The 461,373-nt window shown below is 37.5% G+C and carries 383 protein-coding genes, 3 tRNA genes and 1 pseudogene (2 of these 387 running past the window's edge); 171 read left to right on the top strand and 216 right to left on the bottom strand.

The features are described from left to right. The 3 genes from J0M37_05280 to J0M37_05290 form a co-directional block, all read left to right on the top strand. Positions 1-2,178, top strand: the 3' portion of a protein-coding gene (locus J0M37_05280) for a UvrD-helicase domain-containing protein (protein ID MBN8584488.1). It extends 990 nt beyond the left edge of the window; 2,178 of the gene's 3,168 nt are visible here — the last part of the coding sequence; its start codon lies beyond the left edge, outside the window; its stop codon occupies positions 2,176-2,178. Between the two features lies 1 nt (position 2,179). Beyond that, the gene (locus J0M37_05285) at positions 2,180-5,044 is read left to right on the top strand and encodes a PD-(D/E)XK nuclease family protein (GenBank protein MBN8584489.1); all 2,865 of its coding nucleotides are present in this window, start codon (positions 2,180-2,182) and stop codon (positions 5,042-5,044) included. Positions 5,045-5,157: 113 nt separating this feature from the next. Next, complete coding sequence (locus tag J0M37_05290; protein ID MBN8584490.1) at positions 5,158-5,592, top strand: hypothetical protein; 435 nt, start codon at positions 5,158-5,160, stop codon at positions 5,590-5,592. A 65-nt stretch (positions 5,593-5,657) separates the two neighbouring features. Here the strand turns inward: J0M37_05290 and J0M37_05295 are convergent, their stop codons facing one another. The 7 genes from J0M37_05295 to J0M37_05325 form a co-directional block, all read right to left on the bottom strand. Next, positions 5,658-6,920 carry an asparagine synthetase B gene (locus tag J0M37_05295; protein ID MBN8584491.1) on the bottom strand — a complete coding sequence of 421 codons (1,263 nt, stop codon included), beginning with the start codon at positions 6,918-6,920 and terminating at the stop codon, positions 5,658-5,660. A 185-nt stretch (positions 6,921-7,105) separates the two neighbouring features. After that, the gene (locus J0M37_05300; GenBank protein ID MBN8584492.1) at positions 7,106-7,951 is read right to left on the bottom strand and encodes a DUF4097 family beta strand repeat protein; all 846 of its coding nucleotides are present in this window, start codon (positions 7,949-7,951) and stop codon (positions 7,106-7,108) included. Between the two features lie 217 nt (positions 7,952-8,168). Continuing rightward, a complete protein-coding gene (locus tag J0M37_05305; protein ID MBN8584493.1) occupies positions 8,169-8,642 on the bottom strand; it encodes a hypothetical protein in 474 nt (157 codons plus the stop codon). Positions 8,643-8,656: 14 nt separating this feature from the next. Next, positions 8,657-9,205, bottom strand: coding sequence for a DUF1877 family protein (locus J0M37_05310; protein MBN8584494.1), 549 nt, complete (start codon positions 9,203-9,205; stop codon positions 8,657-8,659). Between the two features lie 33 nt (positions 9,206-9,238). Then, the gene (locus J0M37_05315; GenBank protein ID MBN8584495.1) at positions 9,239-9,481 is read right to left on the bottom strand and encodes a hypothetical protein; all 243 of its coding nucleotides are present in this window, start codon (positions 9,479-9,481) and stop codon (positions 9,239-9,241) included. Between the two features lie 135 nt (positions 9,482-9,616). Next, positions 9,617-10,024, bottom strand: coding sequence for a hypothetical protein (locus J0M37_05320; protein MBN8584496.1), 408 nt, complete (start codon positions 10,022-10,024; stop codon positions 9,617-9,619). A 33-nt stretch (positions 10,025-10,057) separates the two neighbouring features. Then, the gene (locus J0M37_05325; GenBank protein MBN8584497.1) at positions 10,058-10,468 is read right to left on the bottom strand and encodes a hypothetical protein; all 411 of its coding nucleotides are present in this window, start codon (positions 10,466-10,468) and stop codon (positions 10,058-10,060) included. A gap of 811 nt (positions 10,469-11,279) precedes the next feature. Here J0M37_05325 and J0M37_05330 point away from each other — a divergent pair. Beyond that, on the top strand, positions 11,280-12,737 hold the full coding sequence (locus J0M37_05330; GenBank protein MBN8584498.1) for a hypothetical protein: 1,458 nt from the start codon (positions 11,280-11,282) through the stop codon (positions 12,735-12,737). Then, positions 12,734-14,170: a hypothetical protein gene (locus J0M37_05335; protein ID MBN8584499.1), complete on the top strand. Its 1,437-nt coding sequence runs from the start codon at positions 12,734-12,736 to the stop codon at positions 14,168-14,170. The genes J0M37_05330 and J0M37_05335 overlap by 4 nt, the downstream gene beginning before the upstream one ends. Positions 14,171-14,178: 8 nt before the next feature. Here J0M37_05335 and pdxH read toward each other — a convergent pair whose 3' ends face one another. The 4 genes from pdxH to J0M37_05355 form a co-directional block, all read right to left on the bottom strand. Continuing rightward, positions 14,179-14,820 (bottom strand): pyridoxamine 5'-phosphate oxidase, encoded by a 642-nt coding sequence (gene pdxH / locus J0M37_05340; GenBank protein MBN8584500.1) that lies wholly within the window; start codon positions 14,818-14,820, stop codon positions 14,179-14,181. Between the two features lie 50 nt (positions 14,821-14,870). Then, positions 14,871-15,269: a GNAT family N-acetyltransferase gene (locus J0M37_05345; GenBank protein MBN8584501.1), complete on the bottom strand. Its 399-nt coding sequence runs from the start codon at positions 15,267-15,269 to the stop codon at positions 14,871-14,873. Positions 15,270-15,282: 13 nt separating this feature from the next. Then, entirely contained in the window at positions 15,283-15,717 is a 435-nt protein-coding gene (locus tag J0M37_05350) for a hypothetical protein (protein MBN8584502.1), read from the bottom strand. 61 nt (positions 15,718-15,778) lie between these two features. After that, positions 15,779-17,233, bottom strand: a complete 1,455-nt coding sequence (locus J0M37_05355) for an NADP-dependent isocitrate dehydrogenase (GenBank protein MBN8584503.1) — start codon at positions 17,231-17,233, stop codon at positions 15,779-15,781. A gap of 170 nt (positions 17,234-17,403) precedes the next feature. Between J0M37_05355 and J0M37_05360 the strand changes: the two genes are divergently transcribed. The 3 genes from J0M37_05360 to J0M37_05370 all read left to right on the top strand — a co-directional run bounded on the left by J0M37_05360 (position 17,404) and on the right by J0M37_05370 (position 21,645). Next, complete coding sequence (locus J0M37_05360; protein ID MBN8584504.1) at positions 17,404-18,348, top strand: helix-turn-helix transcriptional regulator; 945 nt, start codon at positions 17,404-17,406, stop codon at positions 18,346-18,348. A 63-nt stretch (positions 18,349-18,411) separates the two neighbouring features. After that, the gene (locus J0M37_05365) at positions 18,412-19,626 is read left to right on the top strand and encodes a T9SS type A sorting domain-containing protein (GenBank protein MBN8584505.1); all 1,215 of its coding nucleotides are present in this window, start codon (positions 18,412-18,414) and stop codon (positions 19,624-19,626) included. 87 nt (positions 19,627-19,713) lie between these two features. Next, a complete protein-coding gene (locus J0M37_05370) occupies positions 19,714-21,645 on the top strand; it encodes a hypothetical protein (protein MBN8584506.1) in 1,932 nt (643 codons plus the stop codon). An 11-nt stretch (positions 21,646-21,656) separates the two neighbouring features. Here J0M37_05370 and J0M37_05375 read toward each other — a convergent pair whose 3' ends face one another. Further along, on the bottom strand, positions 21,657-22,814 hold the full coding sequence (locus J0M37_05375; protein MBN8584507.1) for a hypothetical protein: 1,158 nt from the start codon (positions 22,812-22,814) through the stop codon (positions 21,657-21,659). A 477-nt stretch (positions 22,815-23,291) separates the two neighbouring features. On the opposite strand from J0M37_05375, the gene J0M37_05380 reads away from it, so the two are divergent. Further along, positions 23,292-25,037, top strand: coding sequence for a T9SS type A sorting domain-containing protein (locus J0M37_05380; GenBank protein MBN8584508.1), 1,746 nt, complete (start codon positions 23,292-23,294; stop codon positions 25,035-25,037). Positions 25,038-25,209: 172 nt separating this feature from the next. Here J0M37_05380 and J0M37_05385 read toward each other — a convergent pair whose 3' ends face one another. The 8 genes from J0M37_05385 to J0M37_05420 all read right to left on the bottom strand — a co-directional run bounded on the left by J0M37_05385 (position 25,210) and on the right by J0M37_05420 (position 34,195). Beyond that, on the bottom strand, positions 25,210-25,830 hold the full coding sequence (locus J0M37_05385; GenBank protein MBN8584509.1) for a hypothetical protein: 621 nt from the start codon (positions 25,828-25,830) through the stop codon (positions 25,210-25,212). Between the two features lie 109 nt (positions 25,831-25,939). Beyond that, complete coding sequence (locus J0M37_05390; GenBank protein MBN8584510.1) at positions 25,940-26,890, bottom strand: TerC family protein; 951 nt, start codon at positions 26,888-26,890, stop codon at positions 25,940-25,942. A 135-nt stretch (positions 26,891-27,025) separates the two neighbouring features. Further along, positions 27,026-28,333 (bottom strand): deoxyribodipyrimidine photo-lyase, encoded by a 1,308-nt coding sequence (locus J0M37_05395; protein MBN8584511.1) that lies wholly within the window; start codon positions 28,331-28,333, stop codon positions 27,026-27,028. A 209-nt stretch (positions 28,334-28,542) separates the two neighbouring features. After that, positions 28,543-29,238, bottom strand: a complete 696-nt coding sequence (locus J0M37_05400) for a PorT family protein (GenBank protein ID MBN8584512.1) — start codon at positions 29,236-29,238, stop codon at positions 28,543-28,545. A 41-nt stretch (positions 29,239-29,279) separates the two neighbouring features. Continuing rightward, positions 29,280-29,939 carry a hypothetical protein gene (locus J0M37_05405; GenBank protein ID MBN8584513.1) on the bottom strand — a complete coding sequence of 220 codons (660 nt, stop codon included), beginning with the start codon at positions 29,937-29,939 and terminating at the stop codon, positions 29,280-29,282. A gap of 300 nt (positions 29,940-30,239) precedes the next feature. Then, the gene (locus J0M37_05410) at positions 30,240-31,895 is read right to left on the bottom strand and encodes a S8 family peptidase (protein MBN8584514.1); all 1,656 of its coding nucleotides are present in this window, start codon (positions 31,893-31,895) and stop codon (positions 30,240-30,242) included. Positions 31,896-32,176: 281 nt separating this feature from the next. Next, a complete protein-coding gene (locus tag J0M37_05415) occupies positions 32,177-32,653 on the bottom strand; it encodes a hypothetical protein (protein ID MBN8584515.1) in 477 nt (158 codons plus the stop codon). 420 nt (positions 32,654-33,073) lie between these two features. Continuing rightward, a complete protein-coding gene (locus J0M37_05420; protein MBN8584516.1) occupies positions 33,074-34,195 on the bottom strand; it encodes a glycosyltransferase in 1,122 nt (373 codons plus the stop codon). A gap of 175 nt (positions 34,196-34,370) precedes the next feature. On the opposite strand from J0M37_05420, the gene J0M37_05425 reads away from it, so the two are divergent. Genes J0M37_05425 through J0M37_05440 form a run of 4 tightly spaced genes read left to right on the top strand, consistent with a single transcriptional unit; the run spans position 34,371 to position 36,054 of the window. Then, positions 34,371-34,877, top strand: a complete 507-nt coding sequence (locus tag J0M37_05425) for a PH domain-containing protein (GenBank protein MBN8584517.1) — start codon at positions 34,371-34,373, stop codon at positions 34,875-34,877. A gap of 3 nt (positions 34,878-34,880) precedes the next feature. Continuing rightward, complete coding sequence (gene ccsA, locus J0M37_05430; protein ID MBN8584518.1) at positions 34,881-35,534, top strand: cytochrome c biogenesis protein CcsA; 654 nt, start codon at positions 34,881-34,883, stop codon at positions 35,532-35,534. Beyond that, entirely contained in the window at positions 35,534-35,656 is a 123-nt protein-coding gene (locus J0M37_05435) for a CcmD family protein (protein MBN8584519.1), read from the top strand. The genes ccsA and J0M37_05435 overlap by 1 nt, the downstream gene beginning before the upstream one ends. Before the next feature lie 5 nt (positions 35,657-35,661). Continuing rightward, positions 35,662-36,054, top strand: coding sequence for a cytochrome c maturation protein CcmE (locus J0M37_05440; protein MBN8584520.1), 393 nt, complete (start codon positions 35,662-35,664; stop codon positions 36,052-36,054). A 58-nt stretch (positions 36,055-36,112) separates the two neighbouring features. Here J0M37_05440 and J0M37_05445 read toward each other — a convergent pair whose 3' ends face one another. The 5 genes from J0M37_05445 to J0M37_05465 all read right to left on the bottom strand — a co-directional run bounded on the left by J0M37_05445 (position 36,113) and on the right by J0M37_05465 (position 40,134). Next, positions 36,113-37,729: a CTP synthase gene (locus J0M37_05445; GenBank protein ID MBN8584521.1), complete on the bottom strand. Its 1,617-nt coding sequence runs from the start codon at positions 37,727-37,729 to the stop codon at positions 36,113-36,115. A 47-nt stretch (positions 37,730-37,776) separates the two neighbouring features. Next, positions 37,777-38,205, bottom strand: a complete 429-nt coding sequence (locus tag J0M37_05450) for an HIT family protein (GenBank protein ID MBN8584522.1) — start codon at positions 38,203-38,205, stop codon at positions 37,777-37,779. After that, the gene (kdsB, locus tag J0M37_05455; GenBank protein MBN8584523.1) at positions 38,206-38,964 is read right to left on the bottom strand and encodes a 3-deoxy-manno-octulosonate cytidylyltransferase; all 759 of its coding nucleotides are present in this window, start codon (positions 38,962-38,964) and stop codon (positions 38,206-38,208) included. After that, positions 38,965-39,258 (bottom strand): Asp-tRNA(Asn)/Glu-tRNA(Gln) amidotransferase subunit GatC, encoded by a 294-nt coding sequence (gene gatC / locus J0M37_05460; GenBank protein ID MBN8584524.1) that lies wholly within the window; start codon positions 39,256-39,258, stop codon positions 38,965-38,967. Between the two features lie 189 nt (positions 39,259-39,447). Continuing rightward, positions 39,448-40,134 (bottom strand): 1-acyl-sn-glycerol-3-phosphate acyltransferase, encoded by a 687-nt coding sequence (locus J0M37_05465; protein MBN8584525.1) that lies wholly within the window; start codon positions 40,132-40,134, stop codon positions 39,448-39,450. A gap of 204 nt (positions 40,135-40,338) precedes the next feature. Between J0M37_05465 and carA the strand changes: the two genes are divergently transcribed. From carA to J0M37_05480, 3 genes are all read left to right on the top strand, one after another. Next, on the top strand, positions 40,339-41,433 hold the full coding sequence (carA, locus tag J0M37_05470) for a glutamine-hydrolyzing carbamoyl-phosphate synthase small subunit (protein MBN8584526.1): 1,095 nt from the start codon (positions 40,339-40,341) through the stop codon (positions 41,431-41,433). Positions 41,434-41,526: 93 nt separating this feature from the next. After that, positions 41,527-44,730 (top strand): carbamoyl-phosphate synthase (glutamine-hydrolyzing) large subunit, encoded by a 3,204-nt coding sequence (carB, locus tag J0M37_05475; protein MBN8584527.1) that lies wholly within the window; start codon positions 41,527-41,529, stop codon positions 44,728-44,730. Positions 44,731-44,844: 114 nt separating this feature from the next. Continuing rightward, positions 44,845-46,605: a VCBS repeat-containing protein gene (locus J0M37_05480; GenBank protein ID MBN8584528.1), complete on the top strand. Its 1,761-nt coding sequence runs from the start codon at positions 44,845-44,847 to the stop codon at positions 46,603-46,605. 84 nt (positions 46,606-46,689) lie between these two features. Here J0M37_05480 and J0M37_05485 read toward each other — a convergent pair whose 3' ends face one another. Next, on the bottom strand, positions 46,690-48,177 hold the full coding sequence (locus tag J0M37_05485; GenBank protein ID MBN8584529.1) for a hypothetical protein: 1,488 nt from the start codon (positions 48,175-48,177) through the stop codon (positions 46,690-46,692). A gap of 224 nt (positions 48,178-48,401) precedes the next feature. On the opposite strand from J0M37_05485, the gene J0M37_05490 reads away from it, so the two are divergent. The 3 genes from J0M37_05490 to J0M37_05500 all read left to right on the top strand — a co-directional run bounded on the left by J0M37_05490 (position 48,402) and on the right by J0M37_05500 (position 51,486). Beyond that, on the top strand, positions 48,402-50,033 hold the full coding sequence (locus J0M37_05490; protein MBN8584530.1) for an SBBP repeat-containing protein: 1,632 nt from the start codon (positions 48,402-48,404) through the stop codon (positions 50,031-50,033). A gap of 102 nt (positions 50,034-50,135) precedes the next feature. Further along, a complete protein-coding gene (locus J0M37_05495; GenBank protein MBN8584531.1) occupies positions 50,136-50,915 on the top strand; it encodes a TPM domain-containing protein in 780 nt (259 codons plus the stop codon). A 103-nt stretch (positions 50,916-51,018) separates the two neighbouring features. Further along, positions 51,019-51,486, top strand: coding sequence for a TPM domain-containing protein (locus J0M37_05500; GenBank protein ID MBN8584532.1), 468 nt, complete (start codon positions 51,019-51,021; stop codon positions 51,484-51,486). Positions 51,487-51,540: 54 nt separating this feature from the next. On the opposite strand, the gene der is transcribed toward J0M37_05500, so the two are convergent. From der to J0M37_05550, 10 genes are all read right to left on the bottom strand, one after another. Next, positions 51,541-52,941 (bottom strand): ribosome biogenesis GTPase Der, encoded by a 1,401-nt coding sequence (der, locus tag J0M37_05505; GenBank protein MBN8584533.1) that lies wholly within the window; start codon positions 52,939-52,941, stop codon positions 51,541-51,543. A gap of 18 nt (positions 52,942-52,959) precedes the next feature. Next, a complete protein-coding gene (locus tag J0M37_05510) occupies positions 52,960-53,937 on the bottom strand; it encodes a polyprenyl synthetase family protein (GenBank protein MBN8584534.1) in 978 nt (325 codons plus the stop codon). Between the two features lie 15 nt (positions 53,938-53,952). After that, positions 53,953-54,726: a twin-arginine translocase subunit TatC gene (gene tatC, locus J0M37_05515; GenBank protein ID MBN8584535.1), complete on the bottom strand. Its 774-nt coding sequence runs from the start codon at positions 54,724-54,726 to the stop codon at positions 53,953-53,955. Positions 54,727-54,730: 4 nt separating this feature from the next. Next, complete coding sequence (locus J0M37_05520) at positions 54,731-54,994, bottom strand: hypothetical protein (protein ID MBN8584536.1); 264 nt, start codon at positions 54,992-54,994, stop codon at positions 54,731-54,733. A 17-nt stretch (positions 54,995-55,011) separates the two neighbouring features. Then, positions 55,012-56,313, bottom strand: a complete 1,302-nt coding sequence (locus tag J0M37_05525) for a serine hydroxymethyltransferase (protein ID MBN8584537.1) — start codon at positions 56,311-56,313, stop codon at positions 55,012-55,014. Positions 56,314-56,371: 58 nt separating this feature from the next. After that, positions 56,372-57,667: a hypothetical protein gene (locus J0M37_05530; GenBank protein MBN8584538.1), complete on the bottom strand. Its 1,296-nt coding sequence runs from the start codon at positions 57,665-57,667 to the stop codon at positions 56,372-56,374. After that, positions 57,664-58,881, bottom strand: coding sequence for a DNRLRE domain-containing protein (locus J0M37_05535; protein MBN8584539.1), 1,218 nt, complete (start codon positions 58,879-58,881; stop codon positions 57,664-57,666). The genes J0M37_05530 and J0M37_05535 overlap by 4 nt, the downstream gene beginning before the upstream one ends. A 56-nt stretch (positions 58,882-58,937) precedes the next feature. After that, on the bottom strand, positions 58,938-59,546 hold the full coding sequence (locus J0M37_05540; GenBank protein MBN8584540.1) for an HAD family hydrolase: 609 nt from the start codon (positions 59,544-59,546) through the stop codon (positions 58,938-58,940). A 111-nt stretch (positions 59,547-59,657) separates the two neighbouring features. After that, on the bottom strand, positions 59,658-61,139 hold the full coding sequence (glgA, locus tag J0M37_05545; GenBank protein ID MBN8584541.1) for a glycogen synthase GlgA: 1,482 nt from the start codon (positions 61,137-61,139) through the stop codon (positions 59,658-59,660). Between the two features lie 95 nt (positions 61,140-61,234). Continuing rightward, positions 61,235-62,686 (bottom strand): hypothetical protein, encoded by a 1,452-nt coding sequence (locus J0M37_05550; GenBank protein ID MBN8584542.1) that lies wholly within the window; start codon positions 62,684-62,686, stop codon positions 61,235-61,237. 194 nt (positions 62,687-62,880) lie between these two features. Between J0M37_05550 and J0M37_05555 the strand changes: the two genes are divergently transcribed. The 3 genes from J0M37_05555 to J0M37_05565 all read left to right on the top strand — a co-directional run bounded on the left by J0M37_05555 (position 62,881) and on the right by J0M37_05565 (position 67,167). After that, complete coding sequence (locus J0M37_05555) at positions 62,881-63,039, top strand: hypothetical protein (protein MBN8584543.1); 159 nt, start codon at positions 62,881-62,883, stop codon at positions 63,037-63,039. Between the two features lie 53 nt (positions 63,040-63,092). Further along, positions 63,093-64,841 (top strand): carboxypeptidase regulatory-like domain-containing protein, encoded by a 1,749-nt coding sequence (locus J0M37_05560; GenBank protein MBN8584544.1) that lies wholly within the window; start codon positions 63,093-63,095, stop codon positions 64,839-64,841. A gap of 184 nt (positions 64,842-65,025) precedes the next feature. Further along, a complete protein-coding gene (locus tag J0M37_05565) occupies positions 65,026-67,167 on the top strand; it encodes a S8 family peptidase (protein MBN8584545.1) in 2,142 nt (713 codons plus the stop codon). Between the two features lie 280 nt (positions 67,168-67,447). On the opposite strand, the gene J0M37_05570 is transcribed toward J0M37_05565, so the two are convergent. Together J0M37_05570 and J0M37_05575 are read right to left on the bottom strand one after the other, a co-directional pair. Next, positions 67,448-69,937: a T9SS type A sorting domain-containing protein gene (locus J0M37_05570; GenBank protein ID MBN8584546.1), complete on the bottom strand. Its 2,490-nt coding sequence runs from the start codon at positions 69,935-69,937 to the stop codon at positions 67,448-67,450. Between the two features lie 190 nt (positions 69,938-70,127). After that, entirely contained in the window at positions 70,128-71,390 is a 1,263-nt protein-coding gene (locus tag J0M37_05575) for a T9SS type A sorting domain-containing protein (protein MBN8584547.1), read from the bottom strand. Positions 71,391-71,738: 348 nt separating this feature from the next. On the opposite strand from J0M37_05575, the gene J0M37_05580 reads away from it, so the two are divergent. From J0M37_05580 to J0M37_05600, 5 genes are all read left to right on the top strand, one after another. Then, the gene (locus J0M37_05580; protein ID MBN8584548.1) at positions 71,739-72,977 is read left to right on the top strand and encodes an imidazolonepropionase; all 1,239 of its coding nucleotides are present in this window, start codon (positions 71,739-71,741) and stop codon (positions 72,975-72,977) included. 214 nt (positions 72,978-73,191) lie between these two features. Beyond that, on the top strand, positions 73,192-74,928 hold the full coding sequence (locus tag J0M37_05585; protein MBN8584549.1) for a hypothetical protein: 1,737 nt from the start codon (positions 73,192-73,194) through the stop codon (positions 74,926-74,928). A 234-nt stretch (positions 74,929-75,162) separates the two neighbouring features. Next, positions 75,163-76,782 carry a glutamate formimidoyltransferase gene (gene ftcD, locus J0M37_05590; protein MBN8584550.1) on the top strand — a complete coding sequence of 540 codons (1,620 nt, stop codon included), beginning with the start codon at positions 75,163-75,165 and terminating at the stop codon, positions 76,780-76,782. Between the two features lie 6 nt (positions 76,783-76,788). Further along, the gene (locus tag J0M37_05595) at positions 76,789-77,463 is read left to right on the top strand and encodes a phosphoribosylanthranilate isomerase (protein MBN8584551.1); all 675 of its coding nucleotides are present in this window, start codon (positions 76,789-76,791) and stop codon (positions 77,461-77,463) included. Positions 77,464-77,513: 50 nt separating this feature from the next. Next, entirely contained in the window at positions 77,514-78,023 is a 510-nt protein-coding gene (locus J0M37_05600; GenBank protein ID MBN8584552.1) for a L,D-transpeptidase family protein, read from the top strand. A 4-nt stretch (positions 78,024-78,027) separates the two neighbouring features. Here J0M37_05600 and J0M37_05605 read toward each other — a convergent pair whose 3' ends face one another. The 15 genes from J0M37_05605 to J0M37_05675 all read right to left on the bottom strand — a co-directional run bounded on the left by J0M37_05605 (position 78,028) and on the right by J0M37_05675 (position 96,216). Next, positions 78,028-78,561, bottom strand: coding sequence for a DUF1579 family protein (locus tag J0M37_05605; protein ID MBN8584553.1), 534 nt, complete (start codon positions 78,559-78,561; stop codon positions 78,028-78,030). 94 nt (positions 78,562-78,655) lie between these two features. After that, positions 78,656-80,479, bottom strand: coding sequence for a VCBS repeat-containing protein (locus J0M37_05610; GenBank protein ID MBN8584554.1), 1,824 nt, complete (start codon positions 80,477-80,479; stop codon positions 78,656-78,658). A 52-nt stretch (positions 80,480-80,531) separates the two neighbouring features. Beyond that, a complete protein-coding gene (locus tag J0M37_05615; protein MBN8584555.1) occupies positions 80,532-81,467 on the bottom strand; it encodes a helix-turn-helix transcriptional regulator in 936 nt (311 codons plus the stop codon). A gap of 133 nt (positions 81,468-81,600) precedes the next feature. Beyond that, positions 81,601-82,635 carry a DUF5063 domain-containing protein gene (locus J0M37_05620; GenBank protein MBN8584556.1) on the bottom strand — a complete coding sequence of 345 codons (1,035 nt, stop codon included), beginning with the start codon at positions 82,633-82,635 and terminating at the stop codon, positions 81,601-81,603. A gap of 69 nt (positions 82,636-82,704) precedes the next feature. Next, entirely contained in the window at positions 82,705-84,819 is a 2,115-nt protein-coding gene (locus J0M37_05625; protein ID MBN8584557.1) for a prolyl oligopeptidase family serine peptidase, read from the bottom strand. A 94-nt stretch (positions 84,820-84,913) separates the two neighbouring features. Further along, on the bottom strand, positions 84,914-86,191 hold the full coding sequence (gene lysA, locus J0M37_05630; protein MBN8584558.1) for a diaminopimelate decarboxylase: 1,278 nt from the start codon (positions 86,189-86,191) through the stop codon (positions 84,914-84,916). A 144-nt stretch (positions 86,192-86,335) separates the two neighbouring features. Continuing rightward, positions 86,336-86,740 carry a hypothetical protein gene (locus J0M37_05635; protein MBN8584559.1) on the bottom strand — a complete coding sequence of 135 codons (405 nt, stop codon included), beginning with the start codon at positions 86,738-86,740 and terminating at the stop codon, positions 86,336-86,338. A 216-nt stretch (positions 86,741-86,956) separates the two neighbouring features. Further along, a complete protein-coding gene (locus J0M37_05640; GenBank protein ID MBN8584560.1) occupies positions 86,957-87,361 on the bottom strand; it encodes a hypothetical protein in 405 nt (134 codons plus the stop codon). A gap of 181 nt (positions 87,362-87,542) precedes the next feature. Then, complete coding sequence (locus tag J0M37_05645; GenBank protein ID MBN8584561.1) at positions 87,543-90,032, bottom strand: TonB-dependent receptor; 2,490 nt, start codon at positions 90,030-90,032, stop codon at positions 87,543-87,545. 111 nt (positions 90,033-90,143) lie between these two features. After that, positions 90,144-91,304, bottom strand: coding sequence for a YcaQ family DNA glycosylase (locus J0M37_05650; GenBank protein MBN8584562.1), 1,161 nt, complete (start codon positions 91,302-91,304; stop codon positions 90,144-90,146). Between the two features lie 98 nt (positions 91,305-91,402). Next, positions 91,403-93,847, bottom strand: coding sequence for a TonB-dependent receptor (locus J0M37_05655; protein ID MBN8584563.1), 2,445 nt, complete (start codon positions 93,845-93,847; stop codon positions 91,403-91,405). A 150-nt stretch (positions 93,848-93,997) separates the two neighbouring features. Further along, positions 93,998-94,303, bottom strand: a complete 306-nt coding sequence (locus tag J0M37_05660) for a phosphoribosylpyrophosphate synthetase (GenBank protein MBN8584564.1) — start codon at positions 94,301-94,303, stop codon at positions 93,998-94,000. A 4-nt stretch (positions 94,304-94,307) separates the two neighbouring features. Further along, on the bottom strand, positions 94,308-94,751 hold the full coding sequence (locus J0M37_05665) for a (4Fe-4S)-binding protein (GenBank protein MBN8584565.1): 444 nt from the start codon (positions 94,749-94,751) through the stop codon (positions 94,308-94,310). Positions 94,752-94,756: 5 nt separating this feature from the next. Next, on the bottom strand, positions 94,757-95,683 hold the full coding sequence (locus J0M37_05670) for a polysaccharide deacetylase family protein (protein MBN8584566.1): 927 nt from the start codon (positions 95,681-95,683) through the stop codon (positions 94,757-94,759). Between the two features lie 26 nt (positions 95,684-95,709). Then, positions 95,710-96,216: a hypothetical protein gene (locus tag J0M37_05675; GenBank protein ID MBN8584567.1), complete on the bottom strand. Its 507-nt coding sequence runs from the start codon at positions 96,214-96,216 to the stop codon at positions 95,710-95,712. Positions 96,217-96,407: 191 nt separating this feature from the next. On the opposite strand from J0M37_05675, the gene J0M37_05680 reads away from it, so the two are divergent. From J0M37_05680 to J0M37_05695, 4 genes are all read left to right on the top strand, one after another. Further along, positions 96,408-97,382: a hypothetical protein gene (locus J0M37_05680; protein ID MBN8584568.1), complete on the top strand. Its 975-nt coding sequence runs from the start codon at positions 96,408-96,410 to the stop codon at positions 97,380-97,382. A 47-nt stretch (positions 97,383-97,429) separates the two neighbouring features. Next, positions 97,430-98,686 carry a fumarylacetoacetase gene (fahA, locus tag J0M37_05685; GenBank protein MBN8584569.1) on the top strand — a complete coding sequence of 419 codons (1,257 nt, stop codon included), beginning with the start codon at positions 97,430-97,432 and terminating at the stop codon, positions 98,684-98,686. Between the two features lie 178 nt (positions 98,687-98,864). Further along, a complete protein-coding gene (locus tag J0M37_05690; protein MBN8584570.1) occupies positions 98,865-99,521 on the top strand; it encodes a hypothetical protein in 657 nt (218 codons plus the stop codon). Between the two features lie 255 nt (positions 99,522-99,776). Next, positions 99,777-101,153 carry a tryptophanase gene (locus tag J0M37_05695; protein ID MBN8584571.1) on the top strand — a complete coding sequence of 459 codons (1,377 nt, stop codon included), beginning with the start codon at positions 99,777-99,779 and terminating at the stop codon, positions 101,151-101,153. Positions 101,154-101,283: 130 nt separating this feature from the next. Here the strand turns inward: J0M37_05695 and J0M37_05700 are convergent, their stop codons facing one another. Both J0M37_05700 and J0M37_05705 read right to left on the bottom strand, forming a co-directional pair. Further along, on the bottom strand, positions 101,284-101,715 hold the full coding sequence (locus tag J0M37_05700) for a hypothetical protein (GenBank protein MBN8584572.1): 432 nt from the start codon (positions 101,713-101,715) through the stop codon (positions 101,284-101,286). Positions 101,716-101,812: 97 nt separating this feature from the next. Then, a complete protein-coding gene (locus J0M37_05705) occupies positions 101,813-105,556 on the bottom strand; it encodes an FAD-dependent oxidoreductase (GenBank protein MBN8584573.1) in 3,744 nt (1,247 codons plus the stop codon). Positions 105,557-105,855: 299 nt separating this feature from the next. Between J0M37_05705 and J0M37_05710 the strand changes: the two genes are divergently transcribed. The 6 genes from J0M37_05710 (at position 105,856) to J0M37_05735 (ending at position 111,195) form a co-directional block, all read left to right on the top strand. Then, on the top strand, positions 105,856-108,072 hold the full coding sequence (locus J0M37_05710; protein ID MBN8584574.1) for a UvrD-helicase domain-containing protein: 2,217 nt from the start codon (positions 105,856-105,858) through the stop codon (positions 108,070-108,072). A 101-nt stretch (positions 108,073-108,173) separates the two neighbouring features. Continuing rightward, positions 108,174-108,563, top strand: coding sequence for a four helix bundle protein (locus tag J0M37_05715; protein MBN8584575.1), 390 nt, complete (start codon positions 108,174-108,176; stop codon positions 108,561-108,563). Positions 108,564-108,600: 37 nt separating this feature from the next. Next, positions 108,601-109,041: an EVE domain-containing protein gene (locus tag J0M37_05720; protein ID MBN8584576.1), complete on the top strand. Its 441-nt coding sequence runs from the start codon at positions 108,601-108,603 to the stop codon at positions 109,039-109,041. Positions 109,042-109,079: 38 nt separating this feature from the next. After that, positions 109,080-109,577, top strand: a complete 498-nt coding sequence (locus tag J0M37_05725; GenBank protein ID MBN8584577.1) for a YajQ family cyclic di-GMP-binding protein — start codon at positions 109,080-109,082, stop codon at positions 109,575-109,577. Between the two features lie 7 nt (positions 109,578-109,584). Beyond that, positions 109,585-110,370 carry an N-acetylmuramoyl-L-alanine amidase gene (locus J0M37_05730; GenBank protein MBN8584578.1) on the top strand — a complete coding sequence of 262 codons (786 nt, stop codon included), beginning with the start codon at positions 109,585-109,587 and terminating at the stop codon, positions 110,368-110,370. A 114-nt stretch (positions 110,371-110,484) separates the two neighbouring features. After that, positions 110,485-111,195 carry a hypothetical protein gene (locus J0M37_05735; GenBank protein MBN8584579.1) on the top strand — a complete coding sequence of 237 codons (711 nt, stop codon included), beginning with the start codon at positions 110,485-110,487 and terminating at the stop codon, positions 111,193-111,195. Between the two features lie 55 nt (positions 111,196-111,250). On the opposite strand, the gene J0M37_05740 is transcribed toward J0M37_05735, so the two are convergent. Next, entirely contained in the window at positions 111,251-112,732 is a 1,482-nt protein-coding gene (locus J0M37_05740; GenBank protein ID MBN8584580.1) for a hypothetical protein, read from the bottom strand. A 303-nt stretch (positions 112,733-113,035) separates the two neighbouring features. On the opposite strand from J0M37_05740, the gene J0M37_05745 reads away from it, so the two are divergent. The 11 genes from J0M37_05745 (at position 113,036) to J0M37_05795 (ending at position 129,976) form a co-directional block, all read left to right on the top strand. After that, positions 113,036-115,285: a T9SS type A sorting domain-containing protein gene (locus J0M37_05745; GenBank protein ID MBN8584581.1), complete on the top strand. Its 2,250-nt coding sequence runs from the start codon at positions 113,036-113,038 to the stop codon at positions 115,283-115,285. A 781-nt stretch (positions 115,286-116,066) separates the two neighbouring features. Beyond that, complete coding sequence (sucD, locus tag J0M37_05750; protein MBN8584582.1) at positions 116,067-117,155, top strand: succinate--CoA ligase subunit alpha; 1,089 nt, start codon at positions 116,067-116,069, stop codon at positions 117,153-117,155. A 34-nt stretch (positions 117,156-117,189) separates the two neighbouring features. After that, a complete protein-coding gene (gene folB, locus J0M37_05755; GenBank protein ID MBN8584583.1) occupies positions 117,190-117,579 on the top strand; it encodes a dihydroneopterin aldolase in 390 nt (129 codons plus the stop codon). A 2-nt stretch (positions 117,580-117,581) separates the two neighbouring features. Next, positions 117,582-118,091 (top strand): 2-amino-4-hydroxy-6-hydroxymethyldihydropteridine diphosphokinase, encoded by a 510-nt coding sequence (gene folK, locus J0M37_05760; protein ID MBN8584584.1) that lies wholly within the window; start codon positions 117,582-117,584, stop codon positions 118,089-118,091. Further along, positions 118,072-118,743: a deoxynucleoside kinase gene (locus tag J0M37_05765; GenBank protein ID MBN8584585.1), complete on the top strand. Its 672-nt coding sequence runs from the start codon at positions 118,072-118,074 to the stop codon at positions 118,741-118,743. The genes folK and J0M37_05765 overlap by 20 nt, the downstream gene beginning before the upstream one ends. Continuing rightward, positions 118,744-118,926: a hypothetical protein gene (locus J0M37_05770; GenBank protein MBN8584586.1), complete on the top strand. Its 183-nt coding sequence runs from the start codon at positions 118,744-118,746 to the stop codon at positions 118,924-118,926. Between the two features lie 12 nt (positions 118,927-118,938). After that, the gene (locus tag J0M37_05775) at positions 118,939-120,045 is read left to right on the top strand and encodes a glycosyltransferase family 9 protein (protein ID MBN8584587.1); all 1,107 of its coding nucleotides are present in this window, start codon (positions 118,939-118,941) and stop codon (positions 120,043-120,045) included. Between the two features lie 244 nt (positions 120,046-120,289). Further along, positions 120,290-124,456 (top strand): type IX secretion system sortase PorU, encoded by a 4,167-nt coding sequence (porU, locus tag J0M37_05780; GenBank protein ID MBN8584588.1) that lies wholly within the window; start codon positions 120,290-120,292, stop codon positions 124,454-124,456. Positions 124,457-124,495: 39 nt separating this feature from the next. After that, the gene (gene porV, locus J0M37_05785; GenBank protein ID MBN8584589.1) at positions 124,496-125,638 is read left to right on the top strand and encodes a type IX secretion system outer membrane channel protein PorV; all 1,143 of its coding nucleotides are present in this window, start codon (positions 124,496-124,498) and stop codon (positions 125,636-125,638) included. 25 nt (positions 125,639-125,663) lie between these two features. Then, positions 125,664-128,807, top strand: a complete 3,144-nt coding sequence (locus tag J0M37_05790) for a hypothetical protein (protein ID MBN8584590.1) — start codon at positions 125,664-125,666, stop codon at positions 128,805-128,807. Between the two features lie 65 nt (positions 128,808-128,872). Continuing rightward, complete coding sequence (locus J0M37_05795; protein MBN8584591.1) at positions 128,873-129,976, top strand: glycosyltransferase; 1,104 nt, start codon at positions 128,873-128,875, stop codon at positions 129,974-129,976. A gap of 2 nt (positions 129,977-129,978) precedes the next feature. On the opposite strand, the gene J0M37_05800 is transcribed toward J0M37_05795, so the two are convergent. The 7 genes from J0M37_05800 to J0M37_05830 are packed head-to-tail and all read right to left on the bottom strand — an operon-like array spanning position 129,979 to position 135,643. Continuing rightward, positions 129,979-130,344 (bottom strand): DUF1232 domain-containing protein, encoded by a 366-nt coding sequence (locus tag J0M37_05800; GenBank protein ID MBN8584592.1) that lies wholly within the window; start codon positions 130,342-130,344, stop codon positions 129,979-129,981. Further along, a complete protein-coding gene (locus tag J0M37_05805) occupies positions 130,341-131,030 on the bottom strand; it encodes a site-2 protease family protein (GenBank protein MBN8584593.1) in 690 nt (229 codons plus the stop codon). Before J0M37_05805 ends, J0M37_05800 begins: the two co-directional genes overlap by 4 nt. 15 nt (positions 131,031-131,045) lie before the next feature. Next, positions 131,046-131,738, bottom strand: coding sequence for a hypothetical protein (locus J0M37_05810; GenBank protein MBN8584594.1), 693 nt, complete (start codon positions 131,736-131,738; stop codon positions 131,046-131,048). A gap of 6 nt (positions 131,739-131,744) precedes the next feature. Then, on the bottom strand, positions 131,745-132,626 hold the full coding sequence (locus tag J0M37_05815; protein ID MBN8584595.1) for a DUF2520 domain-containing protein: 882 nt from the start codon (positions 132,624-132,626) through the stop codon (positions 131,745-131,747). Next, positions 132,616-133,071, bottom strand: a complete 456-nt coding sequence (gene dtd, locus J0M37_05820; protein MBN8584596.1) for a D-tyrosyl-tRNA(Tyr) deacylase — start codon at positions 133,069-133,071, stop codon at positions 132,616-132,618. Before dtd ends, J0M37_05815 begins: the two co-directional genes overlap by 11 nt. Beyond that, a complete protein-coding gene (gene prmC / locus J0M37_05825) occupies positions 133,068-133,946 on the bottom strand; it encodes a peptide chain release factor N(5)-glutamine methyltransferase (GenBank protein ID MBN8584597.1) in 879 nt (292 codons plus the stop codon). Before prmC ends, dtd begins: the two co-directional genes overlap by 4 nt. Next, complete coding sequence (locus J0M37_05830; protein MBN8584598.1) at positions 133,943-135,643, bottom strand: amidohydrolase; 1,701 nt, start codon at positions 135,641-135,643, stop codon at positions 133,943-133,945. The genes prmC and J0M37_05830 overlap by 4 nt, the downstream gene beginning before the upstream one ends. A gap of 718 nt (positions 135,644-136,361) precedes the next feature. Between J0M37_05830 and J0M37_05835 the strand changes: the two genes are divergently transcribed. Both J0M37_05835 and J0M37_05840 read left to right on the top strand, forming a co-directional pair. Then, positions 136,362-137,813: a T9SS type A sorting domain-containing protein gene (locus tag J0M37_05835; GenBank protein MBN8584599.1), complete on the top strand. Its 1,452-nt coding sequence runs from the start codon at positions 136,362-136,364 to the stop codon at positions 137,811-137,813. 483 nt (positions 137,814-138,296) lie between these two features. Next, positions 138,297-139,421, top strand: a complete 1,125-nt coding sequence (locus J0M37_05840) for a M48 family metallopeptidase (GenBank protein ID MBN8584600.1) — start codon at positions 138,297-138,299, stop codon at positions 139,419-139,421. A gap of 18 nt (positions 139,422-139,439) precedes the next feature. On the opposite strand, the gene J0M37_05845 is transcribed toward J0M37_05840, so the two are convergent. Further along, on the bottom strand, positions 139,440-140,789 hold the full coding sequence (locus J0M37_05845; protein MBN8584601.1) for a hypothetical protein: 1,350 nt from the start codon (positions 140,787-140,789) through the stop codon (positions 139,440-139,442). Between the two features lie 104 nt (positions 140,790-140,893). On the opposite strand from J0M37_05845, the gene pdxA reads away from it, so the two are divergent. Then, a complete protein-coding gene (gene pdxA / locus J0M37_05850) occupies positions 140,894-141,862 on the top strand; it encodes a 4-hydroxythreonine-4-phosphate dehydrogenase PdxA (protein ID MBN8584602.1) in 969 nt (322 codons plus the stop codon). A gap of 24 nt (positions 141,863-141,886) precedes the next feature. Continuing rightward, positions 141,887-142,555 carry an ATP-binding cassette domain-containing protein gene (locus J0M37_05855; GenBank protein ID MBN8584603.1) on the top strand — a complete coding sequence of 223 codons (669 nt, stop codon included), beginning with the start codon at positions 141,887-141,889 and terminating at the stop codon, positions 142,553-142,555. A gap of 115 nt (positions 142,556-142,670) precedes the next feature. Here the strand turns inward: J0M37_05855 and J0M37_05860 are convergent, their stop codons facing one another. From J0M37_05860 to J0M37_05895, 8 genes are all read right to left on the bottom strand, one after another. Then, complete coding sequence (locus tag J0M37_05860) at positions 142,671-144,080, bottom strand: tetratricopeptide repeat protein (protein ID MBN8584604.1); 1,410 nt, start codon at positions 144,078-144,080, stop codon at positions 142,671-142,673. A gap of 217 nt (positions 144,081-144,297) precedes the next feature. Continuing rightward, the gene (locus tag J0M37_05865) at positions 144,298-144,960 is read right to left on the bottom strand and encodes a heme exporter protein CcmB (GenBank protein MBN8584605.1); all 663 of its coding nucleotides are present in this window, start codon (positions 144,958-144,960) and stop codon (positions 144,298-144,300) included. Positions 144,961-145,129: 169 nt separating this feature from the next. Beyond that, positions 145,130-145,540: a GxxExxY protein gene (locus J0M37_05870; protein MBN8584606.1), complete on the bottom strand. Its 411-nt coding sequence runs from the start codon at positions 145,538-145,540 to the stop codon at positions 145,130-145,132. Between the two features lie 183 nt (positions 145,541-145,723). Next, positions 145,724-146,371, bottom strand: coding sequence for an ABC transporter ATP-binding protein (locus tag J0M37_05875; protein MBN8584607.1), 648 nt, complete (start codon positions 146,369-146,371; stop codon positions 145,724-145,726). An 11-nt stretch (positions 146,372-146,382) separates the two neighbouring features. Then, the gene (locus J0M37_05880) at positions 146,383-146,874 is read right to left on the bottom strand and encodes an acyl-CoA thioesterase (GenBank protein ID MBN8584608.1); all 492 of its coding nucleotides are present in this window, start codon (positions 146,872-146,874) and stop codon (positions 146,383-146,385) included. A 10-nt stretch (positions 146,875-146,884) separates the two neighbouring features. Further along, on the bottom strand, positions 146,885-147,664 hold the full coding sequence (gene bamD / locus J0M37_05885; protein MBN8584609.1) for an outer membrane protein assembly factor BamD: 780 nt from the start codon (positions 147,662-147,664) through the stop codon (positions 146,885-146,887). A gap of 72 nt (positions 147,665-147,736) precedes the next feature. Next, on the bottom strand, positions 147,737-148,447 hold the full coding sequence (locus J0M37_05890) for a hypothetical protein (protein MBN8584610.1): 711 nt from the start codon (positions 148,445-148,447) through the stop codon (positions 147,737-147,739). 217 nt (positions 148,448-148,664) lie between these two features. After that, entirely contained in the window at positions 148,665-149,567 is a 903-nt protein-coding gene (locus tag J0M37_05895) for a hypothetical protein (GenBank protein MBN8584611.1), read from the bottom strand. A gap of 276 nt (positions 149,568-149,843) precedes the next feature. Here J0M37_05895 and J0M37_05900 point away from each other — a divergent pair, with 276 nt between their 5' ends. From J0M37_05900 to J0M37_05970, 15 genes are all read left to right on the top strand, one after another. Beyond that, positions 149,844-153,371: an AAA family ATPase gene (locus J0M37_05900; GenBank protein ID MBN8584612.1), complete on the top strand. Its 3,528-nt coding sequence runs from the start codon at positions 149,844-149,846 to the stop codon at positions 153,369-153,371. Between the two features lie 164 nt (positions 153,372-153,535). After that, positions 153,536-154,147, top strand: coding sequence for a hypothetical protein (locus tag J0M37_05905; GenBank protein MBN8584613.1), 612 nt, complete (start codon positions 153,536-153,538; stop codon positions 154,145-154,147). 552 nt (positions 154,148-154,699) lie between these two features. Then, positions 154,700-155,698, top strand: a complete 999-nt coding sequence (locus J0M37_05910) for a PD40 domain-containing protein (GenBank protein MBN8584614.1) — start codon at positions 154,700-154,702, stop codon at positions 155,696-155,698. A gap of 4 nt (positions 155,699-155,702) precedes the next feature. Continuing rightward, entirely contained in the window at positions 155,703-156,662 is a 960-nt protein-coding gene (locus J0M37_05915) for a methylenetetrahydrofolate reductase (GenBank protein ID MBN8584615.1), read from the top strand. Between the two features lie 78 nt (positions 156,663-156,740). After that, positions 156,741-157,376: a class II aldolase/adducin family protein gene (locus tag J0M37_05920; protein MBN8584616.1), complete on the top strand. Its 636-nt coding sequence runs from the start codon at positions 156,741-156,743 to the stop codon at positions 157,374-157,376. Positions 157,377-157,392: 16 nt separating this feature from the next. Next, entirely contained in the window at positions 157,393-158,424 is a 1,032-nt protein-coding gene (locus J0M37_05925; GenBank protein ID MBN8584617.1) for a D-alanine--D-alanine ligase, read from the top strand. 110 nt (positions 158,425-158,534) lie between these two features. Next, a complete protein-coding gene (locus tag J0M37_05930) occupies positions 158,535-158,861 on the top strand; it encodes a septum formation initiator family protein (protein ID MBN8584618.1) in 327 nt (108 codons plus the stop codon). Between the two features lie 12 nt (positions 158,862-158,873). Continuing rightward, positions 158,874-159,107 (top strand): type II toxin-antitoxin system HicB family antitoxin, encoded by a 234-nt coding sequence (locus J0M37_05935; protein ID MBN8584619.1) that lies wholly within the window; start codon positions 158,874-158,876, stop codon positions 159,105-159,107. Further along, positions 159,100-159,342 (top strand): type II toxin-antitoxin system HicA family toxin, encoded by a 243-nt coding sequence (locus J0M37_05940; GenBank protein ID MBN8584620.1) that lies wholly within the window; start codon positions 159,100-159,102, stop codon positions 159,340-159,342. Before J0M37_05935 ends, J0M37_05940 begins: the two co-directional genes overlap by 8 nt. Positions 159,343-159,345: 3 nt before the next feature. Then, on the top strand, positions 159,346-160,356 hold the full coding sequence (locus tag J0M37_05945; protein ID MBN8584621.1) for a M42 family metallopeptidase: 1,011 nt from the start codon (positions 159,346-159,348) through the stop codon (positions 160,354-160,356). Between the two features lie 18 nt (positions 160,357-160,374). Next, entirely contained in the window at positions 160,375-160,548 is a 174-nt protein-coding gene (locus J0M37_05950) for a hypothetical protein (GenBank protein MBN8584622.1), read from the top strand. A gap of 133 nt (positions 160,549-160,681) precedes the next feature. Beyond that, positions 160,682-161,938: a replication-associated recombination protein A gene (locus J0M37_05955; GenBank protein MBN8584623.1), complete on the top strand. Its 1,257-nt coding sequence runs from the start codon at positions 160,682-160,684 to the stop codon at positions 161,936-161,938. A 10-nt stretch (positions 161,939-161,948) separates the two neighbouring features. After that, positions 161,949-162,881 (top strand): ROK family protein, encoded by a 933-nt coding sequence (locus J0M37_05960; GenBank protein MBN8584624.1) that lies wholly within the window; start codon positions 161,949-161,951, stop codon positions 162,879-162,881. Positions 162,882-162,894: 13 nt separating this feature from the next. Next, entirely contained in the window at positions 162,895-163,665 is a 771-nt protein-coding gene (locus tag J0M37_05965) for an enoyl-CoA hydratase/isomerase family protein (protein ID MBN8584625.1), read from the top strand. Between the two features lie 122 nt (positions 163,666-163,787). Next, on the top strand, positions 163,788-164,453 hold the full coding sequence (locus J0M37_05970; protein ID MBN8584626.1) for a DUF2461 domain-containing protein: 666 nt from the start codon (positions 163,788-163,790) through the stop codon (positions 164,451-164,453). Between the two features lie 184 nt (positions 164,454-164,637). Here the strand turns inward: J0M37_05970 and J0M37_05975 are convergent, their stop codons facing one another. Beyond that, positions 164,638-165,138, bottom strand: coding sequence for a hypothetical protein (locus tag J0M37_05975; protein MBN8584627.1), 501 nt, complete (start codon positions 165,136-165,138; stop codon positions 164,638-164,640). 147 nt (positions 165,139-165,285) lie between these two features. Between J0M37_05975 and rocF the strand changes: the two genes are divergently transcribed. The 4 genes from rocF (at position 165,286) to J0M37_05995 (ending at position 170,857) form a co-directional block, all read left to right on the top strand. Next, the gene (rocF, locus tag J0M37_05980) at positions 165,286-166,239 is read left to right on the top strand and encodes an arginase (protein ID MBN8584628.1); all 954 of its coding nucleotides are present in this window, start codon (positions 165,286-165,288) and stop codon (positions 166,237-166,239) included. Positions 166,240-166,375: 136 nt separating this feature from the next. Then, positions 166,376-167,425, top strand: a complete 1,050-nt coding sequence (gene rlmN, locus J0M37_05985; GenBank protein ID MBN8584629.1) for a 23S rRNA (adenine(2503)-C(2))-methyltransferase RlmN — start codon at positions 166,376-166,378, stop codon at positions 167,423-167,425. 243 nt (positions 167,426-167,668) lie between these two features. Next, positions 167,669-169,336, top strand: coding sequence for an acyl-CoA carboxylase subunit beta (locus J0M37_05990; protein MBN8584630.1), 1,668 nt, complete (start codon positions 167,669-167,671; stop codon positions 169,334-169,336). Between the two features lie 225 nt (positions 169,337-169,561). Continuing rightward, positions 169,562-170,857, top strand: a complete 1,296-nt coding sequence (locus J0M37_05995) for a T9SS type A sorting domain-containing protein (GenBank protein ID MBN8584631.1) — start codon at positions 169,562-169,564, stop codon at positions 170,855-170,857. 111 nt (positions 170,858-170,968) lie between these two features. Here J0M37_05995 and J0M37_06000 read toward each other — a convergent pair whose 3' ends face one another. The 7 genes from J0M37_06000 to J0M37_06030 all read right to left on the bottom strand — a co-directional run bounded on the left by J0M37_06000 (position 170,969) and on the right by J0M37_06030 (position 177,513). Beyond that, a complete protein-coding gene (locus J0M37_06000) occupies positions 170,969-171,772 on the bottom strand; it encodes a TIGR00282 family metallophosphoesterase (protein MBN8584632.1) in 804 nt (267 codons plus the stop codon). A gap of 94 nt (positions 171,773-171,866) precedes the next feature. Further along, positions 171,867-172,700, bottom strand: a complete 834-nt coding sequence (gene panB / locus J0M37_06005; GenBank protein MBN8584633.1) for a 3-methyl-2-oxobutanoate hydroxymethyltransferase — start codon at positions 172,698-172,700, stop codon at positions 171,867-171,869. Positions 172,701-172,715: 15 nt separating this feature from the next. Further along, the gene (locus J0M37_06010; GenBank protein ID MBN8584634.1) at positions 172,716-173,588 is read right to left on the bottom strand and encodes a hypothetical protein; all 873 of its coding nucleotides are present in this window, start codon (positions 173,586-173,588) and stop codon (positions 172,716-172,718) included. Continuing rightward, the gene (lpxA, locus tag J0M37_06015; GenBank protein MBN8584635.1) at positions 173,554-174,330 is read right to left on the bottom strand and encodes an acyl-ACP--UDP-N-acetylglucosamine O-acyltransferase; all 777 of its coding nucleotides are present in this window, start codon (positions 174,328-174,330) and stop codon (positions 173,554-173,556) included. The genes J0M37_06010 and lpxA overlap by 35 nt, the downstream gene beginning before the upstream one ends. 124 nt (positions 174,331-174,454) lie before the next feature. Further along, the gene (locus tag J0M37_06020; GenBank protein MBN8584636.1) at positions 174,455-175,387 is read right to left on the bottom strand and encodes a glycosyltransferase family 2 protein; all 933 of its coding nucleotides are present in this window, start codon (positions 175,385-175,387) and stop codon (positions 174,455-174,457) included. Between the two features lie 786 nt (positions 175,388-176,173). Further along, positions 176,174-176,686 carry a hypothetical protein gene (locus J0M37_06025; GenBank protein MBN8584637.1) on the bottom strand — a complete coding sequence of 171 codons (513 nt, stop codon included), beginning with the start codon at positions 176,684-176,686 and terminating at the stop codon, positions 176,174-176,176. Positions 176,687-176,898: 212 nt separating this feature from the next. After that, on the bottom strand, positions 176,899-177,513 hold the full coding sequence (locus tag J0M37_06030) for a DedA family protein (protein MBN8584638.1): 615 nt from the start codon (positions 177,511-177,513) through the stop codon (positions 176,899-176,901). 199 nt (positions 177,514-177,712) lie between these two features. On the opposite strand from J0M37_06030, the gene J0M37_06035 reads away from it, so the two are divergent. From J0M37_06035 to J0M37_06050, 4 genes are all read left to right on the top strand, one after another. Next, positions 177,713-178,294, top strand: coding sequence for a VTT domain-containing protein (locus J0M37_06035; protein MBN8584639.1), 582 nt, complete (start codon positions 177,713-177,715; stop codon positions 178,292-178,294). A 121-nt stretch (positions 178,295-178,415) separates the two neighbouring features. Continuing rightward, positions 178,416-180,092: a (2Fe-2S)-binding protein gene (locus J0M37_06040; GenBank protein MBN8584640.1), complete on the top strand. Its 1,677-nt coding sequence runs from the start codon at positions 178,416-178,418 to the stop codon at positions 180,090-180,092. 265 nt (positions 180,093-180,357) lie between these two features. Further along, positions 180,358-182,010: an arginine--tRNA ligase gene (locus J0M37_06045; protein ID MBN8584641.1), complete on the top strand. Its 1,653-nt coding sequence runs from the start codon at positions 180,358-180,360 to the stop codon at positions 182,008-182,010. Between the two features lie 111 nt (positions 182,011-182,121). Further along, positions 182,122-182,958, top strand: a complete 837-nt coding sequence (locus J0M37_06050) for a hypothetical protein (protein MBN8584642.1) — start codon at positions 182,122-182,124, stop codon at positions 182,956-182,958. Positions 182,959-183,102: 144 nt separating this feature from the next. Here J0M37_06050 and J0M37_06055 read toward each other — a convergent pair whose 3' ends face one another. The 11 genes from J0M37_06055 to J0M37_06105 form a co-directional block, all read right to left on the bottom strand. Next, positions 183,103-183,531 (bottom strand): cupin domain-containing protein, encoded by a 429-nt coding sequence (locus J0M37_06055; protein MBN8584643.1) that lies wholly within the window; start codon positions 183,529-183,531, stop codon positions 183,103-183,105. Between the two features lie 76 nt (positions 183,532-183,607). Further along, positions 183,608-184,168, bottom strand: coding sequence for an outer membrane beta-barrel protein (locus tag J0M37_06060; protein ID MBN8584644.1), 561 nt, complete (start codon positions 184,166-184,168; stop codon positions 183,608-183,610). A 219-nt stretch (positions 184,169-184,387) separates the two neighbouring features. After that, a complete protein-coding gene (locus J0M37_06065) occupies positions 184,388-185,461 on the bottom strand; it encodes a T9SS type A sorting domain-containing protein (GenBank protein MBN8584645.1) in 1,074 nt (357 codons plus the stop codon). Positions 185,462-185,578: 117 nt separating this feature from the next. Continuing rightward, positions 185,579-187,804 (bottom strand): S8 family serine peptidase, encoded by a 2,226-nt coding sequence (locus J0M37_06070; GenBank protein ID MBN8584646.1) that lies wholly within the window; start codon positions 187,802-187,804, stop codon positions 185,579-185,581. A gap of 12 nt (positions 187,805-187,816) precedes the next feature. Beyond that, entirely contained in the window at positions 187,817-188,749 is a 933-nt protein-coding gene (locus J0M37_06075; protein MBN8584647.1) for a ParB/RepB/Spo0J family partition protein, read from the bottom strand. 16 nt (positions 188,750-188,765) lie between these two features. After that, positions 188,766-189,653, bottom strand: a complete 888-nt coding sequence (locus tag J0M37_06080; GenBank protein MBN8584648.1) for a ParA family protein — start codon at positions 189,651-189,653, stop codon at positions 188,766-188,768. A 9-nt stretch (positions 189,654-189,662) separates the two neighbouring features. After that, entirely contained in the window at positions 189,663-190,340 is a 678-nt protein-coding gene (locus tag J0M37_06085) for a metal-dependent hydrolase (protein ID MBN8584649.1), read from the bottom strand. A 114-nt stretch (positions 190,341-190,454) separates the two neighbouring features. Then, on the bottom strand, positions 190,455-190,877 hold the full coding sequence (locus J0M37_06090) for a hypothetical protein (GenBank protein ID MBN8584650.1): 423 nt from the start codon (positions 190,875-190,877) through the stop codon (positions 190,455-190,457). Positions 190,878-190,950: 73 nt separating this feature from the next. Next, positions 190,951-191,289: a hypothetical protein gene (locus tag J0M37_06095; protein MBN8584651.1), complete on the bottom strand. Its 339-nt coding sequence runs from the start codon at positions 191,287-191,289 to the stop codon at positions 190,951-190,953. Next, positions 191,286-192,065 (bottom strand): nitroreductase family protein, encoded by a 780-nt coding sequence (locus tag J0M37_06100; protein ID MBN8584652.1) that lies wholly within the window; start codon positions 192,063-192,065, stop codon positions 191,286-191,288. The genes J0M37_06095 and J0M37_06100 overlap by 4 nt, the downstream gene beginning before the upstream one ends. Before the next feature lie 207 nt (positions 192,066-192,272). After that, positions 192,273-192,608 (bottom strand): fibronectin type III domain-containing protein, encoded by a 336-nt coding sequence (locus tag J0M37_06105; GenBank protein MBN8584653.1) that lies wholly within the window; start codon positions 192,606-192,608, stop codon positions 192,273-192,275. Between the two features lie 294 nt (positions 192,609-192,902). Here J0M37_06105 and J0M37_06110 point away from each other — a divergent pair, with 294 nt between their 5' ends. Continuing rightward, positions 192,903-194,342, top strand: coding sequence for a hypothetical protein (locus tag J0M37_06110; GenBank protein MBN8584654.1), 1,440 nt, complete (start codon positions 192,903-192,905; stop codon positions 194,340-194,342). Between the two features lie 48 nt (positions 194,343-194,390). Here J0M37_06110 and J0M37_06115 read toward each other — a convergent pair whose 3' ends face one another. Further along, positions 194,391-196,031 carry an SBBP repeat-containing protein gene (locus tag J0M37_06115; GenBank protein MBN8584655.1) on the bottom strand — a complete coding sequence of 547 codons (1,641 nt, stop codon included), beginning with the start codon at positions 196,029-196,031 and terminating at the stop codon, positions 194,391-194,393. Positions 196,032-196,249: 218 nt separating this feature from the next. On the opposite strand from J0M37_06115, the gene J0M37_06120 reads away from it, so the two are divergent. Beyond that, positions 196,250-197,704 carry a hypothetical protein gene (locus J0M37_06120; protein ID MBN8584656.1) on the top strand — a complete coding sequence of 485 codons (1,455 nt, stop codon included), beginning with the start codon at positions 196,250-196,252 and terminating at the stop codon, positions 197,702-197,704. Between the two features lie 30 nt (positions 197,705-197,734). Here J0M37_06120 and J0M37_06125 read toward each other — a convergent pair whose 3' ends face one another. From J0M37_06125 to J0M37_06135, 3 genes are all read right to left on the bottom strand, one after another. After that, complete coding sequence (locus tag J0M37_06125) at positions 197,735-199,366, bottom strand: T9SS type A sorting domain-containing protein (protein MBN8584657.1); 1,632 nt, start codon at positions 199,364-199,366, stop codon at positions 197,735-197,737. A 284-nt stretch (positions 199,367-199,650) separates the two neighbouring features. Further along, positions 199,651-201,099: a T9SS type A sorting domain-containing protein gene (locus J0M37_06130; protein MBN8584658.1), complete on the bottom strand. Its 1,449-nt coding sequence runs from the start codon at positions 201,097-201,099 to the stop codon at positions 199,651-199,653. Between the two features lie 4 nt (positions 201,100-201,103). Then, complete coding sequence (locus J0M37_06135; protein ID MBN8584659.1) at positions 201,104-202,804, bottom strand: T9SS type A sorting domain-containing protein; 1,701 nt, start codon at positions 202,802-202,804, stop codon at positions 201,104-201,106. Between the two features lie 236 nt (positions 202,805-203,040). Here J0M37_06135 and J0M37_06140 point away from each other — a divergent pair, with 236 nt between their 5' ends. Beyond that, positions 203,041-204,522 (top strand): hypothetical protein, encoded by a 1,482-nt coding sequence (locus J0M37_06140; protein ID MBN8584660.1) that lies wholly within the window; start codon positions 203,041-203,043, stop codon positions 204,520-204,522. An 85-nt stretch (positions 204,523-204,607) separates the two neighbouring features. On the opposite strand, the gene J0M37_06145 is transcribed toward J0M37_06140, so the two are convergent. From J0M37_06145 to J0M37_06160, 4 genes are all read right to left on the bottom strand, one after another. Beyond that, a complete protein-coding gene (locus J0M37_06145) occupies positions 204,608-205,558 on the bottom strand; it encodes a T9SS type A sorting domain-containing protein (protein MBN8584661.1) in 951 nt (316 codons plus the stop codon). A gap of 13 nt (positions 205,559-205,571) precedes the next feature. Continuing rightward, on the bottom strand, positions 205,572-206,903 hold the full coding sequence (locus tag J0M37_06150) for a T9SS type A sorting domain-containing protein (protein MBN8584662.1): 1,332 nt from the start codon (positions 206,901-206,903) through the stop codon (positions 205,572-205,574). Positions 206,904-206,911: 8 nt separating this feature from the next. Next, complete coding sequence (locus J0M37_06155) at positions 206,912-208,150, bottom strand: T9SS type A sorting domain-containing protein (protein MBN8584663.1); 1,239 nt, start codon at positions 208,148-208,150, stop codon at positions 206,912-206,914. A gap of 199 nt (positions 208,151-208,349) precedes the next feature. Further along, entirely contained in the window at positions 208,350-212,027 is a 3,678-nt protein-coding gene (locus J0M37_06160) for a T9SS type A sorting domain-containing protein (GenBank protein ID MBN8584664.1), read from the bottom strand. 313 nt (positions 212,028-212,340) lie between these two features. Here J0M37_06160 and hrcA point away from each other — a divergent pair, with 313 nt between their 5' ends. The 7 genes from hrcA to coaD all read left to right on the top strand — a co-directional run bounded on the left by hrcA (position 212,341) and on the right by coaD (position 217,778). Then, on the top strand, positions 212,341-213,366 hold the full coding sequence (gene hrcA, locus J0M37_06165; GenBank protein MBN8584665.1) for a heat-inducible transcription repressor HrcA: 1,026 nt from the start codon (positions 212,341-212,343) through the stop codon (positions 213,364-213,366). 71 nt (positions 213,367-213,437) lie between these two features. Continuing rightward, complete coding sequence (grpE, locus tag J0M37_06170; protein MBN8584666.1) at positions 213,438-214,004, top strand: nucleotide exchange factor GrpE; 567 nt, start codon at positions 213,438-213,440, stop codon at positions 214,002-214,004. Between the two features lie 7 nt (positions 214,005-214,011). Beyond that, complete coding sequence (gene dnaJ, locus J0M37_06175; GenBank protein ID MBN8584667.1) at positions 214,012-215,181, top strand: molecular chaperone DnaJ; 1,170 nt, start codon at positions 214,012-214,014, stop codon at positions 215,179-215,181. Between the two features lie 15 nt (positions 215,182-215,196). Next, positions 215,197-215,703: a helix-hairpin-helix domain-containing protein gene (locus tag J0M37_06180; protein ID MBN8584668.1), complete on the top strand. Its 507-nt coding sequence runs from the start codon at positions 215,197-215,199 to the stop codon at positions 215,701-215,703. A 69-nt stretch (positions 215,704-215,772) separates the two neighbouring features. Then, on the top strand, positions 215,773-216,708 hold the full coding sequence (gene pilM, locus J0M37_06185; GenBank protein ID MBN8584669.1) for a pilus assembly protein PilM: 936 nt from the start codon (positions 215,773-215,775) through the stop codon (positions 216,706-216,708). Beyond that, positions 216,709-217,278, top strand: a complete 570-nt coding sequence (locus J0M37_06190) for an RsmD family RNA methyltransferase (GenBank protein MBN8584670.1) — start codon at positions 216,709-216,711, stop codon at positions 217,276-217,278. It begins immediately after the preceding gene. Next, entirely contained in the window at positions 217,275-217,778 is a 504-nt protein-coding gene (gene coaD / locus J0M37_06195; protein ID MBN8584671.1) for a pantetheine-phosphate adenylyltransferase, read from the top strand. Before J0M37_06190 ends, coaD begins: the two co-directional genes overlap by 4 nt. Positions 217,779-217,940: 162 nt before the next feature. On the opposite strand, the gene J0M37_06200 is transcribed toward coaD, so the two are convergent. Continuing rightward, entirely contained in the window at positions 217,941-218,801 is an 861-nt protein-coding gene (locus J0M37_06200) for an alpha/beta fold hydrolase (protein ID MBN8584672.1), read from the bottom strand. 179 nt (positions 218,802-218,980) lie between these two features. On the opposite strand from J0M37_06200, the gene J0M37_06205 reads away from it, so the two are divergent. The 7 genes from J0M37_06205 to J0M37_06235 all read left to right on the top strand — a co-directional run bounded on the left by J0M37_06205 (position 218,981) and on the right by J0M37_06235 (position 230,367). Next, the gene (locus J0M37_06205) at positions 218,981-220,411 is read left to right on the top strand and encodes a T9SS type A sorting domain-containing protein (GenBank protein ID MBN8584673.1); all 1,431 of its coding nucleotides are present in this window, start codon (positions 218,981-218,983) and stop codon (positions 220,409-220,411) included. 478 nt (positions 220,412-220,889) lie between these two features. After that, positions 220,890-222,683, top strand: a complete 1,794-nt coding sequence (locus J0M37_06210) for a T9SS type A sorting domain-containing protein (GenBank protein MBN8584674.1) — start codon at positions 220,890-220,892, stop codon at positions 222,681-222,683. A gap of 140 nt (positions 222,684-222,823) precedes the next feature. Beyond that, a complete protein-coding gene (locus J0M37_06215) occupies positions 222,824-224,221 on the top strand; it encodes a T9SS type A sorting domain-containing protein (protein MBN8584675.1) in 1,398 nt (465 codons plus the stop codon). Between the two features lie 101 nt (positions 224,222-224,322). Then, complete coding sequence (locus J0M37_06220; GenBank protein MBN8584676.1) at positions 224,323-225,615, top strand: T9SS type A sorting domain-containing protein; 1,293 nt, start codon at positions 224,323-224,325, stop codon at positions 225,613-225,615. Between the two features lie 124 nt (positions 225,616-225,739). Further along, a complete protein-coding gene (locus J0M37_06225) occupies positions 225,740-227,113 on the top strand; it encodes a T9SS type A sorting domain-containing protein (GenBank protein MBN8584677.1) in 1,374 nt (457 codons plus the stop codon). A 134-nt stretch (positions 227,114-227,247) separates the two neighbouring features. Next, positions 227,248-229,011: a VCBS repeat-containing protein gene (locus tag J0M37_06230; protein MBN8584678.1), complete on the top strand. Its 1,764-nt coding sequence runs from the start codon at positions 227,248-227,250 to the stop codon at positions 229,009-229,011. Between the two features lie 12 nt (positions 229,012-229,023). Beyond that, entirely contained in the window at positions 229,024-230,367 is a 1,344-nt protein-coding gene (locus tag J0M37_06235; GenBank protein MBN8584679.1) for a vanadium-dependent haloperoxidase, read from the top strand. Between the two features lie 88 nt (positions 230,368-230,455). On the opposite strand, the gene J0M37_06240 is transcribed toward J0M37_06235, so the two are convergent. The 12 genes from J0M37_06240 to J0M37_06295 all read right to left on the bottom strand — a co-directional run bounded on the left by J0M37_06240 (position 230,456) and on the right by J0M37_06295 (position 242,645). Continuing rightward, positions 230,456-231,220 (bottom strand): hypothetical protein, encoded by a 765-nt coding sequence (locus J0M37_06240; protein MBN8584680.1) that lies wholly within the window; start codon positions 231,218-231,220, stop codon positions 230,456-230,458. Positions 231,221-231,237: 17 nt separating this feature from the next. Next, on the bottom strand, positions 231,238-232,410 hold the full coding sequence (locus tag J0M37_06245; protein MBN8584681.1) for an amidohydrolase: 1,173 nt from the start codon (positions 232,408-232,410) through the stop codon (positions 231,238-231,240). Positions 232,411-232,421: 11 nt separating this feature from the next. Next, complete coding sequence (locus J0M37_06250; protein ID MBN8584682.1) at positions 232,422-234,116, bottom strand: hypothetical protein; 1,695 nt, start codon at positions 234,114-234,116, stop codon at positions 232,422-232,424. A gap of 27 nt (positions 234,117-234,143) precedes the next feature. Further along, positions 234,144-234,713, bottom strand: a complete 570-nt coding sequence (locus J0M37_06255) for an SIS domain-containing protein (protein MBN8584683.1) — start codon at positions 234,711-234,713, stop codon at positions 234,144-234,146. A 90-nt stretch (positions 234,714-234,803) separates the two neighbouring features. Next, positions 234,804-235,919, bottom strand: a complete 1,116-nt coding sequence (locus J0M37_06260) for an SDR family NAD(P)-dependent oxidoreductase (protein ID MBN8584684.1) — start codon at positions 235,917-235,919, stop codon at positions 234,804-234,806. Between the two features lie 19 nt (positions 235,920-235,938). Next, positions 235,939-236,928, bottom strand: coding sequence for a GHMP kinase (locus J0M37_06265; protein MBN8584685.1), 990 nt, complete (start codon positions 236,926-236,928; stop codon positions 235,939-235,941). Position 236,929: 1 nt separating this feature from the next. Beyond that, positions 236,930-237,508 carry an N-acetyltransferase gene (locus tag J0M37_06270; GenBank protein MBN8584686.1) on the bottom strand — a complete coding sequence of 193 codons (579 nt, stop codon included), beginning with the start codon at positions 237,506-237,508 and terminating at the stop codon, positions 236,930-236,932. Next, positions 237,508-238,554 (bottom strand): Gfo/Idh/MocA family oxidoreductase, encoded by a 1,047-nt coding sequence (locus J0M37_06275; GenBank protein ID MBN8584687.1) that lies wholly within the window; start codon positions 238,552-238,554, stop codon positions 237,508-237,510. Before J0M37_06275 ends, J0M37_06270 begins: the two co-directional genes overlap by 1 nt. Positions 238,555-238,556: 2 nt before the next feature. Next, entirely contained in the window at positions 238,557-240,017 is a 1,461-nt protein-coding gene (locus J0M37_06280) for a sugar transferase (GenBank protein MBN8584688.1), read from the bottom strand. 19 nt (positions 240,018-240,036) lie between these two features. Continuing rightward, positions 240,037-241,146, bottom strand: a complete 1,110-nt coding sequence (locus tag J0M37_06285) for a DegT/DnrJ/EryC1/StrS family aminotransferase (protein ID MBN8584689.1) — start codon at positions 241,144-241,146, stop codon at positions 240,037-240,039. A gap of 135 nt (positions 241,147-241,281) precedes the next feature. Beyond that, positions 241,282-242,115 carry a TerC family protein gene (locus J0M37_06290; GenBank protein ID MBN8584690.1) on the bottom strand — a complete coding sequence of 278 codons (834 nt, stop codon included), beginning with the start codon at positions 242,113-242,115 and terminating at the stop codon, positions 241,282-241,284. A gap of 14 nt (positions 242,116-242,129) precedes the next feature. Further along, positions 242,130-242,645, bottom strand: coding sequence for a hypothetical protein (locus J0M37_06295; protein MBN8584691.1), 516 nt, complete (start codon positions 242,643-242,645; stop codon positions 242,130-242,132). A 162-nt stretch (positions 242,646-242,807) separates the two neighbouring features. Here J0M37_06295 and ftsY point away from each other — a divergent pair, with 162 nt between their 5' ends. Then, complete coding sequence (gene ftsY, locus J0M37_06300; GenBank protein MBN8584692.1) at positions 242,808-243,731, top strand: signal recognition particle-docking protein FtsY; 924 nt, start codon at positions 242,808-242,810, stop codon at positions 243,729-243,731. 72 nt (positions 243,732-243,803) lie between these two features. Further along, positions 243,804-245,696, top strand: coding sequence for a DNA mismatch repair endonuclease MutL (gene mutL, locus J0M37_06305; GenBank protein ID MBN8584693.1), 1,893 nt, complete (start codon positions 243,804-243,806; stop codon positions 245,694-245,696). A gap of 4 nt (positions 245,697-245,700) precedes the next feature. On the opposite strand, the gene J0M37_06310 is transcribed toward mutL, so the two are convergent. Continuing rightward, positions 245,701-246,630, bottom strand: a complete 930-nt coding sequence (locus tag J0M37_06310) for a hypothetical protein (GenBank protein MBN8584694.1) — start codon at positions 246,628-246,630, stop codon at positions 245,701-245,703. Positions 246,631-246,710: 80 nt separating this feature from the next. Here J0M37_06310 and J0M37_06315 point away from each other — a divergent pair, with 80 nt between their 5' ends. The 7 genes from J0M37_06315 to J0M37_06345 all read left to right on the top strand — a co-directional run bounded on the left by J0M37_06315 (position 246,711) and on the right by J0M37_06345 (position 258,607). After that, complete coding sequence (locus J0M37_06315; GenBank protein MBN8584695.1) at positions 246,711-247,952, top strand: MFS transporter; 1,242 nt, start codon at positions 246,711-246,713, stop codon at positions 247,950-247,952. Between the two features lie 125 nt (positions 247,953-248,077). Then, positions 248,078-249,598: a T9SS type A sorting domain-containing protein gene (locus tag J0M37_06320; GenBank protein ID MBN8584696.1), complete on the top strand. Its 1,521-nt coding sequence runs from the start codon at positions 248,078-248,080 to the stop codon at positions 249,596-249,598. 170 nt (positions 249,599-249,768) lie between these two features. Then, positions 249,769-252,204, top strand: a complete 2,436-nt coding sequence (locus tag J0M37_06325; protein MBN8584697.1) for a T9SS type A sorting domain-containing protein — start codon at positions 249,769-249,771, stop codon at positions 252,202-252,204. 79 nt (positions 252,205-252,283) lie between these two features. After that, positions 252,284-254,251 carry a PKD domain-containing protein gene (locus J0M37_06330; GenBank protein MBN8584698.1) on the top strand — a complete coding sequence of 656 codons (1,968 nt, stop codon included), beginning with the start codon at positions 252,284-252,286 and terminating at the stop codon, positions 254,249-254,251. 25 nt (positions 254,252-254,276) lie between these two features. Then, entirely contained in the window at positions 254,277-256,817 is a 2,541-nt protein-coding gene (locus tag J0M37_06335) for a T9SS type A sorting domain-containing protein (protein ID MBN8584699.1), read from the top strand. Positions 256,818-256,875: 58 nt separating this feature from the next. Beyond that, complete coding sequence (locus J0M37_06340) at positions 256,876-258,051, top strand: PQQ-binding-like beta-propeller repeat protein (GenBank protein MBN8584700.1); 1,176 nt, start codon at positions 256,876-256,878, stop codon at positions 258,049-258,051. 13 nt (positions 258,052-258,064) lie between these two features. Further along, positions 258,065-258,607, top strand: coding sequence for a PEGA domain-containing protein (locus J0M37_06345; GenBank protein MBN8584701.1), 543 nt, complete (start codon positions 258,065-258,067; stop codon positions 258,605-258,607). A 3-nt stretch (positions 258,608-258,610) separates the two neighbouring features. On the opposite strand, the gene J0M37_06350 is transcribed toward J0M37_06345, so the two are convergent. The 12 genes from J0M37_06350 to J0M37_06405 all read right to left on the bottom strand — a co-directional run bounded on the left by J0M37_06350 (position 258,611) and on the right by J0M37_06405 (position 272,632). Beyond that, positions 258,611-259,627, bottom strand: a complete 1,017-nt coding sequence (locus tag J0M37_06350; GenBank protein ID MBN8584702.1) for an esterase — start codon at positions 259,625-259,627, stop codon at positions 258,611-258,613. A 2-nt stretch (positions 259,628-259,629) separates the two neighbouring features. Further along, positions 259,630-260,412: a 5'/3'-nucleotidase SurE gene (gene surE, locus J0M37_06355; GenBank protein ID MBN8584703.1), complete on the bottom strand. Its 783-nt coding sequence runs from the start codon at positions 260,410-260,412 to the stop codon at positions 259,630-259,632. A 15-nt stretch (positions 260,413-260,427) separates the two neighbouring features. Continuing rightward, entirely contained in the window at positions 260,428-261,438 is a 1,011-nt protein-coding gene (obgE, locus tag J0M37_06360; GenBank protein ID MBN8584704.1) for a GTPase ObgE, read from the bottom strand. Then, positions 261,439-262,689: a hypothetical protein gene (locus tag J0M37_06365; GenBank protein ID MBN8584705.1), complete on the bottom strand. Its 1,251-nt coding sequence runs from the start codon at positions 262,687-262,689 to the stop codon at positions 261,439-261,441. A gap of 52 nt (positions 262,690-262,741) precedes the next feature. After that, on the bottom strand, positions 262,742-263,449 hold the full coding sequence (locus tag J0M37_06370) for a succinate dehydrogenase iron-sulfur subunit (GenBank protein MBN8584706.1): 708 nt from the start codon (positions 263,447-263,449) through the stop codon (positions 262,742-262,744). Positions 263,450-263,512: 63 nt separating this feature from the next. Then, the gene (locus tag J0M37_06375; GenBank protein MBN8584707.1) at positions 263,513-265,270 is read right to left on the bottom strand and encodes a succinate dehydrogenase flavoprotein subunit; all 1,758 of its coding nucleotides are present in this window, start codon (positions 265,268-265,270) and stop codon (positions 263,513-263,515) included. 72 nt (positions 265,271-265,342) lie between these two features. After that, positions 265,343-266,959, bottom strand: a complete 1,617-nt coding sequence (locus J0M37_06380) for a trypsin-like peptidase domain-containing protein (GenBank protein ID MBN8584708.1) — start codon at positions 266,957-266,959, stop codon at positions 265,343-265,345. A 309-nt stretch (positions 266,960-267,268) separates the two neighbouring features. Beyond that, complete coding sequence (locus J0M37_06385; protein MBN8584709.1) at positions 267,269-268,057, bottom strand: enoyl-CoA hydratase/isomerase family protein; 789 nt, start codon at positions 268,055-268,057, stop codon at positions 267,269-267,271. 223 nt (positions 268,058-268,280) lie between these two features. Next, positions 268,281-269,312 carry a DNA cytosine methyltransferase gene (locus J0M37_06390; protein MBN8584710.1) on the bottom strand — a complete coding sequence of 344 codons (1,032 nt, stop codon included), beginning with the start codon at positions 269,310-269,312 and terminating at the stop codon, positions 268,281-268,283. Beyond that, the gene (locus J0M37_06395; GenBank protein ID MBN8584711.1) at positions 269,312-271,246 is read right to left on the bottom strand and encodes an ATP-binding protein; all 1,935 of its coding nucleotides are present in this window, start codon (positions 271,244-271,246) and stop codon (positions 269,312-269,314) included. The genes J0M37_06390 and J0M37_06395 overlap by 1 nt, the downstream gene beginning before the upstream one ends. Before the next feature lie 92 nt (positions 271,247-271,338). Then, complete coding sequence (locus tag J0M37_06400; GenBank protein MBN8584712.1) at positions 271,339-271,653, bottom strand: hypothetical protein; 315 nt, start codon at positions 271,651-271,653, stop codon at positions 271,339-271,341. 91 nt (positions 271,654-271,744) lie between these two features. After that, on the bottom strand, positions 271,745-272,632 hold the full coding sequence (locus J0M37_06405; protein ID MBN8584713.1) for an EamA family transporter: 888 nt from the start codon (positions 272,630-272,632) through the stop codon (positions 271,745-271,747). Between the two features lie 175 nt (positions 272,633-272,807). On the opposite strand from J0M37_06405, the gene J0M37_06410 reads away from it, so the two are divergent. After that, a complete protein-coding gene (locus J0M37_06410) occupies positions 272,808-273,569 on the top strand; it encodes a DUF3667 domain-containing protein (protein ID MBN8584714.1) in 762 nt (253 codons plus the stop codon). A gap of 66 nt (positions 273,570-273,635) precedes the next feature. Here J0M37_06410 and J0M37_06415 read toward each other — a convergent pair whose 3' ends face one another. The 9 genes from J0M37_06415 to J0M37_06455 all read right to left on the bottom strand — a co-directional run bounded on the left by J0M37_06415 (position 273,636) and on the right by J0M37_06455 (position 290,749). Further along, entirely contained in the window at positions 273,636-274,637 is a 1,002-nt protein-coding gene (locus J0M37_06415) for a YncE family protein (protein MBN8584715.1), read from the bottom strand. A 26-nt stretch (positions 274,638-274,663) separates the two neighbouring features. Further along, the gene (locus tag J0M37_06420) at positions 274,664-276,403 is read right to left on the bottom strand and encodes a T9SS type A sorting domain-containing protein (protein MBN8584716.1); all 1,740 of its coding nucleotides are present in this window, start codon (positions 276,401-276,403) and stop codon (positions 274,664-274,666) included. 223 nt (positions 276,404-276,626) lie between these two features. After that, positions 276,627-278,912, bottom strand: a complete 2,286-nt coding sequence (locus J0M37_06425; GenBank protein ID MBN8584717.1) for a TonB-dependent receptor — start codon at positions 278,910-278,912, stop codon at positions 276,627-276,629. Positions 278,913-279,137: 225 nt separating this feature from the next. After that, positions 279,138-280,367 (bottom strand): T9SS type A sorting domain-containing protein, encoded by a 1,230-nt coding sequence (locus tag J0M37_06430; GenBank protein ID MBN8584718.1) that lies wholly within the window; start codon positions 280,365-280,367, stop codon positions 279,138-279,140. Positions 280,368-280,373: 6 nt separating this feature from the next. Next, positions 280,374-281,999 carry an SBBP repeat-containing protein gene (locus J0M37_06435; GenBank protein ID MBN8584719.1) on the bottom strand — a complete coding sequence of 542 codons (1,626 nt, stop codon included), beginning with the start codon at positions 281,997-281,999 and terminating at the stop codon, positions 280,374-280,376. Positions 282,000-282,003: 4 nt separating this feature from the next. Next, positions 282,004-284,031, bottom strand: a complete 2,028-nt coding sequence (locus tag J0M37_06440) for a T9SS type A sorting domain-containing protein (GenBank protein ID MBN8584720.1) — start codon at positions 284,029-284,031, stop codon at positions 282,004-282,006. Between the two features lie 78 nt (positions 284,032-284,109). Continuing rightward, the gene (gene mfd, locus J0M37_06445) at positions 284,110-287,286 is read right to left on the bottom strand and encodes a transcription-repair coupling factor (protein MBN8584721.1); all 3,177 of its coding nucleotides are present in this window, start codon (positions 287,284-287,286) and stop codon (positions 284,110-284,112) included. 95 nt (positions 287,287-287,381) lie between these two features. Next, complete coding sequence (gene rsmA / locus J0M37_06450; GenBank protein ID MBN8584722.1) at positions 287,382-288,122, bottom strand: ribosomal RNA small subunit methyltransferase A; 741 nt, start codon at positions 288,120-288,122, stop codon at positions 287,382-287,384. Between the two features lie 62 nt (positions 288,123-288,184). Beyond that, on the bottom strand, positions 288,185-290,749 hold the full coding sequence (locus J0M37_06455; GenBank protein ID MBN8584723.1) for a penicillin acylase family protein: 2,565 nt from the start codon (positions 290,747-290,749) through the stop codon (positions 288,185-288,187). Positions 290,750-290,842: 93 nt separating this feature from the next. On the opposite strand from J0M37_06455, the gene J0M37_06460 reads away from it, so the two are divergent. Genes J0M37_06460 through gatA form a run of 6 tightly spaced genes read left to right on the top strand, consistent with a single transcriptional unit; the run spans position 290,843 to position 295,022 of the window. Further along, complete coding sequence (locus J0M37_06460; protein MBN8584724.1) at positions 290,843-291,913, top strand: thioredoxin fold domain-containing protein; 1,071 nt, start codon at positions 290,843-290,845, stop codon at positions 291,911-291,913. A gap of 1 nt (position 291,914) precedes the next feature. Then, complete coding sequence (locus tag J0M37_06465) at positions 291,915-292,334, top strand: hypothetical protein (protein MBN8584725.1); 420 nt, start codon at positions 291,915-291,917, stop codon at positions 292,332-292,334. Between the two features lie 12 nt (positions 292,335-292,346). Then, entirely contained in the window at positions 292,347-292,604 is a 258-nt protein-coding gene (purS, locus tag J0M37_06470; protein ID MBN8584726.1) for a phosphoribosylformylglycinamidine synthase subunit PurS, read from the top strand. 35 nt (positions 292,605-292,639) lie between these two features. After that, positions 292,640-293,326 carry a phosphoribosylformylglycinamidine synthase subunit PurQ gene (gene purQ / locus J0M37_06475; GenBank protein MBN8584727.1) on the top strand — a complete coding sequence of 229 codons (687 nt, stop codon included), beginning with the start codon at positions 292,640-292,642 and terminating at the stop codon, positions 293,324-293,326. 52 nt (positions 293,327-293,378) lie between these two features. Then, positions 293,379-293,564 carry a twin-arginine translocase TatA/TatE family subunit gene (locus J0M37_06480; protein ID MBN8584728.1) on the top strand — a complete coding sequence of 62 codons (186 nt, stop codon included), beginning with the start codon at positions 293,379-293,381 and terminating at the stop codon, positions 293,562-293,564. A gap of 39 nt (positions 293,565-293,603) precedes the next feature. Continuing rightward, on the top strand, positions 293,604-295,022 hold the full coding sequence (gene gatA / locus J0M37_06485) for an Asp-tRNA(Asn)/Glu-tRNA(Gln) amidotransferase subunit GatA (protein ID MBN8584729.1): 1,419 nt from the start codon (positions 293,604-293,606) through the stop codon (positions 295,020-295,022). Position 295,023: 1 nt separating this feature from the next. Here gatA and J0M37_06490 read toward each other — a convergent pair whose 3' ends face one another. Further along, positions 295,024-295,326, bottom strand: coding sequence for a hypothetical protein (locus J0M37_06490; GenBank protein MBN8584730.1), 303 nt, complete (start codon positions 295,324-295,326; stop codon positions 295,024-295,026). Positions 295,327-295,448: 122 nt separating this feature from the next. Here J0M37_06490 and J0M37_06495 point away from each other — a divergent pair, with 122 nt between their 5' ends. The 3 genes and pseudogenes from J0M37_06495 (at position 295,449) to J0M37_06505 (ending at position 298,479) form a co-directional block, all read left to right on the top strand. Next, entirely contained in the window at positions 295,449-296,018 is a 570-nt protein-coding gene (locus J0M37_06495) for an NAD(P)H-dependent oxidoreductase (GenBank protein ID MBN8584731.1), read from the top strand. Positions 296,019-296,032: 14 nt separating this feature from the next. Next, positions 296,033-297,103, top strand: a complete 1,071-nt coding sequence (locus J0M37_06500; GenBank protein MBN8584732.1) for a hypothetical protein — start codon at positions 296,033-296,035, stop codon at positions 297,101-297,103. Then, positions 297,103-298,479, top strand: a pseudogene (locus J0M37_06505) (FAD-dependent oxidoreductase). Before J0M37_06500 ends, J0M37_06505 begins: the two are co-directional and overlap by 1 nt. Before the next feature lie 2 nt (positions 298,480-298,481). Here the strand turns inward: J0M37_06505 and J0M37_06510 are convergent. Then, positions 298,482-299,414, bottom strand: a complete 933-nt coding sequence (locus J0M37_06510) for a hypothetical protein (protein ID MBN8584733.1) — start codon at positions 299,412-299,414, stop codon at positions 298,482-298,484. A 64-nt stretch (positions 299,415-299,478) separates the two neighbouring features. Between J0M37_06510 and J0M37_06515 the strand changes: the two genes are divergently transcribed. Then, on the top strand, positions 299,479-299,892 hold the full coding sequence (locus J0M37_06515) for an arsenate reductase ArsC (GenBank protein MBN8584734.1): 414 nt from the start codon (positions 299,479-299,481) through the stop codon (positions 299,890-299,892). Between the two features lie 16 nt (positions 299,893-299,908). Here the strand turns inward: J0M37_06515 and J0M37_06520 are convergent, their stop codons facing one another. Both J0M37_06520 and J0M37_06525 read right to left on the bottom strand, forming a co-directional pair. Next, positions 299,909-302,452 (bottom strand): PAS domain S-box protein, encoded by a 2,544-nt coding sequence (locus J0M37_06520; protein MBN8584735.1) that lies wholly within the window; start codon positions 302,450-302,452, stop codon positions 299,909-299,911. 141 nt (positions 302,453-302,593) lie between these two features. Further along, on the bottom strand, positions 302,594-303,382 hold the full coding sequence (locus tag J0M37_06525) for an energy transducer TonB (GenBank protein ID MBN8584736.1): 789 nt from the start codon (positions 303,380-303,382) through the stop codon (positions 302,594-302,596). Between the two features lie 148 nt (positions 303,383-303,530). Between J0M37_06525 and J0M37_06530 the strand changes: the two genes are divergently transcribed. Then, entirely contained in the window at positions 303,531-304,466 is a 936-nt protein-coding gene (locus tag J0M37_06530) for an SdiA-regulated domain-containing protein (protein ID MBN8584737.1), read from the top strand. 147 nt (positions 304,467-304,613) lie between these two features. Next, a complete protein-coding gene (locus tag J0M37_06535) occupies positions 304,614-307,235 on the top strand; it encodes a BamA/TamA family outer membrane protein (protein MBN8584738.1) in 2,622 nt (873 codons plus the stop codon). Position 307,236: 1 nt separating this feature from the next. Here the strand turns inward: J0M37_06535 and J0M37_06540 are convergent, their stop codons facing one another. Then, positions 307,237-308,100, bottom strand: coding sequence for a phosphatase PAP2 family protein (locus tag J0M37_06540; protein ID MBN8584739.1), 864 nt, complete (start codon positions 308,098-308,100; stop codon positions 307,237-307,239). An 80-nt stretch (positions 308,101-308,180) separates the two neighbouring features. Here J0M37_06540 and J0M37_06545 point away from each other — a divergent pair, with 80 nt between their 5' ends. Then, positions 308,181-309,227 carry an adenylate/guanylate cyclase domain-containing protein gene (locus tag J0M37_06545; protein MBN8584740.1) on the top strand — a complete coding sequence of 349 codons (1,047 nt, stop codon included), beginning with the start codon at positions 308,181-308,183 and terminating at the stop codon, positions 309,225-309,227. 2 nt (positions 309,228-309,229) lie between these two features. Here J0M37_06545 and ppk1 read toward each other — a convergent pair whose 3' ends face one another. Then, positions 309,230-311,296: a polyphosphate kinase 1 gene (ppk1, locus tag J0M37_06550; GenBank protein MBN8584741.1), complete on the bottom strand. Its 2,067-nt coding sequence runs from the start codon at positions 311,294-311,296 to the stop codon at positions 309,230-309,232. Continuing rightward, on the bottom strand, positions 311,286-311,789 hold the full coding sequence (locus J0M37_06555) for a histidine phosphatase family protein (GenBank protein ID MBN8584742.1): 504 nt from the start codon (positions 311,787-311,789) through the stop codon (positions 311,286-311,288). The genes ppk1 and J0M37_06555 overlap by 11 nt, the downstream gene beginning before the upstream one ends. A gap of 75 nt (positions 311,790-311,864) precedes the next feature. Between J0M37_06555 and J0M37_06560 the strand changes: the two genes are divergently transcribed. After that, positions 311,865-312,878 carry a potassium channel protein gene (locus tag J0M37_06560; protein ID MBN8584743.1) on the top strand — a complete coding sequence of 338 codons (1,014 nt, stop codon included), beginning with the start codon at positions 311,865-311,867 and terminating at the stop codon, positions 312,876-312,878. Position 312,879: 1 nt separating this feature from the next. Here J0M37_06560 and J0M37_06565 read toward each other — a convergent pair whose 3' ends face one another. Together J0M37_06565 and J0M37_06570 are read right to left on the bottom strand one after the other, a co-directional pair. Then, on the bottom strand, positions 312,880-314,184 hold the full coding sequence (locus J0M37_06565) for an HD domain-containing protein (GenBank protein ID MBN8584744.1): 1,305 nt from the start codon (positions 314,182-314,184) through the stop codon (positions 312,880-312,882). A gap of 78 nt (positions 314,185-314,262) precedes the next feature. Beyond that, positions 314,263-315,726, bottom strand: a complete 1,464-nt coding sequence (locus J0M37_06570) for a hypothetical protein (protein ID MBN8584745.1) — start codon at positions 315,724-315,726, stop codon at positions 314,263-314,265. Positions 315,727-315,851: 125 nt separating this feature from the next. On the opposite strand from J0M37_06570, the gene J0M37_06575 reads away from it, so the two are divergent. The 4 genes from J0M37_06575 to pdeM all read left to right on the top strand — a co-directional run bounded on the left by J0M37_06575 (position 315,852) and on the right by pdeM (position 321,669). After that, positions 315,852-316,835, top strand: coding sequence for a ligase-associated DNA damage response exonuclease (locus tag J0M37_06575; GenBank protein MBN8584746.1), 984 nt, complete (start codon positions 315,852-315,854; stop codon positions 316,833-316,835). 40 nt (positions 316,836-316,875) lie between these two features. After that, positions 316,876-318,447, top strand: coding sequence for a hypothetical protein (locus J0M37_06580; protein ID MBN8584747.1), 1,572 nt, complete (start codon positions 316,876-316,878; stop codon positions 318,445-318,447). Continuing rightward, positions 318,434-320,956, top strand: coding sequence for a ligase-associated DNA damage response DEXH box helicase (locus J0M37_06585; protein MBN8584748.1), 2,523 nt, complete (start codon positions 318,434-318,436; stop codon positions 320,954-320,956). The genes J0M37_06580 and J0M37_06585 overlap by 14 nt, the downstream gene beginning before the upstream one ends. Before the next feature lie 74 nt (positions 320,957-321,030). Beyond that, positions 321,031-321,669: a ligase-associated DNA damage response endonuclease PdeM gene (gene pdeM, locus J0M37_06590; protein MBN8584749.1), complete on the top strand. Its 639-nt coding sequence runs from the start codon at positions 321,031-321,033 to the stop codon at positions 321,667-321,669. Between the two features lie 59 nt (positions 321,670-321,728). On the opposite strand, the gene J0M37_06595 is transcribed toward pdeM, so the two are convergent. The 4 genes from J0M37_06595 to aspS all read right to left on the bottom strand — a co-directional run bounded on the left by J0M37_06595 (position 321,729) and on the right by aspS (position 325,564). Then, positions 321,729-321,801: transfer RNA gene (locus J0M37_06595), tRNA-Thr, on the bottom strand. A 48-nt stretch (positions 321,802-321,849) separates the two neighbouring features. Beyond that, a complete protein-coding gene (locus J0M37_06600) occupies positions 321,850-323,175 on the bottom strand; it encodes an adenosylhomocysteinase (GenBank protein MBN8584750.1) in 1,326 nt (441 codons plus the stop codon). A gap of 36 nt (positions 323,176-323,211) precedes the next feature. Further along, positions 323,212-323,769, bottom strand: coding sequence for a macro domain-containing protein (locus tag J0M37_06605; protein MBN8584751.1), 558 nt, complete (start codon positions 323,767-323,769; stop codon positions 323,212-323,214). 1 nt (position 323,770) lies between these two features. Further along, entirely contained in the window at positions 323,771-325,564 is a 1,794-nt protein-coding gene (aspS, locus tag J0M37_06610) for an aspartate--tRNA ligase (protein MBN8584752.1), read from the bottom strand. A 197-nt stretch (positions 325,565-325,761) separates the two neighbouring features. On the opposite strand from aspS, the gene J0M37_06615 reads away from it, so the two are divergent. The 5 genes from J0M37_06615 (at position 325,762) to rnr (ending at position 335,498) form a co-directional block, all read left to right on the top strand. Next, positions 325,762-327,102, top strand: a complete 1,341-nt coding sequence (locus tag J0M37_06615; GenBank protein ID MBN8584753.1) for a T9SS type A sorting domain-containing protein — start codon at positions 325,762-325,764, stop codon at positions 327,100-327,102. 234 nt (positions 327,103-327,336) lie between these two features. Then, positions 327,337-328,251, top strand: coding sequence for a D-glycero-beta-D-manno-heptose-7-phosphate kinase (rfaE1, locus tag J0M37_06620; GenBank protein MBN8584754.1), 915 nt, complete (start codon positions 327,337-327,339; stop codon positions 328,249-328,251). A gap of 30 nt (positions 328,252-328,281) precedes the next feature. Beyond that, complete coding sequence (rfaE2, locus tag J0M37_06625; GenBank protein MBN8584755.1) at positions 328,282-328,752, top strand: D-glycero-beta-D-manno-heptose 1-phosphate adenylyltransferase; 471 nt, start codon at positions 328,282-328,284, stop codon at positions 328,750-328,752. A 7-nt stretch (positions 328,753-328,759) separates the two neighbouring features. Continuing rightward, entirely contained in the window at positions 328,760-333,358 is a 4,599-nt protein-coding gene (locus J0M37_06630) for a translocation/assembly module TamB domain-containing protein (protein MBN8584756.1), read from the top strand. Positions 333,359-333,374: 16 nt separating this feature from the next. After that, entirely contained in the window at positions 333,375-335,498 is a 2,124-nt protein-coding gene (gene rnr / locus J0M37_06635) for a ribonuclease R (protein MBN8584757.1), read from the top strand. Between the two features lie 5 nt (positions 335,499-335,503). Here rnr and priA read toward each other — a convergent pair whose 3' ends face one another. From priA to J0M37_06650, 3 genes are read right to left on the bottom strand one after another with little or no spacing between them, the layout of a single operon-like run. Further along, positions 335,504-338,011, bottom strand: coding sequence for a primosomal protein N' (priA, locus tag J0M37_06640; protein MBN8584758.1), 2,508 nt, complete (start codon positions 338,009-338,011; stop codon positions 335,504-335,506). 55 nt (positions 338,012-338,066) lie between these two features. Next, the gene (gene trxB / locus J0M37_06645; protein MBN8584759.1) at positions 338,067-339,023 is read right to left on the bottom strand and encodes a thioredoxin-disulfide reductase; all 957 of its coding nucleotides are present in this window, start codon (positions 339,021-339,023) and stop codon (positions 338,067-338,069) included. 34 nt (positions 339,024-339,057) lie between these two features. Beyond that, a complete protein-coding gene (locus tag J0M37_06650; GenBank protein MBN8584760.1) occupies positions 339,058-340,716 on the bottom strand; it encodes a tetratricopeptide repeat protein in 1,659 nt (552 codons plus the stop codon). A 179-nt stretch (positions 340,717-340,895) separates the two neighbouring features. Between J0M37_06650 and J0M37_06655 the strand changes: the two genes are divergently transcribed. Next, positions 340,896-342,695 (top strand): T9SS type A sorting domain-containing protein, encoded by a 1,800-nt coding sequence (locus J0M37_06655; GenBank protein ID MBN8584761.1) that lies wholly within the window; start codon positions 340,896-340,898, stop codon positions 342,693-342,695. 68 nt (positions 342,696-342,763) lie between these two features. Here the strand turns inward: J0M37_06655 and J0M37_06660 are convergent, their stop codons facing one another. The 20 genes from J0M37_06660 to J0M37_06755 form a co-directional block, all read right to left on the bottom strand. Further along, entirely contained in the window at positions 342,764-345,136 is a 2,373-nt protein-coding gene (locus J0M37_06660; GenBank protein ID MBN8584762.1) for a TonB-dependent receptor, read from the bottom strand. Then, positions 345,136-345,636 carry a hypothetical protein gene (locus J0M37_06665; GenBank protein ID MBN8584763.1) on the bottom strand — a complete coding sequence of 167 codons (501 nt, stop codon included), beginning with the start codon at positions 345,634-345,636 and terminating at the stop codon, positions 345,136-345,138. The genes J0M37_06660 and J0M37_06665 overlap by 1 nt, the downstream gene beginning before the upstream one ends. Positions 345,637-345,900: 264 nt before the next feature. Then, complete coding sequence (locus tag J0M37_06670) at positions 345,901-346,230, bottom strand: antibiotic biosynthesis monooxygenase (protein MBN8584764.1); 330 nt, start codon at positions 346,228-346,230, stop codon at positions 345,901-345,903. 147 nt (positions 346,231-346,377) lie between these two features. Continuing rightward, complete coding sequence (locus J0M37_06675; GenBank protein ID MBN8584765.1) at positions 346,378-349,326, bottom strand: insulinase family protein; 2,949 nt, start codon at positions 349,324-349,326, stop codon at positions 346,378-346,380. A 104-nt stretch (positions 349,327-349,430) separates the two neighbouring features. After that, on the bottom strand, positions 349,431-350,546 hold the full coding sequence (locus J0M37_06680) for a hypothetical protein (GenBank protein MBN8584766.1): 1,116 nt from the start codon (positions 350,544-350,546) through the stop codon (positions 349,431-349,433). After that, the gene (locus J0M37_06685; GenBank protein ID MBN8584767.1) at positions 350,530-351,582 is read right to left on the bottom strand and encodes an MCE family protein; all 1,053 of its coding nucleotides are present in this window, start codon (positions 351,580-351,582) and stop codon (positions 350,530-350,532) included. The genes J0M37_06680 and J0M37_06685 overlap by 17 nt, the downstream gene beginning before the upstream one ends. A gap of 57 nt (positions 351,583-351,639) precedes the next feature. Continuing rightward, positions 351,640-352,437, bottom strand: coding sequence for an ABC transporter ATP-binding protein (locus J0M37_06690; protein ID MBN8584768.1), 798 nt, complete (start codon positions 352,435-352,437; stop codon positions 351,640-351,642). A 9-nt stretch (positions 352,438-352,446) separates the two neighbouring features. Further along, on the bottom strand, positions 352,447-353,148 hold the full coding sequence (locus tag J0M37_06695; protein MBN8584769.1) for an ABC transporter permease: 702 nt from the start codon (positions 353,146-353,148) through the stop codon (positions 352,447-352,449). 87 nt (positions 353,149-353,235) lie between these two features. Next, complete coding sequence (locus J0M37_06700; protein MBN8584770.1) at positions 353,236-353,898, bottom strand: hypothetical protein; 663 nt, start codon at positions 353,896-353,898, stop codon at positions 353,236-353,238. Between the two features lie 83 nt (positions 353,899-353,981). After that, positions 353,982-356,267, bottom strand: a complete 2,286-nt coding sequence (purL, locus tag J0M37_06705; protein ID MBN8584771.1) for a phosphoribosylformylglycinamidine synthase subunit PurL — start codon at positions 356,265-356,267, stop codon at positions 353,982-353,984. A 6-nt stretch (positions 356,268-356,273) separates the two neighbouring features. After that, positions 356,274-356,627, bottom strand: coding sequence for a hypothetical protein (locus J0M37_06710; protein ID MBN8584772.1), 354 nt, complete (start codon positions 356,625-356,627; stop codon positions 356,274-356,276). A 127-nt stretch (positions 356,628-356,754) separates the two neighbouring features. Further along, positions 356,755-356,922: a hypothetical protein gene (locus tag J0M37_06715; GenBank protein ID MBN8584773.1), complete on the bottom strand. Its 168-nt coding sequence runs from the start codon at positions 356,920-356,922 to the stop codon at positions 356,755-356,757. Between the two features lie 160 nt (positions 356,923-357,082). Beyond that, on the bottom strand, positions 357,083-357,844 hold the full coding sequence (locus tag J0M37_06720) for an EI24 domain-containing protein (protein MBN8584774.1): 762 nt from the start codon (positions 357,842-357,844) through the stop codon (positions 357,083-357,085). Continuing rightward, entirely contained in the window at positions 357,844-358,311 is a 468-nt protein-coding gene (locus J0M37_06725) for a nucleotidyltransferase (protein MBN8584775.1), read from the bottom strand. The genes J0M37_06720 and J0M37_06725 overlap by 1 nt, the downstream gene beginning before the upstream one ends. 148 nt (positions 358,312-358,459) lie before the next feature. After that, the gene (locus tag J0M37_06730; protein MBN8584776.1) at positions 358,460-359,602 is read right to left on the bottom strand and encodes a methionine adenosyltransferase; all 1,143 of its coding nucleotides are present in this window, start codon (positions 359,600-359,602) and stop codon (positions 358,460-358,462) included. A 20-nt stretch (positions 359,603-359,622) separates the two neighbouring features. Beyond that, on the bottom strand, positions 359,623-360,093 hold the full coding sequence (locus J0M37_06735; protein MBN8584777.1) for a hypothetical protein: 471 nt from the start codon (positions 360,091-360,093) through the stop codon (positions 359,623-359,625). Continuing rightward, positions 360,093-361,661: a DUF262 domain-containing protein gene (locus J0M37_06740; GenBank protein ID MBN8584778.1), complete on the bottom strand. Its 1,569-nt coding sequence runs from the start codon at positions 361,659-361,661 to the stop codon at positions 360,093-360,095. The genes J0M37_06735 and J0M37_06740 overlap by 1 nt, the downstream gene beginning before the upstream one ends. Next, complete coding sequence (locus tag J0M37_06745) at positions 361,630-362,583, bottom strand: site-specific DNA-methyltransferase (protein ID MBN8584779.1); 954 nt, start codon at positions 362,581-362,583, stop codon at positions 361,630-361,632. The genes J0M37_06740 and J0M37_06745 overlap by 32 nt, the downstream gene beginning before the upstream one ends. A gap of 9 nt (positions 362,584-362,592) precedes the next feature. Beyond that, complete coding sequence (locus J0M37_06750) at positions 362,593-362,886, bottom strand: nucleotidyltransferase family protein (GenBank protein ID MBN8584780.1); 294 nt, start codon at positions 362,884-362,886, stop codon at positions 362,593-362,595. Between the two features lie 15 nt (positions 362,887-362,901). Further along, on the bottom strand, positions 362,902-364,899 hold the full coding sequence (locus tag J0M37_06755; protein ID MBN8584781.1) for a 4Fe-4S dicluster domain-containing protein: 1,998 nt from the start codon (positions 364,897-364,899) through the stop codon (positions 362,902-362,904). Positions 364,900-365,042: 143 nt separating this feature from the next. Between J0M37_06755 and lon the strand changes: the two genes are divergently transcribed. Beyond that, a complete protein-coding gene (gene lon, locus J0M37_06760) occupies positions 365,043-367,568 on the top strand; it encodes an endopeptidase La (GenBank protein MBN8584782.1) in 2,526 nt (841 codons plus the stop codon). A gap of 96 nt (positions 367,569-367,664) precedes the next feature. On the opposite strand, the gene J0M37_06765 is transcribed toward lon, so the two are convergent. The 7 genes from J0M37_06765 to J0M37_06795 all read right to left on the bottom strand — a co-directional run bounded on the left by J0M37_06765 (position 367,665) and on the right by J0M37_06795 (position 374,648). Continuing rightward, on the bottom strand, positions 367,665-368,519 hold the full coding sequence (locus J0M37_06765; protein MBN8584783.1) for a hypothetical protein: 855 nt from the start codon (positions 368,517-368,519) through the stop codon (positions 367,665-367,667). Positions 368,520-368,545: 26 nt separating this feature from the next. Beyond that, positions 368,546-369,379 carry an outer membrane beta-barrel protein gene (locus tag J0M37_06770; protein MBN8584784.1) on the bottom strand — a complete coding sequence of 278 codons (834 nt, stop codon included), beginning with the start codon at positions 369,377-369,379 and terminating at the stop codon, positions 368,546-368,548. A gap of 11 nt (positions 369,380-369,390) precedes the next feature. Continuing rightward, complete coding sequence (locus J0M37_06775) at positions 369,391-369,837, bottom strand: SPOR domain-containing protein (GenBank protein MBN8584785.1); 447 nt, start codon at positions 369,835-369,837, stop codon at positions 369,391-369,393. Positions 369,838-370,032: 195 nt separating this feature from the next. Then, positions 370,033-370,848 carry a hypothetical protein gene (locus tag J0M37_06780; GenBank protein ID MBN8584786.1) on the bottom strand — a complete coding sequence of 272 codons (816 nt, stop codon included), beginning with the start codon at positions 370,846-370,848 and terminating at the stop codon, positions 370,033-370,035. Between the two features lie 9 nt (positions 370,849-370,857). Continuing rightward, positions 370,858-371,715 carry a hypothetical protein gene (locus tag J0M37_06785; GenBank protein MBN8584787.1) on the bottom strand — a complete coding sequence of 286 codons (858 nt, stop codon included), beginning with the start codon at positions 371,713-371,715 and terminating at the stop codon, positions 370,858-370,860. Positions 371,716-371,924: 209 nt separating this feature from the next. Then, positions 371,925-372,377: an SPOR domain-containing protein gene (locus J0M37_06790; protein MBN8584788.1), complete on the bottom strand. Its 453-nt coding sequence runs from the start codon at positions 372,375-372,377 to the stop codon at positions 371,925-371,927. Positions 372,378-372,485: 108 nt separating this feature from the next. After that, on the bottom strand, positions 372,486-374,648 hold the full coding sequence (locus tag J0M37_06795; protein ID MBN8584789.1) for a T9SS type A sorting domain-containing protein: 2,163 nt from the start codon (positions 374,646-374,648) through the stop codon (positions 372,486-372,488). A 169-nt stretch (positions 374,649-374,817) separates the two neighbouring features. Between J0M37_06795 and J0M37_06800 the strand changes: the two genes are divergently transcribed. From J0M37_06800 to rsgA, 15 genes are all read left to right on the top strand, one after another. Next, a complete protein-coding gene (locus J0M37_06800) occupies positions 374,818-375,738 on the top strand; it encodes a sugar kinase (GenBank protein ID MBN8584790.1) in 921 nt (306 codons plus the stop codon). A gap of 62 nt (positions 375,739-375,800) precedes the next feature. Beyond that, positions 375,801-376,877, top strand: coding sequence for an S-methyl-5-thioribose-1-phosphate isomerase (gene mtnA / locus J0M37_06805; protein ID MBN8584791.1), 1,077 nt, complete (start codon positions 375,801-375,803; stop codon positions 376,875-376,877). Next, positions 376,877-377,590 carry a DNA repair protein RecO gene (gene recO, locus J0M37_06810; protein ID MBN8584792.1) on the top strand — a complete coding sequence of 238 codons (714 nt, stop codon included), beginning with the start codon at positions 376,877-376,879 and terminating at the stop codon, positions 377,588-377,590. Before mtnA ends, recO begins: the two co-directional genes overlap by 1 nt. 92 nt (positions 377,591-377,682) lie before the next feature. Beyond that, the gene (locus tag J0M37_06815) at positions 377,683-379,203 is read left to right on the top strand and encodes a Do family serine endopeptidase (GenBank protein ID MBN8584793.1); all 1,521 of its coding nucleotides are present in this window, start codon (positions 377,683-377,685) and stop codon (positions 379,201-379,203) included. Between the two features lie 141 nt (positions 379,204-379,344). Continuing rightward, positions 379,345-379,713 carry a T9SS type A sorting domain-containing protein gene (locus J0M37_06820; GenBank protein MBN8584794.1) on the top strand — a complete coding sequence of 123 codons (369 nt, stop codon included), beginning with the start codon at positions 379,345-379,347 and terminating at the stop codon, positions 379,711-379,713. Positions 379,714-379,775: 62 nt separating this feature from the next. Beyond that, complete coding sequence (locus J0M37_06825) at positions 379,776-380,696, top strand: T9SS type A sorting domain-containing protein (protein ID MBN8584795.1); 921 nt, start codon at positions 379,776-379,778, stop codon at positions 380,694-380,696. A gap of 343 nt (positions 380,697-381,039) precedes the next feature. After that, positions 381,040-381,840 carry a PhzF family phenazine biosynthesis protein gene (locus J0M37_06830; protein MBN8584796.1) on the top strand — a complete coding sequence of 267 codons (801 nt, stop codon included), beginning with the start codon at positions 381,040-381,042 and terminating at the stop codon, positions 381,838-381,840. After that, on the top strand, positions 381,837-383,138 hold the full coding sequence (locus J0M37_06835; protein MBN8584797.1) for a hypothetical protein: 1,302 nt from the start codon (positions 381,837-381,839) through the stop codon (positions 383,136-383,138). Before J0M37_06830 ends, J0M37_06835 begins: the two co-directional genes overlap by 4 nt. Before the next feature lie 450 nt (positions 383,139-383,588). Then, on the top strand, positions 383,589-385,478 hold the full coding sequence (locus tag J0M37_06840; protein MBN8584798.1) for an ABC transporter ATP-binding protein: 1,890 nt from the start codon (positions 383,589-383,591) through the stop codon (positions 385,476-385,478). A gap of 123 nt (positions 385,479-385,601) precedes the next feature. Beyond that, positions 385,602-387,431: an ABC transporter ATP-binding protein gene (locus J0M37_06845; GenBank protein MBN8584799.1), complete on the top strand. Its 1,830-nt coding sequence runs from the start codon at positions 385,602-385,604 to the stop codon at positions 387,429-387,431. A 233-nt stretch (positions 387,432-387,664) separates the two neighbouring features. Then, positions 387,665-388,231, top strand: a complete 567-nt coding sequence (locus J0M37_06850; protein MBN8584800.1) for a hypothetical protein — start codon at positions 387,665-387,667, stop codon at positions 388,229-388,231. Further along, positions 388,221-388,982 carry a class I SAM-dependent methyltransferase gene (locus J0M37_06855; GenBank protein MBN8584801.1) on the top strand — a complete coding sequence of 254 codons (762 nt, stop codon included), beginning with the start codon at positions 388,221-388,223 and terminating at the stop codon, positions 388,980-388,982. The genes J0M37_06850 and J0M37_06855 overlap by 11 nt, the downstream gene beginning before the upstream one ends. A 122-nt stretch (positions 388,983-389,104) precedes the next feature. Then, positions 389,105-390,082, top strand: a complete 978-nt coding sequence (locus J0M37_06860; protein MBN8584802.1) for a hypothetical protein — start codon at positions 389,105-389,107, stop codon at positions 390,080-390,082. Positions 390,083-390,183: 101 nt separating this feature from the next. Then, complete coding sequence (locus tag J0M37_06865; GenBank protein ID MBN8584803.1) at positions 390,184-391,200, top strand: GNAT family N-acetyltransferase; 1,017 nt, start codon at positions 390,184-390,186, stop codon at positions 391,198-391,200. A gap of 77 nt (positions 391,201-391,277) precedes the next feature. Continuing rightward, positions 391,278-392,360, top strand: a complete 1,083-nt coding sequence (rsgA, locus tag J0M37_06870) for a ribosome small subunit-dependent GTPase A (protein ID MBN8584804.1) — start codon at positions 391,278-391,280, stop codon at positions 392,358-392,360. Between the two features lie 502 nt (positions 392,361-392,862). Here rsgA and J0M37_06875 read toward each other — a convergent pair. Together J0M37_06875 and J0M37_06880 are read right to left on the bottom strand one after the other, a co-directional pair. Then, the gene (locus J0M37_06875) at positions 392,863-394,203 is read right to left on the bottom strand and encodes a S41 family peptidase (protein MBN8584805.1); all 1,341 of its coding nucleotides are present in this window, start codon (positions 394,201-394,203) and stop codon (positions 392,863-392,865) included. A gap of 69 nt (positions 394,204-394,272) precedes the next feature. Further along, positions 394,273-395,220 (bottom strand): bifunctional helix-turn-helix transcriptional regulator/GNAT family N-acetyltransferase, encoded by a 948-nt coding sequence (locus J0M37_06880; GenBank protein MBN8584806.1) that lies wholly within the window; start codon positions 395,218-395,220, stop codon positions 394,273-394,275. 230 nt (positions 395,221-395,450) lie between these two features. Between J0M37_06880 and typA the strand changes: the two genes are divergently transcribed. The 10 genes from typA to J0M37_06930 all read left to right on the top strand — a co-directional run bounded on the left by typA (position 395,451) and on the right by J0M37_06930 (position 404,528). Beyond that, positions 395,451-397,274, top strand: coding sequence for a translational GTPase TypA (typA, locus tag J0M37_06885; GenBank protein ID MBN8584807.1), 1,824 nt, complete (start codon positions 395,451-395,453; stop codon positions 397,272-397,274). Between the two features lie 166 nt (positions 397,275-397,440). Next, positions 397,441-399,138 (top strand): M3 family oligoendopeptidase, encoded by a 1,698-nt coding sequence (locus J0M37_06890; GenBank protein MBN8584808.1) that lies wholly within the window; start codon positions 397,441-397,443, stop codon positions 399,136-399,138. Positions 399,139-399,168: 30 nt separating this feature from the next. Continuing rightward, positions 399,169-399,831, top strand: coding sequence for a hypothetical protein (locus tag J0M37_06895; GenBank protein MBN8584809.1), 663 nt, complete (start codon positions 399,169-399,171; stop codon positions 399,829-399,831). A 1-nt stretch (position 399,832) separates the two neighbouring features. Continuing rightward, entirely contained in the window at positions 399,833-400,165 is a 333-nt protein-coding gene (locus J0M37_06900) for a hypothetical protein (GenBank protein MBN8584810.1), read from the top strand. Next, the gene (locus tag J0M37_06905) at positions 400,162-401,202 is read left to right on the top strand and encodes an MFS transporter (protein MBN8584811.1); all 1,041 of its coding nucleotides are present in this window, start codon (positions 400,162-400,164) and stop codon (positions 401,200-401,202) included. The genes J0M37_06900 and J0M37_06905 overlap by 4 nt, the downstream gene beginning before the upstream one ends. Then, on the top strand, positions 401,195-401,659 hold the full coding sequence (locus J0M37_06910) for a hypothetical protein (GenBank protein ID MBN8584812.1): 465 nt from the start codon (positions 401,195-401,197) through the stop codon (positions 401,657-401,659). The genes J0M37_06905 and J0M37_06910 overlap by 8 nt, the downstream gene beginning before the upstream one ends. Before the next feature lie 14 nt (positions 401,660-401,673). Further along, entirely contained in the window at positions 401,674-401,850 is a 177-nt protein-coding gene (locus J0M37_06915) for a CPXCG motif-containing cysteine-rich protein (protein MBN8584813.1), read from the top strand. A 2-nt stretch (positions 401,851-401,852) separates the two neighbouring features. Next, positions 401,853-402,152, top strand: a complete 300-nt coding sequence (locus J0M37_06920) for a hypothetical protein (GenBank protein MBN8584814.1) — start codon at positions 401,853-401,855, stop codon at positions 402,150-402,152. Positions 402,153-402,231: 79 nt separating this feature from the next. Beyond that, positions 402,232-403,125 carry an RNA polymerase sigma factor gene (locus J0M37_06925; GenBank protein ID MBN8584815.1) on the top strand — a complete coding sequence of 298 codons (894 nt, stop codon included), beginning with the start codon at positions 402,232-402,234 and terminating at the stop codon, positions 403,123-403,125. Between the two features lie 8 nt (positions 403,126-403,133). Further along, positions 403,134-404,528 (top strand): T9SS type A sorting domain-containing protein, encoded by a 1,395-nt coding sequence (locus J0M37_06930; GenBank protein MBN8584816.1) that lies wholly within the window; start codon positions 403,134-403,136, stop codon positions 404,526-404,528. 68 nt (positions 404,529-404,596) lie between these two features. On the opposite strand, the gene J0M37_06935 is transcribed toward J0M37_06930, so the two are convergent. From J0M37_06935 to J0M37_07005, 15 genes are all read right to left on the bottom strand, one after another. After that, positions 404,597-405,403 carry a YIP1 family protein gene (locus J0M37_06935; GenBank protein ID MBN8584817.1) on the bottom strand — a complete coding sequence of 269 codons (807 nt, stop codon included), beginning with the start codon at positions 405,401-405,403 and terminating at the stop codon, positions 404,597-404,599. A gap of 20 nt (positions 405,404-405,423) precedes the next feature. After that, positions 405,424-406,152: a 4-hydroxy-tetrahydrodipicolinate reductase gene (dapB, locus tag J0M37_06940; protein MBN8584818.1), complete on the bottom strand. Its 729-nt coding sequence runs from the start codon at positions 406,150-406,152 to the stop codon at positions 405,424-405,426. Beyond that, a complete protein-coding gene (locus tag J0M37_06945; protein MBN8584819.1) occupies positions 406,149-407,585 on the bottom strand; it encodes an aspartate kinase in 1,437 nt (478 codons plus the stop codon). Before J0M37_06945 ends, dapB begins: the two co-directional genes overlap by 4 nt. 15 nt (positions 407,586-407,600) lie before the next feature. After that, a complete protein-coding gene (gene nadD, locus J0M37_06950) occupies positions 407,601-408,194 on the bottom strand; it encodes a nicotinate-nucleotide adenylyltransferase (GenBank protein MBN8584820.1) in 594 nt (197 codons plus the stop codon). Beyond that, positions 408,194-409,315 (bottom strand): glycosyltransferase family 4 protein, encoded by a 1,122-nt coding sequence (locus J0M37_06955; GenBank protein MBN8584821.1) that lies wholly within the window; start codon positions 409,313-409,315, stop codon positions 408,194-408,196. The genes nadD and J0M37_06955 overlap by 1 nt, the downstream gene beginning before the upstream one ends. 68 nt (positions 409,316-409,383) lie before the next feature. Next, positions 409,384-410,415, bottom strand: a complete 1,032-nt coding sequence (locus tag J0M37_06960) for a glycosyltransferase family 2 protein (protein ID MBN8584822.1) — start codon at positions 410,413-410,415, stop codon at positions 409,384-409,386. Then, positions 410,412-411,368: a glycosyltransferase family 2 protein gene (locus J0M37_06965; protein MBN8584823.1), complete on the bottom strand. Its 957-nt coding sequence runs from the start codon at positions 411,366-411,368 to the stop codon at positions 410,412-410,414. The genes J0M37_06960 and J0M37_06965 overlap by 4 nt, the downstream gene beginning before the upstream one ends. After that, on the bottom strand, positions 411,369-412,307 hold the full coding sequence (locus tag J0M37_06970) for a glycosyltransferase (GenBank protein ID MBN8584824.1): 939 nt from the start codon (positions 412,305-412,307) through the stop codon (positions 411,369-411,371). Position 412,308: 1 nt separating this feature from the next. Next, positions 412,309-413,373 carry a glycosyltransferase family 4 protein gene (locus tag J0M37_06975; protein ID MBN8584825.1) on the bottom strand — a complete coding sequence of 355 codons (1,065 nt, stop codon included), beginning with the start codon at positions 413,371-413,373 and terminating at the stop codon, positions 412,309-412,311. After that, on the bottom strand, positions 413,374-414,936 hold the full coding sequence (locus tag J0M37_06980; GenBank protein MBN8584826.1) for a flippase: 1,563 nt from the start codon (positions 414,934-414,936) through the stop codon (positions 413,374-413,376). 20 nt (positions 414,937-414,956) lie between these two features. Further along, positions 414,957-415,778, bottom strand: coding sequence for a glycosyltransferase family 2 protein (locus J0M37_06985; protein ID MBN8584827.1), 822 nt, complete (start codon positions 415,776-415,778; stop codon positions 414,957-414,959). A gap of 62 nt (positions 415,779-415,840) precedes the next feature. Continuing rightward, positions 415,841-416,842 (bottom strand): PrsW family intramembrane metalloprotease, encoded by a 1,002-nt coding sequence (locus J0M37_06990; GenBank protein MBN8584828.1) that lies wholly within the window; start codon positions 416,840-416,842, stop codon positions 415,841-415,843. 73 nt (positions 416,843-416,915) lie between these two features. Further along, positions 416,916-418,247, bottom strand: coding sequence for a T9SS type A sorting domain-containing protein (locus J0M37_06995; protein ID MBN8584829.1), 1,332 nt, complete (start codon positions 418,245-418,247; stop codon positions 416,916-416,918). A gap of 650 nt (positions 418,248-418,897) precedes the next feature. Continuing rightward, positions 418,898-420,226 (bottom strand): T9SS type A sorting domain-containing protein, encoded by a 1,329-nt coding sequence (locus J0M37_07000; GenBank protein ID MBN8584830.1) that lies wholly within the window; start codon positions 420,224-420,226, stop codon positions 418,898-418,900. A 114-nt stretch (positions 420,227-420,340) separates the two neighbouring features. Continuing rightward, entirely contained in the window at positions 420,341-421,774 is a 1,434-nt protein-coding gene (locus J0M37_07005) for a glutamate--tRNA ligase (protein ID MBN8584831.1), read from the bottom strand. 140 nt (positions 421,775-421,914) lie between these two features. On the opposite strand from J0M37_07005, the gene J0M37_07010 reads away from it, so the two are divergent. The 7 genes from J0M37_07010 to J0M37_07040 all read left to right on the top strand — a co-directional run bounded on the left by J0M37_07010 (position 421,915) and on the right by J0M37_07040 (position 427,800). Then, positions 421,915-422,370 carry a MerR family transcriptional regulator gene (locus J0M37_07010; protein MBN8584832.1) on the top strand — a complete coding sequence of 152 codons (456 nt, stop codon included), beginning with the start codon at positions 421,915-421,917 and terminating at the stop codon, positions 422,368-422,370. A 739-nt stretch (positions 422,371-423,109) separates the two neighbouring features. Beyond that, positions 423,110-423,183, top strand: a tRNA-Pro gene (locus J0M37_07015). Positions 423,184-423,392: 209 nt separating this feature from the next. After that, positions 423,393-423,474, top strand: a tRNA-Leu gene (locus tag J0M37_07020). A gap of 142 nt (positions 423,475-423,616) precedes the next feature. Further along, positions 423,617-424,900: an ATP-dependent Clp protease ATP-binding subunit ClpX gene (gene clpX / locus J0M37_07025; protein ID MBN8584833.1), complete on the top strand. Its 1,284-nt coding sequence runs from the start codon at positions 423,617-423,619 to the stop codon at positions 424,898-424,900. A gap of 179 nt (positions 424,901-425,079) precedes the next feature. Continuing rightward, positions 425,080-426,675 (top strand): acyl-CoA carboxylase subunit beta, encoded by a 1,596-nt coding sequence (locus J0M37_07030; GenBank protein ID MBN8584834.1) that lies wholly within the window; start codon positions 425,080-425,082, stop codon positions 426,673-426,675. A gap of 49 nt (positions 426,676-426,724) precedes the next feature. Next, positions 426,725-426,976 (top strand): hypothetical protein, encoded by a 252-nt coding sequence (locus J0M37_07035; protein MBN8584835.1) that lies wholly within the window; start codon positions 426,725-426,727, stop codon positions 426,974-426,976. After that, the gene (locus J0M37_07040) at positions 426,973-427,800 is read left to right on the top strand and encodes a trypsin-like peptidase domain-containing protein (protein MBN8584836.1); all 828 of its coding nucleotides are present in this window, start codon (positions 426,973-426,975) and stop codon (positions 427,798-427,800) included. The genes J0M37_07035 and J0M37_07040 overlap by 4 nt, the downstream gene beginning before the upstream one ends. A gap of 22 nt (positions 427,801-427,822) precedes the next feature. Here J0M37_07040 and J0M37_07045 read toward each other — a convergent pair whose 3' ends face one another. The 14 genes from J0M37_07045 to J0M37_07110 form a co-directional block, all read right to left on the bottom strand. Further along, on the bottom strand, positions 427,823-428,383 hold the full coding sequence (locus tag J0M37_07045) for an AAA family ATPase (GenBank protein ID MBN8584837.1): 561 nt from the start codon (positions 428,381-428,383) through the stop codon (positions 427,823-427,825). 94 nt (positions 428,384-428,477) lie between these two features. Continuing rightward, positions 428,478-429,524: a hypothetical protein gene (locus tag J0M37_07050; protein ID MBN8584838.1), complete on the bottom strand. Its 1,047-nt coding sequence runs from the start codon at positions 429,522-429,524 to the stop codon at positions 428,478-428,480. Positions 429,525-429,541: 17 nt separating this feature from the next. Continuing rightward, the gene (locus tag J0M37_07055) at positions 429,542-430,489 is read right to left on the bottom strand and encodes a GNAT family N-acetyltransferase (GenBank protein MBN8584839.1); all 948 of its coding nucleotides are present in this window, start codon (positions 430,487-430,489) and stop codon (positions 429,542-429,544) included. Continuing rightward, positions 430,489-430,839, bottom strand: a complete 351-nt coding sequence (locus J0M37_07060; GenBank protein MBN8584840.1) for a GrpB family protein — start codon at positions 430,837-430,839, stop codon at positions 430,489-430,491. The genes J0M37_07055 and J0M37_07060 overlap by 1 nt, the downstream gene beginning before the upstream one ends. Positions 430,840-430,913: 74 nt before the next feature. Next, positions 430,914-431,768 (bottom strand): VOC family protein, encoded by an 855-nt coding sequence (locus J0M37_07065; GenBank protein MBN8584841.1) that lies wholly within the window; start codon positions 431,766-431,768, stop codon positions 430,914-430,916. Between the two features lie 53 nt (positions 431,769-431,821). Then, the gene (locus J0M37_07070) at positions 431,822-432,127 is read right to left on the bottom strand and encodes a hypothetical protein (protein ID MBN8584842.1); all 306 of its coding nucleotides are present in this window, start codon (positions 432,125-432,127) and stop codon (positions 431,822-431,824) included. Beyond that, positions 432,128-432,835: a PIG-L family deacetylase gene (locus J0M37_07075; protein MBN8584843.1), complete on the bottom strand. Its 708-nt coding sequence runs from the start codon at positions 432,833-432,835 to the stop codon at positions 432,128-432,130. 11 nt (positions 432,836-432,846) lie between these two features. Next, positions 432,847-433,404 (bottom strand): NAD(P)H-dependent oxidoreductase, encoded by a 558-nt coding sequence (locus J0M37_07080; protein MBN8584844.1) that lies wholly within the window; start codon positions 433,402-433,404, stop codon positions 432,847-432,849. A 4-nt stretch (positions 433,405-433,408) separates the two neighbouring features. After that, entirely contained in the window at positions 433,409-433,996 is a 588-nt protein-coding gene (locus tag J0M37_07085; GenBank protein ID MBN8584845.1) for a nitroreductase, read from the bottom strand. A 116-nt stretch (positions 433,997-434,112) separates the two neighbouring features. Further along, a complete protein-coding gene (locus tag J0M37_07090; GenBank protein MBN8584846.1) occupies positions 434,113-434,826 on the bottom strand; it encodes a pirin family protein in 714 nt (237 codons plus the stop codon). A gap of 84 nt (positions 434,827-434,910) precedes the next feature. After that, a complete protein-coding gene (locus J0M37_07095; protein MBN8584847.1) occupies positions 434,911-435,438 on the bottom strand; it encodes a YceI family protein in 528 nt (175 codons plus the stop codon). Positions 435,439-435,527: 89 nt separating this feature from the next. Continuing rightward, positions 435,528-435,995, bottom strand: coding sequence for a MarR family transcriptional regulator (locus J0M37_07100; GenBank protein MBN8584848.1), 468 nt, complete (start codon positions 435,993-435,995; stop codon positions 435,528-435,530). 101 nt (positions 435,996-436,096) lie between these two features. Beyond that, positions 436,097-436,654: a GNAT family N-acetyltransferase gene (locus J0M37_07105; GenBank protein ID MBN8584849.1), complete on the bottom strand. Its 558-nt coding sequence runs from the start codon at positions 436,652-436,654 to the stop codon at positions 436,097-436,099. Positions 436,655-436,675: 21 nt separating this feature from the next. Further along, complete coding sequence (locus J0M37_07110) at positions 436,676-438,061, bottom strand: choice-of-anchor B family protein (protein MBN8584850.1); 1,386 nt, start codon at positions 438,059-438,061, stop codon at positions 436,676-436,678. Between the two features lie 86 nt (positions 438,062-438,147). Here J0M37_07110 and J0M37_07115 point away from each other — a divergent pair, with 86 nt between their 5' ends. From J0M37_07115 to J0M37_07130, 4 genes are all read left to right on the top strand, one after another. Then, the gene (locus tag J0M37_07115; protein MBN8584851.1) at positions 438,148-438,747 is read left to right on the top strand and encodes a hypothetical protein; all 600 of its coding nucleotides are present in this window, start codon (positions 438,148-438,150) and stop codon (positions 438,745-438,747) included. Positions 438,748-438,873: 126 nt separating this feature from the next. Further along, a complete protein-coding gene (locus J0M37_07120; protein MBN8584852.1) occupies positions 438,874-439,953 on the top strand; it encodes a PD40 domain-containing protein in 1,080 nt (359 codons plus the stop codon). A gap of 66 nt (positions 439,954-440,019) precedes the next feature. Further along, a complete protein-coding gene (locus J0M37_07125) occupies positions 440,020-440,757 on the top strand; it encodes an outer membrane beta-barrel protein (GenBank protein MBN8584853.1) in 738 nt (245 codons plus the stop codon). Positions 440,758-440,806: 49 nt separating this feature from the next. Further along, on the top strand, positions 440,807-441,433 hold the full coding sequence (locus tag J0M37_07130) for a hypothetical protein (GenBank protein MBN8584854.1): 627 nt from the start codon (positions 440,807-440,809) through the stop codon (positions 441,431-441,433). A 99-nt stretch (positions 441,434-441,532) separates the two neighbouring features. On the opposite strand, the gene J0M37_07135 is transcribed toward J0M37_07130, so the two are convergent. The 3 genes from J0M37_07135 to J0M37_07145 form a co-directional block, all read right to left on the bottom strand. Next, on the bottom strand, positions 441,533-442,900 hold the full coding sequence (locus tag J0M37_07135; protein ID MBN8584855.1) for an aspartyl protease family protein: 1,368 nt from the start codon (positions 442,898-442,900) through the stop codon (positions 441,533-441,535). Positions 442,901-442,962: 62 nt separating this feature from the next. Next, complete coding sequence (locus J0M37_07140) at positions 442,963-443,964, bottom strand: hypothetical protein (protein MBN8584856.1); 1,002 nt, start codon at positions 443,962-443,964, stop codon at positions 442,963-442,965. Next, a complete protein-coding gene (locus J0M37_07145) occupies positions 443,921-444,532 on the bottom strand; it encodes an RNA polymerase sigma factor (protein MBN8584857.1) in 612 nt (203 codons plus the stop codon). The genes J0M37_07140 and J0M37_07145 overlap by 44 nt, the downstream gene beginning before the upstream one ends. Before the next feature lie 209 nt (positions 444,533-444,741). Here J0M37_07145 and J0M37_07150 point away from each other — a divergent pair, with 209 nt between their 5' ends. From J0M37_07150 to J0M37_07165, 4 genes are read left to right on the top strand one after another with little or no spacing between them, the layout of a single operon-like run. Beyond that, entirely contained in the window at positions 444,742-445,812 is a 1,071-nt protein-coding gene (locus J0M37_07150; protein ID MBN8584858.1) for an adenylate/guanylate cyclase domain-containing protein, read from the top strand. Next, positions 445,812-446,258 carry a GNAT family N-acetyltransferase gene (locus tag J0M37_07155; protein MBN8584859.1) on the top strand — a complete coding sequence of 149 codons (447 nt, stop codon included), beginning with the start codon at positions 445,812-445,814 and terminating at the stop codon, positions 446,256-446,258. Before J0M37_07150 ends, J0M37_07155 begins: the two co-directional genes overlap by 1 nt. After that, a complete protein-coding gene (locus J0M37_07160) occupies positions 446,255-446,989 on the top strand; it encodes a DUF3667 domain-containing protein (protein ID MBN8584860.1) in 735 nt (244 codons plus the stop codon). The genes J0M37_07155 and J0M37_07160 overlap by 4 nt, the downstream gene beginning before the upstream one ends. A 40-nt stretch (positions 446,990-447,029) precedes the next feature. Further along, on the top strand, positions 447,030-447,428 hold the full coding sequence (locus J0M37_07165) for a hypothetical protein (protein ID MBN8584861.1): 399 nt from the start codon (positions 447,030-447,032) through the stop codon (positions 447,426-447,428). Here the strand turns inward: J0M37_07165 and J0M37_07170 are convergent, their stop codons facing one another. From J0M37_07170 to J0M37_07180, 3 genes are all read right to left on the bottom strand, one after another. Further along, positions 447,429-448,925 (bottom strand): dicarboxylate/amino acid:cation symporter, encoded by a 1,497-nt coding sequence (locus J0M37_07170; protein MBN8584862.1) that lies wholly within the window; start codon positions 448,923-448,925, stop codon positions 447,429-447,431. Further along, on the bottom strand, positions 448,922-451,387 hold the full coding sequence (locus J0M37_07175; GenBank protein MBN8584863.1) for an HAD-IC family P-type ATPase: 2,466 nt from the start codon (positions 451,385-451,387) through the stop codon (positions 448,922-448,924). Before J0M37_07175 ends, J0M37_07170 begins: the two co-directional genes overlap by 4 nt. A gap of 155 nt (positions 451,388-451,542) precedes the next feature. Further along, the gene (locus J0M37_07180) at positions 451,543-453,048 is read right to left on the bottom strand and encodes a dicarboxylate/amino acid:cation symporter (protein MBN8584864.1); all 1,506 of its coding nucleotides are present in this window, start codon (positions 453,046-453,048) and stop codon (positions 451,543-451,545) included. Between the two features lie 717 nt (positions 453,049-453,765). On the opposite strand from J0M37_07180, the gene J0M37_07185 reads away from it, so the two are divergent. Beyond that, positions 453,766-455,199, top strand: a complete 1,434-nt coding sequence (locus J0M37_07185; protein MBN8584865.1) for a T9SS type A sorting domain-containing protein — start codon at positions 453,766-453,768, stop codon at positions 455,197-455,199. Between the two features lie 260 nt (positions 455,200-455,459). Here the strand turns inward: J0M37_07185 and J0M37_07190 are convergent, their stop codons facing one another. Beyond that, positions 455,460-457,070: a hypothetical protein gene (locus tag J0M37_07190; GenBank protein MBN8584866.1), complete on the bottom strand. Its 1,611-nt coding sequence runs from the start codon at positions 457,068-457,070 to the stop codon at positions 455,460-455,462. Between the two features lie 480 nt (positions 457,071-457,550). On the opposite strand from J0M37_07190, the gene J0M37_07195 reads away from it, so the two are divergent. Genes J0M37_07195 through J0M37_07205 form a run of 3 tightly spaced genes read left to right on the top strand, consistent with a single transcriptional unit; the run spans position 457,551 to position 460,406 of the window. Beyond that, positions 457,551-458,714 (top strand): Re/Si-specific NAD(P)(+) transhydrogenase subunit alpha, encoded by a 1,164-nt coding sequence (locus J0M37_07195; protein ID MBN8584867.1) that lies wholly within the window; start codon positions 457,551-457,553, stop codon positions 458,712-458,714. Beyond that, positions 458,714-459,025: an NAD(P) transhydrogenase subunit alpha gene (locus J0M37_07200; protein ID MBN8584868.1), complete on the top strand. Its 312-nt coding sequence runs from the start codon at positions 458,714-458,716 to the stop codon at positions 459,023-459,025. Before J0M37_07195 ends, J0M37_07200 begins: the two co-directional genes overlap by 1 nt. A gap of 1 nt (position 459,026) precedes the next feature. Beyond that, complete coding sequence (locus J0M37_07205) at positions 459,027-460,406, top strand: NAD(P)(+) transhydrogenase (Re/Si-specific) subunit beta (GenBank protein MBN8584869.1); 1,380 nt, start codon at positions 459,027-459,029, stop codon at positions 460,404-460,406. 59 nt (positions 460,407-460,465) lie between these two features. Here the strand turns inward: J0M37_07205 and J0M37_07210 are convergent, their stop codons facing one another. Continuing rightward, positions 460,466-461,373, bottom strand: partial view of a hypothetical protein gene (locus tag J0M37_07210; GenBank protein MBN8584870.1) — the 3' portion only. It continues 610 nt past the right edge of the window; only the last 908 of its 1,518 coding nucleotides appear in the window; its start codon lies off the right edge, out of view; the stop codon is at positions 460,466-460,468.

The raw sequence follows: 461,373 nt of genomic DNA on the forward strand, positions 1-461,373 counted from the left end.
GGAATATTTAAAGACCTGCGCGACAGGCTTAAGAAATACCGTGATGAAAATAACGTGCTGCTTATTTCAGATATTAACAGCCTGCTGCTGAATGTTATTTCAGGAGAAGGGAGCCCCTTTGTTTATGAAAAGATCGGCACCTATTACAAGAATTTCCTTATCGATGAATTCCAGGATACTTCCACATTCCAGTGGCAGAATTTCTTTCCGCTGGTTGAAAATGCATTAAGCGAAGGCAACGGCTCTATGATAGTTGGCGATGTAAAGCAATCAATTTACCGCTGGCGCAACGGCAATATGAAGCTGCTGCTTGAAGATGTGAAAAATTCGCTTGGCGGCTTTGAAAGCCGCATCATGGAAAAAGACCTTGATGTAAATTATCGCAGCAAAAAGCTGATAGTTGAGTTCAATAACACCTTTTTTAAACAGGCTGCCGAAAACGTTTCACTAAATGCTGATGAGGCGTACCGGGGTATCTTTGCAAAAGCCTATATTGATTCAGCTCAGGTACCAAATGATAACTCTGATAACGGGTATATAAGCATCAGGCAGTTTGCCGGTGACCGGGAAAATGAAATTCCGGCAAATGAGTTTGCCATTGCCGATATGATAAATAATATCAAACAACAGCTTACACTTGGCTACAGGCAGCGCGATATACTGGTGCTGGTCAGGAAAAATCCTGAAGCGGTTGAAGCAGCCCATGCATTGATAGAAGCAAAGCTTAAAGTAATTTCAGGTGATTCATTGCTTTTAACAAACTCTCCCAAAGTAAGGCTGCTTGTGAATATTTTTAAGTTTATATCTGACCCGGCAAATGAAATTGCAAGGCCTGAAATCCTTTATAATTACCTGGTATATATCAAACAGTCGTTTAGTGAGCTTAACAGCCTTTTTTCAGATAAGCTCAACAGCAATAAGCTGTTTATAAGGCTGATGCCAAAAGGATTTCTTGCAGGTGAAGGCTTAAGCTTAAACAGTGAGCTTTCAGGCAAAGGAATATATGATCTGACGGAATCTCTGCTCAGAATATTCGGGCTGCTGGATTCAGCCGATGTTTATCTTTTGAGATTCCTTGATGTTATTAAAAAATACTCCGATGAAAACTCAGGTGATGTATACGGCTTTATTAACTGGTGGGAAGACCACAAGGAAGAAAATACGGTTATTGTTCCCGAAGAGGAAGATGCCATCAGAGTTATGACAATACATAAAGCCAAAGGGCTACAGGCGCCTGTTGTGTATATTCCTTTTGCCAACTGGGATTTTACCATCAACCAGCAGTCATCGCTTATGTGGGTTTCTTCCGGTAAAAAACCATTCAACAGCGCGCCGGCATATTTTGTAAAGGCAGCTTCTGCTTTAAAAGATACTTATTTTTCACACGATTACCTTGAAGAAGAAGCTTTGACAATTCTGGATAACCTTAATTTATTATATGTTGCCTTTACCCGTGCTGAAGAAAAGCTATTTGTTGGCATTCCCTTAAAAGAAAAAAAGTCATTCAATGCCGGAAGCGTTATTATTGATGCCGTTTCAGGTAACACAGAGCTGTTAAATAATTATGATGCTGAACACTCGTATTATGAAAAGGGAAATGAAAAATATTTCAGCGGCAGCTCTTCAAAATTACAAGAGAATCCTGTTTACAGGATGAAAAGGCTTATATCGGGTGATTTCACCCAAAAAATAAAAATTAAAACTGAGCTTGAAGGTTTTGAACCTGAAAAAATCAAAAGAACAAAGGAACATAAAAACCGGGGAATAGTTCTGCATAAGGCTCTTTCATATATTAAAGATTCATCTGAAGAAGAAATTTCCTCGGCTTTAAACAGGCTGCTTTTGCAGGGTTATATTACCTCAGAAAAGCTACCCGGTCTTAATAAAGAGCTTAGGGAGATAATTCTTACCGGAGAAGCTGCTGATTGGTTTAAACCCGGCAATAAAATAATGAATGAAAATGATATCATTATGCCCGGCGGCTTAATATACCGGCCGGATAAAGTTATTATAAAAAATGATACTGCATCGATCATCGATTTCAAGTCAGGCATCAGGCTTAAAGAGCATGAAAAACAATTAAAGCAGTATGGAAATGTACTGCTTGAAATGGGATATAAAAAAATAGAGATGTATCTATATTATTTAACTGAAAAGAAAATTATTACAATAGCATAAATTGAAACCGTTCCTCGAAAAATTAGCTGAAACATTATACAATAAATACGGAGATGATATATCTTCCGTTCAGCTTATATTTCCTTCACGCAGGGCGGGACTTTATTTTAAACATTACTTATCCGTTTTGATAAAAGCTCCCTTATGGTCGCCGGTTACCAGCAGTATCAGTGAGTTTATCAGAGAACATGCCCCGTGTACCGTTGCAGATGACCTTACGCTGATCTTTGAATTATACGAAATTTATAAAAAGTATAACCCTGATGTTTCCTTTGATAAGTTCTACCCCTGGGGTGAAATTATTCTCAGAGATTTTGATGAAACCGATAAAAATCTGGTTCAGGCAGGTTATTTATTCAGAATACTTAAAGAACATAAAAAAGTAGAAGAAGATTTTGATTTTAATGCGGCAGATATTGATGAATTCTACCGTTTTTGGCAAAGCTTTTCATTCAAAGAAATTAACAAGCTTGAAGATGATTTCATAAAAACGTGGGAAGTGCTGGGTAAGGTCTATACCGAATACCGAACAGCGCTTGAAAACAAAAATATATGCTATGAAGGTATGGCTTACCGGCTGCTTTATGAAAGCATTAAGAATGGCAGCTTTAAGCCTGAAAAGAAAAAATATATTTTTGCCGGCTTTAACCTGCTGAATAAATGCGAGGAAAATATTATAAGTGAGCTGCTAAAGCAGGGTATAGCAGAAACATTCTGGGATGCTGATAATTTTTATTTAAAAGATACATCCAGGGAAGCCGGAAAGTTTTTGAGGAGCAATTTTGCAAGGCTGAATATCGGTCAGCCGGATTGGAAAACCGATGACCTGACAAAATCTGCAAAAAATATCAAGATCATCGGTTCACCGCTTGAAGTATCTCAGGCTAAAATTCTTGGTAACGAGCTCTCGGCAATTCCCGCAGATAAGCTGATGAGAACAGCCGTAGTTCTGCCTGATGATACAATGCTTATCCCGGTTTTACACTCACTGCCTGAGAATGTTGAGAAAATAAATATAACAATGGGTTACTCTTTTAAAAACTCAATGTTATACAGCTTTATTGATGCTTTAAAGAATCTGCAGGCAGGCGCAAAAGGCAAAGGAAGCTCCGCAGTCTTTTACCACAGGGATGTACTTAATATCCTGCAGCATCCTTTTATCAGGAAGTTCAGCAATATTGCAGCAGGCAAAGCGGTTAATACAATAAATAAACGCAATATTGTTTACGTTTCGGGCAATATGCTGCTGAAATTATTTGATGATACCGTGGGTATAATTGCACAGATATTTAAAACTGCAGAAACATCAACAGAAGCACTGGATTATTTTAATGCAATACTTATCAGCCTGTTCAAAATTGTTACGGTTGAAAATATTAACGAAACAAATACATCAACAGGTAATAATATATATGAAGTTGAATTTTTAAATAAAGCGTATGCGGAGCTTAACCGAATAAATGACCTTCTTGCTGATTACAGCTCTGATGTAAGCCGGGATACGTTCTGGAATATTCTAATTGAATGTTTCCGAAGCATAAAGATTCCGTTTTCAGGTGAGCCGCTTGAAGGGCTTCAGGTAATGGGAATGCTGGAAACGAGGCTTCTTGATTTTGAAAATGTATTTATACTATCGGTTAATGAAGGCATCCTTCCGCCGGAGGCAGGCAGCAGCTCGTTTATACCCTATAGCCTTAAAAAAGCTTTCAGGCTGCCGGTTCCCGAAGATATAGAAGCTGACTATGCTTATTATTTTTACAGGCTGCTGCAGAAAGCTGAAAATGTTACTCTTATATATAACACCGAAACTGGCGTAATTAAAGCCGGCGAAAAAAGCCGATTTATAATGCAGGTTGTTAATGAGCTGACAGAAGAAAATAAGAATATCAAAGTTGAAGAGCTGCTGCTATCAGGTGATATTGAGCTTCCTGTAAGAAAGGAAATTTCGATCGAAAAGACAGATGAAGTAATCAAAATTTTAAAAGAACAAAAGCAGTATTCAGCTACTACAATACTTTCTTATATAAACTGCCCTTTGCAGTTCTATTTTAAAAAGGCTGCCGGACTTAAGGAAGAAGATGAGGTTGAGGAGTATTTTTCAGCTGCCGCATTCGGCAATATTTTTCACCAGGTAATGGAAGATCTTTATACCGGTGATACAGGTAAAGATGTTACTGCTGCAATGATAGATGAAAAGTTAAACCTTGCGAAAAATAATTTTGATGAACTATGGAAGGCAGCCTGCAGTAAGTATGAAGAGTATGCTGAGTTTTCTGATGTTAAGCTCGGTAAGAACCTGCTGTATAAAAGAGTGATTCAAAAGCTTGTACAAAAAGTACTGCAGGCTGATAAAGAGCAGGCACCTTTTAAAATACTGGCTTTGGAAACTGAAGCAGAAAGAGAGCTGAGCATTAAAGCAAATGGTGAAAGTTATAAGGTAAAGCTTTTTGGCAGGCTGGATAGAATTGAGCAAAAGGAAAGCATAACACGTATAGTTGACTATAAATCAGGGACTGTTGACCTTAAAAATAAACCCATAAAGATCTCTGATAATGAACATATTGATAATATGTTTGAGAACATTAAAAGAAAAGAAAATTTCCAACAGATGTTCTATGCCTCGCTTTATCTTAATACAAACAAAAACCAAAAGCTGATAATAGGGGTTTACCCGCTTAAAAAGCTTTCAGGCGGAATTTTCTGGTTTGAAGATGAGCCTATTACACCGGATAAAAAGGAGTATTTTGATTCAAAGCTCACTGCTTTATTCACAGAAATCTTCGATAAGAACACACCCTTCAGGCAGACCCGTAATGATGAACACTGCACATATTGCCCGTATAATTCACTTTGCTACCGCAATTGAGCTGTAATTGTAACAATATGTAAAGAATTAAATCAATATTAAACTTTTTCCTGTTAGATTTGTCTTATTTTCAGGAGGTAAATTTTATAAATTTATTCAAAAAAAGGACAAAAATGAACAAAAAAACCAAAATTTTAAATGTATTCTTAAGCTTAATGATCTTATTTATAGCCGGTCAAACAATAACAGCCCAGGATTTTAAAAAGGATAGAGTGAAAAAAACTCCGGAAGAAAGAGCAAGGCTTCATACAGATAAGATGACAAAAAAACTGGGACTCACCGACGACCAGGCAAAACAGGTTTATGATATTATTTATTCTCAGGCAACGCAAATGGAATCTTTAAGGAATAATTCTGAAATTACAAAAGAGGCCCGTAAAGAACAGAAGAAAGCAATATTCCAGGATACAGACAGCAAGCTTCAGGGAGTTTTTTCAAAAGACCAGACTGAAAAATGGAATAAATGGAAAGAGAAGAAAAAAGAAAAACATATGAATAAGAAAAAGGGTAAGAAACATAATAAACAGGGAAAGAAAAATAAGGAATAAAATAAATTTTATAAAAAAGCAGAGTACTACTCTGCTTTTTTATTTTCATCAATTATTTAAGCTTATCAGGTTTTCATTTTTTTCTTTTTAGCCGCGGGAAAAAGAACGTTGTTAAGTATCAACCGGTACCCGGGTGAATTTTTATGCAATGAAAGATCTGTTTTAGGGTCACCCACTGCATGCTGGTAATCTTCAGGGTCATGGCCTCCGTATAAAGTAAATGTTCCTCTTCCGTAATTTCCGTGTACATATCTCACCCAGTTTGTCCCGTCATTTTTGGCGAGTATGGTCATATTAGGCTTTATAAATTCTTCCCTGAAGCCGGATTCCTGACCAAGGTAACCTTTTATTGCAGCCGTATGGCATTGAATCAGCATTGTAGGGACGGGGTCTATTTTAGCTGAAAAATCAAATAGTGTGAAATAGTCATTATATTGCCCTGCCATAAGTTCAGCATCTGTTATATCTATATCAGAATATTCATATACATACGGATTCAGCTGTATCTGGAAATTCTGGAAGACCATACATTCGGAATAATCAAGCTTACTATTTGCATCAGGGTCAATTGGATCGCCGTCATACATAACGTCGCATATATCAGTATACTGCGAAGCAAGAGCGATATCCGGGGTAGTAGTACCTGAGCACATTGTGAACAAAAAGCCGCCGCCTGAAACATATTCCCTCAGTTTTTTTACAACAGCAAGCTTTAGCTGAGAAACTTTTGCAAATCCCAGCTTCTTTGCCATATCTTCATTTGTCTGTTTCTGTGTCATATACCATGCAGATGAACCGAATGCAGCAAAAAATTTTCCGTATTGTCCGGTAAAATCCTCGTGGTGAAGGTGTATCCAGTCATAATCCTTAAGCTTACCGTTCAAAACTTCTTCATCCCATACTTTATCATATGGAATTTCAACGTAATCTAAGGCAAGCTGAACAGCATCATCCCATGGTAACGCATTGGGTGGTACATATACCGCGATCTTAGCAACTTTTTCAAGCCTAACAAGATCCATATTATTGTTTTCATTCTGCACTTCGGCATATACCTGCGCTGCCTGTGTGCCTGAAAGAAGCTCATAGCTTACATTTTTGGCAACACATTCGCCTGCCAGCTCATTGGTGTAATCGAACATAAAAGAGCCGCCCCTGTAATTAAGAAGCCAGTCAAGCTCCTTATTTCCAAGCAAATGCCTGTAAGCAATACCGTATGCTTTTAAATGGTCAGTTTGGGAATTTACATCCATAGGTATCAGCAGCTTTTGCTGAGCAAAGCCTGTGGTTGATAGTAAAAGCAGTATTATGGTTAAAAATTTCTTCAATATAGGCAAATTATGGTAATTTATTTAAGTAATCAATGAAACAATGATTTAAAGATCAATTTAAGCGGTTTATATTAGATTAAAGGAAAAAATCCTCTAATTTGTTTCATTTTATATACAAAAAAACCGGGCAAAAATTCTGCCCGGTCAAATGAAAAGATTTCTGCTGTACTGCTTTTTTGAAGCTATTTTTTATTTACAGTTATATTTCCCGCTGATGTTGTACATTTGAATGTTTCTCCGCCGTTATTGAACTTTGCCCTGATATAAGAAGAAACATGATTTTCCTTCTGAACTTTTGCAAAATCACATGAAATTTTTCCTGCAAGTGTGCCAATATCGGCATCAGCATCAAAATCACCGGGCAGTGTTGCTGTGATATTACCGCCGAGTGTACTGATATCTATACCCAGGTTTTTACCTTCATAATCAAGCTTAATGCTTCCGCCGGCAGTAGAAGCATCTATCCGGCCGTTCTTACCGATAAGTACAATATCACCTCCGGCGGTTGAAACATCAACATTACCGTTAAATTCATCGACTGAAATTTTACCGCCTGATGTTGATACCTTTACGTCTCCGCTGGATACCGAAATTGTTACATTTCCGCCGGCTGTATAAGCTTCCAGGTTTCCGCTGGTATTATCGATCTTTATATTACCCCCTGAAGTATTCGTTTCAATTTTACCGGTTATATCTTTAACGGTAAGATTTCCGCCTGAACTGTATAGTTTCAGGTCATAGTTCTTTGGAACTGTTATTTCAACCCTGATGGTAAGATTCTTAAAATTATTTTTATCCTTTTGTTTTCCTTCAACCTTTACACCTGTTGATGTAGGTTCAGCAGAAAAAACGATCTTTTCTTCGGCTTCATCGTTGCCAAAAACCTTAACGTTTACTTCGTTTTTATCCCAGGTAGAAATTTCTATTCCGCCTGCAACTAAGCTTGTAATTAATTCCTTTCCGGATTCAGTGGGAATTGATTTTTCAAACAACAGTCTTGCATCGTCTGCAAATGTTAACTTTCCCATAAGCAATAATATTAGAAGACTTTTAAAAAATATTGAAATAATACGCATAATTTTATTATTAAAATTTATTATAACTATATATTAGATGTAGTACGATCAAAATAGGTTTAGTTCTTAAATTAAAAAAGCCGTAGTTTTAATTACGGCTTATTGGGGGGTGATTCTTATTGAAAATATAATCAAGCAGATTATATACTTTTTATGTTTACTGCTGTATTTACATATATTTAGCGGAAGCAATGTTCAATAGATCGAAGTATTTCTGTGAATATTCATCCCTGGCAGTTTTGGGAGCCCAGTAGCCTGAAAATTCTGTCCATTTAAGAGGTGCCAGGTTGTTTTGTTTTAATATTTCTGAATATTCCATAATTTCATTATTATTAGCAGGGTCTTTCCTGTAATAAAACTGGGCATTCAGATCTGCAAATTCTTCCAATGTGCAGGGCGGGTTGCCGTTGTTTTTTCTTTCAATTGCTGCTTCAAGAGCATTGTTATAATCCTGCTGCAGCGTTAGATAATTTTCCGGTTTGAATAATTCTGCGTTCCATCCGTCTTTAACCGGCTGCCATGCATCCTTTGAAATACCTTCCTTTTCCAGCGCCTGCCAGAATTCTTCTTCAGTAACTGTATCGGTAGTGGCACAGATAAGTTCTGCATATCTTTGTATTGTTATTCCGTTTATTTCCTGCATTAGTAATATTAATATTATTGATGGTATTTTATAATAATACCTGTTCTTAATCCTGCTGTTTTGCTTATAAACTCAGCTAGCCTTAAGTAATTACCTGTTAAAAATTCTTTTGCTGCCAGTTCTGAAGGTGAAAGACTGTTGACAAGCCTTTTTATTCCGCGGACTTGTTTCCATATGCCCGGGTAAATTTTATTTACTGCAAGCTTGCCTGAATTATAGTTTTTTCTGAAAATTTCTGCAGATATTTTACTCAGGCAATTGTTTATTTTATTAGTCTGTGCTGAATCAAACAGTCTCATATCAGTTACATTAACGCCGTAAATCTCGCTCCAGTTATATTTTCTCAGAACAGTACCTTGATTTAACAAAAATCCTGCTTCGTATTCTGCTGAAATGCTGCTTAAAATATAATTAATTCCGTGCCATGCTTTATCAAGTTCAAACCAGTTTTCCGGATCTGTATCCTGGATAAATCTGTAAAGCCCGTTTTGATCATCTGCAAGCTTTATACATTTATCAATCTTGTCATCCGGTATCCTGATTATATCACAGTATAAACCCATTAAAAAAAGTTTTAAGCCGGTAAATAATTCAGTTTATTTATTCCTGTTATTTTTTGCATCTTTCCAGTGAGCAACAAATACTGATGCAGTTCTTCCCATATCTGAAGGATCTGTTATCCTTTCCTGCCAACCGGAGTGTGCAGCTTCCCAGTCTGCTCTTTTGATCCCGTTTTCAGCGGCAATTTTAATGCATGCCTGCCTGTCGTTTAAAACATCATCCATATCCGCGCATAGTTCAGCATATTTTTTAATACTAATCCCTCTAATGTGTTCCATCAAATTATATATCCCGTTAATTGGTAGGGTAAATTAAATTTTTTTGTTTTTCCGTTTCTCAGCCGGCTGCCTCCGGCTGAGATTGGAAATTATTTAATGATTATAATTATTTTAATCTGCTTATTAATTTAATAATTATATTATCTCTACTTCACCGCTGCAGATAACGTCACCGTTCTTTTTAAGGCAGCTGACCTTATATTTTCCCTTATCTTTGAATTCAACATCATCAAAGTGGATATAATCCCAGCTTGGCTGCACAGTGAAAGGAAATGTATCAACAGCTTTGCCGGTTGCAGCATCAGTTACGTTGATATCTACTTCCTTTTCTCCTATCGGATTCTGGAGCTTAACCATAACTGTGATCTTTCCTGCTTTGAACTTGGTATCTTCGCCGATCTCTTTGGTAACATATCTTTCACAGAAATACAGCCTGTCTCCTGAAAATTTATCTGTGATCTGCTGGATCTGTTTTATCCTGCCGCAGCCTGAAAATACAACAAGTACTGCAAATAAAAGTAAAGCTAATTTTGTGAATCTCATTTTTTGAATTCCTCCTGTATTGTTTAAATATTTTTATACAACCAGTACCTGTGAAGTATTTGCCGGGTTGTATTTTATGTTAATTTTATCTCCTACTCTGGGGATGGCAATTTTTGATACTGCTGTTTCTGATGTTGTTTCAAAAGCAGGACCGAACTGCGGGGTTATCCTTAATTTCATTCTGACAACCGGATTGAAGTTTATTAAAGCGCCGGTATCTTCGATGCTTAATACTTCAGCGGTTCCGCCCATACCTGTCTGGTTCAGGTTGCTGGTATCTGTATAATTTTTTGCCATGTTTAAGGAAGCATTGGTCTGGTCAACAAAATCCTGACCCATGAATGTTTTTGTTAAAAAGCCTGTTACCCCTGAATTAATTGCTTTATCTGCGTTTTCAATAGCTTTTTTGGGGTCTTTTTCGATTTTTTTTCCGAATCCGAACATTTTGTAAATCCTTTCTGATTTTTGTTTGTAAATTTTACTTGTTACAAAAATACTTCTGAATAGTAAGCAATACAAAGAAATGATTTTATATTTGTTTATCTTTTGTTTCCTGCACTGTTTTGATCAGAATAATAACGCCACCCTAAACTATTGTATATTATAGATTAAAACTTGGAAATTTATACTTTATTGTTTTAGTACCCGATTTTTCGAAAGATTTTTACGATTGTTTTCAAAAATTGCAGTTAATAACTATCGTGGTAAAAAATCAGTAATTGAACGAAAATTTAACAAAATTGAAAGTTAGCATTATTTAAATAAAGCATTTTTTTTGATTCAGTGAACTTTGCTGTTTCAATCCTGTATTAATATACCTCTGAAGACAGGTATAACATTAAGTAGTTTATTAAAGTCTGCCCGGACATGATCAGCGATACCTTCAGGGCTTCCTATTACGGGCTAAGCAATATCATCATAGAAAAGTGATCATTTTATTTTACATACAAATATATTCTCAAATTTTACAGTGAACAAAGAAAGGATTTATTTATTGTTGTCAGGTTTTTATCTAAATTTTCTGTTTAAATTTTGCGGATAATCATTAAGACAATTATAAATAATGTATATAGCATAGGAATGAGAATTTATATTGTTCACAAATTCTTGTTTTAGAATAGTATTTTAAGATGTTTTTAAAAATGCGGGTTTTTTTAAGTTAAATATTTTTAAAAACGGTAATTATTGTCGTAAAAATGCGTTTTATATGGTTAAAAAGTATCATATATTGTTTTAATTTTCCGAATAAAAATATATGATTAGTTCTACGCTTCTGGGAATTCTCAGTAAATTTTCTGTAAAGGAATTCAAAGAATTCGGTGAATTCGTGAAGTCTCCGTTTTTCAATAAAAATATTCATGTAAAACATCTTTACGAATATCTGAAAAAGTTTTATCCGGAATTCAAAGATAAAAACCTTGATAAACAAATTGTATTTGAAAAACTTTTTGGGGATAAAGAATACAATGACGGTTTTTTAAGAACGGTTATTTATAATCTGGGAAAGCTGGCTGAAGATTACCTGGCATATATTAATTTCAGAAAGGATGATCTGAACAGGGGACTGAACCTTTTAAAAGAGCTGAATGAAAGAAAACTTGAAAAGGTTTTTCTAAAGTACTACAATGAAATTGAAGAGGATATAAATTCTATAACTTTTCATGACCCCGATTATTTCTTCAAAAAGTATGAGCTCCAGAACCAGAAAGAGATCTATATGGACTGGACAAAGTTCAAACAAAAAGATTTTAAGAATTATACGACTAATACCGTTACATATATTGATGATGAGTTAACCAGTTATTACCTTTCCAAAGCCCTTAATCATTACCGTTTTATGCTTGATAAGAACATGTATGAGCAAATTGAACACAATTTTGATTTTATTGAGCATATAATGGATTACCTTTTAACCAAAGATAATTATTTCAGGGAAAAGCTGAAGATAAAACTTCATCTTTATGAAGTTTTACTGATAAAAGAAAAGAAAGAAGAACATTTTGAGATCTTAAAAGATATCTTTTATACCAGCTTTAACAACCTTTCCAGAAGCGATCTTTACAGCCTGCATAATATACTGCAAAGCTACTGCGTGTATATGGGCTATAATAATAAGCCGGGGTATATTCAAACCCGTTTTGAGCTGTATAAAATTTGTATTGAACAAAAACTTTATGCGGCAGCCGAACATATTTATTTTGATGATCTTATGTTCGGGAATATAGTCAGTACTGCACTGGCAGTATCTGAATTTAAGTGGGCAGAAGATTTTATTGAGGAGTATAAATCAATGCTTTCACCCGAAAATACAGATGTAGTGATAAACTATTCCTATTCAAGGCTGCATTTCAGCAAAGGCGATTATGAAAAGGCTCTATTGTTTATTAACAGCATCCGCACCATAAAGCACATACAGTATAAGCTTCCCGTTAGGGATCTTACTCTGAAAATTTATTATGAGCTGGGCATGCTGGTGCAATCTGCTTACCAGATTGATTCTTACAGGCATTTTTTGAATAATAATAAAATGTCACTTTCCGATGAAAGGTTTGCCAGAATTCTGAACTTTCTGAAGTTTTACACGCGCCTGGTTAAGATAAAAGAAAAAAATTCATCAAAAGACCTTTTAAAATTACAGGAGGATATAGAAAGCACTCCAAATACCCTTGAAAGATCATGGCTGATAAATAAAACAGGAGAAATATTAAATTGAACCGAAGCAGTCTCATAGAAGCATTCAGAACATTTTCGCAAAAAGAAATGAAGGAGTTTTCGGAATTCGTATCTTCTCCATTTTTTAATAAAAACGTTAATGTTGTAAAGCTGTTCGAGTTGATCAAAAAAAATTACCCGGATTTTGAGCCGGTTAAAATAGAAAAAGAAAAAGTATTTTCAAAGCTTTTTCCGGGGAAGCCGTTTAAAGACAGTACTCTAAGGTTATTGATGTACTATTTATATGAGCTTGTTGAAAAATTCCTGGCTTATAACAGATTCTGTGAAGATAAGTTCAGGCAAAAAGATATTTTGCTTGAAGAATTGTTCTCAAGAAAGTTATTTAAAGATTACGAGAAGTTAATCGATGCAGCAAATGAGGACCTGGACGCATTTAATGTTCACGATAATAATTATTTCAGGAACCGGTACCTGTTCGCTGAGCATAAACTCAACTATCTTGCTGAAATTTACATGGGTAAATATGAAAAGTATCTTACTAAAGATAATATCCAGCTTTTCAGCGATAATATCACGAATTTTTACCTCGTAAGTGTATTGAAATATTATGCCATCACCCTGAACACGGTTTATTTATATAATGTAAAAGTTGATACATCGGTTCTTGAAAATATTCTTGTAAATTTTAATATTCATCAGTTTGAAAGTGTTCCCTTGATAATTATATACTACAGGGTAATAATGCTGTTCATTAAACCCGAAGATGAAGAGAACTATCATAAGCTGAAAGAGCTGGTTATAAAACATGAAAATGAGATAGGTGATTCCATTGGTGATCTTTATATCAATATGGAAAATTATTGTGTAAGGTGTTTAAGAATGGGTAAGCAGGAGTATCTTGACGAATCATTTACAATTTATGAGCTTGAACTAAAAAAGAATACATACAAAAATCACGGTTACATGCCGAATTCTTTTTTTTCAAGTATGGTGGTAACTGCTTCAAAACTAAAACGATTTGAATGGCTCAGAAATTTTATTAAGGATCATAAAGATGAGATTCATGAATCTTCGAGGGAAGCATATTATTACTACGGGATGGCTTATCTTGAAAATGAAGAAGGAAATTATGAAAAAGCGCTTGAATACCTGGCCAAAAGCAAGCCTGAAGAAGTATATCTTAAAATGGACCTTAGAATCCTGCAGTCAAGGATATATTACGGATTAAACTGGACACTGCCGCTTCAATCTTTGCTTGATACTTTTAAAAAGACTGTGCAGAATAATAAATTTATGACTGATATGAGAAAAACTCAATATCACAAATTTATTAAATATACCAATTACTTAAATAATATCAGGTATAAAGAAGATAAGCCGGCAGCTCTTGAGCTTTTATACGAACTTGAACGGGATGAATATTTTGCTTATAAACTATGGATAGTTGAAGAAGTGAAGAAATTAACTGAATAAAACAGATTTTATGGAGCAAGCCTTTCAATTTTCCAGCCGGATTTATTTTTGATATATCTCACTCTGTCGTGAAGCCTGTTTGGTCTTCCCTGCCAGAACTCGAATGAGTCCGGTATCAGCCGGTAACCGCCCCAAACATCAGGCAGGGGAACGTGGTTTTTGAATTTCATCATATACTTTAAAAATTCCTTTACAATTGCCGAACGGCTTTCGATCACACTGCTTTGTTTGGATGCCCATGCGCCGACCCTGCTTTTATAAGGGCGTGTATTGAAATATTCTTCACTTTCCTTTTGTGAAACTTTCTCTATTGTTCCTTCAATTCTTATCTGTCTCTCAAGCTTATCCCAGTAAAACAATAAACTTCCGAAAGGATTTTCTTCAATTTCTTTCCCTTTTTTACTTTTATAATTGGTATAAAAAACAAACCCGTTATCATGGATTCCTTTCAGCAATACAATCCTTGCGGAAGGTTTACCTGCTTTTGTAGCAGTCGCCAGGGTCATAGCATTAGGCTCTAAGAATCCTGATTTTAAAACATCCTGAAACCATTTTTCGAATTGTTTGAAAGGGTCTTTGCTTACGCTGCTTGCAGATAAGGTGCTTTTGGAATACTGTCTTCTTAGATTCTGAATTTCTTTATCATCCATAATACAAATTTACCAATAGAATGATAAATTTAACAACCTATAATATCACTCTATTTTTTTCTGTAAATAATATAGGCATTTCCTGCTTTTTCAAACCCGATCTTGGGGTAATACTCCATTGCTTCAGGTGCAGAAAGCAATACCAGGTTGGATTCATCGCCGATGAGCTTTTGAATTTCATTTACTAATTCATGACCAATTCCCTGGTTCTGGTAATCTTTGTTTACTGCCAGATCAGAAAGATAACAGCAATAGGCAAAATCACTTAATGCCCTGGCAATTCCAACAAGTTTTTCTCCATCCCAGGCAGTAACTATCAGATTGGAATTATCTATCATATTTTTGATCCTGTTAAGATCTTCCACCGGACGCTTGATCCCCGATGCCTTAAACAGCTCCGATAGCTCATGTGCTTCTAATTTTGCGTTGGTTTTATAACTTATTACCATAAACTCAAATTATTTATCTGAAATATGATCTGTAAACTGGTTTTCTATAATAAAATTGCATAAAAAATGCGGGAAACAGCAAAAAATCCATCAATTTATTTCCTGATTTATATGTAATATCATCAATAATTATACTACTATCAACAGAATTTTCTATTATGTGTTTATGTTTCCAGTACTTTAATGGCTTTGGCAGAACTTTTCCTTCATCAATAAAATATATTTCCTTTTCGTTTTGAACCTGTTCTGTTATCAATGATGTCCATTGCTGTTTGAAACCTAAAATATTAACTTCCACCTGCACAATATCACCTTCGCTGCATCCCTCAAACCTTTTTACTTTTAAACCAACCAAAGGGGGTTTAAGTTTCATAAATAGATTAATATCAAAGCCTTGGAAAACTTTTCTGTAATTTTGACCTACTTTTGTCTTTATTAATATGCGCATTTAAAATAAAAACGGCTCTGTTTTTAAAACAGAGCCGTAAGTAAAATATCTAAAGATAAATTTATTGACCCTGAGCCAGAGAAAATCCGGGCACGCCATCAAAAGTACAGAGATTTTCAATTTTGATAAAATCAAAACCTGCATTTTTAATAGCTTCAAGCTGTTTAATGATCTGCTCATGAGAAACTGCTTCCCCGTCATTTATGGACTGAAAACGGCATCTCCAGTGATCAACGCAGAATGTTTCTGAATGTCCGCCCGGATAAACTTTTACACCGCGGTTGGATATCATTACAAGCTTTAATCCTTCTATTGCAATCTTTTTCATTTGTTCACCGAGCTCATTTGCTGAACCTGAATTCCAGTGAATATATATATCAGAGCCTACGGTTTCTTTTTTTGCTTTTTTAATATTCCTGTAGTCATAATGATCGTAAACCTTTAAATTAAAATCATTGTATGCTACTTCTTTTAATTTAGATGGTTTTTGTCCCAGTCTTGCAATAACTGCTTCACCAAATTCTTTAGTGCCAACTTTTTCTTTACTGTTACCTTCTTTATATATATCATAAGTATGTACGCCGTCTTCAATAGTTTTTAGCCATGCGTTATGAACTTTTTGCGCAACTTCTGTCTGGTTAATATGTGCTAACATCATTACAGCGCCAAGTAACAGACCTGAAGGGTTTGCTGAATTCTGTCCGGCTCTCCTGGGAGCAGAACCGTGAATAGCTTCAAACATAGCGCATTTATCGCCTATATTGGCAGAACCTGCAAGACCTACTGAGCCGGTCATCTGCGCTGTAACATCTGAAAGTATATCACCGTAAAGATTTTCCATCACTATCACATCAAACTGTTCAGGTGTTGTAGCAAGCTTGGCAGCGCCTATATCAACAATCCAGGTTTCATTTTCAAGATCGGGATATTCCAGCGCAATTTTATCAAATATTTTATGAAATAACCCGTCAGTTATCTTCATAATATTATCTTTAACAAAACAGGTAACTTTTTTTCTGTTGTTTGCCCTGGCATATTCAAATGCATACCTGATAATTTTTTCTGATCCGGGTTCAGTAATAATTTTTAAACACTGGGTAACCTGGTCAGTATGTCTGTATTCAATTCCGGCATAAGTATCTTCTTCATTTTCTCTAACGATTACTACATCCATTACAGGATGTTTTGTTTCCACAAATGGAAAATAGGAATAACACGGTCTTACATTGGCATATAAACCGAGTGTTTTTCTTGTGGTAACATTCAGGCTTTTAAAGCCGCCGCCCTGCGGGGTAGTAATTGGAGCTTTTAAGAAAACTTTTGTTCTCATTAATGAATCCCATGCACTGGGTTCAATACCGGCAGAGTTTCCCCTGGCATATACTTTTTCGCCAATTTCAATAACTTCAATATCAATTTTTGCACCGGCTGCTTTAATTATATCTAATGTAGCCTGCATAATTTCAGGACCTATTCCATCGCCATAAGCCACTGTAATTGGAGTATTTTCAGACATTTAATATCCTTTCTTGAATATATTTTATATTTTTTATATAATTTCGGAGTGTATGTGCAAAATTACGAATTTAATGGGTAAAATTAAATGTAGTTTTTGGGTTTCAAAATGAAACTATAGGTCTCTAAATTGCATCTAATAATGAAAGAAAACCTCAAAAAAATCAAATTTTGAACATAGCCTTCTTTAAAAATTTTCCTGATTTCTCAAGCCCCGGATTTAACGAAAAAGATTATTACAATATTTACATGAATTCCAGTGTGCTGATTAACGCACGATCAAGAAATGTAAAATATCCTGAAAATCCGGGGGGACCTCTTACAATTAAATATGTTTTTAAAGGCGAAGAATTTTATTTTAGCAATAACAGATTTTACCGGGTGAATAAAAATAATTTTCTCTTATTTAACCAGTCGCAGAAATACAGCAGTTATATTAACAGTACAGAAGATACTCATTCTTTTTCCGTTTTTTTTGAAAGCTCGTTTGTTGAGCATGTTCTGGGATCTTTGCTTGATCCAGTTGATAAAATTCTTGAATCCCCCGATACTTTTAAAAATATACCTGGTCGTTTTAATTTTATCGAAACACTTTATCCGGCCGATAGTATCATAATACCTGCTCTTACTGAGATAAGGCAGAGCATGTATCTTAACAATTACCCTAAAGAATATTACACAGAGCGGTTGAGTATACTGCTTGAAGAGATTTTAAAACTTAACAGGCAGCTTTACAGCAGAATCGATAAAGTCCAGGCTGTAAAGCAATCTACTAAAATTGAAGTTTACAGGAGATTATGTATTGCCCGCGACTATATTGAGTCATCAATTGAAAAGAAAATTTCCCTTTCAGAAATTGCAAAAGCTTCATGTATGTGTGAGCATCACCTTCTTCGGGAATTCAGGAAATATTACAGTCTGACTCCCTATCAGTATTTGATCAGAGCCAGGCTAAATAATGCAAAAGAACTGCTTGCTGTTTCTGAAAAGCCAATTTCGGAAATTTCAATAGAATCAGGGTTTGAATATTTAAGCTCTTTCAGCGAATCGTTTATCCGCCATTTCAAAATCACTCCAACTGATTACCGCAAATCTCAAAAAGTCAATTCTAAGTAAATCTGTTTTTAAGGTAAGCATTATTTTTGTTCAGTTAAATTAATACAGCCAAATAAAGTAATTATGAAATATAAATTTTTAATTCTCCTTGTTTTTCTGATACAAAGTAATGTTTCGGCGCAAAATGGCTGGCAGCAGCAGGCCAGCGGCACTACATCAACCTTGCTGGGCGTAGTAACTGTAAATAATAATAATGCCTATGTTTGCGGTATTAACGGAGTAATCCTGAAAACAACCAACAGCGGATTAAACTGGTTTACATTAAATACAGGCACTAACAGGTTCCTGAGAAGCATTACATACGTTAATTCAGAAACAATCATTGCCGCCGGCGAGCTTGGAATAATAATCAAAACTACCAATAGCGGTGTAAACTGGCTTACACTTACCAGCGGAACTAACAGTACTTTAGTGAACATTCATTTCTCTGATGCACTGAACGGCACTGCAGTTGGCTTAAACGGCACAATTTCCAGAACGAACAACGGAGGCGATTCATGGCAGGTGCAGCAAAGCGGTGTGAATGCTGAATTGACCGGCGTCTTTTTTACAGACCCTTTAAATGGATATATTTCAGGATTCGGAGGACTGGTTTTAAGAACTACAAACAATGGAATGAACTGGTTTCAAACCCCCTCAAATTTAACTAATGATCTGAGGGCAATATATTTTACAGATAGTAATAACGGAATTGTATGCAGAATGGGCGGCAGCTTGATAAGAACAACTGATGCAGGGGCTACGTGGACAAACATTTCAAGCGGCACAACTAACGGATTATATTCAGTGAGTTTTACAGGCCCTGTAACCGGTTATATTTGCGGAACAGGCAGAATTCTGAAAACTTCTAACAGCGGTTTGAATTGGACCAATCAGCCTGTAAATATATCAGGCGATCTGTACAGCATTGATTTTTCAGATGAATTAAACGGACTAGCTGTTGGTCAAAACGGAACAATATTGAGAACAATTAGCGGCGGAATTGGTATCAAACAAATATCAAATGAAATACCTGTAAATTTTGCTCTGCATCAAAATTACCCGAACCCGTTTAATCCTTCAACTGATATTAACTTCGATCTTTCTGAATCAACTCAAGTCAAAATGACTGTATTTGATATCACCGGCAGGCTTATTGAAGTAATTGCTGATGAATTTCTGCATCCGGGAAAGTATAAAACAGTCTGGTACCCTGGTGAGCTGCCAAGCGGAATTTATCTCTGCCGAATAGAAACTGAAAAGTATACTTCTGCAGTAAAAATGATATTTTTGAAATAAATATCGCAATAATAAATTTTTGAAACCTTATAAGCCTTTAAACCATCTAAATAAAAAGCTCTCCTAATTTATTAATCTGCATACATTATGAACAGAATAACAGTCTTCCGTATCATTACGGCTTTAATGCTGTTTGTTGCCGTTTCTGAAGCCATCTCACAAAATATACCGGGCAGCAGATCATCTCAGAATAAATTATCAGCAGAAAAATGGGCTGAAGATATTGATTACTTTGTGAATGAAATGCCAAAAATTCACATTGCTCCGTACAAAAATACTTCAAAGGAAAATCTTGAGTTATATTCTGAAGTTTTGAAAAGCAGACTCAAAAATATGAACGATAACGAAGCATTATGCGAAATAGCGAAAATGACTGCCATGATAGGTGATGGACATACTGCATTAAACATTTTTAATTTTCATATTTCAGCTAATAAAGAAAGTTATAAACTGAATGTATTTCCGCTGAAGATGTACCAATTTTCTGATGGTATGTATGTAACTGCTTCTGCTCCGCAATACAACGAACTGATAGCCTGTAAAGTTATAAAAATAAACGGGAAGGCAATTGAGGATGTAATTGAGATTGTAAAACCAATTGTTCCGTGTGATAATGAATACTCACAGAAGTTCAACCTTCCTTATTATATGGTAATTGCTGAATTTATGAACGGACTTGGAATAACAACCAATCCTTATGAAATGGAATTAACAGTGATAGATAAGAACGGCTCTGAAAAATACATAAAACTCGATGCAATAGAAATCAGCCGCATGCAGCACAATTCGGTTGCTTCAGATAATAATGGGCTGCCTCTATATATGAAAAACGAAGAAAAGAATTACTGGTTCGAATACCTGAATGAAAATAAAACCCTGTACATTAATTACAAAAGAGTGCTTAACGATCCGGAAGACAGCCTGAAACATTTCTGTAAAAGGCTTGAAGAGTTTATTAATTCAAATGATATAGAAAAAACTGTAATTGATATAAGGAATAACAGCGGCGGAAACAATGCAACATGCCAGCCATTTGTGAATCTTATCAGTAACAATAAAAGAATTAACCGAAAGGGAAAGCTGTTTGTAATAATAGGAAAACAGACATTTTCTGCGGCATCATATTTAACAACAAAGCTTGAATTCAATACAAAGGCTATTTTTGCCGGTGAACCAACCGGAGCTTCACCAAATCATTATGGCGATAACAGACCGCTTATTCTTCCGAATTCTAAACTGGAAGTAAGACTCTCTTCAATTTTCTGGCAAAACAGTTTTCCCGTGGATAACAGAAAAGCCACCGAACCGCATATTAAAATTGAACTCAGCTCAGCTGATTATTTTTCGGGTAAAGATCCTGTGCTTGACGCGGTGTTAAATTACAGCTACGAAGGCCATACCAGCGGTGGTGTAAATAAAAATGTTAAGGGAATTTATTCTTACAGCCCGATACAAAGCCTTGAAATAACCGAAGAAGCCGGCGCTATGAAAATGAAGGTCATGCAAATGGATTTTGTCGGAAGAAATGTCAGCTTTATTTCAACCGGGTTGTATCCTGAAGCCGGCGGTTCGCTAAGCACTGATATTGCCGGCTTGAAAATAATTCCGGCAAATAAAGACCTGAAAATAAATTATATGGGTAATGAATGGGTTATAAAAAGATATGAAGGAGTTTTTAAAACTCCGCAGCACCTGCTTGATGAAGGTAAAAATGAAGAAGCTGCGGATCTGTTGAGAGCGGCTAAAATTAACAACCCTTCTTACCAGGGATTGAACGAAAATATTATAAACGGTATAGGATATTATGCACTGGGTAAAAAAAACTTTGATGGAGCTATAAAAATTTTCAGCCTTAACTGCGACCTGTATCCGCAATCATGGAATGTATATGACAGCCTTGGAGAAGCATATTTATTATCCGGAAATACTTTGGCTGCAATTGAAAATTATAAAAGGTCAGTTGAGCTTAATCCCGATAATAAAAATGGAAAAAAGATAATTGAGAATCTGACTAAATAATACTTAATCTATTATTTTTGGTGCCTGGAAGCTGTGTTTAATAATTCAGTGCCTTTTTCGTACAACCAGCTTCCCAGTCCCACATTTTTAATGGGTTCCATTTGTTTAATGTAATATTCTGTTTCGGTTTTATCAAAATTATGGCTTAATTTAAGCAGGTTTTCATAGATCTTTATAAACTTTTGATAACCTGATTTAAGATATGCCGGAATATCTTTATGTTTTCTTATATAATCTTTAAGCCTTGCAGTTTCAGCGTAAGAATTTTCGGGGTCATTTAATTCGTAAAAAATTATTAATTTATAAACGCTTGTATCAAGATACTGCAAATATCTTTTTCTTCTTACTTTTTTCAGGTAATTCAAAGCATTCACGAAATCTCTCTTATATACCTTTAAAATACCTGAGTTCAGGTTTACCTCATCTTCGCGTATATCCTCCGGGAGCTCCTTTGAATGCATGTTAATAAAGCTCTCTGCCCAGTCAAATTCATTTAGCCTAAGTGCGGCGAAAATAAAATTCCTGAAATTATTGGTTTTGGAATTCACAACATTCAGGTCTTTAAATAATCCTTCCTGTATTATACTGTTATTCAGTGTAAAGATCTCCTTGTAATACCCGGCTTCACCTTTGTTTGTTTTATCAATACAGTAATTCCTTAAATACTGATACACTTCATTTTTATATTCTGCGGAGAACATGTTTCTGTTCTTCAGGAACATATCCCTTGCCGAAAAATAAAATTCCGAACCATCAGGTTCTTTAAATGACCAATACAAGAGGTAATATATTTCCGCCGGAATAGATACCACGGGAAGATTCTTTTTGACAATTGAAAGAAGCTTTTCTTTATCGATGCAGTCCAGTAGTTTATTTGAAAGTTCTGAAGATATATCAATATTATTTTTCTTTTGCAGTTCAGTATCCAGAAGGTGCTTAAATAAAACTATCAGGAAATGAAGCATCCAGTATTCTGACTGCTGCTTATAATAAAATACTGATTCCGATCTATTGTTATGCTCGGTATAAAAAGTGCTGATCTTCTGATATAAAAGATGTACAGCAAAGTAAGTATCGAGTTCTATCTTTTCATTTAATGCTGATTTTTTAGCGGTAGTAAGCTGAAGCCTTAACAGATTATTAAGTTTACGGACAGAGTATTCTTCCAATAGCAGATTGTTCCTTTGAAGTTTTTTCCTGTTAATGTTTTGAAAGACAAGGTAACTTTCTGAAATTTTATTTAATTCCGAAAGCCTGTTCCACAATGCCCTTTTGCTTAATTTTAGTTCATTTTGCAATAATTCTTCAATAGATTGGTATTCTGAGGTATTATTCGAATTTTGAAGTTTTAATAATATGTTAAGTAAAGGTTTATGATTGCGTTTTCCGCTGAAATATGGATTTTGAGCAAACTTTATGAAGTTTTTCTTCTCTTTTATTTCAAAATTGAAGAATAATTCAATAAATTTAGAATATCTCTGTTTATGGGTAATTTTCATGGGTATATTGCTTTTTAATAGTACAATATAGCTAAATATTAAAAATTAAGGTGGGTAAATATGAATAATATTCTATTTGATTGTATATCATAGTAAAAGTATTTTTATAGAACATTCTTGCGGAAAACTATAATTTTTAAAATGAAATTGAGATACTTTAAATTTTTTACCCTGATTTTATTATTCACTCCGGTAATAAGTTCTTATGCGCAATGGAATCCGAATACTTCGGTAAATACTCTTGTTAGTGATGAAACAGGTGAGCAATCAGTGCAAAAGCTTGCATTATGCCCGGATGGCTCAACTTATTATTCATGGTTTGATAACAGGGGAGGAAGTTATGCTGTTTATTTACAGAAGCTGGATGTTAACGGTAATGCTCAGTTTACACCCGGCGGTATATTAATCAGCAGCAATCCGCAGAACTCATCACTGGTTGATTGGGATATGATAGCTGATAACAATAATAATTGTATATTAACCTTTACCGATATCAGAAGCGGAGGACAGATCAACCCGTTTGCTTATATGGTAAGCCCTTCAGGTACACAAATGTGGGGAGCTAACGGTATCACTCTTTCTGATTCAGTAAATTCATTTCAGCCAAATCCTAAAGTAGTTCAAACAAGTGACGGTAACTATGTTTTTTTCTGGAGAATCGGAACCGGACCTCAAAAGCTTGCATTGCAGAAAGTAAATGCTGCTGGAGTAAAACAATGGGGCACTTCTCCTGTAATATGGACAAGCGGAACCAATGAAAATTATGACTGGCCGGCAATTGTACCTTCTGATAACGGCAGTGTAATCGTTATGTTCTCTGGTTATACCGGCTCGTTTATCAGTCCCGCAAACTATAGGATATACAGCCAGAAAGTTTCTTCAACCGGCGCAAGGGTATGGAATGCAACACAGGATACAGTTTATTCATTAGGCAGGATTTCAGGATTTTATACACCTCGTTTATTTTCAGATGGAAACAACGGTGCAGTTTACTGCTGGCATGATGACAGAAATTCTGTAAATCTGACAACAGGCTATATTCAAAGAAAAAATTCTGCAGGAACGGTTCTATTTCCTGTAAACGGAACAGCGGTATCAGGCAACACAACCAATAATCATTTTTCACCGGTAGCTGCTTATATGCCGGCAACAGGAGAAACATATGTTGTCTGGCAGGAAGCAAACAGCGGACAGACACAGTGGGGTTTTTACGCTCAGAAAATAAATTCTTCAGGTGTAAGGCAATGGGGTGATGGAATTGCAATTCAATCACTTGGTACAGACCAGGTTGGTTTGTATACTGTGATGACAAGAGATACATCTGCAATAATATGTTTTAACCAGTCTGCGCCATCCAATACTAATCTGATCAAAGCTTCAAAACTTGGTCCTTCCGGGTCTTACCACTGGCCTGGAAATATTGTTACAGCAAGCAGTATTTCCAGTTCCAAGATAAGAATTAATTCTGTTATAAATCAAACTAACGGGAACAGTGTTTTATGCTGGCAGGATAAAAGGCTCGATGGCGGCGGAATATATGCTCAGAATATTAAATTTGACGGGACATTCGGACCTCTGACAGGGATTACAACCATAAACAGCAATATCCCTGCTAATTTCAGTTTAATGCAGAATTATCCAAACCCGTTCAACCCTGTCACTAAGATAAGATACAGCATTAAAGCAAGCGCTGATGTTAATATATCAGTGTATGATATATTAGGCAATAAAGTTGAACAAATTGTAAGCAATTTTCAAAATGCCGGAACTTATGAAACAGAATTTCATGCAGAACACATTGCTTCCGGAATATATATTTACAGGCTCAGGGTTGAAACTGCTGATGGCGGGAAAATATTTACTGAAACTAAAAAGATGATCTTGATCAAATAATCTATTAAAAAAGTGTGGTTAGTTAACGTTTTTGATACATATGGAATTATTGTAAATGTGGAATTAGAGGAGAAAAAGAAGGCAATTTAACGATTTAATGGCATCCTTTTATATATGTTTTACCCCAAATCAACTCCTTCGGTCTTTTGATTGAAGGAGTTTTTTTGTGAAGTTAATTATACTTCATTACCTCTGCAATATCGCAAAGTTCATGCATCACTAATTCAAGCCTCATTAAGGCATCATTGTTATTTATCAGTTCGGGTTCCATATACAGCAGCTTATTGCCTTCAAGCGCTATCAATCCGTTAAACCCTAAAGCATTTACCTGGTCAAGTTTGAATTTAGTATTAAAATCAAATATATTTTTTAATTTTTGCGGATTGTTGGTTATTAAAATAAATTTATCATCAAACTCATTATCTTCAATAAGAGTTGAACCTGCACTGTGGCTATTTGAATTACGTTTATTTCTTTTTATAACTTTAAAATGAAAATTATCACTGTTTGAACAATCAACGGATAAAACAGTATGCGGAACTACTTTTTTACCGTCTAATGAATCCCGAACAATACTTTCAATTTTTACCTGCCGGTTTCTGTAAATACCTTCTGCAGAAGGATGAGTTTTCATCCCAACTTTTTTAGTGAAATCAGAGATTAGCTGGTACTTTTCTGAAAGTTTTTTAAAATTGGATATTACTTTCTTATTTGAAGAAATAAAAACGAAATAAAATACGATCCATGGTACGATCAGAACGGGAATTAAAACCAGCAGGAATTTAGTTTCCATAAATAAGCTAAAATTATTTATTTAATTGCTGAAATATTGCTGCAATTAATCATTAATTTTATTAAAAATAAATACCTAATTCCTGCTAATCGTGTTATATCCTATTTTATCAGGCTTGTTTATCGCCTGGTTTTAAAAGTGATGCTATTACAGATCCTGCAAGTATTAATACAATAAGAATCAGTGAAAGTTCAGTGGAAATTATCTTTGCTGAATAATAATGGTTGAGGATCATCTTTGAACCAACCAATATAAGTATAGCTGCCAGACCATAATGCAGGTATTTAAACAGCTTAACAAGTCCGGCTAGAGCAAAATATAATGAACGCAAGCCAAGTATGGCAAATACATTTGAGCTGTAAACAATAAAAGGATCCTGTGTAACTGCTAATATTGCCGGTATAGAATCAACTGCAAATATCAAATCTGTGGTTTCGATCATGATCAAAACCACAAAAAGCGGAGTAGCAGCCTTGCGGTGATTATATATCGTGAAAAACTTTCCGCCTTCATAAGTATCAGTAACCCTGAAAAATCTTTTAAACAGCTTTAACAGCGGATTTTTTTCAGGGTGAATTTCCTTATCCTTTTGTGCTACAAGCTTTATTCCGGTAAAGATTAAAAACGCACCGAAAATATAAATGATCCAGGCAAACTTATTTATTAATGCAACTCCGGCAAAAATAAATATTACCCTCATAATGAGTGCACCTATAATTCCCCAAAATAATACCTTATGCTGGTAAATTGCGGGTACTTTGAAGTATGTGAAAATAAGTACAAATACAAAAATATTATCTACGCTTAAGGATTTTTCAATTACATATCCCGTTAAAAACTGAAGTGCAGAGTCAGCACGTGTATATCCTTCAGGAGGGGTGTAGAAATAATATAAACCTGCATTAAAGATCAAAGCCAGCGATATCCAAACTCCGCTCCAGATCAATGCTTCTTTCATTTTAACTTCATGAGCTTTCCTGTTGAATACCCCTAAGTCCAATGCAAGCATCAGAAGTACAAAAACATTGAATAAGATCCAGTATAGTGATTTATCTTCCAATATTACTCCGAATAATTGTGTTATGATACTGTAATTGCAGGGGTTATGGTAATAGTTTCTTAATTTTTGCTTGACTTTTAATTTAATCCATAAGTTTATGTAAAAACAATAGAATTATTTTTTAAAAACATATATTTAGGTTGTTGCTTTTAAGGCGGATTTATAAGCTGAAAGTGTTCTTTCTCTTGCAGCTTTGTGGTCTACTATAGGAGCCGGGTAGTTTAAGGAATTTAATTCCGGGATCCACTTATTAATATATTTTAGGTCAGGGTCAAATTTTTGCTGCTGGCTGAGCGGGTTGAATATCCTGAAATATGGAGCCGCATCACAGCCGGAACCGGCAGCCCATTGCCAGTTACCTACATTTGAAGACATTTCATAATCAAGCAGCTTTTCAGCAAAATATCTTTCACCCCATCTCCAGTCTATTAAAAGATCCTTACACAGGAAGCTGGCAGTTATCATTCTTACCCTGTTATGCATAAAACCTGTGGCATTCAGCTCCCGCATTCCAGCATCAACAATGGGAAATCCGGTTTGCCCAGAACACCAGGCATCGAACTCAGCTTCGTTATTTCTCCACTTGATCCTGTCATACTCCGGCTTAAATGATGATCCCGCTGAATGAGGATGGTGATAAAGTATCATCATAAAAAATTCACGCCAGATAAGCTCATTTAACCAGGTATCGTTGAGCTTCAAGGTCTTCTTTACAAGCTGCCTAATACTTACAGTCCCAAAACGTAAATGTACACTTAATCTCGAGGTACCATCAATGAACGGTAAATCGCGGGTCTTATCATAATTTTTTATTATATCCTGTCTGATATCATTAGAAGGAAATTTTAAACCCGCTGCTTTGAATCCTAATTCATTTAAACTAAGAACGTTTGCCGAGAATTTATAAAAATTATTTTCTTTACCCTTTATGTTTTTTTCTGTCAGGTCGTTTTCCTTTAGATTTGCCCGCCACGTTTTGCTGTATGGAGTGAATACAGAATATGGGCTGCCGTCCGGTTTAACAATTTCACTTTTTTCAAAAATTACCTGGTCTTTAAATGTACTGAATGCTGTATTGTTTTCATTAAGATATGTTTTGATCTCTGAATCTCTTTTTATTGCATAGGGTTCATAATCATGGTTCGTGAATACTTCAGAAACATCATAATCATTTAAAATTTTTTTCCAGATATCCTGCGTCCTGCCGGCAAGAGTCAATAAAGAGGTATTATACTGCTTAAGCTCTTTATCGATTTCCAACAGAGAGTTATGTATGAACTCAACTCTTGCATCAGACCTGTTTTCAAGCTTATCGAGAATTTCGCTGTCAAAAATAAACAGGGGCAATACCGGCAGTCCGGCCTGCAGCGCGTGATAAAGGCCTGTATTATCATTCAGCCTCAGATCACGTCTGAACCAGAATATGTTTATTTTATTTTTCAATCGTTCTCAAATATACAATAATTTCAGTCGAAGGCAGTTCAGTTTCTTCAAGCTCTCTTCGCATGATAACTAACTGCCGGAAAACTGTTTGTGAAATTGAACAGATGCTTTTTTGCTCTTTATAGAGTATATATTAAAGTTATGTTTTAGTTTAAATCAGACCATTTCATTTGATCGTAAGTTGTACGAATCATAATTTAGAAGCTTTATCATTTTTTCCCTGTAAACTTACGCTGTTTATTCTTTATGAAATTAATTCCTGCTTTAATATTGAAATAATGTTCTTTTACAATTAAACCCGGCCCGTTATATGAAGAATTTAAAGGAGGTGAATAGTTTAATTCTATGAATGTTTTAAAAGGAAACAACTGATTGAATTCAATTCCTCCGCCAAAGTTGAGAGAATAATTCTCTTTTTTGAATTGATCCAACGGGAAATCAAATCCATACAGGGTTGTTCTATCATCTTCAGGTTTTACAGAATAACTTAACAAAATGTCAAGTTTTGGTCCAATTAATAAATATGGAGTGATCTTATTTGCCGGAATTTTTATTTTAAATAATATACCTGTTGTATAGTAAAAGGTTCGTTCATATATATTCATATCCGGTAACGGGTTGCCGAATTCATCATATGGTTTGCTTACGTAAGTATAGCCTCTTTGTTCAATGCCGCTTTCCAGTACAAGGTTAAAATTCCTGCTATTGAGAAACTCAACAAACAGGCTGGAATTAAAGCCCAATAAATATTTTGTTTCCGGTTCAAAATCGAAATTCTTATATTCGTAATTCTGGTTAGAAAGCGTAGCCCCACCTTTTAAGCCAAATCCAGTAATGAACTGAGCATATGTATTAATTGCAAGTGTAAATATTAATATTGGTAGTACGAATTTTATGTTTTTCATAATTTGTTTGTATACATAATCGGTTTGTTAACATAATTAATTTACTTTTCAGGTAAATATTCCTTTACAGCTTTTAAAACTATTCTTCCCGGCAGCGGTTCATATATCTTTTCCGGGTCGGTTTTGATAAACTCAGAACGCGCTTCGATAATTTCAGCCTTATAAAGCTTTGAGTCTATCCACAGCAGGTCACCTTTAACAAGAGTAATGGTTTCAATGATACCGGTATTTTGTGTTACCGTCATATATGCAGTAACCACTCCGCCTTCATTACGGATTGAAGAGATATGCCAGCTGTGAACACCAAAGCTGTAAGAACCCTGGTCCTCCATGATTATTTCATCCTTCCTGATGCCTAAATGGCTCTCAGGCGGTGTTTTGGAAAGTATTACAGAGCCTTTGACGCCATTACTTCCGTTTTTCATTATTGAAAATACAAAATATGTACAGCCTGGTTCGCTTGAAATTGTAATTTCATCGCCGGTCCCGTATCCGCCGGTAACAGGTTTTGAGTTCATTTGTTCAAGTACAGAAATATCTGCCTTAACAGAGCCGTTATTCATCCATAAGGCATCAACAATAACAATTTTTCCGCAGAGATTCACTTCATTGCCTTCGGTAATGCTTACGGTATCTGATTGTGAAAGAATTCCGGAAGTAAAAAAAACAAGAAATGAAAAGAATAATATTAATTTCCTCATACTGATTTATATCGTATTAATTGCGGGATAATATTAAATATTGAATAAAAGATATATAAGTTACATCTTATATATTTACACTATAATATCTTTGATAAGTTCCGCAGGATGTTAAAAAAATACGGGCAAACATATAAGCTCTTTTAATAAAAGAGTAATACGTTAACCCGCAATTACCTCCGCTTGTGCTGCAAAAATTGTATAAAGCAAATTAATAAGAAAAAACAATAAAACAAATGGAATCTTTTATAAATAAAAAACCCGGAACATGGTTCCGGGTTAATAATACTTAAAGTTTTGTTATTTAATAAGCGACATTTTTCTCACATCACTGAAACCTTCAGTTACGAACTTATAAAAATAAATTCCGCTGGGAAGCGAAGACGCATTGAAGACTTTCTGGTAAGAACCGGCTTTAACTATTCCGTCTATTAATACAGCAACTTCCTGCCCGATGGAGTTATAAATTTTCAATGAAGCAAATCCTTCTTTTGGCATATCAAATGCAAGTACTGTCGAAGGATTGAACGGATTTGGATAGTTCTGGTAAAGCCTGAACAGTGCCGGAACCTGGTTATTCTGGTTGCCAACACTAACCAGATTCTGCATCAAAATAGCGCTGTTGTTCAGGTTTAGCCTGCCGCCTGATACTGTATTAACCATAGAAGGCTTAATATCTACACCCTGCATAATTTTTTGTTTAACCTGCAAAGCATATGGTCCGGGCGTTAGCTTATACTGCTGTATCCATGATAGCGGCGCAACCGCATACATAAATGCAATAGCTCCGGCTACATGCGGCGTAGCCATTGATGTGCCCGTTGATGTGCCGTAGTTGCTTGCAGTTGTAGTTGAAAGTATGCTTGTGCCGGGAGCACCGAGATCAATAGTTGTAAGCCCGTAAGCTGCGCCTGAGTTTTTTGCATCTGTGTTTGTGGTATTTGTAACTGCTACCATCCAGTCACTCGGGCAAGCTGTCGGGATATCACCCTGTACATCAACGTTGATATTCAGATTTGCTGTAGCGCAGGCACTTAAAATTCCGGCGCTGCCGAGTGAATCATAAAATGCGCACCATAACGGGAAATTTGCGGGCTGGCCATAGTCAACGCCAAAAGATGAGTTTGTTGAAACGATAAATGCCCCTTTTACTCCGTTTGTCTGGTTATACATCCTTCTTAATTTAAGCGCATAACCGTAAGCTCTCAATACAATTGATTCAGTTCCTGATGAACCCTGGATAGCTACTATTTTAATATTCCAGTTAACGCCTGTAACACCCAGATTATTATTCCCGCGTGCACCGATCGTACCTGATACATGAGTTCCGTGTGTTCCGCTGGCAGTTACATTACCGTTATTATTGTATGCATTCCAGCCATTCACATCATCAACGTAACCGTTTGTATCGTCATCAATTCCGTTGCCGGGAATTTCATACCAGTTCTTCCAGAAGTTCATATCAATGTGATTGAGGTAAAAACCTCCGTCAATTACCGCTGAAGCAATTGAATCACCTGTTGCTGTCAAGCCGCTGGTAGTTAAGCTCCATGCTTCAGGAGCGTCAATATCGGCATCAACTGTTCCTCCGGTTTGCCCGGTATTGTTAAGTCCCCACATTTCACCAAAACGGGTATCGTTCGGAGTTACAGATCTTTCTGTAACATAATGATTGAACTGTGCAACACTTACTGAAGGATGTTTTTTTACTTCATTCAGCATTGTTTCAGCATTAATCCTGCTGTTATCAAACTTGTAGAGCCAGATATTCATATATTCAACAACGGGCTCTTTAACTGTTAACCCTATAAAACCGAATGAGTTTGAAAGCTTGTTCACGCTTTCACCGGCTTTGAGCATTACTATTATTTCGCCGGGTACATAATTATTATCTTCAGAATGAACAGTAATTGTACCTAAGAAACAAAAAATAACTGCAATTAGTAAATATTTCATAAAATATTAGTTAAAATTTTTTGGATGATGCCAAATATAGCCAAGTGTAAAATGAATTACAATTGAATTTTAATAATTCAACAAGTAACTAAAAAACAATAAATTAAGTTACTTAATTAATATTTTTTTAGATTCTGTAAAATCTTTGGTAAGGATTTTGAAAAAGTATATCCCGCCCGGGCTTAAACCGGCATCCGGGATAAAAGCTGGATTAAAAGCAAAATAACATGAGGACAAATGTTAAAATTAAAAATAAGTGTTTTTAATTTTCTATTTTTTATTTAATACGATAAATAAAATGCAGGGCCAAACTTGAATTCAAAATTATTATAACTATTACTGTTTTCAGCGAAACCTATAAGCCTGTTGAAACATATATCAAAATTCACAGCAATTAATTTACTTATTTTCACTTCCAATCCAGTATTTATGCTAATACATAAATATTGTTTTTTATTTTTACTATTATATATTTCATAATTCCCAAAACCAAGTCCGATAAATGGATTAAACAACTCTTTTCTTAAAATAAATTTGTAATACCCAAAAAAGAGAACAGCCATTCCTTTAAGTTTTTTATTGTATGAAGTATCCGAGCCTTCCGGGCTGTAATTTTCAATACTTGTATTCCAATATCTTAAGCTTAAACCTGCGTGCCATGAATTATTAAAAACACCCCCTGCTGAAAAATCTATCAGCCAGCTTCCTGCGAAGTTCTTATCGTATTCAGTTGAGTATGTTTGATAGCCACCTTTCAAGCCCAGAAACAGAGCATCATCTTTAATCTTTTTTGTTTTAAATGAACCAATTGTTTTTTTAATTTCCCAACTATTGTTTAAAAGCGGTGTAATTTTATTATCTTGCGGTAAACTTTTAGTTGATATTAATAATACAGAGAAAAAAATTATGATAAAATATCTACACATAATACTATCAATAAAGTGTTTGAAAAAATATCCGGGGTTTAAAATTTATGAAGGAATTTAAACTCATTTGTTTAATTAGCTAACTCTGCAATAGAAATTTTTGTTCAGGTACAATATTCTAATAAATAATTATTTTTGTAGAGTCAGTTCTTGCGGTTTTTGGATGGAAGTAAATGAATTATTAAGGCGGATTGATCAAACAAATATACACATGAAATCTTGTTGATAAAATAACTAAATCTGGCGATATAGTTAACGACTATTGCACAACTCAATAATCTTTTCAGCAAGCTTTTTCCAGGAATGTTTTTGTTTATAGGCTTCAATGAATGGAATGAATTTGTTTTTCAGTCCGTCATTAAAGTATCGTTTTATTTCTTCTGATATTTTGGCTGTTTCAGGATTGGTGATAATTATTCCTGTTTTATTTTCTTCAACCATTTCTGCAAGACCGCCTGTATTTGTAACAATAACAGGAAGGTCAAAATGATATGATATTCCAACAATTCCGCTTTGAGTGGCAGAACGGTAAGGGAGTACGCAAACATCAGCCGCAGAAAAAAATACAGGTATCTCAGTTTCTGGTATATATCTTATCTGCAGATTTATTCTGCTGCGCAGACCAAGTTTATCTATCAGTTCATCATATTTTTTGAAGTTTCCGTAAACTTCACCTGCAATTAAAAGTAAGTGATCATCGGTCAGATCTTTCATTGATTCAATTAGTAAATCCAAGCCCTTATAATCCCTGATAAACCCGAAAAATAAAATTACTTTTTTATCCGGGGCGATATTCAGCTTGTTTCTTGCTGCAACAGTATCCAGTTTGCTTCCGTAATGGTCGTAAAGGGGGTGAGAGTGAATTATATATTTCGCTTCCGGTTTTAATTCCAGCAAATCCTTTTCAGAGGTTTTATTTAAAAGAATAAAACTATCACACCTCTTAAAAAAATATTTTGTCAGGGCTTCATCTCCAAACCGTTTTTCGTGGGCAATAACATTATGCATCAGCCCAAGTACCTTAATACCATTTTTCTTAAGCAGAGCCGCAATTTTTCCAAATGCCGGCGCAAAAAATGGCATCCAGTAACTGATAATTACAGATTCGGGTTTAAATTTTATTATTTCTTTAGCCGTTTTATACCATGTGAAAGGATTTACACTATCCAGCACCCTTGTAACCGGAATATTCCTGTTCAGGTCACTATTGGAAACAAACTGGGTTTTCCCCGGAAATAATATACCGGGGTATTGGCGGGTGAAGGTGAAGGCTTTTACATCATTATTTTCTGATAATGCGATGTAAAGAGAGTCGCCAAATTGCGCAATCCCCCCTCTGAAAGGATAAAATGGTGATAAAAATGCGATTTTCATTAATGTAAATTCTTAAATTATTAACACTTTTACAATTGAATTAAAAAAGTATGTTTAAATAACACCCGGGATGACATATGTCACAAAAAAGTATGACTTATATTATTTTTTATAATAGTATTAATCGCTATTTTTACCATGTAATATTAGAAAATTATAGACCAAACCGAAATTTATGAGTGAAACACAGGAACAAATAGTTTGGGAAGGCTCTCAATCTCAGGTACTTAACTTTGGAATTTTTATTTCCATGGGTATTGTTTCATTAATAATATTGGTGCTAAGCTTATTGTTTTTCCCTTTGGCTGCTGTTCTTGTTATCATTCCGCTTATATACATTTTTATAAAATGGTTGATCGTAAAAAATCACAGGTATAAAGTTACAACTGAACGGATCTTCTACACAACCGGAATATTTTCCAAAAAAACCGAAGCGCTTGAGCTATACAGGGTCAGGGATGTTGATATGTATGAACCGTTCTGGCAAAGGCTTTTTAAGCTTGGGAATATAGCTTTAACAACCTCTGATAAAACATCTATGAATTTCCTGCTGAAAGCGGTTCCAAACCCGGCAGAATTAATGAACAATATCAGGAAAAATGTTGAACAAAGACGTGATGTTAAACGCGTTAGGGGAGTTGAGTTCTTAGATGATGATGATACTGTTGAAAATTTAACATAACAAATGGATAAATTATTAAAATACGGTCTGTTTATCTGGCTAACGATAGTTATTTGCTTTGCAATTATTGCCCCCATTCCCGCAGTTGGCAATATGGGTGAGCGCGCCAGGATTTTATACTTTCACGTACCAACTGCCTGGGTAAGCACTGTTGCGTTTGTAATGGCCCTGGTTTACGGCGCGCAGTATATCCGCAAGCGCGATATATTATACGATTATAAAGCAGCTTCATCAGCAGCTCTTGGATTGATCTTCGCTGTGCTTGCTACAGTTACCGGCGCTATCTGGGCAAAATTCGAATGGGGCGCTTTCTGGAACTGGGACCCGCGGCAAACATCTATATTTGTATTGATACTGGTGTATGGCGCTTATTTCGCACTAAGAAGCGCAGTTGAATCTGAAGAACAAAGAGCCAAGCTCTCATCTGTTTATTCTATTTTAGCGGGTATTACAGTACCGTTCTTTATTTTTATATTCCCAAGAATTGTGGATTCACTGCATCCGGATCCGATTGTAAATTCAAGCGGGAAAGTTAAAATGAACACAAATATGCTTATTGTATTTATAAGCTCACTTGCAGGATTTACCGGACTGTATATATGGATGCTTAACCTTAGGGTAAGATTAGCTAAACTGAATTTAAAGGAGAACCGTTAATGGATTTTTTTGCACAAAACCAGAATTTTATAGTACTTGGTGTTACATTGATCCTGTGGCTGGGAATTTTCCTTTATATGCTTTCAATTGATAAGAAAATAAAAAATATCGAAAAGGAGTAATAATTATGAACAAACGCTATGTAATAGGCGCAATAATAATAGTGGTATTTCTGGTAGTTGGATTTTTTGCTTTTGTTGATACAAAAGTGGAATATGCTGATTTTAAACATGCCTCAGAAACCCACAAAAAAACACAGGTAAAAGGCACCTGGGTTAAAGATAAAGATGCAGGTTTTGATGCTGCCACCAACAAGTTTACTTTCTATATGAAAGATGAAAGTAATACAGAAATGAAAGTTGTGCTGGATGGTGCCGAGCCGAATAATTTTAAAATGGCAGAAAGTGTTGTTGCCAAAGGAAAGATAAAAGACGGCTATTTTCACGCTACAGAAGTGCTGACCAAATGCCCCTCAAAATATGAAGGTGACGGCCAGGATGTAAAGAAATCAAGTATGTAGTATTAAATAAGTGTAATAAAAAAGCCCGGCTTAACCGGGCTTTTTTTATAGGTATAATTTATTTCTTGCTGCGTTTTTTCTTCTTGCATGCGTTTACAAATTCCCTGAAAAGCGGATGCGCTTTTGTTGCCCTTGATTTCAGCTCAGGGTGGAACTGGCAGGCTATGAACCATGGATGGCCGGGTATTTCAATTATTTCTACAAGGTCTCTATCCGGGTTTATCCCTGAAAATATCATTCCTGCAGCTTCGAACTGGTCCCTGAAACGGTTATTGAATTCATACCTGTGACGGTGGCGTTCCTGTATATTTACCGCTTTGTACGTTTCGTAAGTCCTGGTTCCGCGTTTTACAGTGCAGGCATATGAGCCAAGCCTCATTGTTCCGCCTTTTTCTGTGATACCTTTTTGCTCTTCCATCAGGTCAATTACATTATTCTTCGTTTCCTTAATTTCTGCACTATTGGCGTCCTTAAGTTTAAGCACATTCCGTGCGAATTCCACAACAGCAAGCTGCATCCCGAAACATATTCCAAAGAACGGAATTTTATTTTCACGCACATATTTTATCGCGCGGATCTTGCCTTCGGTACCGCGCTCGCCGAATCCGTACGGTACAAGCAGCCCGTCAATTCCGGCCAAGTATTTTCCTGTATTTTTATCTTTTTCAAGGTCCTGCGCTGAGATCCATTTAATATTCACCTTTACATCATTTTCTGCGCCTGCATGCACAAATGATTCCAGTATACTCTTATATGCATCCGGAACCATATTGTATTTTCCGCAGATTCCGACCGTGACAGTATTTTTCGGATTATTAATACGGCTTACAAGCTTTTTCCATTTGGATATATTTGTTTTGCCGTTTTTTATATGAAGCTTTTCTACAACTATATTATCAAGCCCTTCGCGCAAAAGCTCCAGCGGCACCTGGTAAATTGTGGGAACATCTTTTGCTGATACAACACAATCAGGCTGAACGTTGCAAAAGAGCGCGATCTTATCCTTTATTTCCCTTGAAATGCTGTTATGGCTGCGAATTACAAGTATATCCGGCTGTATGCCAATTTCAAGCAGCGTTTTAACGCTGTGCTGTGTAGGCTTGGTTTTAATTTCACCGGCAGCTTCTATGAACGGTACATAAGTTAAATGTATTGAAAGCGAATTTTCACGGCCGACCTTAAGCATAAGCTGCCTCATTGCCTCAAGGAAGGGCAGCGATTCAATATCACCTACCGTGCCGCCAATTTCAGTGATAACTACATCATATTTTTTGGAATCACCAAGCTTCATCATACGGCGCTTGATCTCATCGGTTATATGCGGCACTACCTGTACTGTCGCCCCCAGGTAATCTCCGCGCCTTTCACGTGAGATAACCTCGTAATATACCTGCCCTGTTGTGGTATTGTTCGCCTTGGACATATCCATATCCATAAAGCGCTCATAGTGACCGAGATCAAGGTCAGATTCTGCTCCGTCTTCAGTCACAAATACTTCGCCGTGCTGGTACGGACTCATAGTGCCCGGATCAACATTAATATACGGGTCAAACTTCTGTATTGTGACCCTTAAACCACGTGATTTAAGCAGCAAGCCAAGCGATGAGGCTGCAATGCCCTTGCCCAAAGAAGAAACAACTCCGCCGGTTAAAAATATGTATTTTACGTTTTTCAAGTTATGTTAGTTTAAAAATTATTCAGAATTTATTTGTTATTATAGGCTTATACTAATATTGCTTTAATCTTTTCAGCAATCGTATTTAAATCATTTCTTTCCGGAAGCTTTACTCTGTATCCTTCAGGAAAAATGAAACCAAATCCATCATTGTTGAAGCGCGGTATGAGATGTATATGTGTATGAAATACTTCCTGACCTGCTGCTTCGCCGTCAGCTAAAAAATAATTTATACCTTCAAGTCTTATTCCGGATTTTCTTAAAGCTATATTTATTCGGTTTGCAAGCCTCATCATTTTTGATGATGTTTCATCATCAAGATCAGAAATAAGCTCAACGTGTTTTTTAGGTATTATGAGTAAATGACCTGTGTTCACAGGCTGAATATCCATGAATGCAAGTATCGTTTCATCTTCATAAATCTTGCTTGAAGTGTATTCACCCGAGACTATTTTGCAAAAAACACAATCTGCCATTTACATACCATTGAACATTTTTCTGATTTTCTTTAAGTCTGCTGCTGTATCAACTGAATGTGAATCTATCTTTGTTTTAATTACTTTAATCTTTTCACCTGATTCCAATATTCGGAGTTGTTCAAGCTTTTCAGTAAGTTCAAGATTAGATGGCTTCATCTTTATGAAATTCATCAGGTAATCTTTTCTGTAAACATAAAGGCCAATATGCTTGAAATATTCTGTTTTGGAGTTATCCCTGTTAAACGGAACTGCACTCCTTGAAAAGTATAATGCATTACTGTTTGAATCAAATACAACTTTTACAACATTAGGGTTATTGATAACTTTTATATCAGATATTTTTATGCATAAAGTTGAAACATTAACACTTTTTTCATTTAATAACGGCTCAATGGCCTTATCTATATTACCGGGTGATATCATAGGTTCATCGCCCTGTATATTTACAACGATATCACATTTAATATTCCTCACCGCTTCGCCAATTCTATCCGTGCCGCTTTTATGTGATCTGGAAGTCATTGTAACATTGCCGCCAAAATTAATAACGGCATCAAAAATTCGCTTATCATCGGTTGCTACCAGAACATCACTCAGAAGTTTAGTCTTAAGGCATCTTTCGTAAACATGCTGTATCATAGGCTTGCCGCTAATCATAGCAAGGGCTTTTGCATGCAAACGGGTTGAGCTGTATCGCGCAGGGATAACACCAATAACAACTAATCCCTTTTTGCCTTTTGCCTTCTGCCTTTTCATTTACTTATCCAGAACTTTTGGTACTTTAAAGAAATTCTCAGTCTTCTCAGGAGCATTCTTTAAAGCTTCTTCTTTGGTCAGGCAAACTTCCGAAACATCTTCCCTGAAAACATTTTCTGTATCGTTAATATTTTCAAGCGGTTTTACGTCATCAAGGCCGGGTATCTGGTTTATAGTATCAATATATCCCAATACCTCGTTCATTTCACCCTGAAGCTTTATTTTTTCCTCTTCGGTGAATTTCAGCTTCGCAAGCTTCGCGATCTTCTCTACATCTTTTATTGTTACTGACATATTTTTTGTTTTTTAGTAGTACAGACATTCCTGTCTGTATTTTAAATCATCAATATCAATTGGGGACTGAAGTCCCAATAAATGGGGTTACCTAACCCCCGCTCTAAAGAGCGGGGTTAATCAAAACTCATTTATGAGTTATAAATCGATAAAAAAAACTGTTTTGTAATTCTCTAATTCTTGTAACTATTATTGCGGTGGTTTCAAATTCTTAATTACTGTTTCACGTATCTCACCCAGCAGCTCTTTATCTTTCCTGTACTGGATTGGTTTACCAATTACCATATTCACGATCCCTGGCTTTACCTTAACTGAGCCTATCGGCATTATTTCAAATGTACCCTGAAGTGAAACGGGAATTATATCAGCTTTAGCCTTATCAGCCAGAAAGAACATTCCCCGCTTAAATTCTCCCACCTGCCCATTCTGAGTCCTTGTGCCTTCAGGGTATATCACAACAGATAAACCTTTTCTGACTCTTTCAGCGGCTTTATCAAGTGACTTCATCGCTTCGCGGACTTTATCGCGGTTCAGCGCTACAAATCCCGCGCAATACATTGCCCAGCCTAAAATTGGAACGCGGTTAATTTCCTTCTTATATATCATCCGCACATTATCAGGAAGCTTTGCAAGCTGTACAAAAATATCCATATAGCTTGCATGGTTTGATATATATATCTTGCCTTTTGCCGGGTCTATATTTTCAGCACCGGTAACATTTACTTTTATTCCGTAAATAAAAAGAACAACATTTGTCCACACCTTCATTAAGGGATTTGAAAGCTTGTTACGGTAATCAAAAGGATAGATTAAAATAGATAGTATGGCTACAATAAGAGAATAAAAGATCACAATTAAATTTTTGATCAGCCACATAAATGCTAAAATACAAAATTATTTCCTCTGAAAATATAACTGCCTATAAATATATAATTAAGACAGCAATTATATATTTTGCAATTATACCTATTAATAATTTAGGGATAAATTTATAAACTTTTTCATATACTTTTTTTTGGTATATTCGTATCTAACCTAATAGCCACTAATAGTAACTCGCGGCTAATAAATCAGCAAAAATTGAAACAAAAACAAAAAGTATATCTTCGTTTAGCTAACGGTAAAACCTTTACGGGATATAGTTTCGGAAAATACGGCAATTCCGATGGAGAAGTGGTATTTACCACGGGAATGACCGGTTACCCCGAATCGCTGACAGATCCTTCATATTCAGGGCAAATACTTGTTTTTACATATCCTTTAATAGGGAATTATGGAATACCCCGGTTTCAACGAGATGATACAGCAAAAACAGTTCAGGATGGTTTTGAATCGGGTAAGATACAGGTCAGGGGAATCGTAATTTCAAACTACAGCTTTGAATACAGCCATTTTGATGCTGCCGGCTCACTCCACACATGGCTCCAGGAAAATAATATTCCCGGCATTTATGGAGTGGATACACGCGAGCTTACAAAAACACTAAGAACGACCGGCGTAATGCTGGGAAAGATCACTACCGAACCCGGTGAAGTCACACTTGATATAATTGATCCGAATGATACTGACCTTGCCGGATTGGTAGGAGTAAAAGAACCTGTTGTATACACACCAAAGAAAAAGAATCCGAAGAAAATACTGCTTATTGATTGCGGAGTAAAAAATAACATTATACGCAATTTTGTGAACCGCGGAGCAGAAGTTATCCGCGTTCCGCTTGGTTACGACCCCATGACCTCAGAATATGAGTTTGACGGTATATTTGTTTCCAACGGTCCGGGTGACCCCAAAATGTGCACTGCAACCATAGATAATTTAAAAAGATCATTCAGCCTTAATAAGCCGATATTCGGAATTTGCCTAGGCAGCCAGATATTGGGACTCTCGGCAGGCGCGGATACATACAAGCTTAAGTTCGGCCACCGTTCACAAAACCAGCCATGTATTGAAGTTGGGGGACATTGTTACATCACATCCCAAAATCACGGTTATGCCGTTGATACAAAAACACTGCCGGGTGACTGGCAGGAGTGGTTCATAAATAACAACGACGGCACTAATGAAGGCGTTAAGCATAATTCAAAACCGTTCTTTGCCGTGCAGTTCCACCCTGAATCATCACCGGGTCCGAATGATACAGGCTGGCTGTTTGATAAATTTATAGATATGCTGTAGGACCCCACCTAAATCCTCCCCGAAGGGGAGGACTTTGAAGTGGAAGAAAATGAAATTTAATAGATCCCGCATCCGAGGGAATAAAAGCAGAATTTGACAGAGATAAATAAAATACTATTACTTGGTTCAGGCGCGCTTAAAATTGGCGAAGCAGGTGAATTTGATTATTCAGGTTCACAAGCTATCAAAGCCCTTAAAGAAGAAGGCAAAAAAGTTATTCTTGTAAATCCGAACATTGCTACTGTGCAGACTGATATTGATCTGGCGGATAAAGTTTACCTTCTTCCCGTAAATCCTTACTTTGTTGAACAGATTATCAAGAAGGAAAAACCCGAAGGCATTTTACTGGGCTTTGGCGGGCAAACAGCGCTGAATTGCGGACTTGAGCTTAACAGGCTTGGAATACTGAAAAAATATAATGTGCGCGTTCTTGGTACTCAGGTTGATTCAATTAACAAGACTGAAGACAGAGAGCTTTTTGTAAAAGAGCTTAATAAAATTAAAGTACGCACACCAATCAGCAAAGCTGTACGCAGTGTAAAAGAAGGTATTAAAGCAGCAAAAGAAGTTGGTTACCCTGTAATACTGAGAGCAGGATTCACATTAGGCGGCTTAGGTTCAGGCTTCGCAAACAACGAAAAGGAAATTACCAAAGCGCTGCAGGAAGCTTTTTCATACTCTCCGCAGGTATTGATAGAAGAAGACCTGCGCGGCTGGAAAGAAATTGAATATGAAGTAGTGCGTGATTCTTCCGATAACTGTATTACAGTTTGTAATATGGAAAACTTTGACCCACTTGGAGTACATACGGGGGAAAGTATTGTAATTGCGCCTTCACAGACCCTTTCAAACTCAGAGTATCACCAGCTTCGTGATATTTCTATCAAAACAATCAGGCATTTTAGAATAATGGGTGAGTGCAACATCCAGTTTGCGCTAAACCCAAAGTCAGTAAGTGAAACCGGAGAGTTTGATTACCGCGTAATAGAAGTTAACGCAAGGCTTTCGCGTTCATCTGCGCTTGCATCAAAGGTGACAGGCTACCCGCTGGCATATATTGCAGCCAAGCTATCGCTTGGGTATAAGCTTACAGAGCTGGAAAACTCCATCACCAAAAAAACATATTCCTGTTTCGAGCCGGCTCTTGATTACGTTGCGCTCAAGATACCAAGATGGGACCTTGCCAAATTCCCAAGAGTTGAAGAAGAGATAGGCAGCAAAATGAAATCCGTTGGCGAGGTAATGGCAATTGGCCGCAGCTTCCCCGAAGTACTGCAAAAGGCCATCAGGATGCTGCAGGTTGGTAAATTCGGGCTGGTACTGAATAAATCAAAAACCCAAACTATTAAAGAAGATATTATTACTCCCACACCACGAAGGCTGTTTGCAATTTCAAGGGCATTAAGGGATGGTTATTCAGTTGAAGAAGTTCACAATATGTCCAAGATAGATAAATGGTTCCTTTACCAGATCAGAAATATTGATAACTTCAGGAAGTTCGCAACTACCAAAGAAAACATTACCGCAGATTTTCTGCTTGAAGCTAAAAAGCTCGGCTATTCAGATAAACAAATTGGACTGCTTGTAGGCACTGATGAAGATGAAATAAGAAAGATCAGGAAATCTCTCGGTGTTTATCCTGTATTCAAGCAAATAGATACACTCGCTGCTGAATATCCTGCTGAAACAAATTACCTGTATTCAACTTATCACGGTGATACCAACGATATTGAAGAGACCAAAGAGACCGATAAGAAAAAGATAATGATACTCGGCTCGGGTCCGTATAAAATAGGCTCATCAGTTGAGTTTGACTGGTGCTGTGTTACCACAGCTAAGATCCTTCGTAAGCTTGGATACAAAGTAGTGATGGTAAATTATAACCCGGAAACCGTAAGCACAGATTATGATATCTGCGATAAGTTATATTTTGAAGAATTAAGCCTTGAACGTGTGCTTGATATATACGAGTTTGAAAAACCGCTTGGAATAATAATTTCAATGGGCGGCCAGATCCCGAATAATCTTGCGCTTAAGCTTCATGAAAATAATGCTTGGATCCTCGGCACTTCACCGCACTCAATTGATAAATGCGAGGACAGGAATAAATTCTCATCTATATTAGACAGGCTGGAAATTGACCAGCCGGTCTGGCAGGAGCTTACAGATCTTAAGCAGGCTAAGAAGTTCTCAAACCGGATAGGATACCCGGTTCTCATAAGGCCTTCTTATGTGCTCTCAGGCACAGCAATGAAGGTCTGCAACGATGACCGCTCACTTGAAGAGTACATCAAAGAACATGCGCAGATATCGAAAGATTTTCCAGTGGTTATATCAAAGTTTGAAGAAGGCGCCAAGGAAATTGAAATTGACGGAGTTTGTCAGAACGGCGAGCTGATTATTTACGCAATAAGTGAACATGTTGAAAATGCCGGAGTTCATTCCGGTGATGCAACACTTGCGATCCCGCCCCAGAAGCTATATTTCGAAACAGTGCACCAGGTCAAAAGGATCACCAAGGCAATTGTTAAGGAACTGAAGATCACCGGGCCATTTAACATTCAGTACCTTGCAAAAGAAAATAAGGTTAAGGTAATAGAATGTAATCTTAGAGCCAGCCGCTCATTCCCGTTTATTTCAAAGGCTACAAATTATAATTTCATCGATTTTGCGGTTAAATCAATCTTGGGGCATGATATCAAAGGCGACTATAAAACACTTGACCTTGACCACATTGTAGTAAAAGCACCGCAATTTTCCTTCAGCCGCTTAAGCGGCGCTGATCCGATCCTGGGGGTTGAAATGTCCTCTACCGGTGAAGTTGCCTGCTTTGGTGAATCAATGGAAGAAGCTTTCCTGAAATCACTGCTTTCAACAGGCTTCAGGCTGCCTAAGCAGAATATTTTATTAACGCTGGGTGATCTTGAAGATAAGATAGAGTTCCTGGACAGCGCAAGAAAACTCAATGAAATGGGATTTACTATTTATGCAACTACAAATACCCATAATCTGCTTAAAGAGCATAAGGTAAAATCAAAGCTTGTATACAAAATTAACGAGAAGAAGAATCCCAACATCCTTTCAATGCTCGAAAAAAAGAAATTTGACCTTGTGATAAACACCCAGTCAATGAAACATGAGCATAAATCAATGCGTGATGGCTATATAATGCGGCGCAAAGCGATTGATTATAATATTCCGCTCATAAATAATCTGAAAATTGCAGAATTATTTGTAAATTCCATTTACAAATATAAGCCGGAACAGCTTGAAATTAAGAGTATGGATGAGTATTAACCTTTAATTCTCTTTCCTTATTTATAGTATTTGTTTATATTTGAATGTATCATACATTTCGCCCTCTCCGCTATTACATCAACAATGTAAATTTTAAATTATTACCGTTTGAACATGAAAATTATTTTATTGCTTACCGCATTAATTTCTTTTATTTATGAATTAAATGCACAGGTTACATTCACAAAAATAACAACAGGCGCCATTGTTAACGACGCTTCTTACACCGAAGGTGTGTACTGGTTTGACTACAATAATGACGGCTTGCCTGATATGTTTGCTGCAAATATCACTAACCAGAACAATATCCTTTTCAGAAATGACGGCAGCGGTAATTTTACCAAAATTACAGCAGGTGCCCTGGTGAACGATGGCGGATTTTCATACGGCGCTTCAATAGGTGATTTCAATAATGACGGTTACCCGGATATTTTTGTTGTGAACGGCGGCTCATCAGCCAGCCAGAATAATTTCTTCTATACCAATAACGGAGACGGCACATTTACTAAGATCACAACCGGTATTTTTGTTAATGAAATCGGCAATTCATGGGGCAGCAGCTCTGTTGATTACGATAACGACGGCAAGCTTGATATTTATACCGCTAATTTCAACCGGAATAATTTCCTTTATAAAGGAAACGGTGATGGTACTTTTACAAAGATCACAGCCGGTGCAATTGTTAATGATGGCGGGGGCTCGGTAACATGCGCATGGGGAGATTATGATAATGACGGTTTCCAGGATGTTTTTGTTGCCAATTCGAATTTTTCTGCCGGTGAAAATAACTTCCTTTATAAAAATAACGGGGATGGAAGCTTTACTAAAATTACAGCAGGCAATATTGTTACTGATGGCGGAAATTCAACCGGTGCAAGCTGGGGTGATTACGATAATGACGGTGATATTGACCTTTTTGTAACAAATTATTTCAGCGAAAATAATTTTCTTTACAGAAACGATGGCTCCGGGACCTTCACAAAGATCACAACTGGAGATATAGTGAATGATGGCGGTGCATCAGTCGGCTCCGCCTGGGGTGACTATGATAATGACGGTGATCTTGATCTTTTTGTATCCAATGATAATAACCAGAATGAATTTTTGTATAACAATAACGGCAACGGAACGTTCACAAAAGTAATAACAGGTGATATTGTTAACAGCGCGGGCAGGTCAAACGGCTCTGCCTGGGGTGATTATGATCTTGACGGCGACCTTGATCTTTATGTAGCCAACGGAAACCAGCCTGTTCAGCAAAATAATTTTTTATTCAGAAATGACGGGACTGCGAATAACTGGATAAATATTTACTGTAAAGGAGTAATTTCCAACCGCTCCGCGATCGGTACAAAGGTTACAGCATCAGCGCTTATAAACGGTGTGCGTGTAAAACAGACCCGTGAAATATCCGGGCAAACAGGCTACAATGCCCAAAACAGCCTTAATGTTGAGCTGGGTCTGGGTAATGCTTCAGTAATTGATACTATCATAATAAAATGGCCTTCAGGCATTACAGATGTTTATATGAATGTTGCGGTAAATATGTTTATTACTGCCATCGAAAACCAGGGTATAATTGGTATAAATAATGAAAGCGGTACAATTCCGTCAACATTTTATCTACATCAGAATTATCCTAATCCTTTTAATCCTGAAACCAATATCAGGTTTGGTATTTCAAAAAATTCAAATGTAAAAATTATTTTATATGATATTCTTGGTAAATTTGCAGGTATTTTATTAAATGAATATAAAAATGCAGGAAATTACAGTTTAAATTTTAATGGTTCGAAGCTATCAACCGGAATATACTTTTATACTTTATATGCTGATGGTTTTAGTGAAACCAAAAAATTGGTTTTGCTTAAATAAGCAGAAGTGATTTAAGGATTTTATTTGAATTTATAAATGTGAAACAGGCTTAATCAGGCAGGAAATTTTAAAAATTATACACTATTATTTTTTAAGCTTCTCAATTACCCATTTTCTGAAATTAAAAGAGTTTAAAAATCTCTTTTCAGTTTCTTTATCTGCAAGTATTTCCAACTTTTCATTTAAATTTTTGAAGATCACATTAACATCCTCCTTAACGGCAGAATTTAACATTCTTAAATTAGATATCAATATTTTTCCGGATTCATTCTTAAAGCCCTTTTTTTTGTAATATCTACTTGTTTTCTTAATCAATGATTCTGCAAGTTCAAAGTTTTCAAGCTCGTAATGCAGAATTACCGAAACTATGAGCATAGTAAGAAATAATTCCTCAAATTGCTGAGCACTTTTATGATTAATGAATTTTTGCTGCCATACAAGTGCATTATTATATTCTTTGAACTCAAAAAATGAAATGATGCAGTAATAATATAAATTTAAAAGATACCTGGGACGAAGGTAATTTGTATGAAGCTCAATTTCTCTTTCGAAATTAAGGATGGCATTGTGAAATCCATCCCTGTTAAGAACAGTATATTGATATCCAATAAGCATTTGAAAATAATAATACCAATTTAATGCTTTTATAGCCGGGCTCATTCTGCTGTTTAAAACCATGTCGAGGGATTTTTTCATTTTAACAAGGTAACTTTCTATTTTAAAATTCTTAGAAATGCCGGTTTCTGTACCTAAGGCATAATTAATAAAATCATATAATCTGCTTATATATTTTTCCGGGTAGTTTTTTATTACTTCCGGGTATTGCTCCATTAGCTGTACTGCCTTTTCTCTGTAATAAAGACTTTTCTCATCATTCAGAAGAAACCTGTATGCTTTTATTTTTATCCTGAACAGTTCAAGCTTGCTTAAGTAATCAGCAGCTTTTGATTCATTCTCTACTTCCGGGATTTCCAGAATTTTAAGTATCTTTTCCTGAAAGTCCGGATCATTGCTGTATGACCATTTAGAAGTAATTATGTTAAGCTTATTGTTCAGTGTTTTATATAATGAAACATTTCTGAGATTTTCCAATGCTTCATGTTTCTCTTTATTTAATCTCTCAAGTAATTCCATTGAGTTTTTTGAATACTCATGTGCAGTAATATATTCTTCTGTTTCAAGTAACTTGTATAAAAGTTCATAATGAAAATTTACCTTTGAAGTTTCTTTGGTTTTGTTTAACAGTTTCCTTGCAGCGTTGTTTAGATTTTTTTCACTAAGTAAGCGGATCTTTGATAAATTTTGGTTAATAATTGTTTCACTATCTTTATCTGCATGATATTCATATAAAGCTTGCAGTATTAAATCGAACAAATAGTTTTTTCCTACATGAATCTGGTTTATAAATTTATCGTTTCCAAAGCATTTTTTTACATAATTCTCGTCATACCCGTTTTTGGATTTATTTATTATTTCAAAAAGTTTTACGTATTTATTTCCTGAACCAAGTACGTGACGTTTTGAAAACTTTTTAAAATATATTTTTTCCCCTTTTGTAAGAGATTTAATCAATTTATATAATGTATCCGCAGGTTTCATAATTTTAACTTCGAAACATAATTGTTGATATTTCTGTAACGAATATACTACTACAGAAAAAAATAATAAATGGTAAAATATTAAAATTATCTACAAATATTACAATAATTGTAATAATATATCTCTACATTTAATGATTTTTTAATTTTTTTTTACAGTACAGGTTTAATAATTTTGCTGTAAAAAAGGAGAGATTTATGAAAAAATTGATTATTCTTTTTTTAGTATTATTCTTATCAATTAACTTGAATTTATTTTCCCAGGTTTCTCAACAATGGGCAACAAGATACAATGGAAGTTCTAATGGCAGCGATTATGCCAATGATATTAAAATTGATCTTGCCGGGAACATTATAGTAACTGGTACAAGTCAAGGAAGTAATGATCTGAATTACATGACTATAAAATATAATTCCGCCGGTGTGCAGCAATGGATAAGGACTTACGATGGCTTACAGGGAGAAGATGTAGCCGAAGCAGTTGCAGTAGATTTTTCAGGGAATGTTTTCGTTACCGGAAGATCAAGTGTTTCCGGGTCCGGTTTCAATTTTTATACTCAAAAAATGAACTCATCAGGAACTGTGCTATGGGGGACTTATTATAACGGACCCGGAAACGGTGATGATAAAGCACATGCCATAGTTGTAGATGCACTTGGTAATGTGTATGTTGGCGGAGTAAGTACTGGCAGCGGAACAGGTCCGGATTTTTGCCTGGTTAAATATAATGCCGCCGGTGTTCAGCAATGGGCTTACAGGTATAACGCACCTGCAAACAGTTGGGATGAATTGGTAGATTTTAAAATTGATGCAGCCGGCAACAATCTGTATTTGACGGGTTTTGGAAACTATGGCGCGCCTGATTATTCTGATTATGTGACAATAAAAGTTAATTCTGCCGGTACTCAGCAGTGGATAAAAAGATATAATGGAGGCGGCTCAGACCAGGCAACTTCTATTACGGTTGATGCATCCGGTAATTCATACGTAACAGGTTGGTTTTCTGATGCCAATTCTTGGGAATCATATTCAACTGTAAAATATAATTCTGCAGGTACACAGATCTGGTTTGCTCATTACGATGGACCAGGTCAAAGAATAGATATTCCTGCTGATATTGAAACAGATGCTTCGGGGAATGTGTTCGTTACAGGAAGAAGCCAGGGCGCTAATTTGCTTTATGATTTTGCAACAGTAAAGTATAATTCATCAGGGGCTCAGCAGTGGGCAAACAGGTGGATAGGTATAGGTTCAAACCAGTATTCTTATGCATCTGCACTGGAGCTTGATGCCGCTGGTAATGTGTATGTTGGCGGTTACAGCGGCGCTTCTGCTATTCTGCTAGATTATGCCGTGGTTAGGTACAGCAATGCAGGCGCTCAGCAATGGTGGATAAAATATAACGGTCCCGCAGGAGGCAACGATATTATTTCATCTATTGTATTAGATGGCTCCGCTAATGTTTATGTTACGGGCAGCAGCGCCGGAAGCGGCACAGGAAATGACATGGCTACTATTAAATATTCTCAAACAGTAGGTATTCAGCCGGTTTCAAATGAATTACCGGAGAAATTTGAATTATCTCAAAATTATCCAAATCCGTTTAATCCTGCAACAACTATTAACTTTCAGTTACCTGAAAGCGGGTTTGTAAAATTAACTGTTTTTGATGCTTTGGGAAATTTAGTTGATATAATAGCAAATGAATATTTTAATGCTGGTTATTACACAGCTGAGTTTAAAGCAGAAAAACTTTCTTCTGGAGTATATTTTTATAAAATTGAAACAGAAAATTTTCAGAATGTTAAAAAGATGATGCTTATTAAATGATAATAATCTTTATTTAGGCATGTTCTCCAGCCCCGTATTTTACGGGGCTTTTTTATTATGTTTTTATATTTAGCTAATACTCATAAATTTGGAGCGATGAATATGTTCAAGGCTAAATATTTACTTGTTATTTTATTAGGAATGCTTTTTGTGCAGTACGCTAATGCACAGAGATCTAAATCTGTAGCATCTCAGGATAAGATAAAGACCTATGTAACGGATAAAACCGGTACCCTGACCTCTACTCAGCTAAAATCTCTTGAATCCAAGCTTGCAGCATTTGAGAAAGAAACATCCAACCAGCTTGTTGTTTGGATGGAACCCTCACTTGACGGTAATTCAGTGGAAGACCGTTCATATGATCTGGCTGAACAAAATGGTATAGGGCAAAAAGATAAAAATAACGGTGTACTGCTTTATATAGCCAAAAATGACAGGAAGTTAAGGATTGAAGTAGGGTATGGACTCGAAGGTGCCTTAACAGATGCCCTTTCAAGCCAGATAATTCGTAAGGAAATAACTCCGCAATTCAAAAAAGGTAACTTTTTTGAAGGCATAAATGCCGGTGTGGATGCGATAATACAGGCTACAAAAGGTGAATATACTGCTGAAGAAGAATCTTCTGATGAGCCTTTAGGCGGGATCTGCTGCATACCATTTCCGGTAATAGTTTTTTTAGTGATTTTTCTGTTTGTATTTATTATCCCAATATTCAACAGAATATTTCGCGGAAGCAAAGGTAAAAACAGATCAAGTAACTGGTGGTATACAGGCGGCAGCGGAAGCAGCTGGTCTTCAGGCAGTTCAAGCGGCTGGAGCGGCGGCGGATTTTCCGGCGGAGGCGGCTCATTCGGCGGCGGCGGTTCCAGCGGGTCATGGTAAATACAATTATCAATGAACAATTATCAATGAGCAATTGAAACTAGAACATTTGCGAGGAACGAAGTGACGAAGCAATCTCATAAAATTAATACTTTTCAAAAGCATGAGTAATAAGCAGTGGATAAATAACTATTTTTCTGAAGAAGAACTCAAGGATATCCAGTCAGCGGCTGATGCTGTTGAAAGGAATACCGTGGGCGAAATTGTACTGAGCTTCAGAAATAAAAAAACACTGATTGAAAAACTTTATTCAAACCATGAGCTTGCACTGAAGGATTTTGAAAGGCTGGAAGTTTACAAAACCCGGGAACGGACCGGTGTATTGATATTTTTGATATTTGAAGAACATTACTTTGATATTATTGCCGATGAAGGAATCTTTGCCAAGATACCTGATGATACATGGAATGAAATGGAAGAAAGGCTTAAAGAAGAGTTCCGGAACAAAAATTATTCAACCGGTGTACTGGCATTGATCAAAGAAATGGGAACAGTACTTTCCCGTGAATTCCCAACAAGAGCCGGAGCGGATAACGATGATGAGTTACATAATGAAATTGTAATAAATTGATCTAAGTATAAAGGAAAGCACATACAGGAATATCTGAGATGCAAAACAAAAATTTTATTCTTCGCGCTCCTTGTTCTTAGCCTTAAATACAAGTGTCAGCGGAACGCCTGTAAATCCAAACTCATCCCTTATTTTATGCTCCAAAAATCTTTTGTAATTCACTTCAATTTCACCCGGCAGATTGCAGAAAAATCCAATAATAGGGGGTGAGTGTTTTAGCTGGGTAATGTAGTTTATCTTCAGCTCTTTATGTGATTTTGAACGGGGAGGTGTTTGTTTAATATACGGCAGAAGCTTATCATTCAGCACGCTGGTTTTGATCTCGCGGGCTCTTTCATTATATACTTCAAGCGCTGATTCAATAATCTTAGATACCCTTTGTTTTGTTAATGCTGAAGTGAATATAAATGGCAGGTAGTCAAAAGTTGTAAGGTGTTCCTTTACTTTTTCTTCAAAGATCTTTGCTGTTTGCGTATCTTTTTCGATAAGGTCCCATTTATTGATGACTATTAATATGCCCTTTTTCAGCTCGCCTGCCTTTATGATTATTTCCACATCCTCTTTGCTGAGCTTAAAAATAGCCATTGAAGGATCTGCATACTTTGAAAGCTTGCTGATAATAGTTGTAGCGTCAATTACAATTATAGCAACATCACACCGTTCTATGCTTCTGTGTGTTCTTAATGCGGAAAAATACTCAAGGCTTTCAGCGCGTTTTATTCTCGATTTTTTTCTGAGACCAGCTGTATCAATAAGCGTGATATCCTGGCCGTGATACTTAATGATCGTATCAACGGAATCACGGGTAGTTCCCGGTATATCTGTAACAATATTGCGGTTTGATTGCGTCAATGCGTTTGAAAGTGAAGATTTTCCTACGTTAGGCCTTCCTATAATAGAAAATTTAATAGTATTGCTTTCATCTTCATTGCTATCAGCGGAAATATCTTCGGTTATCAGGTCAAGCAGGTCTCCGGTTCTGCGTCCTACAATTGCTGATACTTCCATGGGTTCACCCAAACCCAGTCTGTAAAAATCGGTTTTACTGCTTTCATCCTTTGCGCTATCAACCTTGTTGATAACCAGTATAACTTTTTTATGGCTGTTCTCTTCACTGTTAACTTCGCGCCTTAGCAGCTTTGCTATTTCAAGATCAAGCGGGGATATTCCTGATTTTGCATCAACAACAAATAAAATTATATCGGCTTCATCAATTGATATCTTTACCTGCTCTCTTATTGCTGCTTCAAACTTATCTTTGCTGCCCGGTACATAGCCTCCTGTATCTATCAGGAAGAATTTTTTACCGTTCCATTCAACCTCGCCGTAATTCCTGTCCCTTGTCACGCCGGGCATATCATGCACAATAGCATTTTTTTTGCCGGTAAGCCTGTTGAATAATGATGACTTGCCTACATTCGGTCTTCCGATAATAGCTGTTATCTTTTGTGCCATTTTATTTTTTTAATACCCCTAATTAACTCTTTCGCTGATAAAATCAACGAATTTTATCATGGTGTCTTTTGTTTCTGAAGGTTTAAATGACTGCAGGTTATTTTTAGCTGTTGCGCAGTATTCAGTGGTTTTTTCGATGGTATATTCAATTCCGTTGTGTTCTTTGATAAAATCCATAACAATACTTCTGCTTTTGCTGTAAGAACCGTTCTTTACCAGGCTTACAATTTCTTTAGCTTCTTTTTTGGTACTGTTATTAAGCGAGTGAATAAGCGGAAGCGTGAATTTCTTTTCTTTCAGGTCGCTGCCGGAAGATTTACCCATAATTTTTTTCTTACCTATATAATCAAGCAGGTCATCACGCAGCTGGAATGCTATACCCAGGTTTTCGCCGAATTCACTCATAAGGCTGATCTCATTTTTATCCTTTGAAGTGCTGGCTGCTCCAAGTTCGCAGCATGCATTTATTAAAGAAGCTGTCTTATCTGATATTATCCTGAAATAGGTTTCTTCGTTAACATCAAATTTCCGGTTCTTTTGTATCTGCAGAAGCTCGCCTTCGCTCATACGCTTAACTGCGCGTGAAGTAATTTTAAGGAAACCGCATTCATCATTTTCCAGCGCAAGCAGCAGGCCGCGTGAAAGCATGAAATCTCCCATTAATACGGCTATTTTGTTCTTCCAAACGGCATTAATGGAAGCTAAACCGCGCCTGGTTTTGGCATCATCAACTACATCATCATGTATCAATGTTGCTGTATGCAGCATCTCTACAAGCGTTGCCGCTGTGAAAGTCCTTGGCGAAACATCACCGCAAAGCTTTGCCGAAAGCATTACAAGTATTGGCCGGATCTTTTTCCCTTTTTGCCTGAGGATATATTTGCTGATAAGATCAACCAGCGCTACCTTCGAGCGGATTGCTTCCCTGAAGTGAACCCTGAATTCATCAAGCTCACTTTCTACAGGCTGTGATATTTTTTTAAGATCAAGATCCATTATAAATTTTTATCGTTATTCAGATTGTTTTGGCTGTGAAAGCTTCGAAATAATAATACTTATTTCATAAAGTATAACAAGCGGAATGCCCAGCAGCAGCTGGCTGGTAATATCCGGGCTTGGAGTTAAGATACCCGCTAAGATCAGTATTATTATAATTGCATGTTTCCTGTAACGCCTCATGAATTTAGGCGTTAAAATTCCTATCTTAGAAAGAAAGAATGATACCATCGGAAGCTCAAATACAATTCCCGCCGCGAGCATGACCGATATCACGAAGCTGAAATATTCATCAACCGCAATATTATTGGTAATTGCCTGCGTACCGAATTCAGCAAAGAATTTTAACGCTGTAGGCAGCATTACGAAGTATGCAAATGAAATACCGCCAAGGAAACAAATTGATGAAAATATTACTATCGAAGAAATATATCTTCTTTCACCCGGAAGCAGACCGGGTTCTATGAATTTCCATAGCTGGTAAAAAAGGTTCGGGATACTAAGTATCACTCCGCATACAAGTATCACCTCAAAATAAAGAACAAGCTGCCCGTATGGCTTTAAATTTATTAGTTCAAGCGGGGGAGTAGTTTTTTTTGCAGGGGCCAGCAGAAAATCATTCATTATATAATCTATAAATACTGCAGCAAGTATTCCGCCTATTGCTACTCCTATTACTGCTTTTATCAGTCTCCATCTGAGCTCTTCCAGATGTTCCCAAAATCCCATTTCACCCGGCTGGTTTTCACCCTTTTGGTTCTCATCCGGTAATACATCACTTTCTGCCATTGAGTTACCTGCTGCCTGCTATTAATTCCCTTTCAAATCTTTCTTTTTCTATCTGCATCAGTATCTGTTTATACTTTTCTTCATATGATGCATCCTGTTTTTCTGAAAATGAAACTTCCTCAAGCGGTCTTGTTGAAGTAACTTTTTGAGTAATAAATTCAGTGTTTGTAACTATCCTGTCAGAATTATTAACCAAAGCCTCCTGAACTGTGTTCACAGTCCCGGTTTTTGGTTCCTTAACAGGTATATCAATATAAGAAAGTATCATTTTTTACATTGTGAAGTTTACCAGGTGAAAAGTTCCGGGTACAGCGGGAACTCAGAAGTTATATCATCAATTTTTTTGGCAACGTTCTTTTTAATATCATCGCTCTCCGGATTGGTTATAACATCATTAATAATATCAGCAACTGTTTCCATTTCCTTTTCTTTCATTCCGCGTGTTGTTAATGCCGGTGTGCCTAGCCTTATACCGCTGGTGATCAAAGGACTCTTATCATCAAAAGGAACTGCATTTTTATTACAGGTGATGCCTACTGAATCCAGAAGCTCCTGTGCCTGCTTGCCTGTTATATTCTTGTTGCGCAGATCTATAAGCATTAAATGATTATCAGTTCCGCCGGATATTATTTTGAACCCGTAGGAAGTAAGCTTGTTTGCAAGAGCCTGCGCATTTATAATTACCTGCTCAGCGTATTTTTTGAAATCACCCTGAAGCGCTTCTTTGAATGCCACAGCTTTTGCGGCAATAACGTGCATTAACGGTCCGCCCTGTATGCCCGGAATTACCATTGAATCCAGAAGCTCGCTCATCATCTTGGTTCTGCCTGATTTTGGCGCGGTTAAGCCGAACGGATTTTCAAAATCAGTACCCATAAGTATCATACCGCCCCTGGGACCGCGAAGTGTTTTATGTGTTGTGGTTGTAACAACATGACAGTGCGGTACAGGGTCATTCAATAAACCTTTTGCGATCAATCCTGCCGGGTGCGCTATATCAGCCAGTAAAAATGCGTTTACTTTATCAGCAATTTCACGGAATTTTTTATAGTCGATATTTCTTGAATATGCGCTTGCGCCTACAGTTATCATTTTGGGTTTCTGCTCTAAAACCACTTTTTCTATCATGTCATAATCCAGCATTTCTGTATCGGGATTTATGCCGTACTGTGTGAAGTTGTAAAGCTTACCTGAAAAATTCACCGGTGAGCCGTGTGTTAAATGCCCGCCGTGAGAAAGATCCATACCCATTACCTTATCGCCGGGTTTAACAAGTACAAAGTAAACAGCCATATTTGCCTGTGAGCCAGAATGCGGCTGAACATTGGCATATTCTGCGCCAAATAGCTCTTTAGCGCGGTCTCTTGCAACGTTTTCTGCGATATCAACATATTCACATCCGCCGTAATATCTTTTACCCGGGTAGCCTTCGGCGTATTTGTTTGTCATAACAGATCCCATAGCCTGCATAACCGGGATACTGGTAAAATTTTCTGAAGCTATTAATTCAAGTTTGTTATTTTGTCTTTCAAGCTCATGCCTTATTGCACTGTAGATTTGCGGATCGAAATCCTGTAAGTGAGTCATAATAATTTATTTTATTAATGATGCTGAAATTTTTTAAATTAGTTTATATAAATATTCATTAAAAATCATCTGATGGCCTTAAGAACCAGAGCTCGCCGATCTTAACTGATGCGCCGAACCTGAAAACCTCATCCTTTATCAGTCCGTTGGTTTCTTTTCCTTTTATGTTATACTTTGCATAAAGATCGAGTGCATTGTAATTCCCTATCGGAAGCGATAACCCTGCGCTAATGCTTATGATATTAATATTTTCACCTTTAAGCTTCAGGTAATCGGCTGTATAGCTGCCGCCTATCCTGTAAGAAACACGGCTTAAGAATGGGTCTTCCTGTTTTCTTGAAGCGGTGTATTCCAGCCCCAAGCCTATTTTCATGCTGTTCTTTATTTCTGAAGGATGTGTGCCGTAAACAGTGTAATCATCCCATTTCTGGTAATACATATCAGCGGCAACCGTAAGCTTATTGTTGAATGTGTTTGCAAGCCCTACTCCGATAGCCAAAGGTATTTTTAATTTGCCTTCATTAATTGAAACGGAATCTGTTGTAGTTACCGAACGGTTATATTTACCTGTCTGGTTTGATTTAAATTCTGAAGGAGTGGAAACAAAAACACCCAATGTCATATTATCAAGTTTTTTGTTTTTGAATATTTTCCCGAATCCGTGAAATATAAGGCCGGTATTAAAATATATTCCCCTGATATTATCTGAAGTAACATTTTTGGTATCAAACAGCGCACCGTTAGAAAAATCGATATTCACACTTTTATTAATATTGCCGAAAGCATAATTAAACTGTGCGCCGAAGCTTAAATAACGGAAAATAACATAAGAAAAACCGATGTTGAATTTATTTAATCCGCCGTTACCGCTGTATGTTTGAGTAAAATCTTCACCATCAACAGTTCCTGTAAAATATGTATCATAATTAACATTGCTGTAATTATTTATACCAAGATTCAATATCCAGCCATTGCCTTTGTTTAAAGGTATGGAAAGATCAAACCCTTCAAAATTGCCGTATGTTCTTTTTGATGTGCTAACACCATCGGTCGATTTGATGTTTTCGAGGTTGAACTTGGATGTAAAAATTGTAGTCGGTATGCGTGTCCACGCTGCGGGATTGTTTGAATTTGTATAGTCACCATATAAAGCTATACCCATTATTCCCATACCGTCTGTGCGGTTGCTTGATGAATAGCTTAAGTCTCCCAAGCCGAAAAGTGAATAGATGGAACCGCCGTTTTTATCCACCTGCGAATAAACGCTGCCTGTGCTAATAAGCACTAAAGCCAGGATTATAGCTGCAAGCTTAGCTGCTGAAATATTTTTCATTGATGAGATTTTCATTTTCATTGTGTGACCCTCGGTGTATATTTAATAACTACCCTCGGTCTTTTTGAAGGGTCACTTGCCGATTCTTTATAAAACACATACCTGTCCAGGTTTACTGTCTGGTTGCCGGCAAATAACAACAGACCGTAGTTTGCTGTGCCTGAAAGCCACCGGGCAAATGGTGATGAAGCTCCCGCTGAAACCAGCCGCATCATATACATACCGTTGCCGGCAGGAGAGCCGTTGAAAGCGAAGAGGTCTGTTTTAAGCCCGGCTGAATCATTGATAAACTGCCCGAGTATTGTAAAGTTGCTTTGTGTTGAAAAATTAGAGCTGAGCGAATCCAGCGAGAGATAGAGCTGAACGTCATTTATAGTTGCTGTCTGCGGCAAGCGGCTGATATCAAAGCTCATCTGCTGAACAAAGCTTACACCTGCCTGAAGGCTGAATGTTTCTGTGGATGGAGCAAAGCTTGCATTTGTAAGTGTTATAGTTGCAGATGTTGTTGTTGTTAATGTATCGGTATCGTTGTTCTTTGTATAAATCACAACAAGCTTTGGCTCAACAGCGGCATCGTTGTTGGTTGAATAAAACCCTTTGATGCTGGAAGATGACCCGTTGGGCGAAAGCACTATCCCGTTATTTTTAACTGAATAGTTCGGGTCGGCAGCATACTCAAGCCAGTCTTTTACCATTGCGGGATTAAGTGTAATTTCAACTTCCTGGGTATCAGCAGTGGGTGTGCCGGTATATGACCCTTGCGAAACTGTACCGAAAGTATTTGTATTTACTGAATCGTAAGTTATGGTCTCAAAGTTCAGTGAGTCATTTATTTTGTAAACATCAAACCCTATCTGCCCAAGTGAATCAGATACAGTATTGGGGAAATAATAATTTTTATATTTTAAATACATCTTTGCTGAAACAACCGTCGCGCTGTCGCGGGTATCGCCAAAGTCACCGAACTTTACGAGCCCTTTTGATTCAAAATTTCCGCTTTTGCCTACCATCAGGTTTTTTGAAGCTGATGTATTTACATAAAACCTGTGATTAATTGAAGTGATAGGCATTGTATCAATATAAGAATCAAATATTCTTACCCCGGTTGTTTCTCCGGGAGGAATGAAGTTTAATCCTAAAGATGATGGGTCGTCTGCGCATCCAATAGTATATAAAGAAAGGGATACTATAGTTAAAAGGCTGTAGAGAGCTGCTGTTAGTTTTTTAATGGTCATCTAAATTCTGAATTTTCCTATAATTTCAGACAAAATTATCTTCATAAACAATCTTATTATTGTCTATTTTCGCCTGTTTTTGCAATATATTTTACTGCATCATATAAATTTGATGCAATAAAGTCAATTTTTACTTTTTCATCAAGACATTTCTTCTGTGCTGATTTTCCGTATCCGGTTTCAACTAAAATGTTGAATAAACCTGCGTTTACGCCTGTTTGCATATCTGAAAAAGAATCACCTATCATATATGATCCTTTAAGTGTGATATCATGTTCTAAAACAGCACGTTCTATCATGCCTGTTCCCGGTTTCCTTGAATTGTGTTCTTTGGTGTATTCTTCAATAACACCTTCTGTATGGTATGGGGAGTAATATAAGGCATCTATGCGGGCATCGGGGTTTTCTTCCAGAAGCATTGAATACATTTTTTCATTAATTTTATGAAGCACTTCTATAGTAAGCCAGCCTCTTGCCACTGCGGATTGATTTGTAATGACAATAATCTTAAATCCCATTTTCCCCGCCTCAGCAATTGCTTCGGCAGAGCCGGGGATAAGCTTTACATCCTCAACAGTAAGCAGGTAACCTAAAGTTTCAGGAGTTGTGCCTTCAACTTCCTGAACTATTGTGCCGTCCCTGTCTAAAAAAAGCGCTTTGTTCAAATGAAATGATCAGTTAAAATTTATTAAATGCTTCATTATAAAAAAAGCAGGACAGGCATTGCTGTCTGTCCCGGAAAAAATAAAAATCATTTTACATTGTAAGCTTTACACTCAGCCTTTTTTCATTATTGAGCGGTAAAGATCAACATACTTTTTAGCTGAAATTTCCCATGAATAATCACATGCCATAGCAAGCCTTATCAGCTTTATCCATTCTTCACGGTTTGTATAAAGCTTCAGCGCGCGTTTGATCGCTTTCATAAGCTCTGCCGCGTCATACTTTTCAAACACAAAGCCGTTGCCTTTGCCGTTCTTATATTCTGTGATAGTATCAGCCAGTCCGCCTGTTGCCCTTACAATGGGTATTGTGCCGTATTTAAGGCTGTACATCTGGTTCAGCCCGCATGGCTCATATTTAGAAGGCATCAAAAACATATCGCTGCCGGCTTCTATCAGGTGAGCAAGCTCCTCTGAAAATCCGAAATGAACGCCTACTTTTTTAGGGTATTTCTTCTTAACGCCTTCAAAGAATTTCTGGAATGTTTTATCACCGGAGCCGAGAAGAACAAAATAAACATCTTCCTTCATCAGCTCAGGAATCGCCTTTTGAATAATATCAAAACCTTTCTGGTCAGAAAGCCTTGAGATAATTCCTATCACCGGAGTCTCCGCGTTGTATTCAAGATCAAAGTGCTTGCAAAGCGCTTTTTTATCTTCGCGCTTAAGCGGAAGCTCTTTTGAGGTATAGCGGAAAGGTATAATACTGTCACGCTCGGGATTCCAAACGGTATAATCAACGCCGTTCAATATTCCGTATAGATCTTTTTTGCGCTTCTTAAGCAGGCCTTCAAAGCCCATTCCGTATTCATGGGTAGTGGCAATTTCCTTGGCGTAGTTTTCGCTTACCGTTGTGATAGCGTCACTGTAAACCAAACCGGTTTTAAGCATGCTGAACTTATCATAATACTCAACGCCTTCTTCAGTGTAGATATTTTCAGGCAGCCCGCTTTTTAAAAATGATGAATGCGGGAAGAGCCCCTGGAAAGCTATATTATGAATTGTGAAAATACTTTTTACATTCTGAAGGAGCGGGTCTTTTGCGTAAATTGTTTTGATGTAAGCGGGTATTAATCCTGTCTGCCAGTCATTGCAATGGATAACATCAGGCTGCCAGCCAAGAAGGCCAAGTACCTGTACAACGGCGCGGTTGAAGAATATAAAACGCTCGTCGTTATCGGGGTAATCCTTACCGGTCTTTTCATCAACATAAGGACTTGTTTTGCCGAAATACTCTTCATTTTCAATTAAAAAAACCTGTACCTTGCCCTTAGGCGATACTATGAATGAAGATTTGATATTACAAATGGCGATCTTATCACCAATTGGCACTTCTATGTTTGTAAGGCGCTTAATTTCATATATTCTCAGCCTTCTTTCATCAAGAGAGCCGTATTTCGGAGTAATTATCCTTACAGCATGTCCCGCTGCATTGAGCTCCTGCGGCAATGAATTTGATACATCTGCTAAGCCGCCGGTCTTGCTGTAGGGCATAACTTCACTGGTGCAATATAGAATGTTTAAGCCTTTAGCCATTCGGTTGGTTTTAATTTGTTGTAATTTACAAAATTACTTAAATTCCGTTTTTATTGCAATGAAATAAGGAGGGTATAGGAGGTAAATTTTGTAATTTATGGATTAATTTCACTGATTTTTAAAAACATCCATTCCTGCAATTGACCCCTTAGCATATTTTCTGTTTCGTTGCGTATAATTTGTATATTTTCAGCCGATTCACCCAGCTTTATCTTAAATAACCTGTGCAGCAGGTTAATGAATATTTCATCATTATCGCGCTCTCTCAGAGGCAGCTGCTTATCGGTTTTAAGTGAATGTTTTATGGCGTCATATAATGAAAAGAATGCCTCAATATGCCTGAGCTCATAATATATCCGCAGCTGCAGGATTTTTGAGCGTGAGCGTATCCAGTAATTATCATTTGTCACACGGCTCAGGTGCTCAAGGGATGTTTCAAACTTCCCTTCAGAAAAATAATATCTCGAAACCGAATAATTGTACATGGAATCCCTGAACTCCGGAAGCAGCTTATCCGCGTATTCATCTATGAATGATTTTGTCCATTCATTTTTCCCCAGCGAAAGCGCCGTGGTTACAACATTGTTGTAAATTGTAATATGCAGATGCTGTTCGTTCTCATTCATTAACAGGTTCTCTTCGAACATTTTTTTATACAGGTCAAATAAGGTTCTGTTATACTCCTTTTCTCCCTTCGAGATCTTCACAGCACAGTAGCCTGTGAAAGTTAAATAAAGGTTTGTAGTTTCAGTTCTGTCTATCCTTTTTTTATGCCTGTAAAACAGCTCCAGCGCCTTATTGAAGCTTGCGCTGTCGTTTAAATCACTCATAAATCTAGTGGTGTAATAGTATGTAAGTATCACGTCAGCTTCGAACCCGCCTTTTGCTTCAAGATACTCAAGCAATTTTGCCAGATCGACCCTGCTTTCGAATTCCGTTATGAATTCCGATAATCTCTCTGATTCATTTTTATGCCTGTAGTTCACAGCCTTCATTTTAAATGCCATATATTTCGCAAGGAATGCGAATACGAGGTATTCGCCTTCTTTCATATTCAGGCTGATAAGCCTGTTCCTGTATATCTGTATATAATCCTTTTCCATTTCTATCAGGTGATTAAAATAAAAAATATTCCCTCCGTCAAACAGCTCATTCTTAAGTATTTCCCCGGCTTCGGTAATATTGCTTTCTGCCTGCTTAAGCAGGGCTTTTTCTTCAAGCGCTGAAATCAGCAGGTATTTGCCCAGCAGCTTTCGCTTTTCAAGATTTTTTACAGTCAGATATTTTTCCAGCAGGCTGTTAAGATCGCTCAATAAATTGCGCATTGTTTTATCTGTAAATTCCTTTTGCTGAAAGATCTGTGCGTAGATAATTTCCTTTGTAAAATTCCTGCTTTCAAATGCCGGCCAGAATTTTTTTAATTCACCAAACAGCGCGGTTACATTTTTATTTTTATTGTAATACGGTGATAAAACAAACTCGCTGAATTCCTTAAGCTCAGCTTTGTTCAGTTTCTTCAGTGAATCGATTATTTTGCTTTTTATCATAGCCCAAAATTACCCGTAAAAATACAGGGACAAAGTAATTGTTATTTATTGCTAAAATAAGCAAAATATGCAACTAATCCTACATTTTGAGGTGTATAATTTTCTACAAAACGGTTTAATTTTCTTTGCTGCGGGGTGTTTGAAAAACTAACTTTGTATCGCTGTGCACATAAATGTGCACATAAAACAGAAAAATGAAAAATACTACAATTTCCCGCGGGTACAGGCTTAAGGCATCCACGCACAAGCTGATAAAAAAAGTTCAGGAAGAGCTGAAGCTTAACCAGGATAAGGTAATTTTAAGAGCCGTTAAAATGTATTATAAAAGCATCAGAGCATCTGCAAAACAATAAAAGTGTTATACGATTTTTATAAAGATCAAAATTATAAACCAAACTCAATTAAAATGAAACCAATAAAAAATTTTTTCATGAAAGCTTTAACCGGTATGATGCTGTGTGCCGTTTTGTTTGCGCTTTCGGCAAATATAAACGGCTGCGGTGATTCAGCAGTTGATCCTGTTGTGAACGGCAACGGAACAACTAACACAACCGTTGCCGGTTTTGTTGTAAATGAAAATAAAGAGCCGGTTGCAGGTGCAACCGTTACCGTTCACGGTAACACTGCAGTAACTGGAGTAGGCGGTGAGTTTATGTTTAACAATATTTCTGTTCCCGCAGGAAGGCTGTTTGTGAACGTTACAGCATCCGGATATTTTAACGCTACCAAAGCTGAGCAGCCAAAAAGCGGTGATGTGACCCAGCTTAAGATCACAATGATAACCAAAACTATAACTCATACGATCAGCTCTACAACAGGCGGCAGCGCAGATCTGCCTAACGGCTCAAAAGTTGAAATAGCGCCGAATTCAGTTGTAACATCAGGCGGTTCAGTTTACAACGGTACTATCAATATGTCTGTGGTTTATATGGACCCCACTTCAGTATCATTTTCTGAAACTGTGCAGGGCGGTGATATGGCTGCCCTAAGAAGCGATTCATCATCAGCAACGCTTTATTCATTCGGGATACTTAAAGTAATAATGGAAGGTACAGGCGGCGAAAGCCTTCAGCTTGCAGGTGGTTCAGCTTCAACCGTTACAACAAGCATTCCCCCAACTATGGTGGGCGATGCGCCTTCATCAATTCCGCTCTGGTTCTTTGATGAAGCAACAGGTCTGTGGCGCGAAGAAGGTACTGCCACTAAACAGGGTGATAAATATGTGGGCTCGGTTTCTCACTTTACTGACTGGAACTGTGACCTTCCCGGAGCAACTGCAACAATTACAGGGAAAGTGCTTGATTGCAATGGGCAGCCGCTGCCGGGTATTACATTAAAAGTGGGGCAGGGTACAACTGTGACCGATGGTGCGGGAAATTTCAGGCGTAACGTTCCGGCAGGTATAACCTTCCCCGTCAGCATCGAAGCTTCGCAGAATTTCGGGTTAAACGCGCCGCCGGTAAGTGTAGCGCCTATTTCAGCGGGTAATGTTTTCACCGTGCCTGATTTCGCTGTTGCATGTTTCCCGGTTATTACCGGCGCATTCCGTGATTGTGATAACAATCCTGTTTACGGTATAGTCAGCGCGAAGTGGGATAACCAGGTGCAGACATCAGTTCCAAATACAAGTAACGGTTTCAGTATGACAGTTGCGCCAAATAAAACAGCAGTGCTTCGGTTTGTATCATCAACGGGGATTGTAAAAGATACAACTATTCAAACTCCCTTAACTGCTGTTATACTCAACCTGGGTAATATAAGCCTTTGCGGTCAGGCTCCCACCGGCGAGAACAGCTTTACTATTAATGGCGCTGGATTCAACAACCAGTATGTAAATCTAAATGCCTCTGTTGCTATAGGCATTTATTACGTTGGCAAGAATGAAACAGCAATATCCGCAGTTAATGGAAACGGAGAGAACCTGGTTGTATTTTTCCCCGGCGGATCATCCGGGAATTTTACCGGCCAAAACAGTAACATTACTTACCAGGGGATAAACTTCTATTCATCCAAAGCAGCCAACGTTACGGTCACAACTTATGAAGGTGTTGGCGGCATCATTGAAGGTACATTCACCGGAACATATGAATCAACGCAGGGTACAGCCCAGATTAACGGAAGGTTCTTTGTGACGCGGCAGCCAAACCAGAATTAGTTCAAATTTATCGAATTCATTGTAAAAACCCCGTTTTTTACGGGGTTTTTTAATTATTGATCAATTTTCATAACGTATTTAACCTAACTATTACCATTAATTTTTGTAATAATTTACTCTTTTTTATTGTTGTATATTTATTATAACTTATTATGAATATTGAACTAAAACCTATAAAAATATCATGAAGAGGTACTTCCTGTTTTTACTGCTGGTTTCATTTTTATCCCTTTCATTTTTTTCATTCAGGTCAACCGAAAATAAAATAGGCAATATGCTTTCAAAGGCATTTGATGAGCCTTCAAACAATACATTTATTGTTTGGGTATACCTGAAAGATAAGGGTCCCAATGCAATGGCTAAGCTTAACGACCCGCTTTCAATTGTTTCGCAGCGTTCACTCGATAGAAGATCAAAAGTTAAGCCTCAGGGCAGCCTGCTTGATTACACTGACGTTCCGCTGTACGGAAATTATGTGAGCACAGTTGCATCTAATGTTGTAAAAGTGCGTCACCAGGTAAAATGGCTCAACTGCATTAGCGTTGAAGCTACAAAAGAGCAGATAAATGCCTTGGCAAATATGGATTTTGTAAAAGGTATCGAACTGGTTGAAAGATTTTCGGTAATCGGAAATAACCCGGAAATTGCTTCTGACCTTAGCCCGGTGTTCTTTAACACGACTGATGACCCGATGGCTGATACTTTAACTTACGGTACAGGCAACGCAGTTACACAGATAACACAGATAAAAGTAAACCTTGTTCATAACCAGGGTATCAGGGGACAGGGTATTTTGATAGCTAATTTTGACGCAGGGTATTCCAATCTTACCCACGAAGCGTTTACAACATACCCGATGAAGATCCAATCAACATATGATTTCCAGAACAATACGCCGACTCTGCCCGGGCATTCACACGGTACAGCAACACTCTGCCTTATTGGCGGATACAAGCCCGGCAAGATGGTTGGACCAGCATACGGCTCAACATTTATTTTAGGCAGAACGGAAGTTGACCCTACAGAGCGCCCGGTGGAAATGGATAACTGGGTAAGGGCAGCAGACTGGGCAGACAGCCTTGGCGCTGATATAATTTCAAGCTCACTTGGCTACCTTGAGTTTGATGCAGGCTACACAAGCTACACCTGGCAGGATATGAACGGCAATACATTGCCAATTACCATTGCCGCTGATCTTGCGGTAAATAAAGGAATTGTTGTAAGCAACTCTGCAGGTAACAACGGCTCCGGTGCAAATAATACGCTTGGCGGACCCGCAGACGGTGACAGCGTTTTAACTGTCGGCTCAGTTACATCAACCGGTGTAAGATCAAGCTTTAGCTCCGTGGGACCCACAACAAGCGTACCACCAAGGATAAAGCCCGATGTTATGGCAATGGGAAGCAGCAATTATTACGCATCAACTACGGGTAACAATTATACATCCGGCAGCGGAACTTCATTTTCATGCCCGCTTACATCAGGTGTTTGCGCGCTCATGCTTTCTGCTAATAAAGATCTGACCCCGCTGCAGGTAACCGGTATACTGAAAAAATTCGCAAGCAATACAAACTCACCCAATAACCAGATGGGCTGGGGAATTATTGACGCTTCGCTTTCAGTTGATTCTGCCCGTAAGCTTGATAACACGGCTCCTGTAATATTACATACACAGCCATTCACTTCAACAAACCTGAATTCAGCTTTTACTATGAAAGCAAAAATTACCGATAACGGTATTATACGTAACTGGACAAATGAAGCACCGCTGCTTTATTACAGGAAAAGCACAAATAACGGCGTTAACTGGACAGCGTATTCACCTGTAAATTATTCAGCTTCAAACCTGGATACATTTTCATTTGTAATTCCTGGCAGTGCAAACGGAACTATAGTGCAGTATTATTTTGCGGCTCAGGATATCGCGCTTCCGACCTCAAAAATTTCAACTCTGCCTTCAGGCGGCAGCGGAATAAATCCGCCGGGCACAACAGCTCCGCCGACTGCATTCCAGTACACTGTTGGTTTAGTTGGCATTGAGCCGGTATCTGCTGAAGTACCGAACGTATATAAATTATACTCAAACTATCCAAACCCGTTTAACCCGGTTACCAAAATTAAGTTCGATATTTCCAAAAACTCAAATACACAAATTGTTGTATATGATGTATTGGGAAGGATTGTTGAAACCCTGGTAAACGAAGAACTAAAAGCCGGCAGGTATGAAGTTGAGTTTGACGGATACTCGCTTTCATCAGGCGTGTATTTTTATAAAATAGTTACCAATGATTTTGTAGATACCAAAAGGATGTTGATGATAAAGTAACATTGTTACTTTATCAAAAATCCCGCACTGCGGGATAGATAAATCATAGCGGCAACAATTTGAACAGAAGTCCCTGTTTACCCCTTTGGGGCCTTGGCGGGATAGAAAAACACAAAGCAATAATAACAAGATGTCCGGCTTTGTCGGAGTTTCAAAAAGTACAAAATTCAAACCCCGCTTTTAGCGGGGTTTTTGCTTTACTATATTAATCCGATAACTTCAGGTCATCGGATCAATAAATTTGTTTTGCTTTATTGAAACTGATCTCTGATATTTGATCTTACTTTATCAGCACCATCTTCTTGACATCTTTGTAAACACCGGCTTCAATTGAATAAAAATAAATACCGCTGGCAAGGTTTGTTCCGTCAAAGCTTACAGAGTATCTGCCTGCGTTTTTGTATTCATTGTTTACAAGCTCAGCTACAACCTGACCAACTGCGTTATATACTTTTAGTGTAACAAAAGTATTCTGCGGCAGCTCGAATTTAATTTCTGTAGAAGGATTGAACGGATTTGGATAGTTTTGCAATAGAGCAAAACTCATTGGATTTTCGTTGGTAGTAAAGTTAGGACTATCTGGTATTATGGAGCTACCATATATAGAAACGAAATCAGACTTAACTGACTCGTCTTCATATTTATCTATTGCTGTAATTTTGTACCTAAAGTATGTATCGTTTACGTTTGCCCCACCAATTCCGCATGATACTTCTGTGCCGTTCAAAATACTATTATCTATGAAATTTGCCGTATCATTGGGCGTGTAATCATCATAAGTTGCATGGTAAGTATAAGTTAACGGAGCTACGCTAGGATTAGAAGATGCAGCCCTGTATATTTTATATCTTTTATAAGTATCCCTGGAAACAACCCTTTCCATATCAGGCTCTAAATTATTATCCCATATTATCCTTGGGTGACCCACAGTTCCGTTACAATTAGCAACTTCAACAGCCCTGTAAAGCATTGGCTTTGAAGGCGGTGTAGCTTCTAGGATTTCGTCTAAATCCCAGCCTCCTTCACCGACTTTATAAATTTCCAGATTAGCTGTGTTGCCTGACATTGAATTTAGGTAAATAAAAATTCCCGAATTTTCATTATCCCAGTTAACCGTTGAAGGACTTGAGTATGGCGAAAATACTTCATTGTAATCTACTCTCCATGCATCCCATCTATCACCCTTCCACTCTCTTGAAGTCCAGTCTTCTTCGGAATTTGTAAACAGTCTATCTGTTCCTGTCCCGTATTGCTGAGATTCTTTTTTACCTTTGCTGAACCATTTTACATGATTGAAGCCAGACATAGTTTTGCTTACATTTTTTCCGTCACGTGCTGTTAAACTGTATGTTAACGAACTTGGATCGTTAACATTAAACACCGGAGCTGACTTTTCAAATACAGGCAGCCAGTAATTGGTAGGATCCCAATCAGGGGCAGCATTGTAGGAGTGTGTCCAGTTCCATAAACCATCTGCGCATTCCTGATCAATATGAATTCCAAACGGGTATCCGCCACCAGGAATTTCACCGGGATATGCGTGATATATGTATATGCCTTTGCCGTAATGTTCCTGATCGCCTAAATTGAAATAAGGATTATCATGACAGGTATCTCCCCACATTATTTTATCGTAGTAAGATTCCTTTTGTCTGTTTGCAATAATAAAAAACTCATTTCTGGTTGAATTTCCAATTGGTACCTTCAGCATTTGTGAAGTACTTCCTCTTGAAGTCCAGTCACCGATACTGTGAGTAACATCATTAAAATCTGTAACCTGTGGCTGTTGGTAATCTAACAGCATTAGTTCATACGGGCTCAAGTATTCTTCCAAACCCCAGTAATTATTTACTTTTGAATACGGCTGATGAAATTCAAAAAAATTGCCGTAACCAAAAAAATAATGGCCGTGTTCGTGTCCTGAAAAGCTCACAAGTGCCCATTTATCCAAAGGATCGTACAAAACACCATTTTCACATCCGCCGGGCGATATCTGGAAACCGGAACCGGTTTCATTAAATGCTCCTCTTATTTTTATAGTATCTCCGCCGCTGTTATATACTGTGTGATCACTTCCATGTGTACAGTTATCCTTAACTCCATAAGGCCTGAAATACCCGTCTGTATAATGCGGACTGCACGGATTACTTTTAGCTACAATATAAATCATATCAACAAATCCATCACCATCGCCATAAACAAAATTACCACCTACCTTTGACCACTTATCATAAGTTGGCCAGTTAATATCGAGATTATTTTCCAATGCTCTAAAAAGGTGTTCCATTACGCTGTCTTTCCCATTAGAAAATTGATTATAATAGCTCACTTCGTGCGGGAGGACTACATGAACTTCCTTTCCTACCAAATGTAATTTTCCGCGGGATACCTCCATCCAGTAATCGCTTAATGTTGCTGTATTTCCATTGTACGCATCCCACCAGTTAGAACCAAAGTTTGAAGATTTAGCAGTAGCAATAACATTTCCCATATACGTTGGCGGCTGATCATGTGAGCTTGGCCACCATTCAACATCACCGCCTGGATCATTTGTAAATTGAACATAAACTATCAAAACCGGAAAATATGCGGATTGTTCAGAAGTGTAATCCGCAATACTTTCAGGTTTATACAATCCACCTTCCAGTGAAGGAGCAGATTCCGGTGGTGTACCGGGAACAATGCAATTGAACCTGAATGCGTTGTTATTTTGTGTATAAACTATAGATGAAAATAGAAATAATATTGAAAGAACCTTTATTGTCTTCATACTGTTTAATTGTTTAGTTTTTATTAAAAAGTTGAATTATTTTTGTTGACAAAAAATTATGGCAGGCAAAAGGGCGCAGTGCCGCTTTTTAGCGGTTCTGCTTTTATTCCAAAACTTGGCGGTCGCGGAATCCCTTAGCTTGCCTTTAATCTAAAACCATGGCGGCATATTATTAAAACCTCCTTTCTCTTTATTTCAATAAAACAATAGTTTTTGATAGTATATTGTTCTTTGACTCAAGCCTGCAAATATAAATACCACTGCTTAACGAAATACCGTTGAATTTTACCTCATATCTGCCTGCTTGCATTTTTTTATTTATTAATTCGAATATTTCTTTTCCCAGCATATCATATACTTTTATCTTAATGTCATCTTCAAACGCCAGTTCAAAATGAATATTTGTTTCAGGATTAAATGGGTTTGGATATATTTTGCCAATTGCATGCTTATTTGGCATTTGAGTTTGGTTACTTGATACATTCACATAGGTTCCGCCATTAGTAGTTTTAAGAATATAGCCACCTCCCCCAACTACCCAGCCGGTAGTGTCATTTGAAAACCAGAAGTCGTTTCTAAATCCATTTATCGGCACGTTTTGCTGATACCAGCTAATTCCACCGTTGGTTGATTTAAAAATATGTCCAAAAGTCCCGCCACAATAACCGGTATTGTTGTTAGCGAAAAAGACTGAATATATTAGCTCGTTATTCGGGTAAGGCACCCTTGCAATACTGTCCCAAGAGATTCCAAAATTTGTTGTTCTGAAAACCATTCTGCCTAACCCGGATTCACCGCCTTCACCGATTGTCCATCCTGTGTTACCCACAAAACTAATTCTGTACAAATTAGGAGCGCTTGTTAACAATGGCAGTGATATTTGCACCCAGCTTACACCGCCATCGGTTGATCGGATTATCCATGCACCGTCACCACAAATTACACCTGTGTTTGCGTCCTTAAAATAGATATCCCTGTTAAAACTATTATTTGTGAATACTGAATCAAAGGAAATCCCTCCGTTTGTTGTTTTTAAAACATATCCGCCTCCGCTTCTTAAAAGCCAACCAGTGTTAAGGTTTATGAAGAAGCATTTAAAAAATGTTGAGCCAACACCCGTTGGTCCATCCCTGATAATCTGCCAGTTGCTTCCCCCATTGGTTGATTTAATGATAGTCTGAAACCAGCCGACACTGTAAACTGTATTGGCGTCAACGGCATCAATGCCCTCAAGCCTTTTAAAAAGTCCGGTATTTAGTTGTACCCAGTTAACTCCGCCGTTTGTGGTCTTTACAACAACCCCGCCATCACCGCATGCCCAGCCCGTGTTTTCATTTATAAAATCAATATCAAGCAGGCTTGTTGTCACACCGCTGTTTTGCTGCACCCACTGTGCCCAAGCAACATTGTGCAACAAAGAAATGGCAAATACCATGTATAATAATTTTTTCATAAAACTTATTGTTAAATTAAAATTAAATAATCTATCAAACAAAAAAGGACTGCCCCCTGTATTCAGGAGAAATCCTTTAATATGCGCGGCATCAAAAACAAGAATACAGGTTGTCTCATCTTTTTTACTCCGTTAAATTATTAATAATCACCAATGCAAAGGTAATTATGGGTAGTCGTAACATTTTTCTATAAGATCGTTTCTAAAAAAAAAAAAAAAAAATGATTGCAATTGCAAGGGCAATTTGTGAGTATAACAGTAAAACGGTAAAAATTTTCCTTTTTATGAATTAATTTTAAATATTTTTACAATTCTGCTTATACTATATTTGTATAACTATACTTTAACATAATGAGCCTACTCATAGAAAACGCATCGCAGGTTGTAACCTGCCATACACAGGGCAGAAAATTCAAAGCAGGTAAATTCCAGTCTGAAATAGGTTTGCTGAAAAATACCAGCATCTACACCGATGGCGGCAGAATAAAATGGATAGGCAATAAATTGCCGGCACGCTTTAGATCAGCCAAAATGAAAAAAATTGACGCGCGCGGTAAATGCGTGCTGCCGGGGTTTATTGATTCACACACACACCTCGTTTTTGCCGGCAGCCGCGCTGATGAATTTTCTATGCGCATTAAAGGCAGCACCTATGAGCAAATTGCAAAAGCCGGCGGGGGAATCATAAGCACCGTTAAAGCTACGCGAAAAGCATCAAAAGCAGAGCTTATTGAGCTTGCCCTGAAAAGAATAATCTCATCTGTGAGCTTCGGTGTAACTACCATTGAAGCAAAATCAGGCTACGGACTCGATACGGCAAGCGAATTGAAAATGCTTGAGGTTATAAATGAGCTCAATAGTGAGCTGCCTGTTGATATCTATTCTACTTTTCTCGGCGCGCATGCTTACCCCAAAGATAAAACCAAAACAGAATATCTTGAAGAAATACTCTATGAAATGATACCGCAAATTGCAAAACGCGAACTTGCTACTTTTATTGATGCATTTTGCGAGAAAAATTATTTTTCTGTGGCTGATACAAAAAAAATATTTATGCAGGGTATCAAATTCGGTTTGGTACCCAAACTTCACACAAACCAGTTTTATTCCATCGGCGGCATCGAAGCCGCCATTGAGTGCGGCGCAATTTCAGTCGATCACCTCGAAGTCATGAAACCATCCGACATCAAAACGCTAATAAATTCCGGTACAATTGCTGTAGTGTTTCCTGCAGTATCATATTTTCTTGATATCCCCTATGCGCCTGCGCGCAAAATGATAGAAAGTAAAATTCCCGTTGCCATCGCAACTGATTTTAATCCCGGCAGCGCTATGAGCGAAAATATTCAGCTTTCAATGAGTATGGCGGTTCACATGCTCAAAATGAACGTGGAGGAAGTGATCAATGCTGTAACTATTAATGCCGCTGCTGCGCTTGGGATATCACATAACGTTGGCAGCATCGAAACAGGCAAGCAGGCAGATATGGTAATTTTTGATACTCCCAATTACAATGACCTCCTCTATCATTTTGGCATAAACCAGGCGGAAGCTGTTATAAAAAGAGGTGAAGTCATATACGGCTAAATGCCATACACATTAAATCTTAACACCTTATTCTATAAGTTAAATCCTTAAAATCTTCCAAAAAACTGCATTATTCTGCACTTTTCCTTCACAATTAATGTTTAATACAGCCTTCGGGTTTTAATTTATGGGCAAAATCGCTTTTGCCCTGTGGATATGTAATTATATCTTTGTTCATAAGTAATTAACTAACTAACTAACAACCACAAACAAAATGAACAAAGTATTAAAGATAGTTTTAATAGCAAATCTTCTTATTATTCTGATAGCAGCCATAGGCTGCAGTGAAGATGGCAGTATAACACCTAACAATCCCAACAACAATGGCGGCAATACAACTACCACAATTTCAGGGATTGTAGTAAATGAAAACAACGAGCCGATCTCAGGGGTAACAGTTACAGCTCACGGTCAGATAAAAACTTCCGGTGCAAACGGTGAGTTTATGTTCACAGATATCACTGTTCCCGCAAACAGGCTGTTTGTTAAAGCTGAAAAACACGGTTACTTTACGGCAACCCGCGGCGAACAGCCGAAACAGGGTGCAACTGTACTTAAGCTTACAATGATGCCTAAATCTGTAACACATACAATTAACTCAACTTCAGGGGGAACGGCAAATCTAAACAACGGCTCAATGGTTGAAATTCAGCCCGGTTCTGTAGTCAAGAATGACGGTTCAACTTATGACGGGCCGGTTAATATGTCTGTGGTATATATGGACCCAACCGATGTTAAATTCACAGAAACAGTTGCAGGCGGCGATATGATGGCGAGAAGAAGTGATTCAAGTGACGCGGTACTGTATTCATACGGAATAATGAAGGTTGAAATGGAATCACCTTCAGGCGAAAAATTAAACGTAACAGGCAGCAAGCCCTCAACTATTACAACAACTATCCCGGCATCACTGGTATCACAGGCGCCGGCAACAATTCCCCTCTGGTATTTTGATGAGAACACAGGTCTCTGGCGTGAAGAAGGCGTTGCCACAAAACAGGGTAATAAATATGTAGGCACCGTTAATCACTTTACTGACTGGAACAATGATTACCCGGGCTACTTAACAAGAGTAGAAGGAAAGGTTGTTGATTGCCAGGGTAATGCGATACCCGGTGTTGTTGTTAAAGTAGGACAGACAATTGCTGTAACTGATGAGTTCGGGAATTATGTCCGCACAGTTCCCACCGGCGTTGAATTCACAATATCAGTCGAAGCTTCACAGAATTTCGGCATGTCAAGCGCTCCTGTACAGATCCCTTCTTTAACTCAGAACCAGGTTTACCAGGTGCCGCTTTGCCAGCTTGCATGTTTCCCTGTAATTACCGGTACATTTAAAGATTGTAACAACAATAATATATTCGGTACACTTTCCGTTTTCTGGGATAACCGGAACCAGGGTATCATGCCTACACAGACTGGTGCATTCAGGATTTACGTTGCCCCGAATAAACAGGCGCGTTTGAAGTTCACTTCGTATAACGGGCAGGTGATAGATACAGTTGTTCAGACACCTTCCTCTGCAGTTACTTTGAATCTTGGCGATCTGCGTTCATGCAGCGGCAATCCGGGTGATTGCGAAAACAGCTTTGTTATCACAGGCGCCGGATATAATAATAAATATGTCAGGCTTCAGACTGCAGTTGCATTGGGTTACTACTCAGTTAAAGATAGCGTAACAGGATTATCTGCTGCGGGAATGGATACAGCTTCGTTTTCACTGGTATTTCCCGGCAAAACCACAGGTTCTTTTGCATGGCAGTCAGGCTCACTGGTTTATAAAAACCTTGTTTCAGCGGCAGCTAAAACATTGAACATCAATGTAACACATTACGGCGCTGTTGGAGAAGATATCAAAGGTACATTCGAAGGAACATTCCAGTCAGGACAGGGTGAGATCACTATTACCAACGGTAAATTCTGTGTTGTGCGCCACCCCGATGTTGATTGAGAGGAAATAGAAATTAATAGTTAACATAAAATAAATATCAATTGAATACCACAGATTCTCAACAGTATTCGCAATTATTCCCGCTGATCTTATTAGCGGGATTTTTGTTTTTTATGGTGTTTATATGCCTTAAATAAACCATTTTTAATGATTATTGTGAAAATCCCTTACATTTAAACATTCAATAATAAATGCTAACTTTGTAGTATATTTACAAAATTTATCGCAATTTATATGAGAAAAATAGTTGAATGTGTTCCCAATATTTCCGAAGGAAGAGATGAAAAAGTTATCAACGCTTGCGCAGATGCAGTTCGCGCAGTAGAAGGTGTTACACTGCTTGATGTAGATCCGGGCAGGTCGACAAACCGCACGGTATTTACATTTGTGGGCGACCCTGACTCCGTAGTTGAAGCGGCATTTCAATTCACAAAAACAGCTTATGAATTAATTGATATGACAAAGCACTCCGGTGCGCACCCAAGAATGGGTGCTGTTGATGTTTGCCCCTTTGTGCCTGTGGCTGGAGTCACCACCGAAGACTGCGTGGAGTGCTCCAAAAAATTCGGAAAACGCGTTGGCGAAGAACTTGGCTTGCCGGTATATTTGTATGAAGAAGCATCAACAAATCCAGCACGCAAAGCATTAAAGCAAATAAGGCAAGGCGAGTATGAAGGAATAAAAGACAGGATAATTAAACCTGAATGGAAACCCGATTTCGGTCCGCAGGAATTCAATCCGCGCTTCGGGGCTATGGTCACAGGTGCGAGATTTTTCCTGATAGCGTATAATGTGAATATACTCGGCACCAAAGAACAGGCTCACCGCATTGCGCTAAATATCCGCGAGCAGGGCAGGGGACCTAATGAACCGGGCAGACTAAAAGCTATCAAAGCCATTGGCTGGTATGTTGATGAATACAACATGGCACAGGTATCTATCAATCTGGATAACTATACCATTACGCCTCCTCATATTGTATTTGAAGAGTGCGTTAAGGACGCAAAAGAACTTAATCTCGCGGCAGCAGGCAGTGAGTTGGTTGGGTTGATACCGCTTGAAGCAATGCTAATGGCTGCTGAATATTATATACAGAAAGAAAAGCTGTTTATTGTTGATGAAAAACAGAAAATAAGGCTTGTTGTTGAAAGGCTTGGACTTAATTCTGTATCTCCGTTTATACCCGAAAAAAGAATAATTGAATACATGATAGCCGAAAGCGGGAATGAGCCGCTTGCATCTATGACAGTTCGCAGCTTTGTTGAGCTTGTTGGTGCCCGCACTTCAGCTCCCGGGGGCGGCAGTGTTTCAGCACTAATAGCTTCAATGGGCGCAGGACTTGGCGCAATGATGGGCTGGATGAGCTACGGCACAAAAAAATTCGAGCATCTTGATGCAGATATGAGAAGGCTGATAGCACCGCTGCATGAAAACATGAAAAAGCTTATTCCAATGATAGATGCCGATACTAATGCATTTAATGATTACATGACTGCAATGAAATTGCCCAAAGATACTGATGAGCAGAAAAAACACCGCTCACAGCTTATGCAGGAGGGTTTGAAAAAAGCTATTAATGTACCGCTTGGTGTAATGAGAACAGCTGATGAATGCTGGCCGTATATGGTTGAGCTTGCAAAGCTTGGCAACGCAAGCTCGGCAAGTGATCTTGCCGTTGGCGCAAAATCTCTTGAAACCGGTATTTGGGGCGCATTAAAGAATGTTGAAATAAACATGGGACAGGTAACCGATGAAAAGTATAAAAAAGATGTTATGAAGGAAGCCGGTGATATCATGAAACGCGCTGAGAAGAACCTGGCTGAAGTTGAGAAAATATTGAACAGCAGAAATTAAAAAGTATTGAGCCCCGCCAATTATCCTGTTGTAAAAATATGCTGCATAAGCAGTATAGAAGAAGCAGCTCTTGCCATTAAGTACGGAGCAAACGCATTGGGGCTTGTTGGAAATATGCCCAGCGGTCCCGGTGTTATTAGTGATGAACTGATCGCTGAAATTTCCGCTTACGCACCTGAGAACATAGAAACTTTTCTGCTGACTAGTGAAACAACAGCGGATCAAATTATCAGCCATCATAATAAAGTAAATACTTCAACTATACAGATAGTTGACAGAATCGAAACCATGGTTTACAGATCCCTTAGGAAAGAGCTTCCCGGTATTAAGCTTGTACAGGTTATTCATGTTATAGATGAAGATTCAGCGGCAGAAGCTGCGGAGTATGCACAATTTGCAGATGCACTGCTGCTTGATTCCGGGAACCCCTCGCTTGCGGTAAAGCAGCTTGGCGGAACCGGCAGAACTCATAACTGGGAGCTTAGCCTGAAAATTCGTGAGCTGGCTGAAATTCCGGTTTACCTGGCCGGTGGAATAAATCCGGCAAATGTAAATGATGCCTTTAATTTTGTAAAGCCATTCGGCATTGATCTTTGCAGCGGCGTTAGAACAGCAGGACGGCTGGATGAAGCAAAGCTTCGGGATTTTTTCAATGAAATTAGAAAATTTAAATCAGCTTAATATAATTTCTTATTAAAAAGATTTTATTAATATTCTTAACTTCAGTAATTGTGCTGCTACTTGCAGGGGCAGTGTCTTACTTTTTATTTCTTCCCGGTGATACGGGGATTGTCAAAACACCTCTGCCGCAGGGATCAGTATCGGATTCTATTGTTGTATTCAAAGCTGATAGAAAAATGCTGCTATATTTTAAGAGTAAAATCCTTAAAACTTACAGCATATCATTAGGTGATAACCCTGTGGGACATAAAGAAAAAGAGGGGGATGAAAAAACTCCGGAAGGCCTTTACAGCATAAGCGGAAGGAACCCAAACAGCAAGTATCATTTATCTCTCAGGATATCATATCCCAATGAACAGGATAAGCTTAATTCCCAAATGAACGGTTACTCTCCAGGCGGAGATATTATGATTCATGGTTTGCCTAACAATACAGGGTTTCTTGAGAATTATTATGTTAATAATGACTGGACTGATGGCTGCATTGCTGTAACAAATGAAGAAATCAGGGAGATTTGGAGCGCCGTTAGTGACGGCACTCCGATTTTTATAAATAAGTAAACATTCAATTCCTTGTATATTGAATCTTCCATATCTGCATCCATGTAGCCCCGTTATCAGCCGATGACTCCCACAGCCATGTAAATGAGCTTTCCTTAATATCGGTAAATGTCATTTTCTGGATTATTTCTTTTCCAGTTTTGTTCAAAACTTTTCTTTGCATGTACATGTTTTCACCGTCCTTACCGCCGGTAAAATCCATATAAGCCCCGTTATTATCTACCCAGGTCTGCTGCCAGATTTTTTTAGCCGGGTTATATACAGAAACACTCCTGCCCAGAAAAGTCCCGTCACCTGAGGTGAAATTCTCTTCAATTACGCAGCCTCCCAGTATTTTTGTAATTACATTTGTACCGGTTTTTACAGTGCCATCAGGGTCCTTCCAGTTAAGCTGCCAGTTACCGACCCAAAAATCAAACTGCGATGCTTCAGGAGCCATACATGGTTTATCCTCAGTCTGCGCATGGGTAACGGCTATTGAAAGTGTTACTGCTAAAATGAATATTACTGCTAATGCAGCTTTGTATGTTATTTCCATAATTTATTATTTTATAAGCGCCTGTTAATAAATCAAGCCTGGCTGTACAACAGCTTTGCTTGACCGCCCTCGTTGCTTAACAGGCGCTTGAAATTTATTTAATGATTACCAGTTTTTTCGTTTCCTTAAAATTGCCTGCCTGCATTGTATAAAAATATACACCGCTTGTAAATTCCTCAGCATTAAAATTTGTTTCATATTCACCCGCGTTTAGCTCACCATTAACCAATTCAGAAACCAGCCTGCCGGTAACATCATAAACAAAGAGTTTTACATTTGAAGATCCCGGAATTGCAAACCGTATTTTAGTAACAGGGTTAAATGGATTAGGATAGTTCTGCTCAAGTTTGTAGATGATAGGTATTACTGTTCCTGTTTGGCTAAGACCTATAATTACTTCGTTCAAACCCTGTCCTTCAACCAGCCGGTAGAACTTGTTTGGTGTAACATTGGTAAACACCTGCTGTAACCCGCCGCCCCATTTTACTATTATAGAATCAATAATCGTCGCATTGTGCAGCCCAAAATGAACATTCAGCATATTCATTGAATTGAAGCTGTTCTGAGCGTTAATTTCCCGTATCTGCCATTTTGGCACGCCGTTTATAACAGCTTTAATTTTTACAATTGTACCGAGTGCCGATTTATTTGTCATACCCGTGGTTGGACCCGAGCCTATACAATTAATGTTCACCCATTTATTGTTATTATTCGTTTCATTCCTGAAAAGTCCTTTGGTTGCATTTGTACCGGCAATGAACATATCCAGGTCTCCATCGCTGTCATAATCAGCTAATGTTGTTCCATAAGTCTGGCCGTTAATGTTAACTGCAAGTGTATCAATCCTTATAAAGAAACCGCTGCCGTTATTGGAATAATACCTGCTGAATCCGGCATCGTTTGTTATGAAACAATCAATATCTCCGTCATTATCAAAATCACCCCAGGTATTGCCAAGCCATGCACCTGCATCACTTACAATACTTCCCACTTCTGCTGCAGTCATTTTTACATAATACCGCGGTCCCTCGCACTTGTAAAGCCTGTTCCTGATATTTGTTGAATAATTTGTTAAGAATGCATCAAGATCACCGTCATTATCTATATCTATCCAGTTCCAGTTCTGACCGTCAACAATATCAGTTCCGATTATCCCTGTATCTATTCTGTTGAAATAATATGGAACATTCTGTTCCTTAAGATAATTTCTGTAAAGGTAATCCTTTCCGCCGATACTGTTTGCCGGACCCGTGCCTATGAACAGGTCAATATCACCATCCTGGTCATAATCACTGAACATTGGAACTGTAAATGCATCAATAGAATCTGTAATATCGGTGGTATCTACCCGCGTAAAAGTTCCGTTGCCGTTATTATAAAAGAAGCGGTTTTGATGAGAAACACCTCCGAAACCTGAAGCAACTGCAATAAACAGGTCAGGGTAGGTATCATTATTTACATCTCCCCACACACATCCCCAGCCAGTATTTGCGCTTGAATCTGCTATTGAACCGGTTAGTATTTTTGTAAATGTTCCGTTGCCGTTATTTTTATATAAGTGTGAGTATGGCGCGCCCTGATTTGTTGATACAGCAAAGAAATCTATAAACCCGTCGTTATCATAGTCAGCCCATGAATTACCAAGAACAGTTCCTATAAATGGGATCGAGTTTGTAAGCTTGATGAAATTTCCGTTTCCGAGATTTTTGAATATCTGGCTTCGTGAAATATACAGATCCAGCAGAGCGTCATTGTCAATATCAACCCAGCTCGTACCTATGTAATTACCCGAGAGCGGTTCATTGACAATTGGATTTGAAGCATCAGTTACCTTCACAAAAAACTGCGCTGAAGCTGAACCCGGAAAATAAAGTAAAAATAGAAGTGAAAGGCTGAAAGTTTTAATAAAATACCGCAAAAAGTACCTCCTTATAAGTTTTTACAAATATAGGAAGTGGGCTGTTACCGCATTATTTGAAAATTGACTTTTTTGAGAGCCTGTAATTTTCAGGCGATAGATTATATGTGTTTTTGAACAAAAAACTGAAGGAACTTAGAGATTCATACCCGCAATCCTGGCAAATTTCGGTAATTGATAAGCTTGTGTTTTCAAGCAGTGATCTGGCTTTTGCAAGCCTGGTTTGTTTCAAGAATTGATAAGGGGATAAACCTGTATATGATTTGAACTGCCTGAGGAAATGATGTGTGCAGAGTGAAGATACTTTCGAAAGAATATCAAGATCTATCGGTTCGTGGCAGTTTGATACGATATAATCCTTTGCTTTATTGAGCCTGTTAAAAAGCTCGATGCGTGTAGAGCGTTTTACTGATCTCAGCTCATCAGCCTTTTTTGATGCAGCAAGCTGAACCCGGAAAGTATGCTCAAGTATGCCGTGCATTAATTCATTCAGCATAACGGTATCATGATATCCGCTTTTTAAAGCAAATCTGATACTGTTTACATAATTGCCAAGAGTGATATCTGTATGATACAGCTTCTGAAAAAAGTTCACCGGATATTTATCCCTTACTTCGGGGAAATCCAGAAGGTATTCATCGTTATTGAACGTTGAGTAAAACACATCTTCAACAAATTTTGCCGTGAAGTTCAGTGTAAATGATTCAACAGGACTATCGGAATCTATAAGACTCTGATATATTGAATCCCTGTTAAGTATCAGATATGTATTATCCCGAACTCCATATTTCATGTTGCCCAATATGTACTGTTCGCTTCCGCCGAACGCGAATTTAAGAGAAAGAGTCGTCCAGTGTTCAGGATAATAAAGGTATGAAAACCTTCCGTTAAGTATAACGTTCTGCTCAACAAACTGCCTGTTCCACTGCCTGTTGTTGAACCTGAAATCTTCCAGATCCGGAAATTGTGTTATTACTTTAACACTCATTTTGTATGTGTAATACCTGTTTAATTAAGCTAAATTTAGAGAAAATTATGGATAAAAGAAACCACGAAAGGGGAAATTATTAATTTTGAATGTGAAGAATATTCACCACTAAGTCACTCAGGACACTTAGAGTTTAATCTTCATACCTTAATTCCTGCAGTTTCCAGTGTATAGCTCTTACGGCAAATGTCCAGTGGTTTCCCGTATGTCCATGCCAATCAAATTTAAGATGCCAAATTGCATCTTGTTGATCAGGTATCGAGTTTGTATTAAATACTAACAAATTTGATTTAATATCATGATAGATTTCTGACAGGTCATTTGCAAGACTTTGAGGGGTTACTTCTTTTTCTTCAATCTCATCTGAATCTGGGTACGGATCAAAGTTACTGAAGTATGGTTCTACATTTTTAAGAAATATACTCAACTTTTCTAAATAATACCTAAATTTTGAAAGATCTCTAAATTCATTACGATCAAATTTTACTATGTTGCCTCTACTGCAATTCGGTAAATCAAATCCCTTTGAATAATAATTCACTAAAGTTTTCTGAATATGATATAAAAAGTCTTTAACTGAATATTTATTGTAGTTTTCAAGAACTTTGCAGTAATCTTCGCACGCGCTAATAAAATCAGTAATTTCTTTGACTTTTAATTCTTCTTCATTTAAGCCAATTGGATTGTGGTAAATTTTGACTTTATGCTCATTATTTGAGACAAATTCTTTTGCTTCATACCAGCTTCCAGCATACAGAAATTCTAAAAATTCATTATTAATTGTTTTGTTAACGCTATCATCAATTATTGCAACATCGCAATAACCATCTGCTGATGAAATCCTTTTAAGTTCATTTCTTACAGATTGCCAATCAAGTTTTATTATGGCGGAATTGACAATAATAAAATCTATACTTTTCTCTTTTAGATTTGTATTAATTATGTCGCCTACAACTAAATTCAAACCTGAGTATTTTGATTTAAGATGTTCGTAAGGTTGAATATTTTCAGCGACAAAAGTAACATTATCTGAAAGAGTAGCAAATATTTCTTCAATATTAACTTTACCTGTTAAAATTACAGCGACTTTATTTTCCGGTTCTAAATCTAATCCTATTCCTATATCACTATCTTTGAAATAATGAACAATTTCTTTTAAGTATTCCATAATGCTCAAGATTTATGGTTTTAAATTAAAACTATTAGTGCCCTTTGTGCCTTAGTGGTGAGTGCTTTTCTACTTCAAATACTTCTCAAACCAGCCGGTTATACGTTTGTACTGATCCAGCCAGCTTGTTTGCCTGTAGAAACCGTGAGCTTCTTTGGGATAGATCATGACCTCAAAATCCTTTTTGTTATCAATAAGCTTTTGTGTAAGCTGCACCATATCCTGGAAAAACACATTATCATCCAGCATACCGTGTGTCATAAGTAAATGTCCCTGCAGGTTTTCTGCGAAAGTATATGGTGAAGATCGTTCATAATACTCCGCAACATCTTCTGTTTCAAGGTCACCAAACCTTGCAAGCGTGTACCAGTAATTGCTGTAGTAGTAATTTTTCCAGTTTGATACTGCGCGCAGTGATACACCCGCCTTAAAAAGCTCAGGGTGTTTGAACATCGCCATCAGTGTTGTAAAGCCGCCATAGCTGCCGCCGTATATCCCGACCTTATCTTTATTAATAAAACCTTTTGCATCCAGAAAGTTTATGCCGCTTATGTAATCTGATACTTCCCAATATCCAAGATTCCGGTAAGTTTTGTTGCGGAATTCCTTACCATAACCCATGCTGCCCCTGAAATCGATATCAAGCACAACAAAATCATTTTGGGTGATGAAAGTATTTACCATAAAGTTATCGCGGTAAGGTGAAAACCCGAATGTAACATTTTGAAGGTAGCCTGCACCATGGACAAAACATATCAGCGGGTATTTTTTCTTCGGATTAAAATTTCTCGGCTTGTATAACAATCCGTAAATCAGCTGCCCGTCTTCTTCATTATTGAATGTAATAAGCTCCGGCAGATTCCAGTCAATTGCTGTGAATTTAGGTGATATAGTATTGGTAAGCTGTTTTTCCTCACCTGTTTCCAGGCTGTATGAATAAAGCTCATTCGGTTTATTAATGTATGAATGTGAATAAAACAGGTATTTCCCGTCCCGTGATAATTTCAGGTCTTCAGCATCGCCTTCGGCTGTGGTTAATTTTGTAAAATTACCGCCTGTCAGATCCGCTGAATATATATTATAGATATAGGGGACTTCAGCGTTAGCAGTAAAATATACTTTACCGGCTGTCCGGTCAACTACAGAAGTAAGTACTGTAAAATTTCCCGGTGTTACCGGTGTAAAATTTGTGCCATCTATGTTAACCTTGTAAAGATTGTTGAAACCGGATACTTCAGACTCGAACAAAACTGTTTGGCTATCAATAAATAAAGTGCTGTTTGAGTGCCTTTCATACCATGCAGGGTCAGATTCAGTATAGATCTCTTGAACCTTCTTAGTAACAACATCGTAAATGAAAAGCTTTCTGTGATGGCGGTCCATTGTCTCGATATCCAGCAGCAGTTTGCTGCCGTCAGTGGAGTATTCCGCGAAAGTAGTTGAATACCTCTGGCTGTCAGGATACACAAATTCATTTATAACCTTATATAATGAATCTTTCCCGGCCCTTTTTATAGCAATATCAAACAGTTTAACTTTTGATATACCGCGTTTTTTTGTTTCGGCTTTAACGAACTTTTCATTGTAATCAGGAAATACAAGCGGGCGTTTGGTAGTGTTATCATAACGGGCAGCAAAAATTCTAAGCACACAATCATTATCAGCCCTAAAACTATCTGTCATATCTATTACCTGGTATGAAACAGAATCAGATTCATCGCCGGTTAATGCGAGCTCATTTGAGCTTGCCTTCGTACTGTCATACCTCACCAGGTAATAATTACCGCTGCGCCTGTAAACAACATAGCTTCCTATAACCTGCGGTGAATATTCATATTTATCTGTTTCTGTCAGCCTTATATCTTTGGTATAGCTGCGGGAATTGACAAAATCTTTGGTTAAGTAAAGGTCACCGCTTATTATTGTAACAGCATTGCCGTTTGGCATAACCACAAATTCTGAAGCAGTTTCACCAGTATCGGAATATTTATAATTCTCCCCGGTTTCATAATTCATATCAAACAGGCTCAGCATGCCGTCATAGTCATCATCGGCATAATAGTATATTTTTTTTGAATCAGTTTGAATGAATTTTAATGAGGGGCGCGGATTTACTATGCCTGTATCCTGGAAAATATATTCCAGGGTTACTTCCTGTGAGAAGGATATTACAGGTAGTGTCATGAGAAAAAATAGTAATAAAACTGCTTTCTCTGAAAATATTAGTAAAATCAGTCTATGAGAACCTTCACTTCGCTTCGCTTCGTTCAGGACTGGTTTAATAATGCAATTCTTCAACTTTTTCTCTTTCCCTTATCAGGTACTGCTTATCACCGTCAACCAGAACTTCTGCAGGGCGCAGCCTTGCGTTGTAGTTTGACGATAGCGAATAGCCGTAAGCGCCTGTTGTTAATACTGCAAAACGGTCGCCGCGCTCCATAACCTGTATGCTGCGTTTAGTTGCAAGGAAGTCTGATGTTTCGCATACCGGGCCTACTATATCAACAGTTTCAAAGCCGGTATCTTTTAAAGTTGTTGGTACAACCTGGTGATAAGCCTGGTACAGACAGGGACGCATGAGGTCATTCATTCCTGTATCGGTTATAATAAATTTCTTTAACTCACCCTGTTTGGTATATAATACCTTGCCAACAAGAATACCTGCATTTGCAACCAGTGACCTGCCCGGCTCGATGACTAATTTTTTATTGTAAGCAGAAAGCATTTTCAATACTGATTCAACATGCTCGCCAAGCGGTGAGTATCTTGCTGTATCATCATCTTCTGTGGGTATATACCTGTGTGTAAGTATATTTTTATACTGCACTCCGAATCCGCCCCCAAAATTGATATAGCGGATATTTATTCCCATCTTTTCAACTTTTTCTATCAGGTCTCCAAGGTATTTTACCGCTTCAATGTATGGATTAACTTCTGTTATCTGAGAACCGATATGTGAATGAATTCCAATAAGATCTATATTCGGAAGCTGGCTTGCAGTTTTAAAAACATCCATAATATCCTTGCTGTCAATTCCGAATTTATTTTCTTTCATTCCCGTAGTAATGTATGGGTGAGTTTTTGCATCAATATCCGGATTAACCCTTATCGAGATCCTTGCAATTACTCCAAGCTTATGGGCAATTCCTGATATCACTTTAATTTCCTGCAGTGATTCAACCGTAAAATTAAAAATATTTTCCCTGAGTGCGTATTCAATTTCCTCATCAGTTTTTCCAACGCCTGTGAAAGTGATTTTATTTCTAAGATAACCGAACTTCAGGGCTAGGTAAAGCTCACCGCCTGATGCTACTTCCGCTCCTGCGCCTTCTTCTGAGAGAAGCTTCAGGATTTCTGGGTTTGAATTTGCTTTAATTGCATAGCAATTAATGAAATCAAGCTTTGAATTTACCAATGGCTGGTTGATTTCCCTGTAATTTTTAAGTATCTGGTTCTTGCTGTAAATATACAAAGGTGTTCCGTATTCTTTTGCAAGATCTTCAACTAAAAAATTTTCTGCATATAAATTGTTATCTTTAAAATAAAAGTGGTTCATATATATTTATTAATTCATTTAATTGACAGCAAAAATAAACTTTTGTTATGACTTTTGAAATGGTATAATTGAAGTTCAATGAATTCAAAAAAAAAGCTGCATGAATTAACCGCAGCTTTTTTGCCGAACTGAATTTAATAAAAATTAACTTTTGCTCAATGTTACATATTCTTCCAGAAGTACTTCCTTGGCTTTATCAATTATGGTTGTAACCATTTTTTTGGATGCAAATTGATTTTTTGGATCAATATGCTTCTTGATATTTTTCCAAAGAGCTTCTTCGAATATATTTAAAGCTATTTGAATCTCTTCTTCTTCAAATCCTGCAGCAAACCTTTCATCTGAGATCAGATCCATGTAGCTTATCATATTATCACACTTTTGAGTCTCTACGCACTTTGTAAGTGCCAGCAGAAGGTTCGAATATTTTTTGTATATTTCTTCTCGGCGGAATTTACTGTAATGAGGAAGCTGTACCCTCATCAAGGCGGCAGTAGCTTCCTGAAGGATCAGTTCAGGCTTGTTGTAAATTAATTCCAGAAGTGTCATATTATAACCCCTCATTTTGAAATTTAGTGTATGATTCCTTAAGAAGATAATTACAATTATGAACTTGAGAAATACACTAAAAACTTCTCAAAATAACCCTGCGAGAAATATCATAGTATTGTATGATAACTATATACAAGTTAAAAAAATTAAAAGCCGCTTCTGTAAAAAAGCGGCTTGTTCGTAAATACCTGCAGCTAGATCAGCTTTTAATTATCAGCTGCGTTCCAGAATTGCATATTCGCCTATTAACTCCTGCTTAGCCCTGGCAATTATTTCTGTGATAAGCTTCATTGATGAATTTTGTTTATCACTATCTACCAGCTCATAAATATTTTTCCAGAGAGCTTCTTCGAAAATATTTATTGCGACCTGTACTTCTGCAGGCTCAAAACCCATTGCGAACCTTTCATCTGAAAGCCTGTTCATATATGATGAAAGCTCTTTGCATGAATTTTTTTCAGCGCAAACTGTAACAGAATCAAGAAGCTTTTTGTAACGTTCCTTCAGTTCTGTTTTGCTGAAATTGTTATAATGCGGAAGGTGAGCTCTTACAAGTGTGTTGGTTGCGTCTAGCAGGATCTTTTCAGGCTGGTTATACAGCAGCTCCAGAAGTGTCATATTTTATTTTCTCCTGTTAGTTGAAAAATAAAATCACAACAGAAAATAATAAATTATATCACTTGTTGAAATACAAATTTAACATTTTTATAAGAATCATATTTAATTATGAGAATTATCCATCACTCAACAAAAAAGCCGGGTGTAATTCCCGGCTTATATTCTTTAAATTTTGCTATTTTTAAAAATCCATTCCGTCATCACCGTTATTATTGTCATCATTGTTTCTCTTTTTACCTTTTTCAAATTTGTTTTTTTCCTGCTGGCCAAACCTGTAGCTTATGTTCAGGAAAAATGTTCTTGCATCTCTTTTTCTTTCGAAAGTTTCGTAATATCCGGTGCCGCTGATATTAGCTTTGAACTTAGCTTCATCAAGCAGGTCGCTTACGCGGAAGGTCAGGCTGAGCTTCTTATCGAAGAAATCTTTTTTTATGGCAGCATCAAGCATTGAAAACGGCTCAAAAGTACCCTGTGCATTGTAATTTTTGCCGGAGTAAAAATATGAAACCTGTAGACTCATATCCGCCGGAAGCATTAATGTTGACATTGCTCTTGCTGTCCATGAATAACCGCTGTTTGATAGACCGGAGCCAAGATTCGAAGCGTCAATTTCAGTTTTATAGTAGCTGAATGTACCGTTTAATGTCCAGATCTTTGCTGGTTGTGTGTTCAGTATCAGCTCACCCCCGTAAGACTTAGACTTATTGTAGTTTACAAATGTTGAAAGTGTGGTGATACTGTCAATTAAAGTTCTTGAGCGGGATATCTGGTCCTTTGTCTGCCTGTAAAATAATGTTGGTGTAATTGTGGCAAAAGGAAGGTATTGAATATAGCTTAGCTCCAAAGCGTCTGTAAATTCCGGATTCAAATTTGGATTACCCTGTGAAAGTGTGTTGGATCCGCCCATCATGCTTATTGTTACAAACGGATTTAACTGCCTCATTCTTGGCCTGTTAACCCTTCTTGCATAGCTTAGCTGAATTTCACTGGATTTGCTTATCTTTTGTGATATGCTGGCACTCGGGAAAAAATCAATATAGCTTTTGTCAAAGGTCTGGCCATTGTTCATCAGCTCTCCCTTAATTATAGTTTGTTCAACCCTAGCCCCCAGGGAAAATCCGAAATCACCGATCTTGTTTGTATAAATACCGTATGCAGCATGTATCTGCTCTTTATATATGAAGTTATTTGATGAATTCAGGTCAGTTATATACTCTCCGGTGTTATAATCAAATACATCAACCCGGTAATCATTATCTCTTTTTTTATAGCTGCCGCGGTAACCGGTTTCAAATTTTGCATCTTTGCTGAACGGGTGAACATAATTCAGGTCTGCAATATATGCGTCGTCTTTTTCAGATGTGTATTCATTCCTGTTTACAGGCTCAGGAACCACGGGTGTGATGTAAGTATCGTAGGTATTTGTAACTTCATCATCTTTATCCCTTGAAAATGAAAGGTCGGTGGTAAATACCTGCTGAGGGTTTTTGAATCTTAAAGTATAGTTCGCTGCAATATCATAGTTTAATCCGTCATCTTCATGTGTGGTAGTATTAAAATACTGCGAGGTCAATACATTAGAAGTATTATAAACGAAGTCATCAGTAACATCAAACCTCGAACGTTTTGAATCTCTTAAGTTAAAAGATAGACCTATTGTATTTTGTGGATTTAAATAAAGATCCACCCCAAACTTAGCATTATGTCCCTGCATATGTCCGCGGGCATTGCTTGATTCATCTGTAAAATATGAATCTGAATTAATATAATTAAAACGCTGGTTTAACCCGGTAAAAATCATCCTGTGAGAGTTATATCCATAATTCCCGTAAAAATGATACTTATTGTTCTTTAAGCTGAAGCTTAATTGCCCGCTGTATTTATCACGTGTTCCGATATTAAGTCCTAAAGTACCATTATAACCCATTCCACGGTTTTCATTTTTTTTAAGAACAATATTAATAATACCTGAAGAGCCTTCAGCTTCATATTTTGCAGAAGGATTAGTGATAAGCTCTATACTTTCTACCTGCGTGGCAGAAATCTGTGCAAGCATATCGCCGCGGTTTGTTCCTTCAAGTCCTGATGGCCTGCCGTCTATCATTATCTTTACGCCTTCACTGCCTCTTAAGCTGATATTATTATCCTGGTCAACTGTTACCGAAGGTATTTCCTTCAGCAGGTCTATAACTGTACTTCCCTGGTTGGTTATGTTCTTGCCTACATTAAATACTTTTTTATCCGGGCGGAACTCAATCTGGCTTTTTTCGCTTTCAACCACAATTTCATCGGTAGTGGTTGTACCTGTTGATAGCTTTACGGGTTCGAGTGTAAGTGAAAGGTTATTCGGATTGATGTTTATTCCGCTAACAACTGAAAAATTATAACCTACAAGGTTAACTTTAATATAATACCTGCCGAACGGGATATCAGATAAAATAAATTTCCCTGCTGCATCAGTCTGAATTCCTTTTACAATGCTGGAATCTCTAACTTTGTTAATTGTAACATCTGCTCCTTCTATCGGATTTCCGGTTGTTTTATCTATTACAGATCCTGTTACAGTTCCGCTTTCCTGAGCTTTAAGCTCAATGGAAATAAACCCTGCTGCGAAAAAAACTATAACTGTAAATACAATTTTTAATATTATGCTCTTAAATATATTATTCATAATTCCTCTATTTTTGTGCTTATTTTCTGTTACTATAATAACACAAATATAACTTTTAATGATTCGTTTTACTGTAAAATTATGTAAATGCTTTGTATAAAATGGTAATTATCATTTAAAGGAAGTTTTTCCTGTAATTTCTATACAGCCGGCAAAATTTGCCAGATTATTCAGCTTATTTATGTAGTTTTGTTTGAATATTTCATCCGGTTTGAAATTTTTTTCCCAAAATTCATTTATAATAATGAACTTACCTGAATTCCGATCGGCTTTTGCATCTATTCTGCCGGCAAATGTATTGCCATACAGCACAGGAAGGCAAAAATAACCGAATTTCCTTTTTGCAGCCGGCACATAACACTCTATTAAATAATCAAACCCGAAAATATCCTGCAGGCGTTTACGCTGTATCACTATATTATCAAAAGGAGAAAGGATATGAACATCATCCTTATGAAGCGGTTTGTTCAGTAAGCCAAGTATCTTTTTTGTGCTGTAATAAGTTTCTTTTTCATTTCCTGAAATATTCAGGCTAACGATCTTTTTTTCATCAAGCAGCCTCTTCAGTACTTTCTTTGTTGATGAACGGTCATGATGCCTCAAATATGTGAGCTCCTTTTCAGCTGAAATACCGTTTGCTGTAATGGATCTCATAATAAGGTGTTCTGAATGTTCCTCATCTGAAGGGAAGCTCAGGTCAAGATCTGCAGGAAGCACCCTTTCGGGAAGGTCATATACTTTCTGAAAGCTTTTTCTTGCCCTTGCCATAAGCCTGCCCGTATGGAAAAGAAATTCAAGCCCCTCCTTGGCTGGTTTCCAGTCCCACCATAAGCCGCGTTTTTTGCTTTCTTCAAAATCACGTGACTGCTGCGGACCTTCATTCGAGATCCGATCTAAAATGAACTTCAGCAATTTTTTATTTTTGCTTTCCCATCCCTTGTATTTTGCAGCATACATTTTTTTGCGTGGCAAAGAAAACCTGAAATGCTTCATCGGCATATATGCCGCAGCATGGTCCCAGAATTCAAATACCTTCCTGTCATTATCTATAAGCTCATCCAGCATTGTATTTTTATACTCTGGAAGTCTTGTCCATAAAACATGCTTATGAGCCCGCTCAACAATTGATATGGTATCGATTTGTACATAACCAAGTACATTGATAATATTGAGCAGTTTGTTCTTTGTATTACCTTTTAATTCGTAGCCGGTGTAAAGGTTATTTGCTGCAAGGAAACGCGCCTGTTCTTCGGAAATTTTTTCAATTTTCATATCGGCAAAAATAATAATTCGATCATTCAATTTAAGTAAATAAAAAATGCCGCTTTTTTAGCGGCATTTTTATCAGAACTTGTCATTCCAGGTACTGTTTAAAAGCCAAATCCGTCATTTCCCGGATTTTCGCGGTTGCTGTCTTTTCTTCTGCGCTGCTGGTTTTTATCTGCTTCGCCGAATTTATAACTTAACCCGAATGTTATAACGCGTGTATCCCTTTTTCTTTCAAACTCTTCACGGTAGGTCCTGTCGTTATTAATATTTACTTTGAACTTAAGTGTATTGAATATATCACTTACCCTTAAAGTTGTTGTAAGCCTTCCGTTAAACAATTCCTTCTTCAGCGAAGCATCAAAGGAGCTGAAGGGTTCAACAGTTGCCTGCGCGGCAAGTATATCACCTGAATAGAAATAATTCAGCTGCAGGCTGAACTGGTACGGTAAAAACAGTGAAGAAGAGATCCTGCCGCTCCACGTGCTGCCTTCATTTACATATGCAGAAGAAATATTTGAAGCATCTATTTCGGTTTTGTAATAGCTAATGCTTCCGTTAATATTCCAGAACTGAACCGGCTGTGAGTTGAAGATAAGCTCTGCACCGTATGATTTGGATGTATTATAATTTGCAAATGTTGTGAGCGTTGTGTTGCTGTCTATATATTCTCTTGTTCTTGAAATGAGATCTTTTGTATGCCTGTAAAAAACTGTTGGTGTTAAGCTTGTACCGGGCAAATACTGTACCATGCTCAGCTCGTATGAATCTGTATATTCCGGCTTTAGATCTGGGTTGCCTGAAAAATAATTATTTGGGTCTGTTGCGTTAACAAAAGGGTTAAGCTCCCACATACCAGGCCTTCTTATTCTCCTGCTGTAGCTTAGCTGCACTTCATTTGATTTCCCCAGCTTTGCGGTTATATTCGCACTCGGGAAAATATCAAAATAACTGTTCTTTACCTGGGTGTTATTTAATACCAGCAGGCTTTTTACATTTGTATGCTCTACCCTTGTGCCTGCTGTATAGCTGAATATTCCTTCAGTGCTTGAAAATTGTACGTAAGCTGCGCTTACTATATCCCTGTATTCAAAATTATTTGTCAAATTTGTATTAGTTACATACTGGTTCAAATTGTAGTCAAACTGGCTGTTGGAATAATCATTCTTTTTATCCCTCAGGCGGATTTTATAGCCGGTTTCTATTTTAGTATTTTCTGTGAACGGGTGAACGTAATCTGACTGTATAGAGAAATCTTTATCGTTAATTTTACTTGTTTCTTGTATCAATCCCGGGTTTTGATTTACAGGTAATATATAATTTTCCTGTGTAAAACCGCTTTCATCATTATTGTTCTGTGAATAGATCGCATCAGTTGTAAGTGTCTGCTTCGGGTTTTTGAATTTGAATATATGATTTAATGCAATATCAAGCGTATTATTTTTTGAACTGACATTATAGTCGTTCAATGAGCTTGATGTTATTATATCATTAATATCAAATGCTTTAGAGCTAATAAGCTCACCACGGTTGCGTGTTGAATTCTGATAAGTAACAGAAAAGCCTAATGTATTCTGCGGATTGATGAAATAATCCATTCCGCCTTTTACAAAATGAGATTTGATCCTTGATCTGCCGTCATAGCTTTGAGTAAAAATGTTTTCTGTTGTACTTAAGCTGTTTGTCCGATCTGTGCCTCCGGTAATAAAAAAGTTATTTATGTTGTAGCTGTAGTTCGCAAAAAATTGTGTATTGTTGCTTTTCAGGTTCAGATTTAACGATCCGTTGTATTTATCCCTTGAGCCCGCATTAAGTGAAAGATTACCGTTGTACCCGAAGACTTTCGTTTTTTTGGTTACAATATTAATTATACCGGAAACTCCTTCAGCTTCGTATTTGGATGACGGGTTTGTTACAAGCTCAACGCTTTCTATCTGGTTTGCAGGAATCTGCTCAAGCAATTGGGTCCGGTTTTGCCCGTCTAGGCCGAACGGCCTGCCGTCAACAGTTATCTTTACATTAGTATTACCCCTCAGGCTTACATTTCCGTCTGCATCAACAGAAACAGAGGGAATGTTCTTCAGCAGCTCAATTAAAGAGCCGCTCTGGTTCATCGGATTTTGTGAAACGTTAAATACTTTTTTATCACCATCAAACTGAACAAAGCTTTTCTGGGTTTCAACAAGTATCTCTTCTGTGGTTGCTGTTCCTGAGCTAAGCTTGATTGGGTCGAGATTTACCGCACTGTTTTCAGTGCTCAGGATTATACCTTTTGCATTCACAGTACTGTATCCCACAAAGCTTGATCTTACTGAATATTTTCCAAAAGGTATATCACTGAAGGAAAATTTTCCTTCCTTATCGGTTGTGGTACCTTTCATCACAGTTGAATCAGATGCTCTCAGCAGCGTAACATCTGCTGATTCTACCGGCTGGCCGCTGGATTTATCCAGAACAGTGCCGGTAATAGAGCCTGTAGAAGTTTGGGAGCTAACAGAAAATGTAAAAATTAAAAAAAAGAGGACTGCGGGAATTGAAATATATTTCATTACTCGGTAAATGTAATTTAAATTACAAAAATGGATGAATGTATGTACTTAAGTTATTTAGATACAAAAATAAGGGAAAAGGTTGCAAATAAGCTTCTTTTATACTGCTAAATATTAATATAAAGTGGTAAACTCAGGTAATTATAGTATTTAAGTGAGTGTGATCTTAAGCTTGCTTAGAAGCTCATCGGAAATTTCATCACTATATATACCATAACCATTAACCAGGGTGCCTTTTAATCCGTCTTTTGAAGTTATGGCGTAAACAATTTCTGAATCATCCGGGTCTGATTCACCTTCAAACCTGTAATATTCAGTGATCTCAAAATCGTTCGGGTAAAGTTTAAGATCGATCTGCCTGCATACAATGCAGTCACACTCAATATTAAAATCATATGTGTAACCTCTGACAGCCAGATCGTTCAGCGCTTCGGAAAGTGTATCATATGATTTCATTTTATCAGCCTTTAAATTCAGATTTTATATGTGAGCCGTCGCAAAAGGGTTTATTATTTGAATTTCCGCAGCGGCAAAATGCTGTGACCCTGCTCCTTTTTTCTGTTGAACCGTCAGATTTTTTAACTTCAATATTACCGTAAACGAAAAGGGGACCGTTGGGTTTGGCTTCCACAACCGTTTCAATTGCAGCAGAAACATTTTCATTTATGTTTTCGCTTTCATTCATAAAATAACTCAATGCTCCTGAAGGACACTCTTTAACCTGCCTGATAATACTTTCAGTATCTGCGCCTTTCGGGTCAATCCACGGGCGTTTAGCCGGGTCAAATACCTGCGGCTGGCCGCTGAAGCATTTTTGGGAATGGATGCACATTGATGGCTTCCATACAATAGTTACTTCATCGTTGGAATATTTTTTTGTAACTCTGCTGAGATCTGCCGCCATATTGATTACTTATAGTAAGTTTTTAAAAAATTGTTAAGTGGTATTTCTTCATAATCTGAATCCTCACCCGGATACCTTAACAAACTTTCATACTTCCCGGTTTCTTTTGCCATTGCCCACACCAGGCTTTCGCCTGCAGGCAGAATATAGGGAGAATTTTTATAAACTTCATCACTAAAGGCATCTGAAGCATTTATAAGCTCCCATCCGTTCTTTTTGAAATGTATAAGCAGCTCTCCCAAAAACTGCGCATTAATATAATTATGATGCAGCAGCAGAGTATGTTTAATATGTCGGCCTGTTAGCTTAACTGCAAGGCTGTCATAGAACATTGCGCGTTCATATATGTGAGAGATATAATATTCCTTAAAAGGAGTTATATCAATTTCCGGAACGCTTTTGAGTGTATCAACCAGTCTTTTATCAATATACCAGTCTGATGCATCAATTGTAACATACCCGTTACGGTAGCCGGCAGAATTTAAAAACTCCCTGAGCCCGTCACGTTTTTGCTGCGTATCTCCTTCCTTTAAATAAGGGAACCTGAATAATCTGCTATAGCCTGAATACTTGTTTATAAGTGAATCACATTTAAGAATATCATTAATAAAAGATTCTGTTGTAACTTTTTTTGAGTGGTAATAACTGTGTGAATAAGAATGGTTGCATATCATATGTCCATTATCATTCCACTTGCTTACCAATACCATACCTTCTGCATTATCAATTCTTTTTCCGCACACAAACAACGCGGCCTTTAAGCTGTTCTTATCAAGCGCTTCAAGCAATGCGTCATCTTTCTGAATCCATGTCAAATTCCCTGAGCTTTCAATTGAAGGGTCATCAATTGTAACTGATAGCTGCGGTTTTGATTCCTGTGAATAAATTATACCAATTGAAAGTAAAATAAATAAAACAAACCCTTTTTTCATAAGTGAAATTTATTATTAATTTTGTGTCATGTTCCTTTTCTCTTGAAGCCCACACTTACCCCGGGTGTAAGACCTAATGTAATGCTGACCCCGTCAAGAGTGTATTCACCCATTTTTATTGAATGGTAAAAATCACCCGCTTTGAATAAACATTTTAATATCATTGTAACAAATCTTTTTTCATTTGCCTCTGCAAGCAGAGCTGTTTTTTCTGCTTCTGGTATATCTTTTTTATAGTGAAAAGCTGTTGCGACTGAAGGAGGCAGCCCAAGTGATACATTTATTCCTTTAAATTCATAACCAGATTTGGTGATAATGCCCAATGAATTGTTGATTTCTTCGAGTACTAGTTTTACTTTGCCAATGCTGGTTTCTTTGAATTCATCCATTATGGCTTTTTGTTCATCGCCTATTACATCGTCTTTCATTTCTACAATTTTTTCTGATACATTGCTGACGGCTTCCTTGGCTTTATCTAAGAAACTTCCTGTGCCGCTTTCAGGTTCTTCCGTTTTATTTTTTTCTTCTGACATAATTTTAGGAATGATTATAGTAATATATTAAAGATAAATTATACTCTTAAAATAAAAAACGCCTTTATTAAGTTTCCGGGTATTGTGCCCCTACTTACTCAATTTCATTTATACAATATATATGTTATGTTTGCTGAATATACCCTGAAAAATGTTATAATTAACGTCTAAATTGATATTATATAATTTTAATGACAACAAATCATACAAAACCTGTAATCAGCTTAAGGAATTTTCTGGATGGTATAATTGATTATGCCGGACTTTTTCCGCCGGCAAGTCTCAGCCTGGGCCAGGCATTTCATAATTATGTTTTTTACCTTCAGGGCGAGTATAAATGGATGCTCGGAAAATTTATTATTCCTGCCAACCGGCTAAAAGAGCTTGCCTCCCTGCTTGAAGATATGGAAGTGAATGAACATGTATCGCTTTCTGTCATCGGTTCATCATCGGCAGGCGTTGGGGAATTTGAAAAGCTGTTTAGTGATGATATTTTAGAGATCAGCAGCTTCCTTGGAAAGTACGGAAGCAGTATTTCAGTGGGTGCCTTCGAAGTCAGGCTTCCGGCTGAGTTGTTTAAAAACGAAGATAATTCAGGGTTCACACAGCTGATGGAAAGTATCACTTCGTCACTCGAAAAAACCACGGGAAATGCCGTGCCGGTATATTTTGAAGCCCCGTTAACATCAGAATATGAAACTGAAATTATACGTGCTGTAGAAAATATTGGTGCAATTAATAAAGGCTGCGGATTTAAGCTTAGAACAGGCGGAACTGAACCTTCTGCATTCCCCGAGCCTGAAGTGATAGCCTTTGCAATTATGACATGCTGCGAATTTGACGTGCCTATGAAATGTACAGCAGGGCTGCACCATCCCGTAAGGCATTATAATGAAGAAGTGAAATCGAATATGCACGGGTTCCTTAACGTTTTTTCTGCGGGAATAATGGCATACTCAAACAACCTTGATGAAGCCGAGCTTATCGAAGTACTCAGCGAAGAGGATCCTTATGAATTTATTTTTAATGAAAACGGTTTTGAATGGAACGAAATTCAGGTATCAAACGATGAGATAAAAGGTTCAAGAGAGCGGTTTATGCTTTCATACGGAAGCTGCAGCTTTGATGAACCGGTTGAAGACCTGAAAACAATGGAGCTTTTTTAATATAAAGATATTTTACTACTGAGATTTTTAACACGGAGCTAATTTAAATGAGATCTTTTATAGATGTAAAACCGGGATCACACTTCCCGATACAGAACCTGCCCTACGGCGTTTATAAATTAAAAGTAGGCTCGCAGCCTGTGTGCGGTACTGCTATTGGAGATTATGTCGTTGACCTTTCAATACTGGAAGAAAAAGGATACTTTAAAAAAACTGTACTGGGTGATAAGAAAATTTTTTCTCAGCCAGACCTGAATGCATTCATGGCACTGGGCAGAGAAGCATGGAAACAGGTTCGAACTGTTCTGCAAACGGCGCTTAGTGATGATAACCCGCTCTTGCGCGATGATAAAGAGCTGCAGAAAATCGTTTTTACCCCTATGAAGGATGTTGTGATGTGCCTCCCTGCGAAAATAGGCGACTATACCGATTTTTATTCATCACGTGAACACGCAACAAATGTCGGCATAATGTTCCGCGGAAAAGATAACGCGCTTATGCCTAACTGGCTGCATATTCCTATCGGCTATCACGGCAGGGCAAGCTCTATAATAATAAGCGGTACTGATGTTGTTCGCCCTAACGGGCAGACCAAGCCTGCAGGGGAAGAAAATCCAGTCTTCGGACCCACAAAACTGCTTGATTTTGAGCTTGAAATGGGCTTTTTTATCGGACCCGGAAACTCACTGGGAGAAGCTATTCCCGTTGATAAAACTTATGACCATATTTTTGGAATGGTACTTGTTAACGACTGGAGCGCGCGTGACATTCAGACTTGGGAATACCAGCCGCTTGGCCCGTTTTTGGCAAAGAATTTTGCAACTTCCATATCACCGTGGATTGTTACTATGGAGGCATTGGAACCGTTCAGGGTTAAAGGACCCGAACAGGATCCAAAACCAATGGAATATTTGGCTTCTAAAGGCGATTGGGCATATGATATTAACCTTGATGTCTATTTGAAAAGTGAAAAAGAAAAGGAACCATTTAAGATATCCGGTTCCAATTTCAAATATATGTACTGGAACATTTGCCAGCAATTGGCACATCATACTGTTAACGGCTGCAATACCAAAACAGGCGATATGATGGCATCCGGAACGATAAGCGGACCAACGAAAGATTCATACGGCTCTATGCTTGAATTAACATGGCGGGGCGAGAATCCTGTTAAACTGCCAAACGGCGAAGAAAGAAAATTCATAAATGACGGTGACACTTTAATTATCAGCGGTTATTGCCAGGGGCAGGGTTACAAAGTAGGATTCGGAGAAGTTTCAGGAAAAATTCTTCCTGCAAAGTAACTCCGTTAAACAATAAATATGTTTGAATATATAATTTACGGTCTCGCAGCGTTATTTTTATTGTTTATTTTATATGCAGTTCTAATGTTCACCATAGCATTTTTCAGAAAAGACTGAAAATAAAAGTAAATTAAATAAAACTTTAGGTATGGTCACTTAAGACTATGCTCATCTTTGTATGCTTACAGAACATCACATACCCGTAACAAGAACAGCTAGATATTTTACGCTTGGCGAATTTTCAGATAAAACTAAAGATATCTGGATAGTTTTGCATGGTCATAGACAGCTTGCGGGAAAATTCATAATGCAGTTTGAAGAACTTGCCGGAATAACCAGTTTTATATACGCCCCTGAAGGGTTGATGAGGTTGTATATCAAAGGCGATTTCGGAGATGTTGGCGCATCATGGATGACCAAAGAAGACCGCGAAAGTGATATCAAAGATTACGTGAACTATCTCGACAGGCTATTCTTCGATGAAATTGAACCCAAGGCAAAATTAAGTAAATTAAAAATTAATGCACTTGGATTCTCACAAGGTGCAGCTACGCTTGCGCGCTGGTTAACTTTTGGCAAAGCAAAAGTTAACAGGGCAGTTTTCTGGTGCGGAAGCCTGGCGCATGATATAAATTACAATGATTACCCCGCATTAAGAGAAACAGAAATTTACCAGGTTTTTGCTTCAAAGGATCCCTACTATAATAGTGATTTTCCCGAATCGCAAATTCAATTATTAAAAAAAGCCGGAATTGAGCCTAAAACATTTATTTTTGATGGCGGCCATGAAATAAGTGTTGAACTGATGAAAAAAGCAGGAGTAGTGTCATCCTGAGTCCTTCTTTAGCTGGTACATAATTATTTTAAATAGTTCAAGTTTGCGAGGAGCGAAGCGACGAAGCAATCTCAACAATAATTGTTTTATTATATTTATCTGAAGAAATAAATATCAAATTTCCTCAAAATTAAACAATTCCTTTATGACATAAATCATAATTTAAATTGAAAATTTTGAATAATTTTGTAATAGTGAATATCACTTTTATTTGCAGTGTCACCACTGCAAGAATTAACAAATTTTGGAGAAAAAATGAGCTTTAGAACAATAATTGAACCCTTTAAGATAAAAGAAGTAGAACCGCTGAGCGTTACCACTGAAGAAGATCGCGTTAAATATCTTAAAGAAGCGCATTACAATCCTTTTATGCTGAAATCAGAGCATGTGCTTATCGATTTTTTGACCGATAGCGGAACATCAGCAATGAGCTCTAAACAATGGGCTGCTATGATGGATGGCGATGAAGCCTATGCAGGCTCGCGCAGCTGGCTGCGCATGGAAGCTGCGATAAAAGATCTCACCGGGTATGATCACATTCTGCCTACACACCAGGGCAGGGCAGCAGAAAGGATTCTGTACAGCCACCTTGGCGGTAAAGGGAAAGTTTTTATTAGTAACACTCATTTTGATACAACCAGGGCTAACATTGAATTCAGCGGTGCAGAAGCAATCGATATTCCCGTAGAAGAGGCAAAACACCCTATGCTTGATAAACCGTTTAAAGGGAATATGGATACCAAAGCCCTTGAAGAGCTTATCAAAAAATACGGCGCAGCCAATATTGGCGGGGTAATACTTACTGTAACCAATAACAGCGGCGGCGGACAGCCTGTCAGCATGGCAAATGCCGTAGAAGTTCAGAAGATATGCAGAAAATATAATGTGAACTATTTTATAGATTGCTGCCGCATAGCTGAAAACTCATATTACATAAAACACCGCGAAGCGGGTTTTGAGAACAAAACCTATAAACAGATCGCACAGGAAATGTTCGCGCTGGCAGATGGCGGTGTTATGAGCCTGAAAAAAGACGGGCTTGTAAATATGGGCGGATTCCTTGCGCTCAAAGATAAAAAACTTGCTGATGAATGTACAAACCTGCTTATTATCACTGAAGGATTCGCAACTTACGGTGGACTCTCCGGCAGAAGCATGGAAGCTATCGCAGTTGGACTTGAGGAGGTTTTTGAACCAGCTTATTTAGAATACAGGATACGCAGTACTGCATACCTGGGTGAAAAATTATATAAAATGGGTGTACCTCTTATTTATCCAATCGGCGGACATGCAGTATATATAGATGCCGCAGCGTTTTATCCGCACATTCCTGTGAATGAATATCCCGGGCAGGCAATGGTTTGTGAGCTATACGTTAAAGGCGGTATCCGTTCTGTTGAAATTGGCTCGGTTATGTTTGGTAAGTATGATTCTGATGGTAAATTGATTCCAGCCCCAAATGAGCTGGTAAGACTTGCCATACCGCGCCGTGTTTATACACAAAGCCACATTGAATACGTGATTGAAGTATTCGAAAAAATGTTCGAAGGTAAAGATAAGGTTCGCGGCGTTAAAATAGTAGAAGAGCCTGAATTTTTAAGGCACTTTACCGCTAAGTTTGAGAGATTATAACAGAAAAACTGTAGAGACGTCCCGCTGGGACGTCTTTCTTTTTTGTTCAGGCAGGCTTGAAAAACCCTTTTTGGGTTACTCCGCAATAATTATAGTGTCAGGCAAGCCTGACACCTACAAAGCAAAAATATTATCTTCCGCTCAGCTTATCGACACTCAGGTCACTTGAATACCCTTCAGTATATACAGCCCATGAAGCTGCAGGATATATTTTCTGCGGGTCATCTCTGTCGATCTTAACATCAATTTCCTTTCCCTCCTGAACCCTGTTCAGGTGTAAAGTATCCACAAACCAGCCTGCTGAAGCTGTATAGGCAGATGTGAAGCCATCGTTAATTTCAAATGTAAGAAATATCATTTTCTTTATTTCACCGCCCTGGATTCCCTGCGATGCTGAAATGATCTTAGCCTTCGCAGGCTTTGCCTGCGCCTGCCGGCGTTTGGATTCCTGCGCCCATTTACTAAGGCTCGTAAAATCACGTTTTATCCACCAAATAATGCCTATAATAATTAATACCGGTATCCCGAAACTGAGGATCATTATTATTGCGCCTGTATCCATATTGCTGTATCCTTTCAGGTTACAAAAATAGGCAATTGAAAGAAACTAAAAAAGCCCGGCTTGTACCGGGCTTTTAATATGAAATTAAATTTGTATTCTAAGTTGTAAACTGGCCGTTTGCCTTTGCGAATAAATGATCCATCCAGAACTTTGTCAATTTCTCGAGCACACTGTTATTCTTTAAGCGTGTGTTCAGATTATTGAAATCAACCTTATCCATGTGCTGATCCTGGTTAAAGCAGGTGAATACAAATGATTCCTTGCCGGTTTCAGGGTCAACGTGCCTCTGCAGGCACTGCGCGCAAACTTCCTTCATCATGCACTGCATTGGCGAGTTGATACTTGCTATTGCAGTGTGTACCGGATTTATATAAGGCTTCAGCGCGCCAAACCTGGCTTCCTGTACAGCCTTCATCATCCTGTCACTTCCAATTGCAATTATCCTGTTAATTTTCTTAAGGTCATATAACGGCTTATCTCCCGGATTCGGTTCAAGCTTGCCTTCTGCATAAGCTATCATTGCCTGAACAATATTCGCTGTAATAGCCCTGTCCTGCGGCCTGCGCGGCTGTATTGTATCGCCGAAATCATTTGACCACACTACAAGATCGGTGCCTTCTTCAACTTCATCACGTTTGAACACATCGCTCGTATTGCGGTAGCCTGCAAAGTAAACCACTTTGTTTCCGGCATCCTTTAATGCTTTTGCAACTGAAAAGAGCACTGCATTACCAAGTCCGCCGCCTGCAAGCAGGACGGTTTCACCCTTCGGTATTTCTGTGGGTTCACCTGTCGGACCCATTACAACAACCCTCTGGCCTTTTTTGAGATGGCGGCACATTCTGGAGCTTCCCCACATTTCAAGTATAATCAGGCTAAGCAGCCCTTTTTCCTTATCAACCCAGGCACCTGTCAACGCCAATCCTTCCATCATCATCTTTGTGCCTTCTATAGTTGCGGCAGTTGTTTCATAATTCTGCAGCCTGTAAAACTGCCCCGGGTGGAATTTCTTTGCCTGCAGCGGAGCTTTTAGAACTACTTCAACTATTGTAGGAGTTAAAATGTTAACCTGCTCTACTACTGCTAGGAATTCATTATCAAGCCTGTTGACAAGCTCCTTATACTTATCTTCTGTTCCTGCCGGCTGTTCTTCTTTGATATCATCTGTATATAATTTCACAAGTTCCTTGTAGCCATCCTTGGCAGATGCCATAGCTTTTACAACGTTACCTGCATACCGCGGATGGTTATCGCCGTATACGGTGATGTATTTGCCATCCTTATTGTATGAAGTGAAGAATCCCGTTTCGTTCTTATCTGTTTTGATAAGCTCGCCGCCCTCACCAAGCTTATAGGTCTGGAAGAACTGTTTCCATTCATCAAGCTCAAATGTACCCGGGTGTTCACGCTCATAAATTACGTTGGGTGATGTTCCGGCTGCAACAATAACAGTCTTCGCGGGAATTGTAACTGTTTCATCAAGCTCTATATATTTTCCTTCATCTGTTTTGCCCTGTTTGCGGAATATCATTTCCTTCACCGCGCCGTATTCATTTGCAATCGCTTCCACCGGACTCATTTTTTCCCAGTAATAAATTCCTTCTTCAAGAGATTTTATCACTTCTTCATGGTTTAGCCTGTATGCGGGTGAATCGTTTACAGTTTTCCTGTAGCATAATGTAACGCCGCCCCAGCTTCTTACCAGCGGAACGAAGTTCGGCTCTTCACCGGCTTCTGCAGCGCGTTTTCTTTCATTGCGTATTGCCAAACCATGCTCAAGGAATGTTTTTACAATTCCTTTTTCTTCTTCATCATACATGCTCATTACTTTTTCTTCGCCAAACTCTGCCACCGAGCCTTCATAACGGTCCAGGAATTTTTCAACCTGTATCGGGTAATATGCGAATGCTTCTGTTGTTGTATCTATTGCGGTCAAACCGCCGCCGATAACAACTGCGGGAAGCTGTATCATCAGGTTTGCAAGTGAATCTTTTTTTGCTGCGCCTGTAAGCTGCAGCCCCATAAGAAAGTCACTTGCCTTGCGGATACCGCGGATGAGATTATTTTTCATTTTAACAATTGTAGGCTTGCCTGCGCCTGTTGCAATTGCTATGTGATCTATGCCAAGCTTCCATGCATCATCAATTTCAATGGTTCCGCCGAACCTTACTCCGTCGTAAACCTTAAAATGTTTCCTGCGGGCAAGTGTCAGATATTCAACCTTCAGGAAGTTCTTATCCCATCTTACGGTAATACCATATTCTGATACACCGCCAAAACCGAGGAATATTCGCCTGTCAAGCTCATCCTGGATCTCTTTATACTCATACACCGGTTTTGGTGTTATATAATTTCCTTCACTATCTCTTCCGCCCGTAACTTCGGGGTGAACGTGTTCTATTTTAAGGCCGTCAACACCAACAACGCCAAATCCTTCGTTAAGCAGGTATTGTGAAAGTGTGTAGCCTGCCGGACCCATGCCAACAACCATAACGTTTTTACCGTTATAAGGCAGCTGGTATGGTCTTTTTACATTTATAGGGTTCCATCTTGTGAGCAGTGAATATATTTCAAAGCCCCACGGAAGGTTAAGCACATCCGTTAATGTCCTGGTTTCTATCTGCGGAATATTTACCGGGTCCTGTTTCTGGTATATGCATGCCTTCATACAGTCATTGCAGATACGATGTCCTGTGCCCGGGCACATCGGGTTATCAATCATTATAATTCCTAATGCGCCAACTGACCTGCCTTCATATTTTAATGTATGCATTTCAGAGATCTTCTCATCAAGCGGGCAGCCTGCAAGCTTTATGCCAAGCGGATTCTTCTTGGGAATACCTTCCTTATCAAGCATTCCTTTTGAGCAGGAGTCCTTTCCTCTTTCATGGCAGAATACGCAGTATTCAACCTCTCCCATAACCTTGCGGTTATCATATCTGGGGTCAGTTAGCTTAAAGCCGTCGCGTCTTCTTAATGTTTCATCTTCACCGTAAATTTTTTCAGGGATATCTTCAAACTGTACTTTGTTGTGCACAAGGTTGTTGTAATCCAGGTTCATAGGCTGGTGGAATAATGCCCAATCGTATATTTTATGTTTTTCTGCAGAATCAACCATTCTGGCATAACACCATTTCTGGATTAGCTCTATCACATTTTTGAGGAATTCGTATACTCTTAGCTGTTCTACGGTTCCCTGTGAATTCTTTACATCTGATAATGTAATATTATCCGTAAATTCTTTGATACCGCTAATTGTTGATGTAGTGTGGTAATATTCTTTTGCTTTTGTGAAAAGCTTGGTATCGAAAGCAAAACCGTTCGGCATTATTTCAAGATGATTCCTTAAATGCTGTTCCATTTCATCCAGTGTTCTGATCATAAAGGCTGTTGCTTTTTCTTCATCAGCCTTCCAGGGAAGCTCAGGGAATAAATTGGTTTTAAATGAGCTTACCTTCTGGTTAAGATCAGAAAACCTCATCGAGGCAAGATCTGCCGGCTTGAATTTCTTGAAAACCTTCTTGATCATAAAATCGCTTCTGACCTTGAGTATTTCACGTTCGGTTTCGTTTGCATGCTTTAATTCTTCAGCCTCTGCTTTTATCCCGAAAAGATCAACCACAAATGAATCAAGGTATCTTGCTGATTCTATGACGATATTGGAAATATCCAGGTCTGAAAAGCCTTCGCCTTTGGAATCCCGGTAATTTGAAAATCTTTCAAATGATGACTGGTTGGATGTGTTGTAGTAAGTGTAAAATTTTTGGGTAAGCTCTTTTAGCTTCGCAGATTCAAACAGGTCTTCAAATTTAAAGCCATGTTTCAGATTCAAATCATTCATTTCTCTGAAAACTCCTTTAATGAGATTGGAAAATTATAAATTTTTTTAATAATAACAGCAGGGTTAATATTTTGTTCAAGGTACCTGATAATTGCCATTTGATATTTGAGTTAATAAATCCATAATTCAAAATTATCAATAATATTCATATTATTCTATGATATATGTCATTTTTCGGCATCTAAATATATGCTAAAAAAGCCACTTAATGCTGTTTTTTGTATTCAATTGATTTAAGCCCGTATAAAAGTTATCTTTGTAAAATTCCTGTCTAAATCAAAAAAAATCAGAAAAAGTAATTGAATCTAACCAGTGAGCTCAATGAAGAGCAAAGGAAAGCCGTTGAACAGATAGAAGGTCCCTGTATGATAGTTGCAGGTGCCGGAAGCGGGAAAACAAGGGTTTTAACATATAAAATAGCGTATTTAATTGAATCCGGCATTAATCCGTTTGAAATGCTTGCATTAACCTTTACAAATAAAGCTGCAAATGAAATGAAACAGCGTATCCATAAGCTGGCAGGAGCTACCGCCGAAAATCTTTGGATGGGAACATTTCATTCAGTATTTGCGAAAATTTTAAGAATAGAAGCTCAATATATAGGGTTTGACCGTAATTTTACTATATATGATGACGATGATTCCGAAAAAGTAGTTGAAGCCTGCATGAAGGAACTGGGTTTTTCTACTGATAACCCCAAGCCTAAAACAGTAAACGGCTATATTAAGGGTTTAAAGAACAAGCTCGTGCTTCCTGAAGATATCGGGAATGTTACCAATCCGTTCGAACGAATCGCAGTGCCCGTTTACAGGGAGTATCAGAACAGGCTTATAAAAAATAACGCAATGGATTTTGATGACTTGCTGATAAACCCGATAATTCTTTTCAGGTCAAACCCGGATGTGCTTGCCAAATATCAGAACCGGTTTAAGTTCATTCTGGTTGATGAGTACCAGGATACGAACCGCGCGCAGTATGAAATAGTTAAAATGCTTGCGCAGGGTCACGGAAATATTTCTGTTGTAGGTGATGACGCGCAAAGCATTTACCGCTGGCGCGGGGCTGAAATAGAAAATATCCTGAAATTCGAATCAGATTTTGAAAGCTGCAGTGTTTTTAAGCTTGAACAGAATTACCGCTCAACCAAAAATATACTTTCACTGGCTGATGAAGTAATAAAGAATAATAAACGCCAGATCAAAAAAACCCTGTTTACCGATAACTATGACGGCGAAAAGGTCACGCTTGCTGAAGTTTTCAGCGACCGCGATGAAGGTATGATGGTTGTAAAATGGATCCTGCACGAAATTCAGAACCGGAAGCTGAACTTTAAGGATTTTGTGATCTTGTACAGGACCAATGCCCAGTCCAGGGTAATTGAAGATGCGCTCAGAACAAACTCTATTCCCTATATAATTGTAGGCGGTGTAAAATTTTACCAGCGCAAGGAAATTAAAGATGTGCTCGCATACCTAAAGGTGCTTGTGAATCCCAAAGATGATGAGGCAATGACGCGTATATTAAAGCTTCGCGATGGTATCGGCGAACAGACGGTTGAAAAGCTGAAAGCTATGGCAAAGGAAATTGCCAAATCAATTGCTGAAGTGCTGCTGGTTATGCTTGAAGAAAAAAATGCAGAAGGCGATAAAGCTAAACGCAGAACCAAAATAGAAAATGAGCTTATCCGTGTTGCCGAGATAATAAAGAAATATAATGAAGTTAAAGAGGGACTCTCGCCAAGTGAGCTTGCAAGAAGCATTGTTGATGAGATCGGGATACTGCGTGAGCTCAGAAATGACGGCACCGATGAATCAATGGACAGAATGTATAATGTTCAGGAGCTGCTCTCGGGTATTTCTGAATATACCGATAATACCGAAGGCGCAACGCTGGAAGGTTTCCTGCAGGAAGTGAGCCTTGTTACAGATATAGATAAATATGATACAGATAAAAACGCTGTAACGCTTATGACAACTCACTCAAGCAAAGGGCTTGAGTTTCCCGTTGTTTTTATTACGGGACTCGAAGACGGGATATTTCCGCTTTCAAGCTCTATGATGGAGCAGGAAGAAATGGAAGAGGAGCGCAGGCTTTTTTACGTAGCCATAACACGCGCAATGCAGAAGCTGTATATGACCTATGCTCTGCAGCGTTACCGCTTTGGAAATGTAAGCTACCAGATGAAATCACGCTTTATCAATGAAATTGATACATCAAAGCTTGATTACCAGAAAAGCTCAGTTATGACAAGGCATAAGAGCCGCTCAAACAGGGAAGAAGGAAGCTCAATTAAGTATGAGTTCTATAATAATAAAACCAGTGATGACGTTTTAAATGATATATTCCGTGAGGATCTTGGTGTAAAAAAAGGAAGTGTTGTTTTCCATAATAATTTCGGCAAAGGCCGGGTTTTAGATGTATCCGGCAGGGGCGATGCGAAGAAGGCATCTATCCATTTTGATAAAGTGGGAGTGAAGAATATTATTTTGAAATACGCGAATTTGACGATTAAATAACAAATAGCAAATACCAAATACCAAATAACAAATAACAAAAAGCAAATACCCGGGAAACACTGTTAAATAATTCGAATTTATAAATTCTTAATAATATAGAAATGAATAAAAGTGGAGATAATGCAATACTGGATAAATCTTTTTTGTTTGCGATCAGAATTATCAAATTGTATCAATACTTATGTAAGGAACATAAGGAGTTTGTTTTGTCAAAGCAAATATTAAGAAGCGGAACATCTATAGGGGCAAATGCAGAAGAAGCTCATGGTGGTATTAGCGATGCAGATTTTTCGAACAAAGTTTCAACTTCATATAAAGAAGCAAGGGAAACTAAATATTGGCTCAGATTATTACATGCAGCCGGCTATATTGAGCAAAAATTGTTTGATTCACTATTTTTAGACTGCGATGAATTGTGTAAATTATCCTATGCGATCATAGATACTACAAGAATCAAAAAGAGGAATAAAAATTCGCGAAACGAAAATTAACATTTGTTATTTGATATTTATTATTTAATATTTGTTTATGAAATTTTTTCTACTCAAAACAGAGCCAACAGTTTATTCATACTCAGACCTTGAGCTTGATAAAAAAGCTGTATGGGATGGGGTCACTAGTCCGGGCGGATTGTTTCAGATCAAAACTGCCCGCAAGGGCGATATAGCGTTCATTTATCACACAGGAGGCGAAAAACAGGTTGTGGGAATTTGCGAAATTACCACAGATCCGTATGTTGATCCCAAGGCAGGCAATCCGAAAATTTATATTTTTGATATTAAACCTAAGAGAAGGCTTCCGAATCCCGTTACGCTTGAGCAGATCAAAATAGATAAACGCACCAGTGATTCAAGAATTGTAAAAGAAGGCAGGCTTTCGGTTCAGCCTGTTGATGAAAAAGTGTGGAATGCAATACTGCAAATGTCGGGACTTGAGCCGAATACAGTATTTTCTAAAAACGGGAAATAGAATTATATTTGTAATTAATAATCAATAAAAAATTTAAAATGGCAGATAATTATTCATTCGATATAGTTTCTGAAATTGACTGGCAGGAAGTAGATAATGCCATCAATCAGACAAGGAAAGAAATACTTTCGAGGTATGATTTTAAAGGCTCAAAAAGCACGATTGAGTATTCCCAGAAAGATAAAACTATTACCATACTGGCAGATGATGACTATAAATCAAAAGCTATAGTGGATATGATGCAGAATAAGTTCGTAAAGCGCAGTATTCCGCTGAAATCACTTAAATATAAGCCGCAGGAAGAAGCCGGCGGCAATATGGTAAGGCAGGTTGTAGAAGTGCTCCAGGGTATCAGCAAAGATAATGCGAAGCTTATCGTTAAGATTATCAAAGATTCCAAGATCAAGGTTCAGGCTGCTATACAGGATGAGCAGGTGAGGGTATCAAGCCGCGATAAGGACCTGTTGCAGCAGACAATTCAGCTTGTTAAGAACGCTGATCTTGATTTTGCGGTTCAGTTCACAAATTACAGGTAGAAGCAAAATGCCAAATTTCAAAGCTCAAATTTCAAAGTATTTTATGAAGCATTTATTGCTTCTTTTGGCATTTGGATTTTGTCATTTGACATTGTATTCACAAAATAAGCTTGATGTCATTTATCTTGATGCAGGGCATGGCGGAAAAGATCCCGGAACAATAGGCGATAAAACCGGGGTGCAGGAAAAAAATATCGTGCTCCCTATCACAATAAAGCTCGGTAAGCTGATAGAGGAAAAATACCCGGATATAAAAATAATATATTCCCGCACAACCGATGAGTTCTCGCAGGTCAGAGACCGAACCATTGCAGCCAATAATAACCGTGCGAAGCTGTTTGTAAGCATTCACGCCAACCACAAAAAAATGGAAGAGAGTGATAAAAAAGGCTTCGAAGTGTACCTGCTTAATAAGGAAAGATTCCCTGAAGCAGTTGAGTTCACAATGAAACAAAATTACCAGATAGCTTTTCAGCAATTCGGTACAGATACACTTGATAATTTTATTTTTTCAAGCCTTGCACATGCCGGTTATACCCGCTTCAGTGAATACCTCGCATCTATTATAGAAGTGAATATGCTCAGCCATACAGAGCTTGAATCACGCGGAGTATTTCAGGCAGGTAACTGGGTTACACTCGGCGCTTCAATGCCATCTGTTCTGGTTGAAACCGGTTATCTTTCTGATCCTCAGGATGAAATTTACCTTTCAAGTGATAAAGGGCAGAATGAAGTTGCCATTGCATTATTTACTGCATTTCAAAACTATAAAGTCCTTTACGAATCACAATAAATTCTTAAATTTTAGCTATTTAAGTACTATTTTTACATTATAAGGTTGCAATTACCTTATTTTGCTATTATATTTACAGTTAAGGTTAATATATAAACCAATATTTTAATAATTATGAGTAACTACATTAAATATATAGCAATACTAACTATAGTGATATTTGCTGCGGGTTGTTCAAAAGATGGTGATGAAACCAGTAAAACCAGTTTCCAGATCTTAGCTGATAAGGAAAAAGAGCTGAATGACCGTGAAGCCAGAGTTAAGCTTAAAGAAATTGAGCTTGATGAACGCGAAAGAAAGCTTGGCATGGTTGAAAATACTTCAACCGGTCAAAACAATACCACAGATACAGCTTCAGTTCAAAATCACAGCTTAACACAGGTGCAAAAAGATTCAGTAAAAAAAGTAGAGGCAGAAAAAAAGAAGGAAAAGAAAAAAGAGATCCAGAAAGAAATAACAAAGAAGTTTGAAAATCCTACTTCGACGGTTAAGGATTATTATGAATACATACAGCGCGGTATCAATGAAACAGGAAACTTTGAAACAAACATGAAAAAAGCGCAGAAGTATTTTCCTTCAAGACCTGTGGATAAGCTGAAATCAGGTTACCGCAACACCAAACAGTTCACAATTGTTGAAGAGCCTAAAGTACTCAGCCAGAAAGATAACAAGGCAAGCGTGGTTTCAAAAGTAAAACAAACACAGGTTGTGAAAAAAGACGGTAAGGATACCGAAGTTACAAAAACACTGACTGTAACATACAATCTTACTGCTAACAAAAACGGTGAGTGGGTTATTACAGGTAATACAGTAAAAGAAGACTGATTTTCAAAGCGAACAGTAAATTTTAAACCCCGCATTCAGCGGGGTTTTTTTATTGTCATTTTTTAAGAAGTTCTTTAAATTTGCATATTAACCATTTCGATTCAGGGATCGGGGAAATTTCTTCCAAACATTTAACAGCTTTCTTTATATCGGCTTCAGGTGGCCTTTTTTCATAATACTTCCATAAAATATTATAATTGTTCACAAATTCATTGGTTTTAGATCTCAGAATGTCTGTTAGGTTTTCATCATTGATAATATATTTTCTGAATGAATTCAGCGATTCTTTTGCTATATCGTAGTTTTTAAGCTCATAGTGATTCTTTAAATTCAGGTATTTTATCCGGTATTTGTATAAATAGTAATTAGTCTTGATCATAGAAGACTCTCTTAAAGATTGCCCGAAATTCCCTTTTTCAAACTCTATCAAAGACCTGCAAAGTGCTTTAATGTTCTTTCTATGGGAAGGCTGAATAACATCAATGTTGTTTTCCAGAAACTCCGATGACTCCTTAACTTTTCCAAGTTCAAAATAATTCGAAATTATATTGAGGAATATGTCACTTCTGAAATAATTTTCACCGCTTAAACGGTAAAGTCTTTGACTGATATATAGTCCGTAATTATCGTTTAACTCCTGCCTGATCTTCCTCTCTTTAGATAACCCTTTTTTTCTTGCACAATAATTGATCAGATTTATTACAACTGTCCTTTTCGTTCCTTCATTAAACTGACCGATGTTTTTTACAACATACTCCTTAAAATCATAGTAATATTTTTCATTTTCAAAGTTTCTGAATGCCAAAAAAGCCAGGTAATATGCATTGAGCACGTTTTTAGAGGCGAAGTCATTTTTCAATATATATTCAAACATGGCGTTGATATTGAAGTTCTTCAGAAACTCGCTGCCAAGATCAACATTGGCTCTTGTATTAAATCTGCTCTTGTTTGAAAGGTTATCCTGGAATGAAAGAAAAAGATCAGATAAAAAATAAAATATTAAGTATTCTGTTCTTTTGTAAATATTCAAAGCTATTTTTTGCTGCATACCCCTTTCAAGATGGAACATTACTTTTTTCCATTCAGCCAGATGCTTTTCCAGGAAATAATCGTAATGAAGGTTATCGGTATTATAATATGTATCATCCAGATATAGGTTGTATTGTTCTATTTTTGAAATGAACAGGTTATCAATTTTTCTGCTGTCAAATTCATCAAGCAGAAGTTTGTTGAATACAATTTCATTCTTATCGGCGGCTGAAATCACTATGAATCTTTCTGTTTCTTTATATAGGTCAGAGAATAATTTTCTTAGTTTTCTGTCATCAAATTGTTTGCCTGGGTATACGGTTCTATATAAAGTTTCTTTTGTCAGTTTACTACTGTCAAAAAACGGGTAGAATTTTTTTAAACCTGAAAAGAGCTTTACAAGGTTTTTATTCGAATTAAGAAACGGGGAATCTAGATATTTAGAAAATTCGGAAATTTCCTTCTTACTGAAGCTTTTTACTACATCAATTGCTTTACTTTGTATCATTTAGAGGTAAAATTTTTTCACAATTTAATATATCAGGAATTAAAAAAACAGCAAAAAATTAAAAATTTTCAAGAAAAATGAATAATTATCTGCATTTTATGGTTTTCACAAACTCATAAAACATCCTTTTGAATAATTTTAAATCAAGTGTAGATTTGCGGTATTACATTTAATAAAATTTCATTTATTTGCTCATTAGCTGCAGCAGTTAATGTGTTCATGAAATTTTTTTAAAAGTTTGAAAAATAATGGGGATGTTGTAATTGTATTCTATTAACCACAGAACATTTAAAAGGAGTAAAAATGAAAACGTTGAAAGTTGCTGTTGCGGTCATATTTATGATCATTACAATAAAGATTTCTTTTTCGCAGGATACCAATCCCGTGATGCCGCTTACCGGGGATAGTTACGGCTCAGGTTCAAATAACGGGATACTTGGCAATCTTGGCGGAGTAGGAAGGTACTGTGCAATTCCGCATAATACTTTGCTGAATCCGGCAATTACCGGATCAGTTGAAGCCTGGATTTATTTAACAGCGTATAATGAATCTACTTCATGTATTGTACAAAAAGGCAATACATTTTATTTTGGGGTTGGAAGTAACGGTATTAATCATAAGCTGTTTCTTAACACGAACGGAACACTCTTCTCATCTAATGATGCAGTACCGCTTAACAGGTGGGTTCATGTTTCAGCTTCTTGGCTGCAAAGCAGCCCAAACTCATTGGTCACATTTACAATTGATGGCCTTTCAAACGGGGGGCAGTCGCTTGCATCAACTTGGAGCAATAACACCGATTCATTAACCATAGGCTGCAGCAGGCTGTTACCAAGTACATTTCTTAACGGCTATATTGATGAAGTCAGGCTATGGAACGCTGCGCGCTCTGTTTCAGAAATAGCAAGAACAAGGTTTATCGGTGTAGGAGACGGCCCTGCAGCAAACCAAAGCGCTGCGCTTACAACAAACGAAGATTACAAGTACCTGCTGGCTTCATGGACATTCAATCTGGGGGGGCTGGTTTACGAAGATATAAATAATTTGGTGGGGTTTTTCCGGGGAGGTACTGCTGTACAGTTTACAAACATTCCCGGGCAGCCTATTCCGTATAACCTTTCCATGTATTTTCCGGGAAATATCAATAGTCATGTCAGAGTGCCTAACAACAGTGCATTTAATCTTACAGGCGGCGGTACGATCGAAGCCTGGGTATACTGTAATCCTCCGGGAGGATATACAATTATTTCTAAAGGATCCAGTGTCGCAAATACCACTTTCAGGCTCTACATTCAGGGTAACGGACTCTTAAGCCTTCAATTAGGGAATATATCTAATTTTTCAGGTATTGTCCCGTTTCAGAAGTGGTCTCATGTCGCTGTTACATGGTCCGGAGCAGGCGGTGGAAATTATTCTTTAAAATTCTATATCAACGGAAAATTTAATAGTGAGCAGCTGCTTGCAACTTCAATTCCAATTAACAATGATCCTGTAAGAATTGGTAATCTGCAGTGGGATGCTAATAATAACTTTAACGGATATATGGATGACTTGAGAATTTGGTCAAGAGAAATGACACAAATTGAAATAAAAGCAAATATGTTCAATTCAACCAGGTCACAAACTCTAATCGGGCCGCTTGTTGCTTCATGGGATTTTGAAGGTAACTTAAATAATATTTCATCTAATGCCGGAATTAACGGAACTTTCAATACTGGCGCAGCAAATACTTGCCGATTCAGCGGATACCTAAATGAAACAACCACCGGACCCATTTCAGATGTTTTCGATGCACATCCAACCACAATAAACAGGAAAGAAAATCCTTCAAATCCCTTCCCGGGCGGATTTTCTTTAAAAGTGCCCGATAAGACTATTCCGGCAGGAACAACAGTTTATGACACAATATTTATTCCCGGAAATGCGAATTTAAATGATATTGAGGTTTTTCTTTCAGTTCAGCAGCCCAGTGTCTCTGGAATTATTGCTAAGCTCAAAGCTCCCAACGGACAGGAACGATCATTGGTGAGTATAAACGGCGGACAGGGAAACGGGATCTTAACATTTTTTAAGGACGGAAATACTGCTTTAAGCTCTTTTAATGCTCCATGGTCATATCTGGCAGCGCCATTCCAGGCTTTTAATCTGTTCGGACTCACATCGCCGCAGGGAAACTGGGTACTGAGTGTACAAAACACAACCGGACAGCCTGAAGGCAAACTTTTGGGGTGGGGATTGAGAATAAATAATACAGTTACAGGTGTGCAACCCGTTACGGGTAACTTACCGGAAAAATTTAACCTTAAACAAAACTATCCAAACCCTTTTAACCCCGTTACTACAGTTGAATTTTCAGTACCTAAAGAATCAAAAGTAAAACTGAAAGTTTTTGATATACTTGGAAAAGAAGTGATGTTTCTTGTAAATCAAAATCTGCAAGCCGGTAATTACAAAATTGATATTGATGCCTCGTTACTTTCGAGCGGTACATATTTCTATAAAATGGAATCAGATGGATACAGTGATGTTAAAAAAATGATTCTGATAAAATAATCCGGCCACATGTTAAGAACCGAAGAAAAAAATTCAGAAATAATGTTCAACAGAGCATGCCTTTCAGGGATGAATTTCGCAGGCAGGGGAATCCACACTGATAAAAATTAAACAAAGCTGTGTTATGGTATGGCTATTTTATACTGGCAAATAAAGGGTATCGTAGTTATTGGAATACTATTGGCGAATGTTCTCCATTGTTGATCGTATTCGGCGTTGAAGTACCTTCTGCAGATTTTCTATGGTCTGCAGAAGGGAAACAATGTGAAAATTATGGATTAAGTAATTAAACAATTAAGTGAAGGAAATTAAAATATTATATGTTCAGGCAATTGTCTTAATCTGTGTTGTTGTTATAAGGGTATCATTATATTTATTTTTTGATTAATCATACTATCAAGCAAAAGAAATATTCGGTAAAGAAATTATAAAAGAAACAATCAGTCGTTCAGGAAATCTTAGTTCAGGTTACACAATGTAACCTCTCAAATAAAACTGCTTTTGTAAACCTCCAACCAAAAAAAGAAAATGAACCAGCGATGTTGAGTGGTTTCTGCTGAACCATTAATTATCCTGAGCTTCAAAAAATTTTTGTATTAACCTGATTATGGGGTCCGGATAATTATTCCATTTATTCTTTTAATAAGCCTGGAAAGCAGGGAATGCACCCTGTTTTTCATTTTTTTATGCAATTCTCTGGTATTTTTTCATAAAAATTTAATCCTTATTTTTGGACTTCCCGCAATAAATAACAAATATTTAATATAGAAAGCATATTATAATGAGCGTTTTAGTAGGTAAAAACACAAAATTAATGGTGCAGGGTATTACCGGCTCCGAAGGTTCATTCCATACAAGACAAATTATAGAATACGGTACAAATGTTGTTGCAGGTGTTACACCAGGTAAAGGCGGTACAATGTTTGATGATAAAGTGCCGATATTTAATACCTGCAGAGAAGCTGTTGAAAAAGCAGGTGCAAATACTTCAGTAATATTTGTACCGCCACCGTTTGCGCTTGATGCAATACTTGAAGCTGCCGATTCAGGTGTGGATGTTATTGTTACCATTACCGAAGGTATCCCTACCAAAGATATGATAACTGCAAAAAATTATCTCGAAGATCTGAATAAGGCAGGCAGAAATATCAGAATGATAGGTCCGAACTGCCCCGGCATAATTACTCCGGGATTCTGCAAGATCGGTATAATGCCCGGCTTCATTCATTTACCCGGCAGAGTGGGTCTCATCTCCAGAAGCGGAACACTGACATATGAAGCAGTTGCTCAGCTTACTGCTTTAGGTCTTGGACAATCAACATGTATCGGTATCGGCGGTGACCCGATAATCGGTACAAACTTTATAGACGCAATGAAACTTTTCAACGAAGATAAAGATACTGATGCTGTTATTATGATTGGTGAAATAGGCGGAAATGCTGAAGAAACCTGCGCTGAATATGTTAAGAAATATATGACTAAGCCTGTTGTTGGATTTATTGCCGGCAGAACAGCGCCCCCCGGAAGAAGAATGGGTCATGCAGGCGCTATAATCGCGGGAGGTAAAGGTACCGCTGAAGATAAGATCAAAGCTATGCGCGACGCGGGAATTTATGTCGCAGAATCACCCGCAGAAATGGGTGCAATGGTAAAGTTAGCGCTAGATGAAGCCAAAGCAAAAAAGGCTAAAACCAAACCATCTGCTAAAAAGACCGGGAAAAAATCCAAACCTAAATCATCAAAACCAAAAGCTGCAGCAAAGAAAAGATCAACTGCAGTAACAACTAAGAAAAAGCCGGTTAAGAAAAATAAAGTTTCCAAAAGCTCAAAGCCAAAAGCTAAAAAACAGCTTAAGAAGAAAAAGAAATAGATTATAAGTTTTCGATAATTTTCCGGAGGTAAAAATGAATTACACTATCATTCGTATTAAAAATGCCAGGTTTTATGCTCATCATGGTGTGCTTGATACAGAAAGAATGAGCGGAGGATTATTTGAAATAGACGCTGAAATGACATGCGATGTAACAGAAGCGGAAGCAGAAGATAATCTTAAAAAAACACTGGATTATGAAAAAGCTTACACTTTTATAAAAGAAGTCGTTTCCGGTGAAAAGTTCTTTTTAATTGAAGCGCTGGCATACAGAATAGCGCTTAAGATAATAAGTAACTTTCAAGTTGTACAGAAAGTTACTATTAAAGTACGGAAGCCTTCACCTCCTCTTGGCGGTCTTACAGAGTATGTGGAAGTTGAACATACTGAATACAGGCTCTCAGAAAAACTCGGACCGGCATAGCAATGGGTGAGTTTGTTGTACTTGGCTTCGGTTCAAATAAAGGTAACAGGCTTAAGAATATAAGGTTAGCGATAAAAGCCCTTTCGTTGAATAAAAATATGAACCTGCTGAAGGTTTCAGATCTGTATGAAACTGAACCCTGGGGTTTTAAAAAACAAAAAAGCTTTTATAACAGCGCTGCTGTTTTTTTATGCAGGCTTTCACCGGCTGAATTACTGAAGCTTGTTAAAGTTACCGAAAAAAAAGCAGGCAGGAAAAAAAATCAAAAATGGCATGCCAGGGAGCTTGATATTGATATCCTGTTCTTTGGCAGCAGGGTTATAAGAACCCAAAAGCTGCTGATTCCGCATCCATTTATCCCGTTAAGGAATTTTGTTCTGAAACCGCTTGTTGATATTATACCCTGCTATGTTCACCCGGTTTCAAAACGGAAAATTTTGAACCTGTATAAAAACAGCAAAGATTTTTGTAAAGTAAGAAAGATCAATTCATTTGACAGGCAACTACAATAATTCCGGTTTAAGCTATATTGCAGTTGAAGGCGTTATTGGAGCCGGTAAAACATCTATTGCTCAGATGCTTGCTACCAGGCTTAATGCTAAGCTGATACTCGAAAATTTCGAAGATAACCCTTTCCTTGAAAAATTTTATATTAAACCCGAAGATTATGCTTTCAGAACACAGATGTTCTTTTTGCTTGAAAGATATACGCAGCTTCAGGATGTGCATCAAAAAGAGCTTTTCCAGAATTTTGTAATAAGCGACTATATCTTTGAAAAAGATAAGATCTTCGCTTACCTGAACCTGAGTGATGACGAACTGAAGATTTATGAACATGTTGTAACCGGACTTGATAAAGGAATTGTTGTGCCTGATCTTGTTATTTATCTTCAGTCATCGGTAGAAAGACTGATGGCAAACATCAGGAAAAGAAGCAGGGAAATTGAAAAAGAAATAAGTGAAGATTATATAAGCAGCCTTAATGAGGCGTATAATTATTTCTTTTCCAGGTATAAAGCTACAAAAATTATGATAGTGAACTGCGAAGAAACTGATTTTGTCAACAACCCGGCAGATTTTGATGAGCTGGTTAATGAAATTTTCAAATCAGATCTTTCTGCTGTAAAATACTATAACCCTTCATTAAGGAAAGCTGCCCAGTAAATGAAATATGTAATTCTTGCAATATTGCTTTATCTGGCTTTCATTTTTATAAGGAGAGTTCTTAAAAATGTTTCTGCCGCAAATGAAATTAAAAAGAAAGCTGAAAATAACAGCAGGCAGAAGAAGACTTACGATGTGAATATGATACAGGATGCTGAATTTCGTGAAGTGAAAAAAGATTAATTCCGTATTGACTTGAGCAAGATAGAAAAAATTCTGGGCGACTCCGCGCTAAAGGTTTTTAAAGGTTTTGTTCTTGAAAAAGATATAACTCTTACAAAGGATGATCTGGGTAAAATAAATAAGATAATAATTATAGTCCGTCACCAGCTTGGTGATATGCTATGTTCACTCCCCATGATGTTTTCAGTCCGTAAGTTTTTTCCTGAAGCTCAAATTACCCTTGTTTCAAAACGTTCCGCAGGTTTTTCTGAGATCTTTGAAAACTGCAGCAGCCCGCCGGTTAATAACGTGATACATTATGAACATGGTTTTGAAAAATTTGTTGATACTGTGAAGCTGCTGACTAATTTCTCACCTGATCTGGCTATTGTTCCGTCATCCGTGATTTTTTCAGCGACAAATCACCTGCTTGCATATTATTCCAAAGCACAATACCGAGTTGGCGTAAGGTCAAAAGATTACATTCCTAACAAGATAGGCTATATATTAAATATTAAAAAAGATTTTTTGTGGGATTCTAAAAAAGTACACCAGGTGAACAGAAACCTGGATGTTATTAAGCAAATTGGTATTGAACCGGCTGAAAAATTCATAAATCTTTCGCTTAATCAGGATCAAATTGATTTTTCTGCTCAATTTTATGCTGAAAATTTTTCAGATCCCCAAAAATCAGTAATAGGTATTCATCCGGGAGCCGCGAAAGAGGGGAATGTTTGGCCGCAGGAAAAATTTGCTGAATTGATGAATTTATTTAATAAAAAGCTTAATGTATATTTTTATATATCAGAGGGTCCGGCAGATAAAAAATATGTGGAAAACCTAGAAAATATCCTGAAAACTAAATACCCCGGGATAAAATACAGTAAATATTGCGGTAAATTAATGTATAATGCAGCAAATATCAGCAAAACTGCGCTTTTTATTTCAAATGATACAGGCATTATGCATCTTGCTTCCGGATTTAAAATTCCGGTAATTGGCTTATTTGGCCCTACAAAAGCTTATGAATGGGGACCTTTGGGGGTGAATAAAGCGTCAATTCAGGCACAGGGGGGTAAAATAGAAAATATTGAAATTTCAGATGTTTTTGAAACCGGTATTGGCTGTTTAAGTGTTTAGATATATATGATTTTTAATCATTTTCGGCTGTTTTTAGGAGACATTTTGTCTTGACATTTCTTTGTTGGCAATATATATTGCCTTAAAAGAGGGTAAAAAATATAGAATAATTGTTAGAGGTTTTAATTTCGGTTTTATAATACGGATACCGCTAGCAATTTTTTATATAGAGGATTTTATAAAGCCGAATTGAACTATTTATTCAATTTCGGTTTTTTTATTTTAAAAATTTAATAATACCAGAATGAGATCATTCAAAAATTCCCTGATTGCTTTATTGGTTTTAACAGGCGCAAACCTTTTTGCGCAGGGTAACGATATCTTTCAGAACGTACCCTCATCTGTTAACGATAAGAAAAATCCTGATATGAACAGCTACCTTTTTGGTGAAGTATCTCAGGATTATAAAATAATTGCTTCAAATTCAAATTACATTGAGTTTGAATATTACCCTGCTGCCGTAAACACTCAAAAACTGAGCGTTAACGGAGAGAATTTTTCAGTTTATGAATTTCAGTACGGACTCGATAAGCCAATTACAATGGGCGGCAGTCCTGATCTCAAATACAGAAGCTTTTCGGTTTTTATGCCTTCAGAAAACGGAAATACGGTTCAGGTTATAGATTATGATGTTAAGGAAGAACAAAATGTAAATATTGCGCCTGTTCCCCAGGTAGCATTATTCAATCCCAATATTCGCAGCTTCGAAAATATTTATTACCAGTATAACAAATCTGCTGAATATTCACAGAACAAATTTTTACCCGAAAGTTTTGTCAGCTTAACTTCCGTTGGTCCTTTAAGGGATGCTGTAACAGGGAATGTTGTGATTTACCCGTTCCAGTTTAACCCTGTAACAAGATCATTAAAATTTTATTCCAGGATAAGGATCAGGGTTACTTTTGGCGAGTCACCGGTTCCACTAAACCGCCCTAGAAGCAAAGAAGAAGTATCATTGCTCTCAGGAAGCGGTATTAATTACAGCAGCGCAGCTTCATGGGTGAATCCTAAATACAGATCAGCATTCAAAGACAGGTTAGTTACCAATAGTGTTCTTTCCGCGGGTGACTGGTATAAAATTGAAATAAAAGATAACAACGAAGGAAACAGCGAAGGAATTTATAAAATAACCAAAAGTTTCCTTGAAGGTGCGGGTATAAATCTTTCAGGTATAGACCCAAGAACCATCAAGATCTACGGTAACGGCGGAGACCTTCTTGATGAAAGGCTTACCGAAGGAAGACCGCAGGACCTTGTAGAAAATGCTGTATATATAGAAGGCGAAAACGACGGTGTTTTTAATAATGAAGATTATATCCTGCTGTACGGAAGATCAATAAATAACTGGAAGTATGATTCAGTGAATAATACCTATAATCATATGGTAAATTATTATTCACGCTCCAATTATTACTGGATAGCATTCAACACACCCAACAACGGAAAAAGAATGGTGCTCACACCATCTGAAAACAGCGGTTCTGCAATTGTACCTTCATCATTTACTGAAAAGATCTACACCGAGCCAGATGAAGAAAACCTCATCAGTGAAGGTAACCTTTGGCTCAGTTTCAGTAAAAGACCCGGACAGTCATTTGAATGGAATACCACACTTACCGGTCTTGAAGGGGGTTCTGATATTTTCTACAGAATTAAACCGGCTATGAGGGTGCTTTGCCCCAATACAGGTTACTTCCAGGTAAGAGATGAATTTTCAAATATGTCCGAATATTTACTACCTTTAAGCTGTGTTGTAGCAGGTTTTAATGAATGGATATCCACTGATACCAGAACTTTTGTGGTAAACCAGTCCCAAAAAACAAACGGTGAACAGGTTAAATTAAGATCAACTTTCTATGCCACCAACGGCGAAGCAGAAGGATATCTTGACTGGTACGAAATATTGTATAACCGCAGATTTAATTCTGTAACCGGAGATTTTCTCAGGTTTAATTCACCTGATACTTTTGCTGTAGTTGAATATAACGTATCAACATTTTCAAACGGAAATATTAGGGTTTTTGATGCTACTGCGCACAGTGATGTAAAAATGATACAGCCTATTTCGATCAATAATAACAGCGTTCGTTTCCAGAAAACTGAGAACGGCGGCAACGTTAGCAGGTATTTTGTAGTAGGTCAAAACGGGTATAAAACACCCACATCAATTTCTTCCAGGGTATCAAATCAGAATTTGCACGGAATATCTGACGGTGCAAGTTATATTATCATTACACATAAAGATTTTATTTCTGCCGCCGATAGAATCAAAACCAAAAGAGAGCAGGGCGGTCCGGGTAACCCTGATTATCTGAAAACAATGGTTGTAACCACCGAACAGATATATAATGAATTTTCTGGCGGTGTTCTGGATGCTGTGGCTATCAGAGATTTTATCAAGTTTGCATATGATAGCTGGTCAACCAAGCCCGCTTTTGTCTGCCTTTTAGGCGATGGCGGCTTTGATTATAAAAACATTAAAACCCAGGGCGGTAATTATGTTCCTGCCTGGGAGCTGACAAGTCCGGTGATACACCAGGTGCTTGGATTAACCACGGATGACTTTTTTGTTAATGTAGTTGGAGGAAGCAATCTTATCGATAAGCCCGATCTTGCAATTGGCAGAATACCGGCAAATTCACTTGTTGATGCGAATGGTTATATAGATAAAATAGATGCTTATGAAAACGGTGAAAATAACGGATACTGGAAAAACAGGATGATGTTTGTGGCTGATGATGAAAAAACAACTGCACCTGGATGTGAAGGAATTTTTCATCTTTCACAATGTGAAGCTCTAGCTGAGCAGTATTCACCTCCATTTATAGATAAGATCAAGACTTATTTGGCTACATATCCTACAGTTATTACGCCGCAGGGAAGAAGAAAACCCTCAGTAAACAGTGATATAGCTAAGTACTGGACTGATGGAGTGCTAAACATACATTATACAGGTCATGGAAGTCCTGATGTGTGGGCTCATGAATATGTTCTTGAAAAAGATAATATTCTGAGTCTTATCAATAATACAAACAGGTATCCGTTTGTTTCAATAGCAAGCTGTGATATGAGCAAGTTTGATAATCCTTCGAATGTAAGCGCTGGAGAGCTCTTTATGATGGCAAGCCGAAAAGGTGCAATAGGTACAATGGCTGCTTCAAGACCTGTTTATGCATCCAGCAATGCTGCATTATTTTATGTAGTATTCAGCAATTTGTACTTGCCAAGAGATACTTTGCTTTTACAGAAAAGATTCGGCACTGCAATATTTAACACCAAGAACCAGATCCAGTATTCTGAAAATGATGCAAAATATATATTGATGTGTGATCCTACTATCAGAGTACAAATGCCGAGGTTCAGGTCACATATTGATAGTATCAGCGGCCTTGCAGGTGATACAATGAAAGCGCTAAGCAGGATAAAAATTTACGGTTCTGTACTTCAGCCGGATTCATCTGTTTGGACAGATTACAACGGTAAGCTTGTATTAAAAATTTATGATGTTGACCGCAATGTCGCAACTCAGGAAGACTGCAACCCGCCGTTGATTCAGAATTTCAGATTAAACGGCGGAATAATATACTCAGGTACCAAAAATGTACAAAACGGTAAGTGGACTGCTGAGTTTATTGTTCCCAAAGATATTTCTTACCAAAACCAGGCTGGCAGACTGATCAATTATTTCTATAATAACCAGTTTGATGGCGCCGGAATTAACAGAAACTTTATAGTCGGCGGTATTAATCCAAATGCTGAAGTAGATTCTGTTGGTCCGAGAATAAGTATGTTCATGAACAACAGGAATTTCAGAACCGGGGATGTTATTAATGAAAACTCTAAATTCATCGCTGATCTTTTTGATGAATCTGGAATTAATACAACCGGTACACTTGGTCATAAGCTCGAAGCCGTTCTTGATGGAAACGAGAATAACAAATATGACCTCACTAATTTTTATAACAGCGATACTACTTATAAATCAGGTTCTATTGAATACGATTTTGCTAATTTGACTATCGGAAGACATTCTCTGAAGCTTAAGGCCTGGGATACCCATAATAATTCATCAGAAGCTACTATAGAATTTGATGTATCGTCATCAGGAACATTACAGGTCACAAATTTATATAATTATCCTAATCCGTTCAGCAGCAATACAGCATTTACATTCCAGCACAACTATCCTGCTGATATAAATGTTAAAATTAAAGTATACACAGTTGCAGGAAGGTTGATAAAAGAGATAGAAAAACCCAATATTTCCGATAAATTTGTAGTGATCGATTGGGATGGGAAAGATCAGGACGGTGAAACATTGGGAAATGGTGTTTATATTTACAGGATTGTTGTAGAATCTTTTGATGGTTTATCCGTTACAAATACCGGAAAATTAGCGGTTTTAAAGTAGAAATAGTTAATAATAATATATATCAGGAGGAATCTTTAAATGTTTAAAATCAAAATGTGCGTGCTGGCAGTGCTTGTTGTGCTATCAGGCAGAGTTTTTGCGCAGGGTGAATCAGCAGTCCCTTTCTTGCTTATCGGACCCAACTCGCTTAACGCAGGTATGGGTGAAACCGGCACAGGTATGATAAATGATGCTTCAGCTATGTTCTGGAACCCGGCAGGTCTTGGTTTTCAGAAAGGCGCCCAGGTTTCTATTACACATTCTCCATGGCTCCCGGGTCTTGGCCTTTCAGATCTTTTTTATGATTACCTGGCAGGTAAATATTACATGAAAAAATTAAAAGGTACTCTTGGAGTAAGTATAACATATCTGAATATCGGTAAAATTATTCAGACAGATGAATTCGGAAATGAAATTGGGAATTACCAGGCTTTTGACGGCGCACTTGCAGTAGGTTACGGTACAAAAGTTACCAAAGATCTTGGTGTAGGTGTAGTTACAAGGTTCATTTACAGTAAGCTTGCTGTTGATCCAGTTGCAGGTGAACAGGGTACAGGAACTGCATATGACCTCAGCTTTGATCTTTCAATGTTATGGAGACCTTCCAAAACCAAAATGAAGTTCCTGAATAACAAATTTGGCCTTGGAATTAACTTATCAAACATTGGTCCTAAAGTAACTTATGTTGATAATGACCAGGCTGATCCGCTTCCAACAAATTTAAGATTAGGTTTAGCTTATGATATATATCAGAGCGAATATAATAACTTAACTTTAACCGCTGATTTTGCAAAGCTTCTTGTAAAAAGAAGAGAGAACGGCGAATCTGATCCTGTTTATAAAGGAATATTCACATCATTTGGCGGCGGTATTGATAATGTAATGAAATCAATCCAGTCATCAGTTGGTGCTGAATACTGGTACGGTAACCCGAAGCTTATTGGTTTAAGAGGCGGCTTCTTTTATGAAGATCCTGACAGAGGTAAAAGAAAGTTCATCACACTTGGCGCAAGCATAAGGTACAGTATGTACGGATTTGATTTCAGTTATATAAACACGATCGAAGAAAATCACCCGCTTGCAAACACTTTAAGGTTCACACTTTCTGTGAATTTCGGCCAGCCTGAAACCACAGTAAAAAAGCCTGAAGAAAAGAAAACTGAAGAACAACCCCAGAAATAATTAAATGATCATATTAAGTTCGCTAATGAAACTGCGGATACTGACAGCAATTTTGCTGTTGGTATCCGTTAAATTTTTAACAGCAGATCCTGTTTATTCACAGGCCAATAACCTGTTAAACAGCAAGGTTGCTGATAAGCAGCTGAGGTTAAGCCATCCGCTTAACTATCACCCGCAGACAAAAAACGAAAATTACTATACTAATGTTCTGTTTCGTTCTGCAGCGCCTGAAACTCTGAATGTTTATGCTATCAGGGTTCAGTTTAAGCCTGATAATAACTCTCAGACAACCGGCGACGGCAGGTTTGATGTATCAAGCAATTACCCTGATTCAGTTGATGCTCCGCCACATGACAGTTTGTATTTTATTCATAAGCTGGAATTCCTGAAGAATTATTATTATAAATCTTCTAAAGGTAAGCTCGTCATAAATTACGTTCTGCTTCCAAGCGTAAGGAACCTTCCAAATGAGATGGAAGTATATTCACCCCGCAGAACAGAGAACCTTGGCAGAATGGGTACATTCTTTTACGATGTATGGCGCTCGGCTGATAGTACAATAGATTTTTCAGGCATCAACGCTAACAATTCCGCATTTATTATTTTTCATGCTGGAGTTGGTAGAGATGTTGATCTTGCTTCCCAGGGATTGTTCGTTGGTGAGCTTGATCTCCCTTCAATATATATGGGGCTTGGTACATTAAGGTCTATCTATGGAGATACGACACAGGGTTACTACACTAATGAAGGTACGATAATTTCCAATTCATGTATGCTCCCTGAGCAGGAGTTCCGTATAATTAATACATCCTTCGGCGATGTATTCTTAGAACTTGGCATGAACGGTATTGTTGTCGCAACCATCGGCAGCCATTTGGGTCTCCCTGACCTGTTTGATACAGAAACAGGCAGAACTGCAATTGGCAGATTTGGACTAATGGATGGACAGGCAATTTTCAGTTATCTCGGCGTTTTTCCACCGGAACCATCGGCATGGGAAAAACAATACCTGGGCTGGGTTGATCCAATCGTCTTGGGAACCGGCGGCACATATACAACCAAAGCAGCTACACTTGATGTTAACGGGAATGAATCGGTATATAAGATACTTATTTCCGGTAAAGAATATTTCCTGGTTGAAAACCGTAACCGTGATGCGTATGGAAATGGACAAACTATTTACTACGTAAATCAAAATGGTGTCCGGGATTCTATGAATTTTACAAAAGATATTGATGGCTTTAACAGTTCAGATATTTGGAGGCTTAAAGGAAGCATTACTGATGTTGATGAACTTGACTGGAGCGTTCCCGGTCTAAAAAATGACACTGCAAATTACCAGGGCGGTATACTTGTATGGCACATTGATGAAAATGTAATAGATGCCAATATTACAAGTAATACAATAAATACAAATATTGATCACCGCGGTGTTGATGTTGAAGAAGCAAAAGGCTCCCAGGATATCGGGGTTGTTGTACCAACTCCAATAGGTGATATAATCAGTGACGGCTTCTTTGTTGATTTCTGGTATAACGGCGAGCATTACAGGCCATCAAATATTTACAGGAATGAGTTTAACCAGACAACTTTCCCAAATTCTAAAAGTTATTCCAATATTAATTCCAGGGTTTGTTTATCAGGCTTCAGCCAGATAGGCTCAACAATGACCTTTACATATCAGGTTTGCGGCAATGTTGCTAATATCACGGGCTTCCCGCGATATGTAGGTGTTGATACTTCAGGTAACTCTCAACCAATTGGATTTGATTATAACGGTAACAGTTATGATGAGTTATTTGTGAATATAAACGATACCCTTTTTGGATTCCGTGATAACGGAAATCCGATCAGAGTTGATATGCCTAACGGCTTTTTGAAAGATAGTGCTTCAGGGTTTGCAGTTGGCTTCCTTAATTACAATATTGGCGGAAATAATAAATTCGTGACAGGTGTATCAGGCAGCAGGCTGAATCTTATAAGCTTTGTGATTGATTCTGCAACATCTGCACCGTTGGTGCAGAGTTTTGATGCCGGTGCGGTTTTAACAACACCGAATTTGACATTAAGCTCGCCTAGCCAGCCTAACCCGTTAAACAAAATTTACATTGGTTCTCAAAACGGGAAAGTAGCTAAGTTCTCTATTGACAGCTTAACTTATAGTTTCGATTCTGTTTCAAATTTAAAAATTAATTCACTTGCATACAGTCTTAACGGTGCATTGCCGGGAAGTTACACTTTTATAGATAACAGCAGGAAGTTTCTTTCAACAGGTTATATATATTTCGGGCAGATCATTGATGCTTATACAACTAAAGTTACTGTAACAAGTGATAATAAGATCACCAGGGAAGCTGTTGAAGGCGGTGATACAGTACTATCGAACAATCTTGGAATAACGACAGTAAACTCAACCCCTACCATTTGCGATATCAATGGTGACGGGCAGCAGGAAATTATTCTTACTGCAGATAATAAAATATATGTCATCAATAAATTCGGCGTTGTACTTGATAACTTTCCGTATAGTATTCCCAACGTAAGCTCTATCACCAGCGGTGTTGCAGTTGCTGATCTTAACGGCGATAATATCGCCGAAGTGATCTTCGGAACAGGCGATGGAAGGGTTTACGCTTACAGCATAAACGGTAAAGTACTTGACGGATTTCCCATAACAACAGGCGGAAGGATCCGCTCAACCCCGGCTATTATTAATTCTGACGGGAACTTTGGGATTCTGGTATATTCAGAAGACGGATATCTTTATGGCTACAAAACTCCCTGGGCTTATAATGATACAAAAGTATTGTGGAAGAACTTCCTGAGAAACTCATCACATACCAATGATGGTTCAGGCAGTATCTCATCAGTTACTTCTAACTTACCGTGTCTGCCTTCTGATAAAGTATATAACTGGCCAAACCCGGCATACGGAAAAACGACAAATATTCGTTATTATTTAGGCGGCGATGTTTCAGCCGTTAATATCAAGATAATGGATCTTGCCGGAGAGCTAGTTACAACACTTGCCGGCACTACCAATAAAGGTCTTGATAATGAAGTGCCCTGGGATATATCCACGGTCCAGAGCGGAATATATATTGCAGTGCTGGAACTCAGCGGCGGCTGCAGTGAAACTGCTTCGATTAAAATTGCTGTAGTAAAATAATTTGAATAAATTTTAAATTAAATGTTAGTCCCGTAACAAATTTATTTTTTTGCGGGACTTTTTTTATGGATTTAATCGTAAATATAATTCTTGGCGTTTACCTGCTGGTGCATTTTATTTTGCTGATCGGGCTGCTTGTAAATTCACGCAAGGCTTCACGATCTTCATTTGAGCCAAAGGTTTCAATTATTATCTGCGCTAAAGACGAAGAAGCAAGCATAGAAGAATGTATAAAATCACTGCTGCGGCTGAATTACCCTGCCGGAAAGACCGAAGCTATACTTGTTAATGACCGTTCAACAGACAGAACGAAAGAAATTATGCTTTCCTATACTGCAAATAACCCTTCACTTAAGTATCTTGAAATCACTGAAGAACATACCCATACCAAGCTTAAAGGCAAAACCAATGCTCTGGCACAGGCTTTAAAATCCGCCACCGGTGAAGTAATTTTTACAACGGATGCCGATATTGAAATAAATCCAAACTGGTTAAGAAGAATGCTGGATTATTATGACGATAAAACCGGTGTTGCTGCCGGTTATTCTGTAATAGAGCCCAAAGGCATTTTTTCTTCGCTGCAGTCAGCTGACTGGCTTTACCTGCTCTCGGTAGCTTCCGGGGGTGATGGAGCCGGGATTCCTATCAGCTGTGTAGGTAACAATATGTCTTACCGCAGGGAAGCATACGATGAAATAGGCGGATATGAAAAAATCAGATTTTCTATTACTGAAGATTTCCTGCTGCTGCAGAAAATTCACAAGGATTCATCTTATAAAAGAACTGTTTTCCCGGTTGATGATGAAACTAAAAATGTGACACTGCCATGCGGTGATTTAACGACATTATTCAGGCAGAAAAAACGCTGGGCACTCGGCGGCATGGGTGAATTCAACTTGGGAATAGTTATCGGGGTGCTTTCATGGCTGTGCGGTGCTGTGATTTTAGGCGGCTGGGCATTTCTGCCGCTTAGCAGCTGGCTGTTTTTCATAGGGGTGAAGTTAATTTTTGATAGTATTTTTCTTTTCCCGGCAATTAAGGAATTCAGGATGTTTAAGGTTTATATCTTTATGCCGCTGTTTGAATTTTATTTTGCTGTTTATGTAATTATCACTTCTTTGCTGGTTGTTATGGGCAGAAAAGTGGTATGGAAAAACCAAAAGATCTGAACTTATTCGTAATACGAATTTATCTCATCACCAAGAAATTTGATAGTCCACCCTATAACCCCGATATCATCAAGGTAACCAAGCAGCGGAGCAAAATCAGGCATCGCGTCAACCGGCGTTATAAAATACAGCAGCGCAGCAACCACCACAGATTTTCTGTACCACTTTACATCATGGTCAAGCATATATCTTTTTAAAGCCTTAAGATGGCTTAAGATCTTAAAGATACTTTTTTTGCTGGAAGCGATCTTTTTCTCAACACTCTGGTTTAATTCGCCGGCTTCCTTTTCTGAAAGCGGCCTCTCAGGGTAATAATCTTTCAGAAGAGCAATTTCTTCCGTTTCTGATATTTCATATTTATTTTTCATCTTATAAAAAGATCAACTAAGTTAAGATATGGCCTTGCCACAAATGTTATTATTGATATAAATACCTGGGAGAATCCCGGTACAAAATTAAACAAAGCCAGTATTATGAAAATTCCCATAAAGCCGATACTGCGGTAGCGCATTGCCAGCTCATCGGGAAGGATGTTAGCCAGTACGTGAGAACCGTCAAGCGGCGGAATAGGTATCATGTTAAATACAGCAAGCGAAACATTCAGTATTATACCCGCATAAAACATCTTCAGCATGTAATTCAAAAATTCAAAGAAGAAGGAACCCTCAGCAGGATTAGCTGCCGAAATTATATAATAAAGAGCCACTGTAAAAACCACACATAAAAAAGCTATCAGCAGGTTGCTTATCGGTCCCGCAATTGTTACCAGTGTATCATCCCGTTTGAAATTCCTGAAATTCCTGGGATCGATGGGTACGGGCTTTGCCCATGCTATAAAAACCCTTCCGGTTGCTAATATTGAAAATAAGGGAATAATTATCGAACCGAAAAGATCTATATGCGGTATCGGATTCAGCGTTATTCTGCCAAGATCTTTTGCGGTGGTATCACCGCATTTAAGCGCTACCCATGCGTGAGCCATTTCATGTATTACTACAGAAAAGATCAGTATGGGGATTATATATATATTTTCGGCATATGACTTCAGGTCCATTTAAATTATCTCTGTCTAAAATCTGATTATAGGTATCTTTGTTTTTGTAGTAACCGAAACAAACGAGTTATCTTTCATGTAATTATACTTCACTGAAAAATCCAGTATGAACAGGGTAAAGCCAACGCCTGCGCCAACACTTACCTTTGATTCATTAAGCGCCAGCCCTTCGAATGAACGGTTTTCATCAAAATCCCTTTTTATATTATTGCTCTTTACATCAACTGTTAAGAACGGCATTGTAAATGAAGACCTGAATAATTTTGATAAAGAGTAATCAATATTAAGGCCGAATGAAAGAATTTTTGTTCTGTAACTGCTTAAAATATTAACTGCGCGGAATTCATCCGGGGAATTGTATGAATAGTAGTTTACTTCACCGCCTATTACAAACGGGAAGATACCCGTTGATGAAAATTCCATTCTGCCTAAAATACCGAATGTTGGATTAGCAGTTTCAGAGAATTTTGAAACCGGTATCGCAATTCCGCCGCCAAAACCTATGAACAATGCGCTGATGGATCTTTTTGTAATTAAGTTCTTGTTCAGCGAATCAGCAAATGAAACTGAATTACTCTTTTTATAAGATGCTGTACCAAGCATGCTGTTAATAGCAGATCTTTCCTTTAAAAGGCTTTGAGAGTTAATTCCGGCTGTTATTACTATCAGTAAAACAGGTAAGATGAGTTTAAGATATTGGGTTTTCAATATAAACTATTGTTTAATAATATATTTGGAAAATAATTTATATATATTGTCTGCATCAGATTTCCTTATGCTTTTCTTTTTTAACGCCAGTTTGACCGTTTCAATTCCCATTAAAATATAATATGTTAACAGGTCTTTATCGCTTTTTTTCAGCGCATCAAGATGAGCTTTTATTGTGGATAGATCATTGCGCTCTATAGGTCCGGTCAACGCTGCAGCAGGTCCTGATGCAGCAACATTTTTTAATGTTTGTAATGCCAGAGGCATATATATGTTGAAAAAAGTGCGATTATTAAACCCATTTATTTGTATCTTTTTAAGCCCGGTCTGCTCTATTTTGCTGTTTAGAACCGTTAAAAAGTTAGAGGACATAACGCAGCATATATGATGATACACTTTGTTCTTTTTTTCTATTTTAAATGGAATTGCACCGAGTGATTTTGCCAAACCATTCATTTTCTGAACTGCTTTGCTGCTGCCTTCGGCGGCAATGTATATACCATTAAAGCTGCCTGCTTTTGCAGATACCTTTGAAGCGAAGCTTTGAACAGGGTGGAATGAACCCGTCACAGCGCCTTTTGCCGCAAGAGCTGAAAGTGCATCACTAGTTAAAGCTCCTGAAGTATGATATATAAACTTATTCTTCAGGTCAGCTTTTGCGCGCAGCAGCTTTTGTACTACCTGCTCTATTTTTGAATCCTGTACACAAATTAAAATAAGGGTACTTTTTTCAGCAAGCTTTTTAAACATTTCATCCTTTATGCTGCGGCTTTTAATTGCTGCAATATTCCCGAATTTACCCGTGTGTTTTAATTCATGGTAAAGGTGCGAGCCCAGCTTCCCGAACCCGATGATCAGTATATTATCAGCTCTTTTCTTAGTAGTCATTTTTACTTCTTAAGGATATTGTTACGGGACCCTCATTTACAAGCTTTACCTTCATCATCGCGCCGAACTCACCGGTATGTACTTTATCGAACCCAATCAGGTTCTTCACTTCACGGATGAAATACTCATACAGCTCATTTGCCTTCTTGGGCTCTGCAGCATCAGTAAAGCTTGGGCGGTTACCGTGCCGTGTATCGGCATGCAGAGTAAACTGCGAAACTATGGTCATATCAAGTCCGGTTTCAAGCAGTGATAAGTTCATCTTTTCATTTTCATCCTGAAAGATCCGCAGGTTTACGGTTTTTGCCGCCAGGTACTCGGCGTCCTGTTCGGTGTCATCCTGTTTTACGCCAAGCAAAACAAGCAGCCCCCCGCGCATACTTGAAATTATTTCTGATTTTACCGTAACGTTACATTCTGCAACTCTTTGTATTAATGCAATCATTGTTTTGCTTTGTTGTTAATTTCCAGTACCCGCGGTAATTTAATCAAGTCCCGGTGAATATTGTATTCACTTATATTACTTTCACTCAAAAGCTTCACTATGCTCTCTTTTTTACCGTCGCCAATTTCAAGAAAAACTGCCGGTTTATTTATTGAGCCGTTATAGAGCTCAAATATTCTTTTATAAAATGAAAGCCCGTCGCCGCTATCTGTGAGGGCAATATAAGGCTCATAAGCGTTCACTTCTTCATTCAGTCCCGGCACATCTGCCGCTGAAATATACGGCGGGTTAGAAACAATAATATCATAGCCTTCAAATGTTAAGCCGGGATCAAAAAAATCACGGGTTATGAACTGAACTTTACCGTTTAAATTGTTCAGGGCTGCGTTTTCTTTTGCTAATTCAACTGCTTCAGCGCTGATATCAATTGCAGTAACTGAACACTCACAATTTGCGGCAACTGCTGCGGAAATACAGCCTGAGCCTGTGCCGATCTCCAGTATCTTTGGCCGGGCAGTGTTACTGCCCTTAATATACTCAAGTACTTTTTCCACCAGTATTTCAGTTTCCTGTCTTGGTATCAAGACAGAGGGGTTGACCATGAGATCCATACCGTAAAATCCGGCTTTGCCAAGTATATACTGAAGAGGCTCATGTTTGAGCCTCCTTTTAACTTTTTCCCTGTAATCGGATACTTCACTTTCAGTTAAGGGTTTTTCGAAGTTCAGGTAAAGGCTGAAGCGGCTTTCGCCGGTGGTTTCTGCAAGAAGCAGCTCTGCGTTAAGCCTCGGGTTTTTTATGCCTTTTTCGGCAAATGCTGCTTCAGTTACTTTCAGGATATCAAGGATCCTCCAGGTCTTAACGGCAGTACTCATTGAAATAAATAAGCTCCCGGGCTTTTGTTTTCATATACTACTTCACCGCGTACAATTGTCATTAATATTTTTGTTTTTAACAGAACTGCCGGGTCAGATGAAACTATATCTTCGGAAAGTACTACCATATCAGCGAACTTATCTTTTTCAAGCGTACCCTTAACATCTTCTGCAAACGAGGCGAAAGCAGAATACACTGTGAATGATTTCAGCGCGTCAAGCACGCTTAGTTTCTGGGCTGTATTATTGGTTAGCCTGTTTGCGGCAGTATCTGCCGAGAGCCCTGTGGATAAGTAATACATTACTATCAGCGGGTTAATTGTGTGATAAGGGAAGTCGGTTCCCGAGATAATAACATTATTCTGCTTGAATAAGCTGTTCCATAAGCCCAGGTTCTGGACATTATCAGGTTTTATCAGCTCATTTATAAGCAGCTTATCAGCAAGTGTTACTTCAGGTCTTACGCTTGGAATAATTTCCATTTGTTTTATCCTCTGGAGGTCCTGCTGGTTAACAAACTCAAGATACTCAAGCCTTGTTCTGCCTGCTTTTGGCTTAACTTCTTTGTTAACAGATTCAATTGCGTTCAATGTCTGTGTTAAGGCTCTATCACCAACTGTTTTAACTGAAACCTGGAAATCCTTTTCATTGGCTTTTTTGGTCATTTCCTTTATATCGAACTCATCATTAAAGGGGGTCATTCGTTTAGGTTCTTCATTGTAATCATCATTCATTGCGGCATCCTGTGTTTCAAAATAGCCGTCATATTCAAGGCTAACGCACTTAACGTTTATCCTGTCTTTATAGTTTTCGGGACCGCTTGAAATGTATTTTTCAAACAGGGGACCTTTGCCGGGTATCATTGCGTAAAGCCTAATCGGGAACTTATTATCATCCACCATTTTTTTATAAACGCTTAAGCCCTGCTCGGTTATATTTGCGTCGTTTATTTCTGTGATACCGTATTTAAAGAGTTCATTGATACCGCGTGTTATGTTAGACATCACTTCCTGCTCTGAAGGCTGGGGGAGTATGTTTATAACTATTTCCTGAGCCGCTTCATAAAAAAGGCCGTTGGTATTATTGCTTTCATCAAAGCCAATGGCTCCGTTCTCGGGGTCAGGGGTATCTTTGGTTACTTTTGCGGCATCAAGAACTTTTTTGTTAACCCAGGTTGTGTTGCCAAGCGCATTCACCAGGTAAATATTATGCTGCATGGATACACCATCAAGCAGTGAGTGGTTAAGCCTTTCAAGATCTTTTTCAGGAAGCTTCAGCTCATCCCACCCGAAGCCGCCTATCCATTCATCGGGCTTTGAGGTTTTAACGCGTTCGCGTACAATATTCAGTATCTCTTCAACTGATCTGGCGTTGCGCAGATCAAGCAGGCTTAGCTGCTTTGAAAACTCCATTAAGTTCGCCTCTGCATCAATAAAGCCCGGCACAACTGTTTTGCCTTTCAGATCTATAACCTTTGCGTCCTTATACTTTTCGGTAAGCTCACCTGATTTCCCCGAGGCAAGTATCCTGCCATCGTGAACAGCTATTGCCTCAACAATTGTGTTGTTCTTATCGAGTGTATAAATCTTACCATTGATGTAAATAACCTCAGGATTTTTGCTGCATGCAGCCAGAAATATGCTGAAAAACGCCAAAAACAGTACTTTTACGGCTATTTTAAAAGTTTTTGCTCTCATCAGTTGAAATTTATATTTAATTATCACAAATATAGGCAATTTAATATGAACGAAAAATGAATATAAATAAGCTTTTTTGCAGTTTCATTTTTATTAATTATTTGAATATTTTTTTTTGCGGAGTTTGGAAGCATTTATTGCGAAAACAGCTTATTATTCGAAAGTGAAACTTTTTCAAGATGAATAAATTCATTTTGACACAGTTTCAAAATGAATTATTCATAATGAGAAAAGTTCGAAATTACATAATGTTAACTTTCTCATTATGAAAATGCTAAGTGAGAAAATATACCGGTAATATTTATTCATTATAAAGGAGTTTAAAGTTTGATATATATGTATTATACATATATTAGCTATTATAATATATGATAATAGCATATACAAGGGAATATTTAATCTCTTTTTTGATTGTTGAAAGTATAATGGAATAGAGGTTTTAATGACCTGAATCATTGTATTGCCTTATATGATGTAATATCTTTGTAATGAAACCCATAACTAAGCGTAGTAACTTATAAAAACCCGAGCCTTGATGCTTATTTTCCGCAAATAAACTTATTTTAATAATTTTGTATAATAATAACATTTTGCTTTAATGTTGCAAAAGGCTAAAAAGTGCATTATTTTAAGCTAACAATATTAGAATCCTGTTGATAAAATGATGTTATCATTTTAGAAACCTTGTTTCTAAGGCGGAAAAACTTATTTTAATTTTATGAATAAAAATCCTCAATATCAACAAATACTTACACTTAAACTAAAATTTATAGCTTTTTTAGTATTTAGTTTAATCTTTTGCCATAGTTTGATCAGCCAAAGTATTACATGGCAAAGAACATATCATGTTTACCAAAACGATTTTGGATATAAAATATTACCAGCACCGGGTAATTGTTTTTACTTTTGTGGTTATGTAGATAATATTATTACTTCTTACTCATATGTTATAAAAATAGATCAACAAGGTGACACACTTTGGAGCCGTAAAATTACGGGAGGACTATATACTGCAGCACTTTCAAGTGATAGCAGTTGTGTGTTAGCAAATTTAGGAGATTCTTTAAGTGTTGTAAAGATTAATAGTGCGGGTAATATTCTATGGAATAAAATGTTACCGGTTGGTTTTTTATGTTGGGACATGAAAAGAATTTATGATAATGGTTTTATTTTATGTGGAAATTCAGGCTTGAAGGCATTTGCTGTAAGAATAGACTCGGTCGGGAATTTTATTTGGCAGAAAATTTTCGCTGGATCTTCTACCAAAGGTTTTTACTCTGTAATAGAATCTAATCAAACTGGATTTGTTTTTACGGGCTATAACCAAGATCCCGATACTACAAAAATCTATGTAGTAAAGTTAGACTACGATGGTAATTTGGTGTGGGAAAAAAATTATATTGCAAGTAACAATAGAAATTCTGGACAGAAAATATGTCATTTTAAAAATACATATTTAATCGGTGGTAATACTGATATAAATATAGATGAAAAAACTTTTATACTTAAGATTGATACTTCTGGAAATTTATTGCAAACAAAAATTTGGATACCATACGGAACCAGTAAAGAATTTTTTGATGATATGTCAGCATTAAACACGAATAAAATTGTGTTAACTAAAAGGGTTGACTCTTCATCTACTTTGTATACTTATGCTAAAGCTCAATTGATAGATTCAAATTTCAATTTACTTAGAGAGCAGGTTTACTTTCCAAGTTATAGCTATGCAATTTTCTCATCAATATTACCTTTGCCAAACAGAGATATATTATTTGCCGGAACATTCGATTACTTTTCAAATTGGAGCAGCCACAGATATGATCTTTATGCCGTGAGAACCGATAGTAATCTGAATACATCAGCATTTCCCCCTATTGGAATTGCCGGCAACAATCAAAATTTACCGGAAAAATTTGCTTTAAATCAAAATTTCCCAAATCCATTTAATCCGACTACAACTATTAAGTACGAAATACCGAAAGACGCAGAAATAACTATTAAGGTATATGACTTGTTGGGCAGGGAAGTATTCAGTATAAATGAATACAAAAAAGCCGGAGGTTATGAAGTTAAATTTGACGGTTCGAATCTTGCAAGCGGAATGTATTTTTATCAAATTGAAACTGATGGATTTACAGATACGAAGAAAATGGTGTTATTAAAATAGCGAAGTGGAGAAATAGCGACTTAATTTTAGGCAGCTAATTAAGTGTCCGGTAAGGTCTTTACCGGGCATTTTTTATTGCGACTTTCAGGGCTTATGATATATAAGTTCATTCGTTCGATGGGCTTCGCCCTTCGCTTGAATTTTTCGCCACTTCGTGGCTTATCAGTATGTAATGTTATTGGGAACACTTAGGCTTTCTTAAGATAAGCCGTGATTCAAGCACGAACCCTAAAAGGGTTCGGCTACAAAAGCTTGCGGAGACACAAACACTCCCAAACCGGAGTTTGGGAATGAGGGGAAACCTTGTAACACAGAGCCCACCTTCGGAGAGACTTTGCAGATTCTTAAGTTCGAACCCTAAAAGTCGCAGAACTGGCTTTGACAGTGGTTCGGCTGCGATTGATATGGTTTGCTGTGTTTTTACTACAGCTGTATAACTTTATCTGTTTAAACTCCGGATTTTTAATCATAATTTTGTATTATATGGATGAAAACCGTAAAATTCAGGCGAAGAAATATGAGAAAATTAAGCTCATTGTTAATATAACGGAATCAGTAATATCCTTTATTCTGCTTATACTTTTTCTTTGGTTAGGGTACAGCAAAAAGCTTGAGCTTTTTGCTTATGGTTATACTTCAAATCCGTATATTGCGCTCGTAATTTACGGTTTAATTATAGGACTGGTAAGCTCAATAATATCTTTCCCGGTAGATTATGCTTTCGGCTACAGGCTTGAACATAAATTCGGGCTTTCAAATCTGACTTTCGGCAAGTGGATCGCCGAAAAGCTGAAAGCTGCGCTTGTGGGAAGTATTATTGCGGCACCAATTGCGTTTTTGTTCTACTGGCTTATTTCAAGTTATGAGCTTTGGTGGCTGTATCTCGCATGCATTGTTTGGGTTTATTCTATACTCCTTGCGCAAATTGCACCGGTGCTTATATTTCCTTTGTTCTATAAGTTCACACCGATAGATAATGAAGAATTGAAAACCAGGCTTATGGATATGTGTAATAAAGCGGGATTTAAAGTCAGCGGAATATATAAGTTCAACATGAGCAAAACCACAAAAAAAGCCAATGCTGCTTTTACGGGACTGGGCAGAACTAAAAGGATAATACTGGGCGATACACTGCTTGAAACATTCACAGAAAAAGAAATTGAAACTGTTTTTGCACACGAGCTGGGTCATTACAAACGCGGACATATTGTAAAAAATATTCTGATATCAGTATTCGGCACTTTTGCAGGTCTATTCCTTATGTCACAGGTATATATACGGCTGCTGCCGGTATTCGGGTTCACGCACCCGTGGGAAATAGGCGCGCTTCCGCTGCTTGCTTTGATAGCGGCAATTTACAGCTTCTTTACTTCGCCGCTAAGCGCTGGAATTTCACGTAAGTTTGAGTTTGAAGCTGACAGGTACGCAATTGATACTACCCGGGATCCCGATGCGCTTGAGAGCACCATGAAAAAGCTTGCAGAGCAGAATCTCGCAAATGATGAGCCCAATAAGCTGGTAGAATTCTGGACCTATTCGCATCCATCAATAAAACGCAGGATTGAAGCAGCAAGGAATTATTTCAATTTAAAATATTCCAATACTTAATAAAACGTTTTAGGTTTTTTAGAAAATATAATAAGTTAAGCTATTCCTTAAATGAACCATGAACCCGTTACCCGTTTCTTTAAAAATATGAACTCCCGAGCTGATCCTGAACTTATTCAGCACATTCAGCAGCAATTCACCCCCGGTATAAATATTATACCCTAAGGGCAGAGAGCTTACTTTATTTTTTTCTATGTAACCTTCAAACCACCCGCTGATCCCCGTAAAAGGATTAAAGTAATGAAAGATCTTTATTCCTGCATTTGCTTTATAATCAAACAATCCGTTTTTAATATATATAAAATCAGGATTGATCTCGTTGTAATTTCTAATTAGCTGATACTCTGCTCTTAACAAAACGGGCGAGTGCATATTAGGCTCATAATAATCAGTATTTGAATTTTTGTTTACCGGAAAAACAAAATGTCCGTAGAAAAGAAGGCTTGTATGTATCCCCAAAGGCTTACCGTAAACTGAATTAAGTGATAATGTTACAGGATCACGTACAGTATCAGCTTCATAATTATTGGTGATATAACCAAGCTCTGCCTGGAACTGAAAGCCTTTGAAAAGCGGGAAAAGTATAAACGAGCTGTTAGTCAATGTTTGGTACAGTTTCATGGTAGTGCGTGCGTTAAGGGGTTTGCTTATTATTCCTTTTTCAAGCAGTATCTTTTCCAGCTTTGTAAAGAACTCAATATCGGCATCATCTTTATACAGGCTTCCGAAAACACTGCTGTTTCTTTGGTCAAGCAACAGATTCAATAAATCACGGGTCTTAATATCAAACGGTTTACTAATGTATTTCTCTTTCAGTAGTACACTTTCAAAGTTCGATGTTTCATTTATTATAAAAGCATCAGTAAGCTTTCCGTAACCTATAAAAGGATAAAACCTGTTTTGAAACATGCTGCTTTGATAATTGTGAAATCCCGCTGAAAACCGGTTATAACCGCCGATAAATAATTTATCTTTTATAAGATAATAACTTAAAGCACCTTTTAAACCAAAACTGCTTGAAGAATAAAAGTTATCACGATCTGAATCAGGGTATTTTGACATATCCAAGTGAACACTTGAGCTTAAAGAGTAATCAATTCTGTTAGTGAATTTCCATTTTGTATAATAAGCCCGGGCACCTATAAAATATCCAAACTGATTTGTTGATCTTGAATCATACCTGTTGCCATACATGATATCCGGATCTGCATATATGGTCAGATTACTTCCTTCAATGACTTGAGGCTCTTTATATTCTGAAACGATATCCTGAGACCGGGAAGATGATGATAAAAAAACGGATGAGGTTAAACAGAGAGCAGTTAATAAATAAAATTTTTGTAAAAGTGAATTCCTGAAGGTTTCCATTGTATAATTAATTAACTTGTTACAAGAATAATAAATTATTTAAAAATATAAAATTAAGTAATATATATATTGTAAATGCACCGTATAAAAATTATATTTGGCAGATGAAACCCAGATTATTAATAACAATAGGCGATCCCAACGGAATTGGCCCTGAAATAATTCTGAAAACCCTTAAGAACAGGGAAATTACAAAAAAATATGATCTGACGGTGATTTCACCCGTTGAAGTTTTAACATATTACAGCAGGCTTTTTAAATATAAGCTGAATGCAGATAATTTTAATATTATTCCCTTAGAAACCGGTAAATTCGCAATAACACCCGGAGTTATTTCGGCTGAAGCGGGTTTTATTTCAGGACTGGTAATTAAAACTGCAATTGAGCTTTGCCTCGAGGGCGAATATGACGCGATAGTTACCGCGCCAATAAACAAGAGGTCGCTTAATTCAGGCGGCTTCAGGTTTGATGGCCACACAGAAATGCTTACTGCGCTAAGCGGCAGCAAGGATTCATGCATGGTAATGCTTTCTGATATTCTGAACATGGCTTTTGTAACAACGCACCCGCCTGTAAAAGATATACCGAAGCTTATAACAAAAAAACGGATCACCGCTAAGTTAAAAATATGTTATGACGTACTGGTAAATGATCTTGGTTATAAAAGACCAGAGATAGCTGTTCTTGGATTGAATCCGCATGCAGGCGATAACGGGCAGATCGGTAATGAAGAACAGAAGATAATAATTCCTGCTATAAAAGAATTTAACTTTAAGAATAAAAGATCACAGGTAAAATCAAGCGGGCCGTATTCACCAGATGCATTTTTTGCTTCGAAAAAATACCGTAACTTTGAAATGACCTTAGCAATGTATCATGACCAGGGATTTATCCCTTTTAAAATGCTGGCGGGACACAAGGGCACTAATTTTACGGCAGGATTGCCATTTGTAAGAACATCGCCTGACCACGGCACTGCTTTTGATATCGCAGGCAGGGGAATTGCAGGTGAAGAAAGCCTTGTAGAAGCCATAAAATGGGCTGATAAGATCAGCAGGAACAGAGCAAAATAACTAAAACCGGAAAATAACTTAAGCTTGATAAATTTTAATAACATTTCATTTTCATATCCATCCAAAGAGCTGTTCAGTGATGTAAGCTTTACGATCGAAAAAGGGGAGTTCGTTTTCCTGATAGGGGAAAGCGGTACGGGCAAAACTTCGCTTTTAAGAATGATAAATATGGAGCTTTTCCCTTCTGCAGGCGAAGTTGTGGTTTACGGGTTCAATTCAAAACATATTAAAAAGCCTGAAATTCCAGTGCTTCGCAGAAAGATAGGATTTGTGTTTCAGGATTACAAACTGCTAAATGACAGGGATGTATTTGAAAATGTTGCATTGCCGCTTTACTTAAGCGGGGTTAAGCCTGATGTAATAAAAAAGAAGGTGTTTAATGTGCTCAGCGAAGTAGGCGTATTTGAGTCATACAAAAAAATGCCGTATGAGCTCTCAGGCGGCGAGCAGCAAAGAGTATCAATTGCACGCGCAATTGTAAATGAGCCGTATATACTGATAGCTGATGAACCTACCGGCAATTTAGACCCCTTCGTTTCATTTGAAATAATAAAATTGCTGCTGAACATTAATTATAAAGGCACTGCTGTTTTTATAGCGACCCATAATTATGATATTGTGCGCAGACTTAAGAGCAAACGGCTGCTTCAGATAAAAGATAAAAAAGTTCTTGATGTTGTTATAAAGGAGTAGTTTGCTGCAACAAGGGTTACCGGATTTTTTATTCAGGAATTATCTGTATTTTTTATGAGATTGCTTTCATGCCAAAGGCAGACAAGCGCCTTCGCCCGCAAAAAAAGTGTATATTTTAATTATCCCTTGATATCAAAAACTGAAGAACACGTTCCCAGTCCCTTTCAAAATTGAATTCAAATCTTTCATCAGGATTTATAGTGAACGCCATTTCTATATACTTTATTCCCAGCTCAACTTCAGCCTGGAGGAAAAACAGCTTCGCCTTGGCATAATACGGCTCTGCCCAAGCGGGTTTGCCTTCAATTAAATTACACAGCAGTTTATCGGCTGCTTCATATTCTTCAACATCAATATATGTATTGGCAAGATCAAGCGAAGCCTGGTGGTTATCAGGGCTTAAGGCTAAAACAGTATTATAGCTGATTATTGATTCATCAAGCCTGCCAAGATTATATTCAGCATCCGCTTTGGCATACCAAAGCTCAGGATTTTCCCTGAAAAGCTCAACAGCTTTATCATAATCCCTTAACGCCTTGTTAAAATCCTCTATCTGGTAGTAGCAGTTACCCCTGCCGAAGTATGATTCATAATGACCTGGCTCTATTGCAACAGCCTTGGAGAAATATTCAATTGCGCTTTTGTTATCGCCGGTCTGCTCATACGCGCTTGCCAGGTTATATAGAGCATATACATCTTTCCTGTTGATGGAAAGCGCTGTTTTATAATCTTCGATAGCGCGGGTCAATATACCAAGGCTGGCGTAAGCATTGCCCTTGTTATACCATGCTGAAGCGAACTTCGGGTTTACTGAAAGCGCCATTTCATAGCTTTCGATGGCGTAATAGTAGCTTCCCATTCTGCTTTGCACAACGCCCTTGTTATACCATGCGTTATAGTTGAATGGCACGATGCCTATGTGTTTTTCGTAAGCTTCCAGGGAATCAACAAGCCTGTCGAGATAATCATAGCAGTAACCCATTTCATAATATGAATCCTTATGCTCAGGATCAAGTTCAATTATCTTTTTAAAGCATGCAATAGCTTCTTCGAAGCGGTCGCATTTTTCAAGTATAAGTCCTTTATTGAACAGGGCATCTATATTATTGGGCGCAAAATTCAGAACAGTATCGAAACACTCTATGGATTCAGTGAACATACCCGAATTATCGAGGGTTATTCCCTTATTGATAAGCGCTTCTTCATCGTTTGGATTGAGATTTATGGCTTTATCGAAGCACTCAAGCGCGGTTTTATAGTCGCCTTTGTGGTCGTAAATAATAGCTTTCCGCTGCCATATTTCATTTGAATACGGAAAGTAATCTAATAGTGTATTGAGGCATGAAATTGCTTTTGTGTGAAGGTTTTTTTCAAGCAGATAATTAACGATATCATCGATTGAATCAATATCCAGATCAGGCATAATACGCTCACGCCTGCTGAGTAAAGCTTCAATTAATTCTTCTTTATCGAGATTTTTCTTTTTAGAACCTTCTTCGAATTCTATATCGTCAAAATAGCCCAATCGCTGCTCTCCAGTTATTTTGTTAATTCAATCTAAAATTTTTTTATAGATATATCAAGTTAATATTGCCAATTACAGGGTGTAAAAATTTTTACACTGTTTGATATTCAGTGTGTTTGTTATTCTTGTAGCTCTTCTTTAAAAATCAGGCAGTTAAATTTTGCAGGGATTTAAAGGAAACATAACTCTTACTTTATAATTCAGAAAATTAAGCTTATCAGTCGTTCCAAACAAGCTCAAACAGAAGAAATGAAGCTGTTATTACTACAATTGTGTAAGATACAGTCATCTGTATCTCACCAGCAATCGCTCCAAACGGCGCGCCTTCTATTGAAAGAGTTGTTGCGCTAATGGATGCCAGCAAAAGCGGCAGCAGCAGCGGGAAAGAAAGCACCGGGTACAGAGTACCCTTGGAGCTGGCCTTGGAGATCAGCGCTGCGATTATTGTCATTACTGCAGAAAGTCCCAGGGTGCCGAGCCCTATTGTAAGTGAAAATAAACCTAGATCACGAATATCAAGCCCGGTGATAATTATATATAAAAATATTATGAAGAAATTTATCAGGATTGTAAGTATAGTATTGAAAATAAGCTTTCCCAGGAAAACGGCTTTGGCATCAGAGCTGAGCTTAAGGACAAGCGAGGTTCCGCGTTCTTCTTCTGATACGAAGACCCTTGAGAGTCCGTTGGATGTTGCAAAGAAAATAATTATCCACAAGAGCCCTGAGTTCATTTCGGCTGAAAGCTTATCTTCGCCGAGCGAAAATTTTATCACCGAAATAACAACTATTATGAACATAAGAAGCGCATTAACGGCATAGCGGGTGCGTATTTCGCTGTTAAAATCTTTTTTACATATTGCCAGTGCCTGCTTAAACATTTTTTATCTTTTGCTCTTTTTTAATTGAACACGGATTTGACGGATTGTACTGATGTACACTGATTGAATTATGGTAATTTATTAATTTCATTTTATTATATTTTTATCCGTTGTAATCTGTGTTATCAGTGCCATCGGTGTTCTATTTCCTCAATAAGGAATTAACCAATTATACAGGTTTCACTGATAACTTCTTTTTATCATTTGTAAAAATCTTTCTTTTGAATTCAGGTTTTTTGCCAAAGTTTAAAAGCAAACCTACTTCTGCATCAGTTGCTTTCAGATAATTGAGCAGCTGCAGTTCGTTTGCTGAAGAAATAGTTTCATTAGCTTTTAATTCAATTATTATTTTTTTATCAGCCATAATATCGGCAAAATATTCGCCTACGCAATGACCTTTATAAAATACGCTGATTGGTTTCTGTTTTTCATTAATAATTCCTTGTTCAATGAGCTCAATATTCATCGCATTTTCATATACTTTTTCAAGGAAACCATAACCTAATTCATTATATACTGTATAAAAGCAATTAAGAATCTTATCGGTTATCTCTTTATGCAGTAAGTTTGTATAGATCATTCTTGTTAAACAATAAATTTAGTATTCTTCTCATTCTTAGAATTCTTAAATATTTATTTTTTGGAACACGGATTTGACGGATTGTACTGATCTACACTGATACAATTATGGTAATTTGTTAATTTCATTTGATTATATTTTATCCGTTAAAATCTGCGTTATCAGTGTCATCAGTGTTCTATTCTAGCTTTGTTTCATCTCATTCAGGTTTATTTCGTTATTGCATAATGAGCGTTCGTGGGCATCATTGGTTGCAATTATTAGTATACGCTCTTTTTTATATTCATTTGAAATATCATCTACCACTGAAATTCCTTCGAGATCGAGATTACTTGTCGGTTCATCAAGCAGCAGAACCTGCGGCTTGTGCAGAATTGCGAATGCAATTTTGAGGCGCTGTTTCATTCCCGATGAATAAATTTTCAGCAGGTCATTTTTCCTGTGGAATAACCCTACTCTTTTGAGTGCCTCTTCAATATTTTCATGGCCCCAGCCGCGGATATCTGAAATTATCTTCAGGTTTTCGTACCCGGTGAACTCATCATACAGGTTAAGATAAGGCGATACAAATCCGATGTATTTATAAATATTTTCTTTTTTAATCTTGTCGGTTCCGCTGAAAAGATTCAGCTCGCCGGAGGACTGCATTAATATATTCGCTATTATTTTAATGAGGGTTGATTTACCTGAGCCGTTGCGTCCGGTAATGGCAGTTGCACTGCCTGATGTAAGCTCGAAATTTACATTTTCAAATATAGGTTTTCTATCGAATTTTCTTGTAAGGTTAACTGCCTGCAGCTTCATTTTCTGATCGGGTATAATTTCGGGCATTAATATATTTATTATTTGTGTATAATGCCGTGTTTTTGGTTCAGCCTTTGTTCCCTGCGAAGCAGCGCGTCATTGAACCACTTTTTTTCTTCAGGTGATTCAGGTATTATCTGGGGGACAGGCATCTTCTGGTAGGTATCAGTATCCACACTTACAAATGTAAAGTAAGCGCTGTTGGAGTGTTTCTTCTCACCGGTCTTAAAATCTTCAACTTCAACCTTAACTCCAACTTCCATCGAGGTATTGAATGCGCGGTTAACATTTGCTTTCAGCGAAACAATATTGCCCAGTCGTATGGGCTCATGGAATGAGAGGTCATCAACCACGGCGGTTACCGCCACGTTATGGCAATGCCGTGATGCAGCCATTGCTGCAGCAATATCCATCCAGTGCATCAGCCTTCCGCCAAGCAGGTTCTTTAATATATTGGTATCATTGGGAAGCACAAGCTCTATCATTGTTACCTGTGATTCCTTCATAGTTTTTGGTTTCAGTTCGCTCATATATGATCAGTTATTTGCCTGCCTGCAGGTCCTTTATCCTGTTCTGTAATGAATTGGCTTTGTTCTTTAAGTTGCTGTTGGGGAAAAGCTTGTTGAACTTATCCAGCACGCGCTTTGCATCTTCATATTTCCTGCCGTTGATGTAAGCATCAGCCTGGCCTATCATTGCATCATCGGCCCAGTCTGAATCTATATACTCATCATAAACCGTCTGAAAGTAAATGGATGCTGCCTTATAATTGCTGGTTTTCATATAAAGCTCTGCTGTCCAGTAATCTTTGTAGGCAAGCTTATTGCGAAGCTCTTTAATTCTTTTTTCAGCTTCGGATACATTTTTATCTTCAGGGTAGCTTTCAATAAAAGAAAGGTACTGTGTTAATGCCTCTTTGGTGAACTGCTGGTCAAGCGAGTATTTGGGTGAAAGCTCGTAATAAGTATTGGCAAGCATAAACCTTGCTTCGGGGTACAGCGGGCTTAACTGGTAATTTTTGTTAAAGCTTTCAAACTCATAGGCTGCAAGTATATATTCCTTCTGGTAGAAGTAGCTTGAAGCAAGGTAGAACTGCACTTTATCAGAAACATCTGTGCCGGGGAAACGGATCTTAATGAATGAGAAGTCGTCGATAGCATCGGTATAGTCGCGTTTATCGAATTTACGCTTTGCTATATCAAATGCCTTCTGCGGGTCATCTGTGTTGATATCATTTTTTGAAGAGCCGCAGCCGGAGGCGAGCATCTGTATAATTATCAGGGCAGGTAAAACGAGTGCTAAGAATTTAATTTTTTTCAATTGTTATATATTAACTTATTTTTATACTCTTGGTTTTTATACTCATTTTATAATACTCTTTGTTACTTTGTGTTACTTAGAGCGTATCGTAAAAAAAAGAACTGCTGCTACCGCAGAAAGCGTGATAACTGCTGCCGGGAAAATTATTGATTCCAGGAAGCTGATATCAGGAGGCGTTGACTGTGTGAACTTATACTCCGCGCTTTCATACTGAGTGTAATTATCATACGGTATTTCGCCTGAGAAGCTTGTGTTCACTTCATCGCTCAATATCATCACATCGGCGGAGCTTTTTATTTTTACCGAAAGCTTAGAAGTGATAAGGCGCTCCATTGATTTTGAGCCTAAAAATTTATTTTTAATGAACTTTGTGTAATCCGTTTGAAGCTTAATTACATCAACTGTAAACCTGTAATAGCTGCTATCGGGTGAGAGCATATTCTCATCTTTTGCAATTGAGTACTTTATTTTATTTTTCTCCGAAAGCTTCTTTAATGTGCTCTCAAGGAATTTTTTTTCTTCCTTATTTTTTGAAGCGGAGCTTACCCAATATACAAACTTAACATCCCTGTTGATTTCAGGGTAATAAAAGAACTTTTCAAGCTCACCGGAAATTTCCTGTTCAAATATTTCCAGGTTACTGCCGGCGCTGTTTTGCGCCGTTACCGGCTGATATATTAATGCAATTAAGAACAAAAATACCGTAATTTTTCTCAGGAAAAATCCAAAAAGTAAAACTGTGCCGCGGTAAAATGCAGAATAATGTTCAAAATTACTGTTCAAATTCAGATTTTTCTTTGATTGAGCGGTTTATACAATATAATCAATAAACCCGGGTTAAAATTTCAGCATTTTTGTAAAATATTAAGGTAAATTACTAATAAATAAAGGGTGTTTCAAGGAAAATACTCCCGTGCTCACTAAGCGCTTCCGTACAGTCCGTTCGATAAGTGAAAATGTACCGTACAAACGCCGGACTGCATCAGACAATTTGACTTTTTTACGTTTTTTCTTTGGCAAAGTAGTTCTTAACCTCATCTTTTTTAGTATCAGGGGCAAAATGGCGCACTGCATTCACTACATCATCAAGATCATAACCGCCTTTTATTTGCGGTTTCCTGGAACTTTCTGAACTGCTAAGCAGGCTTATCCTGATACTTTCCAATTGCTTTAATGCCGAAGGCGTTAACTTAATGCCGCGCTTAGCAGCATCGAGCTCTTTTATGAGGATAGTCTCCATTTCAAAACGGCATACTTCCGGTATGTTTTGACCTCCGCCGCCTGCAGAACAGATTATATGGCTGAGGCAATCTTTAACTACCCTGCCGGAAGTTTCGATGGTGTTACCGGCAATTTTTATCTTAAGCTTCCGTTCGGGATCAATAAAATTCAACATAGATAGCCTGTAGAAAAGAAGACTGATGTTACCCTTAAACTCTACGGGTTCTTTTGGCTTTGGGGGAACTGGCGAAACCCTTTCTTCGAGAAGTTTAGCTGATTCAATACCCGCGGCTGCCTGCACAACGGGATAGATCTCAGTTTCGCTTTTACCGCTATAGATCAGTTCCTTAACCTTATAAATGCGGTAAGGCGTGTAACGGAAGCCAAGCTCAAGCGACATGGTTCTGGATATATACCTTATGCTTCTGCCTTCGGATAAGAGATCTTTAACAAGCTCAACTTCTTTTCTATCTATCAAAATATGGCGGCTTTTGGAATCGTGGGTTTTGTATACGCCGGGAATAGCCTTTTCAAGCTCTGCATATACCGTAGTGCGTGAAATGCTGTGCCGCTTCATGATATTCCGGAAAGCGAGTTTGAATTCTTCAGGGTAAGCCCCGCGGTCAATATCTTTCAGCATTTTGATATCATCATGCAGCAACTGGTTGAATGGTTTTGCCATTGTAATAAGAGGTTAATTTTGGGATTAATTTTAAAGGATATAGCGTATATATGCAAATTGCATATATACGCAAATATAATATATGATGAGTGCATTTGCAAGGGTATTGGTTCACTCTTAATAGAGCTAATAGAAGATATAAATCGCTAAATATTATTTAAATTAATTAAAAACACGAAGTATTTTTGCACAAAAAAGAAATGAATGGGATACTATTTTCATTTACAATCATATCCAAACCAATTATGTTACAATAACATACTAATTATAAACAAAATGAAAACTTTTATCGGTTTTGAGTATAATGATTATTTTGAGAAATTGTTAGTTGATGATTTAACAGTTTGGTTGTTAAATAAATCCGTTGAAGCAATTTATCCTATAAATAAAATACCTGGTGGTATTTTAGTTGATAGAATCTTAAAAATGATAGATGATAGTGATATTTCACTATGGGAATGTACTACAGTAAATCCAAATGTTCTGTTTGAACTTGGTTACTCTATAGGTATAGGAAAGCCTTTTTTCATCTTATTCAATAAGAATTATAATCCGTCTTTTGAATTACCTTTACTTTTGAAAACTCAGTGGGGGTTATGGTATCATGATCGATTAGAATTGAAGAATAAACTAGAAGATATCACTTCAGCTGAATACAAATGGAAGAACTCATTTTACAAAAGAAATGAACCAATTAGCAAAGATGTTTTAAGTAGCATAGACCCGAATTCGATTACCGTGATAATAGATTCGACTTATAATTATGATATAGAATTTAAAATAATTAATAAATGTTACAAAGGCTCACAAATCAATATTATCGATATAGAGCAATATGCTAATTTATATCAATTGCAAAATGATATCTTGAAAGCATCGACTGTTCTATGTATTCTGTCAAAAATAGAAGATACGGATAGCCCCCATTATAGTAACAATAAAACAGTAAATGCATTAAAATTATTAGCATTTGGAATTTCACAAGGACTTGGAAAACAAAGTTTAATATTTCAAAAAGGTAATAAAAGCTTTTCGGATATCGAAAGTCTTGCTAGATATTATAACAACGAGAACGAATTTAAACATAAGCTAAGTATATGGAATAAAGGAGTCATAGATGCAAGTTTTAATGGAAAATACCGAAGTACCAGAATAAAAATCCCTAATTTAGGCAAATTAATCGATAGAGATAACATTACTAATTTTTTAAAGAAATATTTGTTCTCAAAACATATCTCTTTAAGAGCTCCTTCTGGATATGGCAAAACAGCTATTATATTAAGGCTAATACACTCGCTTAACTATAGAACTATATGGTTTACATGTGATGAAAGATTAAAAGAAACTATTGAAATAGTTAAAGATTTGCTAACGGAATTAAGCAATGAAAACGTTGAAATAGGTAAGACTCTATCATCATTTATTTACTCGCTGAATCACGATAAAATTTCAAGGACAGATATTGTTAATTATTTTATAATGGAACTACATAATGTTAAGCAAAAAACGCTAATAATATTGGATGATATTCATTATATAAATAACGGTGATTTTATAGATTTTTTCGAAAAACTTTCAGAAACAAATCTCAAAAATGTTAGTTTTATCTTTATTAGTCGAGAAGAATTGAAAAATCAATCTTCACAATTTAAATTTACAAACTGCATTATTTTAGAAAAAGAAGAAATTGAATTCAAGGAGCAAGAGGTACAAAAATATTTTAATGAAATATTGTCTGTTAACTTATCAGATGAACAGTTGCGGTTATTATCAATTAAGACTGAGGGATGGATTGCCAGTATTTCCTTACTGCAAACTATTATCTTACAAAAAGGGATAGATGTAATAGATAGCATTATTGATAATTTAAAAGGTAATAAGAAAAGAATATATGATTACTTTGCAGATATTGTTTATGATAATTTTGATGACTTAACACAAAATTATTTAAAATTCATTGCAATTCCTTTCAAGTTAACAGCAAAGGATGTTTCATTTACATTGAAAATATCAGTTGAAAATTCATCAAAACTTTTAAATAGCTTAGAAAAACAAAATAGTTTTCTGTTCAATTATGAAAATGATCCGTTAATATTTAAATTTCATACTCTTTTTAGAGAATTCCTGCTTAAAAAGCTTGAGGAAGAAGATGGCATTGATAAACTTACCAAATGCAAAAATGAATTATCGGTTTATTACTATGAAAGTAAAGACTATTTTGAATCATTGATATTTGGTGTTGAAGGCGAAAATTATGATATTGCAGTTAAAACAGTCGATTCTATCGGCAATGTCATTATAAACGAAGGGATGGGTACGTTTATCTATGAATTTATTCAAAAAATTCCAGAAACATTTTACAACGATGATTACGCATTCTTAATTATAAAGGGCAGAGTAGAAGAGTTTTTTAAAAAAAGGCTTATAGCTCTTCAGACATATTATAAGGCGAAAGCAATTTTATCTTCAAGACCCGATAACAAAAGAGAATACAACCTGGTAAACTTTTTTATACTTCAACTGGAAATTCATCAAACTAATGATAAATCTTTTATTCCTGATAGTTTAGTAGAAATTGTTATAGAATCTGAAAAAGAAAAGGATATAGAACTCTATTCATATGCATTTGGTCTATATTCTCAAATAAAAAGAATTTCTTTGTTGATAAGACCTAATCCAGATAAAAAAATCCATCAGATAGAACATGAAAAGTTTATAGAAGAAATTGACAAAGCTATTTATAAGTTACGAGACGCGAATTTAAATAGTAAGGATTTATATATTGCCCAATTGTTAGTAGATAAAGCTATGATATCTCATTCTTTGTCTTGGTATAGTGGTATGGAATTGCTTACTATGGAAAGATTAAGCTCTGGCTTCGGCGTTCAAATTTCAGTTACTGAAAAAAACAGAATACAACAATTGTATTCAACTTATTTTAAGCAAGAACAAGCGTGCTTTGAAATGGCGATGAAAATAGCAGTAGAAATGAATAATTTGCAGTTAAAAGCAAATATATTAGTTGCCAGATCTCTAGCGTATGACAGTAAAAATAATTTTTTAGCATTTTCATATGGTTATGTGGATGAAGATTTAGTTAATGTCTCATTAAATGACTTAAATGAAGCCCTAAGTATATATTTGGACCATAAAAATATGCCTAGTATTGCATCTGTATATAATAATCTAGCTCAGACATATCTTTTGAAAAATGATAAGGAAAGTAGTGTTAAATATGCAAAGTTAGCAAATCAGGTTGCAAATGAATTTGGTTATCCTGAAATTATAAAATCATCAACAGATATATTAAATACACCAACAATAACAGAGACAATTGAAAATAGTAAAAGACAAATCAATGAAGAAATGGAGAAAGGAATTAGCAAAGAAAATGAAGATAAAATAATTGAAAATTGGATTGGGATGCTAGGGGATATATCAGACAATGAAAAAACAAAAAGAATCCAAATATTCAAACAGCAAAATGAAAATATAAGATTGCAGAAATTACTTATAAAAAGTTGGTGTAAATTTATTGATGTTTTTCATACAAATTTACCAATTACTAAACATGATGATACAGGTATTAGCATGATAAAAAGTTACTTGAATAGGGATGAGATTGCAGTAAAAGCTCACAGACTTTCAAGGACACTTGGAGTAGACTTTTCTGAACCTTTAGCAATATTTATTTATTGTCACAAATTAGGTACACATTCCAATAAATTATATTTGGATACAGAACAGGCTTCTAATCAATTTATCGCAGAATTGTGCAGTAATTGCCAATTTAGAGAATTATAACAACTTTTAAAGATTAAATATCAATACCAGTATTCAAAAAAACAATAATTATGTAATTTATATAATCTTTTAACTTGAATTGTTAACTTTTAAGTTGTTTATTTGGTAATTCAAAATATCTATTTGAAATGTAAAAATCCTTGTTTATATTTGCAGTGTAATTTATGCTAAATATACTAAAATTTATATATCGTTTATTTCAAGTATGCAGAACAGCCAAACCTGCAAAGGATTATATTGATAAAAAATTAGATGATTTTGAAATTGTATGTGTCCAGTCATTTAAAGTTGATGTAGACTTCAAACAGGTTATTTACCCTAATATGTCCAATGAAGTGTGTATGGGTGAATGGGGTGAGGTAATAGTATCCAAACCAAATATTCGCAAAGGTAAATATAACAATTTATTTCTCGCTTGTGCCCCACATCATGGTTCAAAAGCTTCTGTATATGATATATTAAATTCTTTAGACTATCGAACTGAAGTTAGATTAGTCGAATATGTTAAGAATGATAAAAAGGTCTTTGTATTTTTCATTATTCCAACATACGCCCTTTTATACAGTCTTTTTGCCGCCTCATTCAGGTTATATGTAAGATCTCATCTATTATCAAATTATTTAGAACAACTCCAAGAAACGATTAATTACATACTCCATAAAGCTGAAGTAGAAATTAATAATGTATTATTTTCTTTAGACAAATCAATACATTTATTAATTTTAAACTTTAAACTAAATGGAATATATACCACAGAAGCAACAGCTTCATCCTAAGTCAAGTAGACCCAAAATCAAATTTACATTCCTCGAATTTCTTAATAATCTTAAGCAATCATATAGGTTAATTTTTTTAATTATTCTCATTATTCCAATTTCGTACTTTGGAATTAGAATTCTTAATATTGTTGATACTTTAATAGAAAAAGGTGAATACGATTATATGTTAACGATTTTGTCATATATAATTCCCACTATTTTAGGCTATTTTGCTGGTGCGAAAAAAAGAGGTGCAAATTCAAGTTAGTTTTATTCAATCTTTTTTCGAAAGGAAAATAGTCACTTTTGTGTTTTTATGTCGAAGTTTCATGCTTCTTGAAGAGTGTTCTATCGGTCTGAGTTGTCGTTTCGGCAAGCAAAGTCGATCGTATAGTATATTATTACAATCAGTCTGGGTTTGAATATTTCTCTCTGCTAAGCAACTTTTTTTGAAATTAACGAAATAAAACTTTCGTGTTTCAAGGAAAATTACTTCCTTGAAAGAGTCTAAAAATATGGGTAAAATTGGGGATTAACTAAAAATTTAACGTATTTTCCAGGCTCAATTTGATGAAAAACCTCCTTCTAACCGCAGTTTTAATTTTATTTACAGCAGCAAATATTTCTTCCCAAAAACGGCTCATAGCCTTTTCAAGCGATGCGACCAAAAACGATAAACAGCAGATCTTCGTTATGGATGAAGACGGCGATAATGTAAAACAGGTCAGCTTTCTTAACCTGGATTGCTACTCGCCTAAATTTGTACCAAAGACCAATAAAATACTTTTCCTTGCCACCAACAGGATAAGCGATTACCTGTATATGGTCGATCTTGACGATACGGCTTCTTTCCGTTTCCCCACATTTATAGATGGCGGACTTGACCCTCAGTTTTCCGCTGACGGCACAATGCTTATGTACCGCTCGGAGAAAGATGAGAACAATGCTATCTATATTATGGATCTGGTAACCGGCGAAACTTTCCCCATAAGTGACGGCAGCCTTGCAACGCATGCGGAGTTTTCGCATGACGGGCAGAAAATTGTTTACTCCTCAAGCGCTGAGCAGAACTTTGACCTGGTAGTGTTAAACCTGACAGATACAACAGATGACGCTCAAACAGTTATTGTATCAACAAAAGATGCTGAAATTTACGGAACGTATTCACCTGATGATAAGAAGATTGCGTTTTCATCGTTTGATATAAATTACAAAGGCACATTAAAGATGTGTGACGCATCAGGCAAGAATGTTAAGGTAATTTCAAACAGCGGAAGCTCATATAATCCCAAGTGGTCGCCTGACGGCAAGTATCTTGCCTATGTATCAGATAAGGCAGGCAAGTTCCAGATATACGTGGTTAAATCAGACGGCAGCTCAGTAAGGCAGCTTACCAGCGAAGCCGGAAATGTGATAGAGTATGACTGGTCGAGCGACGGAAATAAAATAATTTTTGACAGCCAGGGTGAAGGCACATCAAGTGTTTGGATAATTGATGTTGATAAAGGCACCAAGCAGAATCTGACCGGCAGCAAAGCCAATAATATAACACCTTCATTCAAGCCGTAGAAAAATGAAAGTAATTGAACATTTAAATAAGGCAAAAGGCAGTCAAAAGCCGCTGATAAGCTTTGAGGTCATACCTCCAAAGCGCGGCGGTGATATTACACAGCTTTTTAATGTTATAGGCGATGTGATGAAGTATGAGCCTCCGTTCATAGATGTTACTTCTCGCGCAGCAGAAGTTGAATACAGGGAAACACCGCAGGGCATTCAGAAGAAAGTAATTCGTAAACGGCCCGGTACTATAGGTATAAGCGTTGCGATAAAAAATCATTTTAACATTGATACCGTTCCCCACATTTTATGCCTTGGCTTTACACGCGAAGAGACCGAAGACGCGTTAATTGAGCTTAACTACCTGGGTATTGAAAATATTCTCGCAATACGCGGTGATGACCTGGGATATCATAAACCGATACCGGAATATAAATCACAGAACCGCTTTGCTTATGAGCTGATACAGCAGGTCAACAATATGAATAACGGCAGGTATCTTGAAGAAGACCTGCTTGACGCCAAACCGACAAAATTCTGTATTGGCGTAAGCGGTTACCCCGAAAAACATTTTGAAGCGCCAAATATGAAGGTTGAAGTTGACCATGTTAAGCAGAAGATCGCAAGCGGGGGAGATTATGTAGTAACGCAGATGTTCTACGATAATAAGGTGTACTTTGATTTTGTGAACCGCTGCCGCGAAGCGGGTATAACTGCGCCGATAATTCCCGGGCTTAAAGTGCTTACAGCTAAATCTCACCTGTTCAACATACCAAAGAATTTTTACATCAACATTCCCGAAGAGCTCTCAGGCGAGATCCTTGAAGCGAAAGATGAACATGTAATGGAAATAGGCGCAAAATGGACAGCTAAACAGGCTGAAGAGCTGCTTAATAACGGCGCGCCAAGCCTGCATTTTTATATAATGCAATCTGCAAAGCCTATAAATAAGATGTTCGGGCATTTGAAAATGTAATTAGTTTTCAAATAACAAATATCAAATAACAAATATCAAATCTTATTATAAATCTATGTTTTTGTAATCCATTTAATCTTGGGACTTAAGTACGAATTAATACAATATTCAAAACTTTGCGGCGAAGCCGGTTTTGTAAAAGCTTATGACGGAAACCTGAGCGTACGGACCAAAAAGAATTACATCCTTTCAACTGCATCAAAAACAAATAAATCAATTATCAAACCTGCAGATCTTGTTAAGTGTGATCTAAAGGGCAAGAAGCACTCAGGCAAAAGACAGCTTTCCACAGAGCTTAAGCTTCATCTCTATATATACAGCAAGCGTAAAGATGTGAACGCTGTGATACATACACACCCGATCTATATCACTTCATACGCAGCGGCTGGCAAAAAATTGCCGGCAAATATACTGCCTGAAGTTTACATGCAGTTCGGAAGTATTCCTTTAGCGCCGTATGCAGCTCCATCAACGGATGAAGTGCCTGCATCAATTGAGCCGTTTGTTATGGAGCGTAATGCGGTAATTCTCAGCAATCACGGTTTGGTTGCTTACGGCAAAACAATAGAAGAAGCGTATTACATCACCCAAAAACTTGAGCAGTATGCGCAGATATGTTTTAACGCAAAATTGCTGGGTGGAGCGAAAGCTATCTCCGCAGCGCAGCTTAAAAAGCTTGACGCGCTTAAGGACACAGTTTATAAAAGTAAATAATTTAATATAATACAGATTGAATATAATTGTACTTACCGGCGGTAATTCCGCTGAAAGGAATGTAGCATTAGCCTCAGGAAGATCAGTTGCCGGGGCTTTGAGAGAATCAGGCCATAACGTAAAAGTTATTGACCCGGTTTACGGAGCTTCTCAGCCTGATGAGGAGCGAATTTTTGACGACAGGCCAGTCATAGGAAAAGAATTCCCAACCGCGGAAGAGCTTCACAGGTACAGCAGCCGTAAGGTGATGGAGTGTATTGGCTCAGAGCATTTTGATAATACTGATGTTGTATTCCTTGCATTGCACGGCAAGTTTGGGGAAGATGGCAGGATACAATCACTGCTGGAAATGCGCGGAGTAAAATATACAGGCTCGGGTGTAACATCAAGCGCAATGGCTATGGATAAGAACATTTCAAAGATAATGTTCACTCACAATAATATATCCACACCAAAATGGTTCATGCTCAAAAAAGGTGACCGCACTGAACTGCAGGTAGATGAAAATATTAAGCTTCAGGTTGGTTACCCCGCAGTTATAAAGCCGAATGATGAAGGTTCAACGGTCGGACTTTCAATAGTTCAGCCCGATGTTGAAGACGTTCAACTTGGAAAGGCTCTTAAAGATGCATTTGCATATTCAGATAATGTGATGGCGGAAGAATATATAGAAGGCAGGGAGCTTACAGTTGCCGTAATAGGCGGGGAAGCGCTGCCCGTAGTTGAGATCAAGCCCAAAAGCGGGTTTTATGATTACGTCCATAAATATACCAAAGGATTTACTGATTATTTCTGCCCCGCTGACCTTCCGGAGAAGCTTGCTGAACACATTCAGCAGCAGGCTATAATTGCGCATAATGCTCTGGGGTGCGAGGTTTATTCAAGGGTTGATTTCAGGCTGAACAGCGGGGGCGAAGCGTACTGCCTGGAAGTGAACACACTGCCGGGTATGACTGAGCTAAGCCTTGTGCCAAAAGCGGCAAGCGCTGTTGGCATGAATTTCGGTTCGCTTTTAAACAGAATTATTGAGTTAAGTTTGAATAAATAAATTTGTATTTTGTTGTGAGTATGGGATTTTTATTCAAAGTATTGTAAAATCTTTAGATTCGGGAAGTAAATTGATTAGATATCCCCGCCTGCGCGGGGATAAAAATAAGAATGAAAGAAGACAGCTTCGGCAAAAATATTGTTAAGTATATTTACCACAGGCGTAAATTTTTTATTTACCTGCTTGTACTGCTTGCCATTCTTTCATACGCTGTTTTCGGTAAAAAAGGGATCCTGCAGAGAGTTGAGCTTGAAATGGAGAACCGCGAGCTTAAGGAAAAGCTAAAAGCAGAGCAGGATAAATCATTGATACTGCAAAAAGAAATTGAAGAGATAAAAACATCAGATAAGAAGATCGAAAAGGTTGCACGTGAAAAATACAATATGGTTAAAGATGGCGAAGAGATATACAAAGTAGTTACTGACAGTACAAAATAAATTAATAAGAACATGAAACTACAAAAGACAATAAAGGCTGTAATTAAAAATGGTGAACAAAGCGGATATGTTGCGGAAGCTTTGGATATTCCGGTAGTTACTCAGGGAGCTACATTAGACGAAGTGGCTGAAAACCTGAAGGAAGCTGTCGAATTGTTCCTGGAAGGCGAAGACCCTTCTGAATTCGGATTTGATAAAAATCCGGGTTTGATAGTTACTTTTGAACTTGAGCCTGTTTATGCCTAAGCTTAAAGTACTTTCCGGACTTGAAGTGCTGAATATTTTTATAAAATTTGGTTTTGAAAGTATTTCTCAAAAAGGCAGCCATATTAAAATCAGAAGACTTCATGATGAAGGAAAGCAAACCCTGATAGTACCTAATCATAAACAGCTTGATACAGGAACCTTAAGAGGAATATTAAAACAAGCATCAAAATTTATTCCTTTAGATGATTTAAAAAAATATTTTTATACAGAATGAAATATGAATAACATTGTAACAACATTAAAAGATATCCTTGCAATAAATTCACCAACAGGATATACCATTGAAGTTATTAACCACCTCGAAAAATTATTTTCAGGGCTTGATGTAATAATTACCAAAACCAATAAAGGCTCATTGCTTGTAAGCTTTGTAAAAGATCCTGAGCTGATAGTTACAGGGCATATTGATACTCTTGGCGCAATGGTTAAGGAAATAAAAGATGACGGTACACTTGAAATTACACGCATCGGGGGACTTGAGCTGAATTCCTTTGAGGGTGAGTATGTTACGGTTCGGAATTTTAAAGGTGAGCTTTACCGCGGGACGTTTCTGCTTAACAATCCAGCAAGCCATGTGAATAAAAAGCTGGGTGAAACCAAACGCAGCACAGATAACATGTCGATAAGGCTTGATGAGCTTGTAAGATCAGCCGAGGATGTAATAAAGCTTGGTATAAGCGTTGGTGATTTTGTTTTCTACGATACAAGGTTTGAATACACCAAAAGCGGGTTTGTAAAAAGCCGCTTCCTTGATGATAAGGCATGCGCCGCCGTAATGATAGAGCTTATAAAAGAGTATGCAGCATCAGGCAGTAAGCCGAATGCCGGATTTTATTTTTCAAACTACGAAGAAGTCGGTCATGGCTCATGCGTGGGTATCCCGGATTCCGCGAAGGAATTGCTGGTTCTTGATATGGCAGTAATTGGTGAAGGCTGCGCCGGGAAAGAAGATAAGCTTTCTATATGTGTAAAGGATTCAACCGGGCCATATGATTTCACAATGACAAACAAGCTTCGCGAGCTTGCAATTAAGCATAAAATTGATTTCGTGACGGATATTTACCCATATTACGGCTCAGATGGCTCCGCAGCCCTGGCTGCAGGGTATGATGTGCGGGTAGGTTTGATAGGTCCTGGTGTATCAGCATCCCACGGTGTTGAGCGTACACATGAGAAGGCTTTGGATGAAACTTATAAATTGACGAAGTTATATATAGAGAATTATTAAATTAAGAGAATTGATTCCGTGGCACAGAAATTACGTGTAACAGTAAAGGTAAATCAAGAAACAGTTCTTTTGGCTAAAGCTATAGCAAAAAAGAAGGGTGTGAGTTTATCATATTTAGTTGAAAGCCACCTAAGAGAATTGCTGAAAATGCCTCCAATGAAAATATTAAAGAGTAAAAAGGTAATCAGTTAGATTACCTTTTTTGTTTATACTATTATAGCTAAAATTGCCTTATAAAACACATAATTTGGATCTCTTCGGAAACGAAAATACAAAAAACCAAAATGTTAAACCACAGGTGAAATTCCAGCCTTTGGCGGAGCGTATGCGGCCCAAAACTCTTGATGATTTTGCAGGGCAGAAGCATCTTATTGGCGACGGCAAGCCCATACGGAAAATGATAGAGAACAATAATGTGTTCTCTATGATCTTCTGGGGGCCGCCGGGTGTAGGGAAAACCACGCTTGCGCTTATTATTGCAAACAGCGTGAATGCAGAGTTCATTCAGCTCTCAGCAGTATCATCGGGGGTTAAGGATGTACGAACAGCAATAGAAAAAGCTGAATTGAACCGGAAACATCTATCACGTAAAACCATATTATTCATAGATGAAATTCACCGTTTCAATAAGGCGCAGCAGGATTCACTGCTGCATTCGGTTGAAAGCGGTGTTATAACACTGATCGGTGCAACCACAGAAAATCCTTCATTCGAAGTGATTTCACCGCTGCTTTCAAGATGCAGGGTATATATACTTGAAGACCTTTCAGAAGATGAGCTTATGCTTCTTGCTGAAAATGCGCTTACAAAAGATGAAGAGCTTAAACAGCTGAAAATAGATATACAGGATAAAAAACTGCTGCTGCAGTTTTCAGGCGGTGATGCAAGGAGGCTTCTTAACGGGCTTGACCTTGCGGTAAGATCAACCGCACCGGACTCCAGCGGAATAATAAACATTACAAATGATGTTCTGAAGGAAGCATACCAGAAAAATTACATAAGGTATGATAAGGACGCTGAGGAGCATTACAATATTATATCGGCATTCATAAAAAGCATACGTGGCAGTGACCCCGATGCGGCGGTTTACTGGCTGGCAAGAATGTTAAAAGGCGGCGAAGATCCAAAATTCATAGCTCGCAGGATGGTTGTACTTGCATCGGAGGATATTGGCAATGCTGATCCGTACGGGCTTATAATGGCAACATCAGCATTTACAGCAATCGATTACATCGGTATGCCTGAAGCGCAGCTTGTGCTGGCACAGGCTGCAACTTACTTAGCCAGCGCGCCAAAGAGCAATGCTTCTTACCTGGCAATTAGTAAGGCAAAGGAAGATGTTGATTTAACCGGGGAGCTTGGTGTGCCGTTACATCTTCGTAATGCTCCCACAAAGCTGATGAAGAACCTGGACTACGGGAAGGAGTATAAATATTCCCATGATTACGAGGGACATTTTACAGAGCAGCAATACCTGCCTGAAGAATTAAAGGATAAAGTTTATTATAAACCTGCCGGCATTGGTGAAGAAGCAAGGATCCTTGAAAGACTTATAAACTGGTGGAAAAATAAAAAGAGGTGACATTTATTAAATGATAACACTTGAAACAAAAAGGAAAAAAACAGAATATGCCATTGGTATAGATCTTGGCGGTACTTATATAAAATCAGCTATAGTTGATTCAGCAGGAAAGATAATTAAGCATTATAAAACAGAAACATATTCTGAAATATCCCCGAAGAAGGTTTTAAGCCAGATAGAAAAATGTATCGACTTCCTTAAAAAGGATTTTAAGAAAGAAATTGTCGGAATCGGTATCGGAGCACCCGGAATTGTGACTAACGGAGTGATGAAGTATCCCCCAAACTTTAAAGGATGGAAGGAAGTCAATTTAGCGAAACATTTCGAGAAGAAATATAAGACTGAAGCGATAGCCGATAATGACGCTAATTGCGCGGGACTTGCCGAGCTGAAATTCGGGCATGGGGCAAAATATAAAAATTTCATCTTCTTAACGCTTGGCACGGGAATCGGCGGAGCTATGATAATTGACGGCAGGATTTACCGTGGAGAGCAGAACGGCGCGGGTGAATTTGGTATGATGACGATAAATTATAACGGTCCTGAGTGTCTAGGCGGGAACCGCGGTTCAGTAGAAGCGCATTTGGGCAGAAATTATTTCCTTGAGCAGAACAAAAAAGAGATTATAAAGCTTGGCAAAAATGTTGATTTCGCTGATATCAGCCGTATGGCTTTAAAGGGTAACAAGACAGCAAAAAAACTGTTAAATTTGTACGGATTTTACCTTGGGGTAGCTGTAACAAATTATTTCAATTTGATGGATATCCGCACTGCAATTTTGGGCGGGGGAATTTCGAATGCATATAAAAGCTTTATAGGTGAGGTAAATAAAACCATTAAACAAAGAAGTATAAAAACAATAAGGAATAAATTCAGAGTTTTGCGCTCAACAATAAATAATAATGCCGGCGTACTTGGAGCGGCGGCTTTGATATTTGAATAAACAAAATATTATTATGGGATTAAAAAACATACTGTATAAAGTCGAAGGCGGTATCGCCGAAATTGTGCTTAACCGCCCGGAGAAAATGAATTCACTTGATGAAGAGCTTATCCACGATCTGGGCGATATGCTTAAGGATTTTTCAGTTAACGAAGAAGTAAAAGTAGTTGTAATTACCGGCGCTGAAGGGAATTTCTGTTCAGGGCTTTACCTTGATTACCTGCAGAAGATATCAGAGTACGATATTCTTCAGAACAAGGATGATTCCCGTAAGTTCAAGAACATGCTGCTGAATGTTTATAACTGCTCTAAGCCTGTAATTGCAAGGGTACAGGGCTACTGCCTGGCGGGCGGCTGCGGAATTGCTTCTGCATGTGATATTATTATTGCCGATGAGACCGCGAAATTCGGCTACACCGAAGTTAAGATCGGGTTTATTCCCGCAATTGTGATGCTGTTTCTTCTTAAACGCGTACCGGAATCACACGCAAAAGACCTTTTGCTGACTGCAAGAATGATAAACGCTGATGATGCATACAGGATGGGTTTTATTAATCATTATGTTCACTCCACAGAGCTTGACGCAAAAGTTAATGAAGTTTGCCAGATGCTGATGAAAAACTCCGGGACTTCGCTTAAGCTGACTAAAGAAATGTTCACGAACATAAGCGGTATGGATTTTGAAAAAGCACTTGAATATGCATGTGACCTTAATGCTGTTACAAGGATGACACCCGATTGTAAGAACGGGGTAGCGAAATTTTTGAGTAAGAACAAACAGTAACCATGATTCACCTGATTACCATGATTACCTTGATTCACTTGATTACCTTGATCAAATAGTTTGACAGAAGGCGGAATTATGAGAACACAATTTCAGAATCAAAAAAAGATATTATTTAACGTATGTTACACAAAAGTACAATAGATTTTTTAAAGAAGCTTAAGAAAAATAATAACCGCGACTGGTTCAACGCGAACAAGAAGTTATATGAAGACGCACGGTATGATTTTGAGGTGTTTGTATTTGAGCTGATACAGAAAATAGCGGAGTTTGATGAGACGGTCTCCGGGCTGGAGCCTAAGGACTGTATGTTCAGGATATACAAAGATGTGAGATTTTCAAAGGATAAGACGCCATACAAGACAAACTTCGGTGCGGCAATAAATAAAGGCGGCAGGAAACTTTCGATCGCAGGGTATTATTTGCATATCAGTCCCGATGAATATTTTTTAGGCAGCGGTTTATATATGCCTTCCCCTGAAAAACTTTTAGCTGTAAGAAACAGTATTGCTGCAAAATCTGCAAAATTCAAAAGTATAGTTGAAAGCAAAGAGTTTAAGAAGAATTTCGGAAAATTATGGGGCGGTGATACTCTTAAGACAGTGCCGAAAGGATTTGATAAAGAGCACCCGATGGCTGAATATCTGAAGCTAAAGAGTTTTATTTGTGATCATGTAGTGAAGGAAGATAAAGCGCTTTCAAAAAACTATGGTGATTATATAGCGAAGATATTTAAGGCTGCCAAGCCATTCAATGATTTTTTAAATGATGCGATTGGTGCGGGGTAGCTTGTAAATGAAGATTTTACCTCGTTGTTGGTCTTGCCTGACTGCCTGCAGTTGCCCAACAACAATAAATAGATACACAAACCGGAGTTTGGGTATCAGTTATTAATAATTAAAGGCTGTAAAAAAAAGACGTCCCGGCGGGACGTCTGTACAGTGATAAATATTAAAATTTCTGCTGCGCAATCTACATATCCACTTTAATAATTACCTGCTGAATGATTGTACCCTTATCATCGAAATCTTTGAGTGAAGTATAAGCTTTTCCGTTCAGGTTATTTTTTATGTAACCAACTACAAGCACATCTGTAATTGTGCCTGATATCGTCATTTCCTTATCAGGTGAAGTGCTCATTAATAAACCGTCACCTTTTTGCGAAGCAAGAATGAATACACCAAAATACCCGGTTTTGTTGTCAGAAGTAAAAACTTCCTTAGATTTTAATGTGGTTTTATCTTCTTTCCTGTCGTATGTAATTGAGTCAGAAGTGGTTATCTTAACACTGATATTGGTGCCAATAAGTCCGTTAAGCTTTTTGTAAGCAAGGTTTTCTTTTTTAGCAGGCAGCTCATCTGAATCGTATATCTTATACATTTCATCGCACAGCTTTTCCGGGTCAAAGCTTCCCGAAAATAATGTTCCTGTAAATAAAAAAGCGAAAATTATTATTAATATTGAGTATTTCATAGATATGGTTTATTTATTGTTTAAATTTAAATTATTTGTTCAAAGTATAAAATATAAAAAATGAGTATAGGTTAGTTAATTGGGGGTAATAATCGCCCTCAAAACTAAGCGGGCAAATCTCTATATTTGCAGACAAATTATTAAACTATGGCTCTAGTAAATTCATCCAAAAGATTAAAGAAAAAGATCGGAATTGTCGGTTTTCCCATGGATTTAGGCGCCGATAGGCGCGGTGTTGATATGGGACCTTCGGCTCTCCGTTACGCCCACGTTCAGCAGAAACTTGAAAATATGGGATACAGCGTCAAGGATTTTGGTGATATTTTCATCGAAGGTTCAGAAACCCAGCGCATCAGAAATCCGAAGCTTAAGTTCCTTCCTGAAATTATCCGTTCATCAAAAATTCTCTCAAAAAAAGTGGAATCACTTTTGAACAGGAATTATTTCCCGCTGATATTAGGCGGTGACCATGCCTCGGCAATAGGCAGCATTGCTGGTATTGCGAGTTACTGCCGCAAGAACAAAAAAACTCTCGGGGTAATATGGATTGACGCACATGCAGATATGAACACACCCGAAACAACACCCTCAGGAAATATTCACGGAATGCCGCTTGCAGTATCGCTTGGCATCGGTGAAAAAAGGCTGACGCGGCTCGGTGGATTTTCACCGAAAGTGCTTCCTGAAAACACGGCATTGATAGGCATCAGGGATGTTGACCCGCTTGAAGCTATTACTGTTAAACAATACAGGGATAGAGGCATGCAGGTATACACTATGACTGATGTTGATAAGCAGGGTGTTACCAGAATTATTGCCAGGGTACTTAATGATTTTAAAAATGAGGTTGACCATATTCATATCAGCTTTGATCTGGACGGCGTTGACCCCGATTACGCGGGCGGAGTAGGAACTCCCGTAGAAGGCGGATTGACTTACCGCGAAGCATCGGTAATTATGGAAATGGTTGCAGACTGCGGCTGCATGAGCTCGCTGGAAATGCTTGAGGTGAATCCTATACTTGATACAAAGAACGAAACATCAGAGCTTGCGGTTGATTTCATCGAATCAGCCTTGGGTAAATCAATTTTATATGAGTAATTTTTTAAAACCGTTGAAACGGTTTTTAAAATAGTTGTTATTAGTTAACCCACGACTAAAGTCGTGGGCTTTTATTTTACTATTTTAAAGATCCATTTCCAAATAGTTAATTAAAGAATAACGCGATACATCAAAGATGAAAAATAAGAAACCATTCCTTTTTGACCTTACATTAAATGAGCTGACTGGAATAATTACAGAGCTTGGCGAGCCCGTTTACAGGGCGAAGCAGGTGTATGAGCAGGTTTACAGCAAGGGTGTAAGCTCATTTGAAAAAATGAACGGGCTTCCAAAAACCTTACGCGAAAAACTTACTGAAATAGTTGATACAACGCACTTAACCGTACAGATAGATAAGCTTTCAAGCGATAACCACACACGCAAGATACTTTTCGGGCTGCCCGACGGCGCACAGGTTGAAACCGTGCTGATGGGCTACAATATCCGAAGAACTGCGTGTATTTCAACCCAGGCAGGATGCGCGCTTGGCTGCACATTCTGCGCAACGGGACAGGGCGGCCTGCAGCGCAATATTTCATCAGGTGAAATTGTTGAGCAGGTTATGTTCTTTGAGCGCGAGCTTCGCAAAAAGAATGATAAGCTAACAAACCTGGTGTTTATGGGTATGGGTGAGCCGTTTGCAAACTACAACGAGGTGATGAATGCAGTAGATACGCTTACCGATCCCAATGGTTTTAATTTCGGCGCGCGAAGGATTACTATCAGTACAGTCGGCCTTGTACCGTACATAGATAAATTTGCAATGGAGCAAAGCCAGGTAAACCTGGCGGTATCATTGCATGCGGCTACTGATGAGCTGAGGGAAACTATGCTTCCTGTAAATAAACGATATCCTATAAAAGAGCTTATAAAATCCTGTAGAAATTATGTGAACAGCACACACCGCAGGATAAGCTTTGAATGGGCATTAATAGAAAATGTTAACGATACGAAGGAGCAGGCAGAAGCGCTGGCGGGATTGCTAAAGGGAATGTTATGCCATGTGAATTTTATTCCGCTGAATCCGACAAAAGGCTATGGCGGGCATGAATCCAAAAGGATGCGTATATCCAGATTTATGAAGATACTGGATGATGCGGGTATACCCAACACACTGAGGATAAGACGGGGCATTGATATAAATGCCGGCTGCGGCCAGTTACGGCAGGAAACTGCAGAAAAGTAGAATTATATCATATTTTAATTATATCATATTTTAATTATATCATATTGTAAAGATATCATTTAAACTGTTTAAACACTAAAACCCTAACATAAATCATATTTTCCACTGATATATATTATAGTAATTTCGGCTAAAAAAAGGTATTTTAGAGCATGAAAATTCAGGGTTTTAATCTTTTTATATTAAATATTCATATAAAACCCATATAGATAATTTAAGGAAAATTTATAAGGACTAATTTTTATGCCTACAGATAAACGAATTACTGATTTACTGAGACTTCACAATATGCGTGAAAAAGCCAAGCTTGGCGGCGGTGAAAAAAGAATTAAAGCACAGCATGCCAAAGGCAAATATCTTGCCAGGGAAAGGATCTTCATGCTATTGGATCCCGGCAGCTTTGAAGAATACGATGCTTTCGTAACGCATCGTACCACTGATTTCGGCATGCAGGAACAGATCTTTCTGGGTGATGGTGTTATAACAGGCTCAGGTAAAATTGATGGCAGGCTGGTTTTTGTATTCAGCCAGGATTTCACTGTATTCGGCGGCTCGCTTAGCGGAGCGCATGCTGAGAAGATCTGCAAAATAATGGATATGGCAGAGAAGATGGGCGCGCCTGTGATAGGGCTCAATGATTCCGGCGGCGCGAGGATACAGGAAGGCGTAATTTCGCTCGGGGGATATGCTGATATATTTTTACGCAACGTGCTGATGTCAGGTGTTATTCCGCAGATAAGCGCCATTATGGGACCCTGCGCCGGAGGCGCGGTGTATTCACCGGCAATTACAGATTTTATTTTTATGGTTAAGGGCAAAAGCCATATGTTCGTAACGGGTCCGAATGTTGTTAAGACCGTTACACATGAAGAAGTATCATTTGAAGATCTTGGCGGTGCCAAAACACACTCAACAAAATCAGGGGTAACTCATTTTGCATGCGATGATGAAATGCAGTGCCTGCAGCACATAAGGAAGCTGGTGAGCTACATTCCGCAGAACTGGAAGGAAAAAACACCTGAGAAAAAATGCATTGATGACCCTGAGAGAATTGAAATGGAGCTTAACCATGTGATACCCGAGGATAACACAAGGCCATATGATATGAAGAAGATCATTAATCTTGTGGTTGACCAGGAAGAAAAGCCAAAGACAGAATTTGACGATGAAATTGATTTGAATAAAAAAGAGAAAAAAACAAAATCATCAAAATCTCTGCCGGAACTGGTGAAACCGGGAATGGTATCGAGCTTCTTTGAAACACAGGATCTTTTCGCGCCGAATATAATTACCGGCTTTGCAAGGCTTGACGGAATTTCTGTCGGTGTAATTGCAAACCAGCCATCTAAAATGGCGGGTGTGCTGGATGTAGATGCATCTGTAAAGGGAGCAAGGTTCGTAAGGTTCTGCGATGCGTTCAACATCCCGCTGGTAGTATTTGAAGATGTACCGGGCTTTATGCCGGGAACGTTCCAGGAATGGCGCGGAATAATTAAACAGGGCGCGAAGCTGCTGTACGCTTTCGCGGAAGCAACAGTGCCCAAGTTGACTGTAATTACCCGCAAAGCCTACGGCGGAGCGTATGATGTGATGAACAGCAAGCACATACGCGCTGACTATAATGTTGCATGGCCGGGAGCTGAAATTGCCGTGATGGGTTCAGCTGGTGCTGCCGAGATTATTTTTAAGAAGGAAATTGACTCAGCAAAAGACCCGAAGAAGGCATTTGATGAGAAGGTTGAAGAATATAAAGAGAAATTCGCAAATCCTTATGAAGCAGCGAAGTTCGGCTATATTGATGATGTAATTGAGCCATCAGAAACACGCATTAAGCTGATAAAGGCGTTGAGGATGCTTCAAACTAAGGAGCAATCAAATCCGAAGAAGCGCCACGGAAATATTCCGTTATAATTAAATAGAAAATTAATAAATCCCCCAATAATAGCAATATTTTGGGGGATTTAACTTTTTGAATATTAATACCTTAAAAGATACATTATATTTATCCAAATTCCCTGGAGGAAATATGAAGACCTTTTTTGTATTAGCTCAGAATCACCATACACCTGTTTACCCTTATTCAGGATATACACACCGAATGAGTTTTATTAATGATTCTATAAACCAGCATTCCTTATGAACATAAAAAAAATTTTAATTGTCATAATTTGGTTCAACCTGATTTGTTCAACTTTTTGTCAGTGGATACAATATTCTACCGGTTTGGGCTCCGATAAGTACATTTATTCCTTAGCAAACATAGAAAATAATATCATTGCAGGTATTTCAAATATCCCGAGTGGTTTTGGAGGAGCTTATGTATCAACCAATAATGGTCAAACATGGTCTCAAACCCTGAATAATCGAATGGTATATTGCCTTGCTACGTTGGGAGATTATATTTTCGCAGGTACTCACACATATTATTACCCTTCAGGAATTTTTTTTACTACCAATAATGGACTAAATTGGACACAAACAACAATGAATGATGAGGAGGTTTTTTCCTTAGCAATTTCAGAAAATAAAATTTATGCAGGTACTCTTAATAACGGAGTATTTTTTTCAACAAATTTTGGTTTAAACTGGATCCAAACTGCATTGAATGACAAAGATATATATTCATTGGCAATTTCAGGTAATAATGTGTACGCGGGTACTTATTATCATAGCATTTATGTTTCAACCGATAATGGGGTAAATTGGTCTCAACGGTTATTATACAATCAGTCGAATATTTATTCAATTGCAGTTTCAGGAAACAATATTTATGCAGGAACAAACGGTAACGGTGTTTATATTTCAACAAATAATGGATTAAACTGGTCTCAAACTGCTTTAAATCATCAAGAAATCCGTACTATTGTGATTTACGGGGACTATGTTTTTGCTGGTTCTATTGAAAATGGCGTTTATCTCTCAACAAATAATGGTTTAACCTGGTCACAAAAGAATGAAGGTTGGAATTCTATTCCCCCAATAAATACCCTACATATTGCAAATAATTACATTTTTGCTGGTACAAGATATTCTTCGGTATGGAGACGTCAATTGCATGAAGTGGTTGGAATAAAAAACATATCCATTAGTCTTCCGTTAATTTTTTCTCTTTCCCAGAACTACCCCAACCCCTTCAATCCGCAAACGAAGATAAAGTTCAGTATTCCCCTCTCGAGAGGGGTGACCGCCGAAGGCGGGCGGGGTGTGTTTGTATCATTAATTATTTACGATCTGCTCGGACGGGAAGTTACGACACTTGTAAACGAAGAGCTTAAACCCGGCACTTATGAGGCTGACTGGGACGGCTCGGGTTACTCAAGCGGTGTTTATTTTTATAAGCTTGTGGTTGGTGACCCTTGGACAACTGCGGAGGCAGTGAACAGCTCAGGACGGGGGTTTGTTGAAACAAAGAAAATGGTTTTGATGAAGTGAACGATCTTACAGAAACTAAGATTCCTGCCTGCGCAGGAATGACAAAATAGAAAAAGGCATTCAAATGAATGCCTTTTTTATACGCAGCCTGAAGGCTGCGGCTACTTATGCTCAACTCTTAAACCCGGGTTCGAAAATTCGTTTTATGCCAACTGATTTGCCGGTTTGTGTATCTATATTCACTACAACGGCGCTTATTTTTACATCGCCTGTTGCGACATCGGTTTTGTGGGGAGTCTGGTAGTAAAATCTTGCTATGGATGCTTCCTTATTGCCGCCTATGACTCCGTCAAAAGCGCCGGTCATACCTACATCAGAAATGAAAGCAGTTCCCTGCGGGAGTATACGCTCATCGGCTGTCTGCACATGAGTGTGCGTGCCGACTACGGCACTGACCTTGCCATCCATATACCACCCGAATGCAATTTTTTCAGCGGTTGCTTCACCGTGGAAATCAACAAATATCAGGTTTGTATCTTTTTTGACTTTTTCAGCAATTTTATTCGCAGTTCTGAACGGACAGTTCAATGTTGAAATATAAACCCTGCCCATAACATTAATTACACAAAGATTAAAAAGCCCGCCATCTATCGATACCGGATATAGCTGGTAACCCCTGCCGTAAACATCTTCATGGTGGTTAGCGGGTCTCAGCATACGGGCATCATCTTTTAATATATGCACCGATTGCAGCTTGCTGAACGTGTGGTTGCCGCCTGTCATACAATGAATGCCTGCATCATATGCGCGCTTTACATCCTTATCAAGAAAACCTTTACCGCCGGATAAATTCTCGCCGTTTGCTATTACAAAATGTATGTGATGTTTTTCAACAAGCTTTTTTAAGTTGTCTTCAACATACTTTAAGCCCGGCTCGCCGATTATATCTCCTATGAATAATATATTTAAATTCAATTTACAATTATCAATTAACAATTACCAATTATTTTGTTGGGTTAAAGCTAAGCAATAACTATTGTTCATTGACAATTGTTGATTGCTCATTGAATCAGTAGCTCTCTGACTTATTTGGAAACTTTTTATGCTTTACATCTTTAATATAATTCCTGAAAGCATTTTTAGACTGCTCCGCGATATTCAGGTATTTCCTCACAAACCTGGGGTGGAACATCTCAGTCATACCCAGCATATCATGAGTAACAAGTATCTGCCCGTCGCAATTTACTCCCGCGCCAATGCCAATTGTAGGAATCTTCAGCGAAGCTGTAACTTTTTTGGCAAGCGAAGCGGGAATTTTTTCAAGCACAACCCCGAAACATCCTGCATCCTGCAGGATCTTTGCGTCACGCTGTATCATTCTGGCTTCTTTGGGATCTGTACCGCGGGTAACATAAGTTCCGAAAATATTTATTGATTGCGGTGTTAAGCCTAAGTGTCCCATAACCGGAATGCCTACTTTTACAAGGTGTTTAACTACTTCAGCTATTCTCTCGCCGCCTTCGAGCTTAACAGCATCAGCGCCGGTTTCCTTCATAACCCTGCCGCAGTTGCGTACAGATTCACGCAGGTCAACATGGTAGCTCATGAACGGAAGATCGACAACCAGTAAAGCCGTTTTAACGGCTTTTTTAACAATTTTTGCGTGGTAAATAATTTCATCAAGAGTAACGGTAAGCGTTGTTGCATTGCCCTGAATAACGTTGCCTAAAGAATCACCTACGAGTATAAAATCGATCCCTGCTTCATCAAGATATTTAGCCATAAGGTAGTCATACGCTGTGAGAGCTGTAATTTTCTCACCCCGTTCTTTCATAGTTACCAGTGTTTTAGTGGTTATTTTTTTCCGTTCTTTAACAGCTTTTACCTTATCGCTTTCAGACATTTTCTTATAAATTAATTAATTCATTATGAAGCGGGTTTTCATGCGGGGTTCAACAAATTCAGCAACCCTGTTAATACTTTTAAAATTAAGCCCGAAAGTATTTTTAAACCCATCGAAAACCGCTTCTGAAGTATTTCTGTAATCTATTTTCTTACCGGTGATATGCTCGAGGCATTCGGTTTTATCTTCAATCTCGCGCAGCATTTTAATGCGCTCTTCACCGGTTATATTCAGATAATTTACAATATTTTTATGATGGCTGCCTATTAAAATTGAACCGTGCTGCAGAACAATATCACCGAACTTTCTCTGTGCGCTGCCTACTAGCTTTTTGCCTTTGAAGTTGATCTCATTTTTAATTGCGCTGTTAAAACACAGATTATACATACCTGTGCGGATAAGTTTTAGCAGGTCAGGGGTGGATTTAGTAAATGAGAGCTTTTCTAAAACAGGATCAAGCAGCTTTAAGCCGTTAAGTATGGCAATGGATATATCTTTGTAAAGCTCATGAACAGGCTTTTGTGAACGGAAGATCACGGAATATGTAAGCTCTTCGGAGTGAAGTACAGCTCTTCCGCCGGTCGGGCGGGTAACAACATCCAGCCCTTCAGCCCGGCATTTATTGATATCAATATATGCAGTTTTTGAAAGCCTTGCCTGGTTATATCCAAGAGAAATTGCGTAGGGTTTCCAGCGGTAGAATCTTAAAAAAGCTGTATCTTCCTTTTTGCAGCGCTCAACAAGCTTCATATCAAGCTCCATATTGAATACGCCTGAACGAATTCCTGTATCAAGGAATTCCCATTTTTTGTTTTCAGCAAGCGGAATTACAGCAGGGTTTCCGCCTGTTGAACTATTTTCTGATGATCCCGCGCTCACTTTGCTCAATAAAAGAAATTATATTTTGAACTTCTTCAGTCATTTCAACAGTATCTTTTACTGCTTTTATAGCGTCACTTATATTGTATTCCGGGCCGTAAATAAGGTTATAGGTATTTTTAATGTTTCTTATCTTATCATCTGTAAAACCGCGGCGCTTCAGGCCAACAACATTAAGGCCTTTATATCCAAGCGGCGAGCCGCCCGCAAGAATATAGGGCGGAACGTCCATTGTTACCCTTGCGCTGAAGGCAATAAAACAATGTGCGCCTATGTGAACAAACTGGTGTACTCCAACCATTCCGCCTATTATAGCCCAGTCATCAACAACAACATGCCCGCCCATATTAATTGCGTTAGAAAGTATCACGTTATTGCCAATGATAGAATCATGCGGAATGTGTACATAGCTCATAACATAACAATTTGAGCCAATTACGGTTTTATTGCGTGCTTTGGTCCCGCGGCTGATAGTTGCAAACTCTCTTATAACGGTATTTTCACCTATTTCAACAGTTGTTTTTTCACCTTCAAACTTCAGGTCCTGCGGTTCATTGCCAACAATTGCTGAGTGAAATACCCTCACACCTTTTGCAAGCGATGTACCTGAATGTATAAGCACGTTTGAATGAACTTCGGCATTATCGGCAATATTAACGCCATCTTCAATTATGGAAAACGGACCGATTGAAACATTATTTCCAATGGCTGCATTAGGTGAAACAATTGCTCTTTCGCTGATATTGCTCATATGTATATTAAAACGGGCTGTTAAATTGTGAATTAAAATTGAATTTAAACTGCTGCAATAATTTAAAAATACCAATCAAAAATGTAATGCTTAAACAGAAAAAATTTAATACGGGAATAATTTATCAGGAGCCCATGCCCAGGGTTTTATCAATAATTACATTATCATTTTCAACTGTTGTTTTGGTGATCATTTCACCTATCAGCCCTATTGAAAAGAACTGAACACCTACAATAGCCATCAGAATTCCGACAAAGAACAGTGGCCTGCCGCTTATCGGGGTAGCTTCGAAAAATTTTAGAATAGTCAGGTATAACAGAATGCCGGTACCGGCCAGGAAACTTAGAACACCGATAAATCCGAACAGGTGCAGAGGTCTTTTGATATACTTGGTAGTAAAAAGTACTGTTATCAGGTCAAACAATCCGTTAAAAAACCTGGAAAGTCCGTATTTTGTTTTGCCGTATTTTCGTTCATGGTGTGTTACGGCTATTTCAGTAACCCTGAAACCGGATAAATGAGCGAGAGCGGGAATATACCGGTGCATTTCACCGTAAACTTTAACATTTTTTACAACATCCCTTACATAGCCCTTTAAACCGCAGTTGTAATCATGCAGCTTAAGTCCCACCATCATGCTGGTAACACCGTTAAAGATCTTAGATGTATGTTTTTTTATGAACGGGTCATGGCGGACTTTTTTCCAGCCGGAAACAAGATCATAACCTTCATTCAGCTTAGCGATAAGCGCCGGAATTTCTTCAGGGTCATCCTGTAAGTCAGCATCCATTGTGATGACGTAGTCGCCTTTGGCGGCTTTAAAGCCTTCCTGCAGTGCAGATGATTTGCCGTAGTTGCGTTTGAACTTCAGGCATTTGAAGCGGCTGTTCACACGGTTTATTTCCTGCAGCTTTTGGAAAGACCTGTCAGTGGAACCGTCATCTATAAATAGAACTTCCCAGCTGCATCTTAAGCCATCAAGAACTTTTTTTAATGCAACAGAAAGCTCTACCAATGAATCTTCTTCATTGTACAGAGGTACAACAACGCTTATCATTTTACTTGAAAGATTCAGCTGCTGTGACTGGTTTTGGTTTCTATCACGGTCACGGTTAAAGAAACGCCTTTGTCCGGGGTTCTTCCTGAAGTACTTTTTATTTTGCGGTTTTTGTTCCTGCGTAGTTTCTTTCTTTTGCTGGTTTACAGTTGTTTTTTTACCGTTGCCGCCGTTTTTTTTCCTGAAATTTGGAGCTGTATGTTTACCGTTCTTGCGGGATACTGCTCCGTTAATATTCTGCTGTTCTGCGGGTACTTCGTTTATACTGTTTACTTTACCTGAATCTTCGCTGTATTGTTCGTCAAAAACACTTTTTGAACCGGTTTTTTCATTACCGTTTAAAACATTGGGGTTAACCTGTACTTTGCCATCGGCCGTACTTTCGGGGTTTTGAAGCTCTTCCACGAAATCCTTTCAAAATTATAGACTTTCATAAAAATATCATACAAAATTAACCATTAATGTTTGCAAAAACAATTGTAAAACCAAAAATAAGGCGTAAATTGTGCTTTTTTCGGCATTTTGTTAGTGGTAATCCTGATTAAAAAGCCTTTTATCCGGCAACTATAAATAAATTCTGCGGGATACATAAAAAAAAGCCGCAATGTAATTTGGGTTACTATTGCGGCACAGAGGATATTGGTGAGTTTGAAGAATTGTGCAACACTTCGTTTATGTGTATATCAGTGTTAGTATTTTTATATTACACTTTTGATCCTGTTGTTTTGTTCCGGCTTTGAATTTTATTTAGTTCTGTTAATTAACCAATTTTGCCGGATATAAATTTTATCTTACGGGCTTATCATCATGTTCGTGATGGTGATGAGCATTTCTATCCGGTCCGTTTTTAATGAACTCACGGTATTTTACGATCTGCTCATTTGTCAAAACTTTTTCAATTTTCAGGTCAAGCTCACTGTGATCGAAATTTGATCTGTTATGAGTTGACGCATAATCCAACACAGCATCATACACACCTGATCTTTGTTCTCCTGATAAGCTTAATCTTTCACTAAGCAAACTGCTAATATCTTCAGCCAAAATCTGCGGTTCTGTTTTTACTTCAGGCGGCGGACCCGGGCGTTTACCCATTGGATCATCATCATTCTGAGAGCCGTGCTGGTTAATGCCGGGTTCTTCGTAGCTGCCGTTTTTTTCAGGGGCATCTTCATTTTGAGCATGAAGCTTTGAGCCTGCTATCATAGAAGCAACGAACATTACTGCAAAAACCAGTACTTTTGGTACTCTGAAAAACGGCTGTGTTATTATTGCCTGTGGTTTTGTTGCTGAAATTTTCAAATTATATAGTACTCCATTAAATTTTAACTAGTACAAACATACTAAGCTGATTGTAATTCCGTTTGTATAGAATGTAACAAGATGTAAAAGGCAAAAGTAAAAAGGCAAAAGGCAAAAATGAATTGACAAAGCGCGCCAAATTATAATAGTTAAATAAAAAACCCCTCTGAAAGAGGGGTGTGAATAATGCTTAATATATATAAAATATAACTTTATATTGCATATTTGACGAGCACAAAGCCGCCAATCAGCAAGGCTGTAAAAACAAGTGCCAGAATATTGAAGTATTTATCGATGAAATTCCTTATTTTTTCGCCGAACTTCCATATCAGAAATGCAACAAGGAAAAACCTGGCGCCGCGGCTGACAATTGAAGCTATAATAAACATGGGGATATTAATATTAAATATTCCCGATGTAATAGTAAAAAGCTTGTACGGAATAGGTGTAAATCCGGCAGTAAAGATGATCCAGAAATCCCACTTTTTATACTGAGTTTCAATTTCAGCGAATGCCTGCTGTGTAAAGCCCGGTATATGATCAAAGAAAAAATTAGCAATCCATGTAAACTGTCCCGCTGAATTATACCAGAGGTAATGACCAATTGCGTATCCGCCAAGAGCACCGAGAACTGAAGCAATTGTGCAATACAAAGCGAATTTAAATGAAAGCTTTCTGCTGCCCAGGCAAAGCGCTATTAATAGCGCATCAGGGGGGATAGGGAAAAATGATGATTCAATGAAAGAAAGTATAAATAACGCGGTTACTCCATACGGTGTTTCAGCCCAATGCAGAACCCAGTCATACAGTTTTCTAAGTGGTTTCAAATATTATTTGATTGTTTAAATTGAAAAGTAATTTTCAGATTACAATAATATAAAATTAATTCATAATATGTAAGTTATCTATCATTGCGGGTTCTTAATAAAATAGGTAATTTTGCTACTTCATTTGGAATTAATTAAAGAAATACTACATCAGATATACGATGTTAAATCGCTGGTAGTTTGGGCGGGTTACGTTGGGATGGCAATAATAATATTTGCTGAAACAGGCCTTCTGGCGGGCTTTTTCCTGCCGGGTGATTCACTGCTTGTTACTGCCGGTCTTTTTGCTGCCACACCGGATCCTGTAACAGGCCAGCCGCTGCTGAATATCTGGTATTTAAACCTCATTTTAATACCCTGCGCTATAATTGGTGATGCAACCGGGTACTGGATCGGTTCAAAAACGGGTCCAAGGCTTTTCAAGAAGGAAAAATCGTTCTTTTTCCGAAAGGATTACCTGATAAAAACTCAGGAATTTTATGAAAAACACGGTGGAATCACAATAATTATTGCCCGTTTTATGCCGATAATCAGGACATTTGCGCCAACTGTTGCAGGTATTGCTCAAATGCAGTATATAAAATTTGCGCAATATAATGTGATCGGAGGCTTTACATGGGTTTTAAGTATGACTCTTCTGGGGTATTACCTAGGAAGGCTTATACCCGGCATTGAAAATCACATAGATAAAGTTATTATTATTATAGTATTTCTTTCAATTTCTCCGGGTATATATAAGTACATAAAACATTATATCCGGAAAAGAAGATCTGCAGCTTAGCTGCAATAATTGGTTTCAGCTTAAATGAATACCCTTTTGTAAAAAACATCACAAAAATTTATATTGATAAAACCCTTTAAAACAGGTAAATTTAAAGAATTATTTCAAAAAATTTCACATTATGCCTACATTTTTTCTTGACGGAAAAGAACTTGAATACTCTCAGGGTCAAACTATAATAGAAGCTGCCAAGGCAGCAGGAATAGAAATACCTCATTTTTGCTGGCACCCATCATTAAGCGTGGCGGGCAACTGCCGTGTTTGCCTGGTGGAAGTTGAAAAAGCGCCAAAGGGTATGATAGCATGCGCTACACATTGTACTGAAGGAATGGTGGTTCATACAAACTCACCAAAGGCAATTCATATGCGCAATGCTGTAATGGAATTCCTGCTTATAAACCATCCGCTTGATTGCCCAATTTGCGATGAAGCAGGTGAGTGCAAGCTCCAGGATTATGCATACAAATACAGCATAGGCAAATCAAGGTTTGATGAAGAGAAAAATCATAAAGATAAACGCGTTGAGCTGGGTCCGCATGTTATGTTTGACCAGGAACGATGCATAAGCTGCTCGAGATGTATAAGATACTGCGAAGAAGTAGTAGGCGATCCGCAGCTTACATTTGTGAACCGCGGTGAAAAAGTTACAATTGAAACTTTCCCTGGCAAACAGCTTGATAACCCGTATTCAATGAACGTTATAGAACTTTGTCCGGTTGGCGCATTGACCTCACGTGATTTCCGTTTCCGCGCAAGGGTTTGGGATATGAGCCATACAGATAGTGTTTGCTCAGGCTGCGCAAGGGGCTGCAATGATGAGATATGGGTAAGGGATAATGTAATTAAAAGATTAACACCCAGGGAAAATATGGATGTGAACCAGTACTGGATGTGCGACTACGGCAGGCTTAATACATATAAGTTCGTAAATGATGAAGCAACAAGGGTGAACTCACCAATGATGCGTGAAGAGGATGTTTCGCAGGAATCAGGCGGACTTAAGGAATGTGACTGGGATGACGCGATTGCAAGGGTAATTTCTGAAATTAAGAATTACAAAGCAGAAGAGCTGGCATTCATTGCATCGCCGTACTCAACACTTGAAGATAACTTTGTGCTTCAGAGATTTGCAAAAGAAATTGCAGGCTGCGATAATATTGCATATATACCTCACATAGAAGGAGAAGATGATAAGCTTCTATTAAGGGCAGATAAAACCCCGAATGCGGCAGGATTAAAGCTGCTGGGTATAAATCCAATTGATATGAAGTTCATTGATAAGATACTTAACAGGCAGTTCAAGATGGTATATATTTTGAATGACAGCCTTGGCAGGCTTGAAAGAACTGACGATATCGCAAAGGCAATTGAAATTGCCGTGCTGCATATAAGCAATTTTTACGAGCAGAGCCATAAGGCTACAGTGGTTCTGCCTGCATCAACATACGCTGAAATTAACGGAACATTCGTTAATTTCCAGAACAGGGTTCAGCGCATAAGGCCCGCTGTTGCAACACTTGAGCAGGAAAGGCTTCCGGGTGAATTTGCGGTAAGCAGGCTAGATAAGTTCGGCTCTCACAATGACAGGTGGACAAAAGGTACAAGGTTCAACGCAAGACCGGCATGGAAGGTAATTTCTCAGATGGCAAAAGTGCTTGGCAGTGATTTTGGATACGATAACACAGAAGAAGTATTTGATGATATTGCTGCAAAAGTACCTGCTTTAAACGGTATGAGCTATGAGGTTATAGGTAAGCTTGGCGCAGTTGTTGGGCAGACCGAAGAAGTTGCAGCTTAGTTTACAGGCAGGAATAGAGGCTTAGAGAGTTAACATAGAAGGGTTCATTATGAACCCTTCTTGATTTAAAAAGTGTGCAGAACCCCCATTTGTGTCTTTGGGTTATTTTGAGTTTCGGTTAATCTTCGATTGTAAAAATACTCAATACTATCGTCCCCCCTTTGGCAAAGGGGGGATTAAATTTCTGAATGATATGGGTACAATGTTTAATCTAATTGCTATAAACAAGAATGAATAGTGATGGGGGTTTTTCAAAGGAAAAAAAATGGATATAAAACAATACGTATCGGATAAGTTTAAAAATGCGCTCTGCTCACTTGGGGTTGATGGTGCATCCGTTATTCTTGAAAGGCCTAAAGATGCTGCCCATGGTGATATTTCATGCAATGCGGCAATGATGTATGCCAAAAAGCTCGGCAAAAATCCGAAGGATTTTGCGCTGTCAATAATTGAAGAGCTTGCCCTGCCGGATGAGTATATAACAAAAGCATCAGTTGCAGGTCCCGGATTTATAAATCTTTTTATTGCAGATAAATTTTACGCAGCAAAGCTTGCAGAAATAAATGAGCTAAAAGGTAATTTTGGCAGGTTAAATGAAAATGCAGGTAAAACCGCAGATATTGAATGGGTGAGCGCGAATCCCACCGGTGAGCTGCATACCGGCCACGGCAGGCAGACTGCACTTGGTAAAGCTATAGCTAATCTGCTTGAGTGGACAGGGTATAAAGTAACACGCGAATATTACTATAATAATGCCGGTAAGCAGATGGATAATCTTGCGAGATCTGTATATGCCCGTTACAGGCAGATATATGAGCCGGAATATGAATTCCCTGAAGACGGTTACGCAGGTGATTACGTAAAAGAAATTGCCGCAATACTTGATAAGGAACACGGGGACACACTTATAGATTCAGATGATAAAATTTTCCGCGAAGCCGGCGAGAACTGGTGTTTTAAATCAATCAGACAAACACTGCATAATTTTAGCATCACTCATGATATATTCTTCAATGAAAGCTCTTTATATGAATCAGGTAAGATCACCGAAACGCTTGAAGAATTCAAAAAGCGCGGCTTATCATACGAAAAGGACGGGGCTGTTTGGCTGAAAACAAGTGAGCTACTGAAGAATAAAAAAGATGCCGCCGATAAAGTGATCGTTAAAGCTACCGGTGAGCCAACGTACAGGCTGCCTGATATGGCATACCATATTGATAAATTAAAACGCGGGTATGACCTTATAATTGATATTTTCGGTGCAGATCACGGTGATACTTATAAGGAAGTATTGGCCGGAATTGAAGGCCTTGGATATGATACATCAAAAATTAAGGTGATAATTCACCAGATGGTTACCTTTGTGCAGGACGGCAAACCTGTAAAAATGAGCAAACGCGCTGATAATGTGTATACCCTCAATGACCTGATCGAAGATATTGGTGTTGATGTTACGCAATTCTTTTTTGTGATGAGAAGCGCTAATACACATTTGGAATTTGATATTGCACTTGCTCGCGAGCAGTCTGATAAAAACCCGGTTTTCTACCTGCAGTACGCGCATGCAAGGATTTGCAGCATCTTAAGGAACGCTGCTGAAGTATTCCCCGAATACAGCTCTAAAGGTAATATAAATTACAGTTTGCTTGATTCCCCAGAGGCATTAAGCCTGATGAAGATACTCAGCGCTTTTCCGGAAACAGTAGCATCAGCCGCAGCGACATTTGAGCCGCATAAAGTAATTACATACCTGAACGAAGTTGCGGAGAATTATCACAGGTTCTACCATAACAACCGCGTAATTGATGCCGAAGCAAAGGAGCTTTCATATGCAAGGTTAAAGCTTTGCGAAGCTGCGCGGATTGTGCTGAAAAACGGGTTTGATATAATCGGGATCTCTGCGCCGGAGAGAATGTGATCGCAGATTAAGCGGATTCATCAGAGTTAATATTTTGCAGATTAACAAATTTAAAAGAATGTCTTAATTTTTTAATTACATTTTCTATAAAAACCCCTTATTTTTGTAATTATGAAAACAAAAATATCCTTTCTCCTAATGCTCTTCTTACTTATTATAAGTTCAAGTTTATTTTCTCAGGAGAATAAACTGACTCTAAAATTAAGTTTTGAAAAAACCGTTTATAATTATTCAGAACTTATTGTAGCAAGAGTTAAATATATCAATAATGATACAATACCTTATAAATTAATATATAATTGTTCCCTTGAAGATGATATTTCAAATAAGTTAATTTTTAAAGATGATCATGGGGTGCCAAATAGAGTGCAAGGACTTATTATTGATTGTATCGGAAATCCTATATTAATTAAACCAGGCAGCACATATGAATCTTACGGAGCTCCGATATTTTCGGACAAATATTTAGGATATTCAACTTATTTCGAACCCGGAACATATTCTGTTTATATGAAAGGGTCAGATACAGTGAAATTAAGAATAGGGTATGATGAAAATGATGACATCTATAATCGTTGCAAGGAATATTCAGCAATTAAAGATAAATATGAAAGATTCTTAAAATGGAGAGAATTTTTATATGACAGCAGAAATAAATCATATTTAAATCTTGCATATTATGAATTAACATCACTGAATAAATATTATGAAGGTGATTATAAACTTATGAATAAAGACATGTCATATTTATTTGGAGTTAATCCGAATGCATGGTATACCGATGTACATCTTTTCCACTTTTCTTTTTTTCTTAGAGATTATCTAAAAGAAGAAAAATTGATGATTCAGTTCCTCGAAAAATTAGCAAAGAAAAATCCTGGTACAAGGGTTAGCTATATTGCAAACAAAATATTGAAGTACAAAAGAATTCCTGATTTTTCATATTGATTATCATTCATTTTTTTCTTCAAAAGACAAAGGCAGCCTTTTAGGCTGCCTTATGTTTTGGGGTAATATTGAAGAGAACGATTGATGCTGTATTTTTGGTTTTAGAGGTTATGTTGAAATGTCTGAAACGGGGGTTTGTAAATTTTAAGCTGATTCATCGCTGAACCACTGGGTATCCATTGCTGCAACCGGGTGGATGTTCACAGTTTTTACTTTTTTATCTGATTTATTGCTGAACTCATGCCATTTACCGGCAGGTACCACCATAATATTGCCTTCTTTGACAATGTATGTTGTGCCTTCAACAATTGCTTCCATTTCACCTTCAAGCACTATGAAGGTTTCTTCATACGGATGGCGGTGTTTTTTTGGACCGATGCCCGGTGAAAAATCACAAAGGAAAAATGATACGTTTGAATTATTCTCAAACCCGTTGAATATCGCAACTTCTTTGCCGTATGGCATGATACTTTTTATTTCAACAAAGGTTACATCTTTGTTATTGATATAAGGAAAACCTGATTTTGCTTCCCTGTATGAATATTTTAAAACTTCAGTTAATTGGTTATTCATTTTTTTAATTTTTATTTTTTTGCGTTGTTGGTGGTGCATTGCTTGTGTTTAAGTTCACCAGCAACATATTTATAGTTTAGAAATTAATTGTTGCGCCTGCTTTTATTGGCAGGTAATTAGCAGTGCCTTCCCCAAAGATAATATTAAAGCTTGTTTCACCAAAAAGTGAGAGTCTGGGTGATACTTTGAAAGCAGCACCGCCGCCAATTTTCATACCGAAATTGGTTTCGCTCGAGCCGCGATAGTAAGTTACTCCCTGGTATTTCATATCGCTTACGCTGTTCAGGTAAAGACCCATACCAACTAAGCCGTATGGCTTAATATCTGCATCCTTATCAAACATACCGACCATTACATCACCCATGATTGAAGTTGATTTGAGGCTGTAGCCTGAATAGTCTCCTGATTCTTTATACGGAAAAGTATTATACTGCAGGTCTACCCTTGCGGCTACATTTTTATGAAATACATATCCTGCATTGCCGTGAACATTGAATCCAACGCCCCATGCAACTGAAATATCACCTACGGGAATTGAAATAACTCCGCCAAGTGAAGCGAAAGATTTCTGGTAGGTTTGTGAATATGTTGTTACGCCGATAAATATTAGTGCTGCTAAAAATAAAAGCATTTTCATTTTTTGGTTCCTTTTAAAATAGTTAGTTTGTTAATTGTTCATTAATCTGATTTCAATGTTGTAATATTGCTGTGAAAAAGCAGCAGGAAAAAACGAAATTCGCCATAAATTAACAGGTGAAAGGGGATTTTTGTAATAAAAAAAGCTGAAAATAATTGAATTTTCAGCTTTTTGAAGTTTTAAGCCCTCTTTAAATTAAAAGGCGGAGATGTAAAAATTTTATTTTACCAGTACAAGTTTTTTAACTGAAGTGAAGCTCAATTCATTACCCGTTACCATTATGCGGTATATGTATATACCGCTTGCAATATTTGTACCGTCAAATGTTGCTGTGTAGTAGCCTGCATCCATTTTGGAATTTATCAAAGTGCTGACAAGTCTTCCGGTCAGGTCATATACAGAAATATTAACTGAAGCGTCAACCGGCAGCTGGTAATCAATTTTAGAAACAGGGTTTGAAGGATTGGGGTAGTTCTGTGATAGATCAAAATTAACGGGTCTGCCGATATCAACAGGGTAAGCTGCGTTAAAAATTTCGTAATTACCGTTCAGGTCAATTTGTTTTAAGCGGTAATTGAACTTTCCATTTCCGGGTTTAATATCTGTAAAAGTATAGAATTTCTGTTCGCCGGTTGTACCGCTTCCTTCAATAAATCCGGCTTTAACCCATGTGGAAAGATTCCCGTTCTTATCAATTGACTGGCGGTGTATTTCAAAGCCGGCATTATTTATTTCACCCATAGTGCTCCATTCAAGCTTCACATCTTTTTTCTGCACGAAAAGTTCGAACGAAGCAAGGCTGACAGGAAGCGCGTAATCTGTAATAAGCGTTACGCTTAAGTTTGGTTTTGAGGGATCGTTGGTAGTTAAGACCATATTTCCGTTAGGCGCATCAAGCTGCGGCGTATTACCGCTTTTTGACATACCTATGGCATTGGTTGCCCTTACTGTAAATAAGCCGCTATCACCGGGTGCTATTGCACCGGGAAGTGAAGTGAGCAATTGAAAATCAGCCGCATATGAGCCTGTATAATTAACCGCGCTTACGCTTAAGTTTGCTGTTCCTGAATTTTTAATATAAAAATCTTTATCAACAAAAGAGCTTTGTGGAATAACACCGAAATCAATTGTTGTATCAGCGGAGCTGTTAACCCTGGCAGCAGAGCTGGTTGTGCCTAAAGTTCTTACGAATGTAATTCTGATGCTGTCATAAGTTGGCGCATCGCCTGATGCGACATCATAATTTAAAAATCTCCAGTTACCTGAAGCAGATGTACCGTTATAACCGCGCATAGTGATTTCAGGGTAAAATGTACCGTTGGTATACGGTGGTGATACCTGGTACCAGAATTGCGATGCAGAGTCGCTGACATATGCACCGGTGATATTATCTGATGTAGAACCGTTTTTCTAAAACAGGCACTTTCTGTTATTATTATTATCTGAAATTGGTGACCATATATATAAAATATTATCGCTTACCCAAGTATGACGAAGATAAATCCGTACTTTTGTACTCAGTATCTTAAAATCACTGAAGTTCACTGATCCGGAAACACCGGCACCTCCATCAGGGGGTGACCAGGCGGAAAGCTTGTTGGTAGATTCAGTTAAGCTGCCAACGGCAAAATAGCAAAGCCAGAAAGTATTTGGAGCGCCTTTTGGGAAGTATGCTATGTTGCCGGAAAAATCTACGGCTTTAATGTAATACTGTACTTCGGTTTCCCATCCGAAGCAGGGAATATTAAAGTAAAAATTATTTCCTGAATTTGATGAAGCGTAAAGTGAATCAAATGAGCTCCATCCCGCATTATTTTTATTTGAGCGGTAAATAACCATGGGCATTGAAGTGCCGGATGTTGGAACACTTGCTCCGTCATGATCTGTAATATTTGCTGTAAGCAAAGTCTGGTAGGTGCTGTTATGGCTTGCAGCGTTAGTATGATTTATTGATGGCGGGATTACATCTGTACCTGCAGCAAGTCTGACAGAATTATATGCATTTATTCTGCCATAACCATAATAATCATTCCACTTGCCGTATGTTTTGGATGATGAGTAGGGAACATTATCTATTTTATCACAACCATATAATAAGTTCTGCGTTACCTGCAGCCTGGTTTGTGAGGTATTTACTGAAAGCACAAGCGCTGCAACTCCTGCTGCATTTGGGCAGGAGCATGATGTCCCGTTGAACACATCGTAGTAATCACCGGATGTGCCTGCTGCTGTGTTGTAGCCGCTGGATCCCTGCCTGTCAATAGTATAACAGACAGTTGGCGCAACGCATTCTATATCACCGGTAGAAACTGATTCACCGTAATTTCCGCCCCACCAGTACTGGTTGCCGGTACCCGGCGCTTTTTTCTGATCATGAGTTGTAGAAGCTCCGACGCAAATTACATTTGCCAGATATGATGGATAGGAAGGAGGGTTTCTTCCATCATTACCTGATGAGAACAGTATTATACAACCAAGTCCGCCTCTGCCTGATGTTGCCGCACTATTTATAGCATTAGTCATTGTGGCATTTACAGAACCGCCTCCCCAGCTATTGCTCAGAACATCGATTCCGCGAACGCGCGCAGTATCAAATGATCTTGCGATACCTGTTGTTGTAGAGCTTCCTGCAGCATTGAAAATCCTTAGCGCCATCAGCTTGCAGTTTGGTGCAATTCCTGAAATGCCAAGCGAATTATTTGTTACTGCGCCTATCAGTCCTGCTGTACAGGTTCCGTGGCTGCCTGAATCACGGGGAACTGTGTTTGTATTGTAATAACCGTCATAACCGGGAAGCAAGTGGCCTGATGATTGAAAATCAGGGTGGGTGGAATCAATACCGGTATCGAAAACGCCAACTTCGATAGAAGAAGAGCCCATGGTGTAATCCCATGCCTGGGTTAAGCGCATATCTGCGCCTGCTAAACCGTTTACGGTTGTGCCGTCGCCGGCACCGGATACACCGCCTGTTGTAACATTTTGCGCTGTATTGTTAACCGCCCATTGTGAAGAAAAGTACGTATCATTTGGTGTATAATGCAGTAAACAGAATTCAGGATATAAGAAGTTAGGCTCGGCATACTCAAATATTGACGAAGAATAATAAATATCAGAAAGCTCAAGCGCATTTTTATTGACGCCGGGAAGTGATCTTATCAGAAATCCTTTTTTATCGCCAACATTCCCTAAAATTATGCAGCGGTTTTCAGCATTAAGCCTGTTTAGTGCTTCCAGGTGTTTTTCGTCCTTAATTCTTACAATAAATTCATCTGTTGGCACCTGTATCACTCTTTGTGAAGAGCCGTAATAAGTTTTTGTAATGAATTTAATTCCCGGAATTCCCACCAGCGACTGCAAGGCAGAATTTACTCTTGAAAATACTTTGCTTCCGGATAATGTTATAATAATAACTTTTTCATCCGCAATTTTTACGGTATCAGAAGCAGAAAGCCGGTTTTTAATTCTTTCTGAAATATTCTGAACGGTAAAGGAAGTGTTATCTGTAATAACTGCCAGCTTATCATCTCTTTGTTCAAGCATTACCGGGAGGCCATTATAAAAATAATAATTCACCTCAGCATAGGCAGAATGCAGTGAAAACAAACAGATGAAAACAGCAGTTAACAGTAATTTCATATATTTAAAAAATTATTTTTTACAGAGATCTATTATCCGCTCAAGATCTTCAGCGGTGTAATATTCAATAACAATTGTACCTGTTGTGGGTGAGGAAGGGCTTAAACGTACCCTGGTGCCGAAATGCTCCATGAACTTTTCTTCGAGAAATTTTATAGCAGCCTTATTCTGGTCGGTAATTTCGTAGATCTTCTTTTCTCGCGGAGCTGTTTTTGATTTTTTCTTTTTTGTCAGCTCTTCGGTCCTGCGGACGCTTAGATTTTCAGATGTAATTCTTTTCCATAGGAGCATTTTATCAACATCATTATCAAGCGCAAGTATAGACCTTGCATGACCCTCGGATATTTCTCCTTTTTTGATGCTGAGCTTAATTTCTTCGGGAAGCGTTAAAAGCCTTAGTGTGTTGGCAACAGCGCTCCTGGATTTGCCTACTTTAACGGCTACATCTTCCTGCCTGAGGGCGCATTCATCTATAAGTCTTTTGTAACCTTCGGCAACTTCAATTGAATTCAGGTTAGCGCGCTGAATGTTCTCAATAAGCGCGATTTCAAGCAAATCTTCTTTGGAAGAAACATCAATCACAAATGCAGGGATCTTTTCTATGCCGGCAAGCTTTGAGGCACGGAGTCTTCTTTCACCTGAAATAAGCTCGTACGTGCCGTCTTCCATTTTTCTGACAGTAATAGCCTGGATAACGCCTTTTTGTTTAATGGATTCAGCCAGGTCATTCAGCTCAGAACTGTCAAATTCTTTACGGGGCTGGTATGGATTAGCTTTAATATTTTCCAGTTCAATAAAAAGGATCTGTTCGTCACTTTTTGGATTAAGCTCTGTAATGTTTCTGTGAAATTCAGGGACGCTCTGAGATTGTTCTGCTGATTCAGAGCCTCCGAAGAGCACATCAAGACCTTTTCCGAGTCCGCCTTTTGGTTTATCTTTAGACATAATAATTCAATTATTGTTACCTTATATTTTGGTTAACATTACTGCTTTCACCGCCTGTTGGCGGGTCATTTTCTTTGTTGACAACTTCAAATTTCGGCGCATCGTAAGTGAGGATATTATCGAACTTCTGCATTTGTTCTTTGCCGTTCCGGCGGAGGAACTCATTTGCAAGCTCAGTGTAATTTTTTGCGCCAACAGATAGCGGATCATATACAACAACGGGCTTTCCGAAGGAAGGGGATTCGCTGATCTTAACATTACGCATAACTTTTACAGGGTACAGCTTATCCTGGAAATATTTTTCCAGCTCACTTGCAACCTGGTTTGAAAGCCTTAACCTTGCATCAAACATAGTAAGAAGGTATCCTTCAATTTCGATCTCAGGGTTCAGGCGTGATTTTATCATTTTTATTGTATTTAGCAGAAGCGTTAAGCCTTCTAGCGCGTAATATTCGCTTTGCACAGGTATTAATACAGAATCTGACGCTACAAGTGAATTCAACGTAATTAAGCTGAGCGATGGAGGGCAATCAATAAAAATGAAATCAAAATACTCTTTGATTTCATCAAGCCTTTTTTTAAGTATGAACTCACGCTCAGGCATTGATACTATTTCTATTTCTATGCCAACAAGATTTATGTTGGAACAGATTATAAACAGGTTTGGAACCTCGGTCTGCTGAACGCATTCTTTAGGGGCGGTAACGCCGGTCAACAGCTCATATACCGAGCCTTTCATTGAATTGGTGGAAAAGCCGAGGCCTGATGTGGCGTTTGACTGCGGGTCAATATCAACAAGCAGAACTTTGCAGCCGCAGGATGCAAGAGCAGCGCACAGGTTCACTGCTGTCGTTGTTTTGCCAACACCGCCTTTTTGATTAGCTATTGAAATTATCTTTGACAAATTTTCTCTTTAAATTTCTAATGGTTCACCATAAGGCATAATAACACATTTTTTGCCGATGGATTCCACTTTTCTTTTGAATTCTTCAGGGTTGGTATCAATTACATCAAATGTACCGTAATGCATCGGGGTAACTGACTTGCAGTTCAGGAAATCCGCAGCCTTAACGGCATCATCAATACCCATAGTGTAATTATCACCAATGGGAAGCAGAGCGAGATCTATATTATGCATTTCTCCAATTAGCTTCATATCAAGGAATAAACCGGTATCGCCTGCATGATAAATGATCTTATCTCCGATAGTAATGATCAGACCGGCAGGTTCACCCATATACAGGTTTTCACTTTCAATTGATGAGCTGTGGTGCGCAATTGTGAGCTTAACTTTTCCGAAAGGGAATTCACGCTGCCCGCCAATGCCCATACCGTGTGTTTTTAATCCTTTGGTATTCAGATATTCAGAAAGCTCATGGGCAGCAATTACTGTCAGTTCGTTATTTTTAGCGATTTCAAGGGTATCTCCCAAATGATCGGCATGCGCGTGTGAAAGCAGAATAAAGTCAGCTTTAATATCAGAAGGCTTTACTTTTGCATTTTTATTATAAGTGAAAAACGGGTCTATAAGAATTTTATAAGTACCGGTATTAATTTCAAAGGCAGAGTGCCCGTGATAGGTAATTTTCAGCATGATTCTATGTATTTAATAGGAAATTAAGCAAAGTTAGGGTATTTAAAATTGTAATTCAATTATATAAAAAAGGCAGGTAAAAACCTGCCTTTTACATTCTGAAATTATATATTATTTGCTTCCTTCGCTGGAAACAACGGATACTTTTTTTGAGCGGGAACCAATTTTTTTATCGCCGTTATTTACGATGATCTTCATCCTGTAAGTTCCTGGTTTTTCAGGTGCTTTTACCTGATATTGCAGGTCTTTTGACTGACCGGGCTCAAGGGTCCATACCACATCATTCAGCTTTGATATTTCAAACTGTCCCAGTTCTTTTGTTGTTAAATTCGCGTTTGTCCAGGTTGTAGTACCCGTATTTGTTATTGTAACAGTGATGGTAATAGTTTCTCCGGCATTCATTTTATCGGGCATGTTGCTAAGAGCAGCTTTAACTTTATCATGAGGTGTCCCGTCATTTTGTGAAAAAGAAACAGAATTAAAAACGAACATGATCAGAAAAATTGCAGCAGTTTTTACAGTAAATTGTAACATTTTTTTTGTTTTCTCCTTAATTTTAATAATAATTTTCCTGTATGAAATTTAGACAGAAAATAAATAAAAAAGTTTAATCTATAAATTTGAAAAACTGGTAATTAAGCATGGTGAAGATATAAAGAGCAAAGGCAGCAGTGGAAATTATCCTGTGGTAAATACCCCCTTTTGAACCGTATGTAAGAAATAAAAGAAATAAAAACGAAATCAGATAAAGAAGGAATTTATTTGATAAAAAATCGAGTGAAAACAGCAATAAAAATATATTCAGCAGCAATAATATATAGATAAGCTTATGATGAAGCTTAGTTATATTTAAAATTTTAAAACCGGCTATCCAGCCTACTGAATAGTTATATATAAACAGTAAAAGTCCTGTTACAGTAACAATGCTTACAATATCAGTATTCATTTTATCGGAACCCCCCATTTATCTTTGTAAGAAAGCTCTTCAATAGGTTTCCTCTGGCTTGAGCGCCAGTCTATAGTGGGGCGCTTAATACCGGGATCAACATATCCCATTCTGAAAATTGCGCACATTTCAAATTCATCAGGAATATTCAGCATATCAGAAATAGCTTTCCAGTTCTCCGGGATCTCACCAGGCGTAGATATAAACTGCATACCCATCCCGATTGATGTTGTAACAAGCCAGAGAGTCTGAATAACAGCGCCCATTGATATAACGGAATAGAATCCCGAAAGCTCTTCTTTTTTGTATTCATCTCTGGTTAAACAAATCACAAAAAGCAGGGGAGATGATGCAACAAGCTTTTCTTCATCATTTCCAAGTATCCTTGGTACTTTGAACTTAGCCATAACCTTTCCGCCGGTTTCTGAAAAGATCGTTCTAACAAAAGGCTTTAAAACTGCGGGAAGGTGATCAACATGAATGCCATCCTTAGTTTTTTCTATTTCCTCATCAGAAAACCTGAAATACTTCCGGTATTGCTTCCAGAATCTTCCGTCTTCCATCAACTGAACCATTGAATCACCTGCAATTTTGGCAATGTTACCTATTACATTTTCATCAGTTACTGCTATAAACCGCCATGGCTGGCTGTTGAAGTGGCTTGGGCTGTGGGATGACATTTTGATAAGAAGCTCGATATGTTCATCAGATACTTTTTTTTCCGCAAACTTAGAATTCGCGGTTTTTCGGTTAACAATTGCTTCCAGAAGATCCATAATTTTAGCTGTTATTTTAACTATACTATAAGATAAACACTAAATAAAAAAGGCAGGTTTTTAGACCTGCCTTAGCTTAAACAATATTATTAAAATTATTTGGAGGTATTTCAATAACAAAGCAAATATGCTGTATATATTGATAAAATATTCTACCGTGAACACGGTAATATCTTGGTCCTCTGAATTTACTTTTAATTAGAAAGTTCAGGGTGCTTTTTTTACAACAGGTCTGCTCCATGAACATTTGCCCGATTCATTTACGGAGCCAATCCTGAAAATATAATTTTTATTGCTCTTTAAATTTGAAACAGTATATTTTACTGTAGAAACTATATCTTCAATTTTCCACCTGTATGGTTTCTTCACGGAAGTGGATCTCTGAACAAGATAATATTTAGCGCTTAGATCGGGCTCCCATATCAAATTGATCTCACCTTTTAAATCACCCCCGGCGGCATTCAGAACTATGGGGGAGTCACTTCTGCACGTAATTGATCTTTGCCGCCGATTATTATTTTCAGTTCCGTGGGATGATCTCATTTTAATCTTTTCTTTAAAACAAAAATATCCTGTTATAAACTAAATATTCAATGAAACTATTATATGTAAGTTATATTGTTTTTTGTACCGAATTTGCGGTTTTTGTATATTATTTTGCGAATATCTGACCTAATCAATTGTTAAAATCTGAAACAATTAATTATAAGTTTAAGATAACGCTGTTTATGAATATTTTTTTGATTTGTTTGGTAAGTTTAAGAAAATATTATCGATAATAATTACGGCTATACTTTTTTTTGATCCTTCAATTTCTGTGTAACAAGGAGCAATACTATGAAGAAAAGTATATTAATTGAGATCCTCTCCACATTTTCCCGGAAAGAGATACGGGAATTCAGCGAATATGTAAGCTCACCTTTTTTCAATAAAAATCAAAGTATTATTAAGCTAAGCAATTACCTAAGGATAAGACACCCTGCATTTGAAAAATCAGAAGTAGAAAAAAAAGCGGTATTTGCTGCGATTTTTCCGGGCGTTAAATATAATGACGGTTTCATGCGGACGCTTATATCCGGACTTTCAGCCATAGCTGAAAATTATCTTTCATTCACACGTTATAAAAGCTCATTTTATAAAGATAAAACATTTTTGCTGTATGAACTGAATGACAGACAGCTTGACCGGCAGATCGAGAAAAATCTAAAAAATATCGAAAGGAAACTTGATGCAGAAAAAGTGAAGGATTATGAATATTACCTGGATAAATATAATCTGGAAAATGAAAAGTACCTGTATTATATCAGGAAAAAGCCTGATGTGTATGAAAAAATAGTAAAAAAAACCGGGCTAAAGGAAATGACAGATTATCTTTCAATTTTTTATTTCAGCAGTATTGCCGGTGATTATACAAGGCTGTATAATCTTAAAGCCATTTATAACTATGATTTTGATACATCAAGAATAAATAAATTCATCGAAATTTTTTCCGAAGATACTCTAAAGGAAGTTCCGGCTGCACTGATAAGCTATTATGAGCTGTTGCTGTTCATTAATAAAGATGATCTTGCAAATTATTACAGAATAAAAGAACAGCTTGAGCTGTATGAAGATACTCTGGACAGGGACCACGTTTATAATATTTACATAAACCTGATAAATTTTTGCAGCAGAAAGGCTGCATCGGGTCATGATGAGCTTGAATCAGAGGTATTTGAGCTTTATAAAAGAGGAATTGAAAAAAACATACTGCCGTATCACGGCACATCTCATTTCCGGTTTTTTACCACGGTTACAGAAACTGCTCTAAAGCTTAAAGAATTTGAATGGACAAAAAATTTCATAACAGATTATAAAAACAGGCTGCCTGAAGGATTGCGGGAAAATGCATTTAACTACGCCAGAGCCCTTTATGAATTTGAATCAGGGAATTACAGCTTATCACTGGAAATTTTAGCAAAAGTAAAGTATAACGATGTTTATCATAAGCTTAAATGCAAATGTTTAACTGCAATGCTGTATTTCGAGCTAGGTTACTCAGTTCAGTTAATGGCACACATAGATGCTTTTAACCATTTCATTATTAATGATATTCTGCTTAACAGTGAAAGGAAAAAAACATATTCAGCTTTTATAAAATACCTGAAGAAAATTGAGAGGAATAAACTTTTCTTAAACAAAAAAAATTATACAGCACTGTTTTCAAAAATTACTGCAGAAAGTGACGTATATAACAAAAAGTGGCTGCTGAAAAAAATGGGAGAGCTTGCGCTGTGAAAAAAGCCTGCTTTTTAAAAAGCAGGCTTTTGAAAAGAAATGTTCATTTTATTTAACCAGGATCATTTTTTTTGTTTCAGAAAAGCTTCCCGCACTTAACCTGTAAAAATACACTCCGCTAGGGAAGTCAGATGCGTTCCAGTCAGCTTTATAAATGCCGGGTTTAAGTTCGCCTTCGTGCAGTGTTTCAACAGTTCTGCCCATAACATCGTAAATTGTCAGGTTAACAAACACACCCCGACTGCCTACGGCGGTCACATCTTTTGAGAGTGGAATTGAAAATTTGATCTTTGTTGAAGGGTTGAATGGGTTGGGGTAGTTCTGAGATAGAAAGAATTTATCAGGCACTTCATTTGAAACAGGGTTGATCCCGATAGTGCCCGGTGCAAATTTTATTGTACACATATTGTTGAATCCGCTGACATTACTGCCGCCGGTAACATATACATTCCCTGAACCATCCATCCCGATCGCATTTCCGAAATCATTGTGATTGCCGTTGCCGTTATATGAGGCTCGCCATTGAGTATTGCCGGCAGGATCGATCTTTTCCGCAATCAGATCAAAGTATGTACCAGCCGCTACTTTACCTGTAATGTAAATATCATTCATTGCATCTGTATGGATCTTGTTAACTATCTCATTTCCGCCTGTACCTGTAATTAATTTATTCCATAACAATGTACCTGCACTGTTTAATTTTGCAATAAATCCATTTGCACCGGCTGAACCGCAGAAAATAACATTGCCTCCCTGATCAATTGTGATATCTTTAGCATTGTTAAAAAAGTTTGATGTATATATATATACCCATTGCTGTGCACCTGAAGAGTTGTATTTTAAAACAGCAAGATTGCCATCACTAAGCTCTCCTATGCAATAAATATTTCCTGAATTATCCAGTGCTATTGCAACACCGTATTCGGTAGTATTGTTAAAAGGCCCTGAATAATCCCTTGTAAACTGTACAGCACCGGAGGAATTATATTTTATTAGGAACAGATCATACCATGTAACCAGCTTAGTACTGTGCCCGAAAATATAAATATTTCCCTGCGAATCCAGAACCATATCTCTGCCGGAATCCTGTTCAGGAGTCTCCGCGCTTCCATCATGAAATACCAGCCATTGCTGAGTGCCGTCTGGGGAATATTTAATTGTAACTATATCATCGTTCCGCTGGGCATCAATATATGACTGTCCGGTAACTACAACATTACCCTGCGCATCAACGGCTACTTTGAAAGGAATATCTCTTCCGGCAGCATTGCCGCTGTATATTTTTGCCCACTGCTGCTGACCGGATGAATTATATTTTATAGTGCAATAGTCTCCTGTCCATACTGTGTTGTTATAATCTATATTTGCTGTTCCGGTAACAAAAATATTCCCCTGGTTATCCAAAGCAATTGAGGTTGCTTCATCACCAAGATTTGCTGAACCATTATATGTAACAGTCCATTGCTGAATGCCGGAGCTGTTGTATTTGATTGTGCAGAAATCATTGGATGAGCCGGCATATGTGACACCTGTTATATATATATTTCCTGAATTATCAATTACCATATCTTTTGACTGACCGGAAATATTATCTCTGACCCAGGAAACCGGAGGAGCCGGCTGTGCGTAAATGTAAACTGAAACCAAAAGTGTTAAAAAAGCGATGAGTTTGTTTGTGATTGTTTTCATTTTTTACTCCTTTTCTTTGAGTTATTATTTTAATCAAAGATAATTTTATGTAATCAGTTCGGCAAAGAAACTTTATTGAATTATGCACCATAGAGCATAAGGTGTATTCCAATATTACATAATATAAATTATTGAAATAACAATAGTTGTGATATTTGCATCATTTTGAAATGTCATAAGAAAACAGTAATTTTGTCTAACAAAATGCACTATTAATTATGATCTCGAGCAAAGCAATTGATCTCATTAGTACATTCAGTGAAACTGAATTCAAAGAATTCGGTCTATTTACAGCATCCCCTTTTTTTAACAGGGAAGCAATCCAGTTAAAATTTTATGAAATATTAAAAAAATATTATCCTTCGTTCGAAAGTAAGAACTTTGATAAAGAAAAAGTGTTTGCCAGGCTATATCCCGGTAAAAAATATAATGACGGGGTTATGAGGAACATACTTTCTAAAACCCTTGAACTGGCGGAAAGCTATTTGACTGTGAAAAGGCAGCAGCTTAATGAATTTGAATCAACTGCTGCGCTTATGAGGGAGTTGAGCGAACGCAAGATGGTAAAACTGTTTGAACGCGCTGAGTTAAATGCAATGGAATTGCTTGATAACAGCTCGGCAAAAAACGAAGAGTACTTTTACCGCAACTTTGTTTTGTTAAATGAAAAACGGAAATTTATAAGCAATCTAAAAAGCTCGCTTTATAGCTCAAATGATCTTCTGAAGAAGGGAGCTGAAAATCTGACTATATCATTCCTGATCTCCATGCTACGCAGTGAAACTAATATTGCCAATTCAAACCTCAGTATGTTCAGGTTTGAGCGGGACTCAGCATTAAGCGAGCTTGAGGTTTATATTGATAAAGAGATCGTAAAATTCCCTGATGTAATATACCTTCAGTATTATTATAATGCCTTTAAACTTTCGAGGACACAGGATGAGAAGTATTTCTATGAATTAAAATCCATAGTATACCAATCATACGATAAGTTCAGGGATGAAGACAGAAAAGACATATTTACAATACTGACAAATTATTGCTATTTCAAAGTAAATAAAGGTGATCTTAATTTCAGGAAAGAACAATTTTTGTTGTTTAAGGAAAACATTGAGCGCGGGTATTATAAAGGCAGCAGGAAATATCTTGATCACATTCAGTATCTGAACGTTGTGGTTACCGGACTTGAAGCAGGTGAGTCGCTCTGGGTAGAAGGGTTTATTGAAAAATATAAACCGGAGCTTGATGAAACGAACCGCGAGAACTCCTATAATTTCAGCAGAGCGCTGGTGTTCTATCATAAAGCACAGTTTAATGAAGCCTTGAACATGGCTGCAAAAGTAAAAACTGACGATCTTTCTTATAAACACCAGCTTAAATCGATTTATTTGAAGATATACTACGATATGAATGAAATTGAACCCTTTTACAGTCACGTTGACAGCTACAGGCACTTCCTTCTTAATGAAAAACATATCCCCGAGCTTACGCGGAGCGTTATTAACAGCTATGTTAATTACACAAAGAAACTGTTCGATATAAAGAACCGTATTGAGGAAAAAGATTTTGACCTTTATAAAATAAGAAAGGAAATATCTGATAACAGATCAATGATAAACAAATCATGGTTACTTGAAAGAATTGACAGAATAGAAAAAAGCCTGCACAAATAACTGCGCAGGCTTTTGATCGATGCGATTGTATTATTTTGTGAGCATCATCTTTTTTACATCAGTAAACTCACCTGCTGTAATTTTGCAGAAATAGACACCGCTTGTTAATTTAGAAGCATTAAAATCCACTTCAAATGATCCTGCACTCAGGTTTTCATTTACCAATACTTCAACTTCCTTACCTGTGATATCATATACAGCCATTTTTACGAAAGTTGCCTTAGCAATACTGAATTCGATCTTTGTGCTTGGATTAAAAGGATTCGGGTAATTCTGTTTCAGGCTGAAGTCTGCGGGAATTTGAGAATTGGAAGAGTTAATCCCAGTTAATGAACCTGTAAGCTTAACGGTAATGAATTCAGGATTATTCCCACTGACAAAGGTAAATCCGCAGGCATAAATTTTACCATATTGATCAGTTTCCAAAGATTTAAAGTAATCCATACCGAAACCGGTACCGTTATAGTTGTATGCAAATTGAAGTGTGCCTGTTGTATTGTATTTCAATATCATAGCATCAAAACTTGTAGAGTGGCTACCCGATACTCCGGCTGTGTAAATATTTCCGAAGTTATCAGCTTTTATGCAAAATGCGCTGTTAAGACCATTGGTAGATGTATCTCTTGAATAGCTATGGCTCCAAAGAATAGTGCCGTTGAAATCATATGCAACAGTCATAGCATAGGTACGATTACCATTAGAAGTTCCGCCTGTTGCGTAAATTATTCCGCCTGAAATTGTTAAATCATTGGCAGAAGCTGCTTCGTACTGGAAATTGTTTGCATTCATCCATTCATACGATAAATTGTTAGTAAGCTTAATGATTGTAAAGTCAGAAGAAATGGCAGTATTTTGTGTTACACCTGCTACAACTATCCCGCCCGCCGGATGTAATACAGCCGAGTTAGAATAATCAGCCAGATTTACATATCCTGAATATACATACATATTCTGATATTGAAAAAGTGAACTGTATTTTAAAACAAGCAAATTCTGGTTACCGTTTGTTGTAGTTGACCCGATAATAAATATTTCATTGTTACTGTTTATAAGCAGTTTTCTTGCGTATTCAACTGAACCGGACTGATTAAATGACTGCCACTGCTGAACAACACACATATTGTTGTATTTCATTATAATGATATCTTCATCGGTACTGAGAGAGGTTGTTTTACCTGAAACCACAACAACTATATTACCATTATTATCAAAACATGCATCGTTAAAACCTTCATCAGAGCCTGTTAGACCGTACCTGGCAGAACTAATTACATTTCCGCTAGGATCATACTTTATGATATAAAAATCATAATCCTGTCCGAAACCGTATATAGAGCTGAAAACGAAAATATTACCCTGGGGATCGATCAACAGTTTTAGTCCCATGCCATGCCCGGAACCGGCTCCATCAAAGGTTCTTTGCCAAACAATATTCCCTGATGGATCATATTTGATGAGCGTAGATTTCATGGTGACTGAACCGCCTAAGCCAGTAACATATACGTTTCCGGAGTTATCAATTGCCGTATAGTTTGCGATATCAACTCCCTGTGAGCCATGTACCTTAACCCAATCACTGGCATGTACTGAACAAAGTTGAATAATTAATAATACTATCCAGATTGCTAACTTGATCCATGTTGAAGTTGTGAATGTTTTCATTGTTGTAATTCCTTTCTTTGTTTTATTGTTTTTTATTTGTGAATCATTCAACTGCTACAAAGTTAGGAAACCAACACCCCCTTTGACAAAGAGAGAAATTTGAAATTGCATTGTAAAAAGTACCAAGATTTTTACACTGAGGAATTCCACAGAATAGCAAAAAATGTTAAAACATTACAAAAACAGTGTTTTTCCAATGATAAAAAAATCGATATGTCATGACGAAATGACATAAAAAAAGCAGGCTTGTGCCTGCTTTTGGTGAAACCGTGGTGTTCCAATAGTTATTTTAGCAGAATCATTTTTTTAGTTTCAGTGAAACTGCCTGAAGTTAGTTTGTAAAAATAAACTCCGCTTGGATAGTTAGAAGCGTTCCAGTCAGCTTTGTAAGTACCCGGTTTCAGCATACCATTTTGTAATGATTCTACATTTCTGCCCATAGCGTCGTAAATTGTGAGGTTGACAAATTCCGCCTGCGGAATACTGAACTCGAAATTAGTTGTTGGGTTGAAGGGATTGGGGTAGTTTTGTGAAAGCGAAAATTCATCGGGAATTTCAGTATTCATGCCTGAAATTCCCACCGGATTGCCTGTTGGATTCCTTTTGTAGTAAATTTCAGGATTGCCATCCCTGCTGTCTTCCCATGCTAAATGAACTACCTGATCTGAAATGTTAACAGAGGGCTGCCTGGCTGTCAAAACTGTGTTAACAAGCCTGAGTTCTGTATCCCATGATTCCCCGTAGTTTGATGATTTTCTGTAATACAGCTGGACATTGCCTGTCCTGTCATCATCCCAGACCAAATGAACATAATTACCGGAGGCTGAAATGTTGGGCTGGGACGAATTGCCTGTACTTGCTGTCATTCTTGTATCTGCCTGCCAAGTAGAACCATTATCAGTAGAGCGTTTATAATAGATCTCGTAATCGGAATCTCTGAAATCTGCCCAGCAAACGTGAACATATGTACCGGATGCGTCAACTGAAATATTTTCGGCTTCTGTAGTTGTATTAATAATGCGGGTATCCGCTGACCAGTTTAAACCGCTATTGGTTGAACGTTTATAATACACCTGCGGCGGACCCTGCCTCAGATCACGCCAAACAATGTGCCATGCTGAAGAAGTAATAGCCATATCGGGATAGTCTGAAATGGCGTTGTTGTTTGTGATACGTGTTTCAGTACCCCAGTTCAGACCCGCATCGGTTGAGTGGATCATGTAAATTTCCTGGTTGCCGTCTCTCTGGTCATCCCACACAATAACAACAGTTGAATTAAAGAGTGTTATACTTGGTTTTTCAGAAACTGAAGAGTTATTGCTTAACCTGATATCATTGCTCCAGTTTATTCCGGCATCTCCGGACCTTTTATAATATATTTCATAATTGCCGTCACGGCCATCCACCCAGGCAGTATGTATTGTAGCTCCCGAGACTTCGACCGATGGATATTCTGATGAGAAAGTATTGTTTGTCAATCTTGCGTCATTGCTCCAGCTAATACCGGCATTAGTTGAACGTTTAGCGTAAATTTCACTGTTACCATCCCTTGAATCCTGCCAGACAGTTACGACCAATTGACCTGATGAGGATATACACCTTGCATTGTTAAGGGGTACGGTAGATAAAGCAGTATTGTTCGTCAGCCGGGTATCTGCTGACCATTGGGAAATTAACGGCAATGCATAGAGCATTGCCGTTAAGATATAGATGTATTTTATAGTTCTTTTCATAATTTTATTTCACTAATATCATTTTCTTTGTTTCGGTGAAGCTGCCTGATGTAAGCCTGTAAAAATATACACCGCTGTTGTAACCCGATGCATCCCAGGCAGCATTATATGTTCCGGGATTCAGTTCGTCATTTACCAGTGTTTCAATTTCTCTGCCCAAAGCGTCATAAACAGCAATGTTTACTAAACCGGAATGAGGAACGCTGAATTCAATATTTGTAACCGGATTAAACGGATTGGGATAATTCTGTGATAAAGAGAATTTATCAGGTTCCTGGCTGTTTATGTTTGTAATGCCTGTCGGGTTGCCTGTTGGATTCTGTTTATAATATATCTCATAGTCACTGTCACGCAGGTCAGACCATAAAGCATATACTTTATTAACTGAAAATCCTGCTAAGGGGTATCGGGCAACTGCCGTACCTGTGTTTAATTTCAGGTCAGATGCCCAGCTGACACCCGAATTGGAAGAAACGTTGTAATATATCCCGTAGGTACCTGTCCTGTTATCTTCCCACACAAGGTGTATATGTGTTGGCGAAACCGAAAGAGCCGGAGCATAAGAATTACCGGTACTGTTTGTAATTCTCTGAATTGCTTCCCATGTTGAGCCGTTGTTTGTTGATCGTTTGAGGTATATTTCATAGTTGCCATCCCTGTCATCTTCCCAAACAACATTCAGGCTTCCTACACCGCTGGTATAAAACCGCTGTATACAAGGTTTTCTTGAAGCTGCGGAATTGGTTGTGAACCTGCTTTCAGCAGCCCATGTAAGCCCTGAGTTGGTGGAGCTGATGTAATATATCTCATCATTGCCGTCCCTGTTATCCTGCCAGACGATGTGCGTGTTTTCACCCGAATCGGTTGTTATTGATGGCGATATTGAACTTCCGGAATTATTTGTCAGTCTTACAATTGGCTCCCATGTAATACCGTTATCGAGCGAGCGCTTAAAATATATTTCGTTGTTTCCGTCCCTGTCATCCTGCCAAACCACCTGGATAACATTCAGGCGCAAACTTATGGATGGGTTTACTGAAGTTGCGCCGTTCGTGGTAAGCCTTTCATCACCGCTCCACGAAGCGCCATGATTAGTTGAGAGCTTATAGTAAATTTCAAAGTTTCCGTCTCTTTGGTCCTGCCATACAACATGTATATTGCTTCCAGAAGCTGCAATTGAGGGCATTTCAGATGCGCCTGCATTGTTGGTGAGTCTTACAACCGCTTCCCATGTAGCGCCGTTATCGGTGGAGCGTTTGTACATTATTTCAGTATCCCCGAACCTAGCATCATACCAAACGGTATGAACATTTGATGTACCTGAAAATTCTATATTCTTTGCATTGTTGCCGGAAGTGAACGATAATCCGGCATTGTTTGTGTGTCTTATATCTGCAGACCACTGGGCAAAGCCGGTTGAGGCTGCAAATACTGAAACAATAGATAAGATGATGCAGATTAAATTTGAAAATTTTGTAAGTTTCATTTTTTTCTCCTTATGGTTTGAGTTTATATATGATTTGTTTTTACCCCTGTTGCTCTTGCATGATAAATTGTTTAATTCTTCGAAATATTGACTGCATGCTTTATTGATCACTTCATCCGCGCTTGCTTTCATGATCTTTTGTATTCTTGCTATCAGTTTATGCGTTCCCGGTTTAAGCCTGTATCCTCTTGCAACTGTTTTGGTCCGTTTTATCCTCATCCGCAGATTTTTTTATATCTTTTTATCAGTTGACCGTGCACTTCTTGTGCACTAGCTAAGTATCGTTGACAAAAATACGTGCAGCGGGCAGCCTGAAACAAATAGAAATATCAGGTTGAATGACGGGTGAGTTTTATGGTAACCTTATAAAATACTTGTATTTTGAGGATTTTTTGGGTTTATTTGGTGAACTTTTGTGACGATAAAGCTCACTGAATTTGCGGAGAAATATATCAATGAACTCAGAAATTACTTTAAAACAATTCAAACTTTTTGATGTTCTGTCTACATTTTCCGTGAAAGAATATGCAGAGTTCGGGAAACTTGTGCTTTCACCGTTTTTCAGTTTAGGCAGAAATCTTTATCCCCTTTATGAACTGCTGGGGAAATATCACCCTGATTTCAGCAGCAGCAGGGCAAAGGAAAATCTGACAAAAGAGAAGATCTATGGGGTACTTAATCCCGGTAAAAAATATGATGAAAAGAAAGCGGATGTTATATTAAGGAGATTGTTTTCAGATCTGAATAAGCTGGCTGAGCAATACCTGCTTTTGCTCTCATTAAAAAAGAACACAATTGAAGGCGAGTTTATTCTGATTCCTGAATTGATAAGAAGAAATCTTGATGCTTCATACTATAAACATATCAAAAAAGTAGAAGATCATCTAAGGACCCGGAAAATAGATGAATTTTACTTCAGACAAATGGCTGATGCTGAAAATCTGAAATATTTTTATAACCTTTCAAGGATCGACCACCAGGAGTCAGTAATTGATAATGTGATAAGAAAAGGTGAGTATAACATTATTTATACATTACAAATGCTTGGTGAGGCAATGCAGAATGCAGGTGCTAATCACAGGGTATTTAACGCTCCTTATGAAGATACGATTATTTACCGGTTCGCTGAAAAAATAGATTATGCGGGCTTTTTGGATTCTGTTTTGAAAAACCCCGGTGACCTTAAAGATAACCTGAAATTAAACTGCTTCAGGCTGATGAATATTCTGAATCCCGGAAATATAGAACTGGTTATCAAATTCAGGGATATGATAATAGCGGACCTTGATAAATACAGTGCAGAGGAACAGAATATACTGCTTATTGGCGCGCTGAATTTAATGAGGAAAGCCGGGCTTGGAAAAGAATGTTTTGAGCTAAACCGGTTTATACTTGAAAAAGGTTTGTATCACCTTGATAAGACCAAACCTTTTCCGCTGATAATTTACAGGGATCTGTTCAGGGGCGCGTTATTTTACAATGAACTTGGTTGGGCGGAGAGCTTCATTGAAACTTACCACAAAAAACTTTCAACTGAATACCGTAAAGATATGCTGCATTACAGCAACGCATACCTGGAGTGGAGCAGAGGTAATTATGAAAATGTGCTGCTGCATTGCTCAAAGCTCAAATCAAAAGATGCCCGTGTTGTAACTGACCTGAAATTGCTGACATTAAGGGCTTATTATGAGCTGGAGGCATTTGAGCCTGCATTATCACTGATAGATTCATTGATCCTTTATCTTAAACAGAATAAAAAAATTTCGAGGGAAATAGGAATCTTCTACAGTGATTTTGCAAAAATAATCAAAACTCTTCTAATGTACAGGCTGGGGGAGCGTAAAGTAACATTAGATAAAATTAAAACGAAAATTGAAGGCTCAAAAAATATTTACGCTATAGACTGGCTGCGTAAAAAAACCGCGGAGCTTGACTAACGGGCTGGATTATTAAGTGGTGTAAATTTTGATTATATCTGAATAAAAGTAATAAAAAATCAGTACTGATACAGGTAAACAGTAGTTACTTTATTAAGATCATCTTTTTTGTTTCAGTAAAATTTCCGGCAGTTAGATTGTAAAAATATACTCCACTGGGGAAGTTAGAAGCGTTCCAGTCGGCTTTGTAAATGCCGGACTTTAGTTCACCGTAATGCAGTGTCTCAACAACTCTTCCCATAACATCGTAGATTTTTAGGTTAACAAACACACCCCGACTGCCTTCTGCAGTCACCTCTTTAGAGAGGGGAATTGAAAATTTGATCTTTGTTGAAGGGTTGAAGGGGTTTGGGTAGTTTTGAGAAAGCGAAAATCTTTCAGGTACATTGCTTGAAATTATACTTATCCCGATCACTGATGACGTATCTCCGTAGACAATTCCATTTAACACAAATCCACGCAGTTCTGCAATACGACCATATATTCCCTGATTCCCTGTGCTCGTTCTTGAGATGTAATGCAGGCCTATATTCTTTAAGAAATTATGATGATAGGAAGCAGTATTATGACCATTAATAAAGTATCCAAAAGCTTTTACATTAGTTGGTTGATTAAAAAGGAAAGTATCGCTGATATTCAGGCATGTGTATTGCCAGTCTGAATAACATACACCGGTTGTATCTCCTATTTGTGAAGAGAGTCTGAATAGTATACTTTCATAGTTACAGGGTGCCCATATTGTTGATTGTTTCAGCAAACCGTTAACAGAATCATACCTGATCAATATAATATTCGTGTCACCTATATTACTGAATGGATAACCCTTTACTTTAAAATACTTTTTACTGTTAACAATGGTATCATTGAGAACTCTAAGGGTTTTAATATTGTAAGTTGGCGAAGGATAGCCAAGTTCTGTAACATAGTAGAACCATTTATTCCCTGTTTTTAAGGGGAAATACTTTGCTGAATTAGTATCCTGAGAGCAGATATTTATCGACATTAATACAATGATAATAGTTAAGATTTTTTTCATTGAGTATTCTTTGTTATTTAGTAAGAATCATTTTTTTAGTTTCTGAAAAGCTTACTGCACTTAACCTGTAGAAATAAACTCCGCTTGGGAAGTTTGATGCGTTCCAGTCGGCTTTGTAAATGCCGGACTTTAGTTCACCGTTATGCAGTGTCTCAACAACTCTTCCCATTGCATCGTAGATTGTGAGGTTGACAAACACACCCCGTCCTTCGGACACCCCTCTCAAGAGGGGAATACTGAATTCGAAATTAGTAGTTGGGTTGAAAGGGTTGGGGTAATTTTGTGAGAGTGAGAAACTTTCGGGAATTTCAGTTGAAATATAATTTATTCCAGTGCTCCTTATAAATTTGGAAATTCCTCCATTATTTCTTACAGCCCAAATATTGGACATTGTATTTTTGTTGTTAGAAATATGTGTATAATTTCCACCAGGTGCTGTGTACTGTAAATTCCAGTTCACTCCATTAGTCCCTTCAAAAATTTTGTTATCAATGCAATACCAATTTTTGTTTGGCTGACTTGGTAAACCTGAAATTCCTGTTATTTCACCTGAAGGAAGTGTAAAAACCGGCTGCCAGCTTGCACCAAGATCATTTGTTTTTAATATTGCATTACTTCCTGATAAACCATATCCTACTGCACGTTCTGTAAGTAAAAACTGAAACCAAATATTTGTTGAATTAACAACAGGATAAGTTGATTGCATTATCCAGTTATATCCAATATTACTTGAATAATAAATACGGGAATTATTTGTACCAAACCAAACTTTCATTTCTAAACAAAATACTGAATTGTTGAATCCGGTTTCTGAACCGGTTTGAGGCATATATAGGCCGCTGGAATCCCAGGTAATACCTTCGTTGGTAGAACGCCAAATTGTCCACCTTCCCCCTACAGGTTTACCGATTAACAGCATGTTTTGTGGAAACGGAGATAATTCAGCGAACCCGTATATATTTCCGTTAGGCTGAATAAATGTATTTTGCCATGTTTGCCCACCGTTGGAAGTGCGGTAAATTACAGCCTGGCCGCTGTTATTAACTCCTGATGTAACAGCACGGGAATAATCATTAGTAAAACCGTAAATTGTTGTCAAATTAACCGAAACCGGTATTCCGGAAGAAACATTATTCCAGTTTGTTCCGCCGTTTGTTGTGCTCAATACTGTACCGTTATTACCGCATATCCAGCCATGCACTGCAGGAGGTGAAGAGTAAAATGATGTAGCACAATTTAAAGATACATTTACTCCTGATTGCTGTTCAATCCAGGTATCCTGAGAATAAAATTGATTAACCAGTATGATAAATTCAAACAAAATTACTATTGCTTTGAATTTCATAATTTACCTCATTTTATTAAAACCATCTTCTTTGTTTCTGTGAAATTACCCGCACTTAACCTGTAGAAATAAACTCCGCTTGGGAAGTTTGATGCGTTCCAGTCGGCTTTGTAAATGCCGGACTTTAGTTCACCGTTATGCAGTGTCTCAACAACTCTTCCCATTGCATCGTAGATTGTGAGGTTGACAAACACACCCCGTCCTTCGGACACCCCTCTCAAGAGGGGAATACTGAATTCGAAATTTGTTGTTGGGTTGAATGGATTGGGGTAATTCTGTGTTAAAGAAAATCTTTCCGGTACTTCGCTGCTAATAGGTTCAATTCCGATAGGGTCGCCGCCTGTTGTAGTATATAAAATTTTTCCTGCTCCGCCGACTATAACACCTGTGAGCGGGGAAGTTAGCTGAACGCCGAACCATGTGGTATTGCTTACCGGTGAAGCCTGCTGGTACCAAAGATCTCCGCCATTTGTTGTGCGCAGTATTACAGAAGAATACCCGACTGCATTTCCTGTCATAGCGTTTGCAAATGAAATTCCGTTGAGAGTGTTTGCAACAGGGGTGGTTTGCGGGATCCAGCTTATACCGCCATCAATAGTTTTAAGAATTGTACCATTGGAACCTGAAACATAACCAGTATTATTATCCACAAATGAAATACCATACAAGTCAGCGGTTGTACCGCTTGAAAGATTATTAAATGTCGCTCCGGCATCTGTTGTATAAAGCATCAGCCCGTAAAATCCAAGAACAATGGCTCTATCACCTCCGATAAATTTAACGGTGTTCAGGCTTACCTGCGGTGCACCTGATACCTGAACCCAGGTCTGCCCGCCATTGGTCGTTCTAAGCAGTGTGCCAACATATCCGCTTATAAGGCCGGTATTAGCATCTTTAAAGCTTACTGAATAATATGGAATAAAATTAGAGCCTCCCTGCTGAGACCATGAACCGCCTGTATTGGTTGTTCGCAGAATTTTCTGCGGATAACCAACGGCGCTTGCTGTATTGTTATCTATCATGTGAATACCGCCGAGCCAGTAAGTATTGTTCTGGTTGACCTGGCTCCACGTTAAGCCGCCATTAACGGTTTTGAGAATTCTTCCGGCTTCACCGCATGCCATGCCGGTATTGATATCGGAAAATGATACACCGTAAATTATATCTGTATGACCTGAAGGTCTGACCTGCCATTGTGAAAATATTACTGCAGGCATAATTAATAGAAAAAGAATTATTTTTTTCATAGCTGATAAATTGATTATTCCCTGTATCTAAAAATAATACAATTTATTTGGAATTTATAAGTGAAATTTTATCAATACCTTAAAATATGCAGAAAAAGGGCAAAAAATGCAAAAGGCAGAATCATTTTCTGCCTTTTGCGGGGGATATGTAACTGTTTCCTCTAATTGAGAAACAACATCCTTGATTAAAATTTGTCTGTTACTTAACCAGTATCAGCTTCATTGTTTTACTGAATGAATTTCCATCGTTTGAATTAGCTACCAGTCTGTAGAAGTATACTCCGCTTGAAAGATTTGCACCATTAAAATCTGCAGTGTAAAATCCGCCATCAAGCTCTTTATCTACCAATGAAGCTACTTCTTTACCGGTTATATCATAAACCTTCAATGTAACTTTTGAGCTGAAAGGTATCTGGAAATCAACCTTTGAGGTCGGGTTTGATGGATTAGGATAATTCTGGAAAAGGTCCGCAGCTTTTGGTGTACCTATTAATACTTCTGAAGGAGAGCCCAGGTCATGATATTCAAAGTTACCGTTGAAATCAACCTGTTTTAACCTGTACTGGTATTTTCCTGTGTTAAGCTTGGTATCAGAATACCTGTAGCTTTGCTGCTGGGTAGTTGTTCCTTTACCCTGAACAAAACCGATCTTTGACCATGAGCTGTAATCTGATGAAGCCGGGTTATAAGCTCTTCTTTCAATTTCAAATCCACTGTTATTAATTTCTGAACATGTTGTCCATAAAAGATCAGCCTGCCTGTTTATTACATTTGCAGTAAAAGAGCACAGCTCAACCGGCAGGGGATTGGTATGATCTGTTAAAGCATAATCAGAAAAGCTGTTCATTCCTCTTGTTCTGATAATTTCTGAAGCCCAGTCAAGCTCAGTCTGCCATGTTCCGGTTCCCGGTGTTGAAAACACTTCCCAGGTTCCGTTATATTTTGCAAGCCTTGTATTGGATGACGGGGTAGAAATTGTGTAAATTTCGTTCTGTCCGAAGTTAACTGTAATGTTATAAGTTGCGCCGGTTAATGTACCTACCGGATTAATTGACCAGTATGAGTTAGAATATCCTCCGCCAACTACTCCTGAGTGGTTTACACCTGAATAATACTGTACGTTCACGCTTGAAGGATATGAAGAACCGCCGGTTCCCCAGTTAATTGTGATTATAGTTCTTCCCCAAAGAGTATAATTAGATGTCACTCCGCTTCCGGGAGCATTATCAACAGTAGCGCTTGGATTTGAAGGCGGTGTAGCAGTAAATTCATGGCTTCCGATATCAGTGCATCCGCCTGTTACATCAGTTGGTCTTGAATTTCCGCTGTAATCTGAACCGCTGCCGGAAATTGCTATTCCTTTACCGGAAACTATCCATGCCTGCCAGTTACCTGTATTTATTGAAAGATTTCCGGTTGAAACACTGTTGAATAAACCTGCCGGCGATATTACTGATGTTGTTGTGCTCCATGTGTGTTTATCGCCCAGGCATGAATCTCTCCATTGGTAGATTGTCTGGTTTGTAGCTCCCCAGATCGCAATGGCATTAACATTTGAAGCAATATAAACATTATAGTCAGCTGATGTATTAGTCCAGTTATCATAACCAACTTCATTACCAATGGCGTAATGGAATCCAGTGCCGCCTGTTCTTGCATTATAGAAAAGATTGTTTCTCAAGGCAGCATCTGTTGCCCATGCTAACAGAGGTCTGTCATATGCCCATGAGCCTGCTGAACCGCCGGAAGCTGACCCGCCGATATAAATTGTGTTGTAATAGTATGCACTTACAAATTCTGCTTCATCATGAATACCTTTAATTTCAACACCGTTAGTTGAAAAATCCTCTTCGGGAATGCTGTTCTTATCAATTGCTGTTTTTACCAGCTGCTGATCTTTTACGAAATTATTCGCAACTTCATCGCTGACCGGGCCAGATTGATCTGTATTGCCGGTTAATTGCCTTGGCTGAACAGTAACGCCTGAGTTATAACTATCTGAAGCTTCGCCGTTAGTTATGCTGATCTGGTTATTATAAATATTCCAGCTTCCCCAGAATGCATTTATACCCCAAATTTTTGCAGCACCAGTTGTTGATGAATGATTCAGGTTATAAATTCTGTTCTTTTCAAAAGTACCTTTAGCAACATTGCTGTAATACCCAAATCCCATTACATATGAATCTGAATTATCTGTACCATAAAGACTATGGATGGTATTTCCTGAAAAATTCTGTGTTGTGCTGCTTGAACCTGTAAATAAAGCTATTAATGAAGTATTATCAGGATACCTGTTATCGAATGTGCTGGCTGAGCTGGCACAATACAGGTTTGAAATAACATTATTATTCACAGAAAGTGATGGTGATGTACTTCTTGCCTGGTAAATACCTCTTATTCTTGATGAAGATGAATTGTTTGTAACCCTTAAGTTAGAAACAGTATTTGAATTCATTGTGATGAGCACACCTGTAGCCTGGGTGTGAATACCTGTCAGCTGAAATTCAAAAGTTGAGGAGGTTTGCTGCAAGCTGTTTGATTGTGTAGTGCTTCCTATGGTATTATTGTTTATTGTTATATCAGAAGAAAGTGTACCTGACCTGTATATAGCTTCAAGTCTTACGGTCTGATTATTATTACCCGCTAAAGTAATTGAGCCAATAGTGTTATTATTAATGTTTCCTGCTGAAGTATGAACAATTCCTCTGGTTATGATATTATCAACAGTACCATTTATTGTTAAGGTAATATTTCCGTTTGAAGTTGTATTGCCAATAATATTTCCTGATGAGGTACCAACATTCACAAGACCTGATTCAACAACTATGCCTGCAAAGTATAAAACGCCGTTTGAAGAAGGAGTTGTTGTGAAGCTTAAATTTCCCATTGTGTTTCCGTTCACTGATGATGCAGTAGTTGAACCGGCTGACTGGAAACGGATAAAGTAAATCGCGTTTGACTGTGAACCGGAAACCGTCCAGGCTGTACCGCCGCAGCTTGCTGCCGTTCCGCCTAAATAGTTATTGGAAACATTAATATTGTTTGCAGAAGAAGTGTTAATGTAAATCAAATTCCAAACAGTTGCGCTTGTGGGTGTTCTTGTTGCTGTCTGGAAAATGCTGTTTCCTGTTATTGTAAAATCTGTTGAACCGTTCAGCAAAAGCACAGCTGAGCATGTTTGCCCGTTACGGTAAACATCACTGATCTCATTATTGCTGATCGTAATTCCGCTGTTATTTCTGGCTGTGGTTGTAGTTGTTCCGTTGGATACAATTGCGTTCTGAAGAGTACCGCCTGATGCATCTTTTATAGTGCAATAAGAAATTGTGTTATTATCATTACCGTTTGAACCTGTAGTAGTGCTGAAATCAATAATACCGCTGGTTGAAGATACTCTCATACCGTCAACTGCGCAGTAAGTAATTGTATTGTTTGTGGCATCATTGATAAAGCGGAAGGTCTGTCCGCCGGTATTTGAATTTACGAACCTTAAATATCTTCCTGTTCCTCCTACGCGTCCGTCAATTGTAAGATTATCTGCGCCGTTTATATTGAAAAGCGGCGCGGCAACATTGCCTGATAAATTTTTTACAGAAGCGCTTGAAGATACTATGGTAATAGTATAAGCTCCGGCCCACTGATTAAGTGATACACTGCCTGATTCTGTAATATTAGAAGTTATTGAAAGTGTAACATTTCCGCTTAAGCCCCTGGTATTTACCGCATTGAAAAAGCCTGCAGCACCAGTCCCTGTAAGTGAAGTAAATGTTTGTCCCGTTCCGCAATTATAATTTCCGCTTAACGGCTGCGCAAGCGATAGACTTGTAAGTATCATCAATAAGAAGACACTGATTGTTACCCTAGTATAGGTAATCATAAATCCTCCAGTTTTTATTAATATATCCCCGTGACTCATTAATAATAGTTTTAGTTAATTAGATTTTCAAATTTAACTAATAGAATGTAGTTAGGTAATACCGTAAATATGGTAGTAGATATACTTTATTTAGAATACTAACAATACGTTATCAAAATTCCCTATTATAGTATAAATTACTGAAATACAGAATCTACTGTAAATAAGTGATTTTTATAAAATGTATATTGAAGAATTATCAATTTTTGAGTAATATTGTATTAGGAACTTATAACTTTTGTTAGCAATTTATCTATATTAGTGCTAAAAGATCATGGATGACCTATCCTATAGAGAAAAAGTAATATTACGCTGTATAATTGAAGAATTTATACATACAGCCAACCCTGTTGGCTCAAGGTATATTTCCAAAAATTCAGATATTAAGCTTTCGCCGGCAACAATAAGAAATGTGATGAGTGACCTGGAAGAATTAAATTATCTTACACACAATCATACTTCTGGCGGTAGAGTTCCGACCGATAAGGGTTACAGGTACTTTGTAAACGAGCTTATGGAAGCTGAACATCTTGTACAGAATGAAAAAGACCTGCTTACCTCACAGATAAGTGAAGCTGACCCGGTAAAGGATGAGGTATATAAAGAAGTATCAAAAATTCTAGGCAGGCTTTCAAAAGAAATAAGTATAGTCTCTCAGCCGTATTTATCAGGCGGAATTTTTGAAAAGCTTGAACTTGTAAATCTTTCTTCAACTAAGCTGCTGGTTGTGGTATCAATAAAATCGGGACTTGTAAGGACCCTGCTTTTTGATATTGAATCCGGAATTTCCCGGGATAAAATTGAAAGAGTAACAGGACTTCTGAATCAAAAGCTTGCCGGGTTATCATTGACCGAAATACGCAGCACTTTCAGGGAAAGATTCAAAGATATAGAAAGTGGTTCAGGGGATATTGTTAAGGTGTTTATAGATTCCATTGATAAGATATTCCAGGATGAAAAAGAAGGAATGACTTTATATATTGGCGGTACCACAGAGATCCTTTCGCAGCCTGAATTTGGCGATACAAAAAACTATAAAAATATAATTGAGCTTACCGATGAAAAGGATATTGTTGTGCATGTACTTAACAATATGCCGGCAGATGAAAAAGGAATTTCAATTTCTATAGGCTCTGAAAATAAGGATGAAAAACTGAAAGATTACAGTATTATTTCATCGGAATATAATGTGGGGGATGTTAAGGGAAGAATTGCTTTAATAGGCCCTAAACGAATGAACTATTCAAAAATGGTTTCAATGCTTGATTTTACATCAAAAATAATTACCGAAAGATTATAAAACGATTCACGCTGCATTTAACATTTTAGTGGAATAAGAATCTTAGAACGGAAAAAAGCTTACCGATAAATATGACAAAGAATAAAAAGGAAAAACAGGAAAAACCTTCAGAACAGCCGAAGGAAAAGGAAATTAAAATCAACGGGGCAGAAGAGCAGCCTGAAGAAAATTCAGGACCAGAAAGCGCTAATGCAGAGCTTGAAAAGCAGGCTGCGCAGTATAAAGACCTGTACTTAAGAACAGCTGCTGAGTTTGAAAACTATAAAAGAAGAACAGATGCAGAGCGCGCAGAATTTTTTGCTTACGCAGGAGAAAAAGTTCTTTCTGATATGCTTCCTGTTCTTGATGATTTTGACAGGACAATGAATTCATTTGAGCAAAGCCATGATAAGGATGCTTTAAAAAAAGGTATAGATCTGGTTTATGCCAAGTTCAGGGCTGTGCTTGAAAAACAGGGCTTAAAGCCAATGGATTCAGACGGCAAAAAATTTGACGTGAATCTGCATGAAGCTATATTACAGCAGCCTGATGAAACTAAAGAGCCTGAAACTGTTCTGACAACAGTAGAAAAGGGATATCACCTTAAGGATAAAGTTTTAAGGCATGCAAAGGTTGTAGTATCATCAAAACCGGAGTAAAATAATTTTGGCAAAAAGAGATTATTACGAAATACTGGGCGTTCATAAACAGGCAACTGAAATAGAAATTAAAACTTCATACAGGAAGCTTGCAATGAAGTATCACCCTGACAGGAATCCGGGTAATACTGAAGCAGAAGAAAAATTCAAAGAAGCCGCCGAAGCATACGAAGTTTTGAGTGACCCCAACAAACGCGCCAGGTATGACCAGTTTGGACATGCCGGTATGCGCGGAAGCGGATTTGAACAGGGCTTTGGCAATGTGAACGATATTTTCAGCCACTTCAGTGATATTTTCGGCGGCGGAAGCATCTTTGATGAGATATTCGGTTCCGGCGGACAAAGAAGGCACAGCGGAAGGCATAAACAGCCGGGTATCCAGGGCAATGACCTCAGAATTAATCTGAAGCTTACACTTGAAGAAATTGCAGCCGGTGTTGAAAAAACTCTGAAGGTAAAAAGATTTGAAAAGTGTGAGCACTGCCATGGTAGCGGGGCTAAAGCTTCATCAGGTACTTCTGAATGTACAACATGTAACGGCAGCGGAGAAGTGAGAACAGTATCACGTTCCATGTTCGGGCAGTTTGTGAACATTCAGGTATGTCCAACTTGCGGCGGCGAAGGAAGGGTCATAAAAGAAAAATGCCAGCATTGCCACGGCGAAGGAAGGGAACGCAGGGAAGCAACCATAAAAGTTAACATTCCGGCAGGAGTTTCCTCAGGTAACTATATTCCGCTGCGCGGTGAAGGAGATGCCGGTATCAGGGGCGGAAATTCAGGCGACCTGATTGTACTTATTGAAGAAGCAGAACATAAACATTTTATCCGTGAACAGGATGATATTCTTCTTGATCTGACTATAAGCATAACAGATGCTGTGCTTGGAACAGAAGCAGAGATCCCGGTGCTTGGCGGAACAGTAATGCTTAAAATAGATCCGGGCACCCAGCCGGGTAAAATATTACGTCTTCGTGATAAAGGTATTAAGCATCTTAACCATTCAGGCAAAGGCGATCAGCTGGTACATATCAACATTTACATTCCGACGAAATTAACTTCCAAAGAAAAAGATATGTTCAAAGAGCTTGGCCGCTCAGAGCATCTTAAGCCAAAAGGCAAGCAGTCTGAAAAAGGTTCAAAGGGATTTTTCAGTAAAGTAAAAGATTCATTTTCATAACTTTTCATTCCCCTTATGAAAAATCTATTAAAGCGGACCGGGCTTAACACAAAGGAACTTTCGGTAATAGGATTTTTACTGATCACATTTGCAGCAGGATTAGTAATAAAATACTCCGGATTAAAAGCGCCTAATGAATATGATTACAGCCAAACGGATAAAAATTTTGAAAGCCGGCTAAAAAGCTCATTTGAAGAGCTTAAACAGACTGATTCTTCGCGTGACAGTAGCGCTTTAATAAGGGCAGAGGAAATAAAATCACTTGCCGATAGCCTGGGAATTGTAGTAGAGCAAAATGATAAGAGCAAAAGATCTTTAAAGCCGGGCACAAGGATAAATATTAACACCTCACTTGCTGCAGAGCTTGAAATGCTTCCCGGAATTGGCAAGGTAATGGCTGAAAGGATAGTAGAATACAGGGAAACTCATGGGCTGTTTGGTTCAGTGAATGCAATTAAAAGGGTCCCCGGGATCGGAGAAAAAAAATTTGCCGATATAAAGGATTTTATAGTAACTGAATAAAACGGTAAATTTAAATTGATTGATTGCAACAACAATTACCCTTAATTTTGAAAAATTAAATATTATTAATTGAGCAAAACATTAGGAATAGGATTTTCCGGCAGCAGGATAAATTTTACGGAGTTATCGGGTAACTCAAAAAATCCGAAAGTTGACCATATTGAATCAGCCCGGGTGGATTTTAACTTTGAAGAAGAGCTGGGAAAATTTAAAAGCAGCCAGAAAGATCTTACGAACATTTCCAGTGAAATAAGCACATATATTACAAAAAGGAACCTGGATATAAAAAAGGCAGGGCTTACAATCAGCTCATCCCAGGCATTTATGATAATTCTGCCGGTAGATTATTCAGAAGGCAAACAGTCAATAAACTCAAAAATTTATTGGGAGCTTTCAAACTACTTCCCGGATACTTACAATGATTACCTGATAAATACATACAGGCTTAATAATGTGCTGCCCTGCAAAAACAGCGATGACTTCCTGATAATAGCAGTACCAAAAAATACAGTCGAGTTCATTAAACGTATATTCAAGATCTGTTCACTCGAGCTGAGCGTTATTGATATAGATCATTTTTCGGCGGAAAATACCATCAGGCTTAATTACGAAGAAAAGATGAAGGGTAAAAATATAATGCTTATAGGGCTTAAAAACGGGCGGATAGATTACGGCTTCATTGAAAATATGAAGTATAAATTCTATACTCATTCCAGGTATTACAACGATACTGAGTTTAATCTAAGCCTAACAAGAAAGCTTAACAGCCTGATAAAAGACGAGCCGGTAATGAGTACTACGGATGAGCTTTTCTTTTACGGGGATGACATAAAAGAAGATACAATAGAGGCTGTTGAAAAGCTTGGATACCCCGTAAACATAATTAATCCTTTTGAAAGCTTCAGCGCTTCTGATGTTTTCCTCAAGAATGAAAAGCTTCGCAAGATATCTTACAGGTATTCAGCAAGCTGCGGAATTGCATTAAGAAATATTGAACATACTTAAATGAGGATCATAGGCGGTAAGTTCAGATCGAGAAAAGTTCATTCAGCCCACGAACCAAACAGCTGTATTAAAGGAAATATTTCGGGTTACAGACCCACAACAGACAGAGCAAGAGAAACCCTTTTTAATGTTTTAAATAATATAATTGATTTTGATAAGACCGTTTGTCTGGATCTTTTTGCAGGCTCAGGAGCAATTGGGTTTGAGCTTATCAGCCGCGGAGCAGAAAGCTGTGATATGGTTGAAAATTCAGTTAAACAGGTAAACAATATCAAAAAAACAGCAATGGAGCTTGGATGCGCTGAAAAAATCAGCATTTATGAAGAGAATGTTCTGACATTTTTAAAGCGCCACAATAATAAGTTTTACGATATAATTTTTGCTGACCCGCCGTATAATTACGAATTCTACAATGAGCTGACCAAAGAAATACTGAACACTCAGTTTACAATTTTTATCCTGGAACATGCCGGCGAAAGCGCCGGTATGTTTAACCTGAATGATTTTGAAGTAAAACACAGAAATGTGGGAATGACGAATTTTACAATTCTAATTAAAAAAGAGCAATGAGCAAACCAAATACTGCAGAAAGTCTGATATCAGTTTACCCCGGAACTTTTGATCCTTTAACTTACGGACACCTGGATGTTATTGAAAGGGCGGCAAAGTTATTCAGCACTGTAATAATTGCTGCAGCTGAAAGCACTTCAAAGAACACAGTTCTGGATATTAATGAGAGGATCTCTGTAATTGAAGGTTCAGTAAAGCATATTTCAAACTGCAGGGTAGAAAAATTCAGCGGTTTGCTGGTTGATTTTGCAAAACAGAAAAATGCTTCTGTATTGATCCGCGGGTTAAGGGCTGTATCAGATTTTGAATATGAGTTTCAGATGGCATTGACCAACAGAAAAATTTCGCCTGAAACTGAAACAGTTTTCCTGATGCCTTCAGAAAAATATTCTTACATAAGCTCAACACTTGTCAGGGAAATTGCCAGGTTTGGCGGTGATATTACTGATTTTGTGCCGGCTCCGGCATTAAAGATGATGCAAAGTAAGTTTAAAAAGTGATATTGGTGAGGACCCTTCGACAAGCTCAGGGTGAGGACCCTTCGACAAGCTCAGGGTGAGGACCCTTCGACAAAGTTTATCCCGCAAGGTTTTTTCCGGGACTCAGGGCGACAGAGTAACTACCCTGCGATATATTAAGTGTGAGGACAATCAATAGATTTGTTACAGTTTCTTTTTAAAAAAATCTGATGTTGTATCGATCACTTCTTCAAAAGCATTTGTTGTACCTTTAAATGGATGTTCCACACCGAAAGTATGTCCGGTATTTTCTAGATTTTTTAATTCCGTTTTCTGTTTATCTGATGCTGCGAATAATTTTTCAGCGTCTGTGAATTTAACAGCAAGGTCTTCTTTGCCGTGAATGATGAGCCAGGGAATTTGCAGCTTTGCTGCTGCATTAACAATGCTTAGTCTTTCTGAATTATTTTCTATATCATCAAGAAGAGATATATTCATTCTCATCATCTGGTTGGTTCTTGTATTGGGAATTTCTATGAACCCTTTTTCACGCCAGCGTTTTTTCTGCTCTGCGGTATAACGGTCAAAATCACCAACAGCAGCCAGTGTAACAAGTGCTTTAATGCCCGGATGTTCAGCTGCAGCTACTACTGAAAGCCCTCCGCCGCGAGAGTGTCCAATAAGCCCCATTTTATCAATATCAAATTTACCGGGATATTTTTCTGATAGCTGCGGCAGAAAATTTATAACCGCATCCAGGTCGCTTAATTCTATAGAGTGGGTATTTTCGGCAAACAGATCAAGCCTTGTAAACTCCATTGGCGCAGTTGCTTCAACGCCATTATGTGAGAAATTAAAGCTCAATACAGCAAAACCCTGTTCAGCCAGTTTTTCACAAAAATACGGAAAACCGCCCCAGTCTTTGAATCCTTTAAAGCCATGTGCGAAAATTAATAATGGCAAACCGTTATAGATATTAGTATTTATTATATCGCCAAAATATAGTGAAGAGTTAATTAATCCGTAATCTCCGGGAATTTTCAGGTCATTAATTAATTTTATCATGAATTTAAGTAAAAATTAAAAAATCTTAAATTTTTTAGGTATTGTTATTCAATAATGTTAAAAATTTAATAAAATCGCAATGTTTTCTTAGAAAAATATTAATTTTGGCTTGTTTTAGAAGCTCAAAATAGATATTATGCTGTATTCAATTAACTAAATTTCATAATTTACGGAGAAATATGAAGAAATTTAATTCCGCTTTAGGTGTTTTTATGCTGGCTATTATGCTGTTTGCAGGCAGTGTTAATGCTCAGTTAAGACTTTCAGGAAACCAGACAGACAATAATAATTATATTGAACCTGTTAACTTCCTCCCAAATTCAGTTTTATTCAACCAGATGGATTCAGTTGGTGGTACAGGTACCGCTTCACAGCAGTTCCCTGACTTCTCAAACAACGTTATTGAATCTGCTGAAGATTTTATCGTTCCTGCCGGCGTAAGCTGGAGAATTGACAGTATCGATGTTGGCGGCCAGTGGAGCATTGCAGGTCCAATGGTAACAATAAGATATAACATTTATTCAGATTCAGGTAATGCAGGTATCAGACCCGGAACATTATTATTCGCAGATTCAATGATCGTTCCTATCACTGCATTGAACAATGCAAGTCCTACTTTCAGACTGCCAACACCGCGTACATTAACAGGCGGAGCTAGCGGAACAAAATACTGGATCTCAGTTATGACAGTTCATTCATTTGCAGCAACAGGGCAGTGGTTCTGGTCAACAAGACGCACAAGATTATCACCATGTGTATTAAGAGATCCGGGTAACCTGCTTGCAGGCGGAACTGCATGGAGAATTACAACAACAACACCTAACCAGGGCGTACAGATAAGATTAAGAGGCGAAGTTTTAACTCCCCCGGCTCCGGGACCGCAGACAACTATTTGCAGAAGCGTAAACTTACCAATTAATGACAACCAGTGGACCAGGGATTCAATCCAGGTTCTTCTTGGTTCAGGTTGCGTTATCACAGATGTAAATGTAAGAATTGATACAGTTATACATACTTGGGATGCTGATCTTTCATTCTACTTAAACAAAGGCGCAGTTACATCATTACTTATTAATAAAAGAGGCTCTTCAGGTGATAACTTCATCGGAACTATACTTAATGATTCAGCAGCAAATCCAATTTCAGGCGGTACAGCTCCTTTCACAGGATCATTCAGACCTGAAACCCCGCTTGCACCGTTCAACTTCGGCGCTGGCCAGGGCGATGGTTACTGGAGACTTTCAATCAGTGATACAGCAAATGGCGATACCGGTGCTTTAAGAAGATGGTGTCTGGTTATTTCCTATACCTGTCCAACAGGCGGAATTCAGACCGTAGAGATCCCGAATTACTACAGCTTAAGCCAGAACTATCCGAATCCGTTCAACCCCTCAACATCAATTAAGTTCACAATGCCTAAAGGCGATAACGTGAAATTAGTTGTATTTGATGTATTGGGCAGAGAAGTAACAACTTTGGTAAATGAATTCAGAAATTCAGGAACATATGAAGTTAATTTTGATGCATCAATGTTTTCATCAGGCGTTTACTTCTACAGAATTGACACAGGTGAGTTTACTGATACAAAGAGAATGCTTTTAGTGAAATAATTTTCTGCAAAAAATTATTTGTTTTACAAAAAACCCGGGTTAGTTATAACCCGGGGTTTTTTATTTATCTAAATTTCCTTTTCAGGCATGAATCATTAATGAATTATACCGATTTCAATCTGAAGCTAGAAAAGTAACGTATTTAACGTAATTGTTTTAAGGATAGAGGAAATTTTCTTAATTGCATTTAATAGATACCACAAATATTTTGTTGAGAGTCTAACGTTTAAAGAGGAATAGCTGCAGAATATTTTTTTAATTAGACTTTTATAAAAATTATAAATATATGCGGGAAAACAGCAAAAATAGTGTTTGGAAATGATATTATAAGAATTTTAGTTTGCAAAGATGCTTAAAAAAATTTTAAAAGACAATAGCCCAAACTACCATTTATCAAAAATTTCACTTGACATCTCAATTTTAATTTAATATTATGCAATATTCAATTAACTATTTTTTAACAAACGGAGAACATAAAATGAAGAATCGGTTATTATTCTTTTTTTCAGTTATCGTTGTTTTTGCGGTAGTTCTCGGCTTTTATTATGGCGGAGATAACCGTAATGATTCAGCTCCTTTAACAGGTAACACTGTTACAGTTGAAGGTGATATGGTAGGCGGATGGTCAGCTGGCGCTAACATCCCTTCAAGCCATACATTCGGAGCTGCAGGCACATTTGTAAGAAATGATACTGCATGGCTGTTCTGCTACTCAAACAGTCCCGCTTCAACACTTCTTCAGAGATATAATTCCAGAACCAACACTTGGTCAACAATGGCTCCTGCTCCAAATACACTTGACAGAGCAGCAGGCGTGGTTCTTGGCGATACTCTTTATATTTTCGGCGGAGCAAACGCAAGCAGCGTTTACCAGTCATCAGTAATGAGATATCACATTCCTTCAAACACATGGTCAGCAGGTAACCCGATGCCGGTTGCAAAAGGCTGGGGAAAAGCTGTTGCTTACCAGGATAGCTTGATATTTATTGCCGGCGGTTATGACGGAACCAATGTTGCCAATACACCGCTTCTTTATAACAGGATAACAGGCCAGTACAGAAACTGTACAAACATGCCCGGAACAAGGTTCGGAGGCGGTTTTGCAGTAACAGGCGATACTTTAGTATATATCGGCGGAGCTGATGCAACATTACTGTATAACCAGACATATGTTGGTGTTATCAGCCAGTCAAACAGAAGCACAATTACCTGGACAACAGGTATTCCTGCTCCTGCACCGTTCTCACCGGCTATCTTCAGAACAGATGCAATGAACTGGGGATGCAGAGGCGTTATATTAGTACACGGAAGTACAACAACAGCATTTACAGGCGTTAACGGCTGCGCAGTTTACAGCCCGGGCGCAAACACGTATACCCCACAGGCTAACATGTTAACCGGCGCTTTATATGCAGGTGTTGGAAGCGCAAGATTTACAGGCAATATTTACAGGCTTTTTGTTGCAGGCGGTTATAACAACGCTTATTTAACTAACACACAGATCTTCACAGATACTCTTTGCCCCGCACCGCCTCCGGGACCGCAGACAACGATCTGCAGAAGCGTAAATCTGCCAATAATTGATAATGCATGGACAAGAGATTCAATCCAGGTAACTTTAGGTTCAGGCTGCGTTATCACAGATGTAAATGTAAGAATTGATACAGTTATTCATACATGGGATTCTGACCTTTCATTCTATTTAAACAAAGGCGCAGTATCATCATTAATAATAGATAACGTTGGAAGCTCCGGCGATAATTTCATTGGTACCGTTCTTAACGATTCAGCATCAACACCAATTGCATCAGGAACAGCTCCTTTCACAGGACAGTTCAGACCTTCTAACCCGCTTGCACCATTCAATTTCGGCGCTGGCCAGGGCGATGGTTACTGGAGACTTTCTATCAGTGATACAGCAAACGGTGATACAGGTTCATTAAGAAGATGGTGTTTGGTTATTTCCTATAACTGCCCGGTAGGCGGAATTCAGACTGTTGAAATCCCGAACTACTACAGTTTAAGCCAGAACTATCCGAATCCGTTCAACCCGTCAACATCAATTAAGTTCACAATGCCCCAGGGCGATAACGTGAAATTAGTTATATTTGATATTCTCGGAAGAGAAGTTAAAACTCTGGTAAATGAATTCAGAAATTCAGGTACCTACGAAGTTAATTTTGACGCTTCACTTCTTGCATCGGGTGTTTATTTCTACAGGCTTGAAGCCGGTGAGTTCACCGATACAAAGAGAATGTTACTCGTAAAATAATCATAACTGAAAAGTTCTGATCATTTAAAAATTTCAAAACCCGGAAATAGAAATATTTCCGGGTTTTTTATTAACCTGTTTTCATAAAAAGTAAATTTTTAAATTGAAAATAGTATAAAATATCCATAACCTTGTATTATATGAAACAGCTAACTATCCTTTTTTTATTACTATCAGGCTTAATATTCAGCGCATTTTCGCAGGAAAACCCTATTTTTATCGGATCCAAAACCGGTTTACAGGAAAACAGGAATTTATCATTCAACCCCGGTGATACGAACCTGTATGTAAACGGAGTATGGAGCAGGCTGAATGATATGCCGCAATCATTACTTGGAACAAATACATATTATGATTCTCTATCAGGACGGATATTAATTTGCGGCGGTTCAAATTCATCGGGAGTTCCGACTGATACATGCCGGTGGTATGATCTGAACAGCGGTACATATACACAGGCAGCTTCGCTGCCGGAGCCCAGATGGTCAGGTAAGCTGGTAAAAGTAAAGGATGCACTTTATCTTGTTGGCTCAATTGATTCAACCTTTACATCTGCAGACGGACTGATATTTAAATTTTCACTCTTAACCGGCACATGGTCAATAGCAGATACTTTACCGGCGCCGTTTGTTCACGAAGCTGCTGTGAGTGTTATCAATGACAGTCTTATTGCTGTTATCGGCGGCTCAGTATCCGGATTTTCAGGGGCAATAAACCTGGTTCGAATTTATAATCCTGCTTTCAATACATGGATCAATTCAAATGTTTATCCCATAAATATCACAACTGCGCATTCAGAGTTCAACAAAACAGAATTTGATACTTCGCTTTTTGTAGCCGGCGGTTACAGTGCCGGTTTTGTAAATTCTGTTTTTAAAGGAAATGTGAATTTATACAGCGCAGATACTATTAAAATTACCTGGCAGCTTTTTTCCAATTTACCGTTCAGCGTGCCTGTTTACCGGGTTTGCGGAGCCAGGTGGCAGGATTTTATGCTGATAGGTCCGGGGATGAACGGTTCTGCTTCTGTGAATGAGATATGGGGATTAAGGTTTCAGGATACTATAGGGGTGTGGACCGGATTTCTTCCGGTTTCAGGAGATACTACGGCTAATATATCATCGTTTGCACCGGTAACAGGTTTAGACTCGAATTATTTTTATTTATTTGGCGGGTTTAAAAATCCCAATGCGCTTAATATAGCGCAGAAATATTCTTTTATTACCCCGCCGCCAATTGGCATAAATAACATATCATCAAATATTCCGTCAGAGTTCAGGCTTTACCAGAATTATCCAAACCCGTTCAATCCGGTTACAAAAGTAAGATTTGATTATGTTAAAACGGATGATAACAATATTAGCTTTGATGTATTTGATATTACAGGCAGGCAGGTATATTCATACAAATTTACAGCTCTTAGCAGCGGAACATATGAACTTGAGTTTGACGGTAAAGATCTTGCAAGCGGTTTGTATATTTACAGAATAAGTAATAATGTACATTCTATTGCAAAAAAGATGATATTATTAAAATAATAGCGTTTACAGTTAACTAATACCCTTATTGATTTAACCTCTTTAATTACCTATTTTAAGGTATAGAAAATTACAATTCAAATTTTCCAGGGGGTGGAATCATGAAAAAATATATTTCTCTTTTTCTTCTATTATCCACAGTTTCAATCCTTTCTCAAAGACAGCCAAATCAGTGGTGCGGGAATTTTCCGGTAATGCCCGGAACGGGTACTATCTGGGGCCACGCCTCGGTTGTATTAGGCGATACAATTTATGTAGCGGGCGGCTCATCATCAGGAGCGCCAACAACAAATTTTTATAAATATTCAATCAGCTCAAATGTTTGGACAGTTGGAGCAGGAACGCCGGTTGCAAAATCAGGAGGTGATCTTGTTGCCTGCAGAAACAAAATATACTATATAGGTGGCGGTAATACGGCAATTGCCACAGGAACATCAGAAACTTTTGTCTACGATCCGGCAACAGGAATTTGGTCAGCACTTGCTGATATTCCCACACCGGTCACAGGTAATGTAGCTGAGTGTTACAGGGATAGTTTAATATACAGCATGATGGGTGGATGGAATACCTATGAAACACTTATACAGGTCTATAATGTAAATACAAATACCTGGTCACAGGCAACACAGATTACTTCAGGCAACGGCAGGCGCAGCTTTGCAGGCGGAATTTTAGGCAATAAGCTGTTTGTTTGCGCCGGTTTTTCAGGTTCATTCAGGAATGATTTCTGGGTGGGAACGATCAATCCTTCCAACCCGCTTCAGATAACCTGGCAGCAAAGAACAAACATAGCTGTTGCTACAAGCAGGCCCGGCGGTACAGCCATTTTAGGAAAATTTTATGTTGTTATGGGAGAAATTAACGGAGGTTCAGGCAATGATTCAGTTGCTGTTTGGGATACAACAACATCAGCATGGACTTACAGAGACGGCAAACCAAACAGGACAAATAATTTAAGCGGGTCTATTTCTGCAAGTATTACATATTGCCAGGGAGTGCCCGGCGTTAAGATATGGTGCGCAGGAGGTTCGATCCAGGGACAGGTTTCAAGACCCCTTGATGTTTTCGCAGATACATGCCTGCTTTACTGTACGGGTCCTTTAACAGGCATTGGCAATTCAAACATACCGGTAGAGTACAGCCTGAGGCAGAATTATCCTAATCCGTTCAACCCTCAAACAACTATTTCTTTTGATATCCTTAAAAGCGGGAATGTTAAGTTAACCGTAACTGATATGTTAGGTAAAGAGCTTCAGATATTGAAAAACGAATACTTTACATCAGGCAGGCATGAAGTAGTTTTTGACGGCAGTAACATGGCAAGCGGGGTATATTTCTATAAGATTGAAACTGGGGAATTTTCAGACTCAAAAAAAATGGTCCTAATTAAGTAAATTTAATGAATTTATTTTTTACAGCTAACCTAATCACGTGATTGTATCACTAGTATTGAGTAATTAAATTTACTACAGTTAGGGGGTAATTATTTAAATAATTACTTAAAAAAGGAATAATTGTATGAAAGTATTAATTACATCAATAGTATTTATTTTGTTTGTCTCATATATACCTGCACAAAACCAGGATTATGATGAGAACTATACTTCAGGTTCGTTTTATGTACCTGAACCCACCCCATACAATTTATCGGGAAACTGGTCAACATTGCCAAATTCACCGAATGCACTTTCAAGGAGCTGCTGCGCATATGTAGAAATAGCAGGAGTTCCGTATTTATATCAGTTTGGCGGCGGCAACAGCTCAAACGATATGAGAAGGGTTGCAAGGTTAAATCTATCAACAAACTCATGGCAGAATAATTATTCCACAATGCCGCACCAGATATCTTCTGGAACAGCAGTAACTGTAAGCGGCGGATCATACATTTATGTGTTTGGAGGCAATTCATCAAGCGGTTTGGGTAAAACTCTTAAGTATGATGTTATTAACAATTCATGGCAAACAATGGCAGATATGCCAACAAAGATCACCGATGCGCTTGTATTAAAACACAGCGAAAGCTATATTTTTGTGATTGGCGGCGGTGATGGTTATTTTGGAACAAATTCGTTAAAGACAAATAAAGTCCAGATATATAATGTAGCATCCAATTCCTACACTAACAGCAATGACCTTCCGTTACCAAATGCAATGCTGGGCGGCGGAATTTACAGGGATACAATAATTACAGTTGGCGGATATACCACAGGGGGTGTTGCGCTGGCTAACTGTTATAAAGGTGTTATAAACCCAACAACTATGGGAATTACCTGGACTCAAATTGCAAACTACCCTGCCGGTCCGATAACAAGAATGGCATCGTATATAGGTGTTAAATCAACCGGAGTTGGCGTAATGTGCACAGGCGGCGCTATTGGCGGTTCAGTTCCTACATCACAGACACATTTTTATAATTTTTGTACACAATCATGGCAGCCGGGTTTACCGGATAATTCCCAGGCAAGATCCAATTACAAAGCCTGCGGAAAAGGTTATGACCAGATATACATGGTTGGCGGATATACAACAAACCAGAATTCCAATAAAGCTGAATCATTTTATTTTACTTTTATTGAAGGTCCGTGTATGAATATGGTTGGAATTAATAACAGCGGTTCGTTGATACCGGAAAAATTTGAGCTTAAACAGAATTATCCTAACCCGTTTAATCCTGAAACAAAGATCGGGTTTTCTCTGCCAAATGCTTCAACGGTAAAAATAACTGTGACTGATATCAGCGGAAAAACCGTTAATGAACCGGTGAACGGATTTTATCCAAGCGGAAATCATACAATAACATTTTCAGGCAGTGAGCTGGCAAGCGGAATTTATTTTTACACAATAAACGCCGGAAGTTTTACACAAACCAGGAAAATGCTGCTGATTAAGTAAATAATTTAAATAAATTTACAAAAAAAGCTCTAAAATTAAGTAATTTTAGGGCTTTTTTATTGTTTATTTGTATTGTTATAAACAGCAAAAAATATTATTATACCTGCTATAAATCACATTTTAAGGAGCAATAAATGAAAGTAATTTATTTACTTTTTCTTTTTTTAATACTTTTTTTTAATTCTGTTATACAGGCACAAACTTATACAAATGCCGGACCACAGCTGGGTCTTGGACACATGTACCAAAGCGGATTTAACGGCGGCGGTATAAGCTTTGTTGATTACGATCTGGACTCATACGACGATATATTTTCAACCAGCAGTTCAGGACAAACAATTGTTGCCTACAGAAATAACATTGTAAATTTTACAGATGTAACAAATTCATTTGGCTTCACAGAGGCTTCTGAATCAAAGGCAACACTTGTATGTGACTATGATAATGATGGTGACAGGGATATTTTATGCATTCACTTTACGGGTATTCTGAAGTTTTATAAAAACAACAACGGCACTTACCAGGATTTCACATCATCTGCGGGAATTACTTCTGACTCGCTGCACGCAACTACAGCAATCTGGTTCGACTACGACCGTGACGGATTCCTTGATCTTTATATAGGCGTTTATACCGGTTTTGGCAATAACATCCCAAAGCCCAATAAACTTTACAGAAATAACGGCAACGGAACATTCCAGGATGTAAGCGCTGCTGCTAATATGGAAAATTCAGGCAATAAGGTTCTTGCAATGATAGCCATTGATTATAATAATGATAACTGGCCTGATGTTTATATTGCCTCAGACAGAAGATACGGCAATACTCTGCTTAAGAATAACGGCAACGGTACATTCAGCAATGTAAGCCAGCAGAGCGGAACTTTTCTTGAGCTGGATGCGATGGGACTTTCCATTACTGATTTTGATAATAACGGCTATTTTGATATTTATGTATCAAATGGTGAAGAAGGTAATGCATTCCTTAAGAACAACGGTAACGGTACTTTTACAGAAGTAGCCGGTACTTATAATATGAGCGTTAACAGGATCTGCTGGGGGAATAATTTTTTTGATTACGATAATGACGGTGATGACGATCTTTATATAGCCGTATCAGGCGGGCCAATTGACAGGTATAATGTATTATTCCGGAACAACGGGAACAGTACATTTACACAGCTAACCAACATTGGCCTGGTTAATGATAATTTCCAGAGTTACGGAAGCGCTGCAGGAGATGTAAATAATGACGGTTATATTGATATGGTATCAATGAATACCGGGGATCCTGTTAGCCTGATGAAAAGCAGCGGAGGCAGTAATAAATGGGTTAAAATAAAGCTGCAGGGCACATACAGCAACAGGGAAGGTATTGGTGCGCTGATGGAAGTTTACAGAGGTATTAATAAATACAAAAGATACGTAACATGCGGCCAGAGTTACTGTTCGCAGAATTCGATGGTGCAGACTATGGGTGCAGGTAATTCATCGGTCATAGATTCTATAAGAGTACTTTGGCCAAGCGGTATTATGCAGACTGTACATAATATTCCTGTAAATAATGTTACTACAATTACCGAAGCAGGTGTTATCGGGATAAACGGGAACAATACTATACTGCCTGCAGAATTCAGCTTATCACAGAACTATCCAAATCCATTTAATCCTTCGACAATTATTGAATATTCTGTCACTAAAAGCACCAATGTAAGCATCAAGCTTTATAATATACTCGGTATTGAAGTGAAGGAGCTTGTAAATGAATACAAAACAGCAGGAAACTACAGATATGATATAAATGAAAAGGTTACCTCCGGATTATCATCAGGAATATATTATTATAAAATGAGAGCCGGTGAATTTTCAGACACTAAAAAAATGATATTAATAAAATAAAAAGTACTGAGCATGAAAAGATTATTCGGTTATATAGTATTTTTATTACTTATTACTGTACTGGTGAACGGCTGCAGTGAAAACAGTACATCAGTAAATATTGTAACGGAACCAATTTCACCTTTAGCATCATCATATGATGCAAAGTATGCAACTGATTGGATGTGGCTTTCAGGAAAAATTATTGCTGATGAAAGCCGTGATAATCCACCTCAAGCAGGCAGAATTTATTCTTATTTGAGTATTGGATTATATGAATGTATTGTGCAGGGAATGCCAATGTACCGCTCATTGAGCGGTCAATTAAAAGAAATGCCGCAAATGCCATTGGCATATCCGGCTTATGAGTATGATTGGCCTTCAGTACTTACAGGTGCCATGCCCATATTATTCCGTGGTTTATACAGAGTGCTGCATAATACATCTCATAATATGATAAATAATATGGCGAGTAATCAAAGGCTTATAAAATATTCTGAAAAAGACTCTTCAGTGATTAACCGGTCCATTATACTAGGCGAAGCAATTGCCGTTAAGATTCTAGAATGGGCTAACAATGATGGGTTTTACAGAATAAACGGAGCCCCCTACAATCCGCCTTCAATTTTCGAAAATCCTGCTAATTGGGAACCAATTAATCCCGGAGATACAGCAGTAGAGCCATATTGGGGAACATTAAGGACTTTTGCTGTACAAAGTGCATCTTCAAATTACTTAGCACCTTCATATAGCTTTGATACTACAGCAGGTTCGCCTTTTTACATTGATCAGCTTGAAATTAAACAGATAAGAGAAAATATTACTCCCGAACAAAGAGAAATTGCATTATTCTGGAGAGATAAACAATTAACATTACAGCCTCCGGGGCACTGGGTATCAATCGTATATCAAATGATATCTAAACATGGGTACAAATTGGATAAAGCTGCAGAAGCATTCGGTTATTTAGGTATTGGAATTGGAGATGCGTTCATTTCATGCTGGTATGCTAAATATTTTGATAACTATTTGAGACCACAATCTTTTATAAGAAGGTATATGCAGCCGGGCTGGACACCATTATTACCAACACCACCATTTCCGGACTATCCTTCAGGTCACTCAACAAGCTCAGGAACTTGTTCTTACCTTTTAACAAAAGTATTTGGTGAATTACCGTTTACTGATACTACTCATTTACGAATTGGAATGCCACCGCGCTCTTTTAATAATTTTAAAGAAGCAGCTGTGGAATGTTCTAATTCAAGAATTTACGGTGGAATCCATTACAGGAATGCCTGTGAAAATGGGGTATTAATGGGAGAAAATATCGGGGCTGATATTTACAGCCGAGTTAAATTGAGAAAAAATCAGTAATTCATTATTAAAAAAATAAAAAGCCCTGAGTATATTTCAGGGCTTTTATATTATCAATAAGATCTTATACAAATTCCAATTGTTTGATCTAATCTTTTTTGGCAGGTTTAATTATTATCAATAATGCCATAATAGCAGCATAGCTGCCACCACGCTCAATCCACTCCCAATATGGATAAGCAGGATAAATCATTTCGCTAGCAATTTTCCAAATTAATAGTGGGAGCAATATACTTCGCAGAGGTTTTATGAGTATGAGTATTGCAGCAAGGATCTCAAAAATTCCAATTATACCAGCAACTGTAACAGGATCGGAAATACAAACAGAAGAATATTGATCTAACAGTCCTTTCTTATGTATTAGATTAAGCCATCCATGCCCTAATAACAACAGAAAAACTGTTACCCTTAAACAGATTTCTATTTTTTTGCATACATTCTTTTGTGCAAAATTGTCACTTTTCAGCCTTGAAAATAAATCTTTGAAATTATTTCCGAATCCAACTAATAGCAGCATTGCAAAAGGAGTGCCGTAATTCCCGGCACGTTCTAAAAATTCTGCAAAAGGTTCATGTGATAAGGGTCTTAATAGAGCCGTAAACAGACCCCAAAATACCAGCCATGCCGGTACAATTCTCATTGGGTATGTGATAATTAAAATGCCCATAAAAATATCAAAAGTACCTACTACAGGCATGAGCTTGTATGCTATTACCTGATCAATACCAAATACCGCAAAATAATTACACCAAATCTGTTTAGTAATAATACCGAAAGCACCATGCCCAATGAAACACATTGCAATGGCAATTCTGAAAACCTGGAATAATTGGACCTCTGTTCTCAGCTTCATTAAAATTATTGTAGATATCAGTTAGTTAAGAGGTATTTCCATGCAAGATATGCCATAAAAGCGGCTCCCTGCGGGATCAGTTTTTCATCAAGGTTTAATGTAGAAGTGTGTAGACCGGTTGTGTTTCCAGCCCCGATCCAGTAAAAGGTTCCGGGGCATTTTTTTAAATAGTACGCAAAATCTTCGGCGAACATGAATCTTTCACCTTTAAAAACATTTTCTTTCCCGCTGAATTCAATTGCGGAAGTCTCAGCAAACTTTGTAACATCAGGTGAGTTAACAAGCTCAGGGTACCCGGGTGAAACTGTGAATTTATATGAAGCGCCGGCGGAAGAACATATTCCTTTAACAGTGCGTTCTATCAGCTTCAGCGTATTTTTTCTAAGCTTTTCATTCAGGGTTCTGACAGTGCCGGAGAGTTCAACTTTATCAGGTATAACATTATTAATAGTGCCGCCCTGGAACCTTCCAATGGTAATAACTATGGGCTCATACGGGTCAGTATTTCTGGAAACAATTGTTTGTAAAGCAAGAACAACCTGGGATGCAATGACGATTGGATCGATTGCGCCTTGAGGTCTTGCCCCGTGACCGGCTTTACCAATAATTGTAATGTATATTTCATCCTGGGAAGCCATCATTACGCCCGGGTAAAATCCATTTTTACCGGCCGGCTTGCCGGGCAGAATATGCTGGCCGAATATTACATCAACTTTAGGTGAGCTCAACACACCGTGTTTGATCAACACTGATGCACCGCCGGGATTTTTTTCTTCAGCAGGCTGAAAAATAAACTTTACTGATCCGTTAAGTTCAGCTTTAAGCTCCTTTAGTATCAAAGCTGCGCCGTAAACCATAGCTGAATGCGCATCGTGGCCGCATGCATGCATAACGCCGGGATTTTTTGATGAAAACTTTAACCCGGTATTTTCAGTGATTGGCAATGCGTCAATATCTGCTCTCAAAGCGGCGCATTTACCGTAATTACCCTTAAGCAAACCAAACAGTCCTGTTCCGGGGAAACGCTCTACTTTATCTAATCTTACGTTTTTAAGCTTATTGTATATAAGGCTGGTTGTTTCGTGTTCATTGAACGCTGTTTCAGGGTTTGCATGCATATCTCTTCTGAGAGAGATCATTTCTCCCGAATACTTTGCCGCCAGCTTTTTAATATTTTCTTTAATGCTCATTTATGCCCGGCTTAATAATCTATCCTGAAATTACCCCAGAAGATGTTTTCTCCAAAGCTGATATTCCTGTCAACGTAATCATAATTTTTCCGGGTATATCTGATCGTAAAGAAATATTGCTTAATTGGTTCGAATTCAAGCTCAGCAATTATAATATTCCTGTTAATTCGGATACCGTTTAAAAATTCATTCTTGCGCGCAAAATCTTCACTGCCGTTCAATATATTTGAGCCAACATTTATAAAATTTCCAAGGCTATCTGTGTAATTTTCGCCTGTTCTCTGCATTTTGTATGTAACTGCAAGCCTGAGCCTGCTTCCGAAGTTATACGCCAGCTTGAATGCATGTTCATCTGAATTAGGGTTAAGTGAATGTCCCAAGGGAAGGTTCCAGTTTGAGTAAGAGTTATTTATCTCTCTGTGTGCATAAACAAAGGGGTTAACCCTAGTATATTCATATACGAGTCCGAGATTAGGCAGTGTAAATGCGTTCTGCCATTTAATACCGCCCTGAATGGCGAACTTATTATCATTTCCTTTAGCTGAATCATTACCGAGGGTTTCAAAATTCAGGTCATCAATCAGCAGGCTTCCCTGGATAGCCAGATTTTTAACAGGGTATAGCTGCATATCAACTCCAAGCAGGGTATTATTAGAGTTCCTTCCGGGCAGTTCAGTATTCATGTCAGCGGAAGTTAAAAAGCTTATCGGATTAATGAATGCAAAATTCAGCGGAACATTGCTGTAAACCACCATTTCATTGAATGCAAGCTTAAGTGTGTTATTGAAGAACGGTCCGAGCTCAAGCCTGTGGAAAACAAGATATTTTGCATCAAGCTGCGCTCCGGCTGAATCATTTCCTACAATGCTTGAGTGGAAAAATGAATATCTGACTTTTTTATAATGCAGATCAAGCTTGAGAAAATCAAATGGAGCGGAGTTTCGGTTTGATAAGAAAATTTTATCTATGAATCCTGAGCCAAAGCTTAATGCTTCACGCCCTACGGTTAAGCCAAGCCAGTCTGTTGATGGGGCATATCTTAAATAGCCCTCATAGCTATCGAAGGTTTTATTTCCTTCGCTGATATATTTCCTTATCGAAGAAAGCTGCGGGTCAATGAACGCAGTTCTTTGCGCATCTTCAGAGGTTCCGCCAAGCCTTACTCCATTAGAAAGCCTTAAATAGTAACCGACTGATTTGAATAAAGTACCGCGTATCCTGGTTCCAAGCTCGCCAAGCAATACATGGGGTTTACCTGAAGAATCTCCTTCAAGTCCCATATATCTGATACTGCCGATACCATCCCAAAAGAATGTAACATTGGAATCAGCCGATGAATAAAGATACTTTTGCTTTTTATTATTAAAAAGCTCACCCACTCCTTTTTTTGAGAAAAAATCTGAGGAATTTTTGAGTGTACCGAACATATCATACTCAAATTCAGTAGTGTAATAATCCAGTAAAATCTTATCGGTTTTGGAAAGTTTATTCTTTTTGCCGATAATTTCCTTAAGGAGGTTAGCAGCTTCCCTTCTTGAAAGCGGCCCCATAGAAGAAGAAAAGTTATCAATTACTTTGTTAGTTAACATACGGTCAAAGTAATCATAAACAGGATTGGAAAGCGGTACCAGTTCAACCTGTGTGAATACAGATTGAGTTAAGCAGATAAACAATAATAAAGCAAAGCAGTATTTGAACTTTCCCATGATTTATTGGATTATTTGCAAAATAGATTAATTCAGATTTTTGAATTTTTCCCGTAATTCTAAAATTACGTAATGAAACACAATTGAATGTATGCTCTCAGCAGTACACATTTCGTTCAATGGAACGTGGAGCCTGTGGTTAACAATATTATACAGTTTTCCCCCGTCATAACCGGTAACGCCAATGGTTGTCATTCCGTTCTTGTTTGCCCATTCAATTGCTTTTATAATATTGGGGCTGTTTCCCGAGCCGCTGATCGCTATAACCAGGTCACCGGGCTTAGCATAGGTAATAAGCTGCTGCACAAAGATAGTATCATAACCTTCATCATTAGCCTGTGCTGTCAGAAAAGGAGTGTTATCGGTTAAGCTGAGAGCTTTGAGCCTGATCTCGTGTTCAGGATGAATTTTGGTTCCTTTGGCAAGATCCTGCGCCAAATGCGAAGCGTTAGCAGAGCTTCCGCCATTGCCAATTACAAATACGAACCTGTCATTGGAATATGCATTCACAAGGACATCAATAAAATCTGATATTTCTTTTTGATCAACAGAATTCATGGTATCTGTGACCAGTTTCTGATATTCATTAAAAGTCATAAATATATTTTAATTATTATAATTTACAAAAATCCGCATAAAAAACATATATCTCAATGAAAATAGTGTATAAAGGAGAAAAATCAGGACTTAATTACTGGATTTTCTGACCACATTGAGGTTTTTCATGGTTTTTTCAGCATAATCAAGGATATCCTGAATATCTGTCTGGGCTTTAAGATAGCTGATATATTCTTTTACGCTGTCTTCAGCCGTGCGAAGAGGTGACCAGCCAAGTGATTTAAGCTTGGTAATATTAGAGCATGCATTTCTTGTATCACCGAAACGATATTCACCTGAAATATTTGCTTTAAGGTGTTCTTTTACGAATTCCTTAGCGACAATTTCAGAAAATTCCTTTACAGTGTAAGCCTTACCGCCGCCGACATTATAAGCATTATAGTTTGCTCTTTCATCCTGCATAACAAGGATATTTGCATCAACTACATCGTGTACGTTTACAAAATCACGCATCATCATACCATCTTCATAAACAGTGGGCGCTTTATCAAAATAATAACTCAATGAAAATATCCTGCATGCTCCGCTGTACATATTGTAAAATGATTGCCTTGAACCCTGAACGATAGAGTATCTCATAGCGACGCTTGGGATATTATATCTTTCACCGAAGTTCAGCGCCATTAACTCCTGGGAATATTTTGATATGGCATATTGATTGGGCGGACATGCATAGGTTTCAGGTGTCCAAACATACTCAAGAGGATTTCCGCTCTCATCTGTAAAATCCCATTTGCCTTTTTCCAGCTGATCGTTTGACCTGCGTTTCGGGTAAACATAATTACCTTTTAAATCCCTATAAATGCCTTCACCGTTAACAAATTGTGATGACGCAACAATAATTTTTTTTATAGGCAGGTTTTTAGCTACAGCGATTTCATAAATAAGAGCAGTACTGACAGAATTTACATGAAAAAATGTCGAAAAATCAGGAAGGTAATCCTGGTAAGCAGCAAGATGAAAGATATAGTCTATACCGTTCATTGCATTTTCAACTGTTTCCCGGTCCCTAACATCCCCAAGAATAAATTCCGCTTCTGCGGGTATGTAAGATGGTTTACCCTTTAAATGAACCGGTTTTTGCAGATTATCGAGAATCCTGACCTCATAACCTATCTTTAAAAGTCTATCAACTGTATGGGACCCAATAAATCCTGCGCCACCTGTAACTAAAACTTTTTCCATATACAAATTCTGTTAAACCTTATTTAATATCGTATCTTGTTTGATCAAAAATAATTTTACTTCCGTACTTTTCCAAAAAGAACGGCAGCTCTCTGTACTGCTTCAGGCTTCGCCTTAAGGTATCCTGCTTATCTCTTTCGCAGTAAACCAGCAGAAATCCTCCGCCTCCGGCACCCGATATTTTCGCTCCCAAAGCTCCGCCTTCCATGGCGAGGCTGTGCATTTTGTCAATATCCTTATTGGAAACATTAGAAGCAAGATTTTTTTTCATTTCCCAGTTGATCTTAAGGTTTTCTCCAACCCTGTTAATATCAAGATTGTTAAGTCCGTCAAGTGTATCATAAGCAAGCTCTTTAATCCGGTTATGAAATTCAATCTTACTTTGTATACTTTTACTTTGTTCTTCAAGTATCGATGCAGCTTTACGTGTTGTATCGGTAAAGAACAACAGAAGGTTAGAACCAAGCTTTCTTTTCGCTTCGCTTATCAGGTCAATAGGAGTAACCTCAACGGAATCATCTTTGCAAAACTTAAAGGATTTTAAGCCTCCGTAAGCAGCAATATACTGGTCTTGTTTGCCAATAGGGCGTTTAAGGATATCGATTTCAATTTTACATGCTTCCCGGGCAAGCTGCTCAGCGGTAACCAGTTTACCCAGGTACTGATAAAATGCGTGAAGTAAACCGACTGTGAGGCTGCTAGAAGAACCTAGTCCGGAGCCTTCTGAAGGAATATCAGCAAACATCATTACCTCGAATCCTTTTGTCATCCCGGTAAGAACAGCAGCTTCTCTTACAAGCTCATGTTTTATTTGGGATATATTGCTGACAATTTCTTTGGCAGAATAATCTACATATATTAATTCATCGAACCTTTCTTTTACTATTACATAAATGTATTTATCAATTGCTGTACTTACAACAAAACCTTCATTATTGTTGTAATAGTTTGCAAGATCAGTTCCGCCTCCTGAAAGGCTTATTCTGAGTGGCGTTTGAGATATTATCAATTTATATTTCCTTTACAAAGCCTATATTTTCATCCGGAGTAAAACTATACTTATTGCCATCTGAATCTGATGCAATATTACTGCTGTCAAAAATAAGCTTTTCGCCTGTTTTTGCTATCCAGTATCTGAATTTTGCAGGGTTACCGGTTACTAAAGCAAAATCAGGAACAGATTTGGTAACAACGGAACCAGCTCCGACAAGACAGTATCTACCTAAAGTAATGCCACATAAAACCGTGGCATTAGCACCTATACTAGCCCCCTGTTTTAAAAGTGTATTGAGATACCCGCCTGTGTGTCTCTTGCTTCTGGGGAACATATCATTTGTAAATGCTGCATTGGGGCCAAGAAAAACATCATCTTCAATTTCAAGCCCTTCCCACAATGATATTCCGTTCTTAATTGTAACCCTGTTGCCGATCTTTACCCCGCTTTCAACAAAAACATAATCGCACAAATTACAATTTTCCCCAATTTTTACATTTTTAAGTACATGTGCAAAAGCCCATATCCTGGTTTTCTCACCAATTTCTTCGGATTCAACAATAGCGTTTGGATGAGAAAAATATTTTTTTTCCATTAATTGATTTTATTAAATGATTCACTTGAAGTTTCGAGTAACTTAACTACTTCAAGTCCGATTCTGCCATCATTTATAAGCTGTTTATTATTTATTATGGAATTAATAAATTCCTGGCATTCTAATCTTAGAGGTTCATGTTGTTCAAGAGGGATCATTGTGATCTCACCAGTCTGGTATCCAAGTGCAGTATTATCTCCGGCTTTATTTTTAATTCTGTTATCGATCCCGAGGCCGTATAGTTTGAGCTTACCATCCAAAGCGAGCATTTCATCATAGACTAATGTTCCCTCAGAACCAAAAATCTGCATCAGCCTTACTTTAGTAGAAGAAAGCCAGCCTAAATGTATATGAGAAGTTACGCCGCTTTTAAAATTAAGGTCAATATGTGCATTGTTGGTTAACTTATTTTTATTTTTTGAACTTTTGTGGTTAAATGCTCCGAAAGGATATTCATTTCTAACAGAAGTTATTTTCCATGGGGTTTCCCCCAGTAAATAAAGTATGATGGAAAAATCATGTGGCCCCAAGTCCCAAATTACGTCAACTTCTGATTCAGGCGGACCAAGGTTAATCCTTGTAGAAGTTATATGAAGCACTTTACCAATGACCTTTTTTTTCAGTAGCTCTTTTATTTTTCTTACAGCCGGGGCAAACTGGAAAACATGTCCAACGGCTAGCTTTTTATTCAGCTTTTCCGCTGTATAAACCATTGATTCAGCTTCTTCTGTGCTGAATGCCATAGGCTTTTCAACAAACACATGTTTCCCAAGAATCATCGCTTCTTCGGCCAGATCTTTATGAGTTGTAACGGGTGTTGAAATTACAACTGCATTTATAGACTTATCTTTTAAAATTTCCCTGTAATCTTTTGTAATTTCAACTGAGGGAAATTCTTTTTTTATGAATTCCAGCCTTCCGGATTTGAGATCACTTACTTTTTTAACCTGGCAGTTTGGAAGACTCATAAAGTTCCTTATCAGCTTTGGTCCCCAATAACCTGCTCCGATAACTCCAATGTTTATTTTTTTTTCAGTAGTTTTAATAGTTAAACACCGCCTTTACCCAACACCATTACGGGTATTGTTTTAAATAGAATTTTTAGATCCAGCCACAGTGATTGGTTATCTGCGTAATATAAATCCAGTAAAACAGAATCGCTGAATGTTACATCTTCCCTGTTCCTTGCAATAATCTGCGCAAGGCCGGTTATACCGGGTATAACTTTATATTTCAGTTTATGCCAGTCCTTAAAATGTTCATATTCATACGGCAGGCAAGGCCTGGGGCCAACAAGGCTCATACTGCCTTTAAAAACATTCCAAAGCTGAGGAAGCTCATCCAGGCTGAATTTTCTTAGTATTTTCCCCACGGAAGTTATTCGCGGATCGTTTTCAAGTTTTTTGTAACCTTTATTGGCTGTAATAAGTTTTTCAAGGTGGATCTCATGGGCCTTAGCATCATTGTTTGCATGCATAGTCCTGAATTTATACCATTTGAAAACTTTACCGTTTTTACCAATCACATTTGTTTTATACAGAACCGGTCCGGAAGAGGTGATTTTAATTGCAATTGCAATACAGAGCCATAAAGGGAAAAGAAGCAGCAATAGTAATCCCGAAGCTGATATATCAAATATCCTTTTGAATTTTTCTGAATATAATGGTGATAGTTTTGGAGAAACTGAAATTACTTTCAGATCGTGATATTCACCTTCATCAAGCTTAGCAGATATTATATCAAAATGATTAGATACAAGGTTAACATGACAATTTGTCAGCTTGCATTTTTCGATAAGATCCAGCAATTTTTTATTTTCTATATTCTGGATAGTGATAAAGATCTCATCAATTTCCTGCTCTTCAGTAATATCAAGCATTTCTTCAACAGTACCTATAACCGGAACTCTGTTGACAATCTTACCTTTTTTATCAGGATTTTCGTCTATAAATCCAATCAGTTCAATATGGTAATGCGGTTTAACCGTAAGGATTTCAGAAAAAAATATTCCAAGATTTCCTGCACCTACAGCAAGGGCACGCCTGGTTATAAACTCTTTAATGTTACCGCCAACATAATTTGCCCTTAAAATTCTTCTTAATAAAATCACCCTGGTTATAAAAAGAAGAGAAAATGATATCGAGAAATATATTATAACCTGTGTTCTGGAATCGTGCAGGGCTTCCTGGGTTTTAATTATAAAGATGCCAATTATAATAATAATGCTGTTTATCAAAAGACCTTTTAGAATCAGAAGCGTTTGCTCTCCGACTCGCAGGAAATATTTATGTTTGTATAGCTGGTAATATCTGAATATAGGAACGATAAGTAGTGCACCTGTAAAAAAGATCAAAAGTTTTTCAATGAAAGATATTTCAGTAAAATATGGACTGATACCCGGCGCTGTAAAATATAAAGCCAGCACAAATGCAATAAATGTACATAAAATATCATTTACTGAAAGGATCAGCTTTTTGGCGCCCCATTTTTTAATGAATTCGTCTATCATTTATAAATAAAACTTCTATTTATGAATAAAACTTCTTTATTGTACTGCAAACATAATTTATCATTTCTTCTGTCATTTCAGGATACATCGGAATTGATAGTATTTCCTCTGAATATTTTTTTGCAACAGGAAAATCTTCCGGTTTATATCCCAAATGAGCATAAGCTTTCTGCATATGCAGCGGAAGCGGATAGTGAAGCCCGTTTTGTACTCCGTTCTTATTTAAATGTTCAATAAGTTTTTCTCTGTTCTTAACTCTAATAATGTATAAGTGATAAACAGGGTCAACATATTCAGGATGCCATGGAGTAACAACTTCTTCAATACCAAGCTTAGCAAATGTTTCTGTATAAAGCTTTGCGTTCTTTCTGCGCATATCTGTCCATTTCTGGATATATTTCATCTTTACATTAAGTACTCCTGCCTGTATCTCTTCTAGCCTGTAGTTGTGTCCTTCAATATCGTGTATATATTTTTCAATGGAGCCATGCTGGCGGTATTTCAGCATAAAATCATATAAAACGGAATCATTTGTAGTTACTCCACCCCCTTCTCCGTAGGCACCAAGATTCTTGCCTGGGTAAAAACTAAAAGTACCGATAATTCCAAGTCCGCCAATCTTCCTGCTTTTATAAGTTGCAAGGTGCGCCTGTGAGCAGTCTTCCACTACATGCAGGTTATGCTTTTTTGCTATTTCAAGAATAACATCCATTTCTGCCGGCTGACCGTAAAGATGAACCGGGATTATTGCTTTTGTATTTGGTGTGATTGCCGCTTCAATTTTATTTACATCTATATTGTAAGTTTTTTCATCGTTATCAACAAAAACCGGTTTTGCATAACAAAGTGAAACTCCTTCTGCAGTAGCAATATATGTATTAACCGGTACAATAACTTCATCTCCTTGTTTTATGCCAAGGGCATGCATTGCTACATGAAGGGCATCAGTGCCTGTACTTAATCCGATCGCATGCTTAACATCATGCATTTTTGCAAAATCATCTTCAAATTTCTTTGCTTTTTTTCCGCAAATATAGGCGGTGTTATCCAGAACTTCATTAATTTCATTTAATATTTCTTCTTTAATACTTAAATACTGTGTCTTCAGATCAACAAAAGGAACATTCATTTGATTCTTAACTTTCTATAATAAATAAGTTTAATAACAAAATTTGGGTAAATTTAGGGATAAATTAGCGTTTTTGAAACCCAAAAAACGTAATAAATAGACGGTATTAATTATATACAAATAACGTGAAAGGGATTATTTTGCTTTTCTTTTGTTTAAAAATATTGAAATTACAACCGAAAGAAGAAGGACAGAAATTATTACTATGAGAGAGATAAAAACCGGGATATGGTAACCGGGGAATGCCATAGGAATAAGCATTTTTACGCCTACATAACATAAAATAATGCCGACTCCCTTTTTTACAAATTCAAATTTATCTGCTATTGCAGAAAGAAGAAAATACATTGAACGTAAACCTAAAACAGCGAGAATGTTGGATGAGAAAACTATGAACGGGTCTGTCGTAATAGCGAAAATTGCGGGAATTGAATCTATTGCAAAAACAAGATCAGTTGATTCAATTACCAGCAAACAGACAAATAAAGGAGTAGCATAGTTAATACCATCTTTTTTTACAAAGAAATGGTCACCGTGATAATCGGTAGTGACCTTATAAAACCTTTTGAATAATCTTAAAACTTTATTTTGTTCAGGGTGGATTTCTTTTTCTTTGCCAAAAGCCATTTGATAGCCGGAATATATCAGGATGGCCCCGAATACATATAAAATAAAGCCGAAGTTTGAAATTAATGCTGCCCCGAGAAGTATAAAAATTCCGCGTAAAATTATTACCCCTACAATTCCCCAATTCAGCACTCGCCTCTGGTATTCAAGAGGTATTTTGAAGTATTTGAACAATACTAAAAATACGAAAAGGTTATCAACGCTTAAAGATTCTTCAATTATATAGCCTGTAAGGAATTCAATTGCTTTTTGCTGACCTAAAAAATAATATACCCCTGCGTTAAATGCCAACGCAATTGAGATCCAGAATATGACCCATTTCAGAGCTTTTTTAGGAGACATTCAGATGAGAGTTATTATTGTGGTAAATTAATATTAAGCTCTGAAAACTCAAAATTATTTGCGGCAGGATTCCACAAGATGAGCGCTTCATCACTTGCGCCTTTTCCGTATTCATTTGCCAATGTAAAGCTGATACTGAAAGGTTTTTTGGATGAATCGATCCTGATAATGTATCCGTTTGACGCATTAACCTGTTCGACCAAATTTCCTTTTGGAGTGGATAATTTATCTTCCATCTTCAGAAGAATTTTCCAGCCGTCATTTTCCTTTTGTATGAAACTTCCTTTTTTGATCCAGAAGCTGTTATCTGTCTGTTTCATAACAACAGCTGCTATTGCGGATTGTTTGCCGCTGCCAAGGAGGTCACCTTTTGCAATTATTTTTACTTCGTCACCGTATAATGTAATAGCGAACTTTTTATCTTCTTCCAGGTTTGTTAAGCTTGATTGCGTCTGTTTGTTATCACTTCCGCAGGAACTAAATATAAAAATAAATGCAGAAATTACAGCAAAATTGAGGAAAATCTTCATTTTGATGGTTTTTGTTTTTGTAATTCTACAAATATAAACAAAGGTAAATTCAGGTTAAAGGGAAAATAAATGCTTTAAAATATTGGCTGTTCCTTAAATGTAACTTATTCACTTTTTATATTCACCCTTATTAAGTAACTTTGCACTTAATCAATACAAATTATGGGACTTTTTGATAAATTAAAGCAGGGTTTGAAGAAAACCCATGAGAATATATTCAATAAAATTGATAAGCTTGTTAATGCCAAAAGCGAAATTGATGACGATTTTCTTGATAATCTCGAAGAAATTCTCTTAAGCAGTGATGTTGGCGTAAATACAACAGAGAAAATAATAAAAAACCTTAAAGAGAGAGTTAAAGAAGAAAAATATGAGCGTACTGATCAGTTAAAAGCAATATTGCGTGATGAATTAAAAAAGGTTTTCATAAGCGGCAATGGCGAAGCTAAAAAGCCGTTTACTGTTGATAAAAAACCATACGTAATAATTGTAGTTGGCGTAAACGGGGTCGGTAAAACAACATCTATTGGTAAGCTAGCTTATAATTACAAAAATGCGGGGTATTCCGTTTTAATAGGTGCTGCCGATACATTCCGCGCAGCTGCAAATGAACAGCTTGAAACATGGGCAAAACGTTCAGGTACTGAAATTATTCAGCTTGCTCAAGGGTCAGACCCGAGCGCAGTGGTATATAATACTATTCAATCAGGCATTGCCAAAGGTTATGATGTAGTAATAATTGATACAGCCGGAAGGCTTCATACAAAAGTTAACCTTATGGAAGAGTTAAGCAAAATTAACCGTGTTATACAGAAACAGCTTCCGGAAGCTCCGCATGAAGTGCTGCTGGTGCTTGATGCAACCACAGGGCAGAACGGCATGACCCAGGCACGGGAGTTCAGCAATTCGATTCCGCTTACAGGATTGGTTTTAACCAAGCTTGATGGTACTGCAAAAGGAGGAATTGTTTTGAAGATCAGCGGTGAAATGAAGATCCCGGTGAAGTATATCGGGGTAGGTGAACAAATTGATGACCTTCAGGTTTTTGATAAAGAAAGTTTCGTACAAGCGCTATTGGAAGATTAATCATAAATCCTGAGTGACTGCCGCAGACAGGAGCGAAGGATCTAACCAGTCTTCAGGAATTGTTTTCAACGAATGAAACCCTTCGCTTCGCTCAGGATTGATATTATGCCAAACCAAATTAAAATATTACCCCAGTTCATCGCTAACCGTATTGCGGCAGGGGAAGTTGTTGGCAGACCCGAGGCAGTAGTTAAGGAACTCATAGAAAATTCAATTGATGCCGGAGCCAATTCAATACAATTGATAATCCGTGATGCCGGAAAATCATTGATACAGGTTGTTGATAATGGCAGCGGTATGAATGAAGATGATGCAATCCTCAGCTTTCAGCGCCATGCAACAAGCAAAATCTCAGAAGCGGATGATCTTGAGCACATCACTACACTGGGTTTCAGGGGTGAGGCACTTGCCTCTATTGCGGCGGTTGCACAGGTTGAGCTGAAAACACGCAGAACAGATGATGAGCTTGGAACACTGATTAAAAATCACGGCAGCGAAATTGTTGAGCATACAAAGATACAGGCAGAAAAAGGTACTTCCATTGCAGTTAGGAATTTATTCTATAATACACCGGCCCGCAGAAATTTTTTAAAGACCAACCAGACTGAATTCAGGCATATTTACGATACTTTCACCAGGCTTGCCATTGCGAATTTTGGATGCGCGTTTTCTTTTATCAATGAGGATGAAGAGATATATAATCTACCTTCGCAGTCATTAATTGAAAGGCTCACTTCAATTTTCGGAAAAGAAGCAGGTGAAAACCTGCTTGAAGTTGACCATACAAACGAGCTTCTTTCATTAAAAGGGTATATTTCCAAACCCAGCTTCACTAAAAAAAACAAACAAGACCAGAATCTGTATTTGAACAACAGGTATGTTGTAAGCAAGGCTTTATCATTTGCAGTTCATTCAGCGTATGAAGATCTTGTTGATAAAGGTGATTATCCTAATTTTTTCCTTTTTTTAAAGCTTGACCCTGCGAAGTTCGATATAAACGTTCACCCATCCAAGCTGGAAGTAAAATTTGAAGAAGAGCGGGCACTGTTCAGCTTTATCCGCAGGGGAGTGTGGAATACACTCGAAAAAAATGATCTAATAGTTAAAGTTAAAATTCCCGAAACAACCGGGTTTGATATCGCACAAAACAAGCCTGTATATAATACCAACATTTTTAAATCAACAAATTTTACCGGTAAAGTGCCGCAGGCAGGCGGCTTCACCTTTAAAAAGCATGAAGACGCTCCGGGGGAACAGACGGTAATTCACGAAATGTTCGGTAAGAATTCAAACTCAGCGTTTGAATTTACAGATGAAGGAATCCCGCATCAAGTTAAAACTCCACTGGAAGAAAAGATGTATAAGGAGCCTGATACCGACAGCCTTGTAAGTAAAAATGAAATATGGCAGTTCCAGCGAAAATACATTATGTACCAGCTTGAAAGCACATTAATGATAATTGATCAGCATGCGGCACATGAGAGAATATTATATGAGCAGGCAATTGAAAGGCTGAATTCCAATGCAAATTTAACGCAACAGCTGCTTATCCCGATATATATAGAGCTTAACCCAGTAGATTATGAAGTTGCTAGGACAATAGAAGCGGAGCTTGGTTCACTTGGTTTTGAAATTGAGCTGCAGAGCAAAAGAAAAGTAAAAATAAAAGGTATACCCAGCGATGTTAGAATAGGTGATGAAGGAAAGATACTGCAGGAGCTGATAGACCAGTATAAGGAGTATGATATAAAGCTGAACCTTGAAAAACGTGATAACCTTGCTAAATCTTATGCATGCAAGCATGCTATAAAAGCGGGTGATTATTTATCTGAAGGTGAAATGCTTAACCTGATTGATAAATTATTTTCAGTGAAAATGCCATATGTTTGCCCGCATGGAAGACCCACAATTGTAAAGCTTTCGATGGATGAGCTGGACAAGATGTTTTACAGAACGGGGCTGTAGAAGATTACTTCAGCAGTATCCCCGGCAGCTCATCAATTGAATCTACCATAAATGCTATCCCTTTAAATTCTTCTTTTGATAAATGATCTTTAACCCAGCCCGGTGTATGTTTATGCACACGCTGAATTACTTTCAGCTTTCCGAATCGTTTATCATTCATCCTCAAATATAAAGGCAAAGCCAGGTCCAGGGAAAAAACGTCGCCAATCACGTAATCAGGCATTTCAGCCAGCAATACTTTAAAGTAGTTGCTTCTTCTTAAACAAACTTTAAATCTTGATGTAATTTCGTAGTGTTCAGGCAGCTCAGTAAATGCACTGTCAATCACAAATTTTCTGGCATCTCCAATTGCGTGCAGCCTGCCGCGAATTATGGATTTTTCATTTGTGACAGTCTGCCCGGCTTTGCGGAATAGATGTTCTATCTTTTCAGTTTTGGAATTTGATACTACAACTATTTCTACACCCACTGCGTTAAGCTTTTTAATTATCTTGCCTGCGGTTTCAACCGGCTTCAGCTTGCCTTCCAGCTTAAACTGGGTAGTTGATTTCATAAAACAGTCATTTGAAAATTCAGCAAGTGTCATATTCGCTTTTTTATTGATAACTTCTTTTAATCTTGCTAGCTCCTGTTTAAAATGCGAATATGATCTTTTACTGGCAGCTCTTTCAATATAGTCAAAAATTGCATTATTATCCCCGAAAGGGTCTTCCTGGTAATAACATGAAACACCGCCATTATTGAACCAGCCAAAATCATACGGAGTATTATCCATTTCTTTTTTTGCTTCCTGAAGCAATGAATTAATTTTATCGGGTGTATCGCCGGAAAGTCCTGAAACAGTATTGAGAATGTATTTCCATACATAATCTGCTTCAATATCCTGGTTCGTCCATACACCGTCAAAATCTGATATTAATTTTACAATAGCCATAATATGCTTTTTAAATTACTGTAAATGTATTATTTTCGGGGATTAATTTTCAAATTTAACATTAATCTTCAATTAATTTAATGCAAGAATCCGGTTCAAATAATACCGCTTCAGGCTCTAAAAATATATCAGCAATTGTGATAGTTGCCGCACTTGGTTACTTTGTTGATATATATGACCTGATATTATTCAGCATTGTAAGGATATCATCGCTTAAATCGCTTGGCGTTACCGGAGATGCCCTGCTCTCTGACGGTGTATTGCTGCTGAACATGCAAATGGCAGGAATGTTAATTGGGGGAATATTATGGGGAGTGCTTGGTGATAAGCGCGGAAGAATATCAGTTCTGTTTGGCTCAATTATAATGTATTCAGTTGCCAATATTTTGAATGGATTCGTTATGGATGTGCAGCAATATGCGGTGTTAAGGGTTATTGCAGGTATCGGACTTGCAGGCGAGCTTGGAGCCGGGATAACTCTCGTTAGTGAAGTAATGAGCAAGGAATCCCGCGGATACGGAACAACTATAGTAGCATCAGTTGGTATCCTAGGAGCAGTTGTGGCTGCGCTTGTTGCAGATATGTTTGACTGGAGAACTGCATATTTTGTCGGCGGTGGAATGGGTTTATTATTATTATTTCTCAGAATTGGTGTTTATGAATCAGGTATGTTTAAGAACATAAAGAAAGATGAAATAAGCCGGGGTGAGTTCCTGCACCTGTTCACAAACTGGAGCCGGTTTAAAAAATATGTAAAGTGTATCCTTATTGGAGCTCCGCTTTGGTTTGTTGTTGGGATACTTATGACATTCAGTGATGCTTTTGCCAAACAGCTTGGTGTTGAAGGTGTAGCTCCGTCTAAATCAGTGATGTTCTGTTACATTGGCCTTGCAATAGGAGACCTGTTGAGCGGGTATTTGAGCCAGTATTTTAAAACACGCAAAAAAATAATTTTTATCTTTATTCTTGCCACCAATATCCTGATAGTTGTTTACCTGTTCTTTAATAACTTCGGTTCTTTCTATTTCTATACAATATGCCTTTTGCTTGGGGTTAGCTGCGGTTACTGGGCTGTATTTGTTACCAACGCTTCGGAACAGTTTGGAACAAATCTGCGCGCAACAGTTACCACTACAGTACCGAATTTTGTGAGAGGGGCAGTAGTGCCTTTGACGCTGCTTTTCCAGTTCCTGAATCCTTCAACCGGGATAATTTATTCAGCGGCTATAGTTGCAGGTATTGCATTGGTCCTGGCTTACTTTTCAGCTGCAAGGCTTGAAGAAACTTACAGTAAAGACCTGGACTATATTGAAATGATTTAAAGCAGCACTCTAAGTACAAAAATAATTATAGCTTTATAATATTATAAATATTAGCATTTCAGATTAATTACTTATATTTTAATTTGTACCCTATATTTTAATAATTTAATTTCCCGGAATTCTTAATGAAAAAAATTTTTCTGTATTTTTTTATTATTCTTTTTTATTTGATTGTAACGAATAATTCACATTCAAATTATACAACCCCCAACTCTTCAGTCAGCTGGAATTTGAATGACCTTGTTACAAATTCAGGCGGTGTTGTAACATTTTCATCCGGTACATACTTTGTAAATGATACTTTAACGGTATCATCATCTGATACACTGAAAATACTAACAAATGCGACAGTAAAATTTGCTTTTAATGTCATTTTTTTTGTAAACGGAACACTTATTGTAAATCCGGCAGATTCAGTAAAGTTCACTTCCATTGATACCACGCAGAAGTTCATGGATGTAAGGCTAGATGACCAAAGTGATGCCAGCGTTATCAATAAACTGATCTTTGAATATAGTTACAACGGCTTCAGGATGTTGGATTCAAGTCCGATTATAGAAAACAGCATTTTCAGATTTAACTGTAATGGCAATACAACAACATCAACAGCTATAAGTCTATTCAGATCAAATGTAACAATCAGAAATTGTAAAATCTACAGGAATTACCGCGTAGGTATAGCAGGTGGCACTAACATTGCAAATGCACCGCAGATATTGAACAATGAAATATTTGAAAACAATATCTTAAACGGTAATGTACCTCAGATCAATCTGGGTACAACAGGCTCAACTACAGCTATTATAAGAGGAAATTTGATCACTGGCGGTAACTCAATTCAGACAGGCGCTATAGCCGTTGCTGCATCATTAGGCGGTACAATAAATGTAATCATAGAAAACAATGTAATAAAACGAAACAGGTATGGCATAACAATTCAAGCGGGAGTTAGTAATGCAATTATTCGGGGTAATATAATTGATACTAATAATATTCAGAACAGTCCCAACCTGGGCGGAAGCGGAATTAACATAGTCGGTTCGGGAGTTACCGCAATTGTTTCAAAAAATTATATCAGAGGAAACCTATGGGGCATTACAACCCAGCAACGGGCAAACCTCATACTTGGTGACTTATCTAACTCTGATACAAACTATATTGGACTGAATCAAATATATGGTAACCATAATTCAGGTATATTTTATGATCTGTATAACAACACTATTAATCCGATCAAAGCGGAAAATAATTACTGGGGCACAACCAATATTGATACCGTTGAGGCTCATATTGTACACCAGCCTGATAATGATTCCGGTTTTGTGGATTACCTGCCTATTTGGACACTGACAGGTATTTCGCCTATTAATACAGAAATTCCATCAAAGTATATGTTGTACGATGCTTATCCAAACCCATTTAATCCTGAAACAAATATCAGGTTTGATATTCCTGAATCCGGAAATGTCAAAATAACCGTGTATGATCTAACTGGGCGGGAAATTGATGTATTGTTTGATCAATTTGTAAATTCCGGTAAATATGAGATAAAATTCAATGGTGAGAGTTATTCCAGCGGTGTTTATTTTTATTCCATCAGAACTGATAAGTTTGCCAATACTAAAAAACTGGTGCTGGTAAAATAAAAAGAACAGTTTTTGTGAGAAAAAGGCGATTTATTCGCCTTTTTTGTTAATTATTTTGTAAAAAATGAGTAACTAATATTCCTAATATACACAATATTAAAAAGATTGATTTAGCATTCAAAAAGCATTAAATTAAGATATTATTCCAATTTATTTATATTATTACTAAAATGAAAAGCTATAAAACTACTGTTTATTCTTTAACATTATTCGCTTTGTTAAGTATTACGGCTTATTTTTCTTTTAACGCATTTGTATTTAAAAATGAGAGTGTAACATCACTTTCTCCAAAGTATTCGCAGGTACGGATTTTTGCTACCAATGAAAATGATTTTCACAGAATGAACGATGCAGGTCTTCATATAGACCATGCTAATTCAAAATTAGGACATTTTCTTGATGCATGGCTATCTGATTACGAGATAGGCCTGCTGATAAAGTCAGGGGTAAGTTATGAAATTCTGGTTGATGACTGGATGACATATTATAACTCACAGCCAAAGATGACCAATGCTGAAATAAATGACCAGATGATCCAGACTTATGTTAAAGATAATATAACACATTCGATTTACGGCTCAATGGGCGGATACATGACATATAATGAGGTGGTTGCCAAGCTGGATTCAATGAGAATGTGGTACCCGCAGTTCATATCTGAAAAATTTTCTATAGGTACTACTTACGAAAACAGGAATATGTGGTGCGTAAGAGTCACCAACGGACCAAATGCTCCAACAGGCAGGCCTGAAGTATTGATGCATGCACTTATTCATGCGCGCGAGCCTGAAAGTATGGAAACACAGTTCTATTATATGTTCTGGCTATTTGAAAATTATAATACTGATCCCATTGCCAGGTATATTCTAAATAACAGGGAAATTTACTGGATACCTGTATTTAATGCTGATGGATATGTACATAACCAGACAACAAATCCGAATGGTGGAGGAATGTGGAGAGCAAATAAACATTTGACAAGTCCGCCCAGCTTAACATGCGGACCGGTCGACCCGAACAGGAACTTCGGAACTTATCAGTTCTGGAATTCGCCAAACGGCGGTTCAAGCACCGATGCATGCAACGGAGGCCAGGGAACTTACCGGGGAACATTACCATTTTCTGAGCTTGAAACACAGAACATAAAAGCGTTTGTAAATTCACGGAACTTTAAAACTGCATTCAGCGCACATACACACGGAAATCTGTTAATAAAACCCTGGTGCTGGCAGGATCCTGTAGGTACACCTGATGATGCGATATTTAATATTTTTCTTGCAGATATGAAAGCAGTTAACGGGTATACAACAGGATTTCCTTCACAGACAGTTGGTTACCAGGTTAGAGGCGGTACAGATGACTGGTATTACAATGACTCAGGGCATGCAAAAATTTTCAGTATAACCCCGGAAACCGGTACTAGCTTCTGGCCGGCACAAAACCAGATAATACCATTGGCACAGGGGATGCTGCATGCTAATCAGTATATAGCACTTGTAGCTGGTCCGTATGTTAATTATATCAGTTCTAACTTCAACCAGTCATCTTATACACCGGGCAGCTCAGGCAGCTTTAAAGTCAGGTTCCGTAACAAGGGTGTAATGACCGCAAATAATACCAAAATAATTTTAACGCCGGCTAATGCAAATGTTACAATCCCGACTCAGCAGCTTACCTATAACCTGGCTATGATGCAGCAGGATAGCGCAACATTCAATTTTACAGTCTCTGGTTCGGCTGCAAATAACTGTTACATACCCTGCTTTTTAACTATAAAGCAGGATACGGCAACAATTTATACACAGGGCGTATACATTCCTGTTGGTACACCAACCCCTACCGTAGTTTTGGATGATAATGCAGGTTCATTTGCCAACTGGACAGCAGGCGGAACAGCAACAACATGGAATACAACAACATTGCAGTCACATACTGCACCCAGCTCATTTTCTGAAAGTCCTTCAGGTAACTACCCTGCAAACTGTGATCTTCATATGACACTGACAACACCGCTGAATGTAAACACAAATCCTGTAGTAACACTTAGCTTCTGGCACCGTTATGCAACAGAGCTGGATTTTGATTACTGTAAAGTTGAAGTTTCCAGCGATGGCGGTTCAAACTGGCAGCTTGTTAAACAATATACCGGTACTAATACTACATGGACTCAGCAGACATTTGATATTTCTCCGTATGCAAACGGTTCTACAAATTTAAAGGTCCGTTTCAGGCTTACCAGTGATGCAGGATTGCAGGCTGACGGCTGGTATGTTGATGATATAAATATTTCCAAGTATTGTGTCAGTGCTATAACAGGAATTGGTATCAATAACGGCTTACCTGTAAATTTCTCACTTGAACAGAACTTTCCTAATCCGTTCAATCCTGCCACAGTTATTAAATACCAGCTGCCTAAATCCTCTTTTGTAAAATTGAAAGTATATGATCTGCTTGGAAAAGAAGTAGCATCACTTATAAATTCACAAGTAGAAGCAGGTTATCACCAGGCTGAGTTCAATGGCAGCAATCTTTCAAGCGGTTTATATATTTATAAGCTTGAAACTGACGGATTTACGGATGTGAAGAAGATGATACTGGTAAAATAAAAATAATATTTAATAATAATTTAAAAAGCCTGCTGTATTTAAAGCAGGCTTTTTATTAAAAAGAATCAGGAATTAAATTATGACGAAACGAATTATTTTTACACTTTCCCTATTAGCCGTTATTATGATAACTGCTGTTTTTTTCAGAAGCAATGAATCGACTGTTTATTCTGACAGTGTACTCAATAATGTACAAAGCAATGTTAATAATATCAGGAGAACCTGCGGAGCAATGGAAGATCTTGAAATGCAGTACAAGCTGGATCCTTCATATAAAGACCGTATGGCTGAGATGGAAAAGTTTGTTGAAAAATTTGCGAAAGAACACAGCCATAAAGTTGGCGATAAAGTTGTAATTACAATTCCTGTTGTAGTTCATGTTGTATGGAATACACCCATACAGAATATATCCGATGATCAGGTACTTTCACAGATAGATGTATTGAACAAGGATTTCAGAAGGCTGAATTCAGACACTGTTAACACACCGGCACCATGGAAATCACTTGGAGCGGACTGCCAAATAGAATTCAAAATGGCAAGACGCGACCCCAACGGTAACCCGACACTCGGAATTACACGTACGCAAACAAGCGTAACTGAATTCGGGCAGAGCTCTTCACTGAAGTTCACTGCTTCAGGCGGACATGATGCATGGGATAGAGATAGATATTTAAACTTATGGGTCGCCAATTTAGGAAGCCAGCTTCTTGGTTATGCAACTTTCCCAGGCGGCAGCCCTGCCTTAGACGGTGTTGCAATAGGTTATAATTATTTTGGAACAGTTGGAACACTTTCTCCGCCCTATAATAAAGGCAGAACTGCAACTCACGAAGTGGGACACTGGCTGTGGCTTTACCATATATGGGGCGATGATAACGGTTCATGCGGGGGATCTGATCTGGTTGGTGATACACCAAACCAGGGTGCTGAATATTATGGATGTCCCGGGTATCCAACTGTGGATGCCTGTTCACCATCGGCACCCGGTGTGATGTTCATGAACTATATGGATTATACTGATGATGCATGTATGAACCTATTTACCCAGGGACAGTTAACCAGAATAAATGCAGCTATAGGCGGACCGAGATTACCGCTTCAATCTTCAAATGGTCATATTGATATAAGCGGAACACCACTATGCTCTTTTAAAGCAGATAGTTTATCAATACTTTACAATAATCCGGTACAGTTAAGAGATCAATCAGCAGGAATACCGACAAGCTGGCAATGGACATTTGCAGGAGGCACTCCGCCTACCTCAACATCACAGAACCCAACAGTTACTTATGCAACACCCGGCTTATATACAGTTAAACTCAGGGTCTCTAACAGCTTCGGCGCAGATTCGTTGACAAAAACTTCATATATAAGGGTTAGAGGAGCATCTTTAAATACTTTCAATGTTTTGAACCCGCCGACATTTACAAGGATTGGTGTGAATTCCGGAGATACTTCAAAAGTTAATTTTTCATGGACAAAAAGCTCACAAAACAATACGGTTAATTATAAATTTAAATTAAGAAAAATCGGCGGTGCTGTTGATTATATATTCACTTCAAATTCAAACGGAATTGATTCTGTTGCCTCTGTGAGAAGAAGTCTTCTTGATTCAATTGCAGTTCAAATGGGGGTTACGGGTGATTCTGTTCGCTGCACATGGCGCGCATGGGCATATAACGGAATTGATTCACTGCAATCTGCAACATCGTTTATTGTTACCCTTGTCCGCTCACCGATTGGTATTCAGGTAATTTCATCTGAAATTCCGCAAAGGTTTGCATTATATAACAACTATCCGAATCCGTTCAACCCGGTTACAAATATTAATTTTGATATACCTAATATCAACGGAGATAAAAAAGTTCAGGTAGCTGTATATGATGTACTTGGCAATCTTGTTGAACTGATCGTAAACAAGGAGCTGACCGCAGGGAAATATTCGGTTGACTGGAATGCTGTAAATTATTCCAGCGGTATTTATTTTTACCGTATCACAGCAGGAAGCTTTACTGACACAAAAAAAATGATTTTAGTAAAATAATTAACTTGCAGCATAGTTAAATTACATGCTGAAAAAAAGAATACTATTTATAATTTTATTGCTGTTAATACCGGTAATATTGTTCATCAATATTACCGGTACCGGTGATAACACCGCATCCGGAACAAAAGGTAAAATTCCCGGAGCGCCTGCAGAAGACTGGTTTGAAAAACAAAGAGCATTTCCTTATGATGAAATTCCTGATAAAAAGCATACAGAAGCATTGAATTATGTTAAACAAATGCCTGTTTTTCAAGGCACACAGCCATTGCCATGGATTCCCGCAGGACCAACTAATATAGAAGGCAGAATAACATCACTTGCTATACATCCTGCCAACCCGCAAATAGTTTATGCTGCAACAGCTAACGGCGGATTGTGGAAATCAACCAACTTTTGCCAAAGCTGGGTAAGTGTATTTGATAATCAAAATACTTCTTCCATAGGTGCAATTGCAATTGACCCGCTGAACGGCGAAATTATTTATTGTGCTACCGGGGAAGCCAACTCACTCAGAAGCTACTACCCGGGCACTGGAGTTTATAAATCTACAAATGGCGGTAGCTCATGGAGCTACATAGGGCTGGATAATACTTACAGCTTCGGCAATATTGTGATAAACCCGGTAAACACCCAAATTGTTTATGCGGCAGCAATAGGCTCAACCAGGAGAAAAAATACCGAAAGGGGAATTTACAGATCGTCAAATGGCGGTCTAACATGGAACCAGTCATTATATTTATCTGATTCCGTTGGCGCAATTGATGTGGCAATAGATCCCTTAAATCCCGATAAGCTATTCGCAGCAATGTGGGAAAGACAACGAAGGGAAGATTACATTAAATACGGCGGCCCTATGAGCGCGCTTTATATGACTACCAATGGCGGTATAAACTGGAGCGTTGTAAACGGAGGATTTCCTTCCAATGCAGCAGATCTTGGAAGAATTTCAATCGATATAAGCAGATCAAATCCGCAGGTAGTGTATGCATTAACCGCATACTCAAATGGTAATACAAGAGGATTGTATAAATCAGTTAATGGAGGCTTAAACTGGAGCCTGGTTAACTCATCTGCAGCGGGATCATCAAATTATGCATGGTTTAACCGGATTTGTAAAGTAAATCCCATAAATTCTGACCAGGTAATTTGCGGCGGATTGAATATGGAGCGCTCAACAAATGGCGGAACAACATTTTCCTCAATTTTTACATCACATGTTGACCAGCATGCTGTAGCTTTTTCAGTTTCAAATCCAAATTTTTTGGTATTCGGAAATGACGGAGGAGTTGATTATTCAACAAACGGCGGTGTTTCATGGCAGGAAAGCACTCAATTGCCCGTAACCCAGTTTTATGCGGGGGATATAGATAATAATAACCCCTCATTAATTTTAGGCGGAACGCAGGATAACGGAACGCTTAGAACTACCGGTCCGGCAGGCAGCTGGCAATCAATTTATAGCGGCGATGGTTTTTACTGCCTTGTCGATTATACAAATTCTCAGAGAGTTTATGCATCATCGCAGAACGGTGGACTTGGGCGCTCTACAAACGGTGGCGCAAGTTTTACAGGAGCTACTTCTGGTCTCGACCTGACATACACAAACTGGATGACACCGTATGTAATGGATAAAAATAATCCACTGGTGTTGTATTGCGGTACTTATAAAATTCACAAATCAACAAACGGTATGCAGAGCTGGACTGCAATCAGCCCTGATCTGACAAACGGGCATGTTCAGAACCTTGGTACTATCACAACGGTTGATGTGGCAAAATCAGACCCGAATGTGATCTACTGCGGAACGGATGACGCGAATGTGTGGGTTACAACCAATGGCGGAAGCAACTGGACAAAAATAAACAGCGGGCTGCCGTACAGGTGGATAACAAGAGTTACAATTCACCCGGAGTTCGCCAACATATGTTATGTAACTTTATCGGGATACAAAACTGATTCAACCGGGGCGCATGTTTATAAAACGACAAATTTCGGAGCATCATGGAGCTCAATCTCATCAAATCTGCCTAATGCACCGGTCAATGATATTCTTATCGATCCTGCTTTTTTATCCACATTATACCTCGCAACAGATGTTGGTGTAATGATCAGTACAAATGAAGGTGCAAACTGGTCTGTATATTCTTCTGGGATACCTTCAAATGTTCCATGTCACGATCTTACCCTGCATAACGGAACAAGAAAACTTGTGGTTTGGACCCATGGCCGAAGCGCTTTTTCTACTACTGTTAATCCGCTTGGTATTACAGTTCATAACGGAGTTCCTGAAAAATTCAGCTTATTTCAAAACTATCCCAACCCGTTTAATCCGATAACAACGATTAAATATTCCTTACCTCCAAATAATGGCAACGAAAATGATATAAGCCTTCAGGTTTTTGATATTAGCGGCAGGCTTGCAGCTGTACTATTGCGTCAGAAACAATCCCCGGGTGTTTACGAGGTTACTTTTGATGCAGGTAATATGGCTAGCGGAATTTATTTTTACAGGCTTACAACAGGAACGGTCACCGAAACCCGTAAAATGCTTCTGGTTAAATAAATTAATAATTTTTAATTACCCCCTTTTATAATATAACATAGATTATTAAATTAAAAATATGAAAGGGAAGAATTACTTTAAATATATTTTCGCTGTTTATTTCTCTGTGAATATCTTTTTTATTTTTACAGGGTGTTCAGGAATAACAGTAGATAAGGAAATAAAGGTAAGTCCTGATGACTGGATAATGGCCGGCGGCTCGCCTGACCAGCAAAATGTTTCAAAGTTTTCGCTTTCACCGCCGCTGAATTTAATGTGGGATTATAATATTGAAGGCGGAGTGGGACCGGCAGGAATTACAGCAAGCGATGCTGTTGTATTTGTAAATGCCTTACAGGGAGAGTTATTTACATTTGATGTTAATTCAGGCGGAAAAATTGGAAATTTAAAATTTCTCGGAAAAGATTGCAGTACTGCGCCACTGGTAATGGGTAATAATGTAATATTTACATTTGCAGGAGAAAAAAAATATTCAATTGCATCATATGATCTAATAGCGGGAAAAATTAACTGGCGTAAAAATTACGGGGATATTCAAACTTCCCCTATTTTGTATGATGGACACGTTTACTTCAGCAACCTGAACGGCAGTTTTTATAAAATTGAACCTGCAACCGGTAAACTTTTGTGGAAATATTCTGCAAAATCACCAGTTCACTCAACCTGCGCAATCAGCGGTAATACTGCAGTTTTTGGAAATGATAAAGGAATAATTACGGCAGTGGATATTTCTTCAGGATCAGAAAAATGGAAGATTGAAACGGGCGGCCCGGTAATTTCAACAGCTCTTATTAATAACGGAACAGCTTATTTAGGCGGTGATGATTCAAATTATTATTCTATTGATCTTGAAAGCGGTAAAGTAAACTGGAAAGTGAACCTGCATTCAAAGTTAATAGCAGGATCTGCAAATTATCAAAATAGCAGTCTAATTACCGGTTGTGTAGATGGAAGCGTTTATTCGCTAAGCGCGGCAACCGGGGAAATTAAATGGAAAGCAGAAACTTACGGGGCAATTATATCAAGCCCGGTTATCTCAGGTAATAATGTATATGTATCCTCATATGACAGTTATATTTATTCCATTGATGCTAATTCCGGGAAAATAATCTGGAAATATATGCTTGAAAACAAAGTTAAAACTTCTCCGGTTATCTGGAAGGAATATTTATTTGTTGCAGCAGATGAAATTGTTTATTGTTTTACCAGTAGAAATGTTGAAAAGAAATTTTAAAGTAATATTAATTTTGTTCATTTTTCCTGTGCTTAACTATGCCCAGGAAATTGATTCTGCTTTGATAAATTATAATTTTATCAATTCATCCCCGCAGAATGCCGAAGTATTTGTAAATGATAAAAGAATCGGCAGTACTCCTCTTTATTTTATGTGGGCAGATAGCTTGCTGCCTAAAATATTAAAAGTTAAGCTTAAAGGATATTTGGAAGAATCAGAAACTGTTACCGGTAATGAAGTTTACAGCAGAAACTTTCTTTTAAAGCCGGATGGCGGTTATCTGATCTCAAACCCGGTGAAAGAAGATAAACAAACATATTTTAAGGAGCCAAGGAAAGTATTTCCTGTAGTTATATCATCAGTAGTTACTGCTGTAAGCGGTGTAGCTGCATATTATTTCAAATCGAAAGCATCAGAGAACCAGAAAAATTATGATATATACGGGGATCCGGCGGAGCTTGATAAAAAACGTGATAATAATCTGCTGGGAAATCTTTCTATAATCGCTCTTCAGGCCGGGTTCGGAGCATTAATGTATTTTCTTTTCCTTGATTAATGATTAGTTGAAGGAAATTCTTTTTGATATTTCCGCAAAGCTTGTATCATACCTGTACTGCACATTAAAATGGCCGCCGCTGAACTCTAAATGTGTATATTTAATTCCGTTTTGTTTCAGCTTTTCACAGAATATTCTTGCACCTGCATGAAGCTTAAATTCATCCTTCACGCCGCAATCAACGTAAATATATTTCAGCTTTTTAAGGTTAGCCCTGTATTTATTTACTATTCTTACCGGGTCAAATTTCAGCCATTTATTCCATACTGAAGGTATTATTTCACCGGTATAGATGTCAAAAGGAAGGTCAAAATTATATTCCTTACGTTTTGGATTAGGGGAGTAACATGCTGACATTCCTATAGTATTAATTATATTATGGAAATCATTACCTTTTGGCTGTTTGTTGTTTATCTGTGTTTTTATAAAATTCTGAACTGCTTTGTGGCCTTTACCATATTTCTGAATAAGCACAATAAATTCCGCAAAGTGTTCCATGTAACAATATTCAAATGCAGAGTCACCTGAATGAGTTGCCATCAAGCCAAAGGTACCCGGGTTACGCATCGCAAGCCACATTGCGCCGTAACCGCCTGATGATTTACCTGCAATGCAGCGGGAAGCCGCTTTTGGAATTGTTCTGAAATTACTGTCAATAAAAGGAACAATTTCCTTAACCATATAATCTTCATACCTGCCTGTTGCAACGGAATTAACATACTGTGAACCCCCGTATTTTGTAAAGCAATCAGGCATTACAACTATCATTTCCTTTATAGCTTTTGTTTTGATAAGCCTGTCCATTCTTTGCTGAATGTTTTCTGAAAACGGGGTGAGATTCATATTAAGCGCGCCATAACCGGTAAACCCGGATATAAGGTACAATACTGGGAATTTTTTTGTCCCATTGAAATAAGAAGGTGGAAGATAAACCAGTATTTTTCTTTTATAGGGGTCTTTAAGCGGGTTGTTCTTTAAAACGCTGCTTGAGTGATCAACTACTCTAACTTCACTTGACATAACTATAAATTTATTTTCCAGTTTTTAATTTCTTCAAATGTCCTGTAGTCAGTAAGGTCATAATGCAGGGGAGTTATAGATACATAATTATTCTGAACCGCGGCAACATCAAATTCTGTAGAATCATCACGGTAAACCATTTTACCTGTTAACCAGTAGTATTCTTTACCGTGCGGGTCTTTTCTTACTTCAAAGCCATCCTGCCAGTAAGATCTGCCCTGCTTGGTTATCTTAACACCTTTAATTTCACTTGCAGGCAGATTTGGAATATTCATGTTCAGCAGGGTCCCTTCATGCAGATTTATCTTGTCATCTTCCCACATCTGTTTGATAATTCCGGATGCAATTTTTGCCGGTTCAATAAAATCTACAATATCAAAAGTTGTCAAAGATACCGCAATGGAGGGAATACCAAGTATAGTACCTTCGGTAGCCGCTGAAACTGTACCTGAATATATAATATTGATCGCAGTATTGGCTCCATGATTTATCCCGGAAATAACAAGATCAAACTTAACATCCTTGAAAAAGTACAATACTCCGATCTTTACCGCATCAGCAGGAGTGCCTTCAACAGCAATACCGTAGAGTTCACCGTTCTTTTTATGTTCATAAGTTCTTAGCGGGTAAAAAATGGTGATCGAATGGCCTACGGCGCTTTGCTGGGTATATGGAGCTGATACATAAACATTCGCGAATTTTTTAAGCTCTTCAACTAATCTTTGAAGACCCGGGGCTTCAATGCCGTCATCATTTGAGACAAGTATATTGGGTTTTCTGTTCATCGTATTATTTCATTATTATTGATGCAGCAGCATCCATATTTCATCAAGCAGCTGCGGCAGGTTTTCACCTGTAACAGAAGATATGTTCATTACAATTATTTTTTCTTTGCTCTTGCCTTTGGGAAAGCGGATCTTCGAGAGACCTGTAACCTGTTCAGGTGTCAGGCTGTCAATCTTGGTAAAGCAGATCATTCGGGGTTTTTCAAGCAGCTTTTCGTCATAGCTTTTCAGCTCATTAATGAGAATTTCGTAATCTTCTTTTTTATTTTTTTTATAAGGTATAAGTGTTGCATCAAGAAGGAACACAAGCACTTTTGTTCTTTCAATATGCTTTAAAAATCGGATACCAAGCCCTTTGCCGGTATGAGCGCCTTCGATCAATCCCGGAATATCAGCCACTACAAAGCTCTGGTAATCTTTATATTTCACTATTCCCAGGTTTGGCTGAAGTGTAGTAAATGGGTAATCGGCGATCTTTGGCTTAGCTGCGGATATCTTGGAAATCAGTGTAGATTTTCCGGCATTTGGTAATCCTACTAACCCCACGTCTGCAATAAGCTTCAGCTCTATTTCTATTTCTTTTTCTTCACCTTTAATACCCGGCTCAGCAATTCTTGGAGCCTGGTTAGTTGAAGTTGTGAATCTGGCATTTCCTCTTCCGCCTTTGCCGCCTTTTAATGCCAGGTATTCATCACCGTTTTCAATTAGATCGGCAAGAATATATCCCGTTGCGGCATCTTTAATAATGCTTCCGCATGGTACAAGTATTACAGTATCCTGCCCGCTTTTGCCGGTTTTATCTCCGCCCAAACCGTGAGTTCCGTTTTGTGCGCGGTAAGTTCTTTTATATCTGAAATCAACCAGTGTTGCCAGAGAATTATCAGCTTTAAAGATCACATCTCCACCTTTACCGCCATCACCACCGTTGGGTCCCCCTTTTGGCACATACTTTTCCCTGCGGAAGCTTATACAACCTCTTCCGCCATCTCCGCTTTTTATCGTTATCTTCGCGCTGTCTATCAGCATTTATACTGCCTTATTCTTTCCGTTTACAGAACTATCTTTTATAAAATGATTTTGAAATATATCAACAAACTTTACTGCGGCATCAGAGTAAAAATCAATTTTTCTCGAGCTGAATAACGCTTCGATCTCAGTAACAGCCTCATCCCAGTTATTTTTATTTAATATCAGGTTTACTTTTTCGGTGAATTCATCTTCATCTTTGCTGAATATCTTCCTGATAATTTTTTTCCTGTAAGAAGTTTCGCAAAAGAGGTCTTCTATTAACCGTTTTCTTTTTTCTTTGTTATCAGGTTCGGCGGGAGGTTTTATTGTGCTGAACTTTGATGCGAAAAGAAGGTCATCAGAATAGATCTCATCATCTATAATGATAGTATTTTTCTCAGCTGCAGGAAGCTGGGCTTCCTGCTCCCGGATTAGTGTAATATTCAACCGGGTGATATCTTCTTCAAGCGGTTCATCGGCCTTAAGAATCTTTTCTATTTCTTTATCGGCATTTTCTTTGTTGATGAAATCTGTCTTTGCTTTTGAAACAATTTTTTTGATCTCTTCATCGCTGATGCTGTTATCACCGGTATCTTTTTGCGTTTTTTTAACCTCAGGATCCATCAGCTCAACGGCTTCCTGTATAAAAATTTCGTCACTGAAAAAACCGTCGATTTTTTTCTTGATTTCGGTGTAGCCTTTATCCGCAAAATACGCTGAAAGAATCTTACGCGGCAGCTTAATATTTATAGGGTTGTTTTCACCGAGGTCATGGAAAAAATAATATAACAGTTTTACAAGGTTCATCCTGTGTGCTTCGGAGTTTGGACCGGATATTTCCTCATAGATACTCCTGTTCACTTCATTTAAAAGATGGGCAACCTGGTTATAGGATACAACTTCAAGTGAATTTACCGCAATAAAATCTTCTATGTTGGTTATGTAATACCCGTAGAATTGAAAATATTTTGTCCTGTTAAGCAGGTATGCAGCGGGTCTTGTTTCCAGCTCTCCGAATAAAAACTTCAGCAGGGTATTTTTGGGCTTAATAATATAATTGATATTAAATACTATAGCTTTATCAAGCAGCTCTTCAAACTCTTTTTTTTCTATTGGTAAGTTATGTTTGGGTATGTAATTTTCTATAAAGCTTATTATGAACGGGGGCAATGATGAGTTCCAAATCCGTTCGAATGTTATTCTGCCTGCGGGAAATTCCAGCATTGAAATATAGTCGCGGAATTTCCGTTTTGCAAAATCCTGAAACATTTAAAATTAAATCCTCCTTGCGGAATACTCTGTAATTCCGGCTGTTTACGGCTTATAATTCCCTGGTTGAAAGCTCTTTTTTGAGCTGTGAAATATGCCATGTAATATTTATTTCCTTCGGGCAAGATTCGATACAGTTGAATATAGTGTGGCATCTCCAGATGCCATCAGGTGTATCAATTATATCAAGTCTTTCATCTGCTGCCTCATCTCTTGTATCAAAAACAAACCTGTAAGCCTTAAGCAAAGCAGCAGGTCCAATGTAATTGTTATTTGTCCATGTACTCGGGCAGCTTGTTGTGCAGCAAGCGCATAGTATACATTTAGCCGATTCGAACAGCTTTTCAGCGTCTTCATTGCTCTGCAGCCTTTCACTGTCTTCAGTAACGGGCGTAGTATTTATAAGATACGGTTTAACTGCTTTGTACTTTTCATAAAAATCAGTCATATCAAGTATAAGGTCTTTGATAATAGGAAGCGCCGGAAGCGGTTCTATTACAACAGGCTTTTTGGTGTTGATATCCTTCAGTAATGTAGAGCAGGCAAGGTGATTCCTTCCGTTTATCCTCATTCCGTCACTGCCGCAGATGCCGTGAGCGCATGAACGCCTGAAAGCCAGGCTGCCGTCATGTTCCCATTTTATCTTATGCAGACAGTCAAGAACGGTCATGTTCTCATGGCCTTCAAAACGATATTCCTCAAAATGAGGTTCTTTATCTGTTTCCGGGTTAAACCTTAGTATTTTAAATGTTACTTGCATATCTTTTAAATTTTCTTTTAACTTTTTTATAACCGTTTGACGTTTCACATTTGACGTTTAACATTAATACTTTCTTTCCATCGGCTCAAACTGTGTTTTTACAACACCCTTATAATATATTTTCGGGTCACCGGAATCATTTTTAGTAATGAAAGTATGTTTCATCCAGTTAGCATCATCGCGTTTGGGGAAGTCTTCCCTAGTATGCGCGCCGCGCGATTCCTGCCTGATAAGCGCGCTTTCATTTACGCTTTCTGCAATATCCAGCAGGTTGCCAAGCTCAATGGCTTCGATAAGATCAGTATTGAACACTTTGCTCTTATCCTGAACTGAAATGTTCTGATATCTTTGTTTATACTGTTTTATCAGCTCCTTATTTTCAAGAAGCTCTTTTTCATTCCTGAAAATTCCGCATTTATCCATCATGCTTTGCTGGAGCTCGCGCCTTATCTCAGGAATTTTTTCATTCCCGGTTCTTGAAAGAAGCCCGCTCATCATCTCTTTGGTCTTTTCTTTGGGGTCTGTTTTGAATGCATGATACTCCGCTGTTTCAAGATATTCAGCGATCTTCTTTCCGCCTCTTCTGCCGAATACAACTATATCAAGCAGTGAGTTTGTGCCAAGGCGGTTTGCGCCGTGAACTGAAACGCAGGCGCACTCGCCTGCAGCGTAAAATCCTTTTACAATAGTTCCTTTGTTATCGGCAAATACTTCTGTATCATAGTTTGTGGGAATGCCGCCCATTGCGTAATGCGCAGTCGGCTGAATTGGAACTGATTCCCTGGTAGGCTCAACGCCTAAATATGTTCTGGCAAATCCTGTGATCTCGGGAATCTTTTCATCTATCACCTTTTTGCCAAGATGAGTAAGATCAAGATTGATATAATGTGTGCCGTCGCTGCCTAATATTCCTCTGCCTGCGCGGATCTCTGAAATTATCGCCCTTGAAACCATATCTCTTGGGGCAAGATCTTTTACTGTAGGGGCGTAAACTTCCATAAATCTTTCGCCGGCGTTATTCCTTAATATACCGCCTTCGCCGCGCGCTGCTTCTGATACAAGTATTCCAAGCCTCCATAGACCGGTAGGATGGAACTGGTAAAATTCCATATCTTCAAGAGGAAGGCCGGCTTTGTATACTAAGGCGCAGCCGTCACCGGTTCCTACATGCGCATTTGATGTTATCCTGAATGCCCTGCCGTAACCGCCGGTTGCGAACATTATTGCCTTTGCCTGGAATGTGTGAATTTCAGATGTAGCCATATCAATGGCTGTCAATCCTTTGCAGATGCCGTCTTCAATGATAAGATCAGTTAAGAAATACTCTGAATAGAATTTAACATTGTTCTTTATGCAGTTCTCATACAGTGTCTGCAGCATTACATGACCGGTTCTATCTGCAGAGTAACATGAGCGCATTACTGGCACACGTTTTGAGTTCGGATCGTTTGGATCTTCCGGTTTTGTATGACCGCCGAACCTGCGCTGTGCAATTTTGCCTTCCTTTGTTCTGGAAAAAGGCATACCCATGTGTTCAAGCTCAATGATAGCTCTCGGGGCGTCCTGGCACATGATCTCTATGGCATCCTGGTCGCCGAGATAGTCAGAGCCTTTTACTGTATCGAAGGCATGGTTAAGCCATGAATCCTGCTCTTCATTGGAAAGCGCTGCGCAAACGCCGCCCTGTGCCGTTCCGGTATGAGAGCGGGTAGGGAAAACCTTGGATATAACTGCGCATGAATATTCTTTGGGTATTTCTACTGCAGCGCGGAGGCCTGCTCCGCCTGCTCCTACAATTACAACATCAAATTTGTGTATCATGTATTGTATTTAAGTAAAATAAAATTTGAAAAATTATTGTTAGCCTTTTTTCTTCTAAAAAAAAGGATCCTGCTACAAATCTCTTATTGCCTTTAAAAGGTCAGCTTTCTTTTTATTTTCTTCTGGAGTATATGTGTAAATACTTTTCAGGTCCATGTAATAAAGCATGGCGTCTGTTTTCTTTCTCTCTTTGCAGGCTATCATTCCAAGCAGGTACGGAATATCCAGGTAATACGTGGATCCGTAATTTATCATTTCGATATCATAAGCTTTTTCTACATACTTTTTGGCTTCGCGGTAATCCTGCAGTTTGTTAAAATAAATGGAGCCAAGCTGAACGTACGCCTGTGTATAATTCGGGTCACGTTTGATAAGCTTTTTATATTCTTTGATAGCCCTGTTGTACTTGCCCATGCTTTCATATATAGTCCCAATCTGATATCTTAAATAATTATCCGTGGTATCTTTTTTGGACATCTTTTCGTAAAACTCAAGGGCTTTCTTATATTCCTTCGATGTTGTATAAGCGTTCGCAAGACTTGATGAGAGCAGGTTAAGAAGGCTATCGCTCTGGAACCGTGCCTTTATGGTATCATACAGATTTTCTGCTTTCGGGAAGTTTTCGCAGTAAACATAAAGATCCATCATATCACGGTAAACATTGAATGAATCAGGGGCTATATCGATACATTTGTAGTAAAATGACTCAGCCTTATTAAAATTCATTCTGGCTATGGAATCCTGTTTTACAATGAAGGTATCAAGCACCTTCATTGTATCTTTCTGCTTAACATACATCCAGTTATATGTTGCTTCTGATTTATAATTGCCGGCCAGCCTTAAGTTTGAGTAATACAGGCTCTCTTCGCGCTTCTTTTTAGCTTCGGGGTTGTTATCAATGTTAGCAAGATCAACTGAGTTCATAAAATACACAAAGCTGTTTATTGCTATTGCGAAGTTCAGGTTTCCGTAGCCTGAATAAGTATAAGTTGTAATGCCTACTACTTCACCCTTACGGTTGAAAAGCGCGCCGCCTGAATTTCCCGGTGAAATAGCCGCGGTTATCTGAAGAACTTTTTCAAAGTTCTTTTCAATGGGTGAGTATGTCACGGGATCTGTGAATGATACTTTTTCATTTTCCCTTATACCTGCAATTATACCCTGTGATATGGTGTATTCATAGCCAAGCGGTGAGCCAATTGCGAATATTTCCTGTCCGACTTTCATTGCATCGCTGTTGCCGAATTTTATTGTGGGGAACTTCGTTCCGTTGGCATTTTTAATGCGGATAATTGCCATATCATTTTTTTCATCAATGATAAGAAGCTCTGCATCATAAAACGTTCCGTCTGCGGTTTTTACAATGAGGCTGTCTATACCATCAACAACATGATAATTGGTGCCTATTAAGCCGTCTTCACTGAAGATAAACCCTGAACCGTTGAGCAGTGTGGTATCAATGGTTGTGAAGGAAAAATATGAATAATAATTATCAGTGTGATACCATATTGAAATAAGAGCTGATTTATTGTTCTCGATTATCTGCTCAGCGTTAAAGATCGCGGTATCGCCGGTTGTTGTTTGTTTTCTGTTCGCTTCGAAGTTCTTATCCTGCGTGTAAACAGCAGTTGAATTAAAGCCTGTAAAGGTTACCAGAAATGCAGCCAGGAGCCAAATTTGTTTTATCAAATTAATTATGGTTTTTTTATTATTAATACTTTTTTTACCTCACTCCAAACTTTTCCACAATGTGAGGAGCGTCAAACCGAAAATTTTCGGTTTTCTAAAGTGAGGTCATTAGATTATTTATCTTAGTTGCCACGACCTTTAGGTCGTGGACCTGTGATTCTATTACAACGGCTTTAGCCGTTAACTTTTTTTAGGGGCTAAAAGCCCTTACTTCCGGGTTTCTAAACCCACGGCCTAAAGGCCGTGGCAATTACAAAAATGAGAGATGCAAATTGTTATTAGTTATTTGTAATTTGCTATTTGAAACCGTTACTTATGTTTCCACTCAGGTTTGCGTTTTTCAACGAAGGCATTCATGCCTTCTTTCATATCATCGCTTGCAAAGAGCAGGTAGAACGCTTTGCGCTCATACTCTAAGCCGCCTTCAACTGTAGTATCAAATGATTTCAGTATGGAATCCTTTGCCATTTGCAGAGCCATTTGCGGCATTGATGCAATTTCTTTTGCGAGCGCCTGTGCTTCTTCAAGGAATACTTCATCATCGGCAAGGCGTGTTACAAGGCCTGCCTCGAACATCTCGCGGGCGGTGTACATTCTGCCTGTGAGTATCATTTCCATTGCGCGGGCTTTGCCTATTGCGCGGGTTAGGCGCTGGGTGCCGCCGGCACCCGGTATGATGCCAAGCTTAATTTCAGGCTGGCCGAATTTTGTGCTTTCTGCTGCCACTATCATATCGCATGCCATGGTAAGCTCACATCCGCCGCCGAGTACGAATCCGCTGGTAGCGGCTATGATTGGTTTTTTGATCTTGCGGATCTTATCCCACACAGAAAACTGGTCGCGGATATGCATATCGATGGCTGATTGTGTTGCCATTTCCTTAATATCAGCTCCCGCGGCAAATGCTTTTGCGCTGCCGGTTATGATTATGCATCCCACTTCGGGGTCTTTATCAAAGCCCTCGAGTGTACTTACAAGCTCGCCCATAAGCTCGATATTAAGCGCATTTAATACATCGGGGCGGTTAAGCTGGATCTGCCCGACCTTCAATCCTTTGGGATTATCTAATTTTGTGACTAATATGTTTTTGTAGTCCATGTTATAATGATTTCTCCCCGCGAAGGCGGGGAACTCCGGTTTTAAGCTTTGCGATAAATTTGAGTCAATTATTGAATCTCATTTATCTGAAAAAATTAGCGGAAAATCTATGAATTTTGCTTATTTAAAGCACAAAAATAGGGATTTTGTGGGAGACTTACAATGAGAAAAAAGCATAGTTCCAAAACGGTAGTTAATGTAGAATTTCTTATCCTTAAAATGTCTACTTTAGGTGCTCTGTCAAATGTTTTTTGATACTCTTACACTGAATATAACTGAATTTAGGTGGAAGAGCATTGCCGATTAATAATGATAGAGAAGTGCGAGTGATATCTAGTGGGAATTTGTATTTTTTTGGAAAAGTCTGTAATAAAGCTGCTTCTCTAGCAGTAATGGTTCTATTTTTTGTCGGGTGTAAAAACCTGCCCTTTGATGGATTCAAACATCCTCCAGTAATAGTGGTTGAAACATTATCCCAACTTAAGCGTCCATATATATCATTAAAGCCCACATTATCTTTTTTATGACAATCTAATTTTTGTTTCCAGTGAAGATCATTTCTACTCCCACCGTTCTTACTAATTCTTCTAATCATTTTCATAATTCGGGCTGAATGTGTGGGGTAAATTTTATGGATCGGGTCTTTTGTGTAAGATGTAGGTTCAATTTTACCTATTGCATCACGAACGGTTCTGGTTTTAAAATTACCTTTAGCCACTTTTATCAAGCCTAGCTTTGAGCCAACCATAACAAGCCTTCTTCTTCTTTGAGGTACACCATAATCTTTTACGTTTACAATTTTTACTTCAATATTGTAGCCAAGTTTTACGAGTTCCTTTAACATAAATTTAAACTTGTAGTACTCAATTAAACCAGGTACATTTTCCATCATTATGGTATATGGTTTTAACGCTTTTACAAAACGAAGGTATTCAAGAATCAAATCATTTCGAATATCCTTTTTATTTTTACCATTTAGTCTTCTTACGGAAGAAAATCCTTGACAGGGTGGACATCCTGCTAGCAAATGTAATGGTTCACTTTTCAGTTTCTTTTTTATTTCGGAAATTTTTACAGTTCGTATATCTTGCTGAATCAAATACGTTTTTTTGTGATTCATTGCATATGTACGGGTCGCATCTCCATCAATTTCTAAAGCTGCTTTAATATTAAAGCCTGCTTTATATAGTCCCGCTGATAGACCTCCACATCCCGAGAAGATGTCTATTGAATTATATATTTTTTTTGTAGCCATTATAAATTTATTATACCTTTTAGTCTAGGATCTTCGGGAGCCTTATTTTTAAGTAAATCATAGTACTCCTTATAATTTTCTTTTACGTTTTGGAATAACCCTTTCCATGTAAGAGATTCAAGATTATGCCTAAGAGATAATTTTGTAGCCCCTAATGAGGGGTCTTTTGATGGGTTGTCAGCTATTAATAAACCAAATACAGCCTTGCCTTTAAAATTTTCTGCTGCCATATTATCATTAATATAAGATTGAATTCTGGTCACATACCTGTTTAATCTAGATATGTGGTCATAATCTTCGGGAAGACCCGGTCGCATAAGTTCAAGAATTACTATTAGCCAATCATTTTTTATGCAAAGTAAATCAAACCTTTTGTCATCTTTTTTATCAGCTATGCTGTACTCTTTATTTGTTTCGAGTAAAATTTCTTCAATCCATTTATCGAGACCCTTTTCATGGCTGAAATCAGCTGGGGATAGTTGTTCGTAAGTATGTCCAAGTAACCATGGATTTTCTTTAATAAATGTTTGCATATCTAATTTGCCTTTTCCGGCCTTTTCAGGTAACCTGTCATCAATATGTTTTTTAAATTGATCAATAATTTTTATCTTGCCGTAAACTACTTCAGCGGTTGATACCGCACTAATAATATCCCATTCTTTCATCGCTTCATATAATTCCGGTAACGCATCATCGCTGGTTGCATTAATCCTCTGAATTACTTTTTTGACGCTTTCTCTTTCGATACCTGCAATCATAGAATTTGCAATTATTTTAAAATCTTCTTCAGTTATTCTTTCTATAGAGGCTACTTTTTCTAGTGCGGCTACTAAGTCCTTTTTCTCTTGTGTGGAAGAAAGTTTTTCAATTCTCTCATTGAATTCACCTAATTTATGACCAAATCGATCGATATTCTTTTGAGTATGTCTTTTTTTCCAATCTGAGCAAATTTTTTTTATCTTATCCTGACCCCAGGCTTCAAGTATAGGTGCCTTACCAAACTGCCAGTTAATGGACTGTCTGTCCGTTGCAATGTAATCATCAGTACTGTCCAATTCATCAGCCTTAAGTTGACCTGTTAAATATTCTAATGCAACTTGTCCATTAATTCCCCCGGTCAAATTAAAGAAAAACGGTGTAAACTGAGCAACTCGTTCTCTGGCAAACACAGAAAAACCTCTTAATTCGGGGTCTTGAATGGTTTCATTTAATATACCATACCAATACTGTACTGTTCCAAACCCGGGGATATTCTCTTCAGTCCATTCACCTTTCCCTGGCGGAATTCTATATTCAAGATCTAAATTTTCTTTTTTTAAGTTTTTATCATTAATTAATATTTCCATTACTTCAGTTTTTATGGCAAAACGCCTGCTCATACTTTTCTTGAAGCTTTCAATATTAATATTTTTTGTTAGTTTTAAGTTTTTAAATACAACAGTAACTCCATTAGGTTTTGTAGTAGCCTTATCTAATGTTGGAGTAAACTCAAAGCCATTCAAATTTTTTTTCTTACGTAATTCAGTATAGTTTAATTCAAATTCAATTAAATGACCATCCTTTACCGAAGTAATAATGATGTCTTCTGCAATTCCAAAACCAGCGAGCTTACCGATTCCTTTTCTTCCCATTACAAGTCTACCAGCATCAGTGGTTTCTCCTCTTACAGCTCTTCTTTCATATCCAACATGCAAATAATAATCATTTAATTCATCAAAAGTCATACCCTCTCCATAATCTTTAACTATTATTTCTGCACCTGATTCCGTAATATCCTTTGGTATGGTTACCTCAACCTTTTTAGCATCAGCATCCCAAGAATTGGCAATTAATTCCGCTACAGAAGGAACAGGTCCTCCATACATTTGATTCCCCAGGAGATCAATGAAGCGACCTGCGAATCTCATCCTTAATTTTCTGTCTTTTGTTGACATAATTAAACGTTTTTAAACTGTTTTTAAAATATGGGCAAATTGAACATAGACAAACTTAATATATAGTATTTACATATTCAAGTGTGCAGTTTTTAATCCTTAATTTTCATCTTATAAAACTCCGTATTCTTTATCTTTTCCTCATCGCCAAATTCGAGGATATCGAGTTTTCCAAGGAACTGCACATTTGCGCCTTCCTTGATCTCAACCCCGCCCTTTATTGTGACATTTGAGCTTTTACCAAAGACAACATTTGCTCCTTTACCGATAATTACTTTCGGTTTGGCGGATTCCGGTTCGGTTACCCTGTATACGGTTGAGCAGTAATTACACTTAATTTTGCTTACTCCAAGCTCGGCAAAATCGTTGGAGCCGCATTGTGTGCATTGGTATTTTTGCAGATTCATTTGATAGTTTACAATTTATAGTTGATAGTTGATAATTTAAGAACTTTATTTGCTCATTGTTAATTGTTTAATGAAAATTGTTAATTGAAATTCACTCAATTATCAAGCTTTTTTCCTTCTTGCTGAAGTTGCGCCATATAATGGCGGCGAAGATTATGAGTCCGCCGAAAATTGAATACACCGAGGGCGCTTCACCGATGCCGATAAATACCCAAATGGGATTAAATATCGCTTCGAGAGTAGCTATAATCATCGATTCAGTTGCTGATACATACTTTATACCTTCGTTAAATATAATGTAGCTAACGCCTATTTGTATTGCTCCCATGTAGAGCAGTATCAGCGATTGTGTGAGGTCTAATGTAAAATCAGGGAATATCACAAAAAAAGCTACTACGGCAACAATCACATTGCCCATGATAACGTTGTTCAGTGTGTTATCGTTTTTATGCTTAACTTTTTTGTATTTAAGCAGCAAGCTGAACATCGCAAAACACATTCCCGATGCAATTGCAAGCAGGTTGCCGTAAATATTGCCAAGCTCAAGCTTTCCGAAAAAAAACAGTACCATCCCGAAGATACAGATGATAATTGTTACTACGTTTTTAGAATCGAATTTAGTTTTAAGGAAAAGCGGCTCAAGCACCACTAAATACATCGGCGCCGTGAACTGGAGGAAGATAGCGTTCGCTGCCGTTGTCATTTTTGTTGCGAGTACAAAAAGTATCAGTATGCCGGCGTAAAAAATTGCGGCGAAATTTGAGACCTTATCGAATTCAAACTTCAGCTTTTTTTTGCGCGCCATGGTAATGAAAAACACTGTAAGCGCCGCAATTAATGAGCGGAAAAAAGATATCTGGAATGCGTTAATGGTAAGGTATTTGATGAAAAATCCGCTGGTGCTCCAAAGGAATGCAGTGAAGGAAATGTAGATAAGTCCTTTACGGTGCGCGGGAATACGGTTTAGCCAGGATAACATTCCGCAATATCCATTTTAAAGTAAAGTAATTCAATGAATAATTATGTCTTTCTGTCTCATATTAGTTAGCTGTTGGTGAGAACACCAACGGTTGGGGAATTCAATGCAAGACCCCACCCCAACCCCTCCCCGAAAGGGAGGGGCAAATAATTTAACTGTATATTATATTTGCATTATGGAAACATGCACAAATTGCGGAAATGAGTTTTCAGGTAAGTACTGCCCTGAGTGCGGGCAGGGGCGTGTAAAGCGGCTTGAAGTTAAGACCATCCTGCACGACGTAACGCATGGCATACTGCATTGGGAAAACTCCATTTTAAAAACCTTTAAAGCGCTGCTGTTTAAGCCCGGGCAAACTGTAAATGAATATATTGAAGGAAGACGCAAGCATTATATAAAGCCGTTCTCGTATTTTATTTTCATACAGACCCTGTTCGTAATAGTGTTCCACAGGATGAGTGAAAAGTATTTTGCCTTTCTGAATTATTCCATTACCAGTACCGGTGAAGTAATGGAAAAGACACTGGAGATACAGCATCTGGTGGCACAGTATGTTAACTACCTTAATTATATCATGCCTGTAATATTCGCATTTTTCCTGTATCTTTTTTTCAGAAAGAAAAAGAGCATCAATTATGCTGAAGCACTTGCTGCTTCGTTTTTCTGGGTGGCAACAACCCTGGTGTTTTCAATAATTCTGATGCTGCTCTCAGCAATCGATATCAGGTTCTGGAATGCAAGGTTCTTTGTGAACTCGTTTTATTACATATATGCAGTAAAAACCTTTGCCGGAATAAGCTGGGGCAGGGGAATAATAAAAGGCGCTGCAGTTTCAATGCTCAGTTATTTTTGTTTTGTGGTCTTAGTTGTGATCCTTGTAATATTATACCTTCAGTTTTTTGCCGGTGTGGATATATTCAGCGCATTTAAATTTTAATGAACAGTTATTTTAATAATAAAAAAGGCGGCCATAAACCGCCTTTTTTAATTTCCATAATAAAATTTACCTGTAATCTCCGTATAATGTAATCGGGTTTGATGCTACCTTTATATTTTCCTTTATCTCAAGTGATTTAATATCTATCACAGAAATTGTTCCGTTGCCCTGGTTGCAAACAAGCAGGTAATTATTATCAGCAGTAAAGATAACATCTACCGGCATTAAAAGGCCATAAATAGTTTTTTTAACCTTATCATTTGCAGGCTCAATTAATGTTACGGAATTTCCCCTGACATTTGTTACTGCTACCAGCGAGTTATCCGGTGATATATTTATTCCGCGGGGAGAGTGGATGTCCTTAATCTTAAGAATAACATTATCAGTTGTAAGATCAATCTTTGCAACTTCAGTTGAATCATAGTTTGCGAGGTAAGCAAACTTCTCGTCTTTAGTAACTGTCATAGCCATCGGCCTGCCGCCTGTTTCTATCTGTTTTTCGATTTGTAATGTTACAGGATCAATAATATGAATAAACGGTGTGAATATCTGCGGCATATAGATCCTGTCACGGGTTTTAATGTAGTACATTAATCCTGTATTAAGCTCATTCATCTCCGTAATGCTGTCATCATTGGTATTTATCACACTCATTCCGTTTGATGACTGATGCCCAATGAGCACTTTATTCTTTCCGGGGAGCTCAAATATAGTATGAGGGTGTTCAGTGGTTTTCAGTACTGCCAGCTTTTTGTTGGTTTTTGCATCAAAAACGGTGATATCATTTGAATTAAAGTTAGCAATATACCCTTTGCTGCCATCCTTAAGAATAAGCATGCTGCAGGGTCCTTTGCCGGCAGGCACCTGCCCGATGAGCTTCATACCTGATGGATTCAGCACAGATACGAATTCAGCAGAAATATGCGGTATATAAATGAATCCCTGCTGCCCGATATTTTCATACTGGTCGGGCAGTAAATAATTTTTCTGTTCTGTGGTAAATTTATCATTACCGCATGAATACAGAAGCAAAGTAAAAACAATTAAGAACCAGGTTAAGCGTTTCATGGTATTAATTATTTTAATTCAGGAAATTATTTTAAAAGAATCATTTTATTCACGTTTGAAAAATCACCTGCCGTTAACCTGTAAAAATATACACCGCTTGGAAATGCTGATGCATCCCATGTGTATTCATAGGTTCCGGGTGCAAGTTTTCCGTTAGCCAGTACGGCAATTTCATTGCCAAGGATATCGTAAACTGCCAATAAGACGTCCCAGCGGGACGTTTCTACAGTTGCGGGAATCTGGAATTTGATGTGAGTTACCGGATTGAAGGGGTTAGGAAAATTTTGATGTAATTTGAATTCATTCGGAACTTCATTATTATTAGCAATACCGGTTGTAATGGGTTTCAGTTTCACATTCAGAACCGTTGCCTGGTCATTTACCGATTCAACATTCTGCACAGTTTTGCTGTAATACCCGGGAGCGGAAAAAGTCAGGTTATAATTTCCGGCAATAATCATTCTGTAATACATGCCATGCAGGCTATCAGAGTATACTTCGCTTGAATCCATGTCAAAACCGCTTATGCTTATTTTTGCTTTTACAGGCAGGTTGGTTAGCGAATCAGTAACCTGACCTTTAATACCAAAATGAACCTGTTCAAGGTAACCTATGAGTGAGCGGTAAAGATACTCCCAATGGGCAGGAAGCTGTGCCGGGGGGAGTAGCTTGGTATCTGAAATTTCTATTGTAACTTCTCTTCCATGCCTGTAATAATTCTGGTAGTCCTGCCTGGAGCTGTGTACATAATACCAAGCATAACCGTTAGTTATGCCGTTAACGTATTCATTCATATAATTTGCAGGAGCGTACCTGTGAACTGTATCTGCAAATTTCCTGGATACCCTTATCCACCAAGCATCATCGGCAGCAAGCCTTACCCAGCAATCCCACGGGTAGTTCACAACTTCTGTACCGCCGTGAAAATTCGCAGAAAGCCGCCAGTAGTATTGACCTGAGGCATTCATAAAGTTTATTATCTCAGGCTGTAAATTTGGATTGCCGTAATAGTCTGTGCCGGGATAGTTGCGGTTGAGATCGATATTGTTTGCATTCCCCCTAATTGCACCGTTAACGGTGCTGTTGCCTGAGCGGTATGTACCGTCAGGGTTATGAAGCGGATTGATCCAGATTTCTGTATTATTAATAAGCTGTGTAAACTGTGCATTAGAACCATAACCGGAAAGCAGCGTATGAATCAGCCTCAATAGCAATACATACCCGGTGGTCTCATCACCGTGCATGGAGGAAGTGTACATAACCTTTGGTTCAGCCTGCTGAAACTGTACACTATCGGAAATAACGGCGTATAATATCTGTCTTCCCTGTACAGTTGAACCGATATTAACTATCCTGCATAAACCGGGATAATCAATGGCGAACTGGTTCATCATTGCAACATAAGCATCATATGTAGGGTAGGCGTCCCATTCCATAATTTCGGAAGGGGAATCCTGCATGTTCAGATCGAAATCAGCATCGCCGGGGTGCGGAAGAACCTCAAAAGGAATATTCAATTTAATGAATTGTTCAAACTCTTTTTCGTTTGCATATGCAAAGGCAGTTTCTCCATTATAGTTATCAACAGAAATTATTTTTGATATATCGTTAAGCCTTGCTTTATCAAAAACCGTAAAGCTAAAGTATACTTCTCCTTTCGCCTGGAGGTATGAATATGCTTTTAAAACAGGGCTGGTATTTTGCTGCGTAAAAGATACAAATGAAATTAATGTTAAAACAGATAAAGTTAACAGTATTTTTCTCATAGGAATTAAATATAAATTTGCACAAAATATCAATCTAAATTACCTTTTTAGCGGGGGCAATCCTATGATTTTATGCAAATAATACTATGATATTTATATCTATAAAGGGAGGGTTTTCAGCAAAAAATCAATAAAAAAGCCCGGTATTTACCGGGCTGCTAAAAGCAAACGTTTAATTATGAACGAATCCTGAAAGGACTCGACTACATATGTTTATCAAAATCTAAAATTCTGCGCTGATGCCAATAGTGGGAAGGATACCAAGATTTTTATCCGTTTCAATTTCACGGGTAAAAGGATTCCATTCATACTGGTAAACATTCTGTTTGTTATAAATATTCTGTATATCTATATAAGTTGTAAGTGTCCATGCCTTGAAGAAAAATCTTTTTTCAGCTCTTACATCAAGCCTGTGATACACGGGCAGAACTTCTGTGTTGTATAGATCGTAATTAATGCTTCCGTCATTCGGATTTATCGGAGTGTACGGTCTGCCGCCGGCCATCCTGAATTTCGCGCTGAACTCCCAGCTTTTGCCTGCCTTGTATCCGCCGTTAATATTAACAACATAACGGTTATCCCAGTCAGAGCGGCGTTCTATTCCGTCATACGCTTTATATTTAACGTCACTGTATGAAAGACTTATTGTTCCATAGAAATTCTTCGTCAATGCCTTTTGAAGGAATATTTCAAATCCCATAGCTTTGCCTGTACCTTCGCTTAACAGTTCTTCCAGCCCGAATGAATTCTGTGTTTCAAACCCGCTGTTATTGGCCAGAATTAAATAGGGCCTGTTAACGCTTACTGGATAGTATTTATAATCTTTGTAATAACCTTCCACAGTAAGCCTTGTGCTTTCATCAAGCAGGTATTCTATACCTGCAATATAATGGTCAGCCCTGATATCCCTTAAATTCCGGTTCTCTGGTTCAGCAATGATCCATAGGTAAGAAGGTGACTGGTAAAATATTCCGTATGCCAGATTGAAGTTCAGCTTTGGTGTAATTGTAACCGATAGACTTGTTCTTGGTGAAATATAACTTTTTTTATTTATGAGATCAAAATAATCATACCTTACACCTGCAGTAAGTTTTAGCCTGTTCATTAAAGATTGTGTTATTTCAGCATAAGCGTAAGCTTTAGCTGTCCTGGTATTATCAAGTATCCTTACAGCGGGCAGAATAATATTGTTACCTGTATTCGGGTCAACGTAATATAGAGTATCAGCTTTTTTATCTATATCATAATCAAGCTTAATGGTTTTACCTGAGCCGCCTAATGTTAGGTATGTATTTGCTCCAAGCTTATTGCTGTATTCCATTTTAAGCTGAACGTCGCCTTCTTTGGAGTCATTTCTGAATACTTCGGTGAAGTTGCTATCGCGTTGAGAAAAATAATATTTGGTGAAATTCCTGGCAACTGATGTGACTAGGAATGAATTTTTATTAAGCAGTGTTTTCCAGCTTAATCCTGCGGAATAACTGTTTTGGTTATTTGTCAGAATGTTAAGGTTGTTTTGTTTATTCTCTTCAGTATCATTGTTAAATCTGACCTTATCAAGCGCGCCGAATGAATTGAACTCAATTGAATTATTGTTATTTAACCTGTAATCAGCCTTCAGCTGAAAATCGGTATATTCAGGTACAAAGGAAAATCCTGCGGCATTAAAAATGAGATCGAGATAGCTTCTTCTTGCTGATATAAGCCAGCTTGATTTATTCTTTTTTGAAATTGGCCCTTCGAAATTTGCGCCAAAACCTGTTCCGCTTAAATTTATCTTGCCGTAAAATCTTTCAGAGCTTCCTGCACGCTGTTCAATTTCAACAACAGATGAAAGCTTATCGCCGTATTTTGCGCTGAATCCCCCGGTAAGGAAATTTACATTTCTGACAAAATCCAGGTTCAGCACACTTACGGGTCCGCCTGTAGCACCCTGTGAGCCGAAGTGGTTTATATTGTTTACTTCGAATCCATCAACAACAAAAAGGTTTTCAGCAGGTGAGCCGCCGCGGACAAGCAGGTCATTTCTTCCGTCTGATGTGAGCGATATACCGGGCAGTGACTGAATTACGCGGCCAATATCTTCAAGGCCGCCGGGGAATCGGCGGATCTCTTCGAATGTCAGCGATTTATATGAAGTAGTTACATCGTTGGGTTTTTGAAAACGTGAGTCTTCTATTACAACTTCATCGGTTGAAACACCCTGAAGCTCAATTATCAGCTCACGGTCTATACCTGTTGTAATTACAACATCAGTCTGAATGAATTTCTGATAAGATGCTGAAGTAAATTCAACCTGGTATGTACCAAGCGGTATTCCGGTGATCCTGAAGCTTCCGTCTTCCCTGGATTTGGCAGTTAACTGTGTTCCCAAAATCTGTATATTGATATCTTTAAGAAATGTTTGAGTGCCTTTATCCAGTATTATGCCCGTGAGAATTCCGGTTTGTTGTGAAAAAAGGGGATAAATTGAAAAAATCAGTAAAAAAACAGTAATTATTCTTTTCATTTTTGATTGAAATATAGGAAATATAGATTAGATACCATATTAACTTTTAATTATGAACTTTAAGTTCCATAATCAATTTGTTTTAATAAATTAAGATTTGATATTTCCAGCAAAAAATTTATTTTTAAGGGAATAGAAAGTATTTAGGAAATATTATATGTGTAATTTAAAATTACCGAACATCTCTATGAAGCTCTATTATATTTATCATAATCCATGAAATTTTTATTTTAAAAGAATCATTCGTTTTGTTTCGGTAAAACTGCCAGCTCTTAATTTATAGAAATATACTCCGCTTGCATAATGGCTGCCGTCAAAACTTATTTCGTAACTTCCTTTATTTAGCTCTCTTCCCATTAGCACCTCTGTTTCTTTGCCTGATATATCGAAGATGGATATCTCTGTGAAATTATCCGCAGGTATGGTAAATTTAATCAGAGTAACAGGGTTAAATGGATTTGGATAATTTTGACTTAATTCATATTCTTTCGGGGCATTACCATTATTAGTGACAGAAGTAACAATCGAACCTCCGCCGTTGGTTGTCTTTAAGATCACACCATTATTTCCGCAGGCATAACCGGTATTATCATTTAGATAAAAAAATATTGAATTGAGATTCTGTGTTGTCGTTGAATTCTGAAAACCAAATATACTTCCGTTATTTGTTGATTTTAATATTGTGCCCTGGTCACCGCAAATATAGATCCTTGAATTATTATTTACTGAATATTCAACTGACCGCAGTGTAACATTGGAATTGCTGGTTTGACCAAACCAATTAGCACCGAAATTTGAGCTTCTCCAGATAGTTCCGCCCGTGCCGATCGTAATATCAGTATTACCGAACAACGGAACCCCGTAAAAATTTTGGGTGGAACTGCTTGGCGAAAAAACCCAATTTCCACCGGAAGAAAATCCGCGCAATATTGTGCCGTTATTTCCGACAATATAGTTTGCAAATATTGCACAAGATGCGTTCAATTGTTCAGTAGTTGGACTGGGCAGTTGTACCCAGTTTATACCCGTATTAGAGCTTTTTAAGATAGTACCGCTATCGCCAACTGCTACAAAATTATAATCACTGATATCACGAAGTGTATGAGTAGTGGGTGATGTAACCGAAAGCCAGTTTGTACCGTCGTTAGTTGTGCGAAGTATAGTGCCGCCTTCACCAACAGCAAACACCGGGCCACCTGAAGTTTCCATAAAACAAATACAATAAAGATCGTTTGTAGTTCCTGAATTTTGTGTTATCCAGCTTGTCCCGCCGTTTGATGAATGGAGAATTACGCCGTTATCACCGCAAGCCCAAACCATACTTTCGTTGCCGTGATGAAAATTTATTGAATGCAGGTTTACAGCGGTACCGCTGTTCTGCTGGAACCATTGTGTATAAACAGCAGTAGTGGATAGTACTAATATGAATACTATTCGGATGGATGTAAGTTTCATAATAAATTATTTAATTAAAACCATTTTTCTGGTTTCTGTAAAATTATTTGATGTTAACCTGTAAAAATAAGTACCTGTTGAAAGTGCTGAAGCATCAAAATCTATTTTATATATTCCGGGAGCCAGATCTTCATTTACAATAGATGCAACCTGTTTGCCGGAAATATCAAAAATTGATATATATACGAAGGATTGTTGCGGAACACTGAACCGTATTTTTGTTATGGGGTTAAAAGGATTTGGATAATTTTGTTCAAGTGAAAACTTATTCGGAATTTCATTTGATACAGGTTCAATTCCGATTGTTGAGGAATATTTAATTGTAATGAAATCAGTGTTGCCCAGGTTATCGCTGCCCCCTGTTACGTAAACATTACCCTGGTTATCAACAGTAAGTGCGTTACCGCTATCGAACTCATTTCCTGTGCCGTTATAAGTCTGTACCCACTGCTGCACACCCGCTGAATTATATCCAACAGTAACAATATTCTGTGGATTTCCAACACCATCTCCTACAATTCCTGTAACATAAACATTACCGTTTACATCTGGGGCAACCCAGTTACAGTAATCGTTGCTTGAATCCGTGCCGGTGTAACGGGCAACCCACTGCTGCACACCAGAAGAATTATACTTAATAGTACAATAATCATCACCTGTGCCAACTCCCGCGCTGTTACCTGTAATGTAAACATTTCCTGCAGGGTCTAATATTATGTTCCACGCTTCATCCCACCCGTCAGGTCCGTCATATCTCTGTACCCATTGCTGAGCCCCGGCATTATTATATTTTACTGTGCAATAGTCTCTTAATGTACCGCTGCCATCACTGTAGCCTGTAACATAAATGTTACCTGAAGCATCAACAGCATTTGAAGAGGGGAAATCTTCAGCATTTCCGGGACCGTTATAAAACACTGCCCATATCTGGTTTCCGTTTGCATCATATTTTATGGTAATATAATCAAGGTCAGAGCCTGTCCTTGTAACCGCTCCGGTTACATAAGAGTTATTTGAATTATCAAGAGCAATTGAATTGCCGTAATCATCATTGTTTGCAGAACCGTTGTATCTCTTGACCCATTGTTCTGCTCCTGAAGAATTGTATTTAATAGTGCACATATCGTCACCTGAAGCACCGCCGTTGCTGTAGCCTGTAATATATACGTTACCGGAATTATCGAATTGAAGCGAATATACTTCATCGGTAGCATTACCCGGACCGTTGTATCTTGCTGCCCACTGCTGGGCTCCGGCAGAATTATACTTAACAACACAATAATCCAGCCCGGTACCACTGCCCGTGCTGGTGCCGCTTACATAAACATTCCCGGCATTATCAACTTTTACCAGGTATGCATCATCATCGGCATTACCGGGCCCGTTGTATCTACCGACCCATTGGGTAAGGCCATCACTGTTATATTTTACCACTGTAAAATCCTTGCCTGCCCCTGAACCGGTGCTTGCACCGGCAACATAAATGTTGCCTGATGCATCAACAAATAATGATGTTGCTTCATCATAACTATTACCTGTTCCGTTGTATCGTTTTTCCCAAACAGTAGAGACTTGAGCGATTATCGGTAATGTGTAAATAAAAACCGAAACCAGCAGAATAATTTTTCTCATAATATTATTTTATTAAGACCATTTTTTTAGTTTCAGTGAAGTCAGTTGTTGAAAGTGAATAAAAATAAACACCTGAAGGCAAACTTGACGCATCAAATTCTGTTTCGTAGGTGCCCGACTGTAAAAAGGCATCTGCCAAAACATCAATTTCTTTTCCCAATATGTCATATACAGTTAGCTTTACCGATGATTGCTTTAATATCGAAAATCTTATCCGGGTAAAAGGATTAAACGGATTTGGATAATTTTGCTGCAAATGGTATGATAACGGAGCTTCATTGCTTATTATTTGGATACCTATTGGGATTTCATAAACTATTTTTAAAGTCCAAGCTTTTAGCACACCTGTATCGGGTACCCTTCGGTCAAATATTTTTAAAATCCATGGTCCGGAAGCACTGAGATTATTAAGCTGGCTTAGAGGGTAACAGGGCCTGAAATATCCTGTATATGGCGGAGCTCCTGAGCCGCAAATCGAAGAAACTGATGTATCACTGAATTTTGTACCGATCATATTATCCAATGGACCGCCCCTCTGATACAAAAGGGTATCAGTTTTTCCTTCGTGTACCAGTGTTAATACCAGGTCTCCAACTGCAGTATGAAGAATTGTATCAATATTGATATAAACATTTTTCACCTGTGAATATGCTGGCAGATCAGTAGGCGGAATAAATACAGAATCGTAAGTAAACATACTATCCAATATAGGTTTTGATAGATTGTTTCTGGAAATAGTATATGATTGCGTTAAGGATGGTGTTAATTTAACCAGCATAACAGAAGAATTATGGTAACCGATAGGTAAAATTTTATTGTCATTAGTTTTAAAAAATTTTGTTGCAATATCAGAACCCGCTCCATTGAATGAATAAGTATAGGTGAATTGACTGCTGCCATCAGTATTGAATTTTTCGAGGCACATATCTTTTCTTAAATAGGCATTTTTATACCCGGCAGTGAGTACTTTGTTTTCATTATCAATCCCCATATAGTATACTTTATGATCCATGGTTTTCTGCCATACTAATTGACCAGACGGATTTATTTTTACAAGATAACTGTCATCATAATAATTTACATCAAGATATATATCTGAATTTGAACTTAGAATCCGTCTTGGGCTTTCGGTTCCGGTATTGGAAATATTATATTCACTTGCCCATTGCAATGTACCTGCGGAATTATATTTTAAAAGTATCGTTTTAGAGGTATCATTTCCGGATACAACATACTTACTGCTGGCAATAAATAGATTCTGATCGCTATCCAGGTATGTTTGAGGAACTTTATTTATGCTGAAATATGCAGAAGTACATAAATATTTTTTAAGCCAGATTAAACTGCCTGCGGAATTATATTTGAAAGCAAGCAAATTGTAATCGCTGATTCCTGATAAATAATAATTTCCGTTCTGATCTGTATCAATTTTTCCTGCAGCTGTATAATATGATACAGAATCACGAAATGTATTGCTCCATAATAAATTAAATGAGTTATCAAATTTTGATATTAAAGCAGAATCAATAAAGGTCTGGTTTTCATGAACTAATCCTGCAATTGCAATATTCCCGCTGATATCAATTTTGAAGTCTAATAAAGATGTTACATTTGTTCCATTTCTTTTATACTGAGATGAAGCAAGCAAAACGCCTGCGCTGGAATATTTTGCAAAAATAATTTTGTTCGAAGTATAGTTAGCATCATTTGCATTTCCGGCTATAATAATATTTCCGGAAAGATCAATTAATACTTTTCTGGGGTAGTCTTGATTTCCCGGCGGAGCAGAATTAAATATTTTTTGCCACATAAACATGCCAGTATTGCTTAGCTTTGTTAAAACTATATCAGCATTACCTGAATTATCAATAGCATTTACTATATATATATTACCATCAGAATCTATTGCAGATAAATCCGGATTATCAACGTTTAAATTAGTTTGCGATTGTACCTGAACCCACTCAGGTACATATTGGCTGTATAATTGAATTGTTGAAACTAACAGAAGAATGATGTATATTTTTTTCATAATAATTTAAGATTTTTGAATGGATATTCGAAATATAACTAAAAATGTTGTTTTTTTAATTAATATAAATAAGGGGGTTTAGAGATTTGCCAAATTTGCAATAAATGACCGTATTTCCTGCAGTTTTTCTTCATAAATTTCAAATGCCGGAATACGGAACTGCACTGAAAGCGACTGCTTTCCCTGCTTTACCCGTGAGGTATTCTTGTAATTTTCATTTATGTAACCAAGCACTTTTTCAAAATAACCGCTTGAAAAAATTTCTTCATTATTCATATCAAAGAACAGCTCTATTGTGTTTCCATTTATGGTGATCTTTTCAAAACCAACTTTTGAAAGTATTATTTTAATTTCAATATGATCGATCAGGGATATCACTTCACCTGGAAGCTTGCCGAAACGGTCAATAAGTTCATGCTTAATATCTTCCAACCCGGAAAATGATGTAACTTTTGAAAGCCGCTGATAAATTTCAAGTCGTGTATTTTCATCGTCAATATAACTTTCAGGAAGGAGCATACTGATATCTGACTCAACCAAAACCTCTTTAAATACCGGCTTGCTGCTTTTCTGCGTAAGCTGCTGAAGTGTTTCAGCAGGCAGAGATTCAGCAGGAATGGTTTCCTTCAGCTCGGATACTGCTTCATCCAGAAGCTGCATATACATATCAAAGCCAATTTCACCAATAAATCCGCTTTGCTCTTTTCCCAGCAGGTTCCCTGCGCCGCGGATCTCAAGGTCCTTTAACGCCAGGTTCATTCCGCTGCCGAGTTCTGAGAATTCTTCAAGAGCGTGAAGCCTGCGGATAGCCTGTTTGGTTAATGAGCTTTGAGGGGGAGTAACCAGGTAAGCATATGATTTTATATTAGATCTACCAACCCTGCCCCTCAACTGGTATAATTCAGCAAGCCCGAAATTATCAGCCCTGTTTATTATAATTGTGTTTACGCTGGGTATATCAAGTCCTGATTCAATAATTTTTGTACACAATAGTACATTAGATTTTTTCTCAAGGAACCGCATCATAACATTTTCCAATTGTGCAGGAGACATTTGCCCGTGAGCGACTGCTACTTTTGCATAAGGCACTATCTCTTCAATAATTTCAGCAAGTTCTTCGAGCTTTGCTATCTTATCGTTAACAAAATAAACCTGCCCGCCGCGCTGCAGCTCCCTGGAAATTGCGTTAGCCAATACTTTTTTATCAAAGTTAACAATTTCTGTGTGAATAGGCTGCCTGTTCTTCGGGGCAGTATTGATAATGGAAAGATCTCTTGCTCCAAGTAGGGAAAAATTAAGTGTCCTTGGAATAGGTGTAGCTGTTAAAGTTAATACATCAACATTTTCACGAAGGAACTTCAGCTTTTCTTTTGCTTTTACACCGAATCTTTGTTCTTCATCAATAATTAACAAGCCCAGATCTTTAAAATGTACATCCTTTGAAAGCAGCCGGTGTGTGCCAATTATTATATTTATTTTTCCGTCCTCAAGCTTCTGCAGGATCTCTTTTTGTTCTTTTTTAGTTTTAAATCTTGAAAGGTGGTCAACTTCAGTTGCCCATGATGAGAGCCTGTCTTTAAATGTATTGTAATGCTGTTCTGCAAGTATAGTTGTAGGTACAAGAACTGCAACCTGTTTATTATCAACCACGGCTTTAAATGCTGCTCTTACCGCTACTTCGGTTTTGCCAAAGCCAACATCACCGCAAACAAGCCTGTCCATTGGGTTTTCTGATTCCATATCTCGCTTAACCGCTTCGGTAGCGCTTGCCTGGTCAACAGTATCTTCATACATAAAGCTTGCTTCAAGCTCCTTTTGCCAGATCGAATCACCTGAAAACCTGAATCCTTTTTGTGATTTTCGTTTTGAATAAAGCAATATAAGATCGCGGGCAATTTCCTGGATCTTCTTCTTTGTTTTCTGTTTAATGCGTTCCCATTCGCTGCCGCCAAGCTTATTCAGCTTTGGAGTAACACCTTCCTGCGCTGAAAATTTCTTTATCATGTTCAGCGAATTAAGGTTTACAAAGACCATATCGTTATCTTTGTAAAGCAGCTTTACTGCTTCCTGCTCAACACCGCCGGTAACAATTTTTTTAAGCCCGGCATATTTACCAATACCAAAATGCTGATGTACCATAAAATCGCCGTAGTTTACCGAGCTTAATTCCTTAAAGGTTATTCCTCCGAATTTCCTTTTCCGCTTTGCCGGGCGGAAGTACCTTCCGAATACCTGGTGCTCTGTATAAACAGCGGCTTTTGCCGAAGGCATTATAAAACCTTCATGAAATGAACCGTTCAGGAATTCTATTCCTTCAAGTTCTTCACTTCCCAGCAGGTCCTCAACAAGCTCCCGTGTCCGGTTCAGCTGGTAATCATCAGTACATGATATGTAAACTGTATATTCCGCTGAATTCATTTCCCGCAGGTTTTCGGCAAATAATTTTGTGTTTGAGCTGAATGAAGGCTGTGACCTGGAATCAAAGAACAGTTCTGTGATCAATGACTTTTCAGCTTCACCTATTGATTCATTCTTTACCAGTGGAAAACCGGAAAAATAAGAGCGTTTAAAGTTTATGGTTTTATAATAGATCTCAGGAAGGTCTTCTTTGATAAGATCAGGTTCATCAAGCAAGAACAATGTATCATTTTTGATATAATCTATAAGCTTTTCTGAGGAAGCCTCATCAATATTAAGCAGCTCTGCCGAAGGCAGGATTTCTATTGAATTAAGCTGGGCAATTGAGCGCTGAGTAACAGGATCAAATTCTCTTATTGATTCAACAGTATCACCGAAAAATTCAATCCTCACCGGCTGGTTCAGGTTTTCAGGAAAAATATCAATTATACCACCGCGAACAGCATAGTCATTTTCTTCTTCAACAATTTTTTTCCTGGTGAAATTAAAGCCTTTTAGCTTACCAAGCAGCTTATCAAATACAAAGTCACTGTTTTTTGCCAGTATAATTGTGTTTTTCCTGAAAGAATCTTCAGTAATTACATTTTTATTAAGCGCTGCAGGTGAAGTTACAATAATGAAGCTGTTATCACCTGTTAATTTTTTTAATGTGCCTGAAAGAGTATTTACTTCAGATTCAAACTCTTCGTCAAATTCACCAAGGTATAAACCGGCTGTATCTTCACCTGTCAGCAGGTTAAGATCATCTTTAAGCTTAAACAGCCTGTTATGGTCATTTGAACAGAATATTATTTTTTTGTTTTGTTCATACAGGGCTGAAATTACAAATGCAGGCAAAGAACCTCGTAACCCTGTAAAAAAAAGATCTTTGCCGGAACTTTCTTTTATGATTGTAAATTCGGGTGAGTTAAATATTTTATGTTTTAACTTGTTTAACACAGTCGGTTGCTTAATTCAATAAATTCATCAACTGATAAGCTCTCGGCCCGTCTGCCAAGATCTATTTCTGCTTTTGAAAGATCAATATCAATATTTTTCAGGCAGTTTCTCAGGGTTTTTCTGCGGGTTCCAAAAGCTGCTTTTACAAGTCTTCTGAAAAATTCTATGTCCTTAACGCGCTCTTCAATTGAATTTGTAAAATCAAAATAAATTATACGGGAATCAACTTTAGGTTTTGGATAAAAACAGCTTCTTGAAACTTTGAATAACAACGAGGAAGTGCTGAATACATTTAATATTACACTCGGTATTCCATATTCTTTACTGTTCGGTTCTGCAGTAATTCTTCTTGCAACTTCTTCCTGTATCATCAGCTGTGCATCTTTTATTATGTGCCTGTTATCCGCCAGCTTAAATATTATAGGCGAGGTAATATTGTAGGGAATATTTCCTATCACCCTTAGCTTATCATAAGGATCTTTAATTAGTTTGTTAAGATCAAGCTTTAGAAAATCTTTGTTAATGATATTTAGGCCGGGGAAAAGTTCTTTTAATATTGCACAGTTGTTGCGGTCAAGCTCTATTACCGTAAGGTTATTGGTTTTTTCAAGTATGAACCTTGTTATTGCTCCTTTACCTGGTCCTATTTCAATTATATGCTCCCCGGGCTGAATATTAAAAGCGTTAACAATGTTTCGGCAAATATTTTCGTCGGTAAGGTAGTTTTGTCCCATCGATTTTTTGGGGCGCGCATTATTTCCGGTTATTTCACTCAATTATGATCATAATAGTTGTTTCAGGGATTTAGAATTAAGAGACTGTATTTTTTTTCGGTCATTTCCTGTTCATTTGTTACATTTTTTTTATACTCGCCATAGCTCCACATTCTTGCCTGGTCGCCGTAATGAGTACTTACAGGCTGACCCGATTGACCTGTTGAATTAATTGATAGCGGATGTTCGATATCCGCTAAATTGACTATCATTCTCATTGATGCACCAACAACAACATCAAATTTACCTTTTTCTATAACATCACTGAAACGGTATTCAGTATTATTTACACTGGTTTGGTCTCCTCCAACATCATACGGACCAATATTAAAAGTCTTATCCAGGGCTTCAACAAAACCAAGAGGGTGCCTGAATTTTATTGAATGAACTGAAGCCCAGTTCCAGGAATTCACATCTTTCCCCGGGAATTTATTTTTCAGGAATTCCACAGCCTGTATTATGCTTTTTTTAACTATACCAGATCTTTTTTCCTGTGATGCTGTATTTACATTATCGAACCATTCGTTTTCAGGATTTTTCATGATCCGTTCAAGTGAACGGTATGGAATATTCTGGATTGAAATAAAATCATTGAAAATATTTTCACCTAATTCATCTTCAAAAATATTTTTTATTAAATAGACCAGGTAAGTATTATAAATAACTGAAGCTGGTTCATTTTTACCTATTTCACCATTCCAGTTCCTGAGCTTTTCAATTGCAGCTATTGTTTCATTATCATAACCTGAATTGCCATTCTGAGTATCACCCGTGAAATCCTTTAAAATCTCCCTGGCATAAGGAGAGTCATAACTGTTCTGAAGCAGCTTAAAATCTTCTGCATCAAAAAGTGACCTGCTATCAATAAATTGTTTAATACGGGTGAATCTTGAAGCAGGTTCCCACAAGTATGATATGTAGAATTTGTCCTTTATATCCTTTAACCATGAAAAAGGATCCGTATTGGCAGTTATAATGTATCCTTCAGGCGGGTTGTAAAGCTCCGGTAATTTTTCAAAATCAATATACCCTGTCCAGTTTAATTCATCTTCACCTGGAAAAATATAAGTAAATTCAGTATTTGATTTCCTTACAGGGATCTTACCGCCAACCCTGTAGCCAATATTCCCGTTAATATCTGCGTATAAAAAATTCTGGGCAGGTACATTAAAATCTTTTAGTGAAGCTTTGAACTCTTCCCAGCTTGAAGCTGTGTTAATACCAAAGAAACATTTCACTTCATCACTTTGTTCAAATCCGGTCCATCGGAATGTCATTAATTTATCCCTGTATGGGTCATCGGGATTGATCTGCATATCAGCAAATCCTCGCATTTTAAGATCAGAGATCACAGGACCGATCTTGGTTGTGTATATAATGTAATCGGTCTCAACAGAATCCTTGATATATATCTTTTCTTTTATAGAATCAAGCGCAATTGACTGATTATTATAAATGTATTTCCCGGCGTTTGAGGAGTCGCGTTTCAGAATAATGAAATCATTATCATCGTTCATCAGGTTGGTTAGCCCCCAGCTGATATTCTTGTTGTTACCAATAACAACACCCGGTATACCCGGAAAGGTCATGCCCCTAACATCAAGCTTTCCTCCTTTAATATACATTTCATACCATCGCGATGGCGCCTGAAGAGCAAGATGAGGATCGTTGGCTAAAATTGGTTTGCCATTAATAGAGCGGCTTCCGGATACTACCCAGGAATTGCTTCCTGTATGAGAGCCTTTAATTCCGATGAATTTTCTGTAATTATTATCAGCTTCAAAGAAACTTTTGCCTAATGCAGAAACAAGCTTTAAGTATTCTGCATTACTGTTTTCAAGTGCGCCGGTTTCATTATTCTTCTTTTTTTTCTTAGGTGAATTTGTTTCTTCGTTCTCTTCTGTGGAATCTGCCAGCTCAATTACAGGTTTTGTATAAATGGTAATATTTGTATCCGGAAATATGAGAGAGGTTTTTTCAATGCCTGTTTTGCTGAGTATTTCACCCATCACGTAATCAGTATACCATGCAATGTTCAGGTCCCAGCCCATCATGCGGGCAAGCATCAAAGATTGTTCCGGTTTCCATGGTTCAGGCCTGTAATTCAATGCGTCAAATTCAACAGGCAGATTTTCATAATGTGTTTCTATGAACTTATTAACACCCTCGGTATATGAAGTAAGTATCTGTTTTGATTCAGGGCTGATATTATTATACCAGTTATATGAAAATCGGTGAATACCTATGGTTCGGAATAGTTTATCAAATTCAATAACCTGGGAACCAAATACTTCCGATAGCCTGCCTTCTGCGACCCGGCGGGTCAAATCCATCTGCCAAAGCCTATCCTGGGCATGAATGTAACCCTGTGTAAAATAGGCGTCATCCTGATTTTGTGCCAATACATGAGGAACTCCATAATCATCAAAATATACTTTAACCTGCGATTTTAAGCCGGAAACGGCAATTTGACCGGAAGTAGGGTAAAATGATTGTTTGGAAAGGATATTAAATAGTACGCCCAGAACAATAATTGCGGGTATAATAATTATAAAGATGCCAAGAAACGTTTTAACGTATTTATTCATTTAAATATATACAAATATAACCATATTACATTTGAACTTAAATTCTTATTTTCGCCTTAGTAAATCAAAGGAAAATCACCGGAGAATAAACAAATGAAAAAAGCAGCATTACTTATTGCCCTCTTTTTTATCAGCACCACAGCATTTTCACAGATCGACTTCAAAAAAGGTTCGGTTTCAGAAGTGCTTGCTATGGCTAAAGCCGAAAACAAAATTGTTATGGTTGATGTATTAACAGAATGGTGTAAATGGTGCATCGAGCTCGATAACAAAGTTTATGCGAAAAAAGAAGTATCAGATTTTGCCAATGCAAACCTGATAAGCTACAAGATAGATGCTGAAAAAGGTGAAGGTGTGGATTTTGCGAAAAAATACCAGATTAAAGGCTACCCCTCGATTCTTTTCCTCGATGGTGACGGCAATGAAATTGACAGAATTTACGGTTATGTTCCGGCTAAAGATTTTCTTGAAATGATGCAGGATTACAATAAAGGGGTCAACACTTTTTCATACCTGAAAGCTGAAGTTGAAAAAAACCCTTCTAATATTGATGCTTCTTTAAAGCTTGCTGATAAATATTCAATGTACAGCGAAACTGACAAAGCCAAGGAACTATTGAATAAAATAGTAGAAATGGATGGCTCTAATGCAGGCGGTAAGACTGACGATGCAAAATTCAGGTTAATACTTTTTACAGAAAAGGATGAAAAAGCAAAACAGCTTGAATCATTTATAAAAGATAATCCAAATAGCGACCAGTTAAAAGACGCTTACGTTGCACTTTCAGAAGCATATTATTATGAATTAAGTGATATGCCTTCGGCAGATAAATGGTTCAAAGAAACATTGACCAAATACCCGAATGATGATGCTGTTAATTCAAGTTATGGACAGTATATGAACCAGGTTGCAGTTGGATTTGCCGATAAAGGTACCGGTCCCGAAGACTATAATAAAGGATTAGGCTTCATAGAAACCGCATTAAAGTATGTTGCAGGTTCAGTGAATGAAGCGAGTTCATTTTATATCCAGTCTAAGCTGTATTTTAATCTGAAAGAATATTCAAAAGCGCTGGAATCAGTTGATAAAGCATTGAAGATATTTGACAGGAAGCTGTACAGAGAACATAAAGCCAAGGTAGAACAGCAGTTAAGCCAAAAATAAAATGAAAAGAGCAGCGCTTTTAACAGTAAAAGCCCTCTTTATTATTCTGCTGTTCGCTGTAATACAGCAAATGGTGAACAGTTCACTTGATATATACAACAACTTTGCTTATGATAAAGCAGTTTTAAGATACACTCCTTATGGCTACGTTTCTCTGCTTGATGATCCCAATGACTATCACAGCAGTAATGCTGAAGTTAAGGGCGGAGATTTTGTTTATGTTGAAAACTGGGAATCAGCCGATAACGGCAGTATTGTTTTCGCAAAGGTCAGGTCAAAGTTCAGTTCAGGATATGTAAACAACAGAATGCTTGTTGAAGCCAGGATAAATGTTATGCCTATATTTTCTGTGGTAATGCTTACTTTGATATTTATTTATACAGCCAGGAAAGTTTATTTGAAAAAAAATAAAGCTTATTAAGGAAAGAAAAAATTGTATTCAGCAAAAATTAAAGTAACACTTCGTAAATCAATTTTAGACCCGCAGGGGAAGGCAGTTGAGCACTCTCTTCAAAGCCTTGGCTTCAATAATATACTAGATACGAGAATAGGGAAGTACGTTGAGCTAAAGATCGATACAAAATCTGATGAAGAAGCAAGGATTGTTACAGATGAAGTATGCAAAAAGCTTCTGGCTAACCAGGTTATGGAAGATTACGAGTTTGAAGTAGTTAGTATTAACGGAAATTAAACAATAAGAAATTAAATTTCAGATAACACAGGTAAATGAGTAAGGCTAAATTCGGTGTAGTGGTTTTTCCCGGTTCAAACTGTGATCATGATGCTTACAATACGTTAAAGCACATTCTGAACCAGGATACTGAATTTTTGTGGCATAAAGAAAGCTCTATAGGCAACAGAAATGTAATAATTGTACCGGGCGGATTTTCTTATGGAGATTACCTGCGCTGCGGAGCAATAGCGAGGTTTTCGCCTATTATGAAAGATGTTGTAAGGCATGCTTCAAGCGGTGGGGTTGTGATCGGAATTTGTAATGGATTCCAGATCCTATGCGAATCCGGCCTTTTGCCCGGAGCATTAATAAGGAATCAAAGCCTGAAATTTGTATGCAAAAATGTTACATTGAATATAGAAAACAAAAACACCATTTTTACCAGTTCTTATAACGGTAACGAGAATGTAATGCCGGGTAAAATGGTTGTACCTGTTGCACATGGCGATGGTAATTATATTTGCGATAGTGATACACTGAAATCTCTGAATGATAATTCACAGGTAGTTTTCAGGTATGAAGAAAATCCCAATGGCGCAATTGATAATATTGCGGGGATAATAAATAAGCAGGGAAATGTATTGGGAATGATGCCTCACCCTGAACGTGCAAGCGAATCTTTGGTGGGCGGAAGTGACGGCAGGTATTTATTTGAGAGTGTTATTAATTCTTTAAATTAAAAAGTTTTTAATTAATAAATGTTCCTGTTAAAGGGAACAATGGAGCAATAATATGTTTGGATTAGGTCCGCAGGAAATAATTTTAATCTGCATCGTTATCCTGGTGCTGTTTGGAGCCAAAAAGATACCTGATCTTATGTCAGGCCTCGGAAAAGGTATGAGGGAGTTCAAAAAAGCTTCCCGTGATATTGAATCAGAGATCAACAATGCAGCCTCTGATGAGAAAAAGTCGAGCTGAAAATAAACCGTTTAAGGTGAATATAATCTTTTAAGAAATATGTATAATGATTACGCTGCTCTGAGGAATGAACTTGTATCAGGCAAAGTTACCTGTAAAGAAATTGTAGAATATTACCTGGGTAATATTGATAAAGGAAAGCATCTGAATGCTTTCCTTTTGGTATTTAAAGAAGAAGCGTTAAAACGCGCTGAAGAAATAGACGCGAAGCTTAAGGCAGGAACTGCCGGCAAACTTGCAGGAATGGTCATAGCTGTTAAAGATGTATTATCATTAAAAGGCCACAAGCTTACATGTTCATCAAAGATCCTGGAAAATTTTGAAGCATTATATACGGCAACTTCTGTACAGAGATTAATTGATGAAGACGCTATAATAATCGGTAAAACCAATTGTGATGAATTCGCAATGGGTTCATCCAATGAAAATTCGGCTTACGGCAGTGTACTGAATCCAATTGATAATTCCAGGGTTCCCGGAGGTTCATCCGGCGGCAGCGCCGCTGCTGTTGCTGCAGATATGTGTATGGTATCTCTTGGGACTGATACAGGAGGCTCAATTCGCCAGCCTGCTGCCTTTTGCGGGATAGCCGGCTTAAAGACAACTTACGGCAGAATTTCAAGGTATGGATTAACTGCTTTTGCATCGTCATTCGATTCCGTAGGTCCTTTTTCCGGGAATATTTATAATGCAGCACTTGTGCTTGAAGTAATGGCAGGAAAAGATAAGCATGACTCAACTTCAGTTGAACATTCTGTAGATTCCTATTCTGCAGAACTGAGTAATATAAATCCCGCTAAAGTTACAATCGGTATTGTTGAAGATCTTGATGAAGAAGGGCTTCAGGATGAAATTAAAGATTCCATGAGCCGCGCTATTGAATTCCTTAAAGTCAAAGGTTGTAAAATAGTCAATGTAAAGCTGCCGAATTTACGATATTCCATTCAGGCTTATTATATCTTAACCACTGCAGAAGCTTCAAGTAATCTAGCCAGGTATGACGGCGCAAGATACGGAGTGAGGGCAAAAGATTCTGCTCTAGAAGATATGTATGTTAACTCAAGGTCAACCGGTTTTGGACCCGAAGTGAAAAGAAGGATAATGCTCGGAACTTATGTGCTTTCACACGGATACTATGATGCTTACTATAAAAAAGCACAAAAAGTACGCCGGCTTATAAAAGAAGATTTCAAAAATGCTTTTGAGAAAGTTGATTTCATATTAACACCAACAACACCTACAACAGCTTTTAAGCTTGGCGAAAAGACCAATGACCCATTAGCTATGTATCTTAATGATATTTATACAACTTCTTCGAATTTATCCGGTAATCCTGCCTTAAGCGTCCCATTCGGAAATGATAAAACAGGTCTGCCTGTAGGTCTGCAGGTAATTGGAAAAGATTTTGATGAAGCAGGGATTTTAAAGCTGGGAAATTTATTAATGAACAGTAAATAAATCAGGCGTAGTTATTTACCTGGAATGCCTCGTATTCTTCAATGCTTATTTCTATCTTTTTCTTAAGCTGCAAATAAACAACTTCCACATTATCTCCAAGGTACCACTCTTTACTTTTCTTAATTTTAAAATTCTTCATTATATCTGAATCAAGTATGCTCTTAACTTTGCTTAAATCATCAGGATTATGAATAATTATTCCCCTGATCTGGCATTTACCTGTAAATAAAAAATAGTCAACTTTAAAATTGATCGAAATATTCTGTAAGGCCACAATTGCCTTTTTTAACTGTTCATTTGTCATAATTACAAAAATACTTAATTAAAACCTAAATTTAAAGAGTATTTTACCTGCCGGTTTTATTAAAAATATTTATTTGAGTGACTAATTTCTTAATTTTTCGTTTATTATAATTGGAAATTCCAATGAAAAAAATCAACATTGTATGTCTGGGCGGCAGTATGGAAAAGAGCTCATCAACTCTGGCTGTACTGAATTATGCTGCTGAAAACCTGAAAAAACTGGGAGCTAACGTTTATGTTGCAGATATCAGGTCATTAGCCCTGCCTTTATTCAGCTATAAAACATTAATGACTATCAAGAACAGAAATTTCCTGCGGTTAATTGGTAAAATCAAAGAGGCAGACGGTTTTTTGTTTGCTTCACCAGAATACCACGGAACAGTTAGCTCTGCATTTAAAAATGTCATAGATTACCTTGAGGTTCTGGCTGAAGAAAATCCTCCTTATCTGAGCTTAAAGCCTGTAGGTTGTATTTCATTGGGAGGGGCTGAAAATGCCGGTTACGCTACATTAAATACTATGGTAAACATTGTGCATAACCTCAGAGGGGTTGCAGCGCCAAACAGCCTTGCTATCGGTTACGGGAGCTCATTGTTTGATAAAAACGGAAATCTCAAAAATGAACCTGTTATTAAAAGGCTTAAAAGGCTTACAAATGAATTATACATTTTAGCAGAAAGATTAAGAAATTAATTATTGAAGTCATAATGAAAGATATGTATACCAGAAAGAGGATTTTCATCAGTTTGATTCCGCTGGCACTTTTTTTAATTTTTGCGTGCGGGGCTTTTTGGCAAAATAAAACCGAAAATGTTCAAAAAAAGGATTCAGTTGAAAAGATTCAGAAAACAGAAACCACTGGGACTTCTGAAACATCTGATGATAAAACACAGGCAATTGATACAGTAAAGATAGGCGCATATATATTTTCACTGTATGACCTGGACTTTCCGGGAAATAAGCTGAATGCAGATTTTTACCTTTGGTATAATACTACAAAAGACAGCATGGGTCTGCTTGAAAACCTTGAAATAATTAACGCTACTGAGCTGAATAAATCATATGAAATGAATGAAAAAAGAGGCAGCATTTTTTTTCATTCAGTACGGATAAATACAAAAATTAAAGAAGAATGGGACGTGACAAACTTTCCGTTCGATAAACAGGTAATAGAAATAAAGATCGAGGACTTTGATAAAGATAATACAAAAATGATCTTTGTTGCAGATACTGCAGCAAGCAAAATTGATAAAGATGTTCATCTTGACGGATGGAAAATTAAAAACTTTGGAATAAAGATAGATGACCATACTTATGAAACAAATTACGGCGATCCGGATATTCCGCTTAATGAATATTCTTCTTTTTCAAGGGCAACTCTCCATTTTACTCTTGAACGTGAAGGCAAAGGACTTTTCTTCAAATTATTTATTGGACTCTTTATTTCTGTGTTAATTTCACTTTTAACCTTCTTCATTAATCCGCTTGATCTTGACCCGAGATTCGGGCTCTCAGTGGGAGCGATCTTTGCGGCTATAGCTAGCCAATATGTTATTACATCTACACTTCCGCAGAATGAAAGGCTGACTCTTGTAGATATTCTGCATGATATCTCCTTTATCTATATTTTTGTATGTATTTTAATTTCTACAATTTCACTTCATTACATGAAGCTTGGAAAAGAAAAACAATCGCAAAAGCTTGACAGGATCAGTTTCTTTGTTTTCGCTTCTACTTATCTTATTTTGATAATTTATTTCGTTGGTAAAGCAATTTAATTTTTAAATAAATGAAAACAACAAGAAGAGATTTTCTTAAAACAACTGCCGTTCTTGCAGCAGGTGCAGCTATTATTCCGCCTGTATTCAGCATAAATAAAGGTGTAAAGCCTAAGGTTGTAATTATCGGGGCAGGGTTCGCCGGACTTTCAGCTGCTTACCGCCTTAAGCAAAAAGGCTGTGAAGTTACAGTACTTGAAAGCAGGGGGCGTGTTGGGGGCAGGGTTTTTTCGCATCCTATAGATACCGACGAAAATCTAGTGATCGAGCTTGGGGCAGAATGGGTTGGAGCTTCTCATGAAAGAATGATAACAATGTGCAAAGAGTTCGGGCTTGAGCTGCAAAATAACCAGTTTGAATCTCATTTAACTTATGCCGGGGAGTATTTCCCAAAAGGAAAGTGGGATTATTCTTCAGACTGGAAAGCAAAATTCAATAAACTGATCAATGATTATGCTAACTTCCGGGAAGAAGATAAAAAAAGACTTGATAAAATAGATTGGTGGAGATATTTGGTAAATAACGGAATCACAGAACGCGACCTGGAGATACGTGACCTACTTGATAGTACCGATTTTGGTGAATGTATCAGGCATGTATCAGCATATGCAGCAATTGCTGAATATGCTGAATCAAGCGAAAAGAACGAAATGGATTTTAAAATAAAAGGCGGCAACAGCATGTTCTCAAAATCTTTGGCTGAAAGAATAGGTGCTGAAAATATAAAGCTGAAACATAAAGTTACTGAAATAAACCAGGCTGACGGAAAAGTAGATGTGAAATGTGATAACGGAACAGTTTTTTCGGGTGATAATCTTATTTGTACAATTCCAACTTATTCTATGATGAATATTTCGTGGAAACCGGGACTCCCTGAAGAAAAGATCAATGCTATAAATGAGCTTCAATATGCAAGAATAAGCAAGCATGCAGTTTTGTTCAGTGAAAGATTCTGGAAAGATGAAGACTTTGATATGGTTACAGATATTTACGGACATTATTTCTACCATGCTACAAAGAACCAGCCCGGAGTAAAAGGCGCGCTTATTTCTTATACTATAGGAGATAAAGCTGATGTAATTGCAAGACAGAATGATGAATTTAAAGCTGATGTGATTAATAATTCCCTAAGACAGGCTTTTGGAGATGTGAAAAATAAAATTCTTACACAATTAAATTATTATTGGGGAAAAGATGAATTTACCAAAGGCGGATATGCATTATACGGAACAGGACAATGGTTCACAGTTATGCCGGTATTAAAAAAGAAATTTATGAGTACTTATTTTGCAGGCGAGCATATTGCAGATTGGCAGGGATTCATGGAAGGTGCAATTGTTACCGGCGAAGAAGCGGCAGATGAGATAGCCGGCTGAACTTACTGTTTAAAACTTTTTATGTAGTCAAGTAATTCTGCATCCAGTATCTTTATAGATTTACCTGTAACTTCTTCAAGCTGGCTTATACCGGTATTATCTTTGCTGTATTTATCCCTGAATGTTCTATAATATTTTTCTAAAAGCCCTGCTTCCTGAAGCATCATCAGCAGGTACCTTGATTGCGCGTAATAATAAGATGTGCGTTTACCATAAAGCTCTTCATCATTGGTTTCCATCAAATGTTTTAAGCCGGTATATGTATCTTCATTTAAAGCTCTTCTAAGCGGCAGTATTCTCCAGCTGAACTCACCTATAAGGTTACCGTTTTTAAATAAAGATTTTTCGTTTAGCGAAGCAAAACCTTCATCAAACCATGAAGGCGCATCAGGAAAATCAGACCTGATAAAACGATGCGTTATTTCATGTAAAATACTTCCTTTCCAGTTAACATACCTGATTACAATAACATTTTTGGATATCTTGTAGAAGCCGTAAGGAGAGATATCATTTTCTGCAATATCGTAATTATCCAGAACGAATTTTTTGTAATTATCATACTGTTCAAAAAGATAAACAGGTGTAACTTCACCAGGGACATCATTTACATAGTTGTAGGTCATGGCGTCTATTGTATATCTCACATCAGTATCAATAAGCCTGTAGGTTAATTCATCATTCATATCAGAAAAAATAACAAATTGCCTGAATTTTGTGACGGACATTCCTTGCGGAATTTGCCCGGAATGTAAATTTATAACAGAACTGTAATCAAGCTCAGGATATACTTCTTCAATTTCAGAAAGGCTTTTTTTGACGTCAATTCTGGAGTCAGTTGAATCAAATTTATCCGGTTTGAGGTCAGATCTTTGATTACCGCATCCCAGTAAAATTGATAAAATTATAAATAGTATTATTATTAAGCTTTTTGCCATTAATTCCTGGTTTGAAAATATAACAATTAACTCTCATATTTAATTTCAATATAATTTTAACTAAATGAAAGCTAAAATACTGGTTTTATGCACCGGCAATTCATGCCGCTCACAAATGGCTGAGGGAATATTGAAAGTGATGTACCCTGATTTTGAGATATTTTCAGCGGGTACAAGGCCTGAGAAAAATGTGAATCCTTATGCAATAGAAGTAATGAAAGAAATTGGAATAGATATTTCAGGGCATTACCCAAAAAATGCCGATCAATTTAAAGGGATGGATTTTGAATACGTTATCACAGTATGTGATAATGCTAAAGAAATATGTCCGGTGTTTACAGGTAATGTAAAACACAGGCTGCACAAAGGTTTTGAAGATCCGTTCAATGCAACCGGAAGTGATGATGAGAAAAAGGCGGTTTACAGAAAAGTCAGGGATGAAATTAAGAGTGCTTTTAAAGATTTATTCAAAGATTAAAATTTTTAAGATATCACTAAAACGTTATTTTGAATGTTGTACCTGCAGTATTTTCCATAGAAATTGTACCGTCTATTTGACCTACAAGAGTGTTAACAAGCTGCAAGCCTAGTGATTTGGTTTTTCTGTAATCAAGCTCTTTAGGGAAGCCGATACCGTTATCACTCAGGATAATTTCGTATTTCCCTTCATTTTTTCCAAATGAAATATTTATTTTACCTTTGTTATTTCCCGGGAATGCGTATTTAAGCGAATTTGATATCAGCTCATTAAGAATTAAACCGCACGGAATAGCAAGATCTATGCTTAGGTTTATATCAACAGCGTCAATTACTACCCCGATATCCCCCTGCCTTGATTTAAATACATGGAATAAATGTTCAGTAAGCTGTTTTAAATACTCTGAAAAATCAACCTCGGAAAAATCTTTTGACTGGTATAATTTTTGATGCACCAATGCCATTGAGCGTATCCTGTTCTGGCTGTCTACAAGCAGATCCAAAGATCTTTCATCTTTAACGTAACTGGATTGCAGCTTAAGCAGGCTTGAAACAACCTGAAGGTTATTTTTTACTCTGTGGTGGATCTCCTTTAATAGCAGTTCTTTTTCTTTTAATGAACGGCTTATGTTTTGTTCTGCGATCTTCCTTTCGGTAATATCGATAAGAATTCCTGATAAATATGATTCTTTTTCATTCACTTTGACCCTGAACATATGATCTTCTATCCAAATAAATTCACCGTTTTTCTTTTTTACCCTGAATTCCATGTTCAGAATTCCGTCATCGTGGTTTTTATGCCAGTTGCTTAGTGCTTTTTTTACAGCAGGCAGGTCTTCTTCGTACATTATACTTCCGAAGAAATATTTGTTTTCCAGTACTTCAGCCGGCGAATAGCCTATCATATCCCAAATATTATCAGATATAAAATCTTTACCAAGTCCTGATTGATAAATTACCACTTTTGGAAGGTTCTTAAGAATAGCTGAAAGCTTAGTCTCTGTTTCAAGCATTTTCAGCTGTGTTTTTTTCTGCTCTGTAATATCTATCATGATACCGGAATAATAAGGTTTACCGCTTACCGGTCTTACTTCAAACATGTGATCTTCCAGCCAAACTACTTCGTTATTTTTATTCCGGACCCTAATTTCGTTGCTAACAACACCTGCAGCTCCCAGTTTCTTCCATTCTGCTACTTTATTATCGTATGCAACAATATCATCTTCAAGCATTAATTCACTGAATAATGAATCATTTTCCATAAATTTTTCAGCAGGGTAACCAAGGATATCCATTATATTTTCTGATACAAAGTTTACATTATCCCCGTATTCATAAATTGTTACATTTGGCAGATTATTCAGTACAGCAGTTAGCCTTGCCTGGGTTTGCGCAAGCTTTTTTTCAGCTTCAATTCTGTCAGTTATATCCACAACCTGTGCTATCTGCTGAAATGGCTTGCCTGAAGTATCCCTTAAAACATTCAGTCTCAGCTCAACATAAATAATATTGCCGTTTTTATGAATATATCTTTTTTCGAAATGAAAGTTAGAGCTATCCCCGTTTAATGCTTTATTGAAATAATTATCATCTATCATTATATCATCTGGATGCGTAATATCTTCAAATGTCATTGTCAAAAGCTCTTTTTTAGAATATCCTGTGATATCGCAGTATGCTTTATTTACCTTTAAAAAACTTTTGCTCAGGTCAGTTAAAGCCATGCCAATCGGGGCATTATCAAAAATAGACTGCAGCTGCTGCTCACTTTCTTTAAGCGCAACTTCTGCTCTTTTACGGGCAGTTATATCCCTGCCGACTGTCTGGTATTCAGAAATATTACCCTCATTATCAAGTATAGCAGTATCTGTCCATCTTAGCCAGCGGATTTCTCCATCAGGCCTTATAACGCGGTGTGTGAACTGCCCAACAGTATTATTTTTATCAAGTGAAACAAAAAACTTCGAAAAGCGTTCTAGATCTTCTACAGGCATTTGCGGAATGTATCTTTTCCCAATCAGCTCTTCACGGGTTTTATGAAAATAATTACAGTATACATCATTAACATATGTAAAGGTTCCGTCCGGCTTCCACCTGGTTATCATTTCTGTTTGCTGTTCTACAAGGGTTTTATAGCGTTCTTTGTTTTCCAGAAGCTCCTGTTCGGTCTGCTTCCTGTCTGTCATATCAATTAATACACCGAAGAGCGATACCGGAATATTATTTTCATATGAAATTGAAACAATATCTTTGAACCATTTAACATTTCCGTTTGAAGCAATTACCCTGTATTCAAACTCATGGTCTTTGTTCTGCGATATGTGATATTTACTGAATTCAGAAGCCCAGCTCATGTCATCATGATGAAGATGTTCATACCAAAATCCGGGTTTGAACCAGTCATTTTTCGGGTAACCCAGAATTGATTCTGCCATTCTGCTGATATAAGTAAATCTTCTTAAAGTCAGATCAAAAACATATGTGATAACATTCAGTCCTTCGATCAGCTCCCTGAAACGGTCTTTTACTATTATATTATGATTGTTATCTGTATAGTTCAAAATATTGAATTACTCATTTTCGATTTATTAAAATATGAAATAAAATAAATAATGTAATTAACGTATATAGGGGATAAAAAAAAATCTTAAACTTATATATTATATAAGCTTAAGATTTAAATTTACTTTGTGTTATTCCGGTTAGTTCAGTTTGAAGCTAAATGGCACGTTTACCCAAACCTTTACCGGTTTATTGCTTTGCAAGCCGGGGGTAAACTGCAGCTGTCTTGCTTTATCTTTAACTTCATCATGGAATACTTCCGGTCCGCTTAAGCTGCCAAGCTTTATTACATTACCGTCGGGTCCGACAAGAACTTTTACAGTTACTTTTCCCTGTATTCCTGTTTCAACAGCAAGCTCAGGGTAGTTCATTTCAGAACGTACCTGCGTTAAGTTTATACATTCCGGTGCAACATCAACTTCACTTATGCCATATACATCTTTTGGCGGATCCTTTACAACATCTTTCACCCTGTCATCAATCTTTACGTCATCTATTTTTATATTATTATTTGAAGCTATAATAATAGTATCGCCTGTTCTTGATGTTGTTGTATTTATATTATTAAGCTCATCCTGTGTTTTCAACACTACGTCATCAGCATCTGATTTCTTTACCGGCTGCGGCTCCAGCGAAGAAAGGTCTTTTACTTTTTGAACAACCTCCTCTTTTACAGGGGGTATTTCCGTTTCTTCAACAGGCGGAGGAGTGAAATCAACATCTGTGATAATTATAGGCGTTTTAGGATTATATGGGATATCCTTAGCTTTTGATTGATTTATATAAGCCAGCAGCATATAAGCAGCTATCAATGCAACATGGATTGTTACTGCTACAATAAAGCCTTTCAGGGTATATCCCTGGTGGAGCTTTTTAAGCTCCGGTGCTCCGTACTTATCGTTGTTTATGAGTGTTATTGTGTCGTACATAACTTCCTCCTTATTAAGGCTGCTTTATTCCAGCCTTTAAAAGTTATACTTTCTGTATTTCTTAATGTTCCTGAATATTACAGCTTGAAAAATCAGTAAGCTGAGTATTGTTGAAATCATTATTTATTATTCATATTTTGCATAGAATATGAAAAGTAATTTATTCAAAATACTGGCCTTTTTTACGGTTTTAGCAATATTTTCAGCATCAGGCTGCGGTTCAAAAAAACCTCCTAAAGAAAAAGAAAATAACAAAGAGAAATCTTCGGATATTCAGCAAAAATCCAATGATAAAACCTCATCAGGTAAAAGCAGCCTGGGTGATTACAGCTTTTCTTCGGAAGAGCCTGAGCGTATAAGTCTTCCCTCTGAGCTGATTGAAGTTTCAGGGATAACTTTTACCGGCGATAACAGGTTATTTGCTCATGGTGATGAAGACGGTGATATTTATGAAATAGACCCTGCAACAGGCAAGCTGATCAAAAATTTTTCAATAGGCAGCTTTTTAACTGTCAAAGGAGATTTTGAAGATATTGCATTTGCCCGTGGAAAATTTTATTTGGTTGAATCAAAGGGTAAAATTTATGAATTTCCTGAAGGAAGCAGTGGTGAGCTGGTAAAGTTCAATACTTACAAAACCTTTCTAACCGAAAAAAACGATGTAGAAGGCCTGTGTTTTGATAATGAAACAAATTCATTGTTATTGGCATGCAAAGGCTCAGGCGGAAAAGAATACGGCAAAGATAAAACAGTATATACATTTTCATTTGATAATATGGAACTGGATCCCGCTCCGCGTTTTATAATTTCAGGTAAAGATATAAAAAATAACAGTGCTGAAGGAAAGTTTAACCCTTCAGGGATCTCGAAAAATCCTATTAGCGGTACTTTTTTTATCATCGCAGCCAGCGGAAATACAATACTTGAAGTCTCAAAAACAGGAGAGGTACTCGATCAGGCAGACCTGCCTGAAAAAGTTCACATTCAGGCTGAAGGAATTGCTTTTAAAAGTGACGGTACACTATATATCAGTAATGAAGGAAGAGGTAAACAGGCTTATATCATAATTTATAAAATGAATTAATATTTATTTCCCGGCTGTTCAGCATAATATCCATTTTTTTCAATTTGATTACCAGCTTTCATCCAAAAATCCGGAGGCCAAATGTGTTTTTATAAGAAGCAGTTATTAATCCTTATATTATTTATTTATTTTTTAATTCCATATTTCATGTACTCTCAAACGCCCACTGAGTGGTTTTCAGGGTATAAAACAATTACCCCGGGGAAGGAATATGAAGCAGGAGCTATCCATGAATTATTTTTTGGCTCACACTGGCGAGAAGTTTGGATAACACCTGTGAAGGCGGGTATTGTTGACCTTTCTAAATATGGCGGCGGATTAACCCCTACTGAAAAGGGCGGCGGACTTCAGACAAAAGCTTTGAAATTCAAAGGCAATGACGGCAAAGAATACAAATTCAGATCTTTGAATAAAGATCCTAAAAAAACCCTTCCTTTAGAGCTTCAGGAATCCATTGCTAAAGATGTGATCCAGGATCAGATTAGTTCATCAAATCCATATGCAGGTTTTGTTGTTAATCCTATACTTGATGCAGCTGGAGTTTTTCATTCTGAATATACCCTTGTTGTTTTACCGGATGACCCGCTGCTTGGTGAATTCAGGAAAGAGTTCAGCGGCTTACCCGGTATTATGGAAATTGTGCCTGATGAAGCTCAGTTTGAAGGTTCTGATAAAGTTATTGGTACTGTAAAGCTGCTGGATAGGCTCAACAAAGAATTTGATGAATCCGTTGACAGCAGGTCATTTTTAAAAGCAAGGCTGCTTGATATTTTCTTGGGTGATTGGGACAGGCACAAAGACCAATGGAAATGGATTCGGTATGATAACGGTGATAAAAAAACATATGTACCGTTTCCAATGGATAGAGACCAGGCATTTTCAAAGTTTGACGGTTTATTGCCTTTCATTGCGGAGCAAAATGTACCACAGCTGAATAATTTTGGATACAGTTTCCCAAAACTGCGGTATATGACATGGAGCGGGAGATACCTTGATCAAAGGTTTTTAAGTTTCCTGACTAAAGATACCTGGGATGAAGTTACAAATGATGTGCTTGGAAAATTAACCGATGATGTTATAAAAAATGCTGTGAAACAGCTGCCGCCTGAAGTATATAATATTGCTAAAGATGAGATTATTTCTAAGCTTATATCCCGGAGAGATAATCTCAAAGAAGCTTCCGGTGATTATTATGAACTGGTAAATTCCGTTGTAGATATCTTTCTTACTGATAAGGATGATTTCATCAGGGTGGGATTTAACCCCGTTACAAACACTTTCGATTACGGTAAAGAACAAGAGGATTTCACTGAGATAACAATTTTTAAAGGAAAGGAAAGCAGCGAAGGTATTCTGGATAAAAGTGAAATTATCAAACAGAAAAGATTCAGCAATGAGCTGACAGAAGAGATAAGGATCTATATGCAGGATGGAGATGATGAATCCGTAATTACCGGGAAATCTGATTATGCGCCAAAAATAAGGATTATTGGGGGAGATGGCAGGGATATTGTAAAAAATTCAACCGGTGAAAATATACTTTTTTATGATGACGGAAAAAAATCTGAAACCAGCGGTAATGTATCTGAGGATAACAGTAAATATGTACCTGAATATGAAAAAATGGAAAAATATTTAAAAAGCAATAAAGACCGGATTTCAAAAGATGAAAGAAAAAAATATGAAGAGAAAATTGCTAATCTAAAATATGATCCTGTAAATCCTCCTGATAAATTCAATATGTCAAGTTTTATCCCGTTATTTTTATATAACCCGGATATTGGTCCCTTATTTGGCGGAACTTACAGTTATCGCAAATATGGTTTCAGGATGGATCCGTATTTATATAAACTTAACTTTACTGCAGGTTACGCGCCTAAAAAAAAGAGCCTGACCGGTTTAGTGGCAGATCTGGATTTCGACTTTAACGGAATATTAAAGAATGCAACCGTTAATTTTCATTTCAGAAAGTCCGGGCTTGAAATAAATAATTACTTTGGGCAGGGGAATAATTCTTTATTCAATAATAATGAATATGAAAGTAATCAATACGAGGTTATTCATGAGGAGTTTACTTTGGATCCATCTGTTACCTGGCCCGGAAACAGTATTTTGAATTACAGGGCTGGTATTACTTATAAAAATTTTGATGTCAAACAAAGTGATACTATTGATTATACATTAACCGGTGTAACAACATCACCCGTAAATCTCATGGGCTTTAATGCCGGTATTACCCTTGATGCCCGGGATCATAGAACAGCCCCCTTCAAGGGATATTTCTTACAGGTAAACGGAGCTTACTTTCCCGGATTGTTTGAGAAAAATTATAGTTTTGGCAGGGTATCTGGCGACCTGAGGGGATATTTGGGATATAAGCAAAATATATCTCTTGGCATCAGGCTATGGGGAGAAAAAATTATCGGAGATTATCCGTTTTTTGAATCAGCTTTTTTGGGAGGTTCCCGGCTCTTGAGAGGATTTGCAGGAGAAAGATTTGCCGGTGATGGTGCTTTATTGGGTTCTGCAGAGCTGAGACTAAAGCTGTTTGATATGAATATTCTTTTACCTGAAACTGTAGGGATTTTTACATTTGCTGAATCAGGAAGGGTTTTTGTAAAAGGGGAATCATCCAATTTATGGCATACAAGCTATGGTGCCGGAATTTTTATGTTTTTACTAAACCGGGATATTACATTCAGGTTCACCGCTGCAAGATCTAAAGAAAGACAAAAGGTATTTTATTTCGGAACCGGGTTTTCATTCTAAGCTAAAATCCGTAAACAATATTTATACCGTTTATAGTGGGAGAAAAAGAGAAACCCCCGCCTTTTTTCAGCTTTTGTTTTTCATGCTTTTCCCTCTCACGCTCCCTGCTTAATACAAACATTGAAGAACCAAAACCCAAAGCTGCGCCAAAAAATACATCGCTGAACCAATGCTTATCGTAATGCAGCCTGGCATAACCTGTTAGCGCTGCAAAGGAATATAATATACCCCTGGCCCACCATGTATCAATCTGTTCGGCAAGTATTGTAGAAGTGGCAAATGCTACCACAGTATGCCCCGAAGGAAAAGATTGTGTATCACCGGCAGAATTGAACCATGAAAATTCATACTGGCTGCCCGATGAACTGAAAGGACGGTGTCTTCCAGTTGCGTATCTTAATGCCATCGTTAGTGTACCTGAATAAACCAGTGACTGGATCAGCATTCTGCCCGTTTTTCTTAATTCACTTTCCCTTGCCAGCAGGCCGAATGTGTACATTGCTCCCCCTAAAATACTGGGATATTGTACGTAACCGTAAAAAGTCGGCCCATCCAGAAAATTTCCGGCGTATTTTTCAGGTCCGGGAACAGAAAATTCTTTTCGAATTTCGTCATCAAGCGGTGATACCAGTGCTGTTGTGCCGATAACTGCAGATGTATAAATTAAATTTTTGCTGCTTGTGAACGGAGCAGCGTAAAATGCTCCCCAGTCAATAGCGAAATATTTCAGATCATAACCAAGATCTTTAATAATAGTGGATTTTGAGTGTTTTAAAGAGTTTTTTTTAAGTGTAACAGTCGAATCTGAATAAGAAACATAATTTATCGCTAATAAGAAAAATAGACAACCGGCTAATTGTTTCATTAATTTACTGAATTAATATTATCATAAATTATTTATAAATTAACGGGTTTTAAGAACTAAGACAAGTATATAATCAATCTATGTCATTTAAAAAAAATACAGCGGTCAAGCTTAAAAATATTTTATACGTGACATTTTTCGGCGGAATTATTGGTACTTTGTTTACCTGTATTGCTTTCGGGTTTGATATCGAGCGGGCAATTAAAGGTTTTATTGCAGGTATAATGATCACTTCACTTAGTGCATATTTTGAAACTTTTATTTTTAAAGGAAAATTAAAAAAGCTCAGATTCTCAATAATTTTACTGTTGCGGTCATTGACTTATATTACAATAATTTCATTTTCAGTGCTTCTGGTTTGGATAGTTCATGAATCTATGTTAAACAGCAGGGGATTAATTGCGACAATATTAACTGATGATTTCAGGAAATTTATTACAGGGGTTTTTCCGTTTATTTTTTTATTCGCCTTTTCTTTCAGCTTTTTAATGAATTTTCTTATCCAAATTAATGACCTGCTGGGCAAAGGTGTGCTTTTAAGCTATATAACTGGTAAATATCACAAACCGAAGATGGAAGAAAGGTTCTTTATGTTCCTTGATCTTGAATCTTCAACAACTATTGCTGAAACTATAGGTCCGCTGAAATATCATGAATTCATGAACAGCTATTTTTTTGATATAAACGATCCGATCATAGAATCTAAAGGTGAAATTTATCAATATGTTGGTGATGAAGTGGTTATCAGCTGGAAAAAAAGCAGCGGCATCAAGAATCTAAACTGTATAAAGTGTTATTTTGATATTAAAAGGAAAATAGATTCACTGCAGGATAAATATATTAAAGATTTCGGTTTGATACCCGGGTTTAAAGGTGGTATACATTATGGCGAAGTTGTTATCGGTGAAGTTGGTGATTCACGCAAAGAAATAGTATTTCACGGTGATGTTATGAATACTGCTTCGCGTATCCAGGGACAGGCTAAGGTGTTTAACCGGCAGCTGCTGATCTCAGAAGATGCCTTAAAATATCTGAATCTAAGGGATGTTTATAAATCTGCTGATCTTGGTATTTTTAAGCTGAAAGGTAAAGAAACAGAAACAGTTATTTATGATATTACTGAATAATATCATTTAAAATGCTTCATGTAATCATATATTTCATACTGAGATCTGTGATCTTGAGGGCTTTCGGTTTTACGGTATGTGTTTGTCTGCTTTTCATCAATCAATCTGGCCTTTACATTATCATTTAGCTTAATATTTACAATATGTTTTATCATGTTTTTCAGCTCGGTATTATATACCGGGAAAGCAACTTCAATTCTTCTGCTTAAATTACGTTTCATCCAGTCTGCACTTGATAAATATATTTTTTCATCACCCCCGTTATTAAAAATATATACCCTGTCATGTTCAAGGAACCTGTCTATTATGCTTATACCCCTGATATTTTCACTCATTTGTTTAACACCCGGAATAAGGCAGCATATACCGCGGACAATCATATTTACTTTAACCCCTGCAGCACTTGCCTCATAAAGCTTTTTTATCATCCTTTCATCTTCCAGGCTGTTAAGCTTAATTGTTATTGCAGCAGGCAGGCCTTTTTGGGCAAATGCAATTTCATTTTCTACCATCGCCTGGAAGCCCTGGCGCATTCCATAATGTGCAACCAGCAAGTGTTTGAATTCATACCCGTTTTCTTTGCCTTCAAGGGCTTCAAATACTTTGCCAACTTCGTCGGCCAGTTCTGGATTAGCAGTAAAAAAACCGTAATCGGTGTATAACCTAGCGGTTTTTTCATTAAAATTTCCTGTGGAAAGATATGCGTAATTTTTTTCAGTATTATTTTCCATACGCGTTATTAGGGCAATCTTGGCATGTACTTTTAATCCCGGTAAGCTGTAAAGAACCTTCACGCCGGCTTTCTGCATTTCTTCTGCGCTTTTAATGTTGATCTCTTCATCAAAACGGGCTTTAATTTCCACAAATGCAGTTACATCTTTTCCGCGGTGAGCAGCTTTTATAAGAGCGTTCACTATCTTTGAATCCTTAGCAACCCTGTATTGTGTGATCTTTATTGATCTCACATCAGGATCTTTTGCTGCCTGTTCAAAAGCATTAATAACATAATCGTATGACTGATAAGGAAAGTATAAAAGCTGGTCTTTTTCTGATGCTGAATCAAATATATTCTTTTTTATATCCAGCTCTTTTGATTTAAGGGGTTTCATCTCCGGGTAATTCAGCTCATTCATTCCCGGGTTCGGAAAAGTAAAAAAGTCGCTGAAGTTATGATACTTGCCCCCGGGATAAAGATCTTCATCAGAAAGTAAGAGTGCTTCTTTAAGAAAATTCAGAAATGAAGCCGGCATTGACCTGTCATACAGGAATCTTGAAGGAGCTCCGCTGGAGCGCTTTGCCAGGCTTTTTTTCATTTTATCCAGCAGATTTCCTGAAAATTCATCTTCAATATAAAGTTCTGCATCTCGTGTTAATTTTACTGCATAAGATTCATGTACGTTATATCCATAAAAAATATTTGGCAGAAAGTAACGGATAATATCATCCAGGAACATGATATAGTTATTGTTGCCTATCTTAGGCAGAAGAATGAACCTATCAATGTGATTTGTCGGAATTTCTACAATTGCTGAAAGGTACCGCTTATTTTTTAGTTGTTTATCGGTTCTGTTATTCTGTTTTGAAGATAATTTAACGGCAAGGTAAAGCCTTTGATTCCTTAAAAACGGAGTGATCTTCTTTTTGGCAATTATCATAGGCATAATATGCGGCACAACCTGTGAATTGAAGAGTTCCGATATAAATTCTTTTTGTACAATGTTTAACTGTGTGTGATCTACCAGGTATATATTATTTTGTTCAAGCTCAGGCCTGATAACATCAGCAAATGTTTTGCCGTATTCTTCCTGCATTTTAACTACAGTCTTATGCAGCTTTTCAAGAAGCTTTTCCACATCAAACTTCAGCTCTTTTTGTGTTTTCTTTTTTAGATCCAGCAATGATCTTAAAGAAGCCACGCGAACGCGGAAAAATTCATCCAGGTTTGATGAAAAGATCGCAAGGAATTTTATTTTTTCATAAAGCGGTGTTGCAGGATCTTTTGCTTCCTGTAATACCCGGTGATTGAATGATAGCCAGCTTAATTCGCGGTTAAAAAATTTATATTCCATTTTTAAACATTTTTGGATAGATGAAGTATTGTAAATTTCCTTTAGTATTCTGAATCTCCTGCCAGTTTTTAATTACAAAACTTATCTTGACTATTCCGCAGGTAGGAATATTTTGAATATCTGAATTACTTATATAATTTGCAAAATCTGTAATTCCGTAGTTATGGCTGAATAACATGACATTTTTATGATCTTTATTGATATTTGAAATAACATCAATGAACTCATTTATTCCGGCCATGTAAAGATTTTTGTTAACTTCTATATTCTTTGTTTTATAGTCCAGCTTTTCTGCAATTAATTTGGCGGTTTTTAAAGCTCTTTTAGCGGGACTTGAAATGATCAAATCCGGGAATTCCTGCTTGTTTTTTAGAATATTTCCCATTAAAGGAGCGTCATTTTTACCCCTTTCATTCAACGGACGTTCTTTATCTGCTAAACCGGGTTCAGACCAGCTGGATTTGGCATGCCTGCATAAAAATAAGTTCATCATAAGAATAACAAAATTAACTAAATATAATTTATAATAATACTGAAATTGAAATGACAATTAGTTAAATTTGTTTATATGACAAATGAACTGCTGAGAAAATTCCGAATTCCTTTTTTATTGTTATTTATTGTTTTATTAACAGGAACTTCCGGCTATTGGTTTGTTGGCGGCGGAAAATATTCCCTTTTAGATTGTTTTTATATGACTGTAATTACAATTCTTACAATTGGTTATGGCGAAATCATTGATCTTACCAATAATAATTGGGGAAGATTATTTACAATTTTAATAGCTTTTACCGGAATTGGAACAGCAACATACATTATTTCGACTTTTACGGCCTTAATAGTGGAAGGGCAGCTAAAAGAAACTTTTAAAAAACGAAGAATGGAAAAGAGCATTAAGAAACTTCATGATCATTATATCATTTGCGGTGCCGGAAGAGTAGGCTCTGTTATATTACATGAACTTTATACAACAGGAAGAGCCTGTGTGGTTATTGATAATGATGAAGAAATAATTCAGCTTGTAAGTGATAAGTATCCTGAGCTGATTGCAATTGCCGGTGATGCCGATATTGAAGAAGTACTTGAAAAAAGCGGTATTAAAAATGCCGCAGGCATTTTTGCATCCACGGGTGATGATAACCAAAATCTTGTGATAAGCCTGACTGCCAAATATTTAAATCCGGATATTCGTGTAGTTGCAAGGTGCCTTGAAGCAGCTAATCAGCAGAAAATGAAAAAAGCCGGTGCCGATACTGTGATAACAGAGAACTTTATTGCAGGTATGAGAATGGCATCAGAAATGGTGAGGCCTACTGTAGTGAGCTTCCTGGATAAGATGCTTGCCGATAAGGATAAAAACCTGAGAGTTGAAGAAATACTGATGAAAGAAAAATATGCCGGTAAAAGAATTGCTGATATTGATATGGAAAGGTTCACTGATACATTGATACTTGCGGTTTTATATAAAGAAAACTGGACTTACAGTCCGAAGGGTGATCATGTTCTTGAATCAGGCAGCAGCATAGTTGTAATTACCACCCCTGAAGAAAGGGAAAAGCTGATACATCATTTCAGGGCGTAATTTATGCCGGTGGTGTACTTGAATAGTTTAACAGGATAGCAATAATATAAGCCAGAACCGATGCTACCAGACCATACATGAAAATGCTGTAACATACCCTTAAATATTTGAATTTTCTTCCTACTGCCTGTCCTAAAAAGTAAAAATCTTTTACCATAGAGCTGTATAAGTAATCTTTATCGTGCATCATTTCATCCATACCCCACTGAAAGTCATCAAGTGGCATATTGAAAAAATTTCCAAAGAAAAGCAGGTTGGTTTTTCTTGATTTTATATCTTCCTGCGAAAAAACTCCTGTTGAAATTTTCGGTTTTGTTACAAGTATCCCGAATATTATGCAGGAAAGACAAACTGTTAATAACATTACAGTTGGAATAAGCAAAAAGAACTGTGAATCTTCCTGCATTTCTGAAAAAAGGTTAGTCAGTATCAAACTGATAATAAGAGTGTTTACAGTTATCATAATATTCGCTTTACTGTCAGCCATTGCTGAAAACTCTACATGAGTCCTTACAGTATTGCGGAACATCGTTTCGATCCCGCGTTCTGCTACTTTAGCTGATTCTTTTTTGAAAGCGATCTTTTCTTTTTCAACTGCCAGCTTCTCTTCATCTTTTCTTGAAGCAATTTTCTGCCGTTCAATTTCTAGCTTTTCTTTTTCGAATTCAAGCTTGGCTTTTTTCCCGGCTTCATCGTTTGCCTGCTGTAATAATTTTCTGTAATTTTTCTGAGCCTTTAAAAGATTAATTGATTGCTGCTGAGAAAATTTCCTGCGGGCATATTGAGTAAAAAACCTGTGGGTTGAAAGAAGGTCCACACTGGCTTTATACCAGTCAGCTTCGCTGACATGGTTTATACCCAGGGTTTCCCATTCAGTTTTTAATAGCTCTGAATATTCAAAAAAATCTTCCTGCCCAAAATGTATAAGATCGGCGTCGCAAATTACCTGTTCCATCAGGTTTTGAGGCGCTTGCGGCATTTTGGTTGAATTGATACAGCCCAATACGAGGTTTATTTTGCCGGGATCATAATTATGTTCATTCAGAAATTTTGCGGCAATTTCTTTTCCAGCATCTTCATGCCCGTTATATGTTACCGTGTAACCGGAGTCGTGAAACCATGCTGCAAGTGTTACTATTTCCAGTTCGCTGTCATTTAAACCTGACTTGGTTCCTATTTTTATTGAATTGTTAACAACATCAAGGGTATGAGCATAGTTGTGATAGATCATGTTTGGTGAAAGTTTTTCACTGAACAGATCTGAAATGAAATTTTCAGCAGCCTTTATAATATTTACATGAGGCATAAATTATTGTTATTTCAGGTTAAAAATATCCTAATAATTGTAATTATTCAATCTATATTACAATGCTTGAAAAATTATTTATTGTTTTATAAATACCCTTATATCGATATTCTCCCAGGTGGTTTGATCAGCTACAAGGTAATCAATTATTTCCCGGGAAATTGAGTATTCACTGCCATCTTTGCGGAATTGATAAACAGGAACGCTTAAACAGTTATTTACAGTGCTCTTGTAATCTTTAACCTGTTGAATTCCGGGAATTGATTCAATTTCCTTAAGAGTCACATCGTCATCAACAAACGGAGACCCTTCGAGGTAACTGCACCATACTATTAAAGCTTTTGGTGTATTGTTCAGGTTGGTTTGTGAAAGCAGGGTGAATTTTTCTCCGCCGGTCTGCGATTCATCAAGAGCATTTGCTACCTGGTGCATATTCGTAATGATCCTGTAATCAGGGTAATTTAAAGAACTGAACCGGACAATATCTTCAGATACTTTTTCAATTTCAAATTTATTATGGTATGGGGTAGAATACGGTCCAAAAACGAACATCAGAACAAACAATACTATACTGATTATAATATTTCCTGCCGGTTGTTTTACTTTGGTAAAGAAAAATCCTGCACCGGCAGCAGCAATGATACCAAATGCCGGGCCAACTACCGCAACATATCTTAATTGCCCTATGCTGCAGGTTAAATTCAATCCTTTCAGCGCAAGCAGTGTCTGTACAGCTATGCCGCCGAAAAAAATAAGCACTAATATCCGGTAATCTTTAAATTCTTTTTTGAGATATAATATTGCAATACCGCTTATAAAAAATGCAGCCTGCAGGAATCCGAAAATTTTTGGTGAGTGCATAAGGTAATAATACCAGTCGACCCCGACATCAATTTTGAGAAGGCGTGAATGCAGTGTCATATCATAAAAGAACTGTGTTGGATTTAATGTGATTATTGTTGTATAAAGATACCACATTAATGGACCGGTCAGCGCAAACGGTAATATTTTAAAATTCTTTCTGTATGCATATATCAGGAAATACAAAGCGCATACAAATGAGTATTCCGTACGGAAAATGAAGATAAGCGATGAGCTGATCAGAACCAGTTTTGGCTTATCTTTTAAATAAAAATAAAACGAAAGTATTATTAAAAATGCCGCAGGAAGCTCCGCCAGTGTTGTATATGAAATATTGAACAGTACAGGCTGGAACCCTATAACGGGAATAACCCACTCCGCATAAGGAACATTTTTTTCTTTTAGAATTTTATATGCAATAAAAACGGTTAAAATAAATATTAACCCGGAAGCAATTTGAACGCCTTTTAAGCCAAATTGTGCGGGTAAAGCAAAAAGCAGTACCCTTCCCATCCTGTGCCATGCGCCAATACTTTGTGAAAAGGAATCGAAATAATGCCTGTTATAATTAAAGTGGCTTGAATCATCAATGAAATAAAAGCCGTCGGAATTGAAGATCCAAATTGCCTGTACAGCTATAAGTGCAGCCCAGAAGAGGTATTTTCTTGTTTTACTTTCCAATTATACTATATAAGGTACAAAAATACTTTTATAATAAATGCTTATCAATGAAATAATTATGATGTATTATAGAACTTTAAAATGAAATGAATAATTGATAATTTAGCATACATTCAATAGATAGATTGAAATCTAAATTATTAAAATTCACAAAGCTTGGGCTTTACTGCCCCCGTGCAGATCTTTATATTGATCCTGCAGGAAAGACAAATAAGGCAGTTATTACACATGCTCACAGCGATCACGTCAGGAGAGGTTCAGCTAATTATTTAGCTCATCCTGTAACTGCTGAACTTATAAAGCACCGGCTTGGAAATAAAATAAATGTTCAGGGGCTTGAATACGGTAAAGTTATAAATATTAACGGTGTAAAAATATCTTTACATCCTGCGGGACATGTTCCGGGCTCTTCACAGGTAAGGCTTGAAAGTTCAGGGGAGATAGCTGTGATAAGCGGTGATTATAAAACTGAAAATGACAGCTTAAGTACACCATTTGAGCCTGTAAAATGCAATTTGTTCGTAACTGAATCAACCTTCGCTTTGCCTGTTTATAAATGGGAAGAGCAGGAAACAATTTACAAACAAATCAACAATTGGTGGGCAAGAAACAGCTCAGCAGGAATTGTTTCAATTCTTTGCGGCTACTCAATAGGCAAAGCACAGAGAATAATTAAACACCTCGATACAACACTTGGTAAGATCTATACGCATTCAGTAATTGAAGATGTAAACGATATTCTGAGAAGATGTAATTTAAATCTGCCGCGAACATACAGAATTAATGAAAACGCTTCTTATGATGAACTGAAAGGGAACATAGTTATAGCACCGCCTTCATTTACAAATAGGGAGTGGCTAAGCAATATCCGTAAATATTCGATCGGGTATGCATCCGGATGGTTTAAAACACGCAGAGCTTGGGGCAGGCAATCCGTTGATATAGGTTTTGTATTATCAGATCATTCAGATTGGGATGGCTTAAACAGATCAGTGCTTGATACCGAAGCAGAAATTGTTTATGCAACTCATGGTTTTACGGGGCAATTTGTTAAGTATCTCCGTGAAAACAATATTGATGCATATGAACTGAATAACCATGAAGTGTAAATATGAATATAGAACAAAGGGTATATGGAGTAACGGAATATTGAAAAACTTTGCTGAACTTTGTTCTTTGCTGGGGCAAACTGCTAATACAGAATATAAGGAACTACTTCTGTTTGAATACTTAAAAAATTCAAATGAAGAGGATATTCTTTGGGCTATGTTTCTGCTTTCCGGTCACAAATTACAAAAATTAGTAAGTATCGGAGATATCTGGAATATCTTATCAGAACATTCAGGAATTCCTCAGTGGTTAATTGATGAATCATTTTTGATTAGCGGTGATAAAGCTGAAACGATTTCTTTAATAATGCAGCAGCAAAGTTCTGATAAGAGATACTCTCTTTCTGAAATAATGCTATATATTGAAGAATTAAAACAATTTGAACTATCTGTAATATTCGAAAAAATTATCGTTATTTTAAGTAAGCTTAATACGGATGAAAAATATTATTTCATAAAGCTTGTTAACGGAAGTTTTAACCCGGAAATTGAAATCAGCTCAATTGTAAATATCCTTATAAAAATGTATAAAACAGATGAGGTATCAGCATACCATCTGCTGAAAAATATTGACCCCTTTCAAAAAAAATTAAAGCCAATTTTATCTCATTATAAAAAATATAAAGATACATTAAAAATATATCCTTTTTGTACTACCTGTGAATTAAATAATTCTGAAGTTATTACCACTGCATTTAAGGACTGGCAAATTGAGTGGAAATGGGACGGACACAGGGTACAATTTGTGTATAGAAATAATGAATTGCTAGTGTGGTCCAGGCATAATGGATTGATTACAGAGAAATTTCCTGAATTTTATCAAATTACAAGAGACTTACCAAATGGAATTGTGATAGAAGGAGAAGTTATAGCATTCAGCAGCGGCAAACCCTTACCGTATAATATTCTTTTTGACAGGCTGAAAAGTAAAACCATTTCAAAAGCTGTGACAAGTGAAGCTCCTATTACGCTTATAGCTTATGATTTACTGGAATATAATGGAATAGATCTGCGGGAAAAGCCGTTGGCCGAGCGGCGGAAGCAGCTTGAGCAGCTATTGTTAATACTTGGAAGCCAAAATGTCATATATCCTTCCCCGGTATTAGAAGTCAGATCATGGAAGTCGCTTAACGAAATTAAAACTTCACTCCCGCAATACTGCAAAGGCATCATTTTAAAACGTCTCGATTCAGCTTATTTATCCGAAGGGAACAGGTTTAGCTTGAATAAAGAGCCATTTTCTGTTAATGGAGTTTTATTATATGCTCAACGGGGATCCGGAATTGGTAACTTTTATGATTTTACCTTTGGTGTTTGGGATGAAGGTAAACTCATTACATTTACTAAGGTCAGGAATAATTTAACGGCAGATGATCTAATTGAAGTAGAAAATTTCATCAAAGAAAATACTCTCGAAAAATTCGGACCTGTTAGAATCGTAAAGCCGGAACTTGTTTTTGAGTTACACTTTCAAGGGATTGCGGGTTCGAAAAGACATAAAGCCGGTATAACACTCAGGAACCCGGAAATTAACCGCTGGTTAAAAGATAAAAAGCCTCACGATGCCGGTCATTTAAATGATCTGAAAGAGATATTAAATGCAGGCAAATAGATCAAAAAGTAAACGAACCCCTGTAAAAAATTTAACTGCTGTTTTACAATCAATACAGGAAAGGGAGCAATTTGCTTTAAAAATTATTTATGACTGGTTTCATAAAAACAAAAAAGCTCCATTTGAATTTCAAAAGCAGGCATGGCAATACTATCTAAACGGATATAACGGATTATTAAATGCTCCTACGGGCAGCGGCAAGACCTATGCTCTTTGGCTTCCGGTAGTTATGGAATATATAATAAATAACCCTGACTACAAGAAAAAAAAGTACAACGGAATACAGCTTTTATGGATAACGCCGCTTAAGGCTCTTTCAAAAGATATCGAAAAAGCCATGAAAGATGTTTTGGAAGCTTTGGAAATACCATGGCAGGTGAGTACCAGAACAGGTGATACGACACAAAGCATCAGGGCAAGGCAGAATAAAAACCTGCACGAAGTTCTTATCACAACCCCGGAAAGTGTGCACGTGATGCTCTCACAAAAAGGTTATGCAAACCTGTTTAAGAACCTGAAAGCAGTTGTAGCAGATGAATGGCATGAGCTTTTAGGTTCGAAAAGAGGTGTACAGACCGAGCTGGCGCTCTCCAGGCTTCGGGGAGTTAAACCAGACCTGAAAGTATGGGGAATATCAGCAACAATCGGGAATCTCAGCGAAGCAATGGATGTATTGCTGGGTGAGAAAAAGGGTAAATGCAAAATTGTTCGCGCTGAACTGGAAAAGAAAATAGAGATACATTCAGTATTGCCTGATGAAGTGGAAAAATTCCCATGGGCAGGACATTTGGGAATACGTTTAATTGATAAGATAATACCTATTCTCAGGGCAAACAGATCAACTCTCATTTTTACCAATACACGTTCACAATCAGAAATATGGTATCAGAAGATACTTGAGCTTTACCCTGAGTTTGCAGGTGAAATTGCTTTGCATCATAGCTCCATTGATAAGGAAATGAGAAACTGGGTAGAGCGTGCCCTGCATAATGAAAAATTAAAAGTTGTTGTGTGTACATCAAGCCTTGATCTTGGTGTTGACTTCCGGCCGGTTGATAATGTTATTCAGATCGGAAGCCCAAAAGGTGTGGCAAGATTTCTTCAGCGCGCCGGAAGAAGCGGCCACCAGCCTGATGCTTTAAGCAGGATATATTTTGTACCGACTCATTCACTCGAGCTTGTTGAAGGCGCAGCTTTAAAAGAAGCTATAAACCAGAAGGTTTTCGAAGACCGGCAGCCTGTTCTAAAGCCATATGATGTGCTTATACAATATCTTGTAACATTAGCAGTTTCAGATGGTTTTGATGAAAATGAGCTTTATAATGAAATCAGGGCGACTTTCGCTTTCCAGACACTTCGTGAAGATGAATGGTCATGGATAATGAAGTTCATAACTACAGGCGGAGATACACTGAAGAATTATGATGAATACCGCAAAGTAGAGTTTGAGGATGGCTTATACAGGCTTAAAGACAGAAGAAAAGCACTCTTTCATAAGCTTTCCATTGGAACAATAGACAGCGATCTAAGCATGAATGTAAGATACCTCAGCGGCGGCAGACTGGGTACTATTGAAGAAGGATTTATAGCTTCCCTGAAAACCGGCGATACATTTTCTTTTGCCGGCAGGAATGTTGAGCTTGTTTCAATAAAGGATAATACCGCATTTGTACGGAGAAGCAAAAAACGCTCAAGCCGCGTGCCAAGCTGGCAGGGAGGCAGAATGCCTCTATCATCAAGGCTGACTGAAATGCTGAGGATAAAATTAAATGAAGCGCTTGAAGTAAACCCCAAAGATATTGAAATTGCTGCTATTAAGCCCCTGGTTGCTCTTCAGGCTTCAAGATCTGCTGTGCCTAAGAGTAATGAGCTGCTTATAGAAAAATTTCAAACTGAAGAAGGATATCATTTGTTCGTTTACCCGTTTGAAGGAAGGCTGGTTCATGAAGGTATGGCTGCAATTTTATCTTACAGGATCTCACAGCTTAAACCAATGACTTTTTCATATGCAATGAATGATTATGGCTTTGAGCTTTTGAGTGATACAGAAATTCCCATTGAAGATGCGATAAATAATAACTTATTTTCGGATGAAAACTTAACGGAACATATTTATAAAAGTATTAACAGCGGAGAGCTTGCAAAACGCAGGTTCAGGCCTATTGCAAGGATAGCCGGCCTTATTTTTACAGGTTACCCCGGGAAATATAAAACATCAAAAAACCTTCAGGCATCAGCGCAGCTTTTGTTTGAAGTCTTCAGTAAATATGAACCAGGCAGCCTGCTTATTAAACAGGCGCATGAAGAAATGCTGCAGTTCCAGCTGGAAGAGTACAGGCTTAGAACTGCACTAAGCAGGATAAGAGGACAAAAAATAATTATTACGCATCCGTCAAAACCAACACCGTTCGCTTTTCCTATCATGGTTGATTCTATGAGAGAAAAAATGAGCTCTGAAAAGCTTGTTGACAGGGTTAAAAAAATGCAGCTTAAATTCGAAAAAGATTAATTCTAATATAACAGAGACTACTTATTAAACGGGATAACTTTCATAACATTACCCTTTTTGATGAAGAGCTGACTTTGCTTCCTTACAAAGCTATTTACATTGAAAAGCATAAAACACTTATTGTCAGCGATATTCACCTGGGCAAGGTAGGACATTTCAGAAATGCCGGTATAGCTATTCCCGGCGGTCTTGCTGAAGCTGACCTGGTTACGCTTGATATGATATTACAGGAAATTGATGTAAATGAATTATTCGTGCTTGGAGACTTATTTCACAGCGGGGTAAATTATGATGTAAGGCTGTTTGATGCATGGCGTGATGTTCATCATAATATCGATATCAATCTGGTTAAGGGAAACCATGATATAATGTCAGATGAAATATATTCCCATTTTGAAATACGCCTTCATAAAAAATATTTTTTATGGAACCGCTTTTTGTTTACCCATAAACCTTTGGATGAATCCGTACAGCTGAATGGATGCGACTATGTTTTCTGCGGGCATATCCACCCGGGTGTGAGACTTATAGGCAAAGGAAAACAGGCAGTAAACCTGCCGTGTTTTCATTTCACTGAAAAGCAGTGTGTTTTGCCTGCATTTGGTGAGTTTACAGGTAAATGTATTGTAAAGCCTAATGGTAAAGACAGGGTTTTTGTTGTTGCTAAGAGTGAAAATGATTATGCTGTATTAAAAGTAGATAAAAATATTTAAGATTTCATATATAAAAAAAGCAGCCAATATAATTATTGGCTGCTTATTATTTAAACCCGAGCTGGTGACCGGGATCGAACCGGTGGCCTGCGCATTACGAATGCGCTGCTCTACCAGCTGAGCTACACCAGCTTAAACAGGCTTCAAAACTTCGTTATAAATTTTAAAGCCCTGTATAAATTAATACCTGTACCATTCTGCTTTGAAAGGTCCTTCAACTTCTACACCAATATATTTTGCCTGCTCAGGTGTTAAAGTCTCAAGCTTTGCTCCTACTTTTGCAAGATGAAGCTTTGCAACCTTTTCATCAAGATGCTTTGGAAGCACATACACCTTGTTTTCATAGTTTGTATGGTTGTTCCAGAGCTCTATCTGTGCAAGTACCTGGTTTGAAAATGAATTTGACATTACAAATGACGGGTGGCCCATTGCGCAGCCAAGATTAACAAGTCTGCCTTCAGCCAGAATTATTATCTCTTTGCCGTCAACATTGTATATATCAACCTGCGGTTTGATAGTTTCTTTGGTGTTTCCGTAATTCTTGTTAAGCCATGCCATATCAATTTCATTATCAAAATGTCCGATATTGCAAACAATTGCCTTATCTTTCATCGATTTGAAATGCCTGTCCGTAATAATGTTCAGGTTTCCTGTTGCTGTAACAAGAATATCTGCAACTTTTGCAGCTTCATCCATTGTAACAACCTGGTATCCGTCCATTGCAGCCTGAAGAGCGCAGATAGGATCAATTTCTGTAACCATTACACGTGCACCTGCGCCGCGTAATGACTGTGCAGAACCCTTGCCTACATCACCATAGCCGGCTACAACTGCAAGCTTGCCGGCCATCATAACATCTGTAGCGCGTCGGATTGCATCAACAAGTGATTCTTTGCATCCGTATTTGTTATCAAATTTTGATTTTGTTACAGAATCATTTACGTTGATACACGGTAATGAAAGTGTACCGTTTTTCATTCTTTCATAAAGCCTGTGAACACCGGTTGTGGTTTCTTCACTGATTCCTTTAATTCCTGCGATAAGCTCCGGGTAATCATCCAAAACCATATTGGTCAGGTCGCCGCCATCATCAAGTATCATATTGAGAGGTCTGTCAAATGATCCGAAGAACAATGTCTGCTCAATACACCAGTTGAATTCTTCCTCGTTCATACCTTTCCATGCATAAACCGGAATTCCCGCAGCCGCAATTGCAGCCGCAGCATGATCCTGTGTTGAAAAGATATTGCATGATGACCATTTTACTTCAGCGCCTAATTCTATGAGTGTTTCTATAAGTACAGCTGTTTGAATAGTCATATGCAGACAACCGGCTATTCTTGCGCCTTTTAATGGTTTTGAATCTTTATATTCTTCCCTGATTGCCATTAAGCCCGGCATTTCAGCTTCAGCCAAACGGATCTCTTTTCTTCCCCATTCAGCAAGTGACATATCTTTCACTTTGAATTTTTCAAGCTTTAAATCTTTTTCTAATGTTTTAGGCATTTTAATTTTGATTTGTTATGGTTTTATTTTTTTAAATTATTTCTTTTTAATTTTACCTTCTAAAGCTTTTTTAAACAATGCATAAGTGTTTTCATCTATCAAACAGAACACAACTTTTTCAAGTGTGGTTTCTTCTTTTGCTTTTTTCTTTGCGTTAAAATGTTCAATTACCGTATCAACTATGATCTGTGAACTTTCCTCTACGGGATAGCCGAATATACCTGAGCTGATCGCTGGAATTGCAATAGACTTAAGTTTTTTCTTTTCGGCAACCTCCAAAGAGTTTTTTACAGCTGATGCCAGCTTATCAGCTTCTCCGGATTTACCGTCTTTATACCTTGGTCCAACAGCATGTATAACATGCTTAGCCTTCAGGTTTCCTCCTGTCGTTATTACTGCGCCGCCGGTTGGCACATTTCCTATCTTTTTGGATTCTTCCTGTATAATCCTTCCGCCGCGTTTTACTATAGCTGCGGCAAGACCGCCGTTGTGCATTAAAAATGTGTTGGCAGGATTCACAATTGCATCAGTATCAAGAAGGGTTATATCACCCTGGATCACATCGAATTCCGTATTTGCTGTTTTAATGCTCATTTTAATTTTTTATTAATATTCCCAGGTCGTTTAATTGTCTTGCATCAACAGGACTTGGTGAATTATCCATCAATCCAACTGCGCTTGTAGTTTTTGGGAATGCAATAGTTTCGCGGATATCTTTGGTGCCGCAAAGTGTGGCAATTATCCTGTCAAATCCTAATGCAAAGCCGCCATGGGGCGGAGCCCCGTATTTGAATGCTCCAAGCAAGAACCCGAATTTCTCTTCCTGTTCTTCCTTTGTCAGTTTAAGTACGTTAAATACCTGTGATTGAATATCGCCTCTGTGTATCCTTATTGAGCCTGAACCGAACTCGCTTCCGTTGCAAACCATGTCATAGCATTTTGCTCGTATTGATGTCAGCTTTTCGATATTCGCAGCCGGATCTTTACAGCCTTCTGCAAGCTTTGCAAGGTCAGCATCATGCGGCATCGTAAAAGCGTGATGTTCTGCAACAATTTCTCCTGAATCTTCATCATAACCAAACAGCGGGAAATCATTTACCCAAAGCAGCTCATTTCTTGTTTCATCTATCAGTTTGAACTGTTCAGCAAGCTTTAATCTTAAGTTCCCTAAACCGCTTAATACTTTCTTTTTTTCACCGGATAAAATGAATAATACATCACCGGCTTCAGCTGTAAAACTATTTTTTACCTTCGCCTGAATTTCTTCACTTAGGAATTTCAGCATCGGTGATGAAGTTGTTCCGTCAGTGTTATACTTTATATAACCAAGCCCGCCGAATTTTAAAGTCTTAACATAATCAGTTAGCCCGTCTATGATTTTCCTGGTTACATCCTGCCCGCTCAGCTTTATTCCTGCAACAATTCCGCCTGCAGAAATTGCATCAGCAAAAACCTTGAAATCACATGTACGTACAGTTTCAGTGATATTAACTATTTTTAATTCGCCTTTAATTCTCAGGTCAGGTTTATCACTTCCGTATGCTGCCATAGCTTCATCATAGCTCATAGTTCTGAAAGGCTGCTGTAATTCAACTCCTTTAACATTTTTCCATATATCGCAAACAACACCTTCAACCACCCTGAAAACATCCTGCTCTTCGACAAATGACATTTCAAGATCAATTTGAGTGAACTCAGGCTGGCGGTCAGCCCTTAGATCTTCATCACGAAAACATTTGCATATCTGCACATACCTGTCCATACCGCTTACCATCAGTATTTGTTTATATGTCTGCGGTGACTGCGGTAGTGCGTAAAATTTACCCTTGTGAACTCTTGAAGGAACTAAATAATCACGCGCTCCTTCAGGTGTTGATTTCATCAGTATAGGGGTTTCTATCTCAACAAAATTTTCACGCTCAAAAAATTTATGAACTATATTATAAACTTTGCTTCTTAATACCAGGTTATCAGCTATTTTTTTTCTTCTCAGATCCAGGTAACGGTATTTAAACCTTAATTCCTCTGAAGCTTTAAGCTCTTCTTCAATTACAAATGGTGTGGTTTCCGAAGTGTTAAGTATTTCAATGCCGGATGCAAGTACTTCAATTTCCCCGGTATCCATATTAGGATTTACTGAGGATCTTTTCTGTACAGTACCTGTGGCAGAAACTACATATTCCAGTCCAAGTGATTTTGCAGTATCATAGACAGGCTTGTTTTCAGAGTTAACTGTAACCTGTGAAATCCCGTATCTATCGCGTAAATTTATAAAAATCACACCGCCAAGATCTCTTACTTGAGATACCCAGCCGTTCAATGTAACAGTTTTACCTTCATCGGCAAGCCTCAACTCGCCGCAGGTATTGGTTCTTTTAGTAAATTTCATAGAACTACAAAAATACGCAAAAAACAAAAGGCTTTCAATGTTTAAATTTATAGGGTTTTTGCGTTTATTATCTGTTTATTAATAATTTTTTAGTTTTCCCTTGAAACAGTAGATGTATTTGAATATACTTGCTGCAATATCTTTAAGCCCTTCTATTTAATAACCATTTAATCAATTTATTAATTTAAATACAATTTATGATAAAAAGCCTTCGTCCTTTTTCCGTACTTCTTTTTTTTATTTCAATAATTTTATCAGGTGCAGTCTTTATTGAAAATCCCAAAATCAACTCCACATCAGATGTAATACCTTTATGGAGCACGGGCACAGAAATTCCTATATCTGTTCGTGCGGGCAATTCAGCCGGCTATTCAAAAAATGGTGAAGGTTACCTGTTCATTGTATCGGGCAGAAATTCAGCCGATGTTATTATTAAAACCGTACAGAAGTACAGGGTCAGTACAAATACATGGGATACTGTTGCTCCGCATCCGACGGGTTTGCTTGGGGGTGCTACAGCAATATTGGGAGATAGTCTTTACATAGTTGGGGGAGTGATAAATCCGCCGGGCTCCGGAATTAATACAGTGACTAAATATATCATTACACAAAATACATGGAGCAATGCTGCAAATTTTCCGGCCGGCATTGTAGATGCTAAAGCAGTTTCTTACCAGGATAGTATTATTTATGTTGCAGGAGGCTTGAGCGGTCTTTCATCTGCAGGATTAGTTTACATGTATAATGCAAATTCCAATCAGTGGCGTGCTGCAACACCTTTTCCTTCGGCAACGAGGCGGAATTTTGGCGGGTTTGCAATTACCGGGGATACTTTGGTTTATATGTGCGGTACATCAGCATTTGGTTCATCACAATATTTTGATAGCGTATATGTTGGTGTAATAAATCAAAATAACAGGTCAGAGATTACATGGACACGCGGAGCAAATTTTCCGGGGCAAACAAGAACTTTTTTCGATGCTCATTCCTGGGGAAGCAGCGGAATAATAATGACAGGGGGAAGTACTGATAACACATTTAATACCAATTCAAATGAATGTTATACTTTCAGTCCCGGGGCAAATTCATGGCAAAGGCTTCCTGATAAACCAACTTCATGGTTAACCGGTCAAAGCGGATCGGTTAACACCGGAAATAATATATGGAAACTGATCTGCGCAAGCGGATACGCTTCTTCTTATCTATCTCAAAATGAAATCCTCTCTGATACTCTATTACCGATTGGATTGCTGCAACATAATAACAGTTTACCAACAAGATCTTCTTTAATGCAGAATTATCCGAATCCTTTTAATCCGGAAACAACCATTAATTTTGAACTTTCAGAATACTCATTTGCCGAATTTATTATTTATGATGTTAACGGAAAACAAATTGATATCGCATATTCGGGGAATCTTAACGCCGGAAGTTATAAATTCAATTGGTCTCCTGTTGGTTTACCAAGCGGAGTTTATTTTTATACTCTTAAAACGGAAAAATTTGCAGAAACAAGAAAAATGATTCTGTTAAAATAGCGATTAACTACACATGTGTTTAAAAAGGACAGTTAATATACTGTCCTTTTTAATAATTATTAATTAGTTACGCTTAGTCTTTGCAATTGAATAAGCCATCAAATAGCCCTATATTTGCTTAATTTTATTCATTTTTGCAAAATCACAAAATTTCACTTGAATATTACAGAAGCAAAGTTAAAAAGCATTTTTAAGAGGTCTAAAGGCAGAAAAATTGCTATTATTGGCGATGTAATGCTGGATAAATACGTTTACGGCACAATTTCCCGTATATCTCCTGAAGCCCCTGTACCTGTCGTTGATATAGATAAAACCGAATTCCGACTTGGCGGAGCGGCAAATGTGGCAAATAATATCAAAGCTCTGGAAGCAGAACCGGTTCTTATCGGGGTAATTGGCAATGATTATGATTCAAAACATTACCTTGATGTTATGAGAGCTCTTGGTCTTTCAACCGTAGGAATTATAAAAGATAATTCCAGACCCACAACAGCAAAAACCAGGGTTATTGCCCACTCACAGCATGTACTAAGGGTTGATAGCGAGATCAAAGATGATATTAATACTTCAACAGGAAAAAAAATTATTGATTACCTTAACAGGAATATCAGATCATTTGCTGCAGTTATTTTACAGGATTATAATAAAGGTGTATTAACATCAGGGATGATTTCAAAGATAATAAGTATTGCTAAAAAATATAATAAGCCTGTATATGTTGATCCCAAATTCCACAATTTTTTTGAATACAGAGATGTAACGGTTTTTAAGCCTAACCGAAAAGAAACCGCAGATATCCTTGCTATGAAAATTGACGGAGAGGAATCAGTTAAAGAAGCAGGCAGAAAGCTTATTGATAAGCTTAACTGTGAGTATCTTGTACTTACGCGCGGTGAAAAAGGTATGATGTTATTTGATAAGGAAAAAAATAAAACGGTTATACTGAACATTCCGACCAAAGCGAGAAAAGTTGCTGATGTATCCGGTGCAGGCGATACTGTTATTTCTACAATAGCAGTTATGCTTGCAGGCGGCGCAAATATTATAGAAGCTGTAATGCTGGCAAACCAGGCTGCCGGGATTGTATGTGAAGAAGTAGGCATTATCCCGATCACCAAAAAAGCATTACTCGATTCATACAAAAATTGATAATATAATTAACTGCTGAAATTGAACAATATATTTGAATCAACTGATGACCTTGGTTTTTTAAACAGGCTTAGAGCTGAAAATAAAAAAATTGTTTTTACTAACGGTGTATTTGATATAATCCATCGCGGACATGTTGAATACCTGGCCGAAGCTAAAAATTGCGGTGATGTATTAATAGTTGGTTTAAATTCTGACAGTTCTGTTAAAATGATAAAAGGTGATAAACGCCCGATCGTCAGTCAGGATAACCGCGCTTTTGTGCTTGCGAATTTAAAACCGGTGGATTTTGTTGTAATATTTTATGAAGATACTCCGTACAATATTATTAAAAAGATCATGCCTGATTACCTTGTAAAAGGTGCTGATTGGGCTGAAGATAAAATTGTAGGGTCTGATATTGTTAAACAGGCAGGCGGAGAAATAAAACGCATTAAATTTGTTGAAAATAACTCATCAACAAATATTATTGAAAAAATAACTGAGCTTTACTGCAAATAACTGCTATTTGGCTGAAGAAAAAAATATAGTTACTAAACAGGAAAAAAAAATACCGCCCGTAAACAATAACGGCGCTGTTAAGGGCAGGAAAAAATTTCGTTTTTTTTCTTCACTTATCCTGATTTTTGCAATTCTATTGTTGTTCTTAACCCTACTGGTTTCTGTAACCCAAACCTCATTTTTCAGGGATTTTGTCAAAGGCTATCTTGTTGATATGATCAATGAAGATTTTGCAAAAAAACAATCTTCATTAAAGATAGGCGGACTTGATGGAAATTTCTTCAGTGAAATAATCATAACCGATGTTTTACTGACTGTAAAACAGGATGAAATGATTAAGCTTGATAAGGTAAAGCTTAATTTTGATATTTTCGGTTTAATGAATAAAACTGTCGAAGTTACAGAAGCTGTAATAAATAATCCAACTGTTAACTTCGTAAAAATTCCCGGTAATAACGGTGATTCTCTTTTTAATTTTGTTTATCTTTTTTCTTCTGAAGATACAACAAAAGATACTTCTGATTTTGAATGGAAAATTAATGTGAAAAGACTCAGGCTTGAAAACCTGAATTTTACAATGCTTGGTTCAAAACCCGAAGACCTGCCTGTAAAAGACCTTAAAGTAATTAATGCCCCGAATTTTACAACGGAGAATTTAAGGATTAACTCTTTAACACTGGAAACCCGTGCACAGTATGATAAAAATGCGATCCAGCTTTGGATAGATCATCTCAGTTTCCGCTCAAATTTCGGGTTTGATCTCAAAGGGCTCTCAGGTGATTTTTATATCTCAAAATCCCGTGCTGAAATTAATAAACTGAATATTGAAACTTCCAGAAGCTGGGTACAAATGCAGTATGTATTCATTGATAAGCTTGATCTTATGAATGTAGAAGGTCTTCCATCATTTAAGGGTAAAGATCTCAGGCTTAGCCTTGTGGGTAAAAATTTCGATTTTGATGACCTTAAAGCATTTTTGCCCGCTGTGGATTTTCTAAACGGAAATCTGTTTTTTGAGCTGAAAGCAAAGGGAAAATTTGATGATATCATTGTTGAAACCTGCAGAATAGAAACACCGAATACCAATATGGGTTTTTCAGGCAGAATGGTTAACCTGATTGATCCCGAAAACCTTTGGTTTGATGTTAAAAGCAATGAATTCCGCATAGACCCCGTTGATACAAAAAGATATACTCCCGGGCTGCCGATACCTGACTATACTCACGTAGGTGTTGTAACAGGAAATGTATCTTATAAAGGAGAACCCCTGAATTTTGAATCAACATTTGATGTACAGTCTTCAGTAGGCAATGCCAAAGGGTTCTTCAATCTTAACCTTACAACCCCTAATTTTAATTATAATACATCAGTTGATGTAACAAAAGGAAATATTGGCAAGGTAATCAAAAACCCCAAGCTGGAAAGTGATATTAACGGGCATGTTGAAGCTGTAGGAAGCGGGTTTGCATTAGGGGTCATTAATACTACCCTTAAATATGAATTAAGAGATACTAAATTACTCGAGCAAAAGATAGATAAATCACAGGGTGTTTTAAATTTGAGGGGATATAATGTTGAAATGGATGTTCAGTATGCCTCCGGAAAATTTGATGCCGGTGTCAAAGGTCAGGTCAATATCCGTGATTTCAATAACCCTGTATATTCACTTAAAGGACAGGTCAAGAACCTGGATATTTCTGCAATTACAAAAAATAACTCCGATAAAAGCAGCCTTACTTTTGCTTTTGACGTGAACGGTAAAGGGATTTCGCCTGAAAATATTGAAGGAACTTATAATATCAATCTTGCTAATTCTTATTACGGCAATTATGATTTTATTGCTACACCCGTTGACCTCAAAATATCCACTTCAGGATCAAGTGATTATATTACTTTAAGCTCAAACCTGGTAGATTTCAATGCTAAAGGAAATTTTAAAATTGCAGAAATAGGCGATGTTATTGCCGGCAATATTGTAATGATTCAAAATGAAATTTCAAAGAAATTCAGGCTTGATACATTACTTCCGGTGCAAACTGCAAAAATAGTTACATCAGATATGGATTTTACATATGATCTTAAAACCAAAGATCCGGATGCAATTTCCAAAATGTTCTTTCTGAGTGATATGTATTTTAACGGCAGTGTTAAAGGGAGGATACGGAACTCAGCCAAAGGCTTTGAGGGGACCACCTCGGTTAATCTGAATCATTTCGCTTATAAAGATACTGTGTTTTTACTCAGAAATTCCAAAGCTGAGTTTAAACACTTCAATGACTATACTATTTATCAAAATGATAATAAAGGTGATTTTGATTCATTTAATTCTTTAATTACATTTACTGCCGATACTCTGAGATTAAGCTCGAGAACTTTTGATAGTGTAAAAACTGTTTATAAGCTTGAAAACGAGGTACAGCATTATTCAATATCGGGTGCACAGGATTCAACTATAGCTGTTATGCTTGGCGGTACTATAGACCTGGCTTCTGATTCGGTAACGTTATATATAGATACGTTACTTGCAAGCTATAACAGAATCGACGCAAACAACTCGGGACAAATGAGCATCAGTTATCATCCATTTTCAAAAGATCAGCGAATAGTTTTTGATAAATTCACCATTCAAGGCGACTTTCTGAAGCTCAATGCCGGTGGGTTTTATTCATTTACAGATTCAAGCAATGTGTACTTAGAAGCAGGGAATATCAGTATTCCGGCAATAATGGAGCTTATTTATAATCCCAAGAACCTTTATAACAAGAAAGGTAATATTGATGAATATAAAACTCCCTTTAAAGGAAATATCAGAAGGTTACTGCTTACATTTAAGGGAAATATGGATAATCCCAGCCTTGGACTTGAATTGAATACAAGCCTTCTTCGCTATGATAACAATAAAGTGGGCAGGGTAGATGCTTTTATTGATTATTCAGGTAACAACCTTTCAACCGATGTTTTAATGAGCAATGCTCAGGGACAGGGCAGGCTGAGGCTGACCGGTAATGTTCCTTTCAACAATCCGTTAAAAACACCTGATAGTTCAACTTATATGACTGTTTTAACCAGTCCGCTTGATCTTAACCTGAAAGCAACGAACTTCCAGATAAACTTTTTCTCGAAAGCTATTCCGAATTTTACTGATCTCAGGGGATTTTTAGACGGCGAAATATCAGCAAAAGGAACCATTGCTGACCCGGTTTTAACAGGGAATGCAAATATTACCAAAGGAAGATTATTCTTTACATGGAATGGGTTATATTACAGGTTTGAAACAAGCCTGAAAACAGATCAATCAGACCTGATTGTTGAAAAATTCTCAATCTATAATGACAGGGATCAATCAAGGCACATTGATGTTTTCGGCAAAATAAATTTTGCCGGCTTAAGCGTAAATGATATAGACTTAACAACACAGGGCGATATGTATTTCCTCGATGGTTCTTCAATACAGAACAGGTTCGGTTTTTACGGAGAAATGCTCGGCGGGATCGGAACCCCGCCAATAAGGATAAAAGGCAATCTCAGGAATTTGCTTGTATCAGGGCAGCTTGTTATTAAAAGCGCAAAATTATTTTTCCCTGCTATTTCAAGCCTTGCTTATGATATATATTCTGATGATTTTACTTACAGGATTCTTACAGATTCAACCGGATTTAAATTCCTTGATACCACCATTACAGTTTCAGAAGAAGATATAGGAAATCTTGATCCTTTTTTAAAATACAATTACATTCTTGAAAAACGTGAGCCAACTGTAGCAGATTACATTACTTATGATCTTGATATTCTTATGGAAAAGAATATCGCAGTAAATGTAAATATGAACAGCCTTACCCGTGAAGAGCTTAATGGAGAATTCCAGGGGAATTTAAGGCTTGATAATAAAACGCCTGACCGAAGGTTCCAGCTTTTCGGAAGATTGAACATTGTAGGTGATTCCTATTACAGGTTCTATAAGAATTTTTCTATAAGAGACAGCCATCTCGATTTTAACGGGGATTATAATAATCCATCCCTCTCGATAAAAGCGCAGTATAAAAATATCAGGACTGTGGATAATAACCAGGAAATAATGTTCGTTAATCTCGATATTTCCGGCACCCGGTATCAGCCTAAAATTACTTTATCACTTGAAGATGAAAACGGAAATAAAAAAGAAGGCTCTGAAGCGCAGGCAACAGCAATATCGTACCTGCTGTTTGGATCACTTTTAAATACATCAGGACTAGGTGCTACTGCACTGACTAACCTGGGAAATAATTTTGGTTCAGGCCTTGCTTCTTCTTTGTTATTCAAAGCTTTGCGGAATATTGCACCGTTTATTGTAAATACAGAAGTTATTTATAATGGCGGGAATATCAGTAATACTGATATTAAAATTACCTCAGCTTTTGGCGATGCAATTGTTAAATTCGGCGGAAAAATTCTTAGTAATATCAATAATCTGGAGGTAAGCCTTGAATATCCGCTCAATAAGCTTTTTAAAGTCAATGTATCCAACAATTTACTCATCCAGATTTCACGATCATATAAAAACTCACTTTTTATAACAGATCAGGGGTTTGATAACCGAGCCGGTTTAACCTATAAGATCCGTTATTAACATAATTTAAAATAAATTGTCCGGAAAAAAATCAGAAGAGCTGAAACAGCAAATTTCAGGTTTATTCAGAAAAAATCCATCCCTTTCTGTAAAATTCAATATGCTGTTTAACAAGCTTAGAGTTAATAAATCACTTAAAGCTGAAGTAAGAACCCTGCTAGCCGAACTGGTAAGAGATGGTGAGCTTCAAAAGAACGGCAAATATTATGAATATAACGGAAGAACTGATTTTTATGAAGGGATTATTACACTTGATAAAAAAAATGAATATGCCGCTGAAATTTCGACTGATCGGGGGACATTAATCCTGCCGATAAGAAAGAAAAACCTTATGACAGCGCTTACTGGCGATAAAGTTGAAGTTACTATAATAGAATATGCCGGAAGCAATGAACGCGAAGCCATAGTTGAAAATATTATTGAACGGGTTAAGCATACTGTTGTAGGAAAGCTTGAGTTCAGCAGCAAAGGAGAAGATTATGCATTCGTTATCCCTGATGACAGAAAATTCAGAAAAGATATATTTATCCCAAAAGCGGCTCTTAAAGGGGCGGTGAACGGTGATAAAGTCATTTGTGAAATTGTTAATTGGGAATACCAGGACCTTTCACCCGAAGGCAAGATCACTAAAATACTCGGCAAAGCCGGTGATGTAACCACGGAATTTAAAGCGCTTATAAAAAAGTACGGGCTAACTAAAACTTTCCCCAAGAATGTTAGGGAAGAATTGAAGAAGCTGGAAGAAGACGGGTTGTTCGAAATTTCTGAGGCTGAAATTAAGACACGTAAAGATCTGCGAAATGAACTTATATTTACTATTGATCCGGTTGACGCCAAAGATTTTGATGATGCAATCTCGCTGGATATATTGAGCAGCGGAAATTATTACCTTGGAGTGCATATTGCAGATGTCAGTCACTATGTCACAGAAGGCTCTGCCCTTGATGAAGAAGCGCTGCTGCGGGGAACAAGTGTATACCTGATGAACGATGTTGTTCCTATGCTTCCCGAAAAGCTTTCCAATGATATTTGTTCATTAAAGGAAAAGGTTGACCGCCTTGTATTTTCCTGCTTTATGGAAATAGATAAAAAGGGCAATATTATTAAATATGATGTATGTAAATCAGTTATCAACAGTAAAAAAAGATTTACATATGAAGAAGTACAGAACATTCTGGATAAACAGGAAGGAAAATTCCTGCATAAGCTTAATGAAATGAATGAGCTTCACAGGATACTTTTTAAACGCAGGCTTGATGAAGGAAGTCTTGATTTTGAATCTACTGAGGTTAAGGCTGAGATCGAGAACGGATTGATAAAAAGTATAAAGCCTAAAGAACGGCTGGAATCTATGAGGCTTATCGAGGATTTTATGCTGGTTGCAAATAAATGTGTAACCTTGTTTGTGGAAAGACAAAAAAGAAAAATTCCGTTTATTTACAGGATACATGATACCCCGGATAAAAAGCGCATTGTGGAGCTTTCACAATTCGTAAAACAGTTCGGCATCAGGCTTGATCCTGAAAATAAACGCTCTATCCAGAAAATGCTGATGGAAATTGAAGGCAGGCCGGAAGAGTATCTAATAAATGATATTACAATAAGGGCAATGTCAAAGGCAATTTATTCCGAAGAAAATATCGGGCATTACGGACTTGGTTTTGATCATTACACTCACTTTACTTCTCCTATCAGAAGATATCCTGATCTTATTGTACACCGCATTTTATTTGATATTTTAAATGGAATGAATGCAAAAAAATCGGCTCATTACAGCAAAGTTCTGCCGGATATCAGCAAACAGTCAACCGATAGGGAAATAAACGCTGTTCAGGCAGAACGTGAAGCAATAAAAATTTTACAGTGCCAGTATATGGAAAACCAGGTCGGCATGATATTGAACGGTATCGTTTCCGGCATTTCTGAATATGGTATTTATGTGGAAATTACAGAAAGTATGATAGAAGGTATGGTAAGGCTCCGCGATATGAACGATGATTATTATATATTAGACCAGCAGAATTACCAGATAGTTGGAAGGAACAGAAGAAAAAAATACAGGATCGGCGATAAGGTCAAGGTTAAAGTTCATAAGGTTGATACTGAACACAGGTGGATTGATCTCGCATTTGTTAGATAAACAACTCAGTAAAAGCTCAGTGGATCAACATCTATATTTATCCTTTCTCCCGTTCTTAGCTTTAATGAAGCTGTAAATTCATTCAAACCCCTTATCAAAGTTTCACTTTGCGAAATGGTATCCCCGGTCGTTTTCATAACCTTAAGTATAATATGCATTCTGAAAGTATTTTTGATCTTATAGATCAATGCCGGTGCAGGTTTTAAAAGCTCAATATATATCTCACTTCCCCAGCCCGTAAGTGTATTATTAAGAAAGTGGTAAATTTTCCAGGAGTGATTATTCACACTTACCTGGTTAGGAGAAGATACTTCGATAAGTATCATCTTTGAAAATGGCGGATACCTGTGAAGCTGCCTGTGTTTAATTTCCTTTTCAAAAAAAGCAGTATAATTATGTTCTTCAACAAGCGGGAAAATATAATTATCGGGGTTCATAGTCTGAATGACAACCAATCCGTCATCACTTATCCTGCCTGACCTGCCTGAAACCTGCATCAGAAGCTGAAAAGTTTTTTCTGATGCCCTGAAATCAGGTATATAAAGCCCGATATCAGCGGATATTACGCCAACAAGGTAAACATTCGGAAAGTCGAGCCCTTTTGAGATCATCTGCGTGCCTATAAGAATATCGAACTCACCATCATGAAAGCTTTTCAGGATCCTGCGATGCGCATCTTTTCCTTTAACAGTATCCGCATCCATTCTCATGCTTCTTGCTTCGGGAAAAAGCCTCTGTATTTCTTCTTCGATCTTTTCAGTTCCAACACCAACAAGTTTCAGGTTATTGCTGCCGCAAATTTCACAATTTGTAAGCAGGTTTTCTGTTGAACCGCAGTAATGGCACCTTAAGTTATTTTTATGCTTGTGATATATCATTGTTATATCACAGTTCCTGCACATTTTTACTGTGCCGCAATCAAGGCATTGCTGGTAAGCAGAGTATCCTCTGCGGTTTTGCATTAAAATAACTGATTGTTTTTTCTTTAATGCCGAATCAATATAAGCTATCAGCCTTGAAGAAAGTACACGCTGTTCCTGTGTTTCATATTTTTTATACTTGCTCGGATTCCTCAGCTCATCAAGCATATTAACAATTTCAACCTTTGGCTGCTTTGTTTTTAATGCACGGTGGGGAAGCTCTAATAATGAATATTTTCCGGCTTTATAATTGTAAAAACTTTCCATTGAAGGTGTTGCTGAACCCAGTATAATAACAGCATTGTTCAGCTTAGCCCTTACTATTGCTGAATCACGGGCATTATATTTTGGGTTCTTTTCAGTCTGTTTATATGAATGGTCATGCTCCTCATCGACAATTATCATTCCAAGGTTCTTCAGCGGAGCAAATAAAGCTGAACGCGCTCCAATCACGATTTTTATCTCGCCTGATCTTATCCGCTGGTAAACATCAAATCTTTGGCCTTCAGAAAGTTTGCTGTGTATTACACCGATAATATCACCGAAATATGTTTTAAACCTGTGAATAAGCTGAGGCGTTAAAGAAATTTCCGGCACAAGGACTATGGCTGTACGGTCATTATTCAACACATTCTGAATTGCTTCGATGTAAACCTGTGTTTTACCGCTGCCTGTTACACCGAAAAGCAGGTATGTTTTGAATTTTCCAAGTGAAGAGTTAATTTCCTTAAGCACATTTTTCTGGTCTGAATTAAGCTCTATGATTTTTTTGTCATCGCTGAATTCCTGGTTGCCGGAACGGTTCACCTGCTTTTGTATTAGTGTCACGAATTCACGTTTTTCCAGTGATTTAAGTACTGAAGGCGCTGAACTCGTAGATTTAAGTACATCTGAAGCTTTAGCTTCTGAGATCTTATTTTTTACAAGGTATTTTAATACTTTCACCTGGCAGGTAGAACGGAATTTGTTTTCTTTAAAAAAAATTTCAAGGGATGCCTTTGAATAATCCCTGAATTCTTCAAGAAGGTCAAATCTTACATATTTTTCAAATTTTGGTTTAGCTGTTTCTGTTGATAAAACAAATTCCTGCACCAGAGCCCCGCTTGCAGTTAGTGAATTTACCGCATTTCTTACGCTTGCTGATTTCAGTTTGTTTTCAATTTGTTTTATCGAGAGGGTCTTTTCTTTAAGTAAAGATATTATGTTCTTCTGAAGCTGTGTATAATTTGAATTGGGTATGTTTTCTGATGCTGAATAAAGTATCCTGGTTTCAATATTCACCCCTTTGGGAACTACAGCAAATACCACTTCACCGATCGGGGCAATGTAATATGCAGAGATCCACTTGCAGAAGCTCAGCATTTCATCATTCAGTAAAGGAACGGGGTCCAGAACTTTTTTGATATTTTTCAGCTTTGTAAGTTCTGTTTTATCGCTTACTGAAAGTACAATTCCTGTTATATCTTTATTGCCGAATGGCGCTAAAACGCGAACTCCCGGCAAAACGCTTTCTCTAAGTTCTTCGGGGATACTGTAAGTAAAATGAGAGCTTACCGGTATATTAAAAGCAATATTTGCGAATTTTTCTTGCATAAAAAAGGGATAGAAGTTCATTCTATCCCTGCTAAAATATCAATAAAAAAATTAATTAACCGTGATGTTCAGTTGATTCAAGATACCTTTCAACATCTATAGCAGCCATACAGCCGGAACCTGCCGCTGTTATAGCCTGCCTGTAAACATGATCCTGGGCGTCTCCGCAAACAAATACACCCGGTATATTGGTGTTTGTATTAACTTTGCTGGTTTTAATATATCCGGTTTCTTCCAGTTCTATTTGACCTTTAAAAATATCTGTATTTGGTTTATGTCCTATTCCAAGAAAAATACCTTCAACTTCATGGTCTTTAACTTCCCCGGTTTTTACATTTTTAAGCCTTGCATGGGTGACCCTTTTTTTGCCGCCTTCATTAACACCTATAACTTCTTCAAGGACGGTATCGGTTACCAGCTTGATCTTTGGATTTTTCATAGCTCTTTCAAGCATGATCTTGGAAGCGCGGAATTCTTCTCTTCTGTGAACTATCATAACCTCTTTGCCGAATTTTGTCAGGTAATTCGCTTCTTCCATAGCCGTATCACCGCCGCCTATAACTATTATGCGTTGATCTTTAAAGAAAAATCCGTCGCATGTAGCGCATGCTGATACGCCAAATCCCATGTATTCAGATTCCGATGGAAGCCCCAGTAGCTTTGCTGAAGCGCCTGTAGCTATAATAACAGATTTTGCAAGATACTCTTTGCCTTCTACGTATAGTTTGAAAGGAGCTGAGGAAAAATCAACTTTATCAACATATTTAAACTGGCAGTCAGCTCCAAAACGCTGAGCCTGTTTACGCATAACATCCATAAGCTCCGGACCCATAATTCCGTGTTCAAATCCGGGATAATTTTCAACTTCTGTTGTAATGGTTAACTGTCCACCGGGCTGCATGCCTTCAAATACGAGGGGTTTTAAGTTCGCGCGTCCTGTATATAATGCGGCGGTTAAGCCGGCCGGACCCGAACCGATTATAATAACATTGTGTACATTCTGATCACTCATTTTAGTATAAAATTAACATTAATAGAATATAAAATTATTTGTACTTATTTACTTTTTGTTTTATAGTTTCATTGGAAGGATTAAGGCTTAATGCTTCATTCCATGCTTTTAATGCTTTTACAATTTCACCCATGGCTTCATATACATCGCCCAAATGGTCATATAGGGTTTCATTTTTACCAAGCTTGATAGCTTTTTCAATATATATAACAGCGTTTTTGTAATCTTTTAGCTTGTATAATATCCAGCCGTATGTATCAAGGTAAGAAGCATTATCGGGCTCTTTTTCAAGAGTTTTTTTGGACATCTCTTTTGCTTCCGTAAGCTTTTCACCAATTTCAGAAAGATGATATGCATAATTGTTCAGCAGTAAAATATTGTCGGGGTGATATTTGAAAGCCTGTTCATACAGCCTTGAGCATTCCTCGTTCATCCTGAGGTCATCGTAAACCAAACCCAGGTTGCTTAAAGTATTAAGATCAGAAGGGTTCAGCTCAAGCGCTTTTTCAAGCGGCTCAAGCGCAGAACGGTTATCGCCCAATCTGTAGAATGAATTGCCAAGCAGGTAATTTAACCTGAAATCATCCGGAAATTTATCAGAGCCTTTTTTGAATACTTCAGCTGATTTTTTAAAATTATTTTTTTCGTAATAGTAAAATCCAACCTGAACGTATAGTTCAGCCGATGTATCAGTTGCTGCGATCAGATTGTTAAATCGTTCATCCGCATCCTGAGGGTTATCAAGTGCATCCATATAAATAAGGTAATATTTCGGCATCCACTCACCGGGATATGCGGATTCAAGGTTCTGCAGAATATTCCGCGAAACACCTAATGCTTCTTTATCTTCTGCCGAAGCCTGGAAAAATGCAATGGCAACATCCATCTTTGTCATGAAATCAACACTGTCGCGGTTCAGCAGCTTGCTGTATTTATCAAATGCTTCCTGGTTCTTATGCTGCCTGAAATAAAGCTTTATAACCTCGGTCTGCACATCCCTGTTGTTTGGGTTTGTGCTTAAAATTTCTTCATATATCCTTATCGCATTATCATAATCAGGGATTTTTACATACGTGGCTGCCGCAGAATATTTCAGGTTCAGATCTGTCGGATTCAAAACAAGAAGTTTTTCTACTGTAGCTGCTGTATTGGCGTAATCTTTGAATGATTCATAAATATCTGCCATTCTTAAAAGAACAGTTTCATCGTACTGGTAATTTTCTGTTATGTTCTCATAATATTTCAGGGCTTCAGAAGGCATTTTAAGGGCTTCATACATTCTGCCCATATTATAAATAATATTAATGTCATCCGGATTTTTGTCTGAAATTTCCTTAAGGTATTTTAGAGCGTTGTTATAGTCTCCTAATATTATATAAGTATCAGAAACGTGTTCCTTGTAATCCATGTTATTTGGATTAATCTTGATGGCTTCAAGACCGTACTCCAGCGCTTTTTGATGCTGCGTTACGTTTGAATAGAGCTTCGAAAGCGCAAAGTATATTCCTGCTGCTTTTTCAATTTTCAGGGCATCATTGTATTTGCTTATTGCAGCAAGGTAATTATCCTTCAGTTCAAGGGTTTTAGCTTCAATAAACAGCTCTACAGCCTTTGGGTTTGATGGGTCATCCTGAGCATATAAATTGCTAAAAACAGCAAAAAATATAACAAAATATAAGAAAATTCTTTTCATTGGAAGCGTAAATATAGCCTTATACATTTTTAATAACAAAGTAAAAATGCGGTTTATTGCCTGAATATCAATAATTATAGTGTAAAATATTACTAAAAAAGTTAAATTAGTTTACATATTAAACAACATATAAAAAAAATAATAATTCCATATTTAAATTGTTTCATAAAAATAAAAAAATGAAAAATTTTAAAGTTTTATTACGGGTTTTTATATTCTCATTTTATTGTATCACAGGTTCAGGTTTCAGCCAGTTTTTGAATCCTGTTTATAATCAGCCTGTGATACCGGATGTGATGGGATATGTTAATATTCTTGAAACAAGCGGAAACGATAATTACAATACAGTATATAACCTGGATTCATTCCCGTTATTTTCCGGATTTCCTAAAACTCTCTCAGGTACAACATTTGAAGGCGGCATCCTCTGCAACATGGATAGCGATAACGATCTTGAAATTGTATTTAATATCGGTTTTACTGTGCAGGCGTGGAATTATGACGGATCAAGCGTAAGCGGATGGCCTCAGACAGTTGCCACCTATGGACTTGAAGGAGCGCCTGCTTTCGGTGATATTGACGGCGATGGCATAGAGGAAATAGTTGTAACAAATCACGGGTTAACATCCGGCGGTTTCATTTATGCATACAGAAAGAACGGGACACTTGTTCCTAACTTTCCTATAAACCACGGTTACAGCTCCAGGACCCCTGTGCTTGCCAATATGGATAATGCCGGCGGACTTGAGATAATTGTAAATAAAAGGCTTTCAGGTTCAGGTGAAGTTTGGATATACCGCGGCAATGCAACTACATTCCCCGGATGGCCGAAAACTTTAAACCATGTTCCGGCATCAAGCGCTGCTGTTGGTGATATAACCGGTGACGCTTTCCCTGAAGTGGTGATGGAATCATATTCAGGATTGTTCGCATGGGGACCTGACGGTAATCCTTTGACAGGCTTTCCTTATCTGATGCCCAACAGTGATGTAAACTCCTATTCATCCCCTGTACTTGCAGATGTTGACGGCGATAATGTAAGGGAAATTATCTTCGGAACTCACGTTCTTGGCGGCGGAGGTTACGTATATATTTTAAAAAATAACGGTACAGTATTAAGCGGATGGCCAAAGCCAACAACACAATGGATCTACGGTCCGCCTGCCGTTGGATATATTGACGGAGATAACCTGATCGATATAGCTGTCGGAGATCAGGTATTAAGCGGTTCACCCATTGATCAATTGTACGCGTGGAATAAAAATGGTGACCCGCTCGCGGGCTTTCCAATACCACAGCTTAATGCAATTAACAGCCAGGTAACTATTGCTGATATTGATAACGATAACAGTATGGAGCTGATTTGTGATGATAATACACAAACAGGCGGGAGAGGGAAGTACCTGGCGTTTAATCATGATGGCACTCCCGTTGCAGGCTGGGATGTAAATACATCAGGCGCTACATTTTTTACAACCCCCATGCTTGGCGATGTGAACCGGGACGGAATACTTGATATTGCCGGTGCAGGATGTGTTACTTCTCCAGCAACCGCTAACATTTATTTATGGAATACCGGTTCACCGTTTACTGCAAATAAAGTAATTATTCCAATGTGGCAGTATAACAGCAGGCATAACGGAGTTTATGGCGATAATCCGCTGGTTGGAATAGTACCCGTTTCAAATAATATTCCGGAGAGCTTTGAGCTTAAACAGAACTATCCAAACCCGTTCAATCCCGTAACTAAGATCAGATTTTCCGTTCCATCCGGAAATTCCGGCTCAGGGAGCTTGTTGGTTAAATTATCAGTATATGATATAACCGGAAAGTTAACTGCAGTGTTGTTAAACAGTGTACTTCAGGCAGGGGAGTATGAAACGGAATTCAATGCTTCGCAGCTTTCAAGCGGTATTTATTTTTATGAATTGAATGCTGTTGGTTTGAAGCTGACAAATAAAATGGTTCTTGTTAAATAAGGTAAAGATTATTCATCCGATGAACTGCCGGAGCAGTCAGGCTCTAAGTCATCGGATGAATATTGAGATCAAAACTCAACTCTTATTCCTGAATTAAAATTGCGGTTAGGCGCCTGGGTTCTTTCAAGCTCCTGGTAAGATTCATTTAACACATTGTTTACTGCAAAAAATATCGTTGCATTGCTGAAGAGCTTTTTGGTAAGCTTCATATCCATAAGAAAATATGCTTTAGGCTCTTCATATTTATAAAACAGGTCTTCTTCAACATCGCTTACATATTTTCCGGTTATATTGAATGTAAAATCAAAATAACTCAGGTCTGTATGAAAATTCAAAATATGTTTAGGCTTATAAGGCAGGTATTCATCTTTTCTGTTAACTGAAAGGTCTTTGGCATCAATTAAGCTGTAATTGAAACCGAATGAGTACCCGAGGTCTTTTTTCAGTAATTTAAGTGAGCTTGAATAATCTATAAGGAATTCAAGACCTCTAATCTGCGCTTTTGCTATATTCTGAACCTGGAAAGGACCGTAAATTCCGCCGCCTACATTTACATACTGTATCAGGTTATCGTATTCATTAATATATGCTGAAATATCCAGTGTAAACCGTTTTTCATACTGCTTGCGGAAACCAAGCTCTATAGATACCATTTCTTCAGGCTTTAGATCGGGATTAAAAATGAAATCAAATCCGCCGAATAATTCTTTTTTAAAATACAGCTCCGCTATTGAAGGAGCGCGAAACGCCCTGCCTACAAGAAACCTGAATGAAACATTTTTGAAAATTTCGCCATTTGTAACCGGTGAATACAAAAATGAAAGCTTGGGGCTTGCCTGGAGGAACTGATTCATGCCGACAAACTTGTTATAATCCAGCCTGATGCCTACTGTTGTTGAAAGTATGCTGTTACCTTCTGGATCTTCTATGATCTTATGCTGATCCTGCGCAAAAACAGCAAAATTGTTCATTTGCTGGTTACCGTATAATATAGCTTCCGGATCTGATTTTACTACGTTCCACTGAATATCCGTTCCTGCAATAAAATAATTTTTCTTTGAAAACTGCAGGTCGAATTGTGATATATTCCCGAAATTATATGAGGTTATATAAGTGTTAAACCCTTTTGAGGGATCCTGAGCGAATAAAATTGTGACCGGATTCTTTGGATTATAAAATGATACGCTGTTAAGCTTGTAGTAATAGAACCTGGATGTATATTTTGTGTTCTTTCCGGGAATTGCAGTATAAAAAGCATCGATACTCTGTGTTTCTTTATCAATTTTATCGCCAATGTAATAATCAGCTACCCTGTACGGCATTGAATAACCGCCCGGATCTTTGCGCCAGTAATGAGGGTAGTCTCCTTTGGATTTTGTATATTGAAGAGTAATTTCAAGATCACGGTTATTAATTACATCATACATTATTTTGGCAAGACCGCTGTAAAAATTATAACCGGTCTGCATTGCATGGCCGTCATTCTGCTTATAATTAAAATTCACCATGTAAGCAAGCTTGCGGTATGTATTGCTGTGAAGCAGGTCAAACCCTGAAAATGACCTTAAACCGTTCGTATACTTAAGGCTGTCATTGAGCTTTTCATAAAATCCGAAATTAGCGTTAATACTTGTAAATGATTTATATGTCGGCTTTTTGGTAATAACATTTACAACACCGCCTATTGCCGATGAGCCGTATAAAGATGAAAACGCTCCTTTAACCACTTCGGTGCGCTCAATAACGGAAACCGGGATCAATGACCATAATGCTCCTTTTGAATCACCGGTCAGTGACGGCCTGCCGTCAAGCAGCAGAAGAACGCGGTTTCCTATCCCGCCGCCGGCAACATCACTTGAGCCTCTTATGGATAAACTTTGTACGTTTATTCCGCTGGTCTTAAAGATAGTTACACCCTGAACATCGCTTAATACATCATCAAATGTCAGCGGGTTGCGGTTTTTAATATCATCAGATGAAACAATTGAAATTGATGAAGGTGTTTGCTTTAATGTAAGCTCTGTTTTTGTAGCTGTTACATTTATCTTGTCTGTTTCAATGTTTACAGGTGTAAGGAAGATATTGATATTTTTAATTTCATTTGCGCTGATGGTAATATCTGTCAGCTCTTCTTTTTCGTATCCAAGCCTGGTTGTTGAGATCTTATATATTCCCGCAGGTACACTTTTGAACTCAAAGTTACCGATAAGGTCACTGCTTGTTTCAGCTTTGAATGACCCGGAACCGTCATTTGATTCAAGCTTTATTTTTGTATAGCTTACAAGACCGTCATTGGTCAGGTCAATTACCTTACCGGTAATTTTGGCAGCATACTCTTCAGCGTAACAAAGGTTAAATGAAATTAAAATAAAGCACAGCACTTTGCTTATTTTAAGCAAAGTGCTGTTTGAAAAATCATATTTGTGTGAAAAGAGTTTCATTAAAAGATTTTATTAGTCGTATCTGCCCAGCTTAAGAAATTAATATTACCAACTCCTGCATTGTTTGTTATAGTTGCTTTTAGGGTTGGTGAAAATAAGCATGACATAGAATGTAAAGTATCGCATCCATATATACCCATTATTGGACTTTGTCCCCCGGACATTTTTCTGAAACCAACTGAAATTACATAGTTTCCGTCAGTTAAACCAACCAGTTTATAATTATATGCAGATTGACCTGCAACTACACTAATAGTATCATAAGCAGATGGACCTGCCATTGGAGGCCAGCCTGATTCCGGATATGCTGAAATTAAATATGAACCTGAATCTATGAAACCTGTTTCAACGAATGTTACTGTTCCATTAACAGAATTTGCATCATAAGTAGGAGTTGTGTTGTTGTTTGTTGTTGTATCGTCACCGCAGCTGTTAATAATAATACCCACAAAAGCCACAATAACAAATAATCCCAAATGTTTTAATAATGTCTTTTTCATTTAAATTTATTATTGATTTTGAAAATTAGTTAATTGTAAATCTTGATACAAAATTAAATATAGATGTCATCTAAAAATATGACTTATGTCATAAGTGAATAAGATTTTGGTCAGTTTGTATAAATTATTGAAATCAAATAAATTAGATGTAAAAATTTCCGGTCGATTCATAAAAATTTTTCAAACCTTCACTTTTTCTATGAAAAAAAAATAGATTTGGTGAGCTGGTTTTCTATTACCTATTTCTTTAAATAATTATTCGCTTTACCTGGCTATTACTTCATAGGTTTTAAAGCTAGAATTCATAGGGGGTTCTTCGCCTTTTTCTTTGGCAATTTTTATATCTTCAAATCCGCGTTTATGTCCTTCAATAAATTCAGGTGATTTGGTCCAGTTTTTGAACGTTTCTTCACTATCCCAGTGACTTACTATTAAATAATTATCGCTGCTGTCCTGCGGCTTTAAAACCTCCATATACTTAAATCCCGGCATACGGTCAATAGCTCCGGCTCTTGTTGCAAAAAGTTCTTCAAATCTGGGTTTATAATGATCCTTACAGCTGATGTAATTAATTGCTACAAAGTTTTTTTCCATATTACAGTTAATTTTTATAATTATTTTATGAAACAAACATAATAAATAATATCGGACTAATCAAGTCTAATTAGACTAAAATAGTCTAATATTATCAAGTATATAAAAAAAGCCGGTAAACCGGCTTTTAAAATTTTTGTCAGATAATTAATATCCGAAAATTTCTTCTAATGTAAGATATTTTACGTTTCCGTATTTGCTTAACGTTTCGATATCTAATTTGTTTTTATCACCAAGTACCATAATTGTGTATTTGGAATCTTTAACATTTTCAGCCTGGAATTTTTTTATATCTTCAATAGTAATAGTTTTTGCCCTCTCATAGATATCTTTTCTAATATCATGATCAAGCCCAAGCTTTTGCGCAGAAAGGTATGAGTTAAGAACTCCGGACTTTGTTATTCTTTCTGTGTTGAATTTCTGTACCAGATTATCCTTAGCGGAATTGAAAGTAATTTCTGAAACAGGCATTTCATTCAGCAGCCCGAAAAGTCCCGCCATTGCCTCAGGCAGCTTATCGGATTGAGTTCCGATGTACGCGATGTTGTAATGCGAACGGTCCTTTTTCTGGGGGATTGAGTATGATGAAAATGTGCTGTAAGCCAGAGCCTTTGATTCCCTTAACTCCTGGAACACTATACCTGCCATACCACCGCCGAAATATTCATTGTATAACGCAATGTATGGGATCTTTTCTTTATCATACAGATCTTTCTTTGTCATCATTAATATTTCTGCCTGTACCATATCAGGATAGTTTACCACGTAAACAGTATTTTCTCCTGTTGCCAGCTCTTCATATTTTACAGGAACAGGTGCATCTTTCAGAGTACCGTTTGTCAGCGTGTATTCTGAATTTAATTTGGTGGAAATACTTTCTGATGAAAGCGGTCCGTAATACAGAATTTTCTGTTTATAGTTCGGAAGATCCTTAATGATACTGATAAGCTCATCCGGGTTCAGAGATGCAAGCTCTGTTTCTGTAAATATATCCGTATAAGGTGATCTTGCTCCGTACCTTCCGTAAGAATACATTGCATCCCACAATATAGTTTCTTTGTTAAGCTTGTTATCTGCCCGTACTTTAAGTACATCAGAAACCAGGTTTTTTAAAGCTTCATTTTCAGCCTTCAGGTCTGTAATTACAGATTCAAGCAGTATAAATGCTTTATCAAAGTTTTCATTCAGTCCGCTTAAAGTGAGCACTGTCTGGTCTTCACCGGTTGATATGCTGTATGAACATCCCAGCTTATAAAATTCTTCTTTAAGCTGAGAGGGTGAGTATTTGGAAGTGCCAAGGTATTCAAAATATCCTGCTGCCAAAGGCAGCTTTTTATTGTTATAGCTTCCTATATCAAAAACAATACTCAGGTTAAACAGCTCATTTTCTTCGTTCTTTTTATAAAGCAGGGGAATATCATTTTTTACAGAAGTAACAAGCATATCATTATTATAATCCACAAAAACAGGCTGAATTTCCTCAGTAGTCATTTCCGATATCTCTGTTAAGAACTGTGATCTATCCTGACGGTTTACTTCAACAGGAGTTATCTGCGGCTTTTCAACTTTTTGAACGTTCTTATCTTCACCGGTTCTTTTATAAACCACAACATAATTATCTTTATAGTTCTTTTGTGCAAAGTCTATAATTTCCTGCCTTGTTATTTTTTCAAGCCTTTGTATCCGGTTCACTTCATCTTCCCACGGAATATCTTTAACAAATGCTTCTACAATATTCCCTGCCCTGGAGCGGTTTGATTCCTGTGATTTAATATCAGAAAGCTTAAGGTCATTTATAATTGCCTGCGGCAGCCATTCCGGGAATTCACCTTTTTTAACTTTTTCTACCTGCTCTAGTAATAATTCTTTAACGTCTTCAAGTTTCTGCTTTTCCCTTGGATTGCCGTATAAAACGTGGGCTGAATAATCTTTATTAGTTACCACAAATGAACCTGATGCAAGTACTTTCTGGTTTTGGTTCAGGTTAAGGTCCAAAAGTCCTGCTGCGCTGTTAGCAAGTATCATATCAACCATTGTTGCCAGATCATTTTCTTTTGTATTCGCTCCCGGAAACCTGTAAGCCATCATGAGATACTCAGCTTCCTGACCGAATACATCTTTTTCAATTGGACCTTTTATTGGTTTTTCAACTGAAGGCTTGAATTCCGGTACTTCTTTTGAAGGCTTTGAGCCCCAGTATTTATCTATCAGCTCAATAGTTTTTTCAGGGTCCAGGTCACCTGAGAGCACAATTGCCATATTATTTGGCACATAATATGTATTATAGTACTCTATAACTTTTTTTATTGAGGGATTTTTAAGATGTTCTATTGTACCAATGGTGGTTTGTGTTCCGTATTGGTGGGTAGGGTACAGATTCAGGAATAATTCATCCCATACCTTATCATTATCATCATCAAGGCTTATGTTCTTTTCCTCGTAAACTGCTTCAAGCTCAGTGTGGAAAAGCCTCATTACAGGATTGCGGAACCTTTCAGCCTCGATCTTGATCCATTTCTCAAGTGAGTTTGAAGGAATATCGTTGGTATAAACAGTTTGCTCAACTGATGTATATGCATTGGTGCCGGTTGCGCCTATAATACTCATCATTTTATCATATTCATTTGCTATTGCATACTTAGCCGCTAAACCTGAAACACTATCAATTTGCCTGTAGATCTGTTTACGCTTCTTTTCATCTTTTGTGCTTTTATATTTTTCATACAGAGAAATTATCTCATCAACCAGCGGCTTTTCTTTTTCATAATCTTTTGAACCGAACTTATCAGTACCTTTGAACAGCATATGTTCAAGATAATGAGCAAGGCCTGTAGCATCAGCCGGGTCCATTTTGCTTCCTGTCTTAACAGGGATGTATGTCTGAATCCTCGGCTGGTTCTTATAAACGGTTATATATACGGTAAGCCCGTTATCCAGCTTGTACATCCTGGTTTTTGTTGGATCATTTTCAACTATAGTATAAGTATAGCCGCCTTCGGTAATTTTTTTTACCTGGGCTGTTATATTTGATCCGAAAACTAAAGTGAAAAACAATAAAATATAAAAACAGGGAACTAACCTTTTTGATATCTTCATATAATGAAATTTTTAATTGTTATACTGCCAGAGGGTGCAGATTTAATCGCAGAAATTGATTTTTACAAAAATAATGAATTGTGACCAGTTATTCTACATAAAAACTAAAAAATTGCTTTACTTGAATCAGCCCAGGATAGTATATTTATATTATTTATTCCTGTGCCGTTTTGCATAATAACGGTTCCGGGAGCGGTGGAAGCGCAGTTTGAAAATAACACCCTTGCTGTATCGCAGCCAAAAACCGCTTTATAAGTAACTCCGATTGCAGTTGTCCGGCTGCGGGTGAAAACTGCCAAATGATAATTACCGTTGATAACCTGATCAAGGGTATATTCAGCCCTGAACTCATTATTTATAAATTGAATTTCAAGAGAATCACTGTAAACCGGTGTAAAAGTTACAGGCGGCCAGTTATTTACAGTAAAAGCTCCAATGACGTAATAATACGGGTTCTGAATAAAATTATTATCAGCGAATCTTACAGTTCCGCTGATCGTACCCGGGGTTAATCCGGGTGCAGTTGAAAAATTAAAAACAGTAGACCAGTTTCCTGTGCTTGCGCCGTTGGAATTTGTTGCATTCACACGCCAGAAATAATTTGCTCCTGTTGTGAGTATAAAATACGGACATTGAAGCTGAGATACAGGAATATTGCCTGAATCAAGTAATATTGTTCCAAAAGAAGGGGCAGAAGAAACCTGCAGTCTGTAAATCTGGGCAGTTGGAGTATCGTCCCAGTCAAATAACGGAATGAATGATTGATCTACAGAGCCGTTTTGAGGCAATAACAAATTTGGCGGCGGGGGAGGCGAGAGAATAATATGAAATCTTCTCACTTCTGAATATGCTGTAAAGCTACCGCTGCCCAGCTCAGCTTTTACACGCCAGTAATAATAAACATTCGTCTGCAGTATACCTGTTGGTACATTAAATGAATTACCGGGTATTACAGTATCAAGAATTGCAGGGGTAATGAAATTTGCATCCTGTGAAATTTCTGCATAGTATCCGGAAGCATTCCCGTAATTTTCCCATTTTAACAGCGGTTCAAAAATTTCAATTGTCGCATTATTGCCCGGTTCTAATAATTTTACATTATTGATCTCCGGCTCATTATTTACAGGTACCTGAACTTCTTCATCCTTTTTACATCCGCTGATTAATAATAAACTGAAGATAACAGCACAGTAAAAAATTCCCTTATTTCCCGTTTTCAAGCTTTTGTTCAAGTTTTATTTTTTGCTCTAAATCTCTTAACTCTTTTTCCTTCTTAAGCAGTTCCTGTTCCTTTATCCTTAATTCCAGCGCTTTTTTATCCATATTTTTTTCCCAGTCGGGCTGGCTCCAGTAACCGATATCTTCAAAATATCCTTTAAATAAAAAGTTATGTTTTAGCGCTTCCATATTCTGCGCAAAACTGAATGATCCGTTTTCAAGGTTTTTGGTTGTCATATTTGCATTCAGCATCATTGCTTTCAGGTTATTTGCAAATGCTGTATCAGTTAAAAGTGTTCCAACTATACTTTCATTTGAGTTCATTTTGCGCACAATTTCACTTATATCAACAGTGATCCTGTTTATCTGTTTGGTTAACAGGTCAAGATCGCTCGATACATTATCAACCGTGTTAGTTACTTTACCAAATACAACATTTAACTGTCCGGAATAATTGGCAAACGACCTGAATGTTGTATCAATACTTCTGTATAAAGTATCATTATTGACTAATTGACCCAGTGTTCCCTGTCCGAGATTTACTTTGCTTGTAATTTCAGAGAGGTCTTTGGTAATATCAGAAGCGTTATCACTTGATTCTTTCAGGCTGTTCATAATATCAGCAACTTCAACGGGTTTGATAGAACCCAGCATTTCTCCATCCTGCACTTCAGGGGTACCGGGAGTGCCCGGTGTTATATCAATAACCTTATTGCCTACAAGTCCATCTGAACCGATAGTTACCCTGGAATCTTTTTTAATGAATTTTTGGACACTGCTTTGAATTGTCATTGTAACAAGCACTTTGTTCGATGCCTCGATATCTACACCATCAACCTTGCCAACAACAATTCCGTTCAGCCTTACAGAGCTCCCGGTTTTCAGCCCGCCGACCGATTCAAATTCAGATTTAATATTAAATGTCGGTGTAAAAAGATTATCTTTACCGCCCAGAACAAAAATTGCAACCACAAATAATAAAAATCCCACAATGATGAAGAAACCGACTTTTAATTTTTTTTCATTGCTTGTTTCCATAATATAAATTATTTACTTTATAAACTTTTTTGACAGGCTGAATATTTTATCCTGTATTTAACTTTTTTTATCTTCGCTGCCCGGGTAATTGCTCAGGCTGCTGTTATCATCAGATTTAACTTCTTCAAAGAATGAACGAACAAAATCATCATCAGATCTTTCAAGCTCATCATATGTACCTGATTCAGTATAGGTGCCTTCTTTAAGTACAACTATCCTGTTGGCTACAATTTTGGCGCATATCATATCATGTGTAACCACTATTGAAGAAACCTTATATTTTCGCTGCATTCTTACTATCAAATGGCTGATATCCCTGGTAGTTTCCGGATCAAGACCTGTTGTCGGTTCATCCCACAGCATTATTTCAGGGTTCATTATTATAGTTCTGGCAACACCAATTCTCTTTTTCATTCCTCCTGATAGCTCAGAAGGCATTTTATCTATAGCCTGGCTAAGACCAACATCTTTTAAAACCTCTTCGACTTTTTTATCGATTTCATCTTTATTAAGATCGGTATTTCTCATCAGGGGGAACTGCAGGTTCTCCCTTACCGACATTGAGTCATATAAAGCCCCGCTCTGGAATACAAATCCTATTTTTTTTCTCATATATTGCAGTTCTTCGTATGAAAGATCAGGAATATTTTTACCAAGTACTTTCACCGTCCCTGAATCAGGCTTAATTAGCCCTACAATACATTTTAATGTAACAGATTTACCGGTACCTGATTTACCAAGTGTCACTATTGTTTCACCCTTGTTTATTTTCAGGTTAATATCTTTCAGAATAACATTCTTGCCGAATGATTTCTTAAGATGTTCAATATCTATTACAGTTTCTGTATTTTCCAAATTTCAGTTTTATAGAATAATATTTGTGATCTGAACAGCGATCATATCCCAGATAATTACCATCAATGACGAGATAACTACCGATGAGTTTGCCGCTATACCAACACTTTCTGTACCTTTATCCGCATTATAGCCTTTATAGCAGCCAACAATTCCGATTGTAAAGCCGAAGAAAAATGTTTTTATTGTAGGTCCAATAATATCCCCAATACTTAAAGCATCAAAAACCTGGCTAAAATATAATCCAATTGATACATCACTCACAACATTTAACGCAAGATAGCCACCCAATAAAGCTATTACATCTGCATATATGATAAGCAGAGGTATCATTAGGGTTGTTGAAACTACCCTGCTAATTACAAGAAAATTGAACGGATTGCATGCAGAAACTTCCATAGCATCTATCTGTTCTGTTACTTTCATCGAGCCCAGCTCTGCCCCGATGCTTGATCCTATTTTACCTGCACATATCAAACCTGTTATAACAGGTCCAATTTCAAGTATTATTCCAAGACCCACCATTGAAGGAATAAGTGATGTGGCACCAAATGGCTGTAATGTCGGAATTGCCTGCAGAGCGAGAACAAATCCGATAATAAAGCCGGTAATACCAACTAAACCTAATGATTTGTTCCCGATCTGGAAAAATTGTTTAATTATTTCATTCAGATTAAAAGGAGGTTTAAATACTTCCCTGAAAAATCTCATTGAAAAATCAAAGATTCCCCATGTTTCCGTGAATATATCTTTTAGTGACCCGGGAAGTAAATTTTTTAACAATTTAATTAAATTTAATTAATATTTTCTTCTTATGTTTACATCAATGAACGGGTTTGCAATACCCAGTATAACCCCGAATGAAAAATCAGTTATTGAAGGTTTATCTTTCGTCAGCATAAATGTATGCCTGAGCTTTACATGCGGATAAAATAATAATTTGTGATTTCTTATTGAGTAACCATATGTTATTTCCGGAAAAATTCCTTTGCCTTTAAAATCTGTAAAATAACCTGCACCTACTGATACAACACTTGTTCCCTGAAGCATATGAGACGGCTCAATGCCATCTGCAAGCAGAATATCATATTTGTAAGATAACCTGAGGTAATGCCTGATGTTTCCACCGAATATCATCGAGTATTCCGCAGCTGTTCTGTGCTCACCTAATTTCCCGAAGCCAATCGATACTTCCTTGGTTAAACCGGCATATACTTTTCTGTCAGTATATTCAACAAGCGGATTCAGTAGATAAATCGCGGTTAATACCCCTATAGAAACAGGAAGGACAGATGATGTTTTTCCTGAAAGCTCAGGAAGTTTTTTATTTTCAGCGGTATTTTTTAATTTAATTTTGGTAAGGGAAAAATTTTGCTGTTGGTTAACCTGTGAATAGGAATTTAATGCAATAAAGAGCAGAATAAATGCTGCAGATTTGTAGGTTATGCTCTTTAATCTCATTAAACATCCATAGTTTATTTATTATTATCAGGAATAAATCAGGAAGTTTAAATTTTGCCGGTTTTAAGGCAATTTTACCTGAATTAGTTTTCCATTATTTTAGATATCGAATTATAATATGCATCTTTTGCAATTTCAAGCGGTATATTTACCTCTTTATTTATAATTACAGCGTTTCCGCCGGTTTTGCCAATAATCAAAAATCCGATATTATTTTTTTCGCAGATATTTCTAACTGTATCTTCATTACCCTTATCAAATGAAATTACGGCTCTGCCGTGCGATTCATTAAACAGGTAAAAATCAGGTCTTCCCTTGTATTCTATATTAACATTGCAGCCTATGGGTAAGGTTCTGTTTATCAGGGAGCACTCAGCAATACTTACGGCAAGTCCGCCATCAGCAACATCATGAGCTGAATTAATACTTTTTGCTTTTGCAAGCTCTACAAGTGTTTTTACCAGGTTGCTTTCTGTTTCAAGATCAATTTCAGGTGAATCACCCTTTACCAAACCGAAGTGATGCTGCATGTATTCACTTCCGCCAATTGAATTACTGCTGTTAATATTGCCTATTAACGCAATTATATCACCTTCATTCCTGAAGTATGATGTAACCATGCAGTCAACATCTTCAATTAAGCCTACCATACCTATCGTCGGAGTAGGATATACGGCATAGTCGGGTGATTCATTGTAAAAACTTACATTACCGCCGGTCACAGGAGTGTTTAATTTTTTGCATGCATCACCAATACCCCTGATAGCTTCCCTGAATTGATAATATACTTCCGGTTTATACGGATTCCCGAAATTGAGGCAGTTTGTTATAGCAAGCGGTATAGCGCCCGTGCATGCAACATTCCTGGCTGATTCACACACAGCAGCCATAGCCCCTTTGTATGGATTCAGATAAACATACCTGCCGTTGCAATCTGTCTTCATTGCAAGCGCTTTTTTTGTTCCTTTTATCCTAACCACAGAAGCATCGCCTCCCGGCATTATTACTGTATTGGTCCTAACCTGTGTATCGTATTGTTCGTAAACCCAGTTCTTGTTGGTAATGTTGGGTGCAGAAAGCAAACTGATCAATACAGAATTCAGGTCCTTTGGCTCTGCAAGATGTGACTCGTCAAAATTCTGAACTTCTTTTAAATAAGCGGGTTCTTTTGATTCACGTACATAAACCGGGGCATCCCCTCCAAGTACAAGTGTATTGGCAGGTACTTCAGCCATTACTTTACCCTGGTATGTAATTTTCACGTTGGGTCCCTGTGTTACTGTACCGATTTCTACACAATTCAGGTCCCATTTATCAAATATTTTTTTTGCAGTATCTTCTTTTCCTTTTTGGATAACAACCAGCATTCTTTCCTGTGATTCTGAAAGCATAAGCTCATAAGCTGACATATTTTCTTCTCGGGCAGGTACAAAATCCAGGTTGATATCCATACCCATGCCGTCCTTCGCGCTCATTTCACTGGTTGAGCAGGTTATTCCTGCTGCTCCCATATCCTGCATTCCAACAACAACACCGCTTTTTATCAATTCTAATGATGCCTCCAGCAGTAATTTTTCTGTAAACGGGTCGCCGACTTGTACTGAAGGTCTCTTGGCTTCCGATGCTTCGGAAATTTCTTCGGATGCGAAGGTTGCGCCGTGAATACCATCTCTACCGGTCGAAGAGCCGACTATGAATACCGGGTTGCCAACGCCTTTAGCTGTAGCTTTTGCAACTTCATCCTGCTTAACAATACCAACAGCCATTGCATTTACCAGCGGATTATCGCGGTAGCTTTCATCAAAATAAATTTCACCGCCAACTGTAGGAACCCCAAAACAATTGCCGTAATCACCAATACCCTTAACAACATTTTTGAATAGATATTTTGTACGGGTAAAATCGCCATTTGATATATCAGACGTCCCCACCTTGTTAAGGGGAGGATTAGGGGAGGTAGATATACTTCCAAATCTTAATGAATTCAGTGCAGCAATGGGTCTTGCGCCCATTGTGAATATATCGCGCAGAATGCCTCCAACACCTGTTGCAGCGCCCTGGTAAGGCTCGACTGCCGATGGATGGTTGTGTGATTCAATTTTAAATGCTACTGCGAGCCCATCGCCGATATCTACAAGTCCTGCGTTTTCTTCACCTGCGCCAACAAGCAGCCTTCCGCCTGAGCGTGGAAGCTTTTTTATCTCAAGTATTGAGTTTTTGTATGAACAGTGTTCTGACCACATTACAGAATATATTCCAAGCTCAGTATAGCTCGGTTTTCTGCCGAGGATATCAAGTATCCTGTTATATTCTTCTTCCATCAAGCCAAATGTTTTGGCCAGCTCAAGTGTTACTTCCGGTTCCTGCATATTATTTTATGTTTTTTCGGATAAGATTCTAAATCGTTCAGCAAATAGATTTAAGTCCTTTTCATGAAAATCAGTTTTATAACAAAAATCGTTTAATATATAATGGTGTATTTCTTTTGCTAATTCTGTTGGAATATTTATCCTACCGCTGTCTAGATATGTGTCCATTGATTTAGAAGCGCCTTCGATATAATCTTTAAGATATTCTTTATAATTTCTTTTCAACAATTCTTCTGCTAATATATTAAAATATTTTGGTGCACCAAATCCTTCTTTACCAAATTTAGACAATTCTATATATAGGTCTCTTATCAATATTATATTTATATCCTTTATATCAGAAGAAATATGCTCTAACAATTTCAAACGGAATTCCAGGTTATTATCAATTAGCTCATCACCATGTTTTCCGTTTCAGTCAAATTTTATTTTATTAAAGGTTTCGGAGGAATAATTATCAATGAATGTTTGAATTGAATCTTCCATTTTACTTAAGTTCTCTTGCTTTAATTTTAACTACTTTACCATTTCGTGAAACAACAAGATAATCATCATTTTTTTTGCGTTCTTCTATTAGTTTCTTAATAGCTAACTTAGACCCTTTGCTGAATTTTTCTCGAATACTGTCTTTAGAGTTTTTATCCTTTGTTTTCATTCAATTGAAACTTCTAAAAATGACATTTCTTGAAAATAGACCACTTATTGTAATAGTTATCAGTATTGAAGTGTCACCGAAATATTTATCCAATAAACAAAGATAAAAAAAACTATTCAGATAAATTATCCCAGAATTTACTCACAAATCTTACCGGATATCAGGAATTTTTGAATAACTCCTGGCTGCTGTAGCCTTTTTCATAAAAAAGGCTTGTACCTGCAACCACCAGTATCGGCTTCATAAATACATTTATTACAGGAAGAAACAGCAACAAAAATGAGATGAAGCCAAAACCATAAGTTATTAGCCTGCCTTTGCCTGTAACTTTCAGTTTATCACGGAACCGCATTTTTTTTCTAGTCATAGGGTAGTCAAGGAAATCCAATGCATTATAATAACTTGAAAATATAACGCCTAAAATACTTGAAAGTACTGATCCCGCAACAGGTATCAGGTTTAATGAGAATATCAATAATAGTATGATCAGGTAAAATGCAAGTTTTTGAATTTCACCTTTTATGCTGATATAAGCATCTTCCCAGAATCCCATTTTGTGCCCCTCTTTAGTGCCTGTTACGATCTCTTCAACGCGCTGAGAAATTTCTTCATTGAACGGGGCAGTAATAATATTTCCGAGTATGGTAAATAACAGGTAACAGATAAATAACAGCAGAATAAAACCGATTATCAGCAGGGCAGTATGCAGAAATTTCAGCCAAAAGCCGGCTTCTGTGCCTTCAATTCCCAGCCAGCCTTCAATTGATGAAGTAAACCAGCTGTATGACAAAATAAAAACGCTCCCATAGATCAATAAATTGATCAGCATGGGAGCGATTGAATATTTTATAAGAACGGAATGTGAAAAAAAGAATTTCAGGCTTCTGAACGGGTATGTAAATCCGAATAGAAAATCCTTCATTACTTACTTTTTTTATTGTTATATTTTTTTATCCAATCAATATCAAACAAGTCTTTTTTTCTTCCAATCAAGCTCTTATTTTTAATTAAATCATCATATGATAGATATCTGACTTCAAAGTTCTGGAAAATTTTCCCTTTTTTACTTCTTTTGTATGCATCTTCAAACTTAAGCCCTTCAATTTCTGTCATAACATCAATTCTGTTTGGAGGGTATCCTAATTGAAGAATGAATCCGGGTTTATTAAAGTCTTTCGCATCCAGCTCAATATTCCCGAAACCAAATTCAGTTAATACTTTGAAAATCCTTATCGCATTTGACTTAGAGTTTTTTATCCATATATCTATATCATCTGTAAATTTTTCACGGGAGTGATATGTTACGGCAAATCCTCCAACTATGATATATTTAACTTTTTGATCTAGTAATAATTTTATAAACTCTTTTAAGTCTTGGTATTCTTCCATACTTCATATGAAAATAATTGTTTCTCATTTGAATCAGATTTTCTACTTTTTTATCAGGAGATAATCGTCTGTAATAAGTAATATCTGCTTTTTCCTGTTCAGCATGACTCGTGAAAACTCTAATTTTAAGTTTTCTTTTTTTTATCATTTATTTTATTTTTTTGAAAAGATTTACGAGGTCAAGTTTTTCCCAAGTAAATTCTTTTTCATTCCTGCCAAAGTGTCCGTAAGCTGCTGTTTTCCTGTAAATCGGTCTGCGGAGCTTTAATCTTTCCATAATGCCCTTTGGTGTCAGGTTAACGTTTTTCTTAATGAATGCCGCGATCTTGTTATCAGCAACCCTGCCGGTACCGTTTGTATCAACATATATAGAAACAGGCTGCGCAACTCCAATTGCGTATGAAAGCTGTATCATACACTCTTTGGCTACTTTTGCAGCAACTATGTTCTTTGCAAGATGCCTTGCAGCGTATGCCGCGCTTCTGTCAACCTTGCTGGGATCTTTACCTGAAAACGCGCCGCCGCCATGGGGAGCCTTTCCGCCATATGTATCAACTATAATTTTTCTGCCGGTTAAGCCTGTATCGCCGTGAGGTCCGCCAATTTCAAACTTGCCTGTTGGATTAACATGTATCACCGTATTTTTATCAAGCAGCCTTGCCGGAATTACTTTCTTAATTACATTTTTAATTACATCAGATTTAATCTTAGACTGTGATACCCCCGGATCATGCTGAGTTGAAATTACCACTGTATCAACTCTTAATGGCTTGTGGTCATCGCTGTATTCAATGGTTACCTGTGATTTTGAATCAGGACGTAAATAAGGCATAAGCTTCAGATTACGTTTTCTAATATCCGAAAGCCTTTTTACCAGCTTGTGTGCATATACCAAAGCCATTGGCATATATTCTGGTGTTTCATCTGAAGCATAACCGAACATCATGCCCTGGTCACCTGCGCCGCCTGTATCTACACCCATAGCGATATCGGGTGATTGTTTGTTTATAGCCGACATTACATTAATTGAATGGAAATCAAACCTGTAATCACCTTTTGTATAGCCGATATCTTTTACTACATTTCTGACAACTTTCTGTATATCTACATAATGTGTTGTTGTTATTTCTCCGCCAACAAGAACTAAACCTGTTGCACAGAATGTTTCGCACGCTACGCGGGCTTTCGGGTCGTTTGCAAGTATATCATCTAGTATCGCGTCAGATATCTGGTCGCAAACTTTATCCGGATGTCCTTCACTGACTGATTCCGATGTGAAAAAATAAGACATTTTTATCTCCTGTTGATTTGTTATTTTTTAATAATATTTTCTAATTCCGAAATAATAATTTTTAAATCACTAAAGTATTTTGAAATTTGAGAGTATGTGATGTTACTGCCAGCTTCCTGCCCGTGTGCTATTAAGTGTCTTTGTGCTACTACAGAATTTAAAGACTCTATGATTTCTTTCGAAAATGAATTCAAGTAAGTTTCATCCCAATCTTTACTGAATGAATTTAATAAATCAGAAATTTGACCATATTTAATAGCAGAATAATTTTTTAACTTAATATTTATAAATCTAACAGTTTCATTCTTACATGTACGATCATGAAAATCAAATAATAGTTCTTTAATAACATTTTCTAAGAAGCCAGTTACTTGAACACAAAGATACTTTGACAAATGAGGTTTAAAGAAATCATCCTCATCAAGCTTTGAAACCTCGTTAAATAAAACATCTAGTTTTTTTTGTTGATTTTGCAATTTAAGTAAGCGCATTATTGAATGTCATTAAATTTATTTACTGCCATTTGTATTCTGCCTTTTAAAGTAGCATCATCAGAAGTGCCTTCTTTACACAATACAATATATTCATCATTACTTATTAAATCCCAGTAACGGTCTGAGAATTCTTCAATATTATTTATTGGTCCTCTACTTAACCTTTGTGAAAGGCCAATCATCATTGAATCAAATACTGCAGCATTTACACCCCTTCCAAGTCTAAATGCTAATTTACCTAAAGTTGCACTTATAAATGAAATACTAGGCAGTATTAAATTATCGAGCGTTAGAGAATTAAACCTTTCTAAATTCCTGTTAGATTTCATAAACGAATTTAAAAAGCTTTTGAGAGGTTTTTGGTAGCTATCTAAATCATAATACAAGGCAAAAAACCTTAGTAAAATCTCTTGCTCTTTTAAGCGTTCATTTTTCTTTCCGAATATGTCTCTCCAACTAGTTTCGTTAACTATTCTATTAAGATATTCATTAAAATCACCATAATATACACATGCTCGGATTTCCTGAGCCGTCAATAATCTACCACCAGTATTTAATCTTTCAAAAATCATATAAATGCTGCTTTCATTGTCATCAGGTCCATCTTGCTTAACTACAGTTGCATGTATAATTGAATCATCTAGTCGATTTTTATCACTTGAAGACAAATCCTCGTAACGCTTACCTTCTAAATCACTTTGGACATCTTTTAAGTAAAATTCTTTGCCTTTGAAATTATTCATGTAATAGCTATATAAGCTAAACAATCTTTGCTGTCCATCAATAATTAACATTCTATTGGTTTCCTCTTCTTTGGATAGAAAAACACCAGGGACGGGTAGACCTAAGATTAATGACTCAATAAATCTTGATGCTTCTTTTTGGTTCCAAACAAAATTTCTTTGAAATGGTGGAATAAATATTATATCACCTTCAATTCTTTTGACAATAGCGTCAACGGGGTAATCAGCTCCATAACTTGAAATCGAATATCGATATGGCAAAATTTCATTTTCAGTATCATCATCGATTGAAGTTTCTTCGTCAGTAGTTTGGGCATCTATAAAACGAGAAACATCTCCTACTCTATGTAGTTCCTCTAAATTATTTAAATATGTAATGAAATACGATGGTTTCAACGCAATTGCAATTTCACCATTTTCCTTTGTGTAAGAAGACAATCCTTGTGATTCTGCTTGTTTCAGGTTTTCAAGTTTGATTTGCATCGAAGCGGACCAACCAGGTTTACCCATATGTTTACTTAAGTCAAAACCTGCAAAGATACTTCCTTCATCCCAATATCCTAGTATGAGAGTTTTTGAATGTGCTTCTTCATCAAATCTATCAACTTTAACTTGTATTCTATATTCGTTTTCTGGTCTGCTTGCCCCGCCATGCGTCAAATTCCATATATAAAAGCGAATAAATTGTCTTTCAGAGTTTTTTTCGATTTCTAATCGAACAGGTTGTTGATTTTTATCTGAACTATTCACAATAGACCAACCATTGCTGGTTATTGCTTCGATCACTTTTTCAAACAGCTGTTCTTTGTTTAGTATTGCCATTGTCTATTTTTTTAGGTGTTTCAATTGAAAAACGTAATGCACTACCTTTAACATAATTCTCATCTAATTCGAAAGCTAACCAATTGCGATTTAAGGTTTCAGCTACAAAACCAGTTGTATTAGAGCCTGCGAAAGGATCCAATACGTAGTCATTTTCATTGGTTAAAAATTTTATAAAAAATTCTGCAAATCTTCTGGGAAATTTTGCAGGATGTGGCTTTATTCCCTTTTCTTTACATAGTAACATATAAGCACTATTCGAGTCATTATTTCCTAGTTCTAATAAATTTGGTGGGATAGAACCTTCATTATCTCTTGAGAATTTATTTGTAATGTTATGTCCACTTGGCCTCATTTTCGCAACATATCCATGCTTTAGCAAATTTTTCATTGCTTGACTATATGGCTTCAAGACTTTCCGATTATCGGCCTTTGGCATTTCTGTTTTGGATAACCACCATACTACATTAACTGAATCTTTGACACGAATTCTCTTAACATTCACCCACTCAGCTGGTGCTGGCAATCTAGCCGGGTTATAATGAAAAAACTCTTGAGCCAGAAAAAAGCCAGTTTCTTTAACCAGACTAATTAATAATTCGTATTGATATATACTTCTTACTGGATGGCCCGGTAAATATGTACCACCTAAATCAAGTACAAACGAGCCATCGTTAGTCAATACTCGTTTAAATTCTTTTGCAAACTCTAAAAACCATTTATTATATTCGGTATAATTTTTATTTCCGTACTCTTTTTGGCTAGTTAAGGCAAATGGAGGTGAAGTGATTACTAAATTTACAGAATTGTCTGGTACTAATCTAATTAAATCAAGTCCATCGCCAAAATAGCATGCACCATGTTTAGTTCGGTAATATGCTCTGATCTTTTTTGTGAGTTTCATTATAGTTTTTATTTTCATTTAGTTCCATCAATTTTCTCTTTCATAAATCATAATTTTATCTTTATCAATAGAAGGTTTAATATATTTTGAGAGTCCTCCGTTTGAAACAAGATCAACTTTTTGCCCCAGAATCTCTTCAAGTTCCATTTTCATAGTTATAAAATACAGTCCTACTGGTGTAGTGTGATCCAGTTCAACTAAAATATCTATATCGCTTTTCTCATCCTGTTCATTTCTTGCATATGACCCAAAAAGATAAGCTTTTATTACAGGTTTATCTTTAAAGAATTTTCTTATTTTATTTACTGTTTCTTCCCTCATTTAACACTTATATATTTATTTACTTGATTCCAATACCAATTCCGCAAAATCTTTTACTTTTACTTCATCAGCCTTGCCTTTTTCTTTAACGCCATCGGTAAGCATTGTCATGCAGAACGGACAGGCGGTTGATATAACATCAGGGTTTGTTTCAAGCGCGTCTTCGGTTCTTTCGATATTAACCTTCTTGCCTATCTTCTCTTCCATCCACATTCTTCCGCCGCCTGCGCCGCAGCATAAGCCGCGGTCTTTGCTGCGTTTCATTTCAGCAAGCTCGCCATTGTTTGTTTTTTTGATAAGCTCACGGGGTTCCTCATAAATATCATTATACCTGCCAAGGTAGCATGAATCATGGTACGTTATCTTTTGGTCGGTTTTCTTTGATTCGTCTATTTCTATTTTATTCTCTGCAACAAGTCCGTTTATGAACTCACTGTGATGCACAACTTCATAATCTCCGCCGAATTCTTTGTATTCGTTGCCGATTGTCTGCAGGCAATGCGGACAGCTTACAAGTATCTTCTTGAAATTGTACTTCTTCATCGTTTCAACGTTTTCCTTTATCATCATTTGCGCTAAGAATTCATTGCCTAAACGGCGGGCGGAATCACCATTACATTTTTCTTCAGTGCCAAGCACGGCATAATTCACTTTAGCTTTATCCAGCAATGTTGCAACAGATCGTGTAACGTTCTGGTATCTTGCATCGAATGAGCCGGCGCAGCCTACCCAGTACAATACATCAAAATCATTCTTTTCAGCAGCAACAGGAACAGTAATATCTAAACCTTCTGTCCATTTCAGCCTGTCTGACTGCGGATAAGCCCACGGTGCGCCGTTATTTTCCATATTCCCGAAAACGGTCATCAGCTCATCGGGGAAGCGTGATTCGCTTTGCACCAGGAAACGCCTCATATCAACTATTGGATTTACATGCTCAATGTTTACGGGACACTCCTGTACGCAAGCCATACAGCTAGTGCATGCCCAAAGCTCGGCATCTGTAATATAGTGCTCTGAAACAAGCTTTTTGCTTTCAATATCTGCCGGTATTTCACCGTCTGCAACAAGCAGGGGAGCTTTCTCGGAAGTGCGCTCCCTGATATCCATTATGATCTTACGCGGCGAAAGCGGTTTGCCTGTTAAATTTGCCGGACATACAGATGTACATCTGCCGCACTCCGTGCAGGCATAGCCATCAAACATTTCCTTCCATGTAAGCTGCTCTATATCACCCGAGCCAAGGAAAACATTTTCCTTTTCAAAATCAATTTCTTCGGTGTCAAGTGTCTGTGGTCCTATCTTTGAAAGGTAAACATTAGGCAGTGATGTGACAATATGAAAATGTTTTGAATAGGGAAGGTAATTCATAAAAGTGAGGATAATAATAATATGTCCCCACCAGAAAATATTATAGAATGTTAGTTCATTTCCTTTAAATAAAAAAGCAAGGTGGGAAGCTAAAAAATGTGCTTTGTAGTATGCTGCATACTCAGGGTGTACTATCTGCTTTGTTGCGTTAACACCATACATCGTAAGCATTACACCCATTATCATACATAAAATAAAGGTTGCATCTGCGTTAGTATTGCCGTCACCGGTCAGGCGCTTTGGTTTTAATACATACCTGCGGAACAATGCATATATTACAGAAAGTATTACCAGCAAACCGAAAATATCCTGTGAGGCAAAAAATACCTGGGATATGGCACCAAGCATACCCAAAGAAAAAGGAGTATAAATACCCTGTATAAATGCTTCAAATACTGCTGTTATCAGCACTAAGAATCCCCAGAATATCAGTGCGTGCATGAGTCCAGCCACTGGGTCACGGAAAATTTTTGCCTGTCCTATTCCGATACCCAGAACCTTCATAATGCGCTTTCCCGCATTGCTGAAGCGGTCTTCGCTTCTGCCCAGCATAAGGTATGTGCGTATTCTTAATAAATTGTAGGTAAACAGAGATAATGCAGCAAGAAAGAGTACTATAAATACAATGTTTTGTATATGCATGGTGCAAAATTATTGAAAAATGAGGAAAATATAAAGGGAATAGGTAATTTATTATTTATCCTTATTTAACTGAAATGAAACTATTATTTATGAAAAATGATTGAATTGAATGTCCCCGAAAATAAGAGTATTTTTGTTTTATTATGAATGACTTTAAAGATAACGAAGATTCACCCAGCACCCCCGATTTAAACGAAAATAACCCTGTAACCATTGATTCTGATCACTCATCTGCCGCAGAATTCAAAATAACAGAGGATAGCAAAATTGACAGTAAAAATGACCTTCCGGTTTTTTTACCTGTTGTACCTTTAAGGGATATTGTAATATTCCCTTATATGATGTATCCTATTCTGGCCGGAAGAGAATCAACTATCAGTGCTATTAATTTTGCGCTGGAAAAAGATAAATATGTAATGCTTCTTACTCAGAAAGATCACAAAGCTGAAGAAGCAGAAACATCTAATCTATACGAATTTGGTACTGTTGCCAAAATTCTCCAAGTAATTAAGCTCCCCAATAATCTCATTAAAGTTCTTGTTGATGGTATTGCGCAGGCAAAAGTAACATCGTTTCATAAAAATAAGTTTATCGAAGCTGATGTGGAGTATATTTTCCCCCCGATTGAAGAATCCACAGAGCTTAAAGCTCTGATAAGGCAGGCTTCGAAGCTGTTTAATGATTACGTCACCAATCACAGGGGCGTTGCGCAGGAGTCTCTCATGGCATATGAGAACATTAAAGAACCTGACAGGAAGCTTTATTACATAGCGTCAACAATTCTTGTTTCAATTCAGAGGAAGCAAAGGTTGCTTGAGATCTCCTCTCTGAAGGAACAGTATTATGAGCTTATTGATATTTTAAGCTCTGAAATTGAGATCTTTAAAGTTGAAAAGGATATTGAAACCAAGATCAACCAAAGCATGCAGAAGAACCAGAGAAGGTTCATTGTACAGGAGCAGATCAGGATATTGCAGGAAGAATTGAACGATGAAGATGAGACAGATCCTGATTTCATGAAGCTTAAAGAAGCAATTCAGAAATCCAAAATGCCGCAGGATGTTAAGGATAAGGCTTTGGAAGAATTCCAGAAGCTGAAGAAAATTCCGCCGATGTCCCCTGAGGCTACTGTATCAAGGAATTTCCTTGACTGGATGGTAAGCGTTCCCTGGAAAACTTACACAAAAGATAACCTGAATATTGAACATGCTAAGTCAATACTGGACGAAGATCATTTTGGGCTTGAAAAACCGAAGGAAAGAATACTTGAGCACATTGCAATACTAAATAACCTTGAAGCTATAAATAAGGGTAAGAAAAACAGCGCTGAGCTGAAAGCCAGGGCGCAGATACTTTGTCTTGTCGGACCGCCCGGCGTAGGTAAAACTTCACTCGGCAAATCAATTGCACGCGCGCTTAACAGAAAATTTGTAAGGATATCGCTTGGCGGAGTAAGGGATGAAGCAGAGATCCGCGGACACCGCAGAACATATATAGGCTCAATGCCCGGCAAAATAATCCAGTCAATGCGCAAAGCAGGCACTAATAACCCGGTCATTTTAATGGATGAAATAGATAAAATGGGTATGGATTTCCGCGGGGATCCCGCAAGCGCGCTGCTTGAAGCGCTTGACCCTGAGCAGAATAATACATTTAATGACCATTACCTTGATGTTGATTATGATCTTTCTAGGGTCTTATTCATTACTACGGCAAATGTTCAGTACCAGATACCGCTTCCGCTGCAGGACAGGATGGAAATAATACAGATGCCTGGTTACCTTGAACATGAAAAGCTGGAAATTGCCAAACGCCACATTGTGGCAAAGCTTTTGACAGAGCACGGACTATCTGAAACAGAGGTTATTATTCCCGATACTTCGATCAAAAAAATAATCAATGAATATACCCGGGAAGCGGGCGTCAGAAATCTGGAACGTGAAATTGCTTCATTGATGAGAAAGATCACAAAGGAAATAGTACTCAACCGGATAAAATCCAACGGTTCAGCAAAAAGATCAAAAACCCCGTTAACTGTTACATCAGAACTTGTTGAAAAATACCTTGGAGTTCCGAAATTTAAGGAAAAACAGGCGGATAAGGAAGATAAGGTAGGCACTGCAGTTGGACTCGCATGGACATCTATGGGCGGAGATATTCTTGATATTGAAGTATCAGTGATGCCCGGAAAAGAAAAGCTGACTTTAACAGGCCAGCTTGGCGATGTAATGAAGGAATCTGCGCTTGCAGGTTTTACTTTCATTCGGAGTAACTCAAAAAAATTCGGCCTCGCCGGAAATTTCTTCAATAATAAAGAAATACATATTCACATACCTGAAGGCGCCATACCAAAAGACGGACCCTCAGCCGGTATAACAATGACGGTAGCAATGATCTCGGCTCTCACAGGCAACCCTACACGGAGCGATGTTGCTATGACCGGTGAGATAACCCTTCGCGGGGAGATCCTTCCAATAGGAGGGCTTAACGAAAAGCTTCTGGCCGCTCAGCGCAGCGGTATCAAAAAAGTACTGATACCAAAGGAAAACGAAAAAGACCTGAAGGAAATTTCAGATAAGATAAAAAAAGGGCTCGAAATTATAAGCGTTGAAAAGCTTGATGACGCTGTAAAACATATATTCAAAAAGAAATTCGTAAAGAAAAAGTAAAACTTTAAAAATTATTTGTTGGTAATAAGTAATTTTATCACATTAAAAAAGGCTGTCAATTAATTGACAGCCTTTTTTTACAGCATAAAATTTAGTTTACGGAAGCTTATATCTTTTTTCTTTAACTCCAAAGAAATAACTGAAGCCTGCATTCAAATTAAAATATGCAAATTGTTTCCAGCCGGCAAACTCTATAGGTTCAAAGGATGCGTCATCATTTAATCCGACAGTAGTAGTCGGGGTAGCAAGTGTTTCGTCCTGTTCCGGAAGCTCGGTTTTTTTCATCAGTAAGTTTGCATGCGTGAACTTAATGCCGATGTTAACTCCAAAGTTCTTTTCAAATGCGTACTCAATCCCAAGGAAAGCCTGGTAGCCAATTCTTAAGCTGTTTTTTATATTTATATCTACTCTGTTGTTATCCGGGTTAATGATCTCGGCTTTTCCTGATATCAGGCTTATTAGCGGGTTTGCACCAAAGTAATATTTTACTTTATGTGAAGGCGTGATGTTATATTCAAGTCCCACTCCTCCGTTTATGGAATTATAGGATACCTTGCCTTCTTCTGTATTCTTTGCGAAAATATCGCTTTGGAATCGGTCAAATCCGGTAATGATATCAAGCCAGAAATTCCCTTTTTTATTCAGCGGCAGCTTTCCAACAAGGCTGAAGCCGAAACCGTTTCTTGCGCCAAAGCTTCTGCCAATAATAAAATTATCTCTGCTGAAACCACCGTTATGGCTGGTAAGCTCCATAGCGCCGGTGTTAAGCCCGCCGTTGAAGTGAAGTATGAATTTTGGAACTGTTCGTACTTTTACTATTGTAATGGTCTTGGTTTTCTGTATCTTAATTGTATCAACCTTAATTGTATAAGATGTATCCTGCGCCTTTAGCAATGTGCAGGATAATATTAAAGCAAAAACTGCTGATATTTTAAAAAGTTTATTTATCATTTGATCTTCTTTAAAAGACCTATAGCTTATTTTTTATTTTTCATACCGAAATAAAAATTTACCCCGGCGTAAAATGAGCTGTACATAAACTGCTTCCAGCCGGCATAAGGTATCGATTCCCCGGTTGTTACTTTATTATCATTAAGGTAGGTTTCGTTAAGTACAGTTGAAATTTTTGATTCCTTGCCAACGATATTTGCATGTGTTATCTTATATCCAAGGTTAACACCGACTTTATTGTTAAAAGCGTATTCAAATCCCATATTAAAAGTTAAGCCGAACCTTAAGGAATTCTTTATTTTCAGATCAAAATCTGTTGTATCTGTTGTGAGAAATGCTTTACCGCCAATCATACTGGCAACAATTTCAAAGCCAATATAGGGTTTAAATTTTTTTGCGGGCGTAAAGCTGTTTTCTATACCAATACCTCCTGAAAAAACATTATAGCTTACTTTGCCTTCCGGAGACTCAGATATCACGAAATTGCTCAAAAACCTGTTATATCCCGCTGTAACATTCAGCCTTATATTGCCTTCTTTGTGTAACGCTATTTTGCCGGTTAAAGAAGCTCCGTAACCATACCTTGTTCCGAAATTTGAACCCCCGATAAAATCTTCTTTGTGGAAAGTTGTATTTTCATTGGCAGCAAGATCAAGGTGGCCTATATTATAATTGAAGCTTAACTGTAATGTTACCTTTGGAGCTTTGCCCGGTTTAAGCATATTAAGGATCTTTGTGGTGGCAATTGAATTATATGCTGTATCTTTTGAAGTTACACGCCTTGGTGTATCATCCTGCGCAGCAATATGCACAGAAGTTAATATGAGAATCAGTATTAAATAAATTTTTTGTATTCTCATTATAAATAATTTCAGTTCTTTTTGGTTACAACAAATGCATCTGAATATCCTTTAGATCTTACCATTTCAGAATATTTAATAGCTTCTGCCCTGGTATTGAACCTGCCAACTCTTACTTTATGAAGATTGCCTGATTCTTCAGAATATACTTCACCGCCTAATATGATCTTTGCTTTTTCGATAAATCTGTCTGAATTATCGTGCATTGCAAATGCTCCTATCTGGACGGTATAATAATAGGATTCTTTTGTATCCTTAATATTATCCTTATTGTTTTTATCCTGTTTTATGCTTTCATCATTAAGGGTTATCTTTTTGATAGTATCAATTTTTACGGTTTTTTCAGTATAATCAACAGTATAGGTTTCTGTTTCATACTCACCGGATGAACATGCTGAAAAATACATTACTGCCGAAACAGTAAAAGTTAAAATTAGTATTTTAGTAAATTTCTGCATAAATTACTAAGTCAATATAAGCCATAATCTTAAGAAAAACAAGACTAGTAAAGAGTTAATTTAAAATAAAACTGTAACCCTTTATAAATAATGCAGTTAGAAATTGAAAATTTCCAGTAATTTTACTTATGGAAAATAAAAAAGGTTAGATGAAATAACAATTTCAGCTAACCTTTACTAAAAAACTGGATAAAATTAGTTTAATTTATATCTTTTTTCCTTTACACCAAAATAAAAGTTAACACCTGCCATTATACTGTAGAATGAAAAATTCTTATTATTATCACCGGCAAGCTTTAAATTAGGATCAGCTTTATCCCTTAACTGAAATTCAGTATCAGCATTTGTGCCTTTGGACTGCTTTAAAAATGCGTTAGCATTCAGTAACCTTGCGGCAATGTTCAGTCCGAATGATTCATTTACTACATATTCTGAACCAATAATTAAACCGTATCCCATTCTGAAAGAATTTGTGACTTTATATTCTTCATTATACGGAGTGCCTCCTCTGTTTTCAAACCAGATCTTAATATCCCCGTTTATCATGCTTGCATTCAGTTCGCCGCCGATATACAGCTTGAACCTGTGCGCAGGAGTAAAGTTATACTCCATTCCCAGTCCGCCGGTAAAACAGTTGTAGTTAGCATGACCGTTATCTGCAACGGTTTCTTTTGTTCCGAATGTGTATGAAAGTATCCTGTTGTAAGTTAAAGATTGTGTAAACCTGACGCTGCCTCTTTCATTTAAAACAATTTTGGAAAGAATGCTTGCCCCGTAACCTTTATCTGCCCCGAATGATTCACCATCATAAACCACTTTGGACTGGTAGTCATCATTATAAGCTCCTGATAGCTCAAACACAGATTGGTTGTAGTCTAAATTGAGCTGCAGTGTATAGCTTGGTGAGCTTCTTACTATCATATACCTTTTTATCTGGGTATTTTGAGCAAACACACCGTTTGATAAAAGAACAGAAAATAATAATACAGTTAATAATATATTTCTTTTCATAGCGGCTTTTTATTTTTTAAACTTATAAATAATATCGTTTACGCCAAAATACAGATTAACACCCATATAAAATGTAGTGAAAATGAAATTTTTGAAACCGCCGAATTCTATTTCACCGGTATCATCTTTTTTATCTCTTAAAGGAACCTCATCAGGATTATCGCTTGTTTTTGTAGATTTTAATACCTGGTTTGAGTTTGTCAGCTTTATTCCGAAATTTCCTCCGACCTGGTTGCTGAACATATACTCAAAACCCGTATATATCATATAGCCTATCCTGAATGAATTTTTGATTGTTACATTTCGGGTTTGACCTGTGGTTTGGCTGGTGATATTGGCTTTGCCTGATATCATATTTGCCTGGACTTCTCCTGCGATATACGGCTTTAAACGGAAAGTAGGATTGAATGAATTTTCTATACCAACTCCGAATGCTAATACATTATAACTTACATCTCCGTATTTTGATGCCGAAGAAAGAAAGCTGCTTGTGAACCTGTTGAAGTTTGCTGAAATATTCAGCCTGACATTACCTTCTTTATGAAGCGGTATTTTACCGATTATCATTGCTCCGTAACCGTTCTTTACGCCAAAGTTAAGTCCTTTGGAAAACTGTGCAGAGTCAAATATAGTATTGAAGTTAGAGGAAAGTTCTGCCATTCCTAAGTTGATACCGCCTGAGATCTGAAGTGTAAAACGCGGGGGAGTCTGGATCTTATAAGCATTTTTCAGCTTTGCTCCGGTTTGCTTATACTTGGTTGTATCCTGTTTATCAGAGTTTTCTATTTTATATGAACCTGATCCGCAGCCTATTAAATAGGGGAGTATAGTAAATAGTATTGCTATACAGAAATATCGTAATTTCATAGCTGGTTTATTCCCTACTAAATTTAAAATGTAAAATTTTACTCTATATATATGATTTTAATAAATGTAAATTATTTATAAAAAACAATAAATTCAAGTAATAATAATTACTTATTTTATATAATTGAATAAAATTATTTAATTAAATAGGGTTAATTTTGTATAAATTTAAAAAGCAGAATAAAGTTATTCTGCTTTTCTGATTATTTCTATTTATTTTCTGTTTTTACCAGGGTAAGCTCAACTACAAAGGAGTCACTAAAACCGGCATCCTTTGCTTTTTGCAGAAACGAAATAGCCTCATCCCTGGAACTAAAGCCTGCAAGCCTTATCTTGTAAAGTCCTTCAATGTTCTTTACTGAAAGGTCCATACCTTCAAAGCTCTGCTTTGCTTTATTATAATACCTGTCGGCGTTTTTTTCATCATTAAAAGCGCCAATCTGAATAATATACGATTTTGAAATTACATTTTTTTCACTGAACTTGTTTTCCGAAGGCCTTGTATCTTCTTTGATATCACTGACCGGCGGAGTTTCCTGTTTTGGCTCTTCTTTAATCTCTATCGGCTCTTCAATTTCTACTATCTCATATATAGGGGAGTTACAGCCTGTATAAACAAGCCCGGTGATAAATGCTAATATTGTAAATATTTTTTTAACCATTCCCTTACCCTCTGCTGAAATTGAATGCTTTTGTTCTTCAATAATAGCAAAATATAGTAATTAATGGCACTATTCAATAACGTAAAAAGGGTAGATGAAAATTAACTGCTATTTTAATAGTATCAGTTTTTTGGTTACTTTATATTCGCCTGAATTAAATCTGTAAAAATATACCCCTGAAGACAAGCCTGTTGCATCCCACGTAATTTCATATTCGCCGGGTGCAAGGATCTCATTTACCGGCATGGCAATTTCTTTCCCGAGGATATCGTATATTTTCAGCGAAGTAAGCTCATTTCTTCCGTTTGTGCTGTTCGGAATAGAAAACTTAATTTTAGTAACGGGATTAAACGGGTTCGGAAAATTCTGGTACAGCTCAAAACTTTCAGGAATATTGCTGCTGATGGGTTCAATGCCGATTGGATCTCCGCAGCCATTGGTGGTTTTAATAATTACGCCACTGTTGCTAACAAAAAAACCGGTGTTAACATCAGTGAAGTACAAATCATATAAACCAAAATTTGTAATTGAATTATGAATATTCCAAGTACTCCCTGTATCTGTAGTTTTTAAAACTTTTCCTCCAATTGATGCGTATCCGACTGATTGATTTACAAAATGAATAGACAAAATATCAAGATAAATACCGGATTGTTGTTCAAAAACTTTTAACCAGTTACTACCGGAATTAGTGGTTTTGAAAATCCGGCCGGCTGTAGTATAAAATCCTGTAGATGAATTTATAAAATCAAAATCCCAAATAAAATAATCATATTCAGGTACAGGTTGAAAGTCCCAGTTCAACCCGCCGTTGGTAGTTCTGCTTACTCCCCAGCCTAGCGAGTAATCATTTCTCCCAATGAAACCTAGGTTTTCATTTACAAAATACATAGTTTCCTGATATCCGCCGCCATAACCCGTAATTTGATTCCATGAATTTCCGCCATCAGTTGTTTTTTTCAGAACGTTGTACTTGCCAATATAAAAACCTGTATAATTGTTAACGAAGCTGATTTCATTAATTTGTCCGGGTTGGCCATAATTCAAGTTGATCCAGTTCATACCGCAATTTGTTGTTTTATACATTGTGTCAACGTTAGCTGCGTAACCTGTATTAGCATCAGTAAATTCAATCTGATCTCCCGGGATACGCGGAATATAAAACCAGTTATTGCCGCCATTTGTTGTTTTTATTAACGAGTTCGAACCCCCTGCAAAACCGGTTGTATTGTTAATAAATTCTACGGACCAGAAATAACTATTAAAGAAAGAAGTTGTTGTACTTATCCAGTTAATACCTGAGTTTGTTGTTTTGTGTACCTGGCCGGTACCGCCAACACTTATCCCTGTTGTAGGATTAATGAATTCAATTTCATTAGATTTGATATCACTTCCTATATTACTCCAGTTTACACCATTATTTGTGGATTTATACAAAAACACCCCGCTGTTTGTTGCTGTTGCATATAAATTTGCCGGATCAATGTAACAAATATCCCTGACTGTTTTATGCAAATCAGATGGAATCCAGCTTTGACCGGAGTTAGTGGAATAAAAGAACCCGCATATATATGGCAATCCAGTTCCTCCATAAATGGCGATGATATTATTTTTAATCTCTATACCTTCTAGTGTAATTTCGAATCCGGTATATAATGAATCAAAGCTCAATCCTCCGTTATTCGTTTTATAAAATTTTGTATAATAATTATTATTAGAATGAAAATTTAAGTTACCTCCAAAATATCCTGTTTGTAAATCAGAAAATTTAATATCGTTTAAATCAATTGTTGAATCATTTAATAATTCACTCCATGATAAACCGCTGTTTGAAGTTCTGTATAACACTGTCCCACTATAGTTATAATTGTTATATCTCAGCAGGTAACCAGTATTAACATCGCTAAAGTATACTTTATGAAATTTTGCTTGATGAAAATCATAAACAATATTCCAGTTTACTCCGCCGTTTACAGTTTTTAATACTATACCTGTATCACTTACTATAAACCCTGTAGTTTCATTAATGAAATGAAGTGAAGTATTGTTCTGGCTGTGATTAGTATAATAAATGCTCCAGTTGCTTCCTGTATTGGTTGTTTTCATTACGCTGTTAAAACACATAGCATACGCAGTTGTTGAGTTAACAGACTGAAGATTGCTCATATTGTTACCCTGCGGCAGTGGATTCTGCCAAATCCATCCGTTTTGAGAAATTATTACATTATTAATTCCAAATATCAGGGCTAAAGTGAATAATATTTTAGGCAAAGGACCTCCTTATTACTTATTACAAAATTAACTGTTTAATCAGGCTAAATCAATCAATTTTACGGCAAAAATTAATTTCTTTCATTTCAATAAACTGAATGCTATTTTTGCTGAATACAGAATTTCACTTTGTAATTTAGGGATAGCTTTTAAAAATTAAGGAGAATTAATGTCATTACTGGTAGTTGGCTCACTTGCGCTTGATACAATAGAAACCCCTTTTGGGAAGGCAGAAAGAACTTTAGGAGGCTCAGCAACTTTTATTTCAGTGGCTGCGTCATATTTCACACAGCCGGTAAGGCTTGTTGGTGTTGTTGGCGGCGACTTCCCGAAAAAAGAACTGGAATATTTTGAAGAACGGGAAATTGATCTCGAAGGTCTGCAGATAAAAGAAGATGGAAAAACTTTCCACTGGCACGGTAAATATGATTATGACCTCAACACCAGAGAGAGCCTTGTTACCGAGCTGAACGTATTCGCGGATTTTGACCCGATCGTTCCTGAAACATTTCAGAAAAGCCAGTACCTGTGCCTTGGCAACATTCACCCCGCGCTGCAGAAAAAAGTTTACGAGCAGATGCAGAATCCAAAGCTTGTAGTTGCAGATACAATGAACTTCTGGATAGACGGCGCCTATGATGCTCTGGTAGATGTTCTTCAGCATATAAATGTTTTTATAATTAACGATTCTGAAGCAAGAGAAATATCGCATGAGGCAAATCTTTTTAAAGCAGCCAAAAAGATCCAGGCATTAGGTCCCAAAATAGTTATCATTAAAAAAGGTGAGCACGGCGCATTATTATTCCACGAAAACGAGCTTTTCAGCGCTCCTGCATACCCGCTTGAATCAATATATGACCCGACAGGCGCCGGTGACAGCTTCGCAGGCGGATTTATAGGCTATCTTGCAAAAACGGATGATATTTCTTTTGAGAATATGAAACGTGCAGTGATATTTGGCAGCACAATAGCTTCATTTTGTGTAGAAAAATTTTCACTCGAAGGTACACGTGAGCTTTCTCACCTGAAAATTAAAGACAGGTTCAATGAGTTCACAAGGTTCTCAACTTTCGAGCCTGCTGATCTGTAACAATTGCTGTAAAAAGTTTTTAAAGATTATATAAATTAATTTTATGGTATAAGGGTATAGGAATGACAGATAAGCTTGAATATACAAATAAACACGAGCTTATTTTCTTAGACCAGACACTTCTTCCACTTAAAGAGAAGTATCAAAAGACCAAAAGCTATAAAGATGTAGCCGAAGCAATTCAAAAGCTGAAAATAAGAGGCGCACCTCTTATCGGCATTGCCGCCGCTTACGGCGTTGTAATGGGTGTTCACCATTATGATACAGATAACAGGAAAAATTTTGAGATACATTTTTATAAAGTAACTGAAACCCTTCGAACTTCACGCCCGACTGCTAAAAACCTTTTCTACGCCCTCGATAGAATGACAAAGGTTTTTGAAGAGAACATAGATAAAGATTTTATTGAAATAGAAGACCTTCTCTTAAGAGAAGCTGATGCAATATTTGATGAAGACGCTGAAATGTGCAAACGTATCGGCGTAAACGGCGCTGAGCTTATCACTGATAAAATGACGATTTTAACTCACTGTAATGCAGGTGAGCTGGCTACCGGCGGCATTGGTACAGCCCTTGGAATTATTTATACAGCTAAACAGCAGGGTAAGGACCTGTTTGTGTATGCAGATGAAACCCGTCCGCTGCTGCAGGGCTCAAGGTTAACAGCTTACGAGCTGGCGCAGAATGAAATTGATTTCGATATAATAATTGATTCAATGGCTGCCAACTTGATGAAAGATGAAATGATAGATTGTGTAATTGTCGGCGCAGACAGGATAGCTTCAAACGGTGATGTTGTAAATAAAGTAGGAAGCTACTCACTTGCTGTTAACTGCGCGTTTCATAAAATTCCATTTTATGTAGCTGCGCCGGGCAGTACCATTGATTTTGAAATTCCGGACGGCTCAAAAATAGAAATTGAAGAACGTGACCCCGAAGAAGTTACCAGGGTGAACGGAGAAAAGATAACATTATCAGATTACAGTGTTATGAATCCCGCATTTGATCTTGTTCCTAATGAGCTTGTTACTGCTATCATAACCGAATATAAAGTGCATTACCCGCCGTATAATTTCGGCAGTTTGAAACAAATGTTCAGTTCATACATTCAAACTCTCAGAAACGAAGAAGAAAGTTAATGCCAATAGTCCAAACAGAAGCAGTGATATTAAAGTGTGATAATTACAGGGAAACCAGCAAGATCATCACTTTTTTTACGCTTTCACACGGTAAATTAAAATGTATCGCCAAAGGTGTCCGCAATTCCAGGTCACGCTGGGGCGGCGCTCTGCAAACTATGGCTCTTGTAAAAATAATGTTTTATTACAAAGAAACCAGGACACTGCATCTAATTTCAGGCGCCGAGCATCTAATTACTTTAAACAGTATTTATGATGATTTTGATAAAATGCAGTTCGGGTACAGAATGATAGAGCTTGTTAACAAAACTACTGCAGAATACCAGGAAAATACAAAAATTTACAATTTACTTGCAAATTCGCTGCAGATCCTGGAAAGTGCAACTAAAAACTATGTTAATGTGTTATTTAACTTTGAGCTTAGGCTGCTTGAGCTCTTAGGCTATAATATCAATATAGATGTATTACCCGGTGAGAATGTTGATTTTAAGGCTCAAAATAAATATTTTTACGAAAACAGGTTTTCACCAGGAGAGCAGAAAACCCTCGAGGTTTTAAGCGGGGGGAACTTTAATAGTATGATGGCTCTTAATATATCAAAGCAACAGGTATTTGCGCTTGAAAAATTTTTCGAAAATTACCTTCGTGATCATTTTGAACATGCGGGATTTTCAAATGCGAAAAAAGTTTTTAATTCACTTAAATTATTTTAGTTTTCAGTTCAATTAAGGAGAGAATAATATAAGTAATACATTCTTACTGTTTTTAACGCTGTTATCAAAAAGAAATAAGGAGAAAAAATAATATGCCAAGAAAATCAATAATAGCGGCAGGTTTTGTAGTGCTGCTTTCAATAATCTTCGGAGCTGTACTTATCGCTAATTTCAGCGGTGTAAAAGTGGTACACTCAGATACACAGGTTGAGTTTAATACAACTCCGCCAATTACTGTTAACCCGAATGTTAAAAGTCTTAACGATGCTTTTATAGAGATCAGCAAAACTGTTACACCAACAGTTGTATATATTGAAGTGAAATCAAAACCCGGAAAAAATGAGAACAATGAAACTCCGGGTGATCCCAACGATCCGTTCAGGTTCTTCTTCGGTCCCGATGGACAAATGCCGGATCCGGGCCCGCAAATGGGAAGCGGTTCAGGCGTTATCATTTCAAAAGATGGTTACATTGTTACCAACAACCACGTTGTTAAAGGTGCCGGCGAGCATGGTATAAAGGTAGTTTTGACCGATAAACGCGAATTTGATGCAAAAGTTATCGGGCTTGATGAAAATACTGATCTTGCTGTAATAAAGATCGAAGCAAATGACCTTCCTGTTATGTCACTGGGTAACTCCGATAATATCCAGGTAGGTGAGTGGGTTCTTGCTATCGGTAATCCGCTTGGTCTCAATTATACAGTTACAGCAGGTATCGTAAGTGCATTGGGCCGTAATATTGGTGTTAACGGCGGCGGTTATGCTATCGAAAATTTTATACAGACAGACGCTGCAATTAACCCGGGAAATTCCGGCGGAGCATTAGTTGATGTAAATGGCCAGTTAGTCGGTATCAATTCTGCAATTAAAACCAATACCGGTTATTACCAGGGCTACGGTTTTGCAATTCCAGTTAACATCGTTAAATCAGTTACACAGGAGCTTATTAAATCAGGTAAAGTTGTACGCGGTTATATCGGTGTGCAGATACAGACAGTTGATGAAACCATGGCAAAGGGTCTTGGATTAGATAAAGCCAGGGGAGTACTTGTACAGAGCGTTCAAAAAGGCGGCGGCGGTGATGAAGCCGGTCTCCAGGCGGGCGACGTGATCCTTTCAGTTGACGGGAAAGAAGTAAATGCTTCCAATGAGCTTCAGGTAATTATCAACAGTAAACGCCCCGGTGATATTGCCAAGCTTACAGTATTCAGAGATGGCAAAACAATTGAAAAAGATGTTACTTTAAAGCCAAGGGCTGAAGAAGAAAAACAGACTGCGCTTAACAATAAAGAAGATGAAGGCAGTAATAAAGGCGTAAATTCCACTACCGTTAAAGGTCTCGGTATCAGCGTACAGGATGTTTCTTCATCACTGAAGGAAAAGTATAATATTTCCGGCGGTGTGGTAGTGACCTCAGTTGATAAGTTCTCTGAGACTTTCTACCGCGGCCTTCAGGAAGGTTCAGTTATAATTGAAGCCAATAAGAAAAAGATCAATAATGCAGGTGACCTTGCCGATGCTTTAAGCGGCAAAACTTCAGGTGACCCTGTATTGTTAAAAATAGTAGATAAAAGCGGTTCAGAAAGAATTGTAGCTTTAAAAATGCAGTAAAACAGTTTTTGATGAGAAAACAGTACGTAAAGTGCTGTTTTCTCATCTTCTAAATATCACGGGTTTACAGTATATGTTGTATTGACATTAAAAACATTTATAATTAACTTTGCATAAGTATTTTAGAGATAAATCCAGTAAATGACGAAAGTTTACATACTAATATTAAGCCTATTCTTTGTCTTCGGCACTTTAAAAGTGAGCGCCGATAATAAAGAACAGCTTGTGGATCTTAAGGGTAATCCTGATAAGTTCGAACTCAATCAAAATTATCCCAATCCATTCAACCCATCTACACAGCTTTCGTATGATCTGAAGACCGATGGCAACGTTAAATTAACAGTTTTTAACCTTGTCGGACAGTCTGTGCGGGTTTTAGTAGACGGCTATCAAACAGCCGGATACTATGAAGTTACATTTGATGCTAACGATCTTCCCGCAGGCATTTACCTCTATAAACTGCAGGTCGGTGATTATTCTTCTGTAAAAAGAATGACACTGGTTAAGTAGTTTACCCGTAATACTTATCATTTAATAACATTTTCAAAAAACTTACCATTGGGGGTAATTTAATGATCAAATTCATTACGAGATTTGTATTTACCATTTTTGCAGTTTTACTTTCAGCGTCAGCAGTCCTTGCACAAAATTCAAACTTATATGTTATCGATAGTTTCGGTGATCACACAATGCCCGGCTGGTATTCAGGCGGCGATCTTACCATGAAATATTCTCACAAAGAGGATAACCTCGAAAACGGCTACGGTGTAATTTCCTCACAAAACAAGAATATCACACCGAATTCGTTCGCAGGTATCATCAGAAAAGAAGAAAAGCTGCAGGTTGCTGAAAATAACATTCTTTCAGTTATGCTTCAGGGTATCAATAACGATATGTCAGCTACTATCCAGATCTTATTCGATAAGAATAATGACGGCAAGTATGATGAAAACACTGATGTCAGGCTTGAATCAAAACCGCTCGGCATGAACTTTTCAGGATGGAAGGAAGTCCATTTCAATATCACACCTTCTGAATTTAAGGTTATTTCAAAAAGCAAAGATGACGATTTTTCGATTTTAGAGCAGGAAGCGCTGGGAATCCAGTTCTCATTCCAGACCGGTAAAGAATTCGTTGCCGGACCTGTTGAAACAGGCGTTGCGATGATCTCTGAGCGTTACAGCAAAGAGCTTAAACAGGAAACCGCTCAGACAGATATGAATAACGGTGAATCATATTTTACCGCAAGGAACTATCCTAACCCGTTTAACCCCGAAACAAAAATTACATACACATTAAAGAATTCAACCAGCGTTAAAATTACAGTTTATGACCGTTTAGGCCGTGAAGTTGTGGTTTTAGTTGATGAATCACAGAATGAAGGCGAACATTCAGTTACATTCAATGCCGCTAACCTTCCTTCAGGTGTTTACTTCTACAGGATCAAAACCCCTGAAATGGTTGAAGTTCAGAAGATGGTATTCACAAAATAATTTTCTCAATCCTGAGCGCAAGCGAAGGATCTCATAAATAGTGCAAGAATTTTAAAGCCGCTCAAATTTGAGCGGCTTTTTTGTTTTACTGCTTGTCATACCCGCGAAAGCGGGTATCTTGTGGTAAATTTTAGAAAGTACTTTATTGACGGATATACAAAACTTCAAATTTAACATACAAATGTTTTATTAGCTCAAATAGGAAAATTATATTTCCATACATTATAGTCCAATCCTTCATTTTCGTCTGGATACCCGCTTTCGCGGGTATGACAAATATACATATTGCTTAATCACAAACTTCCGATTATTTTTACCTGCATTTAAAAATTATCTTATCAAAATGAAACTACCAATATTCACAGTTGATGCTTTCACCAACGAACCCTTCAAAGGTAATCCCGCAGCAGTATGTTTACTAAAAGAAGATATCCCGACAAGCCTCATGCAGGAAATTGCATTCGAGCTTAATCTTGCTGAAACCGCATTCATACTTAAAGAACCTGAAAGCGATGTTTACAGCCTCCGCTGGATGACACCTGTCAGCGAAGTTGATCTCTGCGGCCACGCTACGCTTGCATCATCGCACATAATGTGGCAGGAAGGCATTGCTAAAAAGGATGAAACCATAAAGTTCAATACCCGAAGCGGACTGCTTACTTGCAAATATAACAACGGAAAAATTACTCTCGATTTTCCCGCGATACCACAGAAGGAAATTTCATACCCGCCTGAGCTTATCGATGCAATTGGCGGGGTACAGCCAAAGTATGTTGGAATGACAAAATGGAATTATATCATTGAGCTTGGCAGCGAATCAGATATCATAAATCTGAAACCTGATTTTAATGTGATGCTTAAGCTTCCGGGATGGGGAACCATCATTACCGCAGAAGCTAATATGCCGGGTTATGATTTCATCTCCCGCTTCTTCGCGCCTGAAAAAGGCATCCAGGAAGACCCCGTAACAGGTTCAGCGCACTGCGCACTTGCTCCCTATTGGCAGGGCAGGCTCGGCAAGAACACGTTCAAAGCCTACCAGGCATCAGAACGAGGCGGTACACTTGATATAGTTATTGAAGGCGAGAGAGTTATGCTAACCGGCGAAGCTGTTACTGTAATAAGAGGTGAGATAGAAGTATGAATTTTAAAATTATCGAATATTTAATAGGATTAATCGATGATTGGAAAACCCTAAAAGGTTTTTTAGTGATATCGCTAATATTTATTATAATTTCCATTTGGATTTTAAGTGACACATTTAATTCAACTATATTATTATTAATAATAATTCTTTTCATAATCTGGATATTTTTATGGCTATTTTTTTCACGTATATTCATAATAGGAAATAATAATAAGAAAATAATTGCTATTGCTATATCTATCGACCCGGAAGTAAAAAGAAATTTTAAAAGAATAATAACTAGGGTATATAACTATTTATCAGAAGAAAATTTAAGTAATGATATTAAATTTATTTTAATACCAAATGATTTGATTACAAATATCTTTAAAGCAAATAAATATCTAATAGAAAATAAATTAGATTTGATCTTGTGGGGTAATGGATTCTACGGAAATTTAAATAATGAAAAAGTATATCAATTTAAAATACAATATACACTTAAGATAAATGAATATATAAAAGATAATTTTGAATTTTTATTAAATGATATTTCAAAAATTCTTTTTAACAGAGCATGGAATGTCAAAGAAGCAAACGAATTAGATGAAATAATTACTGTATCGGATAATCTATTTGAAGTATGCTTATATATTATAGGTATATATTTTATATCGGATGATAAATCCGAACAAGCAATAAAATTGTTTAATAATTTAAAAATTTTCATCATAAAAGGGAATGCAGACAATTTATTAAAATCAGCAAGATTAGAGAAAATAGATAAAATGTTAGCTGAAGCATATTTTGTAACTGGTTTAAATGCACATCTTATTGGCGAAATGGAGAAGAGTAGGGATGCATTATTAAAAATTCCTGACTTAGTGATAAATAAAATTCCAATATACATCACATTAGCAAGAACATATTATTTTTTAGGCGATTTAAAACAAGCTAAATATTTTACTGATGAAATACGTTTATTAGATAAAAATCATTCGGTAGTATTCTTAAATAATGCTTTTTTTAGTATTCTTAATAAAAATTACAAAAAAGTCAGATACTGGTATGAAGAATTTCGAAAATTACATCAAATTAAAGATTTAGATTTATATTCAGTTATTGAATTTTTAGAAAATGAGTTTAATAAAAATAAAAGCGAATTTGCTTACATTTATGGTTTAGCAATAGTAAATGGGTTTATCGATATAATTATTATGAAAAGGGAGTTAAAAAAATTTATTACTAAAGCCAAGAAAAATAGGAATTATAGAACTTTAATTGAATCAGCAAACAATATCCTAAAGGAATTATAATATACATTCAATTGAATTTTTTAATTTATGATTTATATCCACCATTTTTAAAAATTTATTTTCAAATTTTCTTGACACTAATTTAAAAAATTTGTAAGTTTGTAATAACACAATTTAGAAGCAAATTTTAACTCACAAATATTTATAACTAACCAGAGCTTGTAAAAGGACTCTAAAACCAAAAAAAAATAAAATGAGAAACGGCATTAAAATATATATGATCCAGAATACAGCACCTATTACAGGTCTCTTTGTGGACATTTTATGCCCGCTGGTTAGCGATAAACGGAGGTTTTTAGGATAGAACCTCATAAAATACAAAAGTTTAAGCAAACCGCGGGTCATAAATAAGACTCGCGGTTTTTTTTTGTACAATAATTATCCCGTCTTCCCCTTTACAAGGGGAGTGTCCCGCTGAAAGCGGGACGAGGGGGTCTAAATAATAATGAAATGAAAAGTCTAAAGAAATTATTCGAAATATTAGGAAAATGGAAATATGAGTACATTGCAGCATCACTGCTGCTCATTGTTTCCGTTGGATTCAGATTGCTGGAGCCTAAAATACTCCAGATGACAGTAGATAAGATCATAGCTTTTTTTGTAACGGGCAAAGGCAACACCATTTCAGCAGATGACAGGATTACGAATTTCTTTTATTCCATACTGCCTGAGCTTAAAATAGAAAATTCCGGGATGATACTTGTTTATCTTGGGGTGATCTTTCTGATAATTGCACTGATGCGCGGAATAACAATGCTTTCATCAAGCGTAATTTCAGCAGCATCCACTGAAAAAGCTATGAAGAAGCTTCGTGACAGGCTTTTCAGCCACCTGCAGCATCTGCCTATGAAGTATTTCGGCAAAACACCAACAGGTGAGCTGATCCAGCGCTGCACAGGTGATGTTGAAACGGTGCGTAAATTTGCAACCATGCAGGTAACGGAATCAATAAGACTTGCAACTATTTTCATAGGCGCATTTATTATGATGTTTTTGGTAAGCCCCTCTTATGCGTTTATCGCTATCACTTTGTTTCCTGTAATGCTTCTGGCATCAGTATTCTTTTTCAAAAAAGAAGGTGAAATATGGACAAGGCATGAAGCTGAGCAGGATAAGCTTACTGCGATGGTACAGGAAAATCTTTCCGGTATCCGTGTTGTGAAGGCTTTCGCGAAGGAAAATTATGAAATTGAAAAATTCACAAAACAGAACGCCGAAAAACGAAGATGGGGAATGAAGCTGCTTAAGCTGCACTCAATTTATTGGCCGGGAAGCGATGTGCTTGTGTATACTCAGCTTGCGATATCAATTTTTGCAGGCGGGTATTACGTTCTTTCTAATCAGATAACTATTGGTGAATTCACCGCATTTTTTACATATGCTTCTTATGTAACCTGGCCAATGCGAAGGCTTGCCCAGCTAGTTAGTGAAATGGGTATGACGCGTGTTGCTATCGAGAGAATTTATTCGATCCTTGATCATCCGGGCGAAGATTATTCAGGTTTTGATAATGATAATAAAGAATTAAGCGGACTGATTGAATTTGATAATGTGTTCTTTAAATATGAAGATGAAGAAGCCAATATCCTCAACGGTGTTTCGATGAAGATAAAACCGGGTGAAAAAGTGGCTTTACTTGGACCTACAGGTGCAGGTAAATCAACCATCATTTCTCTGCTTATGAAATTCTATGAGCCCGATAGCGGCACAATAAAGATCGACGGAAGGAATATCAATGAATATTCCAGGCCGTATTTAAGAAGCAAAATAGGTGTGGTACTGCAGAAAGCATTTTTGTTCTCAACTTCAATTAAGGAAAATATCGCGTATTCAAATCCGGATACACATATCGAAGAGATTGTGGAATCAGCCAAGGTTGCAAATATTCATGATATAATAAGCGATCATTTCCCAAATTCATACGATACTGTGATTGGCGAAAAAGGAGTGACGCTTTCAGGGGGACAAAAACAGCGTGTAACGCTTGCCAGAACTCTGCTGAAAAATCCGGATATACTTGTGCTTGATGATTCAACATCTGCAATAGATACTGAAACGGAATTCGAAATTCAAAAAGCGCTTCGCGGAATAACAGCTGCCAAAACTACTATTGTTATTGCGCACAGGATAACATCTGTCCAGGATTGTGACAGGATCATTGTCCTTGATAAAGGCAGGGTTATTGAACAGGGAACTCATGAAGAGCTGATTGAAAATAACGGGTTCTACAAAAAAATATTCGATATCCAGGTTTCGATAGAAGATGAGATAAACGAGGATCTTGATAATGCAAAAGGCAAAAGTGAAAAGGAAAAAATTGAATCAGGTATATTAATATAATAAATATATTTTGATTTGTGTTTCATAATAGCCCCGCCCTTTAGGGCGGGGGATTAATTACACCACAATACAGGGACTTTTGTCCCAATTTATAAACAACAACGATTTTTAATTGCATATACAATGTCAAAACTAAAAGATAAACAATTTAAAACTAAAGGCGCTTTATGGCCGTTCCTGCGGAGGCTGCTGAAATACAGCTTTCGGTATCCCAAATGGGTAGCAGGTTTTACGGGATTCGTATTGCTGGTTGCGCTTGTAGAAGCGGTTTACCCGCTTGTATGGCTTAGCCTGCTTGATAATATCATAGTGCCTGCTGTTGATACATACAAAAATACCGGTGTAATGCCTGAAGTTGATTCCACCGGACTCAGAAATTACGGGCTTATTTTTCTTGGACTTGGATTAACGCTTTCTCTCGGTGTATTCTGTTTCATTAACTTTGCCGGCAGGATCCAGGAATATGTAATGTATGATATCCGCCAGGAGCTTTTTATCAAGCTGCAGGAATTATCGTTCTCATTCTTTGATAAATCCGCAGTAGGCTGGCTGCTCTCAAGGATATCTTCTGATACCGGGAAAGTAACTGAGCTTATATCCTGGTCAATGATAGAAGTTGTATGGGGCGGCGGAATGATAATCTTCTGTGTTACATCTATGTTCATTTACAACTGGAAGCTTGCGCTTATTGTTACTTTAACAATTCCAGTTTTAACGCTGATTTCCTTCAAATTGCGTATGCTTATCCTTAAATACTCCCGTGAAGCGCGCAAGTATAACAGCGAAATGACAGCAAGGTTCAATGAACATATCAACGGTGTTGAAGTCAACAAAAGCCTCGTCCAGGAAGAAAGAGTAAGTGATGATTTTAAGGACCTGAGCACAAAAATGAAAGTATCATCTTATAAAGCTGCGTATTACCAGGCTATTTTTATGCCTCTGATAATCTTCGGTGGCTCAATAGCTGCTGCATTTGTGATTTATTACGGCGGTTCGATGGCTATTACAATTCCTGCTGCAATTACAGTAGGTACGCTTGCTGCGTTTTTCGGTTATGCTACTATGATATTTGAGCCTATCCTGGATATTTCAAGGTTCTATTCACAGGCGCAGAACAGTATTTCAGCAGGTGAAAGGATATTTTCACTTATTGATACCGGGGCATTGATAGTAAATAAGCCGAATGCCGGAAATTACGGAAGAATAAACGGTGATATCGATTTTGAAAATGTTTCTTTCCATTATGAAGAAGGCAAACAGGTATTGACTGATATGAACCTGCATATTGATGCCGGAACTTCAGTTGCATTGGTTGGTGAAACCGGCGGCGGCAAGTCAACTATAATCAATCTCATCTGCAGGTTCTATGAGCCGACAGGCGGAGTAATAAAGATTGACGGTTTGGATTATAAGGATAACACTATGGAAAGCTTAAGAAGCCAGCTTGGTGTTGTACTTCAGAGCCCGCATCTTTTCAGCGGTACTGTTAAAGAAAATATCAGTTACGGAAGGGAAGATGCAAGCGATATAGAAATTTTGAACGCATTGAGTGTTGTTGGAGCAAATGATTTCATTGAAAGGCTTGATGAACAGGTTGGTGAAGGCGGCGAACATCTTTCTATGGGTGAAAAACAGCTCATTTCATTCGCTCGAGCTGTACTTGCTGATCCCAGGATATTTATAATGGATGAAGCTACATCTTCAGTTGATACTTTAACTGAAGCAAAAATTCAGCACGGCATTGCCGGAATTATGGAAGGGCGTACATCGCTTATAATAGCTCACAGGCTTTCTACTATTAAACATTGCGACAGGATACTTGTAATAAATAAAGGTCGAATTGTTGAAGACGGAAGCCATTCAGACCTGATTAAAAAGCAGGGCGCATATTTCAGGCTGTATACCAGGCAGCTTAGAGAGCAAAGAGAAAAAGAAGTGATGAATGTGGCGTAACAACTTTCAATTAACTATGATCAATGAACAATTAGCAATTAACAATTAACAATTAACGGCGAGCTAATTTTTCAAGAATTTATAATTCTTAGCTCCGTAGGAGCGAAATGTTTGCCTGCCTTATTGAGCGAAGCGAAAGAAGGTAGTAAAATAAGCCATTTGTTATCAGCTCCGTAGGAGCGGTATGTTTGTAGAAAAAACAAATTTAGTTTTTAGAGCTCCGTAGGAGCGAAATGTTTAAAAGAAAAATGGAAATGAATAATAATTTAATACAATGTTACGGCTGCAAAGCTGTAATTAAAAATATAAACGGACCCAAACATTCATACATTGGTTCTGACGCCGGCTGCTGGGATATTTTCTGCACTGTGCTTGCCAAAGAATATACTGAATATAACGAGCTTTGGCAGACCCATAGGCTGACTGTAGATACATATGCAGCCCAGCATCCCGGAAACCCCGGCAGAAAAGAAATACAATCTGTATTTATACATTTAACAAGGCTTTACCTGCAGCTGGAAAAAGGATTAACCGGTAAACACGCAAACGATGTTATGCTTAATATTTCAAAATTCAAAGAGCAGTTTGTATGGCTTGATCCTCTGCCGGATTTTTCCGGAACTATGAATATCACTGATATTGCTGCGGCGAAAAATATAGCTGAACATAAAAAAGCTGTAGAGGGCTGGGCAATTGATGTTTGGAATGCATGGAAACGTCATCATGATACTATCAGGTATTTTGTTGAATACAACAATATATTATCGCAAAACTTAAAGGAACGCATTTATGGAAAATGAATATTATTACAATGAAGCGGTTTCAAGATTCTATGACCCCGTTTATGATACACTTGAATTTCTGAAACCTGCTCAAAAATTCTACCAGGAAGAAATTAAAAACGCCGGTGGAACTGTTCTTGAAGCAGGTGTAGGTACCGGCAGGATCTTTCTTCCTGCTTTAAACAGCGGGGCTGATATATACGGAGTAGATTTCAGCGAAAGGATGCTTGCAAGGCTTAAAGAAAAGCTGCCCGCTGATATGCATTACCGTATCTGGCAGGAAGACCTTAGAAGGTTTGATTCAGGTAAATCATTCAAACTGGTAATTATGCCTTTCAGGGTTTTTCAGCATATGCTTACAATTGATGACCAGCTTAATACATTGAACCGGATATATAATGTTCTGGATGAAGGCGGAAGATTGATATTTGATGTTTTCAATCCCGATCTGAAAAGGCTGATAAATCCTGTAGATAACCTGCTGGAATTTGACGGAGAATACAAGCCGGGAGCCCGGCTTCAGAGGTATGTTTCTGTAAGTTATAAAAATGAGCTGCAGATGCTCGATCTTAAATTCCGTTTTGTTTGGGATGAGAACGATAAGGAATTGACCGATGAATTTATCGCGCCAATGCGGTATTTCTTCCGCTATGAGCTTGAGAATTTGGTCGGAAGGACAAAGTTCAGGCTGGAAAAATTTTTCGGTAATTTTGACCGTGAAGATTGTAACAGTTCTTCAAAAGAACAAATATTGATCCTGAAGAAATGAATCGATTGCACCAAATAAAAGACGATGAAAGTTATTGAATTCTGTATAAATACTGAATTATAATCAACAAACTTTGCGAGCCGCAGGCGAAGCAATCTTTAAAAATAATATAGAAAAATATTTTGTTTGAATTTATATCTCTGAAATATCCGGATGAAATCCTTCTGGAAAAGTACTTCCATCTTTCTGAAGAAATTAACAGAAAATATTATCCTGATACTCATTCTACGGTGATTTCAATTTCTGAATTTAAAAAGCAGCTCTTTGCGGGTACTTCTGCTGATGAAAATGAACTGATTATTTTAATTACATATAACAATGTTTCTTATGCATGGCTTGAGTGCAGCGTGTGGGATAACATACTTTATTGTAAGTTTGAATACATATCAGGCGATTATGATGAAGTTTTATTTAAATCAGTTTTGGCGAAAATTTCTGAAATAAAAAAAGATAAAAATTGTTTATCTGCTGAGCTTATAATATACAGGGAACCACTTATAAAATGGATGCAAAAAATGAATGTCCCGGTATCGGAAAAAATTCTTTTTTCCAAACTCGATCGCAAAGATATGAATATTGTTTTATATAATGAAATTATAAACTCAAGCGGACTTAATGACCTGAAACTGAGCTGTTATAATATTGTTCCTGAAGAGCTTATAGTTAAGTTTGTAGAAACAGTAAATTCCTGTATTAAAGATAAAGAGGCTTTGAATGAATTTCAGCATGATTATCCGCCGTTGACTCCGGATGAATGGTATAAAGATAAACAGGAGCTAACTGCCATGGGAATAAAGCTTGAAATTTTGGTTTTATCTGATAATACCGGTAACATTGCAGGAATATGCTGGGTATGTATAGATTCCGGCAGCAAAAACGTAGTTCGTCATAATGGAGGATTTACCGCAGTAAATCGTTCATTTAGGGGAAGAGGAATTGTAAGATTTTTAAAAGCAAAATTGTATTTAAAATTACTGAATGAAAACAAGGATTTTAGTTATATAACTACAGATACAATGCCATGGAATAAATATATGTACAAGATCAACGAAGAATTCGGGTTTAAGCCATACCGGAACGGCTGCGTTTTTACTTTTTAATAATTTAAAATATAAAAATTAACAAATGCTTCATGAAAATATTAAGTTCGTTCCTGCAGCAGAATTTATACTGCTCTTAAATAAAATGATCTGTTGAAAATATGACCAAAGCTAAATTGCTAAATGATCTCTCACCGGATGAGCTTGAGAGCCATTTCGAAATGGTACAAAGAATCCAAAAGAAATACAACCCCGGATCCTTTGAACCTGATGAAACTCCGGAGGATTGGAAAAAAGAGTGGGATAAATTATATGAGGCTTACAAAAGTAAATCGTTTGAACAGTATTCAATATTTATTGATGATGTTTCTGTGGGCTGGGTGGGATTTATGCTTGATAGCCGCTCCGCCAGCTTTAATTTTAATTTCGATGGCGACAGCATCAGCCAATTATTGCTTAGGGTAATGCTTGGCAAAGTTCATGAATACATGCTTAAATATGATATCAAAGAGATTTATCACTGGACTTTTGAAAGCAGGAATATTGCGGCTTTAAAAGGTATTGGTGCGGAAATTCATGAAGAGATGATAAATACAAAAATTCTGAGAAATGAAATGAATAGTGAATTTTATAATAACATCATTTCCAATACAGATATATCAGGATATAATCTTTTGTTTTATGAAGAACTGCCTGATGAGCTGTATGATAACTTTACATTATTGATGTATGATATTCTAGATGACTACCGTAACTTAAACCCGGTGAAACAACAAAGAAAACGTATGGAAAAGGAAGATTGGAAACTAAGAGATAACTCAGAAAAACTAACAGGCGCGAAAATGCAAATGTATGCGCTTTTAACTCCGGAAAATGATATAGCCGCATATTGTTCCTTATATATTGATAAGGATAATAAAGAAACCATAAGGCATAGTGGTGGTTTCACCGCAGTGGCAAGGAATCACAGGGGCAAAGGTTTTGCAAAGTTTCTGAAAGCTAAAATGTATCTGAAGCTGCTTGAAGAAAATAAGGATTTTATAGATATTGAAACAGATACTATGCCATGGAATACATATATGTACCGCATAAATGAAGAATTCGGATTTAAACCGGTTAAATACGGTTACGATTTCAAACTAACCAGAGAATTCATTAAAAACTACTTAAATTTGTAATATTGATAAATATAAATAAACTCCTCGTTGTTGGTGTTGTCACCAACAACAGAAATTAAGTTAAAATCAAATTATTATTGAATAAAAAACAAGATTTAAAACAATACGGATGGAATGATTTTTTTGAAGCATATTTTGCAGAATATGCTGCTAAAGGATTATATGCCGCAAGAGTAGCGGTTGAACACAGAAATTATTACGAGCTGTACTCTGAATTCGGCGAGCTTACAGCGGAAAAATCAGGTAAGCTGTTTTACAGCACCGATGATTCCAACTTACTGCCCGCAGTGGGTGATTGGGTTGTTTTTAAACACATTCCGGATGAAAATAAAGCGTTCATAACAGATGTGCTGCCGAGGAAAACGAAGTTTTCCAGGAAGAAAGCTGGCTCAACCACAGAAGAGCAGATCGTCGCGGCGAATGTTGATACGGTATTCATAATCAGCTCGCTGAACCAGGACCTCAACATGCGGCGTATGGAGCGTTACATGGCTCTTGCATGGGATAATAATGTAAAACCTGTCATACTGCTCAGCAAAGCTGATCTGTGTGATGATGTTTTTGCTAAGCTTGTTGAAGTTCAGCAGCGTTTCCAGGGAGTTGATGTGCATATTGTAAGCGCTTTGCAAAAAGCGGGTATTGATGAGCTGTTGAAATACTTCGAAGGCAATCAGACGATTGCCGTTATAGGTTCATCGGGTGTGGGTAAATCAACCCTGATAAACAGCATGCTTGACTGGGAAAAGATGAATGTATCAGAAATTGGGCTGTACAAAGATAAAGGCAGGCATACTACAACTCACCGTGAATTAACACTTGTGCCGGGCGGGGGACTCATAATAGATACACCCGGAATGCGTGAAATACAGATGTGGGAGGGCGCTGAGGGTTTGAGCGAACTATTTGAGGATATCGAAAAGCTTATTGTGGAGTGTAAGTTCTCGGATTGTAAGCATGAATCAGAGCCAGGCTGTGCCGTAAAAGGCGCTATTGAACGGGGAGAGCTTGATGAGGCCAGGTTTAAAAGCTACAAAAAACTGCTGAACGAAGTAAGTTATTTTGAGCGCAAACAGGATAAAAAAGCGCAGCTTGAAGAAAAGAAAAAATGGAAGAAGATCTCACAGCTTGGTAAACAGATAGGGAAGGAAAAGAGAGAGTGAGTCTTTTTGTCACCCTGAACTTGTTTCAGGGTCTGCCTGCATACTTTAAAATTTAAGATTTAAAGTAAGATTTTTTTAACTTAAGATAAGCATTCTAAAAAATACTTTTTCCAAATAGATGCTGAAAGGAGTTCAGCATGACAAGGTTTCAGTATTGAGCAGTAATGCTCGTCAGGTCTGAGGACCTGACGGTAACTTAAAAAAGAGAGAATAAATAAGGTCTTACTTTGCGAGCGTAGCGAAGCAATCTCGTCAATTATTCATAAGACTGCTTCGTCACTTTGTTCCTCGTAGAGTATCAGCATCTGGTGGTGTCGGGTCTTTCGACCCGACACGATAAAAATCCCCCTTAGAAAAGGGGGACTTGATCTACTAACATGAGATTTGCTTCAATTAATCTTAAATTTTGAGTATCTATTAATCTGCGATGGGGATTTTCTTCTCCGGAGTGCATCAACTGTGTTGATGCATGCATTGACGCAGCCAATGCACTCCAGAAATTTTAATTCGTCCTCTTCGATTTATCTACATGCCCGTCATTATACAACCCGTTTACTTCATATACCACACCAAGCGCATCTTTTACAAATTTCAGCCTGAAGAATTCAAGATCTTTAAACATAAATGTATCTTCAGTCATTGGGGTCATAGCGTATTTCTGTCTGCCTTTGCGCTGGTAATAAAGTTTGCCGCCTTCATACGTAATTGTTCTGTCATCATATGTGCCTGCGTAGCTTTTTAACATAGTTTCATCAATTACCGGTGCATTAAGAAGAGCATTCAGTGATTCCACCATCCAGTTATATGTCATTATTTCCTGCTCATCTTTTGAGCTTTCTGCAAGCTTTTTTAAGGCAAGTATCTGCGCCTGTTCAAGGGCAAGCTCTGATTTTACATCAACATCAGGTGAAACTCCTGTACCTTCCCAGTTGGTATTTGTGATCGGATTAATAGCTCGTCCTGTCGGAACAAACATTGAAAATCCTTCATTAATTGCCATAGCACCGCCCGGATGTGCACCGCCGCCTGTTGTTTCTCCCACTATGGTCGCGCGCTTCAGGTTCTTTAGATTATATGAAAATTCTTCTGCTCCTGAAAAAGTGAATTTGCTTGTAAGTACATAAACCGGAACATCCAGCATTCTTTTCCCTTCAATTTTACGCAGCGTCCAGTATTCTTTGGTTTCGTCAGTTGGTCTGTAATATAAAGAATTCAGGTGAACAGGGGTTTCATTAAATAAATAGCTGCACATTAACTGTACGCCGGCGGGGTCTCCGCCCCCGTTGAGACGCAGATCAAAGATTATCGCATCGGTGTTCTCTAAGAATTTCATAACTGATGCTACTGTTTCTCTGGAGTAATCAGGTGATGCAAAATTCCTGAAATCAACATAACCGATATTTCCCGGCAACCTTTCAACTTTTTTGAAACCGTAATTTTCTTTTTTCATCATTTCATTCCAGTGTTTCTCATCATTTTTATCATTGCCGTTTTTTTCCTTTTCAATAAGCCGCTTAGAATCTTCAGGTGAAAATCTAACCCTGATATGTTTATCTTTGCTGACTGACTGAAGGTCCTCGGTCAGTTTCTCAGCAAACTTCATAGGATCATCTATTTTTTCATAAGTGCCGGCTGTGAGGTTTTGCTTTATTAGTTCTCCCATTTTTTTAGCCATATCAGGGAAAATGTAATTCTCATCCAGCAGCCTGGAAATTTTTTTAATTGTTTGCTCTTTTACTTTTGAATCAAGATTAAAATTTACAAATCCATCCTGCTGCGCAAATGATATTTTTGCGGCAATCATAAAGCCTACGAATAGTATTAAAATCTTTAATTTAAGCATTTATATAACTCCTTATGTATAATTTATATTTAATAAGACGCTTCAAATAGGAAAATAGTTTCATTCAGTTTATATTACTTTTAATTCCATTTTTATAGTTGACCGGGCATATTTGGAATTATGGTTTTCGGTGAGGGTAAAACCAAGTTTTTTATACAATTTCATTGCTGCAATAAGTTTAACGTTGGTTTCAAGGAATAGTACATCAGCGTTTTTTTGCCCGGCAAGGCGGATTATTTCTTCAGCAAGTTTTTTGCCTATCTGTTTGCCCTGAACATTTTCTGTGACAGCCATTTTGGCAAGTTCAAATTCTTTATCTGTGAATTTTATCAATGCAGCAGTTCCTACGATCTCACCTTTATATTTGGCAAAAATTACTTCACCGCCTTTATTAATTATTTCTTCCCTTGGATTCCCGAGTAGCTTTTCATCTTCGGGTTCAACTTTAAAATATTTTTCAAGCCATTCGTAGTTAAGGGTCTTGAATAATTCTTTGTATTCATCGCTATAGCCTAATATCTCAATTCTGTCAAGCTGCTTTTCCTTTATTTTTTCACTAACCCTCGAGTACATATCTTTATCATCCAGCGCGCTTTCAATTTTATTTACTACAAACATTAGATCAAATCCTGTTTCTTTGAAAATATCTCTGATCGCATCTTCGAATCCCTGCCAAACAGGTTTTAATTCATCAAGCATTACCAGCCCTTTGGGCGATAAAGCAAGCAGCTTTTTGCGTGTATCTGATTTATCTTTTACAACCTTTACCAGCCCTTTTTTGATCAACACATTAGCTATCTGTGTAACAGCCGGCTGAGTGTAGCCAAGCTCTGTTGTTATTTCAGAAATGTTCAGCGGAGATTTTTGGCTAAGCAGGCTGAACATTGTAAACCAGCGCGGCTCAAAATCTATATTTTGTGTCTCGTAGATTTTCGCTCCATCCTGCATGAACCTGTCAGTTAAAAGCCTTAATCTTGTTCCAAATGCAACTTCACCTAATTGTTTAATGAATTCCATGTTTTTATAAATTAATATATATAAGCACTTATATAAATATAGTTGTAAAAAATTTAAAATGCAAGTTAATGTTTAAAAATCTATCAATTATAGGGCATTTTGACTATTATTTAATGAAAATTTTACCTATCTTGTGATGTCAAAATTATAGATTTTCATTCTCAAAATCCCTCAATTTAGACACTTAAATCACTTAAAACTCTCAATTAATCAAAGAAACAGGATATATTTTGAAGAAACTTGTTCATAATGATAAGATACGTAATATTGCAATTATTGCTCATGTTGATCATGGTAAAACTACACTCGTTGACCATATGTTCAGGCAAAGCGGTATGTTCCGCGAAAACCAGGAAGTGGCTGAACGAGTTATGGATAATATGGACCTTGAGCGTGAACGCGGCATCACAATTGCAGCCAAGAACTGCTCGGTTTTATGGAACGGTGTCAAAATAAATATTTTGGATACCCCCGGTCACGCTGATTTTGGCGGAGAAGTTGAACGCGCATTAATGATGGTTGACGGAGCGATACTTCTTGTTGATGCTTCTGAAGGTCCGCTGCCGCAAACCAGGTTTGTTTTAAAGAAAGCTTTAACTTCAGATAAAAAAATTATTGTTCTCATAAATAAGATTGACAGAAAAGACGCTCGAGCTAAAGAAGTACTTGACGAAATTTATAACCTGTTCATTGATCTCGACGCTACTGAAGAACAGATCGAGTTTCCCATACTCTACGCAATCGGCAGAGAAGGTATTGCCCAGCATACGCTTGATGGCAGGGGAACAGATCTGGCGCCGTTATTCGATAAGATACTGGAAGTAATTCCAGGTCCGGCATACGATGTTGAGGAACCGCTGCAGATCCTTGTCTCTGATCTTGATTACTCAGATTACATAGGCAGGCTGGCTATTGGAAGAGTTGCAAACGGCAATGCTCATATTAATGATTCACTTGTATGCATTGGCGAAGATGGCACTCAAAAGCCGCTGAAGATCACAAAGCTCCAGGTTTATGAAGGCTTGAAGCTGAAGGAAGTAGAAAATGCTGAACCCGGCGAAATCGCGATCTTATCGGGAATTGAAGATGTTCATATAGGTGATACGATCTGCAGTAAAGATAATCCTAAAGCATTGAAAAGAATTGTTGTTGATGAACCTACTATTTCTATGGTGTTCGGAATAAACACCTCGCCTTTTTCAGGAAAGGACGGAAAGTATGTTCAGTCAGCAAAGCTTAAAGAAAGATTAATAAAGGAAACTCTGCGAAATGTTGCTTTAAAGGTTGAAGAATCAGATAATGCGGACTCATTTATTGTAAAAGGCAGAGGCGAGTTCCAGATGGTCATACTTATTGAAACGCTGCGCCGGGAAGGATACGAAATGTCGGTAGGAAGGCCGCATGTTATTTACAAAGAAAAGGACGGTAAAAAAGTTGAGCCAATCGAACATTTGTTCATTGATTGCGAAGAAAGCTTTGTGGGTATAGTTACTGATAAGTTATCCCAGCGTAAAGGCAGAATGGTTAACCTGGTTAATCACGGAACAGGCAGGGTAAGGCTTGAATTCACGATTCCTTCACGCGGGCTGATAGGTTACAGGAATGAATTCCTTACCGATACCAAAGGTACCGGGATAATGAATTCTTACCTCGAAAGCTATGAAGAATACCGCGGAGATTTCCCGGTCAGAAACACCGGCTCACTTATCTCAGACAGGCAGGGAGAAACTACCGGTTATGCGCTGTTTAATCTTGAGCCGCGCGGAACGCTATTCTGCTCACCCGGCGAAGCTGTTTATGAAGGCATGATTGTTGGCGAGCATAACAGGGATAATGACCTTAACGTGAATGCATGCAAACCCAAGAAGCTTTCTAATATGAGGGCATCAAGTAAAGATGAAAGTATAATCTTAACGCCTGTTGCGCCTATGACCCTTGAAAAAGCTATAGAATTCATCAATGATGATGAAATTGTTGAAGTTACACCTAAAAATATAAGGTTAAGAAAGACAGTTCTTTCGGCGCAGAAAAGACAATCAGGCGGAAAGAGCTAAATCACAGTTCAGCAAGATATGGTTCAGCATTCATCTAAACTAATAAGCTGAATTAACGCTAACTGAATATGTTACAAATAATCTTAACTTTTCTGTATAAATTAATTGTAAACTTTATTAAATTACGTGATTATTATTTTGAATAAATTAAAATCTAATTAAACAAATGAAATTCAGTGAAATAGAATACAAACGCCCGAACGTATCAGATATATCAGAAAAATTTGAGCACCTGGTGAATTTATTTCAAAAAGCTGAAAGCTTTGATGAACAGGATGCATTGATAAGAAATATAAACGACCTGCGCATGGAATTCCAGACACTTGGAACGATTGCCAGCATAAAATATTCAATTGATACAAATGATAAGGAGTTTGAAGAAGAGCAGAATTTTTATGACGCGAATTCTCCTGTATTTGACGGGCTTGTTCACAAATACTATACTGCAATTGTTAATTCAAAATTCCGCCCTGAGCTTGAAAAAAAATGGGGCAAACAGCTTTTTGATGTTGCGGAAGTGACCCTCAGGACGTTTTCACCTGAAATACTCGAAGACCTGAAAAAGGAAAATGAATTAAGAACAGATTACTCCAAGCTACTGGCTTCAGCTAAAATATTTTTTGACGGCGAAGAAAGAAATCTGCAGGGACTGATCCCCTACATGGAATCCACTGACAGGGAAATGAGAAAAGCTGCTAACGAAGCCAAATGGAAGTTCTTTTCTGATAATGAAGAAGAGTTTGACAGGCTTTATGATGAGCTTGTAAAAATTAGAGCAAAGATGGCAACCAAGCTGGGATATAAAAATTTTGTGCAGATGGGTTATGACAGAATGGGAAGAACAGACTATAATGCTGAAATGGTTAAGAATTTCCGCGACCAGGTACTGGAAACAATTGTACCCATTGCTGTAAAGCTTAAACAGAAACAGCAGAAAAGACTCGGGCTGGATTCATTTAAATATTACGATCAGCCGCTTGACTATAAATCTGGCAACGCAAAGCCTCACGGCTCACCTGACTGGATCGTAAGCTGCGCTAAAAATATGTATTCAGAGCTTTCGCCTGAAACTAATGAGTTCTTCAACTTCATGCTTGATAATGAAATGATGGATCTTGTTAACAAAAAGGGGAAAGATACCGGCGGTTACTGCACATTCATAGAAAAGTATAAATCACCGTTCATATTTTCAAATTTCAACGGAACAATGGGTGATATTGAAGTATTGACCCATGAAGCCGGGCATGCCTTCCAGGCATATTCAAGCCGTAATTTTGAAATTCCTGAATATTTCTTCCCGACATCAGAAGCCTGTGAAATACATTCCATGAGCATGGAATTCTTAACATGGCCTTGGATGAACTGCTTCTTTAAAGACCAGACCGATATGTTTAAGTACTCGCATTTAAAAGGCTCGGTAATATTTATTCCATACGGAGTATCTGTTGATGAATTTCAGCACTGGGTTTATGATAACCCTGAAGCTACACCGGCTGAAAGAAAACAGGCATGGCTTGATATTGAAAAGAAATACCTGCCTTATATTGATTATGATGATAACGAATTCCTTGAAAAAGGCGGCAGATGGCAGCAGCAGAGACATATCTATTTAAGCCCGTTCTATTATATAGATTACTGTCTTGCACAGATATGCGCTTTCCAGTTCTGGAAAAAATCCAATGAGAACAGGGAGCAGGCTCTTGAAGATTATTTAAGGCTTTGCAAAGCAGGCGGTAGCCAGTCATTTTTAGGACTTGTTAAAACCGCAGGTCTCATTTCACCTTTTGAAGACGGCTGCCTTAAATCATTTATGGGCGTTATAGATAACTGGCTTGAAAATTTTGACGATGCCAGCGTAAACTAAAATTTTATTTCCTGGTTTGAAGGAGGGAAAATGAACAATTTAATTATTGCAATTTTGGCTTTGTTTATTTTTAGTTCTGCAGTAAATGCAGACCTCCTTCCCGAAGGAAAGAAAAAAATACAATACAGCTTTTCTGTTACCAATACCGATTCCTTTCCCGGCTATACTTTTATAGCTTTCCCTATTAATTCCTCAAACGGAAGACCAATGATATTCGCTTCTGTGATCAATAAAGATATCAATATAAGCCTTTCCTGCAGATTTGGTGTGCCTGTTTTATATGCTGTTAAAACCGTTGATTTTGATCAGCGTAAATTTGATTCTTTAAATCTTCTGGATAATGATGATATAAGGGCTAAAGAGCTTGAAAGCTTTATTTTAAGCAGCAAATTTATTCCTTCTATAAAAATAGTATGCAGCTCTTATGCTGATAAAGATGCCGGATATTATTACGTTGAAGAATTATTCAGGATCGAAAAGATAGATACCGATACTATGAATGTAAGGTCAGTGAAAACAATATATAAAGATAAAAATAATAACATCATCGATGCAAAAGATTCCAAAAGTAATATAAAAGATGATATAGTTTCTCCGGCTGAAAAATATTCACCTTATTTGTTCATAATAATTCCGGTACTTGCCTTAATTGCAGTAGTTTCCATCCTTCTTATCAGGAAAATGAAGAAGTAATATGCAGCTATATTTTACAGCTTTGATAATTACCATAGCTGTTGAATTTCTGGTTTATATATTTTATATCCGCTCAAAGTTAGCTGCAGTTTTTTTATTTTCTGTTATCATAAACTGTTTTACACATCCTGCAGCATTTTATATATATTCTGTATTTACTGAGAAATTTGCACTGTATGATAATTTCAATATATATTTTTTAATTATTGAATCAATTGTATTTTTAACTGAAACTGTTTTGATAAGAATGCTTTTTAATTTCACTTTCAAAAAAGCAATGCTGATATCTTTTACAGCGAATCTTGTGACAGCACTTTTAAGTTTTATTCTATGAAAAAATTAGCATTACCTGTATCTCTTGGGTTAGCGCACGGTGTATCTGATTGTTCAGCTGGTTTGATCCTGGGCAGTCTGAGCAATTCTGTATCCATATACGGAGTTGGCTCTATGGTATTATTATACAACGTTCTTGCATTTGGCGCACAGCCGCTGGCAGGTCTGTTGACAGATAAGCTAAAGAACCCAAAACTCGCTGTGCTTACCGGACTCTTCCTGATGGCAGCAGCTATCATAATGTATTTCATTCATCCTTTTTCCGCTGTTTTGTTTGCCGGCTTAGCATCCGCCGTGTTCCATGTAGGCGGGGGAGCACTTGCACTCTGTTCAACTCCTGATAGATCATCAGGGGCAGGATTATTTTCAGCTCCTGGCGTTGCCGGACTTGCAATTGGTGGTTACCTTGCAATAAGTGATATTTTCCCCGCAGCAATTATGATAACACTGCTTTCTGCCCTGGCTGTATTCATTTTCGCGCTGAAAATCCCGGTGTTGCCTTATAATTCAATTAAAGAAGAAAATGAATTTGATAAGCACGATTTCATTATGCTGATCTTACTTCTGGCAATAGCATTACGTTCTGCAGTATGGAATATATTTCAGCATATCGAACAGGGTGAAATTACCAATATTATTTTAATATCAATTTCAGCAGCAGGCGGAAAAATTTTAGGCGGGTATGCAGGTGATTTTTTCGGGTGGAGGAGATATTCATTTTCTGCTATAATTCTAGCAATCCCCTTGTTGATCCTCGGCGAAACAAGCATATATTTCCTGCTTCCGGGTATTGCCTTGCTGCAATCGGTTACCCCAATAATGGTGACTGCAATTTATAAAAATATGAAAAAACTTCCGGCTACATCTGCGGGACTTTCATTTGGACTCGCTATCGCTGCCGGCGGTTTGCCGTTTATTCAGGGGGATATTGCCGCTGAAGAATTTTCTTCACCGCTTATAATCGGGGGAGTATTGATACTGACTGCTATATTGATTTTTGTAAGTATTCAAAGGAAAGTAAAAAAAGTTAATGCTTGATAAACTGCTTAATTACAATAATATTTACCAGCAATGGATAAATAAAGGTTCTACCAAAGAAGCTGCCATAGAGCTAACAATTCAGCAATTAGACGGGCTGGAAGATATTATAAGTAATGAAGATAGCTGGTATGAGCTTCTGGAAATTTCAGCACGGGGCAGAAACTATGATGCCTGGCTGGCTATGGATTGGCCCGAAGGATTTGATGAGCTGCTGCTTTGCGTTCCATTATGCAAGCTGGTTGATTGGGAGTGCGGCAAATGTACCGTGGGGATGAGGCAGGAAAACAATTCATGCGCACATGATTATTCATTGTTCGGGTATATTGGTGAACTGGTGAAAAACGGAATGAGAAATGAACTGCTGCAGCATGTTAAAAATTCAAGAAAATTTTTAAAAAATGAAGGTTTTACCTGGAATATTCATAAATGTGAATTCGAAGTAACCAATATCTGAATTTATAATTTTAAATGGAATATTTTTATACATGTCCGTATTGCTGGCAGGAAGTTTCAATAATTTTGGATGTAAGTATTAACCGGCAAACAATGATAGAGGATTGTGAAGTGTGCTGTAATCCTGTTGAATTCCGTTATGAAGTGAAGGATTCTGAAATTATCAATTTTGAAGTAATTAAAATTCAATAAATATGTCAGATAACAGTGATCAGGTTTATGATATTATTTCAGGCAGTTTTGAACTTGAAAAAGTTAACGAGATCACAATAGAACAAATTCAAAAAGTTCTTACTGCAAGGATCCGTGAAATGCTTGATAAAAACCTGGAAAAATTACTCCATGTATTATACAGAATAGATGTAAGCCAGAAGAAAACCGATAAGATATTTAACAGTCCGTTTAAAGATGAAATTGCTGAAAATTTAGCTGCTGCTGTTATTGAACGGCAGCTTGAAAAAATTGAAACCCGCAAAAAATACAGCAGGAAATAATTTTACAAATTAAGCATTAACATCAACTTGCAGTAAGCCAATTACTGTCACAGCCCTCATTTAAAACAGTCTAATTAATATGACAGAAAATCCATTTATTGAAAAAGTATCTGCCGGCGAGAAAGATGAGCAGCTGATAGATGAAGCGCTTACAGGCAGCCGCCATGCGCTTGAAAGGCTTATTTACAGGCACCAGGCGTGGATTTACAACATTGCTTTAAGAATGGTCTTTTACCCGCAGGAAGCCGAGGATGTTACACAGGAAGTACTTATAAAGATAATTACCAAGCTTTCCACATTCCGGAAAGAAAGCAGTTTCAGAACCTGGGCTTACCGTATTGTTATTAACCAGGTACTTAATATGAAAAAATCCATGGGTGAAAAAAATCACGCATCTGATTTTGATGAATACTGGAAGATAATTGAAAATACTCCTGATAACGAACTGCCTGCCCAGGAAAATTATAAAGTTGAGATGCAAACGCTTGTTAATGAAGTTAAAGTAAGCTGTATGTCAGGTATGCTGTTATGTATGGATAGGGAACAGAGGCTAATTTTTATACTTGGCAGCATTTTTCAGGTGACTGATAAAATTGGCGCTGAGATCATGGATATGACCCGTGATAACTTCAGGCAGAAGCTTTCAAGGGCAAGGAAACAAATGCATAATTTTATGCATGATAAATGCGGCCTCATGAACAAAAATAATCCCTGCAGCTGTGAAAAGAAAACAAAAGCTCTAATAGATTGCGGTTATGTGGACCCCGAAAAATTACTATTCAATATTAATTATGTACACTCTGTTGAAAGTACTGCGGGGCTCAGGGCAGAAAAGCTTGATGAATTGCTTGAAGACCGTTCACAAAAACTATTTAGGGAAAATCCCTTTCAGGAACCTCCAGATTTTGTAAAATCGTTAAGAGTAATTTTAGACCACAAAGAATTCAGAGAAATATTCAATTTTACAAATTAATTCGATAAATGATAAAATACTATATTCTGCTCTTAGCCCTCTTTGTTTCATGTATTAATGTAAATTCTGTAACCAGGAATGTTCCTGCGCAATATTCCACAATACAGGCTGCAATTAATGCAGCGGTAAATGGCGATACTGTTCTGGTAGCGCCCGGTACTTACCTTGAAAATATTAACTTCAGAGGTAAAAATATTGTCGTTACAAGCACTTTTTTTTTAACAAATGATCCTTCAATAATTTCTTCGACTATAATTGATGGCAGCAATCCTTCGCAGCCTGATTCAGGTAGCTGTGTTATAATATGCAGGGGAGAAGATTCAACGGCAGTTCTGCAGGGATTTTCCATTACCCGCGGGACAGGTACAAAATGGAATGATGAACACTTTGCAGGACTTTACCGTGAAGGCGGTGGTATTCTGGTTGCATTATCATCTCCTGTTATTCAATTCAATATTATTCATAATAACGTAATTACAAACCTGTCAGGTGTGATCAGCACAGGCGGCGGTGGTGTTAGAATGGGTGACGGATATCCAAGATTTTTTAATAATATAGTTATGAATAATTCAGCCCGATATGGAGCGGGGATAGTATTAAATTATACAGCCGGTCAGCTAAAGAATAATATAATTTGTTCAAATTATGGATCATTGCAATATGGTGCTGGTTCTGGAGTGTGGATAAACGGAAATAATCCAAGACAAATTATCTTTATTAATAATACAGTTGCAGGAAATTCCTGTGTATCAGGTTACAGCGGGATCTATGGAGGAGCTTCAGCACTATTCAAAAATAATATAATTTGGGGAAATCCTTCTCCTGCAAATACACAGGTTTCATATTCCGCTGGTATGACTTATTCATTGATACAGGGGGTAAATTCGGGAATTGGAAATATCAATTCAGATCCCTTATTCGCTGATACTAATTATATATTGCAAAATGCTTCACCCTGTATTGATAAAGGGGATTCCGGTACAGTTTATAATGATATTCCTGACCCGGTTAATCCATTAAATGCAAAATATCCCTCTAAAGGTACTTTGCGGAATGATATAGGGGCATACGGCGGGCCGCTGGCAGCGCTCCTTACCAACCAGTTAATCGGCGTACAGATCAATTCAGCCGAAATACCGCAGAACTATAGACTTTACCAGAACTATCCAAACCCTTTTAACCCGGTCACAAAAATAAAGTTTGATCTGCCCAAAAGCGGTTTTGTTAAGCTTGCTGTTTATGATATTCTTGGTAAGCAAGTATCAATACTTGTTTATGAACATCTAAGCAGCGGAAGTTACACTGCAGATCTGAATGCTTCAGTGCTGAGTTCAGGAATTTATTTCTATACACTGCAAAGCGGCGATTTTATTACGACTAAAAAAATGATATTGACAAAATAATTCTTAATGGAATTAAAAAAGCCCGGTTAATCCGGGCTTTTCTTTTTTACATATAAACTGATGGAGGTCTACCTTCCCATAAACATACTGAAGGGACCGTATGTTGAAAGCAGTACCCAGGCTATCCAAAGAATAAATACAAAAGGTATTGTCTGAGAATTTTTTAGGTTTGAAACTTTTGCAAGTCCAATACCCGCAATGATTAAATACCAAATATTTATCAGGTCAAAATTTGCAAGCAGTGTGAACATATCTTTACCAACTGCTTCTTTTGAAACAAGAAGTACCGGTCCAATATTCATCATCAGCTTACCCATTAATACTGCAAGAACTGTATCAACAACCATCTGTATGGCTGTAATAATGGCTGTTAGCCCCAATACATTCATTATATCTACATAACCGGCTGAGCCCTTGAATATTTTCAGTCCTCCCCAGTATATCAATGCTTTTAAAAAGAAAATTATTAATACACCAAAAACTGAGCCGACTATTCCGAAAATTACGAACATAGAACCGCCGAACATTTTATCAGTATTTTCAAGCTGTTCATCTGCAGCTTCACGGGTCATTTTTCCTTCTTTAACAGCTTCATCAAACCGTTTTTTCATAGCCTCACGCTGCTGCGTTTTTATCTCAGAAACCAGCTCTTCATCGCGTGTCACCAGAATACTTGAAAGAATACTCACAACAATAAGTATCAGCAGGGGAACAAGCCAATAATTCCTTTTTGCTGAACGTTTTACAGCTTCAAATGTTTCCCCGGGTTCTGTAAATATTCCCGCCATAGCATCTCCAAGCGAAATGCTTTCCTGTGGTGCCGGCAGCTCAGTTGTTTCAACCGTATTATTTTCAGGTGATTTATTCTCTTCCATTGTTTTAAATGTTGAATTTGTTATTTTATTAATTCATTAAAAACATCTTCAAACTTGTAAAATCCTTTTTTGCCTTTTATGAATTTCGCCGCAATCAAAGCGCCTTCAGCAAAGCCCCGCCTTGATTTGGCATTGTGAACAAGAGTAATAGTATCAGCTTCGCTGTCAAATTCCACTTCATGCCTGCCAACTACATCGGTTATCCTGTGAGATCTTATATTGATCTCATTTTTTGCCGGGGAATCAGAATCACTTGCAAATGCCGACTTCCTGTTTATATTTTCCGTTAAATATTCTGCAGTCCTTAAGCTTGTTCCGCTTGGCTTATCCAGCTTTTGCGTGTGATGAGTTTCACTTACACTTATATCATATTGCGGATATTTGTCTATCAGTTTGCCGGCATTTTTTATTATCTGGAAAAATATATTCACACCAATTGAAAAATTGCTTGCATATATAAAGCCTGTCCCGCTTTTTTTGATTATATCCTTAACAACATCTGCTTTGTTGTACCAGCCGGTTGTGCCGCATACAATATCTATACCTTTTGATGAAAGATATTCAATGTTCTCTATCACGCTTGCCGGAGTAGAAAATTCAATAGCTACATCTGTGTTAACATTTAGATGTTCCTTCACCGGATTTATTACATCATATTTACCTGAAATAGTAAATTCTTCTTTCGGGGCAATTTCTTCTATTATTTTACCCATTTTTCCGTAACCAACCAAAGCTAGATTTATCATCATGCAATACTCTTTTCTTCTTTTTTTATGATTTTTTCAAATAAACCTGAATCAGAAGCCCGGTTTTCAAAAAATTCTTTGTGCAGATTCTTCAATATTGTATTGCAGTTATCAATATTCACTAAAATTGAAAAACTATGCGGATTAAAGCCAAATATAACCGATTCAGCTTTCATTCCCGGGTTGCACATAAATACACTTTGTTCAAAGTTCTCAATTGAATTCAGGTCAGACCCAACCAGTGTTATCAGTACCTTATCTTTCACAATCTCGCACTCAGAAATTTCATCGAACTCATTTTTCAGCTCATCATAATGTATCTTTGTATAAGCATTTTCGGCAATGACAATTATCAATGCGTTATTGGATGAAAGCAGAATATCAATTTGCGGCTTATGTTTAGAAAGTATGTTGAGCATCATTTCCCAGAAAATGAACTGGCTTAATGTTTCCTTTGGTTTGACCCTGAGAACTATAATGTTTTTTTTGTAGGTAACTGATTTTATGTGCTCGTTGAATTTTAGCTGAGAATTTACTGTGGTTCCCGTTGAAGCCGTGTTCTTAGAATTTAATATTTTTATTGGAATATCTTTTTTCAGTGCGGGTTTAACGGAGTTCTTATGAAGTACTTTTGCGCCGAAATTGGAAAGTTCTTCCATTTCCCTGAATGATATTTCTGTCAGTTTTAATGCATCGGGAATAATGTTCGGATCACACGTCAAAACCCCGTCAACATCTGTCCAGATCTGTATCTCATCAGCATCTGTTAAAGAACCGTAAATTGCAGCCGAAAAATCAGAGCTTTCTCTTCCCATTGTCGTGGGAATACCGTCTTCTGTCGAGCCCATAAATCCCTGTGCCAGAACAATTTTATTTTTTTCAAGCAGCGGTTTCACTATTCTATCGGCGTTTATTTGTGAAAGCTCAAAATTAGGGTACGCCCTCGAAAAATCATTGTTGGTCTTAATTACATCCTGAGAGTTTATAAGCTCAACCTCAAGCCCTTCATTTAACATTGCGTAGTATATAACATTCGATGACATAAGCTCGCCAAAAACCCTGAAAGCATCAAGTATTCTGAGTGAAAGCTCGTTTATAATTGAAAGTCCTTTTATAAGCTCAGCTATTTGCCTGTGATAATTTATTATCTTTTCTGCCGCTGCTGCTTTTAATGAGCTTTCTTTCACCAGCTCATTAATAATTACATGATGCCTGTTAATAATTTCTTCAAGCTGTTTTTCTGCTTCTTTAACATCTTTGGCAGCAGCAGCTCTGGCAATAATTTCCAGGGTTGTTGTAGCCCTGGAAATGGCTGAAACTACAACAACTTTCCTGCCGGAAGTATTTCTTACTATATTAATTACATTCCTGATAGAATCGCTATCCTGGACAGAAGTTCCGCCGAACTTCATTACTATTGTTCCTTTTTTGTTCATTAAAATGTTAAGTTTTTATTTATACAGTTCATTTTCATATATGTAATCTTCAACTTTTGAAGGTACCAGGTATTTTATTGAGCGTTTTTCCTTTATCCTGTATCGTATATCGGTTGCTGATATATCGATATTGGGAACGGGGACAAAAATTCCGCGTCTTGCATATTCATTTTCTACCTGTTGAATAAGGTAACCCGGCCTGTTTATTATTACAACTTCAGTTAAAGCGAATAATTTACCCGGGTCTTTCCATTTATGAAGATTAATAAGCTGGTCCATTCCTATAACCAGGTAAAATTTAACCTGATCATTTGAATAGCTTTCACGCAGATTTAAAAGAGTGTTTACTGTGTAATTGGGTTCTTCACCGGGCATTTTAAGCTCAATATCATTTATAATAAAATTATCATTTCCTTCAATTGCCAGTTTTAACATATTTAACCTGTGTTCACTGCCTGTTATTGCTGCTGAATTTTTAAGAGGAGGAATGCGGGATGGAATGAACATAACTTCATCCAGGTGCATCTGGTCTTTTACATTTTCTGCCATGATCAAGTGGCCGTTATGTACCGGGTCAAAGGTTCCGCCGAAAATACCTATTCTTTTCATTACTTTAACAGCTCCGAATAAATATTTTCTATCTGCGGCACAGTTTCTGAAACATCATATTGTGTTGAGTCTATCATAGCATTTTGAGCGATCTCAGCCCTAAGGTCAGCATTTTGATATAAAGCAGAAATTTTTCTGAACAGGTCATCCATATCCCTGGGATCAATTGTCAAAGCTGAATGATCCGGCTTGATCACTTCAAGCAGGTTCGGCAGCCTGCTGCATATTATCGGCAACCTTGAAGCCATCGCTTCAAGAAGTACATACGGCATACCTTCCCAAAATGAAGGAAAAACAAAAATATCAAATATTGAATAATAATCTGTCAGATTTTCCTGTTCCCCGGTAAAGATCACAAAATCCTCTAATTGAGATTCGCGGGCTAGATCCTGCATGTTTCTCAGGGTTTTGCCGTCACCTACGAAAATAAATCTCATCCGCGGGTATTTTTTTACAAGGAAGTATGCTGTTTGCAGTATTAATTTCTGGTTTTTTTGTTCATCAAATCTGGAAATATTACCAACTATAAAATTGTTTTCATCAAGCCCAAGTGATTTCATGAGCTGAGTGTTTTTCTTCAGGTTTGCAAATTTACCTGTATTTATTCCGTTTGGAATAATATCGGTTTTTGTTCTGTCAGCTATCCTGTTCTTTACAGCGGTAAGAAAATCATTGTGGGTTTCGCATATAGTTCTATCCGTAAACTGAACAAGATATTGTTCAATTGATCTGGATACCTTCTTCCGCAGTAAATTACCGCTGTTTATGTAATGTATGCCATGAATTGTATGAACGCACTTCAGTTCAGGGTTATGCTTCTTTAATATCCTTCCGTAAAATCCTGCAACACCGCCATGTGTATGAATAAGGTCATATTTATTTACATCGTACAGTTCCTGTAATGGTTTCAGATATTTTGTGCGCATTATTTTGGGAAGTTCTAAAGGGTGAAATTTTGTAATACATTTTTTGACTTCCTCTTCAAATTTCCCGCCGCCTGCGGCAGCTATGGAAATATCAAAAATGGATTTATCTGCGTATTTGGCGATAGAAAGTACATTCGTCTGCCCGCCGCCTAAAAATCCGCCATCTATCAGCTGTAATATCTTGAATTTTGCCAAAATTTTCCTGTTAGATAACAAAAATAAGCATTAAAATTGATTGTAGTAAGTGAAATGCGGAGTATAATTTAAAGGGATTTTTCTTTTTTTTGATAATATTCAACAGGTTTTATACCTGTTAACCTTGAATAAAAGTAGGAAACAGAATTTAACAGGCCGGCAAATGGTGAATCAACATTTAATACTTTACTGGACATATATTTGATGATCTCATTTTCATTCTTCAATTTAAATTCTTTTAATGCTCTTCTTTTTTTAAGCACAGCCGGAAGATTAAAATAAAACCACAAATATGCCTTTATCACTCCCGTGAAAGAAAGCTCTTTGGAAAAAACTGCCTGTATAGTTCTGAGTGTATGGTTAAAAGTAATATAAGGTATCATTTTTATTAAAAATGTTGCGCTGAAAAATGTATAGAGGTTCAGGAATCTGTTCCTTTCCCTGCAGAATGTTCGGAATGAATTAGCACTATGGGTTGATGAACCTTTATGGTCTACCACAGAATCCTTCACGAATTTTATCTTCATTCCTTTAAAACGGGCTTTCAGCCCCAAATAAACATCTTCCCCATAAAAGAAATAATCGCTGTCAAACGGTACACCTATTTCACTCTGCCTGAATATAACCGAGCAACCATTTGGATAAAATTCATCCTCAATATCCGGAAAAATATTCATAATATTATACATCATATATGAAACCGAGCCATTAGTTTTGTAATACTTTTCGGGAATTCCTTCAGTAATTACAAATGATGATGCAACTGTATTTCTATCTTTAACCGCATTTACAAGGCTTTCCAGCCAGCCCGTGCGGGTGATCGTATCATTATTTAGCAGCACAACCAGATCGCCGCTGCAATGTTTAAGAGCTTCATTGTTGCCGCCGGCAAAACCCAGGTTTTTATCAGAGCGTACTATCTTAATTCTGCCGTCAGAAAAGGTTTCTTTTACATACTCGCAGCTTCCGTCAGTGGAATTATTATCAAACAGAATAATTTCAAAGCTGCTGTATTGCTGTTTCAGCACAGAGCTTAAACACTCGCCAAGGAACTCTTTGCCGTTATAATTTAATATTATTATAGATACAAGCTCGTTCATTTAACAAATAAACTTTTTATATACTTTGCGGAAACTTTCCTGTTTCTCTGAATTTCAAACCTTTCAGGCAGCTTTGTAATTGCAAGTAACGACCCTCTGATATAACCCCTCAATGCCCTGAAAAAAATTGTAAATGAATGAAACCTGATAAATGAGTAATACCTTTTTAAACGCGCTATAAAAAATAACGGCTGGTATAAAAGATAAACTGAAAGCGGATAATTTTTTATCCGCATAAGGATCAGGTTGCGTTCGCACATCTCAGTCTGGAAGCCGTGCGTGGCTACCGAACTGGTTCCCCCGCGTTTGTGATAACAAACCGCAAGCGGTTCATACAGGCATTTAAACCCGGCAAGCTGCGCTCTGAAGCTGAAATCAATGTCTTCGTAATATGCAAAGAAAGTTTCATCAAAAAGCCCGGTTTTTTCAAATACTTCTTTTTTGTAGAAAGCAGCGCCGGCGCATGATCCGAAAATATATTCAGGCTTATCATATTGACCCGTATCTTTTTCACCGTTACCACGGGCAAGCGGCGAGCCGCCGTTTGCTTTTATAAAATCACCGCAGTCATCAATAATATCCCTGTTAAAATAATTCAGCATTTTTACTGCAAGTATATCTGCATTTTTTAATTTTATTGAATCTGTTGCGGTTTGGAGAAAACCGGGTTCAAGCTCTATATCATTATTCAGAAGCAGTATAATATCACATTCAGGAATCGTCAGTGAATGCTTTATTCCTTCATTAACCGCTTTTGCAAAGCCTGAATTATACCCAATTTCAATTACTTCTGCTGAAGGAAATTCATCTTTTGTATATTGAACCGAATTATCCCTCGAGCCGTTATCGCATAAGATCACTTTGTAATCCTGCAATGTTTGCCTCTTCAGCGAGGCATAACAGGTTACAAGATGTTCAGATCCGTTATAATTCGGAATTACTATACTTATCATTTACTTTTCATTGAATAATTTTAATAAGTGATCATGTTTCTTATAACGGTAATCATCTTTATTGCCGAATATTCCTTTAATATTTTCAATAAATATAATGAAATATGAGTTTATTTTTATAAGAAATTTTAATGTCCGCGCTTTACCTGCGGTATAATTCTTACTGAAAAATGTATACATGCTGTATATAAATCTGCCGTGCAGCCACCAGTTATCATTAGTCTTAAAGCTTGAACCTCCCAGGTGTGTTACCTGTGTATTTGTATCAACAGCCAGCAGGTATTTTTTATAAATGCTGTATGAAAGGTCAACATCTTCGAAGAAAAGTATATACCTTTCATCCATAAACCCTGCTTCTGAAAGGACCTGCTTTGTGGTTAGAAAAAACGCGCATGGTATCTGTTCGGTATAGAATATTTTCTTTTCTTTTACATCTATTTCCTGGTTTTCAAGATACCGGTTCATCCTTGATGCTGATTTATTAAATAATGGCGCTAATACAGAGAAAAAGTAAACAAATTGCATGATTGTCGGGTACCTCTGGAAATAATTCCGCTGAAAATTACCATCAGTACCTCTTAGCGCGGGAGATATTGCACCAATATTTTCGTTTCTTTTCATTGCTAACACTAAGCTTTCCAGTACGGGTTCGGTAAATATTATATCAGGATTCATAATAAGCACATACTCACCTTTCGCCTTCTTAATTCCCAGGTTATTTGCTGCTGAAAAGCTTATTAATGAATCAGTAAAAATTGATGAAATATTATTTTCTTTTCCTGTTAATTCTTTAATTATTTCCCGTGAATCATCTGAAGAAAAATTATCAATAATAATAATTTCCGGTTTTATGGAATTTTCATTCATCAATACGGAGTTTATACAATTCTTTAAAATTGCCCCGGTATTATGATTTACTATTATTATTGATATTAACAATTTACCTGATAAATTTTTCAAAATGAACTATACTCTTATCCCAGTTCATGAACTCCCTGATGTGAATATATGCAGCTTCAGATATTTCCTTTATTTTTCCGGGATTATTTATCAAAAATTCAGCTCCTTTAAATAATCCGTCCTTATCTGCCGGATCAGCGTGAATTGCTGTTATCAAATGTTCTGAATACTCAGGTATGGCAGCAACTTTATTAGCCACTATTGCGCATTTACATGCCATAGCCTCCGAAGGAGGCGAACCAAATCCTTCAGTAATGCTGGAAAATAAAAAAATATCCGTTCTGCTGTAAATATCAGTTAATTCTTTATCATTTGGATTTTCAGTAAACTCAATATAATCCGGCATAATATGGTATCTCTTAACTCCAAATGCCCTGAATTTCAATTCCGGATATTTTTCTTTCAGCTTAATACATGTATAAATTGCCCTTTCAACATTTTTGTTCGGCAGGCTGTGATCCTGAAATGCAATTACAGGAGGCTCATTGTAAATTTTATTATCATTATAAAACCTGTTCCTGTCAAGCCCTATATATATCAATTCAGAGTCAGAGCCGAACTTATCCATTAAAAGCTTCTGCATGTGCCTGCTGCAGACAATCCTTTTCAGCGGCAGGGTGTATGATCTGTCAACATACTTCACATTTGAATTCCATATTTCATAGTCCTGTATCAGGTAATATTTCCTTCCTTTTGAACTGCTGAAATGATATACCGGGTAAGCTGTTGGCCATGATGTTGCAATTGAAACATCAGCATCACGAACAAACATATTATGCATTACAGGTACAAACTTAACCTTAAACTTATACGGATAAATATTTGATGGCAGCTTATTTTTACCCGCGGTTAACCATTTTAATACTGTCTTAACCTGGTATTTAAAATAATACCATTTAATCCTGTTCTTGTGCATATTGAAAGGAACTACCGGAGTATACAACACCACGTCGTGGCCTCTCCCCAGCAGCCTGTTTGCATACTGAAAAATTATATTCATGCCGCCTGTACGGTTTATTTCAGGAACTATGAAATTAACCTTCATTTACTGCCGTTTCCTTAAAGGATTGATCAACCTGAGCATTTTAAAAAGATTTTCCCTGTCACGATTGTTTAAATAACCTGATTTCCACAATAAAATTATATAAAGCAAAAAGATAATCGCAGATGTAGTTGTGATCAAAATAATTCCTGTAATCCTTTCACCCGAAAATGCGAAATATTTTTCTGTATAATGAAAAATCAGATAAATAACAGAACAAACTGCCCCGGCAATTCCAAGAGGCTTCAAAAAACTTCTGAACATGAATTTTAACGGATTTTCTTTGAAATATCCGGCAGAGGTAAAATAAATATATGTTGATGCAGCAAGAGTTGCAGCGGTTGTACCGATTGCCGCTCCTACGATTCCGTAATATTTTATGAGTATAAAGCTTAATACCAGGTTCACTGCAAGGCTTATTATACCTTCATACATAAGATACTTTGGTACACCAAGATTCGGGATGATTGAATTCCCCGGTGCGGAAATAAGCAGGTTTACCAGCTGTCCAAATGCAAGTATCCTTAAAAGGTAAACTGATATTTCATAACCCGGACCCATCCAGGTATTTATCAGCAGGTCCGCAAAGATCAATATATATAAAAAAATAGGAGCTGAAAAAACCGTAAGGTATTTTGTCGCTTCAAAAAAAAGCTCATTAAGCCTGTTTTCCTCTTTCCTGGCATTTAATTCAGCTGCTACAGGCGCAACCTGCTGGAATAACTGCAGAGGAAAAAATTTCCCCAGGCGTGTAACGCGGTTTGCAAGGTTAAAGTATGTTACATTTCCTAGTGTTGAAAAATATCCTAAAAGGAACTCATCATACTTTTCAGAAAGAAATGCTGAAAACCTTGAAACCTGCATTTGCAGCCCGAATTTACCCATCTGCCTGAAGGTTTGCCTGTTCACATAAGCGGGAGATATCTTAATGGCCGGCACTTCCTTAAGGGCAAGAATAATATTAAAGAATACACTTACTGCAACTGCACCCAGCTGTGAGTATAAAATTCCTTTTAAGCCGTATCCGGAAACTAGCAGTATGTAAGTTATAATAAAATTCAGAATATTTATTACCAGTCCAATTATACTGTTAAGGTACATTTTCTGTATGCTGATAAGTACTGAAACAAAAATTGTGCTGGATGTTGCAGTAAAGAATATCACAAGGCTTATATATAATGAAAACCTGGCAAGCTCAAATAGATCAGGGGGAATATTTATCAGCCTCAAAATGCTTTCTGAAAAAAGTATTACAACTATACAAATAAGCAAAGTGAATGCTATATAAAAAAACAGGCCTGTGTTTATTGTTTTATTCAGCTCATCGTGATTTCCCCGGTTGTAATGCTCGGAAATGAACTTAATAAATGAAGCTGAAAAGCTGAAATCAAGCAGACCGAATGTGCCGATAAATCCAAGTACAATTGCGTAAATACCAAACTCGGTTTGCCCAATGTACATTATTATAAGCGGAGTTAATATGAAAGGGGATAGGAAGCCGAATGCCTGAGCCGCAAAATGGTAAAAAGTATTTTTAATTACTTTATCTCTTAATGATGATGACATTCGGTATATTTATTGGCGTTTTAAGCTTTAATTGATGATACTACTATGAGCCTGAACGCTAAAATAGGGTATAAAAACTTAGCCTTAAAGCCAAAATGTCTTGAATAATACCTGTAAATATCACTGTACATTATCTTCCTTAAAGAAAAATCCGCGTTTTTTGTGGAGTGGCTGCCGTAATGGATAATTGATACCGTATGCAGAAAATATATCTTTTTGCCGGCAGCCCATATACGGCTGCAAAGATCAACATCATTATATAATATCCTGTATGATTCATCAAACCAGCCGATCTCCTCAGCCAGTTCTCTTCTGATCATTAAAAATGTAGCCGCTGCCTGCTCTACCGGACATGTCTGGTTATAATCAAAAGATGCCATATCATATTCCCGGTTCAGCTTGTTAAAAGAAAGATATGTGTAAAATGCGTTTTTTAGTTTTGGGAATTTTTTCAGGCTGTTCTGAACAGTACCATCGGGATTTAACAGCCGGCAGGCAACTGCCCCGGCATCACTTGTATTATCAAGAAAGCTCACACATTCTTTCAATGTATTTTCCAGCATGATAGTATCGCTTCCCAGCAGAAGTACATATTTTCCTGAAGATACTTTCATCCCCTGGTTACAGGCTTTGGCATATCCAAGGTTAACGGAATTTTCTATCAGTGTGATCTTATCCTTCATGCCGCGTAAATACTCTCTGCTGCCGTCACTTGAAGCATTATCTATTACAATGATCTCATATTTCAGAACTTCTGCCGGGGTTGTTTTAAAAATGGAAGTTAAACATTCTTCTATAAGAGTGCGTGTATTCCAGTTCGCAATTACTATCGAAAGTGTCATTTATTGAAATAAAAAGCCAATCCTATAACGGATCGGCTTTTTTATGGGTTATAAAAAAAATTTTACTGTGTTTTTTGCTGCTGATAAAACACCATAGTATATATTCTGTTCCTTAAAGCGTCAACTTCACGCTGGTAAACCGCCTGTTTACCTGCTTTCAGGGTCTTTGCCTGGTTTTTACGGATAGCAAGCTTTATAGCCGTTTTAACATAATCCTTGTGGTTAATATGTGAAGCAAGCCATCCTTTTTTGCCGCGTTTTGATGTGTAAGGAAGGTGTGCCAGGTGTTCTTTGGGGATATAACCTGTAGTATTTGATTCGTCAGTTAACTCTCTTAATATAATTTTGCCTTCATTATGAACCGCGAACTGAAATACTACGAATATTATTATTACAGACATTATCATGAATGCAAACCCTATAAGTGCGGTTGAATTAAAGCTTACCATCAGATTCCACATAAAATGCATGAACATTGCAAGCCCGAGGCCAAGCGGTATGATAGTCATTTTTGCCAGCATACCTTTGAATTTAGCATAACCTATTGCAGCGCCAAATACTGCCTGGCAGCAGCAATGCAGTACTGCAGAAAATAATGTCCTTATTATTATCAGCATAAAAAGCCCTACATAATCCTGAGGAAAGCTCATAAAATACAGGAAATTTTCAGTCATGCCAAAACCCAGTCCAACAGCGCCTCCGTAAACTGCGCCGTCAACAGGTCCGTCAAAATTTTTGCTCAGCGCTATCATTAACAAAAATATTCCTTTTGTACTTTCTTCAACAACCGGGGCTACTATTACCGCGCCTGCAAGATTGTTAAATGTGCCTGCATCTGAATCATTGGCAAACTGGTATATAAACTCAGATACTCCAAGACCCATGATCATACTTCCTATGATACCGAAAATTATTGCACCGGTTGCTCCCCATGCAAAATTCAGACTAACCAGCCAGAATGGCTCTCGCTCGTACCTGTCCATCCACCAGATAATGATCAGATACATTATCATCGGAACAACAGAAAAGAAACCTGCCAAAAAAAGATGTATTAACGGATTCATATATTATTTATTATTTATTATAACGGGTCAAATATAACTAAACAATTGTGAATTAACAATTAATCATTAAACTTTACTTTATTAATACCATTTTTTTAGAAAGGGTTATATCTTCGGCTGAAAGTTCGTAAATATATATCCCTGATGCGTATGAGCTCATATCCGCTGTTTCAATATAGTTGCCTGTGGAATGGTAAGAATTAACCAACACTTTTATTTCTTTTCCGTTCAGGTCATAAATAACAAGTTTTACATTACCTGCAGCCGGAACAGAATATTTTATTGAAGTAACCGGGTTAAATGGATTAGGATAGTTTTGTTCGAGAATGTAATCAACAGGTACAGTAGTATTTTCCGGGTCTAAACCGAAAGGTTCTCCTTCATATTTTATCAGTTTCCCGTTTGTTGCAAGCGCATAGGCGCAAATTGAATTTTCTGTTAATTTATAAAGATCCATCTGCCTGAAATTATTCACATCTCCGGTATTCATTGATTCCCATGTTTGGCCGTTGTTTGAAGTTCTTTTCATAAATCCTGATGCCATAAAATAAATTCCGGTTCCGGGAACCCACTTTACTATACCAGCAAAGGTCAGGTTGGTTCCTGTATTTATTATTTCCCAGTTGTTGCCTCCGTTTGATGTTCTGGCTATATCAGGCGCAACTGCATCGCTTAATGCAATTGCGTTCAGCTTATCATTCTGGAATGCGATTGAAGGCACTGATGTTCCGGGAATACCAAGTGTTTTAACAGACCAGCTTACACCGCCGTTTGTTGTTATATATATTTTTGCCGGATTTGTTATCAATCCAAATCCGTAAAATAAACTATCAACTACAAACAGAGAATTTTGTGTTATATATGGAGCCGTTTGCGGCGCTTTTGTTACGTGCCATGTTTTACCGCGGTCAAAGGTTTTTGCCACCCAAAATGAATCACTGCTAGTAGAAGGGTCGCTTACTATCACTCCAAAGTTCGGATTGGTTTTGCTGAACTGAATTCCGCTGATAAATCCGTTATTACCCCCTGTGGAAAGCATTACCTGCCAGTTAAGTCCGCCGTTAACAGTTTTATATACCCTGGCATTTCCGCCGCTGCCGCCGGCTGAACCGCCATCACCGGCAAATATTGTATCGCTGCCCAGCGCGTAAACACTGTAAAGCTCATTTGTGTTGATATTACCTGTAATATTTATAAAGTTTAATCCGGAATTTGTTGTTAAAAATATTTTTGGAAAGTTGTTGGAACCCCCTGCAATTACAACCGTGCTGCAGTTAGGTACTGAAACGGAAGGAAAGCTTCCCAGCTCATTTGAGTTTAACTGTGATACTGTTGACCATTGGGTATAAAGGTTTGCCTGTAAAAAAATGAACGGTAATATAAGCCAAAGGGCGTATTTTTTCATGATTTTGGAGTAAAAATTTAATTTTATTGCACTAATCTAACGATTATTAAAAATAATCTCAACTGAAAATGAAAAACCCCGATTTAGTGATGTCAAATCCCGTACTGCGGCAGGTAGTTGCATGCGGTTATTTTATATGTTTGTCATACCCGCGAAAGCGGGTATCTAGTGGATAATTAAAATTTATGAATGATGAACGGAAAACTACTATTTAAAATTTCAACAAATAGGGGAGTAGAGAGGGGGTAGCAAAATAGAATATTAAAAAACCCATTGGTAAATAGACGAAAATCCTTGTTGAATGCGGCAAAACTTTATGATCTAATGTCACCCCTACGGGGTTCTGATTGTCTTTTTCTTATCGTTCTACAAATATGTCACCCCTACGGGGTTTTCAATATGTCGTAAACCAATTGCCGTAGGAAGGCACCTATCCGCTTGTCATACCCGCGTAGGCGGGTATCCAGACTAATATTTCTTTCAATGTATAATCCACGGATAACGATTATACATTATAGGAAAATTGTATTTATATTTTATGTCACCCATACGGGGTTAAGATTTTTTTTCGATGTAAGTGGTTAGTTCATACATAAAAAAAAGAGGCTCTCTTTTCAGAGAGCCTCTTTTAAATCTGTTTTTTTGCTTTTTTACTTAACTAACATCATTTTCTTTGTATCTGTGAATCCGTTTGAATTCAAAGTATAGAAGTAGATACCTGATGAAAGTCCGCTGAGGTCTACGTTTTCAACGTAGTTGCCTGCAACGTGATCTTTGTTAACAACAGTCATAACTTCAACACCTAAGCTGTTATATACCTTTATTGATACATTACCGCTTACAGGAACTGAATATTTGATTGTTGTTGAAGGATTGAACGGATTAGGATAGTTCTGTTCAAGAGCGAATTTTGTCGGTGTTGTAGTATTACCCGGGTCAATTCCTACCGGACTTGAAAGTTTTACAACGCTTCCGTCACCTGCAACACAATATCCATTAATTGTTCCGCTGTTGTTCTGAACTGAAATATCGAAGAATCCGGTGATTGCAGAAGTTGTCATACCAATCCAAGTTGTTCCGTTATCAGTGGTCATTCTGATACCGTTTGTAGTAGCTGATGTAGCTAGGAAACATATGTTTGTTCCCGGAACCCATCTTAATACGTTTAATGTGCTTGTTCCTGTACCGCCTGTTGAAACAGTTGTCCAGGGACCGCCGGGTCCGTTGGTTGAACGTGATATATTCGGATAGGAAGCGCTTGATATAACAAGACCGTTAAGCTTGTTATCGTTAAATGCAGCGCCTGATGTGAATGTACCTGTTACGCTTACGGCTGTTCCGGTCCATGTTGTACCGCCGTTTGATGTCCAGCCAAGTCTTGGAGCTGTGCTTGCACCGCTGCCGTAGAACTGGTTATCAATACAGAATACTGCAGGTAATGAACCGATCGTGAAACCAACACCGGTCATGTTCTGGAGTGTCCAGTTTAAACCGCCGTTTGTGGAGGTGAACATAACTGCTGTTCCGGCAAAAGCGTCAGACTGTGCAATTAAAAAGTTCGGATTGGTAGAAGCTTTAACTATACCGTTAAAGAATCCGCCTGAACCGCCTGTTGTTAAAACTGTTGTCCAGGTTGTTCCGCCGTCAGTGGTCCTTTTAATATTAGCAGATCCTGATGCGGGGCCATCACCAACTAAAAATGTGTTTGCGTCTATCATGCAGCCTGCGTAAAGCTCGCCGCCTGATAAGTTACCTGAAGCATTTACAAAGTTAGCTCCGCCGTTTGTGGTTTTGAAAACTCTTGGTGCACCGGTAACGCCGCCTACAACTATAGCGTTGTTTCCGTCTAGACAGTAAACACCAGGGTTTGTACCAAGACCGGTGATCTGGATTGAACCTGGGCAGTATGTCCACTGTGAAAAGGTATTAGCAGCAAAAATAAAAGCTGCAGCCAATACAAAAAGTTTAAGAAATTTCATGTAGTAATTACCTCCAATAATTCTCCTTATTTAGGGAGAGGTTTTGTTAATTAAATGTTAACGCTTTGATTGAAGCAAATGTAACTATCCAATAGTAAAAAAACAATATATTTATTAATTTTTTTGCAGAAAATTAAATATTCGCTTTATAACCCCATCTTTTCCCAATACTACCATAACTTCAAATATTCCGGGGCTAACTGTTTTTCCCGTTAGACTTAATCTTAAAATATGTATCAAAGCTGCGGCTTTTACCCCTTTTAATTCAGCAAATTCTCTTAAATTTTGCTCTATTATACCAGATTTCCAATCGCTTATGCTTTCTAATCTTGATGCGAATTCTGTAAATACAGGCTTGATCTCATCTACCCAGTACTTTGAAAGTCCTTTTTCATCATAAACCCCGGGTTCTTTGAAAAAATACCCCGCAAAGTCATAAATATCATTAATTGTATTCAGCCTTTCTTTCATAAGCCTTATTACTGAATTTATATAATTATCTTCAAAATCTTTAAGCTCAATTCCGTTTTCCATGATATATTTTGAGCTCTTTGCAGCTGATAAAAGCTCTCCTTCTGAAGCACTCCTGATATATTCAGAATTTATCCAGTTCAGCTTTTTCATATCAAATACTGATGAGGATTTATTCACTCTTTCAAAAGTGAACATTCTTATCAATTCCTCTTTTGATGCTATTTCAATATTATTTTCCGGACCAAAGCCCAGCAGGGTTAAAAAGTTGAACATTGCTTCCGGTAAATATCCTTTATAATTGTAGTCTTCAACACCAACGGGACTTCTTCTTTTTGAAAGCTTTTTCTTTTCTTCATCCAGTATCATAGGCAGATGTGCAAATTCAGGCACATCCCAGCCCATTGCTTTATACAGTAATATTTGTTTCGGTGTGTTTGAAAGATGATCATCGCCTCTGATTATATGAGTAATATTCATATCATGGTCATCAACCACAACAGCTATCATATAAACAGGTGTGCCGTCTGATCTCAATATTACAAAGTCGTCAATTTCAGAATTATTGAATGTTGTGCTTCCGTGAACAATATCATTGAATTCAGTTTTTCCTTCCGGCACTTTAAACCTGATTGCGTACGGTTTACCTTCGGAAAGATATTTGTTAACTGTATTTTCATCAAGATTTAATGAAGCACGGTTGTACTTAAAAACCGTTTTATTCTTCTGTGCAAGCTTTCTCTGTTCATCAAGTTCTTCGGCTGTTTCAAATGCATAGTATGCTTTTCCGGCTTTCAAAAGCTCGTAAGCAACTTCCTTGTGGCGTTCAATATTCAATGCCTGGTAAACAATAGGCTCATCCGGCATCATTCCAAGCCATTGCATACTTCTTACAATTTGCTCAGAAAGCTCGCTTTTGCTTCTTTCAGGGTCAGTATCTTCAATTCTAAGCAGGAATTTCCCGTTTTTATTCTTTGCGAAAAGCCAGTTAAATATAGCCGTTCTTGCGCCCCCAACATGCAAAAAACCTGTTGGCGAAGGCGCAAATCTTACACGAATTTCATTCATTTTTTTCATAATATAGGCAAATTAAGCATAACTGCTTTCATTTGCTATTGACTAATCTGATTTAATGAAGTATTTTAATAGTTACCTGTTGAAAAGTATCACAAAAATAAGTATTTTTGAATTAAATCATAAGAATTAAATTTATGGCTATGAAAAATTTTTCAATGAAAAAGCTGTATTATTCTATCAGCGAGGTGAGCAGAATATGTGACCTGGAGCAGTACGTACTTAGGTATTGGGAAACAGAATTTGAACAGCTTAAACCTGCCAAAAATTCATCAGGCAACAGGATCTATACAAATAAAGATATTAAAATGATCCTGTTAATTAAAAAGTTACTTAAAGAAGAAAAATATACCATCGAAGGCGCAAAAAAAATTATTAAAAATTATAATATCGGCGATGACGGCACTGAAAAATCCGATATGAATGTTGTTGACGTGCAAAAACAAAAAGCCGGCGAGCTTAGTTTGTTTGATAGCCACCAGGGCTCAACTGAAACAGCAGTGATGGAAGATGGCGAAAACCAGGGCGATAAGATGGTAGAAGATCTGAAAGAACTAAGAAAGTTTCTGGAAGAATTATATAACCAGTTAGATGATTGAATAATTATGCACGAAGCGCCTGCCTGCCAAAACGGAAGTGCAGGCTGGAAGGATCTCGTTAAAGGCTCGGAAAAACTTCCGGGCCTTCTTATTTATAAAGATTCTTTAAATATACATTCCCAAACGGAAGTTTAGGATTGAGAAGATGAAATTTTACCAAAGGGCTATTTCATAAATAATTTGCGAGGAGCTTTAGCGACGAAGCAATCTTAAAAATTTACTAAGTTTCTCAAACAAAAAATTATAATTGTACTATCAAGGCAGCCCCTTTTTTTATGTGGTCTGCTCATTTTTAGGGCTTTAATGATCACAATACTTATCCTTTTAACTTGACAGTGTAAATTGCATATATTATATTTAAGTAATATGCTGATAGCATATTATAAATAAAGACTTCCTTTGCGTAATTTTTCATTGCTTAAAATGCCGCTTTCATTGATGATTTTAACAAATCCGGTATGCAGTTCTGCCAGGCTGTTATTTGAATTATTTTTCAGTCTCATCTGTCTCATTTATATCGTAAAAACACTACCGGTGAGAATTGCTGCAAATTTATACGGGAATCAATGAATTTACATAAAAAAACATATTTGAGTTTATTTTTTGAGACAAATGAGACAAGGTAATAGGATCCTTTATTTGATAAGCATTTCTATTTTAAAAATACCTTTATATACAAATTTTGTAAGTGAAATTGGATAAAAAAAATATTAATTTAGTGTTCTGTTCAGGTTTATTTCGGCGCGTAGCGCAGCCCGGTAGCGCACCACTTTGGGGTAGTGGGGGTCGCTGGTTCAAGTCCAGTCGCGCCGACTTGAGTTTCTTCACTAAATTAATGTTTTTACTGTATTGTGTTCTATGCAACCTTTATTTAACTTTATGCATTAAAACTATGGAGCCCTATTTAATTAACCATATTTAAACTTATTCTTTAGGCTATTACCCTAAGTGTATTATTTTTATAGGGTTCTTGATTTTTAATTCTTTATTGTTTAAGTTTGAATGGTTCTTTTCAATATTAAGCTGGAGTGGCGGAATTGGTATACGCACATGCCTTAGGAGCATGCGCCGTAAGGCTTAGGAGTTCGAGTCTCCTCTCCAGTACAAGTTTTACCGAGAGGGAATTCAGGAAATACGCATCCCGCTAGGGCGGGACGCCGTAAGGCTTAGGAGTCCCTGAGTCTCCTCTTCAGTACAAGTTTTTAAAAACTTAAATTTTCGGGACTAATAAATCATAATCTAAAACATGTCCAATAAAACCAACATCAAAAACATTAACTCACCGGTTTGTTCATTCTGCGGAAGAAGCGCTAATAAAGTAACCAGTATGATCGCAGGACCTTCCAACTACGTTGGAAAAAAGGTCTACATATGCGATATGTGTGTTACTAATGCAATGACAATCATTAAGCAGAGCACAGCGGCAAGTCTAAACAAGAACATGCCGCAAAGACATGAGCTTACCCCTGAAGGAATTAAGAAATTCTTAGACCAGTATGTTGTTGGCCAGGATGCTGCTAAAAAAGTACTTTCAGTAGCTGTATACAATCATTACAAAAGAATTGATTCAAATGAATTCAGCTATGTTGATGATGTTGAAATAGAAAAAAGCAATATTATGCTTATCGGTCCGACAGGGAGCGGTAAGACCTTCCTGGCACAAACACTTGCCAAGCTGCTCGATGTTCCGTTTGCAATAGCAGATGCAACAACATTGACCGAAGCCGGTTATGTTGGCGATGATGTTGAAACAATTCTTGTTCACCTGCTTCAATCTGCAAACTATGATGTTAAAAAGGCTGAACGCGGTATTGTTTATGTAGATGAAATTGATAAGATATCACGTAAATCTGACAGCACCTCTATAACCCGCGATGTATCAGGTGAAGGTGTGCAGCAGGCACTTCTTAAAATTATAGAAGGAACTACAGCTAACGTGCCTCCCAAAGGCGGAAGGAAACATCCTGAACAGCCGCTCATAAGTATAAATACAAAAAATATTCTGTTTATCTGCGGCGGAGCTTTTGACGGGCTTGAAAAAGTAATACAGCAAAGAGTCTCGCAAACATCCATAGGTTTCGGAACCGAAATAATCAGCAAAAAATCAAAAGAATATGATGAGCTTATGGGACAGGTAGAGCCTGATGATCTTATCAGGTTCGGGTTAATTCCTGAATTCATTGGCAGGCTGCCAATAACTGCAGTGCTTAATTCACTCAACGAAGAAGCATTGCTTTCAATTTTAACTGAGCCTAAGAATGCAATTGTTAAGCAGTATAAAAAACTCTTCAGGATGGAAGGTGTGGAACTTGAGTTTGAAGACAGCGCATTAAGGGCAGTTGTAAAAAAAGCTATCACTAAGGGAACAGGGGCACGCGCCCTGCGCTCAATACTCGAAGAAATTATGATCGATATAATGTATAAGCTGCCATCAAAAGAAAATGTTTCCAAGTGTGTAATTACTGATAAAGTGATTGAGAAAAAAGATCAGCCGGTTTATATACAGGAATCAACAACGAAATATGCTTAATAATTGTATGGTAACCAAAGTATCAAAAGGAACGGTAATACCGTTCCTTTTTTGTTAATAGTATCTTATCACTTATATTTTTATCTTTGTAAATTCACGAAAATTACAGGAGAAATACCATCGCTACCATAAAAACCAATATCGCTCAGGACCAGACTTATCACGAACGCGAAGATAATATGAAGAACCTTCTTCGAAAGGTTAATGCCGCAGCAAAGGAAATATCACTTGGCGGCGGGAAAAAAGCAATTGAGAAGCTTCATGGCCAGAAAAAGCTGCACTGCAGGGAACGCGTAGAGTTGCTTATTGATAAAGGTTCATTTTTTATGGAAATAGGTCTGTTCACAGCTTATGGAATGTATAAGGAATACGGCGGTGCACCTTCAAGCGGAACGATATTTGGTATCGGGAAGATACACGGGCGCAATTGTGTTATAGTAGCAAATGATGCTACAGTTAAGGCAGGAGCATGGTTCCCGATTACATGCAAAAAAAATCTGAGAGCCCAGGAAATTGCCATCGAAAACAGGCTGCCGATAATTTATCTGGTTGATTCAGCCGGAGTATTCCTTCCGCTGCAGGAAGATATTTTTCCGGATAAAGAACACTTCGGAAGGATATTCAGAAATAATGCTGTAATGAGCTCTATGGGTATTCCCCAGATAGCCGCTATTATGGGACCCTGTGTTGCAGGTGGAGCTTACCTGCCAATTATGAGTGATGAAGCACTGATAGTTGAAGGTAACGGAAGCGTATTCCTTGCAGGCTCACACCTGGTAAAGGCAGCAATCGGAGAAAATATCGAAAACGAAGCCCTCGGCGGAGCTACCGTTCACACAGAAATTTCAGGCGTTACTGATTATAAAATGAAAAGCGATGAAGAATGCCTTGAAACGATCAGGAACCTGGTAAGCAAATTCGGACACACAGAAAGAGCCGGCTTTGACAGGATTGAACCTAAAGAACCGCTGTACCCGGAAAAGGAAATATACGGCATAATGCCGCAGGATAGGGCAAAGCCTTATGATATGTATGAGCTGATAGCAAGAATAACTGATGGAAGTGAAATTGATGAGTATAAAGCCGGTTATGGCAAGACGATCATTACTGCATACGCCAGAATTAACGGCTGGTCAGTGGGAATAGTAGCAAACCAGCGCAAGATTGAAAAGACAGCAAAAGGTGAAATGCAGGTTGGCGGGGTAATTTATTCAGATAGCGCAGATAAAGGCGCAAGATTCATAATGAACTGTAACCAGAAAAAAATACCGCTGGTATTTTTACAGGATGTAACAGGCTTTATGGTGGGTTCCAGGGCAGAGCATGGCGGCATAATTAAAGACGGCGCTAAGATGGTGAACGCTGTGGCTAATTCCGTTGTACCTAAAATAACACTGATAGTTGGCAACAGCTACGGCGCGGGCAATTACGCAATGTGCGGCAAGGCATATGACCCCAGGTTCATTTTTGCTTACCCAACTGCATCAATTGCAGTGATGGGCGGTGCGCAGGCATCAAGTGTGCTGCTTAATATCAAAGTGGGACAGCTCAAAAAACAGGGAAAAGAGCTTAGTGAAGAAGAACAGAATGCAATGCTTAAGGAAATTAAAGATCATTATGATGAACACGCGGATCCGCTTTACGCTGCTTCGCAGCTTTGGGTTGATGGTATTATTGATCCTGCTGAAACCCGCAAGGTAATTTCAACCTGCCTTGAGTGTGCTGATAATAATCCAAATATGCCTAAGTTTAACCCGGGTGTGCTGCAGGTGTGATGAGAATTCAAATTATAAAAAACCACATTTATTTCAAAATATTAAGATTATGAAACCTGAAATTTATTATAAACTTTTTGATGGTCAACACCATATAGATTATGATCAGTATGGCAAACCAATCGCTATTATAAGAATAGTTAAAGAAGGTAATAGATATAAAGCATACAACATAAAGAATCCTAATTTATTTGAATATTTTGATTCAGCAAAAGAGTTTTTAAGCGCAATAGGTTCTCCTGCCACTAGACCAAATGCATTTGATGATCAAACAGGTGAAGATATTTTTTGGGGTAGATGAAAGAACCATCCAGCATATTCGAAAAGCTTTTTTTCACAACAGTAAGAATTGCAACCTTAAACAAAAATACATATAAAAGAGAAGTTGGAACAGGATTCTTTATTCGCAAACAACTTAAAGATGATTTATCGTTAGTTTATTTGGTTACTGCTAAGCATGTCATTGATGATATGAGTGATTGCGTAATTTTTATGCATGCTACCAAAGAAGGTAAATTAGATTTAGGGAATCCAATGAGAATCGAATTAGATAAATTTGGAAATGATTGGATTAAACATGAGAGATTTGATGTTGCAATTTTAAGTATAGGTCCAATCCTTAATGAATTAAAAGAAAAGAATACTGAACCTTTCTTGTTATTTATTGATTTGGACTATTCTCCGGTACAAGAAGAAATCGATGAATATATAGATGGGGTCGAAGATGTTTATTTTATTGGATACCCAGATGATAAGTATGACAAGGTAAACATGATACCAATTATGCGAAAGGGAATTACGGCAACACCATACAATATTAACTATAATGGAGAATCAAAATTTGTAATAGATGCTTCAATTTATGAAGGTACAAGCGGGAGTCCTATATTGATATGTAACCCTGATAATTTTTCATTGAAGGGCAAAGGTTTACATGCTGGCACCAGATTATTTTTTCTTGGATTGATAAGTAGAGCTTATAGGAGAATGGAAGACGAAGAATATATTAATCTGGGTATTTGTTGCAAATCATCAATCATTTATGAATTAATTGAACAACATGCTAAAAAGCATAATTTTGAATTAGAGCCTCGCAGGAAGATATGTATTCCAGGGTTATCTTGATTTAAAATATTGTTCCCTTATCTTACTTCAAATAATCAACAATTTTCCCTACGTTAACATCAACATCATTGAATGAACTGAGAACAAGGTTGAACCTGTATTTTTTTGAATCAAGCTCCTTAGCCGTTACTTCCATTTTCTGCCAGTTCTTTGCTGAATTCGATTTCTGCGCTTTATCGCGCTCCTTTATATTCTTAAGCCTCAGGTCTTCCGGTCCTGATACCCTGAAAATGTAATTGCTTTTTGGATAGGGCAGTATAGTATCAATAATCATATACCTGCAAATCCTGAAAGGTTTGCCGCCGGTTTTATCAACCCTGATCAATTTATTAAAATCAAAATTCGGGCTCTCAGCCTGTATTCCGATAGGTGTATCAATAACCTGTTTGATCATTTCCCAATCATACTTAAAAGGAGTGTTCATATACTCCTCATATGGTTCATTGTTGTATGATTTAAGATAGTAGTCACCGGGAATTCTTGCAGCCATTGTATCGCCCAGTTCACGCGCGAGCTTTTTTGCAAGAGTTGATTTACCGGCGCCCGCAGCGCCGCATATACTTATAACTATTTTATCGTTCATTTATATATTGTGTCATGCTGAACTTGTTTCAGCATATTGCTTTTATTTTATTGTGAACCCTGAAACAAGTTCAGAGTGAAAATGATCAAATTTTCTATTTACTTAATTTATATTCGCTTACAAATACGGGCTGGGCAATTGCTTCTTTGTAAAATCTGAGTGCATCTGGGGATGAATCTATCTGAATTGCAGACATTGTGCCATCATGATTTATCCATGTGGAGTGCCACCAGCCGATTGCTTTGATTCGGCTGAATTCAGGCTGCTGTACAGTATAAAGAGCACTTTGAATCCAAAGTGCTTTGTTAACATTTGGAAGGTAATCTGCTACACCGAACTCCAGAATCGCGATCGGCTTATCACCTGTCAGATTCAAGAGCTGGTCATATCCGGGTTTCATAATATCCATAAATCTTTGGTAACTTTCGCCCCATCTTTGAGCGCCATATGCGCTGATACCTATCCAGTCAATGTAATTGTCACCCGGATAATAATTTTTAATATTATTCCACTCTTCATCAGGCGCGCCTACAGAATTTACATGGAAGATCCAGGTAACTTTTGTAGCGCCTTCATCATTAAATATATCTATAATATACCTGTAAGCATCCCTGTACAGCTCTGGTCCATCAGCAAGATTTTTATCACCATATCCTGTTTTATTGCCGCCGCCATTTTGTATGCCGCTCCATGGAAACCAGTCACCGTTTGGTTCACCTGCAAATCCTATCAATACAGGTATATCGGTTTTTTTAAGATCTGCTGCCCATTTTCTGAGTTCTTTTTCAAATTTTCCGTCAACAATCTTTTTCAGTGAGTACGTTTTATCAAGCTTATCATATTTGCTCCATGGCAGCATCCTGATAGAAGGTATTGCACCGCTTTTCCAGATATTTTTTACTGATTCCCCGGGGAATTTTATTCCCTCAAACCAGTCGCTTTGAAAATTGAGCCAGACAATTTTTTTGCCTGTTAGATTTTCGAAATACGGTACTTCATTTTCTGATACATTGTTTGATGATGAATAAATAGTTGAAAAGGCTGTATGATATATTCCCTCATCAGGTGGAAGCAGCTTAACTTCTTTTGACTGGCAAAAAATATTAAGTACTGAAAAAACAAGAATTATAATGATTTTCAATAGATTAAATTAATTTTTTAAGGCTTGTTTATTTTAACATAGTTCGGCCTGTTATACATTAAACGGAATCCGCACCTCAAGATGTTCCAGTATGATGGATTTGGATTTTCTTCTGAATCTTCGCCTGTATCAACAAAGATCCATTTAGCTCCGCGATCTCTTGCTGCATCGATCCTGAGCTTTAATAACTCACCCTGTATACCGCGTCTGCGATATTCAGGCAGTACATTTGCAAACGAAAGATAAGCGGTTTCTCCGGTGATGCAAACGCCGGCAGAACCAGCGGGCTTATCATTTTCAAAAGCCATAAAATTTACCCATCGGTCAGTGCCTACAGTTGAAGCAATTACATCATCAAATTCATGCGGAAAGTCAAATACTGTATTCAGCATAAAAGCAAAATCCTTTGCTTTTTCTTTTGTTACTTCGCGTATTTCAAGATCACAACCAGCTGATTTAACAGGTGAAGTATCTTTATAAAATGTTATCAAGGAGTTTGCATATTCGTAATTTCCTGACTTCAGCATTTCTTTTTTATTATCGTCAAGCAGTCCGGGCGGGATCTGCAATGCGAACTTACCTGTTTTACCTGAATAAAATTTTTCAGCTGAATCAAGCAATGCTTTATCGAGGTTAAAAATTCCTAGGGTCCTGTTCAATGAAAAGCCCGGAAAAATATCAGACCTTATGGAAGTAAGATCACCGCTGCGCTGCATTTTAAAGCCTGCTCGCCTAAAGGCATCTTCTCCTGCGAATTTGTGCATCAGGTATGTTGCTTCTGATTCTGTTTTTTCGAACTTATCACCAAAGAATTTTAGGGCATCAGATTTCAATTTTAGGCAGAGCTCATCTTTTGCATGATTATAGCCTGCAGGGTCATCAAAATCTATTTCAGCAAGCTTCAGCTTAAGTGCTTCATATTCCCGTGCGGCAGTTTGATTAACTGTAATATAATCCCTGAACATCAGGTCAATATTCCTGAAATAATGCCCTGCATTTGTAGCGTGAATGTGGAAAGAACGCTTGCCATCAATAAATTTTCTAAATACCTTCGGAAGGGAAGAATATCTTCAAAATCTTTATAATACTCATAGCCAAGTTCAGTAAGAGGCTCAATGAGGCTGTGAGCGTCTTCCAGCGACCTTGTACCAATGTAAATATCAATAACAGGTTTTGCTGCCAGACCCTCAACTGAAGTACTGCCGGCGTGCTCTATTATAAATATTTTGTTACCGCATTTTTCTTTGATAGCAAGGGCTTCTTTTAAATACTTTTCCTTCCAGGCCGGGTCATATGGAACAACTTCCGTTTTCATTATTTAAAGCTGCTTTTAAATGAATGGTTAGCTGTAAGATACTATTTGTTGTTGAGTATAAAAATCCATTTATACTAAATTGCCAAAATTATTTTATTCCCGTCAAAATCTTTAACTTCTGCAGATTTACCGTCAAAGGAAGCAGAATGCAGACCTGCTTCTTTGGCTCTGTTTGTAATTAAGTTAATACAATCAGGATCGGGGATCGTTATTGTGAAGCTTAACAATCCAACGGAATTGGAAGGCGCAGGTGATCCATTCCGGGACGACCACACATTTGTTCCAATATGATGATGATATCCGCCTGCTGAAAAGAACATTGCTCCGTTATATGCAGAATTTGTAACATTCATTCCCAAAATAAAACTGTAAAAATTCTGAGCCTTTTTAAGATCACTTACATTGAGATGTATATGACCTATTTCTGTATCAGGGTGAATACCATTCCATACGTTTCTGTCATTAAGTTCATCTGTAATTGTATTCAGATTCAAAGGCAGTGTTGCCATTTCAACCTGCCCCATATTGTAAGGCCAGTCTTCACGGGGTCTGTCTGCATAAAGTTCTATACCATTTTCATCGGGGTCTTGCAGGTATATTGCTTCGCTAACCAGGTGATCTGAAAATCCCTGGAATTTGATCCTGTTATTGAACAGTCTTAAAAAAACCCGGGCAAGCTCTTTCCTGTTGGGCAGTTTTATTGCAATATGAAACAACCCTGTTGTTCCTTTAGGTTTGTAAACTGCATTTTTATCTTCTCTCAGAAGTAACTGGTACGGCATTTTCCCGGTGGCAGAAAGCTGAACAGAATTTTGATCCTGAGAGATCACTTTAAATCCCATCAGCTCAGAATAAAAATGTAATGAAGCTGTGAGGTCTTTTACCTTCAGCTCTGCGCTTTGAATTTTTGTATTATCAGGTATTTTCATGATTTATACTGGAAACATTTCAGCACTACCCTGAAATGTTTCCTGCATTAGAATTAGTTAAGTGAAAAATCAGGTATTTTAAAATTAATACTGTTATGAAATGTTAATTTATGGATCCTGTAATTAATATACGGAGCTATAGGAAATGAGTTCAGCAGATTCTGAACTTTTTCTTCCGATTCAGCAATTACATTTACCCAAAGCTTACCGCTTTCAATAGATAGTGCGTATGAAGAAATTATTCCTTCATTCATTAATTTGTTAACCTGCGCACGCTGCCGGGGTACCAGTGAAAGAAATTCATCATTAAACGGTACAGGCAGATCTATATCTGCAAGAAATTCATACATTATGATCATTTATTTTATTCCTTCAAAAATATCTTTCAGTTTATGTTCAAAAGTTTCACCGAAAATTTCAAAAACTACTTTATTTGTAATGTGCTGCTGTATATTTGTTGCTTTAATTGTTTCCTGAAAAGTAACGTAACAATCCAGCGCTTTTAGAGAGTTATCAATATCAACCTGTTCAACTTCTACTATGCAGTCAATTTCTTCGGGTTTTGAACCGCTGATCTTAAAATGTGTTTGTTTAGCAGCCTCTTCTTCAGTAATTGTAAAAAGCGCAAGTCTTTTGGGATATCCCAGTTTTTCTTTCATTTCTACAAATACCCGTTTTACAATACTGTGTATTATCAGGTGGTCATGGAAACCGCTGATGCCATGTACAGCATAGGTTACTATAACATCAGGTTTTAATCTATCTATCTCATCGAAAACAACTTTTTCAATATCCCGCGGGTCCATTTTTTTCAAACCGCTATCAGGCAGGTCTAGAACATTCATCCCGCTTAAGTTCAGGACTTTTTCTACTTCGAGCATTTCCTTATATCTGACCTCTCCCATTTCTTCAACAGAGTATCCGTATTTATGTCTTTGCCTGGTTGCTCCGCCTTTGGTCAAAGTTAACAGGTAAACTTCATGCCCATCCCTGCGCTGCTTGGACATTGCATGAGCTGGACCGAAAGATTCATCATCAGGATGGGGGAATATATAGAGTATCTTCATTATTTTAAATTTTATTTTTTAAAAATTTTTATCCAGTTTTCAAACGCTGAAATAAATCTTATAAGGTGCTGTTTAAGTGCGTCATCTATAAGTAAACCGTTCTCATCAAATTTTTCCTGAATTTTTGTTACAAGTACTTCAGGCTTTTTAAGATCAAGCATATTTGAATGAGCAAAGATCTGCCGTAAATGTCCCTGTGCCCTTATAGTTCCGCTTATGCCGCCTGAACCTCCCATCATTGCCACAGGTTTCAGGTGCAGCGGTGTATCTATCGGAGTTCTGGAAGCCCAGTCTAATACATTTTTTAATACACCCGGTATTGAATAGTTATATTCGGGTGTTGCTATCAGGAGTCCGTCTGAAGATCTTATTTTTTCTTTCAGTTCTTCAATCAGGGGTGGAACACCGGATTTTTCCAGATCTGTGTTGTACATTGGGATGCCGCTTATATCAAACTCTTCAATATTCATTTGTTCCACGGCTATTTCTTTGGCAGCTCTCAGCAGCATCCTGTTGTAAGAGCCTTTTCTTAAGCTGCCGGCTATTCCAACTATATTTAATTTTTCCAATCAGTTATCCTTTTTCCCATTTTATTTTTTCAGTCAGAGGAATTGTACGTTTACCTTCGTATTGATTTTCAGAGTAACCCAGGTAAACCAAAGCTATCACTTTATCTTCCTCATCAAGTCCAAGATATTCTTTCATTAATTCAGTATGTGTCATCCCGCCTGTTGACCAGAAATTTGCAATGCCTAATGAGGTAGCGCCAAGCAGAATATTCTGCACAGCTGCAGAAGCTGCTGAAATTTCCTCAATTTCAGGCAGGCGTTTTTGTTCATCACGCTTCATGACACAAACAATCAAATGAGAAAGATTATTACCGTTTCCGAGTATCTTTTCATATTTATCTTTATTGAAATTACTTTCATCTGTACTTTTCCTGTAAAGTTCAGCATGATCGGAAACAAATTTCCGGGCCTGCGTTCCTGCGAAAACATAAAATCTCCACGGTTCAGTATGTTTATGAGTAGGTGCCCAATCAGCAAGTTCAAGAAGCTGCATTACATGTGCATCAGGAATAATTTTCCCGTTCATTTTTGAAGGTTTTACAGTCCTTCTTTTCTTAATTATCTCTGATAAAACATCAAAATCTGATTTCATATAATTATTAATTTTCATTGCAAAATATTATGCAATATGAACTTAAACTCTTAAAACCTCAAGTGAATGAACGGGAATATTTCAAAATATCATTATTTTACGCTAATAATATTAAATTATATCTTCATTGGTACTTCAATTATTAGCAGGCTTGATTCTTCATTAGCAGAAATTTGGAAACTATCAGTATCTTCAATTCCAAGCCCGTCGCGCTTATTAAGATCAATTCCGCCTGCATTAACAGAGCCTTCGATTACGAATAAATAAATACCATTACCGCGTTGATTGACATCATATTTGAGATTTTTTCCTTTATCAAGATCAGTAAGTGAAAAATATGAATCCTGATTGATCCAAAGACTTCCGTAATTTTTATCCGGTGATACAACGACCTGAAGTTTGTTCTTCCTGTCATCGGCATTATAAGTCTTTTGGTCATATCTTGGTTCGATATCACGCTCTTTAGGAAAGACCCAGATTTGCAGAAAGTTCACATCTTCTTTTTTTGAAGCGTTATATTCACTGTGATAAAGGCCGGAGCCTGCTGACATTATCTGAACATCACCTGTTTTTATTACCTGTTCGGTGCCTGTTGAATCTTTGTGTGCAAGCGATCCTTTTAACGGAATTGAAACTATTTCCATGTTATCATGCGGATGCGTGCCGAATCCTTCACCGGGCTGCACAATATCATCATTCAGCACCCGCAGCAGCCCGAACCTTACCCTTTCAGGGTTATGATAAGATGCGAAGCTGAATGTATGATGTGAATTTAACCAACCATGATCAGCTTTACCTCTTGTATCTGATTTATGCAGAGTAGTTTTCATAATATTTTCCTTTCGTTTTCATTTTGTTTGAATTTAAACCAATAACCGCAGAATCCTGTTCCATATTAACAATATACTTTTTTTCTAGATAACTTCTTTCATTTCCGCAAATATCTCAAGCTTAACATCCTGTCCCACTACTATACCGCCTGCTTCGGTCATAACATTCCATTGCAGCCCGAAATCAAACCTGTTCAGCTTTCCTGTAATTTCAAACCCTGCGACCTGCAGATTATCGAAGCCTCGGGCTATTCCATTGTATTCAGTATTAAGTACAACTTCTTTTGTAATACCTTTTATTGTGATATCGCCAGTAAGTTCAAATTTTCCATCTGATATTTTTGTAAATTTTTTCGATTTAAAAGTAAGCTCAGGAAATTTTTCTGCATCAAAAAAATCAGCTGATTTTAAATGCGTATCTCTTTGTTCGTTCTTTGTATCAATTGAATCAATATCAGCTGAAAATGTAATTTTAGCATTTTCAAATGAATCATTTTCTGTTTCAATTTCAGCATCAAATTTATTGAACTGTCCTGTTACGGTTGAAACAACCAAATGTTTAACCTTGAATTTTATTTCTGAATGCGCAGGATCAATTTTCCATTTTTTCATTTTTTTACCCTCCAGGTATATTAATTATTTGTTATTAAAAAATCTCTGTTTCAACAATATTTGTTTAAACACATATATATATAAATTTTTTACATCTTTTTTTCATATAATTTTTCGAGTAATGCTGAAAGCTGCAGGCATTCTTCTTCAGAAAGCTCTTTTGTGCTTTCAAGATGCTCTTTAGTAAGATAAGGATTTATCTTATCCAAAAGTTCTATTCCTTTTTTTGTTATTTTTGTTATTGACATTCTTCTGTCTTCGCTGGTTCTATCGCGCTGGACAAGTTCCTGCTTTTCCAGCCGGTCAATTATCCTTGTAATATCAGAAGCTCTTTCAACCATTCTTGTAGCAATTTCACACCTGGCATGTCCTTCAGGATAAACACCTTTTAAGATCCTGAGTACATTATATTGTGCACCGGTAATATTAAATGACTCCATGAGCTTATTAAAACCGGTATCCAGTAAAGAAACTGCTACCCTCAAATTCAGATCAACTTCTTCTCTTGGTTCTAGGTTCTTAGATAATTTAAGCCATTTTTTTAAAGCTTCACCCATATTTCAATAAATTGTGTGCAATTACATTGTTTGTTACAACAAATATAATACAAAACATTATGTGTGTCAACACATAAATTCATAAACATATGTAAATACAATCAATACTTCTTTGTGAATTTATACATAAGGATACTATCAACGTTTCTCCCATTAATAATCATATCAGAAGGACATCTTCCTTCCTGTTTGAAACCAAGTTTTTTGTAAAGCGTTATAGCATTTTTATTAGTTGAAAATACTGCCAGAGAAAGCTTTTTATTTAATGAATTATTTTCACCCCAGCTTATCAATGATTGGATCAATAATTTACCAATTCCGGCTCCGCGCCATTTCTTTTTCAGAAATACAGAGAATAATCCGGTATGACTCGTTCTTCTGGTATCCCAGTTATCAAAAGAAATAAAGCCGGCAATTTCTTTTTTGAATTCGGCAACAATGTAAATTTTTCCTTCAGCTTTTTTAAACCTTAAAATCCGGCGTGCTTCACTTTTTGCTGTAGATTTATATTCATCGGGTTCATATAAAGTAAACGGACCTTCTTTAATAACGCTTTTCATCAGTTTTACCAACTGCGCTGAATCTTTTGCAAGAGCAGTTCTTATCAAAACTGTTTTACCATTCTTCAGTTTAAATTCTTTTTGAGATATTGAGCTCATTTTAATATTGTATAGAAAGAATTATTTTAGCAAGATCATTTTTGATGATTCATTAAAAACTTTTGTAACACCTTCTTTATAAACTGCAACAAGGTTATAAAAATAAACACCGCTTGCAAAACGGCTGCCATCAAAATTTATTTGCCTGTTGCCGCTTTGTACATTGCCGTCAATTAAAGTCGCACACAACCTTCCGGCTGCGTCATAAATTTTTAATGTAACGTAGCTATCGAACTTAAGAGAATAGCTGATCTTTGTAACTGGGTTGAAAGGATTCGGAAAATTCTGACCTAGTGCAAACCTTTCAGCGATAGCCGGATTTTTTTCTTTTAACGGGAAATTTGTCCTGAATACGTATAAACCGGTGTTCCTGTCTGAGGCTATGATCTTTTCTGAGTTGAATATATAAGGTCCCCAGCATCCTTCAAACGTAAAATTATCATTTTCAGGAAATGTATCATAAAATGCTGCTTCAACCGGTCCGAAAGGATTACTGACATCAATTACTCTTAAGCCTGCTGTATAGTGTCCTGCAAAAAGATATCTTCCGAATAGTTCAACATTATGTATTATTGATGTAGTTATTCCCGGGGGCTGCCACTCCGCAATTTTAATTACATTATTCAGATTTGATATATCCCAGATTTTTAACAGCCTGGGATTTCCGCCGATCTCATCAGTTACAAAAGCATATTTCCTGTTTTCTGAAATTGCAATGTTATGCGGTCCCGGGCTTGGTACATTTTCCCAGTAACCTATGGTTACCAGGTTATCTTTATTTCTGGCATCTATGACTGATATTCTGCCCGGGGGGTAATATATATTACATGCAAAGATCGTATCATTAACAACCCGTGAATCATGCACAACATATTCTTCCCATTCACCCCGCTTAACCGGGTTTATAGGATCTATACTCAGGTCCAGTACGAACATTCCGCCGATATTATAATCTCCCCCGTGAATGTACAAATATGGCCCGCTTTGGGAAATTGTATGTCCCATAGTGAAATCGCCAACATAGTAAGTGTTCACTAAACGAACGGAATCAGGGAGATATTGCAGGTCAATTATCTGCAGTCCGCTTGCAATACCATCTGCAACAACGTAGGCATAATGGCTGAAAACTTTCATTTCCCTGCAGCATGAAGCTGAATTCAATCCAGGCAGATAAGCGGCTTCATAAATATTATTTGTATCTGTGATATCAATGAATGCAGTGCCTTTGGCACATCCTAAAATTGCATACTCTCTGCCATCTGGCGCTGTATAGCCCCAGCAAGCGGAGTATTCACCATCAGCCCTGTGGTCATTTAAATTTGCCAGCTTACGCATATTTGAAGAGGTTTGTGCAGTTAAAGGGAGCTGCAAAAGGGCTGTAAGTATAATAATTGAAATTTTAAGCAATATACCGTGTTATCAATTTTTAAGTTATGTTTTTATGAAAAACTAAGTATTATATTTAACCATAAACTAAAATATCTCCGGTAGATATGAAATATAATCTTGTTTTCCTGATAATAATTTCATTTAATTTAACACAAAATTACTCTCAATTAAAGGATAGTAATAATCTTGATACTGCTCTAAATAAAAACGAATACCTTTATGTTAAATGCGGCAATCACATTTTAGGACCAGTTGTTGGATATTCCCTCAAATCAAAAGTACCGGTTTATGTGCTGAACTATGAATATGCATTTTCGCAAAATGATAAAGGTATTTTCACAGGAGGTATAATCGGGAAATACAGTACCAATAAAGAAGAGGGGATGAATAATTCGGCTGAATTGAAAACACAGATTTTTTCTTTTGGATTGCAGGGCAATTTCAATTTAAACCGGCTTGATGCTAAAAGAATCATTCCTTTTGCCGGAATAATTATTGGATACAGTTATTCCAAAACGCAGTACAGTTTTGATTCAGGTATAGAAAACCCGTTATTTCCTGATACTAAAAAGAATTCACTCTATATCCATGGGCAAGCCGGTATTAGAATTTTTTTTTCACGCAATGCAGCTTTAAATATCAGGATCGGTACGGGAAGTATTGATAAGAGCTTAGTTGAAGCAGGTTTAGATTTCAAATTTTAAAAAAAATGAAATTTTATATTAAACTATTGGTACTTTAAGGAAAAATATCTGTAATATTAATCGTAACTTTCGAATAAATTAGTTTGTTAATTAAGTATGAGGCAAATTAAACAATTAATATCAAAAATGAACAATTATATAAAGTTTTCATTATGTGTAGTAGCAGTTTTCATGTTTGCATTTTTAATTTACGGATGTGGTAATGATGGTAATACTATCATTACTCCGGGCGCTCCGGCTTCTGATCTGACCCGAACAGGTAAATTTATTTCATTTACTTCAAATTTTAACGGGAATTATGATGTATTCCTGGCACAGGTAAATTCTTCGGGAAGGCTTGAATCAAGCGGTCTGGTTTACCAGACAAATCCGTTTAACCTTACACTGTCAAATACATCAGATGACAGGCAGTCAAACTGGTCACCGGACGGAAGGGTACTTGTATTTTCAAGAACTGACGGAAACCAGCAGGAAGTTTATGCATTCTTTTTCAATGCTGATGGAAGCATAGACAGCACGATTGCGCAAAATCCAAAAAAACTATTCTCATCAAACGGAAACTGGGATAATAATCCATCATTTTCGCCGGACGGTAAATATTTGATCTGGGACAGAAGAGAAGATAATGCATCACCTTCAGGAGTAGATACAGCAGATTCAAGAGATCTTTATTTTGGAGATGTTACAGGAACCGGTAACAGCTTCCAGGTTTCAAATCCAAGAGCTATTGTTGTGACCGGCAGTGATGAATATAATCCTAAATGGTCACCGCGAATTTCTGTAAGAAGGGTTGCGTATGAATACCAGTCATCCGCAACATCATCAGATCATGATGTTTATGTTATTGATCCTCTTGACCCGGTAAATAACGTAAATTTTTATAATCCAAATAATTCGGGATACCCTGCATGGGCTCCTGCATGTGACAGGATAATTTTTGAATCAGATAAAAATCCCGGTAATTACTGGTCTATTGTTTCGCTCAGCTACCCGGCATCAGGGTCACCGGGTGATATAGTAAATGAATCAGGAGTAAATTCCAGGTACCCAACATGGCTGCCAAATGGAGGGCTGCTGGCCTATATAAAATTTACAGGTAATAACGGTAATATATATATAGTTTCTTCTGCTGGCGGCACACCGGTAAAATTGCTTGAATCTTTACCTCAGTTTGATGCTGTTAATAATTTGTGGCCTGCATGGTAACTAAATCAAAAATTGCTATTTTCGGGGAATTTTCAGAATTTCATAAATTTAATTTTTTTATATAATATGAAAATAATTATTATTTTATCAGCTCTCATAACATTTTCTATTTTTAATTCTGTACAATCACAAATAAGCATAGAGCTTGGTCCGCAGCTTGGTTTAACATCTCCAACAATGGATTACAGCGGTGATGCAAAGGATTTTTATACCGGAACAAAATATGGCTTAAGATCAGGGCTGCATTACGGAGTAATGGGAAAAGTTCAGCTGGGTCCCTTAAACGGCAGACTTTCATTAAGCTATTCATCACTTGATAATAACGGGCCAACGGGTGAGCCGAACAGTACAGTTGAAATAAAAAATAACCTGTTTATGTTCACACTTGGAACTGAGTTTGGCTTCGGCATTCCAATGAGTCCGGTGAAGCCATATGCGGGAATTGATATTTTATTTACAACAATCAGCGGCTCGTTTAATTTTTCAGGGTCAACACCTAATGGCTTAAGCGGGGGAACAAAAAATATTGAATCTGCATCGAGAACTGGATTAGGGTTTTCGATCGGTTCGGAGATCGGTTTTGGAAGGCAGTTTACACTTGATCTCAGCTTAAGATATAACCTCATAAATTTATTCGGTAAAGAATATACACCTTCTGCCAATAACAGCAAAACAGATGTTTATGCTTTTTTAAATGATGCTAAAGATCCGAATTTTAATGCTAATGACCCGAAACATCCAATAGCTAATGACAGATCAATAACAACTATACAAATAAACGCTGCACTGCTTTTCGGATTTTAAATAATTTTTGGTATATTAGTATATTCACAAAACTAAAAATACAATTTAAATGAAAAAACTTTACAAACCGGTTTTATCATTAATACTTGTTTCTTTTGCAGTTATAAACTTCGGCTGTTCGGGAGTAATGGACGCTATTACAAATGTACAGCGTCTGCAGTTCAAGCTGGATAAAGTAACAGGGATGAAGGTTGCCAATGTTTCACTTTCAAATTTCAGTTCAATATCAAATATCGGGGTAATAGATGCAGCGAACCTGCTTGCAGCTTTTACATCTGGAAAGCTTCCTGTTGAATTTACACTAAATGTGCTTGCAAAAAATCCAAATGACGGAACAGGCGGAACGAAGCAGTCAAGTGCAGTCATTGAAAACTTAGCATGGCGGTTATTTATTGACAGCAAGGAGACCATTAACGGGAATGTTGGTAATATTTCTGTTCCAGGTGTAGGCCAGTCAACAAATATTCCTATATTAATGTCATTTGACCTTTTAAAATTCTTTTCAAACGGACAGTATAATGACCTGATAAATCTTGCGCTGGCATTAGGCGGAAAGAGCGGTTCATCATCAAGAATTACACTTAAAGTAAAACCCACAGTAAGTACTATACTCGGTCCAATCACTTATCCGGGAGAATTTGATGTTGTTGACAGGGAATTCCGCGGCGGAAATTAATCGAAAATTAATCATATCATAAAAAAACCCATCTTTTCAGATGGGTTTTTTATTGCAATAGTATTAAATAATGAATGAATCAAAAATCAGAACAATTTATTATACTCCAAAATATATGTTATTATTGTTGAAATCCACTTCAATTGAAGTAAAGTTTTTTAGAAATGATGTACCCAGTAATCCGCCGTTTTTATCCAGTCCGTAAGAAGAAAGTATAGATCCGCTTACAAATTTAAATTCTGTATTTTTTATAATTCTATTGTTTAATAAAAATTCATTAAGCTTTGCTGTACCGGTTTTTACCGGATTCCCGTCAGCACCATAAACAGAGATATCTTCCCGGGTTTCAATATTATTTTCTCCGGCAAAGCTTTCAGATAAAAAATTAAAGGGTGAGCCTGTATCCAGTATAAAATTAATATCATTGTTGTTGTATTTTCCTTTCAGAAAAATATGACCATGAGATAAACTGAATGGAACAGGATCTCCTTTGAGGCTATTTTTACCTGATCTTAAAACGCATTTACTGCTTTTATTTTCATCCGGAATTTCAAGCAAAAGGTTATCAGCAAGAGATAGTATATCAAGTCCTAATATTGCTTCGATTTTTTTTCCTTCAAAATTCTTAATTTTGCTTAGTACGTAAAAGGTTTTTTCTGCCAGGTGAATATTTCCTAAGGAAATATTCTGAAGATCGCATGCTTTAAGATTGTTTACTTTTCCTCCGAAACCGCTTACCGGCAGCTCAATACTCCTGCTTCCATCTGCTGATACTTCACTTGCATATATATCATATAACTTTGTACCTTCTGATACGGCTTCACCTATAATAAATGAATTCGCCGCACCGAGATCGACAATTGCATCAACATCCTTACCGTTTAAATTAAGACGGGTGAAATAATAACCGCCATAGTATTCAATACCAAATTCACCCTCAATTTTACCTTCACTTTTGGTCGCAGTAATTTCTGTGGTAATAGAATAATCACCTTCGCTCATGGGTATTTGTCCCTTAAACATATCAATAACCGGAGAGTCATTATCTTCAGTAATTTTATCATAACCCTGAATGTTATACACTTTCTTTTGGCTTACGCCTGTTATATTCACTTTAATATCATATTTAATCAGTTCTGAGGAGGTTTTTGAAACAAGCTCTTTTTGAGTGCCATCTGGCTTTTGCACTGAAATTACAAGTGTACCTGCTTTATTTCGTGCTATCATAACGGATTTATCTGATGCTTTGGCAAAATCCCCTGAGATCCCTTCAGAAACAGGTATTACCAGCGAAATGTTTTCTGAGCCGCCGCCACGCTGGAAAACCTGTACTTCGTTTTCAGCCAGATCAATTTTTTCTAATGAAAGGGTATTGTTGACAGATTTGATAAGGAACACAGAAACTGTTTGAGAAAAGCAATCAAATGAAGCAAACAAGAATATTATTATTGCCAGAATTATTTTCATATTATCAGTTATAAAAATGCCCGCTATCTAAAATCAATACCGGGCGTTATTATTAAAATTATTTATTTTACTTCTTTAACATCTTTATTTATTTTAACCTGTACTTTCCCGTCTTTTCTTTCAATTATAATATCACTATCCTTTATATTCTCATTACCGAAATCTTTTTTCACCATTTCCCTGATCTGTTCATCGGTTTTGCCTTCAAACTGTTTAGGATCAGCTTTTTTGGTAAAGAGCTTTATTTTTTCACGTCCGTTGTTATCTTCAATATTCATTTCAAAGCTTTTGGGTTCATTGTTTACATCAATTTTTCCATCCTGCTCCATCCTGATCTCGCGTCTTCCGTCAGGTCCGGTTTTGAACTGGAATTTCATGTCAACTCCCTGTTCTTTGAGCTTTGATTCAATTTCAGTTTTAAGCTCGTCGTCACTCATACCTGTGGCATCAATATTTATACTGAAAAAATCATGCAGAGCGGCTGAATACAAAGGACGCTTCACATCATAATCCATAGGAGTAATTTTAATTGTTGATATATCGCCGATTGTTTCAAGCTCTTTGGAATATGCCCGTACCTGCTCTTCGGTCGCATTGGGCAATACTATTCTGTAAACAATTTGATCAACACCATTATTTACATTTTCATTGGAAGTTACCTGTGCAGATTTAATCCATGGTAAGTTCTGCATTTTGGAGGCGAAATCATTATCGCTTTTATTTACGGCCAGTGTTATCATTTGACCTGCAGTTTCTGTCTGGGTGACAGGCATATTACAGGCTCCGATTAAAACAACAAAAGCAATAATTGTATAAACAAGTCTTAGTTTGGTTCCGAAAAAGAAATTTTTCATTTTATGGAGCAGCCTTTCATTTGAATTAGTTAGATTATAATTGTTTTGCAGATTTACAGATGCTTTGTATATCCAGCTTTCAACCTCAGGAAAAGTTGAATCATAGTTTTCCTGTTTTAACTGATTAAAATGATGCTCCAGTGATTTGTCTTTATTTTCTTTCAATTTACCGTTCTGTTCTGATCTCTGTGATGAGTTTGAGTGTTTCATTTTCAAGATCTCCGTTTAGCTCCCAGAGAGAATCTTCATTCCGGGATAAAAAATTTTCTTCTTTTTCAATTAAATTTCTCAATTTAGTCCTTGCCCTGCTTAATCTTGATTTTACCGCAGAAATGCTTTTTTCTCCCTGAATTGCAGTAATTTCTTCGATTGAAAAGTTTCCAAGTTCATAAAGCAGTATTGCAGAACGTTCTTTTGCAGAAATTCCGGCAAGCGCGCTGTTGATTATCATCCTGTTTTCAGTTTGTTCAGCCCTGTTAAATACATCTGGAATTTTGTGAACATTTGAGGCTGCGCCATCAGAAGGCAGGAATTTTTTCCAGAAGTGTCTTCTGATGGAAGAATAAAAAGTTGTTGTTATTATTTTAAAGAACCATGAACGAAATTTAGAATGATCTTTCAGACTGCCAAAGTTTTCAAGTGCCAGCAAAAATGACTGCTGCAATACGTCTTCCGCATCATCGGCTGACCATGTGGAACAGAGGGCTCTTGAATACTTCAGAGCATCATTGTAATGCGGCTGTAAAAGCCTGCTGAATTTAGCTGAATCTACTTTCATTAATGAGTGTTAGTGTAAACCTGTTTACAGTAATATGATGCATTAACCGCATGAAAAGTCGCACGTAAATAATATTAGTTTAATTTATATAAAAATATGTTAATTTTGGGTTTAATATAATACATTTTTCAATGTCATTATGAGATAATGTAGTTTTTTGCAATCATTACAATATTCATTTTTATATTGTACTTCATACGCTGTTAAAAATGAAAAAAAGAATTAAGGAGATCAGGTTTAACCTGGTAGCCTGGCTGATAGCCGGTAATATGTTCGTAATATTCAGGTTTTTCGGGATGTATGATTTTGAACAATACTTTATCCTGAAAAAACCTGTTGAAATGGACCTTATGTTTTTTGAAGGCAATGTAGTTGCCGTAGTGAACGGCTTGCTGCTTTCATTCATTGATTTCCTGATGGATACACCAAAATTCAAGCGGAGATCATTCAGGTATATAATTACAGTGAAAAGCCTGGCATACATTGTTACAATGTTCATTTCAATAGTATCAATTTTTGTTCTGCACGGAATTATTATCAACAGGGATAATAACCTGATATATTCAATTAATTATACACTGCAGAGCCAATATACCGTAGCGCTGTTTTTATACGGTGCATTTATCAGCTTGCTGATAAATTTTCTGAAAGAGGTGAACAAAAAGTTCGGACCCGGCATTTTGGTAAAGCTTTTTTCTGGGAAGTATTATAATCCAAGGGTTGAAGACCGGATCTTTATGTTCATAGACCTTAAAGCTTCTACAACAATAGCTGAAAAGCTTGGACACCTTAAATACAGCCGTTTAATACAGGATTGCTTTTACGATGTTACAGATGTTGTGGCAAAATATAAAGCAGAAATTTACCTGTATGTAGGTGATGAAATTGTTCTGACATGGGAACTTGAAAAAGGGATAGAGAATGATAATTGTTTTAAATTCTTTTTTGAATTTAAAAATAAACTGGAATCACTTGGAAGCTATTATAAAGAAAAGTACGGGATAGTGCCCGTATTTAAAGCAGGTATGAACTGCGGTACTGTTACCGTTGCGGAAATAGGGGAGCTTAAAAAGGAAATAGCCTATCACGGCGATGTTTTAAATACTGCTTCGAGGATACAGGATAAATGCAATGAACACAATAAACCGCTGCTGATCTCAAATAATATGTACAAAAAAATGCCAAGAACGGGATATTGCAGATTTGATCTGATAGGTGAAATGCTGCTGAAAGGCAAGCTGAATCCGGTTGGAATATACAGTGTGGAAAGAATAAAATAATGAATTATACACTGCGGAAAGCAGTTGAAAACGATAATGAACTTTCATTTGAAATAAGAAAGAACGCATTAGGAAAGTACGTTGAGGAAACCTGGGGATGGGATGAAGAATTTCAGAGGAAATACCATGAAGAAGATTTTGATACGGATATTCTGAGTATTATTGAAGTTGACGGAGAACCAGCAGGTACGCTGGAGGTCTATAGCGATGAACACTCCATGATAATCAGCGGAATTTATATAATAGATAAATACCAAAACAAGGGAATCGGAACAAAAATATTATTAAATTTGCATAAACAGGCCTCAGCAGAAAACAAAGCGATAAGGCTGCAGGTACTTAAGGTAAATGAAAGAGCTAAAAAGCTTTATCTTGCATTGGGCTATGAAATATACAATGCTACAGAAACTCATTTTCAAATGGTAAATTACAACCCGGTAAAATGATAACATGTAAAAATTGCGGTAACAGTTTTGAGGGCCGTTTCTGCAATGATTGCGGGCAAAAAGCTGATATTCACCGCTTTACCTTAAGACATGCAATGCATGATTTTTTTCATTCTTTCACACATATTGATAAGGGAATTTTATTTCTTATAAAAGAGCTTTTTACCCGCCCCGGGTATGCTGCAAAAGACTACATTGAAGGCAGACGGAAAAAATATTTTAACCCTTTCCAGTATTTATTCCTGGCAGTTGCGGCAGCAACTTTTTTAAGCGTAAACTATCAACTAATGGGACCAAAAGCCGATATAAATACAGTTGGCTCAGGGATAAATTCTTTTGGTTTGCAGTACAATGCCTTTATCTATAAATATTTCAATGTAATACAGCTTGTCAGCGTACCTGTGATAGCATTTTTTTCGTGGCTGTTCTTCAGAAAGTCCGGGTATAATTACGCTGAAAATCTTGTGTTCAATACTTTTCTTGGGGCTCAAAGAACGCTGATGTATATTATGATCAGTCCCTTTTTATTTATTTTTAACAGGTATTGGTATATTCCCATTTCTATTTATTATATAGCCTGGCTTGTTTATTACGGCTGGGCATTTGTACAGTTCTTTAACGAAAGCAGGGGCAGAGTAATATTGAAATATATTGTTTCTATACTGCTTTTTATTCCTGCCGCGCAGCTCATTTCACTTGCAATTTTTTATTTATTCTTTTATCATAAATAGCTATTTTTGTAACAGCCCCCGAAAGTTAACCATCTTTTAAATGAAAAAACCGATAGTTTTTATCTTCACTCTTGGAGCCGGATTATTTACGGGCTTACTTATTATTGTAATACTTTTCCAGCTTCTGGGTTATACACTGAGTGACAGGGTTATAATGGAGTCATCACAGGGCGATTATGTTAAATACAGTTCCTACGACCCGTATAAGCTTTCAATCATAAAACAAAGCCAGCCGCTAAGCTCGGCTTATATAGTTATGATAAGCCGGAAGGATGATAACAGTTACGGTCACGTGATAAACTATCTTGACCCCTCGCCGTTAAGCGATGAAGATATTAAAAAGACCAGGGTAATATGGAGTGCTGAAGGAATTGAAATGACCTTCCCGATGGGTCATAAGCTTTATATACCCAAGGAAAGGTTTATTGGCGGCAGGTGATCAGTCCTTAACCTTAATTTCGCCAAGCTCTCCTTCACTTCTTGCAAGCACAACGCTTGCCATTGTATCACCAATTACATTTACAGTTGAACGGCACATATTGATGATACGGTCAACACCAACAATAAGCGCAATACCTTCAACAGGAAGGCCTACCGCATTTAATACTACTACTAGCATAATGAGCCCCGCGCCCGCAACGGGCGCTGTTGCCGCGCCGGTTATGACGCAGGTTATAAAAATTGTGAACTGCTGCGCCAAGCTGAGCTCAAACCCGTAAACCTGCGCTATGAATATAGCGGCAACTGCCTGGTAAAGAGCAGTTCCATCTTTGTTTATTGTGGTACCAATTGGCAGAACAAATGCCGCAATTTTATTGGGCACTCCAAGCTTATTTTCTGTGACATCAATTGTAACAGGCAGTGTTGCTGAGCTTGAGCTTGTTGTAAATGCTACCGCCATCACCTGCTTTTGAGCCAGGAAATATTTTACAGGTGAAACTTTACCAAGGAATTTTACCAGCGCAGGATACAATACAAATCCGACAAGTACCAAAGCTATAATACATGTAAGGGCATACCAGAATAGTGTGCCAAGGATACTGAAGCCAAATTCCGCCACGGTAGCTGATATTAGGGCAAACACTGCAAGCGGAGCCATAAGTATTACCTTTTCTACCAGCTTTATCATAGCCTCTGATACCCCTTCAAAAAAAGCTATAACAGGCTTTGAGCGTTCTTTAGGAATATAACATAATACCAATCCGGTTAATATTGCATAAAATACTATCTGCAGAAAGTCGCCTTCTGCCAGGCCCTTGAACGGGTTTTTAGGCACAATGTTGACAAGGAAATCAACCAGGTCCATTTTATATTCCTGCAGCAGCGGAGCCTTTACTTCATCTTTATATGCTTCAACAAGCCTTAACTTTGCTTCGGGGGTCATATGCAATCCCGGGCGGATAACAACGGTAAGCACCTGCGCCAGTGCAACCGAAATTACTGAAGTGAACAGGAACAAAGCCATCAGCTTGCCGCCAAGCTTAGCAAGATGCTTAACATCATGCAGCGAAGCTGCGCCGACAATTAGTGATGCAAGTACAAGCGGAACAGCGATCATATTCAACAGCCTGATGAATATTTCGCCAACAGGCTTAATATCAGCGCCGATAGAGCTTGTCTTTTGTATAGAGCTGATATTTTCGTAAGTGTGAATTTCAACCGACGCGGGGTAAACTACATTTATTTTTACACCTTCGGTTTTTTTATCTTTCTTTAAGGATTCAAAATACCTTATAATACCATTTTGTGAGCTTTCATTAAAAACAGCTACTGCAGAATCACCTTTTACGAATGAGAACTGCTGCCAGCTTTCTATTTTTATTTCATTTCCAGCTGAAAAAATAATAAGGCTGTTGTGGTTCACACTGAAAATCGCTCCGAAGATAATTCCGAGTAAAAAGCCGATTAAGATCTGTATGTGAAGTTTTACCTTCAAGCCGATGCTGTCTTAATTAACTTCGCCCTTATCTGCTGCAGTATGAACAATACCGCTCCGCTGATAAGCGCAATTGCGGCAGTAATGCCTAAATAGCGGTGTTCGAGGAAGGATATTTCATAGAAAGTTTTTATCCAGCCTATAAGTATGAACTGCGATTGCGTTAAACTCAGAAATGAATACAGCGTAACAAGCCCGATAGCATATAAGACGTACAGCTTCATGTTCTTTTCATTTTTGTGCGCTACAACACAGAGGAAGTTGACAGATGTTATAAAGATCATAACTGAAAGCATGACCATCTGTATATCTTCAGGGGTGAACCCGGCAAATTTTTCTGTGTAATACTGCCCTATATAAGAAGCCCCAACGAGTATTGCTGCTGATATAAGCACAAAGCTGAACAGGTCTTTCGAAAAATTCGTAAGCTTGCTTACGTTAGAATTCCTTAAAGCAATAATGAAAGAGGGGAGACCGATAGAAAAAATATTTATCAATGATACCCTGCGGGGAGTTAAGGGGAATTCAAAAGCGAAGAACATTGAAAGTATAGTGAAGTATATCACCATAAAATTCTTGGTAAGGAAAAGCTTAGCAACAGAGCTTACTGTGTTAACAATTTTATTCCCTTCATCAAAAATGTTAGGTAAGAGCGCGAACTTGTTTTTCAGCAGAACAATATCAGCCACCTCTTTGGTTATCTGGCTTCCTTCTTCCATGGCAATGCCCATGTCTGATTCTTTTATTGCAGGCAGATCGTTCACACCATCGCCTATCATAGCAGTGTAGATCTTTTCTTTGCGGAGCGTTTTTATAATGCGCAGCTTGTGTTCAGGCTTAAGGCGGGCGAAAATTTTCTTTTCCATTATGACCTTGAATATTTCACTATCGCTTACCTTTTCAATATCGCTGCCTGATATAAGCTCGTTATCTTTTATATCCCAGCCAATTTCTTTTGCAACTGCCTGTATTGCATAAGCATTATCACCTGAGAGAATCTTTATTTCAATATTATTTTTATGGAAGAGGTTTATGGCTTCCATAACGTCACCCCGCACCTGGTCTGTAATTGAAACTATACATACAGGCTCAATTTTAATCTGCGATAAATCCTCTTCGAGCTCTTTAAGGCTTCGCCCTGAAGTTTCTATTCCAAACAGCAAATTGCGGTATATCTTTAAGCCGTCTTTTTCAAAAATTTCTTCAGCTTTTTGTTTTTCTTGAGATCTTTCATTTAAAATATCATACCCGCCAAACACAATTGTTAATTGCTCATTTTTGAGACTCGACTGTGTCGAGTCGAAATCAGGCTTAGACGGACTAATTGTTAATTGTAAAAGGCTCATCTTATTTTCAGAGCTGAAGGGTATTTCATCAGTAACTGCTGCGTTGATATCAGCAGGATATATTTCAAGGGTCTTTAATGTCGCATTTTTATCAGAAGAGAGCTTTGCGTAAGTACCCAGTAATTCCTCAATTTGTTCTTTGGTAAATTTTGATGTTAATGGGGTTATCCTGTTTACTGCGAGCTTATTTTGGGTAAGAGTGCCGGTTTTATCAGTACATACTATTTTAACATTGGCGAATGATTCAATAGCGTTAAGCTTTTGAATTATAGCGCCTATTTTGCTGATGCGGTAGATACCCAGAGCAAAAGTAACTGAGGCCATTAGAACGAGTCCCTGGGGAATGAGTGAAAGCATTACGGTTGAAATACGGCGAACGAAATCAAGATCAGAAAAGCCATTGGGGTTACGAATAATTTCAAGTATTACCAGAAAAATAGCAGTTGAAAACAGAACTTTAACGATGAAATTCAGCTTAACCTGCAGCGGTGATAAGTTCAGCTTGAATTTTTTCGCGGTTTTTGTAATTTCATTGGCGTAGCTGTTATCGCCGACCTTTTCAGCCTTATAAAATCCGTTACCTGAAAGGCAAAAGCTGCCTGAGAGGACCTGGTCGCCGTTTTTCTTATTTATAGGAAGTGATTCACCGGTTAATAGTGATTCATCAATTTCAAGCTTGTTTGATTCTTCAACTACACCATCAACTACCACCTGGTCACCGCGTTCCAGCACAATAATATCATCAACTACAACATCAGTCTGGTCGATAACTGCCTCTTTACCATCCCGAATAACTTTTACTTCCTTTTTTAAAAGCAGGCTGACCTTATCAAGCGCTTTTTTAGCGCGGATTTCCTGGTAAACTGCAATAAATGTATTGAGTGAAATTACAAATGTAGTGCCTATGGTATCATAAAGCAGCCTTTCATCACCGGAAGTGATGAAGAAATAAAGTAAAAATAGAATAACAGATGTAATAACCAGATTAAATACAGAGAATACATTTTCCAGGATGATTTCCCGGATCTTTTTAGTCTTAGTAACAGTAGAGCGATTGATTCGTCCACTATTTATTCTTTCCAGTACTTCGTTGTTTGTTAAACCTTTTAATTGCATTAAACTTCAGTTAATTGAATTGCGGCTAAAGCCGGGTTTATTTTATAATTGTTACCCACGACCTGAAGGTCGTGGCAACTCATCCTTCGACAAGCTCAGGATGAGGTTTGGATGATAGTTTGATATTTAGATTTTGGCATTTGGAATTATGCTTCCTACATCACTCCATCATACTCGGCATCGGGTTTGATCTCGCCGAGCTCGCCTTCGCTGGATGCGATCACTACGCATGCAAGTGAATCTGCAATAACATTCGGCACGGTGCGGCACATATCAAGCAGGCGGTCAACACCTATGATCAGCGCAATACCTTCTTCAGGCACGCCGACTGATTTCAGTACTATGATAAGCATTAGCAATCCAACCCCCGGTACGGGCGCTGTACCTACAGCGGCAAGAGCAGCAGTAAGCACAATTGTTAACTGCTGAGTAAGATTAAGCTCGAAACCAAAAACCTGCGCTATAAAAACCGCTGCGACTGCCTGGTAAAGGGCGGTGCCATCCATATTTACTGTTGTGCCTAATGGGAGAACAAAACTTGCAATTTTATTTGGAACACCGAGACGCTTTTCGCAAACATCCATGGTAACAGGCAGCGTAGCTGCAGAGGAGCTGGTTGAAAAAGCCACGGCTATTACCTGCCGCTGAGCACGCATGAAGTCCTTAAAACGGATCTTAGTAAAAATTTTAAGCAGTAATGGATATTCAATAAACGTTAAAATTGCGAGTCCGAGTACAACTGTAAGAGAATACCACATCAGGGTCTTTAAAATGGAAAAGCCAAATTCCGCCACAGTAGCAGCAATTAAAGTAAACACCGCATACGGGGCAATAATCATAATTTTTTCAACAAGTACAATCATAGCATCGCTTAACCCGTTGAAGAAGCTTATGACCGGTGCAGATTTATCTTTTGGTATCTGCATCAGGAAAATTCCGGTTAGGATAGCAAAGAATACTATCTGCAGGAAGTCACCATCGGCAATAGCTTTAAACGGATTTTTAGGAACAATATTTACAAGAAACTCAACGATGTTCATTGAAACATTCTGTTCAATTTTACTTTTCGCGTCATCCTGGTAAACATCAAGCAGCCGGTCTTTTGAGCTTTGGTCCATAATATGGCCGGGCTGAATGAAATTCACGCAAAGCAAACCAATGGTAATAGCCATAACAGCTGTAAGGGCGTAGAACCCGATAGTTTTTCCGCCGATCTTCGCAACATGCTTCAGATCTGTAAGCGAAGCAGCACCAACTATCAACGAAGCAAGCACAAGCGGCACAGCTATCATATTAAGCAGCCTTACGAAAATATCACCAACGGGCTTGAACCATACACCAATAGTTTTTACCTTTTCAACTGATGTAATGCTTTCATAAATTTTTTCTGAGCCATCTGAAAGCTTAACTTTCAGCTTAACATCTTTTTTATCTTTAAGATTTTTGTAATATTTGATAATTGAAAGCTGATCACCGCCGTAAAATGTTTTAAGTAGTGAATCTTTTTTCAGGTAACTGAATTCCTGCCAATTTTCAACCTGTTCGGAGTGGTCTTTGTAGTTAAGCTCAACTTTATTGGGATTTATGGCAAAAATGGCTCCGAAGACAGCACCGAGAATAAGCCCAATTACTATTTTTGTATGAAGCTGTAATTTTGGCAAGAAATACTCCTTTTTAAACTAAGTTAATCATGCAATTTATGAATAAAGTTTTTAATAATCATTAATTTTATTAATTCCTTTTAAACCCTGAAATTTACTTCATTAAACACGGCCGGTAAAGGTAATTGGATCATTCTTGTTTTCTCACTTACAATCGATTTTTTTTATTTGAGGGTTTTGAATCAGTTTTCTGCGAAAACAGCCTGTTATTGAAAGTGAGAACTCTCTCATAATGAATATATTCATGTTGATACAGTCTCATGATGAATTTTTCATAATGAGAATGGATTGAAAATCCATTGATTTAACCGGGGGTGAAAATTCTCATGGTGATTATTCATAATGAGAACTCACGAAAAAATAGAACTTTTCATGTTAAAGGAAATTTGGAATATTTTATATATGCGTTATGCATATATAAGTAAATATAATATATGTTAATGGCAGTGTCAAGGGAAAAAAAGATGAAATGTAAAAAAAATAGAATTACCCCGGTGTTGGTGGCGGATCCTGATGACTCATTTTTTGTAGCGCAGAGTCCTCCTTTGGAGAGACTCTGCGCATACTAAAGGTATCAATAATCAAGTTGTCTTTTGAGGATGCACAGCGACGCAAGGGAGGGGAATATTATGACGTAAATCATTGCATTGACTGATTTGATGTATTATTTTGAGCTAGATATTCAACAATCCTGCGGAAAAATTTAGAACATAGTTTATGAACAAAAATCCTCAATATTACCTGAAATCCAGCCCAACACTGAAAATTATAGCTTTTTTAGTTTTTAGTTTTATTTTTTGCCAAAGTTTAAGCAGCCAGTTGTATTGGCAGAAGACGTACGAGAGTTTTATTGGCGGAGATGAAGAAGGATACGACGGCTGCGCAGCAGACGGTTCTAACTTTTATATTGTAGGCTATACCGGAATACTGGATTACTATATGTACGTTTTGAAAATGAATCAGCTAGGTGATACGTTATGGACCAGGACATATATAGGAGGAATAGCAAAAGCAGTTGCACCTAGTAATGACGGCGGTTGTGTCTTTACCGGGCAGAGGAATTCCTGTTTTTCAATGAAGCTTGATTTGAACGGCAATGTAGTATGGGATAAATCATATCCAAACGGCGCTGAAACGAGAGATATTACGCAAACCGGCGATAGCGGATATGTGATGTGCGGAGGCTCTTTTTCTGGTTATATATGCAAATTGGATACTCTTGGAAATTTACTATGGGAAAAGTATTATGATGATACTCCGCAAAATTTTTATAAAATAGAACCTTCTATTGGCGGCGGATATATAGTCTGTGGAGATAAATTTATAAATGGTACTTGGAAAGCATATTTAATGAAGTTAGATGGGGCTGGTAATATTATTTGGGAATCATCTTATCAATATAGGTTCGTTTCATCTTTTGTAAGTACAAATTTTGGTTTTATTATCCTCGGAGGCTATTATTCAAATAGTTATTATAGAATAGTGATTATTAAAACAGATATAAACGGTAATGCACTTTTAACGGATACAATAAGTAAAAATAATAATAGTGATTTTAGTCCGAATATTATCAGATTAGAGTCTAATAAATATATTGTTTCCTATCGGTCAAGTTTAAATAATGAAAACCGACATGTTGGTAAAGTATGTCAGTTTGATACTAACTTAAACAAAATTAGAGAAATAAACCTTTTTTCAGATCTTAATTCCGTTTATTTACAAAACATGATAAAAGCTCCTGATTCTAACCTTGACGATATAATTTGTTTTGGTGGTGCAGAACCAAACAATCCGCATGATGTTGATTTGTATGCAATTAGAATTGATAGTGCATTATCCCAACCGCCTCCTATTTCAGTTAATATTATTTCGAATCAAGTACCTGAAAAAAACGAGTTAATCCAAAATTACCCAAATCCGTTTAATGGTACAACGATAATTAAATTTAAAGTTAACAAAAGTAACTTTGTGCAAATAAAAGTCTATGATGTACTTGGCAGAGAGGTTGAAAATTTAGTTACTGAAGTACTATCATCAGGAACTTATTCTAAAACATTTGTCCCGAAAAATCTTGCCAGCGGAATATATTTCTATCAGTTAAATATCGCAGGAAAAATTATTGCAACTCAAAAAATGATTTACAATAAATAATTACACCCTTGGTTGGTGTTCCCAACAGGAGGATTCAGTCGATTCATTATTTAGCATGCAGAGTCCTCCTTCGGAGAGACTCCGCGAATACTAAAGAGATTGAAAAAAATGACCTCACCCCCAGCCCCTCTCCTAAAAGGAGAGGGGAGCAAAGTGTGGTAACATGAGGTTAGTTGTGTAGTTTTAGCATGAAACCCCCTCCAGCTCCCCCTACTAGGGGGAGAGTGAGAGGATAGCTTTAACTCAACCAATAATCTGAGTTACCTTCCCAAAGGCCAGATGAAATTGACCTGGGGAGTGAATCTTTTCTGTGCAACATAACCAATAACATTGTTATTCGCATCACGTTCAGCGGCAAAGGTCTGCTGGTATGAAAGTGAAAGAATTATCATATCACTAAGCACATAACTTGCCTGCCCGAAAAAGACCGCATTTTCGTTGAATGTGAATAGTTCGCCTGTATCCTGAATCCTGCGTTTGTAATACCCTGCGTAAATTGAGAACCTGTCATCAATATTCGGGAACGAAGCCACCAGGTACAGCTCACCACCAAGATCACCGCGGTCAATTTTCTGGTAAGTTGCGTAAGCAACGAATGTTTTCATGAACATGCCGTAGAGTGAAAAAAACACACTGCCTTTTAATTCCTGCACAGTATCAAGCTGCGAAGCCTTGCTGATAAGCTGCGGGGGAGTTAAGTTGTTCTCATTTGTGATAAGCTGGTATCGGTCATTTTCATAAAGACCGTTAAAATATGTAGGAAGGTACTTGCCCTGCTGGTATCTGCGCTGGAAAGTAAGCGAGAAATAGTTTTTGTTATCTTCTGTTCTTGCAACCAGGTCAAGCCCCGCCGAAGCGTCGCTACCGAATTTTACAATTTTTGAGTATTCCCCGTAAATGTAAGTAGAAAAAGTTTTTTGTCCGAAAAGAACCATCTCGCCGTACAGGTTCACAAGTGACATTGCACCCATATCTTCAACTCCGCGCTGATAGTAACGGGTAATACCGCCGGTAGTATCAGTATCATAAAATACCTTTGTTATTCCCGCGTTTTTGTTGAAGTCACTTGCAACATTGACGCCAATGTTAAAATCTTTTAGTACCGGCAGGTCAAGCTTTCCTTTTCTGCCGCCAAAAACTTTTAAAGGGGAGCCTTCAAACCCCAGACCGAAAATACCGCCGGAAGTAATATCACTTAAAAATAATTTCGCCGAAGCGGCGTTATCATTCAGATATCCGCTCACATTGTAGGCAATATCGAGTGAAATACCGTTACGGCGGTTTTCATAACTTGGTGAGTTGTTGTATCCGTACATTATGGAGCCCTTGCCTAATGTTGCGTTATTTATCTGGCTGAACCCGCCGTTGAATACTAGAGAAAATGACTTTGTGTTAAACAGATATGCGTAACTTGAATTAAGGGTGCTTAGGATCTGTGTAAATGATTCATAATCCTGTGAGCGGAAAGCTATCTTGCTTGTGCGGTATCTCAATGGAGCGTCTATGCCGATATCAAAAGCCCAGGTTTTGCCTCCTATACTATAGCCCGGCTTGAGATCAAGCAGGTAATAATTGGTGGTATCAACTTTTGAAAGCCCGACTCCTGTTTCAAGTCTGAATGGATTTTTATTTGTTCGTGATTCACTGACAATATCATAAAGCCTGTTTGATGCGAAATCACTTTGGCTTAAATGTGAGAGCATATAAGGCGCAGTTCTGGGATTATCCAGAATATTTGACTTAATTTTCAGCCCGTTTTTCTTTTTCTCAGCAAGCTTTAAAAGCCATTTCGTTTTTTTATCAACAGAGAAGGAATCTTTTGAAATCAGAAAGCAGCAAATTACAGTAAAGAAGAAGAAAGCTTTCTTCATGTGTACTCTCCTATAGAATTTTATTATTTTTGGTTTAAATTAATGAAAAATTGAATTTCAAAGATAAAAAACTGCTTTTTTTAATCAAAAGAGGATTTTTTTAAATAGTGAGTGAAAATTACCAGGAAATGTGCTATAATTTAACTATAATGAATAAAATTTTAAAATTTGTGAATATTTCAGTGAGTATAAATTAAATATAATTCAGACAAAGTTTATTTCCAGCAATTTTCTAAAAAGCAGCAGATAACAATAATGCATAATCACTCAATTGAATGGATTTTTTTAAAATTTAATCATTGATTCATTTTTAGTGTTGGTTATAACATGAAATGTTTGGATGTATAAACTAAAAATCAATTACAGATTTTGATTGTGCAGTTTAAAGAACTTAAACACTAAATTTGATGAAAGCCGTATTAAACTGCTAAAAAATATGACTTATATCATTTGTTTATTTATGCGGTTTTGTTAATTTTGATGGATAATTTTTTTGAAAATAATCGGATAACAACAATAGTGGCTATAATAGGAATTCTCAAAGAGCCGGAAGGCGAAAACAGAGTCGTAGCGCTTCCGGAAATAGCAGCACAGTTGGTAAAGATGAATTTTCAGGTCCTTGTAGAAAGCGGAGCAGGCAGCAAAGCTTTTGCAAGTGATGAAGACTACAAAGCGCAGGGCGCTGAAATTGGCGATAAAGCCAAGGTGCTTTCTTCATCGGATATCATCCTCAGAATAAATTCACTTACAAAAGATGAGATCACAAAACTGAAAACAGGCTCGGTTGCATTCGCAATGTTCCAGCCGTTCTTTAACCCCGAAACAGTTAAGCTGCTTTTGGATCAAAAGGTATCAGGCTTCAGCCTTGAGACCATTCCAAGAACAACACGCGCCCAGTCAATGGATGTACTTTCCTCGCAGGCAACTGTAGCAGGTTACAAAGCTGTATTGCTTGCAGCATCAAATCTTCCCAAATTCTTCCCGATGTTCATGACAGCAGCAGGAAGCATTACACCTGCCAAAGTACTGATACTCGGCGCAGGTGTTGCCGGTCTTCAGGCAATAGCGACTGCAAGGAAACTTGGTTCAGTAGTGGAAGCGTTTGATACACGCAGCGCGGTTAAAGAAGAGGTAAATTCACTTGGCGCTAAATTTGTTGAAGTTGAAGGCGCTAAAGATGATAAGGCTGCCGGCGGTTATGCTGTTGAGCAGACCGAAGAATTCAAAGCCAAACAGAGACAGGTGATACATGACCATGCTGTTAAATCTGATGTGATAATTACAACAGCGCAGATACCGGGAAGAAAAGCCCCTGTGCTTATCACAAAAGAAACAGTTGCAGCCATGAAAAAAGGCTCAGTTATAATTGATCTTGCTGCATCTACAGGCGGTAACTGCGAGCTCAGCAAAAATGAAGAGACAGTTGATGCTGACGGAGTAAAAATAATCGGTTCTTCATTTTTACCCTCAACAGTTCCGTTTGATGCAAGTAAAATGTTCGGTAAGAATGTGCTTACATTCTTAAAGCTCATTTTAAAGGACGGGCAGATCAACCTGAACTTTGAAGATGACCTTGTAAAGGGAACGTGTATTACACATAACGGTGAAATAGTTAACGAGAAATTAAAAGAGGTGGTTAAATAATGGAACAGGTATTAGCTTTTATCAGTGAGAATATCAGGTTTATTTACCTGCTTATCCTCATGGTTTTCCTTGGGATCGAGGTAATTTCACATGTTCCTTCGGTTCTGCATACACCGCTTATGTCAGGTGCAAATGCTATTCACGGTGTAGTGATAGTAGGCGCAATCCTGGTTATGGGCAGGGCGGAGCCGGATAATTACCTGGCAATTATCCTCGGATTCTTTTCAGTAATATTAGGTACATTAAATGTAGTAGGCGGATTTGTTGTTACAGACCGCATGCTTGAAATGTTTAAGAAGAAGAAGAAATGACATGGAAAAATACATTGTAGATATAATTTATTTAATAGGCTCGGTAACATTTATATTAGGTTTAAAAATGCTGAGCCATCCCGATAGCGCAAGAAAGGGCAACCTGATCGCGGCTTTTGGTATGACAATTGCTATCTTCGGAGCTATTTTTCTGGAAGATGGAATAGGCAACTATATATGGATATTCGGCGGTATTTTAATAGGAACAGTAGTAGGATGGATAGCAGCAAAACGCGTAAAGATGACAGCGATGCCGCAAATGGTATCCCTTTTTAACGGAATGGGCGGCGCCTGCGCAGCTGTAATTTCAATTGTAGAATATACAAAACATGATTTCAGCCATGGCGGAGCAGCACTGGTTGCGATAATAATGGCAGGCCTTATCATCGGTACAGTTTCGTTCACCGGAAGTATGATAGCATTCGGTAAGCTTAACGGTAATATCGGCGATAAAGTATTCCCCGGACAGAAATTCATAAACCTGGTAATATTACTGGCAGCAGTCGGACTTGCAACATACCTTTCAATGCAGCCTGCAGCAAATAACATGCTTCTTTATGTTGTTTTAGGAATTGCAGTTCTGTACGGAGTTATGTTTGTTATGCCTATCGGCGGAGCAGATATGCCGGTGGTGATATCACTGCTTAACTCCTTTACAGGTGTTGCGGCAGCATTTGCCGGTTTTGTTTACAACAACCAGGTAATGTTAACAGGCGGTATTTTGGTTGGTTCAGCCGGTACTATTTTAACGATACTTATGTGTAAGGCTATGAACCGCTCTTTATTTAACGTTATTGCCGGAGCATTCGGCACAGCAGGCGGAGCATCAAGCGGTGATAAACAACAGGGAACTGTGAAAGAAATTTCAGCTTCCGATGCTGCAGTATTACTTGCATATTCAAAGAAGGTATTCATAGTTCCGGGTTACGGACTTGCTGTTGCACAGGCGCAGCATACCTGCCATGAGCTAGAAAAACTGCTTGAAGAAAAAGGCGTTGAAGTAAAATATGCCATTCATCCAGTAGCAGGCAGAATGCCGGGCCATATGAACGTACTGCTTGCAGAAGCTGACGTTCCTTATGACAAGCTTCTTGAAATGGAAGATGCCAACGGTGAAATGCCGAATACTGATGTAAGCATTATTATCGGTGCCAATGACGTTGTAAACCCGGCTGCACGGCATGACCAGTCCAGCCCGATTTACGGAATGCCGATACTTGATGTGGATAAATCAGCCAATGTGATAATTATGAAACGCTCTATGGCAGCAGGTTATGCAGGTATTGATAATGAGCTGTTCTACTATCCCAATAACAGAATGCTCTTCGGTGATGCAAAAGCATCCCTGCAGAAGCTGGTTACGGAAGTTAAGGGATTATAAAAAAGAAATAAAGATATGTAACTGTTTTGAGGAGGCTTTTTAAGCCTCCTTTTTTTTTATTAACCCGCCATACTGTATTTCTTCTTTGAACTTTCGAATAAAGATAATTTTTCTGTAAGCCAATCCTTATAGGCACAGCTTTCTTTCTGCAATTTTTGAATCTCCAGGCCGGCTTCAAATTTCTTAGAGCCTTCGGTAACTGAAATAAGTCTTTTAGTATATTTCAAAAATGCGCGGTGAAATGTTTTCCTGGGGGCAGGCATCATTTTATCATTCCTCAGGAACTGCGTATATGCATGAATCAACTCGAGTGCTGAGTTCAATTCATTATCTTCATAAAGGATACGCAGCTTAAGGTTATATATATCATATTTAAAAATGAACTGGGTAATATCAATTGAACTGATTGTTTCAAGGGCTTTTCCGCTTCTGCCGGTTGAAAAATAATAAAAAGCCATTGCGTACTGTTTCATGTTTTCCCTTTCAGAAGGTAAGAGTTCATCAACAAACCTGTTTATTACTCTAAGCAGCCATGGAAGCTTTTTAAGCTTTACTGCCTGAAGAACAACCGTTCTGAAAAGATTAACGGGGATATAACGAGTTTTGTTATCTCTGTAATAACTATTTTCCAGGAATATTAAATACAGCTTCAGCAATTCACTGTTATAAATATCAGGATTTTTACCATATTTTGCTCCTAAAATACAGCAGCTTATAAGCTTGGAATAATGCATCGAAATTTCATCATTGCTTAAATGGGGTAAGGAGGCTTTTACTAAATTCCTGTATTTTTCATAATATTTGAAGTTCCCTGCTTTTTGGAAGGCTTGGATCATTGCAATATAAAGCTCGGCAACAAAACTGTATTGGCTTTTTGATTTTACCAATTTGTATAATGATGAATCACAAATTTCGTTTACAGCCTTTATAAAATCTCCATCAGCAGGGGAATCGATAAATCTATCTT

The organism is Ignavibacteria bacterium (assembly GCA_017303675.1).
In the GTDB taxonomy this organism is placed as follows: Bacteria; Bacteroidota; Ignavibacteria; order Tepidaquicellales; family OLB5; genus OLB5.

Excerpts from the sequence above, each read along its gene's own strand:
- J0M37_06775 (MBN8584785.1), bottom strand. The coding sequence starts at position 369,837 with ATGCAGAAATTTACTAAAATACTAATTTTAACTTTTACTGTTTCGGCA.
- J0M37_05535 (MBN8584539.1), bottom strand. The coding sequence starts at position 58,881 with ATGACCATTAAAAAACTAACAGCAGCTCTCTACAGCCTTTTAACTATA.
- coaD (MBN8584671.1), top strand. The coding sequence starts at position 217,275 with ATGAGCAAACCAAATACTGCAGAAAGTCTGATATCAGTTTACCCCGGA.
- J0M37_06125 (MBN8584657.1), bottom strand. The coding sequence starts at position 199,366 with ATGAAAACATTCACAACTTCAACATGGATCAAGTTAGCAATCTGGATA.
- J0M37_06905 (MBN8584811.1), top strand. The coding sequence starts at position 400,162 with ATGAAAAAATTAGCATTACCTGTATCTCTTGGGTTAGCGCACGGTGTA.
- J0M37_07085 (MBN8584845.1), bottom strand. The coding sequence starts at position 433,996 with ATGAAATCAGATTTTGATGTTTTATCAGAGATAATTAAGAAAAGAAGG.
- purL (MBN8584771.1), bottom strand. The coding sequence starts at position 356,267 with ATGCAGGAACCGGAAGTAACACTTGAGCTGGCCAAAACATTTGGCTTG.
- J0M37_06430 (MBN8584718.1), bottom strand. The coding sequence starts at position 280,367 with ATGAAACTTACATCCATCCGAATAGTATTCATATTAGTACTATCCACT.
- panB (MBN8584633.1), bottom strand. The coding sequence starts at position 172,700 with ATGTCTGAAAGCGATAAGGTAAAAGCTGTTAAAGAACGGAAAAAAATA.
- J0M37_07200 (MBN8584868.1), top strand. The coding sequence starts at position 458,714 with ATGGAACAGGTATTAGCTTTTATCAGTGAGAATATCAGGTTTATTTAC.
- J0M37_06325 (MBN8584697.1), top strand. The coding sequence starts at position 249,769 with ATGAAAAGCTATAAAACTACTGTTTATTCTTTAACATTATTCGCTTTG.
- J0M37_05305 (MBN8584493.1), bottom strand. The coding sequence starts at position 8,642 with ATGCAGGAAATAAACGGAATAACAATACAAAGATATGCAGAACTTATC.
- J0M37_05555 (MBN8584543.1), top strand. The coding sequence starts at position 62,881 with ATGAAAAATACTACAATTTCCCGCGGGTACAGGCTTAAGGCATCCACG.
- J0M37_06605 (MBN8584751.1), bottom strand. The coding sequence starts at position 323,769 with ATGAGCATTAAAACAGCAAATACGGAATTCGATGTGATCCAGGGTGAT.
- kdsB (MBN8584523.1), bottom strand. The coding sequence starts at position 38,964 with ATGAAAAGGCAGAAGGCAAAAGGCAAAAAGGGATTAGTTGTTATTGGT.
- J0M37_07095 (MBN8584847.1), bottom strand. The coding sequence starts at position 435,438 with ATGAAAAAATGGAAAATTGATCCTGCGCATTCAGAAATAAAATTCAAG.
- J0M37_06100 (MBN8584652.1), bottom strand. The coding sequence starts at position 192,065 with ATGGATCTTCTGGAAGCAATTGTTAACCGAAAAACCGCGAATTCTAAG.
- J0M37_07150 (MBN8584858.1), top strand. The coding sequence starts at position 444,742 with ATGAAAAAAAGAATTAAGGAGATCAGGTTTAACCTGGTAGCCTGGCTG.
- J0M37_06115 (MBN8584655.1), bottom strand. The coding sequence starts at position 196,031 with ATGAAAACAATCACAAACAAACTCATCGCTTTTTTAACACTTTTGGTT.
- J0M37_06370 (MBN8584706.1), bottom strand. The coding sequence starts at position 263,449 with ATGCAAGTAACATTTAAAATACTAAGGTTTAACCCGGAAACAGATAAA.
- J0M37_05605 (MBN8584553.1), bottom strand. The coding sequence starts at position 78,561 with ATGGAAATAACATACAAAGCTGCATTAGCAGTAATATTCATTTTAGCA.
- J0M37_05560 (MBN8584544.1), top strand. The coding sequence starts at position 63,093 with ATGAAACCAATAAAAAATTTTTTCATGAAAGCTTTAACCGGTATGATG.
- J0M37_06385 (MBN8584709.1), bottom strand. The coding sequence starts at position 268,057 with ATGGACTACAAAAACATATTAGTCACAAAATTAGATAATCCCAAAGGA.
- J0M37_06925 (MBN8584815.1), top strand. The coding sequence starts at position 402,232 with ATGACAGAAAATCCATTTATTGAAAAAGTATCTGCCGGCGAGAAAGAT.
- J0M37_07075 (MBN8584843.1), bottom strand. The coding sequence starts at position 432,835 with ATGAAGATACTCTATATATTCCCCCATCCTGATGATGAATCTTTCGGT.
- J0M37_06285 (MBN8584689.1), bottom strand. The coding sequence starts at position 241,146 with ATGAATGTTCCTTTTGTTGATCTGAAGACACAGTATTTAAGTATTAAA.
- J0M37_06600 (MBN8584750.1), bottom strand. The coding sequence starts at position 323,175 with ATGCCTAAAACATTAGAAAAAGATTTAAAGCTTGAAAAATTCAAAGTG.
- J0M37_07185 (MBN8584865.1), top strand. The coding sequence starts at position 453,766 with ATGAACAAAAATCCTCAATATTACCTGAAATCCAGCCCAACACTGAAA.
- clpX (MBN8584833.1), top strand. The coding sequence starts at position 423,617 with ATGTCCAATAAAACCAACATCAAAAACATTAACTCACCGGTTTGTTCA.
- J0M37_06990 (MBN8584828.1), bottom strand. The coding sequence starts at position 416,842 with ATGAATCCGTTAATACATCTTTTTTTGGCAGGTTTCTTTTCTGTTGTT.
- J0M37_06235 (MBN8584679.1), top strand. The coding sequence starts at position 229,024 with ATGAAAAGATTATTCGGTTATATAGTATTTTTATTACTTATTACTGTA.
- J0M37_06880 (MBN8584806.1), bottom strand. The coding sequence starts at position 395,220 with ATGGAATTCATTAAACAATTAGGTGAAGTTGCATTTGGAACAAGATTA.
- J0M37_05655 (MBN8584563.1), bottom strand. The coding sequence starts at position 93,847 with ATGAAATATATTTCAATTCCCGCAGTCCTCTTTTTTTTAATTTTTACA.
- J0M37_06050 (MBN8584642.1), top strand. The coding sequence starts at position 182,122 with ATGAAAACAAAAATATCCTTTCTCCTAATGCTCTTCTTACTTATTATA.
- tatC (MBN8584535.1), bottom strand. The coding sequence starts at position 54,726 with ATGGCAGAAAGTGATGTATTACCGGATGAGAACCAAAAGGGTGAAAAC.
- J0M37_06740 (MBN8584778.1), bottom strand. The coding sequence starts at position 361,661 with ATGGCAATACTAAACAAAGAACAGCTGTTTGAAAAAGTGATCGAAGCA.
- J0M37_05995 (MBN8584631.1), top strand. The coding sequence starts at position 169,562 with ATGAACATAAAAAAAATTTTAATTGTCATAATTTGGTTCAACCTGATT.
- J0M37_06555 (MBN8584742.1), bottom strand. The coding sequence starts at position 311,789 with ATGATGAACTTATTTTTATGCAGGCATGCCAAATCCAGCTGGTCTGAA.
- J0M37_06350 (MBN8584702.1), bottom strand. The coding sequence starts at position 259,627 with ATGTCAAGTGAAGTTAGAGTAGTTGATCACTCAAGCAGCGTTTTAAAG.
- obgE (MBN8584704.1), bottom strand. The coding sequence starts at position 261,438 with ATGCTGATAGACAGCGCGAAGATAACGATAAAAAGCGGAGATGGCGGA.
- J0M37_06260 (MBN8584684.1), bottom strand. The coding sequence starts at position 235,919 with ATGGAAAAAGTTTTAGTTACAGGTGGCGCAGGATTTATTGGGTCCCAT.
- J0M37_06910 (MBN8584812.1), top strand. The coding sequence starts at position 401,195 with ATGCTTGATAAACTGCTTAATTACAATAATATTTACCAGCAATGGATA.
- J0M37_06075 (MBN8584647.1), bottom strand. The coding sequence starts at position 188,749 with ATGTCTAAAGATAAACCAAAAGGCGGACTCGGAAAAGGTCTTGATGTG.
- J0M37_05650 (MBN8584562.1), bottom strand. The coding sequence starts at position 91,304 with ATGAAAATTGAAAAAATTTCCGAAGAACAGGCGCGTTTCCTTGCAGCA.
- J0M37_06220 (MBN8584676.1), top strand. The coding sequence starts at position 224,323 with ATGAAAAAATATATTTCTCTTTTTCTTCTATTATCCACAGTTTCAATC.
- J0M37_05990 (MBN8584630.1), top strand. The coding sequence starts at position 167,669 with ATGCCTACAGATAAACGAATTACTGATTTACTGAGACTTCACAATATG.
- J0M37_05695 (MBN8584571.1), top strand. The coding sequence starts at position 99,777 with ATGAGCTTTAGAACAATAATTGAACCCTTTAAGATAAAAGAAGTAGAA.
- J0M37_06750 (MBN8584780.1), bottom strand. The coding sequence starts at position 362,886 with ATGAGGGAAGAAACAGTAAATAAAATAAGAAAATTCTTTAAAGATAAA.
- J0M37_06315 (MBN8584695.1), top strand. The coding sequence starts at position 246,711 with ATGCAAGAATCCGGTTCAAATAATACCGCTTCAGGCTCTAAAAATATA.
- J0M37_05845 (MBN8584601.1), bottom strand. The coding sequence starts at position 140,789 with ATGGAAACCTTCAGGAATTCACTTTTACAAAAATTTTATTTATTAACT.
- J0M37_05300 (MBN8584492.1), bottom strand. The coding sequence starts at position 7,951 with ATGGGAAAGTTAACATTTGCAGACGATGCAAGACTGTTGTTTGAAAAA.
- J0M37_06980 (MBN8584826.1), bottom strand. The coding sequence starts at position 414,936 with ATGTCATCATCATTAAGAGATAAAGTAATTAAAAATACTTTTTACCAT.
- J0M37_05790 (MBN8584590.1), top strand. The coding sequence starts at position 125,664 with ATGAAACTGCGGATACTGACAGCAATTTTGCTGTTGGTATCCGTTAAA.
- J0M37_05350 (MBN8584502.1), bottom strand. The coding sequence starts at position 15,717 with ATGCGCATATTAATAAAGACAAAAGTAGGTCAAAATTACAGAAAAGTT.
- J0M37_05355 (MBN8584503.1), bottom strand. The coding sequence starts at position 17,233 with ATGTCTGAAAATACTCCAATTACAGTGGCTTATGGCGATGGAATAGGT.
- J0M37_06560 (MBN8584743.1), top strand. The coding sequence starts at position 311,865 with ATGACAAATGAACTGCTGAGAAAATTCCGAATTCCTTTTTTATTGTTA.
- J0M37_05680 (MBN8584568.1), top strand. The coding sequence starts at position 96,408 with ATGACAACAAATCATACAAAACCTGTAATCAGCTTAAGGAATTTTCTG.
- J0M37_07045 (MBN8584837.1), bottom strand. The coding sequence starts at position 428,383 with ATGAACGATAAAATAGTTATAAGTATATGCGGCGCTGCGGGCGCCGGT.
- J0M37_05510 (MBN8584534.1), bottom strand. The coding sequence starts at position 53,937 with ATGGATCTTGATCTTAAAAAAATATCACAGCCTGTAGAAAGTGAGCTT.
- rlmN (MBN8584629.1), top strand. The coding sequence starts at position 166,376 with ATGAAAAATAAGAAACCATTCCTTTTTGACCTTACATTAAATGAGCTG.
- trxB (MBN8584759.1), bottom strand. The coding sequence starts at position 339,023 with ATGAGTGATCAGAATGTACACAATGTTATTATAATCGGTTCGGGTCCG.
- J0M37_06530 (MBN8584737.1), top strand. The coding sequence starts at position 303,531 with ATGAAAAGTAATTTATTCAAAATACTGGCCTTTTTTACGGTTTTAGCA.
- dtd (MBN8584596.1), bottom strand. The coding sequence starts at position 133,071 with ATGATTGCATTAATACAAAGAGTTGCAGAATGTAACGTTACGGTAAAA.
- J0M37_06225 (MBN8584677.1), top strand. The coding sequence starts at position 225,740 with ATGAAAGTATTAATTACATCAATAGTATTTATTTTGTTTGTCTCATAT.
- J0M37_06615 (MBN8584753.1), top strand. The coding sequence starts at position 325,762 with ATGATAAAAAGCCTTCGTCCTTTTTCCGTACTTCTTTTTTTTATTTCA.
- J0M37_06250 (MBN8584682.1), bottom strand. The coding sequence starts at position 234,116 with ATGGGAAAGTTCAAATACTGCTTTGCTTTATTATTGTTTATCTGCTTA.
- lon (MBN8584782.1), top strand. The coding sequence starts at position 365,043 with ATGAATGACTTTAAAGATAACGAAGATTCACCCAGCACCCCCGATTTA.
- J0M37_05915 (MBN8584615.1), top strand. The coding sequence starts at position 155,703 with ATGAAAGTAATTGAACATTTAAATAAGGCAAAAGGCAGTCAAAAGCCG.
- gatC (MBN8584524.1), bottom strand. The coding sequence starts at position 39,258 with ATGTCAGTAACAATAAAAGATGTAGAGAAGATCGCGAAGCTTGCGAAG.
- J0M37_05385 (MBN8584509.1), bottom strand. The coding sequence starts at position 25,830 with ATGGAAACTAAATTCCTGCTGGTTTTAATTCCCGTTCTGATCGTACCA.
- J0M37_06965 (MBN8584823.1), bottom strand. The coding sequence starts at position 411,368 with ATGATAAGTATAGTAATTCCGAATTATAACGGATCTGAACATCTTGTA.
- J0M37_07140 (MBN8584856.1), bottom strand. The coding sequence starts at position 443,964 with ATGAAACACTCAAACTCATCACAGAGATCAGAACAGAACGGTAAATTG.
- J0M37_06820 (MBN8584794.1), top strand. The coding sequence starts at position 379,345 with ATGACGAAAGTTTACATACTAATATTAAGCCTATTCTTTGTCTTCGGC.
- J0M37_07175 (MBN8584863.1), bottom strand. The coding sequence starts at position 451,387 with ATGCAATTAAAAGGTTTAACAAACAACGAAGTACTGGAAAGAATAAAT.
- J0M37_07005 (MBN8584831.1), bottom strand. The coding sequence starts at position 421,774 with ATGAAAAAAATGAATGAAATTCGTGTAAGATTTGCGCCTTCGCCAACA.
- J0M37_07090 (MBN8584846.1), bottom strand. The coding sequence starts at position 434,826 with ATGAAAACTACTCTGCATAAATCAGATACAAGAGGTAAAGCTGATCAT.
- J0M37_06490 (MBN8584730.1), bottom strand. The coding sequence starts at position 295,326 with ATGACAAATGAACAGTTAAAAAAGGCAATTGTGGCCTTACAGAATATT.
- J0M37_05525 (MBN8584537.1), bottom strand. The coding sequence starts at position 56,313 with ATGACTCACTTACAGGATTTCGATCCGCAAATCTACAGTGCAATAAGG.
- J0M37_05800 (MBN8584592.1), bottom strand. The coding sequence starts at position 130,344 with ATGAAAAATAAATATGAAATATCAGAAACGGAAGAAATTGCTCTTCTG.
- J0M37_05960 (MBN8584624.1), top strand. The coding sequence starts at position 161,949 with ATGATAACACTTGAAACAAAAAGGAAAAAAACAGAATATGCCATTGGT.
- J0M37_05870 (MBN8584606.1), bottom strand. The coding sequence starts at position 145,540 with ATGATCTATACAAACTTACTGCATAAAGAGATAACCGATAAGATTCTT.
- J0M37_06655 (MBN8584761.1), top strand. The coding sequence starts at position 340,896 with ATGAAAAATTTTAAAGTTTTATTACGGGTTTTTATATTCTCATTTTAT.
- J0M37_06420 (MBN8584716.1), bottom strand. The coding sequence starts at position 276,403 with ATGAGAAAAATACTGTTAACTTTATCTGTTTTAACATTAATTTCATTT.
- J0M37_06995 (MBN8584829.1), bottom strand. The coding sequence starts at position 418,247 with ATGAAAAAATACGCCCTTTGGCTTATATTACCGTTCATTTTTTTACAG.
- J0M37_05935 (MBN8584619.1), top strand. The coding sequence starts at position 158,874 with ATGAAACTACAAAAGACAATAAAGGCTGTAATTAAAAATGGTGAACAA.
- J0M37_06685 (MBN8584767.1), bottom strand. The coding sequence starts at position 351,582 with ATGGAAACAAGCAATGAAAAAAAATTAAAAGTCGGTTTCTTCATCATT.
- J0M37_06495 (MBN8584731.1), top strand. The coding sequence starts at position 295,449 with ATGAAAAAAATCAACATTGTATGTCTGGGCGGCAGTATGGAAAAGAGC.
- J0M37_06825 (MBN8584795.1), top strand. The coding sequence starts at position 379,776 with ATGATCAAATTCATTACGAGATTTGTATTTACCATTTTTGCAGTTTTA.
- J0M37_07120 (MBN8584852.1), top strand. The coding sequence starts at position 438,874 with ATGAACAATTATATAAAGTTTTCATTATGTGTAGTAGCAGTTTTCATG.
- J0M37_06140 (MBN8584660.1), top strand. The coding sequence starts at position 203,041 with ATGAACTCAGAAATTACTTTAAAACAATTCAAACTTTTTGATGTTCTG.
- J0M37_07195 (MBN8584867.1), top strand. The coding sequence starts at position 457,551 with ATGGATAATTTTTTTGAAAATAATCGGATAACAACAATAGTGGCTATA.
- J0M37_05840 (MBN8584600.1), top strand. The coding sequence starts at position 138,297 with ATGGATGAAAACCGTAAAATTCAGGCGAAGAAATATGAGAAAATTAAG.
- J0M37_05700 (MBN8584572.1), bottom strand. The coding sequence starts at position 101,715 with ATGGATACAGGCGCAATAATAATGATCCTCAGTTTCGGGATACCGGTA.
- J0M37_05865 (MBN8584605.1), bottom strand. The coding sequence starts at position 144,960 with ATGTTTAAGCAGGCACTGGCAATATGTAAAAAAGATTTTAACAGCGAA.
- J0M37_06770 (MBN8584784.1), bottom strand. The coding sequence starts at position 369,379 with ATGAGAATACAAAAAATTTATTTAATACTGATTCTCATATTAACTTCT.
- J0M37_06215 (MBN8584675.1), top strand. The coding sequence starts at position 222,824 with ATGAAACAGCTAACTATCCTTTTTTTATTACTATCAGGCTTAATATTC.
- J0M37_06855 (MBN8584801.1), top strand. The coding sequence starts at position 388,221 with ATGGAAAATGAATATTATTACAATGAAGCGGTTTCAAGATTCTATGAC.
- J0M37_06295 (MBN8584691.1), bottom strand. The coding sequence starts at position 242,645 with ATGAAGATTTTCCTCAATTTTGCTGTAATTTCTGCATTTATTTTTATA.
- J0M37_07135 (MBN8584855.1), bottom strand. The coding sequence starts at position 442,900 with ATGAAAATAATTCTGGCAATAATAATATTCTTGTTTGCTTCATTTGAT.
- J0M37_06110 (MBN8584654.1), top strand. The coding sequence starts at position 192,903 with ATGAAGAAAAGTATATTAATTGAGATCCTCTCCACATTTTCCCGGAAA.
- J0M37_05830 (MBN8584598.1), bottom strand. The coding sequence starts at position 135,643 with ATGAGAGCAAAAACTTTTAAAATAGCCGTAAAAGTACTGTTTTTGGCG.
- J0M37_06975 (MBN8584825.1), bottom strand. The coding sequence starts at position 413,373 with ATGAAGGTTAATTTCATAGTTCCTGAAATAAACCGTACAGGCGGCATG.
- J0M37_05620 (MBN8584556.1), bottom strand. The coding sequence starts at position 82,635 with ATGGAATACTTAAAAGAAATTGTTCATTATTTCAAAGATAGTGATATA.
- ppk1 (MBN8584741.1), bottom strand. The coding sequence starts at position 311,296 with ATGGAATATAAATTTTTTAACCGCGAATTAAGCTGGCTATCATTCAAT.
- J0M37_05290 (MBN8584490.1), top strand. The coding sequence starts at position 5,158 with ATGAACAAAAAAACCAAAATTTTAAATGTATTCTTAAGCTTAATGATC.
- J0M37_05615 (MBN8584555.1), bottom strand. The coding sequence starts at position 81,467 with ATGAGTGTTAAAGTAATAACACAATTTCCGGATCTGGAAGATTTCAGG.
- J0M37_06480 (MBN8584728.1), top strand. The coding sequence starts at position 293,379 with ATGTTTGGATTAGGTCCGCAGGAAATAATTTTAATCTGCATCGTTATC.
- J0M37_05720 (MBN8584576.1), top strand. The coding sequence starts at position 108,601 with ATGAAATTTTTTCTACTCAAAACAGAGCCAACAGTTTATTCATACTCA.
- J0M37_06330 (MBN8584698.1), top strand. The coding sequence starts at position 252,284 with ATGACGAAACGAATTATTTTTACACTTTCCCTATTAGCCGTTATTATG.
- J0M37_06715 (MBN8584773.1), bottom strand. The coding sequence starts at position 356,922 with ATGAAAACAAAGGATAAAAACTCTAAAGACAGTATTCGAGAAAAATTC.
- J0M37_05640 (MBN8584560.1), bottom strand. The coding sequence starts at position 87,361 with ATGACACTTCTGGAGCTGCTGTATAACCAGCCTGAAAAGATCCTGCTA.
- J0M37_06960 (MBN8584822.1), bottom strand. The coding sequence starts at position 410,415 with ATGAACGAGCTTGTATCTATAATAATATTAAATTATAACGGCAAAGAG.
- J0M37_05575 (MBN8584547.1), bottom strand. The coding sequence starts at position 71,390 with ATGAAAAAATTATTATACATGGTATTTGCCATTTCTTTGTTGCACAAT.
- J0M37_06510 (MBN8584733.1), bottom strand. The coding sequence starts at position 299,414 with ATGGCAAAAAGCTTAATAATAATACTATTTATAATTTTATCAATTTTA.
- J0M37_06755 (MBN8584781.1), bottom strand. The coding sequence starts at position 364,899 with ATGCATATACAAAACATTGTATTTATAGTACTCTTTCTTGCTGCATTA.
- J0M37_05975 (MBN8584627.1), bottom strand. The coding sequence starts at position 165,138 with ATGAAATACTCAATATTAATAATAATTTTCGCTTTTTTATTTACAGGA.
- J0M37_07065 (MBN8584841.1), bottom strand. The coding sequence starts at position 431,768 with ATGAAAATACCTGATAATACAAAAATTCAAAGCGCAGAGCTGAAGGTA.
- J0M37_06255 (MBN8584683.1), bottom strand. The coding sequence starts at position 234,713 with ATGACTTTTAATGAATATCAGAAACTGGTCACAGATACCATGAATTCT.
- J0M37_07165 (MBN8584861.1), top strand. The coding sequence starts at position 447,030 with ATGAAAAAACCGATAGTTTTTATCTTCACTCTTGGAGCCGGATTATTT.
- J0M37_06850 (MBN8584800.1), top strand. The coding sequence starts at position 387,665 with ATGTTTAAAAGAAAAATGGAAATGAATAATAATTTAATACAATGTTAC.
- J0M37_06135 (MBN8584659.1), bottom strand. The coding sequence starts at position 202,804 with ATGAGGATAAAACGGACCAAAACAGTTGCAAGAGGATACAGGCTTAAA.
- J0M37_06425 (MBN8584717.1), bottom strand. The coding sequence starts at position 278,912 with ATGAAAAGAATAATTACTGTTTTTTTACTGATTTTTTCAATTTATCCC.
- J0M37_06205 (MBN8584673.1), top strand. The coding sequence starts at position 218,981 with ATGAAGAAATTTAATTCCGCTTTAGGTGTTTTTATGCTGGCTATTATG.
- J0M37_07100 (MBN8584848.1), bottom strand. The coding sequence starts at position 435,995 with ATGGGTGAAGCTTTAAAAAAATGGCTTAAATTATCTAAGAACCTAGAA.
- J0M37_07040 (MBN8584836.1), top strand. The coding sequence starts at position 426,973 with ATGAAAGAACCATCCAGCATATTCGAAAAGCTTTTTTTCACAACAGTA.
- pdxA (MBN8584602.1), top strand. The coding sequence starts at position 140,894 with ATGAAACCCAGATTATTAATAACAATAGGCGATCCCAACGGAATTGGC.
- J0M37_06395 (MBN8584711.1), bottom strand. The coding sequence starts at position 271,246 with ATGTCAACAAAAGACAGAAAATTAAGGATGAGATTCGCAGGTCGCTTC.
- J0M37_06390 (MBN8584710.1), bottom strand. The coding sequence starts at position 269,312 with ATGGCTACAAAAAAAATATATAATTCAATAGACATCTTCTCGGGATGT.
- J0M37_06500 (MBN8584732.1), top strand. The coding sequence starts at position 296,033 with ATGAAAGATATGTATACCAGAAAGAGGATTTTCATCAGTTTGATTCCG.
- J0M37_06160 (MBN8584664.1), bottom strand. The coding sequence starts at position 212,027 with ATGATTACCTATACTAGGGTAACAATCAGTGTCTTCTTATTGATGATA.
- J0M37_05930 (MBN8584618.1), top strand. The coding sequence starts at position 158,535 with ATGAAAGAAGACAGCTTCGGCAAAAATATTGTTAAGTATATTTACCAC.
- J0M37_06830 (MBN8584796.1), top strand. The coding sequence starts at position 381,040 with ATGAAACTACCAATATTCACAGTTGATGCTTTCACCAACGAACCCTTC.
- J0M37_06835 (MBN8584797.1), top strand. The coding sequence starts at position 381,837 with ATGAATTTTAAAATTATCGAATATTTAATAGGATTAATCGATGATTGG.
- J0M37_06815 (MBN8584793.1), top strand. The coding sequence starts at position 377,683 with ATGCCAAGAAAATCAATAATAGCGGCAGGTTTTGTAGTGCTGCTTTCA.
- J0M37_07145 (MBN8584857.1), bottom strand. The coding sequence starts at position 444,532 with ATGAAAGTAGATTCAGCTAAATTCAGCAGGCTTTTACAGCCGCATTAC.
- grpE (MBN8584666.1), top strand. The coding sequence starts at position 213,438 with ATGACAAAGAATAAAAAGGAAAAACAGGAAAAACCTTCAGAACAGCCG.
- ccsA (MBN8584518.1), top strand. The coding sequence starts at position 34,881 with ATGGATAAATTATTAAAATACGGTCTGTTTATCTGGCTAACGATAGTT.
- J0M37_06900 (MBN8584810.1), top strand. The coding sequence starts at position 399,833 with ATGCAGCTATATTTTACAGCTTTGATAATTACCATAGCTGTTGAATTT.
- J0M37_05310 (MBN8584494.1), bottom strand. The coding sequence starts at position 9,205 with ATGGGTTTATACTGTGATATAATCAGGATACCGGATGACAAGATTGAT.
- J0M37_05425 (MBN8584517.1), top strand. The coding sequence starts at position 34,371 with ATGAGTGAAACACAGGAACAAATAGTTTGGGAAGGCTCTCAATCTCAG.
- fahA (MBN8584569.1), top strand. The coding sequence starts at position 97,430 with ATGAGATCTTTTATAGATGTAAAACCGGGATCACACTTCCCGATACAG.
- J0M37_05690 (MBN8584570.1), top strand. The coding sequence starts at position 98,865 with ATGCTTACAGAACATCACATACCCGTAACAAGAACAGCTAGATATTTT.
- J0M37_05585 (MBN8584549.1), top strand. The coding sequence starts at position 73,192 with ATGAACAAAGTATTAAAGATAGTTTTAATAGCAAATCTTCTTATTATT.
- J0M37_05770 (MBN8584586.1), top strand. The coding sequence starts at position 118,744 with ATGAAATATGTAATTCTTGCAATATTGCTTTATCTGGCTTTCATTTTT.
- J0M37_05910 (MBN8584614.1), top strand. The coding sequence starts at position 154,700 with ATGAAAAACCTCCTTCTAACCGCAGTTTTAATTTTATTTACAGCAGCA.
- J0M37_06460 (MBN8584724.1), top strand. The coding sequence starts at position 290,843 with ATGAAAAAAGCAGCATTACTTATTGCCCTCTTTTTTATCAGCACCACA.
- J0M37_06405 (MBN8584713.1), bottom strand. The coding sequence starts at position 272,632 with ATGTTATCCTGGCTAAACCGTATTCCCGCGCACCGTAAAGGACTTATC.
- J0M37_06245 (MBN8584681.1), bottom strand. The coding sequence starts at position 232,410 with ATGAGCATTAAAGAAAATATTAAAAAGCTGGCGGCAAAGTATTCGGGA.
- J0M37_05495 (MBN8584531.1), top strand. The coding sequence starts at position 50,136 with ATGTTCAAGGCTAAATATTTACTTGTTATTTTATTAGGAATGCTTTTT.
- J0M37_05330 (MBN8584498.1), top strand. The coding sequence starts at position 11,280 with ATGATTAGTTCTACGCTTCTGGGAATTCTCAGTAAATTTTCTGTAAAG.
- J0M37_05565 (MBN8584545.1), top strand. The coding sequence starts at position 65,026 with ATGAAGAGGTACTTCCTGTTTTTACTGCTGGTTTCATTTTTATCCCTT.
- J0M37_05660 (MBN8584564.1), bottom strand. The coding sequence starts at position 94,303 with ATGAAATCATATGATACACTTTCCGAAGCGCTGAACGATCTGGCTGTC.
- J0M37_07000 (MBN8584830.1), bottom strand. The coding sequence starts at position 420,226 with ATGAAATTTCTTAAACTTTTTGTATTGGCTGCAGCTTTTATTTTTGCT.
- gatA (MBN8584729.1), top strand. The coding sequence starts at position 293,604 with ATGTATAATGATTACGCTGCTCTGAGGAATGAACTTGTATCAGGCAAA.
- J0M37_06375 (MBN8584707.1), bottom strand. The coding sequence starts at position 265,270 with ATGATACACAAATTTGATGTTGTAATTGTAGGAGCAGGCGGAGCAGGC.
- J0M37_05745 (MBN8584581.1), top strand. The coding sequence starts at position 113,036 with ATGAAAACGTTGAAAGTTGCTGTTGCGGTCATATTTATGATCATTACA.
- J0M37_05740 (MBN8584580.1), bottom strand. The coding sequence starts at position 112,732 with ATGATACAAAGTAAAGCAATTGATGTAGTAAAAAGCTTCAGTAAGAAG.
- mtnA (MBN8584791.1), top strand. The coding sequence starts at position 375,801 with ATGACAGATAAGCTTGAATATACAAATAAACACGAGCTTATTTTCTTA.
- J0M37_07105 (MBN8584849.1), bottom strand. The coding sequence starts at position 436,654 with ATGAGCTCAATATCTCAAAAAGAATTTAAACTGAAGAATGGTAAAACA.
- folB (MBN8584583.1), top strand. The coding sequence starts at position 117,190 with ATGAATTACACTATCATTCGTATTAAAAATGCCAGGTTTTATGCTCAT.
- J0M37_07055 (MBN8584839.1), bottom strand. The coding sequence starts at position 430,489 with ATGTTCAGGGATTATATTACAGTTAATCAAACTGCCGCACGGGAATAT.
- glgA (MBN8584541.1), bottom strand. The coding sequence starts at position 61,139 with ATGGCTAAAGGCTTAAACATTCTATATTGCACCAGTGAAGTTATGCCC.
- J0M37_06515 (MBN8584734.1), top strand. The coding sequence starts at position 299,479 with ATGAAAGCTAAAATACTGGTTTTATGCACCGGCAATTCATGCCGCTCA.
- surE (MBN8584703.1), bottom strand. The coding sequence starts at position 260,412 with ATGAACAGAAAACCCAATATACTTGTCTCAAATGATGACGGCATTGAA.
- J0M37_06945 (MBN8584819.1), bottom strand. The coding sequence starts at position 407,585 with ATGAACAAAAAAGGAACAATAGTAATGAAGTTCGGCGGAACTTCTGTC.
- J0M37_05500 (MBN8584532.1), top strand. The coding sequence starts at position 51,019 with ATGAGTAATAAGCAGTGGATAAATAACTATTTTTCTGAAGAAGAACTC.
- J0M37_06340 (MBN8584700.1), top strand. The coding sequence starts at position 256,876 with ATGAAAGGGAAGAATTACTTTAAATATATTTTCGCTGTTTATTTCTCT.
- J0M37_06230 (MBN8584678.1), top strand. The coding sequence starts at position 227,248 with ATGAAAGTAATTTATTTACTTTTTCTTTTTTTAATACTTTTTTTTAAT.
- J0M37_07060 (MBN8584840.1), bottom strand. The coding sequence starts at position 430,839 with ATGAAAACGGAAGTTGTTCCATATGACCCGGCCTGGAAGGAAAAGTAT.
- J0M37_05940 (MBN8584620.1), top strand. The coding sequence starts at position 159,100 with ATGCCTAAGCTTAAAGTACTTTCCGGACTTGAAGTGCTGAATATTTTT.
- J0M37_06890 (MBN8584808.1), top strand. The coding sequence starts at position 397,441 with ATGAAATTCAGTGAAATAGAATACAAACGCCCGAACGTATCAGATATA.
- J0M37_06785 (MBN8584787.1), bottom strand. The coding sequence starts at position 371,715 with ATGAAATTACGATATTTCTGTATAGCAATACTATTTACTATACTCCCC.
- J0M37_05405 (MBN8584513.1), bottom strand. The coding sequence starts at position 29,939 with ATGAGGAAATTAATATTATTCTTTTCATTTCTTGTTTTTTTTACTTCC.
- porV (MBN8584589.1), top strand. The coding sequence starts at position 124,496 with ATGTTTAAAATCAAAATGTGCGTGCTGGCAGTGCTTGTTGTGCTATCA.
- J0M37_06780 (MBN8584786.1), bottom strand. The coding sequence starts at position 370,848 with ATGAAAAGAAATATATTATTAACTGTATTATTATTTTCTGTTCTTTTA.
- J0M37_06365 (MBN8584705.1), bottom strand. The coding sequence starts at position 262,689 with ATGTTTCAGGATTTTGCAAAACGGAAATTCCGCGACTATATTTCAATG.
- J0M37_06985 (MBN8584827.1), bottom strand. The coding sequence starts at position 415,778 with ATGACACTTTCGATAGTAATTGCGAACTGGAATACACGCACTCTTATA.
- mutL (MBN8584693.1), top strand. The coding sequence starts at position 243,804 with ATGAAACCCTTCGCTTCGCTCAGGATTGATATTATGCCAAACCAAATT.
- J0M37_05730 (MBN8584578.1), top strand. The coding sequence starts at position 109,585 with ATGCCAAATTTCAAAGCTCAAATTTCAAAGTATTTTATGAAGCATTTA.
- J0M37_05320 (MBN8584496.1), bottom strand. The coding sequence starts at position 10,024 with ATGAGATTCACAAAATTAGCTTTACTTTTATTTGCAGTACTTGTTGTA.
- J0M37_06190 (MBN8584670.1), top strand. The coding sequence starts at position 216,709 with ATGAGGATCATAGGCGGTAAGTTCAGATCGAGAAAAGTTCATTCAGCC.
- J0M37_06180 (MBN8584668.1), top strand. The coding sequence starts at position 215,197 with ATGAAAAATCTATTAAAGCGGACCGGGCTTAACACAAAGGAACTTTCG.
- J0M37_06540 (MBN8584739.1), bottom strand. The coding sequence starts at position 308,100 with ATGAAACAATTAGCCGGTTGTCTATTTTTCTTATTAGCGATAAATTAT.
- nadD (MBN8584820.1), bottom strand. The coding sequence starts at position 408,194 with ATGAAAAGAATAGGTATTTTCGGCGGAACCTTTGACCCGGTACATAAC.
- J0M37_06695 (MBN8584769.1), bottom strand. The coding sequence starts at position 353,148 with ATGAGATTTTTCAGGGAAGTATTTAAACCTCCTTTTAATCTGAATGAA.
- J0M37_06055 (MBN8584643.1), bottom strand. The coding sequence starts at position 183,531 with ATGAATAACCAATTAACTGAAGTTTTAAAATATTCATACAGGGAAGCA.
- J0M37_06095 (MBN8584651.1), bottom strand. The coding sequence starts at position 191,289 with ATGAATACTGATATTGTAAGCATTGTTACTGTAACAGGACTTTTACTG.
- J0M37_07035 (MBN8584835.1), top strand. The coding sequence starts at position 426,725 with ATGAAACCTGAAATTTATTATAAACTTTTTGATGGTCAACACCATATA.
- J0M37_05970 (MBN8584626.1), top strand. The coding sequence starts at position 163,788 with ATGTTACACAAAAGTACAATAGATTTTTTAAAGAAGCTTAAGAAAAAT.
- J0M37_06745 (MBN8584779.1), bottom strand. The coding sequence starts at position 362,583 with ATGAAAATAAAAACTATAATGAAACTCACAAAAAAGATCAGAGCATAT.
- J0M37_05530 (MBN8584538.1), bottom strand. The coding sequence starts at position 57,667 with ATGAAAATGAAAATCTCATCAATGAAAAATATTTCAGCAGCTAAGCTT.
- rfaE1 (MBN8584754.1), top strand. The coding sequence starts at position 327,337 with ATGCTGGATAAATACGTTTACGGCACAATTTCCCGTATATCTCCTGAA.
- J0M37_05880 (MBN8584608.1), bottom strand. The coding sequence starts at position 146,874 with ATGAGCGAACTGAAACCAAAAACTATGAAGGAATCACAGGTAACAATG.
- J0M37_06045 (MBN8584641.1), top strand. The coding sequence starts at position 180,358 with ATGGATATAAAACAATACGTATCGGATAAGTTTAAAAATGCGCTCTGC.
- J0M37_06730 (MBN8584776.1), bottom strand. The coding sequence starts at position 359,602 with ATGTCTTATTTTTTCACATCGGAATCAGTCAGTGAAGGACATCCGGAT.
- J0M37_06035 (MBN8584639.1), top strand. The coding sequence starts at position 177,713 with ATGGCAATAATAATATTTGCTGAAACAGGCCTTCTGGCGGGCTTTTTC.
- J0M37_06105 (MBN8584653.1), bottom strand. The coding sequence starts at position 192,608 with ATGAGATCATCCCACGGAACTGAAAATAATAATCGGCGGCAAAGATCA.
- J0M37_06735 (MBN8584777.1), bottom strand. The coding sequence starts at position 360,093 with ATGCGCTTACTTAAATTGCAAAATCAACAAAAAAAACTAGATGTTTTA.
- J0M37_05420 (MBN8584516.1), bottom strand. The coding sequence starts at position 34,195 with ATGAAAATCGCATTTTTATCACCATTTTATCCTTTCAGAGGGGGGATT.
- J0M37_05795 (MBN8584591.1), top strand. The coding sequence starts at position 128,873 with ATGGATTTAATCGTAAATATAATTCTTGGCGTTTACCTGCTGGTGCAT.
- J0M37_06070 (MBN8584646.1), bottom strand. The coding sequence starts at position 187,804 with ATGAAATTACTGTTAACTGCTGTTTTCATCTGTTTGTTTTCACTGCAT.
- J0M37_06765 (MBN8584783.1), bottom strand. The coding sequence starts at position 368,519 with ATGATAAATAAACTTTTTAAAATATCAGCAGTTTTTGCTTTAATATTA.
- J0M37_05645 (MBN8584561.1), bottom strand. The coding sequence starts at position 90,032 with ATGAATAATATATTTAAGAGCATAATATTAAAAATTGTATTTACAGTT.
- J0M37_05370 (MBN8584506.1), top strand. The coding sequence starts at position 19,714 with ATGAACAGAATAACAGTCTTCCGTATCATTACGGCTTTAATGCTGTTT.
- J0M37_05670 (MBN8584566.1), bottom strand. The coding sequence starts at position 95,683 with ATGAAAAAAGGGTTTGTTTTATTTATTTTACTTTCAATTGGTATAATT.
- J0M37_06720 (MBN8584774.1), bottom strand. The coding sequence starts at position 357,844 with ATGAAGGATTTTCTATTCGGATTTACATACCCGTTCAGAAGCCTGAAA.
- J0M37_05550 (MBN8584542.1), bottom strand. The coding sequence starts at position 62,686 with ATGATAAAAAGCAAAATAATCGATTCACTGAAGAAACTGAACAAAGCT.
- J0M37_06585 (MBN8584748.1), top strand. The coding sequence starts at position 318,434 with ATGCAGGCAAATAGATCAAAAAGTAAACGAACCCCTGTAAAAAATTTA.
- J0M37_07190 (MBN8584866.1), bottom strand. The coding sequence starts at position 457,070 with ATGAAGAAAGCTTTCTTCTTCTTTACTGTAATTTGCTGCTTTCTGATT.
- purQ (MBN8584727.1), top strand. The coding sequence starts at position 292,640 with ATGAGTAAGGCTAAATTCGGTGTAGTGGTTTTTCCCGGTTCAAACTGT.
- J0M37_06675 (MBN8584765.1), bottom strand. The coding sequence starts at position 349,326 with ATGAAGATATCAAAAAGGTTAGTTCCCTGTTTTTATATTTTATTGTTT.
- J0M37_06895 (MBN8584809.1), top strand. The coding sequence starts at position 399,169 with ATGAACAATTTAATTATTGCAATTTTGGCTTTGTTTATTTTTAGTTCT.
- J0M37_05945 (MBN8584621.1), top strand. The coding sequence starts at position 159,346 with ATGAATAACATTGTAACAACATTAAAAGATATCCTTGCAATAAATTCA.
- J0M37_05435 (MBN8584519.1), top strand. The coding sequence starts at position 35,534 with ATGGATTTTTTTGCACAAAACCAGAATTTTATAGTACTTGGTGTTACA.
- J0M37_06155 (MBN8584663.1), bottom strand. The coding sequence starts at position 208,150 with ATGAAAAAAATAATTCTTTTTCTATTAATTATGCCTGCAGTAATATTT.
- J0M37_06865 (MBN8584803.1), top strand. The coding sequence starts at position 390,184 with ATGACCAAAGCTAAATTGCTAAATGATCTCTCACCGGATGAGCTTGAG.
- J0M37_07010 (MBN8584832.1), top strand. The coding sequence starts at position 421,915 with ATGAAAAATTTTTCAATGAAAAAGCTGTATTATTCTATCAGCGAGGTG.
- J0M37_06455 (MBN8584723.1), bottom strand. The coding sequence starts at position 290,749 with ATGAATAAATACGTTAAAACGTTTCTTGGCATCTTTATAATTATTATA.
- J0M37_07205 (MBN8584869.1), top strand. The coding sequence starts at position 459,027 with ATGGAAAAATACATTGTAGATATAATTTATTTAATAGGCTCGGTAACA.
- lpxA (MBN8584635.1), bottom strand. The coding sequence starts at position 174,330 with ATGAGCAATATCAGCGAAAGAGCAATTGTTTCACCTAATGCAGCCATT.
- J0M37_07130 (MBN8584854.1), top strand. The coding sequence starts at position 440,807 with ATGAAAAAACTTTACAAACCGGTTTTATCATTAATACTTGTTTCTTTT.
- sucD (MBN8584582.1), top strand. The coding sequence starts at position 116,067 with ATGAGCGTTTTAGTAGGTAAAAACACAAAATTAATGGTGCAGGGTATT.
- J0M37_05875 (MBN8584607.1), bottom strand. The coding sequence starts at position 146,371 with ATGCCCGAAATTATACCCGATCAGAAAATGAAGCTGCAGGCAGTTAAC.
- J0M37_06200 (MBN8584672.1), bottom strand. The coding sequence starts at position 218,801 with ATGATAAAATTAATTAATGACCTGAAAATTCCCGGAGATTACGGATTA.
- J0M37_05965 (MBN8584625.1), top strand. The coding sequence starts at position 162,895 with ATGGGATTAAAAAACATACTGTATAAAGTCGAAGGCGGTATCGCCGAA.
- J0M37_05625 (MBN8584557.1), bottom strand. The coding sequence starts at position 84,819 with ATGACACTACCTGTAATATCCTTCTCACAGGAAGTAACCCTGGAATAT.
- J0M37_06410 (MBN8584714.1), top strand. The coding sequence starts at position 272,808 with ATGGAAACATGCACAAATTGCGGAAATGAGTTTTCAGGTAAGTACTGC.
- J0M37_06670 (MBN8584764.1), bottom strand. The coding sequence starts at position 346,230 with ATGGAAAAAAACTTTGTAGCAATTAATTACATCAGCTGTAAGGATCAT.
- J0M37_06065 (MBN8584645.1), bottom strand. The coding sequence starts at position 185,461 with ATGCGCGGTTATAACGGTACATCTGCTTCAGGTAACTGGAGATTTTTA.
- J0M37_06020 (MBN8584636.1), bottom strand. The coding sequence starts at position 175,387 with ATGATAAGCGTTGTTGTACCTCTGTACAATGAAGAAGATTCATTGGTA.
- J0M37_06875 (MBN8584805.1), bottom strand. The coding sequence starts at position 394,203 with ATGCTTAAATTAAAGATTTTAATACTATTCGTAGGCTTTATGATTGCC.
- der (MBN8584533.1), bottom strand. The coding sequence starts at position 52,941 with ATGGCACAAAAGATAACAGCTATTATCGGAAGACCGAATGTAGGCAAG.
- J0M37_06525 (MBN8584736.1), bottom strand. The coding sequence starts at position 303,382 with ATGTACGACACAATAACACTCATAAACAACGATAAGTACGGAGCACCG.
- J0M37_06800 (MBN8584790.1), top strand. The coding sequence starts at position 374,818 with ATGTCATTACTGGTAGTTGGCTCACTTGCGCTTGATACAATAGAAACC.
- J0M37_05400 (MBN8584512.1), bottom strand. The coding sequence starts at position 29,238 with ATGAAAAACATAAAATTCGTACTACCAATATTAATATTTACACTTGCA.
- J0M37_05725 (MBN8584577.1), top strand. The coding sequence starts at position 109,080 with ATGGCAGATAATTATTCATTCGATATAGTTTCTGAAATTGACTGGCAG.
- J0M37_05715 (MBN8584575.1), top strand. The coding sequence starts at position 108,174 with ATGAATAAAAGTGGAGATAATGCAATACTGGATAAATCTTTTTTGTTT.
- J0M37_07160 (MBN8584860.1), top strand. The coding sequence starts at position 446,255 with ATGATAACATGTAAAAATTGCGGTAACAGTTTTGAGGGCCGTTTCTGC.
- J0M37_06565 (MBN8584744.1), bottom strand. The coding sequence starts at position 314,184 with ATGCCTCATGTAAATATTATAAAGGCTGCTGAAAATTTCATTTCAGAT.
- J0M37_05835 (MBN8584599.1), top strand. The coding sequence starts at position 136,362 with ATGAATAAAAATCCTCAATATCAACAAATACTTACACTTAAACTAAAA.
- J0M37_06320 (MBN8584696.1), top strand. The coding sequence starts at position 248,078 with ATGAAAAAAATTTTTCTGTATTTTTTTATTATTCTTTTTTATTTGATT.
- J0M37_06440 (MBN8584720.1), bottom strand. The coding sequence starts at position 284,031 with ATGAAAAAAATATACATCATTCTTCTGTTAGTTTCAACAATTCAATTA.
- prmC (MBN8584597.1), bottom strand. The coding sequence starts at position 133,946 with ATGAGTACTGCCGTTAAGACCTGGAGGATCCTTGATATCCTGAAAGTA.
- J0M37_05410 (MBN8584514.1), bottom strand. The coding sequence starts at position 31,895 with ATGAAATATTTACTAATTGCAGTTATTTTTTGTTTCTTAGGTACAATT.
- J0M37_05905 (MBN8584613.1), top strand. The coding sequence starts at position 153,536 with ATGCTAAATATACTAAAATTTATATATCGTTTATTTCAAGTATGCAGA.
- J0M37_06270 (MBN8584686.1), bottom strand. The coding sequence starts at position 237,508 with ATGGAAAAAAAATATTTTTCTCATCCAAACGCTATTGTTGAATCCGAA.
- J0M37_06415 (MBN8584715.1), bottom strand. The coding sequence starts at position 274,637 with ATGAAACGCTTAACCTGGTTCTTAATTGTTTTTACTTTGCTTCTGTAT.
- J0M37_06660 (MBN8584762.1), bottom strand. The coding sequence starts at position 345,136 with ATGAAACTCTTTTCACACAAATATGATTTTTCAAACAGCACTTTGCTT.
- J0M37_05895 (MBN8584611.1), bottom strand. The coding sequence starts at position 149,567 with ATGGCAAAACCATTCAACCAGTTGCTGCATGATGATATCAAAATGCTG.
- rsmA (MBN8584722.1), bottom strand. The coding sequence starts at position 288,122 with ATGGGACAAAACTACCTTACCGACGAAAATATTTGCCGAAACATTGTT.
- J0M37_05450 (MBN8584522.1), bottom strand. The coding sequence starts at position 38,205 with ATGGCAGATTGTGTTTTTTGCAAAATAGTCTCGGGTGAATACACTTCA.
- porU (MBN8584588.1), top strand. The coding sequence starts at position 120,290 with ATGAGATCATTCAAAAATTCCCTGATTGCTTTATTGGTTTTAACAGGC.
- J0M37_05315 (MBN8584495.1), bottom strand. The coding sequence starts at position 9,481 with ATGGAACACATTAGAGGGATTAGTATTAAAAAATATGCTGAACTATGC.
- folK (MBN8584584.1), top strand. The coding sequence starts at position 117,582 with ATGGGTGAGTTTGTTGTACTTGGCTTCGGTTCAAATAAAGGTAACAGG.
- J0M37_06535 (MBN8584738.1), top strand. The coding sequence starts at position 304,614 with ATGTACTCTCAAACGCCCACTGAGTGGTTTTCAGGGTATAAAACAATT.
- hrcA (MBN8584665.1), top strand. The coding sequence starts at position 212,341 with ATGGATGACCTATCCTATAGAGAAAAAGTAATATTACGCTGTATAATT.
- J0M37_06725 (MBN8584775.1), bottom strand. The coding sequence starts at position 358,311 with ATGGAAGAATACCAAGACTTAAAAGAGTTTATAAAATTATTACTAGAT.
- recO (MBN8584792.1), top strand. The coding sequence starts at position 376,877 with ATGCCAATAGTCCAAACAGAAGCAGTGATATTAAAGTGTGATAATTAC.
- priA (MBN8584758.1), bottom strand. The coding sequence starts at position 338,011 with ATGCAAGAAAAATTCGCAAATATTGCTTTTAATATACCGGTAAGCTCT.
- J0M37_05675 (MBN8584567.1), bottom strand. The coding sequence starts at position 96,216 with ATGTCAGAAGAAAAAAATAAAACGGAAGAACCTGAAAGCGGCACAGGA.
- J0M37_05345 (MBN8584501.1), bottom strand. The coding sequence starts at position 15,269 with ATGGTAATAAGTTATAAAACCAACGCAAAATTAGAAGCACATGAGCTA.
- J0M37_06145 (MBN8584661.1), bottom strand. The coding sequence starts at position 205,558 with ATGAAAAAAATCTTAACTATTATCATTGTATTAATGTCGATAAATATC.
- J0M37_06840 (MBN8584798.1), top strand. The coding sequence starts at position 383,589 with ATGAAAAGTCTAAAGAAATTATTCGAAATATTAGGAAAATGGAAATAT.
- J0M37_06435 (MBN8584719.1), bottom strand. The coding sequence starts at position 281,999 with ATGAGAAAAATTATTCTGCTGGTTTCGGTTTTTATTTACACATTACCG.
- J0M37_05325 (MBN8584497.1), bottom strand. The coding sequence starts at position 10,468 with ATGTTCGGATTCGGAAAAAAAATCGAAAAAGACCCCAAAAAAGCTATT.
- J0M37_05440 (MBN8584520.1), top strand. The coding sequence starts at position 35,662 with ATGAACAAACGCTATGTAATAGGCGCAATAATAATAGTGGTATTTCTG.
- J0M37_06120 (MBN8584656.1), top strand. The coding sequence starts at position 196,250 with ATGATCTCGAGCAAAGCAATTGATCTCATTAGTACATTCAGTGAAACT.
- J0M37_06150 (MBN8584662.1), bottom strand. The coding sequence starts at position 206,903 with ATGAAATTCAAAGCAATAGTAATTTTGTTTGAATTTATCATACTGGTT.
- dapB (MBN8584818.1), bottom strand. The coding sequence starts at position 406,152 with ATGATGATAAATCTAGCTTTGGTTGGTTACGGAAAAATGGGTAAAATA.
- J0M37_05480 (MBN8584528.1), top strand. The coding sequence starts at position 44,845 with ATGAAAATTATTTTATTGCTTACCGCATTAATTTCTTTTATTTATGAA.
- J0M37_05705 (MBN8584573.1), bottom strand. The coding sequence starts at position 105,556 with ATGAATGATTTGAATCTGAAACATGGCTTTAAATTTGAAGACCTGTTT.
- aspS (MBN8584752.1), bottom strand. The coding sequence starts at position 325,564 with ATGAAATTTACTAAAAGAACCAATACCTGCGGCGAGTTGAGGCTTGCC.
- J0M37_07070 (MBN8584842.1), bottom strand. The coding sequence starts at position 432,127 with ATGATCATAATGTATGAATTTCTTGCAGATATAGATCTGCCTGTACCG.
- J0M37_06465 (MBN8584725.1), top strand. The coding sequence starts at position 291,915 with ATGAAAAGAGCAGCGCTTTTAACAGTAAAAGCCCTCTTTATTATTCTG.
- J0M37_06930 (MBN8584816.1), top strand. The coding sequence starts at position 403,134 with ATGATAAAATACTATATTCTGCTCTTAGCCCTCTTTGTTTCATGTATT.
- J0M37_07030 (MBN8584834.1), top strand. The coding sequence starts at position 425,080 with ATGAAGAACCTTCTTCGAAAGGTTAATGCCGCAGCAAAGGAAATATCA.
- J0M37_07115 (MBN8584851.1), top strand. The coding sequence starts at position 438,148 with ATGAAATATAATCTTGTTTTCCTGATAATAATTTCATTTAATTTAACA.
- J0M37_06310 (MBN8584694.1), bottom strand. The coding sequence starts at position 246,630 with ATGGCTATTGTAAAATTAATATCAGATTTTGACGGTGTATGGACGAAC.
- J0M37_05520 (MBN8584536.1), bottom strand. The coding sequence starts at position 54,994 with ATGATACTTTCTTATATTGATATACCTGTTAAGGAACCAAAAACCGGG.
- J0M37_06650 (MBN8584760.1), bottom strand. The coding sequence starts at position 340,716 with ATGAAAAGAATTTTCTTATATTTTGTTATATTTTTTGCTGTTTTTAGC.
- J0M37_05805 (MBN8584593.1), bottom strand. The coding sequence starts at position 131,030 with ATGGACCTGAAGTCATATGCCGAAAATATATATATAATCCCCATACTG.
- J0M37_06040 (MBN8584640.1), top strand. The coding sequence starts at position 178,416 with ATGCCTACATTTTTTCTTGACGGAAAAGAACTTGAATACTCTCAGGGT.
- J0M37_05900 (MBN8584612.1), top strand. The coding sequence starts at position 149,844 with ATGAAAACTTTTATCGGTTTTGAGTATAATGATTATTTTGAGAAATTG.
- J0M37_06280 (MBN8584688.1), bottom strand. The coding sequence starts at position 240,017 with ATGATAGACGAATTCATTAAAAAATGGGGCGCCAAAAAGCTGATCCTT.
- J0M37_06060 (MBN8584644.1), bottom strand. The coding sequence starts at position 184,168 with ATGAAAATGCTTTTATTTTTAGCAGCACTAATATTTATCGGCGTAACA.
- J0M37_06920 (MBN8584814.1), top strand. The coding sequence starts at position 401,853 with ATGTCAGATAACAGTGATCAGGTTTATGATATTATTTCAGGCAGTTTT.
- J0M37_06130 (MBN8584658.1), bottom strand. The coding sequence starts at position 201,099 with ATGAAAAGAACTATAAAATACATCTATATCTTAACGGCAATGCTCTAT.
- J0M37_05365 (MBN8584505.1), top strand. The coding sequence starts at position 18,412 with ATGAAATATAAATTTTTAATTCTCCTTGTTTTTCTGATACAAAGTAAT.
- J0M37_05570 (MBN8584546.1), bottom strand. The coding sequence starts at position 69,937 with ATGAAGACAATAAAGGTTCTTTCAATATTATTTCTATTTTCATCTATA.
- J0M37_05665 (MBN8584565.1), bottom strand. The coding sequence starts at position 94,751 with ATGGCGGCAGATCTCAGCAGAGTTACAAAAAAATATTCCAACGATGAA.
- J0M37_05490 (MBN8584530.1), top strand. The coding sequence starts at position 48,402 with ATGAAAAAATTGATTATTCTTTTTTTAGTATTATTCTTATCAATTAAC.
- J0M37_06335 (MBN8584699.1), top strand. The coding sequence starts at position 254,277 with ATGCTGAAAAAAAGAATACTATTTATAATTTTATTGCTGTTAATACCG.
- pdxH (MBN8584500.1), bottom strand. The coding sequence starts at position 14,820 with ATGGATGATAAAGAAATTCAGAATCTAAGAAGACAGTATTCCAAAAGC.
- J0M37_05815 (MBN8584595.1), bottom strand. The coding sequence starts at position 132,626 with ATGACTACTAAGAAAAGAGCTGATAATATACTGATCATCGGGTTCGGG.
- J0M37_07125 (MBN8584853.1), top strand. The coding sequence starts at position 440,020 with ATGAAAATAATTATTATTTTATCAGCTCTCATAACATTTTCTATTTTT.
- J0M37_05635 (MBN8584559.1), bottom strand. The coding sequence starts at position 86,740 with ATGACACTTCTGGAATTAATTTACAACAAGCCTGAACTGATCCTTCAG.
- J0M37_06935 (MBN8584817.1), bottom strand. The coding sequence starts at position 405,403 with ATGGAAGAGAATAAATCACCTGAAAATAATACGGTTGAAACAACTGAG.
- J0M37_06210 (MBN8584674.1), top strand. The coding sequence starts at position 220,890 with ATGAAGAATCGGTTATTATTCTTTTTTTCAGTTATCGTTGTTTTTGCG.
- ftcD (MBN8584550.1), top strand. The coding sequence starts at position 75,163 with ATGAGAAAAATAGTTGAATGTGTTCCCAATATTTCCGAAGGAAGAGAT.
- ftsY (MBN8584692.1), top strand. The coding sequence starts at position 242,808 with ATGGGACTTTTTGATAAATTAAAGCAGGGTTTGAAGAAAACCCATGAG.
- J0M37_06090 (MBN8584650.1), bottom strand. The coding sequence starts at position 190,877 with ATGTTACAATTTACTGTAAAAACTGCTGCAATTTTTCTGATCATGTTC.
- J0M37_06790 (MBN8584788.1), bottom strand. The coding sequence starts at position 372,377 with ATGGTTAAAAAAATATTTACAATATTAGCATTTATCACCGGGCTTGTT.
- lysA (MBN8584558.1), bottom strand. The coding sequence starts at position 86,191 with ATGAACCACTTTTATTTTAAAGATAACAATTTATATGCAGAAAATTTT.
- J0M37_06545 (MBN8584740.1), top strand. The coding sequence starts at position 308,181 with ATGTCATTTAAAAAAAATACAGCGGTCAAGCTTAAAAATATTTTATAC.
- J0M37_06665 (MBN8584763.1), bottom strand. The coding sequence starts at position 345,636 with ATGAAAAAGACATTATTAAAACATTTGGGATTATTTGTTATTGTGGCT.
- J0M37_05465 (MBN8584525.1), bottom strand. The coding sequence starts at position 40,134 with ATGTGGCTGATCAAAAATTTAATTGTGATCTTTTATTCTCTTATTGTA.
- J0M37_05955 (MBN8584623.1), top strand. The coding sequence starts at position 160,682 with ATGCGGCCCAAAACTCTTGATGATTTTGCAGGGCAGAAGCATCTTATT.
- J0M37_06845 (MBN8584799.1), top strand. The coding sequence starts at position 385,602 with ATGTCAAAACTAAAAGATAAACAATTTAAAACTAAAGGCGCTTTATGG.
- J0M37_06290 (MBN8584690.1), bottom strand. The coding sequence starts at position 242,115 with ATGTCTCCTAAAAAAGCTCTGAAATGGGTCATATTCTGGATCTCAATT.
- J0M37_06400 (MBN8584712.1), bottom strand. The coding sequence starts at position 271,653 with ATGAATCTGCAAAAATACCAATGCACACAATGCGGCTCCAACGATTTT.
- J0M37_06240 (MBN8584680.1), bottom strand. The coding sequence starts at position 231,220 with ATGAAGCTGAGAACAGAGGTCCAATTATTCCAGGTTTTCAGAATTGCC.
- J0M37_06915 (MBN8584813.1), top strand. The coding sequence starts at position 401,674 with ATGGAATATTTTTATACATGTCCGTATTGCTGGCAGGAAGTTTCAATA.
- J0M37_06700 (MBN8584770.1), bottom strand. The coding sequence starts at position 353,898 with ATGAGATTAAAGAGCATAACCTACAAATCTGCAGCATTTATTCTGCTC.
- J0M37_05735 (MBN8584579.1), top strand. The coding sequence starts at position 110,485 with ATGAGTAACTACATTAAATATATAGCAATACTAACTATAGTGATATTT.
- J0M37_07155 (MBN8584859.1), top strand. The coding sequence starts at position 445,812 with ATGAATTATACACTGCGGAAAGCAGTTGAAAACGATAATGAACTTTCA.
- rocF (MBN8584628.1), top strand. The coding sequence starts at position 165,286 with ATGGCTCTAGTAAATTCATCCAAAAGATTAAAGAAAAAGATCGGAATT.